Origin of the sequence: Paenibacillus sp. V4I7, from assembly GCF_030817275.1 — a bacterium.
In the GTDB taxonomy this organism is placed as follows: Bacteria; Bacillota; Bacilli; order Paenibacillales; family NBRC-103111; genus Paenibacillus_E.
In genome coordinates this window covers 3,572,749-4,034,121 of sequence record NZ_JAUSZD010000002.1, presented here as the reverse complement: position 1 = coordinate 4,034,121, position 461,373 = coordinate 3,572,749, and the positions used below count along the sequence as shown (strand labels likewise).

The window sequence follows — 461,373 nt, the reverse complement described above, 5'->3', positions numbered from 1 at the left end:
TTGTTTTCTTGCTCGAGATGCAGGGGACGCGTTGGTTATTTACAGGGGATATGGAGAAAGAGTCTGAAGCTGTTGTGGTCGATTATTTAAAAGAACATCCTTCGTTAATAGATCAAGAACAACATATAAATCACAGGGTCGATGTACTAAAAATTGCTCATCATGGCAGCAAAACGTCCACGACACCAGGGTGGCTCGATTTTTGGAAGCCTTCATGGGCGGTCATATCTGTAGGAGGTATGAATAGCTATGGTCACCCAGCACCTGATGTGTTAAGGCGTTTGGAAGAAAATGAGGTGCAGGTGTTACGTACAGATCAAATGGGGGAAGTGCAACTAGAGGTCCGCAAAGAGGGCATTTACTCGCGTGTAAAAATAATGGATGAACTGACCTCTAAATGATCTCTATCAAGAGTTGTTCGATTGTGGATCTTTTCGTTCTTCTTCTACAGGTTCCTGTTTCCAAGGTGGATCACCATTCGTGTGAAGCTCCTTGTATATCCAATGAATACTATAGGGAATCACGAATGAAAGAATGGTACAGATAAGTACCATCCCTGAAGGCATTCTTCCAATGAAAGAAAACCACATACTTGCATTACTCCTTTGTCGTTTGGATGATATTACCGATCCGCCGAATAATTACCTCTGTACGCACGTTAATCTCAGATTGAGTGAATAAATGTAACCCTTCTTCCCAATCTTCGGCTATCGGTTTCCAGATTTTATAATGATTTTGAAATAGATAGGCACCCAGTCCCAATGCATCCTTTTTATAAGTCTGTTGTAGTTTTTTAATTGTTTTGTGGGTATTGGATTGGATACTATCCTCTATACTTTTCTCCAATGTTTGAATTGCCTCTGAATCGGTAGGATCATAACCAGCAATAGATTTATCAAGAGTGCCCTCTGTTACGAGGTTTATGTTGAACTGGAACTTTGTCGGACTTAGCTGATGCATCGAAATTTTACTTTTCGCTCGTTCCACTTGAAAGCCAATGCTGTGACCCTTAACCTTAGCATCGATGGTACCACCTTTTACTTTTTCAGTAATGAAGTTCAACCCTTGCGTTTCTTCGCCTGTCAAGAATCCGATCATTTTTTTGGATCGTCCATCGAATATGGCACTTCCGGTCAATGTGATCCCTTCATCTTCCATGTGGATGGTTTGAATAGCAAAACTTTCATGCTTGACCAAATATTCATGGACATCACCGATTCGTGATTGGGGCAACATGTAATTAGTTTTTCGATCGTTTTTGGCAATGGAGGTAATATAATCTATGGGTGTTGTTTCATTATTTGCTTGTATATCCAAAATATCCGCAGCTTTTCCTTCAGTGATTAATATTTGTACGCCTCGTCTCATTTCACTATTTCGCAGAAAAAAATCTAACACATTGGCAAACCTAGTATCGTCTTTAGCCACCTCACTGGAAATGACAATGATTTTAAGATGTTCGAAATAAGGTGAACGACTCGTCCTGGTTGCCATTTTTGCGCTAATGGCAGGCATGGAATTTTCAGATGTTGATAAATTAAAATAAGCTTTACCGGGACTGCCAGTTCCACTTTGTCCCTGACTGCTCTTTTTCAAGCCACTAGGTACGACAATCTGATAAGTACCCTTGTATCTGTGTTTCGAGCTATTTTCGTTATAATCGATGGCAACGCCTACTACAAACCCACGTTGATCAATTTCTATACGATCCCAGCAGCCTGTTAAGAGAAAGATGATGCAGCCAAGACTTAACCAACAGGTCCAACATTTAAAAAGCATCACTTTTTACTCCTCGAACCTTAGCAGCGAGATGTATGAGGATGGGAAACAAAAGACCCACAACTAGTCCAACATAACTAATGAGACTGCTCAAAATACCGAAATCAGTCAAGTTTCTTGGGAACATGCACAGTAAATAAATGAGAGGACTTAAAATGAATACCCATGTTTTTTTCTTCGTTTTGGTAAATATGGACATAAGCAGATAGATGGCACAGTCATAGGCCATGAAAGTCGTGGTGAAGACAGCCATCGTCCAGATTGTAAAAAAGATAGATTCAAACCGTTCAAAGAATGCGCCTGGAATTTGCATTTCTTTGGCAAGCTCAACGACGGGATAAGTAATTTGTTCAAGCGCGAATTGTGAAAACACACCAATACATGCAAGGTAGAATGCTGTATAAAGTACAATAGGAATAGCTACCCCGATGACAACCGCTTTTGGGGCATCCTTGGGGCGATTCATTAGGGTAATGTAAATTAAGATGACTTCGAAACCAAGGAGTGAGAAAGCGCTGGTTTGTATTCCTTTCGCCATGCTTTTCCAATCCGAGATCAGAAACGGTTTTAGTTCGTCTACGTTAAACATGCCCATGCTAAAAGTAAGTACGACTAATGAGATGAAGATAACAATGGGCAGAAATAAAATATTAAGTCGAATAAGACCGACACGGCTGCCAGAAACGGCATATACGACAACCAGTAAGAACGATAGGGAGATAGCTTCAACAGGAGTACGCTGAAAAAGATATTGTTTGGAAATATTAGCAATAGCCCTAACTTCATAAGCGCTATAGCAGATAAAGTAAAGGGTGAGAGAAATGATTGCAATGATGGCAATAGGCTTCGTGACGGCTGCTGAGGCATAAGCAAAATAACCTTGTTTGCTAAAATGAATCGCAATTTTGGCTAGAATCCAGGCTGAGCCGATCGCGAGAAGACCAGCCAAAAGCATGGATACCCACCCGTCAGAAGATTTTATTGTTTTGGCTAGTTCCCTCGGCAGAAAGAGTATACCAACGCCAATAATCATGGATGTAATCGTGATGACTATATCCATGAAACCGATCTCGCTATCTCCATATTCAAAAGATTTCATCTTCTGTTTCTCCTTCCTTTCATTCTCTGATCATTTTTAGTTTGCATTATGTTTGGCCGCTTTGTCACGAATAGCAGGGGGGATCTTAAAATGAGATCTTTCCAGTCCCGTATTAAAAGTGGTGCAAAAGGGGTGGAGTATGGAATGCCAAAGCTCTTTAGGTTCACTAGGTGGATATTGATCATGATGTAGCCTAAGATGATGCCATATAAGCCTAGAAAAGCAGCGGCCAACATTATGCTGAATCGCATGACGCGCAGTGAGATAGCAAACGAATAAGAAGGCAATGAGAAGGAAGAGATGGCTGTGACGGCTACAACGATGACCATAACGGGATTTACTATACCGGCAGCAACAGCAGATTCTCCAATAACCAAACCACCGACGATTCCAATGGTTTGGCCGATTGGTTTGGGTAATCGGAGTCCTGCTTCCCTGAGAAGCTCAAGCGTAAATTCCATGGCGAAGGCTTCGACGACCGCGGGGAAAGGCACGCCTTCCCGAGCTCCAGCGATGGAGAAAGCCAACTTAGAAGGAATCATCCCATGATGGAATTCGAGCAAAGCAATATAAATAGCTGGCAAAAAGGTAGCAATGAAAGCTGATATTAATCGGAGTACCCGAGTCAACGTCGAGATGAGCCAATGCTGATAGTAATCTTCGGGTGATTGCAAGCTCGAAGCGAATGTAATTGGCAATATGAGGACGAAGGGGTCTCCATCTACCAGAATGGCAACTCGACCTTGGAGAAGTGCTCCAGATACGCGATCAGGTCGTTCTGTATTCATAATGAGTGGAAATGGACTAAGGAAGCTATCTGTTATCCATTGCTCCAAGTAACCGGAACCTTCGATATCATCTATGTCTATGCTCTTGATTCTGCGAGTAACTTCTTTAACAAGATCCGGATGCACAATGTCAGCGATATAAGTGACGACCACTTCACGTCTACTTCTTTGCCCGATTTGATAGGTGTCAAAAACAAGGTTGGTTTCTTTAATTCTTCTTCTAAGCAAAGCGGTGTTCGTACGTATGTCTTCTGTAAAACCTGCTCTTGGTCCCCGAATGATCGATTCTGTTTGTGGTTCTTCAATCGAACGGGTTTTCCAACCGCAGCTGGAAATGATGATACATTGTGCGAGATTGTTTATTAGAAGGAGCGTATCGCCTGATAGAATGGCCATTAAAGCGTCATCCAAAAGTTCGACCGTATTCAATTCATAAGCCGTTAGAATTTGCTGCTTCAAAATGTTTAATAAATCCGAAGATGAGGAAACAGGACGATCGAAGGAATGGAGCATCGGGCTTAGTAATTGCTCATTAATCATAGCTATGTCGACCAAACCATCAATGCTGACTAAAGCACACGGATATTGCTCTTTACTGATTGTAAACTGTCTAATGAGTAGATCGCTTGGATGGTGTAGGATCGTCTGAATGGTAGCCAAATTTTCTTGCAATGACGATGATAACGGTTTACTGGAATCTGAAGTTGAAGTTGAAGTGTTTGTCTGGTTGTGAACCTGAGGGGTTAGGTTCCTTCTGCCAAATAATTGTTTGAACATGATGCATTCCTCCACTTTCGAATAGCTCATCTGTAATATTTACCACTTCGGTTAGAATTAATCGGTTATGGTAATTTCTTAGGCGGTACTATCCAAACATAGTACTATCCCTTCTTATAAAAAAGCTTACAATGGAGAGTAATTTGAATGATGAGAGAGAGGGGAGAGCGGTTTGTGAGGCGGAGTTGAAACTAATCGGTCTGGTATACGTCAAATAACAAGTATATTTATTTCAGGAAGTTTGATATTCTGGTAGTTGCAAGACTGCCTTCATTTTTTTATTCTAAAAGAGGTGCAACCTTATGAGACGCTGCTGCGTCTGTAAGATTGCAAGAGGGAGGGATCCCAGTGGTAGCACCCGAACTGGTAAGATCTGCACAAGCCGGTGATCGTGATGCTCTCATTACCCTATTGCGAGAAATTGAGTCTCACGTTTATCGAACCGCTTATTATATTTTGAATAATGAACAGGATGCCCTCGATGCTTCACAGGAGGCACTCCTTCGGATTTATACAAAAATTAATTCCTATGAAGAAAAAGCGCTCTTCAAGACGTGGGTACAGCGGATTGTAACGAACATCTGCATCGATAAATTTCGCAAAGCGAAACCAACGGTTTCGATTGATGAGCACGATATGACCTTTACAGCAGAGCATAATGTTGAACAGGAAATGTTAATTGGCTATTTAGCCAAAGATATTAGAGAAGCAATCGAAAAGCTTCCCGAACACCATCGATCTGTTGTTGTTCTCCGTTATTTGCAGGACTTTTCGTATCATGAAATTGCAGAATCTCTCAACCTACCGTTAAACACGGTAAAGTCTTACTTATTTCGAGCTAGACAGCAATTACAGTCGCTGCTCCAAGAATATCAGAAAGGAGGTGTTCGGGGATGAATTGTCAAGAGGTGATGGAATTTATGCAAAGACAGCTGGATGGGGATTTAGATGCAAAAGAGGAAGATGAGCTTCATGCTCACCTGATGCATTGTTTGGACTGTGCACAGATGTTTGAACGTTTACAAAGATTGTCCGATGAACTGACCCAGTTACCAAAGGTCATTCCTCCATACAGTTTAGTCGATGCTATCATGCCGCAGCTAGCTGATATAGATAGACATGCCGCGGCGTCCATTACCGACAAGGTGGCTGCTTTCGGCACCAATGCTAGCCAGACAGCTTCTGTGCAGCCTCCCAAACTCCCTTGGACACGCCGTTTAGGATCACAGTTCTCCTGGAAATTCGCAGGTGGTGTCGTTGCCGCAGGTCTCATCCTTGGTTTCTTCGCATTCAACTTGAAGTATCCAATACTGGATCAAGCAGATGGTTTGCTGCAGCCAAAGGCTGTATCTGAGAAGCGGAGTGCCGGACAAATGCAAAGCACAGCCGCCTCCGATTCAACCGCCGCACAAGATGCTGTCAAGAAGAAAGCTGCAGACGGTGCAGACGCGAAGCAGGTGGCACCTAATGCTCCGGCCGCTGAGTCATTCGGGCAAGAGAAAGTAGTGCCGGAATCAACAACGGGAAATGGGCTATTGGGGCCGCAAGCTACAACAGATGCGAAGCTGGAGAAGCCACAAACACTGAGTTCATCTGGGACCACGAAAGGTACGGATGGTTTGCGCCAGGCACCTTCTACTTCAGAGCCTGAACGTCTGAAAGTCCAAGGTTCCGCTGGGACGAATGAGAAGAAGGAATCGGACCCTGAATCGACGAATCCGCCAGCAGGCAGTGAAACTTCAAATAAGCTGCCTGAAGATCAGAAGGTATTGAAAACTACGGAACCAACACCTACGCCAGCTGCTAAGCAGGGTGGAGAAACGAGTGATGTCGGAGGCATATATTCTTTGACAGCACCTAGTGCGAATCCGTTGAAATCAACAACGGGCGTTCTTGAAGCTGTAGTTGAAGAGCAGCATGTCGTGATCCGAAACAGCTCTACCAAAGAAGTTGTTTTTGCGTCCAAGCAAGTTTGGAAGTCTGGTGATCTTATCACGCTAGTAGAATGGTCTAAGGACGACAAATTATTTTATCAAGTTCAAAGCGAAGGCTCGCTTCACACGTTTCTCATTGATTTAAATGAGAAAGAGGAAGTAGCTAAGTAAATTTGTGATACGAATGCACCAATGTGACGGTTCTGGCGTATGCTGTAGGATAAGGAAGCGGCAATGCTTTGGTGGTTTGTCCACACGGTATAAGGTTTCTAGAGCCTTGAACCGGTGTTTAAATAGACAAACAAAGGGATTACTTCAAGGTCTTCGGGCTTTGACGTAATCCCTTTGTTGTTGGTAAAATGTAAGCAAGGAGTGAACATTAGCTATGGACGCAAAGAGAGCATTGAAAGATATACAAGCAGGGCGCCCTGCACCGGTTTATTTGTGCTACGGTCCTGAGAAATATAAGATGAGGGAGTTTATTCAGGTATTAACGGATTTACTCATTGAGCCCGAGCACAAAGAGTTTGCAGTCAGTAAATTTGATTTAAGTGAGATTAGTCTCTCGGCGGTGCTGGAGGATGCGGAGACCCTTCCCTTTATGGTTCCGAAGAAGCTGGTCATCGCGAAGAATGCGCTATTTTTCACTGGGGCGAAGGAAAGTTCAAAGATTGAACATCACTTGGATCGTTTGACGGATTATTTGAAATCTCCAGCGGAACATACGGTCGTGGTGTTTACGGTAGATGCAGATAAATTGGACGAGCGTAAGAAGATTGTGAAAGCCCTCAAGGACCTTGAAGCGGCAGTTCCCTTCCTATCCCTGAGTCCAGATGAATTGCAGCAATGGGTGGCCAAACAAGCCCAGCAGCTGGGTTTTACGTTCACGGGGGAAGCTGCCGACCAACTGATCTTATACACCGGCGGGAATTTGCAATCCTTATCCGCAGAAATTGAGAAGATTTCTTTATATGTTGGAGTCGGTGCGGAAGCATCGGTTGATGTTATCGATCAATTGGTGGCCCGCAGTACAGAACAGAACGTCTTCATTCTTATAGAGGACATTGTAAATGTAAGGCTGGAACGCGCCTTCGTTATTCTCGAGGAGCTGCTGAAGCAGCGTGAGGAGCCGATCAAAATCGCGGCGCTCATTGCAAGACAGTTCCGTATCATGCTGCAGGTGAAAGAGCTAAGTAAACAGGGCTATTCCCAACAGCAAATGGCTTCACAGATCGGTTTGCATCCTTTCGCCGTGAAGGTGGCTGAAGGACAAGCGCGCAAATACGATATTGAGAAGCTAAGCAGGATCATGTCGCAGCTTGCGGATCTCGATTTCCAAATGAAAACAGGGAAAATCGATAAAGTATTGGGTTTGGAGTTGTTTCTTCTTAGGCTTGCTGCCTAGGAGGAAGGCCTTTCGAATAGTAAAAAGTCCAGCTCTCTGTGAAGAGAACTGGACTTTTGCTTTATGTCTGTTTTATTACGCTTGGGCCGTAAGAGCGTTCAGCCTTTTAGCCAGACGGGACTTCTTGCGGTTAGCGGCATTTTTATGGATTAAACCTTTAGAAGCTGCTTTGTCTAATTTCTTAGAAGCGATAATAAGAGCTTCTGGGCTTACAGCTGTTTCGAAAGCTTTCACAGCAGTACGCAGAGCGGACTTTTGGGAAGCGTTACGAAGACGGCGCTTTTCGCTAACTTTTACTCGTTTAATAGCGGATTTAATGTTTGGCATGAAATTCACCTCCTACTTACAAAACACGTTCAACGTTACATTTGTATGTTTGCTGACAACTTTAAGTATTCTACCATGCACTAATTGAAAATGCAAGAGCTGTCAATAGGTTTTCAGTGGTCTCCTTTTTTGCATAAGCGGTTGTAAATCGTAGCACAATAAGGGATGCAATGCACCTGAGAAAGGGGAACTTCAATGGACTTAGGCTCTTTTACAACACATACGGATCTTGCGCTAGATGCAAGGGATATGGCTCATGCAGCCAATCAGGGGCAACCGATACCTGGCATTGAACAGGAGTCGACACGTGAAAACGGGATACGGGTTACCAAGATCAATGTTCTGAACGAAGAAGGCTCCAAAGCGCTTGGTAAGCTTCTCGGTCATTATATAACGATAGAAGTGCCAGCTCTTCGGGAGAAAGACAGCCAATTACAGGACCGGGTCGCCACGAAATTAGCTCAAGAGTTTGAACAGTTTTTGCGAGAAATCGGCATCCCCAAGAACGCAAAAGCGCTGATTATCGGTCTAGGCAACTCTAATGTGACACCCGATGCTCTCGGCCCTCTAGTTGTGAATAACGTGATGGTCACACGTCATTACTTTGAACTAGTTCCAGAGGACGTTAGTCCAGGGTATCGGGCGGTTAGCGCGGTAGCGCCAGGGGTGCTCGGGACAACGGGGATTGAGAGCAGTGACATCGTTCAGGGGATTGTCGATATGTCCAAACCTGATTTCATTATTGCTATTGATGCGCTGGCTTCCAGGTCCCTAGACCGGGTCAATACGACCATTCAAATCGCGGATACAGGCATTCATCCCGGTTCAGGCATCGGAAATAAACGCAAAGGGTTGACCAAAGAAAACCTTGGCATTCCCGTGGTTGCGATTGGAGTCCCGACTGTTGTCTATGCCTCAACGATAGTCAATAACGCTTTCGACCTGATGCAAAGGCACTTTAGCGAGCAGACGCGCAATACAGGACAGATTCTAGGACTTCTGGACGGGATGCAGGAGGAAGAGCGCCTAATGCTTGTCAAAGAGGTCCTGAACCCCGTAGGACACGATTTGCTTGTTACACCGAAGGAGATCGACCAGTTTATTGAAGACATCGCCAATATTATTGCTAGCGGCTTAAATGCTGCCTTACACGATGCCGTGAGTGTTGATAATGTAGCGGCCTATACACACTAAATGATTTTAAGAACTGGGTCCCCTAGATGGAGGGATACAGTTCTTTCTTTTTGTCCATTTTCACGTAATTTGGAAGGAATAAGGAGGGGAGCGTCGAATAAGGGACGATCAACCTAAATGAGGACGTGGTTCTGTTGAGCAGCGCACATAAAGCGAAGCTATTCATAGGGTCATCTGCTGAAAGTGTTGAAGTCGCAGAGGCTTTGCAGTCTAATCTCCATTTTTCATTTGATGTAACGGTTTGGAGTCAATTGCTATTCCCTCCTTCACATACAACCTTGGCTCCACTTATTAAGCAGGCGAAGTCTAGTGATTTTGCTATCTTTGTCTTCCAACCTAACGATTTAACACTTTTGAGAGATTCATTGGTTAGCACAGTACGTGACAATGTTATTTTGGAACTGGGTTTATTTATTGGACAAATAGGTCTAGAGCGAACCTACTTTCTTATTCCGGAAAAAGAAAAATTACATATAGCCTCCGATTTAATCGGCCTAACACCACTTACCTATGATGCGAATCATTCCTCTGGGCTAATGGCCGGCCTAGGACCGGCAACTTTCGTTGTGAAGCAAATGCTCAAAGAGTTAGGGCTGAGAGAGAAATGAAACCAAAGATATTTATCGGCTGCTCCCCCGCAAGTTCGCTGTGGGCTGAATTCTATCAAGCGCAGTTGTCATCTTCATCCGAGGTTACGGTGATTAATCAGGGTGTGCTTACGGCGTCCAATCATAAATTGAAAATGCTAAAAAAGCATATCGAAGAGACGGACTTTGCCCTTCTGATTATCACGCATGCGGATTGTCATGATCCCTTGGTTTACGGGAATATACTCGTATTGATAGGACTTTGTATCGGAGAATTAGGCCACAGCCGCACGTTCATTGTGATGTCTAAGAACTGTGAACTGCCTGAGTATCTGGAGGGTTACAACCCACTGCGAATCGATGATCAGCAGGCCATTTCGGGAATCGCGGAGCTAGCAGGTCCTCACCTCTACCCGATTAAACATAGTATCGGTGTTCATAAGAATCGGTTTAAGCTATCCGATATGAAGAAGAACGATGCTATACGCAGTTTTTTGTTCGACGCTTTGGATTCGCTGAGTGTGTCCAGTGTAGATTATGACCGCGTATTGGATAAATTCCATAAGACATTTGATACCAATTGTGGTATAATTGAGCTTCAAGAAGTGACAGCGGCAACGCTCTTTGAGCTTCTCGAAGATGGTGTCACCTTGCAGCAATTTGGCCGTGCCGGTCAGGTTAGCAACAACCACAGCTTCAACGTGAACGACCCTACTAGCTATCTAGCTGAATGCTACCGGGGCAAGGATACGAACATCTACCTGGGGCAAGCCAAGGATAAAGAAGATGGCGAGTTTGAATACATTTACTGCATTAAGCTGCATCCGACCATTGTTTCATCCATACATTTCAAGACAAGGACGGATATTCCCGCGCGCAATCATCATCAAGTCATGATGGAGTTATCGGAAAGAAATGCGAAGCTCGTGTCTTCACTCAAATCCATTGTGAAAGGAAGGATTATTTATGCTGAAGCACATGAAGAAAGTTCGTAACCGACCAACCACAGACAATAAACATAAACCGAGTGACAAGACGCTGCTCAAATTATATAACGGACCTACTGTTCTGAATAAAACAAGTGGGGTAACTATTGTGGCCAAAGGGTCATTTGATTTCGAATCCCTCGCTTAGTAGTAATAAGATAAACCAAAGAACCCCGTAAGGGGTTCTTTTTTTGCGTACTCATGAGGCTGCAGGTGATTTTGAAGAAAACAAGCCTTAACTGCAGTTCCCATGTTTGAATCGACAGAAGAACCTGAGCTGTGTCTCAGGTTTATTTGCGCTTCTGTTTCTCTCTATCAGAAAAATTCTAGTGTTTCGGGTTCTATCGAAGGAGCTCGTTTCATAGATTGAAGTAAGATAGATTAGGAGGAATCAAACTATGAAATGGACATCAGCTACATTGAATCTCAGCCATGTTCGGAAAACGTTTCAGAGCGCAAGTTCCGTCGGAAAAACATTTTTTATACTCAGCTTCGGCACCTTTGCTTTATTTGTTCTTATTGGCGTAGGAGGCTTCTTGCAGAATAGAGTCATGACTACTTCGCCTGTATCATCTATGAAGAGCTTAGCTGCTTCCGTCACAAATCAATTTTTTATCGATATGCTGGGCATGGAAGTGCCTCATCTACATAAAGATCAGAAGAAATTTACATTTTCTCAGCATAATGTGTTTCAATTTGCCTTCCAGTTCTTGACGGATATCAATCCGAACGACCCTAAAAGTCTTGTCGCCAGTGAAGTGCCAGGGATGGATGCCAATAAGACGACGGTATTGGTAAGAGGGAGTGCATCAAATCCCAGTGATCCTATTGATTACGGCCCCCCAAGCTCCCTTGATTTGGAGGCAGAGGCGAAGAATCCTCAGCCATCTCCATCACCAGAACCCTCGCCTGTGGGTGGTGCCGCCCCGATTACAAACGCAACGGGGCAACCGCCAAGAACTGCGGGGGATAATATAGCTTTCATTTATCAAACGCATAGTAATGAGTCTTTTTTGCCGGAGTTAAAAGGTGTTACGGATCCTGACAAGGCTTATAGCGATAAGGTGAATATCATTTCCGTAGGTCAAAGATTAGCTCAAAATTTGGAGAAGGACGGCATTGGTGCCGTACATTCCAAGACGGTCTACCCGAGTACTGTCAAAAATTTCGAATATCCATATTCCTACAAATATTCCTTGAAAACTTTGCAGGAAGCAGCTGTTGCACATCCGGATTTGCAATATTATTTCGATATTCATCGGGATTCCGCTGCACGCAATAAAACGACCGCAACCTTTGATGGGAAAGATTATGCTCAGGTATACTTCATCATCGGCGGTAAAAATCCGAATTGGAAAAAGAATGAGGAATTCGCCAACAAGATTCATCAAGTGTTAGAGGCCAAGCATCCCGGCATATCCAAAGGAATTCACGCGAAAGAAGCCAGTGAAGGCAACGGTTTATATAATCAGAGCTTTTCGCCTAATAATATATTGATTGAAGTCGGTGGTCCGTACAATTCCCTCGAAGAGTGCTATCGAACAACAGATTGGTTGGCAGAGGCTATTTCAGAGGTGATTTTGAACGCGAAGAAGGTTGATGCACCGGCTGTTACCCCTAAGCAATCGTAGAAGCTAATTTGAAGCTAATTTTTGCTTAAGTAAAACTCTAAGCATATGCTTTCGAAGCCAGTTTTGCTAAAGCAAAACTCTAAGGATACGCTTTCGAAGCTAGTTTTGCTAAAGCAAAACTCTAAGGAGGATTCAAAATGAGGCTGAGGCACTTTTATATCAAAGTAGGCATGTTTGGACTCTTGCTGTTGTTCTGTATTTTATTCGGAGTCAGCTTGGCGTCGAGCGGGATGGAACGCATACAGGGGCCTCAGCCTTCCTCTAAAGCCGCACAGGAGGCTGCTGTCAAAACGCCACCTGGGAAAGTGACCACGGTTAAAGCGTCACCAACTGGGGCGGCCAAAGGAGATGCAGCAGCGAAAGCTAAGACTGCGGCGAAACCAGAGGCTGAAAAGAAGTCGGAACCGATTGCTGATCACGACAATTCGTTGAATCATGTCGGCAATAAATTAGGGGACTTTTTACAGATTGCTTCGCATCACGGCATTAAGTTATTCGTGTCCTTATTTGATGCCGTCTTAGGGAAAGGTTAAGGGGTACATTGCTGCAACTTCCCACAACTGCTATAATGAAAATTATTTGCATGTAGTGGGGGTTAGTCTTTAGCATGACGGACATTCGAGAAAGACAACAAAGAATTCGCAACTTTTCAATTATCGCTCATATCGATCATGGCAAGTCAACGCTTGCAGACCGCATTCTGGAATATACGGGCGCGTTATCGTCGCGTGAGATGCAGGAGCAAGTGCTGGACCAGATGGATTTGGAGCGGGAACGTGGAATTACGATTAAACTTCAGGCGGTTAGATTGGCTTATCGTGCTGACAATGGCGTCGATTATATTCTAAATTTAATTGATACACCGGGACATGTAGACTTTACATACGAGGTTTCCCGAAGCCTTGCTGCTTGTGAAGGCGCTCTGCTGGTTGTAGACGCTGCACAAGGTATCGAAGCGCAAACACTTGCCAACGTGTACCTGGCATTAGAAAATAATTTAGAAATTTTACCTGTCATCAATAAAATCGATCTACCTAGTGCTGATCCTGATAAAGTGAAACAGGAAATCGAGGACGTTATCGGACTAGATGCCAGCGAGGCTGTTCATGCTTCCGCAAAAGCCGGTATTGGGATTAAAGAGATTATCGAACAAATTTGTGAGAAAGTCCCGGCTCCGCAAGGAAATCCGGACAATCCGCTGAAAGCATTGATCTTCGATTCCCATTACGATAGCTACAAAGGTGTTATTGTTTATGTGCGCGTTGTCGATGGTTCTATCAAAGCGGGCTCCAAAATCAAAATGATGGCGACGAACAAGGTGTTTGAAGTCATTGAAGTCGGGGCTTTCAAACCGAGAATGGCATCCGTTCCTTCTCTTGAGGTTGGAGATGTAGGATTCGTTGTAGCCGGTATCAAAAATGTAGGGGATACACGAGTCGGGGACACGGTTACAGAAGCGGATCGCCCGGCGCCAGAAGCGCTGCCAGGCTATCGCCGAATCAACCCGATGGTGTTCTGCGGACTGTATCCGATCGAAACAACGGATTATAACGATCTGCGTGAAGCTTTGCAGAAGCTGGAGCTGAATGATGCTTCTCTACGTTTTGAACCAGAAACATCTACAGCTTTAGGTTTTGGCTTCCGCTGCGGTTTCTTGGGTCTGCTGCACATGGAAATTATTCAGGAGCGGATTGAACGCGAGTTTAATATTCCGCTGATAACGACGGCGCCAAGCGTTATATACCGCATTACATTAACGAATGGCGATGTGATGGAAATCGATAATCCATCGAACTATCCAGATCCACAGCGAATTGACTTCGTTGAAGAGCCTTATGTCAAAGCATCGGTTATTGTTCCGAATGATTACGTAGGAACAATTATGGAGCTGTGCCAAGGCAAACGCGGTGAATATATGAACATGGAATACCTGGATACCAATCGTGTGACATTAACGTACGAAATTCCGTTATCCGAGATCGTATATGATTTCTTCGATATGTTGAAGTCAAGAACAAAGGGCTATGCTTCATTTGACTATGAAGTGTCTGGCTACAAGAAATCGAATCTCGTGAAAATGGACATTCTTTTGAATGCCGAGCAAGTGGATGCGCTATCCTTCATCGTTCACCGTGATACCGCGTATCATCGTGGCAAAATCATTTGTGATAAGCTGAAGGAACTGATTCCGCGGCAAATGTTTGAAGTGCCGATTCAAGCGGCGATTGGACAGAAGATCGTAGCACGTGAGACGGTTAAAGCGATGCGTAAAAACGTACTCGCCAAATGTTACGGCGGTGACATCTCAAGGAAACGTAAGCTCCTTGATAAGCAAAAAGAAGGTAAGAAACGCATGAAGCAAGTCGGCAGCGTAGAAGTGCCGCAAGAAGCGTTCATGGCTGTTCTTAAAATCGACGAATAGTTTGAAATGAATGAGAAGCTGGGGTGGCAGAGTAACTCTGCCCCTTGGCTTTTTCTCAATAGAAAGGAAATACCCCTATGTTAGTAACCTATACGGCCCCAACCGCTGTGTATATTCATATCCCGTTTTGCACAAACAAATGCCATTATTGCGACTTCAACTCTTATGTCCTCAAAGGTCAGCCCGTTATGGAATATCTGGACGCGCTTGAGCGCGAGATGGAACTTACGGTTAGGAATAATCCGCCGATCAAGGTTGAAACGATTTTCGTAGGCGGAGGAACGCCAACGGTACTTCTTCCTGATCAGATGGAACGGTTTCTGGGCATGGTTCGTACGTATTTCCCGGCAGAAAGTAGGGAAGTCGAGTTTTCCATGGAAGCAAACCCAGGAACGACGGACGAAGATAAGCTGGCCGTGATGAAAGAAGGCGGCGTCAATCGGATTAGTTTCGGTGTGCAATCTTTCAATAATGATTTGCTTGCCGCGATTGGGCGCATTCATAATACAGATGATGTGCATAGAAGCATCGCGAATGCCAAAAAGCTAGGTTTCGATAACCTCTCCATTGACTTGATGTTCGGTCTTCCCAAACAAACTGTAGATATCATGCAGGCTACCTTAGATGAGGCTTTATCTCTGGATTTGCAGCATTACTCCATCTATAGCCTAAAAGTAGAAGAGAATACGTTGTTTCACACATTGTTCAACAAGAATCAACTGCCTCTTCCAAGTGAAGATGAAGAAGTCGATATGTACGAACTCATCATGAAGAGGTTAGAGACAGCGGGTTATAAGCAATATGAAATCAGCAACTTCGCTAAACCTGGTCGAGAGAGCAGACACAACTCAATGTACTGGCGTAATCGTTCCTACTATGGACTTGGCGCAGGGGCTCATGGGTATATGAATGGCCAGCGTCATGTGAACGTGAAGGGAATTCAACCTTATATCGATGCTGCCAAGGTAGGCCTGCCGATCATGGAACAATTTGAGGTAACGCGTCAGGAAGCTATGGAAGACTTCATGATGGTTGGATTGCGATTGCTGGAAGGTGTACGCAATGCGGATTTTATCGAACAATTCGGAACCACCATCGAATCCCAATTCGGGGAAACCTTGAATGGCTGGCTGCGAAAACAGCTGCTTGAACAAACGCCGGATGGGTATCGATTGTCCAAACATGGCATCCTGCTTGGCAACGAAGTCTTTGCTTCATTCCTTGCCTAGGCGAGTAACAGCGAGAGACCTGTTTTGATGCAAAAAACTCTTGTGCAAATATACGGTTTAATGTATATTTATACATGAATCCACAAGCGAATCAGCGGCAAAGCCGTAGTGGCGCTAGCGTGGGTTTTATGCATTTTGTTGCGATTGGTGGGATGACAGTGAATCTATCAACTACAGTGTCCGTTAGAAAAGCTTCGATAAGTGATATTGAGAAGCTGCATGATATTATACAAGGCTATGCCAAGCAGGGAATTATGCTGCCGCGGAGCAAAGAGATGCTGGAGGAACAGATCGACACTTTCGTTGTCGCTGAATCGGATGGCTTGCTGATAGGCTGCGGATCCCTCACACGGCTTGGGCCTGATCTTGTTGAGATTCGCTCACTCGGGATGACCCAAGGCTACAAGGGGCAAGGAATTGGCGGGAAACTTGTGAACTTCTTAGTTGAAGAGGCAAGGAGCCAAGGCATAATTAAAGTGATGGCGCTCACGTATGAAGTAGCTTTTTTTCAAAAAAACGGCTTTACCCTCGTGCCAAAAGAGATTTTCCCGGAGAAGGTTTGGAAAGATTGTATGCATTGCAAAAAACAGTATTGCTGCGACGAAATCGCCGTACTTAAACGTTTGGATTGACTTGACAACAGACCTTAGGGTCTGTTATTTTTGTATTAGGATTTAGCACTCACTAAATACGAGTGCTAACGAAAGTGGCAAATAGTGATTTGTGAAGAGGAGGGGTACCTTATGTTGACGGAGCGTCAGCGCATGATTTTAAGTGCAATCATTGATGATTATGTTCGTTCAGCAGAGCCAATTGGTTCGCGAAGTATTTCGAAGCGGGGCAATGTCGGATTCAGTCCGGCGACGATCCGTAACGAGATGTCTGATCTCGAAGAAATGGGTTATTTGGAGCAGCCCCATACGTCCGCAGGTCGTATACCCTCGCACAAAGGTTATCGCTATTATGTCGATCATTTGCTTGGGCATGGTACCTTGCATAATAACGATTTGAACTCCATGAAGGGTGCTTTTGCCGAACGTATTCAAGAGATGGAAGGTGTGATCCAGCATGTTGCGGGGATGCTCTCCAGTCTTACGAATTATACATCGATCGTGCTTGGCCCTGAGGTATTCAGTACAACGCTGAAACACTTACAGATTATCCCGCTTTCAGAAACGACAGCCGTTGCCATTATTGTTATGAATACGGGGCATGTGGAGAATAAAACAGTTTCCATTCCTGAAGGCATACGGATGTCTGATATTGAGAAGGTTGTTAATATTCTGAATGCAAAGCTTAAAAACGTACCGTTGATCGAATTTAAATCCAGGCTTTATAATGAAATTTCGAGCGAGTTAAGCAAGTATGTGAACGGGTATCAAGAGCTTCTTGCGGTTGTGGAAAGCGTGCTTCAAAGCAATGAGAAGGATCGCGTCTTCCTAAGCGGTATGACGAATATGTTGACCCAACCCGAGTTCAAGGATGTTGACAAGGTTAAGAGCATTTTTGATCTATTAGAAGAAGCACCTACCCTCATCAAACTGTTTACATCGTCAAATGAAGGCATTGAGATTAAAATTGGTGCTGAAAATAGTATTGAAGCTATCAATAATTGCAGCTTAATAACGGCTTCCTATTCGATTGGCGATAAGCCTCTTGGAACGATAGGAATTCTAGGTCCTACCCGTATGGAATATGGCAGGGTCATTAGCTTAATGGAGCATTTGTCGAAACATCTTGAAGTCGTTCTCGGGCGTTGGTATGGCAAATGAGCGGAATGAAAACAGTTCATAGCGAGGGAGAGGAACGTTACTCTACGCTGGTCAACAATGCTGCAGCCGTAAGAGCGATTTGTTCTGCGGTCGAGGGGACACTCGGACCCAAAGGTCTCGATACCATGTTAGTTGGTGGGCAGGGTGAAGTCATCATTACCAATGATGGTGTAACTATTTTGGAAAAAATGGACGTCACTCATCCTGCGGCTAGGTTGATGATTCAGGTCGCACGCAGCCAGCAGCGACAAATCGGCGACGGTACAACGACGGCAACGGTTCTTGCCGGAGCTTTGGTGCAAGAAGGTGTCGCTCAGGTGACGCGCGGCGTACCGGTCGCTAAGGTCGTTAGCGGCATGCTGCAAGGCATCGAGCTGGCGGTAAAAAGCTTACAAAGCCGAAGCCGCGCGATTGCCGGCTTAGGTGATAGTGCGCTGAAACGCATTGCTATCACGGCCGGTAGGGAGCAGGCGGACATCGCAAAGCTCATCGTTCAAGCCGCCGAAGCGGTCGGTGAGGCGAAGCTTCGCGAAGACGGCTACCGCTTCGCAGACAGCGTGCTCGCCCATGAAGAGGCGAGCAGTGAGGTATGGACCGGCATTTTGCTGAACCAGAAGCCGATGAACCTGCATCTGGAGCATGAGCTGCGCGATGCTCGAATTCTCGTGCTGCATGATGCTCTGGAGCCTGAGGCGGTCAGCGAAGAAGCGCTGGTCACCGAGGCAGGCTTCCAGCGCTACATGCAGCTGCGGGAGCAGTTCCGCAGCAGCCTAGGCTCGCTGCTGGAGCTTGGCGTCGGTCTGATCGCATCAGACCGCGGGGTCGACCCCGAGGCGGAGCAGTTCTGCTCCGACCATGGCATTATCGTGCTGCAGCGGCTGTCCCGCAGGGACATGCAGCTGCTGAGCGAGCACACCGGCGCTAGGCCGGTGCGGCGCACAGCGCTGCGCAAGAGCGCGCCGGAGCTTGGTGCCGCCCTCGGGCACGCGGGTTATGCCGCGTACGATGAGCGGCTAGAGCGCGTGCGCGTAGCGCGCGGTCACGGCGAGCAGCACGTGACCGTGATCGTCGGCGCCGCGACACGCGAAGCGGCGCACGAGCGCTCGCGCATCGCGAAGGACGCTGCCTCAGCCGTTCAAGCCGCCGTACGCGGCGGGTACTTGCCCGGAGGCGGCGCCGCGGAGATGGCGGTCGCCCATGATCTCGAGCGCGTCCGCGAGACGATGAAGGGCATGGAAGGCTTCGGTGTTGCCGCTGTCGCAGGGGCACTTCGCAAGCCGGTGGCCCAGATTGTCGTCAATGCGGGCTACAATCCGCTCGAGAAGGTTGAAGAGCTGAAAGCCGCGCAGATTGCGCTGGAAACCGACAGTCTCGGTATCGATTGCGATACGGGACAAGTAACTGACTTCTTAAAAGCAGGCATTGTGGATCCAGCTGATGTGAAAATTCACGCTCTGCAAGCGGCTGGAGAAGTTGCTGCCGCTGTGCTGCGTATTCATACGGTTATTAAGATGAAGCAGCCTTTTGAAGAGGCTTAAAGATGGGCAAACTGACGTCAGAGAGATTATGATGTATTATGTTTAGGAGGTGAAGGACAATTGAGTACTGGAGATAACAAAACAGCCGAGCAAGACGTGAACACTACATACGCAGCCGAAGGCGAGCAAGCCGCTGAACAACAAGAAGCGGTAGGCCAAGATTCGCAAGCGGAGGTTTCTGAGGAAACCAAAGAAGTTAGCGAGTTGGAAACGGCGCGTGTGCAAGCAGAAGAAAACTATCAGCGTTTATTACGCGTTCAAGCGGACTTCGACAACTTCCGCCGCCGCGCTAGAGCGGAGAAGGAAGATTTCGCGAAATACGCTTCGCTAAAATTGATTGAACAGCTTTTACCGATTGTAGATAACTTTGATCGCGCGCTGTCTTCAAGCAAGGAGACGAAGGATTTCGACGCATTGGTGAAAGGCTTGGATATGACGTACCGCGGCATCGATCAACTGCTAACCGCAGAAGGGCTTAAACCGATCGATTCCGTAGGTCAACCGTTCAATCCGGAATTCCACCAAGCGGTTATGCAGGTTGAATCCGAAGAACACGAAGAAGGTATCGTGGTAGAAGAACTGCAAAAAGGCTATATCCTCAAAGATAAAGTCATCCGACCTGCCATGGTCAAAGTTAGCGTGTAAGAGATCTTATTTTTCTCAACATTCAAATAAACGAAATGTTCCATAGGAGCAAAAGGAGGCAGCTTTACATGAGTAAAGTAATTGGTATTGACTTAGGTACAACAAATTCTTGCGTTGCCGTAATGGAAGGCGGCGAAGCCGTCGTAATTCCTAACCCGGAGGGTAACCGTACAACCCCTTCCGTTGTTGGTTTCAAGAAAGATGGCGAGCGTGTAGTTGGTGAAACAGCAAAGCGTCAAGCAATCACAAACCCAGACAAAACAATTAGCTCCATCAAGCGTCACATCGGTACTAACCACAAAGAAAACATCGATGGCAAAGATTACACACCACAAGAAATCTCAGCTATTATTCTGCAAAAGCTGAAAGCTGATGCTGAAGCTTACCTTGGTCAAACCGTAACGCAAGCTGTTATTACGGTTCCTGCTTATTTCAATGACAGCCAACGTCAAGCAACAAAAGATGCTGGTAAAATTGCTGGTCTTGAAGTTCTTCGTATCGTCAATGAACCAACTGCAGCAGCACTAGCTTACGGTTTGGAAAAAACAGAAGATCAAACGATTCTCGTTTATGACCTTGGTGGTGGTACATTTGACGTATCCATCCTTGAATTAGGCGATGGTTTCTTTGAAGTTAAAGCAACAAGTGGAGACAACAAGCTTGGCGGCGACGACTTCGACCAAGTCATCATCGATTATCTCGTAGCTGAATTCAAAAAAGAGCAAGGCATAGATCTTTCCAAAGATAAAGCAGCGGTACAACGTTTGAAAGATGCAGCTGAAAAAGCGAAAAAAGAGCTTTCCGGCGTACTGACAACAACCGTTTCCTTGCCGTTCATTACAGTAGCTGACGGGGTTCCTCAGCATTTGGAGTTGAACCTAACTCGTGCGAAGTTCGAAGAGCTTTCCGCTAGTCTTGTTGAAAGAACACTTGGACCAACTCGTCAAGCACTGCAGGATTCCGGTTTGTCCACAAGCCAAATCGATAAAGTTGTTCTTGTTGGTGGATCCACACGTATCCCAGCGGTTGTTGAAGCGATCAAGAAATTAACTGGTAAAGAGCCTCACAAAGGCGTTAACCCAGATGAAGTTGTTGCCCTTGGTGCAGCTGTTCAAGCTGGTGTATTGACAGGTGAAGTGAAAGACGTCGTTCTTCTTGACGTAACACCACTTTCCCTTGGTATCGAAACAGCTGGCGGTGTGTTCACGAAAATGATCGACCGCAACACAACAATCCCTACAACGAAATCACAAGTGTACTCCACTTATGCAGATAACCAAACTAGCGTTGAGATTCACGTGCTTCAAGGTGAGCGTTCGATGGCTAGCGGGAACAAAACACTAGGCCGTTTCATGCTTGGTGATATTCCTCCAGCTCCACGTGGCGTTCCGCAAATCGAAGTTAGCTTCGATATCGATGCGAACGGTATCGTTAACGTGTCTGCACTTGACAAAGGAACTGGCAAAAGCCAAAAAATCACGATCACTTCTTCCAGCGGCTTAAGCGATGCAGAAGTTGAACAAATGGTGAAAGATGCGGAAGCTCATGCTGAGGAAGACCGTATCCGTAAAGAGCTTGTAGAAGCTCGTAACGAAGCGGATCAACTCGTATATTCCGTTGACAAAACGATCAAAGATCTTGGAGATAAAGTAGACCAAGGCGAGATCGACAAAGCGAACGCTGCAAAAGAGAAAGTGACAGCTGCTCTAGCTGGTAACGAACTCGAAGCGATCAAAAAAGCAACAGAAGAGTTGACAGAAGTCATTCAACAACTTTCCGTGAAGCTGTATGAGCAAGCTGCTCAGTCACAAGGTGCTGAAGGCGAAGCTGGTGCTGGCGAAGCCCCTAAAGGCAGAGAGAATGTTGTCGACGCAGATTACGAAGTTGTTGACGAACCCAAAAAATAATCATATCCTAACTAAAGATGAAGTTTAAAAAGTTGACTTTGAAAGCCATTTTTTAAACACTTATTTGAATGAAAACGTATGAGTCAAAGCCAACAGGAGTCTCTCCGTGGCTTTGACTTTCCGTTTGTAGTCTTGAACATGGGAGTGGAACAATGAGTAAACGTGATTATTATGAGGTGCTTGGGCTAGGCAAAGATGCATCGCAAGATGATATCAAGAAGGCTTACCGTAAAATGGCTCGTCAGTATCACCCTGACGTGAACAAAGCCGCAGATGCGGAAGATAAATTCAAAGAAGCGAAAGACGCTTATGATGTTTTGAGCGATGATCAGAAAAAAGCCCAATATGATCGCTTTGGTCATGTAGATCCTAACCAAGGTATGGGCGGCCAAGACTTCAGTGGCGGCTTCGGGGATATTTTTGATATGTTCTTCGGTGGTGGCGGCGGTGGAAACCGTCGTAACCCCAATGCTCCACAACGCGGGAATGATTTGCAATACACGATGACGATTGAGTTCAAAGAAGCGATTTTCGGGAAAGAAACCGATATCCATATTCCTCGAACTGAAAATTGTGATACGTGTAACGGATCCGGTGCTAAGCCAGGTACGAAGCCGGAAACTTGCGGCGGTTGTCATGGCAGCGGGCAGCAGGAAGTCGTACAGAATACAGCTTTTGGACGTATTGTTAACCGTCGTGTATGTACGGTTTGTAATGGCCAAGGGAAGATCATCAAAGATAAATGCGGAACGTGTCATGGCGCTGGTAAGGTAAAAAAACAGCGTACCATCCACATCAAGATTCCTGCTGGTGTTGATGATGGCGCGCAGCTTCGTGTATCCGGCGAAGGTGAAGGCGGAACTCGCGGGGGCCCTGCAGGCGACCTTTACGTCGTTATTCGTGTGAAAACACATGAATTCTTCGAACGTGAAGGCAATGATGTCTATTGTGAAGTTCCATTAACCTTCATGCAGGCAGCGTTAGGTGATGAGATCGAGATTCCAACACTCACTGAGAAAGTTAAGCTCAAAATTCCTGCTGGTACGCAAACCGATACGTATTTCCGCTTAAAAGGTAAAGGGGTTCCTCACCTTCGCGGCTTCGGTCAAGGTGATCAACATGTGAAAGTGATTGTGATGACGCCAACGAATTTGAGTGAAGAACAAAAGGATTTGCTCCGTCAATTTGGTAAACAAAGCGGCGAAAATACTTCCGAGCAAAATCAATCGATATTTGAACGTATGAAGAGAGCCTTCTTAGGCGATTAATACCCTTCGAGAAGAATGAAACATCCCACGGAGCTTTCACAGAGATTAATCTGTTGAAGGTTTCATATGGGGTGTTTTTTTATTTATTCTTTCATTTACAAAACATTTAAATGAGCAAAACACTGTGTTGATGTTCACAAGTTAAGCTTGTCTTAGAAGTCTAATAACTTTCTAAGGGAGTTGTACATATCAATGGAAAAAAATATTGACCGCCGTACGTTCTTATCTTACATAGGTACCGGAGCTGCCGCATTAGCCGCAGCATCCGCAGGATTAGGCACACTCGAAGGCAAAGCATCCGCTATGTCGCCAACTGCAGACCACTTGTTCGGTTTCGGGACCAACAAAGTAAGCGGTTATTTCGAACCGATCGAGGCTTCCAAAGAAGATGAACTTATTTTACCTAGAGGTTTCAAATACGACGTTGTTGCAGCTTTTGATGATGTGATTAACAGCGCAGGTGAAAAATTTGGCCAAGCTGCTGATTATAATGCCTTTTTCCCAATCGATGGATCCAACACACGCGGATTGTTGGCTACAAATCATGAATACTCATTAATTTTCTCCATAGGACCAGTGAAAGACGGCAAATTAACGAAAGAACAAATTGAAAAAGATCTTTATTATCAAGGGATGTCTGTCATTGAAGTGTTCTTAGATGAAACAGGAACTTGGAAGATGGATACGACATCAAAATATGCTCGTCGAATCAATGGTTTTACAAAATTTGAGCTTACAGGCCCTGCCAAAGGGATTGCAGCATTAAATGGCGCAACGACAGTTCAAGGGACTTTTGCTAACTGTTCCGGTGGTGTGACTTTGTGGAATACGGTTTTGTCTTGTGAAGAAAACTTCACGGATACTGCTGAAACCGCTGGTTTACCGCAAACTCACTATGGTTGGGTTATCGAAGTGGATCCTTTCGACGGTACGTTCTTGAAGAAACATACAGCATTAGGTAGATTCAACCATGAAAACACTGCTATGGGAATTGCCAAAGACGGACGTGTGGTTGTGTACATGGGAGATGACAAGAAAGACGCTTGTGTGTACAAGTTCGTTTCCAAACATAAGTATGAGCCATCATTGGGTCGCGGTAACTCCGCTTTGTTATCCGAAGGTACCTTATATGTGGCTAACCTGAAATCAGGTAAATGGGTTCCAGTGACGATCGAGGCTGTTACGAAAGCATTAGACAATGAAAAGTTCAAAAATCCAGCTGGTGTGAGCGGCAAAAGAGAAGAGCTGCAAAAGAAATTCCAAACGCAAGGTGATATTGTTACTTACTGTCATGAGGCTGCTCTTATTCTTGGAGGTACACCAACAGACCGTCCGGAAGATATCGAGATCTCACCTTTCGATAACACGGTATTTATCTGCCATACAAACAATGATACCCACGGTAATATCCATGGTCATATCACTCGCATTTTCGAATTGGATAATGACCTTGGCGCAACTGAGTTTGATTTCGAAATCTTCGCTGCTGGAGGTCGTCAATCCGGATTCAGTTCCCCTGACAATCTAGCATTTGATTCAAACGGGAATTTATGGGTTGTGACAGACATTTCCACTAGCAGCCATAACAAAGGTGTTTACAAATCATTTATGAATAATGGATTATTCGTAATTCCAACCATAGGTCAAGGCAAAGGTGTTGCCATGCAGTTTGCCTCAGCGCCTAAGGAAAGTGAATTAACAGGCCCATTCTTTACGCCGAATGAACAAACGCTGTTCCTTTCCATTCAGCATCCAGGTGAATTGACTACTGATTTGGCAAAGCCTACAGGCATGTGGCCGCACCGTAAAGGTGACACGATTCCTCGTTGCGGCGTAGTTGCAATCAGCGGATTCAAGCTAGGCTAATACCTGCTTCGGTAAGCAGTCCATTAACGAAATTGTAAATTCCCCACTGCATAGTGGGGATCTTCATCTAATCAGAACTTATTTCATTCAAAGGGGATACTTCAAATGCCATTCGGAAATATCGGTGTAGGCGGACTAATTATTATTCTGGTTATTGCTCTTATTGTTTTTGGACCTTCCAAATTACCTGAACTAGGACGTGCTTTCGGTCGTACACTAAGTGAATTTAAGAACGGTACTCGCGAGCTGTTAAACGGGGATAAGGATGAAATTGAAGAACCGAAGAAAGTAGAAGATTTGAAGCCGCATGTAGCTGCTGACAAAAATTAAACAATGTCAATCGCGGTGACCACTTCCAAAAAGCAAGAATCCGTTGTCCTACATTTAGAGGAAATGCGCAAAAGAATTATTATTACACTTATCGCCTTTTTTATTTCGTTTTGCGTCGCTTTTGTTTTTGTTCAAGACGTATATCGTTGGCTAGTACGTGATGTGGAAGGTAAGCTTACGATACTCGCTCCGTCTGATGTCATCTGGGTATATTTCATGCTTAGCGGTGTTTTGGCTATAGCTGTTACGATGCCAATTTTGGCTTGGCAAGCTTGGCTCTTTGTAAAGCCTGCACTTCGAGCTCACGAATATAAGGCGACTCTAGCTTTTATACCAGCTTTGGCTTTGCTATTTATAATCGGGGTTAGTTTCGGTTATTTTATCATCTATCCGATGGTTTATTCCTTTTTGGAAGGGATGGCAGGAAACTTCGATACGATGTATACGGCGGAGAAATATTTTACATTCATGGTGAATATGACAGTACCTTTTGGTGTTTTATTTGAAATGCCGGTAGTTGTCATGTTCCTAACACAAATAGGTGTGCTTTCTCCGAAAAGAATGGCTAAAATGCGCAAACTTGCTTATTTTCTGCTGGCGGTAACCGCTGTAACCATAACGCCACCTGATATCATCTCGGACATCCTAGTCATCATTCCCTTATTCTTGTTGTATGAAATCAGCGTGACTCTCTCCAAACTGATTTATAAAAGGCAACAAAATTAAATGAGATGTCCGTTTGTGTAAAGAAGATGACCGTCTGCGAGAGAGACGGTCATCTTCTTTTTGTGGCATAAAAAAACCATCCTTTGGCACAATAAAAAATGGATGTTAATTTAACGGTTTCTAGGAGGTTCAAAGATGAGTCAGAAACATAATCAGGAAGAGCAGAATAAATTACCTGTAACCAAAAATGAGGATGTCGAATTCGCCGCTGAGGTTGCTGATGCCGATGATTTCGAGGCGGCTGAGAGAGCGCAAGCAGCTGATTACAGACAGGAAGAACAGTAATGGCAGAGAAAAGTATTCTCGCCTATTTTCATTCGCCGGAGCAAGCAGAGGGAGCAGCTTCTAAGCTGAAAGCACTGCGTGCTATTGACGTTCAGGTAGATCGATTTGGCAGATATGCAGGCAGTGGTTTGCAATCCGCGATGAATCCCTATGCGGGGGACTTCGGAAGCTTGGGTACGTTAACTCAGGCTGCAGATGTTTCTACACCTGATGAAGGGATCCTGATTGCGGCAGACCCAGCAGCAAGCGGTTTAAGCGACGGAGGGGGTGGCGGTGTAACGGGAATTGACATTATACTGGCTGCCGTCATCGACGATGCCGTGTATGATCAGGCAGTACGTGTTATTGAAAGCGCAGGCGGAACTATGTAATCTCAAAAAAGCATCTGATCAAAAGGCAAAAGCCTGATTGATCAGATGCTTTTATTATATAAGAAAGTGCTTACTGCCCACTCATGACTTGAACAAGTTGGTCTGGATGGTCCGTAATAATACTGGATACACCGAGTGCAAGCATTTGCTTCATGATTGTCGGTTGATTGACCGTCCATACATAGACTTCCTTCTGATGTGCCTCGGCAAGCTTCATGAATGATTCAGTTACGAGGGGATAGGCTGCAGAAATAACATCGAAATCAGAACTCTGCATGATGGCGACAATGTTTTCCGTTTTTTGCCCCACAATAAGGCCGGTCTTGATCTGGGGATTAAGCTTTTTCACAGTATAAAGCAACTTGGCATCAAATGATGTCACCGTGCATTCCTTCTCAAAGCTGTGTGCTTGGATAAGGTCTACTGTTTTTTCAGCGAGCAGCATACCGTGCCCGTTATTTTTCATTTCTATATTCAGCTTTATATGACCTTTGGCTAATCCTATGACTTCATCCAGCGTGGGCACAAGCTCATTTTGAAATTTCGGGCTAAACCAGCTGCCTGCGCTTGCCTCTTTTAGCTCCGAGGAGGTGATTTCCCACATGTTTTTATTAATTCCTGTTGTGCGGATGGCCTTATTATCGTGCATAACCATGACGACTCCGTCGGCTGTCTCTTGGACATCCAGCTCAGCAATGCCTGCTCGATCGATGATGGCTTGACGAAAGGAAGAGAGCGTATTCTCGGGTGTGACAGCGGAACTGCCGCGATGAGCCGTAACTTGGCTATAGTTATCCGCAAGCATGGTTGGTGTCGTGAAAGGTGCTGACATCGCTACACCAACGAAAACAAGTGAGATGAATAGTGTTTTGTACATGTGATGACTCCATTCTAATGATGAATAATAGCAAGAGAGACGATTAAGCATTGCTCACTTTTTCAATGTAACATGAAGGTATTAGGAAGTTGTTAGGATGCAAAATATTTTTAAAGCGCTTACAAATTATGCGCCATTTTACCCAAGAAGCGAAGTGTAGTACAATAATCAGTGTGAAAATAGCCCAAATAACCGTTTTAGGGCTTGGTTTATTTGTAAGTGATAACCGACAGGAGGAGCAATACCGATGCTTTGGCAGGAATTAACTGTACATACGACAGAAGAAGCAATAGAAATGATTACGAACTTTGTTCATGAACTGGGCGCCGGTGGCGTTTCCATTGAAGAATCAGGAACCTTAAACAAAGAGAGAGACACCTCGTTTGGTCAATTGTACGAAACACCTTTTAACGATATCCCAGAGGGAAGAGCCGTCATTAAAGGCTACTTCTACCATGGCACAGATATGGAGCCCATCATGGCTAACCTGAAAGAATCTGTTGAGCAGCTTAAAGAGTTCGATATCGATACTGGAAATCCTACATTTGAATTAATAGAAGTAGACGATGAGGATTGGGCGCATGCCTGGAAGCAGTATTTTAAACCTATTCGTGTGTCTGACCGTTTGACGATTAAACCAACATGGGAAGAGTATACAGCTTCGCCTGATGAATTAATCTTGGAGCTTGACCCTGGGATGGCTTTCGGAACAGGTACGCATGCGACAACGTCTCTTTGTTTGAAAACATTGGAGAAGGTACTCCAGCCAGGTGACGACGTCATTGATGTGGGAACTGGATCTGGTATTCTTTCGATTGCAGCTGCGAAGCTAGGCGCGAAGCATGTGCTCGCTGTTGACTTGGATCCAGTAGCTGTAACGAGTGCGCTTGATAATACAAAACAAAATCAGCTCGAAGATAAGATTACTGTCAAACTTAGTGATTTACTCGGAGTACTGAAAGAAAGCGAGACCGAAGACGCTGCGCAGCTGGGTGTTTCGATTCCTGTACAGCTAGTTGTCGCGAATATTTTGGCAGAAGTCATTGTTCTCTTCGTTGATGAAGTGTATGAAGTCTTGCAGCAAGGTGGTTACTATATCACCTCGGGGATTATTACAAACAAAGAAGCAGATGTAGAAAAAGCACTAATTGCAGCCAAATTTACGATCGTAGAGAAAAACTATGATTCGAATTGGGTCGTGATTGTAGCTAGAAAGCTGTAGGTGTCCATACATGGGAGGATTACTGTTTTATGACTGGAGTACATTGCCGTTTGTTATTCTAGTCCTCGTTCTTTCTTTTACCATTCATGAATTTGCTCATGCGTATAGCGCCTATAAATTGGGAGATTCTACGGCTTATCAGTTCGGCAGAGTTTCCTTAAACCCGATGGTCCATCTGGACTTGTTCGGTACAATTATGCTCTTGATTGCTGGTTTTGGTTGGGCGAAGCCTGTACCTGTGAATCGTGGCAATTTCAAAAGACCACGCTTGATGGGGATTATTGTGACCGCAGCGGGGCCGCTGAGTAACTTGATTCTGGCCATTATCACGATATTTGTTGCTCTTTTATTCCAGAAATATGGTTGGTTGGAAGGAGTTTCCAAAGGTAGTAAAGACGCAATTGTTCTTTTTTTACAATTGATGTTGAGCATTAATATAACCTTGTTCCTGTTCAATTTAATTCCGATTCCGCCATTAGATGGTTATCGAATTATTCAAGATCTAGTGGATCTGAGATACACGGAATCGCTGCAAAAGTTTGAACAATGGGCATCCGTTATTTTCCTGCTTGTTGTATTCGTAAGGCCATTACGTCAAGTAACGCTGGATCCTTACTTAAGCTTGGGGTCTGACATCATTAGCTTTTTCTCGAAACCCATTGCTTGGATCTTGGGGATGTAACGATTCCAAATTCAACCCATTGTAGATTTCCATGATCAAAAAAGGTATGATGGTGAGTGGAAGTTTCATATCAATATCGAAATGAACGAAGATAGAGAGGCTTTGACTATGCAGCGTTATTTTCTCCCGCTTGAGCAGTTTCACGAGGCTACACAGACAGTCACCATAGAGGGAGACGACGCACATCATCTGATTCGAGTCATGCGAGCAGATATTGGAGACAAAATTATTTGCAGTAATGGCGTAGACCGTGAAGTGCTCGCTCGTATTTCGGAACTGGATAAAGGACGTGTGACCGCGGAAATCGTGGAAGAGCTGCCTATGGATGCTGAAGCGGCTGTTCGGGTGTGGATTGCACAGAGCTTGCCCAAAGGCGATAAGATGGAACTCATTATTCAAAAAGGGACCGAGATCGGGGCAGCCCGGTTTCTTCCTTTTTTATCAGAACGCACGATTGTGCAGTACGATACAAAGAAAGAAGCAAAACGCACCGAACGTTGGCAGAAGATTGCCAAGGAAGCGGCGGAGCAAGCACACCGAAATCGTGTGCCGCAAGTAGATTCTGTTTATTCTTGGAAGCAGCTGCTGCAGCGTGCGAAGGAAGCGGATGTCGCTTGGATTTGTTATGAGAAGGAAGATGGTCAGCAATTAAAGCCTGCTATTCAGGAAGCGCAAGCTGAAGGTAAATTGGGACCAGGGAAACAAGTACTGATTGCGGTTGGCCCTGAAGGTGGTTTTACGGAACAGGAAATTAAGCAGGCTGAAGAGGCTGGCTTCGCTTCCGTGTCGCTGGGTGCACGCATTTTACGCACGGAGACTGCCGCAATGGTAGGTCTTACATGTCTTTTCTATGAAACCGGAGAGATGGGAGGATAAGCGTTATGGCAACGGTAGCGTTTCATACATTAGGTTGTAAAGTAAATTTCTATGATACAGAGGCCATTTGGCAGCTATTCAAAAATGAGGGTTATGAGCAGGTTGATTTCGAGCATACGGCAGATGTGTATGTCATTAATACATGTACCGTTACGAATACAGGGGATAAGAAGAGCCGCCAAATGATTCGTCGTGCGATTCGTCGTAATCCTGAAGCGATTGTTGCCGTAACTGGTTGTTACGCGCAGACGTCGCCAGCAGAAATTATGGCAATTCCAGGCGTGGATATGGTGATCGGGACACAGGATCGGGAGAAAATTATCCCGCTTGTGAAACAATTTGAGCAGGATCGTCAGCCGATCAATGCCGTGCGCAACATCATGAAAACACGTCAGTTCGAGGAATTGGACGTGCCTGATTTTGCTGATCGCACAAGAGCTTTTCTTAAAATTCAAGAAGGCTGCAATAACTTCTGCACCTTCTGCATTATTCCATGGTCACGCGGTCTGATGCGCAGTCGTGATCCGCAAAGCGTTATTGCGCAAGCAGAGCAGCTGGTGGCTGCCGGATATCAAGAAATCGTACTGACGGGTATTCACACGGGCGGTTATGGCGAAGATATTGAAGATTACAGCTTGGCCAAGCTTCTTTGGGATCTGGACAAAGTCGAAGGCTTGAAACGGATTCGTATCTCCTCGATCGAAGCTAGTCAAATTACAGATGAAGTCATTGAAGTTCTGAAGTCCTCGGACAAAATGTGCCGTCATCTGCATATCCCGCTGCAAGCTGGCGATGACCAAGTTCTTGCACGGATGCGCAGAAAATATACAACAGCGGAATTCGCTCGCAAGATCGAACGTCTTCATGAAATCATGCCGGATGTCGCGATTACGACGGATGTCATTGTTGGTTTCCCAGGTGAAACCGAGGAAATGTTCCGGGACGGTTACAAGTTTATGGAGCAAATGAAATTCTCCGAAATGCACGTATTCCCTTACTCCAAACGGACAGGTACTCCTGCTGCGCGGATGGAAGATCAAGTGGATGAGGAAATCAAAAATGCCCGCGTACACGAACTCATCGATCTTTCCGAGAAAATGCAGCTTGCTTATGCACAAAAATTTGTAGGTGAAGTCCTAGAAGTCATTCCGGAACGTACTTATAAAGGTGCTCCTGACAGCGGACTGTACATGGGTTACTCCGATAATTATGTGCAGCTTGTATTCCAAGGCTCCGAAGACATGATCGGCCAAGTTTGCCGCGTTAAGGTAACGGAAGCCGGTGTTAATGAAAGCAAGGGACAGCTGGTTCGTGTTTTGGAAGCGGCTAGTGTCGTGAATTTGTAATGCGTTTCTTTTAAGGCTATAAAACATACCTCTAAACGTAGTCGCTCATCTTGAATGGCTACGCTAGAGGTTTTCTCATTAAAGGGTTTAAATAGGGAATGGTTTCAATAATAAAAAGATGAGGTGCATCAAATGAGTACTTTGAGCGCGAAGGAAATTGCTAAATACATTGACCATACGTTATTAAAACAAGATGCGAGCACAGCCGCGATCCACAAACTGTGTGAGGAAGCTGCACAGCACCAGTTTTTTAGTGTGTGTGTAAATTCTCAGTTTGTTGGAACGGCAAGTAAAGCATTAGAAGGAACGGGTGTCAAGGTTGCTGCTGTTGTTGGCTTCCCGCTTGGCGCAAGCTTGAGCGAAGTGAAAGCATTTGAAGCAGCTAAGGCTGTAGAGAATGGGGCTGCTGAAATTGACACTGTCCTGCCGATTGGCTTATTGCTTGAAGGGCAGTATGACGCTGTTCGTTCTGACATTAAACAAGTTGTGGACGCTGTAAAAGGCAAAGCGATTGTTAAAGTCATTATGGAAACGGGTTTCCTAAATGATGAGCAAAAAGCAGCAGCTTGCCGACTTTCCGAAGAAGCAGGCGCTCATTTCGTTAAAACATCTACTGGCTTTGGTCCTGGCGGGGCTACTGTGGAAGACGTTCGTTTAATGCGCCAAAACGTATCCGATACGATTGGTGTGAAAGCATCGGGTGGTGTTAGAGACTTGCAAACTGCGATTGCTATGATTGAAGCAGGGGCAACAAGATTAGGGACAAGCTCTGGTGTTGCTATTGTGAGCGGAACTCAAGACGCTTCCACATACTAAGATAACATAACGGTAAGGCGAGCAAGGAACATACGATATTGAATATCGTTTGGGAACGGGCGATTTGCTCGGATGCATCATTAGCAAGTAGAGCTGAAAGGCTCACGAGCTGATCGATGAAGGGGTAGAATAGGACCGCGCCTCCGACATTAAGGAGGATATGTGACCAGGCGACGTATCGCCCGGCGCGGGAACTGCTCATCCCGGCGATTAGTGCGGTCACACAGGTGCCGACATTGGCACCGATCGTTATCGCTACGCCAAGCTCGACGGGAATGCCTTGAACGGCTGCGAGGCCCATCGCCATCGCAATGACGGCTGCGCTGCTGTGTACAAGCGCGGTGACCGCGGCGCCGGCGATGACGCCCCACAGCAGGCTGTGCTGCGCCTGGAGCACGAACCAGGCGAACAGACCTCGGGATTGCAAGGCAGGCCCGATGGTTTGCATAATTTCGATGCCGAGCAGCACGAGAGCGAAGCCGCTGACCGCAAGCGACCCGTAGCGGACGCTGCGCAGCCAGCTGCGCCCGCCGATGGTGGCGGGCGAGCCGGTTGTGACCGCGAGTGACTTCGCGGTGGAAGCAGCAGGGGCCCTGCCCTGCGGCAGCGGCCCGGCAAACCAGCTCGCGAGCCAGATGCCGGCGCTCGCGAGCAGCATCGGCACGCCGATGCCACCGAGGCTGAGCCCGATCAGCTCGGTGGTGAGACACGTGCCGATGTTCGTCCCGAGAATGACGCCGAGCGTTCTCGGGAAGGTTAGTACGCCAGCGCCGACGAGTCCGATGGCGATAACGGTAATGGCGGTGCTGCTTTGGAGCGCCGCCGTGAGTACAGTGCCGGTGGCGAGGCCGCGTACCGGCGTGCGGGTAAACCGCTCCAGCCACAACTGGAGGCGGGGGCCTGCCCACTGCTGAAGTGCGGTTTCCATCAGCTTCATACCGAACAGAAATAGAGCTAATCCTGTTAATACAGGGAGTACGATGGCAGTTATCATTGCAGCAGATCTCCTTCGCGAGCTTGCTAATCATTTTTCAACCAATATATGTGACCGTACAGACAAGCATGACAAGCAAGCTGATGAGAGTGAACGGTATCACACAAAAGGACGGCTAAAAGCATAATGGCAGCAGTATTTTTACATAAGAAACGCAAAGCTCGTTTGGAGCAAGGACACCCATGGGTGTACAGAAGTGAAATCGAGCGTGTAGATGGTGAGATCGAACCAGGACAACTAGTGCCTGTTCAAACACATCTTGGTCAATACCTAGCAACGGGTTATTATAACGAGGCTTCCCAAATTACAGTCCGAATCGTATCCTTTAAACCGCTTGAAGCGATGACAACGGAATTTTTTGTTGAGCGGTTTACGCGCTGTTTTCAGCATCGCAAGCGCTTTGTAAAAGATGCACAATCTTATCGCTTGGTTTATGGTGAAGCCGACTTTTTGCCGGGACTCATTGTGGATAAATTTGAGGATACGCTGGTTGTTCAGCTTCTTACCATGGGAATGGATCGCTGTAGAGAGCAAATCGTAGCGGCTTTGGTTCAAGTCATGAAGCCGACTGGTATATTTGAACGCAGTGATGTTTCGATTCGTGAGTTGGAAGGCTTGAAACAGACGAAGGGCTTGCTGTACGGCGAGTGTCCCAAGCATGTTGACATTTTGGAAAATGGTCTACGCATTCGCGTTGACATTGAAGAAGGTCAGAAAACCGGCTACTTCTTTGACCAAAGAGAGAATCGTGCAGCCATCGCTCCCCTAATGACAGGATGGGGCCATCGCAGCGGAATTGAACTGAAAGTGGTTGAGGAGGATGGCGTGAGCCAGACACTCCCTGTAAATGCGAATGGCAAAGTGGTTTCCTTTCCATATTGGGACGGCGCGTCGGTGCTGGAATGTTTCTCCCATACAGGCAGCTTTACGCTAAATGCCTGTAAATTCGGTGCGAAAAAAGTAACCTGCCTCGATATTTCGGAGCATGCGATTGAAAGTGCGCGTACGAACGTTGCGCTAAACGGTTTTGAAGAACGCGTAGAGTTTGTTGTCGCAGATGCTTTTGAATACTTGCGTACACAAGTCAGAGGCTTGGATGAGCGTAAGGTTCGTGCCCATGCTGGCAGCGGTAAAGCTAAAGTGGATACGTCGAAGCCGGTTGCAGAAGGTGGACGGACTTGGGATGTGGTCATTCTGGATCCTCCCGCTTTCGCAAAAACGAAGAGCGCCGTTGAAGGTGCCTGCCGCGGCTACAAGGATATTAATTTGCACGGCATGAAGCTTGTGAACGAAGGTGGCTACTTGGTAACAGCGAGTTGTTCCTATCACATGCACCCTGAGTTGTTCCTAGAAACCATTCACGCGGCGGCGACGGATGCAGGTAAAATTCTGCGTTTAATAGAGTTCCGTGAAGCAGGTATGGATCATCCTCGCATCCTCGGTGTAGATGAGGGACATTACTTGAAGTTTGCTATCTTTGAGGTACGAAGTAAGTAGAAAAAAAGGACAGCCCCTTTATTAAGTGGTGGCTGTCCAAAAAGTAGTCGAGGATATCTGAGAGATAGGCCGTACACGCAGAGTTTGCCGACCTGTGACGCAATGATGAAAAGTATCGTTACAGCATTAAAACGATGGTTGAGCTCCCTTGCAACAATGTAAAACATCGTTCCATCAATCCTTTATGAACAGGTATTCGCCTAACGATGTAAAACATCGATGCAGCAATCGCAATACTACCTCAACTTGAATCTAACGATGAAATACATCATTGCAGCAAAAGTGCCTAACCCTTTCAGGTTAAGGCCTTTTTGTCTATAACCAAGGATGGAAAGAAGGTAAAACAAACGAAACACTTGAATACATACATACCCAATGTAATTTTTGATCTCCTTAGAGTGCGATCCCACTTCAAACAAAGATATGGAAATGGAGAAAACTGCAAATGAATACGTTAAAGCAACCTAATAAAATCTTAGGTCGAAATGTGATTAGTACCCTTGAAACCGTGGATATTCAGACTGGAGAACGAAAGGCATTGGCCCAATTCGACGAGCTTATTGAAGCGCCAAATTGGACCATTGATGGTAAACGGCTCATTTATAACAGCTTAGGTCGCCTCTATTCCTTCGACATTAGCATACTAGAAAGTACGATTATCGATACGAGATATGCCACGCAATGTAACAATGACCATGTACTCTCACCTGACAATACTCAAATCGCGGTAAGTCATCATACACAGGAGGATGGTCATTCGCGCATTTATGTATTGCCCTTAAAGGGCGGCAATCCAGTTCTCATCACACCAATGGCACCCAGCTATCTGCATGGCTGGTCACCAGATGGCAGCACATTAGCATACTGTGCCGAGAGGAACGGCCAGTATGATATCTACACCATTCCTGTAACCGGCGGTGTTGAAACGCAGCTGACTGATTCTCCTAGTCTTGACGACGGTCCCGAATACTCGCCGGATGGAAAGCACATTTGGTTCAACTCAGTCCGTACTGGCCTTATGCAGGTATGGCGAATGAATGCCGACGGCAGTGAACAGACGCAAATGACATTTGATGAAAGCAACAGCTGGTTCCCGCATGTCTCTCCCAATGGAGAATCCGTAGCCTTTATTTCTTACTACAAGGATGATGTCGCCCCTGGAGACCATCCTGCGAATAAGCATGTAGAACTTCGACAGATGTCTTGTGCTGGAGGAGAATTTCGCACACTAGTTAAGCTGTTTGGAGGCCAGGGTACAATCAACGTCAATTCTTGGTCGCCCGATAGCAAGCAGCTGGCATTTGTCAGCTATCAGCTAAAGAATATTGATTAGATAAGCCGAATTATCATCACACAATTGTGAATTAACACGAAGGAGGAGAGGCGTATGAGATATCGTCAATTAGGAAACACAGAGCTTCAAGTTAGTGAAGTTAGCTTCGGTACATGGGCAATTGGTGGCGGATGGGGGCACGCAAATGATGATGAAGCGCTGAAAGGTTTACATCAGGCTATGGATGCGGGAGTAAACTTTTTTGATACGGCTGATGTTTATGGCTCGGGCCATGCGGAAGAGCTTTTAGCTAAGGCCACCAAAGGAAAAGAAGATGACGTTTATGTTGCAACAAAGTTTTGCCGCGCCGGCGATATTCACGATCTTAGTACGTATTCTGAGGAGTCAGTGCGTCAATTTTGTGAGAGCAGCTTGAAAAGATTGAATCGGGAAAGAATCGATCTGTATCAGATTCACTGTCCGCCGCTTTCCATCTTGAAGGATGGTCATGTGTTCGAGGTACTTGAGAAGCTAAAGACAGAAGGCAAAATCCGCCATTATGGGGTGAGCGTAGAGACGGTTGAGGAAGGTTTGTTCTCTATGGGTATTCCTGGTGTTAAGGCGCTTCAAGTCATTTACAACCTGTTCCGCCAAAAACCTGCCGAAGCATTATTTCCGCAGGCGAAAGCTGCGGGCGTAGGGATCCTCGTAAGATTACCGTTAGCAAGCGGATTACTGACCGGAAAATTCACAGAAACCAGCACATTTGCTGCGGATGACCATCGGAGCTTCAATGCAGACGGTGCACAGTTCAACGTAGGTGAAACGTTTGCGGGACTGCCATTCAATAAGGGAGTTGAGCTGGCGAGAGAACTGGCTTGGATTGCGGAAGGCCGTGGAAATATGGCCCGAGCTTCCATGCGCTGGATTCTGGACAATCCGAACATTACTTGTGTAATTCCAGGGTTTAAAAACGAACTTCAGGTAGAGGACAACCTCGGTACGGTTCATGTTCCATCGTTCACGACAGAGGAGCTAGAACGTACCCAAAGCTTTTATCAAGATAAAGTGAAAGATCATATTCGGGGGCCTTATTAAGATGCATTATAATGTCTTAGTCCTCAAAAAGATGGCTGGGTAATAATGCATCCGATTTAGGCGGACTTGATGTGCTAGTTAATAATGCAGGAATTATGCATAATGCTGATGTATTAGAGCTTACGATAGAGCAGTTTCAACGAGTGATTTCCGTTAATCTAGGAGGGGCATTTCTCTGTTCGCAAATCGCAGCTCTCTTCTCGGAAGGAAATCGTTGTTCATTCGGAAACAGATCGAAAGCAGCACCCAGCAGGCAGGGTCGGGAAACCGGAGGATATCGCGGCTGCTTGTCTATACTTATCCAGTGAAAAGGCTGGATTCATCACCGGTCAGAATCTAACGATTGATGGCGGGATGAGCGTTAAAATGATTTACGAAGAAGAATAGTACGATCATAAATGATGTCATATCGATAAATTTATATGATTGATACATATAATTTATTGAATTTTATTTATCGATTTGAAAGAAAACTCCAATTGGATGAAACTGTCATTACCGACTAAGATAAGGGGAGAACGATTTGACTTCTTATTGAAAGGAAGATGACAGTATGGCATCCGTAACTGGTTTAGAAGGCATTATTGCGGCAGAAACCGAATTGTCTTTGGTGGATGGGGAGAAAGGATATCTCGTATATCGCGGGCACGAGGCTAAGAAGTTAGCTATGGATAAGAGTTTCGAGGAAGTGGCTTATTTACTCTGGCATGGTGAGCTGCCTACAGAGGAGATACTTGTCAATTTCAGAGCCCAATGGTCGGCGCAACGGCGTTTGCCTGAAACTTTGAAATCGGCCTTAAATTTGCTGCCATTGGAATGCGATATGATGAGTGTGTTGCGTACCGCGATCTCGTTTCTAGGAACAGAGTCCGTGAAGGAAGCTGCTTGGCCTCCCCGATATGAATCCATCTTGGCATATACAGCTTTGCTGCCAACCATTATTGCTTATAAATATCGGCAGTCATTGGGACTTCAGCCCATAGAACCTAATCCGGAGCTCGATCATGTCGCCAATTATTTGTACATGCTGACTGGAACAGTACCACAGCCTGTACATGTGAAGGTGTTAAAAGCTTATTTCATATTAGCAATGGAACATGGGATGAATGCTTCTACGTTTGCAGGACGTGTAGTGCTGTCTACACAATCTGATATTGCTTCAGCTCTCTGCGCATCGATTGGCGCGATGAAAGGGCCTCTTCATGGCGGAGCACCATCTGAAGTCCTTCATATGCTGGATGAAATAAGAACCAAAGATCGTGCGGAAGCTTGGTTGATTGAACAGCTGAAATCGGGCAATCGGCTGATGGGTTTTGGGCATCGAATTTATAAAACGAGCGATCCTCGAGCGGAAGCACTAAGGCACATCATGACAGAATTAGCCTCAGAGGATCCATGGTTCGAACTTGCTATTCACGTTGAAAAGCTGGCCGTCGATTTGTTGGCTGTCTATAAACCTGGACGGAAATTGTATGTGAATGTGGAGTTTTATGCAGCAGCTGTTATGCGGGCTATCGCCTTACCGAAATCTTTATTTACACCCAGCTTTACAGCATGCCGTATGGTCGGTTGGACGGCTCATCTACTAGAACAAGCAAGCTGTAATCGTATTTTTCGGCCGCAATCGGTCTATATCGGTGAGATGCCAACTACCCTCCAACAGACATAAAAACAGTTTTAGATGAGGAGGAATAAAGAATATGTTAGCTTCCATACAAAAAGTTGAGGGTGGCTATATCGCTCGCTTCGATCGTCCATTGAATCATTCCATTGAGAAAGTCTGGGCTGCTTTAACGGAGAATGATAAGCTTGTCAGATGGATGTCTAATCTCCAAGTTGAGGATCTTCGCATCGGGGGAAATATCAAATTCGATATGAAGGACGAATCAGGGACATTTATCGATATGAAAATTGCAGATTTCCAGCCATACTCCGTCCTCGAATTCGAGTGGGGTGATGATCGTGTTCGCTTCGAATTATATCCAAAGCCGGAAGGCTGTTTACTCGTATTAAAAGAGTTTATTAGCGCATTAACCGATCATACACCCAAAGATTTATCTGGATGGCACATTTGCCTCGATATGATGTACGCTTTATTGGATGGACACTTCATGGACTTTCCAAAAGGCGAATGGGAAAAGTGGTATGAAAAATACAAAATAGCAGTCAGCAGGATAGATTAGAAAAAAATCATATGAGACATGTAAGCTGATCTCTCGGTCCTAATGACGAGGGAACAGCTTATTTGTTCTAGCGAAAGCCCATCATCTCCCACACCTCTTTTCTACCAAAAGTATGATAGAATAGGAGAGATATGAGAACAAAGTATATGCTTACGAAGCAAGCTTTCTAAGGAAAACTTTAAGGAGGCCCTGTATATGTCCATTCGATTCGTAATCGGCAGAGCCGGAAGTGGCAAAAGCGAACGCTGCCTCACAGAGATGAAGCAGCATTTGGCGGCAGAGCCGGAAGGTCATCCGCTTATTTTACTCGTTCCTGAGCAAGCAACGTTCCAGGCGGAGCATGCGCTTGTCTCTGATCCTAGTATTCGTGGTATGATCCGCGCTCAGGTGTTAAGTTTTCACCGTTTGGCGTGGCGTGTCATGCAAGAAGAAGGCGGCACAGCGAGGCTGCCCATTGATGATACAGGCAAGAAATTGCTGTTAACCAGCATTTTACATAAATATAAAGACGAGCTTCACCTATTCGGTCATTCGGCGGAGCAAATGGGGTTTGTCGATCGGCTGAATCAGCTTTTCACAGAAATGAAACGGTATTGTGTAACCGCTAAGCAGCTGGAAGAACACGAGAATAGACGTGTCATTACGCTCGGAGAGAGCGGCTTGCTGCGTGATAAAATGCATGACATTCAGCTGGTTTATCGGCAATTTGAATCTGAGCTTTCCCGTCAGTATTTGGACGGAGAGGATTATTTAACGCTTTTGGCGGAGCAAATACCGAATTCCGCTTATTTGCGGTCGGCATCGGTATGGATTGATGGTTTTCACGGCTTCACGCCGCAAGAGTTTGCGGTGCTTGGCGCGCTTTTTGCTGCGTGCAAACAGGTGACGGTGACACTTTGTCTTGATCGTGAGCTGCAGGCTGGGGATACGCCCGATGAGCTGGATTTGTTTCACCCTACAGCGACGACGATGGTGCGCATGCAAGAACTCATATGGAAGCTTGGTTTACCGGCAGCTGAAGTTCATCTCATGGCTCCTGAAACTTCGCCGCGCTATGAAGATAGTCCGGCTTTAGGCTATTTAGAGCGGAAGTTTGATCGACGTATTGGTGGCGGTGCTGGGCTATATAAGCCTGCGCCAAACGAGAAATTAAGCGACCAGCTTGTTATTAGGGAGGCTGTTCATCGCCGTGCTGAGGTTGAGGGTGCTGTGCGGGATATGCTGATGCTGGTTCGTGAACAAGGAGTTCGATGGCGGGAAATTGCTGTCATGGTACGGAACATGGATGGCTATCAGGATTTGTTAAAAGCGGTTTTGACCGATTATGACATTCCTCACTTTTTTGACCAAAAGCGGTCAGTCCTCCATCATCCACTCGTTGAATTCATTCGCTCGGCCTTGGAAGTTGTGCAGCATAATTGGCATTACGATGCCGTATTTCGGTGTGTCAAAACGGATCTGCTGCTGCCAATGGAAGCAGCTTCCCAGCGGACGGAGCTGGATAAATTAGAGAATTATGTACTTGCGTTCGGCATTCAAGGGTACAGATGGACGGATGGCAAGCCATGGACCTTTAAATTTCGAGCTAATCTGGAGCAAGCGGACGATGGTGTACAGGAGCAAACGGCAGAGCTGCAATCCTTAAACACGAGCAAAGCGTGGGTTGTAAGACCGCTCCTTGCCTTTTCGAAACGTTTACAGCAAGCAAGCTCCGTTAAAGAGCAGGTTGAAGCGCTATATGAGCTCCTGGTCACTGTACAGGCTCCTGAGAAATTAGAGTCTTGGAGTGGGCAAGCGATCCAAGATGGGAAGCCAGAAAAAGCGCGAGAGCATGGCCAAATGTGGGATAGTATCATGGATATGCTGGATCAATTGGTAGAGACGATGGGGGAAGACGACCTGAGTCTGGAGCTTTTTAACGGACTTATTGAGACCGGTATGGAGAGTATGAAGCTAGGCTTAGTGCCGCCTTCGATGGATCAGCTATTGATCGGAAGCATGGACCGTACACGTTCCAGCGGGATTCGATATGCTTACATTTTAGGCGTCAACGATGGGGTGATCCCTGCTCAAATGGATGAAAAAGGCGTCCTTACGGAAGCGGAAAGAAGTGTACTGACAGAGTCAGGCTTGCCAATGGCAGATGGCAGTCGCCGCAAGCTGCTGGACGAGCAGTTTATTGTGTATACATCGCTAACCGTACCAGGCAAAAGGCTTTGGATGAGCTACCCGCTTGCCGATGAAGAAGGAAAATCACTTCTGCCATCAGAGCTAATCAAGCAGATGCGTCAGCTTTTTCCGGGGACAGAAGCCCCGCTTTTACTTGCTGAACCAGCAGCTGAATCGCCTGAAGGCGAGCAGGCGGCATATATTTCGCATCCCATTCAAGCTATCTCCTATTTGGCTGTCCGCATGAAGCATTGGATGTTAGGTGGACGAATGGCTGACCTTTGGTGGGAAACGTACAATTGGTATGCCGAGCAGCCGGTGTGGCAGATGAAGCTGCAATCGTTAGTTCAGGCGCTGCAATATACGAATAAAGAGAATGGCCTCAGTTTAAAGACAAGCAAGCTTCTATATGGGCAAAATTTACGTGCGAGTGTATCGAGAATGGAGAAGTATGTGGCTTGTCCTTTCTCGCATTTTGTGTCCCATGGCTTAAGACTGCAGGAAAGACGGGTTTATCGATTAGATGCTCCGGACATTGGACAATTGTTCCACGCAGCGCTAAATCAGTTTGTCCAAAAGCTCCAGCAGGATCAACTTGACTGGGGTTTGCTCACAGCTGAGCAATGCATGGAGCGTTCCGCACAGGTCGTGGACGAGCTCGCGCCAAGGCTACAAGGAGAAATTCTGTTAAGTTCAAGCCGTTATGCTTACATAGCAAGAAAACTAAAGCAGGTTGTAGGCAGAGCAGCAGTTGTGCTCGGTGAGCATGCCAAGCATGGGCAGTTCCAGCCACTGGGGCTGGAGATTGATTTTGGACCTGGCAAAGAATTGCCGTCACTGACCTTCGAGTTAGATAATGGCTGCACCATGGAAATTATCGGTCGGATTGACCGAGTGGATCGAGCGGATGGCGAGCAAGGCGTTCTTTTGCGCGTTATTGACTATAAATCAAGTCAAACCTCCTTGCAGTTATCTGAGGTGTATTACGGTCTTTCCCTTCAAATGCTGACGTATTTGGACGTCATTATTACTCATGCGGAGCAGTGGCTGGGCATTGCAGCGAAGCCGGCAGGCGTGCTTTATTTCCATGTGCACAATCCGATGCTCCAGCAAAAAAATGCGCTCGATCCCGCAGAAGTGGAGAAGGAGCTTCGCAAACGTTATAAAATGAAAGGCTTAATCACCGCTGATGCGGAAGTAGCCGTTATGATGGACGATGAGCTGGTGAAGAGTGCCGGTCACTCCCAGCTTATCCCAGTTGCCTTGAAGAAGGACGGAAGCTTCTACTCAACCTCTTCGGTAGCAACGGATGAACAGTGGGATACACTTCGTAAATATGTGCGGAAACAGGTTAAACAGATCGGAACGAGTATCACAGATGGAACTGTGGATATTGCTCCGTACCGTTTGGGTAAAAAAACAGCCTGTCTGCATTGCTCGTATAAATCGATTTGTCAATTTGATCCATTATTTGAAGGCAATGAGGTTCACCAGCTCAAACAACGGGGCAAAGATCAGCTTTGGTCCGATCTAGAGCAAAACGTGAACCAATCCTAAAGGCAGAAAGGAGCGTACATACGTGAATAAACAACAACAGCCTAAGCCTCCTGGCAGTACATGGACGGATGATCAATGGGATGCAATTACACTCAAGGGTCAAAATATGCTGGTTGCCGCTGCTGCTGGTTCAGGCAAAACCGCCGTACTCGTCGAGCGGATTATACGCCGGATATCCAATGAGTGGGAGCCGATTGATGTTGACCGCTTGCTGGTTGCGACGTTTACCAAGGCAGCGGCATCCGAGATGAAGCATCGCATACGTGAAGCACTGGAAAAAGAGCTGATGAAGCAGCCGCATTCGCAGCATTTGCGCAAGCAGCTCGCACTGATGGGACGCGCATCGATTACTACGCTGCATTCCTTCTGTCTGGAAGTCGTTCAACGTTACTTCAGCCTTATTCGGTTAGACCCGGGCTTCCGAATCGCCAACGAGACGGAGGCTGACCTGCTTCGCCAAGACCTGTTAGGCGAAATGCTTGAGCAGTACTACGCCGTAAGCGGAGAGAACAGCGCCTTCTGGCGGCTGGTCGATTCGTTCAGCGGCGAGCGCAACGACGACGCGATCATGCAGCTTATTCAGAAGCTGTATGATGTGTCGCGCAGTCATCCATGGCCGGAGTACTGGCTCAGGGCGACGGCTTCGATGTTTGGACCACCGGCGCCACAGATTCCGCAAGACGTGCCGGATGAGGCAGCCTCCGTTATGCAGGAGGCGCTGCCTTACGTTGCCGCTGCGACTGCGCCAGCGGACTATTCGATCTGGGAGCAGAGTCTCATTCGCGACCTGTCTATAGAGCTCGAAGGAGCCGCTGATCTACTGTGGCAAGCGCAGCAAATCGCTGAATCGCCTGGCGGTCCGGCCCCTTATTTGGATAATCTGCGAGAAGATTTGCTGCTCGTAGACAATTTGCGTGAAACGACCACCTATCCGTGGTCCGTCTTGTATCTTGGTTTCCAGACGGCCGAGTTCGGGAAGCTCAAATCATGCAAGGGCGATGACTATGACAAAGAGCTGCAGGAAGAAGTTAAAGAGCTGCGAAATAAAGCCAAAGAGCAAATTAACAAAATGAAAGAAGAACTGTTCGGACGTACACCTGAACAATTTCATCAGGAAGTTGCCGATATGGCTCCTCTGCTTCATACGCTTGTGGATCTGGTTGTTGATTTCGGACAGCGGTATCAAGAGGCCAAGCAAGCCAAGGGCTTGATCGATTTTGCCGATTTGGAGCACTATTGTTTACAAATTCTTAGCGCAGAGGGCTCTATCCCCGGGGAACTGATTCCATCCGAGGCTGCCCAAGCTTATCGCAGACAATTCGTGGAAGTGCTTCTGGATGAATATCAGGATACGAACCGCGTACAGGAAGCTATTGTTGAACTAATCTCGCATACGAAGCCTGGCAATCGGTTTATGGTAGGCGACGTGAAACAGAGTATATATCGGTTCCGTCTTGCTGAGCCAGGTCTCTTCCTGGAGAAGTATAAGGCGTATCGTTCCAATAAGGATGAATCGCCAGAAACGTCTTCCGAAGGTGGAAGAATCGATTTGGCGCGTAATTTCCGCAGTCGCATTCAGGTTGTCGATGCGGTCAATTTTCTTTTTAAACAAATGATGAATGAAACCGTTGGTGAAATTGCCTATGATGAGCGCGCTGAGCTTGTTTACGGAGCGGGTTATCCGCCATCTGCTTCAGATTGTTCAGTAGAAATGCTGATTGTCGATCGTGGGACGGAAGTGCCAGACAAAAGTGAATCGTTCACTGATGATGCCGATGATCAAGACTCAGAAGCTTTTGGAGAGGGGGCTGAGGGGGCCTCTGATCCTGTAATAGAAGCGCAAGAACTGGAAACAGCGCAGTTGGAAGCGCGCACGATTGCTCGCCAAATTCGAGGATTGCTAGGTGCAGGGGGACAGGAAGCTTTTCAGGTTTTTGATAAAAGAACAGGCGGGGATCGTCCTGCGACTTATCGTGATATCGTGATTTTGCTGCGGGCGACGCAGGCGTGGTCTCCTGTCATCATTGAAGAACTCAAAAAACAGGGCATACCTGCCTATGCGGAACTGAGCACCGGATATTTTTCTGCAACGGAAGTAGAAGTGATGCTTGCCTTGCTGAAAGTCATCGACAATCCGTATCAGGATGTACCATTGGCGGCCGTACTGCGTTCTCCGGTTGTGCAGCTTACCGCTGAGGATTTAGCACAAATCAGGGTCGCGGACAAATCAGTGCCTTTTTACGAGTCTGTCTTACAGGTAGTTAAAAGTGCAGAGTCAGATGATAACGAAGCTCTTTTACAAAAGCTGAACCATTTTCTAGGGCTTCTGGAAAAGTGGCGAAATGACGCCAGACAAGGCTCTCTTGCTGATTTAATTTGGAGCATCTATAGACAAACGGGCTATTACGATTTCACCGGCGGATTGCCGGGTGGCTTGCAACGACAAGCTAATTTAAGAGCATTATACGATCGTGCAAGACAATACGAAAGCACATCCCTACGTGGATTATTCCGCTTTCTGCGTTTTATCGAACGAATGAAAGAGAGTGGCGGAGATTTAGGCACAGCGCGTGCGCTCGGTGAACAAGAAGATGTGGTTCGCATTATGTCCATTCATAAAAGTAAAGGGCTTGAGTTCCCAGTTGTATTCGTGGCAGGTATGGCCAAAATGTTCAATCAACGGGATTTGAATGATGCTTTTTTACTGCATAAAGAGCTCGGCTTTGGACCTCGTTTTGTGGATACGGCTTTGCGCGTAAGCTATCCAACACTGCCTTCCTTAGCCATCAAAAGAAGAATGAAGCTAGAACTGCTTGCAGAGGAAATGCGCGTCTTGTATGTTGCTCTCACAAGGGCAAGAGAAAAGCTGTATTTACTTGGTACAGTGAAATCACTCGATAAGCTGCTGCGCGGTTGGGGGCGTAATCTGTCTAGGACGGAATGGTATTTGCCGGACTTTGAACTGGCGAAAGCGAGGAGCTATCTTGATTGGGTCGGACCTGCCCTGCTTCGTCATCCAGATGCGGCTCTCTGGAGAGAGCGCCTCGGCATTAGTGAGTCATCCTCTGGCGTGCGTCTTCTTCAAGATCCTTCACAGTGGAAGTTGACGGTTATCCAGCCTGAGAGCTTACATATGGAAGAAACATTGGAAGCCGGAAGTGTGTTACCCGACGCTGACCGAATGTCAGCCGTTCATCATAGTCATTCTGTCCCTACAGTGGGAAGATGGAAGGATTGGTTGGAGGATCGGCTTTCTTGGACATACGAATACCCGGATGCGCCTAAGCATTTTGCTAAGACTACTGTGTCGGAAATGAAGCGTTTGTCTGAACTCAATCGCCTAGCGGGAGAAATGGAATTTCCATCTGGAACAGAGACTGCTGTTTGGGATGAGTCTCAGGTGAAGCCAAAGATTGCGGTATGGCGCAGACCTAGATTCATGGAAGAGAAAAAGCTGACTGCAGCTGAAAAGGGGACCGTTGTCCATGCTGTCATGCAAAATCTTTCTTTGCAGGAATCGCCGACGGAATCAAGCATACAGGCAACTCTTGAGGAGATGCTTAACAAACAAACGCTTACGCAGGAGCAGTGTGATGTTGTAGATATTCCGGTTGTTTTGAAGTTTTTCGAAACAGAAGTTGGCAAACGGATGGTACAAGCTGCGAACGTGCAGCGTGAGGTACCATTTAGCTACGGACTGCCTGCGGATGAGGTCTACATGGGAACAGACCGCTCCACGATAGGGGAGACTGTGTTAATTCAAGGGGTTATCGATTGTTTATTCGAAGATGAACTAGGACTCGTGTTGGTCGATTATAAAACGGATGCGGTAAAGGGAAGCAGTGATGCGGAACTGAAGGTGCGTTATGAGAAGCAAATATCACTGTATACCCGGGCCGTGGAACATATTTGGAAGCGTCCTGTAAATGGGAAGTTCTTGTATTTCTTTGATGGGGCGAAATTGTTGGAGATGTAAAAGGGGATAGAGAGTAACGAATGCTTAGGAAGGAGATGAGCTATGCGAATTTTACACACAGCTGATTGGCACTTCGGTCGAACACTCGAAGGTCGCAGCCGATTAGAAGAACAGACGGCTTTCATGGATGAGCTTGTGCAGATTGTACAAGATCAAGCCATCGATTTAGTTTTGATCGCAGGGGATATCTATGATAGTGTAAATCCTCCCGCTGCTGCTGAACAGCTTTTCTATGAAGGCATTGCCAGGTTGGCTGACGGCGGTAAGCGCCAAGTGGCTATTATCTCCGGCAACCATGATCATCCGGATCGGCTCGCAGCATCAGGTCCGCTTGCGGCTAAACAAGGGATCGCGATTATTGGCTTACCGGTCCCTGACATTCAGTCGATTGGTATTGCTAGAACAGGTGAGTTAACACGTCTGATTACGCTGCCGTACCCGTCGGAATCGCGACTCAAGGAGCTGCTATCGGATGTAGCCGAAGAGGAAGTACTGCGCAGCAAATATTCCGAACGTGTGGGTGCACTTATTCGTAAACAAGCGGCTTCTTTTGAAGCCGGTACGGTGAATCTAATCATGAGCCATTTGTACGTACTTGGCGGTCATGAAACGGAATCGGAACGCCCTATTCAAGTAGGGGGCGCCTATACGGTAGATACAAATGCTCTAACGGCAGGAGCGCAGTATGTTGCGCTTGGCCATTTGCATAGACCGCAAAATGTCAAAGCAGCGTCTCCCATCCGTTATTGTGGTTCTCCTATCGCCTACAGCTTCTCGGAAGCCGGCCAAGCAAAATCGGTCACAGTGCTCGAATTAGCTCCGGGACAAGCAGCCGAGCCTAAGGAGATATTTCTGACTTCGGGCCGCCCTCTTGTTAGTTGGAAAGCCAAAGAAGGAATTGGACAGGTGCACCAATGGCTGGATGAGCAACGCGATGCTTCGGCTTGGATCGATTTGGAAGTCACAATGACAGAAGCCATGTCTATCGAACAGATTCAATCGCTGCGCAAAGCATACGAAGGCTTCATACATATTAGGCCAATTTATCCGGAGATGGAGGCTGTCCGAGCCACTGTATCGAGAGCAGATTTGTCGATGGAAGAGCACTTCACGCGGTTCTACTCTCGTCAAACAGGCGGCGCGCTGCCTGAACCTGAATTGGTTCGGTTGTTTTTGGAGCTGCTGCAGGAGAAGGATTTGGCGGATGCTTCTGGGGAGTAGGTTTGGGTGGCAAACTCTGCCCAATAAGTGCTTGTGGATAACTAAACAAAACCTAAGTTGATTTTTAGGTTAACGAAGAAATAACAGATGGAACATATAAGAAGTGATTCTAGCGTTTTATGAAAGGAGGACAAGGTATGCGTCCAATTCAGTTGCAAATGTCCGGACTTCAGAGTTATCGGGAATTGCAGACGATCGATTTTAGCCAATTAGTGGATGCGGGCGTGTTTGGCATATTTGGGCCAACGGGCAGTGGGAAATCATCCATTCTAGATGCGATCACGCTATCGTTATATGGCAAGGTTGAAAGAGCTAGCGGAGGCACACAAGCGATTATGAATCATGCGGAGCAGACGCTGTTCGTTTCTTTTACGTTTGAGCTGACGAATGGGGCTGGCACTGAGCGTTATCGTGTCGAGCGGCAATTCAAGCGCGGAGCGGAGATGTCCATAAACGGGACAATTACTCGGCTTTTACATATCAAAGGGACCGAGACCATCGTACTTGCGGATAAAGCGGGTGAGGTGAATCAGCAGGTACAGCATATTCTGGGTCTGTCTATGCAGGACTTTACGAGAGCTGTCGTGCTCCCGCAAGGGAAATTTGCAGAATTTCTGACGTTGACTGGCAAAGATCGTAGGCAAATGCTGCAGAGGCTATTTCACCTAGAACAGTATGGCGACCATTTGAGCGCGAAGGTTAGTTCCAAAGTGAAAGAAACGGACAGCACAGTCAAGCAGCTCGCTGCAGAGCAGCAGGGGCTTGGTGATGCTTCAGAGAGAGCATTAGAAGAGGCCAATGCCAGACTTCTGGAAGCTGAACAAGAAGCGGTTCGGAGCCGTCTTCATTTGGAACAGCAGGAGAAGTCCTATGACGACCATAAACAGGTGTTTCAGTGGCAGAATGAGAAAGAAGCGTTGGAACAAGAAACGCAAAAGCAGCAGGAACAAGAGGCGTTAATCCTCGAGAAGGAGCTGCTTCTTCAAAAAGCAGAGCAGGCCGAAAAGGTGAGACCCTATCTGGAGCAGCATGCTTTGGCAGCCAAAGATGTGCTGACAGGGGAAACGCAGCTTAAGATTGCAGCTGCTTCCCAACTAACAGCGGAAACAACCTATCACCAGGCTGTTCACCAATTTGAGCATTCGCAGCAAGAGTTGGCTTTACAGGAAGGACCGCTTTTATTACGGTTGGACCAGCTGCAGCAAGCTCTTGTCATTCAGCAGGAGCTTGAACAAGTTCAAAGTCAAATCGAAACTGCTCAGCTTCAAGAAGCAGAAGTCAAGGCGACTTTTACGCATTTGCAGGCTGAAGTGAGCAAAAACATCGAAACAAAACAAAAAGCAATCCTTAAACAAACCGAGCTTAAAGATCAGTTGAAGTTGGTGGAATCGACAGCTGTATCCAGACAGCTATTACAATCTGCGTCTCAAGAAAAGAAGGCAATTGAACAACTCCAAGCCCAAGAGCTTGAAGCTAAGAAGGCCAGAGAAGAAAAAGCTGGCGCTTACTCGGCAGTGGAACAAAGTCAATTGCAATTAGCTGCCAAGCAGCAAGCCTTTCAGGTTACATTGTCAGAATGGCTGAAGGAGTTGCAGGAAACTGGTAAAGAGGTTAACTTGCAACTTGCAGCGTTCACCAAGTTCGTTCCTGCTTTACAAGCTTACAAAGAGAGACAAAAGCAGAGCTGGAAAAGGCAAGAACGTCATGCTTTGGCGGCGATTCTTGCCAATGAACTAATGGATGGGGATCACTGTCCTGTATGTGGTGCGACAGAGCATCCGTCAAAGCAGCATAGCGAAGTCTCAGCTGAAACTGCAAATGATCTAGAGGCAAATGAAGAACTGCTTGGACAGGTAGAAGAGCTGCTTCAGCTTGCAAAAGAGCGTCAATTCACGGGGCAGCAGTTGCTGCGTAGATTGGGAATCGTCTATCAGCAAGCGGTTGATTTCGCTATTCCGACTTCAACCGGACTGGGACAAAGTGAAGTAAGCAGTGAACAGTCCCTAATGTTATGGGGTGAGGCTGCTGCCGGGAAAGAAGTAGGAGCTTATGCCATTTTGGGGGCACTACAGGAAGATAGTAGTTTTGAGGCTTTCCGTGAGGAATGGAAAGTTGTGGAAGCAAGCCTATCTACCTGTATTTCCCAGTCTGAAGAACTTGAACATTCTTTCCAAAGTCTGCAGAAAGAGCATGCACTTCTTGCACAACAATTCGTGCAAGCAGGTGCTCAGATGCAAGCGGCTGCGAGCTTGTTATCGGAAACGAATAGCAGGTTAACTTCAATTACTACAACACTAGGTGCGCAGTTAAAAGGTTGGCAAGAGCGTTATGCGGAGCTTTCTTGGGTAGACGTGGACCAGCAGCTTGAACAGCTACTTGCCAATGAGCGATTAGCTGAGGAGCTCCGCGGCCGAATTGAGAAGAGCATCCCGTTTCTTGACGAGCTAAACGGGAAGATCGACGAGCTCCAGCGCGCCGCACTGGAGCAGGATCGTACTGCCCTGCAGCTGCATGAACGGCTGCAGGGCTTGGCGCTGCTCGCCGCCGATAAATCGCGGCAGCTCGCTTTGCGCGAGCCCGGCGCGGCTGTGCCGCAGCTCATCGCGGAGGCGACCTCCGCGCTAGAGCAGCTGCGGCAGCTCGCGCAGCAGACCAAGCTCGCGCACGCTGCTGCGCAGCGCGAGCAGCTCTTGGCGGCGCAGCGTTACAGCGCCGCCGCCGAAGCCGCTGCCGCCGCCGCGCGGCAGCTGGCGCAGACCGAGCGCGCGCTGCACGGCGCGCTCACGGATAACGGCTTCGCGTCGCGCGAAGCCGCAGAAGCCGCGGCGCTGGCGCCCGAGCAGCGCCGCCAATGGGCGCAGCTCGCGGCTGAGCACCGCGAGCGCGAACAGGCGCTGCGCGCCCAGCTTGCGCAGCTGGCAGCGAAGCTGCAGGGCCGCGGTCTGAGCGCGGACGAGTGGGCGCAGTCGCAGGCGCAGCTGAGCGCCGCGAAAGCGGCCGCCGAGGCCGCGCTCGAGACGCGGGCCAAGGCGACGCAGGGCGCGAGCGAGCTCGCTACTCGGCATGCGCGGTGGTGCGAGCTTGAGGCGCGTCGTGCCGAACAGGCGACGCAGCTGGAACGGCTTGGCAAGCTGCAAGCCGTGCTTAAGGCCAATGCCTTCGTCGAATATCTCGCCGAAGAACAGCTCATGCAAGTTAGCCGCGCAGCTTCGGAGCGGCTAAGTGAATTAACGCGTCGACGCTATGCGATTGAGGTCGACTCTGGAGGAGGCTTCGTCATTCGTGATGATGCCAACGGCGGAGTAAAGCGCCCCGTAAGTACGCTGTCGGGCGGTGAAACGTTCCTTACCTCGCTGGCGTTAGCGCTCGCGCTTTCGGCACAGATTCAGCTGAAGGGGGAATATCCGCTAGAATTCTTCTTCCTCGATGAGGGCTTCGGTACGCTCGACCAAGAGCTGCTGGACATGGTCATCGGTGCGCTTGAGAAGCTTCATATGGACAGTCTAGCCGTGGGCGTCATTTCCCACGTTCCAGAGCTCCGTGCTCGTCTAGCTCGTAAATTAATCGTTCTCCCAGCAGAGCCGTCTGGGCGCGGGAGCCGCATTGTAGTTGAGGAACTATAGCTTCTTCTTGTATACTGCTCAGAATTTACTTACGGAAGATTGATTTTTAGGTGGTTCTCATTTGATGAATTAAATCAAATTGAGGTGTACCCCGAATTTATCAAAGGAGATATTCATGTCCTATTGACTTCTGAGATGATAAAGCATGAAGTGACAAATGAATCATAAGCCACAGAGATACTAGCCATTTATTCACAAATTAATACCCCTATCCAAGGCTAACGACGGTCCAACCGTTGTTAGCCTTTTTTTACATCCTCCAAATTAACTTTAGGTGAAGTGATTAAGCCGAATCGTACAAGTTGGCATACACTGCTACATCTTTAAGGAAGAGGAGAATGTGAATGGCTACATTTAATGAGGCACTTAAACATAAGAATAGAATTTCCCCCGTTTTACTAAAAAGAGCGGAGGTCATGGCTGTTGGTGTTGGCTATTTGGATCCGAGTAAACCGGCACTCGGCGCAGGCGTTATTGTTTACACGCATCAAAAAACCGTACCCTCCAGTCTGAACAGCCTCAAAGGAGTGGTTTCCAAAGCAGGCACAGCTGTTCCCGTTCGTTTTGTGCCTACTGGGATGTTTAAAACGAGTGGCTCATCTTCTAAACCAAAAGCCATCCGGCCAACATTGTTTCGCAATAGAATTCATCCCGTTCCCGGGGGAGTAAGTATTGGTAAACCGGATCCATTCTCCACGGGAACGGCAGGCGTCATAGTGATTAGAAACAACCAGCTTTATATTCTGAGCAACAACCATGTTCTCATTAAAAACAACTCCTCAGCCTTCTCAGCAACCGTGCAACCAGGACCAGCAGATGCAGCACTAGCCGGTAATACCATAGGGAGAGCCTTTCAATTCGTCAGATTGCGCCCGGGTGAAGTCAATTTCCAAGATTCTGCGATTGCACTGCCGTTTTCAAATAGCTTATTAAATCCAAGATACTTATGTGCATCGGGGCAGCTGGTAACAGTTCCTGGTCACTTGTTAAGCTACCCTGTCGGTCTTCAAGTGTTTAAATCGGGTCGTACAACCGGGTTTGTCAGAGGAACTGTAGAAGCAAATAATGTGGATGTACGTGTTTCTTATGGAGGAACTTTAGGGACATTATTGTTCCGAAATCAATCGGTAATTCGTGGGAATACAGGTGCAGTTTCTCTCCCTGGTGATTCCGGTTCCGTATGGCTTCGCACATCAGATCGCTTTGCAACGGCGCTCAATTTCGCAGGTACAGCGGATGGCCGTCGTTCGATTAGTAATCCAATTGGTACAGTTATGTCCACGTACGGGTTACGCATTGCCATTCCGGCCGCAGGTGGAACTTTCAAAGCCGGCGCGATTAAAGGGATTGCTCCACGAGGCAACTATGCCTATGTTCAGCAATTAACAAAAGAACAACGTAAACGCACTCGCGCTGTGCTAGTTAAGTCCTCGAAGTAAATACTGTCATTTCATCCAAAACCAATGAGTTTACTCACATTGGTTTTTTTGCTTTTTAATTATTTTGCGACAAAATGCTACTTTATTCCATCCAAAACGTATTAGTTATGGACATAAAAACTTACAACAGGGTTGAAGGGAGTCATTTTAACTTGAAAATCACTAAAAAGAGAATTGGAATTATGACGTTGGCTGTAGGAATTATCGCTGCTAGCCTTGCAAGTGCTCCAGCGCCGGCTCGAGCAGACATCGTTTGGGATCACTGGCAGAAAGCAGAGTCACTTCGTGCAAGTGGGAATAAAGATGAGGCTGCGCCGCATTGGAAATTCCTGGCTAATCACTATGCGAGCATTGGAGAATGGGAAAATGCAGCTTTATTTTATGGAAACTTGGCCGCCTATTACGATACAATCGGTGATTACGATCAAGCAATTAGCTATTACGAGTCTGAAAACGAATATTGGGTGAAAGCAGGGAAGGATTGGGGGGCTGTTAAGCTGCAGCGTGCCGATCAAATTCGGACAATGGTTGAGTTGTATAGACTGGAACGTAATGAGACAGCGGTTCAACAATTAGCTTTGCCTAAGAACAGTCAATTGGCCAAGTTTGAACCTACATATGGTACTTATCTTGGGATGTACTCTGAACAGGACCCAAAGGTAGGTAATATTTTTACGAAGATGGAAGCTGTTTACGGTAAAAAACACGCGATTTATTTGGCTTATGCCCACTGGGGACAAGGATTTCCTGCTACGTATGCGAAGAGAGCTAAAGATGCAGGTGGCGCTTTACAAATTGCGTGGGAACCTGACGATGGCTTAGATCCGGTTACAGATGGCACCTATTTGCGCAAATGGGCACAAGATGCCAAGGCGGCAGGAATCCCGATCTTCTTGCGTTTTGCGGGGGAGATGAATGGCGCTTGGGTCAAATGGCATGGCAACCCTGCCCAATATATTGCGAAATTCCGTATGCTTCATGATGTATTCGCAGTAGAGGCTCCGAATGTCGCGATGGTTTGGAGTCCTGGTGATGTACCAGCGAATGATATTGACCCTTATTATCCGGGAGATGCTTATGTAGACTGGGTTGGGGTTAGCTTATATATTGAGCCTTATGAAAACGGGGATCCGTCTCTACCTTCCATGATTTCTACGAGTAATGTTGAGAGGTTAACGAGGCTTTACAACACCTATTCGGACCGCAAACCGTTAATGTTAAGTGAAACGGGAGTCCCGCATTACGCGCATTCGGCAGGTGAAGATTTCACAGAGTGGTCTAAGCTTAATTTGCAGCGTTTATATGAAGTAATGCCTTATAAGTATCCAAGATTGAAGGCTATCACTTACTTTAATGTCGATCAAAAGATGGACAACGCGAAGAATGACTATTCACTTTTCACTTCATCTGAGATCCAAAATTACTACAGCAAGTTAATTGCTAATCCTTATTTGCTATCCAAGGTAACAGACGCAGCTAAACCTACTGATCGTAGGGGTTATGTACCCCTAGATGCGAATCATCAGGCTTTTACGAAACAAACCAAGTTAATTCCTTTTGTTAAAATTCCTGACGTTTACATTGGCAAAGTAGAGTACATCTTAAACGGACGAGTGATTGCGTCTCAAACAGATCTGCCTTATGGTCTGGAGCTGCGGGCCGGGGATGTTCCGGAGGGCTCCGTCATTCAGATCAAGGTTTATAATAAATCCGGTAAACAAATAGCTTTACGTACCTTCGGTTTATCTTCTCAAGTATCTGTTGAAATTGATGGGAAAGAACAGAAATTTGAGCAAGCACCTGTCATTGTAAAAGGATCTACATTAACGCCGCTGCGTGCGATTTTCGAAGCGATGGGTGCAACGGTGGATTATGAGGCAGCAACTAGAACAGTTACAGCCAAAAAAGGAAGTACAACGTTACGCCTAACTCTTGATCAGAAAACAGTGTATGTGAACGGCCAAGCTGTACAGTTAGATGAGCCAGCTCAGCTGGTGAACGGTTACACACTTGCGCCTGCTCGATTTGTTGGTGAAACATTTGGCGGCAAAGTTGCTTGGGATGGCACAAGCAGAACAGTTACAATTACAACCAAATAGAATTTAACCTACGAAAAAGCTGCTCCAACATCTGATCTATTGTCAGAGCTGGAGCAGCTTTTTGTCTTATTTAGCTCCTTCCAACTTGATGTTCATTCACTATTGATTATCCAACCAGCGCTGTATGAAGTTGCAACGAATTCGCCCATTTCAAATAGACATTAAAAATAATTTAGTTAAACGCGTAACTGATAAATCAATTTAATGGTAAAAAGATAGCGCTATCATATTGTATTATCAACAACTGTGTCTTATAATCTAGTTAAACGTGTAACTAAAGAGGGTTGAGAAATGAAAAAACCAACAATTAAAGATGTGGCAAAAGTCGCAGGTGTTTCAGCAGCCGCAGTGTCCTATGCATTAAATGGCAGAACGGATAAAGTCTCCAATGAGACGATTGAACGCATTAAGAAGATTATTGAAACCTTAAACTACATACCTGATTTCTCAGCGAGAAGTTTAGTCAAAAATCAATCCAAGTTGATTGGCATCGTGATTCCACAGACAGAATCCCACAAGCAGCTTATACTTGAAAACCCTTTCTACAGTGAAATGATAAGTGGAATAGAAGGCAAGCTTCGCGAATATGGGTACCACCTCTTGTTATCTGGCGTTAACCAAGGGGAAAGTTATCTGGATTTATCCATTCAGCGTAATCTGGATGGTGCCATCATGATGGGGATTTATCCGGAACAGTTTTATGACGGCTTTAAGAAGATCAATATTCCGATTGTTCTGATTGACAGTTACATTAACGACAGTTATTTCAAACGAATCGGCATTGATGATGAATACGGCGGATATTTGGCGACGAAGTATCTGATCGATAAGGGTCACTCCAACATTGGACTCGTGACCGGAGCGATTCGAAAAGACGGTGTTGTCGAGAAGCGTTTCCTTGGCTACAAACGTGCGATTCGTGAAGCGAATTTCTTTTATAATCCGGACTATGTGTTTGAAGAATCCATGAGTTATGAGCATGGTGTTGCTGCAGGACAGCTCATCGCAAACAAGTTTCCCGAGATCACCGCTGTATTTGCTACGGGGGACATGGTTGCATTCGGAGCGATTCGGAGCTTGATGGACATGGGTAAAAAAGTCCCGGAAGACATCTCAGTCATTGGCTTTGATGATATCACGATGTCGAAGATGTTTATCCCGCCACTCACAACAATCCGGCAAAATATAACTGAAAAAGGCGCTATTGCGGCCGAACATCTCATCAACATGATTCAAGGTGGCGTGGAGCAAGAGGCGAATGAAATTATGCTGCCGCTAACGATTGTGGAGAGAGCAACGGTTAGAGCCAAGTAATAAATTAGTATCTGGAACCGGAAAAGGAGAACGTCATGGTCGGACAAAAGAGATTTTCCAAAGCAGTTGTCATTATCGGATTTTTATTGCCAAGTTTAGCGGGTTTGTTTCTGTTTCAACTCATCCCGATGCTTTCATCTGCTATCATCTCCTTTACGAATTGGGACTTGTTAACCCCGGCGAAGTTCGTTGGGGTGGATAATTACACCGAAGCTTTGCAGGATGAGAAAACGCTTACATCACTGATGAACATTCTTCAGTACATACTTGGTTACTTGCCATCTGTTCTTGCTTTTGGTTTATTGTTCGCCGTTTTACTGAATAGGAAGCTAGTAGGAATTAAGCTTTATCGCATTTTCATCTTTGTACCCGTCATCACCTCGTGGGTAGCTGTTTCCATCGTATGGCGTTGGCTGCTGAATGGACAGAGCGGACTTGTTAACTACCTGCTGTCGCTAATTGGAATTCAAGGACCTGTATGGCTGCAGGACTTTGTATGGGCAATGCCCTCCATAATCGCAGTAAGTGTATGGAAGGATATCGGCTATGTGACCGTCATACTTCTTGCGGGGCTGCAGGATATTTCGGAGGATTATTACGAAGCAGCGAAGATTGATGGCGCAGGTGGGTTTGGGCAGTTTTTCCGTGTAACGCTACCGCTTCTCACGCCTAGTATTTTTTTCGTACTTGTCATATCCCTCATCAATGGCTTTCAACTCTTTGATCAGGTGCTAGTGATGACAGGTGGCGGTCCGGCTGGACAAACGAGCACGCTAGTGCAGCAAATTTATGGGAATGCTTTTCAAAGCTATAAAATGGGCTTTGCCTCTGCGCAGTCTTGGATCTTATTCGTTATTATTTTCGCCGTCACCATCGTTCAGCAGCAGCTTCAGAAAAGGTGGGTTACCTATGACAGATAAATATATGCCGTATCGGAACCTGCTTTCACATCTCATTTTGATTGTGGCGGCTGTCGTTCTTATGTTTCCTTTCGTCTGGATGCTGTCGGGTTCCTTTAAGGATAACTTAGAAGTCGTCAGAATGCCGCCGAATTTAATACCCGATACATTTAAATTCAGCAACTACGTCGAGATTACGAAATACTTTCCGATCTATCGCTTTTTGGGCAACAGTGTAGGTGTGTCTATAGTGACGACGGCAGCACAGATTGTCGTGTGTGCGATGGCTGCATTTGTTTTTGCTAAAATACCGTTCCGAGGCAGGGAAACTTTATTCGTTCTCTATTTGATCACGATGATGATTCCCATGCAGGTGACGATGACTCCACTCTTTATCGTATTTCAAAAACTGCACCTGACGAATACATATCTCGGTCTCATTTTGCCAGGAATCTTCAGTGCTTACGGGACTTTTCTTCTTCGACAACACATCATGACAATTCCTGATCCGTTGATTGAGGCGGCGAGAATGGACGGAGCTTCTTATTTGAGGGTGTTTGTGAGTATCATTCTTCCGCTTAGCAAACCTGCTCTTGCAACGCTAGCCATTTTTGCTTTTATGGCTTCGTGGAACAATTTTTTATGGCCGCTTATTATTACGAGCGATAAGGAGTTGATGACACTTCCTATTGGATTAAGCAAGCTGCAAGGCAGATGGGCGACGGAGTGGAACATTTTGATGGCAGGGAATGTGATCAGCTTTATCCCGATTTTCATTGTGTTTTTATTCGCATCGAAATACTTTATTAAGGGAATGACCATGAGTGGCGTTAAAGGATAATGAGAGGGGTGATGGAAGTCGTTTGAGACGTAAGTGAGGAATATGAACATGACAATGGTGAGTTAACTGAAGAAAATCCATAAGAAGAGAGGGTTTAAAGATGGTTACTAAAAAAACAGGTTGGGTCGTAGCGTTAGGTGTGGTTGTTTCTCTTGCAGCTACGGGGTGTGGAGCAGATACGAAAAAAGAAACTGCGTCAACGCCAAAACAAGAGCCGACGGCAGCTGCAACAGCAGCGGCAACACCGGAGACAAAGAAAGAACCGGTTACACTCAAGTTCATGCAGTATACCGCTAGTGGTTCTCAAGAGCAAACACTCAGCGATATGGTGAAAGCGTTCGAGTCGGCCAATCCTGACGTGAAGGTCAAAGTGGATATCGTCGATTACAACAACTACTACACGAAGCTCAATACACAGCTCGCATCGGGGGATGCGCCTGACGTATTTGAGGTCGGTTACGAAAACTTCGTCTCTTATGCAGCCAAAAATACTCTAAAAGACTTGACGCCGATCATTGCGAAGGACACGACGTTCAAGCCGGAAATCTACAAAGGTCTTGCCTATGACTCTTTCAAGTATAACGGTAAGCAATACGGAGTCGTAGAGTCGTTTTCAGACGTAGTTCTTTTCTATAATAAGGACTTGTTTGACAAAAAGCAAGTTGAGTATCCGAAGGCGGATTGGACGTGGAAGCAAGAGCTGGAAGCGGCTCAAAAGCTAACCGACGCCAAAAGCGGCGTATGGGGAACCTACTCGCCAATTCAATTCTATGAGTTTTACAAAACCATTGCTCAGAACGGCGGAGGTATCTGGAGTGCAGATGGCAAACCTACTGTAAACAGTAAAGAAAATATTGAAGCATTGAACTGGATGCTGGATAAAGCGAAAAAGTATAAAGTTTCTCCAGCGCTCAATGACGATACCTTTAACCAGCCAGATGCTGACTTAAACGCATTTAAAGCAGGTAAGCTTGCTATGCTGCGTGGCGGGATTTGGAACTTTGGCCGCTTTGCGGATGCTCCGTTCAAATGGGACATTGCACTGGAGCCTGGTAATACGAAGAAAGCACATCATTTCTTTGCGGATGGCCTTGTTGTTTCTGAAAAAACGAAAAATGCTGAAGCGTCCTGGAAGTTTATCAAATTCATGTCCTCCGATCCTTCTGTTGTCAGCAAACGGATTGAGAAGGGCTGGAGTGTGCCAGCTGTTTCTGATGAAAAAGTCATGGAAGCTTATTTCAAACAAACGCCACCAGCTTCGAAGAAAATCGTACTTGAAGCGTTGAATTCCCTCGTACTGACGCCAGTAGGTCCAATTCCTGACAAATGGAACGACTTGACTAAAGCGATCGGCGACGAGCTTGATAAAGCGAAATTGAAATCCGATTATACAGCGGAAAAAGCACTAAATGAAGCACAAGCTAAGATTGAAAAGCTAGTAACTAAATAGCGTAGTGCGGACATAGAGTCGGCAGGGAAGGGGCATTGTTGCGGCAACGGCCCCTTTCTCATTCATACACATGGGATGGAGTAGGAGGATTATGGTGCAAACACTAGATTCAAATCAGAATGTTAATTACTTATTAGATGAACACACAGGTCAGATTACGATCTCAGGGCAGCTTGCCACTTTTAGAGATGTTGCTTTTTTGAGCTATGCGCTTATCCAGCGAGGTGAAGCGGAGCGTGCATTGCCAGTGCTGCGTTTAATGAGCAGTGATCAATTTAAGGGACAGTTGGCGCTGACAGATGTGGCGCTTCGGATATGGGCTTTCGGCGAATATCTGAAGGTAACGGAAGATCAGGATTTTAGGTTGGATATAGAAGGGATAATTGAGGAAAGCACTTTGCTTCTAGATGCCCATTGGCAGAAGCCGCAGCCTCACTGGCTGCAGCGCGGAAACGAAGGGATTTATTTGAGTCATTTGGCCATGTACTTCGCTGCCATACAAGCCAATATTCAGAACGGAGCTGGCGAGCGGGGTGTACGTTTACAGAAGGCGATCCGAGAACTTGTCTTTGCCAGCTTTATTAAAGAGGGCCGAGTTGTTAGCGAATTGGGCGATACAGCTATTCATGGGGATATCATCACAGCGGCAATTCCTTTTGGTATGCTGGGTATTGAAGACCGTATTCTGATCGAAGCGCTGTATAAACTGGAAGAAACACTTGTTAGTAAAGGTGTAAGATTTAAAACTGGCGACACCTTCTATGGAGGTTGTGAGCGATCTGATCTTACCTGCCTGTTGGCGTGGTACTACGCTAAAAAAGGGGACGCGGTTCGGGCGAAAGAACTGCTCGCTCATGTGGAGTCGCTTCAGAAGGAAGGTGCGAAGCTGTATGAGGTAGACACTTCTACAGCCAAGGAGCCTTTATTGCTTACGTATTGGCGTGAACATGCAGGGGAACCACCCGTCAGTACATGGGGGGGCGTACTATTGGAGCTTGCACAGGCAGCGGTTGTTTCAGGCGAAGTCCGTAGTGACAGCTTAGAGAGCGTTGCTTTGTTACATCAACCGACGGGTTACGATGACCCTTACGTCATCCTGCCTTACGAGCGGTTTCCCCGTTATCCTGAAGCGGGGGATTCGGTGCTTGTACGCCTCTTGACTCAGCCTTTTCAGGCGAGTCAGGTAGTAACAGTGCGGGCCGTCGTCAATGGCATTCCGGAGGCCGAAGCCGTGACCGCCGTTATGAAAGTGACGGACGGCGGGGAAAAGGTCTGGGAAGCGCAGCTTGGCCCTTACCTCGCAGGTGACGAGGTCAGCTATGCTTTTGCGCTTCAGAGCGGAAGTAAGTCACCGAGTTCAGCGACTTACAGCTTTAAAGTGCGGGCATGGACGGCGCTGGAGCGCGTCCATGCGCTGTATGAGACGACGGGTGGCTTCGTCGTCGAATTGGCTTACGGTGCGGAGGGCATCCGCACCGCACAGCTGTCTTTCCGCGCCGACGAGAGCGGCGCGATCAAGCTGACGTTCGCCGCAGAAGGCGAACGCTTGCAGGGCGCGCCGGCGCAGCAGGCGGCGTTGGCCGTTGGACGCGCACGGCTGGAGGCCGAGGTACGCGGGGGCAAGCTTGCGCTCGCGCTGCGCAGCACGGAGGGCGTGCTGATGGAGGGCTTCGCCGCCGAAGGGAAGCCGCTTATCGAGGCTTTAACCGATGGCTCGGGATGCCTGCATAAGCTTCGCTTGAACTTGAAAACGAGGCCGGAGCATCGCTGGTTCGGCATGGGGGAACGCTTTTCCCATTATGAATATTCGGGTCATGAAGTCGATCAATACGTGTACAATCAGTACCGGGATCAAGGCCTGAAGACTTACATGCCGGTTCCCTTCGCCATATCCTCCGGCGGGTATGCGATCTTCGTGGATACGGCGCTTTATTCGACTTTCCGCTTTCATACGCGCTTATCTGATCTTGTTGAAGTGGAAGCGGACGTATCTCCGTCAAGTCAACAGCTGGTTGCCTATTTATTTGCAGAGGAGCCGCTCACGATGGTCGGACAGTTCACCCATCTGTCGGGCAAACCTGTATTGCCCCCGAAATGGTCGTTTGGACCATGGATGTCCAGCAATAACTGGGATTCTCAGGCAGAAGTTTTGAAACAGGCCGAGCTAACGGCGAAGTATCAGATCCCGTCCACCGTGCTAGTTATTGAGCAATGGAGTGACGAGGCGACGTTCTATATTTTTAATGATGCGCAGTACAATGTCAAAGAGGGTAATCAATCGTTTCGCTATGATGAGTTTCAGTTCCCGGAATGGGGCCGTTGGCCGAATCCGAAGGGGATGGTCGAAGAGCTTCATGAGCAGGGCTTGAAGGTGCTGTTATGGCAAATTCCCATTCATAAACATATGTATGGCGTTACTCACGGTCAGCGTGATCAGGATGAAATTACACTGCTAGAGCAAGGTTACTGTGTGAAAACAGCGGGTGGGGAGCCGTACACATTGCCTTATAACTGGTTTAAGGATTGTCATATTATTGACTTTACGAACCCAGAAGCGGTGAAGTGGTGGTTTAACAAGCGCCAATACCTCGCAGATGAAATCGGCGTAGATGGCTTTAAAACAGATGGCGGCGAATTCGTCTTCGGTCACGATCTGCAGTTCTATGATGGCTCTACAGGCCGCGAAATGCGCAATTTGTATCCGAATTTATATGTGGGCAGCTATTACGATTTCATCCAGCAGTTTGCCAAATCTGGAGGCATTACCTTTAGTCGTGCGGGCTACACGGGAGCTCAGCGGTACCCGATGCATTGGGCGGGCGACGAGCGTTCGACCTTCCAGGCCTTCCGCTCTTCGATGATTGCCGGGTTATCCAGCAGTATGTCGGGCATCCCTTTCTGGGGTTGGGATCTGGGCGGCTTTCATGGTGACATTCCGACGGCGGAGCTGTTTATAAGATCCACCCAAATGGCCGCTTTTTGCCCGGTGATGCAGTATCATGCCGAAACGAAAGGCGAGTTCAATCAAGACCGCACGCCGTGGAACATTGCTGAACGAACAAATCAACCGCTTGTTATCGATTTATACAAAAGGTACTCGGATATCCGGATGAACTTATTGCCTTACATTTATGATCAAGCGATTCGTACCAGCCGAACGGGGCTGCCTATGATGCGTGCAATGTCCCTTCAATTCCCTACTGATCCTCATTGCACAGAAATGATTAGTGAGTACATGTTCGGAGAAAGCTTGCTTGTCGCTCCCGTTACGGAGGAGGGGCAGGGTGCTAAGGAAATTTATTTTCCGGAAGGGTCATGGTTATCATTGTTCGATCAGGAAGAGATCCAAGGTCCGTGCCTTTTGAAAGTTGCTGCACCTTTAGAAGCTATCCCTGTTTATCAGAAACAGGATAGTGTCATTGCGCTCAATCTGGCTGAGAATTATTCACTTGGCGATCATGTGGGCAATCGAGTAAACGGCTATGAGCATTTGTGTTTCCGAGTTTATGTTGTAAACGAGCTGAAGGCAGAGTTTGAGGATGACCTAGGCAATCGTGTGACCATTTCAGCAAAAAGAGTCAGTGGTCAGATCCATCTAGACTGGTCAGGTAGTCTTAGCGTTAATCAACCAATAACCTTCGTTTTACATCAACCAAGTGGAGTATCCAACGTTTGGTCTTCAGAAACGGAACTGTCACCAGTCGATCATGTGGAACAACTGCTCCCGGGTCATTATTTGATTAGCCAAAAGAATCTGCTCATTACTGTCCCGGAATCGGCAGGAAGTCTGGTGATAGCGCAGTGATTTTGTTCGGGTTCCCTCACTGTGGAGATCACTCAAAGTCGTACCTTACTTGGAGCAGAGGATTACCCGCTCGTGTTAGGTTCCAACGTGTTGAACTGAGTCAAGCCCGATTATCCATGCGCGAGGTTGCCTCTGATCTGTGGGAGCAAGCTCTGCACGAGACCTGCCAATACGTCAAGCAGCAGGTGATGCCTGGTGAAGAATACGTGTTTATTGGTCACTGCTGGGGCAGCTTGCTTGCCTTTGAAGCCAGTCATCGCTTGAAAGCGGAAGGCATTGCTGAGCCACGGCACTTATTTCTTTCTGGCTGCAGTGCCCCGCATCTTCTTCGACCTCGCGGTGTAACGACTGGCATGCAGGGGGATGCATTCGAGATGGGCTGCCAGCCAGTGGAGGAATATCGTGCTCAGGTGAATCGTGAGCCACTTCGTGCAAGGTTCAGTGTGTTTACAGGTAAGAAGGATGAACATGCGCTTGTTGATCATTTGTCGGAGTGGAGCCGTTATACGGCGAAAATATGCGATGTGCACGTTTGTGAAGGCGATCATCACTACTGGCAATCGGATTCAAACAAATGGCTGCAGCTTGCACAGACGATTGTAGAAAGGGAATATCTGTTGTAATCAAACGGCGGTCGCGATTGGTTAGGATTTCGCGATCGCCTAACAAATGAAAGGGGGGATGCTTGGAGAAGCACATACATGGCGAGGAATAACGTTTCTTGGAGCCTCTTAGTCATTCGTGTTTAGAAAACAAATTTCGGTACGGAAGGGGAAATGTTTATGCACGTAAAGCAATTACCAGCACCATTCCGATTTACTTTCTCTTTTTTACTCTGTTTTTTTCTCTCCGTCCCCCCTATTTATGCCATTGATGGTGTGCACCATGGTCCATATGGAATCGATGATCTATACGAGATTCAGGCAACTGAACGGAGCCCAAGGGATCCCGTTGCTGGTGACACTGTTTATATCAAAATAACAACATGGCCCATTGAATCTGGACAAACGGCTTGGGTGACCTGGACGAAAAATGGTGTTAATCAAGCTGCTGTCGGAGCAGCGTACAAATACAACAGCGGCAACAACACTTACTGGGAAGCGAACCTTGGCACTTTTGCTAAAGGGGATGTGATCAGTTATACCGTTCGTGGCAATAAAGATGGTGCGAATGAGAAGACTAGCGGACCTTTTACTTTTACAGTAACTGGATGGGAATCCGTTAGCAGTGTCAGCTCCATCACGAATAATACGAACCGTGTTGTGCTGAATGCAGTGCCGAATACAGGCACTTTGACACCGAAGATCAACCTTTCCTTTGCGGCGGATGATGTACTCCGTGTACAGGTTTCTCCAACGGGAACAGGAACGTTAAGCAGTGGACTTAGTAATTACACGGTATCCGATACCGCATCAACCACTTGGCTTACAACCTCCAAGCTGAAGGTGAAGGTGGATAAGAATCCTTTTAAACTTAGTGTGTATAAGCCTGATGGAACGACGTTGATTGCCCGTCAATATGACAGCACTACGAATCGTAACTTAGCCTGGTTAACCAATGGAAGTACCATCATCAACAAGGTAGAGGATCATTTTTATTCGCCGGCTTCAGAGGAGTTTTTTGGCTTTGGCGAGCGTTACAACAACTTCCGTAAACGCGGAAATGATGTGGACACCTACGTGTTTAATCAGTATAAGAATCAAAATGACCGCACCTACATGGCAATTCCTTTTATGCTTAACAGCAGCGGATATGGCATCTTCGTAAATTCAACGTATTATTCTAAATTCCGATTGGCAACCGAACGCACCGATATGTTCAGCTTTACGGCTGATACGGGGGGTAGTGCTGCCTCGACACTGGATTATTATTTCATTTACGGAAATGATTTGAAGAATGTTGTGAGTAACTACACGAACATCACCGGTAAGCCAACAGCTCTGCCGAAGTGGGCTTTCGGGTTATGGATGTCAGCTAACGAGTGGGATCGTCAATCCAAGGTGTCTACAGCCATTAATAACGCGAATACCAACAATATTCCGGCAACGGCAGTTGTACTTGAACAGTGGAGTGATGAGAATACGTTTTACATTTTCAATGATGCCACCTATACCCCTAAAACGGGCAGCGCTGCGCATGCCTATACCGATTTTACTTTCCCGACTACAGGGAAATGGACGAATCCAAAAGCTATGGCAGACAATGTACATAGCAATGGGATGAAGCTGGTGCTCTGGCAGGTCCCTATTCAGAAATGGACTTCGACGCCTTATACCCAGAAAGATAATGACGAAGCCTATATGACGGCTCAGAATTATGCCGTGGGCAACGGCAGTGGAGGCCAGTACCGGATACCAACAGGACAATGGTTCGAGAACAGTTTGCTGCTTGATTTTACAAATACCACGGCGAAAAACTGGTGGATGTCTAAACGCGCTTATCTGTTTGATGGTGTAGGTATTGACGGCTTCAAAACAGATGGCGGTGAAATGGTATGGGGTCGCTCGAATACCTTCTCGAACGGTAAGAAGGGCGATGAAATGCGCAATCAATACCCAAATGAATACGTGAAGGCGTATAACGAGTACGCACGCTCCAAGAAAGCCGATGCGGTCTCCTTCAGTCGTTCTGGCACACAAGGTGCACAGGCGAATCAGATTTTCTGGTCCGGTGACCAAGAGTCGACGTTTGGTGCCTTCCAGCAGGCTGTGCATGCAGGGCTCACGGCTAGTATGTCTGGCGTTCCTTATTGGAGCTGGGATCTGGCAGGCTTCACAGGCGCTTATCCGACGGCTGAGTTGTACAAACGTGCTACCGAAATGGCCGCATTTGCACCGGTTATGCAGTTTCATTCCGAGTCTAACGGCAGCTCCGGTGTTAATGAGGAACGTTCGCCATGGAACGCACAAGCGCGTACGGGCGATAATACGATCATTAGTCATTTTGCCAAATATACGAATACACGCATGAATTTACTTCCTTATATTTATAGCGAGGCAAAGAAAGCAAGTGATACCGGTGTTCCGATGATGCGAGCCATGGCGCTTGAATATGGGGCGGACACGAACACGTACGGTTTGACGCAGCAGTATATGTTCGGGGGTAATTTACTCGTTGCTCCTGTCATGAATCAGGGAGAAACAAACAAAAGTATTTATCTTCCGCAGGGGGATTGGATCGATTTCTGGTTCGGTGCTCAGCGTCCTGGCGGTCGAACAATCAGCTACAATGCCGGCATAGATGATCTACCGGTTTTTGTGAAGTCCGGCAGTATTCTTCCGTTGAATTTGAATGCGCAATATCAGGTGGGTGGGACCATTGGCAACAGCTTGACGAGCTACACCAATCTCACATTCCGCATTTATCCACTTGGGACAACAACGTATGACTGGAATGATGATATTGGCGGTTCGGTGAAAACCATTACATCTACAGAGCAATATGGGTTGAATAAAGAAACCGTCACTGTTCCAGCGATTAATTCTACGAAGACATTGCAAGTGTATACGACTAAGCCTTCCTCTGTAACGGTGGGTGGTTCTGCGATGACAGAGTACAGTACATTAACCGCTCTAACCGGAGCATCCACAGGCTGGTTCTACGACACAGTACAGAAATTCACTTACGTCAAGCTTGGCTCAAGTGCATCTGCTCAATCTGTAGTGCTAAATGGCGTCAACAAGGTGGAATATGAAGCTGAATTCGGCACGCAAAGCAGCGTAACTACGAACACGAACCATACGGGTTATACAGGTACAGGGTTTGTAGACGGCTTTGAGACTCTGGGAGACAATGTCACCTTCCACGTTTCTGTCAAAGCCGCAGGTACCTATACGATGAAGGTTCGGTATTCATCCGGTGCAGGCAATGGCTCAAGAGCCATTTATGTGAATAACACCAAAGTGACGGACCTTGCCTTACCGCAAACAACGAACTGGGATACGTGGGGCACGGCTGCGGTCAACGTCTCCCTCGGTGCAGGACTCAACACGGTGAAAGTCAGCTATGATGGTACCAGTTCACTCGGTATTAATCTTGATAACATCGCGGTGGTAGAGCAATAAAAGCAGGGAGGGCATGTCCCTCCCTTATTTTCTAATCGAAAGGGAGTATCTATGATGAGTCTACCAAACAAAGAAGTTCCACGTATCCTTGCTTTATTCACAGCATTTACGTTGTTTGGTTCAACCCTGACCTGGCTTCCTGCTTCTCCTGCTCATGCCTATGCCAGCAGCCTAGGCAATCTCATCACTTCGAGTGTAACCGGAGATACCTTGACGCTTACTGTTGATAATGGTGCGGAGCCGAGTGATGACCTCTTGGTTGTACAAGCGGTGCAAAACGGTATCTTGAAGGTGGATTATCGTCCGAATAGCATAGCACCAAGCGCGAAGACGCCGATGCTGGATCCAAACAAAACTTGGTCAGCTGTAGGAGCTACGATTAACACGGCCGCCAATCCAATGACCATCACGACCTCCACTATGAAGATTGAGATTACCAAGAACCCAGTTCGAATGACGGTCAAAAAGGCTGACGGCACTACGCTATTCTGGGAACCCTCCGGCGGAGGGGTATTCTCAGATGGTGTGCGCTTCGTTCATGCCACCGGAGACAATATGTATGGCATCCGGAGTTTCAATGCCTTTGATAGTGGGGGTGATTTGCTGCGGAATACATCAAGTGAAGCTGCTCATGCAGGTGAACAGGGAGACTCCGGAGGTCCGCTTATTTGGAGTACAGCTGGCTACGGGGTGTTAGTTGACAGTGATGGTGGCTACCCCTATACGGATGGCGCAACGGGCAAGATGGAGTTTTATTATGGCGGTACCCCTCCTGAGGGACGTCGTTATGCGAAACAAAACGTGGAGTATTATATTATGCTCGGAACCCCGAAGGAAATCATGACCAGTGTAGGGGAAATCACGGGGAAACCACCAATGCTTCCTAAGTGGTCGCTTGGATTCATGAACTTTGAGTGGGATACGAATCAAACGGAATTTACGAATAATGTGGATACGTATCGTGCCAAAAATATCCCAATAGATGCCTACGCCTTTGATTATGACTGGAAAAAGTATGGGGAAACCAACTATGGTGAATTCGCGTGGAATACGACTAATTTCCCTTCTGCTTCCTCAACTTCTCTAAAGACAACAATGGATGCTAAAGGCATCAAAATGATCGGAATTACGAAACCCCGAATCGTTACGAAGGATGCTTCTGCTAATGTAACGACTCAGGGAACGGATGCGACAAACGGTGGTTATTATTATCCGGGTCATAACGAGTATCAGGATTATTTTATACCCGTAACTGTACGCAGTATCGACCCTTATAATGCTAGTGAACGTTCCTGGTTCTGGAATCATTCCATAGATGCTCTTAATAAAGGGATCGTTGGTTGGTGGAATGACGAGATGGATAAAGTATCTTCGGGCGGAGCATCGTATTGGTTTGGCAATTTTACAACAGGCCACATGTCTCAGACCATGTACGAAGGTCAACGGGCTTACACAGGTGGAGCCCAGCGTGTATGGCAAACGGCGAGAACTTTCTACCCAGGTGCCCAGCGGTATGCGACTACGCTTTGGTCTGGTGATATTGGCATTCAATACAATAAAGGTGAACGGATCAACTGGGCTGCTGGGATGCAGGAGCAAAGAGCAGTTATGCTTTCCTCAGTGAACAATGGTCAGGTGAAATGGGGCATGGATACCGGTGGATTCAATCAGCAGGATGGCACGACGAACAATCCGAATCCCGATTTATATGCACGATGGATGCAGTTCAGCGCTTTAACACCTGTTTTCCGTGTACATGGGAACAACCATCAGCAGCGCCAGCCATGGTACTTCGGATCGACGGCGGAAGAGGCTTCCAAAGAGGCTATTCACCTGCGTTACTCCTTGATCCCTTATATGTATGCTTATGAGAAAAGTGCTTACGAGAATGGGAATGGGCTCGTTCGACCCTTGATGCAGGTATATCCGACGGATGCTGCTGTCAAAAATTACACGGATGCGTGGATGTTCGGTGACTGGCTGCTAGCTGCGCCTGTGGTAAATAAACAGCAGACTAGTAAAGATATCTATTTGCCGTCTGGCTCATGGATTGACTATGCGCGAGGTAATGTGATAGCTGGCGGTCAAACCATCCAATATTCGGTTAATCCGGACACGTTGACAGACATTCCACTCTTTATTAAAAAAGGTGCCATTATTCCAACACAGAAAGTGCAGGATTACGTTGGGCAGGCTTCCGTCACTTCCGTTGATGTGGATGTGTTTCCGGATACAACACAGTCGAGTTTCACGTACTACGATGATGATGGCTCGAGTTATAACTACGAAGGCGGTACTTATTTTAAACAAAGTATGACTGCTCAGGATAATGGTGCGGGCTCGCTAAGTTTTACATTAGGGGCAAAGAGTGGCAGTTATACGCCAGCTCTCCAATCCTATATCGTTAAGCTGCACGGTTCAGCGGGGACTTCCGTAACGAATAACAGCGCGGCTATGACTTCCTATGCAAGTTTGCAAGCATTAAAAGCTGCCGCTGGGGAAGGCTGGGCAACTGGGAAGGACATCTATGGGGATGTGACTTATGTGAAAGTAACGGCAGGTACAGCTTCTTCTAAAGCTATTGCTGTTACGGGTGTTACTGCAGTGAGCGCAACTTTGGTGCAATTCGAAGCTGAGGATGCATCGCTTTCTGGCAATACGGTTGCTACAAAGGCTTCCATTAACACCAATCACACAGGATTTACCGGAACTGGATTTGTTGATGGATTGGGCCATGCAGGCGCGGGTGTCACTTTCTATCCGAAGGTGAAAACAGGAGGCGACTATAATGTCTCTCTCCGTTATGCGAACGCATCAGGCGCAGCGAAGTCAGTCAGTATTTTTGTTAATGGAAAAAGAGTGAAGTCCACCTCACTCGCTAATCTCGCGAATTGGGATACTTGGGCTACGCAAGCCGAGACACTGCCGCTGACGGCCGGTGTGAATGTTGTGACCTATAAGTACTACAATGAAGCGGGCGATACGGGCAATGCCAACATCGACAACATCACGGTACCCTTTGCGCCAATCGTCGGCAAATATGAAGCAGAGAGCGCTGAGCTTTCTGGTGGCAGTGCATGCAACACGAACCATTGGTACTATAGTGGTACAGCTTTTGTTGACGGATTGAACGCAGCAGGCGCGCAGGTGAAATACAACGTGAATGTCCCTAGCGCTGGGAGCTATCAGGTAGCGCTGCGATATGCTAATGGCAGTGCAGCAACGAAAACGTTGAGTACTTACATCAATGGATCCAAGCTAGGACAAACCGGTTTCACAAGTCCTGGAACCAATTGGAATGTCTGGCAGGATCATGCGCAAACGGTGACTTTGAACGCAGGGGCAAATACGATTGCGTTTAAATACGACGCCGCTGACAGTGGGAATATCAACTTAGATCGCCTGCTTATTTCAACTTCGGCAGCAGGAACGCCTGTCTCTGAGCAGAATCTGCTAGACAATCCTGGTTTCGAGCGTGATACGAGTCAAAGTCATAATTGGGTCCAGTGGCATCCAAGCACGCAAGCTGTAGCTTACGGCGTTGATAGCGGCTCAACAACCAATCCGCCGGAATCCCCATGGACGGGTGATAAGCGGGCATACTTCTTTGCAGCAGGTGCTTATCAACAAAGCATTCATCAAACAGTCAGTGTTCCTGTTAATAATGTGAAGTACAAATTCGAAGCCTGGGTTCGCATGAAAAACACGACGCCGACGACGGCCAGAGCCGAAATTCAAAACTATGGCGGATCTGCCATTTATGCGAACATCACTAACGATGGTGGTTGGAAATACATCAGTGTAAGTGATATTCTGGTGACCAATGGTCAGATCGATGTTGGATTTTACGTGGATTCACCTGGCGGAACTACGCTTCACTTTGATGATGTGCGCGTGACCCGACAATAAACAAAACAACCAGCTCTCCCGTGAATGGGGGACTGGTTGTTTGTTCGTTAGGATAGGCAATTCGTGTAAAGATAATTAAGCATTTTGAAGTGCTTGCTGAACTTCTTGCACAATGGATAACGCCGCGGTGCGGGCACTAGAGAATGCGCGTTCTGCAAGCTCGCCCTTACCTATACAGCCGTCTCCGCAGAAGTAGAATGGCACGTTTTCCACGCGTATCGGCAATAGATTATTGGAAGCAATGTTTTTCACGCTGGATACCATCGCTTTCTTCGAAACCCGTTTCACGGCTGTAACATCGCGCCAGCCTGGATAATGTTTATCGAATAGAGCTTCCATTTGGAGGTTCTTTTCTTCTAGATACGCTTTGCGCTGCTCCTCCTTCTCAAAGCGGTCGCTTAAGTATGCAATACCCTGCAGCAGCTGTCCGCCTTCTGGTACCAGTGTGTGATCAGTCGCGGAAACATCGCTGATGAAAAGCTTGTTATCCATGTCGCTGATGTAGCTGAAAGGTCTGGCGACAACACGGCTTAACCCAACGTCATACACCATAACTTCGGTTGCGGTATTGGATTCATAAGGAGCTAGGAACGGCTCCCATGCTGTGCCCTTCAGAAGCTTGACGACTTGCTGAACGGGCATAGCGAAAATCACTTTATCAAAGGCGACTTCTCGGTTTTTGGTTTGCAGTACAAATTTACGATCTGCGTAACGAAGGCTCTCCACGCCTTCTTGAAGGGCAATTTCCCATTTGCCGGACGTTGTCAGCTTCTGCTTAAGCTGATTCGTAATAACGGCCCAACTTCCCAAAACATAATTGACAGGCTTCGAGGAAAGGAACAAGTTGTGATAGTACTCACTGATTACCGCTCCGGATACGTTGCGTGCATCCTCAGGTGTAATGAAGAAGTTGGAGCAAACCAGATGCTCCCATAACTCTTTAACATCTTCGTCCGCATTGGACTCTGCCAAATAATCGGCAAGAGTTGCGTAGTTTTTTAAGTTGTGAATATTCGCGATAATGGCTGTAATTTCACCGACGAATCTTACTTTTTGCATCGTGCTGAGCAAATCAGTTTTTAAGAGGTTTATCGCGTCGAGGGGTGCTGGGGTAAGCTGATTATGTTTCGCATAAAAAACTTTGCGTTTATCTACTTGCTTAGAAGAAAAAGATAGTCCCAGTTCACGTTCCATGTTTGTTAACGTATGTCGATCAATCCCATAGATGGCATGTGCGCCATAGTTGAGTGTAAATCCTGCTTTTTCGTAAGTAAAAGCCCGTCCTCCAAGCTGTGGGCTGCGCTCGAAAAGGATGCCTTCAACATGCGGATTCTCCGATAAATAAGCGGCCGCTGTTAATCCTGCCAAGCCTCCGCCAATAATAGCTACTTTCATTTTGTTTTCCTCCTTGGGGACTGGTTCTACCTGTAGGGATGCGTAGGGCTCCTCGGAGCGTATGCCTACCCAAAGCCAGGCTAAGTTGTTTTTCATCATGGAAAGTAAATCGGCTTCATCTTGATTGCACCATGTACGGATCGTTCCCGCATACATGCAAACGAGCAGTTCAATTTTTCTAGGTTCAGGAAGCCAATGTAATAAACTTTCAGATAGTACGTTTAATTGCTGTTGTTCTTCCGTTTTTATTGCTTCATTCTGCAAGGATAAAGCCTGTAAACTTCGGACTAATCGGGGTGAAGATTGAATGTTGGACGATAAGTCTAAGAATAAGCGATTAATGTGTCCTTCAAGGGATTGGACCTTGGAAGGAGGCTGCTTCACCCATTCTTGAATCAAATGAATTTGTTTCGTGTAAAGCGCTGAAATAATGGCATCTTTGCTTTTAAAATAATGATAAAACGTTCCCTTTGATGATCCCGTCGCTGCGATGATATCGTCTACGGATACATTCTCATACCCTTTTTCCATAAACATGGTTAAGGCGACTTCCATCATCACATCACGCTTTTTGCGGGTAGAGGCTCTCATGAATTGGCTCATTCGCTCACTCCATTCCAACCTTCGATTTACTCCTATTATATGCAAAAATAGACTTTCAGTCTACATTTTAATTGACCTGTGTCTAAAGTTTGAAGCGGGAAAAAACAATCTAAACAATTGTTTCCCGTGTGATGTGGTTAACAGCGGTCTATACTTCAGAATAGAACCACATGAGAGGATGAAATATACACTTGAAAAATGAAGATTTAGGATGGAATTCCTTTTTTGAAAAAGCATTCGAACCTTACCTAAATGAGGGATACCAAGTTGGACGGGTGTCCTTGGAACATAAACATATGTATCGCGTTCAGACAGAAGTTGGAGAGGCACTAGCCGAGGTGTCGGGAAAAATGCGGCATATTGCTTTACGTCGCGAAGACTACCCCGCTGTAGGTGATTGGGTCGTACTTTCCATAAGGGAAGAAGAACAGCGAGCAACGATCCATGCTGTACTGCCACGTAAAAGTAAGTTTTCCCGTAAAGTAGCGGGTCAAGTCACGGAAGAACAAATTGTTGCTACGAATGTAGATACCGTGTTTCTGTTCACAGCGCTTAATCTAGATTTTAATGTACGCCGTATTGAGCGCTATTTGGTGTTAGCTTGGGAGAGCGGGGCAAATCCGGTTATTGTTCTAAGTAAAGCGGATTTATGTGAGGATCCGGAAGCGCTGGCTGCAGAGGTCGCGGCTGTTGCGGTTGGCGTTCCCATTCATATCATTAGCTCAGCAGAAAATCGCGGACTAGATGAGCTTGCTGCTTATATTTCTCCAGGCCAAACAGTCGCGCTCCTTGGATCGTCAGGTGTGGGCAAATCGACCTTGGTGAACCGCATCTATGGGAAGGATATTCTGGAAACAGGGGATATCCGATCGGGGGATGATAAAGGTAAGCATACGACGACTCACCGCGAGCTCATCACACTGCCTGGAGGAGGCATATTGATTGATACGCCAGGTATGCGTGAGCTTCAGTTATGGGATGCCTCGGAGGGATTAAGCACGTCATTTCAAGATATCGAAGAGCTTGCGGAGAGGTGCTTCTTTCAGGATTGTAAGCATGAGAATGAGCCCAAATGCGCGGTAAAAGAGGCTCTTGATGAGGGGACCTTGCCAGTTGAACGATTTCAAAGCTATGTGAAATTGCAAAAGGAAATTGCTTATTTAGCGCGAAAAGAAGATAAAGGTCTTCAAGCGGCCGAGAAAGCGAAGTGGAAAAAAATTCATCAGTCTCTGAAATCCCAACATAACCGATAGATTAATTTTCACATGTTCAACTATTGTTTTTGAGTAGCCTTTTGCCTAGAGCTGAATATGCTGTTGGTAAAAAGGAGCGTGAGCTTATGAAACATCAGGAAGCACATGAGATTTGTAAAAGGCATATGTATCGTTATGTGAGTGTCACGATGAATACTGGTGCGGTTTATGACGGAATTGTGGAAAATGTGGATGATGATCATCTGTACCTAGCCGTTCCGATTGGTGGAATGGATCAGGAACAAATGAGAGCTTTCTTACCTTATTCCTATCCGGGTTATGGTTATGGCTACCCCTACGGATTTCCAGGTTATGGATTTCCGGGCTACGGTTTTCCAAGGCGCCGCTTTGCCAGACAAATACTTCCGTTAGCTAGTTTATTAGCGTTATCGCTTCTACCTTATTATTAATAATATAAGTTCATTTAATCTAGAAACATCTTACAGTAAGTGGGATGTTTCTTTTTTTTTGCAGTTATTCCATCATTAATGGTGGATTGGATTGGATTTTTTTGCTCATTTCCGATAAAATTAAAAGTAGGAGTTTCACGAAAGAGGGGGACAAGCCGAAGAATGAGTGATTGTATTTTCTGTAAAATTATTACGGGGGAACTTCCCTCTAAGAAAGTGTATGAGGACGAGCAGATTGTTGCTTTCCATGATATTCAGCCAGCTTCTCCCATTCATGTCCTTATCATTCCTAAGAAACATATTGCTTCACTAGCCGATGCGGGAGAAAAGGATTGGAACTTGATTGGGCAAATTCAGCGTGCGGCTGCGCAAATTGCTAGAGAACTAGAGGTAGAAGAATCAGGTTATCGGGTTATCACGAATATTGGAGCTAACGCGGGGCAAATTGTTCACCATCTTCATTATCATCTGATGGCTGGGGCACGTTTATCGCCTTTAGGCGTGCACAATTAAGCTTCCTTTCACGAAACGAAAGGTTTGCGATTGACACCCTAATTACTATGACCTATAATGAGATTTGATGAACCGTTTTGTCTTAGATGGTCTGTTCGGAGGGAGGGAAAACTGTTGTCAGAAACTCGAGTTCGTAAGAACGAAACTATAGATGCTGCACTTCGTCGCTTTAAGCGTTCCATCGCTAAGGATGGCATTCTTGCAGAAGTTAAAAAACGTAAACATTATGACAAGCCTAGCGTTAAGCGTAAGCTTAAATCTGAGGCTGCTCGGAAGAGAAAGTTCTAGGAGGCAACATGAGCTTAAGCGATCGATTGAACGAAGATATGAAGCAAGCGATGAAGAGTCAGGACAAGTTCAAACTCTCTGTAATTCGAATGGTACGATCTACGATTAAGAATTCTGAGATTGATCTGAAAAGATCCTTAGATGACAATGAAGTGCTTGACGTACTAACTCGTGAAATCAAACAGCGTAAGGATTCCCTCCAAGAATTTGAAAAGGCGGGCAGAAATGACCTTGCCGAAGGCCTGAAGGCAGAACTTGTTATTTTAGCTGAGTACATGCCGCAACAGCTTTCTGAGGAAGAAGTGAAAGCCATTGTACAGCAGACCATCCAGCAAATTGGTGCTTCTTCCAAAGCGGATATGGGCAAAGTGATGACGGCATTGATGCCTCAGGTTAAAGGACGCGCTGATGGTAAACTTATCAATCAGTTAGTTCAACAATTATTAGGTTAATACTAAATATGTTAGACAAGACCGAGTGGACCCAAGTCCTCTCGGTTTTTTGTTACCACATAATAAGAAAGTATAAGTTTTCGGATCCCGAAAACCGCTTTCTCATTGGCGATAAAACTTAATATAGGGATCTTTGGTCGTAGACCAAAGTCTCTCCTCGTTAAACGCGGTCGCGCATCCCTGAATCGCCTCGATAGAGGTTTTCTCATTCTCTTCACCAAAAACGAAACAGTTTGTGTGTTGTAACGTACATAGTAGTGATAAGGAAGATTCAAGGAAAGGAGTGAAAGATGATGTTTGTAGAAAACTTATCTGCCTTTCTGACTCATCCCGTTACAGCGACGGTACTATTAGTGGTTGGGATCATTGGAATTGCATTGGAGCTGCTTTTTTTCAGCAGTGGATTGCTCGCTTTAGCGGGGGTAGCTGGTTTTGCACTCTATTTTCTCGGGTTTTATTTAGCTGGTTTTGCTGGTTTCGGTGATTTGGCTATCTTCGGAATCGGGTTACTTCTTCTTATCCTGGAATTAGTCGTTCCAAGTTTTGGGATTCTAGGTGTATTAGGCGCAATATGCCTCTTTGGCGGGGTTCTGATGGCATCTTCAGATCCCACACAAGCAGCGATAATGTTAGGTATCGCCTTGTTGTTGGCAATCGTTGCGATCTCTTTCGCGATCAAAACCTTTAAGCACCGCGGGATTTGGAACCGTTTTATTCTTAAGGAGCAGCTAACGACGAACAAAGGATTTACATCCAGCCCAGATCGATCCTATTTGATTGGAATGACGGGAGAGGCGATTACTCCTCTGCGTCCGGCCGGGACTGCAATCATTCATGGTGAGCGCGTTGATGTGGTGACGAATGGCAGCTTTATTCCCACGGGAAGGAATGTAGTCGTAGTGGAAGTAGAAGGAGTTCGCGTTGTAGTACGAGAGAATGATACCAATAACGCATAAAGACTTTGAGCTACGCTCAAAGATCCCAAAGCGGAGAGACTTTGAGCTGTACTCAAAGATCCCAAAGCGGAGAGACTTTGAGCTACGCTCAAAGATCCCTATATTAGGAGGAACATAAATGAATATAGAATCTGGTTTATATTTGCTGATTGTTGCGGCCATCATTATTATTGCACTTTCGGTATTGCTGAGCGTTGTGCCTGTCATGCTTTGGATTTCAGCACTTGCTTCCGGTGTAAGAATTAGCATTATTACTTTAATTGCTATGAGGCTTCGCCGCGTGACCCCAAGTAGGATCGTCAATCCGATGATTAAGGCTACGAAAGCGGGTATTGATTTAAGTGTCAATCAGCTAGAAAGCCACTTTCTTGCAGGCGGTAATGTTGATCGGGTTGTCAATGCTTTAATTGCCGCTCACCGCGCGAAGATTCACTTGGAGTTTGAACGTGCAGCAGCTATCGATCTCGCAGGGCGGGATGTCTTGTTAGCCGTTCAAATGAGTGTAAATCCACGTGTCATTGAAACACCTAATGTATCAGCAGTGGCGAAGAACGGCATTGAAGTAAAGGTTATTGCCAGGGTTACGGTTCGAGCCAACATTGACCGGCTTGTAGGGGGTGCGGGCGAGGAAACGATTATCGCTCGTGTAGGTGAGGGGATTGTAACTACAGTTGGTTCCAGTGACTCTCACAAAGATGTCTTAGAGAATCCGGATTTGATTTCTCGAACGGTTCTGGGTAAAGGGTTAGATGCCGGAACAGCTTTTGAAATATTATCGATTGATATCGCTGATGTGGATGTAGGTAAAAATATTGGTGCTCATTTACAAACGGAACAGGCAGAAGCTGATAAGCGAATCGCTCAGGCTAAAGCTGAGGAAAGACGTGCGATGGCTGTTGCTGCCGAACAAGAAATGAAAGCCAGAGTTGTAGAGATGCGTGCGAAGGTTGTCGAATCGGAGTCGCAGGTGCCGCTTGCGATGGCTGAAGCACTTCGAAATGGCAAACTAGGTGTTATGGACTATATGAATCTTAAAAATATTGATGCAGATACACAAATGCGTTCTTCGCTTGGCAAAATAAATGATGGTAAGAGTGAGAAAGAATAGTAGTCTTGAAGAGGTGATCAGGTGGAACAGCTCATTGAAATTTTATTGAAGAACTGGTATCTGGTTATAATTGCATTCGCCTTTTTTTATCAAATTCGAAGTAAGGGCCGGCGAGCGAATCAGGAAACGAAGGGGAGACCGGGAATGCCGCCCTTTGGTGATGCTCCCAATGGCGCTACGCGACCAGTAGAAGCGAAGAAATCAAGCCAGAAGGGATTTGGATCGACCCTGCAATCCGGACGCGTGCAAGACGAGTATGGTCGTTCTAACGCAGCTAAAGTGTTTTCGACTATATCCAATCAAAAGGCTTCTCCATTCGGCTCATCTACACAGATTATAAATGAAAGCTCACCTGTTTACGCAGATGCGTTCTCTACGCCGAGTCCTTTTCCTGAACAACCGAGCCAAGAACAGCTCTTGCAAGGTATCATGTGGGCAGAAATTCTCGGCCCGCCTAGGTCGAAGAAGCCTTATCGCAGATAAAAGTATGTAAGAACGCCCTCTCGATGGATCGAGAGGGCGTTCTTTGCTTTACAGGTTTTTCACATAAAACTGGCTCTCTCCGCATAATTTGGTAGAAAGTCTCTGCGCTTTTTCTGTATACATGATCATCTAGTTAGAGGGGGTACTCCCAGCTATGCGTCGCTTGACCCGCAAATGGAACCAGTTCACGGCCAAAATCCTTGATCTTCCTCAGGATGTGGTACAGGACTTGCCGCGAATTACGATGATCGGCAACGTACAGCTTTATGTAGAGAATCATCGGGGTGTACTTCATTTTTCAAGTGAAAACTTGAAGCTCGAATTAACGAAGGGGACGCTAGAGGTGTTCGGGAAGCAATTAGTCATTCGAGCTATTCTTTCAGAAGAAGTGTTTATTGAAGGCTTGATCGATAATGTGAAATATGAACCATAGATGAGAGTATGGACTGAGAACAGGAGGCTGAGTCATGAAACAATCCCTTTTCATTGCTCGATTGCGAGGGTATGTGCGCATTCAAATACGAGGTGAAGGCTGTGAAAGATTAATTAATCCCATGTTGGAGAAGGGTTTTTCCATATGGGATATTCAAGCTGGAGATGCGGGGAAGCTTGAACTTTATATCCTGATCAAAGACTTTTTCAGACTTAGACCGCTGTTGAAACGGACAGGCTGCAGGGTGCATGTTACGGAAAGGCACGGGCTGCCTTTTTTTATGGGCAGACTGGGCCGTAGAAAAGTTTTTTTTACAGGAATGGCTTCTTTCATCATAGGTCTTTATTTATTGACTTCGCTCGTATGGCAAGTTAGTGTGGAAGGGAATGATCGTATCTCTGAGTCGGAAATTTTGCAAGCTGCTTCCAAACAGGGCATACATACGTTTCAATGGAAGTTTAAGTTGAAGAAAACAGAGGATTTATCGCGCGAAATTCAAGGAATGCTGCCCCATGCGGCTTGGGTTGGTGTCGAAATTCGCGGTACCCATATCACGATCAAGGTTGTCGAAGCAACCATTCCAGACAAGGGACCGCCTTTGAATCCTCGTAATTTGATTGCTGCCAAAAACGCACTTGTTACTGAGATTTTATCAGATAAAGGCAAACCCATGGTGAAGCCGAATACATATGTGCGAAAAGGGGACGTGCTGATCTCGGGAACCATCGGCGATGAACAAAATAGCCAAGTGGTGGTTGCAAGTGGTAAAGTAAAGGGCATCGTTTGGTATACCTCCCGAATCGAAACTCCCCTTACAAAAACATATAGGGTATATTCAGGTGAAGTTATGACTCGCAACTACCTTGTTTTTGGGACAAGAGCAGTGCAAGTAAGTGGTTATGGTAAGCAGAAATTCGAACATTTCGAAACGATTCCAGAGCGTAAAACGCTGGTTTGGCGGTCTTATTCACTTCCCCTCGGTTGGCTTCATGAAAAGGTGATGGAGGTTCAGATTGTTGAGGAACCTATTGATCCGGCGAATGCTAAAAAGGCTGGTTTAGAGCAGGCTAAAGCTAAATTACTTGGAGCCGAAGGAGCAGATGCTAGAATTGTCGGCGAAAAAATTTTGCATGAAAAAACAGAGAATGGTAAAATTTATATAGACGTGCATTTTGAAGTCGAAGAAAATATCGCCGAAGAACAACCAATTGTGATACGAGGAGAATGAGGCCTGTTGGTAGAATACGCGCAATCTGTGAAAATAACATTGAAGAATCCGGTTGAAGGACTAGCCTTGTTCGGACCGCAGGATAAATTTCTGCATGTCATCGAACGGGAGATTCCCGCACAAATCTATACGCGTGAAGCCGAAATAACGATACAAGGGGCTGCTGCGGAAGTGAACTCACTTCAGCAGCTTTTTGAGGTTCTTTTACAGCTCATCCGTAATAATTATACGTTGACAGAACGGGATGTTTTGTATGCGGTTGAACTTGCGAAGCAGATGAAAACGGAACAATTGCTTGATTTGTTCAAAGGTGAAATTACTACAACACATCGGGGTAAACCTATTCGGGTCAAAACGATCGGACAACGGAAGTATGTCGAGACGATCAAGAAAAAAGATATCGTCTTCGGAATTGGACCCGCAGGTACAGGTAAAACCTATTTGGCTGTTGTACTTGCCGTGACGAGACTTAAAGAAGGGGCTGTCAAAAGGATTGTATTAACACGCCCTGCTGTTGAGGCTGGGGAAAGTCTGGGCTTTCTGCCGGGGGACTTGCAGGAAAAAGTTGACCCCTATTTACGCCCATTGTATGATGCTCTTAATGATGTCCTTGGACCTGATCAGGTAGCCAAGTCATTAGAACGAGGACTTATCGAGATTGCGCCACTGGCTTATATGCGCGGTAGAACGTTAGATGATTCTTTCATCATTCTGGATGAAGCGCAAAATACAACACCTGAACAAATGAAAATGTTTCTGACAAGACTTGGTTTCGGTTCCAAAATGGTGATTACCGGGGACGTTACTCAAATTGATTTACCGCGTGGTAAATCGTCCGGTCTCGTAGAAGCTAACCGTATTCTCAGTGATATCGAGGAACTTGGCTTTATTTATTTTGATGAGCAGGATGTGGTTCGACATTCACTTGTTCAGAAAATCATTGTTGCGTACAATGCTGAAAATGATAAGTAACTGAGCAGGGTTGTTAGGTAGAGAGGAATGACCTTCCGTGAAGAAAAATGAAGTGCAAATGAAAGGCAAATTTCATTACCAGCTGAACGGATGGAAATACAGTACAGGTATACGGGTACTGTTGTTTCTCTTGCTGGCTTTAATTTTTTATATGTCCCTTTATGCCAAGCTTGTGCCGCAAGTCTATGACATAGTGTTAGGAACGACCAGTGAAAAAACGATTTATGCACCTAGACAGATTGAAAACGCAATTGCTACTGAACAAGCGAAAGAAGACGCTGCCAAGCGCGTCCAACCCGTTTATCGAATTGTGAATCTCAAAAATGATACGCTGATTGATGTTATTTATGATAAATTGTTGCAAATCAATGCGGATGAAGAAGTGAAATTCGATGACAAAGTCAGCATTTATCGTCGGGCTATTCCACAGCTAATCAGCGATATGCAAAATCAATCTATTAAGTCACTTCGTATCAGCGGTCAATATAACGATTTGCTGCTTGAACAGATCCAGCAGGGGCTTGCCGAACAGCACTACCCGCTGCCGGAGGAAACTTTTTTTAAGCTTCCGAGGTTGACCAAAGATGATTTAGCGGCTATGCGTCCTGTGACGAAAGACATCATTAGCAAATTGATGAATGATCAAATCTTGGATGCGCAGACGGCCCGAGCTAAAGTTGCTGAGCTTGTAAATACATCGAATCTGACGAAGAACACGTCCCGTGAAATGGTTACCGAAATCGCCAGAGCGCTAATAACGCCAAATAAATTTTTTGATCAAAAGGGCACCGATGATGCTAAAGGACAAGCCAGAGAGAGCGTGAAACCAGTTTATATCAATAAGAATGATGTTCTCGTTAAAGTCGGGGATGTCATAACGGAAGAGATATACGCTAGGCTGGATAAACTAGAGCTTTTGAAGGATAAAGCGAACTATTTGCCGCAATTAGGGCTCAGTATTCTTTCGGCTCTTTTGTCATTCGCCATTTATATGTTTGTCCGACAAAGCACGTTGCCGATCAAGTACAATAATTCTCAGCTCGTGATGCTCATTCTTATATTTCTTATCAATGTCATGGGAATGAAAATGATCTCTCTTGTGCAAAATCTAGATTATCCTTATATTGGTTATCTGGCTCCGACCGCGTTAGGAAGCATCCTGATTGCCATTTTACTGGATGCTCCGCTCGCGTTTATTGCATCGGTCTTATTCTCCTTAATGGCAAGTATTATCTTTAATACGGAGCATGTGTTGCTTTTTGACTACCGGTACGGCTTAGTTAGCTTGGCTATTTGTTTTAGTGCAGTGTTTACGATTCAAAGGGCAAGCCAACGGGCTACCATTCTAAAAGCTGGTCTCATGATTGCCTTCTTCTCCATGCTAACGATTACTTCGATGTTGTTGATGGAAGATCATTTTCAGCAGAGAGAAGCCCTTCTGTCGCTTTCTTTCGCGGCTGCAGGCGGATTATTAACGGTTGTGTTCGTAATTGGGCTGCTGCCCTTTTTCGAGGTCGCATTCGGGATTCTATCTCCGCTCAAATTGGTGGAGCTCTCTAATCCGAATCATCCTTTACTGCGCAAGCTGCTTACGGAGACACCGGGGACTTATCATCACAGTGTCATGGTGGGTAATTTGTCGGAGGCTGCAGCTGAATCCATCGGAGCTGACGGGCTGCTGTGCCGAGTTGGTTCTTATTATCATGATATTGGCAAGACAAAGCGTCCAAGCTACTTTATAGAAAATCAAACGAACATTGAGAATCCGCATGATCGAATTGATCCCAATCTAAGTAAGTCCATCATCATAGCACACCCTCGTGATGGCGTTGAAATGCTTAAGGATTTCAAAATGCCTAAGCCGATACGAGACATTGCTGAACAACATCATGGGACGACACTGCTGCACTTTTTCTATCATAAAGCGGTGAAACAAGCTGAAGAAGAAGGCAGTGAGAAAGAAATCCGCGAAGAGGATTTTCGTTACCCAGGGCCCAAAGCGCAATCCAAAGAAGCAGCCATTGTGGGGATAGCGGATAGCGTGGAGGCTGCTGTTCGATCACTGCGTAATCCGACGCTTGAACAAATCGATTCAATGGTGCACAAAATTATTAAGTCTCGTTTGGACGACGGCCAATTTAATGAGTGTGATCTCACGCTCAAAGAGCTCGATAAGATTGCCAAAACATTAAACGAAACCTTGCTAGGAATCTTTCACGCAAGGATCGAATATCCAAGTGAGCTAGCTCCAAAGAAATCAGGGGCTTGATGATATCAACGACGAATTAAAGGAGGGCACATAATGGCAAGTATGGATTTAACGCTAGAGTGGAGCAGTGAGCAAGAAGTGAAAGAAATCACGCCTGCTTTTATTGAAAAGCTTGAAGATCTGCTGCGCTTAGCAGGCGAGCTTGAAGGCGTTACGGAGGGGGAAGTTGCCCTTACCTTCGTAGACGATGAAGCGATTCAAGAGCTTAATAAACAGTACCGTGATTTAGATAAACCGACCGATGTGCTCTCTTTTGCGATGAGCGAGTTCGGAGAGGATGAAATTCGGATCAACTACGAGGATGAGGGTGAAGGCGACCCAGATGATCTTCAAGACGGTGAGACGGTGTCTGAAGGGTTCATTGAGCCTTTAGGGGATATTATCATTTCGGTTCCCCGTGCCATCGCTCAGGCCGAAGATTATGGGCATTCCGTTGAGCGTGAGCTCGGATTTCTATTCGTTCATGGGTTCCTACACTTGATCGGCTATGATCACCAAAGTGAAGAGGAAGAGAAGATTATGTTCGCTAAGCAGGAGGACATTTTGCAGAAGGCAGGTTTGACCCGCTAATGTCGGACGGCTTCCGTAAATGGCGCAGGAGCTTCCGGTATGCCTATGAAGGAATCAAATATGCTTTAGATACGCAGCGCAATATGAAATTCCATTTTTGCGTTGCTTTTCTTGTTTTGTTGGCAGCGCTTTTAATCCATCTGCCCAAAACGGACATTCTGTTTATTCTGCTGGCGGTAACGCTAATGATTGTAACTGAGCTCATCAATACGGCTGTGGAGAAAACCGTGGATCTGGCTATGCCTGATCGCCATCCGTTAGCCAAAATTGCGAAGGACGTCGCCGCGGCGTCCGTATTGGTGTCCGCAGGTTTTGCAGTGATTGTTGGCATGATTGTATTCTATGAGCCTATCGATCTCTTGCTGCGAAATTCAAGAATGCAGGATACTCCGGTATCCGCGGGAACGATATGGGTCCTTATTGCCCTTGTTGTATTAACGGTCATCGTAATTGAGACGCGTTTCTCAGATAAAGGAAAATTGGTGCGACCTAGCTTGTTGACGGCTATTGCCTTTGCAATTGCTACTGTCATTACGATTTTCGTCTCGCAAACGATAGTTGCACTGCTTGCATACACGCTATCTGTACTTATTTTTATTATGCTGTATGACAAAAGGAAGAGACCATTTCCAGCACTAATTCTAGGAGCACTCATTGGCATCATGGTCACAATCCTCGCTTTATCCTGCCTTAACATGCTATAACGGTAATATAAAATGAAAGTAGGTTGATGGTTATGAATCAACAAGAACTCATTCAACACGCGAAAGAAGCCATGAAAAGAGCCTATGTGCCTTATTCGAATTTTCAAGTTGGTGCGGCGCTTCTGGATGCAAACGGTGATATACACTATGGCTGCAACGTAGAAAATGCCGCATACGGACCGACCAACTGCGCTGAACGAACCGCGTTATTCCGTGCCATCGCGGATGGTCATAAGGCAGGTTCCTTTCAAGCTATTGCGGTTATGGGGGACACAGAAGGTCCTATTTCCCCATGTGGTGTGTGCCGTCAGGTATTAGTGGAACTGTGTGAACCGGATATGCCAGTTTACCTAGGCAATCTGAAAGGTGATGTTGCAGAAACGACCGTGTCTGCCTTATTACCGGGTGCTTTCACAACGAAAGATTTGCATATAAATGGAGGATAACTAGAAGTGGCTAAAAAAGAATTTAAATCAGGCTTTGTCGCTATCATCGGACGTCCGAACGTTGGGAAATCAACGCTGATGAACCAAATCATCGGGCAAAAAATTGCTATCATGTCAGATAAGCCTCAGACAACAAGAAACAAAATCCATGGGGTTTATACATCCAATAACGGCCAAATTGTTTTCCTGGATACGCCAGGTATTCATAAACCGACTTCCAAATTAGGCGATTACATGAGTAAAGTGGCGCATGGAACGCTTGGGGAAGTGGATGCGGTGCTGTTTTTGGTGGATGTTGCCGAAGGGATTGGCGGCGGTGACCGTTATATTATTGAGCAGCTGAAGCATGTTGAAACGCCTGTTATTCTGGTTTTAAACAAAATTGACCTTGTTCAGCCTGAAGCGCTGCTGGCGATTATTACAAACTACAAAGATTTGTATGACTTTGCTGAAATCGTGCCTGTTTCTGCTCTCAAGGGTAACAATGTAACAACACTGTTGGAACAAATTGTTCGTTATTTGCCGGAAGGTCCACAATATTATCCAGCCGACCAAATTACGGATCACCCCGAACAATTCGTATGTGCTGAACTCGTACGTGAGAAAATCTTGCATTTGACGCGGGAAGAAATTCCGCATTCCATTGCCGTCCAGATTGAAGACATGCGTGTCGAGCCCAATGGTGTAGTCCATATTTCAGCTGTCATATTTGTTGAACGAGATTCGCAAAAAGGTATCGTCATTGGCAAACAAGGAAGTTTACTCAAAGAAATTGGACGGCAGGCTCGTCGTGATATCGAGACGCTGCTTGGTTCCAAAACTTTCTTGGAGCTGTGGGTTAAAGTGAAAAAAGACTGGAGAAATCAAGACAGAGTTCTGCGTGATCTTGGCTTCCGCCACGACTAACAGGTTTTTTCCTAACAGTTCCAGTTTTTATCTCGTATAGAGAAGCTTCCTCTGCGCATCCTAATAAACATCACGTTCAATGGGGAGGATGCTGAACATGAAAGATTTTTCGTGGACGTATTTTTCAAAGACCGGTGATGTAGATGCCTATCTGCTGTATAAACAAGTTTCCGGAGAACCGGGTATGGACACTGATGTACAGGAAGAGGATCAAAGTAACGAAGAGCCGCTCGAAGGGCTGAATATGTAAAGTCATATTCATTGGCTCGTAAGTTTCAGAGCGGCATTCATGGGGGAAGTCATTTGCTGCGCAGCGTACAGGGGATTGTACTCCGTAGTATGGACTATGGAGAGGGAAACAAGATTATTAGTTTATTCACCCCCGAGCTAGGTAAAGTTGGTGTCATGGCTCGGGGTGCTAAAAAAGTGAAAAGTCGACATGCCGCCGTTACGCAGCTTTTTACGTACGGCGATTTTGTTTTTTTCAAACAAAAGGGTCAGATGGGGTCTCTGAATAGTGCGGAGATTATCGAAGCCCATCATGCTTTGCGAGAAGATTTACATATGTCTGCGCATGCTTCCTATTTGGTGGAGATGACAGACCGAATGCTTGGCGATGAAGAGGGCAGCACTTATATATTTGAGCAGCTGAAAGCTGGACTAATGGCTATTGAAGAGGGCAAGGACATGCAGATCGTCGTTCACCTCTACGAAATGAAGATGTTTGATCTAGCCGGTTATCTTCCTGTGACAAATGCTTGTGTTTCCTGTGGAGAAACTTCGGGGATTACGACCCTTAGCCCTGCAATGGGGGGGACTTTATGTGCTCGCTGTCGATACAAAGATGCTGCGGCTATTCCAATCGGTGAAGGAGCGCTTAAGCTTCTGAAAATATTTCCTCGCATGGATATGCGCAGACTTGGTGCCGTTCAGGTAAAGGATGAAACGAAAGCGCAGTTGAAGACCTGTATGCGAGCTTATATGGATATTCACATTGGTATTCAGTGGAAATCCAGAGGCTTTATTGAACAAATGGAAAAATACAATATATAGTGATGATGACTAATTTGACATGTGATTTCGGCTTTGATATGATGTGGTGGAAAACACCTCGCCTTTGTGCTGTCCGCATATCGGTGAGGTTTTTCTCATGCTTTCGTTCTGTTTGCGTCTACTTTACATACAAATGACTAATGTAGGGCCTCGTCCCTGCTGAAAGGGGCTTAGGGAATGGACCACCCACTACCTACTCGCGTATACGTTGTTTCGGATTCAGTTGGGGAAACGGGGGAATCAGTCGTACGTGCAGCTGCGATGCAGTTTCATCCTGTACCCGTTGAAATTATGAGAGCTCCATTTATCCATGATTTTGAAGGAATAGATAAAGTCATTAATGCCATTAGAATACATGGCGGAATTGTCGTGTTTACTCTAGTTATACCGGAACTGCGCGACGATCTGATTGCCAAGGCGAAGGAGTACGATATCCCGCATATTGACTTGCTTGGGCCGGTTGTTGCTACCTTAGGGCAAGCATTACGGCAAGAGCCTCGCCGACAACCGGGAATGATTCATCCGCTCGATGAGGATTATTTCAAAAAAGTTGAAGCAGTTGAATTCGCGGTCAAATATGACGACGGTCGGGATTTTAGCGGCATACAAAAAGCAGACATCATCTTATTGGGCGTTTCTCGTACGTCCAAAACACCCTTATCTATGTACTTAGCGCACAAAAGATTTAAGGTCGCTAATGTTCCATTGGTACCTGAAATGCAGCCGCCTGCTGCCATTTATACCGTTCCAAAGGATAAGATCATTGGACTAAGGATCGACCCGGATAAATTGAATGTTATTCGCCAAGAACGGCTGCGTACACTTGGGCTTGCAGAAAATGCAACCTACGCAAATGTAGAACGTATTAAAATAGAACTGGCTTTTGCTGACAATATTATGAGCAAAATAGGTTGCGTCATCTTTGATGTTTCCAACCGTGCCGTTGAAGAGACTGCAAGTTTAATCATGGACCATATCGAAAGAGTCCAGTAAGGTTTTATGTTTACCCTTGCAGGATTTTTTGTAAGTCCATCGTATATAATAGTACGGTGAGATTTCGTCTAGAGAGCAGGGGCTGAACTGTATGCGAGCAAGAAGTATTATCGTTGATGCCGATGCTTGTCCAGTAAAATCCGAAATTGAGCAAGCAGGTAGGCAGTTTGGTGTACAAGTTGTACTAGTTGCTTCTTTCGATCATCGGATGAAGGAGAACCCTGGCGTGAAGGTCGTTCAAGTGGACCGTTCCGATCAATCTGTCGATTTATATATTGCCAATCAGATTCAGCAAGGTGATATTTTGGTGACACAAGATTTTGGACTCGCCGCCTTAGGATTGGCTAAGGGATCTATTTGCTTAACGAATCGAGGGCAGGAATATACCGATAGTTCGATTGATTTCCTGTTGGATCGACGCCACGCATCGGCAAAAATGCGCAGAAGCGGAAAGCATTCGAAGGGGCCAAAACCATTTACGGAGGCAGATCGGCAAAATTTTCTACATGGTTTGACAAAACTTTTAAAATATTTGCAGGAAATCGAAAACAAGTAGCGAATAGTAATTAGTCGGAAAAGCGACCTGAATTGTAGGTGGAACAAAAATGAGGTACGGACGCATACCTGAAGAGGTCATTGAGGCTGTACTAAAGCGCCATGACATTGTTGATGTCATTGGTAGGCACGTACATTTGAGCAAGCAAGGGCATTATATGAAGGGGCTATGCCCATTCCACTCTGAGAAAAGTCCTTCATTCACTGTCACACCAGAAAAACAAATTTATCGTTGTTTTGGTTGTAATGTGGGTGGGAATTTGATTCGATTCGTAATGGAAATCGAAGGACTTAGCTTCTCTGAGGCCATTAGCAAGCTGGCTGAAGAAGCGGATATCCCAATCACTTGGGAAGAAGCGACAGAAGAGCAAAATGAGCAGCAGCAAGAGAAAGCAACTTTGTTAAAAGCTTATGATTTTACCGCGAAATTGTATCATTATATACTTGGCAACACGGAACAAGGCAAAGTGGCTAAAGGCTATTTGGCCTCAAGAGGAATATCGGATAAGCTGATCGATACCTTCCAAATTGGTTATGCACCGGCCATGTGGGACACACTCGTTCAACAGCTAGATAAACGAGAGTTCGACTTAGCCCTGATGGAGAAGGGCGGTTTAATCTCTGCCAAACATGAAGGTAACGGCTATGTGGATAAATTCCGGGAACGCATCATGTTCCCTATTTGCGACTCTACTGGCAAAGTTATCGCGTTCGGAGGCAGATCGATGGGCGATGCGCAGCCCAAATATTTAAATAGTCCGGAATCCATTCTTTTTAATAAAAGTCGGACGATGTACAACTTACATTTGGCTAGACCTAATATGCGTAAACTTCAACAAGCAGTTCTCTTTGAAGGCTATGTGGATGTTATTAAAGCATGGGAAGCGGGGATTAGTAATGGTGTCGCCACGATGGGGACAGCATTAACGAAGGAACATGCCGCTCTGCTGAACCGAAACGCCGACCAAATCGTCGTTTGTTACGACGGAGATAACGCGGGACAATCAGCGGCTTTCAAAAGCATCCCTATTCTAGAAGAGACAGGCAGTCGAGTCACGGTAGCTATGCTGCCAGACGGCAAGGATCCAGATGATTATGTAAGAAATTATGGTTTTGACCGATTCGTACGGGAAATTATTGAGCCAGCCGTGCCATCGATGAAATATAAGCTATTGTACATCCGTAAAAATTTTAAGTTGCATGAGGACGGTGACAGACTTCGTTATCTGCAATCCGCTGTCAAATTAATTAGTCATCTTCAATCTCCGATGGAACGTGAACATTATTTGAAACAGTTGGCTTCTGAATTCCCTGAATCTTCATATGAGGCGATGAAGTTAGACCTTCACGAAATCTTGCTGCAATCGGAAAAAAACCGACCAGAGGGGGATAATAAACCAATTCTGTGGAATAATGTTATGAATAATGGGAGAACAGTGGAACGAACACTCAAAAAATCACCTTCACTTTTACCCGCTTATCATAATGCAGAACGGTTAATATTGGCGGTAATGATGCATGACCGTGAGGTCTGCTCACAAGTGGAAGCACAATTAGGTGATCAATTCAATGTTGAAGCTCACGCAGTCTTAGCTGCTTATTTATATGCTTACTACGCTCAGAATGCTGAGCCGGATGCAAGCCGATACATTGCCATGCTGCAAGACGAACAGCTGGAGAGCTTGGCTAGTTCCATTGTAATGATGGGTGCTGGTCATGGAATTAACGAACAAGTGATTGACGACTATATTCGCCAAATTCGCAAAGTTCCAATGCAAGAAGAAGTTGAACGTAAGAAAGAAGAACGAGTTCGTGCTGAACGCGCGGGCGACCATCTTAGAGCTGCACAAATTGCTATTGAAATTATTGCCCTAGAAAAACGATTGAAGTCAACTTAGAATTACTGCAACGACTAGGGAGGAGGGAGTCCGTACCATGGCGAATGATCAGCGTACAGAACTAGAGACAGAATTGACCCTGGACCAGGTGAAGGACCAGCTTATTGAGCAGGGGAAAAAGCGGTCCTCACTAACTTACAAGGATATTATGGAGAAATTAGCTCCCTTTGATCAGGATCCTGAACAAATCGATGAGTTTTTCGAACAGCTTTCGGAGCAAGGGATCGACGTAGGGAACGAATCCGATGAGGATTCCATGAATCCAGAAGAAAATGAGCGCGATGAATTTAACTTCGATGATGATCTGGCCTTACCGCCAGGGATTAAGATTAATGATCCAGTTCGGATGTATTTGAAGGAAATTGGTCGAGTACCGCTTCTTTCCGCGGAAGATGAAGTAGGGTTAGCCAAACGGATTGAAAATGGGGACGAAGAAGCGAAGAGACGTTTAGCAGAAGCTAACCTAAGACTCGTTGTCAGTATCGCCAAAAGATATGTAGGTCGAGGCATGCTATTCCTAGATTTGATTCAAGAAGGTAATATGGGGCTTATTAAAGCTGTAGAAAAGTTTGACCATACCAAAGGATATAAGTTTAGTACGTATGCAACTTGGTGGATTCGCCAGGCGATTACCCGTGCCATAGCTGACCAAGCGAGAACGATACGTATTCCGGTACATATGGTCGAAACGATTAATAAACTTATCCGTGTTTCCCGTCAATTGCTGCAAGAATTGGGGCGCGAACCTACGCCGGAAGAGATTGCCAAAGAGATGGATTTGAGCACAGATAAAGTACGCGAAATCATGAAGATTGCACAAGAGCCTGTGTCGTTAGAAACACCGATTGGTGAGGAAGACGATTCCCACTTGGGAGATTTCATTGAGGATCAAGAAGCGTTGGCTCCAGCTGATGCTGCCGCGTATGAGCTTCTGAAGGAACAACTTGAGGACGTTCTAGATACGTTGACGGAAAGAGAAGAGAATGTACTTCGCTTACGTTTTGGTTTAGATGATGGACGTACACGTACGCTTGAAGAAGTAGGTAAAGTATTCGGTGTTACACGGGAACGAATTCGTCAGATTGAAGCTAAAGCTTTGCGGAAATTGAGACACCCTAGCCGTAGCAAACGATTAAAGGATTTCTTGGAATAAAGACGCTGTGAGAGGGCCCTGCCAAATTCGGCGGGGTCTTTTTTTTATTTTAAAACTACTACTAAAGCGAGAGGACGAATTCACCGATAAAGTAGCTAGGAAGGTGAGCGAATAAATGGATGCAGAGAAACGAAAAGTGATTGTAAGGGAAATCCATCATTGGCGCAGAAGCAAATTGCTTCCTGAGCATTATTGCGATTTCCTAATGAATTTGTATGTGGATGAATCAACGCCTAAACCTGCTTCATTAATGGGGGTATCCGCATCCTCGGTAGCAAACAGTAATTGGAAAATATGGTTGGCCATCATGGCGGTGATTGCCGCTTTGGCCTTATCTGCTCTTAATTTTAACTCTTTTGGATTGCCAATGCAAATTGGAATTTCCACGCTTTTTGTCATCATTTGTTATGCATTTGCATATCGGCAGTATCAGAAAGCACCTGTTATTTCTTATTTGCTTTGTGGTGTTTCTTCGATTGCTTTGCTTTTTGTCGGTTTGTATTTATTAGATTTATACACTGTGAGTTCTTCTAATGCATATGTTGGTTATTTAGCCTTTTGTAGTAGTGTCTGGCTGTTTAATGGGTTAGTTGGCCGTATGGCTATTTTTCAAATATGTGGATGGCTGGGGCTAGTCGGTACATACGGGTGGCTATTGCTGCACAAGCTGGACAGCCCCGGATGGTTCTCACTTGAAATTAGTTGGATTCCGGTTAGTATTGTACTTATATGGATGGCTTGGCTTGCGCATCATACGAATAAGCAAGCAGCTAGTGTCCTTTTATTAGTTGGAAGCATCGTTTGGTTTGCTCCTGAAGCAATGACGTTTCTGACAGATGTAGATATGAGTTCTCGCGTCATTCAATTATCGTTTACAGGCAAGTTAGTTTCTGCAGGCGTGGCATTATTTTTGCTGCGTAAAAAATGGGTAGAGTGGGTAATGTAGCATATGGTGAAATTATCGAAAAGACTTCAAATGATTGCAGATCGAGTTCCTTTAGGATCAAAGGTAGCGGACATTGGTTCGGATCATGCCCTATTGCCAACATATTTGGCACAACAGGGTATTATTTTGTTTGCTGTGGCTGGCGAAGTGAATCCAGGGCCTTTTGAAGCAGCAACACGGCAGGTTCTTGAAAGCGGATTGTCCAAAAAAATCAGTGTAAGATCCGGTGATGGACTCGCTGTTATTGAGGCTGGAGAAGTGAATGTCATTACGATCGCCGGAATGGGCGGAAGTTTGATGGCGAGTATTTTGGAAGCTGGAAAGCATAAGCTGCAAGGCGTCACTCATCTCATTCTGCAGCCAAATGTCGGCGAAGATCATGTGCGGCGCTGGTTACTGCAGCAGGGCTGGAAGCTGGAATCCGAAACGATTCTAGAGGAAGACGGCAAGATTTATGAGATATTGACAGCCATAGCCGTGCCGGATGAGGAAAAACATACATTGGAGGTTCTTTACGCTGAACGTCAACTGCCAGGCGGTGTTAGGGTTTCGAAGGAACGCTTGCTTCAAATGGGGCCCTACTTCATCAGCGAGGCTCCAGAAGTATGGTTTGCCAAATGGGAGAGCGAACTGAAGAAGCTGGCCATGATTGAAGGGCAGCTCCAGTTGTCTTCAGCAGAAGCGTCTGCAGCGAAGGCGGAGCAGGTCGGTCAAGAAATGAAGGAAATAAAGGAGGTACTCGCTTGTTTGCAAAAGGTCAAACCGTAATCCAGCTGTTCGAACAGTTGGCGCCGAAGCATTATGCGATGCCTGATGATAAAATAGGTTTACAGCTAGGGTCTTTGCAGAAGGAAATCCAGAAGGTCCTAGTTGCCTTGGATGTCACAGATGAAGTGGTTGAAGAAGCGATTCAGCAAGGTGCTAATCTCATTATTGCTCATCATGCGATTATTTTCAGACCGCTCGCTCATCTGCAAACGGATACGCCTGCTGGTCGTTTATATGAAAAATTAATTAAGCACGATATCGCTGTCTATATTGCTCATACGAATTTGGATGTGGCTGAGGGCGGCGTGAACGATATGATGGCGGATAAGCTCGGTTTGACGGAGCTTACTCATCTAGAGGATATGCACACGGAGAAGCTACAAAAGCTGGTTGTTTTCGTCCCTGAGACGCATCACCAGGCTGTACTGGATGCCCTTTTCACCGCAGGAGCGGGTGGAATCGGGCAGTACAGCCACTGCAGCTTCAACATCCCCGGCACGGGGACGTTCCTGCCGCAGGAAGGGACGCACCCGTTTATCGGGGAAGTAGGCAAGTTTGAACGCGTACAGGAAGTACGCGTAGAGACCATCGTAACCGCCAGCGTCCAGCGCAAGGCGGTTCAGGCTCTATTGAAGGCCCACCCCTACGAAGAGGTGGCCTATGACCTCTACCCGATGGACCTCAAGGGTAGAGTGTTCGGTCTGGGCCGCGTCGGCAAGCTGCCCGCGGCTACGACACTTCGCGAGCTGACGGAGCTCGCGAAGCAGGTGTTCGACGTGCCGGCAGTGCGCGTCGTTGGCGATTTGGAACGGCCCATCCGTAAGGTGGCCGTTCTGGGGGGCTCTGGCGGCCGCTACATGCGGCACGCCTTGTTCGCAGGCGCCGATGTGCTGGTCACCGGCGACATCGACTATCACACCGCGCATGATGCGCTTGCGGCGGGTTTAACTTTGATCGATGTTGGTCATAACGTCGAGAAGATCATGAAGCGCGGCGTGGCGGATTATCTCGCCGCGCAGTTGGTTAAGACGGAAACGCAGGTGCTTGCATCCGAAGTAGATACAGAACCATTCCAGTTCCTGTAGGGATGAGGGTTAGTTTGCTCGCGAAGGTGTTGCTTTTTAAGCCTTATTAACTTGCTGAGTTGCAAATGGTAATTAAGGAAACGAACAGCAGTTGTATTCCGAAGGCATTCCTAGTATACTAGCAAATGCATCGGAAAGTTTGACAGACAATCGCTGGCTGTGGGTAAGCCACAGCGAGAGGAAAGTCCGGGCTCCATAAGGCAGGGTGCTGGATAACGTCCAGTCAACGCGAGTTGAAGGATAGGGCCACAGAAATGGACCGCCGATGGTTTCCCGCAAGGGATTCACAGGCAAGGGTGGAACCGTGGTGTAAGAGACCACGAGGTTCTATGGTGACATAGATCCTGGTAAACCCCACTTGGAGCAAGACCTAGAGGAACGCAAGCCGCTTTCGAGGTGGCAGTCTTAGCCTGAGACGCGTTCGGGTTGGTCGCTTGAGCTGTACAGCAATGTATGGCCTAGATAGATGATTGTCACTTCAATGGTGGCAGGGGACAGACGCCCGCTATGACCACTGGAAGTACAGAACCCGGCTTACGGCAAACTTTCCATACTGTCGGTTACCCGCAAGGCTTAGGCCTTGCGGGTATTTAATTTTTCTAGAAGAAAATTTAAGAGCCTCCAGAAGCTTCTATTTCCACAAAAAAGTGGGTATAGAGGTGAAATAAGAGTCCTTAGAGACTCTTTTTTCATACTGAGATCAGCTTTTTAGATAATTTCATACGAGATAAGAGCCTTTAGAAGCTTCTATTTCCACAAAAAGCGGGTAAAGAAGCGGAATAAGAGTCCCTAGAGACTCCTATTTGATACTGAGAACAGCTATTTAAATAAATTCATGCAAATAAGAGCCTTTTGAAGTCTATTTCCACAAAAGGTGGGTATTGAGTTGGAATAAGAGTCCCTAGAGACTCTTATTTAACTTTAGAAAAGAGTTCAAGCTTTACGAAGCGGCAAAGATATAGGTGATCTTTGAAACCATGCATACATGTACATCACTTATCGACTTGTACTTGCTTCAGAAAGTCCGATTTTTAGGTTTACTGGGATTAAATTTAAAGACCTTAGTTAAGTAGCTATAAATGTTTACCTAGTAAACATTTATTTGATAAACATTACTTAGTAAAATACTAATTTAACTTGAGGAGGTATCCACTCATGTCCGATTCCCCACAAAATTCTATATTTATCGTACAAGAATTAGCACGCACATTTGGTCAATTAGCAAGATCAAGCAGTAAAAGTAAATCGTTCAAAGGACTGCGTCAAAGTGAATTCACCTTGCTTACTACCGTCTCCTACTATACGAGTACTGATTCCTCTGGCATTAAGATTTCAGAGCTCAGCCGTGCCCTCGAAATGACACCAGCCGGAGCGACACATCTCGTGGATGCCCTTGAACAAGCTGGATACCTGGAGAGGCTCTCTGACCCCTCAGATCGTAGAATAGTCCTTGTACGTTCCACGCCAAAAGGTGAGGAGCAAATCAAGGAGACGGAGGCTCATTTCTTCGATGTATTCAAAGGGCTTGCGGAACATTTAGGTGATCAGGACACGAAGGAATTGATTCGACTTCTCAGAACGAGTCTTACTTTTCTAAAAGAAGAGAAATAATAGAACTTTCGTTTGTATCATTTTAGAGGATATTCACCAAAAAAAGGTTGATCAGCACAACAGGCTGATCAACCTTTAAACTCTAATAGGCATACTTTTTCGTAATGAGATGCATTTGACGAGATAGGCTTTGTGGGAAGTAAGAAACCTGATTTGAGTTCTCTTCGGCCATTTTTACAGCTTTCACGACATCAATTAATCCGAAACCGAAATATTTATCTCTACCTTTTGTACCAAGGTCTTGTGCGGTTTTTCTAATGATTTCGTAAACATCCGTGTTTTTCAAACTAGGATTCGCAGAACGAATTAAGGCTGCCAATGCGGTGACATGAGGGCTAGCCATCGATGTACCTGATAGCGCGGCATATTGATTGTTAGGATACGTACTTGCGATACTAACACCAGGAGCCGTTACGTCAATATAGTCGCCATAATTCGAAAAGGGTGCCTTGTTATTCTGGGAATCACTCGCGGCGACAGCGAACACTTCCGGATAAGCAGCTGGAAAGCCAGGTCTTTCTGTATTGTCGTTGCCGCTCGCCGCGATGAGTGCCACATCTTTATCATAGGCATATCGGATGGCGTCGTGTAGAAAGCTTGAATCCGCGTAATTGCCAAGGCTGAGATTCATAACTTTAGCGCCATGGTCCGCAGCCCAAATGATACCTTGTGCGACAGAATAGGTACTGCCTGCGCCAGTTTGGTCCAGAACTTTGACGGGTATTACTTTGTTATACCATGTCATACCAGCTACTCCCAGATTGTTGTTAACTAATGCAGAAATAACACCAGTGACATGAGTACCATGTCCAACATCATCCTGCGGGTTGTCATTATCACTAATGACATTATAGCCAGGCAAAAGTTGATTGCGCAAATCAGGGTGCTTCAAGTCAACACCTGTGTCAACAACGGCTACAATCACATCTTTTGTACCACGTGTTAATTGCCAGCCCTGAACAGTCTCGATAAGGGGCAGGTTCCATTGATATTTACTGAATAAATTATCATTAGGCATAAAATTAGCTGATATATCTGTCGGGGCCGTGGTGTCCGTATCGGTTTGACTGGAATCTTCTGCATCTTCTTTTTCTTGATCGTCATAATAATCATTGGTTAAGTAGAGGAAATGAGGCTCCACATAGGCTACATCCCATTTCTGGAAATAAGCCATTAATGCTTTGGCTTCCATGCCCTGCGTGCGGAATACATACGTATATCCAAGCTTTTGGGCCGAAATAGCTTTTATTTCGTTTTTGATTTGTGCAAGCTGAGCCTCTGTGGGATCCTGCTTGAAGCGAACCACAACTTCATTTTGCTGATAGTGGCTTGTCCCTTGATTATCCTCAGGATGGTCAACAACTTTATCTTGTAAAGTGTCCGTATCCACAGACTCGACTTTCCAACGATTTTCGTTTGGATAAGGTTCAAGACGCAAGTTTTTCAACTGGTGATCTGTTACTTGATGAAGAACATCCTGGTGAATAACACCTACCACAGAGCTGTCTCTATTGGTTGAAGGAGTGCCTTGAACAAAATAAGTTTGCTGCGCGGCGCCGAATTTAGGTGATTGATAATGTTTTCCTTCATCGACGGCTGTTTTAGCTTCCTTTAAATAGGTGGTGGCTTGTTCTTTATAAGAACTTGGGACTTCACCTACTGTAATTCCTTTTTCCAACGGTTGACTTTGCTTTGACCAAATAAGCACATCCATTTTTTCATGCTCAGTTTTCATTTCGCCAAGCACTTTTAACACAGGCTCTCCGCTTTCAATCTTGCTAATCATTTGTGAATAATCAATGGAACATTGGCTTCTACATAAATCATCTGTCAATTTCACGTCCTGCTCTAAGAGCGCGAGCTTGGATGTTGTTTCATACTTTGTACTGTACACTTCCGGTCCTGGTTTCGTCTGGGGGTTCTGTTGATCAGGAAATAGGATGACACCTAAACCAAGAATGAGAGAGATAGAAGTTAGATAACGCCACATGCTCAGGCCCTCCTTTTTTACTAACTTGTTTTCAAATGACGAAATGATTTACCTTTGACTAGGGTGAGGCGCGGAGGATTGTTTTATACATGGAAACTGGAGTTTTACATATACCACTTCGGGTTAATTTATGGTAGGATAGGAATAGCGCAATTATAGGAGGTCTTCATAAATGGCTGTTTTTAATGTGAAAAATATTTGTGATTCAACGCGTACGAAGTTAAAAGAAACAACTGCTAAAATGGAGCTGTTTCTGAATCAAAATTCGCTCGCACAGTTAAATGTGGAGAATGATCCTGCTATGGATGAGTTTTACCGCGGTTATTTGCAGGATACTCGCCATCTATTAGTATTTTGTGAAGTGGCTTATGAGAAATTAGGCGTTAGCTTGAGACGTCCTACTTTTAATGTGGATTTTTCGGAAAAAGTACTGTATGAGGTTTATCATACATGCGTCAATACATTTTTCTACCCTAAAAATGAATGCTATTCCGAAGATGGTCGCTACGCTTATACTGGACAAGATGCTATTCGTTTCCGCAAAAAGCCATCGCGCGAAGTGCGTGATTTGACGATTGAGCTGTCCAAAGTATTCGAAGAACTTCGTGAAGATCTGGCTTACTATGAAACAGACTACATCACTCAACGTCGTATGCAAGGCGAAAAAGTATAATTTTAATCGATTTTGCAAAATACAAAAGGGATGCGACTAAAAGCGCATCCTTTTTCTTTTAAAAGGAGACTTGGTGCATGGAGCGTGAACAATTAATCAAAAGCAGTATCTCGATAATTAAGCTGAATCAGCATCCAAGCGGGGGTTATGTAGCTTCACCGTTATTCCCACCTTACTCTTACAGTTGGCTCAGAGATGGGACTTTTATCGCGAATGCGATGGATCGCTCGATGGAAACCGAAAGTGCTGAGCTTTTTTATCGCTGGGTGCATCTTGTTTTGAAGGACAAGCGTCCGCGTGTGGATGCATTAATTCGTAAACAGGAAGCCAAAGAATGGATAGACCGCTCCGAATTTTTTGGGACACGTTATCATTTGGATGGCCGTGATGATTTATCAGAGTGGGGACATTTTCAACTGGATGGTTATGGAGCGTGGCTGTGGGGTCTTACGGAACATATTCGTATAACAGGTCATTCCGCACTATTGTATGAATTGCGTGAGAGTATTGAGATTACCGTTGATTATTTGATGACGTTCTGGCATTTTCCGAATTTCGATTGTTGGGAAGAGTTTCCAGATTATGTTCACCCGGCAACATTAGCTTGTGTATATGGCGGTTTAAAGGCACTTGGTGAGCTGGAGAATCGTGCTCCATTACTTGAGAAAGCGGCGTTGATTAAAAAGTTTATCATGGATCACGCAGTCTATGAGGGGCGTTTCGTTAAATCCATTCATTGCTTGGGAGAAGTATGGCAGCCGGCTTTAAATGGTGTAGATGCAAGTCTGTTGTGGCTTGCTGTTCCTTTCGGAGTCTGTGAGGTTAATGATCCTGTTATGTTGAAGACGGTACAAGCAATTGAAGCTGACCTAAAGCATGAAGGCATCCAAAGATATGTCGATGACCGTTACTATGGGGGCGGAGAATGGCTGCTGCTAACGGCATGGTATGGATGGTACCAGGCAGAGCTTGGTAATCGTGAAGAGGCTCAGCGATGCTTAGATTGGGTCATGAGTAAAGCAGATAAGCTGGGTCGATTACCGGAACAAGTGGCTGAAAGTCTTAGAGATCCCTCATCGCACCCGGAATGGATTGCCAAATGGGGAGAGCCAGCGCTGCCATTGCTTTGGTCTCAAGCGATGTTCTTGGTGCTATCTGACAGCTTAAAATAAGCATAGATCACCCTGACAGCGGGCAAATTGTTAAAGGGGTGATGATTATGCCGGATGTAAAATGTGCAGTTGCCAATTGCGAATACTGGGCGCAAGGCAACAACTGTAGTGCAGGAACGATTATGATTGAAGTCGATCAGCATGCTGCCGCCAATTATAATGAAGAGTTTGCAGGGGAATCATTTGATACGGATCATCAAGATGCAGCAAACAAAGTCGCTAATACTTGCTGCCACACTTTCAAAGCTAAGAAAAAACATTAAGGCGCGTAACATGGAGGCAGCATGAATAAAGACGATGTCCCTCTGGATAATGCCACCAAGGAGCGGTACCAAAAGGATCAGCTCCGTATTGAGAGCGGATTGAACCATAAGGAAGAATACGCAGCCGAGATTGTCGTACCTACACGAAGAATCAACTATGCCGAGCCGTATAAGGCTAAACCAGAGACTCACTCTGATGTGTCAGATGAGGAGATAGGGGAATTGGTTGAGGCAGTTACGCGTAACAAAGCTGTAGGTTATGTTGCACTATTCGTTGCATTGGCTTCTCTTTTTGTATGGCCAGTGCTATTGGGTGTTTCGGGTATTGTGCTTGGCGTTATTGCGTTTCTTATGGGGAATAAAAGACTAGGGTCTTGGTCAGTCGCGCTTGGTTTTATTGCCGTCGCCGCCTATTTTTTGTTAGTACCCTATTTTGCTTGACTGATTAAAAGCAAGCCGAGAGATCGGCTTGTTTTTATTTTTTTTATGAAAAAAACGCGTAAATTCGCGTTTCAGAGGGATAAATAGCGGGTAGAGACTCATTAAGCCACCGTTTTAATGCGTATACTCCCGTTTGCTCGTACTATTTGGCTTCAGGAGTCATATTCGCACCTTTGAATGATTACAGTATTATTATATAATGAAAAGTGATATTTAAATTAAATCGAAATAAAGGGAGGTGTACCTATTCTCCTTGGTGCAGTAATCGCGCTTGATAGGGGATAGGTAAGGTATTGGAAGATCCTTTGCCCGGAACGTTAATCAGTTTTCTGTTAATGTTTGGACTGGTGTTATTAAATGGTTTTTTTGTCGCAGCTGAATTCGCGATGGTCAAGGTAAGAGGTAGTCGCATTGATTCTCTTGTTGGTGAAGGCCGACGCAATGCAAAATTTGCACAAGGAATTATGAATAATCTCGACGCCTACTTAGGAGCTTGTCAGCTCGGGATTACACTTACTTCGTTGGGACTTGGTTATGTCGGGGAGCCGACGTTCGCCAGAATTCTGGAGCCATTATTTGCTCCGCTGAATTTGCCAGATACGGTGTTCCACACGATTACCTTCATTATTGCTTTCTCCTTAATGACCACATTGCATATTACATTAGGCGAACAGTTCCCTAAGACGTATGCGATTCGTAAAGCTGAACAAATAACTCTGCTATCTGCAGGGCCCATGGTATTTTTCTACAAAGTGATGTATCCGTTTATTTGGTTATTGAATGGTATATCGAACTGGATGTTACGACGTGCAGGAATCGAGCCTGCAACTGAACATGAATCGGCGCATACGGAGGACGAGATTCGTGTCCTTATGAAAGAAAGTCACAAAAACGGACTTATAGATAATACAGAGCTTACGCTTGTTGATAATATATTTGGATTTGCAGAGACGACTGCCAGGGAAATTATGATCCCAAGAACAGAAATGGAATGTTTGTATGCCGGACTTACCTATTCTGAGAATCTTGCGATTGCCATTAAAGAAATGCGTACGCGCTACCCGGTATGTGATCCGGACAAAGACAATATTATTGGCTTCGTCCACATCAAGGATTTACTCAAGCCGGATGCGAACCTGAAAGGGATCAAGAAGATTATCCGACCGATAACGACAGTTCCAGATTCGATTCTTATCAGTGATTTGTTAAAAATGATGCAGAAAAGGAAAAGCCAGATGGCATTGCTCATTGATGAGTACGGTGGAACATCAGGTCTTGTGACACTGGAAGACATTATGGAAGAAATTGTTGGAGAAATTCAAGATGAGTTCGATGAAGAGCGTCCTACAATTGAAATCAAGGATGAAAACACCTATTCCATTGATGGATTGCTGCTAATTGATGAAGTGAATGAATATTTCGGACTTGAAATTGAGTCGGATGATTATGATACAATCGGCGGATGGATTTACTCGAAAACGGAGATACCGCCAAGCAAGAACCAGCAGGTCAGTTACAACGATGAGTTCATATTTATTGTTGAAGAGACAGATCATCTACGGATTTCTCGTGTCATGGTAAGAAAATTGTCGGATGAGAATGAGTTACTGCAGCAAAACATTTCTTGAGATGGAAGAGAGACTGTCAAATGACGGTCTCTTTTTTAATGATTCCTTATAAATTGGGGATGGTCGTCAGGGCACAAAACGTGTACAATGAAGACAACGATGAATGGATAGAAACGAGGTCTGACGGATGAACAGCACGAACAGCATTGATCCTAGAGTAATGAAAGAATTGCTCCAGCTTCAGTTGATGGGTAAAATGAGTTTGCTATCCGGTGAAACCGCGACATCAAGTACGGATGATTCAGGCGATTTTAGTGCGCTGCTCGACACGATTATGGGACAATCTGGTGGAACTAGCGTTACAAACCAAGACACTTTATCTTCCATGCTAGGTAACTCGACTAACAGTATGCCAAGTTCTTTGGGGGCTTTGAATAGGGCTTATACACCCATACAAACCGTGAGTAAAGCATCCTCGGTCTCGCAGTATGACGGTCTTATCCAAGAGGCAAGTCATAAATACGGTGTGGATACCTCGCTAGTCAAGGCGGTCATTCAGCAAGAATCAGAATTCAATCACCAGGCCGTATCGCCGGCAGGTGCCAAAGGTTTGATGCAGCTGATGGATGGGACAGGCAGAGGCTTCGGTGTAACGAACCCATTTGATCCTAAGCAAAATGTCGATGCAGGTACTCATTTCCTTAGCAACTTAATTAAGAAGTACAACGGAAATGAAGGGGTTGCTCTTGCAGCTTACAATGCCGGGCCTGGACGTGTTGACCGATTAGGCATCAAGACCGATCAGGATCTGGCTAACAAGCTCCATTTACTGCCAAGGGAAACGCAAGGCTACATCTCTAAAGTGATGGGTCACAGGCAGAATTTTTCATTATAATCATTAGCTAACAAGCTGATTTCCGAATGTTTAAGCGGAGGTCGGCTTTTTGTGTTACCCGAGGATGCTTGAGTTATGCCCTGTTTTAAGCTTTAATGATGAAAGGAATTTAATTTGATTGTGCGCGGCAGCAAGAGCGTGATAAAGGGGAATCAGCAAAAAATGCTATATTTGGACTACGCGGCGACAACGCCACTTTATGAAGAAGTCATTGATACGATAGCCGAAGTGATGAAGGAACATTATGGAAATCCATCATCGATTCATCGATTAGGGATACAAGCGGAGAAGCTCCTAAACAGCTCCAAAGAGGTGATTGCCGGAGCATTAGGTGTGCTGCCTGCTGAAATTATATGTACATCCGGCGGGACGGAAAGTAATAATTTGGCGATTAAAGGTGCCGTTTACAGCTATCAAAACCGCGGCAAGCATCTCATTACAACGCAAATCGAACACGCTTCGGTGAAGGAAGTTTTTCTTGAACTGGAGCGTGAGGGTTTTCGAGTTACTTATTTACCTGTGAATAGTAAGGGGTGTGTTGAGCTAGAGACCCTTCAAGAAGCAATAACAGAGGATACCATTCTTGTTAGTGTGATGTATGTCAATAATGAAGTAGGTACGATTCAGCCTATCCAAGAAATTGGCCAATGGTTAGCTCAATATCCAAAGGTGCTATTTCATGTTGATGCCGTTCAAGGCATTGCAAAGCTTCCTTTTCACCCTAAAGAGTGGGGCGTAGACTTATGCAGTGCATCTGCTCATAAATTCAGAGGTCCTAAGGGAGTTGGGTTTCTATACCGCAGAGAGGGTGTGCAGCTCAAGCCTTTGCTTGTAGGGGGCGGTCAAGAATATGGCATTCGCTCCGGTACGGAAAATGTTCCACTTATTGTAGGAATGGCCAAAGCGCTCCGACTTTCCGTAGAGAACCTTACAGCGAAAACAGAGCATATGTATCGGTTAAGACGTATGATTGTGGATGGTATCTCATCAATCCCTGAGCTCACCCTTACAGGATCCGAGCAGCAAGAGGAGATGGCTCCCCATATTGTTCACTTTGCCTTCGCGGGTATGAAGGCTGAGGTTGTTGTTCATGCTCTCGAACAGAGGCAAATATACATTTCTACGAAATCAGCCTGTGCTTCAGAGGAATCAGATCCAAGCACGGTGATGCTAGCTTTAGGCTGTAGTCGAGAAAGAGCTGTCAGTGGACTTAGAGTTAGCTTCTCTGACGAACAGCAAGAAAAAGAGATAGAGTTATTGGTTTTCGCATTGCGGGAGGTCGTGAAGGAACTCGCTCCCATGCTCGGCAAATCATCAGTCAGAAGGGGGAACCGTAGATGAAACCGGATTGTTTAATTTTGCGTTTTGGCGAGATGATGCTCAAAGGAAAAAATCGTAAGCGTTTTGAACGAAGCGTCATGACTCAAATTCGTAAAGTTTTAGGCCCATTTCCTGATTTAAGGTATATTCCCGAGTTTGGACGCGTATATGTGGAGCTAGGGGGAGCAGCTTATGAACAAGCTTCAGCAGCTTTGCAGCGCGTTTTTGGACTTGCGTCGTTCAGTCCTGCCTATCATGCTCCTATGGAGGTCGAAGCCATTCAAGAGATGGCGCTGCGCATGATGCAGGCATTGCCGAAACAACCAGCAACCTTTAAAGTGACCGTTCGCAGAGTGAACAAATCATTTCCATTTGATTCACAGCGAATGAATTATTTGGTTGGAGGCTATGTACTCCAAGCATCACCGGGTCTTCAAGTGGATGTTCATAATCCTGAGGTTGAGCTGCGGGTGGAGATTCGCGAAGAACAAGTACTCATGTATGTAGAGGTTATTGAGGGGGCAGGAGGATTCCCGTCTGGAACGAGTGGAAAAGCGCTGCTGATGCTATCTGGGGGTATTGATAGTCCGGTTGCCGGCTGGTTAGCGATGCGTAAGGGACTTTCCATCGAAGCCATTCACTTTCATAGTTATCCGTACACCAGCGAGCGTGCAAAGGATAAAGTGATTGAACTGGCACACCAGTTGTCTGCTTATACAGATTCCTTGAAGCTTCATTTAGTTCCATTTACGGAAGTACAGACATCTATCCACCGTGAGTATCAAGATAATTTATTAGTAACGCTTATACGGAGAGCGATGTATCGCATTGCCGAACAGATTGCAGACCGAGAAGGTCTAAGTGCGTTAGTGACTGGTGAAAGCTTAGGACAGGTGGCTAGTCAAACGCTGCCGAGCCTAAACGTCATAGGGCGCGTTGTAACGCTGCCGCTTTTACAGCCGCTCATGATGATGGACAAGCAAGAGATTATTCGAATAGCTGAATCGATCAGCACTTTCCCGATCTCGATTTTGCCTTATGAGGATTGCTGTTCCTTATTTCTTCCTCCATCTCCAAGTACCAATCCTAACCTGCGTATGGTTGAGAAAATCGAGAACAGCATGGACTTCTTACCTGAATTAATTGAGAAAGCTGTTTTACAAACAGAAACGATTGAAATTGTTCATGGACAAATGAAGAAGGTGTCGGACTTAATATAGGGATCTTTGAGTGTAGCTCAAAGTCTCTCCGCTTCTAACTTATTCGCCGCTATGATCGCAGATATCGTCACCTGCTTGCCATGCATCTTGGGAGGTTGTAAAGCATGATTGATGCGCTCATTTTGTTTTTACAAATTATGTTGATCAATATTGTGCTTAGCGGTGATAATGCCGTTGTCATTGCATTGGCGAGCAAAAATTTGCCGCTTGCCCAGCGTAAGCTTGCAATATGGTGGGGAGCTTTCGGGGCAATTGCCTTGCGGTTGATCTTGACTTTAGTTGCTGTAAGTCTGCTCGATATCCCATATATTCAAGCCGTGGGGTCCCTTCTGCTGTTCTGGATTGCAATAAAACTTCTTACGGATGATGACAGTCATTCAAATGTGAAAGAAGCCTCGACGCTTGGTAAAGCGATATGGACGATTGTTGTAGCGGATTTCGTTATGAGTTTGGATAATGTTCTTGCGATTGCAGCTAAAGGGAATGGGAACAATACAGTCATCATTCTCGGTATAGGGCTCAGTATCCCCATCATTATATGGGGAAGTACGCTAGTGATGGAACTGCTGCAGAAATTTCCGATTCTCGTATTTATGGGTGCAGGCATTCTCGGATATACAGCGGGAGAAATGTTTGTTAAAGATGAGAAAATGATTGATTGGCTGCTGCATGATTATGAAATGCTGCATGTATGGATCCCTATTGTAGCGGCTTCGCTTGTTATTACGATTGGCTTAACCTTCAAATGGGTACGATTGCTGCAATTCAAGGCAAGAAATGAATAGACGATATGGAAAACCGCCAAGCTGAAGTAATCAGCGAAGCGGTTTGTTTTTTTATGTTAGAATTTGAAACTTTCTTCCAATTCTGTCGTCTAGTTATGAAGTAGGTTATGAATAGAAGGGAGTTCACAGCGTGAAATTGAGTTCGTTTAAGACACGTACATTTCGTCTCACTTGTTTTCTAGTGTGTTCGATCCTTGCTTTATGTTTCCAAGCTTTTGTTCCATTTTCCGGCGTAGTTCGTGCAGATGAAGCGATGATTGAGATTCAATCGGAAGTTGGATTCGGAGCTTCAAATGTCAAACAGGGGCGTTGGACGCCTGTTACAATGACACTGCATAATCAAGGAGAAGATTTATCCGGCGATCTCGTGATACAGGTAGCCAATCCGAATCGGAGTAAGGATTTTAGCTATGTACAGCATATCGAGCTTCCAAAAGGCAGCACGAAAATGGTAACCATGCTCATACCTGGTTACGCGTATACAAAAAGCAATAATACAATTGCCTTTTATGAAAAATCACTAAAAAACGGAAAGAAAAAAACGTTAGATGGCAAAACCTATCTGGAAGCCTTCCATTTACCTAAAGAGACTTTGCAGGTTGGCGTTCTAGCCAGAGATATAGATACACTGAACTTCCTTTCGCTGCTCGGCCAGTCGGGCAAGAAGCTCAATCTTCTTCATCTCAAACAAGCAGATATTCCGCGTGAAGCTTTGGGTTTAGATGGATTAGATGTTCTTGCCTTGAACGATTTTGCCTCGGATACACTGACTGGGGAGCAAGTACAAGCCATCCTGCAATGGACAAAAAGGGGTGGTACCCTTCTGTTAGCTGGCGGTGCTGGCTATCCGAAGACTGCTGCACCTTTCGTAGAAGCTTCTCCTGTGACATATCAAGGTACAACGACAGTGAAAGAGCTTACTGAGCTCGCGAAGTTGGGGGAGAAGGAGCTGATCCTCACACAGCCGTTTACGCTTTCACAAGCAAATCTTGTTAAAGGAGCAGAATCGGTTGTTACTGAAGGAGCGTTTCCTATATATGCGAGAGGTGCGTATGGGAGCGGGTTCGTGACCTACGTGGCGTATGATTTATCTCTAAATCCACTTGCCTCATGGAACGGGAATGCTAGATTATGGGAGCAAATGCTGTCTGGACCATTAGAAACTGCGAATGCCTCTAATATAAATCAAAAGTACGGCAATGATCCCTACTATGAGTTGGACCGGGCATTAGAATACTTCCCATCCTTGCAGCCGCCTAAATTGGCTATTCTGGCATTGGTTTTACTGCTTTATGCGATTGTTGTTGGACCTTTACTCTATATGATTTTACGTCGGCTAGATCGAAGGGAATGGGCTTGGTTCGTCATTCCAATTGCTGCTATCGTGACAAGTATCGGAATCTTTCAATTTGGGGCGTCCAATCGTGGGAGTACAATGGCTCAAACGTTTAATACGATTACATTAAATGGCTCTGGCACAGGGATAAAGCAGTCCACGTTGTCTGTATTTTTACCTAAGGGGGGCAGCATGGAGTTTAAATTCCCTGGAAAAGCAGCCGTATCTCCTTATATGCAAGGAGAAGTGTATCCTAGCTTACAGCTTCATGATCGAAGTGAACTCATTATTAGACAAGAGCAGGAAGCATCAATCGTAGAATTACAGGATATTCCTTACTCTTCGATCAGCAAATTGGCAATGGACGATGAGCAGCAAGTTCAGTTAGGGATGCTTGACTACAATATTTCGGAGTTATCTGCCAAAGGAGCAAAAGGGCAAATAACGAACAATACGAAAAAGGATTTGACAGATGTAGCCGTGCTGGTGAATCAATCGTTTATCAAAATCGGTTCCGTAAAGGCCGGAGCTTCAGCCAGCTTTGATACGGCGAATGGTTTGGCAATCTCCAATGGTCCCGATGTTGCGCAGCTTGCTTATCCACATCCTAGTACGAATAACGGGTATGATACGGGCTTGCATCAGCGTTCCATGTTAAGTGCGTATTTACATCGCAAGTCCACGTTTTCGGGAGGGTTTGATCCGATGATTATCGGGTGGTTAAAGGAACAGACTTCCTTAAACCTATCTTCAAACGGCAGTATACCTGCTGAGCAGTTAACGCTTATAGCCCAGGACATGGAGATTGATTATGTGACACCTGACGGTAAAATAATAATTCCAAGCACGACGATGGTACCTGAATTGATCGATAATCATTTGAAAATGAGCGCCATTCAAATCCAAAATGGTCCTTTCATGGAAATGGGCAGCGGAGATGTTACGCTCAATTATCAATTGCCTTTCATTGCGGGTGCCAGTTATCAAACGATGGAAATGACGGGCGATCCCAATCCCGATGTAACCTTGGATTTATGGAATTCACAGTCCAAGGCCTGGGAGCCATTCACCTTAAAATCATTCCAATCCTGGGAGGGAGACAAACTGCAGCCATACTTGCTAGAGGGGAAATCGATTCGCATGAAAGTAACCACGGTACAAAATCATACCATGTTCCGAATTCCTGCAGTTTCTCTGGAAGGATCGGTGAAACGATGATTACGACTACGGAACTAACGAAGAAATACGGTAACTTCACGGCTCTTGATTCTTTGACCATGCAAATCGATAAAGGAACCGTATTTGGTTTTGTAGGCCCTAATGGGGCGGGTAAGTCGACAACGATGTCCATTCTTGCGACTCTTTTAAACCCGACATCGGGTACAGCCAAGGTTGGTGGATATGATGTTACGGAGAAGCCGAAAGAGGTTCGAAAGCTGATTGGGTATATGCCGGATTTTTTTGGCGTGTATGACAATTTCAAAGCTACAGAGTATTTGGATTTCTATGGCGCAAGTTATGGTATTCCTAGATCCGAACGATTGAAGCTGATTCCGCAGCTCCTTGACCTTGTCAATTTATCGGAAAAAGCAGACTTCTATGTGGATTCATTGTCTAGAGGTATGAAACAGCGTCTATGCTTAGCTAGATGCTTGGTGCATGAGCCGGAGGTGCTGATTCTCGATGAACCGGCCTCAGGACTTGATCCTAGAGCTCGAATCGAAATGAGAGAAATACTTAAAGAGCTCAAAGCGATGGGTAAAACCATCATTATATCATCACATATTTTGCCGGAGTTGGCTGAAATGGTTGATGAAATCGGTGTTATCGAATATGGGAAGCTTATCGCAAAAGGGAAAGTATCAGAGATTCAAAGCAGGATGAAAGCCAATCGTGTACTTCAAGTACGTATGGTGAATAGGACGGAAGAAGCATTGGCCTACCTTGAACAACAGCCTCATGTCACTATGGTGTTTAACGACGAGAAAGGTTTGCACGTTCACTTTGGCGGGACGGACGAGGACCAGTCTCTGTTACTTGCACGATTGGTTGAAAAAGGCTTTCCTCTGCTTTCGTTTAGTGAAGCTTTGACGAATTTGGAAGATGTCTTCCTGGAAATAACGAAAGGAGGCGGAGCGCACGATGAACAGCAAGTTAAATTGGATTAATCCTGTCATGGAAAAAGAATTTCGCTTGCGCATGCGGACGATTCGATCTCCGATCTCAATTCTGGTTTATCTGATAGCCATTGGCCTGTTTGCCCTTGGATTTGCTTATATAAACATGAGTAACCAGCAGGCAGGGGTGCTTAATGCAGCGAGAAGCAGTGAACTATTTTACTTTCTAAGCGGAGCGCAGCTTGTCTTGATCGCTTTTATGACGCCTGGTTTAACAGCTGGGGTTGTAAGCGGAGAACGTGAAAAACAGACATTAAACATGCTGCTTACGACACAGCAGAGTTCGGGGACGATTATTCTCAGTAAGCTGTTTGCTTCCCTTAGTTTCATGCTGTTGACGGTAGTGGCTACGATGCCATTGTACAGTATTGTTTTCTTATATGGGGGCGTCTCTCCAAAACAAGTTCTCTCTGTATTTGTTTTTTATGTATTTGTTATGCTTCTCTTTGGTGCTGTTGGGATTTTCTTCTCTACAATTCTAAAGAAGACGGTTATCTCCGTGATAGCGACCTATGGTTTTGTACTTTTTGTTTTTGGGTTTACAGCTCTTGCTGGCCTTTTCTTCGGTAATCTAGGAAGGCAAGGGATGAATGAGGAAATACTTGGTTATTTCCTGAGTTTTAACCCGATGGCTATCCTGGCAAGTTTGATGGTTCCTGATTTTGCCAAGGAATTGTTTAAAGGGCATAAGCTGCTGCAAATGTGGCATATTTTCGTTGGCAGCTACACGGTTCTCCTGATTTTCCTAATCTGGCTTAGTGTGAGGTATTTAAGGCCGATTATGAAACGGAAGAAATAGGATTTGATAAGAATGAAATGATGAAGAAATGCATTGAAAATGATCTGATCTGATCAGAGAGGAGCTGTCAGCACTTGAAATTTGCAACATTAGATATGCTGCTAAAGCCTGTACGAATGCGGTTGTTAAAAGCAAAGGGACTGGACTATTTCATTCGTAGTTTGACAATGGGTATAGAGCTTGCTTGCATGTGGATGGTGTGTGGACGCCTCTTCCTGATTAGTGGGTATCGTTATGGCGCATTGCTCAGCTTGGTAGCAATCATTGGGATTGGGATCATTTGGTTGTTGTTTCGTCGACCTACTGATGTAGATGCGGCAAGACTGCTTGATCAGCATGGGTTGGAAGATCGGATATTAACAGCTCTCATACATCAGGATCAAACTTCATTGGTAGCTTCTCTTCAAAGGCAGGATGCCCTTGAGAAAGGGAATCTTTTTGTAGAGGAAAAGTTAAGTAAGGTTGTATCCATGAGGGTTCCGAGAAATAGATGGTTGCCCGGAGCCTGCGCGTTGTTTGTATTGGTTTTGCTGTTCCTTCTGCCTAATCCTAAAGATGCGATTCTACTTGATGCGGTAAAAGATAAAGCCTGGGTAGAAGCGCAGAAAAAACAGGTGAATGAACTTGTTAAGCAATTGGCAGCGAAGCCGTCTCCACTCCCAGTCATAAAACAGATGACAGAGGATCTAAAAGAGCTGGAGCGTAGATTAAGTCAAACGCCAACTTCAGCCAAGGCTTTGGATGAACTGGAAAAATCATTGAAGAAGATGGAAACGAGTATTGGGCATATGGAGAAACAAAAACAACGCTCGGAGCAATGGGCGGAGTCGATGCAGCGAACGGAAGCGCTTCGTGAATTAGGCAAAGCGCTCCAACAGCAGAGCGCGGAGAGTATTCAGCGCGAGGCAGCGAAGCTTGGCGAGCAGGTGCAGAAGATGACACCGCAGCAGAAACAACAGCTCGCAAGTGATCTGGAGCGCCTCGCGGCCTCCGCTGCGGCCGCGTCGCCAGAAGACGAGCAGCAGCTTCGCGAGCAGCTCCAACAGGCCGCCAGCGCGTTGCGAAGCGGCGAAGACGCTGGTGCTGCGCTGGCCAAGCTGCAAGCCGGGCTAGCTGCCGCGAGCAACGCGCAGCAAGCTTTAGCGCAGCAGCAGGCGCAGGCTGCTGAGGCCGCGGCTAGCCTCGCCGCGGGTGCGCTGCCGCATGCGCGCGAGCTTGCTGCGAGCGGCGCGCAGCCCGGGCAAGCTTGGGCGCCCGGCGGCCGAGCGGAGCAGCTTGCCGCGGCTGGCGCTGCTGCGCCGAGCACGTCGCCAGCTGCGGGCAGTGCGGGCAGTGCAGGAGCTGGAGGCGCAGGCGCGGGTGCGGGTAGCGGAGGCACAGGGAGTGCAGGAGCAGGCGGCGCGGGCGCTGGTGCAAGTGGCAACGGCAACGGCAACGGCAGCGGCAACGGCAGCCCCGGAGGTGGTGCAGGCGGTGGCAGTGGAACAGGCGGCACGCAGGGCGGCACCGGAGCGGGCTCTCGAGGGCTCGTGGCGACGTCGCTCGAGCGTTCTGGCACCGGCGGCACGTACATCGACGGCGGGCCAACGCGTGGCAGTGGCGGAGAAGTGAGCCAAGGCGGCTCAGCACCGGCGTTGGATGGAGCGTCTCGGCCGTATGAAGATGTTTATGCTGATTACGAGGCAGAGGCTTCTAATGCATTGAATCGTTCCGAACTTCCACAGCATATGCAAAATTTAGTAAGAGACTATTTCCTTGAAATTCAACCACAACGATAAGAGGAATGAACGATGAAGGGGGAGCAGTAATAGATGGTCGATTCGAAAGAGCAATTTGATGCGTGGGGATCAGCAGTCAGCCAGATGAAGGAACAGATCGGTCGTGTGATCGTTGGCCAGCAAGAGGTTGTGGCACAATTGCTATGGTGCATATTGGCGGGAGGACATGCTCTCATTGAAGGAATTCCCGGTCTCGGCAAAACGATGCTCATAAAAACGATCGCAGATACCGTAGACCTTAGCTTTACACGTATTCAATTTACGCCTGATTTGATGCCGGCCGATATTACGGGGACGAATGTCATTCAGTTTGGAACGAAAGGCGAGACGTCCTATAAATTTCAAAAAGGCCCTCTATTCGGCCATGTTGTGCTCGCTGATGAGATTAATCGCGCAACACCGAAGACTCAGAGTGCCCTCCTTGAAGCAATGCAGGAGAAAACAGTTACCGTTGGTTCAGAAACCTACCAGCTGCCTTCTCCTTTTTTCGTCTTAGCTACGCAAAATCCGCTAGAGCAGGAAGGTACTTATCCGCTGCCGGAAGCACAGCTTGATCGGTTTCTTCTAAAAATTAACGTAACCTATCCAACTAAAAGCGAGTTGAAAGAAATTGTCCTGCGCACAACATCAGCGAAGCAGCAGCAAGCGGAGAAAGTGGCGGATGGCGATCTTTTACGAGATATTCAACTGGGGTTGAAAGAAATTCTTGTCGCTGAAGACATACTTGATTATGCGGTTCAACTGCTGATGAATACGCATCCTGAAGAAGCGACGGCGCCCGAAGAGGTCAAACAATATATTCGTTTTGGCTCAGGTCCCAGAGGCGTTCAGTCTATGATTGCGGTAGCGAAAGTGAGAGCTTTTCTAGCGGGTCGTTTTCATGTTTCCAAAAATGATTTGAATGTGGTAGCTGTTCCTGCCTTGCGTCATCGTCTTTTTCTGAACTTTGAAGGTCAAGCTATGGGGATTTCACCAGATAAGATCATTCAAGCAATTATCAGTTCGATGGAGAATAGACCATGAGCAGTGGAGCGAATTTACTTGACCCTACGCTTATGCGTCGGCTGGATCAAATGAGTATAGCTGCAAAAAACCGAATACGTGGGACGATGCAGGGGAAAAAGCGATCAAGGGATATGGGTACTTCCATGGAGTTTGCGGATTATCGTTTATATACGCCTGGTGATGATACACGGCAGCTAGATTGGCATGTTTTTGGTAGAACGGGTAAGCCGTTTATCAAGCTTTTTATGGATGAACAGGAGCTGCAGGTCAATTTGTGGTTAGATGCATCCAAATCGATGGATTTTGGCAGAGGAGAGGGGGAAGCCAGCCTTCGGCTCTCCAAATGGGAGTATGCAAGACAATTGGCAGCAGGAGTTGGTTATATGTCATTGAACCGTTTTGACCGTGTAAGCGCGGCTGCTTTTACAACACAGATGACCAAGCAACAGAAACGACTTCGTGGAAAAGGCAGCTCTTTAAGGCTTTTTGAATTCTTGGCTAGTTGTCAAACGGAGGGAACCGGAGATATTGGGGCTGTATTTCGAAATCCATCCATTTTACCGCGGCAAGCGGGGATGACTTGGTTATTTTCAGATTTTTTGTATGAGCAGGGCATTGAAGAATCGTTAAAATACTTGCTTGCTGCGAAGCAAGAAGTGGTTGCCGTCCAAGTCCTTGCCCCCGAGGAACTTAACCCAAACCTTACAGGGGAGTTGCGCTTAATTGACAGTGAGTCTGGAGCAGCCAGGGAAGTAGCGATGAGCAGTAAAGTGCTGCAAGCCTACAGAGAAGCTGCTTTGCAATATACGCAAACGCTAAGGGCATTTTGTTATGAACGCGGCATCACTTATCTGCTAGCCGTTACCAATGTTCCTCCAGGTGATTTTCTACTTGGTGAGCTTCGTCGCAGCGGATTGATTCGTTGACGTAATATGTTTACTCCCGTTTCAGAACTATCTTAGTCAACGTCAGATGACGATAATCATGTTAGTGCTGTGCCACCTGAACGCCTCGTCGAGCTTGCCAAAAGCACCATCCATAAATAAGGATGAAAACAAGAATAAGTACAGTCGAGTAACGGTACATCAACGCATAACTCCCGCTTAGGTTAGCGAGAGCTCCCAAAACCATCGCTCCTAACCCAATGCCGAGGTCATTGGCCGAGAAGAAGGTACCGTTGGCTGCACCGCGGCGATTCGGAGCAGCACGTGCAATGGTCCAAGCCTGCAGCGCCGGCTGCAAGGATCCGAAGCCTATGCCATAGCATATCGCTGCTGCGGCCAAACTGGCCTCTGAGTGAGCATAAGAAAGAAGCAGGAGACCAGCAAGGGTAAAGAGAGCGCCGGGCAGGAGCACCCATTCGGGTCCTTTTCGATCAAACAGCATACCGGTTATAGGTCTAACAATAAGCACCATGGAGGCATTGCATAGGAAAAACCAACCGACATTCGAAATGCCGGCTTCGTGGCCGAACAGCGTAATAAAGGTCACAATTCCTCCATAGCAAATTGCTGTACATAGCAATAAAACGGAGGGAAGCATCGCGGTTCGTTCCCATAAACGATCCATAAGCTTCGGCCTTTGAGCCGACTTTTCGTCCACATAAGATATAAGTTTTCGGTTCCCGAAAACCGCTTTCTTATTGGCGATAAAATCTACCTCTAAACGCGGTTGCTCATCTTTGGATGGCCTCGATAGAGGTTTTCTCACAGGCATCGGCTTGGTATAGGTAATAAAAAGAGAACTAAACAAAGAAAGTAGTGCTAATAGGGTCGAGATTAAAAGTACGCGGGGGAAACCATAGGTTTGCATCAACCATAGGCCTGTAAGCGGTGCGAGTGCCATGGCGAACGTGTTGGACAACCCGTAATAACCCATACCTTCTCCACGGCGCTCAGCCGGGATGATGTCGGCTATAACAGTGCCTAAGGAGGTTGTGGACATACCCCAACCGATCCCATGAACAAAGCGTGCAGCAAGAATAAGCGTAACAACAGCCATATAAGAGTACCCGGCAATGGTTAGCGCACAGATCGCGAGTCCAACCAGAAGCACATGTTTTCTTCCAAACAAATCTAGTGCTCGACCAGCAAAAGGGCGGGTAAGCAGTGAAGAAATCGTGAAAATGCCAATGACGAGACCGACATGAATATCATTTCCGCCTAATTGCGACACATGTGTAGGTATTGTTGGTATGAGCATTTGAAAACTAAAGAAAAGCAGTAAGTTGGATAGAGATGTAATTAGAAAAGCTTTGGTCCAAAGCGGTTTTCTTTTCTTTTCATCGACGAATAACGATTCCATGTTACCTCCCAAGTTATCCATAAGCAAACCTGTTTGACAGGGGGAAAACGGGTTGCACGCGTAGTAGTATGCCCATGCTAAGGAATTTGAACGCAAGATAAAGCGATGTCCTTCGCTCTTGGAAAGGTGAGTGCTTATGCAATTCGCATCGTTAAGCGGGTTATGGTTCTCGCTTTCAATCCCCTTTATCCTGGTGCTTTATTTGTTAAAACGCCGTTATATCGATACAGAAGTATCCAGCCATATGCTTTGGCGGCGTGTTCTTCGTGAGCAGGAGACCAATCGGCCATGGCAGCGTCTAAGCCGACAATTATTACTCCTGCTTCAGCTGCTTGCAGCGTCATTACTGGTACTTGCCTTGATGCAGCCGATTATCCGTGGCCAGCAAACTGCGAAATCACATATTTTTTTCGTGTTAGATGCTTCAGCGAGTATGCAAACATCAACGGAACGAGGAACAAGGTTAGAAGAAGCGAAGCAAAGTATCTTAACTTACGCACGCGAGGAAGCCCAGAATCGTAGCTACTCGCTTTTAGTCATGAAAGATCAACCAGAATTGCTTCTACAACGTGAATCAAATCTGTCCTCACTACAAGCCGCTTTGAATAAGGTTGCTCCCTTTTACGGCAAAACGAATGTACAGGAAGCCTTGTCTCTAGCCTCTGCTCTAACGAGGGAAGAATTCGGTGGGGAAGTACGTATTTATACGGATAACCAATGGGTCGATAATGCCGAAGGGATTATCTTTTCAATCCCAGTCAGCATTCAGGAACCTGAGATTCAGAGACGAACAGGTGACGATGTCACCAACCAACCTGTGAATGTGGCGATTACTCAATTCGGTGTTAAAGAAGTTCAGGATGCAGCGGAATTTAAGGCTGTTGCCGTATTGCAAAATTGGGGGGCTACGAATGTTTCTGTCAAAGCAACGCTTTACGCGGATTCGCAAGCAGTTCGAACGGATTCCCTAAACCTTAAGGGAGGCGAGCAAAAGTCAATCTACGCAGATAAGCTGACTCGGGCTGATGTGTACAAGCTGCAGCTTGAAGGAAAAGATGTATTGGAAGCTGATAATACAGCTTACGCCTTTCCTGAAGGGACTGGTCGCGTCCAAGCAGCTTATGTAGGCGAAGGCAACCTTTTCTTAGAAAAAGCACTTACTTTGGCAAAGACGGATGTTCTTCGTATACAAAAAAGCAATGACGGAACCTATCCACCGCCCTTGGGGCTAACTCCTGACCTAATTATTGTAGATGGTGTGACCGAATCAGCTTTACAATCAGATGACTGGCAGCGACTACTTACATCAAAACCAGTTTGGCGGTTTGCTTCTTCTGCAAAAACTGACTTAGAGCCTCAACAAACCATTTCAGCATCACCTTTTTCGATAATGGATCACCCCATCACGCGTTACATTCATCTGTCGGACGTGAACGTTGTTATGGCTCAGACTAGAGCGCTAAAGCCATGGGAGAAGGCCATCATTTCGTCAGCGTCCGTACCACTTCTTCTAGCAGGTACAGAAGAAGGCATACCAAATCTGGCATTTACGTTCTCGCTTGAGCAATCGGATCTTGCACTGCGTTCGGAGTTCCCCATTCTCGTTCAAAATGCTGTTGCTTGGCTGACCCAGCACCATGGTGGCAATCTAGGTCGTATTACAGCAGGGGATCGAAAAGAAATTGTTCTTCATCCGGAAGCGACGAAAGCGATCTGGAAAACAACCATGGAAGTTGGTAAAGAGGAAGAGGCAGAACGGAATGAAGACGCGCTATCCAGTATGCAGACTGCGCCTAAGCTTCCGGGTCTATATGAATTTGTTGAATACAATACAGGTGGACATATCGTACAAACTCGTCTGCTTGAAGTTGTGATGGATGCCAGGGAATCCAATGTGAATAGGAAAGTGGAAAACAAGCTGGTCTTCAAACCAGGTAGTGAAGTCGATGTCGGTGTAGATCGCAGTAAAGATATCTTACTAGGGAATACGATGTTAATTCCTTGGCTTATCGTGATCTTGCTTGTGCTGCTAGTACTGGAATGGGAGGTGTATCGCCGTGGGTATTCAGTTTGAATTTTTGCCCGCCTTGCTGCTGATTCTACTTCTTCCTTTTTATGTGGTCTGGCTATGGAAAAGCTTACACCGTCTACAAGGCGGGCGAAAGAAGCTTGTTGTTTCTCTGCGAACCTCTGTCTTCTTTCTTCTGATCCTCGCGCTTGCGGAAACCCAACTGTATACAAGGGTAAATCATAAAAGCATCGTATTCACGATCGATCGATCTGATAGTGTGAAAGAAGAAATGAAGGAAGCTGAGTGGATTCGCGAAGCTGTCAAAGCACGTTCTTCCGAGAAGGACGAGGCGGGAGTCGTTTCGATGGCCCTTAAAGCTTCCGTAGAGAAGTCGCTGGATGCCAGAGAGATGAACAGATTTCAGTTTACAGCCCAAACGAACACCCAATTTTCAGATATAGCCTCGGGCTTACAGCTTGCTTCTGGACTGCTTACGAACGGAAAATCCGGCCGTATTATTTTAATGTCGGATGGTGAAGAAAATGTGGGTGACGTATTGCGACAAGGTAAACTGCTGCGTGACCGCGGTATCCAAGTAGATGTGGTCCCTCTCGCTGCCAAAGAGCGAAAAGACGCCTCCATTGAAGCGGTTCGTGTTCCAGATAAATTGTATCAAGCAGAAGCATATACGTTGGAGGTAGTCATCCGGTCTACAAGCACTGGGGTGGCTCAATTACGTGTTTTTGAGGACAATCGAGAAATGACAGCTGGGTCGGTTCAACTGAATAAAGGGGAGAACAGATTCGCCTTTCAATCGCTTGCAAAGGAACCAGGTTTTCATCGGTATCGAGCGGAAGTGTATTTGGAAGGGGATGAGCAGTCGGCCAATAATGCGCATTATGTATTCAGTCAAGTAGAAGGTCCTCCGAAAGTACTGATTGTAGAAGGGAAAGCAGGTATCTCCAAAAATGTGGAGGGAGCACTGCAGTCCGCACTTATTCCGTTTGAAACGATAGAACCTGAGCTGCTTTCCAATGATTTTGTAACGTATACCCGTTATGAAAGTATCATTTTAAACAATGTTGCTGCCACTCAAATTCCACAATTGAAAATGGAAATGATGGAGCAGGCTGTCCGAGATTACAGCGTAGGGTTGGTTATGCTTGGGGGAGATAACAGCTATGGATTGGGAGGTTATTTCAAAACGCCGATCGAGCGTGCTCTTCCTGTTTATATGGACCTACGCGGGAAGCGGGAGATACCTTCACTCGGGATTGTACTTGTTATGGATAAATCGGGCAGTATGTCAGGTGAAAAAATGAAGCTGGCTCAGGAAGCCGCTTCGCGGACAGTCGACTTACTCAGGGAAAAAGATACGCTTGGGGTACTTGGATTCGATTCTTCCCCACATTGGTATGTAGAACCGCAGAAGCTAAGTGATAAATCAGGCGTCATCCAGAAGATTAATGCGATACCCGCTGATGGCGGAACGGAGATTTATACAGCCGTAGTGGAAGCATTCGCCAAGCTTTCCAAAGTGGAAGCTCAGCGTAAACATATTATTTTGTTGACTGACGGACAATCCTCCACGACTCAGAGCTATGATGCGTTGACCGCCGATATGCAAAAAGAGAATATCACGATGTCCACTGTTGCCATCGGAACAGATGCGGATCAATCGCTGCTGAAGCAGCTAGCTGATTTGGCGAAGGGGAGGTATTACGCGGCTGTGGATCAGACGACAATCCCGGCGATTTTTAGCCGAGAAGCGGTTCTGATATCACGTACGTATGTGGTTAACCAGCCTTTCGTTCCAGCTTTAGCAGGAGGGACAGACTGGCATAGCTTTTTGGGGCAAGGACTGCCTTCGCTAAACGGATATATTGCCACAACCCCTAAAGAGGCTGCTGAAGTGGTACTCACAAGCCCGGAACCTGATCCTATTCTAGCGAGATGGCAGTATGGTTCTGGGCGCTCTGTCGCATGGACAAGTGATGTGACAGGAGCGTGGTCGGCGAACTGGGTAACATGGCCAGCCTTTTCACAAGTGCTTACTGGCATGATAAAGTGGACGTTTCCGCAATTTGAATCGTCTCCGCTGGAGCTCAACGGGCATTTGGCAGGTCGTGAGATGACCTTAGAAGCCAAAAGTGGACATATCACACTTGATGGTTCTCTTGGTGAACAAGGGGAACTTCGAGCTATCGTTACGGATGAATCTCTCGGCTCGCAAGAGATCCATTTTACGTCCACAGCACCTGGTGAATATTCAGCACAGCTATCTGTGGATAAGTCAGGCGTTTATATCGCCAAGACAGAACTGCTCGCAGCCGGCAGCGAAGAGGGGGCCGAGAAGCGGGTCATCGGCAGCTCGACTTCCGGCTTCGTGATTCCTTATTCTCCGGAATATCGGATCACGGACGGACAGGGCCTCAGTAAGCTCCAACAGCTTGCTGAGCTTACAGGCGGCCGGATGCTCTCGTTAGAGCATCCGGAGGAAGCCTTCGCCTTCGCTTCTGCCGCGCAGAAGCGATTGACCCCCATCAGCGAGTACCTGCTGATGGCGGCGCTCGCGCTGCTGCTGATGGACATCGCAGCGCGGCGCGTGGCTCTGCCGCCCGGCCTGTGGGCCCGGGCGTTCGCGTGGAGGCTGGCCGCTCCTGCGGGCCAGCCACAGCAGGCGGAGACGCCGCTGGCGCGTCTCCGCGAGCGCAAGCAGCTTGCGGAGCACAAGCTGCAGCGTAAGAACGAGCGCTCTGCCGTAGGCAGCGCTCCATCACCAGCCGTGGCTGCACCGCCGCGGCCTACCTTGGAGCAGCGCGAAGCTGCTCCAGAGCCCGTACCCCCGGCGCCGAATAGTGCGCCGCCGGACAGCATGAGCCGTTTGCTCGAAGCCAAACGGCGAGGCCGCAAATAGCGCCAAGCACCTAGCAATTTCTCGCCAGGTACGATAAACTATTTGTTGAAGGGTGTCGAAGTTGATCCCTTAGTGACAAGTGAATTAGGAGGGGATTTGAATGGCTAGAAATAGCTACTCCATTGGTATCCTGTTAATTGGCCTGGCCGCCCTATTGCTTCTAGGTAAATTAGGTTTTTTCCATGTTCTTCTTTCGTTCTTCTGGCCGCTAGTTTTACTCATTCCTGGGCTGCTGTTCCACGTATTCTTCTTTAATCGATCACTGCCCGCAGGCGTTCTTGTACCTGGAGGTATATTAACGACTTACGCAATCATGTTCTTTTACTGCAATATATTTGGTTGGGGTTCAATGAGCTATTTGTGGCCGGGATTCATTCTTGGTGTAGCCATCGGATTGTATGAGATGCACTTGTTCGATCGTGGAAGTGATCGCGGTGTTTTGATAGGCGCTATGGTGCTGGGAATCATTTCAGCTGTATGTTTCGGGTTAACTCTACTAATCCATTTAGGGATCTATGTAATCGCTTTGATCCTTGTAGTAGCTGGACTTGTCATGATTTTCCGCAAGCGAAATGCGTGGTAATTTCAGGCATTTATTTGTAAAAGTTTTATGTAGATCGGCATTTACCTTGCATAATGTCGAGAAACTGCGTATAATAAGTGTAAATGTCAAGCGTCGGCGCTTTCGTCCGACGCTTGTTTTATGAACAGAGACGAAAATTATAGGGTAGAGAGGGTTTGACATTCATGCACGCAAGAGACAAGATTCGCAATATTGCAATTATCGCACACGTTGACCACGGTAAAACGACACTCGTAGATAAATTACTTCAACAATCCGGAACATTCCGCGAGAACGAGGCTATTCAAGAGAGAGCGATGGACTCCAACGATCTCGAGAGAGAACGCGGTATTACCATTCTTGCAAAAAATACAGCAATTAATTATAAAGATTACCTGATTAACATCGTGGATACACCTGGACATGCCGATTTCGGTGGTGAAGTAGAGCGTATCATGAAAATGGTAGACGGCGTTTTGCTGGTTGTTGATGCTTTCGAAGGCACCATGCCGCAAACGAAGTTCGTTCTACGTAAAGCATTAGAAAGCAACCTTTCTCCAGTTGTTGTTGTTAACAAAATTGACCGCCCGAACGCGCGTCCGCAAGAAGTTGTAGACGAAGTTCTTGACCTTTTCATTGAACTAGGCGCTACGGATGAGCAGCTTGATTTCCACGTTGTATATGCTTCCGCACTACAAGGTACATCAAGTCTTGATGCTGAGAAACAAGATGACAACATGGAAGCTATTTATGAGACGATTGTTAGTCACATTCCAGCTCCAACGGAAGATGTGGATCAACCGCTTCAGTTCCTTGTTACATTGATGGATTACAATGAGTATTTGGGTCGTATCGGCGTAGGCCGTGTGAACCGTGGTAAAATTCGTCAAGGTCAAACTGTTGCTGTTATGACGCGCGAAGGCGGTCAGAAGCAAGCTAGAATCGAGAAACTTTTCGGTTTCACAGGCTTGAAACGTATCGAGATCGAAGAAGCAGCTGCAGGGGACATTATTGCCATTGCAGGGATCAAAGATATCAATATTGGTGAAACGGTAGCAGATCCTGCGAATCCGGAAGCATTGCCAGTCTTGAAAATTGATGAGCCAACGCTGCAAATGACATTTATCGTAAATAACTCACCATTCGCAGGGCGCGAAGGGAAATGGGTAACTTCCCGTAAAATTCGCGAGCGTCTTTACAAAGAGCTTGAAACAGACGTAAGTTTGCGCGTTGAAGATACAGATAGCCCAGATGCTTTCGTCGTATCTGGCCGCGGTGAGCTTCACTTAGGTATTTTGATTGAAAACATGCGCCGTGAAGGTTTTGAATTGCAAGTTTCCAAACCAGAAGTTATCATTCGTCAAATCGACGGTCAAAAAATGGAGCCGATCGAGCGTCTAATCATCGACGTTCCAGAAGACAGCATGGGTTCCGTTATGGAGAGCTTGGGTTCCCGTAAAGCGGAGATGGTCAACATGATCAATAACGGCAGCGGTAACGTTCGTCTTGAGTTCTTAATCCCTGCACGTGGTTTGATCGGTTACAGAACGAACTTCTTAACGTTAACTCGCGGCTACGGTATTATGAACCATGCTTTTGACAGCTATGGTCCATACCAAGGAGCTGGTGTTGGCGGACGTCATGAAGGCGTACTTGTTTCCAGCGAATCTGGTGTATCTACATTATACGGAATCCTTTCCGTAGAAGATCGCGGTATCTTGTTCGTTCATCCACAAACGGAAGTTTACGAAGGCATGGTCGTTGGTGAGCATACGCGCGACAATGATATCATCGTTAACATCTGTAAGGAAAAAGCGGTAAACAACATCCGTTCCGCGAACAAAGAAGAAACTGTAAAAATGAAAACTCCTCGTATGTACTCTTTGGAGCAAGCGCTTGAGTATTTGAACGATGATGAATATTGTGAAATTACACCGAAATCCGTTCGTATTCGCAAAAAGATTTTGAACAAAAGCGAGCGCGAGCGTGCTGAGAAACACCGCAAAACGGCTGAAGCTAACGTGTAATTCACAAAGTGTTCGAAATATGGGAAATGTGGGCTATAATGCCGCATTTCCCTTTATTTATTTGTAATTTTGAGGGATAATGGTAGTTGAATTTATTTTTTTAATGAAATGGAGTGTATGTGTTGACTGCCTTGAACGAGTGGTTTGGAAATCACCTGTACATCACTTACCTGTTAATCTTTATATTCATGTCTTATGTGTATAACAAAGTTTTCCGGACACGTAAATTGCCGGTTCTCAAGACAGCTGTCATCTATGTGCTGCTGGCCATTGGATCGGTTATGCTGCTTGTTTTTCAAATTGTAGGACTACCTATTGTGCTCTGTCTGGCTGTTGCCATATCGTTAATGTTTCTTGTTCGTATTCGGTATTTCATCGAGAAAAGAAGCGGCAATAGACCAACTTAATGCTATCAATGAATATATTCTTGCAAAAACTCAGAATATGCTTACGATGATAGTTTTGCTAAAGCAAAACTCTTAGGAGGGGCGAATGACTCGATACTGGTTAGTTCCGATTGCAGGCTACTCTCCTCTGGTGTTGGGGGCTGATCGCTTGGATTGCTCTCCAGTCACGAAGTTGGAAGCTTTCCGTGAATTAGCGAATGGTAGACACCCCAGATTGCTATCTATGTTTAAAGCTAGTCTGCTGTTAAGCGACGATGAAGAGATATGTGGTTCAGAGCTCGTAGAACTTGATTTAACGCATTCTGATGCCATTGTATTTGATGGTGACCCTTATCATTTATCTCATTGTGCAGAAGCCTTTCTAGATCGTCTCCTGAAGCGAGAGGAGGCTTTGGATTTGGTGTCATCGTTAGATGACAGCGCTTTAGAAGCACAGCAAATCATTTGGAAAAATCAATGGCTTCGTTGGCTGGAATTAGGCTGCGATGTTATTTTACTTAGAGAGGACGGGCGTTAAAAATGAAACTGCAAGACGCCTTTTTTAATTGGCTGCAAATGCATATTGTAAGTCAAGCAAGACCGGATGACGAAGCGGCCAAAGAGACGCTTGATTTTTTTGCGCTTATATTGCATGAAGATCATGGAGTCAGTCATATGGAAATTGTGGACGAATCAGATCGGATGAAAATTCACATCGCCTATGAACAAGAAAATATCAAGAGCAGACAAAGCTTTGATCGTGAATCGGCGGAAAAGCTGCTTAATGATATTAATTCGAATCCGATTTACAATAATCAATAGACGTTCATGTTTGACGACATAACTTTTTTAAACCGACGTACACTAAGGTATATCTGGTTGAAAAAGGAGTGTTCGCATGAATCGAAAATAGATACATAAGGGTGGAACGCTTGCCACCGGCTATGATATACTGTAAGTGTAAGGAGCGTTTTCAACCACCTAGTAGGAGGCGCAAGCGATATGGCTGAACACAACACAGCTTTACCGAAGCAATGGATGGATCGCGCCCAAATGATGACCGAGCCTGAATATGAGAAAACTTGTGCAAGCCGAGTCACTGTAAATCCAGTCGGCCGAGTTTTTGATGCGATAAAAAAAGCCTAGATCTGCGTATGCAGTCAGGCTTTTTGTTATCTTCAGTGGATTACGGGTTTGGATTTCCCGCCTGATTCGCGTCCTTAGGTCCTGCATTATCTGGCATATTGCGAATATCACGCGGCAGCTGAGGCATTACACGGCCCATGATATCTGCCATTTGCTCAGCGAATCCGGTAATCGGTCTTCCTGCTTGGATGTTATCCCGAATGTTGCGCAAGCGTTGATCTAAGTCCAAATCTGCTGTAACAATGGCGTTAACTCCGTATGGATCTTTCTTGAGCGCTTCAGCTACCGAATACTTAACGGTGCCGACTTTTGCGCGATCCAAATCCTTCTTAATGTTGATACCGACAACGGCGGTATCACCGAAGACGACGCAGTGCGCGCTTTCAACCTGAGGGATACTGGTGGCTAAGTTTTCCAAACGTTCTGCAACAGCCTTTGAATCTTTTATCTCGAGCTTTTGTGGGGCGATTTGTTGAACTTTTACTTGATTTTGATTCGGATCTTGAGAGGGGGCACCACTTTTCGGCGCTTGACTACAGCCAACCGCGAGGGTCAGAAATACTATAACTACGCACAATAGTCTCACTTGAATCGTTCCTTTCTTTCCTAAATCTCGCGTTTAGTTTGTCCGGCACAGCTAGGTTGTATGTATTTAATATAACCAATGATCTAACGCCAAATCTGGGAGGGGACACACCAATGAAAAAAATTTACGTGTTGGATACCAATGTTCTGCTTCAGGACCCTAATGCTTTATTCGCGTTCGAAGATAATGAAGTAGTCATACCCGCCGTGGTGTTGGAGGAAATCGATTCTAAGAAACGAAATGCGGACGAAATAGGCCGTAATGCGAGACATGTTTCGAGATTGCTGGATGGACTAAGAACCAAAGGCAATTTGTCCGATGGCATCACGCTCGATCGTGGCGGCAGCATTAAAGTGGAACTCAATCATCGCAGCTTCGCGAAGCTGCAGGATACATTTGCAGAATTAACGAATGATAACCGAATTCTCGCGGTCGCGCTCAACTATCATCTAGAAGAGCAGGCTAATGAATATCCGAGACCTGTCGTAATCGTGAGTAAAGATACATTAGTTCGTATTAAAGCAGATGTCCTCGGTATACCTGCACAGGATTATTTAACTGATCGCATTGTTGCACAAACGGATATGTACACAGGATATATAACGTTATACGTACATCCTTCTATCATCGATGAGTTTTATTCTTACCGTTTCTTGACTGTGACATCGCTTAATTTGGGCTATATGCTGCATCCTCACGAATTTGTTATTTTACGGGATGAGTTAGGTTCTTCCAAATCAGCTTTATTGAAAGTGACGCCCGATGCCAAAAAGCTGGAGCCGCTCTACATGAGTAACGATCCCATCTGGGGGATTGCCGCGCGTAACGCGCAGCAACGAATGGCTCTTGAGCTCCTGCTCAATGACGACATCCCGCTCGTCACCCTTACTGGGAAAGCGGGTACAGGTAAGACGCTGCTGACGTTAGCTGCGGGCCTTATGAAGATTGAGGATGATCGTAAATATAAAAAATTGCTAATTGCTCGACCTGTTGTTCCAATGGGCAAGGATATTGGTTATCTGCCTGGTGAAAAAGATGAAAAGCTGCGTCCCTGGATGCAGCCGATCTATGATAATTTGGAATATCTGTTTGATACCAAAAAACCAGGGGACATTGAAAAAATACTAGCAGGTCTCGGTAGTATTCAAGTGGAAGCTCTGACGTACATTCGAGGACGCTCGATTCCCGGCCAATTCATTATTATTGATGAAGCGCAGAACTTATCCAAGCATGAGGTGAAAACGATCGTTTCCCGCGTAGGAGAGGGCAGTAAAATAGTTCTTCTTGGCGATCCAGATCAAATTGATCATCCTTATCTCGATGCATCGAGTAATGGATTAACTTATGTGGTTGAACGCTTCAAGCAGGAAGGTATTAGTGGACATATCACTCTTGAGCGTGGTGAACGCTCGCATCTAGCGCAATTAGCAGCCGATCTGCTCTGAATAATGCAAGAAGCCCACACCACCGATAAGGGGTTGTGGGCTTCTTTGCGTGTTTTAAGGCAGCATCTCGATGCGGCATCGATAAGCTTTGGCAATTCCCTGCATGAGCTCTTCGAGCTGTCGATCCACGACGTACACAGTGTGATCCTGAGCCTGGTACTGTGCGAGGAGGTGCTCTTCGATCTGAAGGGCTGCTTGGTCGATTTCAGCTTGAGGACTATCTGCCGTAAATCGGAATTGTACGACAAGCTTATTGTATAAATAATTGTGTTCTGCGCGGCTTGTAAAGCCATAATCGCTGAATAGATCAGTCAATTCAGCGTCATCCGGCAGCAGCCGAAGCTCCATGAGGTTCGTCTCGATATTGAAATGAGCCATAACATCGAGTGCAGCAAGCTGTTGTTCTTTATTGCTGACAATAAGCATTTCTTTGTCGCGATCAAATAATTCAACTTTACCTGCTAGAGCTTTAACGATTTGCGCATAAAATCCAGGTATTTTTCCTTCGGGCAGATCCATCATCAGACCGATTTTTGGTTCCATTCGTAGTCCTCACTTTACTTCGTTATCCTCTGCTACTTTACAGGGATAATTTGAGTTTTACAACTGCGATGCCATTCTTCGTCTCTACACTAACGACATCGAGATAATTGACAATTTTTTTCGGGATGAAACCAAGCTGGAATTCTTTCATAAAGTCTTCAATTGTGGTATCAGGCAGTTGGAAGCCATTGAATTCAAGTTTATCCACAACAAAGCGGACTTCATTCATGTCGGGATGTTCCTTCAACAAAAACATTCCTTTCAACGTGATTTGTACATGATCTTTTTTACCTTTTGCAATGATCGACCCATCGGCAAATTCAAAATTCAAATTCTGTAAGAGTTCATTTTTTGAATGAAGGTAAGCATTGAAATCCGTATCACTAATCGTTATGACTGGATTTTTGATAGAAGATAAGTCCATGAATTTATTTTCTTTCGTTACATACTGTGGCAGCTCTCGGAAGGCTGATGATAAACTATTCAAGTACTCGCGGAATAAAGGGATGCCTTCTTGCTTCCATTGGTCATTTAAGCTTTTTATTTGGGCTTCTATGACTTGTGCTTGTGCACTGACGGCTAGTTGTTTGTCCAGCTCTTCTTGAAGCTTTACGAGTCTCTCACGCTGTGTGAGGAATTTCTCTTTCGTTTTCTGGAGCTCGACGCGAGAAGAATCAAGTACGGTTCGCAGGCTTTTCAATTTTTTAAACGATTCGGTGAAAGCGGATAAGGCGCGATGATCATTATTAATAATCATTTGCAGATACTCGAACATTCGCAATGCATCCGTAAAGGAACTAACGGTAAACAGCAGCATCCAGATCGAATCTCGATCCCCTGTATAATAAGCTCTCAGCACTTTACCGGCATGTTTTCGGGTGTTTTCAACATTGCTGTTCTGCTTGATGATATCTTGTTCATTTTGTTTGATTTGAGCAACGATGCTTGCATCTTGTTCATTTAATCGGCCAACTTCTTTGTCAATTTCGAAAATGGTAAGCCCTTTTTGGACGAGATCCTTCGCCTCGTCTTGTGTAGGGGGCTTTTCTTCAGCTGAAATTGTTGGAAGTGGTAGTGTTATTTGAGTAAGTAATAGAATGGACAATATCATAGCTACGAATTTATATGTCATTGAACGAATTCTCCCCCTAAGAACAGATTATCATATTTCTATTAAATGAAGCACAAAAAAATACTTACCTCTGGGAAGAGATAAGTATTTTGCCTTACATCTATTTTTTTGCCGGTGTAATTAATTTAAGGATTTCATCGAAGTTTTTAACGTTTTTCGGTAATTCTTTCGTTAATGGAGAAGCTTGATTGATAGCGTCATACGTTTGATGAAACTGGATATGGTTATCCTGCGCTTTGCCGTCAACGGTTATGGTGAAGCCAACATCAATCGTTTGGTCGCGAATAAAGCCAGTGTCATCTATGGCCACAACCATTTTACCCGGAGCTTTGAGCTGCAAGAGATTTGCTTGATTTTTTTTGAATTGTTCGGCTTTATCGGCTGTAAGGAATCCATTGTTTTGTAAGTACCCAATAAACTCTGGAAGCTTTGTTTGCAGCAGCGTATTCAATTCTTTTTCATTTTTACTGGTAAGTTCAACGCTAATGGATTTGGCAGAAGATCCGTCTTTTAGCTTAACTGGTTCCTTGGCTTCTTTATACCATTTTGGATCAATCCCGCTAAATATAAGATTACCAAGTGTCGTTGACAATTGAGAAGTATTTTTCAAGGTGTCTACGGTTAATGGACTAGTACTGTTCTGACTTAATTTTTGTAAATCGATTGCATAATACTCGTCAGCTGTTTTATTTAATGCTGGCATATTAAAATACAATTTGCTATCTTTAATGAGAATTGGAATCTCAAAAGGGGATGTAGAGCCCTTAGGCGTTATTTTCAAGTCCGTCTGGAACTGGAGCGGCTCCACATTGCTAATGCCCTTCCAATCGATTGTGCTTTCTCTGACCAAAGATAACAACCCGTTAGTTAAAGGGTTGGACGATTTCATCAATCCATCGCTTATGGCTAATGTTGTGCTCCCATCGAAGGTGTAAGATTTCATTTCTTTTTGTTTGTTTAGTGATTGTTCAAGTGCTTCTTTGACCTTCGTGTTGTCTGTACAAGCTGTCAACGATATTAGGCTGATCGCCGTTACCGCTGTTAAGGTAATCCACTTCTTTGACATGCTTTTCTATCTCTCCTTCCATAAATCCTTCTTCATTATAATGGTTTCCTTATGTTTTGTCTTTAAGTAAAGAATTGGAGGGTTCTTCATTGAATCATCAGCTCGGACACCCAAGTGTTGTGACAGCCTTAAAAGAGTCCATTCAGTCAGCAGAATTTCAAGCGATCACATTCAGAGATTATATGGAAATTTGTCTATACAGCGAACCGTATGGCTACTATCGAAATGAGAGGCCAAAAATCGGTAAGCAAGGAGATTTCTATACAAGTTCCTCTATTGGTTCGGTGATGGGGGAAATGGTGGCATCATTTATTTGTAAGCAGCTGAATAATGAAAGTCCTCCTACTAAACCCGTTCATATCGTTGAATGGGGAGGGGGCAACGGGCGTATGGCCCTTCACATCATGGGCGAAATAATGCGAGTTGAACCCGCCGTATATGCTCGTTTAACCTATACAATCATTGAATCTAGTGCTTATCATCGTCAGAAACAGCGATCATTGCTTGAAGAGCATGCCCAAGTTATTCACTTTACAAGTGAAACAGAATGGTTGGGTCAGTCGCCGCAAGATCAAGTTTATGTTCTTGCGAATGAACTGCTGGATGCTTTCCCAGTACACCGAATTCGCTATAAAGACTTGCTTTTCCAAGAGTCCTATGTGGAATGGCAAGAGGAGGAACAGACTTTTCGGGAAATTTGGCGTCCTATCAGCTCCCAACATATATTAGACTTCCTAGAACGTTCCGAAGTTCAATGGTTGGATGGTCAAATAGGGGAGATAAACCTTGAAGCTGAGAGTTGGGTCTCACGTGTAGCTGAACGGATCCGTAGCGGGAGCTGCATAATCATTGATTATGGCGATACAGCAGAAGAACTATTTGCTTCTCACCGGTATAATGGAACATTAATGTGCTATCGCAAGCATCAAGCTCAGGATGACCCATTCATCCACCAGGGTGAGCAGGATATGACATCTCATGTTAACTTTAGTTCTTGTCAAATAGCTGCAAGACAGGGTGGCTTTACTCACTGCAAACTTCAGACGCAAAGGGAGTTTCTGGTGGAGCAAGGGATATTGCAAAGGCTTCAAGACCACTTTGATCCGAATCCTTTCAGTGAAGTGTCTAAGCGAAATCGCTCAATCAGGCAGTTGCTTCTAAGCGATCAAATGAGTGAGCTATTCAAAGTGTTCATCGCAAGCAAACAATCTCTTCCCAATGAAAAAAAGGTGAGCCGCTGAGTAACAGGCGGTTCACCTTTTTGCTTGTTGTTATTGTTGTAGGTATTAGACAGACATTTTGAAAAATGACCAATACGTAAATCCGCTGAAGGAAATAATCATATATCCCCAGAACAACAATATGTAAGTTCGTTCTGACAAGCGCATATAGCCTAGAATGACGAATACGGCAGTTTGAAAAAAGAAAATCAGAGACATAGGTATCATATCGCCAGCTAAGCTCATTAGTGCGATAACAAGTGTCCAAAAACCTAGAACCCGAAACATGCGATCCATTCTCGTAACATCCCCCTCTCATACCACGTTGCACTTTAACTACAACACATTATACCGTTTGAAATGAGCGGTGTAAACCGTCAAACGGTGACGAAATTGAAAACATTTCATCAGATAGTAGTAGTATGTCTTTTTATCGGGATCCCATGTATGAGTGACAAAAAATTTGGCAATACCATTTAGTATCAAATAGATTCTATGAACTCTAGTACGGGCATAGAAATAATAATAATGGCACGAATCAATTTATCCCTGCTCTCTACGAATTGATTCTTTATTATGATGCATCCCAATAGGTGAGTCTTGAGCAAGAACCAAAGATCCCACAAAGGAGAGACTTTGTCTACGCCAAAGATCCCTATATTATGTTAGGAGGTTCGACCATATGTCAGCAATTAGACAAGATGCTTGGAGCGATGAAGACGACTTAATCTTAGCGGAAGTGACACTGCGTCACATACGAGAGGGAAGTACACAATTATCAGCATTCGAAGAAGTTGGAGAGCGCATCGGGCGTACAGCGGCAGCATGTGGATTCCGATGGAACAGTTTTGTAAGGAAAAAATATGAAGCGGCTATTCAGATTGCCAAAGCGCAGCGCCAGAAAAGAACGCAGCTCAAAAAGCATGCAGCCGTCTCGATTTCCGGTTCTTCTTCCATTGGACTGCTGGATGGACCTGAGTTGTCTACGGGCAAAGTAGAGACATTCACTGAAGAAACATTATCGATTGATGCTGTTATCCGGTTTCTAAGACAATGGAGAAACACGTATCAAGATATGAATCGTCATATTAAAAACTTGGAAAAAGAACTGCAAGACAAAGAGGACGAACTAGATAGACTTGGCAGAGAAAACAACAAGCTGAATAAACAAGTGAATGAAGTTGAGACGGATTATCGTGTTGTGAATGATGATTATAAAGCATTGATCCAAATTATGGATCGTGCTCGGAAAATGGCCTTCCTTGTTGAAGAAGAGGAAGAAGAGAAGCCACGGTTCAAGATGGATGCGAATGGTAACCTAGAAAGAGTAGAATGAGTTCCCGTCGGTCCTTACATATAGAAGCTTCAGAACAAGGAGAGCCCTTGGACTGGGGCTTTTTTGTTGTATAATGGGAATTGTATGTAAAGGGGGATATGAGATGCGCATTATGATTATTGGTGCAGGCTCCTTAGGATTGCTATTCGCTGCCAAGTTGTCTGCTTTTTGTGAACATATGACTGTCATTGCAAGAACGATAGAACAAGCAGATAAGCTAGATCAGAAGGGGATCGAATTGGCTGGAACTGCAGAAGCAATTAGGACTACTCGTAGTGGGGTCATAGATTTTCGCTATTATATAGAAGAGGCAGAAACGGTTAATTCGTCTTTACATCATTTTGATTACCTATTTCTCATGGTCAAGCAGCCTGCAATTACTCAAGAACTAATAAACAATTTGAAGTCTCAAATGTCCAAAGATACCTACCTAATAAGTTTTCAGAACGGAATAGGGCACGAAGAGAGGTTGGGCGAAGAACTTGGGCGGGATCGCTTGCTGCTCGCAGTGACGACGGAAGGGGCTAGACGAGAGGGCTTAACGGCGGTTACTCACACCGGACATGGTATCAGTTATATAGGAACATCGGAAGATTCAGATCATATAGTAAATTCAACACATATTTTGTTAGTTGAGATGCTTGAGAAGGCAGGATTTCAAACAATGATGTCGAAGAACATGGATGTGAGGATTTGGAGCAAGCTGACGATAAATGCAGTAATTAATCCGCTTACGGCGATTTTACGTGTAAAGAACGGAGATCTGCTGCTTTCAACTTGGACGCGCTCTCTCATGAATGACCTTTATCAAGAAACTCGTATGGTGGCGGCTGCCAAGGGGATTTTACTACCTGATGAGCTATGGGACACGCTGCTTAGCGTCTGTGAAGCCACTAGCTTAAACCATTCATCTATGCTCCAGGATATTGAACAGTCCCGACTTACCGAGATCGACTATATTAACGGAAGCCTAGTAAAAATGGCAAAAGAATTAAAACTTGAGATTCCGACTCACCAAACCGTGTACCAATTAGTGAAAGCACTAGAATAAGTAGGTGATCCTTAATGATGAATGTGCTAGCCAGTTGGATATCTACGATATATGCGGTCTTAGCAGTGGCACCGTTTATTACGTTTATCCTGATGTGGTTTCTAGTCTTTCTTTTTCTTAGAGATAAGAAGATGACAACAAGACTTACCATGGACGTGACGACGTTATTTCTACTAGGCTCTGTTTCTTTAATGTGGAATCAATTATTTCATACGAATTTTGGTTTCTGGCTAATTGCGCTCGTGCTGCTCATCGCCTTTGGGATCATTGGTGGCTATCAGACGCATTTGAAGGGGAAAACCGAACTATTAAAGGTAAGCAGGGTCGTATGGAGGCTTAGTTTTCTGGGTCTATCAGCACTTTACATCCTGCTATTTTTCCTGCACATCGGGAAAAATTATATATTTTCAACCTAGGCAAGACAATTTTGTGGAAATAATGTGAATAAATCAATTTTTAGCGTATGTTTGTAATATTTATTTAAGAATTGTAGAAAATAACAATGAAATCCGTCTAGATTTTATTGACCGATGGTTGTATAATTAGAAACCGTAAAGGACCTTTTTCTTCATTTTATTTTAACATAGGTGAATAAAAGAAAATTAGTTCTGGACAAAGCATAGTAATATGTTATAATTCCTTGCGTAGAGTCTAGTAAATTTTTTTACCAGAGGTTCGTGTTAGATATACTAACATGAATGAAGCGGTTTCATTTATTTTTGGGTTTAAGGTGTAAGGTTTGTGTTAGCGAGACTATCAAAACACCTAACCATAGATGTTTAGATACATATTTTAAAGGAGGAGTTTTATGAAAGCGACGAAATGGGTTTCTACAGCAGTAGCATTAACGCTTATGGGTAGTGTGGCAATTGGTTGTGCCAAAAGTGGGGAAACACCTGCAACATCACCAACAGGGGATACTAAAGGTACAGCTGCTCCGGCTGCTAACAAACCGCAAGAAATTAAAATCAACTTTACTGCAGAGCCGCCTGTTATGGATAGCTCCAAAACAACAGCTAATGCTGCTTTTACATTCCTTAACGCATTTAACGAAGGACTTTATCGTGCGGATAAAGACGGCAAAGCAGCTCCAGCACTTGCAAAAGATTTTCCTAAAATTTCTACTGATGGTCTAACTTATACGATAGACATTCGCGATAATGCGAACTGGGCTGACGGTCAACCAGTAAAAGCACAAGATTTCGTTTATTCCTTTAAACGTACATTAGACCCAGCTACAAAAGCACAGTATAGCTTTCTCGTTGCTTGGATAAAAGGCGGAGAAGCTGTAACGAAAGCTAAAACCCCTGAAGATGTGAAAAAGGCACAAGAGGCTCTTGGTGTTAAAGCAATTAACGACAAGCAGCTTGAAATTAAACTTGAAAAACCGGTTGCCTTCTTTACAGGTTTACTTGCTTTCGCAACATTCTTCCCGCAAAGAGAAGATTTCATTACAAAAGCCGGTGACAAATATGGCGCTGAAGTTGACAAAGTTATCGGTGCTGGTCCGTTCACTTTAAGTAAATGGGATCACGGTCAAACACTTGAGCTTGTTAAAAATGAAAAGTACTGGGATGCTGCTAACGTTAAACTTACGAAAGCAACAATCAATATCGTTAAAGATACAAATACAGGACTTAACCTATATGAAACTGACGCGGCTGATTTAGCTGAAATTAACCGTGATCAACTGAAACTATATGCTGGTAAACCAGATAACGTACCTAAGCCTGAGTTGACTAACTCTTACCTGATGTACCAAACGAAAAAAGTTCCTGCTTTGGCTAACAAAAAAATTCGTCAAGCTCTAGGTATGGCTATTGATCGTCAAGCTTATGTTGATACAGTTCTTGCAAATGGTTCTGTAGCTTCCACAGGTTTAGTACCTGGTGGTACTTCTGATGGAGCAGGCGGTGATTTCCGTAAATCTGCTGGCGAAACACAACCTAAATTCGATGCAGCTAAAGCAAAGCAATTGCTTGCTGAAGGTTTGAAAGAAGCTGGCTTAGCAGCCCTTCCTCCAATGAAAGTGAATGCGGATGATACTGAAACTGCGAAAAAATCACTTGAGTTCATCCTTGCACAATGGAAACAAAACCTTGGATACGAAGCTATTGCGAACCCAGTTCCACACGCATTGCGTATCGAGTTGTCCTCTAAAAAAGATTTCGAAATCGCTCTTTCCCTATGGGGCGCGGATTACAACGATCCAATGACGTTCTTGGATATGTGGGTAACTGGCGGAGAGTTTGATGAAGGCGACTACAGCAACCCGCAGTATGATGCTTTAATTAAGCAAGCTCAAACAGAAGTAGATGCTTCGAAACGTGCGAAAGCATTGGTTGAAGCTGAGAAAATCCTTATGGATGATCAAGGTGTATCGCCACTTTACTTCCGTACTCGCGCTTACTTGAAAAAACCAAACGTTGAAGGTTTAGTTCTTCCATCATTTGGTAAAGAGTGGGATCTGAAATGGGTTACAATTAAGTAATCTAATGTTTTAATAAAGATTTGTTACAAGAAGGGGCCGTTCGCACCTCGTGGGAGCGGCCTCTTCTAAATTTCTAAGCAGTTTATTTTAATAAAGGAGGAGCAATATGGTTAAGTTCATTCTTCGCCGTTTCTTATATGCGCTTATTACGTTATGGCTAATTGCATCATTTACATTCGTATTGATGAAAAACTTACCTGGTAATCCACTTGGAGAAGGCTCTGAACGGATTCCTAAAGCTACGAAAGAAATGTTGATGAAGCAATACGGTTTGGATAAGCCATTGTGGGAACAGTACTTGACTTTCATGAACAACATCATCCATGGCGATCTAGGAGCTTCCTTTCAATTCCCGGCACACAAAGTTACTGATATTATCAAACAAGCATTTCCTTCCTCACTAGAACTTGGGTTGATCTCAATCGTTATTGCAATCATTTCAGGTCTTACGTTAGGTATTATTGCAGCTTTAAAGCATAATAAAGCTGGTGATTATACAGCAATGTTCATTGCGATATTAGGTGTATCCATCCCGTCATTTGTCCTTGGTCCACTTTTGTCTTATTATGTCGGTGTAAAATGGGGCATACTTCCAGCGGGTCTATGGAAAGGTCCAAGCTATCGTGTTTTACCAGCGATTGCTCTTTCATTTGGTACGATTGCGATTTTGGCACGTTTAATGCGTACATCCATGCTAGACGTTCTTAATCAAGATTACATTAAAACAGCTAAATCAAAAGGTTTGTCTAGTGTTACAGTCGTAGTGAAGCACACAATACGAAATGCCATCTTGCCGGTTATCACGGTTATCGGTCCAATATTTGTAAACGTCATCACAGGTACACTAGTTGTTGAACAAATTTTCTCTGTGCCTGGCTTAGGTAAACACTTTGTATCTTCCGTTGTATCCAATGACTATACAATGATCTCTGGTTTAACTATTTTTTACTCGAGCATTCTTATCTTAGTAATATTTCTGACAGACGTAGTTTATGGCTTAGTAGACCCTAGAATTCGTCTTGGGAAAGGCGGGAAATAATTGATGCAAACTCCAAATCATACAACAGAGAACAACTATAAGTTTGCTCCCGTTTCAGATAAATCTTTAACTGGCGAAAGAATTGTTAGACCTTCGCTCAATTATTGGCAGGACGCATGGAGACGACTTAAGAAAAATAGACTGGCTATGGCTGGCTTAATTATATTGGCTACATTGATAGTGCTTGCGATTATAGCGCCTATGCTATCAAATTTCGATTATCAGACACAAGATTTGAAACTAAGAAATGCTAAACCTAGCGGAGATCATTGGTTTGGGACTGATGACTTTGGCCGTGATTTATGGACGAGGGTATGGGTTGGCACACGTATATCTTTATTTATAGGAATTACAGCAGCTCTCATTGATTTAGTGGTTGGTGTAATTTATGGCGGTATATCGGCTTATTATGGTGGTAAAGTAGACGAAGTGATGCAGCGTGTGATTGAAATTGTCTATGCAATTCCTTTCTTGCTAATCGCTATCCTGCTTATTATGGTTATCGGATCAGGAATTTCGTCGATAATTATCGCTTATAGTATAACGGGTTGGGTACCGATGGCACGTTTGGTGCGTGGTCAAATGCTCACGCTTAAAGAACAGGAATTTGTTCTTGCTTCCCGTACACTGGGAGCTTCACCATGGAGAATTATTATGCGCAGTTTGATACCAAATGCATTAGGTATCATTATTGTTCAAATTACTTTTGTTGTTCCATCAGCCATTTTTACAGAGGCATTTTTGAGTTTCATTGGTCTCGGTGTAAGGCCGCCTCTTGCATCATTAGGTAACCTTTTATCTGATGGGGCTAACTCTATGAGGTTATATGCATATCGCCTTATCACTCCAACAATTGTTTTCAGCTTAATTCTAATCAGTTTCAATGTGCTCGGCGATGGGCTTCGTGACGCGCTTGATCCAAAAATGCGCAAGTAAGAAGGGGTGAATAATGATGAGCACCAAAGACAATTTGCTTGAAGTTAAAGATTTGAGAGTTTCTTTCCGCACATATGCGGGGGAGGTTCAAGCTGTTCGCGGCGTATCTTTTTCTTTGAAAAAAGGTGAAGTGTTGGCGATTGTAGGTGAATCCGGCTGCGGTAAGTCCGTTACGGCACAAACGCTCATGCGTTTAATTCCTACTCCGCCTAGCTATATAAAAAGCGGTTCAATCATGTTTGATGGGAAGACGGATATTACCAAGCTTTCCAACAGACAAATGGAGAAAATTCGCGGATCGGAAATGGGTATGATCTTCCAGGATCCAATGACTTCTTTGAATCCGACGATGAAGGTCGGCGATCAAATTACAGAGGGTTTAATCAAGCACGAAGGTTTGAACAAAAAGGCTGCAACTGAGAGAGCCATTGAAATTCTCAAGCTTGTAGGTATTAACTCCCCAGAGGGCCGTATTCATCAATATCCACATGAGCTCTCAGGTGGTATGCGTCAACGTGTTATGATTGCTATCGCACTTGCTTGCTCACCTAAACTGCTTATCGCTGATGAGCCAACCACGGCTCTTGACGTAACGATTCAAGCTCAAATTATTGACTTGATGAAGACGATCTCGGAAAAAACGGACTCATCTATTATCTTAATTACGCATGACCTTGGTGTCGTAGCAGATATGGCACAACGTGTTGTCGTTATGTACGCTGGAAAAATTATTGAGCAAGGAACAGTAGATGAAATTTTCTACGAGCCACAGCATCCATATACATGGGGCTTGCTTCGTTCGGTGCCTCGTCTGGATACGAATAGCAATGAAGAGCTTGTACCGATTCCGGGTACGCCTCCAGATCTATTTGCACCTCCAAAAGGATGTGCTTTTGCAGCCAGATGTCCATATGCCATGAATCATTGTTTGGAAGAAGATCCAGAGCATACAACTCTTTCTGAGACACACAGTGCCGCTTGCTGGCTGCTGCACCCAGATGCACCGAAAGTTGAGCGTCCTGTAGGAGTGGGAGGTCATCAACATGTCTAATCAACCAATTTTACAAATTCGTAATATGAAGAAGCATTTTCATCTTGGCGGCGGTAAAGTATTGAAGGCCGTTGACAATTTCTCCATAGAAATTAACCGCGGTGAAACATTCGGCCTCGTAGGAGAATCCGGATGTGGAAAGTCCACTGCAGGTAGAACGATCATCAAGCTCTATGATGCAACAGAAGGCGAAGTCATTTTCGATGGTGAGGATGTTCATAAGCTGAAAGGCAAGAAGCTGAAAGAATTTAATCGGAATATGCAAATGGTATTCCAGGATCCGTACGCTTCATTAAACCCTCGTATGACGGTTGGTAACATCATAGCTGAAGGTATTGATATTCATGGTTTGTACAAAGGTGCTAAACGCAAAGAACGCGTAATGGAATTGCTTCGTGCTGTTGGTTTGAACGATGAACATGCGAACCGTTTCCCGCATGAGTTCTCCGGTGGTCAGCGTCAACGTATCGGGATTGCCCGTGCGCTTGCGATTGAGCCGAAATTTATTATTGCGGATGAGCCGATTTCTGCATTGGACGTTTCCGTACAGGCTCAGGTCGTTAACCTGTTCAAGAGATTACAGAAGGAAATGGGCTTGACCTACTTGTTTATCGCGCATGATTTGGCGATGGTTAAGCATATTTCCGACCGTATCGGTGTTATGTACCTTGGTAACCTCGTAGAGGTGACAACGTCTGACAGCCTTTATGCGAAACCACTGCATCCTTACACACAGTCGCTGCTTTCTGCGATTCCGATTCCGGATCCGGAAATAGAGCGTACTCGTGAGCGTATCATTCTTCAAGGCGATGTACCGAGCCCACTGAATCCGCCTAGCGGGTGTCCGTTCCGTACACGCTGTCCGCAAGCCATGCCGCAGTGTGCAGATTCGATGCCACCAACAAAAGAAGTGGAACCAAATCACTTCGTAGCTTGTCATTTGTATTAAGGTTATCCAGCCGTCCCCGTAGGGGGCGGCTTTTTAATGTTCAATTGTAATTATTAATAATACAGTTTTGACGATTGCTGACCTTACGTGTACAATCAAAGAATAGTCGTTTTATTTGGTATGAAGAGGAGACACTAGTCGCATGCAAATGGAAACTTTTCATTGGAAAAAAAATCAGAAGTTAGCGGAAGATTACATAGCTCAAACAGATAAAGCTAAGGCTTTATTTCCTTACCACTTCGGAAACTTGGAAGACTGGCAGACCCGCGTAAAATGGTTAGACGAAGTAAAGACTTCACCTCAAGTTGATCGAAGCCGCTTGGTCCAAGTCTTGGAGAAATATAATGAGAGAATAGGAAATACACAGGCAGCAATTGATCATATCTCGTCATTGGCTGATAACAATACACTTGCCGTTGTGGGGGGCCAGCAAGCTGGCTTGTTCGGCGGTTCGCTGCTTGTTATGTACAAAGCCATAAGCATTGTTCAGCTGGCTCGTGAATGGAGTGGGAAATTGCAACGCCCGGTTGTGCCGATCTTTTGGATCGCTGGTGAGGATCATGATTTCGATGAAGTTAACCATACGTATACGTTATCGAATGCTCAGCAAATTGAGAAAATCAAGGTTGATCATCCGACAGGGCGACGCACATCCGTCAGTAGGCTGCCAATTGAACCTGATGCATGGAAAGAGGCCTTAAAGGCGTTAGATCAATCCTTGATGGATACAGAGTTTAAAGCTTCGCTAATCGCTAAGCTAGAGGGAACAACAGAGGATGGGGCGACATTATCCGATGCTTTTGCTCGCTGGATGGCTATTCTCTTTGGGGAATACGGGCTTGTTCTCATAGACTCCGATGAACCTTCCTTACGAGCTTTGGAAGCGACCATGTTTGAGCAGCTAATCCTTCAGAATGAAGCATTCTCGGGATCGTTACAGAAGAGTCAGGAAGCCGTTGAACAAGCAGGATATGAGAGTCAAGCGGAAATAAACAAAGACGGAGCTAATTTGTTTGTATTTGCAGATGGACAGCGGCTGCTCTTGCATCGTGAAGGTGAACGATTTACAGATAAGAAGAAGGACTATAGTTATACTAAGGAGCAGCTTCAAGATTTAGCATTAACAACACCTGAGAATTTGAGCAACAACGTGATGTCACGGCCTCTAATGCAAGAATTTTTATTCCCGGTTCTGGCTACGGTGTTAGGACCAGGTGAGATTGCTTACTGGTCGCTGACGAAGCATGCTTTTGAACAGTTTGGCATGAAAATGCCGATCATAGCACCGCGCATGGAGTTGACTTTGATCGAGGGTACGGTTCAGAAGCAAATGAACAAATATGGTTTTACATTTGAGGACGTGCTTGAGCGCTTTGAGCAGAAGAAGCAAGAATGGCTGGATGGGCAAGATACCTTGCATTTAAATGAGCGCTTCGATGACGTGAAATCGAATTTCACTGTGAACTACACACCTCTTGTGGAATCTCTTGCCGCGATCAACCCCGGGGTTAAAAAGCTGGGAGAAACGAATCTGGCGAAAATCCTCGAGCAAATCGAATTCTTGCGTAATAAAGCAGGAGAAGCACATAAGACGCAATTCGATGCGGCGTTAAGACAATTAGAACGTATAAGACTAACGATATTACCGTTCGCCAAGCCACAAGAAAGAGTGTATAATGGGTGTGCTTATATGAATCGGTATGGGAATGAATGGCTCCGTGATTTACTTGAGACGCCGATTCCTGTGGATGGTTTGCATCGTATTTATTATTTATAGGAGGAAACGAACATGACAAGTGTAGAAAAGAGTATTGTTACTGATATAACACTGGCACCTGAAGGTCATTTGAAAATTGATTGGGTCCAAGCGCATATGCCTGTTTTGAATCGTATTCGCGAGCAATTTGAGAAGGAACAGCCTTTTAAAGGATTGAAAGTGGCTATTTCCTTGCATTTAGAAGCGAAGACAGCTTATTTAGCCAAAGTAGTAAAAGCCGGTGGAGCTGAAGTAACGATTACGGGCAGCAATCCGCTATCTACACAAGATGACGTTTGTGCAGCGCTTGTTGAGGATGGTATTACCGTTTTTGCGAAATACAATCCGAGTTCGGAAGAATACAAAGAGCTGCTGATTAAAGCGCTCGAAACGAAGCCAGACCTGATCATTGATGATGGCGGCGATTTGGTTTCTATTCTTCATTCCGAACGTAAAGATTTGGCAGTACAAGTTCGCGGCGGAGCTGAAGAAACAACAACAGGTATTCTTCGTCTGAAAGCGATGGAGAAAGAAGGCAAGCTTGAATTCCCAATGGTCGCAGTTAACGATGCCTTCTGTAAATACTTGTTCGATAATCGTTATGGAACAGGTCAATCCGTTTGGGATGGCATTAACCGTACAACTAACTTGGTTGTAGCTGGTAAAACTGTTGTTGTTGTCGGTTATGGCTGGTGTGGTAAAGGTGTGGCCATGCGTGCTAAAGGTTTGGGCGCGAATGTAATTGTGACAGAAATTGATGCAATTAAAGGTGTCGAGGCCTATATGGATGGCTTTGCTGTTATGCCAATGCTGGAAGCAGCGAAATTGGGCGATTTCTTCGTAACAGTTACGGGTAATCGTGATGTGATTCGTGGAGAGCACTACAAAGTAATGAAAGATGGCGCGATTCTATCGAATGCAGGCCACTTTGACGTAGAAGTAAACAAACCGGAACTTGAAGCAATGTCTTCTTCCAAGCGTACAGTAAGACGCAATATTGAAGAATACCAACTGACGGACGGTCGTAAAGTATATATACTTGCTGAAGGACGTCTGGTTAACCTAGCTGCAGGCGATGGTCATCCAGCTGAAATTATGGATATGACGTTTGCGCTGCAAGCTATGTCACTTAAATATGTAAATGATGAGTACAAGAAATTAGGCAAAACCGTTGTCAATGTACCTTATCTACTGGATGAGCAAGTTGCACGATTTAAATTGGAATCTCTTGGTACCAGCATTGACTCGTTGACAGAAGAGCAGAAGATGTACCTGGACAGCTGGGCGGAGCATTAAGATTTAAGGATCTTTTGGGGACTTTCAAGGCTTTGTAAGAGCCTTGGGGAGCTTTAGAGCCTTTCGGAGTGTCGAAGAGGTTTCAAGAGAGTTCGAGTGCCTTCAAGAGCATTAGAGTGCCTTCAAATGCTAGGATAGCCTTTCAGACCACTTTTAGAGTGGACTGGAAGGCTTTTTCTTTTTTTTTCAACGATTGTAGGATTAGGGATTTGCTATTGGCTGCGCAATGGCCGACGGAAAGGCAGAATAAGCTCGGAAACGGAGCCTAAATGCGTGAGAAGTGATGTTAGGTAAGACTTTTATTAGTTGAGAAGTCGATTTCGGAGATTACAATTGGGATTTATCAGCAATTATTTGTTGAAGTGGCTCGGCGACAGCAACCTTTCCAACTTATCCCCCGTTTATAGGGTGTATAACCTATATTTGGTAGCGAGGGGATGGCAAGATGGGGGTCTTTAAAAGCAAAGAGAACGGTAGGTTCATGCCCAGCAGTATTGCGGCTAACAAAACAAAGAGGAATAAGTTTGTTCGGAACATTTCTTTCCTGCTTGCCACGTGCATGCTAGTACTTGGTCTGTTATCAGGCTGTAGTGCTTCAAAGAATGATTCGTCAGCGCCTTCATCAAAAGAATTGAACATGGTTGCGACTAGCGAAGCTTTAAAGGGAGAATCTACACAGTTAGCTGACGCTAAGTCCGCGGCTCCTGCTGCAGCAGCTGGAGGGAAAGCAAGCAGCGCAGATACCTCATTCAAAGGAAAAGAGGGAGCGGCAGAAATAGCGCCTACTGACGTAAAAAATGCACCGATCACGGTCATGCCGGCAACGGGAAGCGATGAAGCAGCGGGATTTAATCGTAAGTTAATCTACCGAGCTAACTTGGTTATGCCTGTAGAGGACTACAGCAAAGCTCAGACAGCCCTCCGTGACCTGGTAACGCTTAGTGGGGCTTACATTCTACAATTCTCGGAAAATGCGAATACGGGAGAAAGGGGCGGGACATATACAATCAAAGTCGCAGCAAATGGGTTTGTCTCCTTGCTAGATGGCTTAGAGAAGATAAGTCCATCGCTCCAAAGGAACGTACAGGGACAAGACGTGACGGAGGAGTATGTGGATCTTAATTCACGCCTCAAGGCAAAACAAATGGTTGAAACGAGATTATTGGGCTTTATGGAGAAGGCTTCAAAAACGGATGAGCTGCTTTCTTTCTCAAACGAGCTATCCAAGGTACAGGAAGCGATTGAACAAATAAAGGGTCGGATAAGGTATTTGGATCAAAATGTCTCATTCTCGACGATTGAGCTTCGTATGTACCAGCAAACGGGTAATAAGCCATTGCTATCTGATCCTCATAAGTTAACACTAGAGGAACGCATACAAAAAGCATGGAATTCTAGCCTAAATGTACTAGTTGCTGTTATGCAAGGTATTCTCGTTTTCCTTGCTGCTGCATTTCCGATTCTTGTCATTGGCCTATTGATTGGCGTCCCGATCTGGGTATTCAGACGCAAAAGAAATAAACAACTGCAAGAGATGCGATTACAGCTCAAAGATCAAAATGCTTCTTTAAACGCACTTGAAGATCAGAAACAAGGAACAAAAGACGCAGAATAGACCTAAATATGAAAATAATTTTGAAAATCCTGCTCTCGTAGCAGGATTTCTTTTATTTTTAGCGAATATTGATTCAAATGTGGTGGAAAGTGGTACAAAGTGGAGGAAAGGGGGGCGACATGCTATGTTCATGGGTGAATATCAACATAGCATCGACGAGAAAGGCCGAATGATCATCCCGGCCAAGTTTCGCGAAGCCCTCGGCGACTCATTTGTCATCACCCGCGGTCTAGATCAGTGCTTATTCGTTTATCCGCAATCGGAATGGGCGATACTCGAGCAGAAGCTCAAAGCACTGCCGCTAATGAAATCAGATGCGCGTGCCTTCACCCGGTTCTTCTTCTCCGGTGCAACGGAGTGTGACCTCGATAAACAAGGGAGAGCGAACATTCCAGGCAACCTCGTGGAACATGCCAAACTTGAGAAGGATTGTGTGGTTATCGGTGTTTCCAACCGAGTTGAGATTTGGAGCAAGCAAATTTGGGAAAGCTATGCCAATGAATCGGAACAGTCATTCAATGAAATAGCGGAGAAACTCGTCGATTTTAATTTTGATTTATAGAGGCTTACGTAGAAAGCTTTGCTAAAGCAAAGCTCAGATTATGCTTACGATGCAAGCTTTGCTAAAGCAAAGCTCAGATTATGCTTACGATGCAAGCTTTGCTAAAGCAAAGCTCAGATTATGCTTACGATGCAAGCTTTGCTAAAGCAAAGCTCAGATTATGCTTACGATGCAAGCTTTGCTAAAGCAAAGCTCTTAGGAGGACACCAAGTGTTTCATCATGTGACGGTACTTAAGGAAGAATCTGTTGAAGGTTTACATATAAAGCCGGATGGCGTTTACGTGGATTGTACGATGGGAGGAGCAGGGCATAGTTCCCTGATTGCCTCTAAATTAGGTCCAAATGGCTTACTGATTGCACTAGACCAGGATGATGTCGCTTTAGCTAATGCTCAAACCGTGCTAGCGCCCTACCTGGATCGCGTAAAAATCGTAAAAAGCAATTTCAGAGAGCTGGAGCAGGTGCTCCAAAATGAGCCTAGAGCACTTCGTGATGGCAAGCCGCAGGTGGATGGGATTCTGTTCGATCTTGGTGTGTCATCTCCACAACTTGATGATGCGGATCGTGGTTTCAGCTACAACCATGATGCAGAGCTCGACATGAGGATGGATCGTTCGACGGAACTAACCGCCAAAACGATCGTAAATGAGTGGCCTGCAGACCAAATTGCGCGAATATTGTTTGAGTACGGGGAAGAAAAGTTTTCCAGGCGGATCGCAGGCGTCATTGTGGAAGCTCGGACCAAACAACCCATTGAAACCACAGGTGAGCTGGTGGAGTTAATCAAGGAGGGGATTCCCGCTGCAGCGAGAAGGACCGGCGGTCACCCAGCGAAGCGAAGTTTCCAAGCGCTGCGTATCGCGGTGAACGATGAGTTAGGAGCTTTTGAAGAAGCACTGGAGCAATCACTCCGTTGCCTGGCCCCACAAGGCAGAGTTGCTGTCATTACCTTCCATTCACTGGAAGATCGCATATGTAAACAATTTTTTGTGAAAAACGTTGAAAAATGTACCTGTCCTTCGGATCTTCCATATTGCGTTTGCAAGAAGACCGGAGTTGTAAAATTAATCACACGAAAACCAATTTCACCAAGCGAACATGAGCTTGAAGTCAATCAAAGGGCAAGATCCGCGAAGCTGCGAATCGCTGAAAAACTTTGACACAAGGGAGGAATTAAAATATGCCATCTTACATCCAAGGCAATTTGGCTCTCGATCCAAAACGTTCGGCCCCAGCACCAAAAGTGAAGATAAAAGAAACAACAAAGGTTGTTTATCGCAATAAAACGTTACCTACACAAGAGAAAATGCTTTATTTATTCACTGTCATCCTTTGTGTCATTGTGGCAGGAGTTATTATCTGGCGTTACGCAGCTATTTATCAGATGAATGCCAATATTTTGAAAATGCAAAGTGAAATTCGTGAGATGCAAGCTCAGAACAGCGCTTTGAAGCAAGAAGTAGAGAAACTGCAAAGTCCTGAACGTATGAAGGGTGAGGCGGTACGGCTTGGGTTTAACATAGGAGATGAAAAGAAAGTAAGTTTAGTCACTTCAGAGAAATCAAAATCAAATACAAGCAGTAGCAAAAATAATAAAGTAGCTTCTAAACCGTAATGGGCAGGTATTCGATATGACAAAAAAAATTAAGTTGCGATCGTTGCTAATTGGAGGGTTCTTTACCCTTCTTTTTGTTGTCCTTATTTCTAAAGTCTATTGGATTCAAGTGGTAGAAGCTTCATGGTTACTAGAGAAAGCCGAGAAGAAATGGGAGACAGATAGGGTGATAAATCCGGTAAGGGGTTCGATCCTGGATCGAAACAATAAAGTGCTTGCCGTGGAAGCAACGTCGTATACCATTGCTCTTAATCCTAAAATGATTGATGGCTATCATATCGCTGAGGATGTTACGCAAGGATTAGCGGAAATTTTGAAAGAATCGGATGAAACGAAGCCTACACTTGTCAATAAAATCCGTGAGCGCGCAACGAAAATGAAGCCGGATGGTACGGATTTTGCAGTCTATACGGAGATTAGAAATGAAGGTTGGAAGATTGAGAAAGAGAAAGCTGATCAAGTTCGTACGTTAATTTCAGAGCTTCAAACAAAACTCAAGTTAAGCGCAAAAGCTAACGTAGGTATTAATATTTTAGAAGACAAGAAACGCTATTACCCAGGTGAAACGCTAGCCGCCCACATTCTAGGGTATACGAATAAAGAAGGCGAAGCTGCCCTAGGATTAGAACTTAAACTAGATCAAACCCTGAAGGGTGTTCCTGGGATGTTAAGCTATGAGAAGGACGGGAAGGGTGTTGAACTTCCTGATTCCAAAATCAATTTCAAGCCAGCGCAAGACGGGAACAATGTGCGACTCACAATTGATAAAAATATACAGTTTTATTTGGAGAGCGCGCTGGCTAAAGTAAATGACAAGTGGCACCCGAAGAGCCTGACGGCGATTGCTGTTGATCCACAGACGATGGAAATTCTGGGAATGGCCAATACGCCTACCTTTAACCCCAATGTCTATTGGACGATTAAAGATCAAAGTGATTTCAAAAATAATGCGTTAGCCTCTCGCTACGAGCCTGGCTCTACGTTTAAGTTAGTGACGTTAGCTGCTACAGTAGAAGAGGGTCTATTCAATCCCAATGAAATGTTCCAATCAGGTATGATTCGGGTACAGGATAGAGAACTCCATGACCATAATCGGGTTGGTTGGGGAAAAATCTCTTTTTTGGATGGCCTAAAGCGTTCTAGTAACGTTGCTTTCGTCAAATTGGGTGTGGAAAAATTAACTCCCCCTAAGCTGAAGGATTACATTTCGAAATTTGGGTTTGATCAAAAAACGAATATTGATATGCCGAATGAAGTTTCCGGTTTAATTGATATGAAATATCCATCTGAGTTTGCAACAGCTACTTATGGGCAAGGCAAGGTCGTTGTTACAGCCATTCAACAAACAGCCGCTTATGCTGCGATGGCCAACGGTGGTAAATTGATGTGGCCACACATTGTTAAGGATATTGTCGATCCGAAAACTGGGAAAAGCATTCAGTCTTTTGCGCCACAAGTCGTTAGGCAAGTCGTGAGTGAAAAGACAGCTAGTATGGTGAGCGGATATTTAGAACAAGTTGTATCTGACCAAGATATTGGTACAGGTAAGCTTGCATTTATGGAGGACTACCGTATCGCAGGAAAGACAGGAACAGCTAACTTAGTCCTTCCAGGTGAAAAGACTTACTCCACGGATTCGTGGGTTATTTCCTTTATTGGATACGCTCCTGCTGAAAATCCTCGTATCTTAGTAACATTGATCGCCGATCAACCTGATCTAGGCGGCAATTATCACTTAGGAGGGCAGGTATTAGCTCCTGCTTTTAAAGAAATTGTTGGTGAATCCTTGCAGTATATGGGTGTTGCATCAAATAAACAAACGAAAATGGTAGCGAAGGAAGCGAATAAGCTAAAGGTGCCTAATTTTGCAGATGTGACAGCAGAAAGCGCCAAGGCTACGGCAAAGGAAATCGGTTTGTCACTTGAGGTTTTCGGTAAGGGAGCCAAGGTTGTGGATCAATTTCCGAAAGCAGGTACAGAAATCTTATCTACACAACGAATATATGTTGCGATGCAAACTGTTGACGAAATGCCGCTGCCTAACTTGGTCGGTAGATCACTTCGAGATGCTGTTGAAACCTGTTCCTTCTTTAAAGTAGACTGTCAAACCTCCGGTGAAGGTTATGTCTCGGATCAGGCCACAACGGGAGAAGGCGAGGGGAGAAGTGTGACGTTGCAGCTCAAACCATTAAGCGATAAATCATCAACTGCAAATTCATCAACACCTACACCATCGACAACTCCGGTGTCGAATACGAAAACAGAAGCGCAGCGATCTACGGCTAAAAAGACACCTTAACGGAGAGCTTGTTCTAACCCCTGTTTGTCCCGAATAGTCATGTTAGGAATGATCTTGACTTATTGGGAAGGGAGACTGAACGTTCATGCGTGTTTCTAACGTTACCGTTCGTCGCAGATTGTTTACTGCGCTCATTATTGGCACTGTCATCTTTACAGCACTTATTCTCCGTCTAGCTTATGTCCAGCTATGGATTGGACAAGACTTGGCGAATAAAGCAGAGGAGAGTTGGCGGAGGGAAGTTCCGTTTGCACCCAAGAGAGGCGAGATTCAGGATCGCAATGGGATTTCTTTAACTTACAGCATGAGTACACCTACTATTTTGGCCATACCCATACAGCTTCAAGATGCCCGCAGCGTAGCAGCCAAGCTTGCCGAGGTGCTGCAGGGCAACGAAGAGGAAATTTATCAACAAATTACGAAGAAAGCCTCGAAAAATTATATAAAACCATCCGGCCGCAAAATAACAGTTGAGAAAGCACAAGAAGTTCGTAATCTTCATCTACCAGGTATCGTTGTAGCAGAAGACAACAAAAGGTATTATCCTTTTGGAACATTAGCTGCTCATATTCTCGGTTTTGCTGGGATTGATAAAGGGTTGACAGGAATTGAAGCGAAGTATGACAGTCAGCTAACCGGGATTCCGGGAAGTATTTCCTATATGGCTGATGCGGCTGGTAGGCAGCTTAAGGGCACGACAGACACCTATGAGAAACCAAAAGACGGCCTCAATATGAAGTTGACGATTGACAGTCATTTGCAGTCTGTGATGGAGCGAGAATTAGATCAGGCTATGGTACAGTATCAGGCGCAAAATGTCATTGCCATCATGATGGATCCCAATAATGGAGAAATCCTTGCCATGGGCAGCAGGCCTACGTATGAGCCAGGCAATTATAAGGATTATCCGATGGAAACCTATAACCGAAACTTACCGATTTGGAAAACATATGAGCCGGGTTCAACCTTCAAAATTATTACGCTAGCTGCAGCGCTAGAGGAAAAAAAGGTTGATTTAAAAAATGAACAATTTTTCGATCCCGGATTTATTGAGGTCGGAGGGGCTAGACTCCGCTGTTGGAAACGCGGCGGTCATGGTAGTGAAACGATGCTGCAAGTCGTACAAAATTCCTGTAACCCCGGATTCGTCGTTATGGGACAGCGTCTAGGCAAGGAAAAGCTGTTTGATTACATTTCAAAGTTTGGCTTTGGGAAGAAGACGGGGATTGACCTCGGCGGCGAAGAAAACGGCATTATGTTCAAGCCGTCTCAGGTGGGTCCAGTCGAACTTGCGACGACGGCATTTGGTCAAGGGGTATCGGTCACTCCGATTCAGCAAATTACGGCTGTTTCTGCGGCTATTAACGGAGGAAAACTTTTTAAACCTTATGTAGCAAAGTCATTTACGAATCCGGATACGGGTGAGATCGTTGATGTTGTAGAGCCTGAGCTTGTACGCAATGTCATCTCGGAGGAAACATCGAAACAAGTACGCGAGGCGCTTGAAAGCGTTGTTGCTAAAGGCACAGGACGCAATGCGTTTATCGACGGCTATCGCGTAGGCGGGAAGACGGGAACAGCGCAGAAGGTCATTAACGGACGTTATTCGCCGGATGAGCATATTGTCTCCTTCATTGGCTTCGCGCCGGCCGATAATCCGAAAATTGTCATTTATGCTGCTGTGGATGATCCTAAAGGGATTCAATTTGGAGGTCTGATTGCAGCTCCGCTTGTGAAGAATATGATGGCTGATGCTTTGCGATATATGAAAGTCGAACCGGATAAAAACCAGCTTGATAAAGAGTATCGCTATGGTGAAATTCCGGTTGTTGAGGTGCCGGACTTGGTTGGAGCCTCAGTTGATGATATATTAGAAGATCTGAACATGAATTTTAGGCTGGCTAAGTCTGGCAGTGGCAAATATGTGATTAGTCAAGCGCCGAAGCCGGGCTCCCGAGTAGATCAAGGCTCTACAATACGCATTTTTCTCTCGAATAATGCACCGCCGCAGTAATGTGGTTTAGTTGGCTGGAAAAAAGATTTGGAGTAAGACATGTTTAGCTTTTCCATAGGCATAAAATTGTCAATAATAGGTAGCAATAACGTTAAGGAGAGGGTTGCTCATGAAACTTCAGGAGCTTGCTTCCGCACTGCTCATTACCCACATACATGGAGATGCTGAAACAGAGATTACTGGGATTGAAGCAGACTCTCGTAAAATTAAAACAGGGGATTTGTTTTTATGTATCCCTGGACTGACAGCAGATGGTCACGATTATGCCCCAAAAGCGATTGCACTTGGGGCTTCTGCGCTTGTAACGGAAAGAGTGCTTGACTTGCCAATTCCTCAGCTTGTTGTGAAAGATGCGAGATATGCAATGGCGGCTTTATCAGCCCATTTCTATGGCTATCCCAGCAAAGAACTGAAGTTAATTGGTATTACAGGTACGAATGGCAAAACGACATCGACTTATTTAATTGAGAAAATATTGCGGGATCAAGGCTTTACGACGGGACTTATGGGAACGATTCAAATGAAAATTGGAGATACGTATACGGAAATGGAGCGCACAACGCTAGAAGCCGTCGATCTACAGCGCAGCTTTCGGCAGATGCGTGAACAGAAGACGGATTACTGCATTATGGAAGTGTCCAGCCATGCCTTGGAATTAGGTCGAGTAAAGGGCATTCATTTCCGTTCAGGTATTTTTACGAATTTAACGCAAGATCATTTAGATTATCACAAAACAATGGATGCTTACGCAGCGGCAAAAGGCCTGCTCTTCTCTAGATTGGGGAATGGTTTTTCTGCCGATCTCAAGGAGCGTCAGTATGCTATTCTAAATGCGGATGACGCTGCTTCCCATACGTTCAGTAAGCTGACAGCCGCGCAAATTATTACATATGGGATAGAGAGCGAGTGTGATGTAAAGGCGGCAAATATTCGAATTACAGCCCAAGGCACGGAGTTTAAGCTTATTTCCTTCGCGGGAGAGGCTTTTTTCAGAATGAAGTTGGTTGGTAAATTCAACGTTTACAATGCGCTCGGGTCCATTGCTGCGACACTTGCTGAAGGGATTCCCCTTGAAGCGATCCGGAATAGTTTAGAAGATATTACGGTAGTAGATGGACGCATGGAGGTTGTGAATGAGGGACAGGATTACTTAGTCTTGGTTGATTATGCGCATACCCCAGATGGACTAGAGAATGCCCTGTCTACTGTACGTGACTTTGCTGAAGGTAAAGTAATCACGGTGTTTGGCTGCGGTGGTAACCGCGACCGCACGAAACGTCCACTAATGGGTAAGGTTACCGCTAAGTATAGTGATTATTTATATGTGACTTCAGATAATCCGCGAACGGAAAATCCAGATGCCATTCTAGCTGATATCGTTCCTGGTTTAAAAGAGGTAAATTACCCAAAGGAACAGTACGAATTAATCGCGGATCGCAAAAAAGCGATACAAAAGGCTATTGAAGGGGCAGGCCCTAAGGATGTAATATTGATAGCGGGAAAAGGCCACGAAACGTATCAGGATGTCATGGGGGTCAAGCATGATTTCGATGATCGATTGGTGGCTAAGGCTGCGATAAGGGGGAGAGAACGATGATAGAGCGCACGCTGGAACAAATGACAGACATGCTAGGCGATGAGAGAGTGCAGGTGTCCTGGGCGTCAACACCAAGGGACATTCCAATAATAGGCATATCTACCGACACACGAACAATACGACCAGGAAGTCTGTTTGTACCGCTGATCGGTGATCATTATGATGGTCACGCTTATGCCGCAGAGGCTTACAGCAAGGGCGCTGCGGCTGCCTTATGGCAAGATGACCATCCTCACCCCCCAGAAGGCATGCCCATCATTCGCGTCAAGGATACGCTAACAGCCCTGCAGCAGTTGGCTAAGTCTTATCGCAAGCAGCTGCCGGTTCGCATTATTGGCATTACGGGGAGTAACGGCAAAACGACAACCAAAGACTTAGTTGCGGCCGTTTTGGGTAGTACGTTTCAAGTGCATAAGACGAAGGGAAACCTGAATAATCATATTGGTTTACCCCTCACGCTGCTCGAGCTTGAGGAAACTACGCAATTTGCTGTGGTCGAGATGGGGATGAGTGGACGTGGCGAGATCGAGCTGCTATCCCATCTGGCCGAGCCGGAAGCGTCGATCATTACGATGATCGGCGAATCGCACATGCTTCAGCTTGGCTCGCGGGAAGAAATCGCTCGGGCTAAGGCCGAAATCGTTAGTGGAATGCCCAGCGGTGGGCTGTTCGTCTACAACGGCGACGAACCACTTATTGAACAGGCCCTCGCGGAGCGAAGCCTCGACGGGCAGGCAGCGGAGTCACCAACTAGCCTGCCAGAGGGGCTGCGTCGTATCCGCTTTGGCAGCGGCGCGGACAATGATCTGTTCCCGACCGACATCCGGATGGATGCGGACGGGGCGTACTTCCAGATCAATTCAACGGGTTACCCAGAATTGTTCATTCCCTTGCTTGGTACGCATAATGTAATTAATGCGTTAGCAGCCATTGCCATCGGCGAAGCCTTCGGCGTCTCGCCTGAGGGAATTGCAGCGGGGCTTCGCTCGCTGCAGATGACAAGCATGCGCATCGAGAAGCTGACAGCAGCCTCGGGGCTGACTGTGCTTAACGATGCGTATAACGCCAGCCCGGCATCCATGCGGGCTGCGATTGACTTGACCGAGCAGCTGCGCGGCTTCGGTCGCAAGTTCCTCGTGCTCGGCGACATGCTGGAGCTTGGCGAGCACGAAGAGCAGTTTCATCGCGGCATTGGCCGGGTGTTGTCTCCGGAACGTGTAGACTACGTCTTCACGTTCGGCCGTCTTGGCCGCTTCATCGCGGATGAAGCGGCTCAGCAATTCCCGAAGGCTTGCGTGCGTGCCTTCGATGATAAAGAGCAGCTCGCGGCAGAGCTCGCCGCAATCGCACAAGCTGAGGATCTTGTGCTCGTAAAAGGCTCGCGAGGCATGCGTCTCGAGCAAGTGGTTAATGCCTTACTCGCCTAGATGGTGCTTGTAATTAATTATAGGATGAAACAGTAGATCGTTTTCGAAAGACGAAAACGAGCAGGGGGAACCAACGTGGAAAACGCAATTTTATTAACGATGGGCGTAGCTTTTGTGCTTGCGCTTATTATGGGACCGCTTTTTATACCCATTTTGCGGCGTATGAAATTCGGACAACAAATTCGTGAGGATGGCCCGCAAGGACATCTAAAGAAACAAGGGACACCGACGATGGGCGGGGTCATTATTTTACTCGCGCTGGCCCTTGCTACGCTTCGTTTTGCTGATAAAAATACGGATCTTCTAATCCTGTTAATAGCCTCATTAGGCTATGGATTAGTAGGCTTTCTCGACGATTATATCAAAATTATTTTCAAGCGCTCACTTGGTCTTACAGCGAAACAAAAGCTGTTCGGTCAGCTCTTGATCTCCGCTATCGTCTGTTACCTGCTTGTCATGCAAGGACAAAGCACGGACTTATATATTCCATTTGTGGCGTTCCACTTCAACCCGGGCTGGTTGTACTTTCCGTTAATGGCTATTCTTATGTTGGGTGCATCGAATGCGGTGAATTTTACAGATGGTCTTGATGGACTGCTTGCAGGGACAAGTGCCATTGCTTTTGGTGCTTATACGGTTATTGCTATGAATAATACGCAGCCAGAAGCGGCTATATTTTCGGCAGCCATGGTAGGGGCCGTACTCGGTTTTCTTGTTTTTAATGCCCATCCAGCCAAAGTATTTATGGGTGACACAGGCTCGCTCGGGATTGGTGGCGGCCTTGTGGCTGTTGCCATTTTGACCAAAGCTGAGCTGCTGCTTGCTATTGTTGGCGGTGTGTTCTTGGTTGAAATCCTTTCTGTTGTGATCCAAGTTGTTTCTTTCAAGACGAGAGGCAAGCGTGTTTTCAAAATGAGTCCGATCCATCACCACTTCGAATTGGTGGGTTGGTCGGAATGGCGTGTTGTTATCACATTCTGGGTCGTAGGTCTCGTGCTTGCTGTACTCGGATTATATATGAATGAGGTGTTGTAGAGCATGAAACATCCGCGGGATTATCGTGGACTTGAAGTCATTATTTTGGGCTTGGCTCGCAGCGGTGTCGCTGCAGCTAAGCTTTTTCATCAAAAAGGAGCCTTGGTCACGGTCAACGATAAAAAAGAGCGAAGCGCATGCCCTGAAGCCGACGAATTAGAGGCTCTGGGTATTTCTGTTGTATGCGGCTTTCATCCGGAGTCCTTGGTGCATGCGGGTATTTCTCTCGTTGTGAAGAACCCAGGAATTCCATATACGGTTGAGCCGATTCGCAAGGCAGAAGAGCTAGGAATCGAAGTCGTGACTGAGGTTGAGGTTGCTTATCAATTCTGTGAAGCTCCAATTATTGGTATTACGGGTTCGAATGGTAAGACCACAACGACAACATTGATTGGTTTAATGCTGGACGCAGCTGGTTTATCTCCCGTTGTAGCGGGTAATATTGGGCGTGCATTAACAGAGGCTGCGCCTGAAGTTACAGCTGATAACTGGATGGTTGTTGAGCTCAGCAGCTTTCAACTGAAAGGAACGACTTCTTTCCGTCCTACGATTGCACTTTTGTTAAATGTGTACGAAACTCATTTGGATTATCATGGTTCGATGGATGACTATATCGCTTCGAAAGCTAGATTATTTGCAAATCAAACCGAAGAAGATACGGCGATTCTGAATTGGGATGATGAGGTGTGTCAGTCTTTAATTCCTAATCTGAAGGCTAAGCTATTCCCTTTTTCTATGAAAGAGAAGCTCTCTTTTGGTGTCTACTTCGATGTAGAGACAGAGGTCATTGTTTACGCAAATGGACTAGGCCAAGTGCAGCCGATTATGCCGGCAAGTGAAATGGGGATCCCAGGCAGCTTTAACGTCGAGAACGCGTTAGCGGCGGCGGCAGCAGCCATTACGGCGGGTGTTCAGCTGGATGCCATAGCAGATGTGCTTAGAAGCTTCCAAGGCGTAGAACACCGTCTGGAGCTCGTTAGAGAGCTGAATGATGTGACCTTCTATAACAATTCCAAAGCCACGAATGCAGCGGCTTCGATAAAGTCAATCGAGGCGTTTAACCAGCGTGTTGTCTTAATAGCAGGAGGATTGGATCGTGGGTCGGATTATATGGAACTTCTGCCTACTTTCCGTGAGCGAATTAAAGGTATCGTTACTTTAGGTCAAACGAAAGAGAAAATTACGCATATTGCCAAGCTGGCAGGGATTAGCCGCATTCAAACCGTCGATACTGCTAAGGATGCAGCGGACGCGGTGTCGCAAGCCGTTCAGCTAGCCTGGCAAATGAGTGAACCCGGAGATATTGTTCTACTTTCACCTGCTTGTGCAAGCTGGGATATGTTCCCCTCCTATGAGGACAGGGGACGCATGTTTAAGGAGTCCGTGCATAACCTTTAAATAGGGCTTATCCACATATGCTGTCTGGCTAGCGATACTGTCGCTGCTTGCTGATAGGTATCATGGATGACGCCCACAACACACGAAGAGGTGTCTGTTATGGGTAAAGCACGGTCCGCTCCTGACATTTGGATTATTATTCCAACCTTGTTGCTTTTGACAATTGGCGTTATTATGGTTTACAGCGCTAGCAGTGTTCTTGCGTTTCGCGAATTTGGCGACTCCCTGTATTACTTGAAACGTCAATTTATCTTTGCTGTTTTAGGTGTTATCGCCATGTTTTTTACGATGAATGTTGATTATTTAGTTTGGAAAAGGTTTGCCAGATTAGCGCTTTTTATTTGCTTTGCCATGCTGATTATCGTTCTAATTCCCGGCATCGGGGTTGTTCGAGGTGGAGCTAGAAGCTGGTTAGGTATTGGTGCCTTCGGCATTCAGCCGTCCGAATTTATGAAAATTGGGATGATACTCTATCTATCCAACATGTTATCTGAGCATCAAGCGAAAATAACATTATTCAAAAAAGGCTTATTGCCACCGCTTGGCATCATGGGCTTAGCGTTCGGTCTCATTATGCTTCAGCCAGACCTTGGAACAGGTGCCGTTCTCGTCGGAGCATCGCTGCTCATCATTTACACTTCGGGGGCGAGATTGCTTCATCTCTCGTATCTAGGTATGATAGGGGTTGCGGGTTTTATCGGGCTCGTCATTGCTGCCCCATACCGTTTGAAGCGAATTACAGCATTCTTGGATCCGTGGCAGGATCCCTTAGGTGCAGGTTATCAGTCGATTCAATCGCTCTATGCTATTGGACCGGGAGGTCTTGTAGGGCTTGGTCTAGGTATGAGCCGTCAGAAGTACAGCTATTTGCCAGAGCCGCAAACTGATTTCATTTTCTCCATTATTGCTGAGGAACTTGGATTTATCGGCGGTACGCTTGTGCTGCTGCTCTTTACGATTCTTGTATGGCGCGGAATGCGGGCAGCTATTACTGCTCCGGATACGTTTGCCAGTTTGATCGCTGTAGGCATTATCGGTATGATTGCCGTTCAAGTCATTATTAATATTGGTGTTGTTATTGGGATGTTCCCGGTAACCGGCATTACTTTGCCATTCATAAGTGCAGGAGGGTCTTCATTGACGCTTATGCTGACATCGGTCGGCATCCTGCTCAATATATCCCGCTATTCGAGGTGACAGGGGAATGAAAACGATTGTCTTTACCGGAGGAGGCTCCGCAGGGCATGTTACACCTAACATAGCGCTGATGCATAAGCTTGCTCAGTTAGGTTGGGAAATTAAATACATAGGTTCAGCTACGGGCATCGAGAAAGACATCATTGAACGCGAAGGGGTACCTTTTTACTCGATTTCGTCTGGGAAATTACGTCGATATTTTGATCTGAAAAATTTCAAAGACCCTTTCAGAGTGATGAAAGGCGTCTATGAGTCTTATAGATTGCTCCGTCGTTTGAAGCCCGCCATTGTCTTTTCGAAAGGCGGGTTCGTTTCCGTCCCGGTTGTTCTTGGCAGTCGGATGAACAAGATTCCGGTGATTATTCATGAGTCCGATATAACGCCAGGGCTTGCGAACAAAATTTCAATTCCTTTTGCAACCAAGGTTTGCGTTACCTTTCCGGAGTCTTTACAGCATGTTCAAAGAGACAAGGCGGAGCTAACAGGTTTACCCATTCGTGAACACATTCTAAGTGGTAAAGCGTCTCGCGCTTACCAACTTTGTGATTTTCATACACAGAAACCGGTTATTTTGGTGATGGGTGGCAGCCTAGGCTCGCAAGTGATTAACCAAGCTGTCAGAGGCAGCCTAGAGCGATTACTACCTCAGTTTCAGATTGTACATCTATGCGGGAAAGGCAATATTGCGTCAGAGCTCGCCAATACTCGGGGGTATAAACAATTTGAGTATTTGAATGAGGAGCTCCCAGATATTTTGGCAATGACAGAGCTTGTTATTTCCCGGGCTGGTGCCACATCTATTTATGAATTTTTAGTCATGGAAAAGCCGATGCTGCTTATTCCTTTATCGCTGCAGGCAAGTCGAGGAGACCAGATTCTAAATGCAGAATCATTTCAGAAAGCTGGCTACGCCGACGTTCTACAAGAAGAGGCTTTAACAGCCGATACGCTTGCTGAGCGTGTGGAAGCTCTCCATGCGAATCGAGAGACCCACAAGGCAGCCATGCAATCGCGCAAAGAAAGCGATGCGGTTGCATCGATCGTAAAACTGATTGAAACCTATAGCTTATCAACTTGATTTTGCTAAACCGAATAGGCGATTGTCACACTCTATCCGATTTTACATAAACTACACTATAACCGTGACAGACACCTAAGGCTTAATATGGCGCCAAACAACGAAGACCGGCCATCTTCGACTCGGTCCGTATTATGAAATTATGAAGCTTGAAGCTGCTTTTCAAGATAATTTCGCCCTACGTTCTGTGAAGGAGGTTTTCCCATGCAACAGTTAATATCCGACTTACAGGCAGCAAATATTGGCGAGATTCGAACGAATGAACGACTAGCCCCTTATACGACATGGAAAATCGGCGGTCCGGCTGATTGCCTCGTTATCCCCCAAACGAAAGAGCAGGTAGCTGCTGTCATCCGATTTCTATATGAACGCGGTGTTCCATGGACGGTCATTGGTAGAGGATCTAACCTGCTTGTAAGTGATAAAGGCATTAGAGGGGTCGTTATTAAACTTGGCAATGCGTTAGAAACGCTTCGCTTTGATGATGCGATGGTCTACGCAGGTGGTTCCTATTCGTTCATTAAATTGTCCGTACTAGCGGCCAAAGAAGGTTTAACCGGACTGGAGTTTGCTTCTGGCATTCCCGGTTCTGTGGGAGGCGCCGTCTACATGAATGCAGGGGCTCATGGGTCCGATGTGTCACGCATACTCAAGCAGGCTGAAGTCATCCTGGACACAGGGGAATTGGTCACATTGAAGGCGGAGGATTTGCAGTATGCCTATCGACATTCCATTCTACAAACAATGCCCGGCATTGTAACGGAAGCTGTCTTTGAATTACAGGTTGGAGAGCGCAAAGAAATTGCGGGAGCCATGGCGGCTTACCGGGATCGACGCCTCCGTACGCAACCGCTTCAATTAGCTTGCGCTGGGAGTGTATTTCGAAACCCCGAAGGGGGATTCGCAGCCAAGCTCATCGAAGAAGCTGGCCTGAAAGGCAAACGTGTCGGTGGAGCTGAAATTTCTAAGCTTCACGCCAATTTCATTGTTAATACCGGAGATGCTACAGCCGAGGACGTTCTCACTCTCATAGGCGAGGTACAGCTAATCGTACAGAATCAGTACGGCATATCGCTAGTACCGGAAGTTCTGGTGATGGGTGAGAGGTAAATCGGAGGTGGAACTTTGGAGAAGCTCGTTATCGAAGGTGGAAGACCTCTTACGGGAGCCATCCAGATACACGGCGCGAAAAACGCCGCATTACCAATTTTAGCAGCCTGCATCCTGGCTAGCGGCACTCATACTCTGCATAATGTTCCTAATTTGCTCGATATCGACACCATGCTGCGCATTCTTCGCGCGCTAGGCTGTCGTGCTGAGCAGCAAGGGGATATGGTATCTATCACAACATCCACAGCTAATTCCTCTCATATCCCAGAAGAATTGATGGGGCAGATGCGTTCCTCCATCTTTCTAATGGGTCCGCTACTCGCTAGATTCGGCAGTGTTACGGTATATCAACCAGGTGGCTGCGCGATCGGTGAACGTAAAATCGATTTGCACCTTAAAGGTTTGCAGGCTCTCGGAGCCAACATTGAAGAATTTGCCAACAAAATTGTTTGCACCGCAGATTCATTGCAAGGCAGCGAGATTGTTCTAGACTTCCCAAGCGTTGGTGCTACAGAAAATATTATGATGGCTGCTGTTAAGGCAGAGGGCATCACAACGATTTACAATGCTGCCCGTGAACCAGAGATTCAGGATTTGCAAAACTTCCTGAACACAATGGGCGCCGATATCATTGGCGCAGGAACGGACACCATAACGATTCGCGGAGTGGAGTCATTGTCTCCTTGTTCATATCGCATCATACCCGACCGCATTGTAGCAGGAACATTCCTTGTTGCGGCAGCTGCGACCAAAGGAAACATTACACTCGAAAGGGTGAACCCTGCTCATTTAACTTCGGTTATTCATGTCCTCAAGCGCGCAGGTGTTCAAATCATCACGGACGGTGATATAATACATGTAAGCTGTCCGACAAGACCGAAGGCGGTCGAGCGAATTGTTACTTCACCGCATCCGTCCTTTCCTACGGATCTTCAATCGCAAGTCATGGTGCTGTTATCTCTAGCAGATGGACTAAGCGTAATGAAAGAAACGATATTTGAAGGTAGATTTAAACACGTTGATGAACTTTCCCGTATGGGAGCGGACATCCGTGTCGATATGAGCTCAGCCTTTATACGTGGGGTTCCGAGGTTATATGGAGCTACAGTTGAAGCGACTGATTTGCGAGCCGGTGCAGCACTTGTCATTGCCGGTCTGGCTGCGCATGGCACAACGATCGTTGAGCAAATTCATCATATTGATAGAGGCTATGATAGAATTGAACATATGCTTTCCATGCTGGGAGCCTCCGTGCATCGCCAATCACCCGTCCCAAGCGAGTAGAATGTTTGAATGACTTCCGCGGATCCCTTCCTGCTTGCAGGTGGGGATACACGGTTTTCATTTGTTTGTCATACGAAAATAATAGGTGGTGCCCATCTTGTCTGAAGACCGCAAAGTACCCACTCTGCCTGTCCCTAAGCCGCGTGCGCGTACGAATCGGAAGCTGCTCATTTTCTTGTTCGTTTTTTTCATCACAGTTCTTATCATTTTATTTTTTCAATCCTCCCTCAGCCGAATTAGTGCCATTGAAGTTCAAGGGAATGAGCTTATGGCATCAGAAGCAATCGGACAAGCTAGTCAAATTGCCGTAGGTGATCGTTTCTTTGCCGTTAGCTCACAGGCTATCCAGCAGCGCATTGCTAAGATGCCCATGATCAAAACGGCACTCGTGAAGAAGCAATTTCCAGGCATTATCCGTATTACTGTAGAAGAATTTCCTAAAGTGGCGTTTCAAATTGGAGCAGATGGTAAGAAGCAGGCTGTGCTCGCTGATGGCGCTGTCGTAGAGCTTTCTTCAGGAAGCATTCCTTTGGACATGCCTATTTTGACAGGGTGGACAGACGGCGATCCGAATAAGGCTGCACTTTGCAAAGTGCTTGGTGAAATCCCGGAGAGCGCGCTTTCTGACATTTCCGAAATTAAACCGGACCCGTCGGAACCATACCCTGACAAGATCAAACTGTATACAAGATCCCAATTCGAAGTGTATACAACCATTGCCTATTTACCCGAGAAAATTGACAATTTGCCTGCCTATATAGCAAGCTTACAAGAAGATCATATTACGAGTGGTGTTATCAAAATGCTAGAAGTAGAGTATCACGCTCCATTCGAACCGAATGAAGAGTCCCAGAATGAATCGAACAATGAAACCGGTCAGAAGGCTGGGAGTAATTCCCCGAGTTCTACACCTGATTTGAACAAAGATGGGGGTAAGACAAGCCCGAAGGCGACTCCAAAAGCAACGCCCAAATCGCCACCAAAGGAAACAGTGCGTCCTTCCTGACAAAAAAACGTTTAATGGGCTACTCAATCACTTAAAATAATGTTAAAATTAGATTTATGGTTAAATAGGTTTCTATCAGTTCCTTAGATTGTTTTAAGTAGTTACTAGACAGGATCTATATCATTTTTTCTTCAATAAGATTAGATATGCAAATGACTTTTTTTACTAGCAAAAAAAATGTAGAAAAAAGAGGGAATATGGCGGTTGTGTGGAATACGTATAGAAGTATTTGTGAGGAATTCACTTTATTACCCAAGTTACAGGAGGTGCCAGGGGCTTGAGCAACAATGACATCATTGTTAGTTTAGACATCGGTACATCCAAGGTTCGAGCTATTATTGGGGAAGTCGTAAACGGAACCATTAATATAATAGGAGTGGGATCTGCCGAGTCAGAGGGTATTCGTAAAGGCGCAATCGTTGATATTGATCAAACTGTGAATTCAATTCGCAGCGCCGTTGATCATGCTGAACGAATGGTCGGCGTACAAATTTCCGAGGTTTACGTAGGAATTTCAGGTAATCATATTGCTCTTCAATCTAGTCATGGTGTTGTCGCTGTTTCTAATGAAGACCGAGAAATCGGAGAAGAGGATATCGATCGTGTTATTCAGGCGGCCAGAGTCATCGCATTACCTCCCGAACGTGAAATTATTGGAGTTGTACCTAAGCAATATTTAGTAGATGGACAAGAAGGCATTAATGATCCTCGTGGCATGATTGGTGTTCGCTTAGAAGTGGAAGCGACAATTATCACTGGAGCGAAGACAGGGATACATAATTTAATCCGTGTTGTGGAAAAATCCGAACTGAAGGTTGCAGGCCTCATCTTGATGTCGCTAGCATCTGGACAATTAGCCTTATCTAAGGATGAGAAAGCTGTTGGAACGGTTCTGGTTGATGTAGGAGCAGGGGCAGCAACGATTGCAGTATTTGAACAAGGTAATCTTGTGGCTACGTCGACGATTCAAATCGGTGGCGAGTACATCAGTAATGATATCGCAATTGGACTCCGGACTCAGCTCGAAATCGCAGAGAAAATAAAGCTGAAATACGGTTGTGCTTCTGTAGATGATTCAGCGCCCGATCAAGTATTTAAGGTAACGAGAATGGGAAGCAATGTGGAAAAAGAGTTTTCGCAAGTAGACCTCGCGAATATCATTGAACCCCGCGTTGAAGAAATTTTCCAAATGATTCGTGCGGAAGTTCATCGTTTGGGATATGGTGATTTAGCTGGTGGTTATGTGCTTACAGGCGGAACCGTTTGTATGCCAGGCATACTTGCGGTCGCACAAGATGAACTTGCAACATCTGTACGCATCGCTGTTCCGGATTTCATTGGAGTGCGTGATCCTTCCTACACTAGTGGCGTTGGTATCATTCAATTCGTATCCAAGTACATGAAAAATCGGAATTCGGGGCTCTCGAAGAAAGTAGTAACGAAGTCAACAGCAAAAAAATCCTCCGATAGTAATAAACCAGGTTTTCTTGAACGGGTAAAAAATTTTTTCAGTGAATTTATATAGTGAACGCAAAGTTAGGGGGATATGACTCACATGTTTGAATTTGATATGGATTTAGACCAATTGGCTCAAATAAAAGTCATCGGTGTTGGTGGCGGCGGAAGTAATGCAGTAAACCGAATGATCGAGAATGGTGTTAAAGGCGTTGAGTTTATCACCGTTAATACAGATGCTCAAGCTTTACACTTAGCTAAGTCTGTACATAAGTTACAAATCGGGGATAAACTGACACGCGGTCTTGGTGCAGGTGCAAACCCTGAAGTAGGTAAGAAAGCGGCAGAAGAGTCAAGGGAGACAATTCTGAATACGCTTCGCGGCGCAGACATGGTATTCGTTACAGCAGGCATGGGTGGCGGTACGGGTACTGGTGCTGCACCGGTTATTGCTGAGATCGCCAAAGAAGTAGGCGCTTTAACGGTAGGTGTAGTTACTCGTCCGTTCACGTTCGAAGGACGCAAACGCTCTTTGCAAGCTGAGCAAGGTATTGCAGCATTGAAAGAGAAGGTAGATACGCTTATTATTATCCCGAATGATCGTCTTTTAGAGATTGTAGATAAGAAGACTCCTATGCTTGAAGCCTTCCGCGAAGCAGATAACGTACTTCGTCAAGGTGTACAAGGGATTTCAGACTTAATCGCAGTACCTGGACTAATCAATCTAGATTTTGCGGATGTCAAAACGATTATGACAGAACGCGGCTCGGCCCTCATGGGTATCGGTGTGGCAACGGGTGAGAATCGTGCAGCTGAAGCAGCTAAAAAAGCGATCTCCAGCCCTTTGTTGGAAACTTCCATTGAAGGAGCTCGCGGGGTTCTGATGAACATTACGGGTGGCGTGAATCTTAGCTTGTACGAAGTCAATGAAGCAGCTGATATCGTTGCATCTGCATCTGATATCGAAGTGAACATGATTTTCGGAGCTGTTATTGATGATAAACTCAAGGATGAAATTCTCGTTACTGTTATTGCAACTGGTTTCGAGCATAAGGCAGCACCTGTTCATCAACCCATCAAACGTCCTGGCACAGGTCAACCAGAAACTCCTGCTCCAGACAATCGGTTGAACAATTTGAAACCCTTTGGTTCACAACCTTCAAACGATCAATTAGATATTCCGACGTTTCTGCGTAATCGCGGACGGAATACCGACAAATAATTACACAATAATTGTAAAGAGACCGAAGCCCTACATGATGTAGAGGCTTCGGTTTTTTCTTGTTCCTAGGGCTTTTCTAGCTCAGGATAGGCCGCGCCAACTGACAAAAAAAGTATCATCCTACTAGCAAGTTTAGACAGACTTTGAATTTAGATTCCCATATACTGATTTAGAACCTTAAAGTTTCGTCAGAAAAATTACTATAATAGCATCCGTCTTGGAGGTGAGGAAATTGTGGTCGTCTATGCGGATCTCATTTTCCTGCTGAACTTTCTGATAGATGCGGCCATGCTTCTCGTAACGGCTAAAACGCGGAAAATATCGTTCAAGTGGTGGAGAATCGTAGGTTCGTCGGTTTTGGGAGCTTCCTATGTGGTCATTATGTTCTTGCCAGTGCCGTTGTTTCTTTTTACATTTTCTGTGAAATGTATGTTCTGTATCGGTATGATTATGACTGCTTTTGGGTTTGGCTCCTTACAAAATTTATTAAGAAACATCGGAACGTTCCTTTTAGTGAATTTTGCTGTAGCCGGTGGTATGTTCGGCATTCATTATGTACTGGCATCCTCATCCGATGTGATGAAGGGGATTGTGTTTACGCAAACCGGTGTGGCCATGTTTCAGCTGCAGGTTGGAGGTATCCTGTTTGTGCTTGTGTTGCTGCTACCTTTATTGTGGTGGTTCAGAACCGTATTTCAGAGCTCGAAACAGCGTGAGGTGTTGACATCTTATTTGGCGGAAGTAACGATTCACGTGGGTGATTATACAGCCTCTTGCAAAGGTTTAATTGATACGGGAAATCAATTGTATGACCCGTTAACACGAACCCCTGTAATGGTCATGGAAGTGTCTGAGTGGGGGGATGTATTACCTGTAGAATGGCTCCAAAGGATTCGATCGGCAGATGTTGATCAGATCATAAGTGGTTTGGGTGTGGAGGAATTTGTTTGGCAGGACCGCTTACGTCTCGTGCCATACCGTGGCGTTAATCGGAATACCCAATTCATGCTGGCCATTAAACCGGATAAGGTGGTGATCACCCATAATCATTTGCATATTGAAGCGTCTAAGGTGCTTATCGGACTCGACGGAGGAAAGCTTTGCAGTGACGGCACTTATCAAGCGATTATCCATCCAGCTTTAATTTCAGCAGGATAGCGCTTTCAAAATGGAGGGTGAGTAATAAATAACGTAAACCACTTCTTCGGTTTAGGAAATTTGTTTTGCTAGCAGCAAAACTCTACATATGCTTACGATGAAAGTTTTGCTAACGCAAAACTCAGCGATTGCTTACGAAGTCAGTTTTGCATACGCAAAACTCTTAGGAGGAAACTAACATGTTCTTGAAGTGGAAAATGCTTTTTCAACTAGCGTATTTTCGTATTTTAATGCTATTAGGTCTCAAAGGCGAAGAAATCTATTACATTGGTGGCAGTGAAGCGTTGCCGCCTCCACTGACGAGAGAAGAAGAAGAGTACTTATTGGAAAAGTTACCGTCCGGGGATGCCGCAGTGCGAGCTATGCTGATTGAGCGCAACCTGAGATTGGTTGTTTATATAGCTAGAAAGTTCGAAAATACTGGCATCAATATCGAGGATTTGGTTTCTATCGGTGCCATCGGCCTAATTAAAGCGGTGAACACATTTGACCCGGAGAAAAAGATCAAGCTAGCTACTTATGCTTCACGCTGTATTGAAAATGAAATTCTCATGTACTTAAGACGAAACAGTAAAATACGTACGGAAGTTTCATTTGATGAACCGCTTAACATTGATTGGGACGGAAATGAACTTCTGCTATCTGATGTTTTAGGGACCGAAAATGATACCATTTACAGAAATATTGAAGAACAGGTAGATCGAAAGCTGCTGCATAAAGCACTTGATAAGTTAACAGAACGGGAACGCATCATCATGGAGCTTCGTTTTGGCCTACAAGACGGGGAGGAAAAAACGCAAAAGGACGTCGCTGATTTACTGGGCATTTCACAATCGTATATCTCCAGATTAGAAAAGCGCATTATTAAAAGGCTTCGTAAGGAATTTAATAAGATGGTCTGAAAAATATTTTTTGACAGGTCATGTCGAAATTGTTCAGCAGTCACGGGAGGGAGCGAGTCGAAACCCTTTTGTCAAGTAGCTCCATAGGGGATAGGACAGGAATAAATCAACCGCTCACGGGGATAATTAACAGTAATGTTTCTCCTTGGGAGGTAATCACGGTGACCCGAAATAAAGTTGAGATATGTGGTGTTGATACCGCCAAACTGCCTGTTCTGACCAATGCTGAAATGCGTGAATTGTTCTCTGATTTGCAGACGAAACAAGAACGATCTGCAAGAGAGAAATTGGTCAATGGGAACCTAAGGTTGGTTCTAAGTGTGATCCAGCGGTTCAACAATCGCGGAGAGTATGTGGACGATCTCTTCCAAGTTGGCTGTATTGGTTTGATGAAAGCCATTGATAACTTTGATTTAAGTCAAAACGTCAAGTTCTCAACCTATGCTGTACCGATGATTATAGGTGAGATTCGCCGCTACTTACGAGATAATAACCCGATTCGCGTTTCTCGTTCCTTAAGAGATATTGCTTACAAAGCTTTGCAAGTCAGAGACAGCTTGACGAATCAGAATTCACGCGAGCCTACGATCTACGAAATCTCCGAGGCCCTTAATGTGCCTAAGGAGGATGTCGTATTCGCGCTTGATGCCATTCAAGACCCGGTATCGTTATTCGAACCGATTTATCATGATGGCGGAGATCCCATCTATGTCATGGACCAGATCAGTGATGAGCGCAATAAGGACATGTCTTGGATTGAAGGAATTGCTCTTCGCGAAGCTATGCGTAAACTAAATGCTAGGGAGAAGATGATTCTCTCCATGCGCTTTTTTGAAGGGAAAACGCAGATGGAGGTTGCCGATGAGATTGGCATTTCCCAAGCGCAGGTTTCTAGGCTTGAGAAATCGGCCATCTGTCAGATGCAGAAACATGTGAAATCGTAATTAACATAAAGACTGGATCGGCTGAGACAAGCCGTGAAGGTCTTTTTTTGGTTTTCAGGACATTTTGCCCACACCGCACATATACTAGTACAAAATCAGTTAAAAATCCTAATGAGATTCGTGGTGAATAGCCTCATGAAAATATCTGATTTCCAGACGAAAGATGTAATCAATATTGTCGATGGTAAAAAGCTCGGGCAAATCAGTGATTTGGAGCTTGATCTGCGTCAGGGCCGTATCGAATCGATTGTTGTACCTAATCAAAGCCGATTTTTCGGGTTGTTCGGTACAGGGACAGATGTCATTATACCTTGGAAGCATATTGTGAAAATTGGTGCCGATGTCGTTCTTGTGAAATTAGAAGATGTCCGGCCTTATCGTCAAGCGGATGATAACGAAGGTGTTTATGAGTTCAATCAGCAATTCCGTAATTGACGGAAGGCACACGAGCCAAGGCTGCTGCTTCATGGGCAGGCGAAGCAAACATCGTGTGTCTTTTTATTTTGTGCTAAAGTAAAAGGAGTAAAGATCCAAGTGTGGGGAGAGAGACAACCGTGGAACCATTTGTGAAACAAGGGAAAGAAGATGGGCCAGTCCTATTTACGATAGCAAACTGGATGGAGCAATATAGTGAATTGACTGTTGGTTTTACGTCCCGCCATGGAGGAGTGAGTCAGGGATCCTATTCAACGCTTAATTGCGGACTGCATGTGAATGATGTACCAGAGCATGTGGTGAGGAATCGTGAGTTGATCGCTGAGGCCGTAGGACAGCCGTTTGAAGCATTCACATATGCAGAACAGGTACATAGTAACGAAGTCACTGTAGTAAGTCTACAGGAAAAGGGAATGGGCAGAGCATCAAGGGAAACGGCTATTCAAGCGAAAGACGGATTCATTACTAATGAGAAAGGGATCGTTCTATGTGCGCAATTTGCAGATTGTGTACCGTTATTTTTCTACGATCCTGTTAAGCGTGTTGCCGGGCTTGCTCATGCAGGTTGGAAAGGCACAGTGTTAAACATTTCCATGGCTACTATATCCTTAATGACACATACTTTTGGTAGTCAGGCCACAGACATTCGCGCGGCAATAGGTCCATCCATAAGAGCCTGCTGCTATGAGGTTGATGAGACTGTAGCTAATCGTGTGAACCATGTACTTACCGATATCGAAGCATCATCAGAAGAGCATCAAGCTGTTATGGTCGACAAAGGAAATGGCAAGTATATGCTGAATTTGCAAGAATTGAACCGAAAATTGTTACTTCAAGCAGGAATTTTGTCGTCCCATATCGAAGTATCACAGTTATGTACGAGTTGTAGCACTGATCTCTTTTTTTCACATCGAAAAGAAGGCGGTTCTACAGGTAGAATGATTGCTTGGATGGGTCTTCTTTGAGGAGATTGGTGCAAGCGAAGTGTTGAATTGAGGTGTCTGCATAAGTGAGTTTACTGGCCCGTAAAGATGAGGTTGAAGCCCGTGTCGACGCAGCATGTAAGCGGTCTGGACGGAAAGAGAACGATGTTAAGATTATTGCTGTAACGAAATATGTTTCCTTAGAGACGACCAAAAGCGTATTGGATGCAGGACTTCTGCATATTGGTGAGAATCGATGGCAGGATGTAAAGCCGAAGTGGGAAGCGCTCCACGAACGGGGAACATGGCATTTCATTGGACATTTGCAAACGAATAAAGTAAAAGATGTCATTGGCAAATTCGCCTACATTCACTCGTTGGATCGGATATCTCTGGCCAAAGAACTGGACAAGCAGGCTGCAGCTTTGGGAATTGAAGTAAATTGTTTATTGCAAGTGAACGTTTCCGGGGAAGAGTCAAAGTATGGCATTGCACCTGAGCATTTCTTCGATTTTGCTACAGAAGTTAGTAGGCTAAAACATATACATATCACAGGTTTGATGACCATGGCTCCTTACGAGATGGAGGCCAATGCAACAAGACCTGTCTTCCGTGGATTGAGAGAATTGCGAGACCGTCTGAATGAACGGAAAATTTTCCCGTACGAGATTACGGAGTTATCCATGGGTATGTCTGGAGACTTTGAAGTAGCGATTGAAGAAGGTGCAACTTGGGTTCGTTTGGGTACTGTTTTGGTAGGGAAAGAACTTTAGTTAACCTGATTTAAGAACATGATAAGGAGGGAACTATAGTGGGTGTTTATAACCGATTTATGAATTTTCTTGGGCTGCAAGAAGAGGAAGAGGTTGTTGAGCGGGAGCGTATTGTGGAAGCAACAGAAGAACCTGAAACCAATCCTTATGAATTACGTAATAAAAATAAGGCTAATGTCGTCAGCATTCATTCACAGAAAAATGCACGTGTCGTGCTAAGTGAACCTCGAACCTATGAAGAAACACAAGACATCGCAGATCATCTTCGTTCCCGAAGAGCCGTGATCGTCAACTTACAGCGAGTTCGTGGCGATCAAGCCATACGTATCGTAGATTTCTTAAGCGGGACGGTATATGCTTTGAATGGGTCTATTTCCAAACTGGGACCGAATATCTTTCTGTGTACACCAGATTCAGTTGATATTCATGGTCACATCTCCGAAATGATGGGTGAGGAATAGGTTCATATCCTAACACAGAGGTGGATGCTTACGTGAATTACGTTCACTATTATCTTAGTATTTTGATGGAAATTTATTATTTCATGATTATTGGCTATTTAATTCTTTCTTGGTTTCCTAGCGCACGTGAGAGCTTCGTCGGAGGACTTCTTGGGAAATTGGTTGAACCGTATTTAAGCCCTTTCCGGAAAATTATTCCTAGCATAGGGTTTATTGATCTTTCGCCAATTGTGGCCTTAATCGCACTGCGATTTGTGGTTATGGGGATTATGGCTGTGCTCGATTTCATTGTGGGGTTGTTCTAACATTGCCAAAAGAACTCTATGGTCATTTTCATTCGGATGAACATCATTTTGTTGACAAAGCCTGGGATTGGGTGGAGCGGGCTGCTGAGCAGCATGCTGTGAAGCTAACAGATTTTCTGGACCCCAGACAAGCTTTTATACTGACATCACTCGTTAACCGTCACCCTGATGTCCATTGTCGGTTAGATGGTGGCTACTCGGCAGCCGAACGAAGAAGGGCTCTGATTGCCCCTGATTACCGATCTTTGGATGGGGAAGATATGGCGATGGCGGTCTTGTCGGTTTCTTCCGGAGACGGCAAATTTTTAACATTAGAACATGGAGATTACATGGGCGCCATTCTTGGACTCGGCATGAAGCGAGACAAGGTTGGCGATATTCATGTTATAGAGGGCGGCTGCCATTGTCTGGTTACCCAGGATGCTGCAGATTACCTGCATTTGAATTTGTCCCAGGTACATAGGGTTCATGTACAAACAGAACTGCTGTCGTTAGATAAGCTGGAACTCGCTCAAGTACAATTGGACGAGCTGAACCTGTCTGTTGCATCTATGCGTATGGACGGGATTGTGAGCGATGTATTCAGGCTTAGCCGAGCTAAAATATTGGTTCCCATTCAAGCTGGCCGCTGCCGCGTCAATTGGAAGCTGGAGGAAGATCCTAGTAAGCCTCTTAAAGAAGGGGATATGGTGTCTTTGCAAGGATTTGGTAGATTCAAGGTGCTTGAAGTGGAAGGCGTAACGAAAAAAGGGCGAATTCGTGTGAAGATCGGCAAATTTGCATGAACGTGGATAATTTATCCACGAACTTTGCAGGAATTGCTTATTTTCTGTCGAACTGATCAGTATAGATGTGGGTTCAAACTAGCTTTCTTGGAAGAAAGCTCAGCTTATGCTTACGAAGTCAGTTTTGCTGCGCAAAACGCTAAGGAGGGGCACTAATGCCATTAACACCGCTAGACATACATAATAAGGAGTTTTCTCGCTCGTTCCGCGGTTATGATGAAGATCAAGTGAATGAATTCCTGGATCAAGTTATTAAGGATTACGAGGCATTGATTCGTGAGAATAAAGACTTGCACAATCAAACGGTGACACTGCAGGAACGTTTGGACCATTTCACGAATATTGAGGAATCACTTAGTAAAACAATTATTGTTGCTCAAGAAGCTGCGGATGAAGTGAGAAGCAACGCCAAGAAAGAAGCACAGCTGATCTTGAAGGAAGCTGAGAAGAATGCAGATCGAATTATTAATGAATCCTTGACACGTTCACGCAAGGTTGCTTTGGAGATTGAAGAGTTGAAAAAACAAGCCTCCATTTATCGCACACGCTTCCGGACGCTGCTTGAAGCACAATTAGAGCTGCTCAACACGGAAGGCTGGCAAAGTATGCAGTTTGAAAATAAAGAAGAGTAGGAATCAATGATTAGGTGGCTGTCATATTGACTATGCCTAACGAATTGGTTATACTCCTGTTAAATGTATCTCAGTAAAGCTATGACTGGAACGAGTAGGTCGAATGAGCAGTGTCAGCGAATTAGGGTATTGGTGTGAGCCTAATCTCTGCAGCGTACCGAATATCCCCCAGGAGCGTCTCTTGAAGCGAGTAGAGAGAAACGGGTCATGCCGTTACACATGATCGAGTGATTAAGCTTGTGTTCGATACGCCGGAAGGTGTATGTTCATTTTGCTTGTTAACGAGGGTGGTACCGCGAGCTAAAGTTTCTCGTCCCTTTTGGGGATGAGAGGCTTTTTTTGTTTTTTTTGACAACATAAAGTTTGAGGCAGGAATGGAGAGGTTAGCATGGATTATGGCAAAACATTAAATTTACTACAAACGGAATTTCCGATGAGAGGCAATTTGCCGCAAGCGGAACCGAAAATGCAAGAGCATTGGGAAGCTGAGGACATCTATGCCAAAGTGCAGGAGAGTCGTAGTGGCAGAACCAAATTTATTCTTCATGACGGGCCTCCGTACGCGAACGGAGATATTCATATCGGGCATGCGCTCAACAAGGTATTAAAAGATATCATCGTACGATTCAAAACGCTGCAAGGCTTCGATGCACCTTATGTTCCAGGTTGGGATACACATGGCTTGCCGATTGAGCAAGTCATTACGAATAGCGGTAAAGTTGATCGTAAAAAAATGACCGTCCCTGAGTTCCGTGAATATTGCAAAGAGTACGCTCTTCAGTCTGTTGAGAAACAGAAGAGCCAATTCCAGCGTCTGGGTATCCGCGGTGACTGGAAGAATCCGTATATCACACTGCAGCCGAATTATGAAGCTCAGCAAATTCGAGTATTCGGTAAAATGGTGCAAAAAGGCTTTGTCTACAAAGGTTTGAAGCCTGTCTATTGGTCCCCATCTTCCGAAAGTGCACTTGCAGAAGCTGAGATTGAGTACAAAGAAAAAACGTCCACTTCCATTTATGTGGCGTTCCCTGTTAAAGACGGCAAAGGCAAGCTGCCAGAGGATGCCGCTATTGTGATCTGGACGACAACGGCATGGACACTGCCTGCCAATCTGGGCATTTCACTTCACCCTGAGTTTGACTATGCTGTTGTTCAAGCCAATGGGAAAAAATATGTACTTGCACAGGGCTTGCTTGCAGCAGCAGCTAAGGAAATTGGCTGGGCCGATTACGAAGTATTGTCGACAGTAAAAGGCAGCGAGCTCGAGTTCGTTACGTGTCAGCATCCTTTCTATGACCGTGAATCGCTTGTTATGGTTGGGGAACATGTGACACTAGAAGCAGGTACTGGATGTGTACACACAGCTCCTGGACACGGGGAAGACGATTTCGCGATTGGACAACGTTATAACATCGGAGTGCTATGTCCTGTGGATGATCAAGGGCATTTCACCGCTGAAGCACCGGGCTTCGAAGGCATGTTCTACGAAAAAGGCGGCAAGTTGATTATCGAAAAGCTGCAGGAATCAGGTCTATTGCTTAAAGCTGGAGAAATTCAGCATCAATATGCCCATGATTGGCGCACGAAGAAGCCTGTTATTTATCGAGCAACAGAGCAGTGGTTCGCGTCTATCGATAAATTCAGACAAGAGATGCTGGATGAAATTAAGCAAGTGAAGTGGACACCGGAGTGGGGCGAAATCCGCCTGCATAACATGATTGCAGATCGTGGAGACTGGTGTATCTCGAGGCAGCGTGCATGGGGTGTGCCTATTCCGATCTTCTACTGCCGGAGCTGTAACGAACCGCTTGTTAATGAGCAAACCATTGAACATGTGGCTCAGTTATTTGAGCAAGAAGGCTCAAATGCTTGGTTTATCAAGGATGAGAAGGATCTCCTTCCTCAGGGAACTAGCTGCTCCAAATGTGGTCATGGTGAGTTCCGTAAGGAAACGGATATCATGGACGTATGGTTTGATTCTGGTTCTAGTCATGTGGCTGTTTTAGAATCCCGTCCTGAGCTGCAGTGGCCTGCGGATCTGTACTTGGAAGGTTCTGACCAGTACCGTGGTTGGTTTAACTCCTCCCTCATTACAGGTGTTGCCACAAGAGAGAAATCGCCTTATAAAGGCGTACTCAGCCATGGCTTTACGTTGGATGGAGAAGGACGGAAAATGTCCAAGTCGATCGGAAACACGATTGATCCGAATGTTGTATGTGGTAAGCTAGGTGCTGATATCCTGCGTCTGTGGGTATCTTCAGTCGATTATCAATCGGATCACCGGATCTCGGATAATATCTTGAACCAAACGACGGAAGTATACCGTAAAATTCGCAACACGATGCGGTTCTTGCTGGGTAACATGAGTCATTTCAATCCAGAAACAGATCGCGTAGCGACGGAGAGTTTGTCGGAACTCGATCGTTATGCGTTGATCCGTTTGAATCGTATGATTGAGAAAGTAGTGAAGGCTTATGAAGCGTATGAATTCCATGTCGTTTACCAAACAATTCATCATTTCTGCGCGGTTGAAATGAGCTCTTTCTACTTAGATATTATCAAGGATCGTTTGTATGCAAACGCGCCTCATGATCCTGCTCGGAAAGCTTCGCAGACCGTATTATATGCTTCCTTAACTGCGATTACGAAGCTGATCTCACCTATTCTTCCACATACAGCGGATGAAGTATGGAAGTACATTCCTGGTGTTGAACTCAGCAGTGTGCAGTTAGCAGAACTGCCGGAAGTCGATTCAAGTTTATACAAGGAAGAATTGGAAAATAAATGGAATAGCTTCTTGGATGTTAGAGATGAAGTTCTGAAAGCTCTCGAAGAGGCACGTAAAGAGAAGGTCATCGGTAACTCATTAGGAGCTGCTGTTCATCTATATCCGAATGAAGCTGCTTACGATTTACTTATGCAATTGGAGCAGTTGGATCAGTTGTTCATCGTGTCTGCTGTGAGCGTGCATAAACCTGGAACGGAGACTCCTGCTGGGGTATATCAATCGAAGGATGCGGCCATTGCTATCACGGTAGCTGAAGGCGAGAAGTGCGAGCGCTGCTGGATAGTGACTCCTGAGGTGGGGCAAAGTAAAGAACATCCGACACTATGTGCGAGATGTAATGACGTTGTTTCGGCTCATTACCACGAGTAAAGGAAGCAAACGAGCTTTCGCTTCATGCGAAGCTCGTTTGTCCTGTTTTTTCTAGAGCTGCTCATCCTCCGAATTGGAAAGGTTTTCTGGTTCGAGTAGAGGATCGCCCTCGCCGTTATGCATGTAATCACGGTAGGCCTTACCTCGAACAATGGTGACATGTTCACCATACAGGTCTGTCGCAACAAAGCTCTCGAAAGACTCAACATAACCTTCGTGTTCATCAGCTTCAATATACATTTCGTTGTAGCTTCCCACGTTCGGGTCTTCGGCAAAAGCTGGCGAATTGGAGGTGCCCCAACTTTCAACGATTTGCCAGGCATCTTCACCATCAAATTCGGTCTCATCGTCACGTTCGTCAAAGCTGGTTCGGCCAAAAGGTGGGTAGAGCAGTTGTTCTTCAACAGGTCTTCTGAATGATTGCTCAGGATCAGGAACGTGTTCTAAGCTGTAAATGGTAGTAGGGATAGCTTGAAGACGCTCAAAGGGAATCGGTTGTTTGCTGAACGCACATATACCATATTCTCCACTCTCCATGCGAGCTAAGGCTTCATTGACTTGATTTAAATGAAATTCAGCATGTTCGTTGAGTGAAATATCTTTTTCCCGTTCGTAAATTTCTGTGGCAATGTCTCCTGGATGATTATCATACATGGAGAGCTCTCCAGTACTATCTTTGAAAGAATTGGACAGGCCATAATTATCATTCGTGGCAAAATGTTTCTCAAGATAAAGCTTTTCCTCCAATAATTGCAGATATAATTCTCTTAATTGCTCCTCGGATAAATGGCTCATAGGTTATCGTACAGCTCCTTTCTAACAGCTGATGCCTACCGTTATAATGCCGAGTGACAGCTTTTTTTAGTGAGGTAATTCCTTGAAATTGAGGAACTTGTTTAAAGCTTACGAAAAGTTAATGCTTACGAAGTAAGTTTATGATGCAAGTTTTCTTACGAAAACTCTTAGGAGGAAAAGATAATGAAATATTATTTTTATGCGCTCATCGTTTTTATTTTGGATCAAGTATCCAAATGGTTTATTGTGAAACGAATTCCGCTTGGCGAGGAGCGTCCGGTGCTGGGTGATTTTTTCATCCTGACATCGCATCGCAATAGAGGCGCGGCATTTGGCATTTTGCAAAACCAAAGATGGTTTTTCATTGTGATAACGCTCATTGTTGTGATTGGTATTCTCTGGTACTTGCGCCGGACGATACGTGAAAGAAAAGTTTTGTTATCTTTTGCGCTTAGTCTACTGCTAGGAGGAGCAATCGGTAATTTCATTGATCGAGCTTTATTCGGTGAAGTTGTGGATTTCCTGCAGTTTACCTTTGATTTTAGCTTGTTCGGCAAAGCCATTTATTATATTTATCCGATTTTCAATTTAGCTGATTCGGCCATCGTAATCGGGGTAATCCTGATTTTCTTAGAATCGTTACTTACTTGGAGAAATGAAAAAAAAGGAGCAACGAATGAACACAAATCAGACCTCATCTGAGGCCGTGACAAATGATGTCGTCGAATGGACGGTTGAAGAGCAGTATGCCAGTGAACGTATTGATAAATTCATAACGGAAGCATTGGAAGAAGATGTGTCAAGAACACTCGTCCAGCAATGGGTCAAAGACGGGCATGTTAAAGTGAATGGGAAAACCACTAAACCAAACTATAAGTTGTCTGAACAAGATGTTATTTCTTTGCGAATTCCTGAACCTCAAGGTGTTGAGCTTGCTGCGGAAAACATTCCCCTGAATGTGGTATATGAAGACGCCGATGTCATCGTAATCAATAAACAGCGGGGACTTGTCGTTCATCCAGCGCCTGGCCATTACTCAGGTACATTGGTTAACGCATTGATGTACCATTGCAAGGATCTATCTGGCATCAACGGAGAACTGCGTCCTGGAATCGTACATCGCATTGATAAGGACACATCCGGTCTCATCATGTCAGCAAAGAACGACAAAGCACACGCTAGCTTAGCAGAACAGTTAAAGGCTCATACGGTCAATCGCAAATATATCGCCTTAGTACATGGGAATCTACAACATGATCAAGGTACCATAGACGCTCCGATAGGTCGCGATTCAAATGACCGCAAGATGTATACAGTAACGGAGAAAAACAGCAAGCATGCGGTAACTCATTTCGTAGTTATCGAACGCTTTGGTGATTTTACCTTGGTGGAGCTGAAGCTGGAAACAGGAAGAACCCATCAAATTCGTGTGCATATGAAATTCATTGGACACCCTCTTGTTGGGGACCCGATGTATGGCAAGAGCAAAGGGATGCTGATGGATGGCCAGGCGCTGCACGCTGCCATTCTGGGCTTTAAGCATCCGCGAACAGGGGAATGGTTGCAATTCGAAGCACCGATTCCAGTTGATATGGAAAACCTTCTGCAAACAATTCGAACATCCTAGGGTTCTTCAGAGTGGGAGAGGAGTGAATCACATGGAGCATCTGATTAATCCACAAGTGAAAGATATTCAAATTTCAGGCATACGCAAAATATCTAATCTCGTCAGCACCATTCCAGGCGCATTGACGTTAACGATTGGGCAGCCTGATTTCCCGACGCCGCGGCATATTATTGAGGCTGGACAGAGGGCATTGGATCAAAATAAAACGGTCTATACGCAAAATCCCGGACTATTGGAGCTGCGAGAAGCGGTATCCAGCTTTGTCCACACGAAGTACGGCCAACAATACCACGCGGCTGATGAAATAATCGTGACCGCTGGAGCGAGTCAAGCGGTTGACATTACGTTACGTACCATTCTTACACCTGGTGCGGAAGTTATTATTCCCGCACCTATTTACCCTGGGTACGAGCCATTAATCAGATTGGCAGGGGGAATTCCTGTCTATGTCGATACCAGACCAAATGGCTTGAAATTAACGGCTGAGTTGCTCGAGCCTTATTTAACAGCTAACACGCGCTGCGTTATCTTGTGCTACCCATCTAATCCTACAGGCCAAGTACTCACGAAGCAGGAATTGGCCGATTTGGCACAATTATTAGAAGATCGGGAATTGTTTATTTTATCCGATGAAATTTACAGTGAGCTTGTGTACGGTGTTCGTCATCAGTCTATTGCAACGATGGGTAAGCTTCGTGAGAAGACGATTGTCATTAATGGCCTTTCTAAATCCCACGCTATGACAGGTTGGCGAATTGGATTTACACTAGCGCCAGCTTACATAACGGAGCATATGGTCAAGGTGCATCAGTATAATGTGACTTGCGCAAGCTCAGTAAGCCAGTATGCGGCATTAGAGGCTTTGACAGTTGGGGTGGATGATGCTCTGCCTATGCGCAATGCCTATGAAGTTCGTAGGGACTATGTCTATGATCGTTTGCTCGCTATGGGTTTCGAGTTAGAGAAGCCGAATGGGGCATTTTATTTGTTCCCTTCCATTGCCAAGTTCGGATTATCCTCTCAAGAATTTACCATGAGACTACTTCATGAGGAACATGTTGCAGTTGTTCCTGGAGATGCTTTCACTTCTTACGGAGAAGGCTATATCCGAATTTCTTATGCTTATTCACAAGAAGTATTGGAACAGTCTCTTGATCGTCTTGAGCGCTTTATAAATAAGCTAGCGTGAGCTAGCTTATTGTAAGGCATCTTATATGTCGACGTTACGTTTATATAACAATACAAAAAACCTCCAAATCCACAATGAAAGTGGGTTGGAGGTTTTTACTTTTAATTAGATTTAAACCGTAAATAGGCTGTAATGGTATCAATGGCTACATCAATAGCATTCTCATTAGGATCAAGCTTGGCGTTATGCAGCCCATGAGGGGTGTCTACCCCTAACCAGAACATGAAGCCAGGTATTTGCTCCAAAAAGTAGCCGAAGTCTTCGCCTGTCATCGCTTCTGTACACTCCACAAGCTGTACGTTATCTTTACCGCGCAGCCAGTCCATGAATTCCACGGTCAAACTAGGATCATTAAACACTTGGCGGTAATTCGAGCCATAATCAATAGAGACTTGACACTCAAAGGAACTTTCGATTCCTGCAGCTACAGCTTCGATACGTTTTTTGATCTTATTCATAGAGTCAGCGGAAAGGGTACGAATCGTACCTTCCAAGCGGGCTTTTTCCGCGATGATGTTCTGCTTGGTGCCAGCTTCCATTTTACCAATGGTAATGACAGCCGAATCAAGCGGATTCACATTACGAGAGACAATAGTTTGCAGTTGACCAACCATTTGTGTCGCCGCTATGATCATATCGTTTGCTTGGTGCGGGTAAGCGGCATGTCCGCCTTTGCCCAGCAGGTCAATGAACAGCTCAGATGTATTGGCAAACAAGATCTCAGGCCTCGTGGCAATCGTGCCTACTGGATATTCAGGAGCTATATGGAGAGCAACCATCTGGTCGGGCTTCCAATCCTGCAATTCTTCAGCAGCAAGCATGGGTAAAGCGCCGCCTGGACCTTCTTCTGCCGGCTGAAACAGCACAATCAGGTCATCCTTCATCGGCTGCTGAGCGAAATGGGTAACAACGCCCATCCCAATTGACATGTGAAAATCATGTCCGCAAGCATGCATGTAACCTGGATGCTGGGAAGGAAACGGAAGAGAGGTCTCTTCCGTAATGGGCAGCCCGTCCATATCCGCTCGATATCCGAAGCGTTTGGTAGGATTAGTACCTTTGATGTAGACCAAAATGCCAGTGCGCCAAGTGCGGATCGTCATTCTATCCTGAGGAAGCTTAGCAAGATGGTCCAGGAGAAGCTGTTGCGTCTTGAACTCTTGAAAGCCCGGCTCCGGAATTTGGTGAAGCTGACGGCGCAGCTCTATAAAGGGGCTAAGCATGGTGAATTCCTCCAGAACACCTTACAGGGTGCGCAGATCTTGTAAAATTTCTGTTTTGGACTTCGTTTTATCGTCCACTTTCTTAATCACTCGTGCAGGTGCTCCTGCTACAACCGTATATTCTTCTACATCTTGTGTAACGATAGCGCCTGCAGCAACAACAGATCCTTTACCGATACGAACACCTTCCAAGATAACGGCATTAGCTCCAACAAGCACATCATCCTCAATCACACAAGGTTGAGCGGAAGGGGGCTCAATAACGCCAGCAACGACTGCACCAGCACCGATGTGACACATTTTGCCTACTTGTGCTCTACCGCCAAGAACAGCATTCATGTCGATCATTGTACCATCGCCAACAGAAGCGCCAATATTGATGAGAGCGCCCATCATGATGACGGCGTTATCACCGATATGTACTTTATCACGAATGATCGCACCTGGTTCAATGCGCGCATTGATTGGCTTCAGATCAAGCATTGGAATCGCAGAATTACGGCGATCCGCTTCAACAACGAAATCCGCGATTTGCGCTTTGTTTGCTTCAAGAACGGGCTGAATTTCGCTCCATTCGCCAAAAACAACGCCGCTTCCGCCGGATAAGAAGGTTTGGCTGCCTTCGCCAAAGTTAATACCTTCCAGGTTTCCTTTTACGTATACTTTAACAGGCGTTTTTTTCTTGCTTTCTTTAATAAATTGAATAATTTCTAACGTATTCATCTCGGTCATGGTGACATCTCCTTAAAATTTAGATTGACTCTCCTATATTATCAGAAAGGGGGCATTTCAGCCAATGTGTATTCATGTAGCTTTTTGAGCGAACTGACTATTGTACAGATCTGCATAAAAGCCGCGTTGTTCCAGTAGTTGTTCATGTGTTCCTTGTTCAATAACAGAACCATGATTCATAACAAGAATGAGATCGGCATCTCGTATGGTGGAAAGTCGATGTGCAATGACGAAGCTTGTGCGACCCTCCATCAGGTTATTCATCGCTTTTTGGATGGAAACTTCCGTGCGTGTATCTACGCTGCTCGTCGCTTCATCAAGAATCAAAATGGTTGGATCCGCAAGTATGGCGCGGGCAATGGTGAGAAGCTGCTTTTGCCCATGTGAAAGGTTGGATGCTTCTTCATTCAGCTTGGTATCGTAACCTTCCGGTAAGGTTCGAATGAAATGATCGGCATAGGCTGCGCGAGCAGCACTAACGATTTCGTCTTCAGTGGCACCATCACGCCCGTAAGCGATATTCTCGCGGATCGTTCCGTTGAACAGCCATGTGTCTTGCAGTACCATACCGAACAGTCCGCGCAGATGGCTGCGTGACATTTCACGAGTATCTATCGCATCAATGGAAATTGTACCACCCTTTAATTCGTAGAAACGCATGAGTAGATTGACAATCGTAGTTTTACCCGCACCTGTGGGGCCAACAATGGCAACCGTTTGTCCTGGCTCTACATGGATATTCATATCTTGAATTAACGGGGTATCCTCTTTGTAAGTAAAGGTAACCTGTTTAAATTGAACATGACCCTGAACATTCTGGGTCGTTTTTACATGGGCGAGTTCCAGTACTTCCTCAGGCTCATCTAACAGCTCGAAGATACGTTCCGCGGCGGCGATTGTGGATTGAATCACGTTGGCGATATTAGCCACCTGTGCAATAGGCATCCCAAATTGTCCTGAATATTGAATAAACGCTAGAATATCACCGATTTTAATAGCCCCATTTGTTACCATGATGCCACCAATCACACTGACCAATACGTAGCCGATATTCCCGATAAAGGACATAAGGGGGAATATCATCCCAGAGATAAACTGTGCACGCCAGCCTGAATGATACAAGCGTTCATTAATTTCATTGAATTGCTCAACGGATTTCTGCTCACGGCCGAAAGCTTTGACAATGGTATGCCCTGTGTACATTTCTTCCACGTGACCATTAAGTTCACCAAGTGTTTTTTGTTGTCCTTTAAAATACTTCTGAGACCGTGATGCAATCATTTTCGTTCCCAAAATGCTAAGCGGCAAGGTTACGATGGTGGCCAAGGTCAACAAAGGACTAATCGTTAGCATCATAATAATGATCCCGACTAAAGTCACTATTGAAGTAATCAACTGAGTCAAGCTTTGCTGCATGGTAGAACTGATAGTGTCTACGTCGTTAGTAGCCCGGCTCATCGTGTCCCCATGACTACAGGAGTCGAAGAAGGAGAGAGGTACTCGGGTGAGCTTATCACTAATATCTCTACGGAGATTAAATACTATTTTCTGTGTGACACCGACCATAATCCACTGCTGAATGAACGTGAGTATGGCGCTAAATATGTAAAGAGCTGCAAGAATAATTACGATTTGGAAAATGGCATCGAAATCAAGTTTGGCGCCGGAAACACCCTTAAGCTTCGCGATAGAGCCTTCATACAATATGGTAGTTGCGTTTCCCATAAGTTTGGGACTAATTATACTGAAAAGTGTGCTGAGCACAGCTGAGATAAAAACAAGTAGGATAGATACACGGAAAGGACTCATATACCTGGACAACCTTCGTATAGTTCCTTTGAAATCCTTCGCCTTTTGGACCGGCATTCCCATGCCACCCATGCCGCCTCGGCCAAAGTGACCGGGACTTACCCCTGCTTGAGAAGGAGCTTTCTCCTTTGGTTTGTCACTCATGCAATTTCCTCCTCTGACAGCTGAGAAGCAACAATTTCTTGATACACAGCACATGTTTTCATCAGATCTGAATGGGTGCCTATCCCTGCAATTTGTCCATCTTCCATTACGATAATGCGGTTAGCGTCCATAATGGTACTGACACGTTGAGCGACAACGATCATCGCTGATTGCTCGGTTTCGGCTTTGAGAGCTGCTCGAAGCTTAGCATCTGTTTTGAAATCAAGGGCAGAGAAACTATCATCAAATACATAGATATTCGGTTTACGAACCAGTGCACGAGCAATAGCTAGCCGCTGCTTCTGGCCACCGGATAAGTTCGTTCCACCTTGGGCGAGAACTGCTTGATAGCCTTCTTTCATCTCGGCGATGAAATCTGCAGCTTGCGCAGTGGTCGCAGCATGCTGAATTTCCTCTTCAGTTGCCATCTCACGCCCAAAACGAATGTTATCAGCAACGGTTCCTGAGAACAGTGCCGCCTTTTGCGGGACATAACCGATTTGCTCTCTTAAACTCTCTAGTTTCAAAGTTGGCAGGGGATGACCATCTATGATAATACTGCCGGACTCTACGTCATAGAAGCGCAAAAGTAAATGAAGGAGAGTCGTCTTGCCTGATCCGGTTCCTCCTATGATCGCTGTTACCTCACCAGGCTCAGCGCGGAAGGATACATCACGGATTGCTGGCTGCTCAGCCCCAGGATAACTAAAGGATACATGTTTAAATTCAACAGCAGCTTGATTGGAATCTAGAGATTTAGCCATTTCGGCGCTAAGTATGTTAGATTGAAGGGCTAAAACTTCATTAATACGGACAGCAGAAGCTGATGCACGTGGAATCATCATGAAAATCATCGTCATCATGAACATAGAAAACATAATCTGCATGGCATATTGGATGAAGGCCATCAAGTCACCAATCTGCATTTGATTGGCATCAATACGAACTCCGCCGTACCAAAGAATGACGACAACCCCAAGATTAAATACAAGCATCATGATGGGCATCATCGTAGACATGATCACATTTACTTTTACGGCTGTTTGTGTGTAATCTAGGTTCGCTTTTTCGAATTTACGCTTTTCATGTTCGGAACGGTTAAAGGCGCGAATGACACGGATGCCGGTTAAATTTTCTCGCAGCACGAGATTGATGCCATCGATTTTGAGCTGTAATGCTTTGAATAAGGGAAGTCCTTTACTCATGATCCCCACAATAGCTAGTGCAAGAATCGGGATGATGGAGATTAGTACAATGGCGAGATGAGCGTCCTTATAAGTGGCCACGATGACCCCACCGACTAGCATCGTAGGTGCGCCGATGAACATCCGCATCATGACAATCACTTGCTGAACTTGAGCGATGTCATTCGTGGTTCTGGTAATGAGGGAGGAAGTACCGAGTTTATCAAATTCGTGCAAGGAGAAGCTTTCCACATGGGTAAAAAGTGTTCGTCGTAAATCCCTGCCGAATCCTGTCGCCGTTCGTGCCAACAAGTAGCTCGCGATGATCACACAAACCATCGCGCCCATGGCTACTAAAAGCATGTAAGCGCCAAACCGGAGTATATAAGGAATATCTCCTTTCACAACTCCGACATCGACAATGTCAGCGAGCAATGTGGGCAGGTACAACTGCGCCAGTGATTGCAAAAGCATCAAGGTAATAATCGCAACTACGGAAGCTTTGTACGGTTTCAGAAGCCGAAACAATTTGAACATGGGTTCCTCCTTAGCGTTTTGCTTTAGCAAAACTAGCATCATAAGCGTTACTGAGTTTTCAAGAAAACGGGCAAATCTCGTGTTTTTACCACATAAGAAAGTATAAGTTTTCGGTTCCCGAAAACCGCTTTCTTAGGATAAAACCTAATATAGGGATCTTTGGTCGTAGAGCAAAGTCTCTCCGCTATAGGGATCTTTGGTCGTAGAGCAAAGTCTCTCCGCTATAGGGATCTTTGGTCGTAGAGCAAAGTCTCTCCGCTATAGGATCTTTGGTCGTAGAGCAAAGTCTCTCCGCTATAGGGATCTCTGGTCGTAGAGCAAAGTCTCACCGCTATAGGGATCTTTGGTCGTAGAGCAAAGTCTCTCCTCGTTAAACGCGGTCGCTCATCTTTGAATGGCCTCGATAGAGGTTTTCTCATATGTAAATTATAACACATGGCTGAGCGCTAGCTCAAAGCAAGTTCATGAAATAGATATTGACTTATCGTGTCGAAAGTGGGATAATTCCTTTAATCAAATATGTACCTTTAAAAACAGTCCAGAGAGGCTGGCAAGGTAGTCGATGAGAAAAGACGGGATATACTGGGTCGCGGATTCAGTGTATGACTAAGCTTGGGGATGTGCGCATCCTTATGCCCCGCTCTGTATCTTTATGCACTCGTAACTCCTTGCCAACAAATGGCAAGGAGTTTTTTGGTTTTGCTAAAGCAAAACTCAGCCAATGCTTACGATGCAAGTTTTCCTACGGAAAACTCAGCCAATGCTTACGATGTCAGTTTTGCTAAAGCAAAACTCTTAGGAGGCGAGAAAGATGAATGAAACGGCCGAACACACGATTATTGATGAAATGGGAATTCGCAGGGCGTTAACACGGATTGCGCATGAGATACTGGAAAAGAATAAAGGTGTAGAGAATTGTACCTTGATTGGGATTCGGACCCGCGGTATTTACTTGGCCAAGCGAGTAGCAGAGCGAATTCTTGAGATTGAAGGTGTGCCGATTCCTGTCGGTGAGATTGATATCACTTCTTATCGTGATGATCGCGTTAAGGTGAAGTCAGTGGAAAATGTTCAGGAAGGCGGCAAGATCCAAATTCAAGACCGGAAGATCATCCTGTTCGATGATGTGCTTTTCACCGGAAGAACGGTGAGGGCAGCCATGGATGCTTTGATCGATCTGGGCAGACCGCAAATGATCCAACTAGCCGTACTAGTTGACAGGGGGCATCGTGAATTGCCCATTCGCCCTGATTATGTAGGAAAGAACGTACCTACCTCCAAAAGTGAAAGTATTGAAGTGCTGCTTACGGAAATCGATGATAAAGATGGCGTCATGATACTTCAACAGAGGGGGAAACAGGAGTGAGCATAGTGAGTACACAAACCAAGCATTTTCTAGGATTGAAAGGCGTAAGCGCAGGGGAGATAACGAGCATACTTGATCGTGCTGCCTACTGGGAACAATATCCGTCGAAGGTGTCGAATCAATTTCAATGCAAATTCGTCTCCAACTTGTTTTTTGAAAATAGTACAAGAACTCGGTTCTCCTTTGAACTGGCGCAAAAGCGGCTCGGAGCCGACGTGCTCAATTTCTCCGCTGCGGAATCCAGTGTACAAAAAGGGGAGTCCATCTACGATACAGTCCGTACTCTCGAGTCCATGGGTATCGATGCCGGTGTCATCCGTTTGAAGCCGAATGGTGTCCTGCAAGAGCTGGCTGAGAAAATCAAAATCCCACTTATTAACGCGGGAGACGGCAATAACGAGCATCCAACGCAGGCGCTGCTCGACTTCTACACGATGCGCAAACAGTTCGGCGCCATTAAAGGTTTGACGGTTTCCATCATCGGAGATATCCTGCACAGTCGTGTAGCTCGCTCGAACTTGTGGGGACTCATTGCCTTGGGAGCAAAGGTGCAGTTCTGCGCGCCGGAAAGCATGCAAGCTCCGGAGCTGGCTGAGTTCGCACCGTATGTATCCTTCGAGGAAGCACTGAAAGCTGATGTGGTTATGATGCTGCGAGTGCAGCTTGAACGGCACGACAAAGGAATTATCCGCTCGGCAGAGGAATATCGCGAGCAATACGGGCTAACGGCAGAGCGTGCAAGCCGCATGGCTCCTCACGCAATCATCATGCATCCGGCTCCAGTCAATCGAAATGTAGAACTTGATGATGAGCTGGTTGAACACGAGAAATCCAAAATTTTCACACAAATTGCTCACGGTGTTCCGATTCGTATGGCGGTCATCGAACGAGCTTTATCATAAAACAGGGGGACTTCATCACAATGGGCATTTGGATATTAAACGGGCTAACCGTCGATGTAAATAGTGTACAAGCGAAGAAACACATTTTGGTAGAGAATGATAAAATTGCAAAGATTATAAATGTAGTAGAAGGTTCGGCTCCACAAACCGAAGGCCATGAAGTCATTGATGCGGCAGGAAAGCTAGTAACTCCAGGGTTCATCGATATGCATGTCCACCTGAGAGAGCCTGGTTTTGAACATAAAGAAAATATCGCGACCGGCACACGTTCCGCAGCAAGAGGCGGCTTCACAACCATCGCTTGCATGCCGAACACAAGACCTGTGATCGATACCGTTGATACGGTGAACTACATATTGGATAAAGCTGCAACGGAAGGTGTCGTCCGTGTTCTTCCATACGGCACGATTACGAAAAACGAGCTCGGCCGCGAGTTGACCGATTTCGCTGCACTGAAAGAAGCAGGCGTCATCGGCTACACAGATGACGGTGTCGGCGTGCAAAACGCGCAAATGATGAAAGATGCAATGGCTTTGGCAGCATCGATCGGTATGCCAATCATCGCGCATTGCGAGGATGACACGCTTGTGGTCGGCGCGCCGGTAAGCGAAGGCGCGTTCGCGAAGAAGAACGGACTGAAGGGTATCCCGAACGAGTCCGAGGCAATTCATGTGGGTCGCGATGTGCTGCTAGCCGAAGCGACGGGTGTTCACTATCACGTGTGCCACGTAAGCACCGAGCAGTCGGTTCGTCTAATCCGCCATGCGAAGCAGTTCGGCATTAAAGTGACTGCCGAGGTATGTCCGCATCACCTCGTGCTCTCAGATGAAGACATTCCAGGGCTTGACGCCAACTGGAAGATGAACCCGCCGCTGCGCACACCACGGGATGTGCAGGCTGTCATTGAAGGTCTGGAAGACGGCACGATAGATATTATCGTAACGGATCACGCGCCGCACACGGAAGAAGAGAAGGAGAAGGGTATGATGCTGGCTCCTTTCGGCATACTTGGCTTCGAAACCGCGTTCTCTCTGCTTTACACGAAATTTGTGCTTACTGGTAAATGGTCATTAGGTTTCCTTGTAGATCGTATGACGAAAAAACCTGCCGATGTATTCGGTCTTCCATACGGAACACTAGAAGTAGGCAGTGCCGCGGATATCACGATCGTGGATTTGGAAACAGAGCGCGAAGTTGTCAAAGAAGAGATCGTTTCACGCAGCAAAAACACGCCGTTCATCGGCTGGAAGCTGCAAGGTTGGCCAGTTGTTACAATCGCTTCCGGTAAAGTGGTTTGGTCATAAATCGTTCTTAAATCGCGTTGAAATCGAGCTGAAATCCGCATTAAGATCTATACGCAGATCGAAAAATCGTGTATATTTATACAGAATGATTAATTTTTATGCAAGTCTTATGCAATGAACATAGAAGTTGTAGGCATGACATCTGCGGTTCGTGAGAACCGCCCACAATAGCGAGGAGTTGAAAGAACATGCAGGCAAGATTGTTGCTGGAAGACGGCACTCTTTTTACAGGGAAATCGTTCGGTAGTGAAGGTGAATCCGTCGGCGAGGTTGTATTCAATACAGGAATTACAGGTTATCAGGAGGTGCTTTCCGATCCTTCCTACTGCGGTCAAATCGTGACAATGACGTATCCATTGGTGGGGAACTACGGTGTGATTCGGGATGATTTTGAATCCGTACGTCCTTTCATTCATGGCTTTGTCGTTCGTGAGCATGAAGAGATTCCTAGCAACTGGAGAGCGCAATATACGCTAGGCAGCCTGCTGAAAGAATACGGCATCGTTGGGATCAGCGGCATCGATACGCGCATGTTAACTCGTAAAATCCGTCATCACGGGGTTATGAAAAGCCTCTTGACGACATCTAATAAATCGATTGCTGAGCTGACTGAAATCTTAAGAGGAACACCTCTAATGACGGATCAAGTCGCTCGTGTATCCACGAAGAGTGTATTCGGCGCACCTGGACACAAGGAACGAATCGTACTCGTTGATTATGGTGCTAAAAGCGGAATCATCCGTGATCTTAGCAAGCGTGACTGCGACGTTGTCGTTGTTCCTCAAGATGCTACGGCTGAACAAATTCGTCGCCTTGCGCCAGATGGCGTGCTGCTGTCTAACGGCCCTGGGGATCCGAAAGACGTACCTCACGCTGTCGAAATGATTAAAGGGTTGCTCGGCGATATCCCGCTCTTCGGCATTTGCTTGGGTCATCAGCTGTTCGCACTGGCTTGCGGTGCAGACACGGATAAACTGAAGTTCGGTCACCGCGGCGGTAACCATCCGGTTAAAGACCTCGTATCTGGACGCTGCTACATTACATCGCAAAACCATGGCTACACGGTTAAGGAAGAATCCGTCCAAGGAACTGACCTTGAAGTGACGCACATTAACAATAATGACCGCACCATCGAAGGCTTGAAACATAAGAAATACCCTGCTTTCTCGGTTCAATATCACCCAGAGGCAGCACCGGGGCCATTTGACTCCAGCTACTTGTTCGATGATTTCATCTCGCTGATTCGTCAGCACAAAATCGATAACCCACAGCAGCCGCGCCAAGCGCAAATGCTTGCACAGTGGAAAGCTTCCACGGCATCGACATCTGTGAAGGAGGAACTGCAATATGCCAAAAAATAATACACTCAAAAAGATTCTCGTTATCGGTTCCGGTCCTATCGTCATCGGTCAGGCAGCGGAATTTGACTATGCAGGTACGCAAGCTTGCCAAGCACTTAAAGAAGAAGGCATGGAAGTTATCCTGATCAACAGTAACCCTGCAACGATCATGACGGATACGAACATGGCGGATAAAGTATATATCGAACCGATCACGCTTGAATTTGTTACGCAAATCATTCGTCAAGAACGTCCGGATGGCTTGCTACCAACACTTGGTGGCCAAACAGGTCTGAACATGGCTGTTGAGCTAGCTCGTGCGGGTGTTCTGGAAAGCGAGAACGTGAAGCTTCTGGGAACACAACTTACGGCGATTGAGAAAGCAGAGGACCGTGACCTTTTCAGAGACTTGATGAGAGAATTAGAGCAGCCTGTACCGGATAGCGTAATCGTAACGACGGTCGCTCAAGCGGTAGATTTCGCTAACGAAATCGGCTTTCCAATCATCATTCGTCCTGCCTACACATTAGGCGGAACGGGCGGCGGTATCTGTAACACGATGGAAGAGTTGACGGAAATCGTTGCTTCCGGAATTCGTTACAGCCCAATCGGTCAATGTCTAGTAGAACGCAGTATTGCGGGCATGAAAGAAGTCGAGTACGAAGTTATGCGTGACGCGAACGATAACTGCATCGTGGTATGTAACATGGAGAATTTTGATCCAGTGGGTGTACATACCGGAGATAGTATCGTTGTAGCACCAAGCCAAACCTTGTCGGACCGTGAGTATCAAATGCTGCGTTCGGCCTCGCTTAAAATCATTCGCGCCTTGAACATTGAAGGAGGCTGTAACGTTCAGTATGCGCTTGATCCGCATAGCTTCCAATATTACGTAATCGAAGTAAACCCGCGTGTAAGCCGTTCCTCAGCGCTTGCATCCAAAGCAACAGGCTATCCGATTGCGAAGATGGCTGCAAAAATTGCGATTGGCTACACGCTCGATGAGCTAGTCAATCCAGTAACAGGCCAAACCTATGCATGCTTCGAGCCAGCACTGGATTACATCGTTTCCAAAATTCCACGTTGGCCGTTCGATAAATTTACAGCGGCAAACCGTAAGCTGGGTACGCAAATGAAAGCGACTGGCGAAGTTATGGCGATTGGCCGTACATTCGAAGAGTCCATTCATAAAGCGGTTCGTTCCTTGGAGATCGGCGTACATCGTTTGTTCCTGAAAGAAACAGATTTAATAGATCAAGAAACATTGGAATTACGCCTGCAAAAACCCGACGATGAGCGCTTGTTCTTATTAGCAGAAGCTTACCGTAGAGGCTATACAGTGGAACAATTGCAAAAAATGACGAATATTGACTGGTGGTTCTTGAACAAACTGGATGGCCTGATTAAATACGAGAAAGAAATTGCGGCAAGCGAACTCACGAACGAGCTGCTATTCGAAACGAAACGTAAAGGCTTTACAGACCGTGCGATTGCTGAGATTCGTACTTTGGCTGGATGCTCGACATTCACCAAAGAAGCTGAAGTCAGAACTCACCGTTTACAACAAAATATTAAGCCGGTTTACAAAATGGTAGATACTTGCGCAGCGGAATTCGAAGCTTCAACGCCATACTACTATTCGACTTATGAGCAAGAAGATGAAGTTACGGAAACAACGAAAGAAAAGGTTGTGGTGCTTGGTTCCGGTCCGATTCGTATCGGTCAAGGGATTGAGTTCGATTACTCCACAGTTCATGCGGTTTGGGCGATCCAAGCGGCAGGTTACGAAGCGGTTATTATCAACAATAACCCAGAAACGGTGTCAACGGATTTCAATACGTCCGATCGCTTGTACTTCGAGCCTCTGTTCTTTGAAGATGTAATGAACGTCATCGAGCGTGAAAACCCAATTGGGGTTATCGTTCAATTTGGTGGTCAAACAGCGATTAACTTGGCTGCACCTTTACACAAAGCTGGTGTACGCATTCTCGGTTCTGATTTGGAAAGTATCGATACAGCGGAAGATCGTAAGAAATTCGAAGCCTTACTTAGCAAGCTCTCGATTGCTCAACCACCAGGCGGCACCGTTACATCGGTTGACCAAGCTGTGGGTACAGCTGCGAAATTCGGTTATCCGGTTATCGTTCGTCCATCTTACGTCCTAGGTGGACGCGCTATGGAAATCGTCTACTCCGATGAAGAATTGTTAAGCTACATGGAATATGCTGTGAAAATCAACCCAGAGCATCCGGTCCTGATCGACCGCTACATGCTTGGTAAAGAGGTAGAGGTTGATGCGATCTGCGATAGAGAAACGGTTCTAATCCCAGGGATTATGGAACACGTTGAACGCGCAGGGGTTCACTCCGGTGACTCCATCGCGGTTTATCCACCGCAATCCGTCTCGGACGAGATTAAACAACAAATTATCGACATTACGACGAAAATCGGCCTTGAGCTGAACGTAGTTGGTCTGGTTAACATCCAGTTCGTTATTCATAACGATCAAGTGTATGTGATCGAGGTAAACCCGCGTTCTTCCAGAACCGTGCCTTTCTTGAGCAAAGTAACGAACATCCCGATGGCTAACGTGGCTACACGCGTCATTATGGGACAAAAGCTGGCTGATATGGGCTACCAAGGCGGTTTATGGCCGGAAGACAAGTACGTATCGGTTAAAGTGCCAGTGTTTTCCTTCGCGAAGCTGCGCCGTGTAGATACGACGCTCGGACCTGAAATGAAATCGACGGGTGAGGTTATGGGGCGCGATATCAATTTTGCCAAAGCACTCTACAAAGGCTTAATTGGAGCGGGCATGAAAATTCCTGCAGCAGGATCTGTCGTTGTAACAGTAGCTGACAAAGATAAAGATGAAGCGATTGAAATCTTAAAAGGCTTCTATCGCCTTGGATATAAAATCATTGCAACAGGCGGAACGGCAACAGCGATCGAACAAGCTGGTCTTCCGGTGACGACCGTTCACAAGCTGAGCGAAGGTTCGCCTAACATTCTTGATCTCATCCGCAGCGGTGATGCACAGTTCGTTGTGAACACACTGACGAAAGGTAAAGAGCCAGAGCGTGATGGTTTCCGCATTCGTCGTGAAGCTGTAGAGAACGGTGTAGTTTGTATGACATCACTTGATACAGTAAGAGCGCTTGTTAATATGCTTGAAACGATCAACTTCTCCTCACGAGCAATGCCAATTCATGTCTAAAGGAGAGTGACGAATTTGAGTACGTTAACTCGCACAGATGTTACTGGACGCATTATGGTCGCTTTGGATTATGCTAACGCAGAAGGTGCTGAAGGGCTGCTAAAGCAGCTCGAAGGCATCCCGTGTTACGTGAAGGTGGGCATGCAACTGTTCTATGCTGCGGGTCCCGGCTTCGTCGCGAGTCTGAAAGATCGCGGCTACAAGGTGTTCCTCGATGTGAAGATGCATGACATTCCGAACACAGTCAAAGGCGGCGCGGAAAGCGTGACGCGCCTTGGGGTTGACGTGTTCAATGTCCATGCTGCCGGAGGCAAGCAGATGATGGAAGCCGCCTTGGAGGGTGTCGACAAGGGGTTAGTAACTGGAGCTGTACGTCCGATCGTGATCGGCGTGACGCAGTTGACCAGCACCAGCGTGCAGGTGCTGAATGATGAGATCGGCCTGACCGGTACGGTTGAGCAGGCCGTCATTCGCTATGCCCGCTTGGCGCATGCTGCGGGGCTGCAGGGTGTTGTCGCGTCACCGCTAGAGGTGACAGCGATTAAGGCGGCGTGTGGTGACGGGTTCGTCACCGTGACGCCAGGCATTCGCCCGGCTGGAGCCGACGTGGGTGACCAGTCGCGCATCATGACGCCGGCTGAGGCGTTCGCGCAGGGGACGGATTACGTCGTGATCGGTCGACCGATCACAGGCGCAGCGGATCCAAGAGCAGCAATTGAAGCGATTATCGATTCAATCGTGTAGCATGCTTTTGTCTAACAACGGAAGGAACGGTGGTAGGAACATGAGTCAACTCGAAACAATCGCGCAGCATATTGCAGCGTCATTATTAGATATCGAAGCAGTAGCACTTCGACCGCAGCAGCCTTTTACGTGGACTTCTGGCCTCAAGTCGCCAATCTATTGTGACAATCGTCTGACAATGTCACACCCAGCTATTCGCGAAGCGATCGCTGACGGCTTCGCAGCTTTGATCCAAGAGAAATTTCCGGATGCTGAGGTTGTTGCTGGTACGGCAACAGCGGGGATTCCTCATGCCGCTTGGGTAGCTCAGAAGCTAGGTCTCCCGATGATCTACATTCGTGATAAAGCCAAAGGACATGGCAAAGAGAACTTGATTGAAGGCACTGTGAAACCAGGTCAAAAGGTGATCGTGATTGAGGATCTTATCTCTACGGGTGGCAGTTCTTTGAAAGCAGCTATTGCAGTCAAAGAAGCTGGCGCTGTAGCGCTGGGCGTGCTGGCGATTTTCTCCTATCAGCTAGATAAAGCAACAGATGCGTTCCAAGATGCTGATATGCCACTGTACACTCTTTCCAATTACTCCACACTGCTTGAAGTGGCTTTAGAGAAGGGGAAAATCAAACAAGAAGACATGGAATTACTTCGTTCTTGGAGATCAAATCCTGCTGCATTTGGTGTAGATCTGTAGCTACTTATAATGCGAAGATTGACGAATTGTGTAAGAATATCCTATACTGGATAAGTGCTAGGTACTGCCTAACATCTGCGAAATGGCAAATGACGCGAAAGCGACAGACGCAAAGCTATAGGGGCTTCTCGGTTACGGCCGCATGCTTGCCAGCTACCGAACGATGAGAGGAGAAGTGCTCGTAAATATCAATAGTGTTCTGACTGCAATTAGCGGTGGAGATGCATTGAAGCAAGCCGTTGGCATTCAGCTTTTAAGCAAAGTAAGTGATATGCAAGCAGCTTCATCTAGTACATTAATACAGGATTTTGCTAAATCCCAACAGCTGGTTACCGCTTCTGCGACACCGCATTTGGGTGGTAATCTCGACATCCGCATATAAGTTCATAACAGAAGAAGCTCTACCTTTACGAATAGGAGAGCTTCTTTTTTTATTTGCCGAGGTTATTCTTGAGTCAGTTGTTGAATGAATGTTTGCAAGGGCTGGGACATCCACTTTTTGGGGTGGAGCAGCAGTTGAAGATCCAGTTTTAAGTCCGAATGTGAAAAAGGAAGATGGGCAAGTTTCCCTTGTTCCAGTTCGTTCTGTACGGCAATTTGGGGCAGCAGGGCGATGCCAAGGCCATTCATGACGCAGTGCTTAATTGTTTCTAAATTACCGAGCTCAAATCCAATTTGAAGCGGGACAGCATGATCTTTTAGTAACTTTTCAAACATACCTCGATAGATGCAGCCCTCTTCAGTAACGATAAATTCGGCTTGTTGAAAATCAGTTAGCTGTATTTGTGCTCGCTTCGTTAGCGGATGCTCAAGCGGTGCTACCAAAACCAAAGGTTCTTCTCTGACTTTCGTGCATGCAAGTGCGGTGTCTGCCGGATAACGATCTAATATTAGCCCTATATCATAATCCCCTTCTCTTACTTTGGTAATAAGCGAAGCTTCACTGTCAGGGAAGAGCTGGATATTAAGACCAGGGTAAAGCTGTTTCAGTACATGTAAATAGGGCGGTAAATAGTAAGCTGCGAGTGAGTTAATCGTACCGATGGTCAGTGTTCCGCTAACCTCACTTGTTATCATTTCTTTGGATTGATCATAGAGGTCAAGCATTTGCAAGACCAGCTTTAACAAGCTTTCACCAGGTGCTGTTAATCGAAGCTGACGTCCATATCTTTCGAATAATGGTACGCCATACTCTCGTTCCAGCTTCTGAATTTGCATCGTAATACTGGATTGCGCATAGCCCAATTCTTCGGCAGCTCGTGTAAAGCTCTTTCTCCGTGCAACCTCCCGAAAGGTTCGGAAATAGGTTAAATCCATGGGAACCCCTCGCTTTAATATCAAAATTTTTGATGAGTCTTATCATTTATTATAGCTAACTGTGATTCAATGATCCATGCTAAAGTGAATGTACAAATGAATGAGGATTGGGAGATGATTGGGATGTTAAGAGAAAAAGACTTAAACGGGATCTATGTTCCCATTATTACGCCATTTGATGAGGAATACGAGGTGGATGCAGCCTCTTTCTATAATCTAGCTTACAATTTATTTCAAGATGAGGTAGACGGACTGGTCGTCAATGGAACGACAGGGGAATCGCCGACGATTACAAATGAGGAAATGGCGATCTTGTTCGCTACAGCACAAGCGGCTCGCGAGGCTGCGCAAGTAGATGTTCCGCTCATTGTAGGTACAGGAACGAATGTTACCTTGTCCACGGTGAAAAAGACGGAGGCTGCAGGGAAATTAGGGGCTGACGCCGTTTTAGTCGTTGTGCCTTACTATAATCGGCCGAGTCAACAAGGGATCATTGAACATTTTCGCCGGGCAGCCAGCGTTGGTGTCCCTGTTATTTTATATGAAGTACCGCATCGCACGGGTGTTACGTTGGAACTTGATACTGTGCGTACGATACTTGAACTCGATGGTGTCATAGGTATGAAGGACAGTACGCCGAACACCCGATTGGTGTCTGAGCTTACTCGTCTAGGCTCGAAACCCGTACTGTGTGGGGAGGACTCACTGCTTTTTGCGGCGCTTAGCTCCGGTGCTAAAGGGGTTATGAGTGCGTCAGCGAATGTAATGACTGAGCGGTTTGTTTCGTTCTATCGGCATTTTGTTGCAGGTCAACACGAAATGAGTAAGCAGCTATTCGATGAATTGCTGCCACTCATCCGATTACTTTTCGAAGAGCCTAATCCAGCACCTCTCAAATGGCTGCTTGAGCAGCAAGGTGTCATTGAATCCGGAACACTTCGCTTGCCGCTGCTTTCGGTGACAGAAGGCCTGCAGGAGAAGTTAGCCGATTATTTGCAAAAATGAGAGGGAGAGATTTGATGAATCGGACTAGAGTATTTACAGGTTCTCCATGGGAACCTCTAGTAGGATATTGCCGGGCGATTCGGGTGGGGAACCGCATTGAGGTTGCTGGCACAACAGCAATGAGGGATGGAGAGGTCGTTGGCGAAGGTAATCCGTATGTGCAAGCACAATTCGTCCTCCAGACGATCGAGCAGGCGCTGCAAGAACTTGGGGGGCAAATGTCAGATGTCATTCGAACGCGGATGTATGTAACGGATATCTCCTTATGGCAGGAATTTGGCAAGGCACATGGGGAGTTTTTCCGTGACGTTCAGCCCGTGGCGACGATGGTTGAAGTGAAGGCTTTGATAGATCCTTTGTTGTTGATAGAGATTGAGGTTGAAGCTCTGTTGATGGAGGAAACTGAGAATGGCTTGAAGTAAGGCATTTAAGTATAAAAAAAGCGCTTATCCTCTTAGAAGGCGATTTGAAATCGCGGGCATAAGGGAAAAGGCGCTCTTTGTTTACATTTTATCCTACACGTTTACCAAGAATGATGAGGTCGCGTTCGATTCCGTCAAGTTCAGCAACGCCAGGCAGATGAGCCCAGTTGACGAAGCCGAATTTGCGGAAAAGGTGGAGGCTAGGATCGTTATGGCCAAAAATGAAGCCAAGCAGTGTCTTCAGTCCCAGCTTTGGACTAGCGTCTATTGCGTGCTCCATCAGGTAACGGCCAATGCCTTGGCCGCGAAAAGCTTCATCGACATAAATGCTGACTTCCGCTGTAGCGTTATAGGCGGGTCGGCCATAGAAGGACTGAAAGCTGAGCCAGCCACAAATGCCACTGCCGTTTTCCAATACCCATAAAGGGCGGAAATCCGCAGAGTGCTCATAGAACCAGCCTTCGCGACTGGCTATGGTTACGGGTTCTGTATCTGCTGTAACCATGCGTCCTTCAATGGTGGAATTATAAATTCGTACAATGTCTGCTAAGTCTTCCAAGCTGGCATCGCGGATCGTTAGATGATTCGTACTCATGAGTAGGCTCATACCTTTCAGTGGTTATTTATTCATCTCGGCAAGGTTTAACCAAAAACGACTGATGGTCTCTGTTCCTTTGTCCCAATTGACCAAATGGAAATGCTCATTCGGCGCGTGCAGGTTTTCACCTGGTAGACCAAAGCCAAGCAGCACTACGGGTGCTTCTAATACGCGTCCCAACACTTCAACAATTGGGATTGAACCTCCGCTTCGAGTATACACAGGCCAAACGCCATAGGTATCCTCATAAGCTTCCGCAGCTGCTACCATTACAGGCTCGTCAATTGGCGTGATAAAAGGATTTCCGCGCAGCTGGCGGTCTAGGGTTACTTTTACGCCAGGCATAGAGAGGGCGCGGATATGATTTTCAACCGCATCCATGATTTCCTCGGGTACTTGTGCCGCAACGAGACGGCAAGCTATTTTAGCGCTAGCTCGATTAGGAATGATTGGTTTAATGCCTTCACCTTGAAAGCCGCCGCTTACGGATGTGATTTCCAAGGTCGGTCTTGAAGTCGTTTGTTCGTAGAAAGAGAACCCATTTTCGCCATATAAGGTCTCAACATGTAAGTCCGATCGAACCTTGTTCGCGTCGGGTTCTACTTGTTTAAAGGCTTCGCGCTCTTTGTCCGATAGTTCAATGACTCGATCATAGAAGCCTTCGACCGCTACTCGACCATTCTCATTATGGAAGGAACTTAGCAGCTTCGATAAAGCGTGAATTGGATTTTGAACCGCGCCGCCAAACAGGCCAGAATGAAGGTCACTATTTGCGCCATCAATCGTAATTTCAAACCCAGCAAGCCCGCGAAGACCATACATAAGTGCAGGTTTTCCTGGTCCTTGCATCTGAGTATCGGAAAGAACAATGGTATCGGCTTGTAATTTATCTTTATACTTTTCCACGAATGCTGGTAGATGCTTACTCGCGATCTCTTCTTCGCCTTCAATACAAAATTTCACATTAACAGGTAGACTGCCGTGTGTTCGTAAAAAAGCCTCAATCGCTTTGGCGTAAAGCAGTAGTTGACCTTTATCATCAGTGCTTCCGCGGCCAAATAGTTTGCCATCTTGAATCACGGGCTCAAAAGGAGGAGTGTTCCACAGTTCTAACGGCTCGGCCGGTTGAACATCATAGTGTCCGTAGACTAGTACAGTTGGCTTACCCGGAGCATGCAACCAGTCTGCATAGACAACTGGATGTCCCCCAGTAGCCATAATTTCAATGTTCTCAAGACCGGCTTGTTTCAAAGACTGAGCCGTCCATTCTGCACAGCGAATCATGTCTGGTTGATGCTCGGCAACAGCACTTATGCTTGGAATCCGCAAAAACTGCATTAATTCCTCTATGTGTTGGTCCCTTTGCTCATTCAAATAGGTTTTGATCGTTTCTATCATGTTTGATTTCTCCTTCTTTTTAAGCCATTTAAATCGGGGCTTCTTTTAAGTTCCCCAAATGCAAGTAAATTCCTGCAAATATGTGATGCAGATACCGATTTTATAAGAGTGTTGCACGATGTAAATAGAAGTGGGTATTATTGTATAGGTAAATTCTGCTATTTGAAGGGGGGAGTTCATGAAACTCTTTGTTAAGACGGAACGAATGTCTTTAGTTTTACTGGATCGTTCTTCCGTAGATCTAGTTCTGGATTATGTGATACGTAATCGAACCTTTCTTGAACCGTGGGAATTAGAACGTAATGAAACGTATTAGCTCCTTAATCGGGGACTCATGACGGAGGGAAGCGATTATTACCTACGCTTTTGATGTAATGAATCTACATCGGATTGAAGCCAATATCATGCCTCGAAACACGGCATCTCTGAAGGTCGTTGAGAAGTTGGGCTTTTATTTACAACATGCTAATTATGTTGTTGTTACAGACCCTTTGATGAAACAGAAGGTGTATGATGCGTCCTATAAGCAATACAAAATTCAGAGCTCGTCCGCAGTTATTGCGGTCCTTGGCGATTTGGAAGCATATAAGGATTCTGCGAGAATAAATGAAGGACTTTTCCATTTGGGATTCTCTAGTAAACAAGAGTTAGATTCCGAAGTACAGCAAGTGACACATTTCTATGAAGAACGGGGAGAGCCGTTCAAGCGAGATGAAGCGATTCGGAATGCAAGTCTATCCGCCATGTTATTTATGCTTACGGCGAAAGAGCAGGGTTGGGATACTTGTCCGATGATCGGTTTTGAGGCAGACAAGCTCATTGAGGCTCTTCAATTAGAGGAACGTTACGTTCCTGTTATGTTAATTACGATTGGGAAAGAAGACACGTCCAGCTAGCGGCCGCGCGGTTATCGTAAACCGATTGGTGAGTTTGTGAAATATGTTTAATACATAAATAGAGACTGTTTATCGCTATGAAGGTGGCGATGAGCGGTCTTTTCCTATTTGGGACTTATTGAGGGTGATGTACAAGTTTAAGAAAAATTTTATTTTTAACCCCATTTCTTATTAATTAGTTTTCCTTATCCTTGGAGTGAATGGAAGGTTAGGAGGAACTGAGGATGAAGAAGTGGGTTTTTTGGCTTGTTATACTTGTATTGCTCGGCTATGGAGCTGCTCAACACAAACTGAAAGTCGTTAACGATAAACCACCGGAAGAAAACAAGCAAGCTCAAGAGGTGACTCTTCAAATGAACGAGCTTAAAGTAACAAAAGATCAGATTTATAAAGGCAATTTGTTGTTGGTCAATAAGGATCATCCTGTACCTCCAAGTGGCGAGGAGTCCGAAGCGGTCAATCTGTTTCAACATAAGGAACTGCTGAACGGTTTCATCGTGCTGGATAAATCGATTCGATTGTCACCGAGTTTGGTGCAAAAATTTTCTACAATGATTGGGGCCGCAGAAAAAGATGGGGTTAGCCGATTTTTAATCAGCAGCGGTTATCGGGATAATAAAGAACAAAATAAGCTCTATCAACAAATGGGTGCTGATTATGCATTACCAGCAGGCTACAGCGAACATAATTTGGGGTTATCGCTTGATATTGGATCTACGCAAGCGGAGATGAGTCAAGCACCTGAAGGAAAATGGCTGAAAAAAAACGCATGGCGTTTCGGCTTTATCGTGCGTTATCCGGCTGACAAAACGGCAATCACAGGTATTCAGTCTGAGCCCTGGCATTTTCGGTACGTTGGTTTGCCGCACAGCGCTGTCATGCAGGAAAAGAATTTTGTCCTCGAAGAATATTTGGATTACTTGAAAGAAAATAAGACCATCACGACTATTGTAGATCACCAAACCTATAAAATCTCTTACCATCCTCTCTCCAAAAACACAACTATCCCTGTGCCAGCGAATGGTCGCTATCAGTTATCAGGCAACAATATGGACGGTGTCATTGTGACCATGTATCCATAATCAGGGCTTATGAATTTCAAAAATCAAAAAAGGGAGAATGGCGTATGAAACCTAAGATAATGTTGAAAGATATTACAATTCAAGTATTCTTTACCCTTTATGTGTACACGTTATTCAAAATTATTCTATTTAAGTTCGGCTCAATGGATATGACATTTCTCTGGAAGCAGCTTAAGATAAGTCTGGGAAACCCTGATTATATCAGCATGCAATTTCAAAAAGGTAATCTGATTCCCTTTAAAGAAATATCCAGTACAATTCATGATATATCGAGTCATGGTTTGATTAACCTAGTTGGGAATTTCGCGATCTTCATGCCGTACGGTATTCTTCTTGGTTTAATGTTAAGAAACAAAAAAATATCAGTTATAGATGCGTTTATTCTTTCATTAGGTTTAAGTCTGATCCTGGAATGCGCGCAGGCCATTTTCTCTATTGGACGTTATGATGTAGATGATCTCATACTAAATTCAAGTGGGGGCTTGATCGGTTTCATTACTTTCAAATTATTCACAATGTTAGTTACTTCATCAAGTGCTAAACAAGCAAGAGGTAGCTCCATCTGATACAATAAAAGCAATACAAAGGCCATACAGGGGTGGAACGAATGAATCCGATCACAATTCTGATAGCGGATGATGAGGCAGAAATTGCCGATCTGATTGAGTTGCATTTAGAAAAAGAGGGTTACCGCTGCGTGAAAGTAGCTAATGGGCAGGAAGCTATTTCTGCTATTCAAACGAATTCCATTGATTTGGCGATTCTAGATATTATGATGCCTATATTAAATGGCTATGAAGCAACAAGGCAAATTCGAGCTGAGTATCATCTGCCTATCATTTTTTTAAGCGCCAAAACGACGGACCTTGATAAGATTACAGGACTGGTAAGCGGAGCGGATGATTATGTAACCAAACCGTTCAACCCGATGGAATTGGTTGCTCGCGTGAATGCTCAACTGAGGCGTTCCACACAGTTTAATCAACCAAAGCAAGCGGGCAAGCTTACTTTGGAGGCAGGCGGACTGGTCATCAATCCCGAAGCACGAACCGTATTCGTTTATGGCAAACCTATTGAACTGACTCCAAAAGAGTTTGATATTTTATATCTGTTAGCCAGTTATCCAAAGAAAGTGTATAGCGCGGAAAATATCTTTCAACAGGTGTGGGGCGATGCCTATTATGAAGGGAGCAATACAGTCATGGTACATATTCGTACCTTGCGGAAGAAGCTTGGAGAAGACATTCATAAAAACAAACTGATTAAAACAGTTTGGGGGGTGGGGTATACATTCAATGGCTGACATCTTCCGAAGTTTTCGATTTAAAATGATTCAACTTTTTGCTTTAAGTATGCTTTTTTCCGGCATCATTACCTATTTGCTCTATAAAACTCTCCAACTCTATTATTATACGATCAAAATGGAAAATCCATTAACTAAAGTTCGTTGTTTTCATAAGAGAGATTGGGGATATTAACTTCTTTTTGCTGATTTTCATTCCGCTCTCCGTTTTGTTTTTCTTTCTCTTCACCAAACCATATGCAGCGTATTTCAATGAAATTTCCAGCGGAATTAATCAGCTTGCGAATGGCGACTTTAACAGTCGTATACGTATTCCATCCAATGATGAGTTCGGAGATATTGCGAGAGACATCAATCTGGCAAGCGAAAAATTGCAGCAAGCATTGGAAAGAGGGGACTTTGCAGAAAACAGCAAGGAACAATTAGTCTTGAATTTGGCTCATGATTTGCGTACGCCGCTGACGTCCGTTTTAGGTTATTTGGATTTCATTCTTCAGAACGATCAACTGACTGCCGAACAAATCAAGCACTATACGAGTATTGCTTTTACCAAGTCTCAACGTTTAGAAAAGCTCATTGATGAATTATTCGAAATCACCCGAATGAACTATGGGAAGCTTACCATTGAAAAAAAACCAATCGATATAAGCGAGCTTCTCATTCAATTAAACGAGGAATTATACCCTGTTTTTGAGAAAAACAACCTAACAACACGAATGAATGTGACTCCACAATTGATGATTTGGGGTGACGGAGAGCTATTGGCACGCGTATTTGAAAATCTCCTGACGAATGCTATTCGTTATGGAAAAGAGGGTCAGCTAATAGACATTAATTGCAATCTTGATGCAGAAAATGTGGTGATACAAGTAATTAATTATGGAGACTGTATTCCTCCGGAAGAACTGCCGCACATTTTCGATATGTTTTTTACCGGCGATCGAGCGCGCACTCATCGTGAGGGGAGTTCCGGCCTTGGCTTATCTATAGCGAAGAACATTGTAGATCAGCATCAAGGCATAATTTCGGCCCAAAGCAGTGTAATTCGTACGCTTTTTGAAGTCCGTTTCCCGCAAAAAATGGCATCCGAAGAACTCGGTTAACTATGGGCCGATCATTTAATGAAAAATTTATTTTTACCCTACTTATTCTTTTAACAGTCTCCCCTATTCTAAATGTAGAAATGGAAGGAGGAAACTGAGAATGAAGAAGTGGGGTTTTTGATATATTCGGAAATAAGGTAGATGGGGTGATTGTTATGTATAAAATAGGCAATTCGTTGTATGGATGAATTTTCCATTTCATAGTATATTTTAATAGATTCATACAACCGGGTTGATCCTCAAAAAGCTTTCAGGAAATATTCAGTTTCATGAAACCTTTTGGAAAGATGTGCCGTCTATTTTATCATACATACAGTTTGGAAATGAAAGGAAGACATACCAAATGGCAAGATGGTTTCGTAAAAGAAGCGCAAATGGCGCTTTAGCTATCGATGAGGAACCTCATGCTGATGAACGTTCCTCTCGTCTAAGCCAAGTCCATTCTCCGTTATTAACGGTAAGTGCTGTACACCGCTCTTTTCAAGTTGGAGGTCAGAAGTTAGAGGTTCTGAAAGGGATTGAGATGGAGCTCAACCCGCTGCAGCTAGTCATGCTCAAAGGCCGATCCGGCTCGGGGAAAACAACGCTGCTTAATTTAATTGGGGGGCTCGATCAGCCAAATGAGGGGGAGATTTTGTTTCAAGAGCATGCCTTTCATCTCAGCAGTGACGATGAACGGACGTTGATACGTCGCAAGGAAATTGGTTTTATTTTTCAATCCTATGCGTTAATGCCTTTGTTGTCTGCATGGGAAAATGTGGAGCTGGCGCTGCGAATGGCGGGGATTCCGCGTTCCCAGTGGAAAGAGCGAGTGAAGCATTGCCTGGAGCTCGTCGGACTTGGCAAGCGGATGCACCATCGTCCTTATGAGCTTTCCGGTGGTGAGCAGCAGCGTGTCGCGATTGCGAAAGCGATTGCACATCGGCCTTCCCTTATTCTGGCGGATGAGCCTACAGCTGAGCTGGATTCTCAGATGGGTGCGCAGATTATGTCCGTTTTCCGCAGCATCATGAAAGCCGAGCAAGTCACGATATGTATGACAACACATGACCCTACAATTTTGGAGGTTGCCGATCATGTTTACGAAATGGTGGACGGAAGATTCGTCACGTAATTGGACGATGAAGCCTTTAGCTGCACTGATTGTATGTTCGACATTACTACTTGCTTCTGGATGTTCGCTTTTGCCTAAGGAGCAGGAAGAAGAATCGCTTCCGACGATTAATCCGCCTAAGCTTTCCAAAAAGCCTGAATACACAGTGAAAACGGAAACCCTTGAAACGAAAGTGAGAGGGAGTGGGCGGTTAATGGCTTTGCAAGAGGAGAAGCTGTTTTTCTCCGAAGATATGTCCGCCAAACGGATCAGTGCCATACTTGTGAAAAACGGGGATTCTGTTGAGAAGGGGCAGCCGATCGCGGAACTCGACGTCTCGGATCTGGCGAGCGATTTGAAGCGGAAGAAGCTTCAAACACGTAAGGATGAGCTGACGATGATTGAAACGCTGCGGAAAGCGGATGAAATGTCGCCGGAGCAAATCGAACAGGCAAAGATTGATTTTGAGTTGAAGCGTGAAGAACTGACCAAGCTTGAAACACAAGTGGGTAAAGCGCAGCTGCTCGCTCCGTTCAGCGGAACCATCGTCACTGTAACAGCCAAAAAAGGCGATACCGTGAAGTCCGGGGAATCCGTTGCGACTCTCGCCGATTTGAATGAACTAACCGTGGCTGCAAGTATTAGTGCAGATGATGCGAAGAAAGTAGCTATTGGCATGGACGTGCAGGTGGATATTAATTCGGCCGGCCAGCACAAAGGGAAAGTGAAGCAGCTGCCGAACCCGCAAGCTGGGAACAACAATAATAACGGCGGTTTTCCTGGTCAAGGTGGGCAAGGTGAGCAGGATACGATCGATAATTATCTGGTAGTTCAGCTTAGTGAGTTTCCGAAAGGACTGAATCGTGGAACACCGCTAAGTGTCACGATTATTACACAAAGAAAAGAAAACGCCACGACGATCCCTCTGGCTGCACTTCGCTCGTATTCGGGGCGGAATTATGTCCAAGTCATTGATAATCAGGGAAATAAGAAGGAAGTGGACGTGGAAATCGGTCAGCAGACGTCAACGGATGTGGAGATTGTAAAAGGTCTCACAGCTGGACAGAAAGTAGTGGGTCGCTAATGTCCATGCCGATGCTGCGGTTTTTATTTCGGAAAATGTGGAATACCCGCTGGCTAACGCTCAGCACCTTGCTTGGACTAGTGATGGCTGTTGCTTTCACCACGAGCATTCCGATGTATGCCGATGGGTCGCTGAAGCGAGTCGTCGCCAAATCGTTAGAAGAAAAGAGCGAGGGACTTCCAGCAGGCTCACTGCTCATGCGTTATCAAGCTGTTGGGACAGAACGTGCAGGGTTGGAAGAGCTCAAAGACGTCAATGTGTACATACAAGATGAAATTCCGAAAGATGTTGGCTTTCCATTACAGACCTATGCAAGAAGCTATACCATCAAAGGAGCTCAGCTAACTCCCGCAGATGGGACAAAAGCAGATCCTAGTAAACGTCGACAAATGACATTAACGACGCTAAGCGGTTTAACCGATCAGGTTGAATGGTCAATCGGCCAGATGGCTTCTGGGCAAGTTCAGAATGGCATATTGGAAGCTGTGGTCTTAGAAGAAGCTTTGTTTCGAAACGATCTGCATGTAGGGGATGTATTCAGTTATTCGGTCGCAAGTAGCAGCGGCAGTCAATTGTTAAAAGTGAAGATCGTTGGTTCCTTCAAACCCAAAAATGAAACGAGTGCTTATTGGTTTCAAGGCTTAGAAGGGTTAGTAAACGCACTTATTATTCATGATGATGTTTTTATGAAGACGTTGTTGACGGAGAAGAAAATTCCGCTTCAGCTCGCCAATTGGTATTATGCATTCGATCTGCGCAATATCCAAACCAGTCAATTGTCGCCTCTCGAGAACCGTTTGGAGCGTCTGGATATCAATTTGTTCCAAAAACTCAAGAATACAAAGGTAGATGTATCGTTTAAGCCGATTCTTACTGAATTCAAAGCCCAAAGCTTGCAGATGCAGATTTTATTATTCACATTAGCGGCCCCGATGATTGCGATGGTTTTCTATTACATTGTGATGAATGCCAGACAATCGCTTGATCGACAGCGTGGTGTGATTGCCATCCTGCGAAGCCGTGGAGGCAGCACGAAGCAAATTGTTGGAATTTACTTTCTGGAAGGTTTATTACTTGGGGCGATTGCACTGCTGATTGGACCCTTTATGGGCTGGTTCATGGCAAAAAGTATCGGCTCTTCTAGCGGATTTCTAACGTTCGTTGATCGTAAATCGATTCCTGTTAGTTTTACAAATGAGGCGATGCTCTACGGCGGGCTCGCTGTTCTGATTGCGATTCTTGCCAGTGTGATTCCAGCTGTCCTTTTCGCAAGATCTTCGATCGTCAACTATAAGCAGCAGCTCGCAAGGTCAGACCGCTCGCCGCTATGGCAGCGGTGGTTCATCGACATCGTACTGTTAGGACTTGTTGGCTACGGCTTCTACTTATTTGATCAACGCCAAGTATTATCCGTACAAACAGGGCTAACGACCGATCAATTACAGGTGCATCCGCTGCTGTTTTTCGTTCCAGCACTCTCGATCTTTGCGCTAGGACTTTTCTTTCTGCGCATCTTTCCGTGGCTGCTGCGTTTGTTCGGCTGGCTTGGACGGAAATTCCTGCCCGTGCCGCTATACTTGACGCTAGTTCAGCTTTCCCGCTCAGCCAAAGCCTATTACCCGCTTATGCTGCTGCTCATTCTTACGCTCGGCCTCGGCGTGTACAATTCTTCAGCTGCTCGTACGATTGATCTGAACTCGACGGAGCGGATCTTGTATCAATACGGTACCGATGTTGTGCTGCAAACTGTATGGGAAGGCTTCTCAGACGACTTGCCGAAGGATCCGAACGCAGGCAATAGCGGCGGTGGAGCTCAGGGAGGCGGGACATCTGGTGCTGGAGGTAATAACGGTGGCAATGGCAGCGGTGGCTCCGGTGCGGGTGGAGGCCAAGGTCAAGGTGGCCCGAAACCTGGAGAGGAGACACCCACCAAGATTCGTTACGTCGAGCCTCCATTTCAAATGTTCCGTGATCTAGAAGGCGTCCAGGCTGTAGCCAGAGTTTTGCAGACGAAAGGAAACGTCGTTGTATCTGGCAAATCAACCGGACAGGGAATGATCATGGGGATCGATAATGCGGATTTTGCCAAAGTAGCTTGGTTCCGGCCCGATTTATTCCCAGCTCATCCGAATCAATACCTGAATTTGCTAGGGAGTTATGAGCAAGCTGTCATCATTCCTTCGAATTATGCAAGTAAATATGCGCTTAAAGCGGGTGATCTGCTTTCGATTACTATCGGTCAGCAGCCTGTGGAATTCGTCATTGTTGGTATTCTACCGTATTGGCCGAGTCAATATCCGGATCAGACACCATTTTTCATCGCAAATTTGGATTACATATACGACCAAGCACCTATTACTCCCTATGACGTATGGGTCAAAATGAAACCGGACGCGAAAGTTGCACCGATTGTTACTGCTCTGCAGGCCAAGGGGATTGAGCTAGTTTCCGTGAAGGATGTTCGTAACGAGCTCATTATTCAGAAGAAACTCCCAGCAAGAGGCGGCGTCTTTGGTATTCTTAGCCTGGGATTTCTAGTCTCTGTGATCGTATCCTTAATTGGCTATATGCTGTATTGGTTCTTTAATTTATCTAGCAGAGTTGTACAGTTTGGGGTGCTTCGCGCCATGGGGCTTTCCCGCAAACAATTGACCGGTATGCTTCTCCTTGAACAAGGTTTTACGGCTGGATTGTCCATCGCGCTAGGCATCGGAATTGGCAAGCTAACGAGTTATTTCTTCCTGCCTTTCCTACAAACTTCACAGAATGTGAAGACGCAGGTGCCGCCGTTCCGAGTTGTTTTCGATTCCAAAGACACTTATCAGCTATACTTCGTGGTTGCTTTCATGATGATAACAGGGGCCCTGCTGCTGTTCTTACATATTAGAAGGCTACGCGTTCATCAGGCTGTGAAGCTGGGAGAGGAGAAATAGCGTGATTACTTGCGAGGGCTTAGTCAAAATTTATAAAACAGACGAGATTGAAGTTGTCGCTTTGCAAGGGCTAAATATTCAGATCGACGCCGGCGAGCTTATGGCCATTATCGGGAATAGCGGAAGCGGCAAGTCCACATTGCTGAACATATTAGGAGGGCTTGACCGCCCTTCTGCAGGTCAAGTGAAAGTCGGCGATTGGGATTTACTGAAGATTACCGACAAACAGCTAGTTGATTACAAACGACATACGGTCGGCTTCATCTGGCAAAATAATGCGCGAAATCTTGTCTCGTACCTCACCGCTCTCGAGAATGTAGAAATGCCGATGATGCTCAGTGGGAACTATGACCCAGTCTACGCGAAACAATTGCTAGAATGGGTGGGGCTCAGCCATCGTTTGAATAACAAGCTGCAAGAACTGTCAGGTGGGGAACAGCAGCGTGTGGCTATTGCGATTTCGCTTGCTAACCGTCCGCGTTTACTGCTTGCGGATGAACCGACGGGGTCGGTGGATACGAAGACGGCGGATATGATTCTTTCTATTTTCCAACGGCTGAATAAGGAATTGGGAGTGACGATTGTCATTGTTACCCACGATATGTCCATGGCAGGCAAGGTAGGGCGAGTCGTTGCTATCCGAGATGGCATGACAAGTTCGGAGTTTATTGCTCGCAATCCTTCGATTTCGGCGCTCGATGGAACGTCGGCAGGACTCACAAGTGAAGACCATGAGGAGTATGTGGTACTAGACCGAGCGGGACGTTTGCAGGTTCCGAAGGCTTACTTGAGCGCTCTGCAAATTGACGGTAAAGCTACGATGGAGTTTGACGGCGAGAAAATTATGATTAAAGCACCGAAGGATTTATCTGCGAACGAAGGAATCGAACGAATTGAACCTAATTCACAAACCGTTGGAGGAAAATCAAAATGAAAATGAAAATGATATCACGTAAAATGCTTGCTACAACCTTAACACTGGCTATGGTGGCTCCACTAGCTGTTGCTTGTACCAAAGGGGAAAAAGCCGATGATACTCAGGAGCGCGTGCTTAAGATCGCGACTTCTATGATGTACGGTGGTGATGACGAATATTTCAGACAACAATTCACCGAAATATTTGAATTCGCCAATCCGAATATCAAGATTGAAATGATTCCAACGATGGATGAGAAATTCCGTTATGGCAACGTTCAACCTGGGGAGAAGATGCCTGATCCCACGGAGAAGCTGAAGGAAGTGATGCAGGGTGATAATCCACCGGATGTAGTTATGGTAGGTTATGAACAACTGCCGGATATCATTGAAAGCAACTTGCTGACACAGCTTGATCCACGAATAACAAAAGATAAATTCGATACGGCCGGAATCGTTCCAGCGGTTATCGATGGTATGAAAAATGCAGGCGGTGGTAAGCTTTACGCACTTGCGCCGACATTCAACTCCTCGGCACTCATTTATAATAAGAAAATGTTCCAAGATGCGGGCGTCGATTTTCCTAAGGATGGGATGACATGGGATGAGACATTCGATCTTTCCAAACGCCTTGTTAAAGGGGAAGGGGAGAGCCGCATCAATGGCTTCTCATTTACAACGCAATCTCAAGGCGGAGATTTGTTCTATGGCATGCAAATGTACACAGCTCCCTTGCAATTAAAAATGTTTGATGACGCCGGTGAGAAAATGACGGTGGATACAGACCAATGGGAAAAAGTTTGGGCAAAAATGGCTCAGATGCAAAAAGAGAACGTATTCCCAGAGATGATGGATCCGCAGAAGCAAATGAACCGTCAGTATGATCAAAATAATCCTTTTGCGTATGATGATTTCATGTCAGGCCGGTTAGCCATGGCGATTATCAATTATGGTCAAATTCAACAGCTTACGAATGCGAACAAAAATGCAGCCAATTATAAAGGTTACACACCAATCGACTGGGATGTCGTAACGATTCCTTCTCACCCGGAAGCAAAAGGTGTTGGCGGATCCATCTATATGAATGGTATTATGGGTATAAATGCCAAAGCGCAAAACCCTGATGATGCTTGGAAATTCATAAAGTTCATTAATGGCGATGACTGGGCAAAATTGAAATCTCATAGTTCCTATAACTTGGTTGCCCGCTCCAAATATTTGAAGCCCAAAGATGGGTTGGAATTTCACATGGAAGCTTTCTACAATGTGACGCCAGCTCCAATAGATACTAACACCAAGATTTATCGTACTAATCCTAACATTTATCAGGTACAGGAAATTGGTCGTACACAGTTTATGAATGTCCTTCAAGGGAAAACGACAGCTCGCGAAGCGCTCAAGCAATGGCAAACCCAGGGGGATGCGATGCTCAAACAAATGAAGGAAAATCCGAATGCACCTATGAACCCGATGATACAGCAGGCTGTGCCTGCTGGCTAAGCAGGATGGAATTTCTTAAAGGATGAACATATGAAGGAGGAAGCTTATTACCATGAACAACAAGATACGCTATACTCGTTTGGCAACCATTGCCTTGTCTGCTGCATTGACACTTGGAGCTGTAACGCCCGTTTGGGCGGATAGCAATCCTACTGCTATTACTTCGACTGTAGGTAAGGTTGCCATCACAGGAAGCAGTTACTTTGAATTGAAACAGATCCATGTTTTACCTGATCAAAGCGGCAAGCTTGCGACATTTACCATTACTATTCATAACGAAGGGAGCAGCGAGCTGCAATTCATAGATTATTGGGTACGGTTGAAAAGCAAATCCGGCAATCAATTTTCAGCACGCTTGCTGCCAGCAGATAAGGATAAGAACCGGGTTGCTCCCGGTTCAACGACAGATTTAACATTCTATGCGACCGTTAACACTAGCACGAACTTGCAAGATCTCGTTATCCAATTTATTAAATGGGATTTTAGTCAGTCGAATTTTGAGCGTGTTCTGGGTGAAGTCGCCGTACCGGACACCTATACAGACGTAACGCCTTCAGATGGTGCTGCAGCCATTTCTGTAAATGGAACCAACGTGAATGCTTCAATTAAAAAGTTTGTCAGCAATAAGAATGAAAAATATCATGTTCCCACCGTATATGTAACTTTAGAGAATGCTGGCAATCATACCGTTACGATTCCTTCTTACCTCTTCTCAATTCGCACGAAAGAGGGGTTGCTTTATCCACTGGAAGCCAAAGGATTGAAAGATTTGAAGATCAATCCAAAGGAAAGCAAAGAAATTCAGCTATCGGGTTCCATTCCAGTAGCCGTTGCCGCTGAAGCATGGCAATTGGCTGTGGCAGAAACAATTCCAGACTTGAAATTGAATGTTTCCGTTGCGAATTTTGGGCTGCCTGCCGTTACGCAGCAAGAAGGCGGCTCTGTGGGTAAGGAGTATTCCTTCACAAGTAAATCCGGTATTTATACAACTCAGCTTAATGGATTGCACCGACTGCCTTGGGAAGATCAAGACTTATTAACAGCCGATTTGACACTAAGTAATAAAGGTGAAGAGTCACTTCCTATCCCGAAATTATCAGGGTATTTCCTGCTTGATGGCGCTGTGAAAATTGATGCCAAGCTCATTCAGACGGCGAAAGTAATCGGATTGGGAGCAGGAGCGAGCGTTAATTTGCAAATTGCAGGTAAAGTGCCGTATACGTATGAATTTTCTCAAATTAAATTAGTTCTTCAAGAGAATGAGGGAGAAACACCGCCGGCGGGTACGGGCACTGCTACTGCAACGGATGTGCTGGAGTTTTCTACACAGGCGGAGCTTCAGGCTATTCCTTTCATTGGTATGGGGCAGTCCTATACATCCAATGATATTGGGCGTAAAGCGAAGTATGTTGTTCGAAGTGTTTCCACTTATGAGGATAAAACGAATATCATGTACTCCGCGATGGTGGAAGCAACCAATTTGGAGAAGCGTTTTACGAATGTATCCAAGTTCGTCGCCAATTTCCGATCATCGGATGGAACTGTTTTCCCGGCAACTGTTGCTGAAGTAAAGAACAAGATTAGTCCAACAGGAAAAGCGCTATTAAATGTATGGGCTTCTGTACCAAAAGGTTACACTACAGCGAATATGAACTTGCTTCTAGGAGAAGCAGTGACCGAAGGGAAGTTGTCTGAAGGTGAAAAAGCCGTTGCAGATTCCTACGTGAACCCAGTTTCCTACTGGCTGCCTGATGAGAAGACAAACGTAGCAACAACACTTAAAAATGTTGAATTATTCCCCTATACAATTACGATTGATAAGATTGGGACATCAATTGAGGATAAAGTATTTACTTTAAAATTCAACTACGAGTTAAGCAAAGAAAAATTGACAGAAATTAATACCGAAGGCCATAACTTGCTGCTTGTTTTTGAAGATGGCGGTGGGATTAAACGATTTGAGAAAAAGTTTGATTTCAAAGACTTTGACGTTATTAACGGAGACTCAACCGCAGATGAAGATACGAAGATCCGTCTTGGCAAGCGGGAGAATTTCAAGATTACAAATCCTGATCCGGGCCTCATTTATAACACCAAATTCTTAGAGAAATATACACTTAGTATTTATGACGAGTTTCAAGGTCAGAGAAAGCTGCTGGCCACACAGAAAGCTGATTGGTTTATTACAACGGACTAATTCATTATTTGAAGCGAAGGCACCCCAGCCTTCGCTTTTTATTTTTTGGGTAGTTGAAGCATGTTTAAGGCGGGGGCCTCGCGAGTTGTAGCTCGGATCTGCGAGCTGAGAAGGCCGAAAAGGCCCTCTCAGCTGGAGCCTCAGCGCATTCCCGCCGAATAAGGTCGGAAAAGGCGCTTAAAGCTGAGGCCTCGCGAGTCTCAGCTTGGATCTGTAAGCTGAGAAGACCGAAAAGGCCCTCTCAGCCGCAAACCGCATATAGTCATATGACAATCTTATGACTGGAATATGACTTCCCTCACCTGTTTTTATCAAAATGAAGAGCTATAATAAATCCTGACCGAGAAAAAACATAAAATTTTCAATTCTAGTTTATGTTTTGTTAATAATTTCCAAGTATTATGATTAAGTGAGTAATAAGGATGTAGGTATTAAAGCTGGTGATGGGGAGAAGTGAGAATGTCCAAGTTAATCGAGTTTTCAATGAAAAATGTGGCAGCGATTTTCATCGTCATGCTGCTGTTGGTCGTAGGAGGAACGTATTCTACAACCACATTAAAGGTAGAAAGTATGCCAGATATTACCTTTCCGGTCGTCATTATTAGTACTACATACGTAGCACCTCCCAAGGATGTGTTGGATGAAATTACGAAGCCGCTAGAGAAGGCAGTCGCTGGGCTGGATGGATTGAAAACCCTGAGCTCCGGGTCCCAGGACAATTACTCACAGATTATCCTGGAGTTGGACCAAGACAAGAAGCCTGAAGATGTTAAGAAAGATGTGGAGAGCTTGATCTCCAATGTTAAGCTGCCTCAAGGCTCTGAGAAGCCTAAAGTGTTAACAGCAGGATTTTCTTCCGAACCGGTTTATTATTTAGCGGTTTATGGTGAGGCAGGAATGAACCAAACCGAGCTGGATAAAGCCTACAAAGATACGATTCTTCCTGGCTTTAATGGGCTCAAAGGAATCGACCATGTCGACTCTGTAGGCAATCAGGATGCAGTACTTACCATTAAGCTGGATGCGCCTGCGATAAATAATTATGGTCTAACCCCGGCAGATGTTTCGGGTTTGATCAAAGCCTCTTTGGTATCTAGCCCTGCGGGTACGGTAGATTTCAATGGAAACACGCAGATGGTTCGAGTCAAAGGTGAAATGGATACGATTTACAATTTGGACAATTTGAAAATTACAACGAAAACAGGCGATACACTTCTTCTCAAGCAAATTGCCAAAGTTGAAGCAATCAGCGAGTCCAAGTTCATTGCACGATTAGATGATCAACCAGCCATCGGTGTACTGCTTTACAAAACGAAAGCAGCGAATGCTGTAGAATTTGCAGATAGTGCAGATAAGCTTATGACAGATTGGGGACAAACGCTGCCTGGCGTAAAATTCCACAAAATTTACAATTCGGCCAACGATATCAAAGATTCCATCCACGGTATGGTGCAAGAAGGCGGATTGGGCGCAGTGCTTGCCTCTTTAATGATCTTGCTCTTCCTGCGTAATATACGTATGACGATTATCGTACTCGTTTCGATTCCTCTTTCGATTCTTGTAACGTTACTAGTTATGGGACCTCTGGGCATATCCCTTAACATCATGACGTTAGGAGGAATGGCCATTGCCGTCGGGCGGGTCGTGGACGACAGTATCGTCGTTATTGAGAATATCTATAGTCAGCTGCAAAAAGCTCAAGAGCGTAACGAATCTGTTATTAAATTAGCAACGAAACAGGTTTCAAGCGCGATTACTTCCTCTACAATTACAACAGTGGGTGTATTTGGTCCCATTGGATTCGTAAGTGGGGTAGTTGGTGAAGTATTCCGTCCTTTTGCTATTACACTTGTTGTAGCTTTATTGTCATCATTGATTGTTGCCTTAACGGTGATTCCGATGCTGGCGAAGCTGATGGTGCTTAGAAGCAAGAAGCTTACAAATCACGATGATAATCACGTGGGACCTATGGGTGTGAAATACAAAAAAGCGATCATATGGTCCTTGAATAACCGCATCAAAACTTTATTGATGGCTGGCGTTGCCCTTGTCATCTCAATCGTCATTACAGTACCTAATTTAGCGGTGGCTTTCATGCCCAATAGTGAAGCCGTTAAACAAGGGGTCATTGAGATTAAAATGCCGCGAGAAACATCCATCGAAATGATGAATGAGAAGTCCAAAGAACTTGAAAAAGATTTGAAATTACATACGGACAAAACCGGTAAACCTGCATTCAAGTACATTGAATCCCTTGTAGGTTACAACCAGAGCAGTGATCGGTATGCTTATAGAGCGATGATGTTTTTTGAGCTAACAGCAGAAACCGATGCGACAGAAGGTGTCAAAACGTATAAGGAAGATATGTTGAAACTGATGCCTCCAGGATCCGATGTGAATATACAATTGTTTACCGGTGGGCCACCTACCTCAACTGGAGCTGATTTCTCGTATTCCCTTAAAGGGGATGACCAGCTTTATCTTAAGCAAGCATCGCAGCTGGTTAAAGATAAAATGAAGGAGTTCCCTGAGCTGAATGACATTAAAGACAGCTTGAGTGATTCCAAAACCGAAGTCGAGATTACAGTAGATCAAAACAAAGCACGCTTGTATGGGCTTTCTAGTGCTCAAATTTTACAATCCGTCAACGCCTGGATAGCGGAAGAGAAGCTGGGCGATCTGAAATTTAATAATATCACCTATGCAACCAAGGTTATGTTGAATCCTGCTTACAAAAACTCTGTGGATAAACTGGGTACTTTCTTGATCAAGACTCCTACTGGTCAAACGATTCAATTAAATGAAGTAGCTCGAGTCAAACAGATTGAAGCGCCAAATAGCATTAGTCGTGAAGATCAAGAACAAATTGTCAGTGTAAGAGCGAAAATTGATGCCACGGATAAAGGCGGCGTCAGCAAGAAAATTACGGAAGAACTGGCGAAGTTAGAACTGCCTTCAGGCGTCACTCGTGAAGTGAAGGGTGTATCTGATGATATTCAAAAAAGCTTCATGCAAATGTTTATGGCCATCATTGCTTCCATCTTCATTGTTTACATGGTAATGGTTATTGCCTTTGGTAACGCTAGAGCGCCCCTTGCCATTCTGTTTTCACTGCCGCTTGCAGCTATTGGGGGCCTCTTAGGACTTCTAATTACGGGCGAATCAATCAATGTAACTTCGCTCATTGGCTTCCTCATGCTGATCGGTATCGTTGTAACAAATGCGATTGTACTCGTAGACCGCGTACAGCAACTAAGAGAGCAAGATTATTCGATTCGTGACGCACTTATTGAAGCGGGAATTACGCGTTTAAGACCTATTATCATGACGGCAGGTGCTACTATCCTTGCACTGTTGCCTTTAGGACTTGGATTATCCAAAGGAACGATCATTTCAAAAGGTTTGGCTGTCGTAGTAATTGGCGGTCTTACGACTTCAACTCTGCTAACACTCGTAATTGTGCCTATTATTTACGAGATCTTATTTAAGAAAAGAGAAGGCCGCCTCTTCAAGAGAAAAGGGAAATCAAATTCCATCCAATCGGAGCAAGCAACATCTGCCCACCAATAAGCTGAACATGGGAAAAGGAGAAAACGAATATGAAACGTCAGTTGTTTACGATTAAACAGAGTACCAAATTATTCGGTATCGTCGCGCTCAGCGCGGCGATAGCCGTAGGATGTTCCGCATCACCAGCAGCAAGCCCGGCAGCAACAACTGCTGCAGCCGAGCAAGGGGTCAAGGTAGTGAAAACGGCCAAAATTGCCAAGCAAAAGATTGGTGAGCCTGTTGAACAAGTTGGAGACGTAGTATCATCCGTTCAATTAGATATCGTCGCGAAGTCTGGTGGCGAAGTCATCGAAATCGTGAAGAAACGCGGAGATATCGTAGAGAAAGGCGAAGTGCTTTTCCGCTTGGATCCAACGGATGTTCTTATACAGAAGGATTTGAATTCTGTTAATATTAAAGGGGCGCAAGCAGGACTGACAGAGGCTAAACAGAAGACTTCCAACGGGATTGAAGATGCCAAGGATGGCGTATCTAAGTTGGAGACCGCCGTTAGTGATCTAGAGAAAGCCTACAACACGGTGCGCAATGAATATGATCTAGGGACAGCAACGAAATCTCAATTAGAGCAGGCGGAAACGGCGCTTATTAATAGAAAGAAAGATTTAGCAAGCGCACGTAGATCATTGAAAACATTGCAAGAGACGAATTCGCTCGCACAAGTAGAGACTAGTTTAGAATCGGCGCAAGTAAACGCTAAGAATATCGAGAGAGCTCTTAGCAACCTTGAGGTGAAAGCACCAGCTTCCGGCGTGTTGACGGATCTCAATGTTACTGTCGGTCAAACGTTAGAGCCAGGCGGCCGCGTAGGGGAAGTTCAACAGACGAATCCGGTCAAAATCAAATCCCAGCTTACCGAAGCATCGGCTAACCTTGTTAGAGGCAAGAGCGAATTGACTTTCTACATACCTGGGGTAACGACGAAAGCCGGAGCCAAAGTGATTTACTTATCAGATGTGATTAACGGACAATCCAAAGCTTATGATCTGGAATTGGAGGTTCCGAATCCTGATGGCAAGCTGAACCCAGGCTCCAAAGCACAGGTGGAACTTACCAAAGATGATGAACAAAATGTACCTGTCGTTCCAAGTCTAAGCATCGTTCGCGAAGGTGGTAATAATTTTGTCTTTGTTGTGAATGGTGAAACCGTACAAAAGCGTAAAGTTGAACTTGGTCGATTAAATGAGACCAATCAGGAAGTTATTTCCGGAGTCAAAGAAGACGAAATTCTTGTTATATCCGGTCAACATCAACTAAAAGATCAAGATAAAATAAAAATTGGTAACTAACAAAGACTTGAGGAGGAGAAACAAGTGAATATGACGATGAAGAGATCACTAGCTACCATTGTTCTATCAGCTGCAATATTAACAACAGCATCTTTTCCTGCATGGGCTGCGGATGGTCTAAACTCGGCAGCAGCAGTTGCATCAAATACAAGTATAAGCTATACACTAAAGGATAAAATTGAGGTCGAAATTAAAAGCATTCTCAATGAGCACGCGTCGGATTCAACGAAATTGGGTGCCGTCATTCGAATTAAAAATACGAGTGGTAAAATCTCTCGTGTACCTGACTATGAACTGCGGGTTCGGATGGCCGATGGTATCGAATATACGCTGCAGCCAAGTGCCAAAAACCCTAAATCCATACAACCCAAGAGCCAGCAGGAGCTCAGCTACTTGACGACGGTTGAGCGGAGTGACGATGTTGCTCTTACCGACCTCAGCTTTGTAGATGTAGATCTTGAAGTGTACCCGAAAGAAGAAACAACACTGCTTTCCGTAGCAGTTGACTCTGGCAACGTATGGAATGGCAGTGACAGCACCATAACGAAACCAACCGCTATTCTTAAATGGGGAGAAGCGTTTACCTTACCTTCTTTGCGCTCATCCCTTGGATTCATTCCTGTGGACATTCATAAGGAAATTACAGCTAAAGGCGTTTCTACGGTTGTGCAAATTCAAGTTGTAAATCCGACCAAAGAACGTCAAACCGTACCTAACTTTGGGATTGATGGGAAAACAGAAAATAACGTTTATTCCGGCAGTCGCGCCGAAGCTTCCGTCATGCTAGATCCAGGTGAGAAGAAATATATCCATATTGTCATTCCGACTGATCTGGATACGGAATTTACTAGCCTGAATGTAGTGACACCAGAGAGTTTTGCCATTACGACGAGTGAAGGTAAGTTCCAAGAAGACACTTATCGGGTAGGACGCGTCAATATTCTTCTCCCTACAGGAGCTGCGACGCAGGGAGTCATCCCTGCCCCAGAATATACCTTAGGTACGCCAGTTAAACTGGATTCTACGAATAAATTCGTTCCTTCCAATGTCGATGTTTCGTTGGTTGAATTACATGTAACAAGTAATGAAGACGATGGCTTTAATACGGCTGTGGCGAAGTTTAAATTGACGAACAACAGTGACCGTCCAATCCCAATTCCGGCGATCCAAACGGAACTTGTTAGTAAAGATGGTTATGCGTATGGAGGAAGAAGACAGGAAGCTACCGCACTAAGTGTTGTTCCTAATGCCTCGTATGTCGTTAGCTATTCATATGCACTTCCAGCGTCTGAAAAGGGTGAAGGCCTTAAAATGAACCTTTACAGCCAACAAGTTAGTGGAGAAACGACCTATAAATCACTGCTTGCGACGGCGAAAGTACCTGTTCAGAAGAATGATCCAACGAGCAAAACGCTGGACGTGTACCCGTATGGTATTACTATTAAAGATTGGTCAATTTCAGCTATTTTCCAAGGTAATATGACTTATGATTATAAGCTGATGCTCGATCTGGACATTAAACCGGATAAGCAAGTGACGGTAGATAAGTTTAACAGTAAGCTCTCATTCGAATTATTCGATAATGTTGGAAATCCTGTTGGAAAATCAGTTGAAGCCTTGTCAGGCGAAGGCCGTTTATACAATGGAACAAACACAATTAACCTAAATGCGAGATCCAACCAACTGGACTTCCCGATTCAGGTCAAAGTATATGAGACATTTACGAACGAATTTGGTGAATCCGTTAAACGGTTGTTGACTACTTTCAAACAATAGTTAAATCAATGAAAACTACTTGGACGAATGCTCTAGAGCATCTCCAAGTAGTTTTTTGCTTTATTTTGAGCAGTAACTCATTGCTTAGTGGAGGCGTGCTCATAAGGTGGCCTTATTTTGGATAAGATAGGATTAACGATATGAACATAACGGAGTGAATGCAATGAACTGGATATATTGGGCAAAATTATACGATTCGAAGTTTCAAGCAGGCTGCTTGGCGAAAAGAATGGAAGAGGACTGGTGGATTTACGGCTATGAATGCCCACAAGAAGTGGAAGTATTTAAGTCCAAAAAAGGGCGATTTGGCGTTCGTTACAACACGTAATTCAAACGAAATACCCTAGAAATTAACGCTTGACTTAGACCGCGCATTTAGTGTATATTTATTTTTGTCGCTGTTGAGCGGCAGCTAATGACGCGGGGTGGAGCAGCCCGGTAGCTCGTCGGGCTCATAACCCGAAGGCCGCAGGTTCAAATCCTGCCCCCGCAACCAAATTTTACTTTGGGCCTATAGCTCAGTTGGTTAGAGCGGTCGGCTCATAACCGATTGGTCGGGGGTTCGAGTCCCTCTGGGCCCATAGCACGGAAACCCTTGGTATAAGGGTTTTTATTATTTTATAACAAATAAGCTTCTCGATTTCATCTCTTCCCGATGAAATGGAGGGGCTTTTTACATTTTAGTACGTATATCACAAGCTAGTCTGATTTTCCTAAAGGGACAGTGACCTCGAGTGTCGAAGAATTGTTCATGCAGATGCTTGCACAGATAGGATATGACCATACTAGACAACAAAAACAGGCTGAACTTTTAGGAAATGGATGGGATATAGAATGACAACACTTCTCGGAATAGATTTAGGGACTTCCAGCGTGAAGACGGCTGCCATGGACCCCGCGGGACGGGTGGTAGGCTTATCTCAACAAAGCTATGATATTCATTCGCCTTTGGTCGGCTATGCGGAGCAAGAGCCTCAGCAATGGTGGGAGGCAGTACGACAAACCTTGTCTGAATCCGTCAGGCAAGCAGGCTCAGGTAGCAGCAACCGTTATGCTATTGGCTTATCTGGGCAGATGCATGGGCTTGTTGCGATCGGGATGGACGGACGGGTGCTTCGGCCGGCGATTATATGGTGCGATCAGCGTTCAATTGAACAGAAGGAACAGCTTGAGGCGATGTATTCTATCGAGCAGCTTGGCAAGCTAGTACAGAACCGGGCTGCGACTGGCTTTCTGCTTTTATCGCTGTTGTGGTTAAAGCAGAATGAACCGGATACATATGAGAAGATATGGAAAGTCATGCTGCCGAAGGATTATATCAGGTACAAGCTAACCGGCGAAATAGGAACCGAGTCAACGGATGCATCAGGCACATTAGCTTATGATGTAGCCAATAAGTGTTGGTCCAGAGAACTGTTGGGACAGCTCGGAATTGATCCGCAACTGCTGCCGACTGTTCGTGAGCCTTGGGAGGTTGCAGGAACGCTAACAGCTGAGGCAGCAACCGATTGTGCCATTCCAGCAGGTACGATTGTTGTCTTTGGCGGCGCAGATCAGCCCATGCAGGCTATTGGCAATGGGATTTTACACCAGGGGCAGGCTTCGTGTACGCTGGGCACAGGAGGACAATGGTTTGTCCCTGTAGCTACACCTACCTATGATTCCTTGCTGCGAACGCATACCTTCACCCACGCGGCACCGGGCAAATGGTATATGATGGCGGCGATGCTGAGCGCTGGATTATCACATAGATGGCTAACAGAAAATATCCTTCAAAATAAGGACAGCAGGTCACTGGATGAAAGTGCTGCTAAGGTTCCCCCAGGCTCAGAAGGGCTTATTTTCCTGCCCTACTTGACAGGGGAGCGAACCCCGCATATGGACCCTTTTGCCAGAGGTGCCATGTTCGGTTTAACGCTGAAACACACTGAAGCACATCTGGTTCGATCTGTCATGGAGGGAGTGGCTTTTGGGCTGCGTGATGGGTTAGAGGTATTAGTGGCATTGGGTGTGAGCGTTGACCGAATCGTGATGGCTGGTGGTGGAGCTAAAAGTGCTGTATGGCTGCAGATACTTGCAGATGTGCTGAGTCGTGAGTTGTATCCATCCGCTATGAAAGAGCAGGCCTGCATTGGAGCGGCCATGATGGCTGGAGTAGGAGCAGGCATATACGCATCGATAGAGGAGGCGTGTGAGATCGTGGTGAAGCAAGCCGAGAGACCGATTACGCCTATTTTGAAGAACAGATCCGTCTATGAAGAGCAGTACGCTTTCTTTAGAGAGTTATATCAATGCAATAAGGAATTGTTCAAAAGAATGAGTGGTCTAACCAATCCTAGTCATTCAAGCCAATAGTGCAGAAATTATAGTTATCGATGAAAACCTGAGAAATCAGGTTTTTTTGTTTTGTGGGGATAAAAATTATTCATCTGAGAGATCTTATACAAGGTTGCAAAAAGGAAGTTAAGAAAGGAGAGGTTTGGATGGGGATTTTAAGTGGGAAACCCAAGGACGAGCCCTTGCATTACGGGGAGGTTTATGATGTTTGGCAGTTCTCCATGACAGCGAAGGGATGTATTTCGGGTTATAGAGCTTTAAGTTATCATGCTGGAGATAAAGACTTAAAAGAGATCATCGGCGATATCATCAACCAAGCCGAGCTAGAAGTTAAAGAGTGCGACGAAATCCTTAATAGTAATGGTATCGTTCCTCATCCGGCACACCCTGACCGCCCAAAAGCGAAATTAGAAGAGATACCTATCGGAGCAAGATTCACTGATCCCGAGATCGCAGCTATGGTATCGGCAGATCTGGCGGCGGGGCTGATCACTTGCAGTCAGGTAATGGGCAAGTCTATTCGTGAAGACATAGGTGCTCTTTTTGCAAAGTACCATATCACCAAGGCTGCTATTGGATTAAAGGCTCTTCGACTAAGCAAAGAAAAGGGGTGGCTTGTCCCCCCGCCTCTACAAATTAAAAGACCCGATTTAGTGGAAGCTTAAAACTTAAAAAATGAGGAGGATTTTCAATGTATCAAGGCCAAAATATCAATAACCAATTTCAACAAACGCAAGGGATCATTGCACAACTCATAAACCAAACGCAACAATCTTCACAGATGTACCAACAGATGCTTCAACAAGAGCAGCAAAACGCATTGAGACTTGAAGAGCTAGCACAACGGGAACAAAAAGCCGTCCAAATCATTCAATCTGCGCTGCAAGGCCACCAAATGGCTATTGAACAATTACAACACGTTTCCCAGTTGTGCAGACAGCTTGAACAAACGGCTCAAAGCAGCTTTCAGTCTTTAAATATGCAGCAACCTCAACAACAAACGAATTATGGCAATTCGTATGGTTCATCGTACCGAGGTTATCAATAATACTAAGCATGAATAGTTTGAAAAGGATAGAGGCTGACGATATTCGTCGGGCCTTTATTCGTTTATTCCTATAATTGAGTAAAATGCACAAGGTGCGACGGTTATTTGCAATGATGAATGGATAGTGTGCTTATTTTCGGATGTTATTGTAAAATTAAGCGTATAACGATAACAAAAGGAGAAAGCTATGTGCCGAAATATTAAGACACTATTCAATTTCGATCCTTTGGCTACCGATGATGAAATTCAGGCGGCCTCATTGCAATTTGTTAGGAAAATCTCGGGCTTTACTGAGCCTTCGAAGGCGAATGAGGCAGCGTTCAATCAAGCTGTCAAGGAGGTTAGTCTAGTCGCCCGGAATCTGTTGGACTCGCTAGTCACCAATGCTGAACCTCGTAATCGCGAGGTCGAAGTCGAGCGTGCGCGTGCTAGGAATGCCAAAAGGTTTGGAACAAAAGAAGATTAAGGACATCAATCGTTGAATGACAGGTTCTTTTCTTTAATGGGAAAGAGCCTTTTTGTGTGTACCTGGATAGGCTTTCAACTTGTCCTTGTAGCGATCAAGCCTCGTTACGCATATCCTGTAGGAAACTAGTAGAAAATAGGTGATAGAAAGTGACCAAAGGTTTTGATTGTTCAACGCCTTTAACGGCACAAACCGCCGCTGCTTTCGTCAAAGATGGCTACTTGTTTGTGGCCAGATATCTCGTTCCGAGTGGTTACAAAGCGTTAACCAAAAGGGAAGCGGACACGATCAGCGAGGCAGGACTGCAAATCGTTTCTGTTTTCGAAACAACGGCGAATCGAGCTCTCGGTGGAAGAGGCGCTGGTTTGGCTGATGGGGCAACGGCTGTGCAGGTTGCTCATAATTTGGGGCAACCACCTGGCAGTTGTATTTACTTTGCTGTCGATTTTGATGCCTCAAGTGCTCAAATGCCAACCGTTATTGCCTATATCCGGGCAGCAAGGGAGGCAACACCCGAGTATACGACAGGTGTATATGGTTCTTATACCGTGATGGAAGCCGTCCGGAACGCGGGAGCTTGCTCTCATTTTTGGCAAACGTATGCTTGGAGCGGAGGTAAAAAGTCCAGCTTCATAAACATTTATCAATACTTAAACGATGTGGTTGAGCATGGGATTGGCGTGGATTACGATGAATCGTATGGGAATGAAGGTTGGTGGAATACGATAGCACCACCTGAGCCCCCCGTGTCGTATCCTTTGTCTCCTAAAGATGCCAATGTGATCATACCTTTCCTTTCGGCTGGATATGAGGCGACGTCGTCCACGGCTGCCAGGGAAGAATTTCATCGACTTGCCAATGAGCTGCGCAAAGTTTCGGGCCAACCCGAACAATAATCGTCCGAAAGTAAACCGAATCCTCCATTGATACGTTTACTCTATAGAGAAGATGTACAAATTCAAAGGAGGATTTTTAATATGAAAAAAAGGTTATTCGCGGTTGTACTAGGTTTCGGTTTGCTCACTACAAGTATCTTATCGGTTTCGGCGCAAGAAAATGAGCCTGGACATGGTAGGATGGCTGCTGACATGAATATGAAAGCAGCCGTACAACAGCAGGTGAAATCCGATATGAAGCTCACTTTGAATGGCAAACCCTTGCAGCTCGATGAGTCCTACCTCATTGATAATTCTTTGTTTGTACCGTACCGTGCCTTTGCAGAAGGCATTGGATCAGAAGTAGGTTATGATGCCGCTACACAAACGGTAACCGTAAAGAAGGACGCAAAAACGGTTAAGCTCATGATCGGATCCTCAGAAGCCAATGTGGATGGCGCCAAAGTATCCATGGTCGGTCCTGCTCAATTAATTAATAGTTCAACCTTTGTTCACTCTCGTTTTTTGGCTGAAGTGTTCGGGATTAAGGTCTTGTATGATGAAACAACGCGGACGGTTAATCTCGTTAGCGGAGGGACTTCTGGATCCGGACAAGAGGTAGCGAAAACGTATTACGTGAATATAGAGGGCTTTGCATTCAAAGAAGGGGATATTACCGTTGAAGCAGGCTCCACTGTTATTTTTACGAATAAGGATAAAGCGAAACACAATGCTGTCGCTGATGATGGAAGTTTCCAAACAGCGCTTCTGGCGATGGGTGAATCGGAAAGTGTTACGTTTGCTAAGCCAGGTGAGTACACGTACTTCTGTGAGCCTCATAAGGATTTCATGAAGGGCAAAATTACTGTGAAATAAAGATCATAAGCCCGGCATCTCTCGACTAGCTTCGAGATGCCGGGCTTTATTATTGAATGACAGCGCTGCGAATATACCAGCGCTCATTAAGCGAAGCTCTTTCGAGGCGAAAGAGCACTCGCCTGTTCACAACCGCTGACGCACGTACCGGCGTAGCCGAAACGTCAACCGCGGTGTCGAGCTGCAGGAGCTGGGACACGTCCCGCTCCGGGAACTTGGACAGGCGGCGCATGCTTCGCACATGCAGCGCCTGTTCTTGCCCTGTGGTGACCTGCAGCAGCTGCAGGTCACCCTGGTTCGCCGCGCTGATCCACACGTCGATCAGCGCCCAGGGCGAGAGCTTGCTGATGTAGTCCGTCAGCAAGCCTGCCGCTCGGTGCACCATGACCTGGTGCGCCGGGTCGACGGAGCGGGAGCCGTGGGTTACGCTCCCAAGGAAGTGAATACAGAAATGACCGTTGAAGTCATTTCCCGGTATACCATCCCCTCCATGCGGCATGCCGTGCATGGATCCGGCCAGCGTGCGGCCGTTCAGTTTCACGAGGACCGCCTTGCGGTCCCAGCTCCAGGCGCCGCCGTAGATGGATTTGAGCGTCGCGGAGTCGGATTTGGTCAGCGGCTGTACATCCGCATGATGCGAGCCGGCGCGGCGCTGTCCCTCAAAACTGAGACCACTCTCCACGTCAAGGATGGTGAATTTACTGTATTTGGGGAGGACTTCACTCGCCTCCTCCCAGGGAAGGATTTCGCCATAATGCTTGGCTCTAACAACTTGAACTTGCGAACGCAGCGTTTCTTGGGCGGTGCTTGATATGTTTAACGTGAGTCCCGCCGAGAGATCTACTACTTCACCATTCGGGGTGACACCATAGCGTTGTTGCACACCTTTTTTGTCAAAGGAAAGCGTGGTATCCGGGGGAAGGGGGGCGACGAATGGCGCACCTGTACCTCCATCATCTATCTCTCGTTGTAATTTTTTATCTACAAATATAGCTTCAGTTTGATATGCAGCATGAGGTGTAACTTTAACGACCAGCTGGAACTTCCCAGAACTTGCGGTTTCTTCAAGCTGTGGCATACCGCCGTGAGCCTGCGTGTTGATACCTATTGCAGCTGTTAATAGGTTTGTAAACAACAGCGTGCAAAACAACTTTTGGAGCAAGCTGTTTGCTCGGAGTGGATGCATAGGTTAGCTTCCTCCTCATTCAGTTTTATAAGCACATATTCAAGTTTTTACTAAATGTCTTTAATTTATGAACAGCCTTCTTGCTTATGCTGTCCTTTTTAGATTTGTGATAAAATAACAGAAGTATGCAGCGTTTAGAACACGATTTGGAAAGGAAGGTAAACCGAATGAATCCAAGCACGGGTAAACCGTTTGAACGATGTATAGAGACAGATCGTGTTGTAAGAGGGGACTTTTACGAAGCGGCATCACACCCGGCCAGAGGGACTTTAATTATTTGTCACGGGTATAAAGGTTTCAAAGATTGGGGGATGTTCCCGCATGTGGCTCAGACGTTAGCCGAAGATGTTGATGTGATTTCGATCAATTTTTCATACAACGGTGTGGGCGCTGACTTACTTGAATTTACGGAGCTTGAGAAGTTTGCTCGAGAAACTTATTCCAAAGATTTAGAAGATTTGCATGCTGTTGTGAATGATATTCGCAATCGTGAAGTCTCAGCCACTGAGAAACCCATTCTTCTTTTAGGCCATAGCAGGGGTGCGGCTGTGTGCATGATCTATGCGCTTGATCATCCTGAACATATTGCCGGTGTGATAAGCTGGAACGGGATTGCGAATGTCGATTTATTTACGGAGGAAAATAAAGATGAGATGCGGGCAACAGGGCGAACGTACACGATGAACGGACGCACGAAGCAAAACATGCCGCTGGATCTCGAAATCTTAGAAGATATGGAGCATAATCGAGAGCGCTTCGATATTGTGGGTAGGATTAGCGGTGCTAAATTCCCAATCGCGCTTATCCAGGGAGCGGAAGATGGAGAGAGAGGACTCCGAGGTTCAAAGAGGCTTGTTGAGCAAAATGCGGCCATTACATGGATTAAAATTCCTGAGGGCAACCATACCTTTGGTTCCGTTCATCCATATAAAGGGGAGACGAAGCCGCTGAAGGAAGCAATTCGTGAAACCAAACGAACGATTAAAGGGATGTTAGCCTAAACGATGATAACGATTAGACAACTTAGTGCAGTAATCACGATAACGATTATAGGACTTGCTGCCGCTTATTTTCTACATATTCCTTTAGTGATTGGATTTTCATTGGGGCTTTTGACATTGGCTGCCCTCATTAGGAGAGCGGGAACATCATTTCGGGGCATCTTGAAAAGCATGTGGGAAGGTGTCAAACACACCAAAGAGGTCATTTGGATTCTTGCTCTAGTGGGCGTGGTTATCCCTACATGGACAATGAGCGGTACGATCCCATTTATGATTGATTTGGGCCTTAGTATAGTTGATCCTAGTTTTTTTCTAACATTTTCTTTTGTACTTTCCGTTTGCATCTCTATGGTGCTGGGCACCTCTACGGGAACGCTAAGTTCTGTGGGTATCCCCTTAATTGGTCTGGGTTTGCTGCTGCAAATCCCGCTTCCTATGGTGGCTGGTGCACTCGTGTCGGGTGCTTTCGTTGGTGATCGGACTTCACCTTTTTCCAGTGCGAACAGACTTGTGGCTTCTTCCACAGGCGTTTCCATGCAGGTCCTTTTTAAAGCCTTACTACCCACAACAATAGGTGCGCTAGGTGTAGCGCTTGGATTTTTCTTAGTTTGCGATTTTAGTGGAGAATGGCATCAGAGTGACATCAGCTTACACAATCAGCAGTTTGCTTTGGGATTTAGGTACAGCTTGTGGCTCTTGCTGCCAGTACTTGTTCTATTGACTTCAATCCTTTTAAGGTTCAAAACAAGAAATGGCTTCCTCTTGTCGATTGCTTGTGCGTTCGCAATTGGCATAAGTTTGCAACAAATGACTTGGCATGAATGGCTGCACGATATGTGGTTCGGCTACCAATCCAGCTTATTTAAATCGCTGCAAACCAAAGGGCTTTCTAACATGATCGAGCTGATTGCTCTTATCGCACTCGCAGGTGCTTATAGTGGCATTTTAGAAAAGTATCGTATCCTAGAGACTTATATGCAAAAGCTGCTAGGGGAGACATCCGCTTCACTCCTTTCAGCAACGGTACGAACATCCCTGTTTGGGTTAGGTCTTGGTCTTGTTTCGTGCACGCAAACATTGCCTATAATGATGACGGGACGGAGTTTGCTGCCTTTTTGGGAAGAGCGTTTTCCTCGCAATCAACTTGCAAGAGTTGTTGCTGATTCAAGTCTCATTCTAGCTGCGATGATTCCGTGGAACATGCTTGCCATTGTCTGTGGGACAATAGTAGGTGTACCCGTGTTAGCGTATGTCGGCTATGCTCCGTTTCTTTGGGCTTTGCCTGTATGTACCTTGCTGTGGTCTTTATGGTGGAGGAAAAGTGGGAGTTTAAGTAGTAGAAGAGGAGTGGGATTCGATGGCTAATACTTATTTTATTTCGGACCATCACTTTGGTCATTCATCCATTATTGATTTCGAAGCTCGCCCTTTCTCCGATGTAGACGAAATGAATGCGACCATGATTGCCAAATGGAACGCAGTCGTCAGCAAAGAAGACAAAGTATTTCATCTAGGGGATTTTTCCTTCCTAAATAAAGAACGAACCAAAGCCATTGTTTCGGAGCTAAATGGTTACAAAATCCTCGTCCTAGGTAACCACGATCGGGGGAGGTCGAGAACCTGGTGGCTTGAAGTCGGCTTTGATGAAGTGAGTGAGTACCCGATCATTTATAAGAATTTCTTTTTCCTATCTCATGAGCCGATGTATATGAACAAACAAATGCCCTACGTCAATGTACACGGCCACATTCACAGCCAGAAATACGAGGGACGTCATTTCTTTAATGTGAGTGTGGAGCATTGGGATTATACGCCAGTTTCTTTTGAACAGATGCGAGATTCAGTTGTAGAGTGAGGAGCAGTCGTGATAGTACGGTTTCATCGTACCTTTTTTCTAGTTTCAATCTTTAACTTCACATAACGGCATCCGATGACAATTAAAATCACCCCTGAGATTAAGTAACCAATATCATAAAGCAACCAATTCGGACTAGCAGGTTTAACATGATGTAAACCTAAGAGTTGATGATCTATTAAACCTTCTAGCAAATTGAAAGCACCAGCACCGATTATCATTGAACCGATAAAGTTTCGCCAGTTGAAACTAAGGCGATCATTCGAAGCATCTTTAAATATCTTAACGCAGGCAAACACTAGCAGCAGCGTTACAAATAAATTAAAAACACCATCTGAGAACAGCTCAATCCGATGATTATGGTGGTCAACGACATGGTGCCACTGCAAAAATTGGTGAAAAAGGATGCCATCTATGGCACCCATAAAACCTAGCCCTAGGATTAGTGCATTGATAAATAGATTCTTTGTTTTTACATCCATATACGATCATATCTCCCATTCATGCTAATGGTAGTGCATATGATAGTATTACCTTTGTAAATAAAGGATAAACCTTTGTGTGCTGGGGCGAAAAACGAAAAAAAGCCCTTACGATGTAAGGACTTTCTTAGTATGACCTGTAGTGGGCTCGAACCACTGACCCCTACCCTGTCAAGATAGTGCTCTCCCAGCTGAGCTAACAAGTCGTTTTTTGAAGACAATTAGTAATATACCAAGGATTTATGTGATTGTCAACACATGGTTATCATTCTTATTTACGCCAATAACGGAACAGCTTTTGGAAAAAAGGATACGTCATTCGTTTCTTTTTGGACCTGGGTATGTAGGATATGTCCGCCAGTGAACCGTGAGATACCTCGTCATTTTTGGGGAGCAGGATAGAAAGTTCTTCTTTAGAAACACCTTGTGCTGTCATGGTAGTGGTCAACCCTTCCGGACAATCTTGACTCTACTGTACCATACTTAGGAGCTTGTTTGATAGTGGGGCTTTCATCTTGGCTTGATTTATGGTAACTTGATGACAGTAGATCTTGGGAGGAACAAGGAAATGACGAAACAACAGCATCGATGGAATTTACGTTTGAAGAGCAGTAATGTATATTTGGGCACCGTATATTTAGGGGATCCGCTTCCAGAAGTCGAAGATGTCATCATGATTGGCGATAAGAAATATACGATACTCGAGCTTGGGAGTAATCGTGACGCAAGTGACGTGTTTGTAGAAGAAGTGAAAAAGAAATAAGGGTTCAAAGTGAGCGCTATTCTATCGGAAGCTTCCGATAGATGGCGTTTTTTTATGGTTTATGCTAATAAAAAGAGGCTGCTCTTTACAGCCTCCATGTATGTATTAGGTGATGTTGTATAGAGAAGCAAGACAATCAACGAACATTTTGTTATATTCTTCGCGGGTATAGTCTTTATTGCAAGCAATGTTTCTTCCTAGGAATTGAAACCAGGTGATTTCGGTGGGAATTTTTTTGTATACAAACTTTTCGTTCTGGATGAGAAAAGTATCATTCTCGAAATACGGTACATTATCAAATTGGAGAGCTTTTTCGCCTTTTTGTTCACTAACTAATGTGGCCAAAAGAATAAGCATGCGATAGGGATCACGGAATATTTCATATTGTTCTGTCATGTTAACACTCCTTATTGGATAACGGATAAAGTAATCATACTAGAACTGTTTTCTGAATAGAATGCTTTTCTTGAAACTGGTGAGGAAATTGAAGGAATACATGATCATTTCGAAGAAAAAAATAAAAGACTGATTTTCACTCTAAGGAGGATCGAGTGAATCAGTCTTTTTTTGCTTGCTCCTACATCAAAGGATTAGCGTTTGAAGCTGGAAAGTTGTTGCTCAGCTATTTGCACTAATCGCTTCGTGATGTTGCCACCAATGGCGCCAGCATCTCGTGTTGCCAAATTACCGTTGTAACCAGTAGGGGAGAGAGGGACACCAATTTCCTGAGCGACTTCATACTTCAGTTGATCCAATGCTGCCTTTGCTTGTTGTACGACTAAAGTGTTGTTTCTAGCCATTCATAATCATCTCCTTTTTTATGGTACACCAGTATTATTTGAATGTTCAGATTATTTATTCATGAAATTTTAAAAAAAATTTCAAGTTTTTTTACTGTCTTCCAAACATCAATAAACCCCCAACCTGTAGGCTGGGGGGAATATATATAGAATGATTATTCCTCTTCGGATTCCGTGCTTTCTTCCGCAACAGCAGCTTCTTGGGTAGCTTCTGCAACTTCTTCAGAAGCCTCTTCGTTCACCACTTCTTCGGTGGACTCTGGGGCTGTTTCTTCTTCATTTTGGGATACAACTTCTTCCTCTTGGCTCATATATCGTCACCTCCTCTGATACGTATAGTATCATCTTATCTGCTTCTAGCAGGCTAAACAAGTAGGGGAGAGGAGGATACGATAGATTTAATGTAACCTTAATCCGTTTGTCATTCCTTGGGGAATTCGTTTAGCAACATAAGTCGTATTCTACGATAAAATGCTTTGTTTTCGCCTGATGGCACGATTAAGCATGTTTTATTTTTTCTATGAATATACATGAGGCGAAGCAGCAAAAGTTCATGATTTGCTAAGCTGAGCTTATGCTTACGAAGTTAGTTTTCTTATGAAAACTCTTAGGAGGAATCCGAATGAATCGGTCGGATGTTATTTTGGAGTTACAACTTGTACCGGAGTTGCTTAAACAAGCAGAAGCCATCTATGTGGATGCGGTATCGGAACTGGCCTGGGCAAAGCATCAGCTTCTAGCCAAAGAATGTGAAGTGATTGGGGACGGAATGGTTACAGGGAAAAACGAGCTTCACCGACAAGCCGAGATGTGGCCATACACCAAAGATTTACAGCAGCAAGTTTTGCGGATGGAAGACGCCGTCGAGCATACGAAGGTTGAGTTTCATTTCTACAAGAGGAAGCTAGAGAATCTTCAAATAATTGCGAAACTCATGACGATCTTATAATGAGATAATGAAATGTATCAAGTCCGCATCGAGAGATGGCGGGCTTTTTACTATAGAACGCTAGTTATGAAAAATTTGTTCTTTTACTGCGGTTACAGTGTAATGCAGTTGTGCATCCTAAGGGTAGATTATGTAAAAGCCAAGTTTCCGGGAGGATATTGTTGAATGAAATCAATGAAGACCATCATGACCTTCAGTCTGGGGCTTCTATTACTTACCGCTTGTCAGAGTGTGAAGAGCACGGTAACGACAGAAGCCGCATCACCACCATCAGAGCTCCAAGTTTCACTAATCGGTTCGAGCGGCCAATCCATAGGGACTGCCCATTTAACACCTGTTCAGGATGGCGTTCAGATTGATCTCCAAGTTAGCGGGCTGACACCAGGAAAACATGGCATACACTTTCACGAGAAAGCGATCTGCGAAGCCCCTAGCTTTGAATCGGCAGGAGCCCATTTCAATCCATTTAAGAAGGAACATGGCTTTCACAATCCGAAAGGTTTCCATGCAGGGGATCTCCCCAATTTAGTCGTGGATGAACAGGGAAATGGGAAGTTCAATGCCATTACGAAAGCTGCAGTGCTGCTTCCGGACAAGCCCAATTATTTGCTGAAACAAGGGGGGACAAGTCTGGTCATCCATGAGAAAGAAGATGATCTAAAGACAGATCCAACCGGGAATTCGGGCAATCGAATTGCGTGTGGGACTGTGAAATAATGGAAGGAGCTGTCTGGCAACATGATTAAAACACAGGATCTCAAGCTGCAAATGGATGAACTAACGAAACAAAATGATATGGTGCTCATCGAGCTAGAGCAAGTAAAGAAGATGTTGATTAACAGCTCTCAAAGCATACAAGGAAGCCAAGGGCAGCAACAATTAACTAATAGCAGCAGTGATCAGCAAACCTCGGACTCAAATCAACAGGCGCAGGGTCAAGACCCAAATCAGAATCAAAGCAAAAGGGTCGGTCAAGTTAACGCGAACGGTCAGCAAGTAACGGATTTGGCTAATGATTTATTGAAAATCAAGGATCTCGTTGAAAAATTAGAACTAAAAACGTCCCAATATGTTAGTAGTCAGTCCAATGGTACATTAACAGAGAAAGATGCGGTCAATCTTATACTGACTTTAATGAATGGTATGGTAGATTGGGCGAGCGAATTTGTTTCATCCAGAGCATCGTCGAATGGGCAAGTACAATAATTGAAAATGTCTATGAAAAAGACAAAAGGGCCGTATGTAGCAGCTCTTTTGTCTTTTTTTTGTCGAATTCTAACTTTATTCATTAAGTGAACTTAATAAAAGGTTTATTGATTTTTTAGGCGATTCGACAATATGTCCATATTTACAGATGACAGAATGACCGATAAAGTAAAGTGTAGACAACAGAAAGAGACAAACCATGGATGAGGTGTTGGAATCGTGAGAGAAGTCGATATTAATCACGTCATGAATCAGCTTGGAATTCAGCCCATACAATGGCAAGAGCTTCAAGCTCAACAAGCTCAACAAGATGAAGTTAAAAGTACAAGCGTTGTTGACACTTCGATTGGAACTTCCCATAGAAGTGTTGATCGTATAATAGTTTCTTGATACTTCGATAAAAGGAAGGATGGGATTCAACCCCCATTCTTTTTTTTGTGTAAAAATCGAATGCATATTCCGAAACAAAAGCCACTGCTTATTCTGGCTTGTGAGATCCAAGGATATCCTTCCACTCCAAGCAAAGTTTTCCACTTAGTTTGTCTCTTTCAGTCGGGCCCTATCCATTTGCGTTCTTTCCATTTGGTTTAATCAGATGGAGAAGCGGGCATGCTTGGGAATAGAAATGGTTCAGGATGGATGATGATCTTAGCGAGGGAAGGAATAACCTAATGAAGACACTTGCAATCATTCCGGCTTATAACGAAGAAAAAACGATAGCAGGCGTGGTAGCCTCCATAAAACGAGAGCAGCCTGAAATGGATATTGTCATCGTCAATGATGGTTCCTCGGATCGTACCTCAGCAGTTGCACGTGCGTTACAGCATGCGGCTGTCATCGATTTACCTGTTAATTTAGGCATTGGAGGCGCTATGCAGACGGGATATATGTATGCTGCACGGAATGGCTACGAAATCGCTATTCAAATCGACGCAGATGGCCAACATGACCCAGAAGCATTGACTCAAATTATGGAACCAATCTTGACGGGGCATGTTGATTGCTGTATCGGCTCTCGATTTCTGGTGAAGACCGCTTATCGTTCAGCTTGGAATCGAAGATTAGGTATTCTTTTTTTTACCTGGATGATAAGTTGGATGATTGGTAAGACCTTCACTGACCCTACATCAGGCTTTAGAGCGGTGAACCGTCCCATCATTGAGCTTTTTGCGAGGTATTACCCGGAGGATTATCCGGAGGTAGAGGCTGTAGTTTTACTGGAACGGCAGCAATTCAGAGTGAGAGAAGTATCTGTTTTAATGCATGCGAGGAAAGCGGGACAATCGTCCATTACCCCTGTGAAATCATTTTACTATATGGTCAAAGTATCTCTAGCTGTATGTATGACAAGAATCCGTAATGTGAGTTGATGATTCGTGAATGTGTATGTTTGGGCAATCTCTTTTTGTTTGGTGTTTATTTTCATTTCCATAGAGCTTATTCGTAGGCAAAAACTACAGGAGCAGTACGCCATTCTCTGGCTAGTACTAGGATTTATCATGGCATTGTTTAGCGTGTTTCCGAGCTTATTGGATCTGATTTCGCACAAAATGCACATCTACTACGCACCTTCGTTGCTTTTTCTGGTGGGATTGTTATTCTCACTTGTATTTATCATGCATTTGACGCTAGTTATTTCTAAGCTTCATCGCAAATTAACCCGTTTGATTCAAGAAGTTGCGCTGCTGCAGGAACAATTACGCGGAAAGGGTTCTGAATGATGTCTATGTCGATGGCTCCGATTCTCCTTGTATTCCTAAATGTATGTTTGTTGGTTTGTGGTCAAATTGTATGGAAAATAGCGCTCAATCGAACGCCATTAACAGGGATTCAAAATTTAGGAACCGTACTGATGCAGCCTTATATTCTTATAGGATGTTTACTTTATGGCATTGCAACGTTGATATGGTTCTATGCTCTTAGTCGATTCGATTTAAGTCGTGTTTATCCGCTCCAATCGATTGCGTATGTACTGGGTGCATTGTTCGGTTGGATAGTACTAAAGGAAACGTTCACATCATCACAATGGGTAGGACTGCTCTTCTTAGTTGGAGGCGCCTTCCTGTTAGCTAGATAGGTTCGTCTAATAAGGAGAGTAGAGTCTTATGAAACGCGGAGTTTGGCTTGGCTTGCTGCTTCTTATGGCTGCAGCTTTGTATATACGCCTGCACTATGTGCTTGAAGCTGAATACCCACCACTAGAGTGGGATCAATTAGAGTATACGAAGACAGCGATTCAATTGCTAGAAAAAGGCCTATTCGCCTATCGCGATACCGAGCCTAACTCACTCGTAACTCCCGGATTTCCGCTGCTTTTAGCGGCTGTATTTAGCCTTACAGGCCATGAACACCTGGAGCCGGCATTAATGGTCGTTCGTATCATGAACTGCTTTATTTCACTGGGAGCGATACTATTCCTATTTCTAATTGGAAAAAGGCTGTTTAACCCCATAACAGGGCTAATCGCCGGTACTTTTGCCGCGGTGTATCCTTCCTACGTCTGGTCAACTTCACTCATCTTGACGGAGGTTCCGTTTTTGACCGTTTTTACGGGACTGCTCTACATGCAGGTGCGGATCTTACAAGATAATAAATGGCGGGATCATCTATGGATGGGGACTCTGCTTGGGATTTGCGTGCTCATTCGTCCGAATGTACTTCCCCTATCTGTTGTTCCCTATTTGTTTCTTTGGGTGAGAACAAAGAAAATAGACGCAGCCTATGGATTACTTGCAGCAGCGTCTTTTGCCTGTATTATGATGCCTTGGTGGATTCGGAATTGGATGACTTTTCATTCTTTTATTTTTATCGCCAAAGGGGAAGCGGGCAATCCGTTCCTTGGAGGAACGGACCCCTACTTCCAAGGAACAATTGATTGGGATCATATCGATACAGATAATCAGTTCGCTGAAGGTATGAGACGGATAAAAGAAGGTTTGGTAAAGGAACCGTTGTTATGGATGAAATGGATGACAATCGGAAAATTACTCGTATTTTTTAAAACGATGTGGGTGGGACCTTATCCTTTTTCCGTACCGGCGTGGTATGCGAATGCACTAACTCAATTGCACACTTTCTTAATTGCTGCAGGTAGCATAGCAATGCTCTTTTTCAGTTTTCGCAAGACTTCGATTCAATATTTAACGGTGGCATTTCTCTTGTTCTTAGGCGTCCATATGGTCTTTATTCCGGTGGATCGCTATGTGTACGGTATGCTTCCATTCCTGATGCTCGGCAGTGCCTATTTGATTACACAAGTCATCTACTTACTTCATATTGCCTGGACTACCTCTCTCCTGCAGCGGAGGGGGATTTAAATTCGAGCTGCTTCGCGCAGTATTCGATGATCTCACTCCTTCGAACGATCCCGATGAATTTATCGGAATCATCAACTATCGGCACGAAGTTTTGCACTTTGGCCAAATCAATAAGATCGACCATTTCGGCATGAATATGAACCGGTTTGTTTTGTACACGCAGAGGAACCTCGGCCAGTACATGGCGATGAGCATTTTCGAAGCCAATTCCGTCTGAATTTTTAAGAAACCACAATAAATCTCCCTCGGTAACCGTACCTACATAATGACCATCATCGGAAAGAATAGGCACAGCCGTATAACGGTGATATTCCATTCGTTCTAATGTCTGGCGAAGCGTTGCTTGCAATGTCGTTGTGATAACTTCGGATTTAGGTAAAAGGAAAAAAGCAATATTCATTCATTAACACTCCTTAGAGATTTCCGTAGGAAAACTTTCTTCGTAAGCATGGGCTGAGTTTTCCGCTGGAAAACTTTATTTGCTTTTCATGCAGGGTCAACATTTCTATTGTATCAAACTTTTCGAATAGAATCTAAACCTGTGATGGATGCTAGAAGTGAGGTGAAAGTGATGAATCGAGCATTGACAACAGCAGTGATTGGTATTGGTACTGCTCAAGTAATGAAATTGCCACTTTTCTATTTGAAAACTAGAAAGTGGGACTGGTCGCAGCTGACTCAAACAGGAGGGATGCCAAGCTCACACTCCTCGGGGGTATCTGCGCTTGCAACCTATATAGCGATGAAAAGAGGCTTTTCTGCGATCGATTTTGCCGTGAGTTCGGTTTTCGGAGCGGTCGTCATGTATGATGCGATGGGGATCCGGCGGGCTGCTGGAGAGATTGCGGTTGAAGTGAATGACCTCGATGAGCAAGTCGAGAGATTGGCCAAACAGCATCCGGGTTTGTACCATGCACGAAGACGTAAAGCCTTAAAGGAACGATTAGGTCATTTGCCAAGAGAAGTCGTGGGGGGAGCGCTTCTCGGTATTGCCATTGGTGCTTTTAGTTATATGCTGGAAAACAAGAAATAGGTTAAATTAGTACATGTGGACAACTTTTCTTGAATGGGATAAGATCAAGAAATGTTCTTAGAAAGGAAGAAGTTCACATGGAAATCATTCGAGTCACAACAAAAGATCAATTACAAGCCTGTTTTGGAGTACGGTTCAAAGTGTTCGTTGAAGAACAGCAAGTACCTGAGCACGAGGAGATCGATGAAAAGGATGAATCACCTGAAGCGTGCCATCATTTTCTTATGTTAGATGGAGATCAGCCTGTTGCGGCAGCTCGTTGGTATGAATATCAACCTCAAACGGCTAAACTGCAGCGTGTGGCGGTTTTGAAAGAATATAGGGGCCAATCCCTAGGTAAACAAATGATTCTTGCGATGGAGCAGCAAGCTCGTGAAAAGCATTGTTCAACTGCGATCCTCGACGCACAATGTCAAGCAGAGGGCTTTTATAGCCAACTGGGCTATAAAGTTATCTCGGATGAACCTTTTTATGATGCTGGCATCCTACATGTAAGAATGAAAAAACCGCTTTAAAGAAAAGCGGTTTTTTCATTCTGTGAATTTTCGTCAACTAATGGGAAGGTTATGATAAATCGAGTACCCTTTCCTAGTTCGCTCTCAACTTCCAAGGTCCCTTGGTGATCTTGAACGATTTTGTAGCAAATAGATAAACCAAGTCCGGTACCGGCTGCTTTTGTCGTGAAGAAGGGATGGAAGATCTTCTCTAACTGTTCACTTGGAATGCCAGGGCCGTTATCTGCAATAATTAAAGTCGCGTTCTTCGGATCGCGGCTTAATTGCATGCGGATAATGCCGTTTTCTTCCATGGCTTCGCAAGCATTTTTTATAATGTTAAGCAATAACTGTATCATTTTATCTTGGTCCATCCATACGAGGATAGGATCCATCCATTCTTGATAATGAATTTCGTGGCCGAAACGAGTAGCTTCTGATTCCATCAAGGCAATGACCTTGAGTATGCACTCATGGAGAGAATCGGCTTGGAAATCAATGCGATGGGGCTTTGAGAATTGGAGGAATTCAGCAGTCAAGTCACTCATCCGATCAATTTCATCCATGATCATCGCATACCAATTTTCAATATTGTATCCATTTGCCTTAGAGATTTGCAAAAATCCTTTTACTGTTGTCAACGGATTTCGAATTTCATGAGCCATCCCGGATGCAAGCTCACCGACGACTCTCAGTTTTTCCGATCTGAGCATATGCTCTTCGCGCTTTAACCAGGATTCACGCTTCTTCATAAATAAGTTATGCTCGGCTAATAAAATGAGATCATCCTTCGTCAAACCCTCTAACGGATAATTAGCAATGCCATACGTGATTTGAATGCCAGTCAATTTCGGCAGATCAGAATCAAGTTTTAGCTTGAAAGAAGTGGTTGAATCATGATCTGGATTAAGCGGCAAGACGACAGCGAACTCATCACCACCGTACCTTGCTATAAAGAGAGAGTCTTTAAACAAGATTTGCAGGAGGTCAGCCATTTGCTTCAAAATGAAATTCCCCGCTTGAAACCCGCGAGTTGTATTCATTGCCTTCAGATCCGTACAATCAATAAGGATAAGGACTAGACTTTGCTTTTGCTGTATGTATTGTTCCAATCTGCGATGTGACTCTTCGTAATTATATAATCCTGTTAGCGAATCCTTTTGCGTATATAAATATCGTTCATTTCTTAATGAATCTGCTTGTCTAATTGTAGAATAAGCTGCTCGTGTGAATAAGGCTACCGCGGTAAAATTAAGTATACTATTAAGAGCATGAATCCATAGCAAGTTCTTACTGGAAAAACCAATAATGAGATAAACATTGCAAATATAAATGAATGCATAGGATGCAGCTAACAACCAAGATTTTTTGCGGCTATCTTCTTTATAAATATCGAAGGAAAGTGTTAGTATGTACAAGGGAAGACAAAAATTCGAATGTCCGATGTAATGTAAAAATCCAATGAAAAGCAAGCGAAGCCAAGGGATTGCCGCATGCTGCATTTGAAACCTAAGACTGATGATGTAAAGGACCAATCCTACGACAAGTAAGGGTATGTTGAGTGCAGTATGCAATATAATTGTGTATAGACAAAAAACAAGTGCATAGACATAAAAAATCCAATTGATAACCACCATATCATCTCCTGATTGTAACTAAACGCGGTCGCTCATCTTTGAATGGCCTATTTTCGAGGTTTCTCACATCATTGTGACATGTTCTCTATCTATGAACTAAATCCCTTCAACAATAGTAAACAAAATTGAAAAGTATCACGCTTCTTCTCAAAAAAAAACCTTAAGGACAATTCATCCCTAGGTTTTGATCGTAAAATAATTATTCTGGAATTTTAATCACTTCATGTTGATGGATGAAAGTCATGCTGCCTGTTTTCCCAATAAAATTCATCATATCATCGTCATAATGCATCAGATAGATTCGCTCCTGTACATAATCAGGCAAGGTAAGCAGTTCATCCAATGTAGCATGTATAAAACCGTCCCCGCTTAGTTGACAATCGTGTAAAATGGTGTGACAGTTTCTTTTGTTAACAATTTCTTGAACGAGAAGTTCCTCATTAAATTGGGTATCAGCACTATAGAATGTTCGGCCATTGATAAAAAGTGAGTAGTTAAGTTTATGAGGTATGTGAAGTGTGGATATAATTTCAATGGTTAGCCCAGGAAGAATAGTAACAGGTACATTTTCTTCGAGAAGGATGACTTCAAAATAATCCTCTAATCGGCTGAAGCCGTCTGTGGGATTATACATGCCGCCTTTTAGCGTGTTTTCCCAAAGGACTCTTGCTAGTGATTCTGTTACGAAAAGTTTCGTTTTCTTATTCTTATATTGGTATAACAAGCGAAAGGCAATTTCTTCCAATCCGCCTACATGATCGGCATGAATATGCGAAATGATGATACCATCAATTTGGTCAGGCTGTACACCGATGTCATGAAGCGATCTTGGTGTTGTTGCCCCGCAGTCGATTAGGATGTTCATTTCATTAGACCGGATTAATGCGCTTGTATTGTAAAATGTTTTGGCAAACGCACTGCCGGTTCCCAACATTTGAATTTGCAAACTCATTCAGCAGCCTCCATTGTTCGACAAAAACCATCTTTTTCTAATGTAGCATGGGAGGTTGCGGAATTTCAACCATTAATTAAAAGGTGTTGATTACTTCATGATTTGGATGATTAGTAGTATTTTGTTTGTTCTTGTCTGTCTAGCTCTAATAGGTATAGCGGTCTATGTAGGTTGGCAGCTCACACATCCGCAGCGTAAGCCGGTTGATGCCTCGCCTGATGACTATAGTTTGCACATGGAGAATATTAGCTTCCAAAGCCGATCTAGAGATGTCCAATTAGATGGATGGATTTTGAAGTCTCCTTATGCTCCAACTGATGCTATGCCAATGACCGTTATTATGTCGTATGGTTATGCGGGAACACGTCTGGAAAAAGGGCTTCCAGCGTTGGCCTTGGCTAAATCCATTGTCGAAGCAGGCTATCATGTGCTTATGTTTGATTTTCGGAACTCGGGGAAATCGGAGGGGGAAATAACTACGGTTGGCTTTTTGGAAAAGCAAGATGTACTCGGTGCTATCGACTGGGTTCAGGAGCACGAACCAAGTAAAATTTGCTTGCTTGGTTTTTCAATGGGCGGCAGTACATCCATCTTAGCAGCAGCCGAAGAAAGGGCTGTATTAGGGGTCATAACAGATAGCGCTTTTAGTCAGCTCAGTCCGTACTTGAGGGACAATTTGCCTGTATGGTCTAGGCTGCCGCGTTTTCCTTTTACACCTCTAATTCTACTTATTTTACCTAGATTAATTGGCATCAACCCCCACCTTGTTGATGCGCTTGCCGCGGTAGATCACATTTATCCTAGGCCGATTCTTTTTATTCATAGTCGAGATGATGAGGCTATTCCTTGGTCCAATAGTGAAGGAATGTGGAGCCGCCATCCGGATGTATTTGAACTTTGGGTCACACAAAAAGCAGGGCATGTTGGCTCCTATCACATGCAACCGGAAGCCTATACACAACGTGTTCTAGCTTTTTTATCAAAATTATAAAATCATCGCAACTCTTCTTAATCATTGGAGTATAAAGATGCAGACACAAAGATTACTAACAAGAGCTGGAGGTTACGCGAATGAAAGTTCAACGGATATTAGCGTTGATGCTGATGTTTTTTGTTCTAAGTACGGCTGCAGTGGTGGCTTCATCGATCTGGGGGGATTTTAAAGGTAATAATATTGCCCGCTTAATCGTTAATGAAGAGACGGTGGAATTCGGGGATTCAGATGTTCCGCCTCTTATTGTTGATGGTAAAACCGTTCTGCCGCTTCGCGCAGTAAGTGATGCGCTTCAAGCATTAGTGAAATGGGATAACTCGAATAAGACTGCCTACTTATACAAACCCAATGTGCACATGTTCTTCACAACTGAGGTGCGTAAAGACTCCGCCATCGTTCCATTTGGCGTTGTGGAGCGCGGGAAAGAAGCAGACTTTATCGTTTTTGCTCAAGTCGATAATTTGAAGTCAAGTATTAACTCTGTTCAGGTTTCTGTTGTATCACCAAGCGGGAAGAGCGTTATTACACCGGTTGTGAAATCAATCTCAGAATCCAAAGAATCGTTTTGGCTGAAAGTACCGTTATATGGCGTTTCCTTTAATGAGGCTGGTACGTATGTTGTTAAATTTGCTATGAAGCTAGATGGTTCTAACGACTACTCAGTCGTATCTGAGAAGCAGATTCAATCCGAGTAGGAAAAGCAAACTCGAAAGCGGTTTGACCTCTTATTATGAAAATGTTAGGATAATTAGGTAACTAATTATTCGACGAAATGAGGTTCTGCCTGTGAGCGATGATAAGCATGATCATGTACACGGCCCGGACTGTGACCACGATCACGAGCAAGGGGAAGATGTTTTTATCGTAACGGACGAGAACGGTGAAGAGCATGAGATGGTGATGGTATACACCTTCCAATCTCAAGAGCAGGCTTATGCTGTTTTGCTCGATCGTAACGATCCTGAAGCTGATGGTGTTATTTTCCGTGTTGAAGAAGAGGACGACGATGCCTTCCTTGTCAACATTGAAGATGAAGAAGAGTGGGAACGTGTAGTGACTATTTACAATGAGATCGTAGCTCAAGAAGGCGAAGAATAAGAGCTATACATAAGAACCCCCTAACAGAATAATCTGTTAGGGGGTTTCTGTTTGCATACATTCATTTTCTAGGATTGAAATACATGATTCTACCGTTGAATAGATGAAGTTCAGCTTTCAGCAGTTTACTAAGGTATTTGCAGAATTCATTGCCCTTACTTTTGTCACCATGCGTGGCGTCGTCGGGCAGCACGACTTGCACATAATGCTGCTCTTTCTCTTGGTTCTGCTCATTCCCAACACCAATCACAATATATTTGTATAAAGGATTGATACCTTTCAGGTAGAACCATTTGCCTTCGCCTTCCGGCTTCGTCTCAATGGTATAAGGGAATCCGGCCTCGTCATACTCCCAGCCAAGCTGCTTGGCTGTCTGACTGAGCTGATCACGGTAATGCAGCAGCCTTTCCTTTAGTTCAACTAAGGTGAGTGCGGCAACTGTGGATCCTGTTACGAATTTAATATAAGCGCTTTGAGCCATTTCTTGTTCACCTCATTCGCTAAACATCACCAACATCATAGCATCATGTAAACGGTTTTACAATATATACACCGCACAAGGAGGGTACTAGAAAATCGCTTGGGTCTCTACGATGACCTTCACATTTTGAACACTGCGGTCTTCAGGTCCTTTCACAGGCAACCCAACTTCCACATGCTCCACAATGTAGTCAATAAGCTCTTGGGTTATCACTTCACCTGGAAGCAAAATGGGAATACCGGGCGGGTACACATAAATAAATTCGGCAATAATTCGGTCTGCAGCGTCTTTGAATGGGAGTATTTCGGTTTCGCCATAGAAGGCATCCCGAGGTGTCAAGGTTAATTGTGGAATCGCAGGAACTTTGATAACGACTTCTTTCACCTCAACAACGTCATCATTCATATGAGAGAGCTCACGTAAGGCTTCCAATAAGGTGTCAACGTTTTCTTGGGTATCACCTGGGGTTATCAGACACAGGATGTTGTACATGTCGCTCATTTCGACTTCAATATTGTAATGATCGCGCAGCCAGTTCTCAACTTCAAAGCCAGTGATGCCAAGCTTGCGCACGTGAACGCATATTTTCGTCGGATCATAGTTATAAGTTGCTTCTTCACCCAAAATCTCTTCCCCAAAGCAGTAGAGGTTGCTGATTTCGTTGATCTGTTTTCTAGTGTACTGTGCAAGTTCTATCGTGCGCTCGGCCATTGCATGGCCGTTTAACGCCAAATGTCTGCGTGCAGTATCTAATGAGGCTAACAATATATAAGAAGTTGAAGTAGTTGTGAGCATCGAAATAATGGTCTGGATGCGCTTCGGATTAACACGATTCCCTTTCACGTTAAGGACGGAGCTTTGCGTCATGGAACCACCTAGCTTATGCACGCTGGTCGCGGCCATATCGGCTCCGGCATCCATCGCGGACATCGGCAATTTATCATGGAAATGAATGAGCACGCCATGTGCTTCATCCACAAGGACAGGCATGTTATAGCTGTGTACAAGGTCAACAATCTCTTTAAGATGGGTACATACGCCATAGTAGGTTGGATTGATGACCAGAACAGCTTTGGCATCTGGATGCTTTTCCAGTGCCCGGCGAACAGAACGTGTCGGAATTCCGTGATCAATACCTAAGTTTTTATCACGAGCAGGTTGGATAAACACGGGCTTAGCGCCGACGAAAATAATCGCGGCCAAGACGGATTTATGTACATTCCGCGGAACGATAATTTTATCGCCTTCCGAGCAGACGGTCATAATCATGGTCATAATGGCACCGCTTGTCCCTTGAACAGAGAAGAACGTGTGATCCGCCCCATAGGCGTCTGCAGCAAGCTTTTGAGCTTCCTCAATCACGCCCATCGGTTGATGAAGGTCATCCAGCGGTGCTATATTGATGAGGTCGATAGACAGCGCGTTGTCCCCAATAAAGGAACGAAACTCTGGGTCCATGCCGACTCCTTTTTTATGGCCTGGAATATGGAATTGAATTGGATTTTTCTCAGCATGTGTGAGCAGTGCAGTGAACAGGGGGGTACGGGTATGATCCACCTGATTATCGCTTCCCTTCTATAGTGGATTGCTTGTCGAACATTGCAACAAACAAAATGAGTATATCAAAATAGAGATTTCATGCAAGCTAATTTTTCGAAAATAGTTTGTGCTAGTTCAGGTAAAACTAACAGCAACTTGTTAAAATACGCCAAAATAAGGAGAAATCTTATGGTTTGGATGCAAAAATGGCGGAATAATCGCTTGTTTTCCCCATTTGTGATCGAATTGTTAATTATTATGTTTGTCGTCGAATTTGTGAAGGGAGCCTTACTTTTAACAATTTTACCCGTTTATATGAAAACGACACTAGGTGCTTCCGCTTTTATTATCGGCTGGACGCTAGCTGCTCAATATATTGGTGATAATGTGCTTCGTACACCTGTTGGCTGGATTATTGACAAATTGGGTTACCGAACAACCATGCTTACTGGTGTACTCATGACATTCGTTTCAGTCATTCTAATTGCAACAACATCCCAGTATATCTGGATGATCGTAGGATGTGCGCTGCTTGGCTTTGGTACGGCGCCATTATGGCCGTGTGTGATTACAGGATCGACGGAAGTGGCTGGCGACGATGGCAAAGCCACGATCATGAGCGTTGTCTATATGGCTTGGCTCTCGGGCGTTGGACTGGGACCGGTAGCGATTAACTTTTTCGTTGGAGAAAATAACTACAGCACCGCATTTCGATTATTGATCGGTTGTATGACGGTCGTCGTTATTGTTGCGCTCATGCTTCCAAGAAAGAATGGCGTGGTAAGAACGGATGGAGAGGGCGGGGGGGAGAAGGCGCTGGTTTCTAACCGTGCCGCTGCACCACTATGGGAACGGGTTACAACATATTTAAGTGAAGTACGGCGCTCAATGTCTGTTAGTCCGCTTTTATTCCCCGCGATGTTTCTGCAAACGTTCGCTCTCGGTATACTGACACCCATTCTCACACTCTATGCCAAAGAGGTACTGATGCTTACATCTTTTCAGTACAGCATGTTTCTAATTGCAGGTGGAGCTGTAACTGTTATTTTCTTAGTTCCGATGGGGAAGTTGGTTGATCGTCTAGGCATTCGTCCATTTTTGGTTGCAGGATTTATGCTGAGCGCTTTCGTACTTCTGCTGTTTACCTTCGCGAAGTCAATGATGCTGCTTTATGTCTTGGTAGCTGTGCTCGGAGCGGGCTATGCCTTCATTATTCCTTCTTGGAATGCGCTCATTGCGTCTGCCATTCCACCTGAGAAACGAGGCGCTGTGTGGGGCTTCTTCCTAACGATTGAAGGACTGGGGATGATCATTGGGCCGATCGTTTCCGGTAAGCTTTGGGATGTGTATGGCTATCATGCACCATTCTTGATGAGCGGCCTAGTTCTGGTACTGCTGCTTGTTCTTCAAATGTTCATTTCCATCCCCAAAAAAGGTATGGTACGATAAGGGAAAAATGTTTCGTTTGGAGGATTATAAGCATCATGAATAAACAGATCGGAATCATCATGCTGTTGTTGATGACTATATTCGTAGGTTTCGGGATCATCATTCCTGTACTGCCGGAAGTTGTTAAAGGTGCAGGCGCTGAATATCATAACGCGCTGCTATTATCGGTCTATTCCGCAGCCTCTTTTCTTATGTCCCCCATTTGGGGAGGACTATCGGATCGCATCGGACGGAGACCGATTATCTTAATAGGTCTGCTTGGATTTAGTGTTAGCTTTTTGATATTTGGATTCGCTGACGGTAATCTGTGGATCATGTACGTATCCCGCATTCTAGGCGGATTATTCTCAGGAGCAGCAACGGCCTGCGCTGTGGCTTATGTCGCTGATATTACTACCGCTGAGAATCGGACAAAAGGCATGGGTATGGTGGGGATGTCGATTGGGTTAGGCTTTATCTTCGGTCCAGCAATCGGCGGGATATTAAGCCGATGGGGGACGTACCTACCATTCTTTGTAGCATCCGGACTCGCACTAGCTTCCTTTGTTTTTGCATTTGCTATTCTGAAAGAATCGCTGACGGTAGACAAACGCACCTCCGTGAAGGAGAAAGCTCCATCTAGATGGACAGCTTTCTCCGGGGCATCGAAGTACCTCTATGTGTTATCATTCTTCGTATCTTTCACATTGGCAGGGTTGGAAGCGACGCTTCAGTACTACCAAATGGACAAGATTGGCGCAACGCCATTCGATATCGGCATGATGTTTTTAGCTAGCGGTATTGTTGGCGCCTTAATCCAAGGCGGCGTAGTTCGCCGCTTGGTCAAACAGGGGGCCGAGCAACGAGTGATCGGCATTGGATTATTGCTATCAGCTGCAGGGTTCTTCCTGCTGCTGTACTCGAGCAGCGTAGTGACCGCTGCGATTTATCTCTCGGTCTTCGGCGCAGGTAACGCCCTCATACGCCCGTGTGTGACGTCGCTGATTACACAGCGCACGAAAGTAGGTCAGGGCGTAGCGACGGGCCTAAGCTCCTCTATGGACAGTCTGGGACGCATTGCGGGCCCGCTCCTTGGAGGAGCGGTATTCGCTATCGCGCATTCGCTGCCGTTCATTATCGGCGGCGTGCTCTGTTTAGCGGCGATCCTGCTGCTGCAGCGCTTCGTACTCGTAGATCGTCAGACGCGGGCGCAGCAGCAAACCGCCTGACAGATGAAAAAAAGCTGTAACACCAGCTTCCCAAATAGGGGAGGCTGGTGTACAGCTTTTTTGTGTTTAGCGGCTAGCTATGGCTTGCGAGGCGATAAGCCGTGCATGATGAAGTTAATCGTGTACTCGATTTCTTGGGGTTCATCCCATTCCGAATCCGGCACCAACAAAAATCGAGCAATCAGAAAGCCAAAAATCGTAGAGGCAATCAGTCGGATACTCGTAGCTTCTGGGAGCTCGATTAATTGACCTTCAGCCTGAAAATGTCGAATGGCTTTGTAAGCTTTTTCCAGCACTAATACGGCAACGGTTTCCTTAAACTGTTCACGCAGCTCCGTATGGAAAGGGATTTCATGCATGAAAATTTTGATAACAGGAAAATTTTTGCGGGCGAATTCTAATCGGTTCACCGTGATAGCGCGCAAGAATTGTTCCACATCAGGATAATCAGCTTCCAACACCTTGGTGAAGTCTTTCACTGCAAACGGTGCAATGAGCTTTGTCATGAGGGGGGCAACGATCGAGAGCAGCAGTTCTTTTTTCGTTTTATAGTGACGGAAAATGGTACCTTCCGCCACGCCAGCTTTTTGGGCTATTTCACTGGTCGAGGAGCCTGCAAACCCTTTCTCAGAGAAAATCTCTACGGCCGCTTGAACAATCTTTATCTGTTTATCGGTCATCTTCTCTTCCTCGTCATTTAGACGGAGAAGCTCAGTTAACCATGGCTCGATTTGGGGCAATGTGTTCACCTCTTCATTTAGCAAAACTGGCATTGTAACATAGGACATCCTAACATTATATCTTACGGTGCTTCCTGAGTGCCACTATGTTCAAGATCATGAAGCCAATCGTGAATGCTGCTAATACGAGAACGTCCAACCAAATGCGATCCCAACCTGCACCGCGGATCATAATATTCCGTAAGGCATCTGCTCCGTATTTAAGCGGCATGATGATACCAATCCAGCGAAGGTATACCGACATCGTATCGAGGCTGAATAAGCCTGAGAAGAACACCTGGGGTACGATAATAAGCGGAATGAACTGAATCATCTGGAATTCATTGTTAGCAAAAGCTGATATCAGCGTTCCAAGTGATAATGCAGCCAGCGCGAGCAGGACCGTGATCAGCAATACATACCAGAAAGAGCCGACCATCATTAGACCCAGCACACTAGTGGCGAACCATGCAATGAGCGTTGCTTGGAGTGTTGTAAATATACCGAAGCCTAGAATATAGCCGACAACGATTTCCCAACGACGAAGCGGTGTAGCCAGCAGCCGTTCTAAGGTTCCGCCGGTTCGTTCCCTCAAGAAGGAAACGCCAGAGAGCAGGAAGACGAAGAAGAAGACGAAGAAGCCTATGAGAACAGGACCGAAATTATCAAAAGCTGCCATATCAGCTGAGCCATGCAAATAGGTGATGGTTGGCGCTTGTAAATTGGAGCTTGAGTTAGCGCTGGAGTTAGTTGGAACGACGCTTTGCAATGCTTTTTGCAGCAAGAACAGCACAGCTCTATTTTTACTAGGGTCACTGCCTTCCAAGGTCACTTGCGGCGCTGTCCCATTCATCGTAATGATGGCATCTACATGTACAGCCTCTAGCTCAGTTTGAGCTTCATCTACCGTATAGGCTATTACTTCAGCATTAAGGTCCTGCAGTTTTTGAATGAGTGGAGCAGGCACATTAACAGCGCCTAGTTTAGGGACGTAGGTGTTGCCGTTAAAAACCAATGACATCATAAAAAGAATTAGCATTGGAGCTACAAGCATCATCATTAAAGTTCGTTTATCGTGAAAGAACTGGCGTAAAATACGGATCACAATCGCACGAATTCTCATTGCTTGACACCTCCATAATATAAGAATGCTTCTTCAATCGTTGCGGAGGAAGTAGCTCGTTTCAACTCATCCGGTGTTCCTACTGCTGTGAGTCTGCCATCACGGATCATCCCAAGCTGATGACATTTGTCAGCTTCATCCATCACGTGGGTGGTGACGAGAATCGTTGTACCCTGCTGACTGAGTTTCGTCAACTCTTGCCATATTGATTTCCGTAAGACGGGGTCAATACCCACCGTAGGTTCATCGAGAATTAGAATGCCTGGCTCATGCAGCAAAGAGATAGCGAGCGATAAGCGGCGCTTCATTCCTCCAGAATAATTGGAAATCTGCTTCTTCAAATGAGATCCTAGATCAACAAGCTCCATGACGTCATGGATGCGCTGATTGCGCTTTGTACTTGTTAACCCATACAAAGAAGCGAAAAACTCCAAATTCTCCTGAGCGGTTAGTTCGGCATATAGCGCATCCGATTGGGCCATATAACCAATTTTCGATAGCATCGCTAGCTGGGGCATTTGCTGCCCGAGCACATGTACGGTCCCAGAAGTGGGAACATCAATACCAGCAATCATACGTACAAGCGTTGTTTTCCCTGATCCGGAAGGGCCGAGCAATCCGAAAATATGGGCTTTCGGTACAGCTAGAGTAATGTCATTCAAAACAACCTTCGCATCAAATTGCTTGCTGACACCATGCACTTGAATAGATAGGTCCGTTGTCATAGTATTTACACCTCTCTCAGAGTGAGTAATCACTCATTTTTTACTTATGTACTCATCATACGCGATCTTATTGAAATTGAGAAGTGAGTAATCACTCATTTTAAAAAATGATTCAAATGGATCTATAAAATAAAACAGCAAAAAGGCATCCCAGAGGAACCCAGAGGAATGCCTTTTTGCTAACACTTACAGCTATCAGTCTTTGACTTTCGCATCTTTCTTACGGTCAACCCATTTCTCAATAGATGGGGTTAACTGGTCCTTAATGGACGCTACAAGCTTGTCCTTGGAAATGCCCTTAGACTGGGCAATCTCCGCCAGCGATTTGCCGGAACGGAGCTGGGCGTGAAGTTCGTCCTTGCTCAGACCGAGAGTCTTAGCGAGCTTCTCAGTATCCGGCTTCAGTCCGAACTTATGCCACTTCCCATGTCCTTCATGGCCTTCTAACAAGTTTTTCTCGTTGAGGATGAACTTCAAATGCTCACTGAGCTTCATCTTCATGTGCTCGCCTTGATCTGCTGTCAGCTTGCCGTCTTTGACGGCCGCTTCAATTTTGCCTGTTCGCAGCTGCTGCAGTTTGGCCGTCAAGTCGGCTTCACTGATGCCTTTGTCTGCGGCTGCTTCAATGATGCTTTTACCGCTCTTCAGTGCTTTGACGAGCGCTTCCTTGTCAATGCCGATGACCGTAGCAGACTCATCGATAATCGGCCATTTGCGGCGATGACCGCCTTGCTCCTTCTCATCGGTCTGATGCAAACGAATCGTTTGCTCCTGATCCTCGGAAGGAGATTGAGCCGCAGCCGTTATGGAGGGGAGAGCACTGCAGCCAAGAGCGATTGTGAGAGCAATTGAGCTCACCATCAGCTTTTTCATATACGTAGGGTTCATACTTGTTGGATCCCTCCTTTCCTATTGGATTAGGACTACAGCACTTAGTCTGTGCAGGAGGGGTTAATTTTACTTTAAAGGAACCTTAGTCCCACATAAAAATTTCCATAAATCCGATTTACTTTGCGTTCACAGCCATCTTGTAAAGGGGGATGAGCTTCTCAAAGGTTTGTTTAATAAGCAGCTCAAGTTCAGCTGGTTTCTCTAGCACGGGATCCTTGAAACTGAGGTTGCGGCCGATGAGCAGCTCCGCTTTTTTGACATCGCGGAATCGAATTAATGCATCGTTCCAGCCGCTGCGGTCTAAATCGGCAAGGGAGGTGACGTCTTTTTTCATATGATCGAAGGAAAGAACGAAATCGGATGGAATCTCCTCTTGCATACGGTCGATTTCTTTCATGTAGGTAGTTGCAATGTTACTTTTATTCGGGAGTTCATAAATAAGTGCCAACCAGATAAAGACACGATCATCAAATAGACCGACCTGGAAGTGAGGTACCTGTTTATACCCTCGTTTGTTTGGACAAATTGCCAGCCAAGTATCGACTGGGGGATTCACTTTGCGTCTTAAGTGTTTAGCGATATGTAAGAACATTTCTGTACCGGAAAGGACTGACAAATCCTGAGCCAAAGAATCACCTAATGCTTTGAATTTAGGCTGAATGCGTTCTCGAATGGCTTCCATACGACCATCAAGACCTTCTATAGCAAAGGTATCGAAATCATGTTGTGCAAATCCAGTGAAACTCATCTGTTTAATTCCTCTTTTCAATTACGTTTTCAATTATTCTAAAGCAATTCGTGTATTCCCGCAATGATTACGAGTTTCCTAGAAAGGAAGTAGGCCATTGGACCGATTTTATAGCGGAAAAGCAGGGAAAAAGTGGAACCATGCCGAAATATGAGGTAACTATCAATTAGGAAAGACAGGAGAATTTATACTTATGCGTATGTCAAAATGGTCCAAAATTGCGGTACTAGGCACTTTAATGGGAACTTGTTTCACAGCAGGTGTTTATGCACAGGATGTTCTGCAGCGTGTTGATGCTTACTTAAGAAATGATTTTAAAGTCGTGGTGAACGGGCAAGAAGTGAAGCTGGCGAATCCGCCTTTAATTTATAATAATTCCAGTTATTTGCCTGTGAAGGAGCTAGGAACCTACCTAGGAGCGGTTGTGAATTGGAAGGATAGCACGAAAACAATCTATCTGAATTCCCGAGTTAATCCTCAGCAGCCAGCGGAAGGCAACGAAACGAATTATACAGAAATTGTGCTGCAGTACCCTTATCCACAGTACTTTGATTATTTAGGGGGGACTTACCCGGTTCTTGTTAATATGACGGATCAGACGTATTACCGATTGAAAGATTTGGACCGAATGGGTGTCTCTACAGGCGGATTGCGGAAAGCGAAGGAAAAGTATTCAGAGGATATCTATGTCAGCGAAGAAGAATTGAAAAAAAGCTGGAAAGAAACGCCGCAAATTTCCTATCTCATTAATGAACCCATCGTCATTACAGGGGAGCAGGATCCAGTCAAGCTCAAGACAATTAGAGAATATGTGGAAGGTTTCCGATACTATGAGATCAATAAAGTACCTTACATGACGAATCCGATTATCATTGATGCGCTGCCTGAAGAGAATACATACAGCTACTTACTTACGGAAAATGGGCATTTCTATCGCACAACTCTCAAACTGACGCAAATAAATGGCAATAATAATAAGCCTGATTATGTGGTTGGAAGCTCTTCCAAAGAGGACATTCAGGTGGCGAGAGTTAAATAATTAACTACCGGTGCCTGATTGCTTTTTTAAATAGAAAATAGCAATTTGCGTGCGATCTCGGAGGTTCAGCTTGCTGAGAATTTCCGTAATATAATTCTTAACTGTACCTTCGCTCAGGAATAGCTCCTGGGCGATTTCTTTATTAGATAGACCTTCAGCAATTTTCGCTACGACTGCTTGTTCGCTGGCTGTTAATCCATATTCACTAAGTGGTTTGGCTGCAGGTACGTTCGAAGATGAACTAGCGCTGATAAAAGTCGTCAATTTCTTGGCAATATCCGCATGAATAAGTAGATTGCCTTGTTCTACCGTCTTGATTCCTTGAATAATCCGATCCGGTGAAATATTTTTGAGTAGATAACCGCTGGCCCCGTTTCGCAAGGCCTGAACGATAAATTCATCATCGTCGAATGTGGTCAGAATAAGCACGGCTATATCCGGATAAGCTTGCTTAATCTTCAAAGTGCCCTGTACACCGTCACAGATTGGCATCCGAATATCCATGAGGACAACGTCAACCTGGACGCCGTTCTGGATAAAAGCAAGAGCTTCGTCTCCATGCATACACGTACCAACGACCTTCATATTTTCGTCAAGTCCAATGATTAATTGTAAGCTTTCGCGGATGAATGGATCATCGTCTGTAATGAGCACATGAATCATGCTGTGGTCAACCCTTTCTTAGGTAGATTCAATTTGGCGAAAAGTAGGCAAGACAGTTGTCACTGTAAATCGATCCTCGATTGACAGAATCAGCTGACCGCCAATGAGCTTGCTTCGTTCTTCCATGCCTGACACTCCTAGTCCGTTTATACTGCGCTCAGTAGGCAATTTACCGTTATTCGAAATACACATTGTAATTTGTTTAGATTCATAGGTTAACTGAATAAGAACCTGGGTTGCGGATCCGTGACGAATGGCATTCGTGATGGCTTCTTGTGCGTTACGGTATAGAATGAACTCTAGACTCGGATACAGCACGTAGGGCATCCCCTGTATCTCAACCTCAATAGATATCCCTTTATCTGCTGTCAGTCCTTCAATGAGCCTCTCCAGTGAATAGGTTTGCAACGTTTCTTCATCTGGTTTCAGTCTACGTACGGTGGAGCGCAGCAGTTCCATGCTTTCTGTTAACTGGTCACGAACTGACATTAACATGTCTACGCCTTTCTTCTGTTGAGTAGGAAGGATCTGCAAGGATGCTTCCATCATCATTTTTAGCCGGATCAGCTTGTGTCCCAAATCATCATGAATATCTCGGGAAATCCGATTGCGTTCGTCCGTTTGTGCGATGTTTTCGACTTTTCGGGCGTAATCCATTAATTGAATGCGAGCTTCGTCCAGCTCGTAATGCTGCCTCCGAAGCCTATCGTAGAGCAGCTCAACTTCCTCTTTGTTTTGCTCAGTCTGGAGCATCTGCAGCAGGAGCAGCGTCACAGACATGAAGATGAGATTGGCAATAAGGTAGTAGCTGTTTGGCTGATTCTGTAAGGATATGTTCAATACAATCAAGTGAATACTCACGAAATAGTATCGAATATGACTATTTACGGTCGTTACATAGGATAAGAGCGTGGAGTAAAAGGTGATGAATAAAATGCCGTCATAGTGATAGCTCAACCATCCACTGAATCCGATTTCGAGTAAAAGCATCCATGCTGATCTCGAGAATATCGTTCTGCGCAGTTCAGCGATCCAAATGAATAAGAGAATGAGGAAAACATACATGCCATTGGATGAATAGCTTTCGAGATACATCGAGGCAATCGCTGGGATGAGAATGAGTAAATAACGGGTTAACGAGCTTAATTGTGTCAATCGATTCCCTTCCTTTGCAGGGCAAGTATTAGCAAAGTATACCATATTAACCAAGTGGGTTAACACGTCTATTAGACAGATAATGACTTTTGTCACCTTTGAATAATGACTTATTCTACCTGTTAAGGGGATCTCTTGGCGATACAATGATTGTAATAACACCAGTTGGAAATAGGGAATTGGGAAAAGGGAGAGGATCTTATGAGCTTTGTTCAAATAAAAAATGTTGTCAAAAAGTATAGCAATCAAATTTCTGTCGATCATTTGAATTTATCGATTCATGAAGGTGAAATTTTCGGATTGTTAGGACCCAATGGGGCCGGGAAAAGCACAACGATCAAAATGCTAAGCGGCCTGCTCAAAATCGATCAAGGTGAAATGTTTGTTGATGGGCTCTCGGTTGCAAAAGATACAATTGAAGTGAAACGGGGAATTGGTCTTGTTCCACAAGATCTCGCGATCTTCGAAAGCTTAACAGCGCGAGAAAATGTCACTTTTTTCGCGAAATTATATGGCTTAAGAGGTAAACTGCTGAAAGACAGAGTGGAGGAAGCGCTGGAATTTGTAGGACTATCAGACCGCGCTCGCGATAAACCGAGTTCCTTTTCGGGCGGAATGAAGCGCAGATTGAACATTGCTTGTGCAATTATGCATCATCCAAAGCTGATTATTATGGATGAACCTACCGTGGGCATCGATCCTCAGTCCCGAAACCACATTCTGGAATCAGTTAGGACGCTGAACCGTATGGGCTCAACGATCATTTATACCTCACACTACATGGAGGAAGTGTCCGCCATATCCACGCGGGTCGGCATCATGGATCATGGGCACCTCATTGCTTGTGGGACTCACGAAGAATTGCGCGGTAAAGTTGAGCAGGACAATAAAATTATCATTCAAGCAGCTAACCTGAGGGAAGAAGCCGTCAAAGAATTAAGGGATCATCCGCGGATTAAGCAAGTCACCATACATGAACAGACACTTGAACTGCTGGTGGGTTCCTCGCAAGCCTATTTGCAAGATATCCTGTTTATCCTTTCCAAACACGAAGTGAAAATTCAATCGCTCACGCAGGTGGAGCCTGATCTTGAGGCATTATTTCTGTCGTTGACCGGAAGAACCTTACGGGATTAGGAGGAGGTCACCATGCCGATTTGGATCATTGCTAAGTATGAAATATTGCGTTTTATGCGCATGCGATATGTACTCATTATTCAGTATTTGATGCCGCTTTTACTTATATTCATTTTGGGATCGGCGCTCTCAGGCACGTTCAAAATGGAAGATCGGACACTGAAGCCCGTTAAGGTAGATGTGGTGCAGTCAGATTTAGGAGTCTTAAGCGCAGGGTTAACTAGCTTTCTCAGCACTCCGGAGTTAATGAAGATCATACAACCAATGAACATTCAATCACGTGAAGAAGCAGTAAAACGGCTCAAATCTGGGGATTCGGAGTTTGCACTCATCATTCCAAGTGATTTTAGCAGCCGCGTGCTTGAAGGAAAGGAAGCAGAGTGGGAGATGATACTTGGCCAGGATTATGGGCAAAATTTGACCGCTAAGATGACGCTTCGCTCCTTTTTGGAACAAGTTAATTATAGGCAAGCCGCGATAATTTCAGCAGGCCCCGGGGGAGCGGAAATGTTGCAGAAACAAGGTAGTGACGGATTTTTCAAACCAACAGCGGAGGCTTCTTCGCATGTACGGCTAGGCAAGCTTACTTCTTCTAATTCCAACTATACGGCAATGCAGTATTACACAGCGTCTATGCTAGTCATGTTTTTGTTATACTCGGGCATGGGAGCGGCATTGGGTTTGCAAGGAGAGAAAGAAAGTCACACGTTATCACGCTTAAATGCGATGCCCATTCATGAATATCAAATTTTGCTAGGTAAAATCCTTGGAAATATCTTCATTTCGATACTCCAGGCAGCAATCATTATTATTGCAACTATTCTGTTTTATGGTGTCGATTGGGGAAATGACTTCTTCCACCTCTTCCTGGTTTGCTTATTGATTATCGTGGCTTCGATGAGTCTAGCGATATTGATTATGCTGGCAGCGAAATCGTCTAAAGCAATCAATACGACGTTCCAAATCATCATTCTTGTCATGACCTTCCTGAGTGGAGGTTTCACACCTCTTCCAGAGGGTCTTCTGCAGCGAATGGGAGAGTTTACGCTCAATCACTGGGCCATGCAGAGTATGTTTCGGATTATGCTCGGAAGTGATGCTGCTTTCATAGGGTATCATCTATTGATCTTAGCTAGTATTAGTGGGGGACTGTTGCTTCTTTCCCTGATTGTATATCGGAAGGCGGGATATCATGAATAGCTTATTTATAGCGCTCAATATGCTGCGACGTACACTTTTTCAGAAAAAAGGCTTTTTGATGTATTTAGTCATTCCAGCAGCAGCGGTTTCGCTAATCATTGGTGTACTTGGTCAACAGAGCGAGCACGGGGTTGATATTGCTTATATCAATTTGGATCGAGGAGCGATGGGTTCCCATCTCTTGCAAGAACTTTCTATGCTGCCAGATTATCGGCTCAAACAAGAAGCTTCTGAAACAGCACTTAAAGAAATGGTTACGAAGCAAAAAGTGAGCAGCGCTTTTCTGATTCCTGAAGGATTCAGCGAGACGTTGATGAAAGGTGCATCAGCGCAAATAGATATGTACCAACTAAACATAAATGAGGCTTCGATTACGCTCAAAATCAATCTGGATAGTATTCTATCTAGATATCAAGGAACGATTGAGCTGTATAGCCAGCAAGGGTTCCAAGATGCAGCGCTACACGAAGCAGTGGAGAAAACGATTTCTCAGATGGAGAAGCATCAAGTAAAGGAGCGAATTACTGACCTTGATTTATATGTGAATCCGAAAATGAATACTGTGATTGGTTTCATGCTGATGTTCATGATGGGGTTAATCAATAACACCGTTTCCGTGATTATGGATGATCGTAGACAACGAACCATGGCTAGAACGTATTCGGCGCCGGTTCATTCTTTCGAAATTGTACTTGGAAATTTCATAGGCAGTTTCCTGGTTGGGACGTTGCAGGTGCTTGTCATCCTTTTATTTACGCGTTATGTAACGAATTATGAGTACGGACTTCCGTTTTTATCGCAGTTTATTATGTTGGAGTTTTTCTTATTAGCCAGCATGGGAATTGCCAGTGCGGTAGCTAGTATGGTTAAGAATGCGTCGAATATGAGCGTGATTAATTCTCTCGTTGTTACCCCAACGTGTATGTTAGGCGGATGCTTCTGGCCGATCAGCTTTATGCCGGAATGGATGCAGAAAATTGCGAATTTCGTTCCGCAAAAGTGGGTGATTGAGGCCATTCAGCGAATGGCTTCTGGTCAGACTCTGTCGCAGATGTGGATGCACATGGGCGTACTCACCTTATTTGGACTGATTCTTCTAGGCGTCGGTTCGGTTATTCTTAGACCGGGTGATGCCGAGGTTAGTTAACAAAGTAAAAGGGCTATCTGCTTCAGCAGAATAGCCCTTTCATTTTTAAGTGAATTAGATAAAGAAAGCACTAGTGATAATTACCAACAAAATGAAGAGAACCAAAACGGCTGCGGAAGATCTATAACCACCGACACCTGCATCATAACCCATTTAAATCACCCTTTCGTTTTACAATCTGTTCGTTTGTCTTACGAGATAGCATATGGAGCTCTACCTAGGAATGAATGGGCTATTCGGATTTATTAGGATGATTGTGCTCCTGTACCTATTCGGACGATGATTTCGAAAAGATTGTGTTCCTATGGTACAATAGCGTCACTTGCCTGTACACAGGCCTTAGACATACGAATAAAGGGAGAGAATGCAAATGGCCGTTACGGCGAATGAAGTTGCAGAATGGATGATGGAGCAGTTGAAATCCGCGGGTATTTTATATCAGAAAGAAGCAGTGGACTATATAATTCAACATTTTGGGGAATCCTTCATATATGTGAACGAGAATGGGAATCAAGCGATTTCCAAAGATGTGAAGAAAATCTTTAAAAAACTTCATGGCGGTAAAGCAGCTTGGGAGCGCGATGGATTTTTCTGGGGATGGCATTAAACGCATAGGTACTGCATAGGCAGAGGCCGTTTTCTTCCAGTTTAGGGCTGAAGCCGTTAGAATACGGGCATCAGCTTTTTTTGTACGTTTTTCCTTAAAAAAATGTCAATAATCCAAGTTGCTAAAACATAGAATTCATAATAAGATAAGAGTAAGCAGATAAGTTGTCTGAATATTTAAACAAAATAATATGCGCCAATTATGGAGGGGATTGCCGTGAGTAAGAGTCATGAAGTGGAGTATTGCAACCTAGAGTTACGATTTGATCGCCGGCTAATCCGGAACTTCATTAAAGCACTCATTCAGGAAGGTTATTCTCTGTATTGGAACGAAAGCGAACTGCAGTTCATCATTTCCATTCGCACAGGACGCAAGCTGATTAAGCTGAAATTCGAACGAATCGGTGAAAAGTATAAAATTGTAGGCAATTATTCCTTCAAAGATGAGAAGCTTGCCGAAATGATGGAGAAGCTGATTGGTGATACACGTGGTCATGCTGTTGTAAAAAGATTCAAGGATCGGCAAATTCTCATTGAGAATATTATGTTCGGTGAAATTATTCGAATGGTCGAGATTAGCGGTATCGAACATAAAGTGCTGTATCAGAAGGAGCCTGCCGTGACCGTAGAGGAAGTCATGCAAGCGCTGCGATCCAAGCGTACCGACGATCGAATTCCAATTTTACGGATGGAGCTGGATTACGAACTAGCTACCCTGCATGATGCGATGGTTTCAGGCGATGTCAAAGCGGTCATGGAGAGTAAAACCAAGCTGATCGAAATGAGACAAGAAATGCTCTTATTGGAGATGTGAAAATGAATATTGGAGTTAAATAAGAGGAGAGTCTGTATCTAGCTATAGATATGGTCTCTCTTTAAATTTATTGGTCGAATTATGCTTGTTAACCCGGACTTCATCGTATATAATTAATTCACGAAAGTTAAAGCGCTTTAACTTTCGAAGGGGATCGGTTTTTGGAAGAAACCTAGAATATTTCAATATTCTAAAATTAAGGGGGGAGTAATCACTAAAAGTTAAAGCGGTTAAACTTTTAACACGCTCAAGCTGGAGGAATGCTGCGTGCCATATTGCATTTTCCTCTTGTATATTTGAAACGCTAATTGTGGTACTTTGGAAACATGCTGTAAATCGACTTGATTACTGCAATTATAGAGCTACAGGAGTTGTTTTATATGAAAGTAAGCATCTTTGACGTCGCCAAGAGAAGCGGTTTGTCAGTCGTCACTGTTTCGCGAGTCATTAATCAAGCAGGCACTGTACGTGAAAAAAATCGCCAAAAAGTGCTGCAAGCGATGAAAGAGTTAGATTACCATCCGAATGCAGCTGCACGAAGCTTGGCTCGTGGCAAGACGGGTATTATTGGACTCGGCATTACCACTTTAAATGATTCTTTCTTGGATGCAGTAGTCAAAGAGATTAACGATCGGCTTGCTGAAAAAGGTTACTTCTTAGCGCTTTCGATATCAACAGACGTGTTCGCATCTTTCGATAATTCCATGTTCCAAGAGGACCGTGTGGACGGTGTTATTATGCTCTCGCCGGTTCATGAGGATGATTATGTCATGGAATTGAAAAAGAAGAAAATTCCTTTCGTCATGCTGGATAATCAGCATATTCATCCCTCGATATCCTCTGTAATTATTGATAATTATAAAGGTGGCTACGATGCCACGAAACATTTAATTGACCTAGGCCACACGGAGATTGCCCATATTTCCGGGCTTGAACCTTACTTAAGCAGCAGCGAGCGGCGGCGCGGTTTCGTCAGTGCGATGCAGGAGGCAGGTTTGGATCCTTCTTGGATTGAAAAAGGTAATTTCAGCATCACCTCCGGTTACCAAGCGGCAAGTCGCTGGATTCAGTCGAGAAAACTTCCGAGTGCGGTATTTGCCGCCGATGATCTGACAGCTTTTGGTGTGATGGACGCGCTCAAAAATGAGGGCTACAAAATACCGCGTGATCTGTCAATTGTTGGTTTTGATGATCAGATTTTCTCGGAGGAATTCCGCCCCAGGTTAACAACCGTTCGTCAACCGGCGGACAAAATGGGGCAGCATGGCGTCGATATTTTGCTTAAGTGGATTGATGGTACAGCCAAACGTAATATAACGGTGCAATTGGAACCGGAATTAATCATTCGAGAATCCACCACAAGTAAGCGAAACTAGAGATGATGGATATATACAGGAGTTGAAAGCATGAAATATTATTTGGGTGTAGACGCAGGCGGGAGTAAAACCTACACGCTCGTAACAGATGAACATGGACATATCATCGGTAAAGGGCACAGCGGCAATGGCAATCATCAACTTGGTGTAGAACAAGCACTCAGAAATATTACAAACTCCGTAGCAATGGCGCTGCAGCAGGCGGGGCTTACATATAACGACATTGAATATGCTTTTTTCGGCCTTGCTGGCGCAGATCGACCGATTGATTATACGATCCTGCGTCCGCTAATTGGCGGACTGGGATTCACGAATTATGGGATTGATTGTGATACCATGATTGCTTTGCGTGCTGGTACGCCACAGCCTTTTGGCGTGGTTCTCATCTGCGGAAGTGGAACGAACAGTGCCGGCAAGAACAGGCAAGGTGAGTTTTTTCAATGTGGAGGCTTCACCTACCAGTTTGGTGATTTTGGCGGGGGAGGCACACTCGCTGTAGAGGCTTTTCGTTCTGTCATTCGGTCATGGGATGGCAGAGAGCAACCCACTATGCTGACTGAGCTGCTGATCAAGTGTCTTGGCTACGATTCGGTGCAGGTGCTGTTTGATGATTTTCTGGATAACAACAAATCTGTACCGCTCCATACGACCAAACTGTTGTTCCAAGCTGCAGTGCAAGGTGATGAGGTCGCCTGCCGCATTCTCAGGGTGCAAGGGGAAGAGCTTGGCAAGTCAGCAATTGCTGTCATTAAACGTTTAAACATGGAGCAAGAGACTTTTCAAGTTGTACTTGCGGGCAGTGTCATTGCAAGAGGTGAGGGGCCCTTTATTCATTCTTATATTGAAAAGGCAGTCAGCGAAGTCGCCTCCAATGCCACAATTGTGAAATTGAACGTTGAACCTGTGGTAGGCGCCGTTTGGATGGCGATGGAAGCTGCAGGTACCCCCGTTACCATAGATGTGTACGAGAAACTCCGGACCGTGTCCGACTATCAAACCATACAATTATTAGATAAGACTAGGATGTGAGTGCAATGAGAGATGCATTGAAAATTGCCATCATTGGCGGAGGTTCATCTTATACGCCGGAAATCGTAGAAGGTTTTATTTTAAGATATGCCCAGCTGCCTGTCAGAGAGCTTTGGTTTGTGGATGTGGAAGAAGGTAAGCACAAGCTGGAAATCGTCGGTAATTTGGCAAAAAGAATGATCGAGAAGTCCGGTTTACCGATCGAGGTACACTTAACTTTGGATCGCAGAAAAGCGATCGAAAATGCGGATTTCGTAAGTACGCAAATGCGCGTAGGTCTTTTGGAAGCCCGTAAATGGGATGAGCATATTCCTAACAAATACGATGTTATTGGTCAGGAAACGACCGGTCCGGGCGGGATGATGAAAGCACTTCGTACGATTCCTGTACTGCTTGATATTTGTAAGGATATTGAAGAATTGAGCCCTAACGCGTGGCTGCTGAACTTCACGAATCCTGCAGGTATGGTGACGGAGGCGATTCATAAGTACTCCAAAGTGAAAAGCATAGGTCTTTGCAATGCGCCTATCGGTTTGCACAAATGGTTAATGAACAAGTATGATGCTGCACCTGAACAGATATACACCGAGTTCGTTGGGTTAAACCATCTCCACTGGGTAACGCGCGCTGAAATCAGAGGCGAGGATAAATTAGCTGAATTGCTGGATCGCAAAGAAGAATTTAGCGGCAAAAACGTACCGGCAAGCGAGTGGGATGCGGATTTCTTGCGTTCGCTGCAATCCCTGCCTTCCTACTATTTGAAATATTTTTACATGACGGATATCATGCTTGAAGAACAGTTGGCGTCGCTCAAAGAAAATGGGACTCGGGCGGAAGTTGTGAAACGCGTTGAGGAAGAATTGTTCGAGCTTTATCAAGATCCTGACCTGCAGGAGAAGCCTAAACAGTTGGAGAAACGCGGAGGTGCTTATTATTCAGAGGCAGCTGTCAATCTCATGGATTCCATTTACAATGACAAGCGGGATATTCAAACACTGAACGTAATGAACGATAACATCATCGACTTTTTGCCGAAGGATGCTTGTATTGAAGTGAATTGTGTCATTACAGCGGGTGGTCCTATTCCAATGGGCCTGACCAAAGTTCCTGAACATGTCAAAGGCCTTATTCATGCAGTCAAAACATATGAACGCCTCACCATTGAAGCAGCTGTGACAGGCAGTAGAGATCTCGTTCTACAAGCACTGGTTCATCATCCATTGGTGCCGTCAGTGGCAGTAGCCAAGACGCTTATGGAAGAAATGCTGGAGAAGAATAAAGCGTATCTACCGGCTTTTTTCAAATAATACACGAAGAGGAAGCTCCCTGAGAAGGGAGTTTTTTTGCTGCAAAAAAGACTATTGTTAACGTGTGCATAGATGTGATATGCTTCAGATAGAGGTGAGGGTATGAGCGTTACCATTAAAGATATTGCCAAGCTTGCAGGTGTGTCTCATACAACGGTTTCCAGAGCGCTGAACAACAGTCCGCTCATTCAGGAGGAGACGAAGGAGCGCATCCGAATCATCGCTGAACAGATGGATTACACGCCTAATTACAGTGCGAAGAGTTTGGTGCTGGATCGTTCGTATAACTTAGGGCTGTTCTTTACCACACTAAGCAAAGGAACTTCCGCCGGCTTCTTCTATGAAGCTATCCGTGGTGTCAACAGTGTCATACAGGATCGTTACCAATTGATCGTTAAAGGGATTGACGATTACACCAGTTTTCACTCGATTACGAAGAAAAGCTTCGACGGTATTGTTGTTGTCAGTCAGAGTGATGACGATCAAGCCATCATTGACCACATCGCTAGTAAGGGTATCCCGCAAGTTGTGCTGAATCGCCCGGTTGAAACTTCAGGCGTGCTGAATGTTCTCTCAGATGAGGAGCAAGGCGCATTTCTGGCAGCCTCTTATTTGATTGAACAGGGACATAAGCGTATTGCTCTTATTGAGGGTCGCAAAGGATTTAAATCCGCGCAGAATCGGAAAGATGGCTTCGAACGAGCCATGATGCATTACCAGATTACCGTTCCACCTGCATATCGCATGCCGGGATTGTACGACCTGGAAAGCGGACATAAGGCCATGCAGCAATTCCTGACGCTGGATGAAACACCATCGGCCGTATTTTGCTGTAATGATGAAATGGCACTTGGGGCGATGAAAGCGATATCGGAAGCCGGGTTGAACGTACCGAACGATATCTCAGTGGTTGGATTCGACGATACGGTATTCGCAGCCTACGTAACCCCCGCACTGACAACCGTTCGCAGACCGATTGAGCAAATTAGCAGAGAAGGCGCTTTGCGACTTCTTGGAAATATAGAAAATAAGCAGCACGAAACGGAACAGTTGCTATTAAAAACAGAGTTGATCGTACGGGAATCCGTGCGATTATTGACACCATAAGGAAAGAGGGAGTAGTCGATGAGCATTCTGAGGGAGTTATTAAATGATATTCCGATTCCACAAATGGTAAAGATTCGGCAGAAGTTTGATCGTACCATTCTGGAAAATCCCGAATTGGAATTAGTGAATAAGCTAGCCAGCAGCGGAGTTATGGAAAGCATACATCCTGGTCAGCAGGTTGCTGTTGCTGTGGGAAGCAGGGGGATCGCTAATATCGCAGCCTTCACCAAAACGACCATTGACGCCATTAAAGACAGAGGTGCGTTCCCGTTCATCGTACCTTGTATGGGAAGTCACGGTGGTGCTACAGCCGAAGGACAGACGGAGGTATTGCAGCATTTTGGCATTACGGAAGCCTCGATGGGCGCGCCTATTCGTTCTTCCATGGAAGTCGTGAAGATCGACCAACTGCCTAACGGTTTGCCGGTTTATGTAGATCGCATTGCTTCAGAGGCAGATGCCATCGTCGTTATTAACCGTGTGAAGCCGCATACGGCGTTTCGTGGACGTATTGAGAGCGGGATCATGAAGATGATCGCTATCGGTCTAGGCAAACAAAAAGGCGCTGAAGCTTGTCACCAGCTTGGCTTCAAGTATATGGCGGAGAATGTGCCGGCCATGGCCAATTTGATGATCGAGAAGCTGCCCATCGTGTTCGGCGTCGCGCTTGTAGAAAATGCCTATGATGAGACATGCCAAGTGGAAGTGCTGCCTGCAGCTGAAATTGAAGTGCGGGAGGAGCAACTGCTGATCGAAGCAAAATCGCGTCTACCGAAGATTTTATTCGACGAAATCGATGTTCTTGTCATTGATTATATTGGCAAAAATATTAGCGGCGATGGGATGGATCCCAACGTTACCGGCCGCTACCCAACTCCATACGCGCATGGAGGCCCAGATGTTGCCAAAATGGTTGTACTGGACTTAACACCAGAAACGAAGGGTAACGCCAACGGTGTAGGAACGGCTGATTTCACCACACAAAGACTTGTGGATAAAACGAACTTGGAGTTCACTTACGCGAACGGACTTACTTCAACCGTATGTGCGCCTACTAAGATCGCCACAACGCTGGAGAACGATTTCTACGCGATCAAGGCAGCTGTTAAAACCTGTAACATTCTAGATTACACGACCTGCAAGCTAGTTCGGATTCAAGATACACTTCACCTGGGCGAAATTGAAATTTCCGTGAATTTGTTAGAGGAAGCTCGTCAGCATCCGGATATTGAAATTCTATCAGAACCTTATGAACTTTCATTTGATGCAGAGGGGAATATTAGCAAATGACAGTTGACGCAGTCAGAGATAAGCCATACATTGTCGCGGCGGATATTGGGACAACGAGCACGAAGACGCTCGTGATCGATCGGGATGGTCGAGTTCTAGCTTCGCACTCCATTGAATATCCCCTTTACACACCGGCCGGTGATCGGGCGGAACAAGATCCAGATCAAATCTTCAACGCCGTTGTGCAAGGTATTGGCGCTGTTGTTCGCAAGATTAGTGTCACAGCTGACCAAGTGCTCTGCGTCTCATTCAGCTCAGCCATGCACAGCCTTATTGCTGTTGACGAGCAGACCAAGCCACTGACCGCATGCATCACCTGGGCGGATAATCGCAGTGCGCAGTATGCGGAAGAGCTTAAGCGCAGCGGCCTAGGTCAGCAGATTTACTCGCGGACAGGAACGCCGATTCACCCAATGTCACCGCTTCTCAAATTGATGTGGTTCCGTGATAACGAACCAGAGCTCGTCAAGGAAACTTACAAGTTCATTGGCATCAAGGAGTACGTCTTCGCGAAGCTGTTTGGTCGTTATCTTATTGACCATTCACTAGCCAGTGCAACAGGGCTATTCAATCTGGAGAAGCTCGATTGGGACGAAGAAGCGCTTGGTCAGGCCGGTGTGACGCCGGAGCAGCTTTCTGAGCTGGTGCCTACAACGCACCGCATAGAAGGGCTCAGCGCCGAGTTAGCCTCCGCAATGGGCTTGTCCGAGAACACGCCGTTCATTATCGGCGCGTCCGACGGTGTCCTCGCGAATCTCGGCGTTGGCGCTTTCGAGCCAGGTGTCGTCGCCGTCACCATCGGCACCAGCGGTGCCGTTCGGAGCGTCGTCACCAAGCCGCAAACCGACCCCGAAGGCAAGCTGTTCTGCTATGCGCTAACAGAAAACTTCTGGGTCGTCGGCGGACCGATCAACAACGGTGGTATCGTTTTCCGTTGGGTGAGAGACCAGATCGCTACGGCGGAAGCAGAAGAAGCCCGCCGCCAGGGAATCGATCCCTATGATTATTTGACGGAGCTAGCGTCACAAGTTCCTGCGGGCTCTGATGGTCTGCTGTTCCTGCCGCTGCTTTCCGGCGAACGTGCGCCTTATTGGAACGCCAATGCACGCGGTGTTTACTTCGGGCTTTCACTCAGCCATCAGAAGAAGCATATGATTCGTGCCGCGCTCGAAGGCGTCATGTTCTCGATCCAAGCAGTTAGCGCTTCCTTGGAACGGATTATGGGACCTGCCACTGTGATTCGCGCGTCCGGTGGATTTGCCCGGTCTGATTTTTGGCGCCAGATGATGACGAATATGCTCGGCACATCCGTTACTGTGCCAGATTCGATTGAAAGCTCAGGGATCGGCGCAGCTTTGCTAGGTCTGCTCGCAATGGGGGAAATCGAAGATCTATCTCACGCGCATCAATGGATTCAGGTAGGAATGGCTCACGAGGTGAATGAAAACGATAATCGCATCTATCAACAATTGACAACTATTTATACAAGCGTATATCATCAGTTAAAAGATCAATTCGATGCGATTACCGCCTTTCAACAACAGCACCTACGGGGCCCTCAATTATAAATTAGCTTAGGCTTATTATGAAGGTTTGCCAAGCAAAATGCTGGAGGGGAAGAACAATGAATTTATTCAATCTTACAGGGAAAACAGCAGTAATTATTGGCGGTAACAGCACACTTGGAGGCTCTATGGCTCTTGCTCTGGCTGGACATGGAGCGAAAGTAGCCATCGTCGGTCGTAATCAAGAGAAAAGTGATCAGGTTCGTCAGAGCATTGAAGCCATTGGCGGGGAAGCTAATACCTTTCAAGCTGATGCAACGAGACGTGAAGATTTGGAGCTTGTTCTCAAAGAAGTAATCGCTTGGTCTGGCGGTGCGGATATTCTAATGAACTGCCCTGGCAAAAATAGTGCCACGCCTTTCTTTGACATTTCCATGGAAGAATGGGATTCTATTATGGAGGTTAATTTGAAAAGTGTCGTGTTAGCCTGCCAAGTGTTTGGGAAATACATGGTTGATCGAGGAGTTGGAGGAAGTATCATTAATATTTCATCCGTTTCGTCAGATCCGCCGCTTTCCCGTGTATTCACTTACTCCGCTTCCAAAGCAGCTGTCAATAACATCACGCAGAATCTAGCCCGTGAATTCGCTCCGAGCCGTGTGCGTGTCAATGCGATTATTCCTGGGTTCTTCCCAGCGGAGCAGAATCGTAAGATTCTGTCGCCTGAACGTGTCGAGTCCATTATGCGTCATACGCCTATGAATCGATTCGGTGAAGCGTCTGAGCTTCAGGGTGCTGCTGTGTTCCTTGCTTCTGAACAAGCTTCTAGCTTTGTAACAGGTTCTGTTTTAAGAGTGGATGGCGGTTTTGGCGCGATGACGATTTAAATATTTATATATCGGAAGGGTGTATGAGAGAGATGACTAAACAACAAATTGGTGTAGTCGGTCTAGCGGTTATGGGTAAAAACTTGGCTTTAAACATCGAGAGCAGAGGATTCACTGTTTCCGTTTTTAACCGTTCTGCCGAAAAAACAAAAGAGCTTCTGCAAGAAGCCCCAGGCAAACAATTAGTAGGTACATACAGCATTGAAGAATTTGTGCAATCACTCGAAGTTCCACGCAAAATTTTGATCATGGTTAAAGCAGGCGGTCCTACTGACGATACCATTAACCAACTTGTTCCTTATTTGGACAAAGGCGATATCCTAATCGATGGAGGCAATGCATTCTTCCCAGATACGCAGCGTCGTAATAAAGAGCTTGCTGAGCAAGGTATTCGCTTCGTTGGAACGGGTGTTTCCGGCGGTGAAGAAGGCGCGCTTAAAGGTCCAGCTATCATGCCGGGCGGACAAGAAGACGCTTATAAACTCGTTGAGCCTATTCTTACTGCGATTTCTGCCAAAGTGGGCGACGATGCTTGCTGTACTTATATCGGACCTGATGGCGCTGGTCACTACGTGAAAATGGTGCATAACGGCATTGAGTATGGTGATATGCAGCTTATTTGCGAAGCCTACCAATTGTTGAAAGATGTTCTGAATGTAAGCGTAGAAGAGCTTCATGAGATCTTCACAGAATGGAACAATGGCGAGCTTGACAGCTACTTGATCGAAATTACACGTGATATTTTCACTAAATATGATGCTGAAACCGGCAAGCCTATGGTTGACGTTATTCTGGATTCCGCTGGTCAAAAAGGTACAGGAAAATGGACCAGTCAAAGTGCTCTGGATCTTGGTGTACCGCTTTCCATTATTACAGAATCCGTATTCTCCCGTTTCATCTCCGCGATGAAGGAAGAACGCGTAGCGGCAAGCAAAGTGCTCAAAGGACCTGATGCTCCAGCCTTTACAGGCGATCGCAAAGCGTTTATCGAGGCTGTTCGCCAAGCGCTTTACGCAAGTAAAATTTGTTCATATGCACAAGGCTTTGCTCAAATGAGAGCAGCTTCCGAGGAATATAACTGGGATCTGAAATATGGCAGCATCGCAATGATCTTCCGTGGCGGCTGTATCATTCGTGCTAGATTCCTGCAAAATATTATGGAAGCCTATGACCGCGATCCTGGACTCAAAAACCTGCTGCTTGATTCCTACTTCAATGGTGTGGTTGATAATTATCAACAATCATGGAGACAGGTAATTGCAGAAGCGGTTACTCGCGGTATTGCTGTTCCGGCTTTCGCATCGGCACTAGCTTACTACGATAGCTACCGTACGGAAAGATTGCCGGCTAACTTGCTGCAAGCGCAGCGCGATTATTTTGGTGCACACACTTTCCAACGTGTGGACAAAGAGGGTTCCTTCCACTTCAATTGGATGGAAAACTAAGAGGATAAGGCCTTAAGCCTCTTCCTGTAAACCGTATGCTGCTTCACGCAGCCACATTTTCAAACGATCGGCCTCTTGATCAAAGCCGTTCCGTCTGTGAATGAGCATCAGAGAGACTTCGGCAAAATAGCGAAAATTTCTTAATAATCGTGGTTGAGTAAGACCTTGCATAAGCGGGTCTTCTTCAGCCACTTTTTTCTTAATAAACTCCAGTATCCACACAACATCCTCTTTGCAAAGCGTATAGCTTGGGTGTAAAATTTGCTCCAGTTTGCCTTTTGTGCGGTTTTGATAGGCAACAGTTGGGTTCAAAGCTCCATCTCTCCTTGTCGGCATATGGTCTCTCTTAAAATCTTAACTGTTTGTGCTGGAATTTATTCACACTACTATATGATTTTTTGGTGGATTGTATTCATGTCGATTTGGCTATGTTATGATGTTGGGAAAGTTTTGTATGAACAGCATATGGGAAAAGGGGATTAACGTGACAGCAAGCAATATTGTACTTGTCGGATTTATGGGGACTGGCAAATCAACCGTTGGAAAGAAGTTAGCAGAGCAGTTAGGATGGTTCTTTCAAGATTCGGACGCGGCTCTGGAAGAAGAGCATCAAACAAGCATTTCTGACTTGTTTCGCATTCATGGTGAATCGCATTTTCGTGCTTTAGAAAGTAAGGCGCTGGAACATATATTAGCTCGTAAAGGCCAAGTTGTGGCTACAGGCGGCGGCGCAGTGCTGGCCGAGTGTAACCGAGCTTGTATGCTGCAGAATGGCTATGTGGTAGCGCTGAAAGCATCACCAGAGATCATCATTCAAAGAGTGAGCAGCGATACCAGTCGTCCTTTGCTGCAGGGGAATTTAGAGGAGCGCGTTCACCTGCTGCTTGAGCAACGTAAGTCTGCCTATAATTTCGCGCATTCGGTTATCGATACAACGCAATTAACAACGGACGAAATTACAGCACTTATCATCCAGCAAGCTGAAATCTAGGAGGAGGGGACAAGCTTAGAAGCTTAGTCCTCCCACTCTAGCATGCCGCCTGTCATGTTTTTAAGACCTTTATAGCCTTGAGCCTCCAAGAAGCTAATTGCGCGCCCACTGCGGTTTCCGCTGCGGCAAACGAGAATAAGCTCTTCGACTTGGGGGATTTCGCTGAGGCGATCTGGCAATTGAGCCAGCGGAATATGTTTAGCTCCTGGGATGATACCTGCAGCTACTTCTTCATCTTCGCGGACATCGACAATCGCTAGGTTTTCGCCGCGGTCCAGTCTTTCTTTGATTTCGGATGGTAAAATCGTATCCATTTTGGACCTCCATGCTTGATATGTGGGGAAGAACCCCCATTACAAGTAATGATAGAAACAAACAGTCAAGATGTCAAACCTAGGGTTAATAACAGGAGTTGTGTAGCCATGCTGTACATTGGTTTAGCCGGGATATTAGGCGCCATTGCCCGATTTGGGCTCTCCGCCTTATGGAATCCTACGATGGCTTCCGTTTTTCCTTGGGGAACTTTTTTTTGTAATTTAAGCGGCTGTCTGATACTTGGTTTTATAACGTTTGCCGAAAAGCTTCCCATACCTACTAGACTTCGACTACCTATAACAACTGGCTTTATAGGGTCTTTTACTACGTTCTCTGCGTTCAGCTATGAAACCATGAGCATGCTAAACCATGGGCATATAATCCTTGCCGCTCTTTATGCTTTGGGAAGTTTATGGGGAGGACTCGGTGCTACATGGACGGGTGTTCGTATTGGTGAGTCTTTACGAGGGGGAGTTCGTCGTTCATGATGACATGGTTTTGGCCCATTTGTCTGGTAGGTTTTGGAGGATTCTTTGGTGCAATTTGTCGATTTCAGCTAGGGACCTACATGGCAAACAGGTTCCCAAGTTCTATTCCGTATGGTACACTGACAATAAATCTTTTGGGTTGTTTTTTGCTTGGCCTATTGATGAGATATCACTCATTTGACGATTGGAAACTATTGATAGGCACGGGTTTTATGGGTGCTTTCACCACATTTTCCACATTGAATCTCGAAAGCATTAAGCAGCTCCGCGCTGGACTGTGGCAAACTTGGATCCTCTATACACTGCTCAGTTATACCGGTGGAATTCTTCTGACTTTCCTCGGATATTACATATAAACACTTACGAAGGAGATATCAACGACATGAAAGCCATCGTGAAACCAACTGCCCATCTACAAGGGGAAATAAACGCTCTCTCATCCAAAAACTACACTACCCGCTATTTGCTAATTGGAGCACTTGCCGACGGGACGAGCACCATCTATTATCCAGCTCATAGTGAAGATAGTGATGCCATGAGACGTTGTGTCCGTGATTTGGGCGCTATTATTGAAGAAGATGATGAGAAAATCGTTATTACGGGTTTTGGTAAGAATCCCAAGCATGTTTCTGAGCTTAATGTAGGCAATGCCGGCGCTGTACTTCGCTTCTTGATGTCTACAGCCGCTTTTTGTCCCGATGTGACATTCGTAAACACGTATCCTGAATCTCTGGGCAAGCGCCCTCATGATGATCTCATTGATACTTTGCAACAAATGGGTGTGGAAGTACAACATTCTAATGGACGTCTGCCGATAACTATTAAAGGGGGACAACCGCGCGGTGGCAAGCTCACTGTTTCCGGTAATGTTAGTTCCCAGTTCCTAAGCTCACTTTTATTTATGACACCTCTTCTTGAAGAGGATAGCGAGATTGAAGTGCTGCACGATTTGAAATCCAAAATCATTGTAGGTCAAACACTGGAAGTTTTAGAACAGGCTGGTATTATTGTGCACGCTAGCGAAGACCTGATGCACTACCGCATTCCAGGTAGACAATCCTATCAAGCCAAAGAATATGTCATTCAAGGGGATTACCCGGGCTCTGCTGCGATTCTAGCAGCTGCGGCTGTAACGAATTCAGATGTACGCGTTCTTCGTCTAGAAGAGAATAGCAAGCAGGGTGAGAAGGCTTGTGTGGATGTCCTGCGAGCAATGGGTGTCAATTTAACTCATGACAATGGTGTTGTCCATGTAAAAGGCAACCAGAAGTTGGTTGCTGGTGAGTTTGATGGTGATCACTTTACAGATGCCGTGCTTGCTATGGTTGCAGCAGCTGTATTCGCAGAAGGTACTTCTCGTTTCTACAATGTCGAAAATTTACGCTATAAAGAGTGTGACCGTATCACCGATTATTTGAACGAGCTGCGTAAAGCCGGTGCTGATGTAGAAGAACGCCAAAGTGAAATTATCGTACATGGTAAACCACAAGGTGTTACAGGCGGGGTCGAAATTAATGCTCATTTCGATCACAGAGTGATTATGGCTTTAACTGTTGTAGGTCTTCGTTCTGAGAAGGGTTTGATTATTCATGATGCCCATCATGTGGCTAAATCCTATCCGCAGTACTTTGACCATTTACGTTCTATTGGTGCTCAAGTTGAACTTGTGAGTGAGACATAGATTCCCAAAACAACGAATGGGTGAGTCAGCATGACGATTATTTGGCAGGGTTTAAAGGTGACGTTCGGTTTCTTCCTCGTTGCTGGACTTGTGTTTGCAAGCAGTGTATTTGCTGTATTGCTGTATGCCAAAGCGACTGGTAAAGAACCAGCTCTTTTTGCTTCCAGTCCTGCAGTGTTTGCCGCCAAGCCTACAGCATCCGTGAAAGTAACGGAGGTTGCTTCTCCGCCCCCAGCTATCCAGATAAAAAAATCAGCAATGATTGATGCGCCTGTTTTTGCACAACTACCAGAACTGCCAGCAGGTTGTGAAATAACAAGTTTAACGATGCTGCTGCATTATCAGGGTATTACAAAAAGTAAAATGGAACTTGCTGCAGAAATGCCTAAGGATGACACACCAGCTACCCTAAATGCGGATGGTTCAATTGCTTATTGGGGAAATCCGAACACAGGTTTCGTAGGTGATGTCACTAGGAAGCAGAGGGGTTTTGGCATCTATCACTCCGGTCTATTTCCACTGCTGAAATCGTATATACCTCAAGCCATTGACATTACGGGTGAGTCCTTCGAGATGTATGAGCAGCAGATTGCGAATGATATTCCAGTTATTATTTGGACAACGATTGATTTCAACATACCTTACAAATGGGTAACTTGGGATACTCCTATTGGACCAATAAAGACGACATATGCGGAACATGCTGTATTATTGGTAGGATATGATGAGAATAATGTATACTTAAATGATCCATTAAGCGGAAAAAAGCAAGTGCAGGTAAACAAAAATCAGTTTATCGATAGTTGGACCGCAATGGGGAAACAAGGACTCACGTACTTGAAAAAATAGGAGGGAATCACATGACTTTTGAAAATCCGTCAAGAGAGCATATTAAGGAGATCCTAGCGAGTTCTGGCAATATTGCTGTAGTGGGTTTGTCTGATAAACCTGATCGTACATCGTATATGGTTTCCGCGGCTATGCAAAGTAGAGGATACCGGATCATTCCGGTCAATCCGAACGCTACTGAAATACTGGGCGAGAAATGCTACGCTTCTTTATCTGATATTCCTGAACCCGTGGATATCGTCAACGTGTTTCGCCGTGCTGACCAGGTGGTTCCTATCGCTGAAGAAGCTGCTAAAATTAAAGCGAAGGTTTTCTGGCTCCAGCTCGATATTGTGAATGAAGAAGCCGGACGTATTGCTAGCGAAGCTGGGTTAGAAGTCATTATGGACCGCTGTATTAAAGTGGAAGATGCGATTCTAAATCCTCGAAATAACTAATATCACCGCACTTTGGACAAAACTAAAACCGCTTTTCTTTTACCGAACAGGTAAGAGAGAAGCGGTTTTTTGTATGTTAGCAACTAAGCTTTTAATATATCATGGTCGACGTACCGTTCACCATTTAATTCGCTAATCACATTAATTGCGACTTTAGCTCCATCACCAGCAGTAACAATTGTATGCATACTAACTCCAGCTGTAGTACCTGCTGCCCATACACCCTTAAGGTTGGTATTGCCTTGCATATCAGCATCAACGACTGTTTTGATACGTGGTTCTGTTCCGGGCCTCGTTTGAATGCCTGATGCTTCTGCGAGCTCAACTGACAGCCCTGTTGCAAGAATAACATGTTTTCCTTCGTAAGCTCCGTTGTCGGTCGTTACTTGGAAGCCTTCTTCGGTTTTTGACAATTGTTCCGCCTTGCCTTGTACGAATTCAGTCCCGAATTTAGCTGCTTGTTTCTTCCCGATTTCGACTAAATCAGGACCCGCTATCGATTCTACGCCATAATGATTCTCGACCCACGCACGTTCGGTGACACTTTGATTGTTGTCAATGACAAGCGTCTTTTTACCTGCTTTTGCGGTGAATAAGGCTGCACTAGATCCTGTTGGGCCTGCTCCAATAATAATAACGTCGTATATCATTACGGTAACTCCTCCTACAAAGAGAATGGGATACAAAAGGATTATGGCATAGCCGGTAATTCATAGTCAATTTTCTAATGAACATCCCAACGGCTTCCATAAATAAAAAAACAACAAGCGGAGAGAATAAAAGAGGCGCCAAAAAAGGTGCCCAAAAATATGAGAGTCTGAGGAGGATTTACACATGTACAACAATAACAACAGCTTTGGGAATGCTTCCCAAGGTTATCAATCTTCACAAGGTTTTCAGGGGAACAATGCGCAATACCAGGGTTTCCAAAAACAGTATCAACCTATAGGGGCTGTACAATCTTTCTATAATCAATCTAACGCTGGGCAAGCAAACCAAGGACTCACTCAAGGATTCAACCAAGGATTTAATCAAGGATTCAACCAAGGGAATTCTCAAGTAGCTCAAGCAACTTCTCAAGAGTCTTTCCACACTGCTAATTATCGTGGTAATCAACCAGGCCATGATGCTTACAAACGTAGCGATTCTTCGACGCCAGCTCAACAACAACAATCAGGTTTCCAAAGCGGATTTTCTTCTTATACCCCAGTGAACAACCAATTTGCTACTAATCAATCGCAACAATTTGGTTATGTATCTGCTCAACAACCATTTGTTTCTAGTCAGTTTGTTAGTTCTATACAGTCAAATCAACAACCATTTGGACAATCTTACGTTTCACCAAACGCTTTCCATACAGCGAACTATCGTGGGAATCAACCAGGGCATGATGCGTATAAGCGCAGTGATTCTTCGACACCTTCTCAGCAATCTTTCCAAACTGGCTATGGATCACAACAAAGCATGCAACAAAACAATCCACAACAATCGCTTCAATCCTTTAATTCCGGATTTAATAATCCAAGCATGGGGCAACAATTGGGATCCAATTCCTCGTTTTAATAGGGGAACCCTTTTGAATGAGTTTACGAGCAGGTCGAATGCCGACCTGCTTATTTTGTTTTGACAAACAGGCGAACAAGCTTTACGATTTGATAAGAGAAGGCTTATGCTTACGATGCAGTTTTCTTCGAAAACGCTGAGCTTATGCTTACGATGTCAGTTTTGCTAAAGCAAAACTCTTAGGAGGTAGCATACGTTTGAACTGGATGGGGAACTTACAACAGCTTGGCCGCTCATTAATGCTGCCTACCATTGCGCTTCCTATCGCTGCTGTGTTGCTTCGTCTAGGGGAACTACCTTGGGATGTCATTCACGCATCTAGCTTAGGGGATATGCTGCTGTTGGCTGGGAATACGGTCTTCGATTATATACCAATCATATTCGCAGTTGGTGTAGCGCTAGGCCTTACAGAAAGTGCTGGGATTGCTGGTTTATCAGCCATGCTGGGCTATTTTATGTTCACAAGACTAATTGAACATGAACTGGGGACTCAATTTCAACTGGGTGTACCAGGTGGGATATTTATTGGATTACTGGCTGCTATTATTTATCATCGCTGTAAAGAGATTAAGCTCCCGGAATACATACAATTTTTCGGTGGCCCCCGCATAGTTCCGCTTATTATGGGGCTGTGCACGCTTGTAGTGTCTTATATTATGATCACTATTGGCCCCTATTTAGAAATGGGGATGGGCAAGCTCTCCAACTGGCTGCTTGGATTAGGCGGTGTAGGCGCCTTTGTGTATGGTATCGCGCATCGTCTTCTCGTACCGTCGGGTTTGCATCATATTTTGAATAACTTTTTCTGGTTTCAAGTAGGTGCTTATCAGACGCCAACGGGGCATATGGCTTATGGGGATTTACCTAGGTATTTTGCCGGGGATCCGACAGCAGGGATGTATATGGCCGGATTATATCCCATCATGATGTTTGCCCTCCCAGCAATTGCTTTTGCGATTATTGGGGAAGCGCGGGAAGATTTAAAGCCGAAGATTAAGGCGACATTCTTGACAGCAGCGTTAGCTTCTTTTTTAACAGGCGTCACTGAGCCAATTGAATTTGCCTTTCTCTTCGTTGCTCCGTATTTATTTGTTATTCATGCGATTTTGTCTGGAGCAGCCATGTGGATGGCTTATGAATTAAATATTCATCACGGCTTTTCTTATTCGGCCGGGGCCATCGACTACGTCATTAATTTGCACCTATCGCATAACGGTTTATTGCTCATACCGATCGGTATCGTTTATGGGCTTCTCTACTATTTCATGTTCCGTTGGGCTATACGGCGGTTCCGGATTCCTACCCCAGGTAGAGAAGAAGGTTCCTCACTTGAAGAGTGGGCAGGCGATATTCCATATCGCTCTCCACTTATTTTGCAAGCACTCGGTGGGAAAGACAATATTAAGAAGATTGAAGCCTGTATTACCAGATTGCGTCTTACACTTGTCAATGATCGTCTGATGGACATCACGGCATTACGACACTTAGGAGCAGCAGGCGTCATCCGTCTTGGAGGAGGCAATGTTCAGGTCGTGTTCGGAACATTCTCAGAGCTAATTCGTGAAGAGATTATGAAAGTACTGCGCAAGGATATTCATGTGGTCTTATTTACTTCGCCCATGCAAGGACGCATGATTCCAATTGAAGAAGTGCCTGATCGTATCTTTGCTTCGCGGTTGGTAGGAAACGGCGTTGCTTTTATTCCCGAGAAAGGAGAACTGGTTTCTCCCGTTGCCGGGACCATTATGCACATTTATCCGACTATGCATGCCCTTGGCATCTTGACCGAGGAAGGTCTGGAGGTCCTGCTGCACATTGGCATAGATACGTCTAGCTTGCCGGGTAAATGTTTTAATGCGGTAGTAAAAGAAGGCGATCACGTGGAACCGGGTCAACTACTAGTTAAGTTTAATTACAATAAAGTCAAAAAATTCGCTTCATCGATGGCGACACCGATGATTATTACGAATCCCGATCTTGTTAAATCTTGGAGCTTTGCTCCATTTAAAGCTGTTAAAAAAGGCCAAGGTTCTGTGATGTCGGTTGTCCTAAAGCCTACTAAACAAACGGGGGGGACGAATGGATGATCAGAGGAATAGGAGCGTCTTCAGGGATTGCGATGGGTCAGGCTTTTGTCATACCTACTTGGGAGTGGGATTTCCCTGAGAAAATGATTGATGTCACCGATTTGTCTTATGAATTTGAACGTTTATATGATGGTATTCGATCTTCCAAAGATGAGCTTGAAATCATTAAGCAAGAGATTAAGGATGTTGTTGGACAAGATCAAGCCTATATTTTTGATGCACATTTGGCCATATTGGAAGATCCCATTTTTATGAACGAGATTCAAGGGATTATTGAGCTGCAGTACAAGGCAGCTGAAGTCGCTGTAAAAGAAGTTATCGATAAATTTGTCGATATGTTTAATCTCATAGACGACGAATATATGAAGGAGCGAGCGCTTGATATTAAAGATGTCGGAAATCGGCTTCTGAAGCACTTGCTCGGCGATACAAGCTCAACGGTACCACCGATCGATCATCCTTACATCTTGGTCGCCAAAGAGCTAACACCGTCTCAATTGGCTCATTTGGACCCGGCTAATGTGCTTGGTCTGCTAACGATTCTCGGAGGCACGCATTCGCACGTATCCATTATGGCAAGAGCAATGTCCGTACCGTATGTGCTGGGTTTGGAAGGGAAGCTTCTGCGACCCATTCAAAATGGCGATTTCCTGATTATTGATGGACAAGAGGGTACCTTATACATCAATCCTGATAAAATAACGATTGAGCGGTATCAAGCGCGTAAAAAGAATTGGCTCGAGTTCAAAGAAAGCTTGCAAGAGATAGCTGACGTTGCACCAGTAACGTTGGACAAGAGCTATGTGAATTTGCATGCCAATATTAATTCCGTGCTGGAGATCGATCAAGTGTTACGTAACGGGGCTTCTGGGGTAGGATTGTTCAGGACGGAATACCTTTACATGGACCGCGATTCGTTACCCAGCGAAGACGAGCAGTATGAAGTTTATCGTCATGCAGCGAGGCAGCTGAAAGGTCGCCCCATCGTCATCCGAACGCTCGATATTGGCGGAGATAAAAAGCTCGATTATTTGCCGCTTGCCAAGGAAGATAATCCATTTCTGGGATATCGGGCGATTCGTATCTCGCTGGACCGTAAAGACTTATTTATGACACAGCTTAGAGCGATTCTAAGGGCCAGCCATTACGGCAACGTGAAAATCATGTATCCTATGGTCACTTCCTTGGATGAGGTGCGTCAGGCTAAAGCTCTGCTTGAGAAGGCTAAGTCGGAATTGCACGCACAAGGCTTACCGTATAATGCAAATATCGAAGTTGGATTAACGATTGAAGTGCCCGCTGCAGCTCTCATCGCGGATGTCCTTGCAAGTGAAGTGAATTTTATGAGTATTGGAACGAACGATCTTGTTCAATATGTATTGGCTGTAGACAGGATGAATGAAAACATTGCGCATTTATATAATCCTTATCATCCGGCAGTTATTAGGCTTCTCAAACATGTGATCGACTCGGCCAAAAGTGTAGGAATTCCCGTCGGCGTTTGTGGAGAAATGGCGGGTGACATCCGGGCACTTCCGATATGGCTGGGATTGGGAATAGAAGAACTAAGTATTTCAGTGCAGACACTGTTACAAGTGAAACACCGTTTATTAAGCAGTGACGCTAAGAAGTGCAAACAGTTAGTTAATGAAATTCTAGTTTGCAAAACAAGTGATGAAATCATAGAACTGCTTGCTCAAACCGAACAAACAGAATCCATCGTAGGAGGAAATTAGCATGGAATTGACAGGAACGAAAGTATTAGCTTTTGTTGATGAAGAATTTGAAGACTTGGAAATGTGGTATCCCGTTTTACGTTTGCGTGAATCCGGGGTCGTTGTGGATATTGTCGGTCCTAAGGCAAAAACCGTGTATCACGGCAAATATGGTGTACCCATTACGACAGACTATGCTTTCGATGAAGTAAAGTCTTCCGATTACATCGGTCTTTATGTTCCGGGAGGATGGGCACCTGATAAACTGCGTCGTTACCCAGATGTGATTCGTCTGACACAGGAGTTTCACGCGGCAGTTAAACCGATTGCTCAAATCTGTCATGCTGGCTGGGTGCTGATTTCAGCGAAAATCGTAAAGGGGTACACGATGACGTCTACGCCAGGCATTCGAGATGATCTCGAAAATGCGGGAGCAACTTGGTTGGACGAAGAAGTAGTTGTCGATCGTAACATCATTTCCGGGCGTCGTCCACCAGACCTTCCTGCATTTTCCAAGAGATTTGTGGATGAGCTTATTCAATTTAATAAACAACAGGAAAAGTAACATTCTACTACCATAGGTGGCAAAAACTACTACTCTTCATTCGGCAGGAAATCGATTAAAATCGTAGAATATCATAGTACAAGCAACTCATGTACATGCCGCCCGCCAGTGAAGGAGTGTTAGAATGCAAAAGTATTGTAAGTGCGGACGCACGATGAACCTTCGTCTGCGTACGGTTATTTATCAGAACAAAGTCGACATTGAGAATGTACCTATTTACTCATGTGAAGCGTGTGGACGTAGTGAAGTTGTTCCTCATGTTAAACCCGAACTTACCGGTTTAATCGGTAGGCTGGGGAGTAAGCCTGAGAAGCAGCAGCTCTTTTTTCATGAACTTTCGGAAGTTGCTTTCCTGCTGCTGAAGGTAACGGAAAAAGAGCATATGAATGATTCCATGGAAAAGATCGTTGAAGAAAGAATCAATGAACTTTTGGACATCTTATTGCTAGCACAATCGCTGGGTGATGAACCCTGGACCGAGGAGATTCGCAAGCGGTTATCGCAAATCACACAGAGTGCAATATCGACATAAGCAGTGTGTGGCCAATCCTAATGGGGGTTGGCTTTTGTAGTTGATATGAAAGTATATGTTTATACTTTTACTCCGCATCAACCTTGACAACCGCACTCGTCCCTAAGGACGATGGAGTCCTTTATCCTTGCATAATGTGTACATCTTTTGAAAAAACATTGAAATTATTTTCAAAGCATTTTCAATATACATTGCAAGATGGATTAATTTGTCGTATCATAACGATAATATACTAGGATCGCAGAATACTTTTGAAAATGGAGAGAGTAACCGTGACCGTAACCATTTATGATGTAGCAAGAGAAGCAGGAGTTTCGATGGCAACCGTTTCTAGGGTTGTAAACAACAATCCTAACGTTAAGCCACAAACACGTAAGAAGGTTTTTGAAGCCATTGAGCGACTCGGTTATCGCCCTAATGCGGTAGCAAGGGGTTTAGCTAGTAAGAAGACAACGACAGTTGGTGTTGTCATTCCCGATATTTCCAATTCCATTTTTGCTGAAGTAGCACGTGGGATTGAGGATATTGCTAATATGTACCATTACAATATCATTTTGTGTAATGCGGACAAGAAGAAAGAAAAAGAAATTCGTGTTATTAACACCTTGCTTGAAAAGCAGGTTGATGGATTGCTCTTCATGGGTGGTGTAGTAACAGAGGAACATACACAGGCATTCCGAACGTCTTCCGTACCTGTTGTTTTATGCGGCACGAAGGATGAGAACCAAGCCATGGCATCCGTGGATATCGATCACGAGAAAGCTGCTTTCGATGCTGTGAATGTGCTTATTGAAGCCGGTCATCGTGACATTGCAATGATATCCGGAACGCTGCATGATCCAGCGAATGGATTTGCGCGTTATCAAGGGTACAAAAAAGCTTTGGATGAGGCAGGTATTCCACTGCGTGATGAATATGTTCGCATTGGGAACTATCGTTATGAGTCAAGTGTTGACGCTGTGAACTATTTCTTGGAGCTTTCACCAAGACCAACAGCGATCTTCTCCGCTACAGACGAGATGGCGATTGGCGCCATTCATACGATTCAAGATAACGGACTCAGTGTACCGCAAGATATCGCCGTAATTAGCGTGGACAATATCCGCATGGCTTCCATGGTTAGACCTACTTTAACGACAGTAGCACAGCCAATGTATGATATCGGGGCAGTGTCAATGCGTCTTCTAACGAAGCTGATGAATAAAGAGTCAACGGATCATATGCAGGTTATCCTGCCTCACGAAATTATTTACCGCAACTCCGTTACACAAGCTTAATCAAATCTAACCTCTAAACGAGGTCATTCCTTTGAGGATGATCTCGGTAGAGGTTTTCTCATGTCTCTAAGGGAAAGAGGATAATGAAATGACATGGAATAAAATTGCTCTTATCGGAGCGATGAATGAAGAAATAGAACTCCTAGTTTCGCATATGACCGATGTGCGTGAAACGATCAAAGCAGGCATTACGTTTCGTGATGGTACATATTTTAACAAGCAAGTTGTCGTGTGCCGGACAGGTGTTGGGAAAGTGAATGCGGCTGTGACGACCCAAATTTTAATTGATAGCTTCGGCGTCGAAGCCGTTATTTTTACAGGAGTAGCTGGAGCCTTAGATCCGGAGCTGAATATCGGGGATCTCGTGATATCGAGTGAATGCATGCAGCATGATATGGATGTTACTGCACTTGGGTTTCCTCGTGGCGTTATCCCTTATGAAGCGAAATCCATCTTTGAAGCGGATAGTAAGCTTGTTGAGCTGGCTGTTGCTTCGGGTGAAAAACTGTTTGCAGGCAAAGTTAAAAAGGGGAGAGTACTCTCTGGGGACCAGTTTATTGCAAGCAGGGAAGTTGTTGCCAGCCTGTATGAAGAGCTTGACGGCGTTTGTGTTGAAATGGAAGGGGCATCGGTGGCTCAAGTTTGCTCGATGAATGCCACTCCTTATGTCGTACTGCGATCGATGTCCGATAAAGCAGATGGTTCCGCTCACGTTAACTTTGCCGAGTTTACGGTCCAGGCATCTGAAAATTCGTACAAAATGGTTGAGGATATCGTAAAACATCTCCTCTAAGATAGCTATAAAAAAAGCTCGGAATTTCGCCGAAATGGCGGTTCTGAGCTTTTATTTCTACTTCAAATACATCATGGCGAGTTCCTTCGTTTGTCGGTTCTTCTCGGCAATCGCTAAGCGCCTTGGAATTGGCGCCCAAGCTTCTACAGGGTCCAACCAGGTATCCACCAGCTGGACAGGGCTCTTGCTCTGCCAGGCGTCCAGCCACGCCTGTGGCAGCTGCAGCTGGGGCTGCACCTCCAGCTGATCTATGATCGCTTGCTCGCTCATTACGAGCCAGAGCAGGCTCCAAGCCCGTGGTACGACACGCCAGATGTCGTACCCGCCGCCCCCGAGCGCTACCCACCGCCCTGCGCACCACTTATGCGCAAGGGAGTGGATTAGCTCGGGCATAGCCTTGTACACGCGCATGGAGCAATGGACGTGCGCGAGCGGGTCGAAAGCATGGGCATCGCACCCATGCTGCGAGATAATGACGTCTGGCTGGAAGCGGGCGACCGTCTCGGTGAGCACCTCGCCGAAGCACTCCAGCCATGACTCATCCTCGGTGTAGGGCTCCACCGGCATGTTGATGTTCGTGCCGAACGCGTCGCCTTCGCCGCGTTCGTTCACGGCGCCCGTGCCGGGGAATAAATATTTCCCCGTCTCGTGGATAGAAAGTGTGCATACCTGAGGATCAGCGTAGAAGCCCCACTGCACGCCATCTCCATGATGCACATCTGTGTCGATGTACAACACTTTTGCGCCGTACATCTCTTTTGCGTGCGCAATCGCCGCTGACGCGTCGTTGTAGACGCAGAAACCTGCGCCCTTGCTTTGCAGGGCATGGTGCAATCCGCCGCCCAGGTGAAGGGCGTGCGGAGCCTTACCGGACATCACCAGCTCGACTGCGGTGATGGAGCCGCCTACGACTTTCGCCGTGGTATCATGCATCCCGGCGAAGTAGGGCGTGTCGTCGGTGTCAAGTCCGAAGCGCGTTGCTTCTCGGACCCAAGCCGCCTCCGGCACGGAACAGCTAAGCGCTTTCACTGCTTCAATGTAAGCGGGTGAATGAACCCGCAGCAGTTCGCTGTCTGTCGCGGAGCGAGGAGCCCACAGCGCGCTATCAGGCAGAGCGCCGGCTTTTCGCAGCAGATCCACCGTCATCGTGAGACGATCTTGATTGAACGGGTGGTTTTCATTAAATTTATATTGAATTTCTTGATCATCATAGATAAAGACAGGATTTGCCTTCTTGTTCATATCCCTAATTCCCCCGAATGGACTAACAATTTCGCTTGAAGCCCTAGAAATCCCACGATTACTTAGAAATTAATACATGAAACGCTGCTGAAAACGAATGCGATCAAATTGCTCAACGGAAGAGATTGGCACCTTTTTGCCGATTCTCACCATAAGACAGTTGGCTGGATGTGAGCATATTTCTGGATCGTCCGTAGCGAACCAGATCATGTCGATGCTTTTCATGAGCTTCTCCATCATTTGACGGTATTCCCAGACCGTTAATTTGCTTGTTTCCAAGTCCCAATGCCAATAATACTCTGTGGTGAAACAGATGATATTCTCCATCTGCTCATCTTCGAAAGCGAGTCGAATCATCTTTTTCCCTAATCCAATGGATCGGTAGTCGTCTGCAACTTCTATGGCGCCCAGTTCAATTAAATCCTGCATATGCCCCTGTGACCAACGCTCAATCTCGTCTGGATAGTGAAAGGTGACATAGCCGACAATGGTGGAGCCGTCTCTTGCTATGATGATACGTCCTTCAGGTAATTGTGCAATTTCGACTAGTGCCTCTAACTGCTCCTTAGGTCTGCGGAACGCATCTAATTTGGTATGCATAACAAGCTCCTGCAAGGTTTCTGCTGAAACAGGACCTTCTATGATGATTTCGGTTTGATCGGGAGCTGCGCGCAAGCTGTGTGAGTGGTATATTTTGATATGCTGCATAACCTTAGCTCTCCTTTTAAAAAAAAGCATGATGAACGTTTCCTTTTCCGTTAGGTCATAGTATTCTTATACCAAACTTTGGTTTGAATTAAAAGACGAATTTTTAACGTAGGCGAATATTTCCTAGTATGATATAATAGAATATGTCAAAAATCGATCACATTTTGCATGAATTAATCAGTAAAATGAAAGCGGTTTACCACGTGAGGAGGGTTTTACGTACATGGATCAAATGAAAGTTGAACTCATTGAAGCTGTATCCACTAATCCTAACATGATCAATTATGAACAAACACATGCGTCATTTGACTGGAAAGACATCGAGAAGAGCTTTTCCTGGTATGAAACAGGTAAAGTTAACATGGCATATGAAGCAATTGATCGTCATGCTGACTCATCCAAAAAGGATAAAATCGCACTTTATTACAGCGATAGTCAGCGAGAAGAAGCAATCACTTATGGACAAATGAAAGCGAAATCTAATCAGTTTGGTAATGTGCTTCGAGGACTTGGCGTTGGTAAAGGAGAGCGCGTCTTTATTTTCATGCCACGCACACCGGAACTTTACTATTCATTACTTGGAACCCTCAAAGTAGGTGCTGTTGTTGGGCCATTATTTGAGGCTTTCATGGAAACAGCAGTTAGAGACCGTTTGGAAGATAGTGAAGCCGTAGCGATTATTACGACACCAAGTTTACTATCGCGCGTACCTTATAATGAACTGCCACATTTGAAGCACGTTATTCTCGTTGGTGAAAATGTGGAGCTAGCTGAGGGACAAGTTGATTTCTACAAAGAGATGGAAAGCGCTTCAACAGAACTTGACATCGAATGGCTGGATCGTGAGGATGGATTAATTATCCATTATACGTCAGGCTCAACCGGAAAACCGAAGGGTGTCTATCACGTTCAAAATGCAATGATTCAACATTATTATACAGGTAAAATTGTATTGGACCTTCAAGAGGACGATATTTACTGGTGCACTGCGGATCCGGGTTGGGTAACAGGAACCTCCTACGGTATCTTTGCGCCATGGTTGAATGGAGCGACGAATGTAATTCGCGGCGGCCGTTTTAGTCCACAAGATTGGTACAACACATTACAAAAATATAAAGTAACCGTTTGGTATAGCGCGCCAACTGCTTTCCGTATGTTGATGGGAGCCGGTGATGATGTTGTTACTGGGTTTGATCTTTCTTCGCTTCGTCACGTTCTTAGCGTAGGCGAGCCGTTAAATCCCGAAGTTGTACGTTGGGGGCTAAAAGTTTATAACCAACGTATACATGACACTTGGTGGATGACAGAAACAGGTGGACAACTTATCTGTAACTATCCATCCATGACGATTAAGCCTGGTTCAATGGGGCGTCCAATTCCGGGTGTCGAAGCGGCTATTATTGATGATGCAGGGAACATTTTGCCTCCTAATCGGATGGGGAACCTAGCTATCAAAACGCCATGGCCTTCGATGATGCGCAAAATTTGGAATAACCCTTCAAAATACGAAGAATATTTCCGTTTGACAGGTTGGTACGTTTCCGGTGATTCAGCTTATCAGGATGAAGAGGGGTACTTCTGGTTCCAAGGTCGTGTGGATGATGTGATTAACACAGCAGGCGAGCGGGTAGGTCCTTTCGAAGTCGAAAGTAAGCTTGTTGAGCATCCTGCGGTTGCAGAAGCAGGGGTTATTGGTAAGCCTGACCCAATGCGCGGAGAAATTATTAAAGCATTTATCGCCCTGCGTGAAGGTTACACACCATCTGATGAGCTAAAAGCGGAGATTTCCAAATTCGTTAAAGAAGGGCTTTCTGCCCACGCAGCTCCTCGTGAAATTGAATTTAAAGACAAGCTGCCTAAGACTCGCAGTGGTAAAATTATGCGCCGTGTTCTTAAAGCTTGGGAGCTCAATTTGCCAACTGGCGACTTATCGACGATCGAAGACTAAAGGTAATCAAACCTTCCTTGCACCAGATCTATGGTGAAAGGAAGGTTTTTTATTGCATTGAAATGAAAAAGACCCGGGTAGCCGGGTCTTTCTACTTTAGTGATTTAGTTGTTATAGGAGATAGAAGCGGAGGGCTTTGACTCGCCTGCATAGTTGACAGCAGTTACTTTGTAATAACCGTTGTAAGCTGCTGCGTAATAATGAAATTCGGTCGCATCCTCAACAGAACCAAGCTTCTTAAACGTTCCTTTTTCTTTGTCACTAAAATAAATATTATACTTTTTTACTTTATCCTTGGACGCATTGGCTTTCCAAGTTAATATCACACCTGCGCCATCAGCTTTGGCTTTAATACCGGTTGGTGCGGCAGGTAAGTCCTTTGTGGTTCCATTGGTGCCGTTGTCGGTTCCGATGGGTTCACCGATGCCACCATTGGAGCCGTTAGTAACTCCTGGAATTTGATTGTCATCGACAGAAGGTACGAACAATGAATCTAGCGAGCTTCCATCTGTATAGGAGGAGCGGCTAGGTGCCGATTCTTTCCCCGCTACATCGACTGCTGTTACGAAATAACCGATTAAGCTAGATCCGGGGATTTGATCAATAAATTTCGTCTCTGCGCCTGCCAAGACAACTTTGCCGCCCATGAGCAGGAACTTGCCGCGGTTATCGGAACGGTATATGCGATAGCCGACGATATCAGGATTCGGACTTGCCTGGAAGGCAATGATTGCCGTGTCACCGGACTTGGTTGTTACAACGTTCGTTGGTGCTGCGGGCTCTTTACCATCATCAACCCGAGGGTCAACTTCGGATGGCGCGTCAACATCATAATCTGTAGGCTTATAATTATCGATCGGCTTACGGCTTTTTTCAGGAAGTTTACTCATCGCTACTTCGATTTCTTTGAGCAATTGACTGATCGATTTTTGTCTTTTAATAACCGTTTTCTCTTGCACGAAATCAGCCGGCGTGTTGTCTTGCGCCATATAATTCAGTCCGCCATATGAACTGATTTTCATCCGTACCATCACATTGTCGACTTCTGTAGGTACATATTTCTTGTTGAAAAGATCAGTAACTAGAAATTCGGACTTAGACGTTAATTCGCTTGGCAGCTTACCGGATAAACTGGATACGGTTGCCGAGACAATACCATCCGGTTTGGCGAATGTTTTGGTAGGAAAGAGATCTGGTTTCTGCTCGATGGTTCGGTTCATAATGAGAGCCCATATATCCTTGGCGTGATTCGTCTGCAATGTTTTTGAAGATAACTTATTAATCGGTTGGTCATAACCAATCCACACCCCAACGGTAATATCAGGGGTAAAGCCCATGAACCAAGCATCGGCATCATCTTGCGTTGAGCCAGTTTTACCAGATATCTCAATTTTGCCATATGATTTGTACTTTTTCATCAAATCAGTTGCTGTCCCTTGGCTAACCACCGTTTTCATCATATCTGTAATCAGATACGCACTTTGTGGGGAATAGACAGGGGTTGGCTTTTGATCATGTGTATAAATCGTTTTGCCATTGGAATCTTTGATTTCGCGAATCATAAACGTCTCATTGAATACGCCTTTATTCGGAATAGATGCATAAGCGCCAGTTAGTTCCTTTACCGAAGTTCCTCGGCTTAGTCCGCCGATTACGCCGGTCTGGGCATAATAATCTTCTTTTTGAATGGACGTGATACCGAGTTTTTTAGCAAATTCCCAGGAATCATTAATACCCACTTTATTCAAAAATATATCAATAGCAGGGATGTTGTAAGACTGGTTTAAAGCTCTTCTTGCTGTCATTAATCCGTGAAACTTGTGATCCCAGTTTTCTGGAAGATGAAAGCCTTTGACACCGTCTTTTAGAATAATTGGGATATCATCCACGATACTAGCCGGCTGAATGGCCCCTTTCTCTAAGGCTGGTATATAGGCGGCAATGGGTTTCATGGTTGATCCAGGCTGTCTGAATGCTTGTGTGGCGTGATTGAGCTGCTCTTCGAAGAAATTGCGGCCCTCAATCATCCCTTTTATAGCTCCGGATTTAGAATCGATCATGATGGCCCCGACTTGTTCCATGCCTTTTTTATCATCTGTAGGGGCAAAGTTTTTATCGTTACTCGATATTTCATGCATGGAATCATAAATGGTCTTGTCTATGGTTGTATAGATTTGATAACCACCACGTAAGAGCTGAGTATGTATACCCTTTAACGCTTCATTATAAGCGGCCTGGTTTTTCTTAGGATCAAGCTCAGGCTTCTGGATCTTCAACAAAATTTCTGCAGCTTCTTTTTCCGTTTCAATCATGAGGTAAGGATAAGTCGTATAAGCCTTCTGAGCCGCAGGGGGCATGGAAGCTTTGAGATCAAATTTAAGTGCTTCTTGGTACTGTTCATTTGTAATTTTCTTTTCTTCCAGCATCCGTTTGAGTACTAACTGTTCACGCGTGACCGCTTTTTTGAAACCATCTTCATCAAAGTCGGGTTTGCTCGTGAAGGCAGAGTACTGCGATGGGGATTGCGGCAAACCGGCTAAGTAAGCGGCTTGAGCAACGTTTAACTTATCCAGATCGTCGATGTTAAAGAGGCCTTTGGCAGCTGCTTTAATCCCATATAGATTATAGCCTGTCGCGCCATTGCCATAAGGAATTTTGTTTAAATAAGCAAGCAAAATTTCATCCTTGGACATTAGGCGTTCCATCCGCAGCGCGAGCAGCAGCTCTCTTGCTTTACGGCCATCATCGCGGTCGAGTGTAAGAAATACCCGTCTGGCAAGCTGTTGCGTAATCGTACTTCCACCTGTTTGTACTTCTTCGTTCAGCAGTTTCTGAGTTACTGCCCGATAAAGCCCGCGGATATCGATCCCGCGATGGTTGTAGAAGTCTTTGTCTTCAATGGCGAGGACAGCGTCTAACAGAAGTTGCGGAATATCGTCTAGCTGAGCGAGACGCCGATCTTCTTCTGTTCGCAATTGCCCAATGACGGTATCATCATTGAAGTAAGCGAAACCTGTGACTGCATTTTCCTGCATCTGCTGACGTATGGCCTCTTCCGTGCGCACAGGATCTTTTTTGACTAGGGCACTGACATACCCGAATGCGGCAGATCCACCGACAATTCCCGCCAAAAAGGCACTAATGATGGTCCATTTTAAGGTAATCCAAGTTACTTTGAATGTAGTTCTCACCCAAGGGCGATTCCATTTAGCGAAAAAATTGCGCATAAGTTCCAATATCCTCCTTACATGAACCCTAATAGTATACCATAACTGCCCCATTTGCGGTAATGATGAAGCGAAGAAACGATGCCGACATGGTTTGACAACACCCGGAAACATGTGATAAATTTTTATCAAATGCGTTGAAAGATCAGCAGTAGGTAGCTTGTGGATGCTTTCAGAGAGCCGGTGGAGGGTGCGAACCGGTACCTGCAGGTTAGTGAATTACGGTCTTGAGCAGTGAATGGGAACCTGCAGCCAAATTAAGCTGCACAAGTAGTATTTGCCGATTAAACCCCGTTAAAGGTTCTTGAGTGAAAATAGCTAGCCGTGCACATAACACCTGTTATAGATGTACGTAACTACTGTTTTAATTAGGGTGGTACCGCGAGTCAAGTCTTCTCGTCCCTTTGTGGATAAGAAGGCTTTTTTTGTATGTTTAAGGAAAAAGGAGATGGATGAACATGGATATTTTGAAGGATTTGGAGTTTCGCGGACTGCTTCATCAAATTACAGATCGAGAGGGCTTAGACAAAAAGCTTAGCGAGGAGCGTGTTACGCTTTATTGCGGCTTTGACCCGACTGCGGACAGCTTGCACATCGGTAGCTTGCTGCCTATTCTAACTCTGAGACGCTTTCAGCTCGCTGGTCACGTTCCTCTAGCACTCGTTGGCGGGGGAACAGGACTGATTGGTGATCCTAGCGGAAAAGCCAATGAGCGAACACTCAATGGGCCTGAAGTTGTTGAGGCTTGGTCACAAAGCATCAAAAATCAGTTATCGCGCTTTCTCGACTTCTCCACCGAAATTGAAAATAGTGCAGAGCTTGTTAACAATTACGATTGGTTAGGATCTCTGAACGTCATCGAATTCCTTCGTGATGTAGGCAAAAACTTTACCGTTAATTACATGTTGGCAAAGGATTCTGTTGATTCACGGATCTCCAAAGGGATTTCTTTCACAGAGTTCAGTTATATGATTCTGCAGTCTTACGATTTCCTGAAGCTCAATGAAACGAAAAATTGCTCTGTGCAAATTGGCGGAAGTGACCAATGGGGTAACATTACAGCTGGCCTTGAGCTTATCGGTAAGTCCACAGATAAACGTGCTTACGGGGTAACCTTGCCGCTTGTGACAAAGAGTGATGGTCAAAAGTTCGGGAAGACAGAAGGCGGAGCTATTTGGTTGGATGCAAGTAAAACGTCTCCTTATCAGTTCTACCAATTCTGGTTGGGCACAGCCGACAACGATGTCATCCGTTTCCTGAAATATTTTACTTTCGTTTCTCATGAGGAAATCGAACGTCTTGAGGAAGAAGTGCAAGCTCAGCCTGAGAAAAGAGAGGCACAGAAACTGCTTGCCCATGAAGTTACGAAGCTTGTACACGGCGGGGACGCGTTAGAAAGTGCTCTTAACATTACAACGGCTTTATTCAGTGGTAATATTCAGGACCTTTCTCGTACGGAGATTGAAGAAGCGTTCAAGGATGTTCCATCTACAACCATAGAACAAGATGATATTGCGTTGGTTGATTTACTGATTTCCGTAGGAGCAGCACCGTCCAAACGTCAAGCACGTCAAGATATTGAAAGCGGAGCTGTCACGGTCAATGGTGTTAAAATGACGCAATTCGATGCCGTTACCAAAGATCTGGGTAGGCTCGGAGAGTCTTACCTTGTTATTCGCCGCGGTAAAAAGAATTACTACCTTGTCCAGTTTGCTTAACGAAAAAAAAGCCCCTTAGGGAAATCCCTGAGGGGCTTGCTTTTATTAACGGCTGTAGAACTCGACGATTTGTTTCTCGTCAATTTCTTGTGGAAGCTCAGAACGTTCTGGCAAACGAATGTACTTGCCTTCTACGCTTGCATCGTTGAACTCAAGGTAAGTTGGCAGGTAGTTACGGTTAGCAAGAGCTTCTTTCACTGCGGAAAGACCTTTGCTTCTTTCACGAAGAGCAATAACGTCACCCGTAGATACGATGTAAGAAGCGATATCTACTTTTTTGCCGTTCACAGTAACGTGACCGTGAGCAACTAGTTGACGCGCGCCTGCGCGGGAGTTGGAAAGACCAAGACGGTAAACCAGGTTGTCCAGACGGCTTTCAAGCAAGATCATGAAGTTCTCACCGGAAATACCTTTTAGTTTGGAAGCTTTATCGAACAAGTTGCGGAATTGCTTCTCGTTCAAACCGTACATGTGACGAAGCTTTTGTTTTTCATTTAATTGAACGCCATAGCCGCTCATTTTTTTACGTTGTCCTGGGCCATGTTGACCTGGAGGGAATGGGCGTTTCAAGTCTTTACCGTTACCACTCAAAGAAATACCAACACGACGGCTTAATTTAAATTTAGGTCCTGTATAACGTGACATTTAGGAAAAACTCCTTCTTTTCAACAATTAGTTTAGTAGATAGCATCTAGATGTCAGGGTGAAGACAAGTGCCTGGTTTTGCTTACGAATCATACTGTGATTCCCTGACAAGAGTAGTTCAGCCGCTGTCTTGGCAGGAGCAAAAGCAGTGAGGGTGATCACAAATGGCATTCACCGAAATCATGTTGTTACTCGACTTCTAATTTTATTAAAAACACGGGCATGTGTCAAGTCTTAATCCTTTAAAGTGATTCTAAAATATCGTGCAATAAGCACAGAAAAATAGTATGATAAATGAGGTAAGATTTAGCCTGGATCAATAGGACTACAGTTTGTTGGTGAAGGAGAGCCTATGAGTGAATCACTTCGTAGTATGAAACAACATAGTCGTGCAGAACACTTCGAAGAGTTTCTTCGGCAAGGACTTGTTCTTTCTAGCAACTTTTCCTATTGGGAATCCAATTGTGATCATGTCGTACGAGATGCGTTTGATGAGTGGATTCACCAATTCGGGCAAGCAATGCTACCGCCTCAAACCGCACTGCTATGCGTGGATACGGATCTGAAAGTGGTTAAGGCTTGCTTTCATGATACACTTCTTACTGATGCATTGATGCAGGTAGGGGCATCGTGGAGCTATGCAGAACGCAATGACAATCCGTTGGCACGATGTGCTGAGAATCCCACAATGCATATAATGACGAGCGATGAAATGAGCGCAAAAGAACGGAAGACAGTTTTGGCTGCTTCGATTCCAGTCCTAGATCCACAAGGAATTCCAATTTTATATTTGGGACTATTTTCCCATGCAATTGAAGAAGCAAATGAACTTGCACAATTGTTCTATATACTTTCCCTTTCTTTCCAAAGTAGTGTGCAGAGCGTAGAGGATCGTCGTAAGTACGATCATTTGTTTATGCAGCATCTGAATAGGGAACTTGAGTTTAAGAAGCATGATATTTTATTTGAGGCTTCCAAGAAACTACACGCCAAAATCGATGTCGATTCGGTATTGACCGAAGTCATTGAGTGCATGCATAGTGTTTATCCCAATATACAAGTAGATTTATTGCTTTCACAAGATAATGACTCTACGAATCTATCCGTGAAGCCTTTGAATTTCCAAAGTACGGAGAATGACATTCGAACACGTGCTTTTATGGAAGGGCATGTAATATTTGAACCTTCATCCGAGATTAGTGGCCCAAGTACAGGTCATATAGCTGCTCCATTATCAGGTAAACAGGGTGTATATGGCGTCTTATATATGACGTCTAAGAGGGATTTGATTCACGCTGCGGATTTGCAATTCATATCATTGCTTGCTGATACAGCCGGGTCTGCTTTTGAAAACGCTAAATTGTATGAACAGTCCAATTTAATGATTAACGAGCTTCGACTTATTAATGAAATCACCAAGCAGTTAAATCAGAGCTTGCGTTTAAATGAAATCTTTAACTCAGCATCGAGCGAGATTTTAAGTATTTTTGGCGCGGATTATAGTTGTATTCTGCAAGCGGATAAAAATAGTGAGAATTTAATCGTACGGGCAACTAATTTGCCTGCGATGTTTCATGAGACCTTTACCGTAGATCAAGGCTTTTCTGGCGTCATCTATACCTCCAAAGAACCGATTATTATTTCAGACTATTGGAGCAATGAGAAGGTGGAGTCTAAGCTGATGCAGTTAACCAACTCCAGATCGCTTATTGGTTCGCCGATTCTCGTAAATGGACAAGTTGAGGGCGTTATTCTAGTTGTGCACAGCAAGCCGAATTTCTTCTCCTATGATAACTACAAATTGCTGCAGGTTCTTTCAGGGCATATTGGTCTTGCCATGACGAATGCTTCCCTGCATGCTGAAGTGAAACGTATGGTTATTACAGACAATTTGACAGGACTTTACGTACGTCATTATTTGGACGAACAGGCTAATTCGATGCAAAAGAAGGACTTCTGCGGCTCACTCATTGTCGTTGACATAGACAATTTCAAACGGGTTAATGATACCTACGGTCATCAGGTGGGCGATAAAATCTTGATCCAGGTCAGTCAAATTATTAAAACTAGTATTAGGGATAGTGATATTGCAGCAAGGTGGGGCGGGGAAGAGCTTGCAGTCTATCTACCCCAAGTTGCCAAGGCTCAAACAATTCGAATCGCAGAACGTATTCGTGTTCGTGTTCTAGAAGAGACTAATCCGCAAGTAACCGTTTCCTGCGGTGTTTCGGATTGGAATTGGGAAGAAGATAAGATTAGCGTAGAATCGCTGTTCTATCGTGCAGATATGGCTCTGTATCAAGCCAAAAATAACGGTCGTAACCAAATTCGAATCGGTTAATAAAAAGCACTTGTCTAAGGACAAGTGCTTTTGCTTCGCTTTAACATTTTTACATCCAGAATTTGATGGCTCAACTGCAAATAATGTCGAAAATAGGCTATGTAATTTAATGAATTTGTATAGGTAGGGTAAACTATATGAAGGATAAAAATAGGTTACTTGTTTCACCTTTGTAGAACTAGATAAGTCTTCACTTTTCTCTTCCTGAACCTTCCGTAACATGTTACAATGGTTTGGTCTAAGGGAAGGATGGTCGAAATTTGTCGGTGTTGAACAGGAAAAACATTCTGCTCGTTTTTTTTATTTTTATTTTGCTCGTTGCCTTGATTGCCTTTTTATTTTATAACCCTACAGGTATTAAACTTACTCACAGCAATATGCGACAGCTATCTGAACATTTAAGGGACATTGGTTGGTCTGGTAAAATCATCGGAATGGCTTTGATTTTTTTTCAAACGTTCTTTCCGTTTATTCCGTTTGTTCTTATAGCAGGTATGAATATTGCTATTTTCGGTATTAAAATAGGGTTTCTTGTTAATTATGTTATGTCTTGTTTGGGCGCAGTTGTCTCTTTTTATTTTGCTCGTTATTATGGACATGCATGGGTTAGAGAAAAAGCTCGAGCGATTTCCGTTAGTAACGCAGTTTAGTAAGCGGATGGAAAAGAAAGGATTCCTATATGTACTTTTAGGCAGACTGATTCCGATTTTACCTTCCTCGGCGATTAATTTTGGTGCGGGGCTAACTAGAATGAAATTTTCTCATTTTCTATGGGGTACTTTGCTGGGGAAACTGCCGATCGTATTTCTGGAATCGATGATTGCACATGATTTATTTCATTTCCAAAAATATAAGGGAAGACTACTTTTGTTGCTTGGTATTTTCGTTGTTTTGATTCTTGTTGGGAACGGCGTGAAGAAAGCCATAGCAGCAAAGATGAAGTAAAGCGCTTTACTTGGAGAATGAAGGAAATTTTTAGTTGCGTTAAGTAACCTTTCCAAGTTATCATATAGGGAGCAAGGCGACCAATTCAGATGCGAATAAATGGAGGAATGAAATATGCCAAGTGCTAATAATGCCGCAATTGTTGAAATTTCACAAACAGCTAATAAATTCAGATCGTCAATCGTTCTCCAATATGATAATAAGTATATCGATGTAAAAAGTATCTTAGGTTTGTTTACGACATTACTTAGCTCCAGCAACTATGATCTTCATGTTCATGGGCCGGATGCAGAAGAAGCGAAAATCGCTATGGCTGAAGTATTCGCTAAGCACAGTTTGGGCGTAAACGTTGTTCAAGAATAGCGTTCTTGCTTGAAGAAGGTACTCTCAGAATCTCTGAGGGTACCTTCTCTTGTATATTGATCCAATTTCGCTTAATATAGATCATATAAGGACGGATGACTATGCGTATAGGGGGAAGTTGGGAATGTCTTCATCTGATCTATTGCTGGACATGAATCAAAAAGCGCTTAATCTTCTCCAAGAAGATGCAGATAAAATCGAAAAACTAATCGAAGTACAAATGGAGAATTTGACAACGCGTCAATGTCCACTGTATGAAGAAGTTTTAGATACGCAAATGTACGGACTTTCTAGAGAAATTGATTTTGCCATTCGAGCGGGACTTATTTCCGAAATGCCTGGTAAACAAATTCTCAACAAGCTTGAACGTAACCTTGCGCAGCTATATGAAGCGTTGAATAACAAAAAGTAACCCTTCACAATGGGTTACTTTTTTTGTCTTTTTTGCTTATTTAGACGAGGAAGAATACGACGCCTAGAATGATGTAGACCACGAGCAGCAGGAGACCTTCATACCAGTTGGTCGAACCATCTTGGGTTATTGACTTCGTAATAAAGACGGCGACTCCGATAGCAGCAAGTTCATAGGTGGTGAAGACAATGTTCATAGGCGTTCCGCTTACGAAGAAGCTGAGAATGACAAGCAGAGGGGCCACAAACAAAGCGATTTGCAATGAACTGCCGATGGCTATTTCAACCGCTGCACCCATTTTATTCTTCATAGCCATCAAAACGGCAGCACTGTGTTCAGCGGCATTTCCGATAATGGCGATAAGAAAGGCACCTACAAACAGTTCGGATAACCCGAATTTATGGGTCACTTCTTCTAGTGTCCCGACTAACCACTCACTCGTGAAGGCTACCATAACGGTGGCAAGGACTAGAAAGAGAATGGAGGTTTTCTTAGACCATGCAGCCTCACCGTGCTCAATGGCTTCATCGGAGAGAATGTTCTTGTGTGTAACCATAGAGAATAGAAGCCAGAGCAGGTAAGCAGCTATAAGTAATATGGCTACGATCATGCTCATGGACGACGTTTCTTTGGTTGTCAATCCGCCGGCAAAGATGGCCGGAATGAATAGTGCAACAACCCCTAGAATCATGAGTGAAGAATTGTGAGAAGCCAGCTTAACGTTAAAAGACTGCTCTTTGAACTTCAACCCACCGGCAAATATACTTAGGCCCAGCACAAGCAGTAGGTTACCGATGATGGCACCGGTGAGACTGGCCTTGACGACATCGAATAAACCTTCCCTAACCAAGAAGAACGCGATAACCAACTCCGCTGCATTACCGAACGTTGCATTGAGGAATCCTCCCACGCGCTCACCTGCATAATGGGCAACACTTTCGGTCGCTTTACCTAGAAATCCAGCAACAAAAATGATCGCTATACAAGCAATAACGAATTGAAGTGTTGGATTCAGATGCATGTAATGAGCAATACCCGATGTAATGAAAAAAATGATTAACCCGATGTAAAACAATTTTCCCTTCAAAGTAAACCCTCCGACTCATTCTTTTATTGGTACTTTTTGACTTCTTTTAATATACCCACTTTGGAACGCAAAGTAAATTCGGATTGTGCATTGTCGCTGTTCTTGCTTTCAACTAGTGAACTTATTACAATAGATTTATACCAGAGTGGAGAGACTTTGAGTTCCACTCAACAACGAGAGACTTTAAGCAAGCTTAAAGGTCCATATATTATATATGAGGAGTTGATCTGTATGTCCGAAGACAATCAAACCGGTTTAATTCGTATTTCTGATGATGTAGTATCTACAATTGCAGGACTTGCAGCTCTGGAGACAGCAGGCATAGCAGGCATGTCAGGGGGTATCTCGGAAGGCTTAGCTAAGCGACTCAGCGGTAAGAATGTGCAGCGTGGCGTTTCTGTTGAGGTTGGGCAAGTGGAAGCAGCCATCGATCTACGTGTTATCGTCAATTACGGTTCCCGAATTCAGGATGTATGCAGGGATCTCCAAGAAAACGTGAGAGAAGCTGTTGAAAATATGACTGGACTAACCGTGGTGGAGGTCAACGTCAAGGTGGAAGGCGTCGCGTTCAAGGAAGAAGAGACAGCAGACGATCCACATCGTGTAAAATAGAAAAAAGACTCAATCGATTTCACTGAAATCGATTGGGTCTTTTTTTGGGTTTTGCAACTTCTTTGTTTGTTTGTTCCCGAGATATACTGAGCAGGATCCCCATACTGATGAGAGAGACCATCATGGAGGAGCCGCCTGCTGATATAAATGGCAAGGTTACACCGGTAAGTGGAATGGATCCTGTGACGCCTCCGATATTGATGACGGCTTGGAAAGCAAAAATACTCATAATACCAACTCCGGCTACCATACCGAACATATCGGGACTGCGAACAGCGACGAGGATGCCACGCCATATAAAGAGCAGGAAAATAAGGATGAATAGGGAACTCCCAATAAAACCAAACTCTTCCCCAATGATTGCAAAAATGAAGTCGTTATGAGCTTCAGGTAAATAATGCAGCTTCTGAATGCCTTGACCAAACCCTGCACCAACCAATCCGCCGTGTCCGAATGCGAATAAGGATTGGACGACCTGATACCCAGTATCCGAAGTATCGGCCCATGGATCAAGAAACGAAGTTAGACGGTTCACACGGTAACTGCTTGCTTCTGATGCATTATTTTTTAGTAAGTAAAGGGTAATAACCATGGTGCCGATTGCTACAAGGCCTGTCCCCAAAAGGAAAATATGCTTTAAGTTAGATCCACCTACAATGATCACAATGGTAGAGCAAACTAGCAGGATCATACAGGAGCCCAAATCAGGCTGGAGCATGATGAGCATGCTGACAAATCCAACGATCACCAAGGCAGGGAGCAGCCCCTTCTTGAAATTACGGAACTTCTCTTCTTTATTACTAATGAGAGAAGCCAAGTAAAGTATAACGATTAGTTTGGCAAATTCCGTTGGCTGAATACCAAATTTACCTACATTAAACCAGCTGGCTGCACCATTTGATTTTGAAGTGAAAATAACAAGAACGAGCATCACAACAATAGCAAAGAAAGCGGGAATAACCAACTTTTTCAGCTTGGTGTAATGAAGGTTCATGCAGAAAAACATGCCGACACTTCCTAAGCCAACAGCTATCAATTGCTTCTTCGTAAAATACCAAGGGTCGTCCCATCGATAAGCACTCGTCATTGAGCTTGCACTGAAAACCATAGCAAGACCGAAGCAAACAAGTACAAAGGTTAAAAATAGCAGCAGAAAATCCGGCGTTCCTCTTCGAGGGGGATTCATGCTGTTTCCTCGCCTAGTCTGCTAATAATTGCTGCAGTTGTGCTAATTTTTGGTTGGAAATTTTAAGAACGGACTCAGGTACAGGAGAATTGTAATCCAAGCCATGCGGGAACGTTTCTTTACCTATGTAAGCTTCTTCTAGGAATAAAATTGCATAAGGAGATTCTAGTTTACCGGATTCTACACGAGCATTTACACGTAAGAAATACACGGATTTACTTGCTTTATCTTCCATTTTAAAATCATAAGTAGCACGCGTGTATTCCCACTGCCAACGAACGAAACCAAGTTTAGTCGTTACTTCATCCAGGTGAGCCAAATCGCTTTTTAAGCCTTTTAGGCCAGTTGCTTCAATAATCACTTTTAACGCCTCCATATTGTACGTATGCATTCTTTATTCATGATAGTATGTTTCCAAAGGTTCTGCAAGTCGATAACAACGTCAAATTTCTACTATTTGATGGCACTTTACAGATGAAACATGGTCATTTATTTGGTAGAATAGGTTCAATGACACGGTAAATGTGAAAAGGTAAGAAACAAGGATGGGCGGAGGATTTTTCTTATGAACGATTTTCAAGCAGGCTTACAAGCGAATTATGAAGAAATGATTGCATGGAGACGTTACTTACATCAAAACCCAGAACTCTCATTCCATGAATATCGCACCGCCGAATTTGTGGCGAATCACCTACAAAGTTGGGATATAGAAGTTCGCAAAAATGTAGGAGGGAATGGTATTGTCGGACTGCTCCGCGGCAGCAGCGAAGGTCCTACGGTTGCTCTTCGAGCAGACATGGATGCACTGCCTATTCAAGATGAAAAGAACTGTACGTACTCTTCGCTCACGAAGGGAGTCATGCACGCTTGTGGACACGACGCACACACCGCAACTCTGCTTGGTATTGCTAAGGTGGCGAGCCAGCATCGCGCTCAGCTGAAAGGAAATCTGGTTTTCTTGTTCCAGCATGCTGAAGAAATTACGCCTGGTGGCGCTGATTCCATGATTCAGGACGGAGCTCTTGAAGGTGTTGATGCCGTGTTCGGCGTTCATCTATGGACACCGTTTCCTGTAGGCCATTTTTATTCCAAAGCGGGTCCCTTAATGGCAGCACCCGACGAATTCACTATTCATATTCAAGGAAAAGGTGGACATGGGGGTTTGCCTCATCAAACCATTGACAGCATTTATGTAGCTTCTCAATTAGTTGTTAATCTTCAATCGATCGTGAGTCGACAAATAGATCCGATAGAACCATGTGTGGTTAGCGTTGGATCCTTCCACGGGGGCTCTAGCTTCAATGTCATAGCCGAAACGAGTGTGCTGAATGGCACAGTGCGCACTTTCAATGCGGAACTTAGACAAGATGTCAAAGAGCGCCTGGAACGGATTGTGCATACCACTTGTGAGATGTTTCAGGCTTCCTGTAAGATAAACTATAAATTAGGTTACCCTACGGTTGTTAATGACGGGAAAGAAGCAGAGCGTTTCTTCAAAGTCGGTACCGAATTGTTTGGGACAGAAGCCGTGCACGAGTCTCCACTTATTATGGCCGGAGAGGACTTTTCCTATTATTTAAACCACCGACCAGGCTGTTTTATGTTCGTAGGTGCAGGTAATGTTGAGGCTGGCATTGTACATCCGCACCACCATCCGAAGTTCGATATTGACGAGAAATCCATGCTAAATGCGGCAAATTTGTTGTTAGGAATGGCTTTGGATTATATGGCATGAATGCCGTCCTTCCTTTGGAGAATGCTATAGAGGTAAGTTAACTCTGAGGAGGGATTGTGGGACATGGCAGGTAAAACAGTGAGGGACATCATGAGTAAAGATTGCGTGACCGTTACTCTGCAGGATAATGTATACGAGATCGCTTTGAAAATGAAGCAGCACGATATCGGATTCGTTGCCGTCGTAGAGGGCAAGAAGCTCATTGGTGTTGTTACAGACCGTGACCTTGTTGTTCGCGGCTATGCAGAAAAGCATTCTGGTTCTACAGCTGTCGATCAAGTAATTACGAAGGATATTGAGACTATAACCCCAGATACATCTGTTGAAGAAGCCGCCAAAATAATGGCTAAAGATCAAATTCGCCGTTTACCTGTAGTGGAAAATGGCGAGCTTGTCGGGATAGTAGCTATCGGCGACCTTGCGGTTCGCGGCAGCTTTGAGGATGAAGCGGGGGAAGCTCTTAGCAAAATTTCATCAGACAAAACACTAGTGGGCAGTAGATAACCACGATCAACGCATAATAATAAGCAACCTGTTCTCCAGTCTATGGAGAAGGGTTGTTTTTTTGTCAGGAAAAATTGTTATCTTTACTACCGATTAGTGATGAGAGATAATGATAGCGAAATGAGTAGGGGAGGTTAACATCTTAGAATGGATAAGGTCGAAGACAGCGCATTTATTGGTGTCATTATTCTAGACGCAGATTGGCATTATACATATATCAACGAATATGCAGCAAAAATTTTAAATCGTACGCCTAATGAATTATTGGGTAAAGTCGCTTGGGCAGAATTTCCTGCTGCGATACGGTATGCTTGTTACGATCAATTCCATAAAGCCCGTAAAAATAAGGAAGAAGTTCATTTTGAAGAATACATAAAATCGTCCAATCAGTGGGTAAGGATAAGTGCATATCCATCTGGCGGGAGCTTGCATATTGCAATCCGTAAACCGGATTTTGCTGAAATTAGTTCATTGCTAGAAAGTGAGTATTATCTTAAATATACAGAAAATTTTCAAGATTTAATCACATTGACTTCAGTAGATGGTAAATTTCGATATTTATCCCCAGCTATTCATCCGCTGCTCGGTTATGAGGTGGATGAAATGCTCGGTACTCGTATCTTGACGTATTGTCATTCAGATGACATTGAGATGCTAAGTAACATTTTTACAGATGAAAATCATTCAACTGTTGCTGACCAAGGGATGATCACCTGTCGTTTCTTACATAAAAAGGGTTGGTATGTGTGGTTTGAGAAGAATTTCAAATGGATGTTAGATGAGGATGGCAAGAGATCTCAGAAATTAGGCATTTGGCGCGATATTACAGAACGTAAGCTGGTCGAGGAGCGTTTTGTTCAAGCACAAAGGCTGGGGCAATTTGGCAGCTTTGAGCAATATTTAACCGATGAGTATTGCATGTGGTCCGAGGAGATGTACCGTATCCATGGTCTTGATCCCGTAGATTCCATGGAATTAAGCAAAGCTACTAAGCAAATTGTGTCGGATGATCGCGAGAAAGTCGCACTTGCTTTTGAGACAGCTATACAGGCTGGAGTATCAGAAGTCGAGTATAGGATTGTTCGCAGCGATGGAGAGGTGCGCCATCTGAAATCTCAAATCGAGCGAGTCATCCGCGATAACGGTCGTACGGCTGTTAGGGGACTCATTCACGATATTACAACACATAAACAAATTGAAGCTGAGCTTAAAAGAAGCAAAGCTAATTTGGAAATTGCGCAAGAAATCGCGGGATTGGGTCACTATGATTGGGATGTAATCAGGAATGATTTGCATTGGTCAGACGAGTTGTTTACGCTGTTTCATATGCGTCGTGAAAGGTTCGGGAATACAATAGAAGCCTTTTTTAATATGGTTCATCCGGATGACACCGTTAAAGTGAAAGAGGCAATTCGTGATGCTCTGCATGGCGGTTTACTAGATATGGTGTATCGAATTATAGTGAATGAACATGAGGTTCGAATGATTCATACCATGGCCAAAACGACCTATGACGAATGGGGGAGACCTTTGCGTCTATTTGGTACGGTGCAGGATATCACCATACAGAAACAGACAGAAGAGCTTCTTCGCAAAACGGAAAAATTGAATGTCGCTGGACAATTGGCAGCAGGTATCGCGCATGAGATCCGTAATCCGCTTACGGCACTTAAAGGGTTTGCTAAGCTGATGTGTCATGCAAACGAAGAAAGCAAGCTGCGGTATTTTCAGATTATGCTAGAAGAATTTAATCGTATCGAACTGATCTTAGGAGAGCTTCTGATTCTTGCTAAGCCACAGGCTGTAGCCTTTCATCCTCATGATACAACAGTTATTCTTAGCGAAGTCATTGAACTGCTGAATACAGAGGCAATCATGAGCAATGTGATCATCGAACTAGATTATGAACCAAATCTTCCTCTGGTTAAATGTGAGCGCAACCAATTGAAGCAGGTTTTCGTGAATATGATTAAAAATGCCATTGAGGCGATGCCAACAGGAGGCTGCCTGCATGTATCTGTGCAAAAGGTTGCGAGCGGTGTAGCTCTCTATTTCGCAGATCAGGGAATGGGTATTTCGGAGGAGAGGCTGCCGCGCATAGGGGAACCCTTTTATACGACGAAAGAGAAGGGGACTGGGCTAGGTGTAATGGTTAGCTTCGCGATTATCGATGAACATCAAGGACATATCGAATATCAAAGTAAGCTAGGCGTAGGCACCACGGTCCTTATCCAACTGCCAGCTTTTTCGTAAAAAGGGAGGGAAAAAGACCAAGAAACTGGTCTTTTTTTCATTTCTTTCAATCTTGTAACTGTCAAAGTTCGCAATAAGGTGGTCAATCTGCGACAAGATGCTGTCTTCCAAATATGCTACATTGATAACGTGTGCAATAATTGTGAAACTAACAAGAAAAAGGTGATAACCATATGGAGAAAGTAAGGATTGGTATTATTGGTCTGGGCAATATGGGAACCGGACATGCCAAATATTTGGTGAAGAATGAAGTGAAGGGTGCTCAGCTAACTGCTATTTGTGAGTTCAGAGCGGACCGCTTGGAATGGGCGAAAGAAAACCTAGGTGAAGGCGTCCAATTATTTGACAATCTCGATACATTCCTTACTTCGGGGACAATTGACGGTGTATTGATTGCGACTCCGCACTATGATCACCCAGATGTAGCTGCCCGTGCATTTAAAGCCGGACTCCATGTGTTGTGTGAGAAACCAGCAGGTGTTTATACCAAACAAGTTCGACAAATGAACGAGGCTGCGCAAGCTTCAGGTAAAGTATTCAGTATGATGTACAATCAACGTACAAATCCATTATATAAAAAGTTGAAGGATCTGGTTTCTTCCGGAGAGCTTGGTGAAATTCGCAGAACGAACTGGATTATTACAAATTGGTACAGATCCCAAAGCTACTACGATTCAGGCGGCTGGCGTGCAACATGGGCAGGTGAAGGCGGTGGTGTACTTATTAACCAGGATCCGCATCAGCTTGACTTGTGGCAGTGGACGATCGATATGATGCCTAAACGAGTTCGTGCATTCTGTTATTTCGGAAAGCATCGCAATATCGAAGTAGAGGACGATGTAACCGCATTCGTAGAGTATGAGAATGGCGCTACGGGCCTATTCGTTACAACAACGGGCGAAGCACCGGGGACGAACCGATTTGAGTTGTCCGGTGACCGCGGTAAAATTGTGATCGAAGATGGCAAGCTAACTTTCTGGCGTTTGCGCGTATCCGAGCGAGAATTTAATGAAACCTACACGGGTGGATTTGGGCAACCGGAGTGCTGGAAATGCGAGATTCCAATTGAAGGGCAAGAAACAGGCCACAAAGGCATCACGCAAAACTGGGTGGATGCCATTCTACATGGCACGCCACTTGTCGCTCCTGGGGAAGAAGGAATCAAAGGTCTGATGCTTTCCAACGCCATGCTGTTGTCAACGTGGACAGACAATTGGGTAGATCTACCGATTGACGAAGAACTGTTTGAGCAGCATTTGCAAGATAAAATAAAAAATTCCACTGTTAATAAAGAGGCTGGCTTTAAAACACTTGTAGTCTAAAAACATGAACACCCCGCGCAAATGCGTACATGGGTAAGATAGTGGAGGAATCGGACATGCAAAAAAGCGATGGCATGAATTACGCACCAAAAGGGAAGCCGAACATTGTGGTACAAAAAGGGGAGTTCGTTTTCGCAGCTATTGCCCTGGATCACGGGCATATCTATGGTATGTGTAATGGTTTGCAGGAAGCAGGAGCAGAGCTCAAATGGGTTTATGACCAGGACGCCGCTAAGGTAAAGGCTTTTGTTGAGAAGTATCCCCATGTGAAAGTGGCTGCATCTGAGCAAGAAATATTTGACGATGCGGAAGTCAAACTAATCGCTTCAGCTGCTGTACCTTCTGAACGCGGAGCGTTAGGTGTCCGAGCGATGGAGAATGGCAAAGATTATTTTACAGATAAAGCTCCTTTCACATCGTTAGATCAACTGGCTGCAGCCAAGGCAGCTGTTGAAGCGACGGGTCGCAAATTCTCTGTATATTACAGTGAGCGTCTCCATGTGGAAAGCGCCGTGTTTGCGGGACAACTCATTGAAGAAGGTGCAATTGGCCGTGTCGTGCAGGTTATTGGTTTAGGACCTCATCGACTGGGTGCATCGAATCGCCCGGATTGGTTTTTTAAGAAAGAAAATTATGGCGGGATTCTCTGTGATATCGGCAGTCATCAAATCGAACAGTTTCTGCATTATGCAGGGTGCAAGGATGCGACCGTTGTTAGCAGCAAAGTGGCGAATTACCATGCGAAGGATTATCCGGAGCTGGAGGATTTCGGTGACGCTACACTGATCGGGGACAACGGGGCGACAAACTATTTCCGTGTGGATTGGCTTACTCCGAGTGGTCTGGGTACTTGGGGAGATGGACGGACGGTTATTCTAGGAACAGAAGGATATATTGAACTGCGTAAATATATTGACATCGCTCGCGATCCGCAGGGAGATCAGTTATACCTGGTCAACCAGCAAGGAGAAAAGCACTACAGCCTCCATGGACAAGTAGGCTTTCCTTTCTTCGGCCAGTTGATCTTGGACTGTTTGAATCGTACAGAGCATGCTATGACACAGGCGCATACGTTCAAAGCAGCAGAGCTGTGCTTGCTTGCTCAGGCGAATGCAATCCGTGTGGAGTAGGCCGACACATAACTGTACAAAAGCCTTCATGGGCATCGATAATTGCCTTTTGGCATGATAAGACAGTTGTACGTTTAGCTTATAATTCGGGTAGTCTAGCGGTAATATCGCTAGCTGCCCGTTTTGCGTTTCGCCCTCCAATCATCACTATTTCCGATGGTTACTATCATTTATTATAGATAACTCTGGTAGTTCCTGCCATGGTAAAATCGTTCTCAACCAAAGGATAGGGGGAGTTACCATGTGGAATCTATACGAAATAGAGAAAAGATTTGAGCAGCATATAAGAGATGTAGAAAAGCGCTCAAGAAGGGCCCATTGGTACGAAAATAAGGAGAGAAGGGGTTTTCGTTTCCTCCCGATTACTGGCCTGCTATCGGCACTTGCCTTGGTAGTTGTCGGTTATTTTTTGGTATCAAATGCTTTATCGTAATCCTTCCATAAGCCTTTCTTTTTATTACGGGCTGTTTCTTGATCTGTCTTAAAGGCATCCACGTACTTGATGTTCGGAGGATATGTAGCGATCCGCGCATACCCCTCTTGAACAAGGGTGCGGTTAAACAATTCTTCACCGATCCATACGTAAACGAGCAAGCGATCATATGGATCCTTCTTATCTACATCAAATTCAAGCTCGACGGTTTCCTTCTCCAATCGCTTCTTCGAATAAGCACTTGCTTCTTTCCCATAAAACATAACCGGCGTATTAGGTTTCTTCGTCTCCGGTGTGTCAACACCAATTAATCGAACTTTCTCTTTCTTCCCCTTCATCGTGACCTCAAACGTGTCACCGTCCACAATACGTTCCACTTTTACACGCTCTCTGCCAGCTACAACTGCCTGTTTACTCCCGCAAGCGGTCATCAAGATAACTAGACTAAGCAGCAGAGCAAGAGAGATTTTCCATTTGCGCATGAAGGACCTCCTAAGAGTTTTCCTTTAGGAAAACTTGCATCGTAAGCATTGACTGAGTTTTCGTAAGAAAACTTTCTTCGTAAGCATATGCTGAGTTTTCCTTTAGGAAAACTTGCCTCGTAAGCATTTCCTTAAGTATGTTTTAGACGTTAGCATGGTGGGGATGTTTAAATCAAGTGCTTTCCTTTCATACTAGGAAAAAAGGAGGCAGCACATGATTGCCATGGATCCTACCCGTCCTCTGATTGTTCAGAGCGATTTATCGATATTAGTGGAAACGAATCACCCGGAATTTGAAACTGTAAGAGGGACAATATCCCGTTTCGCAGATCTGATTAAAAGTCCAGAGCATCTCCATACGTATCGGATTACGCCATTATCGCTATGGAATGCATCAGCTGCAGGGATGCCCATAGAAGAAATGTCGAACTTTTTACAGCGAAATGCCAAATTTGGTGTCCCTCCCACGGTGCTGAGCAATATCCGGAAATATGTACAGCGGTATGGCATACTGCGTATGGAGAATGTCGGAAATGAGCTCTATTTAGTTAGCGATGATACTGTCGTGTTTAAAGAAATTTGCGCGTACGATTCGTTGAAGATGTATTTAGAGGATACCCGCGGAGAGCGCGCTATTGCTATTTCTCCAATTTCACGTGGTATTTTGAAGCAAGAACTTGTCAAGCTGGGGTATCCTGTAGAAGATTTGGCCGCGTATCGCATCGGTGAATTTCTTCCGATTCAGCTTCGGAATGAAGATACGATGGAAGCGCCTTTCCAATTGCGGGATTACCAAAAGCATGCTGTAGATGCTTTTAACCGTGTCGGAGAAGGCGGCAGCGGTGTATTGGTGCTTCCATGTGGAGCAGGGAAGACTGTGGTCGGCATTGCCGCGATGGCCAGGTGCAACTGTGCTACATTGATTCTGACAACCAATGTTACTTCAGTGAAGCAGTGGAAGCGTGAGATATTGAGCAAAACGGGTTTAGCGGAAGATCAGGTAGGGGAATATAACGGCACTACGAAGGAAGTAAGGCCTATCACGATTGCGACTTATCAGATTTTGACGCACCGAGGGAAGAAAGAAGACGAATTCTCACACATGCGGCTGTTTAGTCAGAGAGACTGGGGGTTGATTATTTATGATGAGGTTCATCTTTTGCCAGCCCCCGTTTTTCGAGCTACAGCAGAGATACAAGCGACTCGCAGGCTCGGATTAACGGCAACTTTAATTAGGGAAGACGGTCGAGAAGAAGACGTTTTCTCCCTTGTGGGACCGAAGAAATATGATATGGCTTGGAAAGAACTTGAGTCTATGGGCTGGATAGCCAAGGTCGCCTGCAAGGAAGTACGAGTGCCTCTATCAGCTTTCGATCGGGATCGTTATGGAGCCTCGGGTGCTAGGCAGCAGTTCAGAATTGCTGGAGAAAATGCCGCTAAGCTAGATGTTATAGACCACTTGCTGCGGCTTCATGCGAATGAACAGACGTTAATTATCGGTCAATATATTAGTCAGTTGGAGCTTATCGCTGCCCATACCGGCGCGCCCATGATCAGCGGTGGAGTGGCGCATGAACGCCGAGAAGACCTATACGAACAATTCAAGAAGGGTCAGGTGCCCCTCCTTATTGTATCCAAGGTTGCCAATTTTGCTGTGGACCTGCCCGATGCCGTTGTAGCCATTCAGGTGTCGGGCAGCTATGGTTCGCGGCAAGAAGAGGCGCAGCGGCTTGGGCGAATTCTTCGCCCAAAGAGCAGCGGTACGAACGCAGCTGTCTTCTATTCTCTGATTAGCGAGGATACGAAGGAGCAGGATTTTGCAATGAAAAGGCAGCTTTTTCTAGTTGAACAGGGCTATCAATATAGCATAACGAGTTGGAATCAAGAGGCGAAATGACGAGAAGGAGCATAGGATGAGATTTGAACATATGGATAGGAAAATGCCCCGAGAACTGAGGGAGCTCATAATTGAACAAAAATGGTGCGCTTCTTTCCTAGAACAAGGAGTGGCATTACCTGAATTAATGACGGATCTGAAGTACCTTGCTGAGTTGAACCGGCATTTGTCATTGGATGAAAAGCATACTCTGCGTTTCATCTTATCCGCTTTCGGCTGTGAACCGTTTACAAGAGACGCGTTGGAAAAGCAAGCAGCTCTTCGTATGGCGGGTGCGCAAGTCGCTCTAGGCCTTGTCGGACTTAGAAGAGCAGGCGTTATTGCGGCTTTTCGCAAATCTTGGGGGGAGCAGCTTTTTATCCTGCCTGAGGATGCTTTTGCAGCGTGGCAGATGTTATTGTTTCCGTCCGATCAGCTTCAAACAGGTAAAGAGGATATGGCTCTTGAGCTGTGGGAGGCTGGGAGCTCAGGGCAATTAAACACATCAGATCCAGCAGCACCGATACACCCTAGAGGCTTGGCACAGCAGCTATTTCATTTTCTGGTGGTTTGTAACCAACAATCATCTCTACCACTCACGAACAAAGGGACTTTACATAAAAAGCAGCTGCAAAAGCTAACGGAACATCTTGCTTTGCCCAATGATATTTTACGCTCTGCTGGGCTTACTTACGCATTTAGAGACGTTTATAACGAACCTGCCGCACTAATAATTGAAATGGCTATTCGTATGGGTTTCCTCACTATTCATAGCCAAGGTGACCGATACCTCTTCAATCAACAAGCCTGTCTAAGATGGCTTCAGGACTCCTACGATAGGCAGCAGGGGCAATTATATCAGACTTGGCGTCAGTTGTTGGTTCCAGCACCTGTCTGGCTTGAACATGGCATATCATTGATGGAGAGAGGAGAGTTCGGACATTGGTATGATGTGGACGTTATTATAAAAAAAATCGGTTCTTGCTGTTCCCTCGGTGGGCAGGTGACGGAAGAATCATCACTTCGTAAGGCTATCATGACCACTTGGATGGCTCCTTTGTCTGTTTTCCGTTTCATAGAGTTGGGTACCGACAAAGAAGATCATCTATGGTTTCGATGGTTAATCACACCGAGAGAAGAGATCGCACACGATAAGGATAACAACCTTAGATCGTCAGAAACGAATGTTGAGGTGCATCCCTCGCTTTATGTGCAGCCGGATTTTGAAATGCTGCTTCCCCCTGACATATCTCTTCGCACAGAATGGGATATCGCGGTTTTCGCTGACCTCCAGACGACAGATCTTGTTCGTACCTATCGCATAACCAAAGAAAGCTTCTACCGTGCTTGGGAAAAGGGGATGAGCAGTGAAGAGATGATTCGGATGCTGCATGAGAATGCTCTTTACGAAGTACCCGCACATATTACGATTACTTTACAGCAATGGGGAGAGCAGGCCGGTAAGGTGTATATCGAAGAAGTTACGCTGCTTCGCTGCCGTTCCGAGGATATTGCTGAGGCCTTGCTTAGAAACGAGAATTGCCTACCACTTCTTGGGAATCGTGTTGGCGGCTCAGACTTTATTATTTTGCGAGAACATCTTACAGTGCTTACGAAGTGTTTAGAGAATATGGGTTTCAATCCACGAAGCAGCCGCAAAGAAGAGAATACAACGATTTCCAATCCCTTGATTTCGCCCGAAAATCAGACCGGTGGCCTTTGTTATTCACGGGATACCATCCAGCTCTATGAAATGGATACCCATTTGCCGGAGCGGGACGAATTGTATCCGGATATGCAGGATATTCCTGTAAGCTGGATTAAGGAATTTCGTGAGTATCACGGCTCTACTCGCAAAGAGATGATCCGCAAAGCTATTGAATGGAAAAGCGTTCTGCAGCTTCGTAAAGAAGGACGAAATCGCTTCATTATTCCCCGAATTCTTCGCGAAGAACGATCGGGCTGGATACTGGAAGGACTGGAGGAATATCAGGAGATTTCTTTGGCGAGCGAGGATTGGGAGGAAATGAAGCTTATTTTACCTGGTATCAACGATGAAGGTGTTTATACTTAGGTTATAATGATCAAATGAATCATGGACGAGGATTTCGCTGCAAAGAGAAAAGGAAGAAACTCTTGGGGAACTGTGGTATAGTAGAGATGTTATCTATTCTTTGAGAGGAAGGATGTTGATCGTAGTTATGTTACAGACAATGGAACCAGAAACAATAGATATGTCGGCCGTTCTTATGCAGGCTTATGACATGGGTGATATGATTAATTCCTCTGCTGAAGTGGCAGATTATTTATATTGGAAGATCGCTGTGGAGAACAGCGCGGAAGTTCGGGATCTTAAAGCGGTTTTCGCCAGAAAGAAAGATGCTTTCGAGGAATGTGAACGTTTCGGGCATTACCACCCAAGCTATCACGAAGCCTTAGCCGCGGTGAATGAGATTCAGGAGAAGCTGCATGCTGTTGAAGCGGTACGTAGGTTTAAAGAAGCTGAAGACCGTTTGGATGATTTGCTGTTTACAGTTTCCACAACGATCGCGCATGCGGTCTCCGATACGATTAAAGTCCCAAGCAATAATCCACTTCCAACTGGCAAAGGCTGCAGTTCAGGTGGAAGCTGCAGCGGGAATTGCGGGTAAATACTAAAGTTGGAAATCGGGGCGGATGATTCCGACCTCGGTTCCCTGCCAGTTATGAATGGTTGGGGTATGATAGGAGGCAAGTTCGCCTACTTCGGATTCCGAAAGCAAGCTTAGCTGCTTCAAAGCTTCGACGACAGCGGGGTACAAGGCCCGGACATTACCGTCTTCGATCTTTAAGACGAAGCCTAGTCCCTGCTCAGGAATCGTGATGGCGAAGATGCCTTCGGCTCCCATCTTGCCGATGATACGGCCTTTGGTTACCTCGATTAATCGCGTATCGAAGCGGTCGCTTCCTGCGAGGAATTGAGGATATTTTCGCACCGCGTTGACAATTCTTTGGCAAGCGTTTGCACGTGCTTGCGGTAATTCGTCAGGACGGCCTAATCTGGCGAAGGCAAGTGCCAGTCGGTCAATTGTCATGCCGAATACGGGCACTCCGCAACCGTCAATCCCGAGCTGCATCTGCGGCTTAGGCACGCCGGTCATGGCGCATACCGCATCGAGCATAAGTCGCTGGACAGGATGCTGGATGCTCATATAGGTATCCGGCAATGCACCAAGGTGTGCGCTAAGCGCTAGCATGCCCGAATGTTTGCCCGAGCAATTGTTGTGCAAGGTGCTCGGGGATTCTCCTCGCTCGCGCATCGCCTGTGCGGTAGGCGCGTGGTAAGGATCATGTGCACCGCACTGCAGGTGCTCATGGTGGTAACCGAGCTTGCCCAGGATACCCTGGGCCGTGCTCACGTGCTCAGCTTCCCCGTTGTGGGAAGCGCAGCATAGGGCGATTTCGGCATCAGTGAGGCCGAAATGATCTGCCGCGCCGGATTCTATCACCGGCAATGCTTGAATGAGCTTCGCCGTCGAACGGGCGAAGGTGAGCAGCTGCGGGTCGCCTGCTTGATGCAGCAGCGTCCCTTGGGCGTTAACAACCGCGAGGTGGACGCGGTGAATACTTTCTGTTAGGCTTCCACGGCATATACGGACGATGGTGTCAGAAGGCTTCATGTAGTGGTATCACTCCATACTAGGATTATTGAAAAGAGGTTGCAATCATGATGATCGAGCGTAGCGGATTAATCATTTGGGTAAACGATATCAAAGCCGCGAGAAACTTGGAACGGTTCGGTTCCCTTCATTACATATCCAAGAAAATGAATTATGCCGTTCTTTATATACATGCAAGCAAAGTAGATGAGACAACACGGAACCTTTTGAAGCTCCCGTACGTCAAAAAGGTAGAGAAGTCGTACCGTAACGAAATTAAAACCGAATACAGTAGTGATGTGCCGGACAAAACTAGATTTTACACCCTTTGAGGCTGCAGTGCAAAACGAAAGCTTCGTAAGAAGCTTTTTTTATTTTTTGAATTTTTAGAAAATAAGCATTTTTTCATGATTTCACAAATATTTATTAATAATTTTATATATTCTTTCATGGGAAAAAAAGTTATAATCAAGTAAAATATAACTTACAGACAGATAGGGAATAGGTACACGGTCTCATTTTAGTAGGAAAGGGGTTGTGATCATGAAAGACAAGGTGATGGGGAGATGGAGTACTTATGAACCATTCTTCGTACAGCTGGGTGACAAGAAAGTGGCGGATGTCGTGATCACGAATCATGCGAAGCTGAGATGGAGTGATCGTGTTTCTAGCGAAAACAATTCACTCGAGGAAATATGCGCTTTTCTGTGGGAAAAGCTTAAAAATGATAGCATCGTCCCGTATTATCGCAATGAAGAAGACGTTTATCTCATTGATGATGACCTTGTCGTTGTTGCCGAGTTCTCGCATTTGGAGCATGAGACTGATCTCGTGGGTAATCCGCTTCACAAAATGATTATTGTTACTTTCCTTGGGAAAATGTCAGAAACGATGGAGCTTCGTGATTTGAAGTCCTATTATTCTTGGCTTAGACACTCGCGTCGCATGACACTGATCAAGAACAGTCGTAAGCGTCGATAACCGAATAGGTTGCTTAGCTGGAGTGTGTCGATGACGGCATGCTCTTTTTTGCGTCTTAATGGACTGTGTGCTTGCGATTTCATATAATGGAAACAAAGAGAGGCGGGTTTACATGGCACTTAATTTTCATCAACTACATATTTTCTTTACCGTGGCGGAGAAAGGCAGCTTCTCTCATGCGGCGGGAGCCCTACATATGACACAGCCTGCGGTGACCATGCAGGTACAATCACTGGAAGATTATTTCGGCGTCAAGCTATTTCACCGCAGTACCAAAAAGATCGAGCTATCCGAAGCGGGACGAGCTCTGCTGCCTTTTGCTAAAAACAGCATTGAGCTTATTCGTGAGACGGACGTCGCCATGTCCAAATTTACGAAGATGATTGAAGGGCGGCTGCAGTTGGGCGCCAGCTTGACGATGGGGGAATACATTTTACCTCGCCTTCTTGGACCCTTCAGCAAAGACTATCCTAATATCTCCGTATCGATGAAAGTGATGAATACGACTCAGATCTTGGACGAGGTCCTGGGTCATCAGCTCAATTTCGGACTTGTAGAAGCGCCCATTCATCACCCGGATGTCCATACCGAAGCGATTCTTAGTGATGAGCTTAAGCTTATCGTGCCTGCGGACCATCCGCTAGCCGATATGGAGGTTGTAACTCTTGAAGAGCTGCTGAGATATCCGTTTGTTCTTCGTGAGCAAGGTTCCGGGACGAGAAGAGTGATGGAAGAGGAGTTCGCGCGCTGCAATATGGATTGCTCTTCCATGAAGATTGTCATGGAGCTCGGCAGCACAGGTGCTATCAAATCAGCTGTTGAAGCGGGTTTGGGTATATCCATTCTTTCTCAGTCGTCCGTCAAGCATGAAGTGACGCTAGGCCTCTTTAAAGTGAAGGAGATCGAGAACATTGCCTTCGAACGCAGCTTCTATGCCATTTACTTGAACTCTACGCTGCTGCCTATATCGGCTGTAAGCTTCATGACCTTCTTGCGACAAGAGGATTTGAGCCGCTTCCTATAATATTTTACATAAATCTACAGTTCGCTTAATGTTGAGTTCATAAATGTCATTTACGATGAAGGAAGGGAATAGAAAATGTCTGCAAGAATAGAAGCGGATTTACATACACATACGACAGCATCAGATGGGACTGAGCGCCCTGCGGCTAACGTTCAAATGGCTTTCGACGCCGGACTAGGCGCTATAGCGATCACTGACCATGATACGGTCTCAGGTGTCGCAGAGGCACTCTCAGCGGGTCGTGAGCTTGGTATTGAGGTCGTGCCAGGAGTTGAAATCTCCACGGTTGCTAATGGGCAGGATATCCACGTGCTAGGTTATTATATTGACATTAATAATGAGCAATTTCTTCAGAGACTGGCGTCTTTGCGAGATACGAGAGATACCCGCAATAACATGATTATCGATCGTTTGCAGCAGCTTGGACTAGACATTACAATGGCAGAAGTGCTGCGGGAAGTAGAGAATATTAAGAGTAAGGGCGATACAGTTGGAAGGCCTCATATCGCTGCAGTATTGTTAAATAAAGGCTATGTGAGCTCCATCAGTGAGGCTTTTGACCGATATTTAGGAACGGGTGCTGCCGCGTATGCCAATCCACCAAGGATCGAGCCAGCTACGGCGATTGGGTGGATTCAAGAAGCGGGAGGAAAGGCCGTCCTTGCACACCCGGGTATTTACCATGATGATGCCCTTGTAGAGGCAATTATCCATCAAGGCTTGGACGGTATTGAAGTCTATCACTCAGACCATACGCCGGAAGAAGAGGCGAAATATCTCAGCCTTGCACAGCGCTCCGGACTTCTCATAACGGCTGGTTCCGATTTCCATGGTGAGCGAGGCGGTGTAGTATTCCACGCACCTATCGGTTCGAGGCGAATAGGAATCGATGTTTTACAAAGCCTCAAGCCAGAGAAGGAGCAGCGTACATGAAGAAAATTCGCAAAGCTATTATCCCTGCAGCAGGTCTGGGAACTCGTTTCCTGCCAGCTACAAAAGCGCAGCCCAAAGAGATGCTGCCTATCGTTGATAAACCAGCCATTCAATATATCGTGGAAGAAGCGATCGAATCTGGCATTGAAGATATTATTATTGTCACTGGACGCAATAAGCGTGCAATTGAAGATCATTTTGATAAATCAGTTGAACTTGAGATGATGTTGGAGGAAAAAGGTAGCACGCAGCTTCTGGAAATCGTGCAATCCGTTTCGAATCTGGCCGATGTTCATTACATTCGGCAAAAGCAGCCCCTTGGACTTGGTCACGCGATTCTGTGTGCCCGTAAATTTATTGGGGATGAGCCATTCGCGGTTCTGCTTGGCGATGATATCCTCCAATCCTCACCGCCAGGACTTAAGCAAATGATGGACATTTATGAACAATCCGAAACGTCCGTCATTGCTGTGCAAGAAGTGCCTTGGGAAGATGTAAGTAAGTATGGTATCGTCTCCCCCTCAAGTAGCCTGGACAAGTACCAGTTGATCGAAGATCTGGTTGAGAAGCCGGACCGTGATCAGGCACCTTCGAATTTAGCCGTTATTGGGCGATATATCATTATGCCGGAAATTTTCGGTATTTTGGAGAGACAAGAGCCTGGCCGCGGCGGCGAAATTCAATTGACCGACGCTTTGCGTGTACTCAACAGGCAGCAGCAAATGGCTGCCTATCTGATGCAAGCTAAGCGCTACGACGTTGGTGATAAGATGGGATACATTGAAGCGACCATCGAGCTAGCCTTGCAGCGTCCGGATTTACAGGACCAAGTAAAAGCCTATCTATTATCTCTGATTCGTCAGTTGGAATTGAAATAGAGAAACGCGATGAACTTGGGAGGTTGGATGGAGCGAATTGCGGTTATTGGAACGGGATATGTCGGACTGGTATCGGGTACTTGCTTCGCGGAGATGGGGCATCAGGTTATTTGCGCTGCTCGTGACGAAGGAAAAATAGCTCGCTTGCAGCAAGGGGATATTCCAATCTATGAACCTGGTCTGAAGGAACTAGTCACGTCCAATCTGCTAGCCCACCGCCTATCGTTTACTTCGCTAATCAGTGACGCCATTGTCTTATCCGATATAATCTTCATTGCTGTTGGAACACCAACAGAGGACAATGGCGATGTGGATATGACCCAAGTTAACAGTGTCATTGCAAGTATTGCTGCCTATTCCACGACTTCCAAGATCATCGTAATGAAAAGTACCGTACCGGTAGGAACCGGTCGCTGGGTAGAAGAGCAGTTGAAGTCGTTAGCGGCTGCTCATTTAGACATGCATGTCGTTTCTAACCCTGAATTTCTTAGAGAAGGCTCTGCAATTGAGGATACCTTCCATCCGGATCGTGTTGTCATTGGTGCGGATCACCCGGAAGCAGGAGCCCGAATTGCTGCCCTGCACGCTCCTTTACGAACTGAATTGCTTCTGACTGACCGCGAAAGCGCAGAGCTTATCAAATACGCCTCCAACGCATTTCTGGCAGCCCAAATTTCGTTCATTAACGAAATGGCTCATGTGTGTGAGAAGGTGGGTGCTAATGTTGGCCTTGTGGCCAAAGGCATGGGGCTGGATCGCCGCATTGGTCCTCATTTTCTGAACGCGGGTATTGGATACGGGGGCTCCTGCTTCCCCAAAGATACGAAAGCGCAGCTTAAACTTGCTCAGAACGTCGATTATGATTTCAAAATATTACGTTCCGTGATTGAAGTGAATCACCTGCAGCGAGAACGTTTTGTACATAAAATTGAACGAGCAGTCGGCAAATTGAACGGGAAGCGAATAGCTTTCATGGGTTTGGCGTTTAAGCCGAATACAGACGATTTGCGTGATGCTCCCGCGCTCGATATTATTGCCGCACTTCAAGAACGAGGCGCCATAGTTAATGCCTATGACCCTGTTTCTACAGGGCATGCTGCTCGGCTGCTCCCGGAAGTGACCCTGTTCACCGATCCTTATCTTGCCCTCCATGAGGCTGACGCCATGGTTATCACGACGGAGTGGGAAGATATTCGACGCATGAACTGGCGTCTGATTAGAAGCCTTGTGAAGGAACCTCTCATCGTGGATGGACGGAATATGTTTGAACCGGAAGAGATGAGTAGACTCGGGTTTGCCTATGTGTCGATTGGCAGAAAAACAGCTGTTCCGGACATGGTTATTTCATGAAAATAGGACACAAAAGAACCTAGCGGTTAACTCGCTAGGTTCTTTATTCTCCAAATGAAATTTTATTTTATCGTGACATTCATCTGCTTAATCATGTTCTCATCAGGCGTAACGAATAGCGTCTTCTGATTCACATAGATGACAAATCCGGGTTTTGACCCATTTGGCTTGTGGACATGTTTTATAGCTGTATAGTCAACAGGAACCTGGCTGGAATGTTTGGCTTGACTGAAATAAGCGGCCAATTGGGCTGCCTCCAGCAGGGTAGTTTCTGAGAAGCTATCGCTGCGAATAACGACGTGGGAGCCAGGAATATCTTTCGTATGGAGCCATGTATCCATCGAAGAGGCAAGTCGATTCGTTAAATATTCGTTCTGCGTATTATTTTTACCAACATAAATAGGAACACCTTCACTGGAAAGGTAGCAGGCCAAAGCCGGCTTATCTTTCTTTTTCTTTTTTCGCTGTTTTTTATTGCGGTCACGTACATAACCTTGCTCCATAAGCTCATCGCGGATCTCTTCGATATCGGTTAAAGAAGCGACACTCAGCTGCTGCAGTAAGGAGTTTAAGTACGTAATCTCTTGATGGGTTTGTGCAATTTGTTCCTCGACAATCGCCGTGCTGTTTTTCATTTTTGTGTACTTTTTAAAATACCGCTGTGCATTTTCAGAGGGGTTCAAAAGTGGATCCAGTTTTATTTTTATCAAAGCCTGGTCCTCATCATAGTAGTTGATGATCTCGACCTCGCGATCCCCTCTTTTAATCATGTGAAGAGAGGCCGTCAACAGCTCACCAAGAATCCGATATTTGTCGGCTTCTTTGGAGTCATCAACGGTTTCTTGAAGTTTTTCCAACTTTTTAACATTTTTATTCGCTTCATTATGCAAAAAACGGAGCAAATCGGCTACACGTTGTTTGACCGTATCTCTTTCCGCTTTGTCGCCATAAAAGTGCTCCAAACAATCGCTCGGAGTCGCATATGACGTGGAAATGCCGGTAATGTGTGTTAACGGTGTCATGGCAAAGAACAATTTACCGGTACCTTCCTGCTCTACAATGACGGGTTCGTAGCGATGCTGACGCACAGCCGTCATGACACCATCGAAAGCTGTCCACAAGGCCGCAAGGTCATCTCCTTGTTCGTTGTTCCCGTCTTGACGGCTGCGGAATACGATTTCTTTGGCGATCAAAGGACTTAGCCCACTGAAGGCAGCGACTAATTTTTGTTCAGGTTTTTCCTTGGACTCTTCTTCACCTGGATCTTGAATAAGAGCATGCTGGAACGTGGAGGCATCAGCCTCTAGTGGATTCTGTTTATCCTGCTCAGGCGGCGTGACATACTTGCTTCCCGGCATGACAATTCGATAAGAACTGATGGCTGGCGTTACGTGATGGATACCGTCTAGAATTGTTTCCGTTGCCGGGTCCAGAAGAATAATATTGCTGTGTCGCCCCATGATTTCCACAATAATGTGTTTGGTGCTCATATCTCCTAATTCATCGCGATGACGAATTTGCAAACGGATGACACGCTCCATGCCTATTTGTTCCACGGCTTCAATTACGCCGCTCTCACAGTATTTGCGAAGCAGCATACAGAACATAGGAGCATCCATTGGGTTTAACGAGGACTGTTCAGTGATTTGGACCCTTGGATAGGTAGGATTTGCTGAAAGAAGTAGTTTCACATTTTGCCCTTGTGCTCGGATGTGCATAATAACGTCATTTTCGGTGGGCTGGTGAATTTTATTGATTCGGCCTCCTACACACATTTGCAGTTCGTGAATAATTGCATGAAGGACTAGTCCGTCTAAAGCCATGATACATACAACTCCATTCTAGGTTGAAAACTTTGCTAACCTCTATGATGCCATACTTTTCACAAAAACTTAAGCGTTTGTCGGCAAGAAAGATGATTTCAGGGATATTTTCCTGCTTGTCTGAATACATTTACGTATGAGTGAGAGGCAAGTATATGTGGAAGTGGGAGGGAGAAGGGCGGATGAGTCAGAATAAGTGGTACCAGTTGACATCGGAGGAAGTCCTGCAGTCACAGCAGGTGAGCATGCAGCAAGGATTGCCCTGGGAGGAAGCTTGGAAGCGACAGGCGGAAGTTGGTCGAAACGAGCTTTCCGAAGGGAAGCGTGTTTCTCCGATTACACTGCTTTTGAATCAATTCAAAGATTTCATGGTGCTGGTCTTATTGGGGGCGACCTTGATTTCCGGCTTGTTGGGTGAATATTTAGATGCCATTACCATTATCGTCATTATTGTGATGAATGGCATTCTTGGCTTTACACAGGAATTTCGGGCGGAACGTTCACTACGTGCACTTAAAGAACTATCAGCCCCTAATGCAAACGTTTGGAGAGAAGGGGCTATTCATCAAATACCAGCTCGCGATTTGGTTCCAGGCGATATTATTATGCTGGAAAGTGGCGACCGGGTGCCGGCAGATGTGCGGTTTCTGGAAACGAATGGCGTATATATCGAGGAGTCAGCTCTAACAGGGGAGTCCGTTGCCGTCGGCAAAATTACATCCGCTATATCTAATGATGAAGTACCTCTTGGGGATCAGCGTAATCTGGGTTTCATGGGTACGATGGTGGCACGTGGAACGGCCAAAGCCATTGTTGTTCGTACCGGGATGAGCACGGAGATGGGGAAAATCGCGGATCTGATTCAAAATACAGAATCTATGGAAACGCCACTGCAGCATCGTTTGGAACAGCTTGGGAAGATTCTAATCATTGTCGCGATTGCATTGACGGTTCTCGTTGTTGTCGCAGGTATTATGCATGGACAACCACCTTATGCGATGTTCCTAGCCGGTGTCAGTTTAGCCGTCGCAGCTATTCCGGAAGGACTTCCGGCTATAGTAACCATTGCGCTTGCACTCGGCGTACAGCGAATGATTAAGCGTAAAGCCATTGTAAGAAAATTGCCTTCTGTAGAAACCTTAGGTTGTGCCTCAGTCATCTGCTCCGATAAAACTGGAACATTGACTCAGAATAAAATGACGGTCACCCACTTATGGGTGGGCGGTGATGTGTTGGAAGTAACGGGGGACGGCTATGCGCCAGTCGGGGATATCCAATTAAGTGGACAAAACACAGATGCGCTTAGGAACCCATCACTCAGTAAACTGCTTCATGTGTCCGTACTTTGTAATAATGCAACTTTATATGAGGAAAAGCAGGAGTCAAAACGGAAGAAGGGTAAGGATGGCAAAGATGGCGTCGTCTCTGTTTGGAACATTAAAGGGGATCCAACCGAAGGTGCTTTAGTTGTCCTGAGTGCGAAGAGTGGCATTACCCAGGAATCGCTCAGCGAGAAATATAAGCGTATCGCCGAATTTCCTTTTGACTCTGAGCGTAAACGGATGTCTGTACTTGTGACTTCTGAACATGGTCGGATGGCTTGCACGAAGGGAGCTCCTGATGTTCTCATTCAACACTGCAGCTACATTCTTTGGGATGGAAAAGTGATTCCGTTCACATCTACGCTTAAACAGAAAGTGATTTCTGCGAATGAAGGCATGGCTAAGTCCGCTCTTCGAGTATTGGGGATTGCTTACAAAGAACTTAAGAGCAGTGACCGATATGAGGATTATGAAGATGTGGAAAACAGCTTAATCTTTGTCGGATTAACCGGCATGATCGATCCACCGCGTAAAGAAGTGCGTGAAGCGATCTCGAAGTGCCGTAAAGCAGGCATCAAAACGGTCATGATTACAGGTGACCATCAGTCAACGGCTGAGGCGATAGCTAAGCAGCTTGGCATGATTCCGGCGAATGGTGTCAGCATGAGTGGTCAGCAGATTGCAGGTCTTTCGGACGATGAACTGGATGCTAAAGTGAATGATACCTACGTGTATGCCAGGGTATCCCCTGAGCATAAACTGCGTATCGTCAAAGCTTTGCAGCGCAAAGGACATGTCGTCGCGATGACGGGGGATGGCGTGAACGATGCGCCAGCGATCAAAGCTGCGGATATCGGCATCGCGATGGGGATTACAGGGACTGATGTGTCCAAGGAAGCTTCTTCGTTAATTCTCAGTGATGATAACTTCTCCACGATCGTTGCAGCGATTGAAGAAGGACGAGGTATTTATGAAAATATACGTAAATTCATCCGTTATCTGCTTGCCTCCAATGTGGGTGAAATTATGACGATGTTCATTGCTATGATGGCCGGTCTACCCTTGCCGCTTGTACCGATTCAAATTCTATGGGTGAATCTTGTTACCGACGGCCTTCCTGCTATGGCGTTGGGTGTGGATCAAGCGGAGAAGGATTTGATGCAGCACAAGCCTCGCTCGGCGAAGGAAAATATTTTCGCAAGACGATTGGGTTGGAAAATTATTTCCAGAGGTATTCTCATCGGTATTTGCACCTTGGGTGCTTTCTGGCTCGTATTACGAGTCAATCCTACGGATGCCGGAACCTTACTAAAAGCGCAAAGCGTCGCGTTCGCCACGTTGGTAATGGCTCAGCTGATTCACGTATTCGATTGCCGCAGCTCACGCTCTATTTTCCACCGTAATCCTTTTCAAAATCGTTATCTCGTTCTCGCTGTGCTGTCTTCGCTTGTGTTGATGTTAGCCGTTATGTATGTGGAAGCTCTTCAACCGATCTTCAAAACCGTTCCGCTTGGTTTGAAAGATTGGATTCTGGTTCTGATTGCCGCTGGCATTCCGACCTTCTTAATGGGGCTGGGCAGTGTGCTGTCGCCAAAACGCAACAAGAATTCACGTTCTGTTTCATATAATTCTTCCAAACCGAGCTTTAGATAGTGAACAAAGCTGCCGTGAGGCGGCTTTGTTGCTTGAAACGAGCCTTAGATGCAATTCTAGAGGCTCGTTATGCATAGGGATGTGAGCTGAAAGTCGGATAGATAAACTATTCTTTGTAATTATTTGTGTTTGTACAAACGAATAAATTCTTTTTTGGCTGCATTCTAATTCCATCAGGCAAGATTTATTCAATTCTTTTACTAGGAATCTATTAACACTATCCCATTGGCTCATGTCATGGGGAATCAGAGTGATATTCGGTTGGAATGGAAAGGAAGGACTATGCATCTTGACATTTTTACGCTATGATAATGGCTAAACTGCATACTGGGAGTGCTATTAACAATGAATTTCACAAAAATGCATGGTCTAGGTAACGATTTTATCGTAGTAGCTGGAGAGAAAGAACTTCCTGCTGATGCAGATCAGCGTGCGATCCAGTTGTGTAATCGTTTTTTTAGTATTGGAGCCGATGGCATCGTCTATATTCTTCCTTCTGACAATGCTGATTTCAAAATGCGCATTATGAACTCCGACGGATCTGAAGCTGAGCAATGCGGCAATGCCATCCGCTGCGTTTCTAAATATGTTTACGATCATAAGCTAATTGATAAAACGGAGATTACCGTTGAAACACTTGGCGCAGGCGTACAAAAGGTACAATTAAACGTACAAGATGGCAAAGTTCGGACTGTTCGCGTGGATATGGGTCAACCGATCTTGAACGGCCTTCAAGTCCCAACTACGGTAGATGAAGCTAAAGTGATCAATTACCCGATTGAAGTTGACGGGAAAGAATTCCGTTTTACGGCTGTTTCGATGGGAAATCCGCACTGCGTTATTTATGTGAAGGATGCTGTGAATTTTGATCTTGCCACTTGGGGGCCGAAGCTTGAAGTGCACCCGATGTTCCCTCGGAAAATAAATGTCGAATTCGTTACGGTGAAAAATCGTGCTTACACGGATATGCGCGTTTGGGAAAGAGGGGCAGGTCCTACACTTGCTTGCGGCACTGGCGCTTGTGCAACGCTTGTCTCCTCCGTGTTAAACGGTTTAACGGACCGTGAAGCGACAGTTTCGCTTAAAGGCGGAGAATTGTTTATCGAATGGAATGAAGCGGACAACCATGTTTATATGACCGGACCTGCGGAAGAAGTGTTTACGGGCACGGTTTAAGTTAATTACATTTTTAGTAGGTGGGGAATTTATCATGAAATTGGATCTTCGTACGGCGCTGCAGCGGGACATTTTGATCGGTGACGGCGCTATGGGGACTTATTTATATCAGATGGGATTTCCTGTCGGCATTTCTTATGAAGAATTGAATTTGCTTAGACCGGAAACGGTTGCTGACGTGCACCGCCGTTATTTTGAGGCAGGTGCGCGTCTTATTGAAACGAATACATTCTCGGCTAATCGCGAAAAATTATCCAAATACGGTCTAGAAGGCGATGTTGAAGCCATTAATCGAGCAGGTGTGGAGCTAGCCAGAAAAGCGGTTGGTGATGAAGCGTATGTTGTTGGCGCTATTGGATCTATTCGTGCGGGCAAGCGCAAAAATGTTCGTACCACGGACGTTGAGGAATCACTCCGCGAGCAGATTGGCATCTTACTGGATTCGCCAGTGGACGGGCTATTGCTTGAGACCTTCTATGATTTGGAAGAGCTGCAACTCGCGCTGCGTATTATTCGCAGCATGAGTGAGCTGCCTGTCATTTGTCAGTTCGCTAACGAAGGCACTGGCAGCACACAGGACGGTGTTCCGCTGCAAGAAGCGTTCCAGCGGTTACGCGACGACGGGGCGGACGTCATCGGCTTCAACTGCCGCGTCGGCCCGAATGGGATTCTCCGTTCGATGGAGAAGCTAACTCCAATCGCCGGCATTCCGTTCTCCGCGTTCCCGAACGCGGGGCTGCCCGACTACGTCGACGGTCACTACACCTATGCGGCGACGCCTCAGTACTTCGCCGAGAGCGCGCTGCGCTTCGCAGACCTCGGCGCGCGTATCATCGGCGGCTGCTGCGGCACCACGCCGGAGCATATCGCCGCCGTCGCCCAGGCGCTGCAAGGCTACGTCCCGGCAGCGCCTGGTACGATGGCCTCCACGCGAACTGTGCGCGTGAGCGAGCCCGCCCCGGCGAAGCCTGCGCCGCCGGCAGGCAAACCCTCGCTGCTCGAAATCGTGAAGCAGCGTAAAACCGTCATTGTCGAGCTGGATCCCCCTCGGGATCTCGACATCGAGAAATTTATGCAGGGGTCGAAGGCCCTGCAGGATGCGCATGTCGACGCCATTACGATGGCCGACAATTCACTAGCCGTGACGCGCATGAGCAATCTGGCCCTCGGTTACCTCGTGCAGGAACGCTTAAGCGCGCGTCCGCTGATCCACATCGCGTGCCGCGACCGCAACATGATTGGGACGCAGTCCCATCTGATGGGTCTTCACGCGCTGGGCATTGACCACGTGCTGGCCGTGACCGGCGATCCCGCCAAATTCGGCGATCTCCCTGGGTCCAGCTCCGTTTACGACCTGACCTCATTCGAGATCATTCGGATGATTAAGCAGCTTAACGAAGGCATTGCCTTCTCAGGTAAGCCGCTAAAGCAGAAGGCCAACTTCGTTGTAGGGGCTGCTTTTAATCCGAATGTGAAGCATCTGGATAAAGCGGTTCAGCGCTTGGAACGCAAAATTGAAGCAGGCGCCGATTACATCATGACGCAGCCCGTCTACGACGCCAAGCTGATTGAACAAATTTATGAGGCGACGAAGCATTTAAATATACCGATTTTCATAGGTATTGCTCCGCTAGCTAGCGGAGGGAACGCTGAATATCTGCACAATGAAGTTCCAGGTATTCGGTTGTCCGATGAAGTGAGAGAACGCATGAATGGACTCAAGGGTCCAGAAGGGCGGGCAATGGGCGTTGAGATTGCCAAAGAGCTGCTGGATGCTGCAATGCCTTTCTTTAATGGCATCTATCTAATGACCCCTTTTCTGGCCTATGAGATGTGCGTAGAACTGACGAAGTATGTATGGGAAAAGTCGAATCGGCATGATTTCCACTTGTACCCACTTTCAAAATGAATTAAAATAGGTTAATGGATGTGATAAGGATGATTTGCAGTATGACCGGATTCGGACAAGCGAATCGTTCTTTTGCGGGATACAACGTGTTTATCGATGCGAAATCGGTCAATCATAGGTATAGTGAAGTGTCGATCCGATTGCCGAAGGAATGGGCGGCTTTTGAAGACGCTTTGAAGAAAACGGTGCTGCAAGCGGTGAAGAGAGGACGGGTAGACGTCTTCATCACGGCGGAACGTGAAACGGCTTCTCCGAAGAGCGTAACGGTTAACTTTGCTTTGGCAGATGCTTATTTGCAGGCTGCGGAGCAGTTGAAGGAGCGCTATGGGTTTACCGAGCAGGTCGAGCTCAAAGATTTATTGAAACTTCCCGATCTCATTCAGATGAAGGAGTCGCGTAAGGAACCTGATGAAGAGATCGAACAGGAACTATGCGCCTGCTTGCAGGAGGCCGTTGCCAGATTATCCGACATGCGGCTGCGGGAAGGAGCGTTTCTGGAGCAAGATATTCGTGAGCGCTTGGCGGAACTGAAGCGAATCCATGTGGAATTGGAAGCTTTAGCACCTCAGGTGGTTCAAGACTATGCGGCTAAGCTGACGAACAGAATTCAGTCTCTTCTGCAGGATCAGACGCCTGTGGATGAGCAGCGCTTAGCGACAGAAATTGCTATATTCGCAGATCGTTCGAATGTGGATGAGGAATTGACTCGACTGAAAAGTCATTTTGAGCAATGTGATCAATTGCTTACAGAGAAAGAGCCTGTTGGACGAAAGTTGGATTTCTTGATTCAAGAAATGAATCGAGAAGTGAACACAATCGGATCCAAGTCCAATCACTCGGAGCCTACGGCTAGAGTGATTACGATGAAAGCAGAGCTTGAGAAGATGCGCGAACAAATACAGAATATCGAGTGAAGCGGCATGGAGCTTCGCGAGGAGGAAGTCGTAATGGCTATCAAATTAATTAATATCGGGTTCGGCAACATCGTATCGGCGAACCGCATTATCTCGATCGTAAGTCCGGAATCGGCTCCGATCAAGAGGATCATTCAAGAGGCGCGTGATCGTCACATGCTGATTGACGCTACATATGGTAGAAGAACCCGTGCCGTTATTATCACTGACAGCGACCATGTGATTTTGTCGGCAGTACAACCAGAGACGGTAGCGCATAGACTTTCCAACAAGGACGATGATCATGACGAGTAATACGAATACCCTTGAGCGTGAGAGAGGCATTCTGATTGTTTTATCCGGTCCTTCCGGTGTCGGCAAGGGAACCGTTTGCGCCGCGCTACGCAAGTGTTCACCGGATATCGTCTACTCGGTATCGGCCACAACCCGTTCTCCTAGACAAGGGGAAGTGGATGGTGTGAACTATTTCTTCAAAACTCGGGAGCAATTTCAACAGATGATCGAAACGGATGAAGTGTTGGAATGGGCTGAATATGTAGGTAACTTCTACGGCACTCCGAGACGTTTTGTTGAGGAAACGCTGCGCTCCGGTCAAGATGTCATCTTGGAAATCGAAGTGCAGGGTGCTCTGCAAGTCAAACAAAAGTTTTCCGAAGGTGTTTTCATTTTCTTGCTGCCGCCTTCTCTAGATGAGCTTGAGAATCGCATTGTAACGCGTGGTACGGAAACGGATGAAGTCATACGCAGCCGAATGTCTGTAGCTATGGACGAAATTCGCTTGATGGAGCACTATGACTATGCGATTGTAAATGACCATGTAGAAGCGGCTTGTTCCAAAATACAAGCGATTCTTTTAGCAGAACATTGCAAAAAAGATCGGATGTATCCAAAAATCGTACAATGGATGGATGAGGTGAATTGAATGCTATACCCTTCAATTGATAAACTGCTTGATATCGTGGATAGCAAGTATTCACTAGTTGTAGCTGCTTCCAAAAGAGCAAGATCCTTGCGTGATGGCGCTAAATCAAATTTAAAAGGCCAAAAGGCTCACAAACATGTTGGTGTCGCGTTAGAAGAGCTATACGGCAACTATATCGGTTATGAGAAAATTGAGTCGACAGAGACTGAGAAATATCAGAAGAAATAAATTGGTTTACCCAACAACCCTAGTGGTTGTTATTTTTTTCTCAAATTGTGCGTAGAAAGGGGATACCTATGAGTGTACTGCATGGCAAAACGATTGTGCTTGGCGTATGCGGAGGCATTGCCGCTTATAAGGCTGCTGCGTTAACGAGTAAATTGACACAAGCTGGTGCAATTGTGCGTGTGATTATGACTAAATCAGCTGTTCAATTCGTAGCGCCGTTAACGTTTCAAACGCTGTCTCGTCATCATGTTTTTGTGGATACCTTTGATGAGAAAGATCCTTCGGTTGTATCGCATATCAACTTGGCGGATAGTGCCGACCTCGTGCTTGTTGCGCCTGCAACGGCGAATATGATTGGCAAGCTGGCGCTTGGTCTTGGCGATGATATGCTCAGTACGACGCTGCTTGCAACCATGGCACCGATATGGGTAGCGCCTGCAATGAACGTGCATATGTATGCGAATCCAGCTGTACAGCATAATATGCAGACCTTGCTAAGCCGTGGAGTGCGGTTTATTGAACCGGGAGAAGGGCAATTGGCTTGCGGTTACGTTGGAAAAGGACGGCTTGCTGAACCTGAGGAGATTCTTGCTGCAATTGAGCAGCATTTTAAGGGGGAGCCTAGGCGTTTAGAAGGACAACGTGTCCTCGTGACTGCCGGAGGCACCGTTGAACGCATTGACCCGGTACGGTACATTACGAATGACTCCTCCGGCAAAATGGGCTACGCTATCGCTGAAGAAGCGGTGCGTATGGGAGCCAAGGTGACGTTGATATCAGGGCCGTCCGCTTTATCAGCGCCTGAGGGCGTTAAACTAATCAATGTTCAGTCTGCTTTGGATATGAGAGAGGCTGTTTTGGCTCGTTTGGATGAAAGTCATCTTGTTATCAAAGCAGCTGCGGTAGCTGATTATCGTCCAGCGGTTGTTGCTGAGCATAAAATTAAAAAGAAGTCGGACTCGCTAACGCTAGAGCTGGTTAAAAATCCAGATATTTTACAGGAAATCGGTACGCTCAAAAAGCATCAGTTCATCATCGGGTTTGCTGCAGAGACGGAGCGTTTGGACGAGCATGCGATGGACAAGCTGAACCGCAAAAACTGTGATCTCATCGTTGGTAATGATGTATCACAGGAAGGTGCGGGCTTTGGCGGTGATACGAATGTGGTCCGGTTTTACGATCGTAATGGGCTCGTAGAGGCCCTTCCTATACAAAGTAAGAAAGATGTGGCACGTAGACTGCTCGAGCTTGCGGCGGATCGTATGCATTCCGCAGCGGGGGAATCCTGATGTACGCAAAAGTCATTGTCGATGTCCCAGCGAAACAAACAAACCGGGCATTCGACTATGAAGTACCCGCATCCTTGAGGAAATGGGTTGAAGTGGGCAGTCGCGTTGGCGTGCCTTTCGGCCCGCGGGTGCTGCAAGGCTTTGTCGTCGAATTGCATGAGGAAACCCAGGTAGATGTGACTCGCATTAAGCCGATTCAGAACGTCCTGGACTTGGTTCCTCCGCTCACGGAGGAACTTGTGAGTCTGGGGAGGTGGGTCAGCCGCATGTACTTGTGCCATGAAGTTACGGCGCTCCAGGCGATGCTGCCTGCTGCACTCAAAGCGAAATATGAGCGGGCGATTGGGGTCGGGGAGGAGTCTGGCGAGCAATCGCTGTTGGACATGTCGGATCTGCAAGAGATTGTTAGCTTCGTGAAATCCAAAGGTTCCGTCTCGATGGATGCTTTGATGGAGCGTTTTGCAAGTGACGGCGCCCTCATTAAACAACTGCTGAGCGCAGGTATCCTAGCGGAAGTACAATTGGTCAAAGACCGCATGAATACCAAGAAAGCGTTGACCGTTTTCCCTCCTGCTGGTGGGAGCGGATTGGAAGAGGCTTTGGCCGAGCTTCCTGCCAGAGCTAACAAACAGCAGGATGTGCTGCGTTATTTGATGGAACATCCACACGCGATTCGGCTCACAGAGCTGATGGAAACGGTGGAGGTCGGCGCGAGCACGGTCAAAAGCTTGGCGGATCGCGGGTGGATTGAGCTGCGTGAGGTCGAAGTGATGCGCGACCCCTATGCGGGTCGTGCTTTCACGCGGACGAAGCCGCTTCCCTTAACGGAAGAACAGAGCAGTGTCTTCGCGGAAATTCGAGATGCTGTAGCTGAGGAGCGCAATGAGGTATTTCTGCTGCACGGGGTTACGGGTAGCGGTAAAACCGAAGTGTATTTACAATCCATTCAGCAGTGCTTGGATATGGATAAGGAAGCGATTGTGCTTGTTCCTGAAATTTCACTGACGCCGCAGATGGTAGAACGATTTAAAGGGCGGTTTGGCGATTTGGTTGCCGTCCTACACAGTCGGTTATCGAATGGAGAACGGTACGACGAATGGCGCAAAATTATGCGCAAGCAAGTGAAGGTTGTGATCGGCGCTCGTTCGGCGATTTTTGCTCCTTTTACGAGAATTGGCCTTATTATCATTGATGAGGAGCATGAATCTTCCTATAAGCAGGAGGAGAGCCCCAAATATCACACCCGTGATGTCGCGGTTCAAAGAGCGAAGCAGCAAAACGCCGTCGTTGTACTCGGTTCCGCAACACCCTCTCTTGAAAGTATCGAGAAGACAAGGCGACGCCGTGACAGGGATAAACCTCCCTTTCGGTTGTTGACGATGCGGGAACGCGTGGCCAGCCGACCGATGCCCCCAGTAGCTATCGTTGATATGCGTGAGGAGCTGAAAAACGGAAATCGTTCTATGTTCAGCCGTTCCTTGTATAAAGCGATCGAAGATCGGTTACAAAAGAAAGAACAGATTGTTTTATTGCTGAATCGGCGTGGGTATGCGACGTTCGTTATGTGCCGTACATGCGGTTTCGTCTCGCAATGTCCACATTGTGATATTTCACTTACCTATCATCAAAGCTCGCGCATGCTGCGTTGTCATTATTGCGGCTATGCGGAGCGAGAGGTTACGCAGTGTCCTAGCTGCCAGTCGGAGCATATTCGTCATTTTGGTACAGGAACACAGCGTGTTGAAGAGGAGCTTAGTAAGATTTTTCCCGGGATTCGGGTCATCCGCATGGATGTCGATACGACGACGGAGAAAGGTTCACATGAAAAATGGCTGACGATGTTTCGCGAGAAGCAGGCGGATGTGCTGCTTGGCACGCAGATGGTAGCAAAAGGGCTGGATTTTCCTGACGTGACCTTAGTGGGGGTTATCGCAGCGGATACAGTGCTTAATCTGCCGGATTTCCGTTCAGCGGAGCGGACTTTTCAGTTATTAACACAGGTTGCAGGCCGGGCGGGTCGTCATGAAAAGCAAGGGGAAGTGTTCGTCCAGACATACACTCCCGAACATTATAGTGTGCAGTATGCAAGCAAACACGATTATATCGCTTTTGCGAACCATGAGCTTGATATACGTGCAAATCTAGGCTATCCGCCTTATCAGCGATTGATTCTGGTCACTTTTTCGCATGAGCAGGTTCCGCTTCTGGTACGTTCTGCGGAGGCTTTTGTCACGAGGCTGAAAGAGATTGCTTTTACGTACCGGGCCCAGCAGGTTGATCTGTTTACGAATACGTTGCCCACGGATCAATCTTTTCAAATGGATGTGTTAGGACCTGTTGCATCGCCGATTTCACGAATCAAGGATAGATATCGATTCCAATGCGTGGTAAAATATCGGGGGGAAGATCAGGCTGCAGAGATCGTTTCTAAAGCAGTAGCTTGGTTTGAAGAGCGTTCAGCGAAAGAAAAGCTGCTGATCAGCGTGGATGTTGACCCGCAATATTTGATGTAATGAACCCCAAATAGAGAAGACTTCAAAGGTAGGTGCACATTATGGCTATTCGTATTATTGTTAAAGATCCAGATCCAGTGCTGCGTGAGAAAGCTATCACGGTTACGAAATTTAATTCCAATCTGCATAAACTGCTGAATGATATGGCAGACACGATGTATGAAGCAGAAGGCGTGGGCCTTGCTGCTCCGCAAATCGGTATTCTTAAACGCGTTATCGTCATGGATTGCGGAGAAGAACACGGTGGATTGATAGAAATGGTAAATCCCGAGGTTGTTACTTCCAGCGGTGAACAAATGGGGCCGGAAGGCTGCTTAAGTATTCCTGGACTTCGCGGCGATGTGCTTCGGCCGCTCCATGTCACGGCCAAAGGCCAAGATCGTAATGGGAATCCCATTGAAGTGACAGGCACAGATTTGCTGGCTCGCTGCATTTTCCATGAAATTGATCACTTAAATGGCGTTTTGTTTACGGATCTTGCAACCAAAACGTATACGGCTGAAGAAGAAGAGGAAGATTCCGAGTGAACATTATTTTCATGGGCACGCCGGATTTTGCTGTACCCTCCTTGCGTCTGCTCTTGGAGGAAGGTTATAACGTGACCACGGTTGTCACACAGCCAGATCGGCCGAAAGGACGCAAGCGCGTCCTGACGCCGCCTCCGGTTAAAGTGGAAGCAGAAAAGCATGGGATTCCCGTCCTTCAACCGGAGAAATTGCGTCAAGCTGATTCGGTTGAGCTTTTGCGACAATTAAAACCTGATTTGATTGTGACAGCTGCTTACGGACAGATCTTGCCTAAAGCGGTTTTGGACTTGCCGCAGTACGGGTGTATTAACATCCATGCTTCGCTGCTGCCCAAATATCGAGGCGGAGCGCCGATCCATCATGCTGTGATTCGGGGTGAAGCCGTAACTGGCGTTACAATTATGTACATGGCCGTAGGTCTTGATACCGGCGATATGATTTCAAAGGTGGAGCTTCCCATCGAAGATACGGATACGACGGGCTCATTATTTGAAAAGCTAAGCTTAGCCGGTGCTGATCTGCTTAAGCGCACGCTGCCTGATTTACTGGCAGGACGTATCCAGGCTGTTGCGCAAAATGAGGCAGATGCTATTTATTCTCCGAATATCCGCAGGGAGGACGAATGGATCGATTGGTCGCGTTCTGCCGCCCAGCTTTGGAATCAAGTGCGCGGCTTAAACCCTTTCCCCGGCGCTTACACGCTCTGGAACGGGGAAGTTATGAAAGTGTGGGCTAGCGCGAATCCGAAAAGTTCTTCGGAGCCAAGAAGCCGAAGCTTCTCCGAAATCAGCGGAGACGCACCTGTTCCTGGAACTGTACTTGGCAGTAGTGAGCAGGGCATTGAAGTGATGACGGGTGAAGGTACGCTGTGGCTGACGGAGATCCAACCTTCAGGCAAAAAGGCGATGCCCGTGTCAGAGTTCGTACGAGGTGTGCAAATCCCAGCTGGTACGGTATTCGGACACAGTAACTAAAGCAACTAAAAATGAGGTATTCGATTTGTCAACGCAAAAACCAAATCGTCCGCAAAACGGACTAATAAAATCGCAGGGGGCCGGAAAGCCCTCTGCTCCAAAATCATCCTCAGGCGCTGCGAAGAGCAGCGCTGTTAAGCATTCTGCCCGTGATGCGGCGCTGGATGTGCTGATTCGGGTTGAAGAAAATCAATCGTACAGCAATTTGCTGCTGAACCAGGTATTGCAAAAGCATGCGCTTGAGCGGGCGGATGCGGGACTGGCGACGGAGCTTGTTTATGGGACCATCGGACGGAAAAATACGATCGATTTCTTCTTGGAACGTTTTGTCAGCAAGGGGCTAGCGAAGCTCGAGCCTTGGGTGAGATGCTTGCTGCGGCTGAGCTTCTATCAGCTGCATTATTTGGACCGCATCCCCGACCATGCGGTCGTAAGCGAAGCGGTCAATATCGCGAAGCGCCGAGGCCATCAAGGCATCTCGGGCATGGTCAACGGCGTGCTGCGCGCGGTGATCCGCAGCAAAGCCGAGCTCACGCTGCCGGCTGCGCTCGGCGACGTGAAGCGCATCGCGCTGAGCCATTCCCATCCGGAATGGCTCGTACGCCGGTGGATCCGTCAGCTGGGAGCTGAGCTGACGGAACAGATCTGTGCGGCGAACAATGAGCCGCCGCACGTCAGCATTCGCGCGAACGCGAGGCGCCGCAGTCGCTTGGAGCTGCTGGAGCAGCTCCAAGGCAGCGGCCTCAGCGCGGAAGCGTCAGAGCTGGCCCCGGCCGGCATTCTTGTGCAGGGGGCCGGGAACATGGCGTTAGTCCCCGGCTTCCAGCATGGGGACTTCTCGATTCAAGACGAGAGCTCGATGCTCGTCGCCGAAGCTCTGGATCCGCGTCCAGGCATGACGGTGCTGGACTGCTGCGCCGCCCCTGGCGGCAAGACCGCGCATATCGCCGAGAAGATGGACGATGTGGGCAAGATCTGGGCTTGTGATCTGCATGAGCACAAGCAGAAGCTGATCGCAGATCAAGCGGAGCGTCTGGGACTGTCGTCGATCCAGACGCTGGTGATGGATGCTGCGAAGCTGGACGAACATTTTGCGGCGGAGTCATTTGACCGCATCCTGCTTGATGCGCCCTGCTCGGGCCTTGGGGTCATTCGCCGCAAGCCCGACCTAAAGTGGGCGAAGCAGGAGGCGGAGATTGACGCGATTAGCGAGCTGCAGCATGCTATTCTAAGCAAAGTGCATAGGCTGCTCAAGCCGGGCGGCGTGCTGGTCTACAGCACGTGCACGATTGAGCATGCGGAGAACGCGGGCATGGTCGAGCGCTTTCTCGCCGAACATAGCGAGTTCGAGCTAGCGCCGCTGCCGGTGGATGTTTTTGCAAGCATTGACCCTGTGGCTGCCGCAGCCGGTATGGTGCAAATCCTGCCGCAGCAGTTTCATTCCGACGGTTTCTTTATCGCACGGCTGCGCAAACGTGTATAGCTTGTCGGGCGCATGCTGCGCAACGGTTTTCTTGGTTTAACTGTAGTTCCTACAGTTAATTTCAGGGAAACCGTGACAATGACGGGTACAAACTGCATTTTGTAAATATAGCTGATTTCATTTCTGCACTTTTTACAGTTAATTGCCTCAAATAGAGCTAAGTATTTTGATTTAGCTGTACTTTTTGCAGGTAATGATCGGGTGATCCGAGTTGATTTTGACGGTTACTCGGCCAGGCAAATGCCTATCGTCCGCAGCTGCTAACCACGGGGACGTGTGTTCGTTCCCGCTTTGTGATAAAATAACATACGATTAGCAAAAAAATAGACGAAATAACAACAGGTTGTGATAATTGTGACTAGTAAAGTCAGTGAGAATGTGAAACCATTTGTGTATGATTTAAATTGGGATGAGTGGCAGAGCTGGGTGAAAGAGAACGGCGAGTCCTCGTTTCGTGCTGGGCAAATTTTTGACTGGCTGTATATAAAGCGGGTATTCAGCTTCGATGAGATGTCGAACTTGCCGAAGACGCTGCGGGACAAACTGAAGGATCAGTTTGAGTTCGTTACGTTGACAGAGATTGCCAAGTATCAGTCGCAGGATGGTACGGTCAAGTTTTTATTTGAATTGGAAGACAAGAATGCCATTGAAACAGTTGTCATGAAGCACAACTACGGCAACAGTATTTGCGTAACAACGCAGGTAGGGTGCCGAGTAGGGTGTACGTTTTGTGCATCTACCTTGGGCGGTTTGAAGCGGGATTTGAGACCGGGTGAGATTGTGGCTCAGGTTGTTAAAGCCCAGAAATTGCTGGATGAGACAGAGGAACGAATCTCTTCCATCGTCATTATGGGTATTGGCGAGCCTTTTGAAAATTATGAAGCGACAATGAATTTCCTTCGTGTGATGATTCACCCGAAAGGTCTGAACATTGGACAGCGTCATATCACGGTATCGACGAGTGGGATTGTGCCGAACATTTATAAGTTCGCTGATGAGAATTTGCAAGTGAATTTGGCGATTTCGATTCATGCACCGAACGATAAGCTTCGGTCTAAGCTGATGCCGGTCAATCGGAGATTTCCTTTCGTTGACCTAATCGAAGCTTGCAAGTATTACATTGCCAAAACCGGCAGACGAATTACGTTTGAATATGCCCTTATGGGGGAAGTGAATGACCAGCCTGAACATGCAGAGGAACTAGCGCAAGTGCTGAAGGATATGCCGCTTAGCCACGTGAATCTGATTCCTGTGAATTTCGTGGCCGAACGGGATTTCAAACGTACGCCTAGGGATGATATTTTCACCTTCCAACGTATTCTTGAGAAGGGCAAAATTAATGCCACCATACGTCGTGAACAAGGTAGTGACATTGCTGCTGCCTGCGGACAACTGCGCGCGAAGCATATGGAGAACAAGTAATGAGGTGAAATCCGGATGAAGATGGTAAGCCGTACCGATATTGGCAAAGTCCGTTTAGTGAATGAGGACCGAGCTGCCATCCATCATGACCTCAATGGCCTATCTTTAGCTATTGTGGCTGATGGCATGGGGGGACATCAAGCTGGTGATATCGCCAGCCAAATGGCCATCGAAATGATTGCAGATCAGCTGCAATCGATCCATTGGGGAATGTCTGTGGAAGCTTGTAAGCAAGTGCTGAAGGAAGCCATTGAAAAGGCGAATGAGAAAATTTATGAATTCGCCTCCGGGCAAGAAAGTTATCATGGTATGGGCACGACGGTCGTTGCCATTATTGCTTCGCAAGAGCTTCTTATTATTGGACATATCGGTGATAGTCGTGCTTACAAGATCACCGATGAATCGATCACACAACTAACGGAAGATCATTCTTTGGTGTATGAGCTTGTGAAGAACGGGCAGATTACCATCGAAGAGGCCGATCATCACCCTAGGCGTAACTGGATTACACGTGCACTCGGCACAGAGCCGGGCGTAGAGGTGGATCTCTATGAGTACGCGTGGCGTCCGGGTGATATCATTCTGATCTGTACGGATGGTTTGAGCGGTTTGGTGGATTCCGGCGACATTTTACGAATTGTCAAATCACATGAACGGATAGAAGATGCGGCGGAACAGTTGATTCAAAGCGCGCTTGATGAAGGTGGAGACGATAATGTAACGGTCGTTTTACTTGCGCACGATCATGATTCGGACGAAAAAAGGGGTGATGGGAATTGATCGGTAGAAAGCTTGGAGGCCGCTATGAAATATTAGATCGCATTGGCGGAGGCGGCATGGCTTTAGTCTACAAAGGGCATGATTTATTATTAAATCGTAAAGTGGCTGTGAAAGTACTGCGCCAGCAGTATGTGCACGATGAAGAGTTCATTCGTCGCTTCCGTAGAGAAGCTCAGGCAGCCGCTTCACTTTCTCATCCTAATATCGTCAGTATTTATGACGTCGGACAAGAAGAAGACGTGCATTATATTGTGATGGAATACATAGAAGGCACGACCTTGAATGATGTAATCAAAGAGAGAGCACCGCTGCAGGTCGAAGATGCGGTTCACTACGCGAGTCAAATTGCAGATGCCCTCGATCACGCCCACCACAATGAAATCATTCATCGGGATATCAAACCGCACAATATTTTGATCGGTAAAAACGGCCGCGTCAAAGTGACGGATTTCGGTATCGCACGGGCAGCCACTTCTTCCACCATAACGCAAACCGGATCCGTTGTCGGTTCTGTGCACTATTTCTCACCGGAACATGCCAAAGGGACGAATACAGGGGAGAAATCCGATTTGTATTCCCTAGGTATCGTGATGTATCAAATGCTGACAGCTAGGCTGCCTTTTCTCGGTGAGAGCCCGATTTCTGTGGCTTTGAAGCATTTGCAGGAAGATGTGGAAGATCCGCGTAATGTGAACCCTCTTATTCCGCAAAGCGTGGAAAACATTATTTTGAGAGCCATGCGCAAAAAGCCTGAAGAACGCTACCAGTCTGCAAAGCTAATGATGGCAGACCTCGATACCTGTTTGAATCCGGATCGCCGGAATGAAGCGAAGGTGGTTTTCTGGGATGCGGATGGGATGGACGCAGAGCGTACCTTAGTGATGCCTGCGATTCGTGCCGACCAACTCGGACAGTTCGATGATGATGATGATGATGAGCCTGAGAAGCCTGCCCGTCGGCAAGAGCCGACCCCTTCAAAAGGGAAGGGCTGGATTAAGCCACTCATTTGGATTGTCGTTTTGTTAATGGTGCTCGGCGCTATGTGGTACATGGTTGGGTATGTGAAAGGAATGTTCGCCATTGAAACCGTCGAGGTTCCCAATGTAGCAGGCAAACCGTTGATTCAAGCTCAAGCTGAATTGACGGCGGTAAGATTGGGCTCCACGGTTGAATATGATTTGGACAGCAAGCTGGATAAAGACATTGTCATTCGCCAAGATCCTACGGGGATGAGAATGAATGTGGGCACCAAAGTGACGCTGTATGTTAGTAAGGGTACGCCCAAAATCAAGATGGACAATTATGCGGGGCAACCACTTAAGGATGTTAAGCTGAAGCTGCAAGCCCTCGGCATCAAGGATAATCAGATTACGATTACACAAGAGACGACTGATGATGCGCCAGATATAATTTTGAAACAATTCCCTCTGGTTGGCGAAGAGTTTGAGCTTGACAAAGCGGCAATTGCATTTACCGTCAGCAAAGCCAAAGAAACGTTCAAAATGCCGGATCTCGTGGGAATGACGGAAGCTGAAGCCAAGGCTCAGATCACAAAGTTAAATCTCAAGCTTCCTGTGAATGGCATCACGCGTGAGAAAAGCTACAAAGTGGCCAAAGGAAGGGTTGTTAAGCAGTTTCCTTTTGACAAAAATCAGGATGTATCCGTTGGTTCTGAGATCTCTTTGATTATTAGTGACGGATTGCCTGAGGACGCTGGACAACTAACCGTCAGCATACCTGTGAAGCCGACGACGGAGGGCAAAGATTCCGAGTTCAAAATTGTCGTAAGCGATGCCCAGTATGAGAACTTCGAATATAAAACAGAAAAAGTATCGAAGCCTCAGAATATGGATGTCAAAGTCATTGTTTCTCCAGATAAGAGAGCTGTCATCTTGATTAAAGAAGGAGATAACTTGGTCAACTCCATTACTCGCACATATCAAGACTACTTGGATCAAAAAAATGGAAAGACAATATCACCTAGTCCTTCCGCGTCACCATCGCCTTCACCTAAACAGCAAAGCAATGGACCGGCTATTCCGGTTGGCGGCACTGCCTCTAAACCACCTGCTGGAGGCACACCTTAATGCCACAAGGATACATCGTAAAAGCGCTGAGCGGCTATTATTATGTGTTGCCTGAGGAGGCGGATCTCCGTGAAGCCAAGACGGTTACTTGCCGAGGAAGAGGCGTTTTCAAAAATAGGAACATAACCCCCCTTGTAGGAGATCGTGTTATGTATGCGGAAACGGAGAATGGGGAAGGAACCGTTACGGAAATCCTTCCCCGCACTTCGGAGCTCATACGACCTCCAATCGCCAATGTAAACGTGGTTGTGCTGGTCTTTTCGGTGACAGAGCCTGTTCTCAATTTGCAGCTGTTAGATAAATTTCTGGTCCATATTGAAAATACAGGCATTGATGTTTTGTTATGTTTCACCAAGAGTGATTTATTGACCGAAGATGATGAGTCTTCCGTTCCCAAAGAAATGACGGTTGCCGAGCTGGAGCGGATTACGAAGCTCTATGAAGGAATCGGCTATACGGTAGTGAAGACGAGTTCTAAGCTGCAAGAAGGCGTGGAAGCGATTCTGCATCATTTGGACGGAGCGGTCAGTGTTTTTGCTGGACAATCCGGTGTGGGTAAGTCTTCCCTGCTTAACGCAATGATTAGTGGTCTTAATCTAGAGACGAATGCCATTTCTCAGAGATTAGGCAGAGGAAAGCATACAACACGTCATGTTGAGCTGCTGCCACTCACGAATGGCGGCCTTGTAGCCGATACGCCGGGCTTCAGCCAGTTAGACTTTATGGAAGTCGAAGCAGAGGGTCTTAGCGGCTGCTTTAAGGAGTTTGCCGCGATAGCGGAGGGCTGCAGGTTCAGAGGCTGTTTGCACCTGCATGAGCCGGATTGCAAGGTTCGTGATGCTGTAGCCGAGGGAGCGATTGCAGCCTCTCGTTTTGATCATTACTTGTTGTTTTTAACTGAAATCAAGGATCGGAAGAGGAGGTATTAGGACGGATGGTATATGTAGCACCTTCTATTTTATCAGCCAACTTCGCTAAGCTTGGGGAAGAAATTAAGGAAGCGGAGCTTGGCGGAGCCGACTGGATCCATGTGGATGTCATGGACGGCCATTTCGTACCGAATATCACAATTGGTCCACTTGTTGTTGAAGCGATACGGCCAGTGACCAAGCTGCCGCTTGATGTTCATTTGATGATTAAGCAGCCAGATCGCTATATACCTGATTTTGTCAAAGCGGGTGCCGATTTGATATCCGTCCATGTGGAGGCTTGTACGCATCTGCATCGGACCCTTCATCTTATTAAGCAAAGCGGCATTAAAGCGGGGGTTGTGCTGAATCCTGCAACCCCGATTTCTCTAATTGAACATGTACTCGATGAACAGCTGGATCTTGTGCTTATTATGACGGTCAATCCTGGATTCGGCGGACAGGCTTTCATCCCTGGTATGCTGAGTAAAATTCGCGCGCTGCGTGAGCAAGCGAATGCTAAGGGACTGAACGGGCTTCATATTGAAGTAGACGGCGGTATTAATGAGGTGACGGCTCGCCAGGTGGTGGAAGCTGGAGCCGATGTATTGGTTGCCGGCAATGCTGTGTTCGGGCAGTCCAATCGCACCGAGGCTATCGAGCGAATACGCGGGTAGAGGGGGAGCGAAGGACGATGAGATTTCTCTGGTTATTGATGTACAGTCTGCTTTGCGCAGTCCTGTTGACTTGCTTTTCAAATATACACGGTATCTCGAAGTATGTATTCTCACTTGGCGCCCTTTATTTAGGGATGCGATTCTTTCGGAAGTTTGAGCAAGTTGGGTTTCGCATTTGGTTCGTCGTTATTTCTGTTCTCTTCTATTTTATTTTCAGTTTAATTTATGCGCTTTACACGCAGCTGGGCATAACTGCACCCTAGCCGCATACATATAGTTACAAGAGTGAAGCGCTCTTGTAGCTTTTTTTGTTTTCTGGAAGCGAGCGAATTGTGGGAGAAAGTAAAAATAGAAGGCACTTTTTTACGGTCCGGGCATATACTGTTGTAACGATGCTAAGGAGCAGTCATGCAACTTGTGAAGCATATGCTTACGACATAAGTTTCTTCTGAAAACTTGAAGTCTGTGCTCACGAAGTCAGTTCTCTGCCTTCCTCTAAGCGCGGTCGCTCATCTTCGTAAGACCTCGGTAGAGGTTTATCTCACGAAAACTCTAAGCGAATGCTCATGAAGTCAGTTTTCTGACGAAAACTCTAAGGAGGGGTAGAGAATGAAGTTCTACACAATTAAGCTACCAAGATTTTTGGGTGGATTCGTGAAAGCCGTACTTAATACGTTTAGTAAAAACTAGGCCAACACTTACTTACTCCATTTCCCCCAGAAATGCAAAAAAAGCACCGATAAGGTGCTTTTTGTCTTTCACATAAGAAAGTGTAAGTATGCGCAGCTACAATTAAACGCGAGCCACTTTTCCGGATTTCAACGCACGAGTACTTACGTAAACCCGTTTTGGTTTGCCATCAACGAGGATGCGAACCTTTTGAACGTTAACTCCCCAAGTACGCTTGTTTTTATTGTTAGCGTGGGACACGTGATTTCCTGAAGAAGGACTTTTACCTGTAATGAAACATTTGCGGGACATGTTTGACACCTCCTTGGGCAGTATACAAAGCAGCCTGGGTGGCAAGCCTAAGCTTGACATGACAGCTTTCCATAATTTTAGACATTGTTTGGTTTGTTGCGATTCATAATAATAACCAGCAAAAACACACTTAAATATAATAGCATAGCAAAAGGAGCCTAGTCAACGAAATACCTGCACTTTTGCCGTTTATTTATTCAGTATGTTATAGTACAATGAAGATTAGCCCACATTCCAAGTACATAGTAATTGACTTATGAAGTCGAATTAGCTAAAGCCAAAGCAGGAAAGGGAATACTTACAAAGGTAGTCTTGCTAAAGCGAAACTTGAAGGAGTTGTTAGATAATGCCAATTGAACTCACAACCGAGTACGGAAAAGTGTATATTACCAATGAAGTGATTTCAACACTGGCGGGATCCGCTGCGTTAGATTGTTATGGACTTGTTGGCATGGCGACGAGAAAGCAACTGAAAGACGGGATAGCTGAATTGCTAGGCCGGGACAATTTAAGCCGCGGCGTCGAAGTCCGCCATGAAAACGGGCGACTCGAAATTGATCTTTATATTATTGTCAGCTACGGAACGAAAATATCCGTAGTCGCAGGTAATGTCCAAACGAAAGTCAAATATATTTTGAATGACGTTGTAGGGCTTCATGTGGACGATGTGAACATTTTTGTTCAGGGCGTTCGTGTAGCCAAGTAAAAGCCCGATAACCAGGAAGGGGAATCACTTTGAGTAAGCGCTTTATTTCAATAAATGGAAATGACTTCACTGCCATGGTCTTGGCGGGTGCGGATAACCTTCGCAGAAATGTAGATAAGGTTAATGGATTGAACGTTTTTCCTGTACCCGACGGAGATACCGGCACCAACATGAATTTGACACTCACTGCGGGTTGTGAGGAACTTAAAAAGAAGCCATCCTCCCATATTGGGAAAGCAGCTGATGCGTTGTCCAAAGGGTTATTGATGGGCGCAAGAGGCAACTCAGGGGTTATTTTGTCACAGCTGTTTCGCGGATTCGCGAAGCATGTGCATGATCTTGAGCATGTAAATGTACAGCAATTCGCCGGCGCTCTGCAGCAAGGCGTAGAGACAGCTTACAAAGCTGTTGTGAAGCCGGTGGAAGGAACCATTTTGACGGTATCAAAAGAAGCAGCTAAGCATGCCGCACAATATAGACGTGGAAGCGACCTGCTTGATCTCATGCAGGAGGTTCTGGGCAAAGCTAAGGAAGCCCTCGCTAGAACGCCTGAGCAGCTTGCTGTGCTCAAACAGGTCGGTGTGGTAGATGCAGGCGGACAAGGGCTTGTATGTGTCTATGAAGGCTTTGTAGCGGCGTTAAGCGGCGGTCTGGTTCAAGTGAACGATGACTATGCTACGATGGATACAACACTTGGTGCTGTTTCACTCGTTCCCGGTATGAACTTAGCGAAGGAAGTGCACGCACATCTTCCCGCGCAGGCACATTTGGCCACGGAAGACATCGAATTTGGATACTGCACGGAATTTATGCTGACGATTGCTCCAGGTAAGGTCAAAGGACAAGTTTTCGATGAAGGCACGTTCCGTGATCAATTGAGCAAGTTGGGGGATTCGCTGCTGGTTGTAGCCGATGACGAGTTGGTGAAGGTTCATATTCACGCCGAATACCCGGGGGAAGTAATGAACCAAGCGATGAATTACGGTGCTCTGAGCCGTATCAAAATTGAAAATATGCGCGATCAGCATTCACATATATTGGAAGATATGACCGAAGGGTACGAAGCTCCTGTTTCTACTACGGCCGCAGCTGTACCGCCAAGCAAGCCGTATGGTTTCGTAGCGGTTGCTCTAGGTGATGGCATTACCGATATTTTGTCTAGTGTAGGCGTCGATGTCGTTCTCTCCGGTGGACAGACGATGAACCCAAGCACCGAGGATATTGTGAATGCGGTTAACAGTATTGATGCAGACACCATTTATGTGCTGCCCAACAACTCCAACATTATTTTGGCTGCGCAGCAAGCTATTGAACTGGTAGACAATAAAACGCTGATTGTGATCCCATCTAAATCGATTCCGCAAGGTCTTGCAGCCATTCTGGCGTTCCAAGAGAAGGCGGATGCCAAAACAAATACGGAAGCCATGAGTGAGTCGCTTCGACGTGTAAAATCGGGCCAAGTTACTTACGCTGTGCGCGATACGAACATGGACGGTATTGACATTAAACAGGGCCATTTTATTGGCATTCAAGATGGGCGCATTGTATCTTCTCAGCCGAGTCTCCTGGATGCTTGTAAGAAGCTGCTGGAGGAAATGATTGAAGAAAGCAGCGAAATTGTCACTATCCTCACCGGAGAAGATGCCGTCGATGCAGAGACGGAGGAGCTGGAGGCGTTCATTCAAGCGGCTTATCCCGAAATAGAAATTGAGCTTCATCCTGGCGGACAGCCTTTGTATGCGTACCTGTTTTCCGTTGAGTAAAAGAATACCATTAGCCGTGGATAAATTCGTGAAATGGAGTGAGCCCTGTTGACAAACATTCGTATCGTAACGGACAGCACGGCCGACATACCTTTGGCACTCAGACAAGAACTTAACATCGAGATGGTGCCTCTCAAGATTCATTTTGGAGATGAAGAATATTTAGATACGGTGACGTTGCAGTCTGAGGAATTTTATCCGAAGCTAACCTCGTCACCTCACTTTCCCCGAACGTCACAGCCGTCTCCTGCAGAGTTTCTGGACTTGTATCAGAGACTGCTTGAAGAGCCCGATACGGAGGTTATCTCGATTCATTTGGCATCTGTGCTGAGCGGAACGTATCAGTCGGCGCTGCTAGCTTCCACGATGCTGGAGGACTCGCCAGGCAAGGTACATGTGTTTGATTCCTGTTCGGCTTCTTATGGGATTGGCGCTCTTGCTGTAGCTGCTGCCCGAGCAGCTAAGGCGGGGCAAAGTGTCGATGAGATTTTAGAGCTAGTACGAACGCTGAGAGAGAACTTTTACATATACTTCCTCGTAGATACGCTAGAATTTCTGCAAAAAGGTGGAAGAATCGGCAAAGCATCCGCTCTTTTTGGTTCTTTGCTAAATATTAAGCCCATTCTTTCTCTGGATCGATCGGGCGAAGTAGCTGCGATTGATAAGGTTCGCGGCCACAAAAAAGCGGTTGCGCGAATCCTAGAGCTGTTGGCGACGGATGTATCGGGTAAGACAATCCGTAGTTTACACATTGCTCATGCAAACAATTTGGAAGGTGCGGAGCAGCTGCGCGCGGCCATCATGCAGCAATTTGTTGTGGAGCATGTTGACTACATTACACTGGGGCCTGTTATTGGCGCACACGCTGGACCAGGCACCATCGCAGCGTTCGTTAGTACGGTGTAAGTTATGGATTTGAATCAATTCGAAGTACGCGAAGTCCATGGAGTGGGCGCTCAGAAGGCACTTGAGCTCAACTCCATGGGCATTTTTACGGTTATGGATTTACTGGAATATGTGCCATTCCGGTATGAGGATTACACGGTACGTGATTTAGCGAGTGTGAAGGACGGCGACCGCGTCACCGTGAAGGGTTATATCATCGGAGAGCCGGTGCTGCAGCGCTACAGCGGCAAATCCCGACTATCCTGCAAGGTGATGGTCGATGAGTTCCTGCTGACGGCGGTGTGGTTTAACCGCCACTTCTTGAAGGACCGCTTGCGGCCGCAGCAGGAGATTATACTCACCGGCAAATGGGACGGCAAGCGCAGGCAAATGAGCGTGTCCGATTCGGAGTTTCCCGGACAAGGCGATTCCAATACCGGCACCATACAGCCGGTATATTCGGTTGTAGGCACTGTTACGCAGAAGTGGATGCGTAAGGTCATTCAGCAGGCGCTGACGCAGTACAGCGCGATGATCAGTGAAGTGCTGCCGGCTGGCATTATCGGCCGGTATGGGTTTATGCCGCGCAGCAAGGCGCTGGCGGTCATCCACACGCCGAGCGGTGTGGAGGAAGGCAAGCAGGCGCGCAGGCGCATGGTGTATGAGGAGCTGTTCCTATTCCAGCTCAAGCTGCAAGCTTACCGCGCCGTGACGCGCAGCCGCGCGGACGGGTTGAAACAGCAGGTGGACTTGCCTGCTGTCCGCGCCTTCGTGCGCGCGCTCCCCTTCCAGCTGACGGAGTCGCAGAAGAAGGTCGTAGGCGAGCTCCTGCACGATATGCAGGAGCCGTACGCCATGAACCGACTGCTGCAAGGCGATGTCGGTGCGGGGAAGACGATCGTCGCGGCCATAGGCCTCTACGCGACGGTGAAGGCCGGCTACCAAGGCGCGCTGATGGTGCCGACGGAGATTCTGGCTGAGCAGCACAAGCGCTCGCTGGACAGCCTGTTCGAGCCCTACGGGCTGCAGATTGCGCTGCTGACAGGTAGCTCAACCGACCGCCAGCGGCGGGATCTGCTGGCCTCCTTGCAGATGGGCATGATCGATGTGCTGGTCGGCACGCATGCCCTCATTCAAGAGGACGTCTACTTCCGCCAGCTGGGGCTTGTCGTGACGGACGAGCAGCACCGCTTCGGGGTGAACCAGCGCAGCATCCTGCGGCGCAAGGGCATGAACCCCGACGTGCTGACGATGACGGCGACGCCAATTCCGCGTACTCTGGCGATTACGGCCTTCGGCGACATGGACGTTTCAACGCTGCGTGAGCTGCCGAAGGGACGTAAGCCGATCAAGACGTATGCGGTTCAGCATGCGATGCTGGAGCGAGTGCTCGGCTTCATCCAGCGTGAGGTCGCCGCAGGGCGGCAGGCGTATATCATTTGTCCGCTCATCGAAGAGTCGGACAAGCTGGACGTGCAGAATGCCATCGATGTCCACATACAGCTGCAGCAGCATTTTCCGCACATGCGGATCGGCCTGCTGCACGGGCGAATGAGCGCGCAGGAGAAGGAAGCGATCATGCGCGCATTCAAGGAAGGCACCGTGGAGGCGCTCGTGTCGACCACGGTGATCGAAGTTGGCGTGGACGTTCCGAACGCCACGCTGATGGTGATCTACGACGCCGATCGTTTCGGCCTGTCGCAGCTGCATCAGCTGCGCGGGCGGGTGGGCCGCGGTGAGCACCAGTCCTTCTGTGTGCTCATCGCCGACCCGAAGACCGAGGTCGGCAAGGAGCGCATGAAGGCGATGACCGAAACGACCGACGGCTTCGAGATTGCCCGGCGCGATCTAGAGCTGCGCGGGCCGGGGGACTTCTTCGGCACGAAGCAGAGCGGGCTGCCGGAGTTCCGGATCGCCGACATGATGGCGGACTTTGAAGTCATGGAGCAAGCGCGCGATGATGCGGCTGAGCTTGTCGGTGACTCGTCCTTCTGGACGGGAGCTTCATTCATACCGCTCAGAGCTTACTTGCAGCGTGCGCAGATTTTTGACAGTGAAGTGTTGGACTAATCAGCCTTATAACTAAAAAAAACGCTAGGATGGACTGATGACAACTGTCAGTCGCTGATCCTAGCGTTTTTTTACTATTTTATCCTTTACCCCGTACATTCATCCGATATTCCGTAGGCGGAAAGCCGGTGTCTTTGCGGAAGCTTTTCGCGAAATGGTTCGTATCCTCATAACCGGTCTGCTCGGCAATTTCTCTCATACTGAGCGACGTGGTCGTGAGCAGAAATTTGGCCTTGTCGATGCGCTTGCGCTGCATGTATTTGGCGGGGGGCATGCCAAAGTGCTTTTTAAAATATTTGATCAAGTAATTGGGGTGCAGGTGAACGGACTTGGCCATTTGTTCCACAGTGATGCTCTTATGAAGATTCTGCTCAATAAATTGCCGTAATTGGCCGAGTCGGTCCATTTCATCGGTACGCTTTTGCAGTACATGTACAGGAACCGCTTCCAAGTAGCTGGATATGATTTGCAGCAGGATTGCTTTTTCTCGTAAACGCGAAGTTAGTGACGGTTCATGATGCAAGGCGGCAAGCTCTTTAAACCATGCCGTCATCTGCTCTACGTTGCAAATTTGGATAAACAAAGGAATATCCAGCCATTGAAAGAGGTCAAAAGAACCGATATGTGCCGTGAAATGGCACCAATATTTTAAATAAGGGCGATCGCTGATCGTGGAGTAAGAATGGAGCGTGTGGGCAGGAAGCAGACATAGCTGACCGGGTAAAGGATTAAGCTCCTGATGGTCAACCTTAACCCAGCCTTCGCCTTCCAGAATCCAATACAGCTTATTATGCTCTGGTGTAAAATTAAGCTCCTTCCACGAAGCTGTGCACTGCGTAAGATGCGCTTCTAAAATGTGAATCTGTAGGTTCTGCAGAAGGTCCGATAGGAATGTAATTTGCTGCGTATTCATCATCATGTTCACCTGAGAATGTTAATTATATCCTGATTGAGGTTAGTTTCGTACCTGTTTATTATAGCACAGGCTTGATAGACTAAAGTTGTGAAGTTTTAAGAGGTTGTTTAAAAAGCCCACTTTGATAACGAAGTCATTCATGGAAGCATCTCGGCATCGAATCTTGAACGAAACGGGGAGGTCCGGTACTCACGTAGCAAATCACTACGCCCCGTTCCTCCTTCCCCGGACTTCGTCCAACCTTCTCGGTTCTGAAAGTGGACTTTTTACACACGCATTAAATTCGAAAGGTGTGTAGCTGATGTCAAGCAATCATCCGATTATTCAAGAACGAACAGAGCGTACGCAGTGGTTTCTGCAGGATCGATTCGGTATGTTTATTCATTGGGGACTGTATGCCATTCCAGCCAGAGGAGAATGGGTGCGCAGCGTCGAGCGTATTTCGGTAGAGGACTATCAAACGTATTATGATGAATTCGATCCTGTCCGTTATGATCCTAAGGCGTGGGCGCGTGCTGCGAAGCAAGCGGGTATGAAATATGCGGTATTGACGGCCAAGCATCATGACGGGTTTTGTTTATTTGACAGCGCTCTCACTGAGTATAAGTCAACGAATACACGGGCCGGGCGAGATTTGGTTCGCGAATTTATTGAAGCGTTTCGGGCGGAAGGCTTAAAGGTGGGACTCTATTATTCGTTAATCGATTGGCATCATGAGGACTATCCGGCTTATGGGGATCGCATTCATCCGATGCGGGATAATGAGAACTACACAAGAAATCCGGAGACGTTTGATCGATACCTTCAGTATATGCATGGACAAGTAAGGGAGCTGCTGACGAACTATGGCAAACTGGATGTGATGTGGTTCGACTTCTCTTATGATCGCATGAAGGGGGAGACATGGAAAGCAACCGAGCTGATGGCGATGATTCGATCTCTGCAGCCACATATCATCGTAGACAACCGATTAGACGCAAGCGGCGAAGAAGGCGGAACTATTTTCACTAAAAATCCGCTCAGCTATTCGGGTGACTTTGCTTCACCGGAACAGATCATTCCGCCGCAAGGCGTGACGGATGACGAGGGCAATTCGCTTCCATGGGAAGCTTGTATCACGCTGAATAATAATTGGGGGTACGCAGCCCAAGATTTCCAATATAAATCCTCAACTACCCTTATCCGGAAGCTGATAGAGTGCGTCAGCAAAAATGGGAATCTGCTGTTGAATGTGGGTCCGAATGCGCTCGGCGAGATTCCGAAGGAGTCGCTGGACATTTTGGCCGAGATCGGCGATTGGGTTCAGAAAAATGGGGACAGCATTTACGGCTGCGGGCAAGCCTACTTACCGAAACCGGAGTGGGGCAGGTATACGCAAAAGGGCAATCTGCTGTATGCCCACTTGTTTGAGGAAAGCGTAGGTCCTATTAACTTAAACGGGTTGGCCGGTAAGGTGAAGAAAGCAAGGCTGCTATCTGACGGTTCCGAGCTCTTCCTAAGCCGTCCTTGGAATGCCGCCCAGTATCCGGACGATGCGTTCATTAGTTTCGCTAGACCTGAGCACTCCAGCTATCCGCTGCCGGATCAAAGAGCTACGGTTGTGGAGTTGGAGCTACTCTAAAGAACGAAATAAATTAACATTTGACCGTGCTCGCATTCGATTTTAAGATGATAGTAGATAGTTTACTATTTTTTTGGAAACGAAGGTGTATGGAACTTGACTTATTTTCTCTGTTATTTACTGCTGATGAATATCATTACGTTCATAGAAATGGGACATGACAAGGGACAAGCCAAAAAAGGCGGGCGTAGAGTGCCTGAAAAACGTCTTTTTATACTGGCTGCTCTCGGTGGCGGGATTGGCGGGTGGCTCGGTATGCGGGTTTGGCGCCATAAGACGAAACATACCTCATTCGTCATTGGCATGCCGCTGCTTGTTGCGCTAAATAGCCTATGTGTCATCATGGTCGCGATTTATATGTAGCAATAGCAAAAAATAGGAGACAGTTGCCGGCAGCGGCAGCTGTTTTCTTTTTTATACAGGAGTCCTAGTCAAGTTTGCATGCATTTACTCATAAGCTAGGAGCATGACAGGTTATCGGAGGTGCGAACATGAGCTATCACCATTATGGCATCGATCCTGCGCTCGTTGAGCGCGTAAAGTTCAAGATGAAAAATCCAGAGATCAAGGAACGCATTAAAATGCTGCTGCAGGGTGTTACGAAGGCTGATTTACAAAATCATACCAAGGTTACGCGCTTAATAGGACTTGCCGCCGGCATTCTCGGTGAGAAGCTAAGCGGAAGCCAAACGACCCAAATTTTGGAGTTTATCCTTGCACAAAAGATTGATCCATCTAACGCCTTTCACTTGATCAAACTCTGGTCCATGTTTCGATAGACTAAACAAAATGCGCCACTTGCAGGGTTAAAGATGCCCGTTAAGTGGCTTTTTTTTGCTTCCAGAAAAATTCACTTGCATAACGAATACGTGTTCGGTATATAATAAGTAACACGAATATATGTTCGCATATGGTGGTGGAAATATGAAAGTTAGTTCAAGTTCAAGAATTGAGACAGAAGAGGATGTTCAAATTGTTAAGGAATACACGCTGCTGCCCATTTTACTCGATATGCTAGCAAGGGACATGGAGGAGCTCAAGGTTTATAAGGATAAAATCGTGTACAATCATATTCTTTTTTATCTCAGAGAAGTTGAGATGGCTATTTATCCGGAATTACAAAGTATTAAGAGCCAGATGAAGAAGCGAGATATTAGAGTTATCCATACCGAAATGAATGCCTTAGGCATTAACGTAGAGTACAAAGTCCGAGGCTACATTCATCATTTCACGATGCTTCGCAGCTTGGTCAAGGCTGAGCTTATGACTACGCTCATGAATATGCGGGGGGGATTGCGGTGAGCAAAGGAAGCAAAGGCCGGGAACGAACGATCTTCCTAGCAGATTGTCAGAGCTTCTATGCCAGTGTGGAGAAAGCGGGTCACCCGGGCTTAGAGGATAAACCGGTTGCTGTTGCAGGAGACCCTGCTCTACGTTCGGGTATCATTCTAGCCGCCTGCCCCGTTGCTAAGAAATACGGCGTATCCACAGCCGAACGGTTAGGCGAAGCGCTTAAGAAGTGTCCTGAGCTGATCGTGATGCGTCCGCACATGCAGCATTATATCGATGTTTCGCTGCAGATTACCAAGATTTACGAAGAGTTTACCGATCTTGTTGAAATTTTCAGTATAGATGAGCAGTTTCTTGATGTTACAGCGAGTTTGTCTATGTTCGGAGATCCGATCACGATTGCGAAAACCATTCAGCTAAAGGTGTTCAGTCAAACGGGGGTAAAGGTTCGTATAGGGATTAGTTCTAATAAAATACTAGCGAAGATAGCAACAAGACTACCAAAAATTCATGTACAGAATAGAACAATTTAATAAAATCCCTTATGTAACAAGGATTTTTTTAGTAAAGACTCATGTACATAATTGCGGTATGCAATTTTGATGTATAAACATTTTGGTGGTGTGACTATGAAATCAGAACGAGCTGTTATGCTTGTGGACTGTCAGAGTTTTTATGCCAGTGTGGAAAAAGCGGCACACCCAGAGCTTTGCAATAAACCCATAGCGGTTGGTGACCCTGCCCGTAAGAGCGGTATTGTATTAGCTGCTTGTCCCATTGCGAAATCTTATGGCGTATCAACTGCGATGCGAAATTTTGAAGCTCTTGCTGTTTGCCCAGATCTTACTATAGTCCGACCAAGAATGAAGACTTACATTGATGTCTCTACACTCATCACAGAGATTTATGAAACCTTTACCGACTTGGTTGAACCTTGGAGCATTGACGAGCAATTTATTGACGTGACAGGTTCAACGTCGCTTTTCGGATCACCAGAAGAAATTGCACGCCAGATGCAAACAAAAGTTATGCTTTCTACAGGCGTTTGGATTCGTGCGGGTATCTCTTCAAACAAAGTGCTTGCCAAAATGGCCACAGACAATTTCGCGAAGAAGAGCGAAAGTGGCATTTTCGAATTGCCAGTAAATCAGGTCGAGTCCATATTATGGCCGTTACCTGTCTCACAAATGTACATGGTTGGGTCTCGGATGACTGCTCACTTTGTAAGAATGGGATTGAATACTATTGGTGATATAGCGCGGCTAGAGCTTGGAGAATTCAAACGGCGCATGCGGATTAGGATGGGACGACAAAGCGATATCAAAGCAGAATATTATTGGCAAACAGCGCGCGGAATTGATCCCAGCCCAGTCGTTGCAAGAGCCTTCGCGAAGCCGCAATCTATTACTCGAGGCAGAACGGTACAGTCAACGAAATACCAGACAATGGAGGACATAGAGCCGCTAATGATTGAATTAGTGATTGAAGTATGCCGAACAAGCAGACGGCACAATAGCATGGGGCGTGTAGTGACAGTTAGCGCCGGGACGATGAGAAGGGGATTTTCGAGGCAAATGACACTACCTTCGCCGACTTGCCTAGAGCATCATGTTGTTTCAGCAGCGCGCGAATTGTTCAAGAAACATTGGAACGGAGATCCCCTCACGCATTTAGCTGTAGACCTATCTCAATTGACAGATGATAGCACGCATCAGCTCGATCTATTTGAGGATATCGAAAGAAATCTTAGGCTCGCCAAAGCTCAGGATAGTATTAAAGACAGATTTGGCGGTGCAGCAATTATTAGAGCTTCTTCACTGTTAGAAACTGCACAAGCTAGAGATAGGGCGATTATGATAGGGGGACATTATGCTTGAGCAAACTACTCGATGGAAATGGTAGATGGAGTACGAAGTTCATGTCACCAGAACACAATGCTGCACTGCAGCAGAGACACCAGCCGCAAAACAATACTACAATGCCTACGAAAGAGGAGTTGGAAGCGATACGGGATTTCGTTTTACTCCCAATGTTGCTTTCAATTGTTGAAAAGAATAAACAGGAAATAGAAAGAACTTCCTACTCTATGAGAACGATCTTTGTTAAAGCGGCAAACATCATTCAAAACCTAATAACAAACGACCTTCAAACAGTGCGGAAGTTATTGAAAGAACGAAATATAAAGGTGTTTGAAGATGAGATGATCGATTCAAATTTACGGTACCAATACATCTGCCGCGGCTACGAGGACAAATTTGTTTTGATTAGAGATGTTGCTCGAGCAGAGCTCATGAAACGACTAGGGAAGTATTCGGAGTTTCTGAAATGAAAGGCATTGGGCACACATTTAAAACAAAAACGAGTGACACTCTAGGACCTCCCAAGTCCTAAGTGCACTCGTTTTTATGCTGACTAGCTAAGTTTTAAATATTTTTAGAAATAATCGAACTAGATTCAAATGAAAAAGAACTGAGCTAATAGCTAAGCGATTAACTTAGCGTGAATTGAAAGTTAAGTAATAAAATGGCTACAGCGTTATGATCAAGAAGCGTTAATCTTACAACCAAAAAAATATTAGGTAATGGCACTTATAAATTCATTAATTCATTAAAAAATAACGTCAGATCCATTCCACAGCTATACTAGCGTTATTTGTTTTCAGATCAGTATCATAATAAAATTATTATTTAAACTTTTTATAACATCATCTGAGCAATTAAATCTGAAGCCAATGTCTTTGAACCACTTAAACCTTTGATATATCTTAGAACACCATTAGACGACCAATCGAATTTTTTTAATCTCTTCACATATTTAAGAATACTAGTATAATCAATTTGCTTTTTATCCGTAGACACCACTTTTGAAAAAATTTCTGAACCAGCAATAGCTAATGCATTTAAACAAACTATGTGTGTGAGGCGATGTTCTTGATAATCCATCCACTCTTGGTTAAAATTTTCTTTCAATGCATTAAAGTAATATAAACTTAACATCAACTTCTCCTCTTTGGTTAGGCTAGATACATGAATGTCTCGAGTAAGAAGCTCTAGGACTCTATATAGATTTTGAAGTGTTACATGACGCCCGGCGTTTCTCTTACCTGTTATTGTGCCAATATTGTAGAAAGGACTATCACTTCTTACGATTAACTCCGTTGCAACCCAACTAAGGTCGTCAGAATGTCTTCGCAAATAACGACTTAGAGAAACTCCTATTCCCTTAGCTTTTGTATTAATTGTATCAAAAAGTTGGATTTCCTCATCCTCGTCCAAATAGTGTAACGCAAGGAAAGGAATATTTATTTCAGAGTTGGTTTCCTGTGTATATCTCTTGATTCCTCCCAAACGATGCTGCCCATCCATTAAAGAGGCTTTATCTTTGCAAAGCAGCCTACCGTAAGTAGGTCTATATTTATCATAAGGAACGAAATCCCATTTTGCTTCAGCATTTAGAAGAATTGGTGTGAATAATGAGTTATCTCCTTTTGATAAATAAAGGGCAAAATCATTTGCTCTTTTAGCATCTACAGGTCTTTGATATCCTTTTCCTGAGGGTAAGTCATATGGCTTAACATAAGTAATCTGTAGGGCATCTGAGGCAGCTACATGTCCTAGATATGCGACTTTACCACGCATTTTATATTGAAGGACATTTTCAATAACATGTTGTTTCAATAATGTGTTCATGTCCTAACTCCCTATTTGTAGTATTAGTATTTATTTTATGTATTATAACACATAAAATCAAATGGTATTATGTAGTGTATTGATCTTCATAACTTAGCTGGACAAGCCTACGCTGTTAATGAGGTGGTTTAATGTCCAGTCTTTTTCAGCAAGTGGGTAAAAGAATAAGATTTTATCGAAAAGCAAGAAAACTCACTCAGGAACAATTAGCGGAATCCATTCCAATTGATCAAGCACACCTGGTAAGAATCGAGAGAGGCTCTGTTAATATTACTTTGGAGACCATTGAGAAAATATCTAGAGCTTTGGAAATTCATCCTAATCTGTTATTTGAGACGGAGAAAAGTAGGTATATTGACAGAGAGGATTTGGAAAAGATTCAGATCTTACTGTTTGAGAGAAGCAACGAGGATATACAAAGGGTACATAGTATACTAAAGGAAATATTTTTTATAAAAGAATCTAAATAGAGTGTTAATATTATTGTAGATTTCTGTTACATTAGATTTCGATCCTTAAGTGAAAAACACTAACTATTAGTTAGTGTTTTTCACTTTTTAAATTGAATACGTTTGGAGAAATTACAGTGTTAGATTGTAAAATAATAGTGTTGTAGACTGAGAAGATGAACTATAAGACTCACGCAGCTGCGCTCAACTAACGGATAAGTATAGTTGAACAAAACAAGAAGCAGTTCTGCCGCTGCAGCTGCTCCTTGTTTTTATTAAGCTAAAGGGCAGTTTAGCGTGGAAAAAATCCTCATGGAAGATACTCTTTTTGTTCATTCAAGTAACAGGTGAATAGCGCAACATTTTATTATAATTTTCGTCTAATATCTATGATTAATATTGGTTAATATTGGAAGGGGATGCAAATGATTAGCAAGATAATTGGTGGCTGGATGGTTATTACGTCTAGCTATTTTCTTACGATGTATGCAATGTATACATTGTATTCGATCTTCTTTAAAGAACCTGCTGACTATAATTGGGACTTATCTGGTACTTTTATTGGTACACCGTTGCTGATTATTCCATATCTCTTAGCTGGAATATATGCGAATAAAGTTTTTGCCAATAAACGCACTGGCGCACTATTTGTTAGTATAATTCCAGTCATTAGCGAGCGATTGTTGATATATCTAATTGGTTATTTATTAGTGATTGGAGGCGGTGACGGATCAATGAATGGAATAACAACTATGATGTTCATACGTGGTGAGGCAGCGCCTTACTACACTTATACCTATATCATCTGTGGTGTTATAAGCGTTTTGATTTGCTTTATTGTTGCTTCTTATAAACCTAAGGTTAATCAGCTGTTGCGCTAACGGAGAACGATAGTTCAGGCTGCCAGCAAATACGGCATCCAACAATACGTTAACAGGACAGTATATTAAAATCAAATCACGAATGATGCGGGTAATACTCTTCCGGAGGGTTCCAAAAGGACATTGAATGGATTAATGAGAACTACAAGGAAGTATGTAAAATATTTGACTCTGCACGGGAAGTTTATGAATGGGCAGAGGTACTGGAACGTTACAATCCCCATTCCAACCAACATCCATTTGACCACCTGAGTAGTCTGCCCTAAAACCACCTGCATCCAATTGATACCAGTAAACACCTGGTTTAGCAAGTACTGGATTTGATTCCACTTTTTTTGGTGCAGATTGCTGTGTCTTTGGTGGATATATCCCAGCAGCGTTTACTGGTGCAATTGTTATGGCTGTCATGTTAATAATTAAGGAAGTTAAGACGAGTAGGTTAGAAATTTTAAAGAATTTCACGAATCATCTCCTCCAGTCATTACTTTTTTAGAAAGATTCTAACATTATCTCCATTATCCGCTGTAAGACTATATCCTACAGAACTAGTTGCATCTTTTTCTATGTTGGATGATACCCATACTCTCTTTTCTTCACCCTTAACCAAATACTGCCATGCATTTAACTCTGGAATGGTATTCAAACCGTAACTACTAACTTTGGTACCTGTTACCCGATAAAAGCTAACTAGAGCACTTGTGATACCATTTCCAAGTGTGTTTAAGTCTGTTTTCTCCATATTTGATGTGATTGATATGTCAGAGTACACAAGATATCTGCCTAGAAAGGCTTTTGGTACCTTATCAACGAACATAGGAGCATATACTCCACTACCTTGATCGCCATCAGAATCAACAATAATTAAATGGTGAACCTTGACACTTCCAGAGTTGTTCTTCAAAGTAATCGGTTTATTCAAAATGTTAGAGAAAGTAGGTTTGTCACCACTCAAATTCTTTGTGTAATAATAAGGTGTTAGGGAAGTAACGTTAGTCCCAGTTGTCCCTACTTCACGCAACTCGTTCAAAGCTTTGTATTGATCGGCTTTTTTTCCTTCAACATCAGTGTAACGGAGCAAAATTGTTGTAACTTCTGCTCTTGTTGTTGAGTTATCCGGCCTGAAAGAACCATCTTCGAATCCTTCAATAATTCCAGTTCCTTTTACGAGGGCAATATAAGAAATTTGATCAGTCGAAATACCGCCTTTGTATGTCTCCGGAGTTGGAAGTAAAGTATTCTTTGTATCTAACAATGCTTGTTGAAAGCTTGGGTCCGATTTGGCTAGGCCAGTTGAAATCCATTTCATCATTTCATATCGTGTAAGCTTCTTATCGGCTTCAAAACCATTTGGGTAATCGGTAGGATCAATAAATCCGAGCGCAACCAGTTTGTTGACTTCCGTTTGGCTCCAGTGACCTTTTAAATCAGAAAAAGCATTGGGTGTTGTCGTTGTTTCAAGATTTGTAACACGACTCAATAGCGCTGCGTACTCAGCTCTTGTGATGGTTCCATCCGGACGGAACGTACCATCTGGGTAGCCATCAACATAACCCTTCTGGATTGCTGTCATGACATTGCTTTGTGACCAATGCCCGGCTATATCAGAAAATGAAACATTTTGAGTATCAGCAGCCTTAACGGGTTCTTTAGCACTTTCCATGGAAAATCCCGCGATTGTAATTGTAGCAAGAGTAGTTAGCAATACTTTTTTCATTGTTTTTTCACTCCTAGAGTTAATTGATTTTTATATTTACAAAATCGAATGGAGAGATACTCTCCGTTTCGGGTAAATCAAGGACGTATAATAAGTGGAACTCATTATCAACCTTAATGAGATCGGATTGCCCTTCCACTCTTTTCGATATCGTCCCTTGATGATAGCCTTGCATTATCACTGGAACATCTATTCTTCCTTCTAGGGTACGGATGGACGCTTTGCTTAGCCCTTTGAATGAGAGTGTACGCGAATCGTATACAACTGATGTATTGTCTTTAAAGACGAGTGGTTCTTTTGGTTTTCCTTTGACTTCTTTGTAGTTTTGTACGACCTTACCTACTGCTCTTACGACCATTTGAGATGGAAAATTGTAGTTCTCACGTAATGACTGGTAATGTACATTCATGATCTTAATTTTGTTTCGATAAGTACCTTGTTGAAAAGAGACTTCGCTTATGTAGTTACAAACCTCGTGGAAGCGGGTCATTGTTTCGGTAAGCATTCGATGTTGTTCTTCATCAGTTAGTAACTTAATTTTCATTGTACAAAGCACTGTTTTCACACCTCCATATTTCCATTCTATCAATTATATAGATTAATTCAATCTATATAATAATATAATTTACTCTATACTTTCTTAATTGTGTTTGTGCGTAATAAGCTCAGGATTCACACATTGTAATGGATTGTAACCGGCACTCGCTGCTTCTCTTTCGTTGCTGAATGTTTCCTCTACGCGATAATCTGCGCTTGTAAAGGTACTTGAGCAAGTGCTTCGGAAATAATACTTAACCCCATTAGCAATATCTACTGCCCCTTTAACAACATCACGTTTGATAAGACGACTTCCCCCTAAAGCATAATGGTTGTAAATCGTGCTCCCCATTGGCAGGCCTTGAACGAACGCAATAACCCCTACATCATTTAACGTGTTATCCCACTCCTCTTGGCTAATTGTTGGGAGTGTAAACGTATATGCGATCCCAATACGCCTTGCGCTCTCATTGTATTGATTGATGAAATATTCTAAGTCACCTTGTATGGCGTTCACAATTGTGCTCCGACGAACCTCTTCAAACGTGGCAGCATCTTGAAGTAATGGAATGCTTCCAGCTTCAGCAGCTACGTCGGCACGTCTTCCGTAATGCCAGGTCATTGTACTGGATTCGTAAGCTGTAACAAAATCATCGAGCGTAAATGATAAAGAATTCTTATTATTATCGACATAAGCGTAAGGTTTTTGGGTTGAAGTAGATGTGCATTTTCAGTTTCGCCTTTGGCATTGGTGAAATTGTCCATCGTGTCTAGGTAAAAGCCGTCGTAACCAATAAAGGCTAGTGCGGGAACATACCTCCCCAAAACACCTTGCATCGTCGTATCTTTCGTAGCTTCAAAGTTTTGGTTCGTTTCTTGCTGAATTTAAGATGGACGCGCAGAGTCCGATGACGCTTATCTTGGTGGTGCAAAGTGAACTTTGGGATCAGTTAGGGTAGAGCAACTTGAAGAAATTGAATACCTTTCTACACCAGAAGATGTTCTTATTAAAAAATGCTTTGGACAGAGCCAAAAACTAAGAGAAGTTGTTTGGCAGGAATGCTTACAAGATGTAGAGGGAATTTTTAATAAATATGCTACTTCAAAAGGACTGAAAATAATTAATTATTATCACTTATTAACAGCAAGAGCTTCGTAAATTAATTCAGCTAATGCAGAACGATAGCTTCATAACAAAGATTAAACAGGCTACCGAAGATAAACTCGGTGGTCTGTTGTGCTATTCCAGCTAATAGCTTGTCAATATTTAATTATTAATGATGGATTCATGAAGTGATATACTTAAAAAAGTGCATGGGAAATAACCGTCCCATATAGCACGGAAGAATATCCCATATATTTCTAGTTTTCACGACTTAGTCTAAACGGAACGCTTCCTTAGTAGTTAAGATAGCAAAAATCCAGTGGATGAGTTTATTCACACAAGCAATTATCGCTACTTTGAACAGCTTTCCTTCAGCACGTTTCTTATCATAATAAGCCCTTAATTTCCTATTTCTATTGCTACGGATACCAATCGTACAGCTTGATACAGGGCAGTACGAAGTCTCCTAGAGCCATGCTTAGTGATTCTATTCTGGGTTGCTGTAAACTTGCCTGAAGAAAAAAACGCTTGGATCAACGCCAGCAAAGGCCACCAGTTTCTTTGCGTGATCAAACCGATCGATTTCTCCAATCTCAGCCAAAATTGTTGCAGCAATTTTAGTGCCAATACCGGGTATCGATTGAATTAAATCATATTCTAGTAACTCTTCTGCCAGGGCATCTACCGATTTAATAAGGGTTGCTAGATGCTCCTGGTATTGAAGAAGCAACTTGATGAGCAACTGCAAGGAGATCAAGTGGCTTGGAAAAGCAGTCTCCTTAAATGGATTTCGCCTTGCCGCATCTGCCAGGCTTTGTGCACGTTCCAAACACCACGATGCGGATTTACCACGCCCAGTGAGTCGCCCGATCGCTGTTGCAATTTCATTATCGGACATTTCTAGGACCTCTTTAGATGTTGGGTGTAATGCCAGAAATCGAAGGGAAACTTTAGAATAAAGATCACCAAACACGCCATGATATTCGGGGAAAACCTGATCCAGAATTGACTGGAATTGTAGTTTTGCTTGAACATAGATACCCGTTAAAGATTCATATTGCCGTGTTAAATAGCGTAAATTCATGAGATGCTGACCCCGTTTTTTGTAGGGTTCAAACTCCTCTTTATAAAACAGTGTCCCAAGTTGATAAGCATCAGCGGCATCTGTTTTCACCCGTCGCAAATTGGTTTTCTTGGCTTCGTGTGAGATTAACGGATTAATTATGATGTACTGATACTGTTGCTCGTCCAAATACTGAACGACTGGGCTGTGATAATGGCCTGTCGCTTCCATAACAATGGTGGGAGGCATCTCTGCAGCTGATTCCAATCCTCTAATATAATTTAAAAAAGAAGCTAACCCTTCAATATCATGACTAAACCTAAAAATCTTTCCATGAGGAACTCCACGATCTAAAAAAGCTTGTGCGTGGCTCTCCCCCTTTGAAACATCCAAACCAATGACTGGATTCATAACATCACTCCTGTAGTATTCTCACCGGTAACCCCTAACCTTCTTGTTTTCCACACTATCGCATGTGATACGGGATTCATGTCCCAACCAGCCTAACCATGGTTGAACAAGTAGGGGGGATGAACAGAATAGCTCTCGGGATCAAAGTCCCACGGGCAGATACGCTCGATCCCCGGCTACCGCTATCTTAAGACCACACAAAAATGAGGTCTACCAGAAATATCTGGTGACCTCATAATACGAACGGGCAGATTAGTTACAATCACAGTCATGAAAAAAGGAACTGATAAAAAATACCTTTACCGATTTCGTTCTTTTGCTTTTTGTATTTGTTTCAACCAAAAATCTGGTGGTTCGTAGGCAATTAGTGAGTAGTCAAGTTCATGACCAAGCGGAGTTGCTAACTGAATAAGCAACTGTTTCTTTGAATCCGAAGGTTGTAAATCCTTTGTTTTAACGGTCAAGACTTGCACTCCATTTCGTTCGGGAGTACCTATGACGATTACTTGGTTTCCTTTTGTATAAATATCAGTGACTGCCGTTTAGAAAACAACGATATATAAATCAAGATCAGTTTTATTCTGAAACATAGGGAATTCAATGCCAACGTTTTGTTTGAAATTTAACTCGCCTGATATTCCAATGTCATAAGTGGTAAATAGCCGATGGAGTGCGTATTGTATTCGCATAGGTACATAACTCCACCTGCCTCCCCAATATGTGCTATGCCAATGCTCTTCATATACCGGTCTTATATAACCCGGGTCATTTTTAATTATATTGAAGTGAATTTTCTTTCCTTTATCCATTACCGTAGGAATAGGGAAGGTTTCGGTCGGATAATATTTTTCAGCTTCTAGCTGCTCTGCTGATATAGGAATTTTAGTCGGTTTAGGTGGCTCAAGCCGGTTCAAACGTTTCTCCAACTCTTCAACCCGTTTATTTACTTCTTCGGGGTCACTTGAATGGGAATTTGGTAATCCTTGCGAGTAGGTTGTGAAGGAAACCGATAGGGATATTAATATGAATATTGTAATAACATAGCCCTTGCGTGCTTTTGACATCTTTAACACCTCATGGTTATGTTGTCACGTAATTAGCAATTTTATGTAAGAAATTCCATTGCGTTAACGGGAACGCTTTAAAACGATAGGTAATTGTACCTCCTCATTCGGCTAACGGGCAGCTTACTTTAATATTAATGTTAAAACGAAGGACAGCAAAAGGGGAATCTTCGGCTATCGCGAATAGTTAATTATTCGCCGATCTAAGGAGCTTGAACAGGAATGAAAAAAATCCTCATTATTGGAATTGTTGCTAGTGGTAAAACGACATTGGCTAAACGCTTATCACAGAAATTCAGTCTGCCCTGGTATGAACTAGACTCCATAGTCCATCATAAAACAGCTACGGGACGGTACAAACGTTCAGCAGAAGAACAATTCGAAGTTATAAAGGAGATCGATAATAAAGGAGCATGGATATTCGAAGGAACAGATAGAGACTCCTATCAATGTTTGTATAAAATGTCAGATTCGATCATATTCCTTGATACTCCATTGTGGAAGCGAAGGATTAGAATCCTAACACGATTTCTCAAGCAAAAACTTGGTATTGAAAAGTGCCACTATAAACCAGATATCAAGATGTTGAAAATGATGTACAAATGGACGAGGGATTTTGAGCAAAGTAGAAACAGTTTTGATGCCAAGTTGAAAAGATATAATGAGAAAGTGATCAGGTTAAGAGATAGTAACAATCTGGATCTTACAAAAGAGACATGACTACGCTAACGGCGAACGTTACTTAAATAGGGATCGTCTGCTGCCGCGCAGTCTGACGATCCTTATTTTGCTGAAGTAATAGGAAAGTTAATTGAGCAACAGAGGCTCAATTGGCGAACTTTTTTATATATTGACTGGTTTATAAATGCCATTTTGGAATTTAGTTATATTAAAAGGGGAAAATACCTACAATACTACTTCCAAAGGTGGCGTAATAATCGTGAAAAAGTTAGTCATAATATACATGGTGTTTGTTGGACTATTTTCGTCAATACAATTAGCAACGGCAAGTATCCAACCAAAAATAAAATCTGAGGATGTATTATCTATTCAAGCAAACCGTATATATGGGGGTTCTCGTTTATTTAAGGAAAATGATGGATATGAAGAAGTAATCATCAATAAGGTTGTTAAATGGATAAACACATCAAGTCCTTCCGAAGGACAAACTGAGTTAGAGTTTAATAACCCCCCCATCTCCAAATTGAAAATATTAATGAAAAACGGGGATTTTGCAGTTATTGAACCTGCCTATAATTGTATTTCTGATAACCAAAAAAAGACATGTACTATAGCAGATGGTGAGGTAATATATACCCAAAATAATATAAAAGCTCGATTAAAATCATTAGAACTATATGATTGGCTCTTAGTTGGGTGGAAATATGAAAGTGTTGGAGCTCCTCAAAAAGAGTTACTTGAAGAAACTTTATATACCAGATATTTTTCCTACCTCGACAAAACTTACTCAGACTTTATTATGTGTCCAACAATAGATAAAATTGAAAGAATAAATGGCGATACCAGAAGACATATCGTTCATGCAAGTGCGTTAAATTATAGTGCACATCATGGTGACGTGCCTTATGATAGAATTCATATTACGTTAACGGATACACCAGAAAATGGTGTAAAAATAAATAAAGTTACAATCACAAAAGGCATTTCTGGAAAAGAAAGCCGTAAACAATGTAGACGGGAGAACTAAAATAACTTGTTGATCTATCGAATAACGTTACTTCAACAAACTAAAAATTGAGGCTGCCGCCGCGAGTGGCAGCCTCATTAAGCTATCGGGCAGTTTAACATACACCCTTATTTGGAAAAAAGAGGATAAAATTTACACTCCACGAATATATAAGAATATCGAAGGAGTGGTAAAACAATGAAATTTAAGTTAATAGTTGTTTTGGTTTTTATTATAATTATTTTTTCATCAACATTTTTTATTGCTAAACAATATAATTCTAACCTTCAACAACCTTACGATGTATTTTTAAATAAAAAATATGTGATTAAGGAAATCAACAATCCAGTGCCATTTGAATTTTTTATTAACCCGCAATGGATTCCTTTTGATACAACGAAGCCAAAAAATATAAATCTAAATCTGATAACCACCAATAACACAACAATCGTATTGCAACAAATATGGAACCGAGGGGAGTTCGGAAAAGACATTTATTTTAGTTTTCATGTGAAATATCACCCGTTTATTAACCAAGGGGATTTTCTTAGCAATAAAATTTTTACTTCGGATGGAGATTATAGAGATAATATATCATTTGATCATTTTACTATTTCTGATCTAAATCACAAGGCTATTAATATAAGTCAAATCGGAGAAGGACCAAATTCAGATTTTTCTTTCGGAATTAATTCAGATCAATTTAATGAAATTAGAAACGGATTTTATTTAACGTATTCTGGAATGGTTCTGTACGAATATGAAAAGAATTGAGTCTTTAGTATAATACCATAAGTTCGCATCGATTCTTCTGACTTCATTCCGCAGAGCATTTCTGGGGGGACCTGAATTCAGACTTTCATTAAGCTATCTGGAAACTAGAGCGTGGTATTCGATGAGTGTATTTATTGACCTAGAGGAAGTTGATTTCAGACAACACATAGGTGTACAATGCCCATTACTTGTAAAAAAATGAACTTTTATTTATCTGACTGTGTATAAACAGTGAAAGCAGAAGGAAGAAAGGAGGGGCTATTTTGAGGATCGATAAAAAGCAAGCAGAGTATCTATTTAATGAACATGTGTCTTATGTACGGCAGGCTGCTCTTATGCTGACTAAGTCTAATTCACTATCAGACGATATCGTTCAGGAGACGTTTATTCGAATCTTTGATAAATATCATCTATTCAATCCTACAAAACCGATAAAACCTTGGCTCTACAAACTGACGCTTAACACCACACGAAATATGTTGCGAAAGCAAAAGTGGCTGAGTTTTTTTGGAATGATACCAGATGTTCCGAGCCCTGAAATCATTGAAAGTGTTGTAATAAAGGATGCCTCTAAGCGCGAATTATTAGAAGTGATCAGTCGTTTACCTCAAAAACAAAGAGAAGTGATAGTTATGCACTTTATTGAAGAACTAAAGATCAGTGAAATGGCTGAAATACTAAATGTACCTGTAGGGACTTGCAAATCCAGACTGCACAAAGCGCTAATACTTCTACGAAATGAAAAAGGAGGGGTTCTCCATGAAGCCTTTGACCTTTGAGAAAATTTGGGAGAATTACAGTCTTAGAAATAAAGCAAAAAAAATGAGAATGGCAACTATCACATCCCTCCTGATTCTTTGCATGGCGCTAGCATTTATACCCCCAGCACGTGCGGCAATTCAGTCTTGGATTGATGTCACGATTATTAAGAACACAAAGAATGCAACCTTTGGTTATACACTAACTAATTCTAAAGGAGATGATACGAGAGTTTCTACATCAACCCTAAACCAGGCGGAAAAACTCGCTGAGAGAAAACTTGCGTTTCCAATCGAGTTTTTAGCCATGGAAGACAACGCAATTAGCAAAGAGTACATTGTTGCAAAAATGAAAGGGGAATTCATTGGCTATTCCTATTCACTTCGTACAAATGACCGAATGATTCAAGTTAATGCTAGTTTTAAACAATATACAAAACCGGAGATGTGGGCAAAATCGACGGAAGATGCCAAAATAAGCGAAAAGGAACTAAATGGATCTAAAATAAATGTTATAAGTATTCGTGAATACGATGGCGCAACAGCTTATTATGAAAAAGATGATTGGGTGATTGTGATCAACGCAATTGCATCAGGAGTAAATGAGCATGAGGCAGTACCATTTTCAGAAGAAGAAATGGTGAACTATTTTAAGTCGATTGAGTTTCACTAGCGGGAAACGCTAGTGAAGCTCGAAAATTTTTGAAGTTAAGGAATGTTATTCTTTGTAGGATGGCATTATATAACTTACCATTACAGATAAGAGAAATCGTATCATAAATTGCATTATGGGGCATTGATCATTGAACTAACGGATACGATAGTTCAAACACGACATGACGGCATTCAGCATTTGATCGGCTGCTTTTGTTTGTTGAAGTAACAAGAAACTTTAGCAGATCGTCCAATTAAGGTTTATTTTAAAAAGATTACTTAGAAATACAATTTAAAACACTGGAGAATATAATGAGAAATGTGAATTCCCCTGCAATATTTTCCGTAATTTTACCGGGAATTGGTCAATTATATAATGGTCAAATTTTGAAATGGCTTAAGCTTACATGCCTTCAAATACTTCTCACTGTACTCTTTCCTATACTATTCAAATTAGTAGGAATGATATCAGGCTTTCTATTTGCGTTAGGCTTACTTACCATTATTTTGTTGCCATTTGCATTCATACCTTTATTAATATTAATATTTGGATTTGTATTTGCTCCGAGATATTCAGCATATAAAGATGCTATTGATGCAGCTAATCAAACAACAATATGGAGAAAATATTTTAATACTCAACAACAACTGATTATTGTTATCCTAGTGACAATAAACGAAATAATAATATTAATGTTCCTATTCAAATATTTCTGGGGGATTTCAGAACATTTGATACGGTAAGTAATGACTAAGTAATGTTTCGCGGAGCCTCAGCAGCGTTGAACTAACGGAGAACGATAGCATAATATAACACAGGCTGCCGGCATACGGCATACTGGGCAGCCTGTTCAAGTAACGGGAGGTTAATTGAATAAATTTATGAAACATATTCCAATATGGCGCGTCTAATAAGTGCAGCATAATAACTCAATTTTTTTAGCGTGATTAACACATTTATCTTTGATAAGCCAGGTGGAACCACATTTCAATTGTTACTCAGAAGAAGGAAGTGGCTAAAATGAAAAATAAAATCATGATATCGGCATGTGTCTGTTTAGTTATTATTATTGGAGGATCTCTTAGTTATAATGCTTATGCAGATAATCTGCCAAATTCAGTAAAACTATCTCAACTTAAAAATGATTTCGAAAAAGAAAAGGCAATCTTTGAGTCAATGCCAGAGAGTAAAACAGATGAAGATCATACTAAAGTGGAGAAGCAAGGTCGTAAGGTAAAAGAACTTGGCAGGGAAGCTGGATTGTTAGAAGCAGATTTAAATTCCCCTGATCCCAAAAAAGAGTTAGAGGATAACATTCGTGGATTAAATGGAACTTTGGCTGAAACCGAATATTTTAAAACAAGAGTCGATGATCCTGCATATGGAGAGATGTATAAAAAAGGAATTAAAATTGTTGAACAGAAGAAAAGGGACCTTGCTGAAATTGAAAAAGAATTAAAAGATAATAACACACCTATTGAAGAGCTTGTAAAAAGGTTTGAAAAGGTTAGAGATACAAAAGTGCTAGAATAAGGCAATGGGCATTAAGCTAACGAGTAACGATAGCTGAATAAACACGAAGAAACGGCAGCCTGATTCATGGCTGCCGTTTTCTGAACAGCGCTCGCGCGGCATGTATGGGACGGGCAAATTACGCTAATGTTGGCTCCTAATTATAGTGGGCTTGAAAAAAATTGTGATATGATATCCCTAGAGCTTTAGATAGTTTGAGGGAGGTACCATGAAACTTTGGACAATTCAGACTTATAAAGCTTGGGAAGAAGCCGTGGCCACCGGTTATTTGTCGGAAACACTAATTTTATCTGGGAAGAGTTTATTCATCCGTACCATTGGATGATGGATCAAATGAGAAAGAGGTTACCCAATTATAAAGGTGAATACCCGGTTTGGTTGTGGACAAATAGACCGGACTTAAGATACATGAGGCACATCAACAGGGGGAAGAAAGCAGTTTTACTTGAAGCAGATTTGAATACGGAAGATATCCTGTTCTCCGATTTCCAAGCCTGGCACCTTGTATTATCTAATGAATTCTTAACCATAACTGAAGAAGAAGACCTATTAATCGAATCAGGGCACATAATCATGAGTAAAGAAAAAAGTTGGGAAAGAATCTTTAATTATAAGGAACTTCGTCAGTACGAGTATTGGAAGGGTTCAGAGGACTTGCAGGCAGTAACGGGAGTTGTACCATTATTCAGACTCAAACATATCAAGACATTTATAGGGCGTTGAAAAGAAATTGAACGATAGCTGACTAAAGACATAAAGGCAGCCAGCCAGTTCATACGGTCGGCTGCCGTTTGTCGTTGAAGTACGGGCAGTAATGCTAAGCAATATATGTTAAAATATGTGCGTACGTTTGTGAACAAAAGGAGCTATAAATAATGTTAAAATTTACGTCAATTGGCTTGTTACTAATGATTATGTATTTATTAGCCGTTTGGTTTTTGAACCGAAAAAGAGCTATTTTAAAAGGAAAACTAGCATTAAACTTGTTATTTTTTGTTTACATATTGGCAGTCGTTGCGGTAACGTTATTTCCGATTCCAATCGATAATAGGTTTATCGAGCATGTAATAATAAAAGGACTTCATCAAACTAATAACTTTATACCATTTAAAACTATAACAGATGTACTCCATAACCGTTATTACATGGTCGCACTTAAAAATATCGGAGGAAATATTCTTTTGTTGATGCCATTAGGCTTGTTTATACCTTTGATATGGGGGGGGATTTATTGGAAGAGAGCTGTATTTGTAGGATTTACGAGTTCATTTATTATTGAACTAACTCAAGCAATTATTTCATTGTTTGTTGGTTTTACGTACCGAAGTTCTGATGTGGATGACATAATACTTAATACAATTGGGCTTTCAATTGGATATGCGTGTTCGAGTTTCCTAATTAAGTTGTTTCAAACAGCAAAAAATAGTAATAAAGCAACGAATACAACAAGATATTAATTAAATCCGATTGTTACACTAACGCAGAACTTTAAAGATTTTACACAACAAGGTGGTGTTACATATTAGACATAACTAATATGTAACACCACCTTGTTTTTAATGAATTTATTAAACTTAGGTAGGTCTTGATAGCCCATGGCGGCTCTTCTTTTTCATCGATGTTATGGTGTTATCGGACAGTATTTATGTTGTGTTAAATTGGAACCTGGAAGCTCTTTGTTTTGTCTATTTAATAGAGGTGATAATTTTTGGTTAATGAGTATCTGCAATATTTGTCTCAAATGGATATTTTTACATTGGATGATCTTATGAAACAGTACGGACAGGATGTGTGGAATTATGCATATTTTTTAGTCAAAAACTATGAAATGGCGGATGACATCACACAGGATGTATTCCTGAACGTTTACCGTAATATCACTTCATACCGGGGCGAAGCGACCGTCAAGACATGGTTGCTGAAAATTACGCGCAACATTAGTTACAACTATCTAAATACAGCGTTTTTCCGTAAAGTCACGCTGTTTGGTTTCATTGGGAGGAAAGATGTTCAGCCGTCAGCGGAACATACCTTTCTAGATCATGAAATCGCAAATGGAATTTGGAAAATGGTATTGAATCTGCCGGCTAAATTCCGGGAAGTATTGATTTTGGATGCTAAGTACGAACTCAGCGTGATGGAGATCGCCAAACTGCTGGGCGTGTCGGAAGGAACTATCAAATCACGATTATTCCGGGCACGTGCGAAATTGTCAGTCATGCTTAAAGAGGAGGAGATCGCAAGTGCGAGAGTCTAAACCGGATTGGTATAAAATGTTGCAGGGCGAACCTTTTAAAAAGCGTACCTTCACAGACGACTTAGCGACGAGCATCAAACATAAGGCAGTTTCAACGGAATCGAAGCGATCGGTTGCGCGTTGGCTCTACTGGCTTGGCAGTTGTGCATTGTTCGCAGGATTGATTATTTTCTCTATTCAGAAAGGCATTATATTACCGGATACCTATCATCAAACTTCAACTAATCATAATGAGAACATCCCGAATTATGAAACCATTCAAGTCCGAATGTTGAACGCAATCGATAACTACAAAGACATCAAGGGTACATACAAAATAGGCAATCAAAGGGTTGAATTTGAAGTCGCCGAAGGCGATTCTCCGGGTAGTTACACCAAGATAACTGAAAACACCGGACAAGTTGTTGAGATCATTTCCGATGGAGTCAATGTCCTTAATTTAAATCATCAGTCCAAGACATTTCGAAAACTTGTGAACCCAACTCCAGAGCCAGTGAAAGGACCCCGTATTTATAGAAACGAAAATGGGACCACGAGTTACATTCACCGACCTGACCCTGCTAGTGCAGCATCAGCTTGGGTTACCTTCCCTGAAAACTATGCATTTATGCTGACGGATGGAAAAATTGTCGGGCAGGAAAAATATTTGGAACGGGATGCTACAATCATCGAGGGCAATCCAAACGAAGATCTCCCCAAAAATTTTGGTGCTAACCAATTTAAAATATGGGTGGACTCAGAGACGGGGATATTGTTAAAAGTAATTGGGACCAATGAGAAAAATGAAGTGGTTCATAGCTTGGAGGTGACTTCCATACAGATTAATAAAGGCATCGATCGGAGTAAATTCTCAACGGATGTGCCGTCTGGATGGAAACCCGAAAGCGGTACTACCTGAAAACGGGTGAAACCGTTAAAGCGGAGATGATTGGGAAGCAAATCGGCAAGGTGATGCGGATCGGTGATTGGTCCATCAAGCAAGAAGGAGACACAATAAAAAAAATCTTTTGATTCCGGGTTAATTATCGGCTTGTCCCTAATCACTTGGATAACCTTCTTTTCAGGAAGCCAAGCATAATATTATTTTCGATTTGAAAAATAAACCTTTAGTTTATATTTACCATACTCACAACCGCGAATCTTTCGTGCCTGAACTACAAATAACATGACCAGAAATTGTACCAACATAAAGTTGAAAGAATTACTGATAACGAAGCTATCTTCGTCAATGGTGGGGTAATAGAATTAGTGCCAAGAACACGAACTATCCTAAAAATAAAACGGACAGACATACGGTTCTGCCTTAGATGCTACTTCTCTAGAAATGGAACCTGAATTAATCAGTGCTATAGGTGTGAATGGCACAAAAGGCTATTTGCTGAAAAAAGACATAGACGGCGAGCTACCAAAATCACCAGAGGAAGCCATTTCGATGCAGAACAGTAAATCGCAAGGTGTGCGTGATATTCCGCTGTATGACGTTGATGGTGAAACCGTAATTGGTGTGTTTCATGGTGGAGGAAAGTAACAAAAAAGCATGTTTATGTGTTACGCTAACGGAAACTATAGCTCAATAGACATCAGGAGAAGGCTGCCGACAGCATAAAACGGCAGACTTCTCAACTCCCTCAGAGAACGTTAGTTGAATAAAAATAGCTGATTCGCCACCATTGAGGTGGTTTTTATTTTGGTTAAAAATCAACAACACATGATCCATTAACTTCCATTACATTTATTTTGAATTTAACACATAATTAAAAATATCTAATTTTAGTTTTCAGAAGAAAAAGGTGGCAACATACGTGCAAAAACAGAAAAACCTAGCAGGAATCAGAGGCTGGCTTCTATTCTATGCGAGTTACTCAATTGTTGGAGTTTCGATCAATCCATATTACATATTCAAGATGATAAAAGAGGTACAAGAATGGGACCTTGAAAGTGTGTATGCTATTGGTTCTTATATTTTACTTGAAGTTCTTTTTATCATTTCTCTTTTTAATTTATTAAAGAAGAACAAGAATGGACCATTGATTACTATCATAACTGAATTAGTAGCGATATTATTTGAAATAATTGATTTCTTTCTCTCAGATAGAACACTATATGATGTTCTTGATTCAGCTCTTATAATTATTGTGGGAATGATATGGATTTTATATTTTAGATATTCGAAACGTGTAAATGCAACTTTTTGAATGTATCTCAAGAAGGCATTGGCATCAGATACCGTCGTTCAACTAACGGAAAAGTATGACAAGTTCTGCTATAAGCGTCTAACAGCGTGAAAAGCAGGAGATTACAATGAGTAATCTTAACTTTACAACCGAGGATGGGAATGACGGAACCATGTATCCCGAAACCATCCCGCCAATACTCCTGCGCGCGTCATGACTAACAGGTTATGGGGTGTGAAAGTACAGGTAGATTCGGCAGAACGAAGGCTAGAGCCATTTGAATAGAAAAGGTATGCCAACGGATATGCCGCGTGGCTGAAAAACTGGATATGGTGAGAATGTTCAAACAGACTGAACTGACGAACTTCCGAATGTACAGGTCTAAAGTTAGAGCATATGGAAACATATGCACCATCAAACGATGGGGTGAGCGGCGTAAAGTAAGAATTTTTCCTATGAAATACGCTATGCCGAACAGTGGCGGCATTGGTCTCGCAGGCTTAGAGGAAGCACCTAAGTCCAGAAAAATAGCTAGGATGTAAGGGACTTGGAAAGCAAGGGACGTTGCAACAAGGGCTGTTACCCAAAACGGTTGTTATAAGGCACATGCCGAAATACATTAATCCTTGTGAGGGCAGGGGCACGACTGATGAATCTCCTGTAATGGGAGTGGAGGAACAGCCCCAAGTCTAACTGAAAAGAAAAATTGTTTTCCAAGCGTGAATTGCACCGATCAGGTAGGAACGTGGGGACATCAATGGATGCCACAGTGCAAGCTACTAGGATGACAAACCGTCAATATCCTTGAGTAACGAGGAACTTATGATTTAGTACATTCAGTTAGAGGGAACGCCGGATGCTGGGAAACTGGCACGTCCGGTGTGGAGCAGGGGAAAAGTTGGAGATAACATCAAATGCTTACCTATTGTTACCGATAGCTTAATAGTGCGCCTAGCGAAGCTAGTCATAACTTGTTGGTGAAAGTCCAATCGAGGTAGGGGCCAAGCCGCCTCATAGCTAGCAGGCATCTGGTGGTGAGAGCCTAAGGGTGAAGCCCTGTGAAAAACTCCGAGTAGGAGTGAAGCAAAGCTGCAGGCCGTAACATGAAGTGAATCCTGCCGCATCGTCATATCGAACCCTAAAGGGACAAGAGGGAGCCGAGCCCCGTATTGAATGGCGAAGGCCACGGAACGCGCGAAGATCTTGGAGAAGCAACGCGGAAGAACCCTCCGGTGTATGGGGATCGGCATGCAGTGAAAGTTATGTCTGGAACTAAGGAGACCCTACCTCACACGACAGCGTCGTAAAGCGCGAACCTATAAATCCAAGGATGAAGTGGCAAGCGGTGAGAAGGGAGTCGGAAAGGGTAGTAGCACCTGTGAACCGAGGACAACATAACCTCGGGGAGGGAAGCACCCTTGCTTTGTTCACGGGTATCAATGGAGGTAAGAGCGAGTGAATGCAGTGAAATCTGCTAACTACACGAAAGTAAAAGTTCAAGAACTTCAAAGAACCCTCTACCTTGCGGCGAAGGCAAATACCAAGCGCAGATTTCATGCTCTGTACGACAAAGTGAGCAGATCAGATGTGATGTGGGAAGCATGGAAACGGGTCAAGGCAAATCGAGGTAGTGCAGGAATCGACGGTGTGACGATTCAGTACATCATACTGGAGTATGGGGAAGAGCAATTTGTGAGAGACACGCAACAACAGTTGCTTGAGGGTACCTACCGTCCCAAGCCAGTACGAAGAAAGGATATACCGAAAGGCGATGGGAAAACGCGTCCGTTAGGAATACCCGTAATTCGGGATAGACTGGTACAAATGGCGGCGAAAATAATCCTAGAGGCGATCTTCGAGGCGGATTTCAAAGATTGCTCGTTCGGGTTTCGGCCGAAACGAAGCGCAAGACAAGCGATCGAGGCGATTCGCAAGACGGTAAATTACGGGAGAGTGTACTGGGTGGTGGATGTAGACATCACAGGGTATTTTAACAACATCCCGCATGCCAAATTGCTCAAACTTCTGGAACAACGTGTTAGCGATCGAAGAGTATTAAAACTCATTCGAAATTGGCTGAAAGCCGGCGTCATGGAAGAAGGCTTGTTCCATGACACGGAAATCGGTAGCCCACAAGGTGGGGTTATTTCCCCGTTACTTGCGAACATCTACCTAAACTATCTCGATTCAATATGGGAGAAACAATTCTCTCATATTGGCACATTGGTGCGATATGCCGATGATTTAGTCATTTTGTGCAGGCAAAAGACCCACGCTCTTGAAGCCATTCAAGTGCTTAAGGCAGTCTTCCAAAAATTGGAGCTGTCGATGAATACGGACAAGTCCAAGTTAGTGAACGTGTGGATGGACGAGGAAGGATTCGACTTTCTTGGATTCCATCACCGCCGCATGCCAAGGTTGTTTAAGACAGGGAAATTCTATGACCTTCGTAGCTTTCCTTCCAAGAAAGCGATGAAGAAGATGCGTGCTAAGGTGAAGGAAGTAACTGGCCCACGATCGCTGCTCTACTGGTCGCCTAAACAAATGGTGGACAAGCTCAATCCCATCATACAAGGTTGGAAAAACTACTACGGGAGCGTAGATCCAGGCACGAGCAATAAGTTCCTAACAAATGTGGACTGGTATATCATCGGGAGATTGACACTGTACTGGAACAAGAAACACAAACGAAATCATCTGCACCCGAGAAAGGTAGCAGAAGTTCTCGGACGTATAGGACTGAAACGAGTTAGTGCTTGGGGTAGCTATACTGCACAAGGTGAAGAACATCGGAAAGCCGTATGCGGGAAAACCGCTCGTACGGTTTGATGAGGGGGGACAGGGGGACCTGCCCTCCACTCTACAACAACTACGACGCGGTTGCCGGTATAATTCGGCAGCCGCGTTATGTTAACGGGCAGTTTACCGCAACATAATATCAACATTGCGCGTCTAAATTTAAGGTGAAAGGAATATATTTACATTTGGAGTACAATTCTTTTTTGCTGAATTAATATCGGCATCTCGAATGAAAAAGGTATTCGAAAATTTTAGGTAAATATGTGTTAAATAGAATTTATGAGGAGCGATGGAAATCTTGAGGTGGTCAATCGGTATCATCGCCGTTTTATGCGTCATGATTCTTAGTGGGTGTACGGATAATTCGAATTATTATGGCGGCATCAAAAAAACAGATCTTCCTGCATTGAATATTGTTCATGAATTTAGGGGACATAGCGACAATTGGGGTGCTATTTTGTTCGTTTATAAAGATTCTTCTGAAAAATTAGCGTCGAAAGAACTTCTTGTCTATAACGGAAAAGATTCAAAACCAATCGGTGATATTTCTATCGAATACACTGCGGGGGACGTTGTTGGAAATGAGACAATAACTGTTACGGAAGCTCCCGAAAAGGGGATTTATGCTTTTATTACAGCTACAACCGTTCCATCACAGGATTCAACAGTGAAAATGCTCGTTAAATGGGAGGATCATTCAGAATTAATTGAATTAAAGCCTGTGACAGATTAAGAAGCGTAAATAGCTCCGCAAAAAGGAGCTATTCGGTTTATTCATTTGTTCCTCTTTTATATTTAGCAACAGAAATGCGCGCGACCGAGGTAGTTCATTGCACTAACGGATAACAGATAGTTAAACATCTGAAGGGCTGCCGCGTTTAGGTAGCCCTTCACTCCGCTAACGGGCAGTGCGCGCCTAGCCAAGCTAGGCACAACTTACTGATGCAAGTTCAGTCGGGGTAAGGTCCAAGCCGCCCCGTAGCTAGCGGGCAGACGTCGGCGAAATCCGGCGGCTGAAGCCCTGTGAAAAGTCGCGCTTTGCGCGATGAAGCAAATCTGCAGGCCGTAATGAAAATGAATCCTACCGCATCGTGAAAGTGAACCCGAAAGGGACAAGAGGGAGCCGAGCCACGACTGCCCCGGCGAAGGCCATGGAACGCGCGAAGAACTTGGAATGCAGCGCAGAAGAACCCTCCGGTGTAAAGGGAGCGGCATGCAGAGAAAGTTGTGTTTGGAACTAGGGAGACCCTCTCCCGCACGAAGTTTTTTTTTTCGTAACGAGCAAACCTATAAGCCCTAAAGGTGAAATGGCGGGCTGCGGGAAGGGAGTCGGAGGGGGCCATACTACCAATGATCCGGCGGACAACATAACCCCGGGGAGGGAAGGGCGCCGAAAGGCAATACCCCACTTCGTTTACGGGATATCAAGGAGGTAAGAGCAAGTGAATGCCGATTACACGGCTAACGCCACCAATGAAAACGCTCGACGACTCCAAAATACCCTCTATCTTGCGGCTAAGGAGAACCCGAAGCGTAAGTTTCATGCGCTGTACGACAAAGTATTCCGGAAAGATATCCTGCAAGAAGCATGGACAAGAGTGAAAACCAATCGTGGAAGTGCCGGCATCGATGGACAATCAATCGAATTCATCCTTCGAGAGATTGGTGAAGAATTCTTCATCGAAGAGATCAGACAACAGCTAATGAATGGGGAATACCGACCGTCTCCGGTCAAACGGAAAGAGATTCCGAAACCTGACGGAAAGACACGTCCCTTGGGCATTCCAACAGTCCGTGACCGAACTGTTCAGATGGCAACCAAACTGGTGATCGAAGGCATATTCGAAGCAGATTTTAAAGATTGCTCTTACGGATTTCGCCCCAAGCGGTCGGCTCACCAGGCTATAAAGAGCATCCGGGAAAGCATCAATTGGGGAGCCGCCGTCAACTGGGTGGTCGACGTAGATATTACTGGCTACTTCGATAATATCTCCCACAGCAAGCTGATGAAACTGGTCGAAGAACGCATCTGCGACAGGCGCATTCTAAAGTTAATTAGACAGTGGCTTGAAGCAGGTGTAATGAAGGATGGCGTATGGCACAAAACGAAGATTGGAAGCCCACAAGGCGGTGTAATATCTCCTCTTCTGGCCAACATCTATCTCAACTACCTCGATACGATATGGGAAAAACGGTTTTCTCATCTGGGCAAGCTAGTCAGGTATGCAGATGATCTTGTCATTCTTTGCCGGTACAAGCCGCAGGCACTCGAAGCTATTCATGTACTCAAGGCCATCTTCGGAAAACTAGAGTTAACCATGAACACGTCAAAATCAAAGTTAGTATGTCTATGGAGGAATCAGGATGGGTTTGACTTTCTTGGTTTTCACCACAGGAAGATGCCGCATCTCCATAAAAAAGGGGTTATGTATAGACTTCGAAGCTTTCCATCGAAGAAAGCAATGAAGAAGATGCGTACTCGTTTGAAGGAAGAAACGGCATCCAGAGGCCGATTAAACTGGTCGTTAAAACTGATGGTCGAGCTACTGAATCCTATGATCCAAGGATGGCGTAACTTCTACGCTCATCAGGATGTGGATCGAAGTATGGCAAACCGTTTCCTTGCAAAAGTTGACTGGTACATTCTGAGGAGATTGAGACAGTTCTGGAATAACAAACACAGGAAGCGCAAGCGGAATTGGTCGGAGATGCATATTCTGCTTCAACGTACAGGACTGAAAACATTATGCACTTGGAAAAACCGTACTGCCCAAGATGAAGAACGTCGGAAAGCCGTATGCGGGAAAACTGCACGTACGGTTTGATGAGGAGGGGCTGGCATCCCCAGTCCTTTACTCTACTATGCGCAACAAATCGCCTTATTTTGCGTAAAGGATATATCTGAGAATCAGAGTTGGGGTATCGGTCAGAAAAAAGATTGTGGAGGGGTTAGAATAATGCGGCTAATAGGGATTTTTTTTCTTCTCTGTTTTGTTTTTTTGGGTGGTTGTAAAGAGTCAAGTGATATTTATGAGGGTATTGCAAAAAGTGAATTTGAGCTTATTAAAAATAACAGTAATACTGAGTTTGTATACGAATACAGTGGCAGAAGCGAAAATTGGGTTGCGGTTTATGTATTTTATAAGATGAAAAATGAAGAGCATCATCTCTCAAAACCATTCTTGAAGTATATTGGTACTGGTCAGACACCAACTGGTCAATTAAGTTATGAGTTTACGGCGGGACGTGAGACAGGAAAAGGAACTCAATCCGCTAGTTCTAAAACTGGAATATACAACTTAGGTACTTATGGGAGTGGGGGGCTTGGTCCTGCTGAGGACGATAATTTTCAGGTTAAGATGCAAGTGGTATGGAATGGTCAAACTGAGAAAATTGATTTAGAACCAAACTTTTAATATCTAACGCTATTACGCTACGGCGAACGATAGCTCAATAAAATACCAAAACAGGCTACCGAGATTAAATCTGCGGTAGCCTGTTCCGCTCCCTCAGAGAATAAGGATTATCTCACGAATGCTCGCTCATTCGCAGGATTTCAATATGCTTGTTAAACAGGAGTTCAGGTGTTTGGGTAGTGTGGGACAGGCAGTTCCGTTAGTGCGCATGCGGGAACAGAAGGTGCTGAATATTTTTACAACATCTTCCATAAATAAGTTATGCTGCACGCTTCTCTCCACAAGGTCCTTGGGGATTCACTCTCCCAAATCTCGACGGGTCTTTGCCCTCACATTCCTTCGTCCTATCTTTCCAAGGTGTGGAGTCCGATCAACGTTAACGGAACGGGTCTATGCCCTAAAGCTGAAAAATCTCGGTACTCGGTGCTTTCTTTGTGAGATCCTGCGAATGAGCCAATCTACGTGTCAGGGTTACGATTTGCTTTTTATGCTGCTAATGGTAGCAGGGCCTTATCCATGGAGAATGTATGTCCTTCTCTTGCCATGGCTACAAGCATCCGGGCCAGTTTCCCAATCAGCTTCATCATGGACTGCATTTTTGTCATTCGTTTCACTTCGGTATTGTGCGCATGCATGGCTTGGAACGCCTCATTGAAAGATAGCAGGTGAAACACAGTGAAGCAGAGATGCTTGCGCAGTAGTGAGTTGCCTCGTTTGGTGAGCTTGATTTGCCCCTTATACTTGCCAGAACTTCGTTCTGCTAAGTTCAATCCTGCCTTGCGCAATAACTGATTTCCGTGAGACAGCTTACGTAAGTCCCCGCCAAATGCCAATATGGCAGCCGTTGCAGGAACGGAAGCACCGACAGATCGAACGAGATCTGAACAAGGAATTTCAGGCAGTACCTTTTCAATCATCTCGTCCGCTTCATCAATGATTCGGCAGATTCTTTCATATTCTTCGATGAGGTGCCTTAGCTCCCATTTGTCTTCTTCAAGGGCAGTAGTGTCTCCCACGCTATGTCTAGCGAGTGATTGAAGTTCCAGCGCCTTGTTCTTACCTCGCACCCCACCAGGTCTAGCCATATATTCACCCCAGATCTGTACCATTTGCTCCGGAGTTAGCTGCAATAGGTCAGAAGGGGCTGGGAACCGGCGCAAAGTGGCCAAGGAACGATCGCTAAAAATATCATCAAATGCTTGTCTGTATTCTGGAAAACGGATATCGAGCCAGCGGTGGATTCTATTCTTAATCCGTCCTGATTTAACAACCCAGTGCTCTCTGTTTGTAACCATAACCCGTATACGGCGGAATGCTTCATCCTTTGGAGCGAAGGCTGTGTAGAACCCGCGACTTACCGCATCGGCGATGACCAGAGCATCCTTTGGGTCGTTCTTGGAAGGTGAGTTATCTCTGTTTTCCTTATTGCGTTTGGTTGTCATTGGATTGACAAGAGCCACATCAATTCCTTGATCCACCAACCAGTTGGCAATATTGAACCAGTAGTGACCGGTGCTCTCCATTCCCACAACGAAGTCATTCATGCCGTGCATCTTCTGTAATTTCCGAATACTGTGTTCTAAATGCTCAAAGCCAGCAAGGTCATTTGAAAATAGAATAGGGCGCTTTGTGAGGACAATACCTCGAAAATTAATGGCTTGTGCAGCATGCTTCTCCTTGGCAATGTCAATGCCTATGACCAGAGTGGTAGTGGAGATTCGTTCTACACGTTGATTTTGAGAATTAATTGGATTAGACTTCATAATAACGCCTCCTAAGGTGAGTTCTGAGGGCTGCAACCCAGTACATACTCATCCTAGCGAGGCGTCCTTTTTTCTGCAAGTTCAATCTACTAATACCTACAGGAATGTTAACGGGCAGGTTAGTGAAATTACCTGAGTACAAATTGTTAGAATTCATGGGCATACTAATCCTGAGAAAATTTGGGGGGTTGCCTAAGTGCAAAAACTAAAAATTTCGTTTTTACTTTTACTATTGCTGAACATGTTAACAGCAAATTTAGCATTCGCAAGAGATGGATTAGATGAAAACATAGTTACAATTTACATCAACTCAATAAACGAAAAAAATGGTCAGACATACCTGATTTGTGGGTTAAGGGTCAACGTGACATACTTATTAACTTTTTAAACAACAAGCAAAATAAAGATCAGAACGTTGGATTATTCAATATCAATAAAGCCCGTATTGTTGCTTCTAAGCAAATACCATACGAATACGGAAAAAAATATATACCTACTCGTTATATAGAGACATTTATCGACCCTCAGATTTTTTATGTGGCTGTTAACTATGAGGTATTTAGGTAGGATAAATATCACATAAACGGAGTAAATTACTTCTTTATCGTTACCGTATTAGAGGGTGGTAAAAGAAAAATTGTCCTAACCCCACTTGTTCCCGTTAACCAAATTATCAGAGAGGGGTATGGATATGGAACAGCAGACGAAAAGACATTTGACGAGAGGAGAATAAAATACGTTCGATTAAACTAACGAAGAACTTTAGATAGCACAATAAACAGGGAGCAGATTGCCGCGGCAGCTGCTCCTGTTTTCATTAAAGTAACGGGAAGTTTAGCACAACATAATAGTAAAAATGTGGTAATATACTATACATCGAACCTATCTTATAGCGGACATACATATTGTAAAGGATGAGATACTTAGTGCAGTATTCTGAAGTTATCTTTCGATTGCATAAGCGGACTGATACAGAGAAAATTGTAACCTTAATTAACCGCGATCCTTTTCACTTATTGAATGGTACTTCCGTTGGAGAGTTTGAGCTATCCTTGGATGAGCCAGGGAGAAGAACCAGAGAAAATACTTTTGTTATTGAGACTAATCAGACTATCATTGGCTTTTTTTCATTAAGCTTCTTAGAAAAGGATATGTACATATTAGTCGACTGTTTTGGTACAGTAGATTTCGTTTGGAGAAGACAGGGAATAGGCACTAAGGTTTTCGGATTTATAATAAATAGACTTAAAATGATGAGGGTTGAAGAATCAAAACAAATCCAATTCAAGCACCGTGCCCTGAGCAGTATTCCGGGAGAGGAAAGACTCGGCGAAAATTTTGGATTGAAAGAACAAAGTATTTTGGAAATACTTTGTTTGAAAAATTTGAAGGACTCATTGTTTAGCCAAGCGCCAAGATCTTACGGATTCCATTCTCCGACGCTAGCAGAGGCGAATGTATGGACTCATATTTACAATGAAGCATTTAATGATAACAGAAATATTGAGAGTGTTTTACATGAGTTTATGGGGACGAACTTTTCGAATAGCCTTTATCTAATTTGTACAGACGATAACCAAAATCCTTTAGGTATACTTTCTACAACTATTAATGGCTCTTTTGCTCGAATTCCAACAATTGCAGTGAGTCGTAAGTGGCAAAATCAAGGGATCGGGAAAATCTTATTATCCGAAGGCTTACGGAGATTAAGAGATTTCGGAGTTTTGGAAGTTCGTCTAGCTGTAGATAGCAAAAATGAAGCTGCTAAGTCGTTATATAAAAAATTAGGTTTTATCCATGAATCTAAACGAACCAATCTCGTTATCACACTATAAACATGAAGCCAAGCAGATCGTTCGGTTACCTATGCTCAACTACGAGGGAACGATGTTTTCCGAAATAATTCAGCGCCGCCATTGCGTTAACGGAGAACGATAGTTCCATATCGAAAGGGCTGCCACGAGCAGAACTTCGTTCCGCTAGAGGTAGTCCATCTAGTCCCCAATTTACTTTTTTTTAATCATTCTCTCGATTATAATCGCAAGTGCAAGACCGATAATAACAAGCACTGCAACCTTTCCATCAACTCCTGCTGCATTAATAAGCATTCAATCCATCCCTTATCCAATGGAGTTATACTTTTATTGTATGCCTAGTTTATAAGGATATAGAAGCGAATTGAAGTTAATCAATTGTGCTAACGGATAACGTTTGTAATAAGCACCAAGAGACGGTAGCCATTTAATCGGCTGCCGTTTTCTCATCAAATGGGCATAAAAGTTCAACGAGATTCATTAGAATATAGCTTCCAAAAAGCTAAGCAAGCTCACTGATTAATTCCTCCATTTCAGTTCCTCTCCAATCTCTTGCAGTAATACATTGAGTTGGTGGCTGGTATTTTAATTGGATTACTGCAACTTTTAACTTCCATATTCGTCCAATATTAGTAATGATTGATGTAGCGAAGGAGGAGTTGAAATGAAGAATAAATTGGCTGTATTCGCATTGATCGGATCACTGATTCTGCCTATGTTGGCCCAGACCGGACGGGTGCACGCCAATTCGGCGGATGTGAAGGTGACTATTCCAGGATATAAGGTGAAATTAAATGGACACCTGGTGGATAACGCGTATCGCGAGTACCCCTTGTTGGTGTATAAGGACATCACGTACTTCCCTATGACCTGGTACGATTCTCGGCTGCTAGGGCTGGAAGCCAGTTGGTCCAAACAGGAGGGGCTCCAGATTTCCCAGGGGCAGGTGGCTTCGGCCTATGTCTCTTACAAGTCGGATCACCCCAATGCGGCATCCTATCGCGCGGAGGTGCCTGCGTCGGCCATTACCGTGAACGGTCAGACCATCGACAACGCCAAGGAGGAGTATCCGCTCCTCAGCTTCCGGGACGTGACGTACTTCCCTCTTACCTGGAAGTTCGCGCATGACTCGTTTAGCTGGGATTACACCTGGGATACGGTGGACGGCCTGTCAATTCAGTCCCATAATCCACAGCTGGCAGAAACGGGGCTCCCCGATTACGCCTCTAAGAACGATGTGGCTTTATACAAGGGGTATTATTATTTCGTGGAGACGCAGGGGTCGACGAATCACGTCTATCGCTCCCCGATCAAGAGTCCGACGGATAAGGAAACCGTGTATGACTACAATATCGACAATGGCCGAGGGATACAGAATGGGGTTTCCTTCGAGTTTCGAGATGAAGTCCTCTGGTTGAACTATCATGTAGGCGGGGCTACGATGGGTTACGATGTCTACGTCAAGATCTCAGCTGACGGCAAGGCGACCGTGGCGCAACAGGGCTATCTAGATTTCTTTGAAACGGGTTATGGCACCATTATCGCTAATGACGGGAATCCTCCGTTCGCGGGCAACCTGTCCCTCATGTCCTCCGGGCAGGACCGATCTTCTATCAAGCTCCTAGGTAGTCCAGACATGATGTACGGCAGGCATGTGACGGTGGACACGAACAGTGTCGGCGTCGGAGGCGATAATGGATCCATGACCGTGGTGGGGGACAGCGTCTACGTTATGGGGGCGACATACCCCAAGGATAACAGTAACTTGAACAACATCTATAAGATTAATCTTCAGAGCGGGACCTCCGTCAAAGTGGTAAACGCCTCAGTCAGCCGGTTTCGTGTTATCGACAACAAGCTGTATTACGTAAAGGATGCAGATAACGCGCTATACCGCTCCGAGATGGACGGAACAGGGGAGTTGAAGCTCACCGAGCGCTCGGTGGGTTGGTTCGGAATGGCCGGCGGGAATGTGTTCTATACCTCGCCTGCCCCCTCATTCGACGGGACGGTCGTCCATGCGAATCTGTATCAGAAGAATCCGGACGGCGAAGACTGGATCGTGCTACGTGATTCGGTGAAGGCAGTACAGATGGAGAATGACCGACTGGTCTGCATCATGGGCGACTATGCACCTTATGGAATGGAACTGCTGGACGGCTCTGGCCGCCTATTGCTGGAGGTGGCGAACCCAATTGCACGCATACATGCGTCCGACGACGGCATTCTCGTTGCTACTTCCGGCGACTTAGGCATACGGACGATATCGTTGACCGATAAATAATCGGAATACGGCAAGAGCTCTGAGGAGAGAGCTAAGCTAACGGGCAGTGCGCGCCTAGCCAAGCTAGGCACAACTTACTGATGCAAGTTCAGTCGGGGTAAGGTCCAAGCCGCCCCGTAGCTAGCGGGCAGACGTCGGCGAAATCCGGCGGCTGAAGCCCTGTGAAAAGTCGCGCTTTGCGCGATGAAGCAAATCTGCAGGCCGTAATGAAAATGAATCCTACCGCATCGTGAAAGTGAACCCGAAAGGGACAAGAGGGAGCCGAGCCACGACTGCCCCGGCGAAGGCCATGGAACGCGCGAAGAACTTGGAATGCAGCGCAGAAGAACCCTCCGGTGTAAAGGGAGCGGCATGCAGAGAAAGTTGTGTTTGGAACTAGGGAGACCCTCTCCCGCACGAAGTTTTTTTTTTTCGTAACGAGCAAACCTATAAGCCCTAAAGGTGAAATGGCGGGCTGCGGGAAGGGAGTCGGAGGGGGCCATACTACCAATGATCCGGCGGACAACATAACCCCGGGGAGGGAAGGGCGCCGAAAGGCAATACCCCACTTCGTTTACGGGATATCAAGGAGGTAAGAGCAAGTGAATGCCGATTACACGGCTAACGCCACCAATGAAAACGCTCGACGACTCCAAAATACCCTCTATCTTGCGGCTAAGGAGAACCCGAAGCGTAAGTTTCATGCGCTGTACGACAAAGTATTCCGGAAAGATATCCTGCAAGAAGCATGGACAAGAGTGAAAACCAATCGTGGAAGTGCCGGCATCGATGGACAATCAATCGGTGAAGAATTCTTCATCGAAGAGATCAGACAACAGCTAATGAATGGGGAATACCGACCGTCTCCGGTCAAACGGAAAGAGATTCCGAAACCTGACGGAAAGACACGTCCCTTGGGCATTCCAACAGTCCGTGACCGAACTGTTCAGATGGCAACCAAACTGGTGATCGAAGGCATATTCGAAGCAGATTTTAAAGATTGCTCTTACGGATTTCGCCCCAAGCGGTCGGCTCACCAGGCTATAAAGAGCATCCGGGAAAGCATCAATTGGGGAGCCGCCGTCAACTGGGTGGTCGACGTAGATATTACTGGCTACTTCGATAATATCTCCCACAGCAAGCTGATGAAACTGGTCGAAGAACGCATCTGCGACAGGCGCATTCTAAAGTTAATTAGACAGTGGCTTGAAGCAGGTGTAATGAAGGATGGCGTATGGCACAAAACGAAGATTGGAAGCCCACAAGGCGGTGTAATATCTCCTCTTCTGGCCAACATCTATCTCAACTACCTCGATACGATATGGGAAAAACGGTTTTCTCATCTGGGCAAGCTAGTCAGGTATGCAGATGATCTTGTCATTCTTTGCCGGTACAAGCCGCAGGCACTCGAAGCTATTCATGTACTCAAGGCCATCTTCGGAAAACTAGAGTTAACCATGAACACGTCAAAATCAAAGTTAGTATGTCTATGGAGGAATCAGGATGGGTTTGACTTTCTTGGTTTTCACCACAGGAAGATGCCGCATCTCCATAAAAAAGGGGTTATGTATAGACTTCGAAGCTTTCCATCGAAGAAAGCAATGAAGAAGATGCGTACTCGTTTGAAGGAAGAAACGGCATCCAGAGGCCGATTAAACTGGTCGTTAAAACTGATGGTCGAGCTACTGAATCCTATGATCCAAGGATGGCGTAACTTCTACGCTCATCAGGATGTGGATCGAAGTATGGCAAACCGTTTCCTTGCAAAAGTTGACTGGTACATTCTGAGGAGATTGAGACAGTTCTGGAATAACAAACACAGGAAGCGCAAGCGGAATTGGTCGGAGATGCATATTCTGCTTCAACGTACAGGACTGAAAACATTATGCACTTGGAAAAACCGTACTGCCCAAGATGAAGAACGTCGGAAAGCCGTATGCGGGAAAACTGCACGTACGGTTTGATGAGGAGGGGCTGGCATCCCCAGTCCTTTACTCTACATTGTTAAGTAATTAGAGGGCGATAATTAACAATAAGGAGTTGAAAAAAATGGGTAAAGTTACAGTTGAGTTTGAAATTACTGGTACGAGTGAGAAAGAGGGCTTATTTGTAAATATTATCAAGATAAAAGAGTTTCCATCCGAATCTACATTGGGTGAATTGGAGCAAACAGTTAAAGAAATGATTCAGGATATAGAGAATAAATACGAAAATACAAAAACCGATTTTTTCAAGATTGTCATAAGAGGCATGAAAACACCAAAAGGAATCACTTATCCCAAAAAATGATATTCAGCTATCGCAAACGATAGTTGAACAAAACGAGGAAAGGGAAAAGGTCCATCCCGTAAATGGATGGTCTTAAAACTTGCCGTTACAGACAGGTCATTCCGCTAACGAAGAACTTTAGTTCAGAGCTAGAAAAAAGAGGATGGGATCATATATCAAAACAGTGTCAGTGATTGTTATGTTGGTGTCCTTGATACCTATTGGTTTCGGATTGTTAATGGCTTATTATATGGGGTGGGGTGGTATGGAATTTTCCTATGCAGTGTTCCATGAACCAACCAGTTATGTCCCTATATTAATCGGTCTCTTTGTTTTCATAATAGGTCTGCTTGGGCAATTGGGTATGTACAATAATAGAAAAGATTAATATATTTATAAACTAACTGAGAAATCAGTCATATCATTGCACTAACGGGAAACGATAGTTCCATAACAAAGATCAAGCAGGCTGCCGGTGAAGGATACAAAGAATAAATGAAAGAGGGAATGCATTGATTTATCCTTTTTATTGAGGTAAATCCACTTCAACTGGTACTCGCAATTTGCCCACTATACAAATAAGTCTTTACGGATAGCAAAAATGGAGGTGTAAAGATGTTATTTCTGTTTCTCTGCTTACTATTTGTCATTGTTTCAATTTTTACATTCAGAAGAGTCGGTGTTTCTAACCCATACTCTAAAGGTGTCGCTCTGGCTATTTTTCTTTCCATGGTAGCTGTTGTCTGTCTTGCTCAAAACTATACTCAGAGTCTAATTCCCGAAGCAAATGATGGAATTGGAGCTTCAAATCAAATAGCATACTGGATTATTGATGAACACGATATGTCTAAAGAAGAGTTTCGGAATTTATTCGAGCAATCCTTTTATTTAGCCCTGGTTTTAATTATTGCTTACCCTTTGGTTCTTGTAGTTGAGTCAAAATTAATAAAGAAAATAACCTCGGGGGCGTAGCTCTCCTTTTTCTGACCCAAAATCAACATTAATGTTAAACATAGCCTTTTTAAAAGAAAATCAACAAAAGCAAAGAATACAAGAATTCGTTGTCCGTTAAAGTAACGGGACAGTTTTGTTCCAACGATACAGTGTTTACAAGTCCAAGACTTTACTGTTAAAATTAAACAAATGCAATGATGAGAAGAGTAAGTAAGGTGTACTTTTACAGAGAGCTCCGGTAGCTGAAAAGGAGTAAGGGAGACCTTATTAAACCAAGTCTCTGAGCATCACATCGGAACCTGAGCCGAATCAGGGGTGTTGTGACAGGGGCTCCTGTTACAGAGCTAGAGTATAAAGCATGGATTGTCATGCAGTACTCGATAAGGCTAATCTGATGACAGATTAGTGAACTGGGGTGGCACCACGACGAATCTCGTCCCCAAGACATTGTCTTGGAGGTGGGATTCTTTTTTGTTTTCTCGGAACAGTAATATTCCAATGGAATTGAGAATCATGGGTTCTTTTCAAGCGGAATGGGGTGTATTCTGGAGAGGAGATATAATCCGATGATAAAAGCTTACTGGAATTATTTCTTGTATATCCTTAATCATAAACTGAATGTTCTGATTGAGTGTTGGAAGGAAGGCCTCTATATTCAGGGGATTATTCATGATTGGTCGAAATTTTCACCGGCTGAATTCTTTCCCTACGCTAAAAGGTTTTATTCTGGCAAACCCTTAAACCTAGAAGACGAATTGAATTGGAAATACGCTTGGCTCCGTCATCAGCATAAAAATAAGCACCATTGGGAGTATTGGGTTATTAACCCCAATACAAAAGAGGCATTACCCATGCCAAAGAAGTATGTCATCGAAATGGTATGTGATTGGCGCTCCTTCTCAAGAAAATGGGGGAGAAAGGTAAAAGAATCTACTCTAAACCTTACGGATAGCATAGTAGTTCATCCGGAAACGAAAAGAGAGCTTGAGCTTCTGACATCCCATCAACGAACAAAAGCTCATTCAGCTAACGGAGAAACGATAGTGAAATAACCAAGAACCAGTCTAACACATTATTTTCGTGTTTTTGACTGGTTTTTGTTTATTAGGATCGAATAATCTAAAACTTATTTATCAAAAGTAAACGATTATCGCGTATAAAAAGCGCGTCAATCCAACATAGTCAGTCTAAAACTTTATTTTTCACTGTCCATCTATGGCTGAGAATTGACCTTTGAAGAAAAATGCTCTTGATTTGTGAAAATATTGCAACTCCGCATAACGATAATACTCAATAGAATTGCTGGCATTAATCATCCTTTGCCTTTCATAATGATCTGCTAATGCCGCATGATTTAAGTAATTTTGTTGTGCAGATTGAATAATGGATGGTTGAACATAGGGTATTTGTTGATACATGTTTACAACCTACCTTTCCTGAAATTCGTTTATTATATGCAAAAAGTTTTTCCTAGGTTAAAGGTCTCTGTTTGACAATCTCACAGAAGTAGAGCAAAACGACAACAGGCTGCAGCATAAACGGTAACCGTTGAACTAACGGGCAGGATAATGGAGTAACTGTGTTGAATTTCCTCTTAATTGTTCCTCAATAAACTGGAAACCAAGAGGAGTTAACATATGAAATTTAACGACCTAATGGCGATGAAAGACATCTATTTAGATAGCATAAGTGAACCCCGTGATAATTTTCTTTGTCTCACTTTTAGCCGAAGTAAGACAAGCTTAACTCCCGAAACGATAAAGATCGGCGAAAAGGAAATCAACGATGTTTTCTCAATGGATATTGATTACAAACTACCTCTAATTAAGTTAGAATTCGAATGGTATATCGGTTATTCGATTATAAACGAAAGTTTTACGGTATTGGATGATTATGAAGAATATGAGGGTCGGGTTTTTAGAATATACAATAAGTCTAGATATTTAGATTTTATTCAAATGGGATCAATTGCAACTGAAGATTACCCAGGTCCCTTTAAGCATTATGGGATTATATGTCTTAATCATATAGTGGACATCGTTTCCGCATCAGAACCTATTGTAAGTGAGGTTGAAAGGAAGTAAATGTGTGCATCGATTTATTCCGCTAACGGAAAACTATACTTAAAAAGGGATCACGGCAACCGCTCAAGCCGTGATCCCTTTTTCTACTGAAGTAACCATTAAAATTAAAGGTATAGTTTATGCATTTTATTCTTTTAAAAAACAGATATGTATTTCTATAAATTACCAATATACATTACCTTCTTTGTTTTGCTATGTTTACATCAATACAAAGTAATTTGTAAATATGAGAGCAGGTTAGTTCATGAAAAAAAAGATATTATTTGTTATTGGATCCTTTTTACTGGGTGCTTGTATTTTATACGTTTCAACAAATCAATCATTATCAGCAGAAGACCCTGTAAAAGCATTGCTAAACGATGATCAAAAGAAATTATTTGATTTTGAAAAGCAATATGATGTTGCTATGGAAAGCGAGATCAGCAGGATTTTCCCAAATGGAGAGTTCGAAACCTATGGGTACTATTATTTGAGTTCCGAAAATGCCGATAAAATCGAATACGTTTTTGTGTTGGAAATAGAAGATAACAAAACAAAAGAACTAATGACAACACTTCAAATATTATTTGGGGACAAAGGTGTTAGCTTCAAGAAAGCGAAGTACAAGATGAAGGACTTGAAACAGCTACAAATAAACCTTGCTGAAAAACTTAAGAATATTGATGGTTTTTCGTCGCATATTGATTTGAAGAGTGGAAAAGTAGTTGTTGAAGCTTATATGGAAGATTCTCAAAAAGTAGAGTTAATAACCACTTTTGGTGCAGATATGCTGGATGTCATAAACGAAGATCCCCAATCAAGTTATCACTTCCCGTCAGGCAGCAATACAAGGAGAGAAAATGGGGGTGACTTAGTGCAGAATCAAAAGAAAATGGAACAGATAAACTTCTATGAGTTTCTACCTCAATCAGGTAAGTGGACTTATAAACAACAGGTAGAAATTTACAACGAGTTTGCATTAGTTAAAAAACCCGGCGAGGAAGTAACAATGGCTGTTGGTCTAAGTGAAGAGAATAAAGTGAAACTTGATTCAAACATCATCCGATTTAAGTTAACCGAAAGAAATGCAGATGGAACATTCGTTAAACTCGTGGATGAACAACACGTACCTATAGTAAAAACAGGCTGGGACCCGAGGGTTACTGTAAAACTTCCGGAAAAAGAGGGAGCCCATTATTTCATTACAGGTGAGGTTATCGTTGGAGGCAATGTAGAGGATGTTGTCCTTAATTCATATGAAGTACCCATTCAACAAGTAAATGCTGAGATCAATTTAGATAAAGTCGCTTATCCGAGCAGTGGATCATTGACGATCACAATGGTTAATTCAGGTCCAACTTCACTTTTTTACGGCTTAAACTATAAGATGGAACGAAACGAAAATAAAACTTGGGTTGAAGTTCCATTAAAAAGGAATCAAGCTATTTCTGCAATCGGATTGAATTTGCACGTTAGGGAAATTTGGGAACAAACAGTTACTTATAAAAATCTAAAGCCAGGCACTTACAGGATCAGTAAAGAAGTAGAAGGGAACGGAACTTCAATAGAGAAAGTGATTTACGCCGAGTTCAAAATTAAGGAATGAGTATTACCCAAAATTGAAACTTGAGCAACCATGTTTGTAATTTGGTTAAGTTATTTTGGAAAACGATAGGTCTGCAACGTATGTCAGCCGGTTAGAATAGGCTGCCTTTTTCAGCTAACGGGCAGGTTTGCGCAACAATAACAACCATTCCGCATGCGACTAGCTTGTAAACTATTGGGAATATTACTAATACGTAATTTTTTAACCTTGCGAAAAAGATAGGGCGGTAAATCATGAATTATTTTGATGACGAACAAATCAAAAAAGGAAGAAAATTGGTATTTTCCATCATCATTATTGTTCTTGCTGTTGAAGTGTTCAATTTTATACATTACATTCTGACAAATGGGTTTGAAAATGTATTCAAACAACTCGTTTCCTTGGGGTTATTTTCCTTATTCTCATACTTATTCTACAAGGGATATAAGTGGACAGAGTTTATAATCCCGTTTTTGTTATTTCAGGATATTTTGGCAGGTCTATTTTATTTATTAAAACAAGCTGGAATCTTACAGGCTTTTAGTGGATGGTTGATGTTGATAATTACTGTTGTAATGGCAATTTTTGGAGGGTTGTTTCTTGGAGGCTCAGACAATCTTGCAGCTTTTATGAAGTACCAAAAGGAGCTACGGCGGTGATTAAACTATCGCTGAACGATAGCGCAAGAAACCAGGGAGCAGCTGCCACGCGGCGCTGCTCCCTGGTTTCGTTAAAGTAACGGGCAGCATAATTCAATTGGTAGAAGGAAAATATTTTCATTAGAATGGGGGAATATTACCTTCAAGTGGAGGTTGAATTATTGTTGAAAACATTAGATCGCATGTTATTCCTTGTGGCAGTATTTAGTCTCCTTTTTGCTCAAACAGTTGGGGCATCAGATGGAGCAGAAGTGTTGGATATTAAAAAAGGTGAGATAATCCTCACAATAAAAAACTCTAATTCATTGCAGAACCAGGTTAAAGAATGGTTGTCCTCTGCGAATGGTACCTTAGGTTCCTTAAAAATCGAACCAAGCGAGGGCTTAGCCATTAAGATCCCTCTTGTGCCACCTTACAAAGTTAATAACGAATGGATTACTGGAACAGTTACAGAAGTAGTGATGTTTATAAGTCCGTCCAAAACTTATTTTCCAACTCTACTCGTATTTACAAAAGAAGAAGGTCTTGTTGCTGTCCATGTTAAAAACCACAGTTTAAAGACTTTTTTAAAGAAAAATAAATTATTCAATCCAGAATTAAATCTAGCCGAAACTTCATTACGCTAACGGATATTCTTAGATTCATAAAGACATGCAAACAAAGCAGGCGCCGCGGCGACCTGCTTTGTTCATTGAGGTAACGGGCAGAATAGTGCTAAAACTTGTTTTTCTAAGTGAATGCGTAAAAAAAGGAAACAAGTGGTTATTCAACGAATGTCATTAACATAACTTTTAACTACAAAGTTTGATAAGCCAACTGCAAAATGTCCTGATAAGAAGTTTGCATATAAGAGTAAGGTGAATTTGATGTACCACAAAAAATGGGGAGATCTAATATGAAAAGATCAGGTATTACCATTATTTTTCTTGTAGTATTCCTTGTAGGTTGTTGTAACAATAGTTCTAACAACACACAAGTAATATCGAAATTAAATGAACAATTACAGCAAAAGCAAGAAGAACTTAATAAACAAAAAGAAGCATTAATTACATTCCAAGAAGAAGTCTCTAAATATAATGACATTGAAAAAGGGAAAATTGATATAAACAACACGATAAATTTCAGGAAAGAGTTTAATACTGAACTTCCTCCTGAGATGGAAGTGTATAGGAATACAAAATCCTCTTTTTCAAATCATGAGGAACGTATAGGTATTGCACTTTCAAAAGCAATGGTAATTGTAAATCACCTACAGTATTTTACTTATAATAAAAATGATATAAATGAACCTGTAGATTCTTTCAGCCAAAAGTTATTAAGTAAGAAAATTGGTTTAAATGAAACAATTAGCGGTAATTACAATTATTTTTTACAATTGATTTTTAATAATCCAGTGGATTTGTTAATGAAAACTCATAATGGAGATGAACATTTTAAAACAGCAGAAGTGTGGTTTATTCTTCAAGATAATGGAATACCAACTTTTTATATAAAAGATGAGAATCAAAAATTTATGAGATACGATTGCGAGCCTGGTTTTAAATATGACTGGAAATTATGGGTTAAGACACTATTCGATTATGACATCAATTTGTATCGATCAACTGGAGAAGTCCCGCACAGATAGAATAAACATCACTAAACTTTTTTCCGTGGCTCGTTTCATTAAACTAACGGATACCCATATCGGAACTCTGAACGTTGCTTTATGTCGTCTAAGTATATTATGAAGGTAATAATTACTAATGGGGTGTTAGGATAGGAGTGTTCCAGTGAAAAATCTGTTTATCATTACGACACTGTTCTTTATATTTGGATGTTCGTCTTCAACCAATAATTCAGGAGTAACAGTGTCTCAGAACCAAACCGCTACAAGTGAAGTTACAGGAAAAGATGTTAATGAACAAGCGATTTTAAAAACCATCAACGTTTCTCTATATTCCTCTAAACATTCTGTAAAGTCGCAACCAATGCTAGTGAAGGTGATTTCTGAACGTAATGAAATTATGGAATACGATTCAAAGCTAAAAATGCGAGAAGCTGTAGAACTTCCGATTAATGATGTTACTGAAGTGTATTATTTACAACTTGAATACGTGAAAAATGATGTATCTGAATATAAGGATATTGTCTATGTAAGGAGCTCCGAAACCAAATCTTTTTTTAAAGAGATTAAGATGCGGTCGGAATATAACTATGATAAATTTGATGATACCGCAAAAAAATTACTTTTACATTCCATTGGGACAAAGGGTTGGTATCAATTATCTAACCAATTACCGATATAATTACATTTTATATTTCAACTTCTGCTTAATTATAAGACTGATAATCATGACACCTAAATCGTGCTATTTTGTTAAGCTAACGCAGAACGGTAGCTCAATAAAAATTAATAGAAGGCTGCCGACAGCAATGATCGGTGGCCTTTCAGCAGTTGGAGTGATGCTTTCTAAAAATCATAGTAACTGTAAACATTCAATATAATTCCATCTTAAATCGAACCATTTCTGATTCGAAAGCGTATTTACTATGAAATTTAAGGAAGGGGGATAGTTAATGAGGGAATACCCGATATCAGAGCAACAATCCAAAGAAATGTATATAGAATATTCCTCATATGTGTATGGAATTGCACTTATGATGACCAAGTCAAAAATGCTGGCTGATGACATTACACAGGAAACATTTTTGCGAGCATTTCAAAAATTTCATTTGTATGATCCATCAAAACCCCTACGTCCATGGCTATTTCGGATGACGATAAATTTGATAAGAAGCACACAAAGAAAGCAGCGATGGCTCACCTTCTTCGGAAAAGTTCCAGATGATGCCATGTCTGACTCCTTGGAAGATTTGATTCTGAAAAATGAAAGGGAACAAGAATTATGGCAAGTGGTCAACAACTTATTGAAAAAAAGAAAAGATGTCATTATTTTGCATTATTATGCTGGATTAACTCTCCAAGAGGTTGCGTCTATTTTAGGTATTCGACTAGGAACTTGTAAATCCAGATTACATGCGGCTTTAAAACAATTAAGGGAAAACAATGAGGATAACTATCTTCTCATTCCAATAAAGGAGAATATGAAATGACTCTGAATGCCAATCACGAGAAAAGAGAGAGCGAATTTCCGTCTGATGTAGCAAAGGCCGTGCAAGACCGTGTGAAACTTCTCACCCCTCCCTCATCGTTTGAGTACCTTTGGCATCTTTATCAGCAGTCAAATCGCGGAAATCAAAGAGCGGGACATCTGCTAAAATCAACCAAGCGGAGAAAATGGATATTATCACTCAACGTAGTTGTCTTATGCTTGGTATTCGTTTTCGGAGCAGGAATGATATCTCAAACATTTGGTGCAACGTTAAAAAAAATCCCTTTTATTGAATTACTGTATAAGCATTCAGGAGGCCTCCCCAACGGATTAGAACAAATCGATCAAAAAAACTTAAGTACGTCGGTGAACCTATCAGCTACGAATAAAGACATCAAATTTTCCATTGTGGACGTGTTTTATGATGGGTTTCAAATTGTGATTAATTATGAAGTCGATTTCCTCAATACTCAGACAAAGTTAACTTCAGAGGACGCTACTATGAATTACGATTATAAAATCGAGGGTGCTCACCCTACTATGATATCGACCCATGTCTTTACAATAACCGGTGACCATACTTTCGTAGGAACAACCTTGATTGATACTGCAACGTTACCAGATCATCCAGAGATAACCATGTCCGTAAATCAAATTGGGAATACAAAGGGGAATTGGAAGGTTACAGTTCCTTTATCAAGTGAAAAATCATCACGTCTTACCACAACTTTTCATCCCGAAATATCGGCTGCTTATAAAAATATAACAATTACCGTAAATAAAATTACATTCACACCTGTGACCACTCAACTCGAAATAAAATCGAAAGAACGGGATTTAAGCTTTAAAATTAAAGATGATTTGGAAACACCTTTTGAATATGCTGGAGGGAGGGGAGGGAATGGTGAGCATTTTTTAAGTTTTAGTCCAGTTTCTCTGATTAATCCTAAACCGCGTTTTCTTACCTTGGTAATTATGGATACATCAGGAGTAACAGTGAACCAGAAAAATGTATATGCGGATTATACCGATAAATTTCCCATAACCATGCAAGGCTACAATGGTGGATTCATCAAGATTACGAATGTTGAGTTTTTGGCAGATACAACTATCGTTTACTACGAAGCAAGCGATGCGAATAACCAAACGCCTTTTCTTATGTTTCAAGATTCCTCAGGCAAACGGTATTCCTACAATAAACATCCGATACGTCTTTCAAGGGACACTTTTTCCTACAAATTACAATTCCCGAAATTAGACTCAGTTTCAGGGCTCAAATTCCTAATGCCAATTGATGTATTTGAGGAAGAGCCTAAAAAACCATTGGAAATCAAAATACCATTAAATTGGGGAGATTAATTTCTCCTTATTATCAACAATAATATTCCTGTCCACAACAGTACAGGGAACGATAATCGAAGAGTGGTGTGAAACGCAACTCCAGCTTGGTCACACTGGTTTTTACATTAATTAGACAGAGGGGCTTTTTCATGAAGTATATTTGCATATCCATTGTTTTGGGTTCATTAAACTCCCTCGGTATGATCCGATTTCCTCACGCAAGCTCGTCTATTCGCAGGATTTCATCCTTTAGATTTCGATAATGAATGAAAGATAGCGAGATATACTAAGACGTTTGGTTTAAAAAGGCATGCGGGAACAGAGGTGGAGTTGATTCACCCAATTCATTCCAAATGCTGCACGTATTCTCCACGGTGCCCTTAGCGATTTTCACTCCCATGTCTCAACGGGTCAATAGCCCTTTCATTCCTTCGTCACATCTATCTAAGGGGTGGAGGTCGGTCTTTCTAACGGAATGGGTCGGAGCCCTTTTGTTTAACGTATCCCGATACTCCGTGCTTTCTTTGTCTCCTGCGAATACGCCAACTTGCGTGAGATAAGGTTTATTTTAAGCTGCTAATGCAAAGATTTTATCGGGGTTGTAGGCTTCATCACTACGGGCCATTCCTACTAAGAGTCGAGCTAGCTTTCCACATAGCTTCATGATAGACTTCATCTTTTTAAGCTTTTTCACCTGAACATTGTAGTGGTGTAAGGCTTTAAATTCTTGGTTACTCATGACCATGCACATCGTGATTAAATAGAGAAAGTGACGCAGGCGTGGACGGCCTCGTTTACTGAGCTTCAGTTGTCCCTTCCATTTACCCGAGCTTGCTTCGGTCACATTGAGGCCTGCGTGACGGAGTAGAGCATTCCCGTGCGCATAACCTCTAAGATCTCCAGACTCTCCTAAAATACCAGCTAGAGCAATTGCACTTATCCCAGTAATGGCAAGGATTTTGCCTGAATAGGGGATACGATCAACAACGTCTTTGGCTTCTTTTTCGATCCTCTGCAGTTGCTTAGTTGCTAAGTCATGCTCCTCAAGGAGCTGTTCTAGATGGAGTTTGTAAGCATGTGTTGCCTGCTTAGATCCAACTGTTTTCTTGGCAAAATCGATGAGTAGATGAGCTCTACGCACACCAGAATGCCGCTTCATTGATTTCTGCCAACTTTTAATTACATCGTCAGGACTTAGTTTACATAGCTCAGCCGGGAGCGGAAAAAGCCGAAGGGTTAACAATGCACCCTTGCAAGTTAAGATTTTAAAGACTTGTCTGAGTTCAGGGAAGACAATGTCGACCCAGCGGTGGATCTGGTTAACGGCACTTACAAGTCGTTTAACGACTGTTTCTCGGTTAGCCATGAGTACTCGCAGCTCCTCATACTCAGAGGAATGGAAACGAACAGGGGAGTAGTAGCCGTTTTTCACCATGTCGGCAATAACTAAAGCATCTTTTTTGTCACTTTTAGAGCGTGTATTGTCGCGGTTTTCTTTATTCTTTTTAACTAGATGAGGATTAACAAGTACGGCTTCGATTTCTTTGTTTTTTAGCCAACCTGCAAGGCTGAACCAGTAGTGACCAGTTGGTTCCATACCAACGATTACTTGGGTTAACCTAAATGAGGCTAACAAATCGCAAATCCAAAGGTAGAGGGACTTAAAGCCATCTTCGTCATTACTAAACACTAAAGGATTACCGAGAGCGACACCGCGGAAGTTAACCGCTCTGGCAACATGAGTCTCTTGAGCAATGTCTACACCAACAACAAGATGATTAACGGTAATGTTTTCAATAAGTTGATTTTGCTTATCTTGTGATTTAAACTTCATAGTAGAGCGTCCTCCTGGATGATGGAATTAAAGGGCTTTTGACCCGTAGCGTACTTCCATCGTACAGAGGCGCTCCTTTTTTGACAAAGCTGAAATTTATCCATCTACAGGAATCTAACGGAAACAATAGCTCAATAGTGCGCCTAGCGAAGCTAGTCATAACTTGTTGGTGAAAGTCCAATCGAGGTAGGGGCCAAGCCGCCTCATAGCTAGCAGGCATCTGGTGGTGAGAGCCTAAGGGTGAAGCCCTGTGAAAAACTCCGAGTAGGAGTGAAGCAAAGCTGCAGGCCGTAACATGAAGTGAATCCTGCCGCATCGTCATATCGAACCCTAAAGGGACAAGAGGGAGCCGAGCCCCGTATTGAATGGCGAAGGCCACGGAACGCGCGAAGATCTTGGAGAAGCAACGCGGAAGAACTCTCCGGTGTATGGGGATCGGCATGCAGTGAAAGTTATGTCTGGAACTAGGGAGACCCTACCTCACACGACAGCGTCGTAAAGCGCGAACCTATAAATCCAAAGGATGAAGTGGCAAGCGGTGAGAAGGGAGTCGGAAAGGGTAGTAGTACCTGTGAACCGAGGACAACATAACCTCGGGGAGGGAAGCACCCTTGCTTTGTTCACGGGTATCAATGGAGGTAAGAGCGAGTGAATGCAGTGAAATCTGCTAACTACACGAAAGTAAAAGTTCAAGAACTTCAAAGAACCCTCTACCTTGCGGCGAAGGCAAATACCAAGCGCAGATTTCATGCTCTGTACGACAAAGTGAGCAGATCAGATGTGATGTGGGAAGCATGGAAACGGGTCAAGGCAAATCGAGGTAGTGCAGGAATCGACGGTGTGACGATTCAGTACATCATACTGGAGTATGGGGAAGAGCAATTCGTGAGAGACACGCAACAACAGTTGCTTGAGGGTACCTACCGTCCCAAGCCAGTACGAAGAAAGGATATACCGAAAGGCGATGGGAAAACGCGTCCGTTAGGAATACCCGTAATTCGGGATAGACTGGTACAAATGGCGGCGAAAATAATCCTAGAGGCGATCTTCGAGGCGGATTTCAAAGATTGCTCGTTCGGGTTTCGGCCGAAACGAAGCGCAAGACAAGCGATCGAGGAGATTCGCAAGACGGTAAATTACGGGAGAGTGTACTGGGTGGTGGATGTAGACATCACAGGGTATTTTAACAACATCCCGCATGCCAAATTGCTCAAACTTCTGGAACAACGTGTTAGCGATCGAAGAGTATTAAAACTCATTCGAAATTGGCTGAAAGCCGGCGTCATGGAAGAAGGCCTGTTCCATGACACGGAAATCGGCAGCCCACAAGGTGGGGTTATTTCCCCGTTACTTGCGAACATCTACCTAAACTATCTCGATTCAATATGGGAGAAACAATTCTCTCATATTGGCACATTGGTGCGATATGCCGATGATCTAGTCATTTTGTGCAGGCAAAAGACCCACGCTCTTGAAGCCATTCAGGTGCTTAAGGCAGTCTTCCAAAAATTGGAGCTGTCGATGAATACGGACAAGTCCAAGTTAGTGAACGTGTGGATGGACGAGGAAGGATTCGACTTTCTTGGATTCCATCACCGCCGCATGCCAAGGTTGTTTAAGACAGGGAAATTCTATGACCTTCGTAGCTTTCCTTCCAAGAAAGCGGCGAAGAAGATGCGTGCTAAGGTGAAGGAAGTAACTGGCCCACGATCGCTGCTCTACTGGTCGCCTAAACAAATGGTGGACAAGCTCAATCCCATCATACAAGGTTGGAAGAACTATTACGGGAGCGTAGATCCAGGCATGAGCAATAAGTTCCTAACAAAAGTGGACTGGTATATCATCGGGAGATTGACACTGTACTGGAACAAGAAACACAAACGAAATCATCTGCACCCGAGAAAGGTAGCAGAAGTTCTCGGACGTATAGGACTGAAACGAGTTAGTGCTTGGGGTAGCTATACTGCACAAGGTGAAGAACATCGGAAAGCCGTATGCGGGAAAACCGCTCGTACGGTTTGATGAGGGGGGACAGGGGGACCTGCCCTCCACTCTACAGTAAGTTCTTCAGTGGCCTCCACCGCGGCTGCGTGTGGCTTTAGATGGAATAAGGAACTTAGAAAATACTATGAGAATGATATTAAACAAGCGAAAGAAAGTAGGAATCTGAATAAAAAACGTAATGAAGTTTTTGTAACAATAGCAAACGCTCCTGAAAAACCATCTAATTTTAATAAAGATTGGGATCATTTTCTAACGTTCTTACAGGAGCAAAGGAATACGCTAGACCAATTAATATTGAAGGTAAATTATTTAGAAAGTGAAAATACGAAACTGAGAACACGGACTGTCTCTCGAACCGAATCGGCGGTTATGGAACATTGTTTGCCGCGGTTATTTATACGAGTTTGTTCTGCATTCAGGGGAAGTAAACACATTCGGAGGATCTAGCTATTCCGAATTCAATATTTAAACGATGGGAACTCATTGTGAAACAACAATGAATTCACTGGAAGCCGTTAACTCTAGAAAAGTTGAACTTATACAACTTGATAATAAAACTTAGATTAGTTCTACGACTTGAAAATTGGATATTTTACCAAAAATGAATAAAAAATATTTAGATTCATATAACTTAATGAACTACAGAAGTTAAGGGGTGAATAGTATCAAGAAACCTGTTCCTAAATACCCAGAAGTACCCATTCTAAATGATAGACAAATTCAAGAAATCACTGACATTTGCTTTCTTGAATTACAAGAGCCATCGCCGTGCGATGCGATTTTTGTATTTGGAGGATCACATCCTGGCAACTTTGAAAAGCCATTGGAAGCTTATCAAAGAAACTTAGGTGAAAAGATAATCATTACAGGTAATTCAAGTACATGGGGCATGGTTCACCCTTCTTGGAAACATGGTGATGTACCCCAGGCAGGGGTGATTGTGTCGTTTTTGGTATCAAAAGGTGTGCCGGAGAGTGCTATTGTATATCAAGATCGCTCTAAAAATTCTTTAGAGGATATATTATTTGCTAAGGAGGTATTCGATTTCAGAAGAATAAATAGTTTATTATTTATCACTAAAAGCTACGGTGCTGGAAGACAATGGCGAATTTTAACAAAACACATGCCTTCGCACCTTATATTTATACCCTTTCCTTTCGATACTAATTTCGGTGATGATGAGCCTGTCATGACAAGAGACAATTGGATGGAAACAGCAAAGAATCGTTCGCTGGTCTTTGGAGAGTATTTGCGTATAGCTTGTTATAGCAGAAAGGGAGATATTACCCCTTTGGAAAAGCAAATTGAGGGGCTTGAAAACTCTGTAGAAGAATATTTCTAGTCGTTTGTTCGAATAATTCTACGATAAAAAGTGTCATCAATTTGTGACACTTTTTCTTTTATGGCGTACCCAGCTAAGCACGCATCTTCTAGCCGGTGAAAGACCGGTCTTACTCTTTGGGAGGCAGAAGAATGGGGGCATTCTATAAGTAATGACATAAATATGGGTGCGTTTGATGGATATACAACTCCTGACGAGAAAGTCGCATATGTATTGGCTTTTTACTTAACTAACATAGAACGATTCCATGCTCATGCTGACAAAGTTTGGTCTGAAGGCAAATTTATATATAAGGTGTGGGTCACTCGTGGAACTTGAAATCAGGGTTCATATAAAAGAGAAGTTCCATATACATAGCATGTCGCGGTGCAACACCGTCAAGCATCATTATTAGATGGTGCTTTTTTATGCCCATCATACTCGCCACAGCTTCATTACAGGGGCTTGGTCGTAGACTAGGAAATAAGTATTAGACTGGTCTGGTCATTAAGCTAACGGGCAGTGCGCGCCTAGCCAAGCTAGGCACAACTTACTGATGCAAGTTCAGTCGGGGTAAGGTCCAAGCCGCCCCGTAGCTAGCGGGCAGACGTCGGCGAAATCCGGCGGCTGAAGCCCTGTGAAAAGTCGCGCTTTGCGCGATGAAGCAAATCTGCAGGCCGTAATGAAAATGAATCCTACCGCATCGTGAAAGTGAACCCGAAAGGGACAAGAGGGAGCCGAGCCACGACTGCCCCGGCGAAGGCCATGGAACGCGCGAAGAACTTGGAATGCAGCGCAGAAGAACCCTCCGGTGTAAAGGGAGCGGCATGCAGAGAAAGTTGTGTTTGGAACTAGGGAGACCCTCTCCCGCACGAAGTTTTTTTTTTCGTAACGAGCAAACCTATAAGCCCTAAAGGTGAAATGGCGGGCTGCGGGAAGGGAGTCGGAGGGGGCCATACTACCAATGATCCGGCGGACAACATAACCCCGGGGAGGGAAGGGCGCCGAAAGGCAATACCCCACTTCGTTTACGGGATATCAAGGAGGTAAGAGCAAGTGAATGCCGATTACACGGCTAACGCCACCAATGAAAACGCTCGACGACTCCAAAATACCCTCTATCTTGCGGCTAAGGAGAACCCGAAGCGTAAGTTTCATGCGCTGTACGACAAAGTATTCCGGAAAGATATCCTGCAAGAAGCATGGACAAGAGTGAAAACCAATCGTGGAAGTGCCGGCATCGATGGACAATCAATCGGTGAAGAATTCTTCATCGAAGAGATCAGACAACAGCTAATGAATGGGGAATACCGACCGTCTCCGGTCAAACGGAAAGAGATTCCGAAACCTGACGGAAAGACACGTCCCTTGGGCATTCCAACAGTCCGTGACCGAACTGTTCAGATGGCAACCAAACTGGTGATCGAAGGCATATTCGAAGCAGATTTTAAAGATTGCTCTTACGGATTTCGCCCCAAGCGGTCGGCTCACCAGGCTATAAAGAGCATCCGGGAAAGCATCAATTGGGGAGCCGCCGTCAACTGGGTGGTCGACGTAGATATTACTGGCTACTTCGATAATATCTCCCACAGCAAGCTGATGAAACTGGTCGAAGAACGCATCTGCGACAGGCGCATTCTAAAGTTAATTAGACAGTGGCTTGAAGCAGGTGTAATGAAGGATGGCGTATGGCACAAAACGAAGATTGGAAGCCCACAAGGCGGTGTAATATCTCCTCTTCTGGCCAACATCTATCTCAACTACCTCGATACGATATGGGAAAAACGGTTTTCTCATCTGGGCAAGCTAGTCAGGTATGCAGATGATCTTGTCATTCTTTGCCGGTACAAGCCGCAGGCACTCGAAGCTATTCATGTACTCAAGGCCATCTTCGGAAAACTAGAGTTAACCATGAACACGTCAAAATCAAAGTTAGTATGTCTATGGAGGAATCAGGATGGGTTTGACTTTCTTGGTTTTCACCACAGGAAGATGCCGCATCTCCATAAAAAAGGGGTTATGTATAGACTTCGAAGCTTTCCATCGAAGAAAGCAATGAAGAAGATGCGTACTCGTTTGAAGGAAGAAACGGCATCCAGAGGCCGATTAAACTGGTCGTTAAAACTGATGGTCGAGCTACTGAATCCTATGATCCAAGGATGGCGTAACTTCTACGCTCATCAGGATGTGGATCGAAGTATGGCAAACCGTTTCCTTGCAAAAGTTGACTGGTACATTCTGAGGAGATTGAGACAGTTCTGGAATAACAAACACAGGAAGCGCAAGCGGAATTGGTCGGAGATGCATATTCTGCTTCAACGTACAGGACTGAAAACATTATGCACTTGGAAAAACCGTACTGCCCAAGATGAAGAACGTCGGAAAGCCGTATGCGGGAAAACTGCACGTACGGTTTGATGAGGAGGGGCTGGCATCCCCAGTCCTTTACTCTACTTAGTTGAAGATTAATTCCGGTGAACCATACCATAAGTGAAGATGAAAAATTTTCTTGGGGGAAGTGACCTAACAATACGACTAGCCAGAATAGTTTTATGTGAATGAAGAAAACAACACTTAGTGTGGTATACACTCGTGTTGCTCTCGTGTTTTAATATCCAAACTTCTATTTCATACATGTTGTTGTTAGATTGAGTTTATGTGCAGCAAAATTCTTCCGCGTCCATGTCTTGCTTCGCTTTTCTCCAGTGCTTTATTAGCTTGGTTTAGCGGGAATATGGAATCAATCGCTGCTTTAATCGTACCGTCGGCAATTAATTCCGTTAAGGTCTGCAGATTCGCGTATGTTGGGAATTTGGTGTTAAATTTAGCTGTAACGCCATACTTTTGAGCGTTCTCTTGAGATGGATCCTGAGTCAAAGAGACGAGAATTCCTCCCTTCTTCAGAACGGCCCATGATCGATTCTCGGTCTCGCCTCCAATGGAATCGACGACCAGATCCACTTCTTTGACGACGTCTTCGAAAGCCGTCATGGTATAATCGATGACTTGATCCGCACCCAAAGACTTGACGAAGTCCATGTTAGAGGTTGAAGCCGTAGCGATCACGGTTGCTCCCTTCCATTTGCCCAGCTGAACGGCAAACTGTCCAACGCCGCCTGCTGCAGCATGAATGAGAACAGTTTGGTCAGACCGGAGTTCACCTTCAGTGAACAACGCTTTCCAAGCCGTTTCGGCTCCTGCTTTAATCGTTGCTGCATCTTCAAAGGTGAGAATATCGGGCATCTTAACTAATTCCTGGACTTTCGCAATGCCATATTCTGAGTAGGCTCCTCTAATACTACCAAAAATGCGATCACCGGGCTTGAAATCCGTTACACCTTGCCCTACTTCTTCGACAACTCCGGAAGCGTAAAATCCAGGAATGTAGGGGAGGGTTACAGGAAAAACTTCTTGAAGCCAACCGTTACGGATTTTATAGTCTAGCGGAATAATCGTAGCATATACGATGCGAACGAGCACTTCATCCGTTTGCTGTTGGGGGCGTTCAACTGTTTCTACCTTTAAGACATTTGGACCACCATATTCATTGACCAGAATGGCTTGCATCGACTTATTAGACATGCTTATCTCTCCTTTATCACTCATCATTTTTTAAAAATTTACAGTTAAGTTTCTAAAGAAGCGGCTATTTTTTGTGCCAGAGCTACAAACTGTATTTTTTCTTCGTCATTGAGAACTTTCGTTGTGATCTCTTCCAGCTTGCTCCAAGCCTGAATCACTCTGGGTTCAACTTCACGCCCTGTTTGAGTGAGCGATACGATGGTTACGCGTTTATCTTCCTGGGAGCGGCTGCAGGTGACCAGCCCCGCATCTTCCAAACGACGAACGGATTTAGCTATTGTCGAGTGATCAAGGCGTAGCGACCTTGAAAGACTATTCTGTGATTGGCTGTCTCGGTGCCACAACTGCATCAGTACGAGTTCCTGCCCTGGGTATAGGCCTGCTTCTCGAAGCAGCTGTCCTGCATTTCTATGATGTGAACGAGCCATGCTGAATATAGAGAAGCTTACGGGAAAATGCGTTACCGAACTGATTTCATTTTCAATGGCTTCGTTATTGATGTTTTTCTTCAATAGTTTCATCCCTCCTTTCAATTGTGTGGTCGTCAACATATTCGATTAAACAAAAGATAACATTTAAATATGTTGCCGTCAACATAAAAAACAGATTAATTTCCCAGTTGGTATGGATGACTTTGGAGTTGCAGTTGGTTTAACACAAGTGACATTAAGGGGCAATAGTTAAAAGAAATTTTAAAAAAAGCTGCCATATAGGCAGCCCGGTGATAATATGCCGATAGCCTCGATAAGCTGAACCGCACCATCGTCTAATAACAACAGGTCATTCCGCTAACGGGACACTATAGTTGAATAATAAAAGGTCAGTTTGCTTCAGCAGACTGACCTTTTATTATTACGTTTATTCTTCTTAGTGATAACTATATTCATGACTATGAGTATGGTATTGGAATTATCTTTTAATAAGAAATTGACAACTTGCCTTAACGAACCTTTCTCCGACGGTGCTTAATACAATTTCTTCATCATGAGTTTCAATTATTACATTCTCACCAATAAGTTCACCTTGTAAATAGATCGAGATTGGCTGCTGAAATACACGCATTCGTTCAAAGTCTGAAGGTTCTATTAGTTGACGTTGTTTTGGCATTGTTATCTCCCTTAATGAAATAATTATCTATTACATTATTTCATAAACATGAAATTATTTACAATAGCACTTAAGAAGTTATGAAATAATTTTAATAGTCTGGTTCGACTATTTTGCTAAGATTTTGTCAATTAAGCTCATGGGCACTTAGATTCAATCAGCGTGTTATCTTAATTATTTTGAAAAAGATAATTTAGACAGATTAAATCCTCCCGATTCTAGTAAAGCTAGAATTATTAGATGAATTGGAGGGTTTTGCTATGAAATTAGACGAGTTATGGATGCTGTATGAAGCCGATAAACGAATATTAGGGTACAGTCCTCACACATTAAAAGCTTACTTTCTTCAGTTAAAGATGTTGATTCGCGAAATGGGTAATCTCGAACTCGAGGAGGTATCTTTAAATCTGCTAAAAGACTATTTGGCCAAACAAACAGAGCGATTAAAGCCAAGTAGTTTAGGACATCGGATCCGTATTGTGCGTTCTCTTTTTCGTTTTGCTTTTGAAGAAGGCCATATTCCTAAAAATCCATCCCTAAAGTTGAGAGAACCAAAAATGGATAAACGAATTCCCAAATTTCTGATTGAAGAAGATGTTATCCATTTAAAGATTTCATGTCATTCACCACGTGATCATGCTCTTCTAGAATTTCTGTATTGTACGGGTTGCCGCGTCGGTGAAGTACAGAAATTAAATATTGAAGACATCAACTGGGAAAACTGCTCGGTAATTGTAAATGGTAAGGGATCCAAACAAAGGGAGGTATATTTTACGACAGAGTGCAAGGTATGGTTAAAAAGATACCTTGAGAGTCGTGGGGATTCCAGTAAAGCGTTGTTCGTCACCGAAAGTCATCCTATCCGCCGTTTGAGTATCCCAACGATCCGTCACTCAATAAAACTGTTGGCAGCGCGAGGTGAAGTAGCTGCAAATGTATACCCACATCGTTTTCGACATACCTATGCTTGTCAACTGTTAGATAACGGTGCACCATTGGAGTTTATACAAGGGATGCTTGGGCATGAAAAAGCATCAACCACTCAGATTTATGCCCAGTTGAGGGGTGAACGACGGAGAGAATTGTATCGACGTTATTTTTAGGATCCATGTGAGGCTAACGGATAAGTAGCTATTATGCCTATAAACTATCTTGAGTTGATTGCAAACGAAGAAAGGTATCTTTGTTAATCCGTTTATGATTTGCATCAATTTCAGCATTTTTTCGATCGCTGATGTACGATGTTCACTTATATCATGGGTAATTAGAACTCGTAGAATACGAGGGCAATTCATTCCTATGCTTTGAATAGGTCTTGTACTATTGCTACTGATGCGGAACTCATTTTAATTGTCCCAGAGAAATAGAAATAAGTCTGAACACAAATTGAATTTTTCTTAATCAAAGGTCCTTGATTTTCAAGGGCTTTTTGTATTACGAAGCATAAGTTTGCCATTGTAAATTGGAAGCATAATCTTTCCAATATAATGGTACATATAATTTAGACAGTAAAAAAGGAGCTTCTTTGTTGTATGACAGGTCCAAGAAGGAAGTTCAGCCCAGAGGAAAAAGCCCGGTTGGTACTGGAAATTTTGAAAGAAGAAAAGACATTATTATCACAGCTCGCAGCCGAAGAGGGTATTCATACGAATGTCCTCAACCGATGGAAACTAGAGGTGGTCCAAAACCGCTCACAATTGTTTGTCGATGATCGTAAAGGCATCATGAAAATGAAACAAGACTACGAACAGCAAATCGATGAACTCTACGGCGAAGTTGGCAAGTTGACTACCCAATTGTCGTGGCTCAAAAAAAAAATCTGGCCTCTAATCTTTCCCGAGAGGAACGAATCGATCTGTTGGAATGGGACTGCCCCGAACACGCTATCCTGGTGCAAGCGGATCTACTTAGCTTGAACTGCTCTAGCCTTTATTACAAGCCGGTTCCTCCATCCCCGGAGGAAATCCGCCTCAAACACCGGATCGATGAGCTTTACACGAAGCATCCGTTTATGGGTTATTTGTTCATTTATGGAGGCACATTTGTGTCATTAGACAGCTAGCGCTACAGCTTCGAATGAGAGACGGCAAAATTTATGCGATGGTCAAAGTAGATCAGGCGTTAAATAATTTTTTTAAGACGGGGAATCTCATCGCCCTGCGGGAATTAGCACTGCGTGAAATCGCGGATGATGTTGATGAACGTTTGGAATCGATGGAGCGTAAAAACTCATTACGTGGTCCATGGCGACGAAAAGAAGTTATTTACGTGTGCATCACAGATATCTCGCAAGCCGATCGCTTAATCCGGCGGGGGTTTCGCATTACTCATCGCCTTAAAGCAGCTTGGCACGTATGCTTTGTTGCGGCCAGGCATGCCGACGAGTGGAAGCCTGAGCTGGAGGTTATAGAGAAGCTGACATTTCGCTTGGGAGGTGAGTTCTCCAATCAAGCGGTAGTGAATCGCAACCAAATACCACGCGTTTTTGTATCCAACGCAAGAGAAGCTGGAGTTACGCAAATTATCGTTTGGAAAGACGCTATTGTCAAAAAACTTTTGCCGTATGCAAGAGCAATGGATGTGCTCATTGTTGCAGATTATGACTCGTGGCAAACTTCGAGAAATAGGGTGAAATAAGCCTATGGAAAATCAAAAAAGTGAACTTGCAAACTGGAAATAATATGGTGTGACTGCTCTTTTTATTGTCCTATTGACAATATTTTTAAAAGGTTTTGATGGTTTCTTTGATTAGTCAATATCTCCTCTACTTATTCCCTGTTCTGTTTAGTGCGGTTCGGTGCGGGAGGGGACCCTCTTTTTTTGCTGCGGGATTAGGTGTTTTGGCTTTTGATTTCTTCTTTGTTCCACCTACTCTCAGTCTAACGGTTGCAGATTTGCGTTATATCCTGGCCTTCGTTGTGTTCCTTTGTGTGGCTGGCCTTACCGCAAACCTTGCTTCAAGGCTTAGAAATCAATTCCAACAAGCACATAAGAAAGAAGCGAATACCGCTGCCCTGTATGCGTTAATTCGCAAGATTACAGCGATTTCAGACTTAGATGTTCTGCTGGAGCATATTGTTCAGCATGTTTCCGATACGCTTGATGCTAAGGCTGCTATCATTTTGCCAAACCAGGAGGGTGAACAGCAGGTAGAAGCCTATTCCAAGGATGGTGGGGATTGGGCCAGCGATGAAGCCGACCTAACTATCGCTGGAGGTTAATAGTAACAATACGATTGCGGGTCGAGGGACTCGAACATTGAGTGGATCATCGGATCTTCATGTCCCCTTAGCTACAAACCAGCAGGTACATGGTGTGCTCGCTGTACAAGTTGGCGATAGATTAATGTCCGATATGCCCGAGCTTATTCGGATCATCGAAGCGCTCTCAGATCTTGTGGCCGTTGCGATATCTCGCGTTAAGCTCGCGAACGAAGCGAAGGTGGCGCAATTGACCGCGGAGTCGGAAAAACTGCGGACCGCGCTGTTGGACTCGCTTTCTCACGAATTGCGAACACCTTGGCAACAATCATTGGCTCAGTAACCGCACTTCTGGAAGGGGAGAACGTCTTTAGTCCTGAAGATCGACGAGAGCTGTTGCTGACAATTCGTGAGGGCTCTACACGGATGAATAGACTCGTTGGGAATTTGCTCGGTATGGTTCGAATTGAGAGCGGCATGTTACGTTTAAATAAGCAGTGGTGTGGGATCGAGGACGTTGTGGGTGTATCCTTAACGCAGTTGAAAGATTCTCTGCAGAGTAGAGTAGTAAACATAGATCTGGATCCAGATCTTCCATCCGTTCCACTGGAGGAGGTACTGATTGAACAAGTACTGATCAATGTGATCAGCAATGCAGTCAAGTATTCGCGTGAAGGAAGCGAAATCATTGTTAATGCAGAGAAGGAACACGATATGCTAAGTCTAACTATAGCAGATGAAGGGGCAGGCATTATTCCAGCCGATAGTGAGCGGATATTTGAAAAATTCTATCGAGGAAATCGCACTCAAAATATCCCCGGCACAGGGCTTGGGCTTCGCCATATGCAAGAGCATTGTTGAAGCGCACGGCGGTTCGATTTCTGCAAGAGCGAGGAGAGACGATAAACGAGGTAGCGTTATTAAAATAAGATTACCTTTACAATTCGCTGAGAAAGACAGGGAAGAATCATGACAATCACAGGGGCGAAAATTTTAATTATTGACGACGAACAGCAAATTCGTAAATTGCTGCGCATCACGTTAACCGCACATGGCTTTACAACATTTTGAGGCCTCTACAGGGTCAAGAAGGTATGCTTCAGGCCACCATGGTACGCCCAGATCTTATTGTACTGGATTTAGGTCTGCCAGATATGACAGGTATGGAGGTGCTTGACCATATCCGTGACTGGTCTAAAGTTCCTATTATTATCCTTACTGCGCAAGATCAGGAGCAAGATAAGGTTGTCGCCTTAGACTGTGGCGCTGACGATTATGTGACGAAGCCATTTGGCATGGGGGAGTTTATGGCACGTATGCGCGTAGCTTTACGTCATATTGCCAAAACGCAGGATGAACCGGTGCTGAAACTAGTGGATTTAATCATTGATTTATCCCAACGAAGCGTAGAACTCAATGAAGTGAAAATCAAATTGACACCCACTTAGTATGACTTATTAAAAGAACTCGCCTTAAATGCTGGGCGTGTGATGACGCACCGTCACTTGCTCAAGCAAGCTTGGGGCGGTTCAGAATATGAATCAGATAGCCAATATTTAAGAGTTTATGTTATTCATTTGAGAAAGAAAATCGAGGAAGATCCTACAAGACCAAAATATATTCTAACGGAGCCTGGAATAGGTTACAGATTCGCTTGGCAAGAGTAGGAAGATACATCGTACGAGGAAACACTAAGACCCTCAGCCAAGTTGCTGTGGGTCTGTTTTTTTTGCTATTCAACTAAATGCCGTATCCGCAAACACGATTTTTGTGTTGCTGCAAATGCTTTTTTGTCTTGTAATAACGCAAGTTCAAGATTTTGGACCAAACATCTCAAACTGTTTTATTAAGTCAGCCGTGATTTTATCTTCATTTTTTCTGTCTCCCTTCTTAAATTCTAGCACATTCTTCAAATCTGAATCAGGAAAAGAAGACGTTACAGCTATATCTCGATATGCTTGACTGAAATGTTTAGCTTGCTCTTGCAATAACCTAATTGTCTCTTTATCTTTCTTAAGTTCTTCATTTTGACTTTTAAGTTGCATTTTTAGGTTTTCAATCTCTTGCTCTAGCTGCGGAACACTTTTTGCTTGGACATAAAGCTTTTGAACACTGTTGTTAACCTGCTGTAGCACTTGAATAAGCTTTTGTTGATTACCATAATTCGTCTTAACAAGTTCGGCCATGTTTGGAAGAGGAAGGAGCAGCTCTTGCTCTGCGTCTATTATTGTTAATGGACGATTTAGCGCTTCAATTTTTTCCTTCATATTACGAGCCCAAGTGTTTCGTCCCACTCCAGTTTGTCTTTCAAGCTCTATAAAAGTAATTGTTTTTGTAGGGTTATCCTCAATATATTTCAGGAGCAATGTCTCCAAATGGGGAATTTGATGTTGTTTCGGTTTACCTACATTCTTCTTCATGAGTATCCCTTTCTTGGTAAATTAAGTTGAGTTTTGCATCTGTCTGTGCTTTTTGCTCTCTGAGCTTGTTGGAGTTGGCGGCCAGATAGCTCAATTCAGCTTGTGCAAGTGGATCATATTCAAATGTGGAGAAATTATATGTCATATTACATGTAAGATTTTTCATTAGTTCCAGTTGTTCTTTTATTCTGCTTTTGAGACGATCCGATTCATCAACAAGCCAAGCAATCACCGAGTTATTAAATTCATTTTCCGGGATGTATAAGTGAGGACAATGCCTGCAATCACCTACTGGACATTTTTCAGGATCGAAAGTGCAATATCCAAATTCCATAGGTGCTAATGTCTGCATCTCCTCTACAGTAAAACTTCTTAAAATGGCCTTTGCCCGCAAAGCTCTTTCATTAATTCCCAACGAAGTATTCATATCGTTAATGGAACCAAATTTGTTGTGCTGGTCTGCTAAGCACTGTACAGCAGATTGGCTTAATTGCTCTAGATGACTAAAATAATGCATTTGTGCATCGAGGGTCTTATGCCCTCCAATACGGGCTATCGTCAACATATTAAAGCCTTGCATCATCATATTACAGAATGCGAAGTGGCGAGTATCCATTGGATTAGCTCTATCCAAGCCTGTATAATCATATTTTTTTTCGACTATTTCATCATAAAAATACGCTATCAATAGTTTTAATTGTTGAGGCTTGAACGATTCTAAATTTCTCTTATATATGCGTGCACCATAGCATTGTTTAACTCTTGGAGATTCACAATATGCATCGTAAGATAATAGGTATGGAGTCCTTTTATACTCTTTTGTTATTTCTTTGTATTGTAAGATTAATTCAGTTAAATCTTTATTAATCTCAAGCACATCAACAATTTCAACTTCATTTTTCTTTTTGGCACGAATCTTTTTTCTGGGTATTTTCAGAAAAAAGTTAGAGGAGTCTGCAATAATACAATCATATTCGATAGAGCAGAATTCAGAGACTCGCATTGGAATTACTAAGGTAATGCGCCACCATAAAACAATTGGGAAAAAAATCAGCTTTTCGGAAGATGTCCCAGTTTTTTGAAAATCATGGATTATGGAATCAAATATCAAAGTATCTTTGAAATTAGGGAGACTTCGAATTCCTGGCTGAAAAGTACCGAACTGATCAGCTATGTCTAGGAGTTCATCGTTAAATGTAAAATTAGAGAAGCAAAGAAACTGATGTATTACTGGGCCAAGTTTAGATAATGTAGGACCAGGTTTAGACATAAGCCATCTTTCGAAATGAACAAGCACTTCATCAACAGGACATCTAAAGCCTTGACACGTTAAAATCCCCTCAATCAGATGTTTGATTCTAAATTGAGTGTATTTATGGTCATGTCCTTCAATTAGACCAAGTACAGTAAAACACTTAAGTGTCAATTGCATTTCGGAGTAAACATCAATATCGAAAGTAATTGCTGTTTGAACATCATTAGCGCTTAATATCCATTCATCATCCTCGAAATTATGGTTTACAATACTTTGAGTTGATTTAAACCCCAAGAATGCCTCTTTGTAGTAACTTATATCTTGGGAATCAAAGAAAACGGTATCTGAAGCTTGGGCGTACTGTAAGAATCCGATATCTGTGATATATTCCGATCGCTTAAAACCATGAGAATCTGCCATAGAATATCACTCCTTATCGATGTTCAACTAAAGATTGTTGATTTTGAAGAGCCGCGGTGACATTCGATAATAGATCATCGTAATCAACGAATGTTCTTGTATATTCGATCCCATAAGCCGTAGTAGCTTCTTGTAATAATAGCAATAATTTGTAAATCCAAGATCTTTCTCTAGAAGCAACAAAAGAATTGCTTGTTGAACTCAGAATAGAGATCCTTTTTTGTAGTTCGATACCGATGCTAATTAACAAATAATTTTTAGGTATTACATTAGGACAACCAATACAAGATGCTGCTGTAGGGTGAATACAATTCGGATAAACAAAACATTGGGTATGCTCGGTATGTCCGGGCATCTTGTCCATATAAATCTTATGTACCAAGGTCAGTGCTTCTTCTCTCGGCAATAAAGATATTCTTATGGCTAAAGATTCCCTTTCTTCAACTTGACTCTTTAGAAACTCACCAAACTTCTCTAGTTCCAACGGAGTTGTGAATAATGTTCTATATTCTTGAATTTTTAATGACCGTTCATTAACGGTGTCCTTGTTTTCTATTTCGACAAGAGCGTGTGCTCTTTCGATTAACAAATTATAAAGATAACCAAAATGCCCTCGATTACATAAATTCACAGATACATTCCCTAAAGGTCCATCTTTGTTTGTTGATTGAATATAAATTGTTGGGGATTCCTTATCTCTGTGACGACGAGTTTGTTGGATTATATTTAATGCGATACCAAGTGATTCTGTATTTTCGGTAGCTTCGTGAAATAAATAGGTCATAAATGAACGGTTCATTTTCATGCTTCCAAATCGCAGAGGATCCGGTAAAAAGGCAGAGACTTTGTTTTTAATTAAGCTATAGTTGGTATTTCCTCTAGTCAGAAGGAATTGCTCATTTACTTTTTGGCGATGCAATTCACAAAGGACAATCATAGTTGCTATAGGAACAAGCATGTCCAAATTGATAAGAAATCGGTTGAGTGCGCCAGTTTTTGATACCTTTAGACGTGCATGGGCATATTGATTGATTATTCGTTGGGACTGTTCAACTGAAAGCCTATTTCCATCGAAAAACCATTGGAAATCATGAATATCAATCAAAGAAATATCGACTGAAGGTAACCTCAAAAAATCCGATGATCTCCATGCATTACTCAAATGAAGAGAACAATACAACCAAGCAGCAGCATATCGTCTATCATTGATCGCTTCAAAAATATGATTTTCAACATTCTTTAAATAATGATTAATCTCAATGAACTCTTCAAGTGAATAAATCTCTTTGCTTTGCGTTCCCGTTTGTCTAGTTGTTACACGGTATTTTTCTTGAAATTTTGTAGGGATCCGCTCTTGTAGGAATGATAAAAAAGAAATTAAATTCTTTTTGAGGTTAGTATTAGTGGTTGTCCTTAAAAGCCATTTGATTTCATGATCAGACAAATTAGAAATTTCTTCTTCTAGGCTCATTAATGCTTGGTATAAGAATACAAATTCTCTAGCCTGCATTCGTTGTACTTGTTTACTGGCACGAGAAGTGTTTTGTCTTAAACAAACGTAGTCCAGAAATAGTGCTTTTGTATGCAGAAGGTGTGCTGGGGCAGAAATACTAGATACTGCATCATTAAATATGAAATGGGGGTCCTCAGGCTTGTCAACTCTATATTTATCAAATGCGGCATAAAAGGTTTCAAATTCTTTAATAAGTATTAGTCTTTCAGGTACGCGATTAAGAACCAGCCATTTAACTTTATCACTTAACTGGTTTGCCAGAATTATATGAACAAAGCGGTGAGAAACTTTGTACTTATCCATGATCTGGTTGACAGTATAATATGTAGATGGTACTTCATCTAAAAAAACTTTAAAATTATGTACATCGCTTTTCAGCAGATAATAAGTATTTTTGAATTTATACTGAACTGCAGTAAGCTCGATTTTGGGATTACGAATCATTGTCCGTACTGATTTGGTGCTGCATTCTAAAACAATTGCAGCTTCACCGATTGAATAATAATCATTTGCATTCTCAATTTTAAAGTACTTTTGTTTATATTTCTCAAACGATTCCTTTGGAGCATAGTAATGACCCCCTTTAGTTTGAAAGCATCCTACAATATGGTTATTATGAATAGCCTCAAGAACAGTAGTTCTATCTATTTTTAGTTCGTTCATCATCTCTCTAGTACTCAAACAGTTTGTAGTATCAATTGTTATATCTTTGAGAGGGAGAATGTCATTCTTGTGTATGTAATTAGTACCACCAACTTTTTTAACTCTAATTGAATTCAATCGGTTGCTTACCCAAGTTCGCATAACCGAATGCTCCCACCCTAAAAAGTCTGCTGCCTGTTTAGATGTGAAATAAGTATTAATGAATTCTTCATATCTTTCCAAAACTATCTCAGGAATCAACCTTCTACCATTGATATTTTCAAGTTTTATTTCAGAAATTTCTTCCAGAGGATTGTACGTAGTATAAAACCACGATTCTAACTTCTCTTTTTTCATCATTAAACGCTCAGCTGCTTGTGCAATTGTAAAGTAAATCACAACTACCACCTCATTATTTTTGATAAAGGTTATTAATGAGCTCCTCAATAGAACTTTTCATTTCTTCTGTGTCCGACATATATACCAAAGACGAAGTAATGTTTTTATCCCCCCGAGGTAACGCAATATCATATGGGTTCTTTGCTTTTTTTGAAAGAAGATTTGTAAATGTACCTCTTCCAATATGAAAAGACCATTTCGTTGATTGTAGATTAATCGCTGTAATAATGTCGTCGGGATTTTGGGACGAGTGTAGTCCAAATAGAAAATTTTTCTTAACTTTTTTAAAAGCATCTCGTAGGCTTTTCCCCGTAAGAGCTTTACCATCGCGATTAATAAAAAGTGGAGAGTCCATTTCTAGATCTTTACCAAGTTTTTTCTGTATTTCAGTAATGTGATTTTTGTAAAGTGTGGGGAGTAAGTCTTTTACTGAGTAAACAAACTGTCTTCTATCACGTTTAACTCTTGATGTACCCGAAATATCTTTAATATCTGTTCTTAAATTTCTTGTTCTAAGGAGAATCATCAGTCCACCTTTTCCATATTGATCTCCATACGGAGTAAGATCACTGATTTTTATATTGACGATTTCACCAGCCCTTAACCCTCCAAAAATAGATAAGTAAATAGCAAAGGCAACGGATGGTGATACAGAAACTGCTGTTCTTAGAAACATTAAAAGGAGTCTAGGTGGCAATGTGTGTTCAATTGTAACTTTTTGTCGTTCCGCATTATAAGCAAATTCCTTAGAATACATAGGATTGAAAGTCGTTACATCGGGATTGGTATCATCGGAATTTCGTAAGTTACCTTTTTCGATTAAAAATGAATAGAAGTATTTTAATGTTCTCTCAACATTTCTAACACTTTTATTTGAATTTCCTTTGGATAAAAGATGGTTTAAAAAGTCTGTTCCATAAGAAATGGTAAGTTCGGACAATGAATTTAATTTATATTTTTTTCTATTATCAATTAAAAGATAATTTAAAAACTGAGCTAAGTGAGTTCCTTGTAACCTTTGAGTGTTGTATTCCTTATACTTCCACTTCCATTGAATATATGCTGTTAAAGGGTGGACAATAGATGTATTATTTTTTCTGTTTTTAAGCATTAGGACTGCATGTTTTCTTATCTGCTGGATTCCTTTCACTTTATATTTTACGAAACTAACATCTATACAAAACGAAAAAAACGCATAGCTGCTTTGAACATTTACACTTCTTGTAAGGATACTCAAGTGGACTACCACCTCCAAAATATACCATAATTCGACTATAATATTTAGATGTTATGTGCGCAAGAAAAAAGTGATAAAGTCATTTATGTACATAAATTATTCTCCGTTTGATATGTATTTTTGTGTAATGCAGTATTTTCTAAGAAAATGGGATTTATATTGTACATCTAATTTATGTACATATTTAGTTTGTCTATGCGACCGATATTTGGGCCAAAAAGAATGAAAGTGGCATCTTCACGCTGCACCCATCAGACGTCGAGAAATACTTGTGGGAGCAGCCTGTAAGTAAAATGTTTGGTGTCGGTTCGCGGATGACCGTACATTTTGCCAAGCTAGGTATGTATTTGGTTGGCGATGTGGCGAGAACGCCGCTGCCGCAGCTCAAGAATAAATTCCGCGCACGCTTCGGCAAGCAGTCGGACATTCACGCCGAAGTGATGTGGCGAACAGCGAATGGGCTCGATGATAGTCCGGTCACGCCGGGTACGTTTGATACGCCTCCGAAGTCCGTAGGCCATATGATGACTTTGCCGAGGGACTACGCGGACTCCTCTGAAGTAGATACCATCCTGCTCGAGCTTACAGAAGAGGTGTGCCGCGACTGTAGGCGCAAAGGCTATATGGCTTCAATTGTTACCGTAAGCTGTATGTGCAGTCCTTTCGACGCCCCGACAGGCTTTTCGCGCCAAATGAAGATGCCGGATCCTACGAATCATACAAGTACGGTGTTTCAAGCTGTGAAAAAGCTTTTCTATAAGTTCTGGGACACCATGCCGGTGCGTCGCGCCGGTGTCATGCTGAGCCAGTTAGTGGATGATGACACCTATCAGCTTACCCTCTTCGAGGATCAGATCAAGGCGCGAGCGCTTGAAAAAGTGACGGACAGCATCAAGGACCGATTTGGCAACGCGGCGATTGTTCGTGCTTCCTCGCTCACAACAGCCGGCCAAGCGCAGAACAGGGCGCTCAAAATCGGAGGGCACTATAAATGAGCAAAAAATTGGAGAAAAACGGCCTATGGGAATCCAGCAGGATGATGCTGCCTCAGCATCGAGAGGCTTTTCAAAACCAACGCAGTGATAGACCTGCTCCGGCAAACCGTCCCACAGCGGAAGACATTGGTGTTATGCGAGATTATGTCTTGCTGCCGCTCATGCACGGGATGATCAAGAAAAAAGCTGGTGAAATCGAGAGATCCTCCGAAACGCTCCGAATGCTATATGCGCGAGTCGCTCATGCGCTTGCTGCGCATATACAAGCCGACTTAAGCGAAATTAAAACCAAGATGATGCAGCGAAGCATTCAATTATTTGAAGAGGAAAAGAATGACCGCGCCATTCATTACCGCTATGTATGTCGCGGGCATGAAGATGCGCTTATCATAGCTAAGGATTATATGCGTGCTGAAATTAGCGTGCGAACAGCACGGTATATTGATCATCTGGTAGCAAGTGTGTATAAGGCTCCGAAAGTTGATGAACAGAAAGCGTAGAACGAGAGAAGATCGAGACAATAGCAAGATCAAGACCGTAAGCCCGATGGAGAAATCTTCCTCGGGCTTACACGAATTGACGTGAGTAATTCTTTTTCTCATAATGGAGGAAGAGTGCTGCAGCGACTAAAAGAATTAGTTCTCATGTGGGAGAACAATGCGAAGGAGAAGATGTGCACAGATGTGCGGACGCTATACGATCACCGTGACGTTAGAGGAGCTTATGCTTCATTATGATATTTATTACAAATATCCTGGAAGATACAGCCCCAAATATAATGTAGCACCTGGACAGCAAGTCATGGCTATCGTCCATGATGGGGAGAAGAATAAGCTTGGCGAGCTGCGCTGGGGGCTCGTTCCAGAGTGGGCGAAGGACGAGAAGCTGGGCTACCAGATGCTCAATGCACGAGCAGAGACGCTCGCGGATAAGCCTGCCTTCCGCAAGCCGTTTGAGCGTAAGCGCTGCCTGATTCCGGCGGACTCCTTCTACGACTGGAAAGGGACGGGTAAGCATAAGCAGCCGATGCGTATTATGCTGCGCAGCAAAGGCATCTTTAGTATGGCAGGGCTGTACGACACGTGGACATCTCCGGATGGCACGCGCATTTCTACCTGCACCGTAGTTACAACGGAAGCGAACGAACTGATGGCGGATATTCATGAGCGTATGCCGGTCATTTTGCCGAGAGAGATGGAGGCAGTCTGGTTGGATCGCAGCATCACAAACACTAACGAGCTACAACCGCTTTTGCAGCCGTATCCATCAGACCTAATGTTTGCGTACCCCGTTTCGAGCCGAGTGGGAAATGTGCGTAACGACGATGAGCAATGCATAGAACCGTTAAGCCTCCTCCTATAGAGGCAGAATTGTAAGAACAGAATGGGAGAGTTAACGACATGAAAACACGCATGGCAATAAGCATCACGCTCATATTCGTTATTGTGTTTGGCGTGAATGGCTACATCGGCTGGCACGGCCGAGTCTTTCTATCGGACCAACTAGGTTCTTGGTTTCATCCTGGCTTATATTGGATTGTCTTCTGGATTGTCGCCTTATCGTATTTATTAGCATGGGCAAGCTCGCGAGTGCTGCCTGCTGACGTGTCCAGACTATTGAAAATCATCGGCTCCTACTGGTTTGCCATCATGCAATTTGGTATTCTGCTGCTGCCGTTGACTGATTTGGCGATAGGCGTGTTCCATCTGGCAACCGTTCCTTCAAATACATACGTTCCGATTCTTGGTTGGATAAATGTAGGGATTATACTCATCGCTATAATTCGTGGTTCTTATAATGCACGGAGCCCTGTTATACGCAGATATGACATTACGATTCCCAAAAAAGCGGGAGACTGGGAGCAGCTTCGCATCGCAGTAGCCTCCGATATCCATCTAGGCTCAATTGTCGGGAACCGCCATCTGCGTAAACTTGTAGAGCAAGTCAATGGCTTAAAACCGGACTTGATTCTTTTGCCGGGGGATGTCATTGACGATGATATTAAGCCATTTATCCGCTACAATATGGGTAAAACAATGCGAGAACTGCAGGCTCCACTTGGGATATATGCTGTGCTCGGTAATCATGAATACATTGGCGGACATATTCCTGCCTTCGTGGAACAAATGAAGCAGATCGGCATTCGTGTGCTCATGGACGAAACCGTTCATATCAAAGAACGGCTGTACATCGTTGGGAGAAAAGACAAAGCGGCCGAGCGAACGCCCGATGGGCGTAAGGCGCTGGCTACATTGCTGGAGGGCACAGATCCCAAACAACCTATAATCGTGATGGACCATCAACCCTACCACCTAGACAAAGCAGCCGATGCTGGTGCAGATGTGATGCTATCAGGCCATACACATAGGGGCCAAATGGCGCCTAATCACCTTATAACAAGAAGGCTTTTTGAGGTAGATTGGGGCTACTTGCGCAAAGGTAACCTTCATGCTATCGTTTCCTCAGGTTTTGGTACGTGGGGACCACCCATTCGTATAGGCAGCCGCTCAGAAATTATTGAACTCACCATTCATTTTAAAAGTAACGAGAGAGAAGAGGGTTAAGCAACATGCAAAAGGCAGAAAGAAAACAAATTACACCGATAGAACTAGCTGCAGCAATGATGCAGTTTACAATGAAGAGCATAGAAAACAGCTGGGAAACAATTAAACCGGTCGTTGCGGTCTACCTAAGAGACCCCATATTATCCGAGTCTAAAGAAGACGAGATATTAAGGGAGATATACATAGCGGCTTTAGCGTTGGAAATTTACTGCATTCCCCATGCTTTCGATGCCGACGTTGCTCGTCTCGTTAGCTTAGGGATGGGGGAAGTAATGGGTTCAGACAACTTGTCGGAGCATCAATTATCGGAATCCATTAGTCAGTACTATCTTCCGCGTTTGGAAGCAGTCAACGCAGCTGCTCCAACGGACCTGGCGCTAGCACTTGTCGAAGAAGCTGCGGCAATCCTCTACGATCGACTAGAGCTTCCGCTCAAGCCAACCGATCGGGTAAACAGCCTGTTGTGGGTCAAGCTATTTCCCTTTCTTGTCCAGCTAGTTGGGAAATGGCCGATCCTTTTTACTAAATTCGAAGTTAAGCAAAAGACCTCTGAAATAACAGAAACATAATCAAGGAATCAACATGCCCAAGTCTACGGAAATGTTGTCTCCTCTTGACTTAAAGGTAATATTTACGAATAATAGAAGAGGAATCAATTATGAGCAGGTTAGAAGCTTTTGCTATCATACTGCTTGGCGGAGGTAGAAATGAGTATGGCAGCACATAAAAGAGTTACCGTGTATGTATTATCCGGGTTCCTCGGAAGCGGCAAAACCACTTTATTAACGAAGGCAATTGATTATTTTACCGAAGCGGGGCGTAAACCCGCGGTTATCATGAACGAGATTGGTGAAGTTAACCTAGATGGCCAGTTAATTGCCAATGAAGTACCGATGTCCGAGCTGCTGGGAGGCTGCATTTGTTGTTCGAGCCGAGGCGATCTGGCGACGGCGCTCAAAGAACTTGTAACTGAGGAGCAGCCTGACCTGATTTTCATAGAATCGACAGGTATCGCTAATCCAATGGAAATCATTGATGAAGTAACAGATGCTTCGCTTATACTCCCGGTAGAGCTCAAAGCCGTCATCACCGTAGTGGATGCACCGCAATTGCTGGAGCTAAGTCGGACAAGTCGTGGCAAGACCTACCGGCTTATGCAGGAACAAATCCGTTGTGCGAACTTACTTTTACTGAACAAGGCTGACCTGTTACAGGAAACGGCGCTTCAGGAAGTAGATGCACTTGTACGCGAATGGAATCCATATGCATCTATATACTACACCGTGTTCAGCCAAATCGATATGAGACTCATCGAAATGCTGGAAGAAGAGAAAGGGCAGAAACAGCACCTTATCGCAAATCATAATGACACTAATAATAACATGCAGCACAATGCCAACCATCATGAAGACCATAATGACGCCAATAATGACGCCGACCGTGATCATGACAGTCACCATCATTCTCACAATCATGTGATGGCGTATACGCACTTTTTTGAGCGGGCAGTAGATAGCAACGCATTCGAGGAATTTGTCAGTAAGCTACCGCAAGAGGTATACCGCGCTAAAGGAATTCTCAGTTTTTCCGATACCTCAAGCAGGTTCTTATTCCAGTACGCCTACCGAGAAATGGATTTTGTCAAAATCACTCCCAAAGGCGATGTGCCCGACGTTGCCGTGTTTATAGGAGAAAACTTCTCTAAAGACGCAGTTAGAACAGAATTGCGCAAATTGGAATCCTTATCTGAAATAGCTGCAAAATAAGCAATTCAATTCCAATAGAGTCCCAGCTATTAAGCTGAGGATTCTTTTTTTATGATACGACAAACATAAGGGTTGGATATGGCCTAAGCGGGCACTGTGGCCACTATCCCTTTGGCTCAGATATAAGGGAGCGGAGTTATTAAAATTACTTGTTACGTGGGTCGTACCTATCCTCTAACGGGGGACTATGATCACTATCCCCTTGGCTCAGGTGATAAGGAAGTAGAGTAATGGGAGTAAGAGGAAAGTAATAGTAAATGGTGATAAAAGGAAGTAAGATAAAGCAAAAGAGAATAAAGGAGAGTAAATAAGAGTAAATAAGAGTAAATAAGAGTGGTGGAAAAAAAGAGAGAAGAGAGAAGAGAGAAGAGAGAAGAGAGAAGAGAGAAGAGAGTGATTAAGGACAGTTAGTTAACTGATTTTTCAGTAATCGTCTAAGTAAACACTATAAGTACTATCTTAGTACCTATTACCTACTATGTATGCCCGCTATCGCCATTCTCCCTTTGACTCAGGTTGCAGTAAGTAGTAAGGGTGTAGTAATAATTAAAACCCCTATCTGTATTCTGCTTTTATATATCACAAAAAAATCCTAGTGAACATTACCTAAAATAGCTTTGGGATTATTGAAAAACCAATTCCCTATAAGATAGGACGCTTAAGGCTACATTGTTATACTCTTGCTATTAGGCGCACATGTGCGTATTTTGGGGATTGAGAAAGTTTAACTTGGCATGAGGTGTTGTACATAAGTGTGTCAAATGCTGAAAAATGGGTGCTTCGTGTAAAGTGAGATTTACCTTATAGCAAAACTCATCTAGGTAATTTTGTAGATACTTTTGGCCAATGCCATGGAAAGTATTATTAATAGATTTACCGGCTTGTGCAGCGAATGCAAGGAGAGCGCGGAATTTCTTGGAACTAAAGCGTCCAGTAATAAATTCGATGCTCTTTGTATGTGATTCGATATGTTGTTGGGTGAAATCCAATGTTGCGGATCGTTGAAAAAGCTTTTCTTTTACATGTATTTTAGGGACAAGTTTGAGTTTGATATAGGAAGGTTCGCCCTGAATGTTAAGGGAGGAGCCTGCTAGAAGATAGTGTTCCTGAGGATGGTTGCGGAAGTAAGGATTATATGGCTTTCCATAGACAGCTGAGTTTACTTGGACGATACCCGAGAGTAGTGTGCCTTGGTCGGCTGTACTTATGGCGTGACGAATTTTGTGGAGGATGAGCCAGGCTGTTTTGTAGGTGACACTAATAATCTTGGAGAGCGCAACAGCATTCGTGCCCTGTTCCGTGCCCGATATCAGAAAAATAGCTGTAAGCCATTTATGTAAAGACGTGCGACTGCCTGCCATTATAGTTCCAGCTGTAAGGGATGTTTGGTGATGGCATTGAAGACATTCATAAAGAGGGAGTCGGCGTGTACTGGTTATATAGGCGCGCGAATGCCCACAGTGAGGACAAGAAAAACCAGAGGGCCATTTCGTCTCAAAAAAGTAATCTATACAGGCCTCTTCAGTTGGAAATTGCTGCTGAAACTGCTCCAGGGTACTTGGTAAATGATAGTTCGTCTCCATTATGACACCTCAAATAGGTTGGATATGGAACATTTGTTCTTATATTATTATATCGAATATTTGTTCTTATTTCAACTCTAATTCATACTTTTCTTTTGATTTTGTAAGTATGAGTGTGAACTCAGTAATTAGGATATAGAAATTAGTACAGTTTTCAATTAGACATAGAAGTCGGCAAAAGCTACGGAAAACGGGTACAGGGAATTAAGAGGAACATGAGAAAATGAGAAGAAAAGAGGTGTGGAAAACGATAACAAAGAATTAAAAACTATAAATAAGAAATAAGAAATAAGAAATAAGAAATAAGAAATAAGAAATAAGAAATAAGAAAAGAAATAAAGAAAATAACGAAATAAAGAAAAAATGAAATTAATTAAAGAAAGAAAAAAAGAAGATTAACAAAGAAGAGACCAAATAAAGAAAATTTGAAGTACGGAGGTTAGACTGGAGATTTAAATGAAAGTCAGCAAAAAGCGTTTAATCTTACGGTTTGGTTATTCGATCGGTTTGAGGATTATGGTTCTGGTAAGATTTGTTTTGAAAAGAATAAAAGAGGAGGCGGGGATTAAAATAATATCTCTAGATATGAGAGTCACAAATTCGATCGGATCTGTGCAGAGATTAGGACAAAGAATTGTAGATATAAAGCAAAATGAGTAATGGGGATAGTGTCTATATGTTGAGTTTGAAATTAATATAAGTTGCATTCGTTTCCTTTTTATGGAAAAAAATTATGAGGAGTGGGGTATAAGTAGAGGTGAAAAGTAAGAAGTAAGAAGTAAGAAGTATGAAGTAAGAAGGAGTAGGGAGTAAGAGGTAAGGTGTGAGGGGGGATGAGGAGGAGTAAGAAGTAAGTAGTAAGCAAGTGGTAAGAAATAAGCAAGTAGTAAGAAGCGAGGAGTGAGGAGTGAGGATTAAGGAGTGATGAGTGAGAAGTATGACTGAATGACTGCATGGTTAAGTAAAGAACAGTAAAACAATTAGAATTAAGAACACAATCGAACTGGAACTGGAACTGGAACTGGAACTGGAACTGGAACTGGAGCAGTAACAGGAACATTAAATCATAATAGGACAACCGCGAGGTGAAGAAAAACCGTCAAGGCTCATGAAGAGTGGTCCTGACGGTTTTTTGGTTTGGTAGTCGTTAGTTGTGCTGACTAGTTAAGCTCTTTGAGCGGTTCGAAGTTTGGGTATATATACGGTGAGTCGGGCGTTGGGGTTTTTTCGATTTGGGTTGCTTTGATGATGAAGATGTCGTTTCCGTTGTAGCTGCCGTTTTGGATGGTGCCTGTGACTTTGACCCACGTGTCTTTGGGGTAGCTTTGAGCGGTCGGGAAGTCAATCATGACTCCGTAAGGGGTAGCATCTGCGGAACAGCAGCTTACAGCAAAGCGTCCGACGACGAATTGGCTTTTTGACATATTGTCTTCGCGGTAGACGAAGCCGGTGAGTTCGATTTTTTTGCCTATGAAGTTGTTTTTGAAAAGGTCAATGGACGAAAGGATTTCCATGTATATTTCTGGCTTTACAACGATGGTGTCTTTTTTGTAGAGGATCATGCCGATTTTGGAAAAATCTTCATCCCACTCGTTATCGACGTGGAACATCTGTTGGAGTTCGGCATCGGATTTAGCCATTGTTGGCGTCTCGGTACTAGAAGCAGGAGCAGGGCTACTGTTCACAGGTGGTACTGTTGAGGGACTTGGAGCAGCCGCAGTTCCCTGGTTGGACGCATTCACTCCTGTTGAGGAGCCATTATCGGTGATCAGGTCTGTATTTTGTTTGGCTATGCTAGATTTTGCAGCAGAGAGATTCATCCCTTTGGCAGCTACCATTGCACTACTTAAGGCTGTATTAGGCAGCAGGAAGCCGATTAACAACGGCAGAACGAGCAGTCCGTAAGCAACTGTATTGCGCAAGGTTGAGCGAGAAACTGGTTGATCACATTCGCAGGCAACTGGTTTGCCCCAGTAAGCACGCAGTGCCATATAGCCTTGAAAGCAGGCAATGATGTAAAGGATAACGGAGGCGGTTTTGACATAAATCATCATACGCGGAGCTATGTAGTATTGAAGAGCATCTGTCTTGGTGAGGATCACGATATAGCTGGAAAAACCAAGTAAAATTAACGTACGAAAGAAATAATGAAAGCTTATTAGCCGGACTTCACTCATGTCAATTCCTCCTAAATTGTATGACCTTAAAAGTTAGAAAAAGCGTTCCAAAAGCAGTGAACAAGCCAGTACGGTGATAGCAATTAATACTGAGAGCATGAGTACGAATTTGGATTTGAAAACGGAAAGCATCATAAGTGTGCTTTTGAAATCAAGCATAGGGCCGAAGACCAGGAATGTAAGCAGTGAACCGGATGTAAATGACGTTTGAAAAGATGAAGCAACGAAAGCGTCTGACGTGGAGCATAGAGATAGGATATAAGCGAAGCCCATCATAAACAAATGGGAACTGATAGGGCCTTGACCAATGGCAAGCAGGCTTTCGCGCTGCATAAAAACTTGAATCAGCGCGGTGAGCAAAGAGCCAAAGGCGAGATATTTACCCATTTCAAAAAACTCATCAGAGGCATGAACGAAAAAGGTATTTAACTTACTGGATATGCCAACACCCTGATGTTGATGCCCCTCCAACGCTTCTTGGCTGGAAAAGTTGGCTCGACTTATACGCAATGGATTACTTTTGATAAAACGGTAGAGGATTAGTCCGATTATTATGGCAACAGCAAAAGCCAGCCCCATGCGGGAATAAGCGATAGCGGGATGATTTCGGAAAGCCATGAATGTAGCTGCGAATACAATAGGATTAATGATGGGTCCGGTTACGATGAAAACGACTGCGATATAGACGGGCATTCCTTTGAGTATTAGTCTTCGAACGACAGGAATCATGCCGCATTCGCACATAGGAAATAGGATGCCTAAAACGCAGGCGAACAGGATGCCAAGAATAGGGTTCTTGGGAATTAAACGGCGTATGGTTTGCTCGGATACGAACGTTTGGAGCAAGGCTGAAAGCAATACACCTAGTAAAATGAAGGGAATAGCTTCTAATAGGATGCTGATGAACATGGTTTTGAATGCTTGAATGCGTTCTGTTGTTAACAGGGACTGTGTAGGCATGTCGTTGTTTAAAAGGATAAGCACAATTAAAAGGAAACAGATAGCGGCGATAATATGCATGCTTGCTCGAAACACAGTAGTGGGCATTGATGAAGACTCCTTAATCATAATTATTACTATTGTAACCTATGATGAATGAAAGGGGAATAGGACAACTTTATTAAGAACGAGATGTTCGTCTACTTGACTCAAGCGGTCTATTTGCTGCACTATGTTAATAGAACAATTTATGACAGAGGGGTAATGCAGGTGGGCACTCATACGCATACGATTGACGAGATGCTAAGGGCTATGGCTCAGCAAGGATGGAGAATTACAGAGCAGCGCAGAAGTTTGGCAACGTTATTCGCTGAGTCCGGAAGTTATTTGTCGCCAAAAGACGTTTATGAATACATGAAAGTTAAATATCCTGGTGTGAGTTTTGATACTGTCTACCGTAATCTTCGATTGTTGAGTGAGATGGGTGTTCTGGAGCAGTTTCACTTGGCGGATGGCTTGAAATTCAAAGCGAGTTGTTTATCTCATCATCATCACCATATGATCTGCATCAGTTGTGAAAAGACGGTAACCTTTGAGTTTTGTCCGATGAAGCTTGTGAAGGATTTGCCGGAGAGTTTTGAAATTCAAAGCCATCGTTTTGAGATATTTGGATACTGCTCAGATTGTAAGTCGGGCATATCTCCATCTTCTGAGCTGCATTAAAAAATCGTGGAAAAGTAAAAGCAGTCTGCTTGAGGTGAACTCAGCGGAACTGCTTTTTTGGTTTGCATTGCTATTATAGTTGGGATTCCGTTAATCGCTTTTGCCAGTCATCTTCGAGAGTCTTCGCATCCAGATCCATACCAATGAGGACGAGATAAGGCGTTCCTTGGAAAGATGGTCTGCTGCCAGTTCGTGCGTTTGCCTGCGAATTGCATAACAAAGGAATCGTGCTTAGCGCCAATAATCAAATAACCTTTCGCGCGAAGCAGTGTGGAGCCCCATTTTGCTAAATAACGTTCCACAAAGTGCTGTGACACGGCAAGGTCATCATCCATGAGGATTGTGATTGTCTGAATACGTGAGAAAGATGGGGTGTGTTTGGATGTCTCGCTTGGCGACTGTGCCGTTTTAATGACTTGAAATTGAAGCTTTTTATTGAAATTCGGCGAGACGGTGGATTGCGATCCTTGTGGACTGAGAGTGCCAAAAATAAGCTCTAAATCGAATTGACTATGTGCGGTTGGCAGTATTAAGGAACGTTCATTGAATTTGCGAATTGTTTTTTCGATGGACTTCTGTTGTTTATCAGTGATTAAGTCGATTTTGTTCAGAATAAGAAGATCTGCAACTTCCATCTGTCTGCGAAGTGTATAGACAAGCTCTCGGTCCGAGGCGAAAATACTGTTATATTCAAGCACGTTTTCGGCATCAAGTATGGTGATGACTTTATGTAGTTTCACATGAGGAAGTAGTGCAGGCTCGGTAAATGCATCGACGATTTCCTCTGGGTTGGCAACACCGGTTAATTCAATGAGTATGACGTCAGGCTTGCGCGCTAACAATTGTTTAATGGAATCACTAATATCACTTTTTTTACTGCAGCAGATGCAGCCATCGAGCAGTTTGGCCATGTTCACATCAGGTGAGGCTTCTTGGAGGAGATGGCCGTCTACATCTTGTTTCCCAAGCTCATTCATAAGAACAGCGGGGCTTAGGTTAAAGGAGGCAACTTCTTGAAGCATGCGGATGAGCAGTGTTGTTTTGCCGCTGCCTAGAAATCCACTCAGTACGATAACGGGAACTTTGTTCAAAACAAGGACCTCCTTCGTCTTGGGATTAAAAAGTAATTATTACGAATTGAATTGTAGTATAAAAAAGGGCAGGCTGCAAGATGGTTATACTAATTTTCTCCCTTGAGTGCTTAGGGGGCTATGATACAATAGAGCCATCTTAAAGAACTCGGAGGTACCCTTTGACGATGAAGTATGTAGCCTAACTTTCTCTGCTAAAACGAAATTGTTCGTTGATAGGCAGACTCTACGATTGTGCAGGTAGAGCGAGTGGGATACGTATGTCTAAAGGGGCTGACTCCTTCAGGGGTTGCTGTTCTTTGCATACCAAAATCATGACTTGTTCTTCCTGACCGTAGGCGATTGCTTGCGGTTTTTTGTATTTGAATTTAAGGAGGAAATGAGTCTATGACTTTACTAATAAAAGCAGTGAATGTGATGAAGGAATTCGCGGGGAAACCAATTTTTGAACAAGTGGATTTGGAAGTGAATGCAGGGGAGCGGATCGCGATCTATGGCCGCAATGGCATAGGAAAGACGACGCTTCTTCGCCTTTTAGCAGGCACGCTGGAGCTTGATAAAGGCAGCGTGGAACGCAGGCTGAAGCTCGATCAGTGGGGATGGATGGGGCAGCAGACAGAGGCTGATGAGGCGGTGTCTACACACGCCTATGTCGAGGGAGGCTGCCCAGAGCACTGCGCTGCGAAGCGCCGCATGAAGGAGCTGGAGGCGCGGATGCAGGATGCGGCTGCTCCTTGCATGGAGAGCCTGCTAGCCGACTATCAGGAGGCGGCAGAGCGATACATGGGGCTGGACGGCTACCACTGGGAAACCCAAGTGGAGCGCAAGCTGCTGCAGCTCGGCCTCGGCCGCGAGCTGTGGGATCAGCCGCTCGGCCAGCTGAGCGGCGGGCAGAAGACGCGCGCCCAGTTGGCGCGTCTGATGGTGCGCGAGCCGCAGCTGCTGCTGCTCGACGAGCCCACCAACCACCTCGACGCGGCGTCGCTCGAATGGCTCGAAGTGTGGCTTCGAGCCTATCCGGGCACCGTCGTGTTCGTCTCCCACGATCGCCATTTCATGGATCGTGTGGCGACCTGCCTGGTCGAACTGACGCCGACAGGCAGTCGGAAATACCGTGGCGGGTATACGGAGTATACACGTCAAAAAGAACTCGAGCTGCGTACGCAGGAGCAGCTCTATCGCAAGCAGCAGCTTCTACGCGAGCAGCTGGAGGAGAGCATTCGCACGTATCGGCAGTGGTTCCATCAGGGCGAGAAAAACGCCCGGATGGCTGAGGTGCCGATACAGCGCGGGTACTTTCAGGCGCGAGCCGGTGCGCACGTCTCGCGGATGAACGCGAAGATGAAGGAGTTGGAGCGCCTAGAGGGGGAACGCGTGGAGAAGCCGCGGGAAGCGGCGCACCTAAAGGTGAAGCTGAGCGCAAGCGACTTCGCTTCACGCTCGCTTGTGCGCCTGGAGCGGGCCGCGTTCAGCTACGGCCAGCGCGAGTTGTTCGCTGAGCTAAGCCTCAGCGTAGACCGCGGCGACCGTTTGGCCGTGCTCGGCCCCAACGGCTCAGGCAAAACGACGCTGCTGGGGCTGCTCGTCGGTGAACTGCAGCCCGCTGCCGGCAAGGTGCGGCAGCATCCGCAGACGTCGATCGGCTACTTTTCGCAGGAGCTCAAGCATCTCGACGACGGTGTGACACTGCTCGACAGCCTGCTGGCGCTGCCTGCCATGACGCAGACCCAAGCCCGCACGATTCTGGGCTGCTTCCTCTTCTCAGGCGAAGAGGTGCGCAAGCGCATCGGTGATTTAAGCATGGGCGAGCGCTGCAGGCTCGCCTTCCTCAAGCTTTACTTAAGCGGCGCAAACTTGCTGGTGCTGGATGAGCCGACGAATTACTTGGATATTGATTCGCGGGAGAGGATTGAACAGGCGCTGCTCCGCTATCCCGGCGCCATGGTCATCGTCTCGCATGACCGCTTCTTCATTCGTAAGCTGGCGACAAAGCTATTGTGGCTGAGCGCGGAGCGCAGCCCAATCGCTTTCTCAGGCACTTACGATGAGTATGCGGATGCGAGTTTGGCGTGTGAGAGCTCGCCGGAGCTGCTGGCGCGAGCCAACGAAAGGCGCCAGCTGGAGTTAACGCTGGCGCAGCTTATGAGTGAGGGGGCGTGGAGCCCAGAGAACGCCCAAGCGCAGCTTCAGATCATCCGAGACATCAAGACGAGGCTCTCGGAGCTTCAAGGATAAGCTAACAAAAAGAATAAGCCGGCTGCGCACCCTCAAGATGCGCTTTCCGGCTTATTTGCTTTTTGTGACGTGAAGCAGCTCAGGTACGGTTACAAACGTGTAACCTGCTGCTTTAAGCTTACTAATCAGCGGTCCAATGGCCTGTACCGTCCCTGACAAATCTTGACTATCAGCACCTCCGGAGTGCTGAAGGATGATAGAACCAGGCTTCGTTTGCTGCATGATATTGTTCAGCACCTGATCGGAATTCAGCGATTTCCAGTCGAGGGAATCGACATTCCAATTCACGATCAAATAATGGTGGTCAGCGATCCATCTGACCTGCTCTTCATTTATCGCGCCGTACGGCGGGCGGATTAGCTTAGGTGCGTAGCCGATTAAGCCTTGCAGCACGCTCTCTGTGCTGATAATCTGACTTTGAAATTTGTCCGCCGTCAGCTTAGGCAGGTTCGCATGACTGTAGGAATGATTCCCGATGACATGGCCTTCTTTGACAATCCGCCTAATGATATCGGGATGAGCATTAGCTTGAACGCCAAGAACGAAAAAGGTCGCCTTAACTTGGCTCGCCTTAAGCGCATCAAGCACTTTTGGAGTAAAACGGGTGTCAGGCCCGTCATCGAAGGTTAGTGCCACTTTCTTTTCTTGAGCAGAGCCGCGCAGCTTAAAGGTATCTGGATATTTCATAACCAGTTGAGAGAGAGTAAGCTTTTTCAGAGAAATTCTAGCTTGGCCTTGATTTTTTTGAACAGGAACAGAAGGCTTCTTTGAAGCTTCTGGCTGTACTGCTGCTTTCTTGGGGCTAGGTTTGGGCGATGGTCTGGACGTTATAACAGTAGGTGTTGCTTTAGGTTGAACGGAAGCCGTAGGTGTCCCAGCAGAGGGGGGACTATTCATGCTCCTTGGACTGATAAGAGTCTCAGTATCAATTTCGTCGTTGTTGGCACTAGAATCTGTTGTTAAATCTTGTTCTTCCACATGAGAATTTTGTGTAGAGCGTTGATCGTAATAAGGCTTGTTTTTTGACATACCGCAGCCTGTCGCTAGCAAGCCTACGATGGCGATGGACCAAAGCCATTTCGTCATGGCAATCCCCTCCGAGCATTATTAATATACTCTAGCTTTTGTCAAGAAGGGACATCCTATCCAGTGAAAATAACGGAATCAAACAGACTCTAAAGTCTGTTTGAAGTATCCCGTACGCTATGGCTGCAGTAAATGGACATGAACTATTTTGGATCATGGACCGTCATTACATATACCCAAAGCAGAATTAGCAAAGAGAAAGGAGAGGATTGAGTCCATGACAACCTTGATAAACAACAAAAAATTAGTTGTACTGCTGGTTTTTCTGCTGTGCGCAGGTTGCTTTCATGAGGAAGCCTCAACTCCGTCTCCCCATCTAATGACTTCACTAACTCAAAAACGTGATAATGGTTTTTCGGTCGTAGCAGGTGAAAAAATTGGTATTCAAGATCAAGTTCAACCTATACATGTAAAACCAACCAAAGCGATCTCATTCGTGGATGAGCTTCATGGCTATGGTGTCGCTTCCAGCGCCCGTGATCTTCAATTCTTGAAATCCAGCGACGGTGGGTTGACCTGGCGGGCTCTGAGTAGATTGCCTCAAACAATCATGCTGAGCGCGATTTCTTTTGTTAATCCTCAAACGGGTTGGCTGCTTACCAGTGAATCTTCTGATGAAAAATCAGAACTTCGATTAACCTTAGACGGTGGTCAAACGTGGGAGGTAATCGCACAGGACTTACCTGGATTAGAGTCTAGGGGAGTAGAGCCGTTTTTTCGCTTTTTTGACAGACATCAAGGGTTGATTGCGTTCCAGAGTGGGAAAGACATGGTGCTCCTTCGCACACAAGATGGGGGTTTGACTTGGTCAGCATCAAGCCGCATCTCAATGCCAATAGAAGAGAAGAGCGTGTTTACGTTCCGTTCAGTCATCGAGGGTTGGTTTATTGGGCCCAGCAAGAAGGATAAAGAAGTGTCGATCCTGTATCACATGACAGACGGGGAGACATGGCAAGAAACAGGCAGGCTGCCGAGTTTCCTTGCGCCGCAGGCCCTTTCTTTTACGGATTCACAAAATGGGTTCATTCTCATGCACACGAATCCACAAAGTAGTGAGAAAACATGGCAATTCCTACGGACATTTAATGGAGGAAAAACGTGGAGCCAACATGAATTTCCTAGCACTTTCCAGCCGCTTGCTGCGAGTTTACACCTAAGTTTTCCTACTGCGACAAGTGGCTGGCTTTTGGATGCTAGGGATTTGTGGCGAACGACAGACGGGGGGTTGAACTGGAGTTTACTAACCCCATAAACCTCTTATATGATTTTCTGATAGGTAACGATATCGAGAAATTGACCCCATTTAAAGCCAACCTCACGGAAATGTGCACACTGCGTATAGCCATTTTTCGTAAACAAATGAATACTAGGTTTATTATCCGCACAAATGGTGGAGATCAGAGTGTGGAAGCCGCGATCTTTGGCAACTGCTTCAATGTACTGAATGGCTGCTGAGCCCAATCCTTTGCCCACGCATTCCGGATTCAAATAGATCGTCACTTCCCCAGTGGTATCATAGGCTTGCTTTTTCTTGTGCGGCATGACTTGTACATATCCTTGAAGGATCCCATCGAATGTTATCACATAAGTTTGGTAACGCGGGTTTGGATGAACTACACTTTCTGTAAATTCTGATATCTCTACGGGCTCCGTGTGAAAAGAAACAGTCGTATGTAGGACAAAATGATTGTAGATATCCATCAGAAGGGGAATATCAGACTCTTCTAATTCTTTAAATGACAGGGTAGACATGGTGTAAGCTCCTCGCTGTGAGATTTAGACAACACATTCCAAATATGTTCCACGGAAGAAGCTGAAATCCTTTTTTAAAGGGACAATTCGAAATAGACATCTAGCCATATTCCATGTATCTTAGATATAATGTTCTTACTATTAATAGAAGATAAAGTTGAACCATCGGAAATAGGGGGAGTCACATGTCAGGCAATTCAAGTTACATTCTCGTGATCATCATTGGTGTAATCGTACTCGCTGGTCTTACATTCATGAATCTTCGCAAAATAAGCAGATCGACTGCGGATCTAACCCAGCTCAAAAGAAGAACGCTTCTCTGGAGCGAAATATCACTTGCGCTTTTCGTACTGCAATTTTTCTTCCGTGATCGTGAAGGAGGGTTCCTGTTGTTCTTTGGAATTCTCACCCTATTTACAGGAGCGCATTATCTCGGTGTATTGTATTATTCACGAAAAAGAAGCAACTAAAGGCGAAGAAGCTCTCCTCAGTAGTTCTGCTACGAAAGGAAAGCTTCTATTTATGTTCCGGATTTGCTGCAAATAAATTGATGCCTGTTATTCGTTCCAACTCGATGGTTGGGTTTTTGTCGGCGTCTTCCATTTTTGATACCATTTCTTCTTTTTCTTCTGTTGCATTAACGTTCTTAATTGCAGCATGACCAGCTTGGCCCTGTCTTCATCCGCATATTTGTTACGCAAACGCTCAAAAATTGTGTGATCTTGCATAGGATACCTTCTTTTCTGACTGTAAGATGAATGCGAAATAAATAGAATGTATGTTCTTGTTTCTATCATATCATATGAAGTATGCAGGAGGGAATACAAGGTTTTAAATTCATTAACCCCAAACGGGGTATTGAAATAAAAATTTACTTGCTAATAAAAAATAGGTAGGTGTGCATCCATGTCTCGGCAAAAGTGGTATCAGACAACTTGGTTTTTAGTTCTCCTATGTTTAGTAGCTCCATACATCGGCATTTTTTTTCTGATGAAAAGAACCAAAAACAAACTTATTCTTGGCGGTGTGGCAGTTTGGGCTATCATTATTTTAATCGGCGCTATGGCAACTACACAGACGACAACTGCACCTGTAGCAGAAGCTAACAAGTACATAACGGCAAAAGTAACCAAGGTAGTAGATGGGGACACAATTAATGTGTTGATCGGTGACAAAAAGGAAACGGTTCGTTTCGTCCTGATTGACACACCTGAAACCAAACATCCATCGAAGCCTGTAGAACCTTTCGGCCCGGAGGCATCGAAATTTACAACCGATATGCTTGAAGGTAAAGAAGTAAAACTTGAAAAAGACGTCTCAGAACGTGATAGTTATGGCCGGCTGCTTATGTATGTTTGGCTCGATGATAAAATGGTAAACGAGCTGCTTCTAGAAAAGGGATTAGCCCGAGTAGCCATCTACCAACCCGATGTAAAATACGTTGATAAATTCAGAGAAATTCAAAAGAAAGCACAGCAGGCGGGAACTGGCATCTGGAGCATAGAGAACTACGCGAAGGATGATGGATATCATCCAGAGGTAATGAAGAAAACAGAGGAACCTGCGAAAGAAACACAGCCATCAAAAGCACCTGCATCATCTACATCAAATAGTAACGTTAGCTATCCAAACTGTACAGCAGTTAAAGCTGCCGGCAAAGCTCCTCTTCATCGAGGTGATCCTGGGTACAGCAGTAAGTTAGACCTTGATAATGACGGTGTGGCATGTGAATAGGAGGCAGACGGGCAAAGAGATCAGGAAATGAAGGACTAAAATAAACGACACCCTAGTGGTGTCGTTTATTTTTTCTTAATTCAAAACTGTAAGTCTCTATTACAGACACGTAAAGCGAATGGGCAGATTGATGAAAAACTGTATCATGTCAGTAATCCTAGCATAGTATGTAGGAGGGTGGTGATGATAAATGACATTTACACTTGCAGACTGGATGATGTACACCATGTGGGCCATATTTGGATTAATGATCATTGATTTTCTAATCGCCTTTTTCCAATCCTTTTGGAAAGGCTCTTTTGATCCAACTTTTGTATTAGGTTATTTGAAAGATGTCCTATATTATATCCTGCCATTAGAGATTGTTTTATCCTTGATTCCAACTGATCCTACGGGGTGGACTCTGGTGATATTTTATTTCGTTGGTGGTATCGCTGTAATTCTCAAGTATTTATTGGACATTAAAAGAAAATTCCGATAAACAAGACTTTGGCCTTCTTTCTGGGAGGCCTGTGGTTTTACATAGATATAATACAAACCGTCTTAAAGGAAGTGAGTCCATGAAGAGATATCAGTGGATCAAGTGGCGAACGTTCATACTGTGGCTCGCAGCGCTCGTCTTTACCGGCATGCTGATATGGGCAGGAGGGCCGACATCTTGGAATATCGCATTGACTATTATCGGTATTGTGATGCAGTTGCTTTTTGCCATAACGTTCATGATTGTCCAGTTCGTAGCCCTTTTCTGGTTCCTGGCCCGGGGTCGCACGTACTGGATTCTGCCTGGCGAGACTGGAGCCACATGGGATGATTACCGGGGTAATCCCGAAATCGTTGAGAATGCCAAACGGATCGTCATTCTGCTCAAGGGCGTAAAGGAGTTCAAGGAAATGGGTGGCGAGGCGATCAGAGGCTTACTGCTCTGCGGACCTCCAGGTACCGGTAAGTCCTACCTCGCACAGGTGATCGCTAACGAAGCACAGGTGCCTTTTGCTTATGCCTCGGCACCCAGCTTTCAAAACATGTTCTTCGGCGTCGGCAACCTGAAGGTGATGCGCCTCTACAAGAAGACCCGGAAGCTGGCGACTGTGTACGGCGCGTGCATCATCTTCATCGACGAGATTGACGCCATCGGAATGAGTCGCCAGACGGGAGCAGGTGGAGGAGGAGCAATGTTCGGCATGGGCGGCGGCTCTGGTCTGCTCAACGAGCTGCTCTTACAGATGGACCCGCCGAACATCGACAACTCCAAGATTTCCAAGATGCTTCGCTCGCTGGGTCTGCGGCGCAAAAAGGCAGAGCGACCGGCGGTGTTGACGGTTGCTGCGACAAACCTGCCCGATGTACTTGACCCCGCACTGCTTCGGCCCGGCCGCTTCGACAGGCAGCTCTGGGTCGATACCCCCGACTATGATGGTCGGGTGGACGTTTTCCAATACTATCTCCGAAAGGTGAAACGGGACTCTACGCTAACTTCGGAAGCGGCGTCGCTCGATACGGTCGGTTACAGCCCTGCACAGATCAAACACATCGTCAATGAATCGCTTGTTATCGCCCACCAACGGGGAGCCCAGGAAGCCAGTTACGAGGACTTCCGGGCTGCTATGGAGACCTATGAGTGGGGACTCAAACAGCCGCTCCGCTCCATGAGAGACGACGAGAAGCGGAATGTCGCCTACCATGAGGCCGGTCATGCTGTAGCCCAGTACCTACTGAAGCCCCACGACCGGGTCTGGAAAGTGACAATCATCCGCCGGGGCGGCGCGCTCGGTCTCGCTGCCACCAAACCGACGCATGAACGGTATAACCGAAGCGATAGTGAAATCTTAGCGGAGATCCAAGTCTGTCTGGCGGCCCGGGCGGTGGAAGAAGTGTTCTTAGGGAAGAAATTAAACGGTGTCACCTCCGACCTTCAGCAGGCTACAGAGATGGCAGGCGCCTACCTCGGTATGGTTGGTATGGGCGATGAGCTGTTCAGTTGGCTTGCGACGGGCTCTCGGGCTGATGCACTCAAGGCACTCCGGCCAAAGATTAACGAGCTTCTGAAGGATCAGATGCTCCAAGTAAAAAATTTAGTAAGGGAACACGTCGACTTCGTCCACACCATTGCATCGGAGCTGCTAAAACAAGGCGATCTAACCGGCGAGGAGATTGAGCAGATCTATGTACGACTGTATGGCCGTAGTCGGCCAGAGCCAACTGAGGTAAAAACCCAGGTGTCTATCGATTCATTAGATCAAGTCGTTCAGGAACAGCTGCCGGAGGAGGACGCCAACGATACAAAGGATTCCGAGTAAACGATCGATTTATCTTTTTGTACCGTGTATTTTATGATTTATCATACCTGTTAAACTCAAAAAGAGGGTGTCCCAAAAGCCATGATAGTCTTGGTGTGTAGGACACTCCAGATCGTTAGAAAAAGTGAATATTTGAATGAAAAAGGAGCTAAGCGGCTTGTACGTGCTTAGCTCCTTTATTTTTAGCGTCCATCGCTGCTTTCTTCAGCAAGTTATGGGCAAGCGAAAGCCACCCGACCTCTAGACTTACTTTGGGTAAGCCTCGAAGCAGGAATCTTTTGAATCCGCGGTTGTTCTTGATGTCACCAAACACAGGCTCTGGCTCAATCATACGCCGTACTGCTAGCGCGTAACCTTCTTCGCTACGGAGTTTGTTGCGCGCTTGGTTCTTTAATCGCAAGTAGTTCATGCTTACTTTAACTTCGCGATTACCTTGGGCTTTCGTACACTGTGGTTTCAGCGGGCAACCTTCATAGCTTGCACTCCGGTAATGGCGGTACTCGATTTCATATCCACTCTCCGTTTTCTCTTTGCTTGCTCTGCGGAAAATGAGGGGTTGTCCTGTCGCACATGTCCACGTATCTTGTTCTTCGTCATAGGTCCAGTTGTCGATTTTACTAATATCCTTTTGCCACGCTTTGTTTTTCTCACGGTGATAGGTGCTATATTTGACGATGGCTTCGACTTCATTTTGCTCTAAATAGTCGTAGTTCTCTTCGCCGCCATATCCCGCATCAGCGATGATCGTGCTCGGCAGCTTGCCTAGTTGCGATTTTACTTTTTCAAGATGAGGGATGAGGCAGCGTGTATCGGTAGGCCGTTGGTGTACGCTGTAGCCGAGGATAAATTGATTTTCAGTGCCGATCTGTACATTGTAACCCGGCTTAAGTTGGCCGTTTCGCATATGATCTTCTTTCATCCGCATGAACGTAGCATCTTTGTCGGTCTTACTGTAGCTATTCCGACTCCCTAAAATTTCTTCATGTGTTTCATACTTTTGAAGTCGAGGAAGAAGATCTTTTCGAAGTGTGCGCACGGCTTTCTTTAGCGACTTGTCCTTCGGGTTTTCCTGCAGTCTTTCTTCCAATTGTTTGACAGCGATCTCTAATTTTTCACTTGTGATCTCAGACGCTCCGCCCAGTTCGCTTAGGTCTTGGCCAACATGCATCTGCTCTTCTTGCTTCTCAGATTCTTCGATCGTGGCAAACAGCGTCTGCACTTTCTCCTGAAGCTTGGCCTTATGCTTCACAACCGCTTTACCCCAAACAAAGGTATACCGATTGGCATTCGCTTCAATTTTAGTACCGTCAACAAAATAGTGCTCTAGTTGAACGTACTTCTCGTCGGCCAAAAATTGAAGAACCGCGGTAAATACGGTCTCCAGCAGGGCTTTCATCCGTTCAGAACGAAAACGGTTAATGGTGCGGAAGTCGGGTCGTTGTCTGCCTGCAATCCACATGAACATGACGTTTTCGCGGACAGCCTTGGCGATCTGTCGGGAGGAGTAAATACGCTGGGTGTAGGCATAAATGATCACTTTTGTTAGCATCTTAGGGTGATAGCTATCTCTTCCGCCTCCAGGGTAAGCTGCCTCGAAAATGACGTCATCCAGTTGATTCACGGCGGCGTTTACAATGCGAACGAGGTGATTTTGAGGAATATCTTCCTCCAAGTCCATTGGCAGGCAAAGTTGATCCATGGTATATTGAATGTACAAAGAAACCGTCTCCTTTTGTAAGTGGTTGGGTGGTACCTCCATTTTACCAAAGAACGGTTTCTTTTTGTTTACAAAATGAGAGGATGCCCCTCAGTCATTTTATGACTTTTGGGACACCCTCTTTAAAATTTGTGCTATAAAATAATAACGGCGACTGCTTGCGCAGCCGCCTCATGGGAGAGGAGAAACCGGACGAAGAGCTTATGGGGAAACGTAAGTCTTCTCCGCGGTTGTCTACGACATTCTCTGATGTCGATAGTTCAAGGATGACCGTTTTACGGGAAATTTATACATCACAGGGATAAAATTTTTGTGTCCGATTAGAGCTTGTGGTACGATAGCAAAAGAATGAGCCAGCTGGAAGGGAAATACGTAAGATGAGAGTGATTTCAGGCACCGCCAAAGGCAGGTCGTTAAAAGCTGTACCCGGTACCAGCACACGGCCAACAACGGATAAAGTGAAAGAAGCGATCTTCAGTATGATTGGTCCTTATTTTGAAGGAGGACAAGTACTTGATCTATTTGCAGGTACAGGCGGACTCGGGATTGAAGCGCTTAGCCGCGGGATGGATAAGGCTGTCTTCATTGATATCGAGAAGAAAAGCATCGACACGATTGGGCATAATTTAGTTACCGCAGGTCTCAAGGACCAAGCTGAGGTCTACCGAACGGATGCAACTCGGGCGTTAAAAGCGTTAGCGAAGCGGGAGCAGCAATTTGAACTCGTTTTCCTCGATCCTCCGTATAAAATGAAATTAATCGCGGAACTGATAAACACGATGGAAGAGCAGTCGATCGTTCAATTGAATACCACGATAGTTGTGGAACACGATGCTAAAGATGTCCTCGAAAATACCATCGGAGGATTTAAGCAGCAGCGAAGATCCGATTACGGAGATACCGCTGTCACAATTTACAAAGGATCAGCAGAATAAATATGAGCAAGCTTTTAAGGAGATGAACAGCATGATGAGGCAAGAACACGGAATTACAGTTGCCGTTTATCCAGGCAGTTTTGATCCTGTTACACACGGCCATCTTGACATTATACATAGAGCGGCAAAAGTGTTTGATAAGTTGATTGTAGCTGTACTGAATAACACATCCAAGAATCCTCTGTTCACATTGGAAGAACGGATGGAGCTCATTAGGAAGGTGACCAAGGATCTGCCGAATGTAGAGGTGGATGGTTTTAGAGATTTGATGGTCAATTATATGAAAGCTCGCAATGTGCGACTAATTGTTCGTGGACTTCGGGCGGTTTCTGACTTTGAGTATGAATTGCAGATGGCTTCTACGAATCACAAGCTGAATCCAGATGTAGAAACTTTCTTTATGACTTCGAAACCTCAGTTTTCGTACTTGAGCTCAAGTATTGTCAAAGAGATTGCTAAGTTTCACGGACCAGTGGAAGATCTAGTTCCGGCTGAGGTGGAAGAAGCACTGAAAAAGAAATTCCCTAGAATCTAAGGGGCTACTAATCAATAGCTCTCTTTTTGAAAGTCCTCAGGAAAATTGAAATAATCATCATCAAAGAGAATAATAGAAGGAACTGCGTCAGCATTGGTCCCCATAGGCCCCATGCCGATTCGCCGTTCAGTGGAAAGGCAGCCGTAGGATATTCGCTTTTAGCTTTGTCTAACCATAGAAAACTGGGCTCTGAATCCAGCAAAAGCAGATGAAGCGGCTTCCAAAGCAGAACGGTTAATACCAAAGCAAGTACAGCGTGCAGAGCACGGGCCTGGAAGAAGAATAGATAACGGGCATCCGTTTTTTGATGAAAGCCAGCTACTTGTGCGTGGGCAGACAAGCCCCCCCAGCCAAGAAAAGCGCTTAGGAGCGCCATTTGCGGGAGTAAGGAGAGGCCTTGTGCTTGGCTAAAAGCATAGGCACCCAGATGAATTTCCAGAATCCCCTTGAGCCAAAGAGGTGTGGTATCAGTGTGGACATTCATAAAACTAAGTAAATAGTGTGTGACGGGTCGAAATACGTCCGTAAGATGAGTTATGTTAATTACATTAATCAGTACGGAAAAAATCATCATATAACCGCCAATTAGCATTAAGGTTTGCACCGAAGAGGCTACCGCATCCCCGAGCAGTTTGCCGAAGGGACGTCCATCGTGTAAATAAGATTGGCGCATTGTGGATAAGGCAAGTTTCCAGATGGAAGCGGATGCTTGATGATTAGGCCGCAAGGTGGCTATTCGGAGTTCTTGGGAGTCAGCTAAAGGCTGCTTTGCTTTGTTGGAGTTTCTCATCAGGAATCCTGTTAAAATAGCCGAGGCATAATGGACTACTGCAAGTATGAAGCCGAGCTTAGCGCTGTGCAGAAAGCCAACGCCAACGACCATAATTAGGAATAAGGGGCTGCAGAAATGGGACAGTGCCGTTAATCGTTCTGTTTCTGTTTGGGAGATGAGGTTTTTTTCTCTCAGGATAGCTGTAATTTTGGCTCCAGTAGGAAATCCTACTATAAGACCTGATGCTAGCGCCCACCCGCTTACACCGGGAAGGCGGAATACTATCCTCATCAGCGGCTCTAAAAGAATGCCTATCCCTTGAATAACACCAAAACCGATTAACAGCTCGGTCATAATGAGAAAAGGCATCAGTGCTGGAAATACAAGCTTCCACCAAATTGTAAGTCCCTCGAGCGAAGACTGAAATGCCTTGTCCGGGAATAAAATGATAGAAACGACTACAAGGGCAGCCAAAGACCCCAGTACCAGCGTTGTGAGTTTGGAGTTGGATCTTACATTCTTAGGCTGCATACGATCACCTCGTCCTTTAAACATGCTTCAATTGTACGCTAGAGCATGCGGGTTTAGACCAAGCTTTCGCTTGGAGGTATAGCTAAAGACACCACTTGTAGAAGGCATCAGGAAGGGGAACCTGCATGGAGAACGAAGAAGAGAGTACGATTCGCACATGGTCGAATGATTCGTATCGATATCCGAAAAGATCGGCGACTAGGCGCTATTTAATCTCCGCGATTGTCGGAGTTGTCATTGTTTATTTATTGTTTTTTGTAAGACTTCCTTTTTTTATATTCATGCCAGGGACAGCGGAAGAAATTAAACCAATGGTAACGATCCCCAAAGGCTCTGATGCCGAAAAGGGGACTCTGATGCTAACCACGGTACGAGTTGCCGATGCCAACATGGTGAATTATTTAATCGGTCTCGTACATCCTTATGAAGAGATTCAGCCCAAAACGAGTGTTTTACGTAAAGGTGAGTCGGAACAAGAGTACTCACAGCGCCAAGAGTATGTTATGTTGACATCCCAAGCGAGTGCTATTCAAGCGGCCTACACGCAAGCGAAAATTCCCTTTCATATCAATCATGAAGGGGTTATGGTACTCCAGACGCTGCCTGGCCTATCGGGAGAAAAGGTTCTCAAACCGGGAGATGTGCTTTTAAAAGCTGGAGATAAAGAAGTGAAGGTCGCCCAAGATTTATTGGACTCACTTAAAGGTAAAAAAGCTGGAGAAACAATTGTTATTACGTATTCGAGAAAACAAGTCGAGCAGCAAGCTACGCTGACGCTTGGTGCGCTTCCTAAGCAGGAAGGGGAGCAGGGCGAGCCGCGGGCAGGCATCGGTGTTGTACCGGCGGATATGCAGGCTGTAAAAGCAGACCAAGAGGATCAACAAGTATCCATTAAGGCTGGTGAGATCGGCGGTCCTTCGGCGGGATTAATGTTCTCCTTAGAGATTTACAATCAACTCGTGGAAGATGATATCACCAAGGGTTATCGCATTGCAGGGACAGGAACGATTGAAAGCGACGGCACTGTAGGTCCAATTGGCGGTATACAGCATAAGATCATTGCCGCGGATCGGGAAAAGGCCGATTATTTCTTTGCACCAAAAGATATGACTTATAAAGATGGTACCAAAATCGAGAATTACACAGCAGCTGTTGAGAGAGCCAATCAAATTAAGACCAAAATGAAAATTGTCGAAATCGGCACAATGGAAGATGCGCTCAAATTTCTAGCAGCATTGCCTCCGAAATAAGCTAGATCTAGTAAAAACAATATAATTTAAATTGACAAAAGGCATACAAACTAGATATAATAATCTTTGTTTGTTTGGGGTGAAAAAAACATGCAAATTCGTTTTAGAGAGCTATCTCTTAAAGGGCAGGTTCATATGACTGAAGAATTGGCCTTGACCGATCCGTTTGAAGGACGTCAAGATATCCTTGGTCATGGTCCCGTACACGTTGATCTTCAAGCCGTGTATGAAGATGGAGCAGCAAAAGTTAACGGTACGTTAAAGCTAGACTTGGAGTTAATTTGTTCACGATGCTTATCGCACACTAACCAAACAATCGAACTTCCTTTTGAGGAAGTCTTCATGCAAAAACCAGAAGAAGAAGATCCGGATCTAGACGAGGATATTCATTTAGTGGTTGGAGATAAAGTCGATTTAGAGCCTTACGTTGTAGAAAATGTAGTGGTCGGTTTACCGTACATACCACTTTGTGACGAAGCGTGCAAAGGTCTCTGTCCCGTGTGCGGAGAGAATCGCAATCAACGTGATTGCGGCTGTAAGCAGGAGAAGATTGATCCTAGGCTTGCAGGTCTCGCGGACTTTTTTAACAAAGAATAAGGCATCGTTGAAATTCGTATAAGGAGGTGTTTTGAATATGGCAGTACCTCAAAGAAGAACGTCCAAAACTCGTCGCGACAAGCGCCGTACTCACTTTAAATTGGAAGTTCCAGGCATGGTGAAATGTGAACAATGTGGAGAACTGAAGCTAGCACACCGTGTGTGCAAGTCTTGCGGAACTTACAAAGGTAGAGAGATCGTAAAAGCATAAGATTGGACATAGTACTTCATCCTAGTGTGAGGTGCTATTTTTTTTGCTTTCTTTTTGGCTATAAATTTAATATACTACAGTTTAGTATCTGGTAATAAGATGAGATCTCACGAGATAAGGTGGTGCTCGCCATCGAACGCCTTCCTAAACGACAAAGGCAGCAGCAATTGCTTCAAGCCATTGAAGCTAATCCTTTTATGACAGACGAGGAACTGATGCGAACGTTTCAGGTCAGTATCCAAACCGTTCGCTTGGATCGGTTGGAACTCGGCATTCCTGAGCTGCGGGAACGAATGAAGCATATGGCTGTCAAAACGTACGATCATGTACGCTCACTGCCAATTGATGAAATAATTGGAGAAGTGATTGATTTACAGCTGGATCAAAGCGGTATCTCGATTTTTGAAATTAAAGAAGATCATGTTTTCTCAAGAACCAAAATTGCAAGAGGACATCATATTTTCTCGCAAGCGAACTCCCTGGCGGTTGCCGTCATCGACGATCCCATAGCTTTAACAGCTTCTGCAGACATTCGTTTTATTCGTTCTGTAAAGCTCGGAGAGAAATGTATCGCCAAAGCCTATGTGCGTTCCGTTTCCAAAGGGAAAGCAAGAGTTGAGGTGTTTTCATATGTTGGCGATGAAACGGTTTTTCGAGGCAACTTTGTGATCTTTCATTCGAAGAAAGAGCAACATCTAGATAGGGAGGACAAGCTGCATGCGAATCGCGATTGATGCAATGGGTGGCGACAATGCCCCTAAAATCGTAGTGGAAGGTGCACTCGCAGCGGCCAAAGAATGGAAGGATGTTCATATCATTCTGGTCGGCAACAGCGCCGCGATTGAAGCGCACCTCACAGAAAGGCCAGCGAACTTAACTATCCATCATACGGAAGAAGTCATTGAAGCAGAAGATGAGCCCGTTAAGGCCGTTCGCCGCAAAAAAGACGCTTCCATGGTGGTAGCAGGAAGGCTGGTACGTGAGAAGAAAGCGGAAGCCATGATTTCCGCAGGGAATACAGGTGCTTTGATGACGACAGGATTGCTAGTCGTAGGAAGAATTCCAGGGATTGAACGTCCTGCACTAGCGCCAATGATTCCTACCATGGATGGAAACGGTGTGCTTGCACTCGATCTGGGAGCTAATATGGATGCCACAGCTGAACAGCTGATTCAATACGCCATTATGGGCAGTATTTACCGCTCCAAAGTACATGGTATCGCCAAGCCTCGAGTAGGCCTGCTGAATGTGGGTACAGAAGCGACCAAAGGGAATGAATTAACGAAAGCGGCGTATCCTTTAATGGAACAAGCTCCTATTCATTTTGTGGGAAATGTCGAATCCTCTCAAGTGCTTCGTGCCAAATGCGATGTCATCGTGTGCGATGGATTTGCGGGAAATATCATGCTGAAATCATTGGAAGGCGCTGCGTCTACTATTTTCTCAGCACTGAAACAAGAGTTTACCAAAACCTTTTTCACTAAACTTGCAGCGGCTGTCTTGAAACCAGGACTTACACAATTCCGCAAAAAGTTGGATTATAACGAACATGGGGCTGCCCCGTTTTTAGGTATTGATGGATTGGTCCTAAAAAGCCATGGCTCCTCCGATGCGAATGCCATTAAAAATGCAGTTCGTCAAGCGAGAATTGCCTTACAAAATGATTTGGTTGGCACGATATCTGCCGAAATTAGCCACGGGAAGAGAGATATAACAACATGAACTTAATACCGGTTGGGGTACTCGGAACGGGTAAATATGTACCAGAACGAATTTTAACAAATCAAGAATTAGAAACCATGGTCGAAACGAATGATGAGTGGATCGTGACTAGAACGGGTATACGTGAGAGAAGAATAGCATCAGAAGTACAAGCTACATCTGATCTTTGTTATGAAGCCGCTCTAATTGCCCTGACTAATGCAGGGATTACGGCAGACCAACTTGATTTAATTATAGTAGCGACGATTACACCTGATATGGCATTCCCTTCAACGGCATGTATTCTCCAAGAAAAGCTGGGAGCCAAAAGAGCAGCAGCTTTTGACTTGTCAGCAGCTTGTTCAGGCTTCGTATATGGACTAGCTAATGCCTCTAACTTCATTGCTACAGGTACATATAAACATGCACTTATCATTGGCGCTGATTGTTTATCCAAAATTACTGACTATACAGACCGAAACACTTGCATTCTTTTTGGCGATGGCGCTGGAGCCGTTGTTATTGGGGAAGTGCCTGAACATAGAGGTTTCAAATCGTTTGAGTTGGGTGCTGATGGCACAGGAGGTCCGCTCCTGAAAATTGAAGGTGGCGGGTCACGCTATCCTTCCTCACAAGCCTCCATCGATCAACGTTTGCACTACATTTACATGGCCGGAGCTGAAGTCTTCAAATTTGCCGTTCGGATCATGGGCAATGCAGCTGATGAAGCGCTGCGCAAAGCAGGCTGGGAAAAAACAGACATCGATCTGCTTGTACCGCACCAAGCGAATATGAGAATCATTCAAGCTTCCCTAAATCGTCTTGAACTGACTGACGACAAATGCATGATCAACCTAGACAAGTACGGTAACATGTCCGCCGCCTCTATCCCGGTAGCTCTCGCTGAAGCAGTTGAGCAGGGCAGATTGAATGAAGGCGACCGTCTCGTGCTAGTCGGCTTCGGCGGCGGCTTAACGTGGGGCGCAGCTGCCTTGGTTTGGTAGTCTTTTGCTATCAGCACTATCCCCAAGGCTCAGTGGTCAGGAAAAGGACCATCTTTTGCTCTTTTCCACGGAACAGAGGTCACGCTGGATAAATGAACGATCGATTGTAAGTCTTACAACTGATAGAGTTTCCGAGTGATATTATTGGCACTATCCCTAAGGCTCAGTTGACTAGAAAAAGACCATTCTTTTCTTCTCCACGGAACCGAGGGTCGCGCTGGATAAATGAACAATCGATTGTAAGTCTTACAACAAGTAAGAGTTTTTCGAGTGATGCTATTCGCACTATCCCCGAGACTCAGTAAACAAAATGAGTGGGCGCTGTTAAAGTTAATAAAGAACTTAAGAACTTAAGAACTAAAAAACTGAGCCAAGGGGATAGTGTCAATAAGGGTGGTTGAAAAATAGTCGCCTGGCAAATTAGTGGAATATTAAGTAAAAATACATAATTAATTACTGAAAATTATCGCGGAAGGGGATCCTTTTCTCGTATGGGTAAAATAGCATTTGTATTTCCAGGTCAAGGCTCGCAATCCGTGGGTATGGGGTATGATTTATACACGAATCATCCTGCAGCTAGAGCTTATTTTGAGCGCGCTAACGAAGCGCTAGGCTTTTCGTTATCTGATCTGATCTTCCAAGGTCCAGAGGACCAATTGAAGATCACATATCACACGCAGCCTGCGCTGCTGACAACAAGCATCGCTTGTCTGGAAGCGTTCAAGGCTGCGGGCATTAAACCAGACTATGTCGCTGGACATAGTCTTGGTGAATACAGCGCGCTGGTCGCAGCGGGCGTGCTCGCGTTCGAAGACGCGGTCCGCACCGTGCGGGCCCGCGGAGAGTTCATGGAACAGGCCGTCCCTGGCGGTCTGGGTGCCATGGCAGCCGTGCTGGGAGCCGAGCGCGAAGCGCTTGCGGAACTATGCACGGCTATCACAAGCGGCGGCTCCGTCGTGGAGCTCGCCAATGTGAACTGCCCGGGACAGATTGTCGTCTCGGGCAGTAAAGAGGGCGTTGCAGCGGTTGTTGAACGCTGCAAAGAAGCCGGAGCGAAGCGTGCAATACCGCTCGAGGTGAGCGGGCCGTTTCACTCTTCACTCATGAAGCCTGCCTCGCAGCGCCTCGCAGAGGTGCTTGCGTCGATCGAGATGAGTGATGCAGCCGTGCCCGTTGTAGCCAACGTAACGGCTCGTCCTGTCACGCAGCCTGGCGATATTTGCGGGCTGCTCGTGGAGCAAGTGTACTCCCCCGTATTATGGGAGGACACTATTGTTTATCTGATCGGCCAAGGCGTCGATACGTTCATTGAGCTTGGCTCGGGAACGGTTCTCGCCGGTCTGATCAAAAAGGTAGACAAAACGGTGAAAACCGTGTCGATCGGTAGCCTAGAAGCTTTGGAAAAGTACATGCAGGAGGTACACAATCATGTTAACGGGTAAGGTGGCACTGGTAACGGGGGCATCTCGAGGTATTGGCCGAGCGATTGCCTTGCATTTGGCTGAGCATGGCGCTGATGTTGTTGTGAACTATGCAGGAAGTGAAGCTGCTGCTGGAGAAGTTGTTACGCAGATTGAAGCGATGGGACGCAAAGCTATTAAGCTGCGTGCCGACGTAAGCAGTTTTCAGGAAGCTGATGATTTAGTGAAGCAAACGCTAGAAAGTTTTGGTAAAATTGATATTCTTGTGAATAATGCTGGCATAACAAGAGACAATTTAATCATGCGGATGAAGGAAGAAGAGTTCGATCAAGTCATCGCTACAAATCTTAAGGGTGTGTTCAACTGTGTAAAAGCCGTTACTCGCCCGATGATGAAACAGCGTTTCGGTCGAATTATTAATATATCTTCTGTAGTGGGTGTGCTCGGTAACCCGGGTCAGGCCAACTATGTAGCAGCAAAAGCAGGCGTTATTGGCTTAACCAAAGCGACTGCGAGAGAACTATCCTCTCGAGGTATTACCGTGAATGCGGTAGCGCCAGGTTTCATCGAAACCGATATGACGGACAAGTTGTCATCCGAGATGCGAGAGCAAATGTTGAAGCAAATTCCACTGGAACGCCTTGGCCAACCTGAGGAAATTGCAAAGGTTGTTCGCTTCCTAGCATCAGACGATGCGTCCTACATGACAGGCCAAACACTCCATGTGGATGGCGGCATGTACATGTAAGTTTTACCAGAAAGAGAATCTCAAAATTGACTACTGGCAATCTGTCAGAGATTCTCGTATAATACCAAAGAGGAGGTGAACCGGATGTCCGACGTATTGGATCGTGTTAAACGAATTGTTGTCGATCGTCTAGGGGTTGATGAAGCTGAAGTCACCCTCGAAGCATCTTTCAAAGAAGATCTAGGTGCTGATTCTCTCGATGTAGTTGAATTAGTAATGGAATTAGAAGATGAGTTCGATTTAGAAATTTCCGATGAAGATGCTGAGAAGATTACGACTGTAGGAGAAGTTACGAATTACATAAAATCTCATACGTAATAGTCTACCGAGTCCCGTTTCTAATCAAGACGGGACTTTCTCTCCATTTTCAAACAATAAAAAATGATGCTTTACTACATAGAAGGTGGTACAAATGAACAGAGTTGTAATTACAGGTATGGGCGTAGTTACTGCCCTTGGTCAAGATTTAGAAACGTTTTGGGGCAATCTGACTTCCGGTCAATCCGGAATCAGTTTGATCGAGAATTTTGATGTCAGCGAGTACCCGACTCGTATTGCTGCTGAGGTTAAAGATTTTAATATTGAGAATTATGTAGATCGTAAGGATTCTCGTCGGATGGATCGTTTCGTTCAATTCGCTGTAGCTGGTGCGATTAATGCGCTAAAAGATGCGAATTTGAATGTGAAGGAAGATACGGATCCTGAACGCGTGGGCGTATCGGTAGGATCAGGAATTGGCGGTTTGAACACGTGGGAAGAACAGCATAGAATTCTTTTGGAGAAGGGTCCGAAACGCGTATCTCCTTTCTTTATTCCGATGATGATTGCGAATATGGCATCTGGTCAAGTTTCAATGATCACAGGGGCAAAAGGACCGAACTCCACGGCAGTTACTGCCTGTGCGACAGGTACACACTCCATTGGTGATTCGTTCAAAATGATTCAACGTGGTGATGCTGACGTAATGATTTGCGGCGGTGCTGAGGCAACGATTACACCAATTGGTGTGGCTGGCTTCTGTGCTTTGCGTGCAATGTCAACTCGTAATGAAGAGCCTCATTTGGCTAGCCGCCCGTTTGATACAGACCGCGATGGTTTTGTCATGGGTGAAGGAGCAGGCGTGATGATTTTGGAATCGCTTGAACATGCGCAGAAGCGTGGGGCACGCATCTATGCCGAAGTGATTGGTTATGGGATGAGCGGTGATGCTTATCACATGACAGATCCAGATCCGGACGGGGCAGCACGTTGTATGGTCAAAGCGATTAAAGACGCGGGCATTAGCCCAGAGTCGATTTCTTACATCAATGCTCATGGAACTTCTACGTCAGTAGGAGATAGATCGGAGACTACGGCTATTAAGAAAGCTTTGGGCGATCACGCCTACAAAGTAGCTGTTAGCTCGACGAAATCAATGACGGGCCATCTACTTGGCGCTGCAGGCGGTGTAGAAGCTGTTATCTGTGGTTTAACCATTTCTAATAGCTTAATTGCACCAACAATCAATTTGGTCAACCAAGACCCTGAATGTGATTTGGATTATGTGCCAAACACAGCTCGTGAAGCAAAGGTTGACATTGCGATGTCGAACTCGTTTGGTTTTGGTGGACATAATGCAACGATTATCTTGAAAAGGTTTGAAGCATAATTTGCCTTCCTACGAAGAAAGATAACGGAATATCATTCTCTCTGGGTGGTGAATAAAGGCAATGAACCGTGATATTAAAGAATTGCAGCAGCGAATTGGGATTTCATTTCGGAAAAAAGAGCTGCTTCAGCAAGCTTTTACCCATTCTTCTTATGTCAATGAACATCGTATTGCTGGGCATAAAGATAACGAGCGACTGGAGTTTCTAGGGGATGCTGTCCTCGAACTAACGGTTTCGGAATTTTTATATGATTCTTATCCAGGGCGTTCAGAAGGTGAATTGACTAAGCTCAGGGCGTCTATCGTTTGTGAGCCGTCACTTGTTACGTTTGCTGAAGATTTGGATTTCGGTGCTTTTGTACTACTCGGTAAAGGGGAAGAGTTAACTGGAGGGCGGTCACGCCCGGCGCTCCTTGCCGACGTTTTCGAGTCCTTTGTTGGTGCTTTATACCTTGATCAAGGCTTGGATATCGTAAAAGGTTTTCTCAAAAAGCACGTTTTCGCAAAAATCTCCAGTGAAGGTAAGTTGCTAATTATTGATTACAAGACTCTATTGCAGGAGCATACCCAACATCACAATATGGGTTCATTGGAATACCGCATTGTGAATGAACGAGGGCCTGCTCACGAACGTGAGTTTGTAGCTGAAGTGCACATGGATGCCGACCTTCTGGGAACCGGAGCAGGACGTTCCAAGAAAGAAGCGGAACAGCAGGCTGCTGCTGGAGCTTTGTCGAAATTGAATGTGACCGTTCAGCGGTAATGCATATGGCTTAAAGGGGCGGCTGCGGCCGCCTTTTTGTTTTTTTCTCTTATTTTTATAAGGGATATGTTACAATAATTTCTGAGGTGAGACCATGTTTTTGAAGCGGATTGAATTATCCGGGTTTAAGTCTTTCGCTGACCGTACGGAACTGGAATTTGTACGCGGTATTACCGCGGTTGTAGGCCCAAACGGCAGTGGAAAAAGCAATATTTCGGACGGTATCCGCTGGGTATTAGGTGAGCAAAGTGCAAAGTCCTTACGTGGCGGTAAAATGGAAGATGTTATTTTTGCAGGCAGTGATGCACGCCGAGCAGTCAATTATGGGGAAGTCTCGTTGACGCTTGATAATACGTCGCAATCCCTTCCACTTGATTTCAATGAAGTGACGGTTACTCGCAGAGTGCACCGCAGTGGGGAAAGTGAATATTTAATTAATAAGCAGCCCTGCCGCCTGAAAGACATAACGGAATTGTTCATGGACACAGGGATAGGGAAAGAAGCTTATTCGATTATTGGGCAAGGCCGTATTGAAGAAATTTTAAGTACGAAATCCGAAGATCGTCGAGGGATCTTTGAAGAGGCTTCGGGGATTGTTAAATATAAATCACGTAAACGTGAAGCTGAGAAGAAATTGAGTGACACCGAGCAAAATTTGCTGCGGATTCACGACTTGGTTTCTGAGCTTGAGGATCAAGTCGAACCGCTTCGCGAGCAGTCTGAGAAGGCGGTTCGTTATAAAGAGCTTCGGGAGACGCTGAAAAGCAGTGAGATTGCTATGTATGTACATCAGATTGATCAGATTTACATCTCATGGAATGATGCGAAGCAGCTGCTAGAGAAGCTAGTCAAGGAACAAACAGAGCTTTCTACGATTGTGAATCAGCATGATGCGCACTTGGAGAAGCATCGATGGGAAACTCGCAGGTTAGAGGAGGAGCTGGAAAAGCTTCAAGAAAGTCTACTCCAGCTGAGCGAAGATTTCGAGAAGTGCGAAGGGCATGGCGAAGTGCTCAAAGAGCGTAATAAGAATTACTTGGCCAATCATCAGCAGCTAAGCACGACTATCGCTATGCAAGAGCAGCGTAAAATAGATAAAGAAGATGAGCTGAGCCAGCAGCGAGAGAAAATCATCCAAATTGGCGCCCAGCTATTTGAGTTTCAAGCGAAGCTGACCGCGGAAGAACAGCGGTTACTTGGGGTTAATGGCGGTATTAGCTCCTCACCTGAAGATCAGTTGAAAGGCGAATTGCTGGAAACACTGAACCGAATGGCTCAGGCAAGGAACGAGATTCGTTACGCTGAGCAGCAAACGGAAAGTATCGGCCGTCGTTTGGAAAGGCTTGATGAAGAACGTCAGAAATGGGCGGAACAGCGCGAGAAGATTTCGATCCGTAAGCAGGAATTGACGGCTAAATTGGAACAAACGGTTAGTGAAATTGAGAATGAACGACAAAGGTATGTACAGTTAACCCAAAGCTTGAAAAGCAAGCAAGGGTTGCTCGATGAAGCACAAGGCATGGTCCGCAAATGGGAGCAGAAGCTGGATGCGTTGACCTCCCGCCGCGACACGATGAAAGAGATGGCCAACGATTACGATGGCTTCATGCAGGGTGTTAAAGAAGTTCTAAAAGCGAAGAGCCGTAAGGATTTGCGTGGTATTCGCGGGGCCGTAGCCGAACTTGTTAAGGTACCTGCAGACGTTGAGATTGCGATTGAGACGGCGCTCGGCGGCGCCTTACAAAATATCGTTGTCGAGACTGAAGCGGATGGACGTGAAGCCATTGCCTTCTTGAAACGCCGTCAAATGGGACGAGCTACGTTCCTGCCTATGAATGTTATTCGCGGACGCTCGATTTCCGACAGTGAGCTTAGTTCTTTAAAATCTTCCAAAGGTTTTGTCGGCCTTGCGGTTGATCTCGTTTCATTTGAGTCCACCTACCAGAACATCTTCTCAAGCCTGCTTGGGAATGTTGTTGTGGCGCAGAGTCTAGAAGATGCGAACCATATTGCTGCTAAGGCACAGTATCGCTATCGGGTTGTGACGCTGGAAGGTGACGTCGTGAACCCTGGTGGTTCGATGACAGGCGGAAGCTTGCAGAAGAAATCAACGAATCTGCTTGGACGTCAACGCCAAATTGAGGAGCTGGATCAGGAGATTAAAACTTCTGAGCAGCAGCTCAGCGGTTTGCGCAGCCAATCCAGCGTAATGAAGCGCGAGATTACGGATGATATGATGACGATCGAACAGCTCCGTCAGCAGGGTGAGCAAAAACGTATTACCGAGCAGCAAATTCGGGCAGAATTGAATCCGCTTGAGTCCGAAAGCCGCACGGTTGAAGAACAGTTAACGCTGGATAGTCAAGATCGAGGTTCGCTGCTTGAAGAGCAGGCCGATCTTGGACGGAAGAAAGTCGAGTCCGAAGCAGCGCTGGCTGAACTGCAGGAAGAAGAAGCTTCCTTACAGAAAGCGATTCGCGATGCCGAACACTCCCGTAAAGCGAGTGAGTCGGAGAAGGAAGAACTTCAAAGCCAGTTGACGGATTTGAAAGTCAAGGTTGCTTCTATTTCGCAAGAGAAACAGTCACTCCAAGATCAACAGCGTCGACTGCAGCAGGATCTCGGCGAAGCTGAGCGGGAAATGGAAATGAACCGCGGTCTGCTTAAGCAGTTGGAGCAAGATATGGCAGCACTGGATCAAGAAACTGTACTTCAAGTTGAATTACTTAATGATCTCAAAATAAAGAAGCAGCAATGCTCAGAAAAAATTGATTTCAAACGTGCTGAGCGAGCTGATTGGTTACATAAGCTCGAGCAAGGAGAGAATGAGACCCGGACGCAACGTATTCAGCTGAAACAGGTTGAAGAAAGTCTGCATCAAACTGAGGTTCGTGTTACTCGATTGGATGTTGAGCTAGAAAACCTGCTGAAGAAGCTAGGGGAAGAATATGAGCTTAGCTATGAGTTAGCAAAAGAGCGCTATCCAGTTCCTGAGGATATCCAAGGTACGCAGGGCAAAGTGCGTGAACTTAAACGCGAAATCGCTTCTCTTGGTGATGTGAACCTCGGTGCTATTGAAGAATATGCGCGGGTCTCAGAGCGCTATGAATTTTTAGACTCTCAGAAAAATGACTTGATCGAAGCCAAAACCACGCTTTATCAGGTCATCCGTGAAATGGATCAAGAAATGTCCAAACGATTTAAGACCACCTTTGATGCGATCCGCTCGCACTTTGGCGTCGTATTTGCTAAATTGTTCGGTGGTGGCCGTGCGGATTTGATTCTATCTGAGCCGGAGAATATGCTGGATACAGGTATTGAGATCGTTGCGCAACCGCCTGGTAAAAAGCTGCAAAATCTTCAGCTTCTTTCAGGTGGAGAGCGAGCTCTCACAGCGATTGCACTGCTTTTCTCGATTATACGCGTAAAGCCGGTTCCATTCTGTGTACTAGATGAGGTAGAAGCTGCTTTGGACGAAGCGAACGTATCTCGTTTTGCCGAATACTTGCGCGAGTTCTCTGAGATGACGCAATTTATCGTAGTTACGCACCGTAAGGGGACGATGGAGGAAGCGGATGTGCTGTATGGTGTAACGATGCAAGAAGGCGGTGTCTCCAAGCTCGTGTCCGTTCGTTTAGAGGATGAAGAAGCCGCAATGTCCGCATCATAATTAAGTTGAATGTTATTTTATTAGGAGGAACCATGAGCTTTTTTAAACGATTAAAAGAAAGTATTTCCAGTAAGGCCGAAGCGGTCACGAATAAGTTCAAAGAAGGATTAACGAAAACAAGAGACGCCTTCGTCGATCGTGTGGATGATTTATTTAGCCGCCGCAAGAAGATAGATGAAGACTTTTATGAAGAGCTTGAAGAAATTCTAATTGGCGCTGATGTGGGTGTGAATACAGTGCTTAAGCTCATCGATCAGCTTCGCACCGAGGTGAAGAAACGCAAAATTGAAGATCCCGCGGAGCTTCAGCCGATCCTTTCCGAAAAGTTGATTGAGCTATTAAAAGGTGACGCTGATGCAGGACTGAAATTAAATCCAAATGGTTTATCCGTCATTTTATTTGTTGGTGTGAACGGAGTAGGGAAGACAACGACAATCGGTAAGATGGCACACATGTTTAAATCTCAAGGAAAAAAAGTATTAATGGCTGCAGGTGATACATTCCGTGCCGGTGCAATTGAGCAGTTGGAAACTTGGGGCGAGCGTGTTGGTGTTGATGTGATTAAACAGCAATCTGGCTCCGACCCTGCAGCCGTCATGTTTGATGCGGTGCAGGCAGCGAAAACGCGTGGTGTAGACATCTTGTTATGTGATACAGCGGGTCGTTTGCAAAACAAAGTGAATTTGATGGAGGAACTGAATAAGATCTATCGCGTTATCCAGCGTGAAGTTCCAGATGCTCCTCATGAGGTAATTCTCGTTTTAGATGCAACTACGGGACAAAATGCACTCAGCCAAGCCAAGCTTTTTGGTGATAAAACAGGACTGACGGGGTTGGTGCTTTCCAAGCTCGATGGTACGGCCAAAGGCGGTATCGTTGTAGCGATCCGTCAAGAGTTATCACTTCCTGTGAAATTCGTTGGCCTCGGGGAGAAAATGGATGATCTTCAGCCCTTTGATTCCGAACAGTTCGTACACGCCCTCTTTGGCAAATGGATCGGCGAGGATAAAGAAGAAAATGCTTAATCTTTTTCTTCTCTAATATGTGAAAAATTCTCCTCAGCCTTTTGTTGGTTAGAGGGGGATTTTTTTGTTCATTACTGACAAGGTTAAATGCTTGACATTCATCTTGGAATTCAGTATGATAGGTTCTGTTGTGCTGCTGTCAAGCGTGCAACCTTTACGGAGGTGGATCATGTCTATCGATCAAATGCTTGAGAAAACGAATCGCGTTAACTTGCTATTTGATTTCTATGAACCGCTGTTGACCGATAAACAGAGAACGTTCCTCCAACTGTATTTTCATGATGATTACTCACTCGGAGAGATCGCTGAGAATTTTGAAATTAGCCGCCAGGCGGTTTATGAACATATTAAACGTGCAGAGTCAACTCTTCAGGATTATGAGAGTAAATTGCATCTGGTACATAAGCACGAACAACGCATGAAGCTGCGTGCGGAACTGGTTCAGGTGCTTGATGATTGCGAACCGGAGCTAAAGAGGAAAACGACGGAGCTTTTTGATACAATAGTAGGGATCGATTAAAACATAGAAAGTCCAGAAGCAGGAGGTGAAGCGCATGGCATTTGAAGGATTGGCAAACCGGTTGCAAAACGTTTTCGGTAAGCTGAGAAGCAAAGGTAAGCTGACGGAAGAAGATGTAGGCGAAGCGCTTCGCGAAGTACGATTGGCGTTGCTTGAAGCGGACGTTAACTTTAAAGTAGTCAAAGACTTTATTGCTAAGGTGAAGGAGCAGTCCATCGGACAAGAAGTATTGAAATCCTTCACACCAGGCATGGTCGTTATCGATATCGTCAACAAAGAGCTCACCGCACTTATGGGCGGTACGCAAAGTAAGCTAGCTCGTTCGAATCGACCGCCGACTATCATTATGATGGCAGGTTTGCAAGGGGCAGGTAAGACAACAACCTCTGGAAAGCTAGCGAAGATGCTCCTTAAACAAAACCATAGACCGCTTCTTGTAGCCTGTGACATTTATCGTCCGGCTGCGATCAAACAGCTGCAGGTTCTTGGAGAACAGCTCAATGTTCCGGTATTTTCACTAGGGGATCAAGTAAATCCTGTCGACATTGCTAAAGCAGGGCTTCAGCATGCTAAAGATAACGGTAATGATTATGTCATTATCGATACCGCGGGTCGCTTACACATTGATGAAAAACTGATGGACGAGCTGAAAAATGTTCGAACTGCTGTTGAACCTGATGAAATTTTGTTGGTTGTCGATGCGATGACCGGGCAAGATGCAGTCAATGTCGCAGAAAGCTTTCATCAACAGCTTGAGCTTACGGGTGTTGTGCTGACCAAGCTTGATGGTGATACCCGCGGTGGCGCGGCGTTATCTGTTAAAGCTGTTACAGGTTGTCCAATTAAGTTTGTGGCTAGCGGTGAGAAAATGGATGCTCTTGAACCATTCTTCCCTGATCGTATGGCCTCAAGAATTCTCGGTATGGGCGATATGCTTACCTTGATTGAGAAGGCGCAATCCGGTATCGACATGGACAAGGCGAAAGAGATGGAGCGCAAAATGCGCAACGCCGAATTCACCTTCGAAGATTTCCTTGATCAAATGGAGCAAGTGAAGAAGATGGGGCCTCTGGATCAAATTCTTGAGATGCTGCCAGGAGCTAATAAGATCAAGGGTATGAAAGATATGAAGGTTGACGACAAACAAATGGCACGTGTTGAAGCTATTGTGAAGTCGATGACAACCGAAGAGAAACGCAAACCTGAACTTCTCAATGCGAACCGTCGCAAACGGATTGCTCAAGGCAGTGGCAACTCGGTGCAAGAGGTCAACCGTTTCATCAAGCAGTTTGATGATATGCGCAAAATGATGAAGCAGTTTTCCGGCATGATGGGACCTAAAGGTGCTAAGGGTGCTAAAGGAATGAAGAAGCTAGGCAAGGGATTTAAATTCCCCTTTTAAATAAGCATTTTATTCTAAGTAGGAGGTGATTTTTCATGGCAGTACGTATTCGTCTTAAACGTGTAGGCGCTCATAAAGCTCCTTTTTACCGTGTGGTGGTTTCGGATTCCCGTTCCCCGCGTGATGGTCGTTTTATCGAAGAAATCGGTACTTATAACCCAATTGTTGAACCAGCAGCTGTAACTCTTGATGAGGAGAAAGCGCTGAAATGGCTTCAAACTGGCGCTCAACCGTCCGATACAGTTCGCAGCCTGTTCTCAAAAGCAGGTCTGATGACTAAGTTTCACGAGCTGAAATTGCAGAAGTAATCTGTTATCTTTCGGAGGGTGGGTTCATGAAGGATCTTATCACCGTTATTGCTAAGGCTCTTGTTGATCATCCGGAAGAAGTACGTGTCGCTGTGGTGGAGAAAGATGACAAGATCGAGTACAGGCTTTCTGTCCATCCCGACGATGTCGGTAAAGTGATTGGCAAGCAGGGCAAGATTGCGAAGTCGCTCCGCACGGTTGTCACGTCGGCAGCAGTGAAAGAAACGAAACGGGTAGCCGTTGAAATCGTTTCATAAGAAATGAGGTTAGGATTTAGTTCCTAACCTTTTTCTTGTATGGTTTTTGAAGGTAAATTAATGTGGAGGTTGGCAAGCGCATATGAGCGAAAAACTTGTGACAGTTGGTCGAATTGTGAATAGCCATGGTATTCGTGGAGAGCTAAAAGTAGTTCCAGAAACTGATTTTCCTGAGCGTTTTGATAAAGGAAACGCATTGATTATTGTAGATTCTCAAAATAAGCAAACGCCGGTGACGGTGCAAACCTCCCGCTTACATAAAAATATGTTTATCTTGCAGTTTGACCAATTCTCTAACATCAATGATGTTGAGAAATTCAAAGGCTCTCTTCTCAAGATTGAAGCGAAGGAACAACAGCCTCTTGAAGAAGGAGAATATTATTATCACGAGATCATTGGCTGTAAAGTCGTAACAGAAGAAGGCCAAGAGTTAGGACTTGTTTCTGAGGTTTTGACACCGGGGGCTAATGATGTATGGGTCGTTTCTTTGCCCAAAGGCAAACAGTTGCTGCTTCCAGTCATCGATGATGTGATACTTGATGTGGACATTGCCAACAAAACGATTCGTATTCATCTGATGGAAGGATTAATGGAATGAAAATCGATGTATTGACCCTATTCCCGGAAATGTTCGAGGGTGTGTTTTCATCCAGCATTTTAGGGAAAGCACGTGACAAGGGGATTGTTGCTCTCAACACGGTTAATTTTCGAGATTATTCCAATAATAAGCATAACACTGTAGATGATTATCCATACGGTGGCGGTGGAGGGATGGTTTTAAAGCCAGAGCCGATATTTGCTGCTGTTGAGAATCTGCCCATACATCAAGAGGATGGACAAGACCCGGTGAAGCCGCGAGTGATTCTCATGTGCCCGCAAGGGGAGACATTCACTCAGAAGAAAGCAGAGGAGCTGTCTAATGAACAGCATCTCGTGTTTATTTGTGGTCATTATGAAGGCTATGATGAGCGTATTAGGCAGTATCTAGTGACGGATGAGCTGTCCATAGGTGATTATGTATTAACAGGCGGCGAGCTACCCGCAATGGTCGTTATAGACAGCGTAGTGAGGCTGCTGCCTGGTGTGCTCGGCAATGAGATGTCAGCTGTAACAGATTCGTTCTCTACAGGTTTGCTGGAGTATCCTCACTACACGAGACCTGCGAAGTTTAGGGACTGGGACGTGCCTGAGATGCTGTTATCAGGGCATCATGAAAATGTGAAGCGTTGGCGCCGTAAGGAGTCTCTGTTCCGAACGCTAGAACGTCGTCCGGATTTGCTTGTAGGAAGAGAATTATCTAAAGAGGAAAAAGCTTGGGTGGTTGAATGGAACGGGCGGAAGCAAGAGGAGTAAGTCCCCAAAAACTTCTCTATTGAATTTCTTTCCTGTCTATGATAATATATATTCTGTTGTGAATTTTTCAACAGTTCGAGTCTGGTGGTCCTCTACGCATAACAACTAAGAACGACTATGCCAATAAGCGGAATGAACACCTGTGTGGAAGGAGGGAGTCAACTATGAATCTTATTCAAGAGATTACGAAAGAGCAACTCCGTACGGATATTCCTAATTTCCGTCCAGGAGACACACTTAAAGTACACGTAAAAGTTATCGAGGGTACACGTGAGCGTATTCAGCTGTTCGAAGGTGTTGTTATTAAACGCCACGGCGGTGGAATCAGCGAAACGTTTACAGTTCGTAAAATTTCTTACGGTGTGGGTGTGGAAAGAACTTTCCCATTCCATTCTCCGAAGATTGACAAGATTGAAGTGGCTCGCCGTGGTAAAGTTCGTCGTGCGAAACTTTATTATCTGCGTGGTCTTCGTGGTAAAGCAGCAAGAATTAAAGAAATTCGATAAGAAAACGGGGGGCTTGTTCAGGCAAGTCTCCTTTTCATTTTCATGGTACATAATAGATATAAACCAAAACTGGAAAAGAGGCAATCAGTGATGGAACACAAGAATCAAGAACAGCCTTACATAGAGCCGGCAACAACAACGGAAACGACTCCCGTTAAAACAGCAAAAAGCGAAACATGGGAATGGATTAAAGCCTTAGTGATCGCGGGAGTGCTCGTGATTATCATTCGTTGGTTCCTGTTCTCTCCTTTTATTGTTGATGGAGATTCCATGCGTCCGAACTTTTCAACAGGTGAACGA

At 44.8% G+C, this 461,373-nt stretch carries 434 protein-coding genes, 3 tRNA genes, 1 other RNA gene, 4 pseudogenes, 1 riboswitch and 3 other annotated features (2 of these 446 cut by a window edge); of the genes and pseudogenes, 359 read left to right on the top strand and 83 right to left on the bottom strand.

What is annotated here, in order from left to right; all coding sequences use genetic code 11:
* On the top strand, positions 1-401 hold the end of the coding sequence (locus QFZ80_RS19825) for a DNA internalization-related competence protein ComEC/Rec2 (protein WP_307560619.1). 2,182 nt of this gene lie to the left of the window's left edge; the window shows 401 of its 2,583 coding nt (coding positions 2,183-2,583); its start codon lies off the left edge, out of view; the stop codon is at positions 399-401.
* A gap of 196 nt (positions 402-597) precedes the next feature.
* On the opposite strand, the gene QFZ80_RS19820 is transcribed toward QFZ80_RS19825, so the two are convergent.
* The 3 genes from QFZ80_RS19820 to QFZ80_RS19810 are packed head-to-tail and all read right to left on the bottom strand — an operon-like array spanning position 598 to position 4,443.
* Positions 598-1,779, bottom strand: coding sequence for a Ger(x)C family spore germination protein (locus QFZ80_RS19820; protein WP_307554927.1), 1,182 nt, complete (start codon positions 1,777-1,779; stop codon positions 598-600).
* Entirely contained in the window at positions 1,769-2,878 is a 1,110-nt protein-coding gene (locus tag QFZ80_RS19815) for a GerAB/ArcD/ProY family transporter (RefSeq protein ID WP_307554929.1), read from the bottom strand. The genes QFZ80_RS19820 and QFZ80_RS19815 overlap by 11 nt, the downstream gene beginning before the upstream one ends.
* Positions 2,875-4,443 carry a spore germination protein gene (locus QFZ80_RS19810; protein ID WP_307554932.1) on the bottom strand — a complete coding sequence of 523 codons (1,569 nt, stop codon included), beginning with the start codon at positions 4,441-4,443 and terminating at the stop codon, positions 2,875-2,877. Before QFZ80_RS19810 ends, QFZ80_RS19815 begins: the two co-directional genes overlap by 4 nt.
* Before the next feature lie 348 nt (positions 4,444-4,791).
* Between QFZ80_RS19810 and QFZ80_RS19805 the strand changes: the two genes are divergently transcribed.
* From QFZ80_RS19805 to holA, 3 genes are all read left to right on the top strand, one after another.
* The gene (locus QFZ80_RS19805) at positions 4,792-5,340 is read left to right on the top strand and encodes an RNA polymerase sigma factor (protein WP_056838612.1); all 549 of its coding nucleotides are present in this window, start codon (positions 4,792-4,794) and stop codon (positions 5,338-5,340) included.
* The gene (locus QFZ80_RS19800; RefSeq protein WP_307560617.1) at positions 5,337-6,548 is read left to right on the top strand and encodes a zf-HC2 domain-containing protein; all 1,212 of its coding nucleotides are present in this window, start codon (positions 5,337-5,339) and stop codon (positions 6,546-6,548) included. Before QFZ80_RS19805 ends, QFZ80_RS19800 begins: the two co-directional genes overlap by 4 nt.
* 214 nt (positions 6,549-6,762) lie before the next feature.
* Positions 6,763-7,782 carry a DNA polymerase III subunit delta gene (gene holA, locus QFZ80_RS19795; protein ID WP_307554935.1) on the top strand — a complete coding sequence of 340 codons (1,020 nt, stop codon included), beginning with the start codon at positions 6,763-6,765 and terminating at the stop codon, positions 7,780-7,782.
* Positions 7,783-7,857: 75 nt separating this feature from the next.
* Here holA and rpsT read toward each other — a convergent pair whose 3' ends face one another.
* Positions 7,858-8,109 carry a 30S ribosomal protein S20 gene (rpsT, locus tag QFZ80_RS19790; RefSeq protein WP_307554937.1) on the bottom strand — a complete coding sequence of 84 codons (252 nt, stop codon included), beginning with the start codon at positions 8,107-8,109 and terminating at the stop codon, positions 7,858-7,860.
* A 195-nt stretch (positions 8,110-8,304) separates the two neighbouring features.
* Here rpsT and gpr point away from each other — a divergent pair, with 195 nt between their 5' ends.
* From gpr to QFZ80_RS19695, 19 genes are all read left to right on the top strand, one after another.
* Positions 8,305-9,303, top strand: coding sequence for a GPR endopeptidase (gene gpr, locus QFZ80_RS19785; protein ID WP_307554939.1), 999 nt, complete (start codon positions 8,305-8,307; stop codon positions 9,301-9,303).
* Positions 9,304-9,437: 134 nt separating this feature from the next.
* Positions 9,438-9,911, top strand: coding sequence for a nucleotide-binding protein (locus tag QFZ80_RS19780; protein WP_052228179.1), 474 nt, complete (start codon positions 9,438-9,440; stop codon positions 9,909-9,911).
* Positions 9,908-10,885, top strand: coding sequence for a TIR domain-containing protein (locus tag QFZ80_RS19775; RefSeq protein WP_307560615.1), 978 nt, complete (start codon positions 9,908-9,910; stop codon positions 10,883-10,885). The genes QFZ80_RS19780 and QFZ80_RS19775 overlap by 4 nt, the downstream gene beginning before the upstream one ends.
* Positions 10,857-11,024, top strand: a complete 168-nt coding sequence (locus tag QFZ80_RS19770) for a hypothetical protein (protein ID WP_307444445.1) — start codon at positions 10,857-10,859, stop codon at positions 11,022-11,024. Before QFZ80_RS19775 ends, QFZ80_RS19770 begins: the two co-directional genes overlap by 29 nt.
* A 250-nt stretch (positions 11,025-11,274) precedes the next feature.
* Positions 11,275-12,507 carry a stage II sporulation protein P gene (gene spoIIP, locus QFZ80_RS19765; RefSeq protein WP_307560613.1) on the top strand — a complete coding sequence of 411 codons (1,233 nt, stop codon included), beginning with the start codon at positions 11,275-11,277 and terminating at the stop codon, positions 12,505-12,507.
* A 137-nt stretch (positions 12,508-12,644) separates the two neighbouring features.
* A complete protein-coding gene (locus QFZ80_RS19760; RefSeq protein WP_307554946.1) occupies positions 12,645-13,040 on the top strand; it encodes a DUF3679 domain-containing protein in 396 nt (131 codons plus the stop codon).
* 74 nt (positions 13,041-13,114) lie between these two features.
* Entirely contained in the window at positions 13,115-14,929 is a 1,815-nt protein-coding gene (lepA, locus tag QFZ80_RS19755; RefSeq protein ID WP_307554948.1) for a translation elongation factor 4, read from the top strand.
* Positions 14,930-15,006: 77 nt separating this feature from the next.
* Positions 15,007-16,158: a radical SAM family heme chaperone HemW gene (gene hemW / locus QFZ80_RS19750; RefSeq protein WP_307554950.1), complete on the top strand. Its 1,152-nt coding sequence runs from the start codon at positions 15,007-15,009 to the stop codon at positions 16,156-16,158.
* Between the two features lie 158 nt (positions 16,159-16,316).
* Entirely contained in the window at positions 16,317-16,790 is a 474-nt protein-coding gene (locus QFZ80_RS19745; protein ID WP_235551025.1) for an N-acetyltransferase, read from the top strand.
* A 111-nt stretch (positions 16,791-16,901) separates the two neighbouring features.
* Positions 16,902-17,930, top strand: coding sequence for a heat-inducible transcriptional repressor HrcA (gene hrcA, locus QFZ80_RS19740; protein ID WP_307554953.1), 1,029 nt, complete (start codon positions 16,902-16,904; stop codon positions 17,928-17,930).
* Positions 17,927-19,468, top strand: a complete 1,542-nt coding sequence (locus QFZ80_RS19735) for a TCP-1/cpn60 chaperonin family protein (protein ID WP_307554955.1) — start codon at positions 17,927-17,929, stop codon at positions 19,466-19,468. The genes hrcA and QFZ80_RS19735 overlap by 4 nt, the downstream gene beginning before the upstream one ends.
* Positions 19,469-19,528: 60 nt before the next feature.
* The gene (grpE, locus tag QFZ80_RS19730) at positions 19,529-20,113 is read left to right on the top strand and encodes a nucleotide exchange factor GrpE (RefSeq protein ID WP_171643710.1); all 585 of its coding nucleotides are present in this window, start codon (positions 19,529-19,531) and stop codon (positions 20,111-20,113) included.
* 68 nt (positions 20,114-20,181) lie between these two features.
* The gene (gene dnaK, locus QFZ80_RS19725) at positions 20,182-22,020 is read left to right on the top strand and encodes a molecular chaperone DnaK (RefSeq protein ID WP_307554958.1); all 1,839 of its coding nucleotides are present in this window, start codon (positions 20,182-20,184) and stop codon (positions 22,018-22,020) included.
* A 152-nt stretch (positions 22,021-22,172) separates the two neighbouring features.
* Complete coding sequence (dnaJ, locus tag QFZ80_RS19720) at positions 22,173-23,288, top strand: molecular chaperone DnaJ (protein ID WP_307554962.1); 1,116 nt, start codon at positions 22,173-22,175, stop codon at positions 23,286-23,288.
* Between the two features lie 192 nt (positions 23,289-23,480).
* Positions 23,481-25,154 carry a PhoX family protein gene (locus tag QFZ80_RS19715; RefSeq protein WP_307560610.1) on the top strand — a complete coding sequence of 558 codons (1,674 nt, stop codon included), beginning with the start codon at positions 23,481-23,483 and terminating at the stop codon, positions 25,152-25,154.
* A gap of 105 nt (positions 25,155-25,259) precedes the next feature.
* Entirely contained in the window at positions 25,260-25,484 is a 225-nt protein-coding gene (tatA, locus tag QFZ80_RS19710) for a twin-arginine translocase TatA/TatE family subunit (RefSeq protein WP_307560608.1), read from the top strand.
* Between the two features lie 3 nt (positions 25,485-25,487).
* Positions 25,488-26,210 (top strand): twin-arginine translocase subunit TatC, encoded by a 723-nt coding sequence (tatC, locus tag QFZ80_RS19705; protein ID WP_373460126.1) that lies wholly within the window; start codon positions 25,488-25,490, stop codon positions 26,208-26,210.
* A gap of 135 nt (positions 26,211-26,345) precedes the next feature.
* The gene (locus QFZ80_RS19700) at positions 26,346-26,495 is read left to right on the top strand and encodes a YfhD family protein (RefSeq protein WP_307554970.1); all 150 of its coding nucleotides are present in this window, start codon (positions 26,346-26,348) and stop codon (positions 26,493-26,495) included.
* Positions 26,495-26,866: a hypothetical protein gene (locus tag QFZ80_RS19695; protein ID WP_307554972.1), complete on the top strand. Its 372-nt coding sequence runs from the start codon at positions 26,495-26,497 to the stop codon at positions 26,864-26,866. Before QFZ80_RS19700 ends, QFZ80_RS19695 begins: the two co-directional genes overlap by 1 nt.
* 70 nt (positions 26,867-26,936) lie before the next feature.
* Here the strand turns inward: QFZ80_RS19695 and QFZ80_RS19690 are convergent, their stop codons facing one another.
* The gene (locus QFZ80_RS19690; protein ID WP_307554974.1) at positions 26,937-27,743 is read right to left on the bottom strand and encodes a glycerophosphodiester phosphodiesterase; all 807 of its coding nucleotides are present in this window, start codon (positions 27,741-27,743) and stop codon (positions 26,937-26,939) included.
* Between the two features lie 247 nt (positions 27,744-27,990).
* On the opposite strand from QFZ80_RS19690, the gene prmA reads away from it, so the two are divergent.
* From prmA to deoC, 5 genes are all read left to right on the top strand, one after another.
* A complete protein-coding gene (gene prmA / locus QFZ80_RS19685; RefSeq protein ID WP_307554976.1) occupies positions 27,991-28,965 on the top strand; it encodes a 50S ribosomal protein L11 methyltransferase in 975 nt (324 codons plus the stop codon).
* A gap of 10 nt (positions 28,966-28,975) precedes the next feature.
* On the top strand, positions 28,976-29,647 hold the full coding sequence (locus QFZ80_RS19680) for a site-2 protease family protein (RefSeq protein ID WP_307554978.1): 672 nt from the start codon (positions 28,976-28,978) through the stop codon (positions 29,645-29,647).
* 108 nt (positions 29,648-29,755) lie between these two features.
* Complete coding sequence (locus QFZ80_RS19675; protein WP_307554980.1) at positions 29,756-30,523, top strand: 16S rRNA (uracil(1498)-N(3))-methyltransferase; 768 nt, start codon at positions 29,756-29,758, stop codon at positions 30,521-30,523.
* A gap of 5 nt (positions 30,524-30,528) precedes the next feature.
* Positions 30,529-31,869 (top strand): tRNA (N(6)-L-threonylcarbamoyladenosine(37)-C(2))-methylthiotransferase MtaB, encoded by a 1,341-nt coding sequence (mtaB, locus tag QFZ80_RS19670; protein ID WP_307554982.1) that lies wholly within the window; start codon positions 30,529-30,531, stop codon positions 31,867-31,869.
* A gap of 132 nt (positions 31,870-32,001) precedes the next feature.
* Positions 32,002-32,685: a deoxyribose-phosphate aldolase gene (gene deoC / locus QFZ80_RS19665; RefSeq protein WP_307554984.1), complete on the top strand. Its 684-nt coding sequence runs from the start codon at positions 32,002-32,004 to the stop codon at positions 32,683-32,685.
* On the opposite strand, the gene QFZ80_RS19660 is transcribed toward deoC, so the two are convergent.
* Positions 32,648-33,679, bottom strand: a complete 1,032-nt coding sequence (locus tag QFZ80_RS19660; RefSeq protein ID WP_307560607.1) for a Na/Pi cotransporter family protein — start codon at positions 33,677-33,679, stop codon at positions 32,648-32,650. The two genes, deoC and QFZ80_RS19660, sit on opposite strands and share 38 nt — an antisense overlap.
* Between QFZ80_RS19660 and QFZ80_RS19655 the strand changes: the two genes are divergently transcribed.
* The 22 genes from QFZ80_RS19655 (at position 33,666) to QFZ80_RS19550 (ending at position 72,096) form a co-directional block, all read left to right on the top strand.
* The gene (locus QFZ80_RS19655) at positions 33,666-33,806 is read left to right on the top strand and encodes a hypothetical protein (RefSeq protein ID WP_307554989.1); all 141 of its coding nucleotides are present in this window, start codon (positions 33,666-33,668) and stop codon (positions 33,804-33,806) included. The two genes, QFZ80_RS19660 and QFZ80_RS19655, sit on opposite strands and share 14 nt — an antisense overlap.
* Positions 33,806-35,176: a class I SAM-dependent rRNA methyltransferase gene (locus tag QFZ80_RS19650; protein ID WP_307560606.1), complete on the top strand. Its 1,371-nt coding sequence runs from the start codon at positions 33,806-33,808 to the stop codon at positions 35,174-35,176. Before QFZ80_RS19655 ends, QFZ80_RS19650 begins: the two co-directional genes overlap by 1 nt.
* A 445-nt stretch (positions 35,177-35,621) precedes the next feature.
* Complete coding sequence (locus QFZ80_RS19645) at positions 35,622-36,509, top strand: TolB family protein (RefSeq protein ID WP_307560604.1); 888 nt, start codon at positions 35,622-35,624, stop codon at positions 36,507-36,509.
* A gap of 54 nt (positions 36,510-36,563) precedes the next feature.
* Entirely contained in the window at positions 36,564-37,547 is a 984-nt protein-coding gene (locus QFZ80_RS19640) for an aldo/keto reductase (RefSeq protein ID WP_307560602.1), read from the top strand.
* 71 nt (positions 37,548-37,618) lie between these two features.
* Positions 37,619-37,855: an SDR family NAD(P)-dependent oxidoreductase gene (locus QFZ80_RS19635; protein WP_307560600.1), complete on the top strand. Its 237-nt coding sequence runs from the start codon at positions 37,619-37,621 to the stop codon at positions 37,853-37,855.
* Positions 37,824-37,934 carry an SDR family oxidoreductase gene (locus tag QFZ80_RS19630; RefSeq protein ID WP_307564166.1) on the top strand — a complete coding sequence of 37 codons (111 nt, stop codon included), beginning with the start codon at positions 37,824-37,826 and terminating at the stop codon, positions 37,932-37,934. Before QFZ80_RS19635 ends, QFZ80_RS19630 begins: the two co-directional genes overlap by 32 nt.
* Before the next feature lie 166 nt (positions 37,935-38,100).
* Positions 38,101-39,216: a citrate synthase/methylcitrate synthase gene (locus QFZ80_RS19625; protein WP_307560598.1), complete on the top strand. Its 1,116-nt coding sequence runs from the start codon at positions 38,101-38,103 to the stop codon at positions 39,214-39,216.
* 31 nt (positions 39,217-39,247) lie between these two features.
* The gene (locus QFZ80_RS19620; RefSeq protein WP_307554999.1) at positions 39,248-39,730 is read left to right on the top strand and encodes an SRPBCC family protein; all 483 of its coding nucleotides are present in this window, start codon (positions 39,248-39,250) and stop codon (positions 39,728-39,730) included.
* A 195-nt stretch (positions 39,731-39,925) separates the two neighbouring features.
* Positions 39,926-43,456, top strand: a complete 3,531-nt coding sequence (gene addB / locus QFZ80_RS19615) for a helicase-exonuclease AddAB subunit AddB (protein WP_307560596.1) — start codon at positions 39,926-39,928, stop codon at positions 43,454-43,456.
* Positions 43,457-43,478: 22 nt separating this feature from the next.
* Complete coding sequence (gene addA / locus QFZ80_RS19610; protein WP_307560594.1) at positions 43,479-47,432, top strand: helicase-exonuclease AddAB subunit AddA; 3,954 nt, start codon at positions 43,479-43,481, stop codon at positions 47,430-47,432.
* A gap of 42 nt (positions 47,433-47,474) precedes the next feature.
* Positions 47,475-48,653 carry an exonuclease SbcCD subunit D gene (locus QFZ80_RS19605; protein ID WP_307560592.1) on the top strand — a complete coding sequence of 393 codons (1,179 nt, stop codon included), beginning with the start codon at positions 47,475-47,477 and terminating at the stop codon, positions 48,651-48,653.
* Positions 48,654-48,790: 137 nt separating this feature from the next.
* Complete coding sequence (locus QFZ80_RS19600) at positions 48,791-52,276, top strand: AAA family ATPase (protein ID WP_307560590.1); 3,486 nt, start codon at positions 48,791-48,793, stop codon at positions 52,274-52,276.
* Positions 52,277-52,620: 344 nt separating this feature from the next.
* The gene (locus QFZ80_RS19595; protein ID WP_307555009.1) at positions 52,621-53,715 is read left to right on the top strand and encodes a chymotrypsin family serine protease; all 1,095 of its coding nucleotides are present in this window, start codon (positions 52,621-52,623) and stop codon (positions 53,713-53,715) included.
* A 152-nt stretch (positions 53,716-53,867) separates the two neighbouring features.
* Entirely contained in the window at positions 53,868-55,814 is a 1,947-nt protein-coding gene (locus tag QFZ80_RS19590) for a stalk domain-containing protein (RefSeq protein WP_307560588.1), read from the top strand.
* 291 nt (positions 55,815-56,105) lie between these two features.
* Entirely contained in the window at positions 56,106-57,128 is a 1,023-nt protein-coding gene (locus QFZ80_RS19585; protein ID WP_307560587.1) for a LacI family DNA-binding transcriptional regulator, read from the top strand.
* A gap of 35 nt (positions 57,129-57,163) precedes the next feature.
* Positions 57,164-58,048 carry a carbohydrate ABC transporter permease gene (locus tag QFZ80_RS19580; protein WP_307555015.1) on the top strand — a complete coding sequence of 295 codons (885 nt, stop codon included), beginning with the start codon at positions 57,164-57,166 and terminating at the stop codon, positions 58,046-58,048.
* Complete coding sequence (locus tag QFZ80_RS19575; RefSeq protein ID WP_307555017.1) at positions 58,038-58,868, top strand: carbohydrate ABC transporter permease; 831 nt, start codon at positions 58,038-58,040, stop codon at positions 58,866-58,868. Before QFZ80_RS19580 ends, QFZ80_RS19575 begins: the two co-directional genes overlap by 11 nt.
* 100 nt (positions 58,869-58,968) lie before the next feature.
* Positions 58,969-60,318, top strand: a complete 1,350-nt coding sequence (locus QFZ80_RS19570; RefSeq protein ID WP_307555018.1) for an ABC transporter substrate-binding protein — start codon at positions 58,969-58,971, stop codon at positions 60,316-60,318.
* 91 nt (positions 60,319-60,409) lie between these two features.
* Complete coding sequence (locus tag QFZ80_RS19565; protein ID WP_307560585.1) at positions 60,410-64,123, top strand: glycoside hydrolase family 31 protein; 3,714 nt, start codon at positions 60,410-60,412, stop codon at positions 64,121-64,123.
* The gene (locus QFZ80_RS19560; protein WP_307560583.1) at positions 64,120-64,746 is read left to right on the top strand and encodes a thioesterase II family protein; all 627 of its coding nucleotides are present in this window, start codon (positions 64,120-64,122) and stop codon (positions 64,744-64,746) included. The genes QFZ80_RS19565 and QFZ80_RS19560 overlap by 4 nt, the downstream gene beginning before the upstream one ends.
* A gap of 159 nt (positions 64,747-64,905) precedes the next feature.
* A complete protein-coding gene (locus tag QFZ80_RS19555; protein WP_307555024.1) occupies positions 64,906-68,187 on the top strand; it encodes a TIM-barrel domain-containing protein in 3,282 nt (1,093 codons plus the stop codon).
* Between the two features lie 51 nt (positions 68,188-68,238).
* Positions 68,239-72,096, top strand: coding sequence for a TIM-barrel domain-containing protein (locus QFZ80_RS19550; RefSeq protein WP_307560580.1), 3,858 nt, complete (start codon positions 68,239-68,241; stop codon positions 72,094-72,096).
* A gap of 75 nt (positions 72,097-72,171) precedes the next feature.
* Here QFZ80_RS19550 and QFZ80_RS19545 read toward each other — a convergent pair whose 3' ends face one another.
* Positions 72,172-74,094, bottom strand: a complete 1,923-nt coding sequence (locus QFZ80_RS19545) for an FAD-dependent oxidoreductase (protein ID WP_307555029.1) — start codon at positions 74,092-74,094, stop codon at positions 72,172-72,174.
* Positions 74,095-74,285: 191 nt separating this feature from the next.
* On the opposite strand from QFZ80_RS19545, the gene rsgA (QFZ80_RS19540) reads away from it, so the two are divergent.
* The 27 genes from rsgA (QFZ80_RS19540) (at position 74,286) to QFZ80_RS19410 (ending at position 97,147) form a co-directional block, all read left to right on the top strand.
* Positions 74,286-75,347 (top strand): ribosome small subunit-dependent GTPase A, encoded by a 1,062-nt coding sequence (gene rsgA, locus QFZ80_RS19540; RefSeq protein ID WP_307560578.1) that lies wholly within the window; start codon positions 74,286-74,288, stop codon positions 75,345-75,347.
* 86 nt (positions 75,348-75,433) lie between these two features.
* Positions 75,434-75,757, top strand: coding sequence for a hypothetical protein (locus QFZ80_RS19535; RefSeq protein ID WP_307555032.1), 324 nt, complete (start codon positions 75,434-75,436; stop codon positions 75,755-75,757).
* Positions 75,758-75,919: 162 nt separating this feature from the next.
* Positions 75,920-76,270, top strand: a complete 351-nt coding sequence (locus QFZ80_RS19530; RefSeq protein ID WP_307560577.1) for a histidine triad nucleotide-binding protein — start codon at positions 75,920-75,922, stop codon at positions 76,268-76,270.
* Between the two features lie 114 nt (positions 76,271-76,384).
* Entirely contained in the window at positions 76,385-76,558 is a 174-nt protein-coding gene (rpsU, locus tag QFZ80_RS19525; protein ID WP_029195880.1) for a 30S ribosomal protein S21, read from the top strand.
* A gap of 8 nt (positions 76,559-76,566) precedes the next feature.
* A complete protein-coding gene (locus QFZ80_RS19520) occupies positions 76,567-77,010 on the top strand; it encodes a GatB/YqeY domain-containing protein (RefSeq protein WP_307555036.1) in 444 nt (147 codons plus the stop codon).
* Between the two features lie 290 nt (positions 77,011-77,300).
* A complete protein-coding gene (locus QFZ80_RS19515; RefSeq protein WP_307555038.1) occupies positions 77,301-77,966 on the top strand; it encodes an NfeD family protein in 666 nt (221 codons plus the stop codon).
* A gap of 118 nt (positions 77,967-78,084) precedes the next feature.
* Entirely contained in the window at positions 78,085-79,074 is a 990-nt protein-coding gene (gene floA / locus QFZ80_RS19510; RefSeq protein WP_307555039.1) for a flotillin-like protein FloA, read from the top strand.
* 21 nt (positions 79,075-79,095) lie between these two features.
* Entirely contained in the window at positions 79,096-79,557 is a 462-nt protein-coding gene (locus QFZ80_RS19505) for a hypothetical protein (protein ID WP_307560574.1), read from the top strand.
* Positions 79,558-79,711: 154 nt separating this feature from the next.
* The gene (gene yqfC, locus QFZ80_RS19500; protein ID WP_047672305.1) at positions 79,712-79,990 is read left to right on the top strand and encodes a sporulation protein YqfC; all 279 of its coding nucleotides are present in this window, start codon (positions 79,712-79,714) and stop codon (positions 79,988-79,990) included.
* 34 nt (positions 79,991-80,024) lie between these two features.
* Complete coding sequence (gene yqfD, locus QFZ80_RS19495; RefSeq protein WP_307555043.1) at positions 80,025-81,218, top strand: sporulation protein YqfD; 1,194 nt, start codon at positions 80,025-80,027, stop codon at positions 81,216-81,218.
* Positions 81,219-81,224: 6 nt separating this feature from the next.
* A complete protein-coding gene (locus QFZ80_RS19490) occupies positions 81,225-82,190 on the top strand; it encodes a PhoH family protein (protein WP_307555045.1) in 966 nt (321 codons plus the stop codon).
* A gap of 58 nt (positions 82,191-82,248) precedes the next feature.
* The gene (locus QFZ80_RS19485) at positions 82,249-84,459 is read left to right on the top strand and encodes an HD family phosphohydrolase (protein ID WP_307556096.1); all 2,211 of its coding nucleotides are present in this window, start codon (positions 82,249-82,251) and stop codon (positions 84,457-84,459) included.
* A 42-nt stretch (positions 84,460-84,501) separates the two neighbouring features.
* Positions 84,502-85,029 (top strand): rRNA maturation RNase YbeY, encoded by a 528-nt coding sequence (gene ybeY / locus QFZ80_RS19480; protein ID WP_307556099.1) that lies wholly within the window; start codon positions 84,502-84,504, stop codon positions 85,027-85,029.
* Positions 85,029-85,733, top strand: a complete 705-nt coding sequence (locus tag QFZ80_RS19475) for a diacylglycerol kinase (RefSeq protein WP_307555047.1) — start codon at positions 85,029-85,031, stop codon at positions 85,731-85,733. The genes ybeY and QFZ80_RS19475 overlap by 1 nt, the downstream gene beginning before the upstream one ends.
* 32 nt (positions 85,734-85,765) lie before the next feature.
* The gene (gene cdd / locus QFZ80_RS19470; protein ID WP_307555049.1) at positions 85,766-86,179 is read left to right on the top strand and encodes a cytidine deaminase; all 414 of its coding nucleotides are present in this window, start codon (positions 85,766-85,768) and stop codon (positions 86,177-86,179) included.
* Positions 86,180-86,185: 6 nt separating this feature from the next.
* Positions 86,186-87,085: a GTPase Era gene (gene era, locus QFZ80_RS19465; protein WP_307555051.1), complete on the top strand. Its 900-nt coding sequence runs from the start codon at positions 86,186-86,188 to the stop codon at positions 87,083-87,085.
* Positions 87,086-87,182: 97 nt separating this feature from the next.
* A complete protein-coding gene (locus tag QFZ80_RS19460) occupies positions 87,183-87,335 on the top strand; it encodes a YqzL family protein (protein WP_082562144.1) in 153 nt (50 codons plus the stop codon).
* Positions 87,336-87,388: 53 nt separating this feature from the next.
* Complete coding sequence (gene recO / locus QFZ80_RS19455; protein ID WP_307560572.1) at positions 87,389-88,138, top strand: DNA repair protein RecO; 750 nt, start codon at positions 87,389-87,391, stop codon at positions 88,136-88,138.
* Between the two features lie 177 nt (positions 88,139-88,315).
* Positions 88,316-89,131 carry a pyruvate, water dikinase regulatory protein gene (locus QFZ80_RS19450; protein ID WP_307555055.1) on the top strand — a complete coding sequence of 272 codons (816 nt, stop codon included), beginning with the start codon at positions 88,316-88,318 and terminating at the stop codon, positions 89,129-89,131.
* A 91-nt stretch (positions 89,132-89,222) separates the two neighbouring features.
* Positions 89,223-89,687: a YaiI/YqxD family protein gene (locus tag QFZ80_RS19445; RefSeq protein WP_057303088.1), complete on the top strand. Its 465-nt coding sequence runs from the start codon at positions 89,223-89,225 to the stop codon at positions 89,685-89,687.
* A gap of 49 nt (positions 89,688-89,736) precedes the next feature.
* The gene (dnaG, locus tag QFZ80_RS19440) at positions 89,737-91,584 is read left to right on the top strand and encodes a DNA primase (protein WP_307560570.1); all 1,848 of its coding nucleotides are present in this window, start codon (positions 89,737-89,739) and stop codon (positions 91,582-91,584) included.
* Between the two features lie 37 nt (positions 91,585-91,621).
* Positions 91,622-92,737 (top strand): RNA polymerase sigma factor RpoD, encoded by a 1,116-nt coding sequence (gene rpoD, locus QFZ80_RS19435; RefSeq protein ID WP_028558036.1) that lies wholly within the window; start codon positions 91,622-91,624, stop codon positions 92,735-92,737.
* 115 nt (positions 92,738-92,852) lie between these two features.
* Positions 92,853-93,683, top strand: a complete 831-nt coding sequence (locus QFZ80_RS19430) for a hypothetical protein (RefSeq protein ID WP_307555057.1) — start codon at positions 92,853-92,855, stop codon at positions 93,681-93,683.
* Positions 93,684-93,686: 3 nt separating this feature from the next.
* A complete protein-coding gene (locus QFZ80_RS19425; RefSeq protein WP_307560568.1) occupies positions 93,687-94,451 on the top strand; it encodes a tRNA (adenine(22)-N(1))-methyltransferase in 765 nt (254 codons plus the stop codon).
* Complete coding sequence (locus QFZ80_RS19420; RefSeq protein ID WP_307555059.1) at positions 94,427-95,536, top strand: Nif3-like dinuclear metal center hexameric protein; 1,110 nt, start codon at positions 94,427-94,429, stop codon at positions 95,534-95,536. The genes QFZ80_RS19425 and QFZ80_RS19420 overlap by 25 nt, the downstream gene beginning before the upstream one ends.
* Before the next feature lie 134 nt (positions 95,537-95,670).
* Positions 95,671-96,088, top strand: an RNA gene (rnpB, locus tag QFZ80_RS19415) — RNase P RNA component class A.
* Positions 96,089-96,691: 603 nt separating this feature from the next.
* Entirely contained in the window at positions 96,692-97,147 is a 456-nt protein-coding gene (locus tag QFZ80_RS19410; RefSeq protein WP_307555060.1) for a MarR family winged helix-turn-helix transcriptional regulator, read from the top strand.
* An 82-nt stretch (positions 97,148-97,229) separates the two neighbouring features.
* On the opposite strand, the gene QFZ80_RS19405 is transcribed toward QFZ80_RS19410, so the two are convergent.
* A complete protein-coding gene (locus tag QFZ80_RS19405) occupies positions 97,230-99,137 on the bottom strand; it encodes a S8 family peptidase (protein WP_307560565.1) in 1,908 nt (635 codons plus the stop codon).
* Between the two features lie 172 nt (positions 99,138-99,309).
* Here QFZ80_RS19405 and QFZ80_RS19400 point away from each other — a divergent pair, with 172 nt between their 5' ends.
* The 15 genes from QFZ80_RS19400 (at position 99,310) to QFZ80_RS19330 (ending at position 115,495) form a co-directional block, all read left to right on the top strand.
* Positions 99,310-99,810 (top strand): YpuI family protein, encoded by a 501-nt coding sequence (locus tag QFZ80_RS19400; RefSeq protein WP_307555064.1) that lies wholly within the window; start codon positions 99,310-99,312, stop codon positions 99,808-99,810.
* 77 nt (positions 99,811-99,887) lie between these two features.
* Entirely contained in the window at positions 99,888-100,982 is a 1,095-nt protein-coding gene (locus tag QFZ80_RS19395; protein WP_307555066.1) for a glycoside hydrolase family 15 protein, read from the top strand.
* A 47-nt stretch (positions 100,983-101,029) separates the two neighbouring features.
* The gene (locus tag QFZ80_RS19390) at positions 101,030-101,245 is read left to right on the top strand and encodes a DUF1540 domain-containing protein (RefSeq protein ID WP_171688477.1); all 216 of its coding nucleotides are present in this window, start codon (positions 101,030-101,032) and stop codon (positions 101,243-101,245) included.
* Between the two features lie 21 nt (positions 101,246-101,266).
* On the top strand, positions 101,267-101,686 hold the full coding sequence (locus QFZ80_RS19385) for a hypothetical protein (RefSeq protein WP_307560563.1): 420 nt from the start codon (positions 101,267-101,269) through the stop codon (positions 101,684-101,686).
* A gap of 335 nt (positions 101,687-102,021) precedes the next feature.
* Positions 102,022-103,314 carry a hemolysin family protein gene (locus QFZ80_RS19380; protein ID WP_307556100.1) on the top strand — a complete coding sequence of 431 codons (1,293 nt, stop codon included), beginning with the start codon at positions 102,022-102,024 and terminating at the stop codon, positions 103,312-103,314.
* Between the two features lie 127 nt (positions 103,315-103,441).
* On the top strand, positions 103,442-104,149 hold the full coding sequence (locus QFZ80_RS19375) for a lytic transglycosylase domain-containing protein (protein WP_307555072.1): 708 nt from the start codon (positions 103,442-103,444) through the stop codon (positions 104,147-104,149).
* A gap of 162 nt (positions 104,150-104,311) precedes the next feature.
* Entirely contained in the window at positions 104,312-105,490 is a 1,179-nt protein-coding gene (locus QFZ80_RS19370; RefSeq protein WP_307560561.1) for a cysteine desulfurase family protein, read from the top strand.
* The gene (thiI, locus tag QFZ80_RS19365) at positions 105,487-106,689 is read left to right on the top strand and encodes a tRNA uracil 4-sulfurtransferase ThiI (protein WP_307560560.1); all 1,203 of its coding nucleotides are present in this window, start codon (positions 105,487-105,489) and stop codon (positions 106,687-106,689) included. Before QFZ80_RS19370 ends, thiI begins: the two co-directional genes overlap by 4 nt.
* A gap of 104 nt (positions 106,690-106,793) precedes the next feature.
* On the top strand, positions 106,794-107,474 hold the full coding sequence (locus QFZ80_RS19360; protein ID WP_307555079.1) for a TerC family protein: 681 nt from the start codon (positions 106,794-106,796) through the stop codon (positions 107,472-107,474).
* A 130-nt stretch (positions 107,475-107,604) separates the two neighbouring features.
* Positions 107,605-110,028 carry a hypothetical protein gene (locus QFZ80_RS19355; protein WP_307560559.1) on the top strand — a complete coding sequence of 808 codons (2,424 nt, stop codon included), beginning with the start codon at positions 107,605-107,607 and terminating at the stop codon, positions 110,026-110,028.
* Complete coding sequence (locus tag QFZ80_RS19350) at positions 110,025-110,978, top strand: ABC transporter ATP-binding protein (protein ID WP_307560557.1); 954 nt, start codon at positions 110,025-110,027, stop codon at positions 110,976-110,978. The genes QFZ80_RS19355 and QFZ80_RS19350 overlap by 4 nt, the downstream gene beginning before the upstream one ends.
* Complete coding sequence (locus QFZ80_RS19345; RefSeq protein ID WP_307560554.1) at positions 110,953-111,786, top strand: ABC transporter permease; 834 nt, start codon at positions 110,953-110,955, stop codon at positions 111,784-111,786. Before QFZ80_RS19350 ends, QFZ80_RS19345 begins: the two co-directional genes overlap by 26 nt.
* Positions 111,787-111,860: 74 nt before the next feature.
* Positions 111,861-113,564 carry a coiled-coil domain-containing protein gene (locus QFZ80_RS19340; RefSeq protein WP_307560552.1) on the top strand — a complete coding sequence of 568 codons (1,704 nt, stop codon included), beginning with the start codon at positions 111,861-111,863 and terminating at the stop codon, positions 113,562-113,564.
* A 33-nt stretch (positions 113,565-113,597) separates the two neighbouring features.
* Entirely contained in the window at positions 113,598-114,587 is a 990-nt protein-coding gene (locus tag QFZ80_RS19335; protein WP_307560550.1) for an AAA family ATPase, read from the top strand.
* The gene (locus QFZ80_RS19330; protein WP_307560548.1) at positions 114,584-115,495 is read left to right on the top strand and encodes a DUF58 domain-containing protein; all 912 of its coding nucleotides are present in this window, start codon (positions 114,584-114,586) and stop codon (positions 115,493-115,495) included. Before QFZ80_RS19335 ends, QFZ80_RS19330 begins: the two co-directional genes overlap by 4 nt.
* 61 nt (positions 115,496-115,556) lie before the next feature.
* On the opposite strand, the gene QFZ80_RS19325 is transcribed toward QFZ80_RS19330, so the two are convergent.
* Entirely contained in the window at positions 115,557-116,873 is a 1,317-nt protein-coding gene (locus QFZ80_RS19325; protein WP_307560547.1) for an MFS transporter, read from the bottom strand.
* A 136-nt stretch (positions 116,874-117,009) separates the two neighbouring features.
* Between QFZ80_RS19325 and QFZ80_RS19320 the strand changes: the two genes are divergently transcribed.
* From QFZ80_RS19320 to QFZ80_RS19285, 8 genes are all read left to right on the top strand, one after another.
* Positions 117,010-118,947 (top strand): vWA domain-containing protein, encoded by a 1,938-nt coding sequence (locus tag QFZ80_RS19320; protein ID WP_307560545.1) that lies wholly within the window; start codon positions 117,010-117,012, stop codon positions 118,945-118,947.
* On the top strand, positions 118,931-121,801 hold the full coding sequence (locus tag QFZ80_RS19315) for a VWA domain-containing protein (protein WP_307560542.1): 2,871 nt from the start codon (positions 118,931-118,933) through the stop codon (positions 121,799-121,801). Before QFZ80_RS19320 ends, QFZ80_RS19315 begins: the two co-directional genes overlap by 17 nt.
* A gap of 100 nt (positions 121,802-121,901) precedes the next feature.
* Positions 121,902-122,384 carry a hypothetical protein gene (locus tag QFZ80_RS19310; protein ID WP_307555100.1) on the top strand — a complete coding sequence of 161 codons (483 nt, stop codon included), beginning with the start codon at positions 121,902-121,904 and terminating at the stop codon, positions 122,382-122,384.
* 164 nt (positions 122,385-122,548) lie between these two features.
* Entirely contained in the window at positions 122,549-124,390 is a 1,842-nt protein-coding gene (gene typA, locus QFZ80_RS19305; RefSeq protein ID WP_307555101.1) for a translational GTPase TypA, read from the top strand.
* Between the two features lie 131 nt (positions 124,391-124,521).
* Positions 124,522-124,797, top strand: a complete 276-nt coding sequence (locus QFZ80_RS19300) for a YlaH-like family protein (protein WP_307556102.1) — start codon at positions 124,522-124,524, stop codon at positions 124,795-124,797.
* Positions 124,798-124,882: 85 nt separating this feature from the next.
* The gene (locus QFZ80_RS19295) at positions 124,883-125,314 is read left to right on the top strand and encodes a hypothetical protein (RefSeq protein ID WP_307560540.1); all 432 of its coding nucleotides are present in this window, start codon (positions 124,883-124,885) and stop codon (positions 125,312-125,314) included.
* A 2-nt stretch (positions 125,315-125,316) separates the two neighbouring features.
* Positions 125,317-125,598: a hypothetical protein gene (locus QFZ80_RS19290; RefSeq protein WP_307560538.1), complete on the top strand. Its 282-nt coding sequence runs from the start codon at positions 125,317-125,319 to the stop codon at positions 125,596-125,598.
* Between the two features lie 180 nt (positions 125,599-125,778).
* Positions 125,779-125,922: a hypothetical protein gene (locus tag QFZ80_RS19285; RefSeq protein WP_307555107.1), complete on the top strand. Its 144-nt coding sequence runs from the start codon at positions 125,779-125,781 to the stop codon at positions 125,920-125,922.
* A 40-nt stretch (positions 125,923-125,962) separates the two neighbouring features.
* Here QFZ80_RS19285 and QFZ80_RS19280 read toward each other — a convergent pair whose 3' ends face one another.
* Positions 125,963-126,508, bottom strand: a complete 546-nt coding sequence (locus QFZ80_RS19280) for a YhcN/YlaJ family sporulation lipoprotein (protein ID WP_307555108.1) — start codon at positions 126,506-126,508, stop codon at positions 125,963-125,965.
* Between the two features lie 113 nt (positions 126,509-126,621).
* Here QFZ80_RS19280 and QFZ80_RS19275 point away from each other — a divergent pair, with 113 nt between their 5' ends.
* Positions 126,622-127,953, top strand: coding sequence for a PhoH family protein (locus tag QFZ80_RS19275; protein ID WP_307555110.1), 1,332 nt, complete (start codon positions 126,622-126,624; stop codon positions 127,951-127,953).
* 54 nt (positions 127,954-128,007) lie between these two features.
* On the opposite strand, the gene QFZ80_RS19270 is transcribed toward QFZ80_RS19275, so the two are convergent.
* The 3 genes from QFZ80_RS19270 to QFZ80_RS19260 form a co-directional block, all read right to left on the bottom strand.
* On the bottom strand, positions 128,008-128,496 hold the full coding sequence (locus QFZ80_RS19270; RefSeq protein ID WP_307555111.1) for a hypothetical protein: 489 nt from the start codon (positions 128,494-128,496) through the stop codon (positions 128,008-128,010).
* Positions 128,497-128,533: 37 nt separating this feature from the next.
* Positions 128,534-129,628: a coiled-coil domain-containing protein gene (locus QFZ80_RS19265; protein ID WP_307560535.1), complete on the bottom strand. Its 1,095-nt coding sequence runs from the start codon at positions 129,626-129,628 to the stop codon at positions 128,534-128,536.
* Between the two features lie 100 nt (positions 129,629-129,728).
* Positions 129,729-130,694 carry a hypothetical protein gene (locus QFZ80_RS19260; protein ID WP_307560533.1) on the bottom strand — a complete coding sequence of 322 codons (966 nt, stop codon included), beginning with the start codon at positions 130,692-130,694 and terminating at the stop codon, positions 129,729-129,731.
* 89 nt (positions 130,695-130,783) lie between these two features.
* Here QFZ80_RS19260 and QFZ80_RS19255 point away from each other — a divergent pair, with 89 nt between their 5' ends.
* Entirely contained in the window at positions 130,784-131,935 is a 1,152-nt protein-coding gene (locus QFZ80_RS19255) for a class I SAM-dependent methyltransferase (protein WP_307560531.1), read from the top strand.
* Between the two features lie 45 nt (positions 131,936-131,980).
* On the opposite strand, the gene QFZ80_RS19250 is transcribed toward QFZ80_RS19255, so the two are convergent.
* A complete protein-coding gene (locus tag QFZ80_RS19250; RefSeq protein ID WP_029196536.1) occupies positions 131,981-132,211 on the bottom strand; it encodes a DUF2626 domain-containing protein in 231 nt (76 codons plus the stop codon).
* Positions 132,212-132,596: 385 nt separating this feature from the next.
* On the opposite strand from QFZ80_RS19250, the gene QFZ80_RS19245 reads away from it, so the two are divergent.
* From QFZ80_RS19245 to ileS, 38 genes are all read left to right on the top strand, one after another.
* Positions 132,597-133,250, top strand: a complete 654-nt coding sequence (locus QFZ80_RS19245; protein WP_171648365.1) for an RsfA family transcriptional regulator — start codon at positions 132,597-132,599, stop codon at positions 133,248-133,250.
* Positions 133,251-133,353: 103 nt separating this feature from the next.
* Positions 133,354-134,301, top strand: a complete 948-nt coding sequence (locus QFZ80_RS19240; RefSeq protein ID WP_307560529.1) for a ketopantoate reductase family protein — start codon at positions 133,354-133,356, stop codon at positions 134,299-134,301.
* A gap of 14 nt (positions 134,302-134,315) precedes the next feature.
* Complete coding sequence (locus QFZ80_RS19235) at positions 134,316-134,717, top strand: DUF3397 domain-containing protein (RefSeq protein WP_307555123.1); 402 nt, start codon at positions 134,316-134,318, stop codon at positions 134,715-134,717.
* A gap of 392 nt (positions 134,718-135,109) precedes the next feature.
* On the top strand, positions 135,110-136,792 hold the full coding sequence (locus QFZ80_RS19230) for a peptide ABC transporter substrate-binding protein (protein ID WP_307560527.1): 1,683 nt from the start codon (positions 135,110-135,112) through the stop codon (positions 136,790-136,792).
* A gap of 106 nt (positions 136,793-136,898) precedes the next feature.
* Positions 136,899-137,831 (top strand): ABC transporter permease, encoded by a 933-nt coding sequence (locus QFZ80_RS19225; RefSeq protein ID WP_307555127.1) that lies wholly within the window; start codon positions 136,899-136,901, stop codon positions 137,829-137,831.
* A gap of 3 nt (positions 137,832-137,834) precedes the next feature.
* Entirely contained in the window at positions 137,835-138,767 is a 933-nt protein-coding gene (locus tag QFZ80_RS19220; protein WP_307556104.1) for an ABC transporter permease, read from the top strand.
* A gap of 13 nt (positions 138,768-138,780) precedes the next feature.
* Positions 138,781-139,818 (top strand): ABC transporter ATP-binding protein, encoded by a 1,038-nt coding sequence (locus tag QFZ80_RS19215; RefSeq protein ID WP_307555129.1) that lies wholly within the window; start codon positions 138,781-138,783, stop codon positions 139,816-139,818.
* Positions 139,811-140,767 (top strand): ABC transporter ATP-binding protein, encoded by a 957-nt coding sequence (locus QFZ80_RS19210; RefSeq protein WP_307555131.1) that lies wholly within the window; start codon positions 139,811-139,813, stop codon positions 140,765-140,767. The genes QFZ80_RS19215 and QFZ80_RS19210 overlap by 8 nt, the downstream gene beginning before the upstream one ends.
* 142 nt (positions 140,768-140,909) lie before the next feature.
* On the top strand, positions 140,910-142,544 hold the full coding sequence (gene bshC / locus QFZ80_RS19205; protein WP_307560525.1) for a bacillithiol biosynthesis cysteine-adding enzyme BshC: 1,635 nt from the start codon (positions 140,910-140,912) through the stop codon (positions 142,542-142,544).
* Between the two features lie 12 nt (positions 142,545-142,556).
* The gene (locus QFZ80_RS19200; protein WP_307560523.1) at positions 142,557-143,819 is read left to right on the top strand and encodes an adenosylhomocysteinase; all 1,263 of its coding nucleotides are present in this window, start codon (positions 142,557-142,559) and stop codon (positions 143,817-143,819) included.
* A 445-nt stretch (positions 143,820-144,264) separates the two neighbouring features.
* The gene (locus QFZ80_RS19195) at positions 144,265-145,434 is read left to right on the top strand and encodes a DUF4349 domain-containing protein (protein ID WP_307560521.1); all 1,170 of its coding nucleotides are present in this window, start codon (positions 144,265-144,267) and stop codon (positions 145,432-145,434) included.
* Positions 145,435-145,558: 124 nt separating this feature from the next.
* Complete coding sequence (gene mraZ / locus QFZ80_RS19190) at positions 145,559-145,996, top strand: division/cell wall cluster transcriptional repressor MraZ (RefSeq protein ID WP_307555139.1); 438 nt, start codon at positions 145,559-145,561, stop codon at positions 145,994-145,996.
* Positions 145,997-146,206: 210 nt separating this feature from the next.
* Complete coding sequence (gene rsmH / locus QFZ80_RS19185; protein WP_307555142.1) at positions 146,207-147,157, top strand: 16S rRNA (cytosine(1402)-N(4))-methyltransferase RsmH; 951 nt, start codon at positions 146,207-146,209, stop codon at positions 147,155-147,157.
* Between the two features lie 20 nt (positions 147,158-147,177).
* A complete protein-coding gene (locus tag QFZ80_RS19180) occupies positions 147,178-147,612 on the top strand; it encodes a septum formation initiator family protein (protein ID WP_307560519.1) in 435 nt (144 codons plus the stop codon).
* 16 nt (positions 147,613-147,628) lie between these two features.
* Complete coding sequence (locus QFZ80_RS19175; protein WP_307555147.1) at positions 147,629-149,911, top strand: penicillin-binding transpeptidase domain-containing protein; 2,283 nt, start codon at positions 147,629-147,631, stop codon at positions 149,909-149,911.
* 85 nt (positions 149,912-149,996) lie between these two features.
* Positions 149,997-151,925, top strand: a complete 1,929-nt coding sequence (locus tag QFZ80_RS19170) for a stage V sporulation protein D (RefSeq protein WP_307560517.1) — start codon at positions 149,997-149,999, stop codon at positions 151,923-151,925.
* 109 nt (positions 151,926-152,034) lie between these two features.
* Positions 152,035-153,522 carry a UDP-N-acetylmuramoyl-L-alanyl-D-glutamate--2,6-diaminopimelate ligase gene (locus QFZ80_RS19165; protein WP_307555151.1) on the top strand — a complete coding sequence of 496 codons (1,488 nt, stop codon included), beginning with the start codon at positions 152,035-152,037 and terminating at the stop codon, positions 153,520-153,522.
* Positions 153,519-154,949, top strand: a complete 1,431-nt coding sequence (locus QFZ80_RS19160) for a UDP-N-acetylmuramoyl-tripeptide--D-alanyl-D-alanine ligase (protein WP_307560515.1) — start codon at positions 153,519-153,521, stop codon at positions 154,947-154,949. The genes QFZ80_RS19165 and QFZ80_RS19160 overlap by 4 nt, the downstream gene beginning before the upstream one ends.
* A 99-nt stretch (positions 154,950-155,048) precedes the next feature.
* Positions 155,049-155,984 (top strand): phospho-N-acetylmuramoyl-pentapeptide-transferase, encoded by a 936-nt coding sequence (mraY, locus tag QFZ80_RS19155; RefSeq protein ID WP_307556106.1) that lies wholly within the window; start codon positions 155,049-155,051, stop codon positions 155,982-155,984.
* A gap of 3 nt (positions 155,985-155,987) precedes the next feature.
* Entirely contained in the window at positions 155,988-157,382 is a 1,395-nt protein-coding gene (gene murD, locus QFZ80_RS19150; RefSeq protein WP_307555155.1) for a UDP-N-acetylmuramoyl-L-alanine--D-glutamate ligase, read from the top strand.
* Positions 157,383-157,481: 99 nt separating this feature from the next.
* Positions 157,482-158,579 (top strand): stage V sporulation protein E, encoded by a 1,098-nt coding sequence (gene spoVE / locus QFZ80_RS19145; RefSeq protein WP_307555157.1) that lies wholly within the window; start codon positions 157,482-157,484, stop codon positions 158,577-158,579.
* 7 nt (positions 158,580-158,586) lie between these two features.
* Positions 158,587-159,657 (top strand): undecaprenyldiphospho-muramoylpentapeptide beta-N-acetylglucosaminyltransferase, encoded by a 1,071-nt coding sequence (locus tag QFZ80_RS19140; RefSeq protein WP_307555159.1) that lies wholly within the window; start codon positions 158,587-158,589, stop codon positions 159,655-159,657.
* 204 nt (positions 159,658-159,861) lie between these two features.
* The gene (murB, locus tag QFZ80_RS19135; protein WP_307555162.1) at positions 159,862-160,767 is read left to right on the top strand and encodes a UDP-N-acetylmuramate dehydrogenase; all 906 of its coding nucleotides are present in this window, start codon (positions 159,862-159,864) and stop codon (positions 160,765-160,767) included.
* A 15-nt stretch (positions 160,768-160,782) separates the two neighbouring features.
* Positions 160,783-162,051, top strand: coding sequence for a UDP-N-acetylglucosamine 1-carboxyvinyltransferase (gene murA, locus QFZ80_RS19130; protein WP_307555163.1), 1,269 nt, complete (start codon positions 160,783-160,785; stop codon positions 162,049-162,051).
* A 97-nt stretch (positions 162,052-162,148) separates the two neighbouring features.
* Positions 162,149-163,057, top strand: a complete 909-nt coding sequence (locus QFZ80_RS19125; RefSeq protein WP_307560513.1) for a cell division protein FtsQ/DivIB — start codon at positions 162,149-162,151, stop codon at positions 163,055-163,057.
* Between the two features lie 277 nt (positions 163,058-163,334).
* Entirely contained in the window at positions 163,335-164,582 is a 1,248-nt protein-coding gene (ftsA, locus tag QFZ80_RS19120; protein ID WP_307555167.1) for a cell division protein FtsA, read from the top strand.
* A 30-nt stretch (positions 164,583-164,612) separates the two neighbouring features.
* Positions 164,613-165,734 (top strand): cell division protein FtsZ, encoded by a 1,122-nt coding sequence (ftsZ, locus tag QFZ80_RS19115; protein WP_029196512.1) that lies wholly within the window; start codon positions 164,613-164,615, stop codon positions 165,732-165,734.
* 234 nt (positions 165,735-165,968) lie between these two features.
* Positions 165,969-166,892, top strand: coding sequence for a sigma-E processing peptidase SpoIIGA (spoIIGA, locus tag QFZ80_RS19110; protein WP_307555169.1), 924 nt, complete (start codon positions 165,969-165,971; stop codon positions 166,890-166,892).
* A gap of 179 nt (positions 166,893-167,071) precedes the next feature.
* Positions 167,072-167,794 (top strand): RNA polymerase sporulation sigma factor SigE, encoded by a 723-nt coding sequence (gene sigE / locus QFZ80_RS19105; protein ID WP_307555171.1) that lies wholly within the window; start codon positions 167,072-167,074, stop codon positions 167,792-167,794.
* A 161-nt stretch (positions 167,795-167,955) separates the two neighbouring features.
* Positions 167,956-168,738, top strand: coding sequence for an RNA polymerase sporulation sigma factor SigG (gene sigG, locus QFZ80_RS19100; protein WP_029196509.1), 783 nt, complete (start codon positions 167,956-167,958; stop codon positions 168,736-168,738).
* Between the two features lie 135 nt (positions 168,739-168,873).
* A complete protein-coding gene (locus tag QFZ80_RS19095) occupies positions 168,874-169,173 on the top strand; it encodes a YlmC/YmxH family sporulation protein (RefSeq protein ID WP_307555174.1) in 300 nt (99 codons plus the stop codon).
* A gap of 119 nt (positions 169,174-169,292) precedes the next feature.
* Positions 169,293-170,138 (top strand): peptidoglycan editing factor PgeF, encoded by an 846-nt coding sequence (gene pgeF, locus QFZ80_RS19090; RefSeq protein WP_307555176.1) that lies wholly within the window; start codon positions 169,293-169,295, stop codon positions 170,136-170,138.
* Positions 170,139-170,182: 44 nt separating this feature from the next.
* Positions 170,183-170,869, top strand: a complete 687-nt coding sequence (locus tag QFZ80_RS19085) for a YggS family pyridoxal phosphate-dependent enzyme (RefSeq protein ID WP_307555179.1) — start codon at positions 170,183-170,185, stop codon at positions 170,867-170,869.
* 38 nt (positions 170,870-170,907) lie between these two features.
* On the top strand, positions 170,908-171,330 hold the full coding sequence (locus QFZ80_RS19080; protein WP_171648417.1) for a cell division protein SepF: 423 nt from the start codon (positions 170,908-170,910) through the stop codon (positions 171,328-171,330).
* A 65-nt stretch (positions 171,331-171,395) separates the two neighbouring features.
* A complete protein-coding gene (locus QFZ80_RS19075) occupies positions 171,396-171,635 on the top strand; it encodes a YggT family protein (protein ID WP_373460417.1) in 240 nt (79 codons plus the stop codon).
* Between the two features lie 2 nt (positions 171,636-171,637).
* Complete coding sequence (locus QFZ80_RS19070) at positions 171,638-172,420, top strand: YlmH family RNA-binding protein (RefSeq protein ID WP_307555184.1); 783 nt, start codon at positions 171,638-171,640, stop codon at positions 172,418-172,420.
* A 155-nt stretch (positions 172,421-172,575) separates the two neighbouring features.
* Positions 172,576-173,052, top strand: coding sequence for a DivIVA domain-containing protein (locus tag QFZ80_RS19065; protein ID WP_029196502.1), 477 nt, complete (start codon positions 172,576-172,578; stop codon positions 173,050-173,052).
* A 72-nt stretch (positions 173,053-173,124) separates the two neighbouring features.
* Positions 173,125-173,373, top strand: a binding site (T-box leader).
* A 67-nt stretch (positions 173,374-173,440) separates the two neighbouring features.
* A complete protein-coding gene (gene ileS / locus QFZ80_RS19060) occupies positions 173,441-176,209 on the top strand; it encodes an isoleucine--tRNA ligase (RefSeq protein WP_307555186.1) in 2,769 nt (922 codons plus the stop codon).
* A 51-nt stretch (positions 176,210-176,260) separates the two neighbouring features.
* Here the strand turns inward: ileS and QFZ80_RS19055 are convergent, their stop codons facing one another.
* Positions 176,261-177,004, bottom strand: coding sequence for a TraR/DksA C4-type zinc finger protein (locus QFZ80_RS19055; RefSeq protein ID WP_307555188.1), 744 nt, complete (start codon positions 177,002-177,004; stop codon positions 176,261-176,263).
* Between the two features lie 183 nt (positions 177,005-177,187).
* Here QFZ80_RS19055 and lspA point away from each other — a divergent pair, with 183 nt between their 5' ends.
* Genes lspA through QFZ80_RS19040 form a run of 3 tightly spaced genes read left to right on the top strand, consistent with a single transcriptional unit; the run spans position 177,188 to position 179,820 of the window.
* A complete protein-coding gene (gene lspA, locus QFZ80_RS19050) occupies positions 177,188-177,706 on the top strand; it encodes a signal peptidase II (protein WP_307555190.1) in 519 nt (172 codons plus the stop codon).
* On the top strand, positions 177,681-178,631 hold the full coding sequence (locus tag QFZ80_RS19045; RefSeq protein WP_307555192.1) for an RluA family pseudouridine synthase: 951 nt from the start codon (positions 177,681-177,683) through the stop codon (positions 178,629-178,631). The genes lspA and QFZ80_RS19045 overlap by 26 nt, the downstream gene beginning before the upstream one ends.
* Before the next feature lie 31 nt (positions 178,632-178,662).
* Complete coding sequence (locus tag QFZ80_RS19040; RefSeq protein ID WP_307555194.1) at positions 178,663-179,820, top strand: aminotransferase A; 1,158 nt, start codon at positions 178,663-178,665, stop codon at positions 179,818-179,820.
* Positions 179,821-179,921: 101 nt separating this feature from the next.
* Here the strand turns inward: QFZ80_RS19040 and QFZ80_RS19035 are convergent, their stop codons facing one another.
* From QFZ80_RS19035 to QFZ80_RS19020, 4 genes are all read right to left on the bottom strand, one after another.
* Entirely contained in the window at positions 179,922-181,043 is a 1,122-nt protein-coding gene (locus QFZ80_RS19035; protein ID WP_307555196.1) for an N-acetyldiaminopimelate deacetylase, read from the bottom strand.
* A 21-nt stretch (positions 181,044-181,064) separates the two neighbouring features.
* Positions 181,065-181,775: a 2,3,4,5-tetrahydropyridine-2,6-dicarboxylate N-acetyltransferase gene (gene dapD / locus QFZ80_RS19030; RefSeq protein ID WP_307555198.1), complete on the bottom strand. Its 711-nt coding sequence runs from the start codon at positions 181,773-181,775 to the stop codon at positions 181,065-181,067.
* 72 nt (positions 181,776-181,847) lie between these two features.
* On the bottom strand, positions 181,848-183,728 hold the full coding sequence (locus tag QFZ80_RS19025; RefSeq protein WP_307560510.1) for an ABC transporter ATP-binding protein: 1,881 nt from the start codon (positions 183,726-183,728) through the stop codon (positions 181,848-181,850).
* Positions 183,725-185,449 carry an ABC transporter ATP-binding protein gene (locus tag QFZ80_RS19020; RefSeq protein WP_307560508.1) on the bottom strand — a complete coding sequence of 575 codons (1,725 nt, stop codon included), beginning with the start codon at positions 185,447-185,449 and terminating at the stop codon, positions 183,725-183,727. Before QFZ80_RS19020 ends, QFZ80_RS19025 begins: the two co-directional genes overlap by 4 nt.
* Positions 185,450-186,260: 811 nt before the next feature.
* Between QFZ80_RS19020 and pyrR the strand changes: the two genes are divergently transcribed.
* The 8 genes from pyrR to QFZ80_RS18980 all read left to right on the top strand — a co-directional run bounded on the left by pyrR (position 186,261) and on the right by QFZ80_RS18980 (position 195,392).
* Positions 186,261-186,815, top strand: coding sequence for a bifunctional pyr operon transcriptional regulator/uracil phosphoribosyltransferase PyrR (gene pyrR, locus QFZ80_RS19015; RefSeq protein WP_307555203.1), 555 nt, complete (start codon positions 186,261-186,263; stop codon positions 186,813-186,815).
* Complete coding sequence (locus tag QFZ80_RS19010) at positions 186,812-187,717, top strand: aspartate carbamoyltransferase catalytic subunit (protein ID WP_307560506.1); 906 nt, start codon at positions 186,812-186,814, stop codon at positions 187,715-187,717. Before pyrR ends, QFZ80_RS19010 begins: the two co-directional genes overlap by 4 nt.
* 20 nt (positions 187,718-187,737) lie before the next feature.
* Positions 187,738-189,021 (top strand): dihydroorotase, encoded by a 1,284-nt coding sequence (locus QFZ80_RS19005; RefSeq protein WP_307560504.1) that lies wholly within the window; start codon positions 187,738-187,740, stop codon positions 189,019-189,021.
* 188 nt (positions 189,022-189,209) lie between these two features.
* Positions 189,210-190,382, top strand: coding sequence for a glutamine-hydrolyzing carbamoyl-phosphate synthase small subunit (gene carA, locus QFZ80_RS19000; protein WP_307555209.1), 1,173 nt, complete (start codon positions 189,210-189,212; stop codon positions 190,380-190,382).
* Positions 190,369-193,578 carry a carbamoyl-phosphate synthase large subunit gene (gene carB / locus QFZ80_RS18995; protein WP_307560502.1) on the top strand — a complete coding sequence of 1,070 codons (3,210 nt, stop codon included), beginning with the start codon at positions 190,369-190,371 and terminating at the stop codon, positions 193,576-193,578. Before carA ends, carB begins: the two co-directional genes overlap by 14 nt.
* Before the next feature lie 54 nt (positions 193,579-193,632).
* Positions 193,633-194,322, top strand: a complete 690-nt coding sequence (gene pyrF / locus QFZ80_RS18990) for an orotidine-5'-phosphate decarboxylase (protein ID WP_307556108.1) — start codon at positions 193,633-193,635, stop codon at positions 194,320-194,322.
* 40 nt (positions 194,323-194,362) lie between these two features.
* The gene (gene pyrE, locus QFZ80_RS18985; RefSeq protein ID WP_307555213.1) at positions 194,363-195,010 is read left to right on the top strand and encodes an orotate phosphoribosyltransferase; all 648 of its coding nucleotides are present in this window, start codon (positions 194,363-194,365) and stop codon (positions 195,008-195,010) included.
* A gap of 74 nt (positions 195,011-195,084) precedes the next feature.
* Positions 195,085-195,171, top strand: a riboswitch (cyclic di-GMP riboswitch).
* 14 nt (positions 195,172-195,185) lie between these two features.
* Positions 195,186-195,392 (top strand): putative motility protein, encoded by a 207-nt coding sequence (locus tag QFZ80_RS18980; RefSeq protein WP_307555215.1) that lies wholly within the window; start codon positions 195,186-195,188, stop codon positions 195,390-195,392.
* 62 nt (positions 195,393-195,454) lie between these two features.
* Here the strand turns inward: QFZ80_RS18980 and QFZ80_RS18975 are convergent, their stop codons facing one another.
* On the bottom strand, positions 195,455-196,327 hold the full coding sequence (locus tag QFZ80_RS18975; protein WP_307560500.1) for a LysR family transcriptional regulator: 873 nt from the start codon (positions 196,325-196,327) through the stop codon (positions 195,455-195,457).
* A 123-nt stretch (positions 196,328-196,450) separates the two neighbouring features.
* Between QFZ80_RS18975 and dapA the strand changes: the two genes are divergently transcribed.
* Entirely contained in the window at positions 196,451-197,332 is an 882-nt protein-coding gene (gene dapA / locus QFZ80_RS18970; RefSeq protein ID WP_307555219.1) for a 4-hydroxy-tetrahydrodipicolinate synthase, read from the top strand.
* Positions 197,333-197,346: 14 nt separating this feature from the next.
* Complete coding sequence (locus tag QFZ80_RS18965; protein WP_307560498.1) at positions 197,347-197,754, top strand: RidA family protein; 408 nt, start codon at positions 197,347-197,349, stop codon at positions 197,752-197,754.
* A gap of 88 nt (positions 197,755-197,842) precedes the next feature.
* On the opposite strand, the gene QFZ80_RS18960 is transcribed toward QFZ80_RS18965, so the two are convergent.
* Both QFZ80_RS18960 and QFZ80_RS18955 read right to left on the bottom strand, forming a co-directional pair.
* Positions 197,843-198,349 carry a GNAT family N-acetyltransferase gene (locus QFZ80_RS18960; protein ID WP_307555223.1) on the bottom strand — a complete coding sequence of 169 codons (507 nt, stop codon included), beginning with the start codon at positions 198,347-198,349 and terminating at the stop codon, positions 197,843-197,845.
* A gap of 24 nt (positions 198,350-198,373) precedes the next feature.
* Entirely contained in the window at positions 198,374-199,750 is a 1,377-nt protein-coding gene (locus tag QFZ80_RS18955; protein ID WP_307560496.1) for a dipeptidase, read from the bottom strand.
* Positions 199,751-199,928: 178 nt separating this feature from the next.
* Between QFZ80_RS18955 and QFZ80_RS18950 the strand changes: the two genes are divergently transcribed.
* The 24 genes and pseudogenes from QFZ80_RS18950 (at position 199,929) to QFZ80_RS18835 (ending at position 226,090) form a co-directional block, all read left to right on the top strand.
* A complete protein-coding gene (locus QFZ80_RS18950) occupies positions 199,929-200,066 on the top strand; it encodes a GNAT family protein (RefSeq protein WP_307560494.1) in 138 nt (45 codons plus the stop codon).
* A gap of 37 nt (positions 200,067-200,103) precedes the next feature.
* The gene (locus QFZ80_RS18945; protein ID WP_373460415.1) at positions 200,104-200,646 is read left to right on the top strand and encodes a GNAT family N-acetyltransferase; all 543 of its coding nucleotides are present in this window, start codon (positions 200,104-200,106) and stop codon (positions 200,644-200,646) included.
* Between the two features lie 224 nt (positions 200,647-200,870).
* On the top strand, positions 200,871-201,728 hold the full coding sequence (locus tag QFZ80_RS18940) for a M15 family metallopeptidase (RefSeq protein WP_307560492.1): 858 nt from the start codon (positions 200,871-200,873) through the stop codon (positions 201,726-201,728).
* Between the two features lie 44 nt (positions 201,729-201,772).
* Positions 201,773-202,294, top strand: coding sequence for a VanZ family protein (locus QFZ80_RS18935; RefSeq protein ID WP_307560490.1), 522 nt, complete (start codon positions 201,773-201,775; stop codon positions 202,292-202,294).
* A 41-nt stretch (positions 202,295-202,335) separates the two neighbouring features.
* Complete coding sequence (locus QFZ80_RS18930; RefSeq protein WP_307555232.1) at positions 202,336-203,031, top strand: response regulator transcription factor; 696 nt, start codon at positions 202,336-202,338, stop codon at positions 203,029-203,031.
* Positions 203,024-204,134: pseudogene (locus tag QFZ80_RS18925) on the top strand (sensor histidine kinase). Before QFZ80_RS18930 ends, QFZ80_RS18925 begins: the two are co-directional and overlap by 8 nt.
* 343 nt (positions 204,135-204,477) lie before the next feature.
* Complete coding sequence (locus tag QFZ80_RS18920) at positions 204,478-205,248, top strand: ABC transporter ATP-binding protein (protein WP_307560489.1); 771 nt, start codon at positions 204,478-204,480, stop codon at positions 205,246-205,248.
* A complete protein-coding gene (locus QFZ80_RS18915) occupies positions 205,211-206,311 on the top strand; it encodes an efflux RND transporter periplasmic adaptor subunit (RefSeq protein WP_307560487.1) in 1,101 nt (366 codons plus the stop codon). Before QFZ80_RS18920 ends, QFZ80_RS18915 begins: the two co-directional genes overlap by 38 nt.
* Positions 206,311-209,244, top strand: a complete 2,934-nt coding sequence (locus QFZ80_RS18910) for an ABC transporter permease (RefSeq protein WP_373460123.1) — start codon at positions 206,311-206,313, stop codon at positions 209,242-209,244. The genes QFZ80_RS18915 and QFZ80_RS18910 overlap by 1 nt, the downstream gene beginning before the upstream one ends.
* A gap of 1 nt (position 209,245) precedes the next feature.
* Entirely contained in the window at positions 209,246-210,178 is a 933-nt protein-coding gene (locus tag QFZ80_RS18905; RefSeq protein ID WP_307555243.1) for an ABC transporter ATP-binding protein, read from the top strand.
* A complete protein-coding gene (locus tag QFZ80_RS18900) occupies positions 210,175-211,659 on the top strand; it encodes an ABC transporter substrate-binding protein (RefSeq protein WP_307555245.1) in 1,485 nt (494 codons plus the stop codon). Before QFZ80_RS18905 ends, QFZ80_RS18900 begins: the two co-directional genes overlap by 4 nt.
* Positions 211,660-211,711: 52 nt before the next feature.
* Entirely contained in the window at positions 211,712-213,856 is a 2,145-nt protein-coding gene (locus QFZ80_RS18895; RefSeq protein ID WP_307560485.1) for a hypothetical protein, read from the top strand.
* A 459-nt stretch (positions 213,857-214,315) separates the two neighbouring features.
* Positions 214,316-217,426, top strand: a complete 3,111-nt coding sequence (locus QFZ80_RS18890) for an efflux RND transporter permease subunit (RefSeq protein ID WP_307560483.1) — start codon at positions 214,316-214,318, stop codon at positions 217,424-217,426.
* Positions 217,427-217,455: 29 nt separating this feature from the next.
* A complete protein-coding gene (locus QFZ80_RS18885) occupies positions 217,456-218,712 on the top strand; it encodes an efflux RND transporter periplasmic adaptor subunit (RefSeq protein WP_307560481.1) in 1,257 nt (418 codons plus the stop codon).
* Positions 218,713-218,736: 24 nt separating this feature from the next.
* Positions 218,737-220,488 carry a hypothetical protein gene (locus QFZ80_RS18880; protein ID WP_307560479.1) on the top strand — a complete coding sequence of 584 codons (1,752 nt, stop codon included), beginning with the start codon at positions 218,737-218,739 and terminating at the stop codon, positions 220,486-220,488.
* Positions 220,489-220,651: 163 nt separating this feature from the next.
* The gene (locus QFZ80_RS18875; protein ID WP_164484139.1) at positions 220,652-220,816 is read left to right on the top strand and encodes a hypothetical protein; all 165 of its coding nucleotides are present in this window, start codon (positions 220,652-220,654) and stop codon (positions 220,814-220,816) included.
* 91 nt (positions 220,817-220,907) lie between these two features.
* Positions 220,908-220,984, top strand: a tRNA-Met gene (locus QFZ80_RS18870).
* An 11-nt stretch (positions 220,985-220,995) separates the two neighbouring features.
* Positions 220,996-221,069: transfer RNA gene (locus tag QFZ80_RS18865), tRNA-Ile, on the top strand.
* Positions 221,070-221,322: 253 nt separating this feature from the next.
* Positions 221,323-222,843 carry a xylulokinase gene (gene xylB, locus QFZ80_RS18860; protein WP_307555256.1) on the top strand — a complete coding sequence of 507 codons (1,521 nt, stop codon included), beginning with the start codon at positions 221,323-221,325 and terminating at the stop codon, positions 222,841-222,843.
* Positions 222,844-222,971: 128 nt separating this feature from the next.
* On the top strand, positions 222,972-223,490 hold the full coding sequence (locus tag QFZ80_RS18855; protein ID WP_307555258.1) for a DUF3231 family protein: 519 nt from the start codon (positions 222,972-222,974) through the stop codon (positions 223,488-223,490).
* Between the two features lie 26 nt (positions 223,491-223,516).
* Positions 223,517-223,873 (top strand): hypothetical protein, encoded by a 357-nt coding sequence (locus QFZ80_RS18850; protein ID WP_307555260.1) that lies wholly within the window; start codon positions 223,517-223,519, stop codon positions 223,871-223,873.
* 187 nt (positions 223,874-224,060) lie between these two features.
* The gene (locus QFZ80_RS18845) at positions 224,061-224,339 is read left to right on the top strand and encodes a DUF2277 domain-containing protein (RefSeq protein WP_307555262.1); all 279 of its coding nucleotides are present in this window, start codon (positions 224,061-224,063) and stop codon (positions 224,337-224,339) included.
* A gap of 149 nt (positions 224,340-224,488) precedes the next feature.
* Entirely contained in the window at positions 224,489-225,235 is a 747-nt protein-coding gene (locus QFZ80_RS18840) for a DUF1906 domain-containing protein (RefSeq protein ID WP_307555264.1), read from the top strand.
* An 81-nt stretch (positions 225,236-225,316) separates the two neighbouring features.
* Positions 225,317-226,090 (top strand): stalk domain-containing protein, encoded by a 774-nt coding sequence (locus QFZ80_RS18835; RefSeq protein ID WP_307560477.1) that lies wholly within the window; start codon positions 225,317-225,319, stop codon positions 226,088-226,090.
* 49 nt (positions 226,091-226,139) lie between these two features.
* On the opposite strand, the gene QFZ80_RS18830 is transcribed toward QFZ80_RS18835, so the two are convergent.
* Positions 226,140-227,276, bottom strand: coding sequence for a hypothetical protein (locus tag QFZ80_RS18830; RefSeq protein WP_307560475.1), 1,137 nt, complete (start codon positions 227,274-227,276; stop codon positions 226,140-226,142).
* A 167-nt stretch (positions 227,277-227,443) separates the two neighbouring features.
* Here QFZ80_RS18830 and QFZ80_RS18825 point away from each other — a divergent pair, with 167 nt between their 5' ends.
* Genes QFZ80_RS18825 through QFZ80_RS18815 form a run of 3 tightly spaced genes read left to right on the top strand, consistent with a single transcriptional unit; the run spans position 227,444 to position 230,132 of the window.
* Entirely contained in the window at positions 227,444-228,277 is an 834-nt protein-coding gene (locus QFZ80_RS18825; RefSeq protein ID WP_307555270.1) for an alpha/beta hydrolase family protein, read from the top strand.
* A gap of 3 nt (positions 228,278-228,280) precedes the next feature.
* Positions 228,281-229,642: a Na+/H+ antiporter NhaC family protein gene (locus QFZ80_RS18820; protein WP_307560474.1), complete on the top strand. Its 1,362-nt coding sequence runs from the start codon at positions 228,281-228,283 to the stop codon at positions 229,640-229,642.
* Positions 229,635-230,132, top strand: a complete 498-nt coding sequence (locus QFZ80_RS18815; protein WP_307560472.1) for a metallophosphoesterase — start codon at positions 229,635-229,637, stop codon at positions 230,130-230,132. Before QFZ80_RS18820 ends, QFZ80_RS18815 begins: the two co-directional genes overlap by 8 nt.
* 23 nt (positions 230,133-230,155) lie before the next feature.
* On the opposite strand, the gene QFZ80_RS18810 is transcribed toward QFZ80_RS18815, so the two are convergent.
* Together QFZ80_RS18810 and QFZ80_RS18805 are read right to left on the bottom strand one after the other, a co-directional pair.
* Positions 230,156-230,614 (bottom strand): DUF2243 domain-containing protein, encoded by a 459-nt coding sequence (locus tag QFZ80_RS18810; RefSeq protein WP_307555276.1) that lies wholly within the window; start codon positions 230,612-230,614, stop codon positions 230,156-230,158.
* Positions 230,615-230,747: 133 nt separating this feature from the next.
* A tRNA-Val gene (locus QFZ80_RS18805) sits at positions 230,748-230,820 on the bottom strand.
* A gap of 362 nt (positions 230,821-231,182) precedes the next feature.
* On the opposite strand from QFZ80_RS18805, the gene QFZ80_RS18800 reads away from it, so the two are divergent.
* On the top strand, positions 231,183-231,377 hold the full coding sequence (locus tag QFZ80_RS18800; RefSeq protein ID WP_079420361.1) for a hypothetical protein: 195 nt from the start codon (positions 231,183-231,185) through the stop codon (positions 231,375-231,377).
* Positions 231,378-231,482: 105 nt separating this feature from the next.
* Here the strand turns inward: QFZ80_RS18800 and QFZ80_RS18795 are convergent, their stop codons facing one another.
* The 3 genes from QFZ80_RS18795 to QFZ80_RS18785 form a co-directional block, all read right to left on the bottom strand.
* On the bottom strand, positions 231,483-231,773 hold the full coding sequence (locus QFZ80_RS18795; RefSeq protein WP_307560470.1) for a hypothetical protein: 291 nt from the start codon (positions 231,771-231,773) through the stop codon (positions 231,483-231,485).
* 194 nt (positions 231,774-231,967) lie between these two features.
* Entirely contained in the window at positions 231,968-232,177 is a 210-nt protein-coding gene (locus QFZ80_RS18790; RefSeq protein ID WP_029196083.1) for an alpha/beta-type small acid-soluble spore protein, read from the bottom strand.
* A gap of 155 nt (positions 232,178-232,332) precedes the next feature.
* Positions 232,333-232,488 (bottom strand): hypothetical protein, encoded by a 156-nt coding sequence (locus QFZ80_RS18785; RefSeq protein ID WP_307555280.1) that lies wholly within the window; start codon positions 232,486-232,488, stop codon positions 232,333-232,335.
* A gap of 311 nt (positions 232,489-232,799) precedes the next feature.
* On the opposite strand from QFZ80_RS18785, the gene QFZ80_RS18780 reads away from it, so the two are divergent.
* The 8 genes from QFZ80_RS18780 to QFZ80_RS18745 all read left to right on the top strand — a co-directional run bounded on the left by QFZ80_RS18780 (position 232,800) and on the right by QFZ80_RS18745 (position 237,649).
* Positions 232,800-233,126: a hypothetical protein gene (locus QFZ80_RS18780; protein ID WP_047672455.1), complete on the top strand. Its 327-nt coding sequence runs from the start codon at positions 232,800-232,802 to the stop codon at positions 233,124-233,126.
* Between the two features lie 165 nt (positions 233,127-233,291).
* The gene (locus tag QFZ80_RS18775) at positions 233,292-233,843 is read left to right on the top strand and encodes a superoxide dismutase family protein (protein ID WP_307560467.1); all 552 of its coding nucleotides are present in this window, start codon (positions 233,292-233,294) and stop codon (positions 233,841-233,843) included.
* 21 nt (positions 233,844-233,864) lie between these two features.
* The gene (locus QFZ80_RS18770) at positions 233,865-234,332 is read left to right on the top strand and encodes a hypothetical protein (RefSeq protein WP_307555285.1); all 468 of its coding nucleotides are present in this window, start codon (positions 233,865-233,867) and stop codon (positions 234,330-234,332) included.
* 219 nt (positions 234,333-234,551) lie between these two features.
* Complete coding sequence (locus QFZ80_RS18765; RefSeq protein ID WP_307555287.1) at positions 234,552-234,722, top strand: hypothetical protein; 171 nt, start codon at positions 234,552-234,554, stop codon at positions 234,720-234,722.
* Positions 234,723-235,003: 281 nt separating this feature from the next.
* Complete coding sequence (locus QFZ80_RS18760; RefSeq protein ID WP_307560465.1) at positions 235,004-235,702, top strand: glycosyltransferase family 2 protein; 699 nt, start codon at positions 235,004-235,006, stop codon at positions 235,700-235,702.
* 6 nt (positions 235,703-235,708) lie between these two features.
* A complete protein-coding gene (locus QFZ80_RS18755) occupies positions 235,709-236,053 on the top strand; it encodes a DUF2304 domain-containing protein (protein ID WP_307555290.1) in 345 nt (114 codons plus the stop codon).
* The gene (locus QFZ80_RS18750; RefSeq protein WP_307560463.1) at positions 236,050-236,409 is read left to right on the top strand and encodes an EamA family transporter; all 360 of its coding nucleotides are present in this window, start codon (positions 236,050-236,052) and stop codon (positions 236,407-236,409) included. The genes QFZ80_RS18755 and QFZ80_RS18750 overlap by 4 nt, the downstream gene beginning before the upstream one ends.
* Before the next feature lie 28 nt (positions 236,410-236,437).
* Positions 236,438-237,649 (top strand): ArnT family glycosyltransferase, encoded by a 1,212-nt coding sequence (locus QFZ80_RS18745; RefSeq protein ID WP_307560461.1) that lies wholly within the window; start codon positions 236,438-236,440, stop codon positions 237,647-237,649.
* Here the strand turns inward: QFZ80_RS18745 and QFZ80_RS18740 are convergent.
* Positions 237,618-238,049 (bottom strand): CBS domain-containing protein, encoded by a 432-nt coding sequence (locus tag QFZ80_RS18740; RefSeq protein WP_307555296.1) that lies wholly within the window; start codon positions 238,047-238,049, stop codon positions 237,618-237,620. The two genes, QFZ80_RS18745 and QFZ80_RS18740, sit on opposite strands and share 32 nt — an antisense overlap.
* A gap of 171 nt (positions 238,050-238,220) precedes the next feature.
* Here QFZ80_RS18740 and QFZ80_RS18735 point away from each other — a divergent pair, with 171 nt between their 5' ends.
* Together QFZ80_RS18735 and QFZ80_RS18730 are read left to right on the top strand one after the other, a co-directional pair.
* On the top strand, positions 238,221-238,682 hold the full coding sequence (locus QFZ80_RS18735; RefSeq protein ID WP_307555297.1) for a divergent PAP2 family protein: 462 nt from the start codon (positions 238,221-238,223) through the stop codon (positions 238,680-238,682).
* A gap of 77 nt (positions 238,683-238,759) precedes the next feature.
* On the top strand, positions 238,760-239,197 hold the full coding sequence (locus QFZ80_RS18730; RefSeq protein WP_307555299.1) for a GNAT family N-acetyltransferase: 438 nt from the start codon (positions 238,760-238,762) through the stop codon (positions 239,195-239,197).
* Here the strand turns inward: QFZ80_RS18730 and QFZ80_RS18725 are convergent.
* Together QFZ80_RS18725 and QFZ80_RS18720 are read right to left on the bottom strand one after the other, a co-directional pair.
* Positions 239,194-240,813: an ATP-binding protein gene (locus QFZ80_RS18725; protein ID WP_307555301.1), complete on the bottom strand. Its 1,620-nt coding sequence runs from the start codon at positions 240,811-240,813 to the stop codon at positions 239,194-239,196. The genes QFZ80_RS18730 and QFZ80_RS18725 overlap by 4 nt on opposite strands.
* 199 nt (positions 240,814-241,012) lie before the next feature.
* A complete protein-coding gene (locus tag QFZ80_RS18720) occupies positions 241,013-241,765 on the bottom strand; it encodes an MBL fold metallo-hydrolase (protein ID WP_307555303.1) in 753 nt (250 codons plus the stop codon).
* A gap of 97 nt (positions 241,766-241,862) precedes the next feature.
* Between QFZ80_RS18720 and QFZ80_RS18715 the strand changes: the two genes are divergently transcribed.
* The 3 genes from QFZ80_RS18715 (at position 241,863) to QFZ80_RS18705 (ending at position 243,857) form a co-directional block, all read left to right on the top strand.
* A complete protein-coding gene (locus QFZ80_RS18715; RefSeq protein WP_307560459.1) occupies positions 241,863-242,756 on the top strand; it encodes an alpha/beta hydrolase in 894 nt (297 codons plus the stop codon).
* An 80-nt stretch (positions 242,757-242,836) separates the two neighbouring features.
* The gene (locus tag QFZ80_RS18710) at positions 242,837-243,454 is read left to right on the top strand and encodes a stalk domain-containing protein (RefSeq protein ID WP_307555307.1); all 618 of its coding nucleotides are present in this window, start codon (positions 242,837-242,839) and stop codon (positions 243,452-243,454) included.
* A gap of 91 nt (positions 243,455-243,545) precedes the next feature.
* Entirely contained in the window at positions 243,546-243,857 is a 312-nt protein-coding gene (locus tag QFZ80_RS18705; protein ID WP_047672482.1) for a DUF1292 domain-containing protein, read from the top strand.
* Positions 243,858-243,918: 61 nt separating this feature from the next.
* Here QFZ80_RS18705 and QFZ80_RS18700 read toward each other — a convergent pair whose 3' ends face one another.
* Positions 243,919-244,338: a DUF1885 family protein gene (locus QFZ80_RS18700; RefSeq protein WP_307555309.1), complete on the bottom strand. Its 420-nt coding sequence runs from the start codon at positions 244,336-244,338 to the stop codon at positions 243,919-243,921.
* Positions 244,339-244,425: 87 nt separating this feature from the next.
* On the bottom strand, positions 244,426-245,895 hold the full coding sequence (locus tag QFZ80_RS18695) for an aminotransferase class I/II-fold pyridoxal phosphate-dependent enzyme (protein WP_307555312.1): 1,470 nt from the start codon (positions 245,893-245,895) through the stop codon (positions 244,426-244,428).
* A 171-nt stretch (positions 245,896-246,066) separates the two neighbouring features.
* Here QFZ80_RS18695 and QFZ80_RS18690 point away from each other — a divergent pair, with 171 nt between their 5' ends.
* The gene (locus QFZ80_RS18690; RefSeq protein ID WP_307560457.1) at positions 246,067-247,326 is read left to right on the top strand and encodes an MFS transporter; all 1,260 of its coding nucleotides are present in this window, start codon (positions 246,067-246,069) and stop codon (positions 247,324-247,326) included.
* 35 nt (positions 247,327-247,361) lie between these two features.
* The gene (locus tag QFZ80_RS18685; RefSeq protein WP_307555316.1) at positions 247,362-248,534 is read left to right on the top strand and encodes an MFS transporter; all 1,173 of its coding nucleotides are present in this window, start codon (positions 247,362-247,364) and stop codon (positions 248,532-248,534) included.
* A 77-nt stretch (positions 248,535-248,611) separates the two neighbouring features.
* Here QFZ80_RS18685 and QFZ80_RS18680 read toward each other — a convergent pair whose 3' ends face one another.
* The 5 genes from QFZ80_RS18680 to QFZ80_RS18660 form a co-directional block, all read right to left on the bottom strand.
* Positions 248,612-249,307: a TetR/AcrR family transcriptional regulator gene (locus QFZ80_RS18680; protein WP_307560455.1), complete on the bottom strand. Its 696-nt coding sequence runs from the start codon at positions 249,305-249,307 to the stop codon at positions 248,612-248,614.
* A 22-nt stretch (positions 249,308-249,329) separates the two neighbouring features.
* Entirely contained in the window at positions 249,330-250,376 is a 1,047-nt protein-coding gene (locus tag QFZ80_RS18675; protein ID WP_307555320.1) for an ABC transporter permease, read from the bottom strand.
* Complete coding sequence (locus QFZ80_RS18670; RefSeq protein WP_307555322.1) at positions 250,373-251,101, bottom strand: ABC transporter ATP-binding protein; 729 nt, start codon at positions 251,099-251,101, stop codon at positions 250,373-250,375. Before QFZ80_RS18670 ends, QFZ80_RS18675 begins: the two co-directional genes overlap by 4 nt.
* Positions 251,102-251,296: 195 nt before the next feature.
* The gene (locus QFZ80_RS18665; RefSeq protein WP_307555323.1) at positions 251,297-251,989 is read right to left on the bottom strand and encodes a hypothetical protein; all 693 of its coding nucleotides are present in this window, start codon (positions 251,987-251,989) and stop codon (positions 251,297-251,299) included.
* 118 nt (positions 251,990-252,107) lie between these two features.
* Positions 252,108-252,740 carry a YktB family protein gene (locus QFZ80_RS18660; RefSeq protein WP_307560453.1) on the bottom strand — a complete coding sequence of 211 codons (633 nt, stop codon included), beginning with the start codon at positions 252,738-252,740 and terminating at the stop codon, positions 252,108-252,110.
* 193 nt (positions 252,741-252,933) lie between these two features.
* Between QFZ80_RS18660 and QFZ80_RS18655 the strand changes: the two genes are divergently transcribed.
* Positions 252,934-253,779: a stalk domain-containing protein gene (locus QFZ80_RS18655; protein ID WP_307560451.1), complete on the top strand. Its 846-nt coding sequence runs from the start codon at positions 252,934-252,936 to the stop codon at positions 253,777-253,779.
* On the opposite strand, the gene QFZ80_RS18650 is transcribed toward QFZ80_RS18655, so the two are convergent.
* Positions 253,780-254,442 carry a response regulator transcription factor gene (locus QFZ80_RS18650; protein ID WP_307560449.1) on the bottom strand — a complete coding sequence of 221 codons (663 nt, stop codon included), beginning with the start codon at positions 254,440-254,442 and terminating at the stop codon, positions 253,780-253,782.
* Positions 254,443-254,460: 18 nt separating this feature from the next.
* A complete protein-coding gene (locus tag QFZ80_RS18645; RefSeq protein ID WP_307560447.1) occupies positions 254,461-255,597 on the bottom strand; it encodes a sensor histidine kinase in 1,137 nt (378 codons plus the stop codon).
* Between the two features lie 201 nt (positions 255,598-255,798).
* On the opposite strand from QFZ80_RS18645, the gene QFZ80_RS18640 reads away from it, so the two are divergent.
* From QFZ80_RS18640 to QFZ80_RS18630, 3 genes are read left to right on the top strand one after another with little or no spacing between them, the layout of a single operon-like run.
* Positions 255,799-256,734 carry an ABC transporter ATP-binding protein gene (locus QFZ80_RS18640; RefSeq protein ID WP_307560445.1) on the top strand — a complete coding sequence of 312 codons (936 nt, stop codon included), beginning with the start codon at positions 255,799-255,801 and terminating at the stop codon, positions 256,732-256,734.
* Positions 256,735-256,746: 12 nt separating this feature from the next.
* Positions 256,747-257,934 carry an ABC transporter permease gene (locus QFZ80_RS18635; protein ID WP_307560443.1) on the top strand — a complete coding sequence of 396 codons (1,188 nt, stop codon included), beginning with the start codon at positions 256,747-256,749 and terminating at the stop codon, positions 257,932-257,934.
* Positions 257,927-259,081, top strand: a complete 1,155-nt coding sequence (locus QFZ80_RS18630; RefSeq protein ID WP_307555340.1) for an ABC transporter permease — start codon at positions 257,927-257,929, stop codon at positions 259,079-259,081. The genes QFZ80_RS18635 and QFZ80_RS18630 overlap by 8 nt, the downstream gene beginning before the upstream one ends.
* A 54-nt stretch (positions 259,082-259,135) precedes the next feature.
* Here QFZ80_RS18630 and QFZ80_RS18625 read toward each other — a convergent pair whose 3' ends face one another.
* Positions 259,136-259,234 (bottom strand): YjcZ family sporulation protein, encoded by a 99-nt coding sequence (locus QFZ80_RS18625; protein ID WP_307555342.1) that lies wholly within the window; start codon positions 259,232-259,234, stop codon positions 259,136-259,138.
* A 217-nt stretch (positions 259,235-259,451) separates the two neighbouring features.
* On the opposite strand from QFZ80_RS18625, the gene QFZ80_RS18620 reads away from it, so the two are divergent.
* The 10 genes from QFZ80_RS18620 to gndA all read left to right on the top strand — a co-directional run bounded on the left by QFZ80_RS18620 (position 259,452) and on the right by gndA (position 270,447).
* The gene (locus tag QFZ80_RS18620) at positions 259,452-259,688 is read left to right on the top strand and encodes a DUF6953 family protein (RefSeq protein ID WP_029195560.1); all 237 of its coding nucleotides are present in this window, start codon (positions 259,452-259,454) and stop codon (positions 259,686-259,688) included.
* A 216-nt stretch (positions 259,689-259,904) separates the two neighbouring features.
* Positions 259,905-260,501 (top strand): hypothetical protein, encoded by a 597-nt coding sequence (locus QFZ80_RS18615; RefSeq protein ID WP_307555345.1) that lies wholly within the window; start codon positions 259,905-259,907, stop codon positions 260,499-260,501.
* Positions 260,502-260,881: 380 nt separating this feature from the next.
* Positions 260,882-261,877, top strand: a complete 996-nt coding sequence (locus tag QFZ80_RS18610; protein ID WP_307560440.1) for a LacI family DNA-binding transcriptional regulator — start codon at positions 260,882-260,884, stop codon at positions 261,875-261,877.
* A 30-nt stretch (positions 261,878-261,907) separates the two neighbouring features.
* Entirely contained in the window at positions 261,908-262,906 is a 999-nt protein-coding gene (locus tag QFZ80_RS18605; RefSeq protein ID WP_307560437.1) for an N-acetylglucosamine kinase, read from the top strand.
* Between the two features lie 5 nt (positions 262,907-262,911).
* Positions 262,912-264,213 carry a 6-phospho-beta-glucosidase gene (locus tag QFZ80_RS18600; protein ID WP_307560435.1) on the top strand — a complete coding sequence of 434 codons (1,302 nt, stop codon included), beginning with the start codon at positions 262,912-262,914 and terminating at the stop codon, positions 264,211-264,213.
* A 102-nt stretch (positions 264,214-264,315) separates the two neighbouring features.
* The gene (locus QFZ80_RS18595) at positions 264,316-265,320 is read left to right on the top strand and encodes a LacI family DNA-binding transcriptional regulator (protein ID WP_307555354.1); all 1,005 of its coding nucleotides are present in this window, start codon (positions 264,316-264,318) and stop codon (positions 265,318-265,320) included.
* 18 nt (positions 265,321-265,338) lie between these two features.
* Positions 265,339-266,610: a nickel pincer cofactor-dependent isomerase, group 22 gene (locus tag QFZ80_RS18590; RefSeq protein WP_307555356.1), complete on the top strand. Its 1,272-nt coding sequence runs from the start codon at positions 265,339-265,341 to the stop codon at positions 266,608-266,610.
* Positions 266,607-268,178, top strand: a complete 1,572-nt coding sequence (gene gntK / locus QFZ80_RS18585) for a gluconokinase (RefSeq protein ID WP_307555358.1) — start codon at positions 266,607-266,609, stop codon at positions 268,176-268,178. Before QFZ80_RS18590 ends, gntK begins: the two co-directional genes overlap by 4 nt.
* A 56-nt stretch (positions 268,179-268,234) precedes the next feature.
* Positions 268,235-269,002, top strand: coding sequence for an SDR family oxidoreductase (locus QFZ80_RS18580; protein WP_307555360.1), 768 nt, complete (start codon positions 268,235-268,237; stop codon positions 269,000-269,002).
* Positions 269,003-269,034: 32 nt separating this feature from the next.
* Entirely contained in the window at positions 269,035-270,447 is a 1,413-nt protein-coding gene (gene gndA, locus QFZ80_RS18575; protein WP_307555362.1) for an NADP-dependent phosphogluconate dehydrogenase, read from the top strand.
* A gap of 12 nt (positions 270,448-270,459) precedes the next feature.
* On the opposite strand, the gene QFZ80_RS18570 is transcribed toward gndA, so the two are convergent.
* Positions 270,460-270,783, bottom strand: coding sequence for a hypothetical protein (locus QFZ80_RS18570; protein WP_057302951.1), 324 nt, complete (start codon positions 270,781-270,783; stop codon positions 270,460-270,462).
* 118 nt (positions 270,784-270,901) lie between these two features.
* Between QFZ80_RS18570 and QFZ80_RS18565 the strand changes: the two genes are divergently transcribed.
* The gene (locus QFZ80_RS18565; RefSeq protein ID WP_307560433.1) at positions 270,902-271,438 is read left to right on the top strand and encodes a shikimate kinase; all 537 of its coding nucleotides are present in this window, start codon (positions 270,902-270,904) and stop codon (positions 271,436-271,438) included.
* Between the two features lie 23 nt (positions 271,439-271,461).
* Here the strand turns inward: QFZ80_RS18565 and QFZ80_RS18560 are convergent, their stop codons facing one another.
* Positions 271,462-271,752, bottom strand: a complete 291-nt coding sequence (locus QFZ80_RS18560; protein WP_171648627.1) for a rhodanese-like domain-containing protein — start codon at positions 271,750-271,752, stop codon at positions 271,462-271,464.
* A 108-nt stretch (positions 271,753-271,860) separates the two neighbouring features.
* Here QFZ80_RS18560 and crcB (QFZ80_RS18555) point away from each other — a divergent pair, with 108 nt between their 5' ends.
* From crcB (QFZ80_RS18555) to QFZ80_RS18535, 5 genes are read left to right on the top strand one after another with little or no spacing between them, the layout of a single operon-like run.
* The gene (crcB, locus tag QFZ80_RS18555) at positions 271,861-272,241 is read left to right on the top strand and encodes a fluoride efflux transporter CrcB (RefSeq protein WP_307560431.1); all 381 of its coding nucleotides are present in this window, start codon (positions 271,861-271,863) and stop codon (positions 272,239-272,241) included.
* Positions 272,238-272,597: a fluoride efflux transporter CrcB gene (gene crcB / locus QFZ80_RS18550; RefSeq protein WP_307560430.1), complete on the top strand. Its 360-nt coding sequence runs from the start codon at positions 272,238-272,240 to the stop codon at positions 272,595-272,597. Before crcB (QFZ80_RS18555) ends, crcB (QFZ80_RS18550) begins: the two co-directional genes overlap by 4 nt.
* Positions 272,598-272,623: 26 nt before the next feature.
* Positions 272,624-273,922, top strand: a complete 1,299-nt coding sequence (aroA, locus tag QFZ80_RS18545; protein ID WP_307560428.1) for a 3-phosphoshikimate 1-carboxyvinyltransferase — start codon at positions 272,624-272,626, stop codon at positions 273,920-273,922.
* Between the two features lie 30 nt (positions 273,923-273,952).
* Positions 273,953-274,771 (top strand): C39 family peptidase, encoded by an 819-nt coding sequence (locus tag QFZ80_RS18540; RefSeq protein WP_307560425.1) that lies wholly within the window; start codon positions 273,953-273,955, stop codon positions 274,769-274,771.
* An 11-nt stretch (positions 274,772-274,782) separates the two neighbouring features.
* Positions 274,783-275,208 (top strand): CoA-binding protein, encoded by a 426-nt coding sequence (locus QFZ80_RS18535; RefSeq protein ID WP_307555371.1) that lies wholly within the window; start codon positions 274,783-274,785, stop codon positions 275,206-275,208.
* 83 nt (positions 275,209-275,291) lie between these two features.
* Here QFZ80_RS18535 and QFZ80_RS18530 read toward each other — a convergent pair whose 3' ends face one another.
* On the bottom strand, positions 275,292-275,855 hold the full coding sequence (locus QFZ80_RS18530) for an NAD(P)/FAD-dependent oxidoreductase (RefSeq protein ID WP_307564159.1): 564 nt from the start codon (positions 275,853-275,855) through the stop codon (positions 275,292-275,294).
* A 187-nt stretch (positions 275,856-276,042) separates the two neighbouring features.
* Here QFZ80_RS18530 and QFZ80_RS18525 point away from each other — a divergent pair, with 187 nt between their 5' ends.
* From QFZ80_RS18525 to QFZ80_RS18495, 7 genes are all read left to right on the top strand, one after another.
* Positions 276,043-276,771, top strand: coding sequence for a hypothetical protein (locus tag QFZ80_RS18525; protein WP_307560423.1), 729 nt, complete (start codon positions 276,043-276,045; stop codon positions 276,769-276,771).
* A 197-nt stretch (positions 276,772-276,968) separates the two neighbouring features.
* Positions 276,969-278,858: a glucose PTS transporter subunit IIA gene (locus QFZ80_RS18520; RefSeq protein ID WP_307555375.1), complete on the top strand. Its 1,890-nt coding sequence runs from the start codon at positions 276,969-276,971 to the stop codon at positions 278,856-278,858.
* Positions 278,855-280,594 (top strand): phosphoenolpyruvate--protein phosphotransferase, encoded by a 1,740-nt coding sequence (gene ptsP, locus QFZ80_RS18515; protein ID WP_307555377.1) that lies wholly within the window; start codon positions 278,855-278,857, stop codon positions 280,592-280,594. The genes QFZ80_RS18520 and ptsP overlap by 4 nt, the downstream gene beginning before the upstream one ends.
* A 1-nt stretch (position 280,595) precedes the next feature.
* A complete protein-coding gene (locus QFZ80_RS18510; RefSeq protein ID WP_307443884.1) occupies positions 280,596-281,138 on the top strand; it encodes a type 1 glutamine amidotransferase domain-containing protein in 543 nt (180 codons plus the stop codon).
* Positions 281,139-281,262: 124 nt separating this feature from the next.
* Positions 281,263-281,670, top strand: a complete 408-nt coding sequence (locus QFZ80_RS18505) for a hypothetical protein (RefSeq protein WP_029195585.1) — start codon at positions 281,263-281,265, stop codon at positions 281,668-281,670.
* Positions 281,671-281,942: 272 nt separating this feature from the next.
* Positions 281,943-282,947 (top strand): catabolite control protein A, encoded by a 1,005-nt coding sequence (gene ccpA / locus QFZ80_RS18500; protein WP_307555379.1) that lies wholly within the window; start codon positions 281,943-281,945, stop codon positions 282,945-282,947.
* An 88-nt stretch (positions 282,948-283,035) separates the two neighbouring features.
* A complete protein-coding gene (locus QFZ80_RS18495) occupies positions 283,036-283,740 on the top strand; it encodes a 5'-methylthioadenosine/adenosylhomocysteine nucleosidase (RefSeq protein WP_307560421.1) in 705 nt (234 codons plus the stop codon).
* 57 nt (positions 283,741-283,797) lie between these two features.
* Here QFZ80_RS18495 and QFZ80_RS18490 read toward each other — a convergent pair whose 3' ends face one another.
* A complete protein-coding gene (locus QFZ80_RS18490; protein ID WP_307555384.1) occupies positions 283,798-284,982 on the bottom strand; it encodes an acetoin utilization protein AcuC in 1,185 nt (394 codons plus the stop codon).
* A 69-nt stretch (positions 284,983-285,051) separates the two neighbouring features.
* Positions 285,052-285,690: a GNAT family N-acetyltransferase gene (locus tag QFZ80_RS18485; protein WP_307560419.1), complete on the bottom strand. Its 639-nt coding sequence runs from the start codon at positions 285,688-285,690 to the stop codon at positions 285,052-285,054.
* 223 nt (positions 285,691-285,913) lie between these two features.
* On the opposite strand from QFZ80_RS18485, the gene acsA reads away from it, so the two are divergent.
* Entirely contained in the window at positions 285,914-287,638 is a 1,725-nt protein-coding gene (gene acsA, locus QFZ80_RS18480; RefSeq protein ID WP_307555388.1) for an acetate--CoA ligase, read from the top strand.
* Between the two features lie 104 nt (positions 287,639-287,742).
* Here the strand turns inward: acsA and QFZ80_RS18475 are convergent, their stop codons facing one another.
* A complete protein-coding gene (locus QFZ80_RS18475; protein WP_307560417.1) occupies positions 287,743-290,865 on the bottom strand; it encodes a transglycosylase domain-containing protein in 3,123 nt (1,040 codons plus the stop codon).
* A gap of 128 nt (positions 290,866-290,993) precedes the next feature.
* Positions 290,994-291,272 (top strand) — a binding site (T-box leader).
* Positions 291,273-291,323: 51 nt separating this feature from the next.
* On the opposite strand from QFZ80_RS18475, the gene tyrS reads away from it, so the two are divergent.
* The gene (tyrS, locus tag QFZ80_RS18470; protein WP_307560415.1) at positions 291,324-292,583 is read left to right on the top strand and encodes a tyrosine--tRNA ligase; all 1,260 of its coding nucleotides are present in this window, start codon (positions 291,324-291,326) and stop codon (positions 292,581-292,583) included.
* Positions 292,584-292,628: 45 nt separating this feature from the next.
* Here tyrS and rpsD read toward each other — a convergent pair whose 3' ends face one another.
* Positions 292,629-293,228 (bottom strand): 30S ribosomal protein S4, encoded by a 600-nt coding sequence (gene rpsD, locus QFZ80_RS18465; RefSeq protein WP_057302933.1) that lies wholly within the window; start codon positions 293,226-293,228, stop codon positions 292,629-292,631.
* Between the two features lie 352 nt (positions 293,229-293,580).
* Here rpsD and QFZ80_RS18460 point away from each other — a divergent pair, with 352 nt between their 5' ends.
* The 5 genes from QFZ80_RS18460 (at position 293,581) to QFZ80_RS18440 (ending at position 297,289) form a co-directional block, all read left to right on the top strand.
* Positions 293,581-295,569 (top strand): diguanylate cyclase, encoded by a 1,989-nt coding sequence (locus tag QFZ80_RS18460; RefSeq protein WP_307555397.1) that lies wholly within the window; start codon positions 293,581-293,583, stop codon positions 295,567-295,569.
* Between the two features lie 260 nt (positions 295,570-295,829).
* Positions 295,830-296,219, top strand: a complete 390-nt coding sequence (locus QFZ80_RS18455) for a TVP38/TMEM64 family protein (RefSeq protein WP_307564359.1) — start codon at positions 295,830-295,832, stop codon at positions 296,217-296,219.
* Positions 296,110-296,514 carry a TVP38/TMEM64 family protein gene (locus QFZ80_RS18450; RefSeq protein WP_307560413.1) on the top strand — a complete coding sequence of 135 codons (405 nt, stop codon included), beginning with the start codon at positions 296,110-296,112 and terminating at the stop codon, positions 296,512-296,514. The genes QFZ80_RS18455 and QFZ80_RS18450 overlap by 110 nt, the downstream gene beginning before the upstream one ends.
* Positions 296,515-296,628: 114 nt before the next feature.
* A complete protein-coding gene (locus tag QFZ80_RS18445) occupies positions 296,629-296,877 on the top strand; it encodes an HPr family phosphocarrier protein (protein ID WP_307555399.1) in 249 nt (82 codons plus the stop codon).
* A gap of 124 nt (positions 296,878-297,001) precedes the next feature.
* Positions 297,002-297,289 (top strand): Fpa/YlaN family protein, encoded by a 288-nt coding sequence (locus QFZ80_RS18440; protein WP_028558177.1) that lies wholly within the window; start codon positions 297,002-297,004, stop codon positions 297,287-297,289.
* A 40-nt stretch (positions 297,290-297,329) separates the two neighbouring features.
* On the opposite strand, the gene cax is transcribed toward QFZ80_RS18440, so the two are convergent.
* Positions 297,330-298,376 (bottom strand): calcium/proton exchanger, encoded by a 1,047-nt coding sequence (gene cax / locus QFZ80_RS18435; RefSeq protein WP_307560411.1) that lies wholly within the window; start codon positions 298,374-298,376, stop codon positions 297,330-297,332.
* Positions 298,377-298,607: 231 nt separating this feature from the next.
* On the opposite strand from cax, the gene QFZ80_RS18430 reads away from it, so the two are divergent.
* Positions 298,608-298,988 (top strand): Asp23/Gls24 family envelope stress response protein, encoded by a 381-nt coding sequence (locus tag QFZ80_RS18430; RefSeq protein WP_029195598.1) that lies wholly within the window; start codon positions 298,608-298,610, stop codon positions 298,986-298,988.
* 19 nt (positions 298,989-299,007) lie between these two features.
* Here QFZ80_RS18430 and ftsW read toward each other — a convergent pair whose 3' ends face one another.
* Both ftsW and QFZ80_RS18420 read right to left on the bottom strand, forming a co-directional pair.
* A complete protein-coding gene (ftsW, locus tag QFZ80_RS18425) occupies positions 299,008-300,174 on the bottom strand; it encodes a putative lipid II flippase FtsW (RefSeq protein ID WP_307560408.1) in 1,167 nt (388 codons plus the stop codon).
* A 13-nt stretch (positions 300,175-300,187) separates the two neighbouring features.
* Entirely contained in the window at positions 300,188-300,535 is a 348-nt protein-coding gene (locus QFZ80_RS18420; RefSeq protein WP_307555408.1) for a YugN family protein, read from the bottom strand.
* A gap of 204 nt (positions 300,536-300,739) precedes the next feature.
* On the opposite strand from QFZ80_RS18420, the gene QFZ80_RS18415 reads away from it, so the two are divergent.
* The 5 genes from QFZ80_RS18415 to QFZ80_RS18395 all read left to right on the top strand — a co-directional run bounded on the left by QFZ80_RS18415 (position 300,740) and on the right by QFZ80_RS18395 (position 307,118).
* Positions 300,740-301,909, top strand: coding sequence for a M20 family metallopeptidase (locus QFZ80_RS18415; RefSeq protein WP_307555410.1), 1,170 nt, complete (start codon positions 300,740-300,742; stop codon positions 301,907-301,909).
* A gap of 63 nt (positions 301,910-301,972) precedes the next feature.
* Complete coding sequence (locus tag QFZ80_RS18410; protein ID WP_307555412.1) at positions 301,973-302,413, top strand: CBS domain-containing protein; 441 nt, start codon at positions 301,973-301,975, stop codon at positions 302,411-302,413.
* Between the two features lie 147 nt (positions 302,414-302,560).
* Positions 302,561-304,666: a PAS domain-containing protein gene (locus tag QFZ80_RS18405; protein ID WP_307555414.1), complete on the top strand. Its 2,106-nt coding sequence runs from the start codon at positions 302,561-302,563 to the stop codon at positions 304,664-304,666.
* Between the two features lie 173 nt (positions 304,667-304,839).
* On the top strand, positions 304,840-305,988 hold the full coding sequence (locus QFZ80_RS18400) for a Gfo/Idh/MocA family protein (RefSeq protein ID WP_307560406.1): 1,149 nt from the start codon (positions 304,840-304,842) through the stop codon (positions 305,986-305,988).
* A gap of 56 nt (positions 305,989-306,044) precedes the next feature.
* The gene (locus QFZ80_RS18395) at positions 306,045-307,118 is read left to right on the top strand and encodes a Gfo/Idh/MocA family protein (protein ID WP_307560404.1); all 1,074 of its coding nucleotides are present in this window, start codon (positions 306,045-306,047) and stop codon (positions 307,116-307,118) included.
* Between the two features lie 402 nt (positions 307,119-307,520).
* Here QFZ80_RS18395 and QFZ80_RS18390 read toward each other — a convergent pair whose 3' ends face one another.
* Positions 307,521-308,033, bottom strand: coding sequence for a thermonuclease family protein (locus QFZ80_RS18390; RefSeq protein WP_307560402.1), 513 nt, complete (start codon positions 308,031-308,033; stop codon positions 307,521-307,523).
* Between the two features lie 214 nt (positions 308,034-308,247).
* Here QFZ80_RS18390 and QFZ80_RS18385 point away from each other — a divergent pair, with 214 nt between their 5' ends.
* From QFZ80_RS18385 to QFZ80_RS18375, 3 genes are all read left to right on the top strand, one after another.
* Entirely contained in the window at positions 308,248-309,930 is a 1,683-nt protein-coding gene (locus QFZ80_RS18385; RefSeq protein WP_307560401.1) for a DNA repair helicase XPB, read from the top strand.
* 16 nt (positions 309,931-309,946) lie between these two features.
* On the top strand, positions 309,947-311,983 hold the full coding sequence (locus QFZ80_RS18380; protein WP_307560399.1) for a helicase-associated domain-containing protein: 2,037 nt from the start codon (positions 309,947-309,949) through the stop codon (positions 311,981-311,983).
* A 127-nt stretch (positions 311,984-312,110) separates the two neighbouring features.
* Positions 312,111-312,560 (top strand): YlbF/YmcA family competence regulator, encoded by a 450-nt coding sequence (locus QFZ80_RS18375; RefSeq protein ID WP_307544932.1) that lies wholly within the window; start codon positions 312,111-312,113, stop codon positions 312,558-312,560.
* A gap of 3 nt (positions 312,561-312,563) precedes the next feature.
* On the opposite strand, the gene QFZ80_RS18370 is transcribed toward QFZ80_RS18375, so the two are convergent.
* Entirely contained in the window at positions 312,564-313,568 is a 1,005-nt protein-coding gene (locus tag QFZ80_RS18370) for an asparaginase (protein WP_307560396.1), read from the bottom strand.
* 47 nt (positions 313,569-313,615) lie between these two features.
* Here QFZ80_RS18370 and QFZ80_RS18365 point away from each other — a divergent pair, with 47 nt between their 5' ends.
* The 6 genes from QFZ80_RS18365 to QFZ80_RS18340 all read left to right on the top strand — a co-directional run bounded on the left by QFZ80_RS18365 (position 313,616) and on the right by QFZ80_RS18340 (position 318,713).
* Positions 313,616-313,879 carry a YlbG family protein gene (locus tag QFZ80_RS18365; RefSeq protein WP_029195610.1) on the top strand — a complete coding sequence of 88 codons (264 nt, stop codon included), beginning with the start codon at positions 313,616-313,618 and terminating at the stop codon, positions 313,877-313,879.
* Between the two features lie 211 nt (positions 313,880-314,090).
* Entirely contained in the window at positions 314,091-314,528 is a 438-nt protein-coding gene (locus tag QFZ80_RS18360; protein WP_029195611.1) for a hypothetical protein, read from the top strand.
* 112 nt (positions 314,529-314,640) lie between these two features.
* The gene (locus tag QFZ80_RS18355) at positions 314,641-315,552 is read left to right on the top strand and encodes a selenium metabolism-associated LysR family transcriptional regulator (RefSeq protein ID WP_307544935.1); all 912 of its coding nucleotides are present in this window, start codon (positions 314,641-314,643) and stop codon (positions 315,550-315,552) included.
* Between the two features lie 75 nt (positions 315,553-315,627).
* A complete protein-coding gene (locus tag QFZ80_RS18350; protein WP_307560393.1) occupies positions 315,628-316,485 on the top strand; it encodes a PHP domain-containing protein in 858 nt (285 codons plus the stop codon).
* Entirely contained in the window at positions 316,482-317,363 is an 882-nt protein-coding gene (galU, locus tag QFZ80_RS18345; RefSeq protein WP_307544939.1) for a UTP--glucose-1-phosphate uridylyltransferase GalU, read from the top strand. Before QFZ80_RS18350 ends, galU begins: the two co-directional genes overlap by 4 nt.
* 27 nt (positions 317,364-317,390) lie before the next feature.
* On the top strand, positions 317,391-318,713 hold the full coding sequence (locus QFZ80_RS18340; protein WP_307560391.1) for a UDP-glucose dehydrogenase family protein: 1,323 nt from the start codon (positions 317,391-317,393) through the stop codon (positions 318,711-318,713).
* Between the two features lie 62 nt (positions 318,714-318,775).
* On the opposite strand, the gene QFZ80_RS18335 is transcribed toward QFZ80_RS18340, so the two are convergent.
* Positions 318,776-320,536: an Rqc2 family fibronectin-binding protein gene (locus tag QFZ80_RS18335; protein WP_307560389.1), complete on the bottom strand. Its 1,761-nt coding sequence runs from the start codon at positions 320,534-320,536 to the stop codon at positions 318,776-318,778.
* A 182-nt stretch (positions 320,537-320,718) separates the two neighbouring features.
* On the opposite strand from QFZ80_RS18335, the gene QFZ80_RS18330 reads away from it, so the two are divergent.
* From QFZ80_RS18330 to spoVM, 19 genes are all read left to right on the top strand, one after another.
* On the top strand, positions 320,719-323,511 hold the full coding sequence (locus QFZ80_RS18330; RefSeq protein ID WP_307560387.1) for a calcium-translocating P-type ATPase, SERCA-type: 2,793 nt from the start codon (positions 320,719-320,721) through the stop codon (positions 323,509-323,511).
* Between the two features lie 345 nt (positions 323,512-323,856).
* Entirely contained in the window at positions 323,857-324,687 is an 831-nt protein-coding gene (gene dapF, locus QFZ80_RS18325) for a diaminopimelate epimerase (protein WP_307544946.1), read from the top strand.
* 34 nt (positions 324,688-324,721) lie between these two features.
* The gene (locus QFZ80_RS18320) at positions 324,722-326,596 is read left to right on the top strand and encodes a bifunctional homocysteine S-methyltransferase/methylenetetrahydrofolate reductase (RefSeq protein ID WP_307560385.1); all 1,875 of its coding nucleotides are present in this window, start codon (positions 324,722-324,724) and stop codon (positions 326,594-326,596) included.
* 41 nt (positions 326,597-326,637) lie between these two features.
* Complete coding sequence (locus tag QFZ80_RS18315) at positions 326,638-327,510, top strand: YicC/YloC family endoribonuclease (RefSeq protein ID WP_307560383.1); 873 nt, start codon at positions 326,638-326,640, stop codon at positions 327,508-327,510.
* Positions 327,511-327,543: 33 nt separating this feature from the next.
* The gene (remA, locus tag QFZ80_RS18310; protein WP_009672664.1) at positions 327,544-327,804 is read left to right on the top strand and encodes an extracellular matrix/biofilm regulator RemA; all 261 of its coding nucleotides are present in this window, start codon (positions 327,544-327,546) and stop codon (positions 327,802-327,804) included.
* On the top strand, positions 327,794-328,432 hold the full coding sequence (gene gmk / locus QFZ80_RS18305) for a guanylate kinase (RefSeq protein WP_307544952.1): 639 nt from the start codon (positions 327,794-327,796) through the stop codon (positions 328,430-328,432). The genes remA and gmk overlap by 11 nt, the downstream gene beginning before the upstream one ends.
* On the top strand, positions 328,433-328,660 hold the full coding sequence (gene rpoZ, locus QFZ80_RS18300; protein ID WP_047672652.1) for a DNA-directed RNA polymerase subunit omega: 228 nt from the start codon (positions 328,433-328,435) through the stop codon (positions 328,658-328,660). It begins immediately after the preceding gene.
* Between the two features lie 68 nt (positions 328,661-328,728).
* Positions 328,729-329,949, top strand: coding sequence for a bifunctional phosphopantothenoylcysteine decarboxylase/phosphopantothenate--cysteine ligase CoaBC (gene coaBC, locus QFZ80_RS18295; protein ID WP_307560381.1), 1,221 nt, complete (start codon positions 328,729-328,731; stop codon positions 329,947-329,949).
* Positions 329,949-332,462 carry a primosomal protein N' gene (gene priA, locus QFZ80_RS18290; protein WP_307544956.1) on the top strand — a complete coding sequence of 838 codons (2,514 nt, stop codon included), beginning with the start codon at positions 329,949-329,951 and terminating at the stop codon, positions 332,460-332,462. The genes coaBC and priA overlap by 1 nt, the downstream gene beginning before the upstream one ends.
* 41 nt (positions 332,463-332,503) lie before the next feature.
* On the top strand, positions 332,504-332,989 hold the full coding sequence (gene def, locus QFZ80_RS18285; RefSeq protein WP_307544958.1) for a peptide deformylase: 486 nt from the start codon (positions 332,504-332,506) through the stop codon (positions 332,987-332,989).
* Positions 332,986-333,963 carry a methionyl-tRNA formyltransferase gene (gene fmt, locus QFZ80_RS18280; RefSeq protein ID WP_307560379.1) on the top strand — a complete coding sequence of 326 codons (978 nt, stop codon included), beginning with the start codon at positions 332,986-332,988 and terminating at the stop codon, positions 333,961-333,963. The genes def and fmt overlap by 4 nt, the downstream gene beginning before the upstream one ends.
* A 25-nt stretch (positions 333,964-333,988) precedes the next feature.
* The gene (gene rsmB, locus QFZ80_RS18275; protein WP_307544962.1) at positions 333,989-335,446 is read left to right on the top strand and encodes a 16S rRNA (cytosine(967)-C(5))-methyltransferase RsmB; all 1,458 of its coding nucleotides are present in this window, start codon (positions 333,989-333,991) and stop codon (positions 335,444-335,446) included.
* 378 nt (positions 335,447-335,824) lie between these two features.
* Positions 335,825-336,868 carry a dual-specificity RNA methyltransferase RlmN gene (rlmN, locus tag QFZ80_RS18270; RefSeq protein ID WP_198146217.1) on the top strand — a complete coding sequence of 348 codons (1,044 nt, stop codon included), beginning with the start codon at positions 335,825-335,827 and terminating at the stop codon, positions 336,866-336,868.
* Positions 336,869-336,883: 15 nt separating this feature from the next.
* Positions 336,884-337,648 (top strand): Stp1/IreP family PP2C-type Ser/Thr phosphatase, encoded by a 765-nt coding sequence (locus QFZ80_RS18265; protein ID WP_307544965.1) that lies wholly within the window; start codon positions 336,884-336,886, stop codon positions 337,646-337,648.
* On the top strand, positions 337,645-339,735 hold the full coding sequence (gene pknB / locus QFZ80_RS18260; RefSeq protein WP_307560377.1) for a Stk1 family PASTA domain-containing Ser/Thr kinase: 2,091 nt from the start codon (positions 337,645-337,647) through the stop codon (positions 339,733-339,735). Before QFZ80_RS18265 ends, pknB begins: the two co-directional genes overlap by 4 nt.
* Positions 339,735-340,664, top strand: coding sequence for a ribosome small subunit-dependent GTPase A (gene rsgA / locus QFZ80_RS18255; RefSeq protein ID WP_307544970.1), 930 nt, complete (start codon positions 339,735-339,737; stop codon positions 340,662-340,664). The genes pknB and rsgA (QFZ80_RS18255) overlap by 1 nt, the downstream gene beginning before the upstream one ends.
* A 5-nt stretch (positions 340,665-340,669) precedes the next feature.
* Positions 340,670-341,320: a ribulose-phosphate 3-epimerase gene (gene rpe / locus QFZ80_RS18250; protein ID WP_307544972.1), complete on the top strand. Its 651-nt coding sequence runs from the start codon at positions 340,670-340,672 to the stop codon at positions 341,318-341,320.
* A 17-nt stretch (positions 341,321-341,337) separates the two neighbouring features.
* Positions 341,338-341,583, top strand: a complete 246-nt coding sequence (locus QFZ80_RS18245) for a hypothetical protein (RefSeq protein WP_307544974.1) — start codon at positions 341,338-341,340, stop codon at positions 341,581-341,583.
* A 346-nt stretch (positions 341,584-341,929) separates the two neighbouring features.
* On the top strand, positions 341,930-342,010 hold the full coding sequence (spoVM, locus tag QFZ80_RS18240) for a stage V sporulation protein SpoVM (RefSeq protein ID WP_036634233.1): 81 nt from the start codon (positions 341,930-341,932) through the stop codon (positions 342,008-342,010).
* Between the two features lie 102 nt (positions 342,011-342,112).
* On the opposite strand, the gene rpmB is transcribed toward spoVM, so the two are convergent.
* Positions 342,113-342,301 carry a 50S ribosomal protein L28 gene (rpmB, locus tag QFZ80_RS18235; protein WP_029197753.1) on the bottom strand — a complete coding sequence of 63 codons (189 nt, stop codon included), beginning with the start codon at positions 342,299-342,301 and terminating at the stop codon, positions 342,113-342,115.
* Between the two features lie 346 nt (positions 342,302-342,647).
* On the opposite strand from rpmB, the gene QFZ80_RS18230 reads away from it, so the two are divergent.
* The 4 genes from QFZ80_RS18230 to recG are packed head-to-tail and all read left to right on the top strand — an operon-like array spanning position 342,648 to position 347,725.
* Positions 342,648-343,007: an Asp23/Gls24 family envelope stress response protein gene (locus QFZ80_RS18230; protein ID WP_057303556.1), complete on the top strand. Its 360-nt coding sequence runs from the start codon at positions 342,648-342,650 to the stop codon at positions 343,005-343,007.
* 29 nt (positions 343,008-343,036) lie between these two features.
* Entirely contained in the window at positions 343,037-344,770 is a 1,734-nt protein-coding gene (locus tag QFZ80_RS18225) for a DAK2 domain-containing protein (protein WP_307544976.1), read from the top strand.
* A gap of 48 nt (positions 344,771-344,818) precedes the next feature.
* Positions 344,819-345,676 (top strand): DegV family protein, encoded by an 858-nt coding sequence (locus QFZ80_RS18220; RefSeq protein ID WP_307544977.1) that lies wholly within the window; start codon positions 344,819-344,821, stop codon positions 345,674-345,676.
* A 3-nt stretch (positions 345,677-345,679) separates the two neighbouring features.
* A complete protein-coding gene (gene recG, locus QFZ80_RS18215; protein WP_307544979.1) occupies positions 345,680-347,725 on the top strand; it encodes an ATP-dependent DNA helicase RecG in 2,046 nt (681 codons plus the stop codon).
* A gap of 79 nt (positions 347,726-347,804) precedes the next feature.
* Here recG and QFZ80_RS18210 read toward each other — a convergent pair whose 3' ends face one another.
* A complete protein-coding gene (locus QFZ80_RS18210) occupies positions 347,805-348,644 on the bottom strand; it encodes an AraC family transcriptional regulator (protein ID WP_307544981.1) in 840 nt (279 codons plus the stop codon).
* Between the two features lie 298 nt (positions 348,645-348,942).
* Between QFZ80_RS18210 and QFZ80_RS18205 the strand changes: the two genes are divergently transcribed.
* From QFZ80_RS18205 to QFZ80_RS18175, 7 genes and pseudogenes are all read left to right on the top strand, one after another.
* Positions 348,943-350,262: an alpha-L-fucosidase gene (locus QFZ80_RS18205; protein WP_307544983.1), complete on the top strand. Its 1,320-nt coding sequence runs from the start codon at positions 348,943-348,945 to the stop codon at positions 350,260-350,262.
* 96 nt (positions 350,263-350,358) lie between these two features.
* Entirely contained in the window at positions 350,359-350,625 is a 267-nt protein-coding gene (locus tag QFZ80_RS18200) for a DUF1294 domain-containing protein (RefSeq protein ID WP_307544985.1), read from the top strand.
* 128 nt (positions 350,626-350,753) lie between these two features.
* Positions 350,754-351,041: a stage VI sporulation protein F gene (locus tag QFZ80_RS18195; RefSeq protein WP_307544987.1), complete on the top strand. Its 288-nt coding sequence runs from the start codon at positions 350,754-350,756 to the stop codon at positions 351,039-351,041.
* Positions 351,042-351,186: 145 nt separating this feature from the next.
* A complete protein-coding gene (locus QFZ80_RS18190; RefSeq protein WP_307544989.1) occupies positions 351,187-351,564 on the top strand; it encodes a YhjD family protein in 378 nt (125 codons plus the stop codon).
* A pseudogene (locus QFZ80_RS18185) lies at positions 351,561-352,046 on the top strand (Y-family DNA polymerase); the annotation flags it as partial. The gene QFZ80_RS18190 and the pseudogene QFZ80_RS18185, both read left to right, overlap by 4 nt.
* A gap of 135 nt (positions 352,047-352,181) precedes the next feature.
* The gene (locus QFZ80_RS18180) at positions 352,182-353,429 is read left to right on the top strand and encodes a DNA polymerase IV (protein ID WP_307560374.1); all 1,248 of its coding nucleotides are present in this window, start codon (positions 352,182-352,184) and stop codon (positions 353,427-353,429) included.
* Positions 353,426-353,881: a YhjD family protein gene (locus QFZ80_RS18175; protein ID WP_307560372.1), complete on the top strand. Its 456-nt coding sequence runs from the start codon at positions 353,426-353,428 to the stop codon at positions 353,879-353,881. Before QFZ80_RS18180 ends, QFZ80_RS18175 begins: the two co-directional genes overlap by 4 nt.
* Positions 353,882-354,248: 367 nt before the next feature.
* Here the strand turns inward: QFZ80_RS18175 and QFZ80_RS18170 are convergent, their stop codons facing one another.
* Positions 354,249-355,241, bottom strand: a complete 993-nt coding sequence (locus QFZ80_RS18170) for a DGQHR domain-containing protein (protein WP_307560370.1) — start codon at positions 355,239-355,241, stop codon at positions 354,249-354,251.
* Positions 355,242-355,372: 131 nt separating this feature from the next.
* Here QFZ80_RS18170 and QFZ80_RS18165 point away from each other — a divergent pair, with 131 nt between their 5' ends.
* A complete protein-coding gene (locus QFZ80_RS18165) occupies positions 355,373-355,711 on the top strand; it encodes a helix-turn-helix domain-containing protein (protein ID WP_307560368.1) in 339 nt (112 codons plus the stop codon).
* A 404-nt stretch (positions 355,712-356,115) separates the two neighbouring features.
* Positions 356,116-356,571 carry a hypothetical protein gene (locus tag QFZ80_RS18160; protein ID WP_307560365.1) on the top strand — a complete coding sequence of 152 codons (456 nt, stop codon included), beginning with the start codon at positions 356,116-356,118 and terminating at the stop codon, positions 356,569-356,571.
* 132 nt (positions 356,572-356,703) lie between these two features.
* On the opposite strand, the gene QFZ80_RS18155 is transcribed toward QFZ80_RS18160, so the two are convergent.
* The 4 genes from QFZ80_RS18155 to QFZ80_RS18140 all read right to left on the bottom strand — a co-directional run bounded on the left by QFZ80_RS18155 (position 356,704) and on the right by QFZ80_RS18140 (position 359,444).
* Positions 356,704-357,033, bottom strand: a complete 330-nt coding sequence (locus QFZ80_RS18155; RefSeq protein WP_307560363.1) for a hypothetical protein — start codon at positions 357,031-357,033, stop codon at positions 356,704-356,706.
* Between the two features lie 19 nt (positions 357,034-357,052).
* Positions 357,053-358,285 carry an S-layer homology domain-containing protein gene (locus QFZ80_RS18150; protein ID WP_307560362.1) on the bottom strand — a complete coding sequence of 411 codons (1,233 nt, stop codon included), beginning with the start codon at positions 358,283-358,285 and terminating at the stop codon, positions 357,053-357,055.
* Positions 358,286-358,304: 19 nt separating this feature from the next.
* Entirely contained in the window at positions 358,305-358,850 is a 546-nt protein-coding gene (locus QFZ80_RS18145; RefSeq protein ID WP_307560360.1) for a hypothetical protein, read from the bottom strand.
* 75 nt (positions 358,851-358,925) lie between these two features.
* Complete coding sequence (locus QFZ80_RS18140) at positions 358,926-359,444, bottom strand: hypothetical protein (protein WP_307560358.1); 519 nt, start codon at positions 359,442-359,444, stop codon at positions 358,926-358,928.
* 318 nt (positions 359,445-359,762) lie between these two features.
* Here QFZ80_RS18140 and QFZ80_RS18135 point away from each other — a divergent pair, with 318 nt between their 5' ends.
* Positions 359,763-359,981, top strand: a complete 219-nt coding sequence (locus tag QFZ80_RS18135; protein ID WP_307560356.1) for a hypothetical protein — start codon at positions 359,763-359,765, stop codon at positions 359,979-359,981.
* A 217-nt stretch (positions 359,982-360,198) separates the two neighbouring features.
* Here the strand turns inward: QFZ80_RS18135 and QFZ80_RS18130 are convergent.
* From QFZ80_RS18130 to QFZ80_RS18120, 3 genes and pseudogenes are all read right to left on the bottom strand, one after another.
* Positions 360,199-361,401 (bottom strand): annotated as a pseudogene (locus tag QFZ80_RS18130) (IS110 family RNA-guided transposase).
* 299 nt (positions 361,402-361,700) lie between these two features.
* Positions 361,701-361,865 carry a hypothetical protein gene (locus tag QFZ80_RS18125; protein WP_307560354.1) on the bottom strand — a complete coding sequence of 55 codons (165 nt, stop codon included), beginning with the start codon at positions 361,863-361,865 and terminating at the stop codon, positions 361,701-361,703.
* A 78-nt stretch (positions 361,866-361,943) separates the two neighbouring features.
* Positions 361,944-362,465 (bottom strand): hypothetical protein, encoded by a 522-nt coding sequence (locus QFZ80_RS18120; RefSeq protein ID WP_307560352.1) that lies wholly within the window; start codon positions 362,463-362,465, stop codon positions 361,944-361,946.
* Between the two features lie 222 nt (positions 362,466-362,687).
* On the opposite strand from QFZ80_RS18120, the gene QFZ80_RS18115 reads away from it, so the two are divergent.
* The 19 genes from QFZ80_RS18115 to QFZ80_RS18030 all read left to right on the top strand — a co-directional run bounded on the left by QFZ80_RS18115 (position 362,688) and on the right by QFZ80_RS18030 (position 378,518).
* Positions 362,688-363,185, top strand: coding sequence for a EutP/PduV family microcompartment system protein (locus QFZ80_RS18115; protein ID WP_307560350.1), 498 nt, complete (start codon positions 362,688-362,690; stop codon positions 363,183-363,185).
* 220 nt (positions 363,186-363,405) lie between these two features.
* The gene (locus QFZ80_RS18110; protein ID WP_307560348.1) at positions 363,406-364,173 is read left to right on the top strand and encodes a hypothetical protein; all 768 of its coding nucleotides are present in this window, start codon (positions 363,406-363,408) and stop codon (positions 364,171-364,173) included.
* Positions 364,174-364,350: 177 nt separating this feature from the next.
* Positions 364,351-364,926 (top strand): hypothetical protein, encoded by a 576-nt coding sequence (locus QFZ80_RS18105; protein WP_307560346.1) that lies wholly within the window; start codon positions 364,351-364,353, stop codon positions 364,924-364,926.
* Between the two features lie 263 nt (positions 364,927-365,189).
* Positions 365,190-365,705, top strand: a complete 516-nt coding sequence (locus QFZ80_RS18100) for an RNA polymerase sigma factor (protein ID WP_307560344.1) — start codon at positions 365,190-365,192, stop codon at positions 365,703-365,705.
* Positions 365,686-366,357 carry a hypothetical protein gene (locus QFZ80_RS18095; protein WP_307560342.1) on the top strand — a complete coding sequence of 224 codons (672 nt, stop codon included), beginning with the start codon at positions 365,686-365,688 and terminating at the stop codon, positions 366,355-366,357. The genes QFZ80_RS18100 and QFZ80_RS18095 overlap by 20 nt, the downstream gene beginning before the upstream one ends.
* Before the next feature lie 293 nt (positions 366,358-366,650).
* On the top strand, positions 366,651-367,082 hold the full coding sequence (locus QFZ80_RS18090) for a hypothetical protein (protein ID WP_307560340.1): 432 nt from the start codon (positions 366,651-366,653) through the stop codon (positions 367,080-367,082).
* Between the two features lie 277 nt (positions 367,083-367,359).
* On the top strand, positions 367,360-367,872 hold the full coding sequence (locus QFZ80_RS18085; RefSeq protein WP_307560338.1) for a hypothetical protein: 513 nt from the start codon (positions 367,360-367,362) through the stop codon (positions 367,870-367,872).
* Between the two features lie 333 nt (positions 367,873-368,205).
* Positions 368,206-368,595, top strand: coding sequence for a DUF3841 domain-containing protein (locus tag QFZ80_RS18080; RefSeq protein WP_483874724.1), 390 nt, complete (start codon positions 368,206-368,208; stop codon positions 368,593-368,595).
* A gap of 152 nt (positions 368,596-368,747) precedes the next feature.
* A complete protein-coding gene (locus QFZ80_RS18075) occupies positions 368,748-369,329 on the top strand; it encodes a VanZ family protein (protein WP_307560336.1) in 582 nt (193 codons plus the stop codon).
* A 284-nt stretch (positions 369,330-369,613) separates the two neighbouring features.
* Complete coding sequence (locus tag QFZ80_RS18070; protein WP_307564155.1) at positions 369,614-370,129, top strand: RNA polymerase sigma factor; 516 nt, start codon at positions 369,614-369,616, stop codon at positions 370,127-370,129.
* Positions 370,116-371,027, top strand: coding sequence for a sigma-E factor regulatory protein RseB domain-containing protein (locus QFZ80_RS18065; protein ID WP_307560334.1), 912 nt, complete (start codon positions 370,116-370,118; stop codon positions 371,025-371,027). The genes QFZ80_RS18070 and QFZ80_RS18065 overlap by 14 nt, the downstream gene beginning before the upstream one ends.
* Positions 371,000-371,140 carry a hypothetical protein gene (locus QFZ80_RS18060; RefSeq protein ID WP_307560332.1) on the top strand — a complete coding sequence of 47 codons (141 nt, stop codon included), beginning with the start codon at positions 371,000-371,002 and terminating at the stop codon, positions 371,138-371,140. The genes QFZ80_RS18065 and QFZ80_RS18060 overlap by 28 nt, the downstream gene beginning before the upstream one ends.
* An 80-nt stretch (positions 371,141-371,220) precedes the next feature.
* Positions 371,221-371,298, top strand: a complete 78-nt coding sequence (locus tag QFZ80_RS39105; RefSeq protein WP_373460414.1) for a stage II sporulation protein P — start codon at positions 371,221-371,223, stop codon at positions 371,296-371,298.
* Between the two features lie 155 nt (positions 371,299-371,453).
* Complete coding sequence (locus QFZ80_RS18055; protein WP_307560330.1) at positions 371,454-371,657, top strand: hypothetical protein; 204 nt, start codon at positions 371,454-371,456, stop codon at positions 371,655-371,657.
* 274 nt (positions 371,658-371,931) lie between these two features.
* Entirely contained in the window at positions 371,932-372,324 is a 393-nt protein-coding gene (locus tag QFZ80_RS18050; RefSeq protein ID WP_307560328.1) for a DUF2569 family protein, read from the top strand.
* Positions 372,325-373,758: 1,434 nt separating this feature from the next.
* Positions 373,759-375,132: a group II intron reverse transcriptase/maturase gene (gene ltrA, locus QFZ80_RS18045; RefSeq protein WP_307560326.1), complete on the top strand. Its 1,374-nt coding sequence runs from the start codon at positions 373,759-373,761 to the stop codon at positions 375,130-375,132.
* A 268-nt stretch (positions 375,133-375,400) separates the two neighbouring features.
* Positions 375,401-375,835 (top strand): hypothetical protein, encoded by a 435-nt coding sequence (locus QFZ80_RS18040; RefSeq protein ID WP_307560324.1) that lies wholly within the window; start codon positions 375,401-375,403, stop codon positions 375,833-375,835.
* 709 nt (positions 375,836-376,544) lie between these two features.
* Entirely contained in the window at positions 376,545-377,927 is a 1,383-nt protein-coding gene (gene ltrA, locus QFZ80_RS18035; RefSeq protein ID WP_307560322.1) for a group II intron reverse transcriptase/maturase, read from the top strand.
* Between the two features lie 132 nt (positions 377,928-378,059).
* Positions 378,060-378,518 (top strand): hypothetical protein, encoded by a 459-nt coding sequence (locus tag QFZ80_RS18030; protein WP_307560320.1) that lies wholly within the window; start codon positions 378,060-378,062, stop codon positions 378,516-378,518.
* A gap of 485 nt (positions 378,519-379,003) precedes the next feature.
* Here QFZ80_RS18030 and QFZ80_RS18025 read toward each other — a convergent pair whose 3' ends face one another.
* Complete coding sequence (locus QFZ80_RS18025) at positions 379,004-380,281, bottom strand: IS110 family RNA-guided transposase (RefSeq protein ID WP_307560318.1); 1,278 nt, start codon at positions 380,279-380,281, stop codon at positions 379,004-379,006.
* Between the two features lie 926 nt (positions 380,282-381,207).
* Here QFZ80_RS18025 and QFZ80_RS18020 point away from each other — a divergent pair.
* The 6 genes from QFZ80_RS18020 to QFZ80_RS17995 all read left to right on the top strand — a co-directional run bounded on the left by QFZ80_RS18020 (position 381,208) and on the right by QFZ80_RS17995 (position 388,632).
* Positions 381,208-382,116: a GNAT family N-acetyltransferase gene (locus QFZ80_RS18020; RefSeq protein ID WP_307560316.1), complete on the top strand. Its 909-nt coding sequence runs from the start codon at positions 381,208-381,210 to the stop codon at positions 382,114-382,116.
* A 643-nt stretch (positions 382,117-382,759) separates the two neighbouring features.
* Positions 382,760-384,379 (top strand): DUF5050 domain-containing protein, encoded by a 1,620-nt coding sequence (locus QFZ80_RS18015; RefSeq protein ID WP_307560314.1) that lies wholly within the window; start codon positions 382,760-382,762, stop codon positions 384,377-384,379.
* A 581-nt stretch (positions 384,380-384,960) separates the two neighbouring features.
* A complete protein-coding gene (ltrA, locus tag QFZ80_RS18010; RefSeq protein ID WP_307560282.1) occupies positions 384,961-386,322 on the top strand; it encodes a group II intron reverse transcriptase/maturase in 1,362 nt (453 codons plus the stop codon).
* Positions 386,323-386,407: 85 nt separating this feature from the next.
* Complete coding sequence (locus QFZ80_RS18005) at positions 386,408-386,647, top strand: hypothetical protein (protein ID WP_307560313.1); 240 nt, start codon at positions 386,408-386,410, stop codon at positions 386,645-386,647.
* A gap of 594 nt (positions 386,648-387,241) precedes the next feature.
* Positions 387,242-387,598 (top strand): hypothetical protein, encoded by a 357-nt coding sequence (locus tag QFZ80_RS18000; protein ID WP_307560311.1) that lies wholly within the window; start codon positions 387,242-387,244, stop codon positions 387,596-387,598.
* A 167-nt stretch (positions 387,599-387,765) separates the two neighbouring features.
* Positions 387,766-388,024, top strand: a binding site (T-box leader).
* Positions 388,025-388,146: 122 nt separating this feature from the next.
* The gene (locus QFZ80_RS17995) at positions 388,147-388,632 is read left to right on the top strand and encodes a DUF5662 family protein (RefSeq protein WP_307560309.1); all 486 of its coding nucleotides are present in this window, start codon (positions 388,147-388,149) and stop codon (positions 388,630-388,632) included.
* Between the two features lie 150 nt (positions 388,633-388,782).
* On the opposite strand, the gene QFZ80_RS17990 is transcribed toward QFZ80_RS17995, so the two are convergent.
* The gene (locus QFZ80_RS17990) at positions 388,783-388,998 is read right to left on the bottom strand and encodes a hypothetical protein (RefSeq protein WP_307560307.1); all 216 of its coding nucleotides are present in this window, start codon (positions 388,996-388,998) and stop codon (positions 388,783-388,785) included.
* A gap of 219 nt (positions 388,999-389,217) precedes the next feature.
* Between QFZ80_RS17990 and QFZ80_RS17985 the strand changes: the two genes are divergently transcribed.
* From QFZ80_RS17985 to QFZ80_RS17950, 8 genes are all read left to right on the top strand, one after another.
* Positions 389,218-389,664, top strand: a complete 447-nt coding sequence (locus QFZ80_RS17985; RefSeq protein ID WP_307560305.1) for a hypothetical protein — start codon at positions 389,218-389,220, stop codon at positions 389,662-389,664.
* A gap of 244 nt (positions 389,665-389,908) precedes the next feature.
* Positions 389,909-391,249 carry an immunoglobulin-like domain-containing protein gene (locus QFZ80_RS17980; RefSeq protein WP_307560303.1) on the top strand — a complete coding sequence of 447 codons (1,341 nt, stop codon included), beginning with the start codon at positions 389,909-389,911 and terminating at the stop codon, positions 391,247-391,249.
* Between the two features lie 233 nt (positions 391,250-391,482).
* Positions 391,483-391,887, top strand: coding sequence for a hypothetical protein (locus QFZ80_RS17975; protein WP_307560301.1), 405 nt, complete (start codon positions 391,483-391,485; stop codon positions 391,885-391,887).
* 164 nt (positions 391,888-392,051) lie between these two features.
* Positions 392,052-392,513: a hypothetical protein gene (locus QFZ80_RS17970; RefSeq protein WP_307560299.1), complete on the top strand. Its 462-nt coding sequence runs from the start codon at positions 392,052-392,054 to the stop codon at positions 392,511-392,513.
* A gap of 269 nt (positions 392,514-392,782) precedes the next feature.
* Entirely contained in the window at positions 392,783-393,514 is a 732-nt protein-coding gene (locus QFZ80_RS17965; RefSeq protein WP_307560297.1) for a hypothetical protein, read from the top strand.
* Positions 393,515-393,659: 145 nt separating this feature from the next.
* Entirely contained in the window at positions 393,660-394,175 is a 516-nt protein-coding gene (locus QFZ80_RS17960; protein WP_307560295.1) for a hypothetical protein, read from the top strand.
* A 271-nt stretch (positions 394,176-394,446) separates the two neighbouring features.
* Positions 394,447-394,983, top strand: coding sequence for an RNA polymerase sigma factor (locus QFZ80_RS17955; RefSeq protein ID WP_307560293.1), 537 nt, complete (start codon positions 394,447-394,449; stop codon positions 394,981-394,983).
* The gene (locus QFZ80_RS17950) at positions 394,980-396,341 is read left to right on the top strand and encodes a DUF4179 domain-containing protein (protein ID WP_307560291.1); all 1,362 of its coding nucleotides are present in this window, start codon (positions 394,980-394,982) and stop codon (positions 396,339-396,341) included. The genes QFZ80_RS17955 and QFZ80_RS17950 overlap by 4 nt, the downstream gene beginning before the upstream one ends.
* 550 nt (positions 396,342-396,891) lie before the next feature.
* Here QFZ80_RS17950 and QFZ80_RS17945 read toward each other — a convergent pair.
* Complete coding sequence (locus tag QFZ80_RS17945; RefSeq protein WP_307560289.1) at positions 396,892-398,157, bottom strand: IS110 family RNA-guided transposase; 1,266 nt, start codon at positions 398,155-398,157, stop codon at positions 396,892-396,894.
* 648 nt (positions 398,158-398,805) lie between these two features.
* Here QFZ80_RS17945 and ltrA (QFZ80_RS17940) point away from each other — a divergent pair.
* The 3 genes from ltrA (QFZ80_RS17940) to ltrA (QFZ80_RS17930) all read left to right on the top strand — a co-directional run bounded on the left by ltrA (QFZ80_RS17940) (position 398,806) and on the right by ltrA (QFZ80_RS17930) (position 403,900).
* Entirely contained in the window at positions 398,806-400,179 is a 1,374-nt protein-coding gene (ltrA, locus tag QFZ80_RS17940; protein WP_307560286.1) for a group II intron reverse transcriptase/maturase, read from the top strand.
* 637 nt (positions 400,180-400,816) lie between these two features.
* Positions 400,817-401,503 (top strand): YdcF family protein, encoded by a 687-nt coding sequence (locus QFZ80_RS17935; RefSeq protein WP_307560284.1) that lies wholly within the window; start codon positions 400,817-400,819, stop codon positions 401,501-401,503.
* Between the two features lie 1,035 nt (positions 401,504-402,538).
* On the top strand, positions 402,539-403,900 hold the full coding sequence (gene ltrA, locus QFZ80_RS17930) for a group II intron reverse transcriptase/maturase (RefSeq protein ID WP_307560282.1): 1,362 nt from the start codon (positions 402,539-402,541) through the stop codon (positions 403,898-403,900).
* A 225-nt stretch (positions 403,901-404,125) separates the two neighbouring features.
* Here the strand turns inward: ltrA (QFZ80_RS17930) and QFZ80_RS17925 are convergent, their stop codons facing one another.
* The 3 genes from QFZ80_RS17925 to QFZ80_RS17915 form a co-directional block, all read right to left on the bottom strand.
* Positions 404,126-405,064: an NADP-dependent oxidoreductase gene (locus QFZ80_RS17925; protein ID WP_307560280.1), complete on the bottom strand. Its 939-nt coding sequence runs from the start codon at positions 405,062-405,064 to the stop codon at positions 404,126-404,128.
* Between the two features lie 44 nt (positions 405,065-405,108).
* Complete coding sequence (locus QFZ80_RS17920; protein WP_307547995.1) at positions 405,109-405,576, bottom strand: MarR family winged helix-turn-helix transcriptional regulator; 468 nt, start codon at positions 405,574-405,576, stop codon at positions 405,109-405,111.
* A 397-nt stretch (positions 405,577-405,973) separates the two neighbouring features.
* The gene (locus QFZ80_RS17915; RefSeq protein WP_307560279.1) at positions 405,974-406,171 is read right to left on the bottom strand and encodes a hypothetical protein; all 198 of its coding nucleotides are present in this window, start codon (positions 406,169-406,171) and stop codon (positions 405,974-405,976) included.
* Positions 406,172-406,431: 260 nt separating this feature from the next.
* Between QFZ80_RS17915 and QFZ80_RS17910 the strand changes: the two genes are divergently transcribed.
* From QFZ80_RS17910 to QFZ80_RS17875, 9 genes are all read left to right on the top strand, one after another.
* Positions 406,432-407,274, top strand: coding sequence for a tyrosine-type recombinase/integrase (locus QFZ80_RS17910; protein WP_307560278.1), 843 nt, complete (start codon positions 406,432-406,434; stop codon positions 407,272-407,274).
* Positions 407,275-407,703: 429 nt separating this feature from the next.
* On the top strand, positions 407,704-408,087 hold the full coding sequence (locus tag QFZ80_RS17905; RefSeq protein ID WP_307560276.1) for a transposase: 384 nt from the start codon (positions 407,704-407,706) through the stop codon (positions 408,085-408,087).
* Between the two features lie 160 nt (positions 408,088-408,247).
* On the top strand, positions 408,248-408,808 hold the full coding sequence (locus tag QFZ80_RS17900) for a hypothetical protein (protein ID WP_373460116.1): 561 nt from the start codon (positions 408,248-408,250) through the stop codon (positions 408,806-408,808).
* 98 nt (positions 408,809-408,906) lie between these two features.
* A complete protein-coding gene (locus tag QFZ80_RS17895; RefSeq protein WP_307560273.1) occupies positions 408,907-409,392 on the top strand; it encodes a DUF4118 domain-containing protein in 486 nt (161 codons plus the stop codon).
* Between the two features lie 37 nt (positions 409,393-409,429).
* Positions 409,430-409,714, top strand: coding sequence for a hypothetical protein (locus QFZ80_RS17890; protein WP_307560271.1), 285 nt, complete (start codon positions 409,430-409,432; stop codon positions 409,712-409,714).
* On the top strand, positions 409,690-410,232 hold the full coding sequence (locus QFZ80_RS17885; RefSeq protein ID WP_307560270.1) for a sensor histidine kinase: 543 nt from the start codon (positions 409,690-409,692) through the stop codon (positions 410,230-410,232). The genes QFZ80_RS17890 and QFZ80_RS17885 overlap by 25 nt, the downstream gene beginning before the upstream one ends.
* Positions 410,138-410,344: an ATP-binding protein gene (locus QFZ80_RS39100; protein WP_373460115.1), complete on the top strand. Its 207-nt coding sequence runs from the start codon at positions 410,138-410,140 to the stop codon at positions 410,342-410,344. Before QFZ80_RS17885 ends, QFZ80_RS39100 begins: the two co-directional genes overlap by 95 nt.
* Positions 410,345-410,465: 121 nt before the next feature.
* Positions 410,466-410,819, top strand: a complete 354-nt coding sequence (locus QFZ80_RS17880) for a response regulator (RefSeq protein WP_307560268.1) — start codon at positions 410,466-410,468, stop codon at positions 410,817-410,819.
* 42 nt (positions 410,820-410,861) lie between these two features.
* Positions 410,862-411,038 carry a winged helix-turn-helix domain-containing protein gene (locus QFZ80_RS17875; protein ID WP_307560265.1) on the top strand — a complete coding sequence of 59 codons (177 nt, stop codon included), beginning with the start codon at positions 410,862-410,864 and terminating at the stop codon, positions 411,036-411,038.
* A 144-nt stretch (positions 411,039-411,182) separates the two neighbouring features.
* Here the strand turns inward: QFZ80_RS17875 and QFZ80_RS17870 are convergent, their stop codons facing one another.
* Genes QFZ80_RS17870 through QFZ80_RS17855 form a run of 4 tightly spaced genes read right to left on the bottom strand, consistent with a single transcriptional unit; the run spans position 411,183 to position 417,257 of the window.
* Entirely contained in the window at positions 411,183-411,791 is a 609-nt protein-coding gene (locus tag QFZ80_RS17870) for a hypothetical protein (protein WP_307560263.1), read from the bottom strand.
* Entirely contained in the window at positions 411,772-413,466 is a 1,695-nt protein-coding gene (locus tag QFZ80_RS17865) for a site-specific integrase (protein ID WP_307560261.1), read from the bottom strand. The genes QFZ80_RS17870 and QFZ80_RS17865 overlap by 20 nt, the downstream gene beginning before the upstream one ends.
* Positions 413,467-413,479: 13 nt before the next feature.
* Positions 413,480-416,020, bottom strand: a complete 2,541-nt coding sequence (locus QFZ80_RS17860) for a hypothetical protein (protein ID WP_307560259.1) — start codon at positions 416,018-416,020, stop codon at positions 413,480-413,482.
* A gap of 13 nt (positions 416,021-416,033) precedes the next feature.
* Positions 416,034-417,257, bottom strand: coding sequence for a tyrosine-type recombinase/integrase (locus QFZ80_RS17855; protein ID WP_307560257.1), 1,224 nt, complete (start codon positions 417,255-417,257; stop codon positions 416,034-416,036).
* Between the two features lie 197 nt (positions 417,258-417,454).
* Here QFZ80_RS17855 and QFZ80_RS17850 point away from each other — a divergent pair.
* From QFZ80_RS17850 to QFZ80_RS17825, 6 genes and pseudogenes are all read left to right on the top strand, one after another.
* A pseudogene (locus tag QFZ80_RS17850) lies at positions 417,455-418,252 on the top strand (DinB/UmuC family translesion DNA polymerase); the annotation flags it as partial.
* Positions 418,249-418,752: a YhjD family protein gene (locus QFZ80_RS17845; protein ID WP_307544993.1), complete on the top strand. Its 504-nt coding sequence runs from the start codon at positions 418,249-418,251 to the stop codon at positions 418,750-418,752. The pseudogene QFZ80_RS17850 and the gene QFZ80_RS17845, both read left to right, overlap by 4 nt.
* 181 nt (positions 418,753-418,933) lie before the next feature.
* Positions 418,934-419,614 (top strand): SOS response-associated peptidase, encoded by a 681-nt coding sequence (locus tag QFZ80_RS17840; RefSeq protein ID WP_307560255.1) that lies wholly within the window; start codon positions 418,934-418,936, stop codon positions 419,612-419,614.
* A 38-nt stretch (positions 419,615-419,652) separates the two neighbouring features.
* Positions 419,653-420,816, top strand: coding sequence for a metallophosphoesterase (locus tag QFZ80_RS17835; protein ID WP_307544997.1), 1,164 nt, complete (start codon positions 419,653-419,655; stop codon positions 420,814-420,816).
* Between the two features lie 5 nt (positions 420,817-420,821).
* Positions 420,822-421,385, top strand: a complete 564-nt coding sequence (locus QFZ80_RS17830; RefSeq protein ID WP_307544999.1) for a hypothetical protein — start codon at positions 420,822-420,824, stop codon at positions 421,383-421,385.
* A 144-nt stretch (positions 421,386-421,529) separates the two neighbouring features.
* Positions 421,530-422,582, top strand: a complete 1,053-nt coding sequence (locus QFZ80_RS17825; RefSeq protein WP_307560252.1) for a CobW family GTP-binding protein — start codon at positions 421,530-421,532, stop codon at positions 422,580-422,582.
* A 686-nt stretch (positions 422,583-423,268) separates the two neighbouring features.
* Here the strand turns inward: QFZ80_RS17825 and QFZ80_RS17820 are convergent.
* From QFZ80_RS17820 to QFZ80_RS17810, 3 genes are all read right to left on the bottom strand, one after another.
* The gene (locus QFZ80_RS17820) at positions 423,269-424,165 is read right to left on the bottom strand and encodes a transposase (protein ID WP_307560250.1); all 897 of its coding nucleotides are present in this window, start codon (positions 424,163-424,165) and stop codon (positions 423,269-423,271) included.
* Between the two features lie 1,160 nt (positions 424,166-425,325).
* On the bottom strand, positions 425,326-426,342 hold the full coding sequence (locus tag QFZ80_RS17815; protein WP_307560248.1) for a TIGR03943 family putative permease subunit: 1,017 nt from the start codon (positions 426,340-426,342) through the stop codon (positions 425,326-425,328).
* A 33-nt stretch (positions 426,343-426,375) separates the two neighbouring features.
* The gene (locus QFZ80_RS17810) at positions 426,376-427,389 is read right to left on the bottom strand and encodes a permease (RefSeq protein ID WP_307560246.1); all 1,014 of its coding nucleotides are present in this window, start codon (positions 427,387-427,389) and stop codon (positions 426,376-426,378) included.
* Between the two features lie 156 nt (positions 427,390-427,545).
* On the opposite strand from QFZ80_RS17810, the gene QFZ80_RS17805 reads away from it, so the two are divergent.
* Positions 427,546-428,004 carry a Fur family transcriptional regulator gene (locus tag QFZ80_RS17805; RefSeq protein ID WP_036634240.1) on the top strand — a complete coding sequence of 153 codons (459 nt, stop codon included), beginning with the start codon at positions 427,546-427,548 and terminating at the stop codon, positions 428,002-428,004.
* A 107-nt stretch (positions 428,005-428,111) separates the two neighbouring features.
* On the opposite strand, the gene QFZ80_RS17800 is transcribed toward QFZ80_RS17805, so the two are convergent.
* The gene (locus tag QFZ80_RS17800; protein WP_307560244.1) at positions 428,112-429,095 is read right to left on the bottom strand and encodes a GTP-binding protein; all 984 of its coding nucleotides are present in this window, start codon (positions 429,093-429,095) and stop codon (positions 428,112-428,114) included.
* A gap of 387 nt (positions 429,096-429,482) precedes the next feature.
* Here QFZ80_RS17800 and abc-f point away from each other — a divergent pair, with 387 nt between their 5' ends.
* A complete protein-coding gene (gene abc-f / locus QFZ80_RS17795) occupies positions 429,483-431,330 on the top strand; it encodes a ribosomal protection-like ABC-F family protein (RefSeq protein WP_307560242.1) in 1,848 nt (615 codons plus the stop codon).
* A 51-nt stretch (positions 431,331-431,381) separates the two neighbouring features.
* Here abc-f and QFZ80_RS17790 read toward each other — a convergent pair whose 3' ends face one another.
* Positions 431,382-432,416 (bottom strand): polysaccharide deacetylase family protein, encoded by a 1,035-nt coding sequence (locus QFZ80_RS17790; RefSeq protein ID WP_307560240.1) that lies wholly within the window; start codon positions 432,414-432,416, stop codon positions 431,382-431,384.
* Between the two features lie 217 nt (positions 432,417-432,633).
* On the opposite strand from QFZ80_RS17790, the gene QFZ80_RS17785 reads away from it, so the two are divergent.
* Complete coding sequence (locus QFZ80_RS17785) at positions 432,634-433,668, top strand: WD40/YVTN/BNR-like repeat-containing protein (RefSeq protein WP_307560238.1); 1,035 nt, start codon at positions 432,634-432,636, stop codon at positions 433,666-433,668.
* A 5-nt stretch (positions 433,669-433,673) separates the two neighbouring features.
* Here the strand turns inward: QFZ80_RS17785 and QFZ80_RS17780 are convergent, their stop codons facing one another.
* Complete coding sequence (locus QFZ80_RS17780; protein ID WP_307560236.1) at positions 433,674-434,168, bottom strand: GNAT family N-acetyltransferase; 495 nt, start codon at positions 434,166-434,168, stop codon at positions 433,674-433,676.
* Between the two features lie 185 nt (positions 434,169-434,353).
* On the opposite strand from QFZ80_RS17780, the gene QFZ80_RS17775 reads away from it, so the two are divergent.
* Positions 434,354-434,638, top strand: coding sequence for a hypothetical protein (locus QFZ80_RS17775; protein WP_307545019.1), 285 nt, complete (start codon positions 434,354-434,356; stop codon positions 434,636-434,638).
* 87 nt (positions 434,639-434,725) lie between these two features.
* On the opposite strand, the gene QFZ80_RS17770 is transcribed toward QFZ80_RS17775, so the two are convergent.
* Positions 434,726-434,896: a hypothetical protein gene (locus tag QFZ80_RS17770; protein ID WP_171648775.1), complete on the bottom strand. Its 171-nt coding sequence runs from the start codon at positions 434,894-434,896 to the stop codon at positions 434,726-434,728.
* 178 nt (positions 434,897-435,074) lie between these two features.
* On the opposite strand from QFZ80_RS17770, the gene QFZ80_RS17765 reads away from it, so the two are divergent.
* From QFZ80_RS17765 to QFZ80_RS17755, 3 genes are all read left to right on the top strand, one after another.
* On the top strand, positions 435,075-435,902 hold the full coding sequence (locus QFZ80_RS17765) for a thermonuclease family protein (protein WP_307545023.1): 828 nt from the start codon (positions 435,075-435,077) through the stop codon (positions 435,900-435,902).
* Positions 435,903-436,092: 190 nt separating this feature from the next.
* Complete coding sequence (locus QFZ80_RS17760; RefSeq protein WP_307545026.1) at positions 436,093-436,383, top strand: hypothetical protein; 291 nt, start codon at positions 436,093-436,095, stop codon at positions 436,381-436,383.
* Between the two features lie 79 nt (positions 436,384-436,462).
* Complete coding sequence (locus tag QFZ80_RS17755; RefSeq protein ID WP_307560234.1) at positions 436,463-438,199, top strand: AAA family ATPase; 1,737 nt, start codon at positions 436,463-436,465, stop codon at positions 438,197-438,199.
* A 148-nt stretch (positions 438,200-438,347) separates the two neighbouring features.
* On the opposite strand, the gene QFZ80_RS17750 is transcribed toward QFZ80_RS17755, so the two are convergent.
* On the bottom strand, positions 438,348-439,916 hold the full coding sequence (locus QFZ80_RS17750) for an IS1182 family transposase (RefSeq protein WP_307560232.1): 1,569 nt from the start codon (positions 439,914-439,916) through the stop codon (positions 438,348-438,350).
* Between the two features lie 377 nt (positions 439,917-440,293).
* Between QFZ80_RS17750 and rsmD the strand changes: the two genes are divergently transcribed.
* Both rsmD and coaD read left to right on the top strand, forming a co-directional pair.
* Entirely contained in the window at positions 440,294-440,851 is a 558-nt protein-coding gene (gene rsmD / locus QFZ80_RS17745; RefSeq protein ID WP_307545030.1) for a 16S rRNA (guanine(966)-N(2))-methyltransferase RsmD, read from the top strand.
* Between the two features lie 31 nt (positions 440,852-440,882).
* The gene (gene coaD, locus QFZ80_RS17740; protein WP_029195317.1) at positions 440,883-441,386 is read left to right on the top strand and encodes a pantetheine-phosphate adenylyltransferase; all 504 of its coding nucleotides are present in this window, start codon (positions 440,883-440,885) and stop codon (positions 441,384-441,386) included.
* Positions 441,387-441,393: 7 nt separating this feature from the next.
* On the opposite strand, the gene QFZ80_RS39330 is transcribed toward coaD, so the two are convergent.
* Positions 441,394-442,689 (bottom strand): nucleoside recognition domain-containing protein, encoded by a 1,296-nt coding sequence (locus QFZ80_RS39330; RefSeq protein WP_307560230.1) that lies wholly within the window; start codon positions 442,687-442,689, stop codon positions 441,394-441,396.
* A 125-nt stretch (positions 442,690-442,814) separates the two neighbouring features.
* On the opposite strand from QFZ80_RS39330, the gene QFZ80_RS17730 reads away from it, so the two are divergent.
* From QFZ80_RS17730 to lepB, 21 genes are all read left to right on the top strand, one after another.
* A complete protein-coding gene (locus QFZ80_RS17730) occupies positions 442,815-443,939 on the top strand; it encodes a SepM family pheromone-processing serine protease (RefSeq protein WP_307545034.1) in 1,125 nt (374 codons plus the stop codon).
* A 90-nt stretch (positions 443,940-444,029) separates the two neighbouring features.
* A complete protein-coding gene (locus tag QFZ80_RS17725) occupies positions 444,030-444,536 on the top strand; it encodes a YceD family protein (protein WP_307545035.1) in 507 nt (168 codons plus the stop codon).
* A gap of 37 nt (positions 444,537-444,573) precedes the next feature.
* Positions 444,574-444,747 carry a 50S ribosomal protein L32 gene (gene rpmF / locus QFZ80_RS17720; protein WP_029195321.1) on the top strand — a complete coding sequence of 58 codons (174 nt, stop codon included), beginning with the start codon at positions 444,574-444,576 and terminating at the stop codon, positions 444,745-444,747.
* A gap of 119 nt (positions 444,748-444,866) precedes the next feature.
* Positions 444,867-445,481, top strand: a complete 615-nt coding sequence (gene fapR, locus QFZ80_RS17715; RefSeq protein WP_047672754.1) for a transcription factor FapR — start codon at positions 444,867-444,869, stop codon at positions 445,479-445,481.
* Complete coding sequence (gene plsX, locus QFZ80_RS17710) at positions 445,465-446,469, top strand: phosphate acyltransferase PlsX (protein ID WP_307560227.1); 1,005 nt, start codon at positions 445,465-445,467, stop codon at positions 446,467-446,469. The genes fapR and plsX overlap by 17 nt, the downstream gene beginning before the upstream one ends.
* On the top strand, positions 446,466-447,452 hold the full coding sequence (locus QFZ80_RS17705) for a beta-ketoacyl-ACP synthase III (RefSeq protein WP_307545040.1): 987 nt from the start codon (positions 446,466-446,468) through the stop codon (positions 447,450-447,452). The genes plsX and QFZ80_RS17705 overlap by 4 nt, the downstream gene beginning before the upstream one ends.
* Before the next feature lie 491 nt (positions 447,453-447,943).
* A complete protein-coding gene (gene fabD, locus QFZ80_RS17700; protein ID WP_307560225.1) occupies positions 447,944-448,894 on the top strand; it encodes an ACP S-malonyltransferase in 951 nt (316 codons plus the stop codon).
* Positions 448,881-449,621, top strand: coding sequence for a 3-oxoacyl-[acyl-carrier-protein] reductase (fabG, locus tag QFZ80_RS17695; protein ID WP_307545043.1), 741 nt, complete (start codon positions 448,881-448,883; stop codon positions 449,619-449,621). Before fabD ends, fabG begins: the two co-directional genes overlap by 14 nt.
* An 84-nt stretch (positions 449,622-449,705) precedes the next feature.
* A complete protein-coding gene (gene acpP, locus QFZ80_RS17690; protein WP_028558238.1) occupies positions 449,706-449,939 on the top strand; it encodes an acyl carrier protein in 234 nt (77 codons plus the stop codon).
* 94 nt (positions 449,940-450,033) lie between these two features.
* Positions 450,034-451,269 (top strand): beta-ketoacyl-ACP synthase II, encoded by a 1,236-nt coding sequence (gene fabF, locus QFZ80_RS17685; protein ID WP_307545045.1) that lies wholly within the window; start codon positions 450,034-450,036, stop codon positions 451,267-451,269.
* Positions 451,270-451,330: 61 nt separating this feature from the next.
* Positions 451,331-452,032: a ribonuclease III gene (gene rnc / locus QFZ80_RS17680; RefSeq protein WP_307545048.1), complete on the top strand. Its 702-nt coding sequence runs from the start codon at positions 451,331-451,333 to the stop codon at positions 452,030-452,032.
* A 94-nt stretch (positions 452,033-452,126) separates the two neighbouring features.
* Positions 452,127-455,702 (top strand): chromosome segregation protein SMC, encoded by a 3,576-nt coding sequence (smc, locus tag QFZ80_RS17675; protein WP_307560223.1) that lies wholly within the window; start codon positions 452,127-452,129, stop codon positions 455,700-455,702.
* 32 nt (positions 455,703-455,734) lie between these two features.
* Positions 455,735-456,727, top strand: a complete 993-nt coding sequence (gene ftsY / locus QFZ80_RS17670) for a signal recognition particle-docking protein FtsY (RefSeq protein WP_307560221.1) — start codon at positions 455,735-455,737, stop codon at positions 456,725-456,727.
* 169 nt (positions 456,728-456,896) lie between these two features.
* Positions 456,897-457,247: a putative DNA-binding protein gene (locus QFZ80_RS17665; protein WP_307545054.1), complete on the top strand. Its 351-nt coding sequence runs from the start codon at positions 456,897-456,899 to the stop codon at positions 457,245-457,247.
* A 34-nt stretch (positions 457,248-457,281) separates the two neighbouring features.
* Positions 457,282-458,649, top strand: a complete 1,368-nt coding sequence (ffh, locus tag QFZ80_RS17660) for a signal recognition particle protein (protein WP_307545057.1) — start codon at positions 457,282-457,284, stop codon at positions 458,647-458,649.
* A gap of 35 nt (positions 458,650-458,684) precedes the next feature.
* Entirely contained in the window at positions 458,685-458,957 is a 273-nt protein-coding gene (gene rpsP, locus QFZ80_RS17655) for a 30S ribosomal protein S16 (RefSeq protein ID WP_056832976.1), read from the top strand.
* Between the two features lie 26 nt (positions 458,958-458,983).
* Complete coding sequence (locus QFZ80_RS17650; RefSeq protein WP_047672782.1) at positions 458,984-459,214, top strand: KH domain-containing protein; 231 nt, start codon at positions 458,984-458,986, stop codon at positions 459,212-459,214.
* 82 nt (positions 459,215-459,296) lie between these two features.
* Positions 459,297-459,812 carry a ribosome maturation factor RimM gene (rimM, locus tag QFZ80_RS17645; protein ID WP_307443547.1) on the top strand — a complete coding sequence of 172 codons (516 nt, stop codon included), beginning with the start codon at positions 459,297-459,299 and terminating at the stop codon, positions 459,810-459,812.
* The gene (gene trmD / locus QFZ80_RS17640) at positions 459,809-460,567 is read left to right on the top strand and encodes a tRNA (guanosine(37)-N1)-methyltransferase TrmD (protein ID WP_307545065.1); all 759 of its coding nucleotides are present in this window, start codon (positions 459,809-459,811) and stop codon (positions 460,565-460,567) included. The genes rimM and trmD overlap by 4 nt, the downstream gene beginning before the upstream one ends.
* 164 nt (positions 460,568-460,731) lie before the next feature.
* Entirely contained in the window at positions 460,732-461,073 is a 342-nt protein-coding gene (gene rplS, locus QFZ80_RS17635) for a 50S ribosomal protein L19 (RefSeq protein ID WP_028558249.1), read from the top strand.
* 90 nt (positions 461,074-461,163) lie between these two features.
* Positions 461,164-461,373, top strand: partial view of a signal peptidase I gene (gene lepB, locus QFZ80_RS17630; protein WP_307545068.1) — the 5' portion only. The gene runs 408 nt beyond the window's last position; only the first 210 of its 618 coding nucleotides appear in the window; the start codon lies at positions 461,164-461,166; the stop codon falls past the right edge of the window.

Bases quoted from the DNA above. Each gene is read 5' to 3' on its own strand.
- QFZ80_RS19820 (WP_307554927.1), bottom strand. From the start codon at position 1,779: ATGCTTTTTAAATGTTGGACCTGTTGGTTAAGTCTTGGCTGCATCATC.
- QFZ80_RS19815 (WP_307554929.1), bottom strand. From the start codon at position 2,878: ATGAAATCTTTTGAATATGGAGATAGCGAGATCGGTTTCATGGATATA.
- QFZ80_RS19810 (WP_307554932.1), bottom strand. From the start codon at position 4,443: ATGTTCAAACAATTATTTGGCAGAAGGAACCTAACCCCTCAGGTTCAC.
- QFZ80_RS19800 (WP_307560617.1), top strand. From the start codon at position 5,337: ATGAATTGTCAAGAGGTGATGGAATTTATGCAAAGACAGCTGGATGGG.
- holA (WP_307554935.1), top strand. From the start codon at position 6,763: ATGGACGCAAAGAGAGCATTGAAAGATATACAAGCAGGGCGCCCTGCA.
- rpsT (WP_307554937.1), bottom strand. From the start codon at position 8,109: ATGCCAAACATTAAATCCGCTATTAAACGAGTAAAAGTTAGCGAAAAG.
- gpr (WP_307554939.1), top strand. From the start codon at position 8,305: ATGGACTTAGGCTCTTTTACAACACATACGGATCTTGCGCTAGATGCA.
- QFZ80_RS19775 (WP_307560615.1), top strand. From the start codon at position 9,908: ATGAAACCAAAGATATTTATCGGCTGCTCCCCCGCAAGTTCGCTGTGG.
- QFZ80_RS19770 (WP_307444445.1), top strand. From the start codon at position 10,857: ATGCTGAAGCACATGAAGAAAGTTCGTAACCGACCAACCACAGACAAT.
- spoIIP (WP_307560613.1), top strand. From the start codon at position 11,275: ATGAAATGGACATCAGCTACATTGAATCTCAGCCATGTTCGGAAAACG.
- QFZ80_RS19760 (WP_307554946.1), top strand. From the start codon at position 12,645: ATGAGGCTGAGGCACTTTTATATCAAAGTAGGCATGTTTGGACTCTTG.
- lepA (WP_307554948.1), top strand. From the start codon at position 13,115: ATGACGGACATTCGAGAAAGACAACAAAGAATTCGCAACTTTTCAATT.
- hemW (WP_307554950.1), top strand. From the start codon at position 15,007: ATGTTAGTAACCTATACGGCCCCAACCGCTGTGTATATTCATATCCCG.
- hrcA (WP_307554953.1), top strand. From the start codon at position 16,902: ATGTTGACGGAGCGTCAGCGCATGATTTTAAGTGCAATCATTGATGAT.
- QFZ80_RS19735 (WP_307554955.1), top strand. From the start codon at position 17,927: ATGAGCGGAATGAAAACAGTTCATAGCGAGGGAGAGGAACGTTACTCT.
- dnaK (WP_307554958.1), top strand. From the start codon at position 20,182: ATGAGTAAAGTAATTGGTATTGACTTAGGTACAACAAATTCTTGCGTT.
- dnaJ (WP_307554962.1), top strand. From the start codon at position 22,173: ATGAGTAAACGTGATTATTATGAGGTGCTTGGGCTAGGCAAAGATGCA.
- QFZ80_RS19715 (WP_307560610.1), top strand. From the start codon at position 23,481: ATGGAAAAAAATATTGACCGCCGTACGTTCTTATCTTACATAGGTACC.
- tatA (WP_307560608.1), top strand. From the start codon at position 25,260: ATGCCATTCGGAAATATCGGTGTAGGCGGACTAATTATTATTCTGGTT.
- tatC (WP_373460126.1), top strand. From the start codon at position 25,488: ATGTCAATCGCGGTGACCACTTCCAAAAAGCAAGAATCCGTTGTCCTA.
- QFZ80_RS19700 (WP_307554970.1), top strand. From the start codon at position 26,346: ATGAGTCAGAAACATAATCAGGAAGAGCAGAATAAATTACCTGTAACC.
- QFZ80_RS19695 (WP_307554972.1), top strand. From the start codon at position 26,495: ATGGCAGAGAAAAGTATTCTCGCCTATTTTCATTCGCCGGAGCAAGCA.
- QFZ80_RS19690 (WP_307554974.1), bottom strand. From the start codon at position 27,743: ATGTACAAAACACTATTCATCTCACTTGTTTTCGTTGGTGTAGCGATG.
- prmA (WP_307554976.1), top strand. From the start codon at position 27,991: ATGCTTTGGCAGGAATTAACTGTACATACGACAGAAGAAGCAATAGAA.
- QFZ80_RS19680 (WP_307554978.1), top strand. From the start codon at position 28,976: ATGGGAGGATTACTGTTTTATGACTGGAGTACATTGCCGTTTGTTATT.
- QFZ80_RS19675 (WP_307554980.1), top strand. From the start codon at position 29,756: ATGCAGCGTTATTTTCTCCCGCTTGAGCAGTTTCACGAGGCTACACAG.
- mtaB (WP_307554982.1), top strand. From the start codon at position 30,529: ATGGCAACGGTAGCGTTTCATACATTAGGTTGTAAAGTAAATTTCTAT.
- deoC (WP_307554984.1), top strand. From the start codon at position 32,002: ATGAGTACTTTGAGCGCGAAGGAAATTGCTAAATACATTGACCATACG.
- QFZ80_RS19655 (WP_307554989.1), top strand. From the start codon at position 33,666: ATGGCAGTTATCATTGCAGCAGATCTCCTTCGCGAGCTTGCTAATCAT.
- QFZ80_RS19660 (WP_307560607.1), bottom strand. From the start codon at position 33,679: ATGATAACTGCCATCGTACTCCCTGTATTAACAGGATTAGCTCTATTT.
- QFZ80_RS19650 (WP_307560606.1), top strand. From the start codon at position 33,806: ATGGCAGCAGTATTTTTACATAAGAAACGCAAAGCTCGTTTGGAGCAA.
- QFZ80_RS19645 (WP_307560604.1), top strand. From the start codon at position 35,622: ATGAATACGTTAAAGCAACCTAATAAAATCTTAGGTCGAAATGTGATT.
- QFZ80_RS19640 (WP_307560602.1), top strand. From the start codon at position 36,564: ATGAGATATCGTCAATTAGGAAACACAGAGCTTCAAGTTAGTGAAGTT.
- QFZ80_RS19625 (WP_307560598.1), top strand. From the start codon at position 38,101: ATGGCATCCGTAACTGGTTTAGAAGGCATTATTGCGGCAGAAACCGAA.
- QFZ80_RS19620 (WP_307554999.1), top strand. From the start codon at position 39,248: ATGTTAGCTTCCATACAAAAAGTTGAGGGTGGCTATATCGCTCGCTTC.
- addB (WP_307560596.1), top strand. From the start codon at position 39,926: ATGTCCATTCGATTCGTAATCGGCAGAGCCGGAAGTGGCAAAAGCGAA.
- QFZ80_RS19605 (WP_307560592.1), top strand. From the start codon at position 47,475: ATGCGAATTTTACACACAGCTGATTGGCACTTCGGTCGAACACTCGAA.
- QFZ80_RS19600 (WP_307560590.1), top strand. From the start codon at position 48,791: ATGCGTCCAATTCAGTTGCAAATGTCCGGACTTCAGAGTTATCGGGAA.
- QFZ80_RS19595 (WP_307555009.1), top strand. From the start codon at position 52,621: ATGGCTACATTTAATGAGGCACTTAAACATAAGAATAGAATTTCCCCC.
- QFZ80_RS19585 (WP_307560587.1), top strand. From the start codon at position 56,106: ATGAAAAAACCAACAATTAAAGATGTGGCAAAAGTCGCAGGTGTTTCA.
- QFZ80_RS19580 (WP_307555015.1), top strand. From the start codon at position 57,164: ATGGTCGGACAAAAGAGATTTTCCAAAGCAGTTGTCATTATCGGATTT.
- QFZ80_RS19575 (WP_307555017.1), top strand. From the start codon at position 58,038: ATGACAGATAAATATATGCCGTATCGGAACCTGCTTTCACATCTCATT.
- QFZ80_RS19570 (WP_307555018.1), top strand. From the start codon at position 58,969: ATGGTTACTAAAAAAACAGGTTGGGTCGTAGCGTTAGGTGTGGTTGTT.
- QFZ80_RS19565 (WP_307560585.1), top strand. From the start codon at position 60,410: ATGGTGCAAACACTAGATTCAAATCAGAATGTTAATTACTTATTAGAT.
- QFZ80_RS19555 (WP_307555024.1), top strand. From the start codon at position 64,906: ATGCACGTAAAGCAATTACCAGCACCATTCCGATTTACTTTCTCTTTT.
- QFZ80_RS19550 (WP_307560580.1), top strand. From the start codon at position 68,239: ATGATGAGTCTACCAAACAAAGAAGTTCCACGTATCCTTGCTTTATTC.
- QFZ80_RS19545 (WP_307555029.1), bottom strand. From the start codon at position 74,094: ATGAGCCAATTCATGAGAGCCTCTACCCGCAAAAAGCGTGATGTGATG.
- QFZ80_RS19535 (WP_307555032.1), top strand. From the start codon at position 75,434: ATGAAACATCAGGAAGCACATGAGATTTGTAAAAGGCATATGTATCGT.
- QFZ80_RS19530 (WP_307560577.1), top strand. From the start codon at position 75,920: ATGAGTGATTGTATTTTCTGTAAAATTATTACGGGGGAACTTCCCTCT.
- QFZ80_RS19520 (WP_307555036.1), top strand. From the start codon at position 76,567: ATGAGCTTAAGCGATCGATTGAACGAAGATATGAAGCAAGCGATGAAG.
- QFZ80_RS19515 (WP_307555038.1), top strand. From the start codon at position 77,301: ATGATGTTTGTAGAAAACTTATCTGCCTTTCTGACTCATCCCGTTACA.
- floA (WP_307555039.1), top strand. From the start codon at position 78,085: ATGAATATAGAATCTGGTTTATATTTGCTGATTGTTGCGGCCATCATT.
- yqfC (WP_047672305.1), top strand. From the start codon at position 79,712: ATGCGTCGCTTGACCCGCAAATGGAACCAGTTCACGGCCAAAATCCTT.
- yqfD (WP_307555043.1), top strand. From the start codon at position 80,025: ATGAAACAATCCCTTTTCATTGCTCGATTGCGAGGGTATGTGCGCATT.
- QFZ80_RS19485 (WP_307556096.1), top strand. From the start codon at position 82,249: ATGAAAGGCAAATTTCATTACCAGCTGAACGGATGGAAATACAGTACA.
- ybeY (WP_307556099.1), top strand. From the start codon at position 84,502: ATGGATTTAACGCTAGAGTGGAGCAGTGAGCAAGAAGTGAAAGAAATC.
- QFZ80_RS19475 (WP_307555047.1), top strand. From the start codon at position 85,029: ATGTCGGACGGCTTCCGTAAATGGCGCAGGAGCTTCCGGTATGCCTAT.
- cdd (WP_307555049.1), top strand. From the start codon at position 85,766: ATGAATCAACAAGAACTCATTCAACACGCGAAAGAAGCCATGAAAAGA.
- QFZ80_RS19460 (WP_082562144.1), top strand. From the start codon at position 87,183: ATGAAAGATTTTTCGTGGACGTATTTTTCAAAGACCGGTGATGTAGAT.
- QFZ80_RS19450 (WP_307555055.1), top strand. From the start codon at position 88,316: ATGGACCACCCACTACCTACTCGCGTATACGTTGTTTCGGATTCAGTT.
- QFZ80_RS19445 (WP_057303088.1), top strand. From the start codon at position 89,223: ATGCGAGCAAGAAGTATTATCGTTGATGCCGATGCTTGTCCAGTAAAA.
- dnaG (WP_307560570.1), top strand. From the start codon at position 89,737: ATGAGGTACGGACGCATACCTGAAGAGGTCATTGAGGCTGTACTAAAG.
- rpoD (WP_028558036.1), top strand. From the start codon at position 91,622: ATGGCGAATGATCAGCGTACAGAACTAGAGACAGAATTGACCCTGGAC.
- QFZ80_RS19430 (WP_307555057.1), top strand. From the start codon at position 92,853: ATGGATGCAGAGAAACGAAAAGTGATTGTAAGGGAAATCCATCATTGG.
- QFZ80_RS19425 (WP_307560568.1), top strand. From the start codon at position 93,687: ATGGTGAAATTATCGAAAAGACTTCAAATGATTGCAGATCGAGTTCCT.
- QFZ80_RS19410 (WP_307555060.1), top strand. From the start codon at position 96,692: ATGTCCGATTCCCCACAAAATTCTATATTTATCGTACAAGAATTAGCA.
- QFZ80_RS19405 (WP_307560565.1), bottom strand. From the start codon at position 99,137: ATGTGGCGTTATCTAACTTCTATCTCTCTCATTCTTGGTTTAGGTGTC.
- QFZ80_RS19400 (WP_307555064.1), top strand. From the start codon at position 99,310: ATGGCTGTTTTTAATGTGAAAAATATTTGTGATTCAACGCGTACGAAG.
- QFZ80_RS19395 (WP_307555066.1), top strand. From the start codon at position 99,888: ATGGAGCGTGAACAATTAATCAAAAGCAGTATCTCGATAATTAAGCTG.
- QFZ80_RS19390 (WP_171688477.1), top strand. From the start codon at position 101,030: ATGCCGGATGTAAAATGTGCAGTTGCCAATTGCGAATACTGGGCGCAA.
- QFZ80_RS19385 (WP_307560563.1), top strand. From the start codon at position 101,267: ATGAATAAAGACGATGTCCCTCTGGATAATGCCACCAAGGAGCGGTAC.
- QFZ80_RS19380 (WP_307556100.1), top strand. From the start codon at position 102,022: ATGTTTGGACTGGTGTTATTAAATGGTTTTTTTGTCGCAGCTGAATTC.
- QFZ80_RS19375 (WP_307555072.1), top strand. From the start codon at position 103,442: ATGAACAGCACGAACAGCATTGATCCTAGAGTAATGAAAGAATTGCTC.
- QFZ80_RS19370 (WP_307560561.1), top strand. From the start codon at position 104,312: ATGCTATATTTGGACTACGCGGCGACAACGCCACTTTATGAAGAAGTC.
- thiI (WP_307560560.1), top strand. From the start codon at position 105,487: ATGAAACCGGATTGTTTAATTTTGCGTTTTGGCGAGATGATGCTCAAA.
- QFZ80_RS19360 (WP_307555079.1), top strand. From the start codon at position 106,794: ATGATTGATGCGCTCATTTTGTTTTTACAAATTATGTTGATCAATATT.
- QFZ80_RS19350 (WP_307560557.1), top strand. From the start codon at position 110,025: ATGATTACGACTACGGAACTAACGAAGAAATACGGTAACTTCACGGCT.
- QFZ80_RS19345 (WP_307560554.1), top strand. From the start codon at position 110,953: ATGAACAGCAAGTTAAATTGGATTAATCCTGTCATGGAAAAAGAATTT.
- QFZ80_RS19335 (WP_307560550.1), top strand. From the start codon at position 113,598: ATGGTCGATTCGAAAGAGCAATTTGATGCGTGGGGATCAGCAGTCAGC.
- QFZ80_RS19330 (WP_307560548.1), top strand. From the start codon at position 114,584: ATGAGCAGTGGAGCGAATTTACTTGACCCTACGCTTATGCGTCGGCTG.
- QFZ80_RS19325 (WP_307560547.1), bottom strand. From the start codon at position 116,873: ATGGAATCGTTATTCGTCGATGAAAAGAAAAGAAAACCGCTTTGGACC.
- QFZ80_RS19320 (WP_307560545.1), top strand. From the start codon at position 117,010: ATGCAATTCGCATCGTTAAGCGGGTTATGGTTCTCGCTTTCAATCCCC.
- QFZ80_RS19310 (WP_307555100.1), top strand. From the start codon at position 121,902: ATGGCTAGAAATAGCTACTCCATTGGTATCCTGTTAATTGGCCTGGCC.
- typA (WP_307555101.1), top strand. From the start codon at position 122,549: ATGCACGCAAGAGACAAGATTCGCAATATTGCAATTATCGCACACGTT.
- QFZ80_RS19295 (WP_307560540.1), top strand. From the start codon at position 124,883: ATGACTCGATACTGGTTAGTTCCGATTGCAGGCTACTCTCCTCTGGTG.
- QFZ80_RS19290 (WP_307560538.1), top strand. From the start codon at position 125,317: ATGAAACTGCAAGACGCCTTTTTTAATTGGCTGCAAATGCATATTGTA.
- QFZ80_RS19285 (WP_307555107.1), top strand. From the start codon at position 125,779: ATGGCTGAACACAACACAGCTTTACCGAAGCAATGGATGGATCGCGCC.
- QFZ80_RS19275 (WP_307555110.1), top strand. From the start codon at position 126,622: ATGAAAAAAATTTACGTGTTGGATACCAATGTTCTGCTTCAGGACCCT.
- QFZ80_RS19270 (WP_307555111.1), bottom strand. From the start codon at position 128,496: ATGGAACCAAAAATCGGTCTGATGATGGATCTGCCCGAAGGAAAAATA.
- QFZ80_RS19265 (WP_307560535.1), bottom strand. From the start codon at position 129,628: ATGACATATAAATTCGTAGCTATGATATTGTCCATTCTATTACTTACT.
- QFZ80_RS19260 (WP_307560533.1), bottom strand. From the start codon at position 130,694: ATGTCAAAGAAGTGGATTACCTTAACAGCGGTAACGGCGATCAGCCTA.
- QFZ80_RS19250 (WP_029196536.1), bottom strand. From the start codon at position 132,211: ATGGATCGCATGTTTCGGGTTCTAGGTTTTTGGACACTTGTTATCGCA.
- QFZ80_RS19245 (WP_171648365.1), top strand. From the start codon at position 132,597: ATGTCAGCAATTAGACAAGATGCTTGGAGCGATGAAGACGACTTAATC.
- QFZ80_RS19240 (WP_307560529.1), top strand. From the start codon at position 133,354: ATGCGCATTATGATTATTGGTGCAGGCTCCTTAGGATTGCTATTCGCT.
- QFZ80_RS19235 (WP_307555123.1), top strand. From the start codon at position 134,316: ATGATGAATGTGCTAGCCAGTTGGATATCTACGATATATGCGGTCTTA.
- QFZ80_RS19230 (WP_307560527.1), top strand. From the start codon at position 135,110: ATGAAAGCGACGAAATGGGTTTCTACAGCAGTAGCATTAACGCTTATG.
- QFZ80_RS19225 (WP_307555127.1), top strand. From the start codon at position 136,899: ATGGTTAAGTTCATTCTTCGCCGTTTCTTATATGCGCTTATTACGTTA.
- QFZ80_RS19220 (WP_307556104.1), top strand. From the start codon at position 137,835: ATGCAAACTCCAAATCATACAACAGAGAACAACTATAAGTTTGCTCCC.
- QFZ80_RS19215 (WP_307555129.1), top strand. From the start codon at position 138,781: ATGATGAGCACCAAAGACAATTTGCTTGAAGTTAAAGATTTGAGAGTT.
- QFZ80_RS19210 (WP_307555131.1), top strand. From the start codon at position 139,811: ATGTCTAATCAACCAATTTTACAAATTCGTAATATGAAGAAGCATTTT.
- bshC (WP_307560525.1), top strand. From the start codon at position 140,910: ATGCAAATGGAAACTTTTCATTGGAAAAAAAATCAGAAGTTAGCGGAA.
- QFZ80_RS19200 (WP_307560523.1), top strand. From the start codon at position 142,557: ATGACAAGTGTAGAAAAGAGTATTGTTACTGATATAACACTGGCACCT.
- QFZ80_RS19195 (WP_307560521.1), top strand. From the start codon at position 144,265: ATGGGGGTCTTTAAAAGCAAAGAGAACGGTAGGTTCATGCCCAGCAGT.
- mraZ (WP_307555139.1), top strand. From the start codon at position 145,559: ATGTTCATGGGTGAATATCAACATAGCATCGACGAGAAAGGCCGAATG.
- QFZ80_RS19180 (WP_307560519.1), top strand. From the start codon at position 147,178: ATGCCATCTTACATCCAAGGCAATTTGGCTCTCGATCCAAAACGTTCG.
- QFZ80_RS19175 (WP_307555147.1), top strand. From the start codon at position 147,629: ATGACAAAAAAAATTAAGTTGCGATCGTTGCTAATTGGAGGGTTCTTT.
- QFZ80_RS19170 (WP_307560517.1), top strand. From the start codon at position 149,997: ATGCGTGTTTCTAACGTTACCGTTCGTCGCAGATTGTTTACTGCGCTC.
- QFZ80_RS19165 (WP_307555151.1), top strand. From the start codon at position 152,035: ATGAAACTTCAGGAGCTTGCTTCCGCACTGCTCATTACCCACATACAT.
- QFZ80_RS19160 (WP_307560515.1), top strand. From the start codon at position 153,519: ATGATAGAGCGCACGCTGGAACAAATGACAGACATGCTAGGCGATGAG.
- mraY (WP_307556106.1), top strand. From the start codon at position 155,049: ATGGGCGTAGCTTTTGTGCTTGCGCTTATTATGGGACCGCTTTTTATA.
- murD (WP_307555155.1), top strand. From the start codon at position 155,988: ATGAAACATCCGCGGGATTATCGTGGACTTGAAGTCATTATTTTGGGC.
- spoVE (WP_307555157.1), top strand. From the start codon at position 157,482: ATGGGTAAAGCACGGTCCGCTCCTGACATTTGGATTATTATTCCAACC.
- QFZ80_RS19140 (WP_307555159.1), top strand. From the start codon at position 158,587: ATGAAAACGATTGTCTTTACCGGAGGAGGCTCCGCAGGGCATGTTACA.
- murB (WP_307555162.1), top strand. From the start codon at position 159,862: ATGCAACAGTTAATATCCGACTTACAGGCAGCAAATATTGGCGAGATT.
- ftsZ (WP_029196512.1), top strand. From the start codon at position 164,613: ATGTTTGAATTTGATATGGATTTAGACCAATTGGCTCAAATAAAAGTC.
- sigE (WP_307555171.1), top strand. From the start codon at position 167,072: ATGTTCTTGAAGTGGAAAATGCTTTTTCAACTAGCGTATTTTCGTATT.
- QFZ80_RS19095 (WP_307555174.1), top strand. From the start codon at position 168,874: ATGAAAATATCTGATTTCCAGACGAAAGATGTAATCAATATTGTCGAT.
- QFZ80_RS19075 (WP_373460417.1), top strand. From the start codon at position 171,396: ATGGAAATTTATTATTTCATGATTATTGGCTATTTAATTCTTTCTTGG.
- QFZ80_RS19065 (WP_029196502.1), top strand. From the start codon at position 172,576: ATGCCATTAACACCGCTAGACATACATAATAAGGAGTTTTCTCGCTCG.
- ileS (WP_307555186.1), top strand. From the start codon at position 173,441: ATGGATTATGGCAAAACATTAAATTTACTACAAACGGAATTTCCGATG.
- QFZ80_RS19055 (WP_307555188.1), bottom strand. From the start codon at position 177,004: ATGAGCCATTTATCCGAGGAGCAATTAAGAGAATTATATCTGCAATTA.
- lspA (WP_307555190.1), top strand. From the start codon at position 177,188: ATGAAATATTATTTTTATGCGCTCATCGTTTTTATTTTGGATCAAGTA.
- QFZ80_RS19045 (WP_307555192.1), top strand. From the start codon at position 177,681: ATGAACACAAATCAGACCTCATCTGAGGCCGTGACAAATGATGTCGTC.
- QFZ80_RS19040 (WP_307555194.1), top strand. From the start codon at position 178,663: ATGGAGCATCTGATTAATCCACAAGTGAAAGATATTCAAATTTCAGGC.
- QFZ80_RS19035 (WP_307555196.1), bottom strand. From the start codon at position 181,043: ATGCTTAGCCCCTTTATAGAGCTGCGCCGTCAGCTTCACCAAATTCCG.
- dapD (WP_307555198.1), bottom strand. From the start codon at position 181,775: ATGACCGAGATGAATACGTTAGAAATTATTCAATTTATTAAAGAAAGC.
- QFZ80_RS19025 (WP_307560510.1), bottom strand. From the start codon at position 183,728: ATGAGTGACAAACCAAAGGAGAAAGCTCCTTCTCAAGCAGGGGTAAGT.
- QFZ80_RS19020 (WP_307560508.1), bottom strand. From the start codon at position 185,449: ATGTTCAAATTGTTTCGGCTTCTGAAACCGTACAAAGCTTCCGTAGTT.
- pyrR (WP_307555203.1), top strand. From the start codon at position 186,261: ATGAATGAAACGGCCGAACACACGATTATTGATGAAATGGGAATTCGC.
- QFZ80_RS19005 (WP_307560504.1), top strand. From the start codon at position 187,738: ATGGGCATTTGGATATTAAACGGGCTAACCGTCGATGTAAATAGTGTA.
- carA (WP_307555209.1), top strand. From the start codon at position 189,210: ATGCAGGCAAGATTGTTGCTGGAAGACGGCACTCTTTTTACAGGGAAA.
- carB (WP_307560502.1), top strand. From the start codon at position 190,369: ATGCCAAAAAATAATACACTCAAAAAGATTCTCGTTATCGGTTCCGGT.
- pyrF (WP_307556108.1), top strand. From the start codon at position 193,633: ATGGTCGCTTTGGATTATGCTAACGCAGAAGGTGCTGAAGGGCTGCTA.
- pyrE (WP_307555213.1), top strand. From the start codon at position 194,363: ATGAGTCAACTCGAAACAATCGCGCAGCATATTGCAGCGTCATTATTA.
- QFZ80_RS18975 (WP_307560500.1), bottom strand. From the start codon at position 196,327: ATGGATTTAACCTATTTCCGAACCTTTCGGGAGGTTGCACGGAGAAAG.
- dapA (WP_307555219.1), top strand. From the start codon at position 196,451: ATGTTAAGAGAAAAAGACTTAAACGGGATCTATGTTCCCATTATTACG.
- QFZ80_RS18965 (WP_307560498.1), top strand. From the start codon at position 197,347: ATGAATCGGACTAGAGTATTTACAGGTTCTCCATGGGAACCTCTAGTA.
- QFZ80_RS18960 (WP_307555223.1), bottom strand. From the start codon at position 198,349: ATGAGTACGAATCATCTAACGATCCGCGATGCCAGCTTGGAAGACTTA.
- QFZ80_RS18955 (WP_307560496.1), bottom strand. From the start codon at position 199,750: ATGATAGAAACGATCAAAACCTATTTGAATGAGCAAAGGGACCAACAC.
- QFZ80_RS18950 (WP_307560494.1), top strand. From the start codon at position 199,929: ATGAAACTCTTTGTTAAGACGGAACGAATGTCTTTAGTTTTACTGGAT.
- QFZ80_RS18940 (WP_307560492.1), top strand. From the start codon at position 200,871: ATGAAGAAGTGGGTTTTTTGGCTTGTTATACTTGTATTGCTCGGCTAT.
- QFZ80_RS18935 (WP_307560490.1), top strand. From the start codon at position 201,773: ATGAAACCTAAGATAATGTTGAAAGATATTACAATTCAAGTATTCTTT.
- QFZ80_RS18930 (WP_307555232.1), top strand. From the start codon at position 202,336: ATGAATCCGATCACAATTCTGATAGCGGATGATGAGGCAGAAATTGCC.
- QFZ80_RS18920 (WP_307560489.1), top strand. From the start codon at position 204,478: ATGGCAAGATGGTTTCGTAAAAGAAGCGCAAATGGCGCTTTAGCTATC.
- QFZ80_RS18915 (WP_307560487.1), top strand. From the start codon at position 205,211: ATGTTTACGAAATGGTGGACGGAAGATTCGTCACGTAATTGGACGATG.
- QFZ80_RS18910 (WP_373460123.1), top strand. From the start codon at position 206,311: ATGTCCATGCCGATGCTGCGGTTTTTATTTCGGAAAATGTGGAATACC.
- QFZ80_RS18900 (WP_307555245.1), top strand. From the start codon at position 210,175: ATGAAAATGAAAATGATATCACGTAAAATGCTTGCTACAACCTTAACA.
- QFZ80_RS18895 (WP_307560485.1), top strand. From the start codon at position 211,712: ATGAACAACAAGATACGCTATACTCGTTTGGCAACCATTGCCTTGTCT.
- QFZ80_RS18890 (WP_307560483.1), top strand. From the start codon at position 214,316: ATGTCCAAGTTAATCGAGTTTTCAATGAAAAATGTGGCAGCGATTTTC.
- QFZ80_RS18885 (WP_307560481.1), top strand. From the start codon at position 217,456: ATGAAACGTCAGTTGTTTACGATTAAACAGAGTACCAAATTATTCGGT.
- QFZ80_RS18875 (WP_164484139.1), top strand. From the start codon at position 220,652: ATGAACTGGATATATTGGGCAAAATTATACGATTCGAAGTTTCAAGCA.
- xylB (WP_307555256.1), top strand. From the start codon at position 221,323: ATGACAACACTTCTCGGAATAGATTTAGGGACTTCCAGCGTGAAGACG.
- QFZ80_RS18855 (WP_307555258.1), top strand. From the start codon at position 222,972: ATGGGGATTTTAAGTGGGAAACCCAAGGACGAGCCCTTGCATTACGGG.
- QFZ80_RS18850 (WP_307555260.1), top strand. From the start codon at position 223,517: ATGTATCAAGGCCAAAATATCAATAACCAATTTCAACAAACGCAAGGG.
- QFZ80_RS18845 (WP_307555262.1), top strand. From the start codon at position 224,061: ATGTGCCGAAATATTAAGACACTATTCAATTTCGATCCTTTGGCTACC.
- QFZ80_RS18835 (WP_307560477.1), top strand. From the start codon at position 225,317: ATGAAAAAAAGGTTATTCGCGGTTGTACTAGGTTTCGGTTTGCTCACT.
- QFZ80_RS18830 (WP_307560475.1), bottom strand. From the start codon at position 227,276: ATGCATCCACTCCGAGCAAACAGCTTGCTCCAAAAGTTGTTTTGCACG.
- QFZ80_RS18825 (WP_307555270.1), top strand. From the start codon at position 227,444: ATGAATCCAAGCACGGGTAAACCGTTTGAACGATGTATAGAGACAGAT.
- QFZ80_RS18820 (WP_307560474.1), top strand. From the start codon at position 228,281: ATGATAACGATTAGACAACTTAGTGCAGTAATCACGATAACGATTATA.
- QFZ80_RS18815 (WP_307560472.1), top strand. From the start codon at position 229,635: ATGGCTAATACTTATTTTATTTCGGACCATCACTTTGGTCATTCATCC.
- QFZ80_RS18810 (WP_307555276.1), bottom strand. From the start codon at position 230,614: ATGGATGTAAAAACAAAGAATCTATTTATCAATGCACTAATCCTAGGG.
- QFZ80_RS18800 (WP_079420361.1), top strand. From the start codon at position 231,183: ATGACGAAACAACAGCATCGATGGAATTTACGTTTGAAGAGCAGTAAT.
- QFZ80_RS18795 (WP_307560470.1), bottom strand. From the start codon at position 231,773: ATGACAGAACAATATGAAATATTCCGTGATCCCTATCGCATGCTTATT.
- QFZ80_RS18790 (WP_029196083.1), bottom strand. From the start codon at position 232,177: ATGGCTAGAAACAACACTTTAGTCGTACAACAAGCAAAGGCAGCATTG.
- QFZ80_RS18785 (WP_307555280.1), bottom strand. From the start codon at position 232,488: ATGAGCCAAGAGGAAGAAGTTGTATCCCAAAATGAAGAAGAAACAGCC.
- QFZ80_RS18780 (WP_047672455.1), top strand. From the start codon at position 232,800: ATGAATCGGTCGGATGTTATTTTGGAGTTACAACTTGTACCGGAGTTG.
- QFZ80_RS18775 (WP_307560467.1), top strand. From the start codon at position 233,292: ATGAAATCAATGAAGACCATCATGACCTTCAGTCTGGGGCTTCTATTA.
- QFZ80_RS18770 (WP_307555285.1), top strand. From the start codon at position 233,865: ATGATTAAAACACAGGATCTCAAGCTGCAAATGGATGAACTAACGAAA.
- QFZ80_RS18760 (WP_307560465.1), top strand. From the start codon at position 235,004: ATGAAGACACTTGCAATCATTCCGGCTTATAACGAAGAAAAAACGATA.
- QFZ80_RS18750 (WP_307560463.1), top strand. From the start codon at position 236,050: ATGATGTCTATGTCGATGGCTCCGATTCTCCTTGTATTCCTAAATGTA.
- QFZ80_RS18745 (WP_307560461.1), top strand. From the start codon at position 236,438: ATGAAACGCGGAGTTTGGCTTGGCTTGCTGCTTCTTATGGCTGCAGCT.
- QFZ80_RS18740 (WP_307555296.1), bottom strand. From the start codon at position 238,049: ATGAATATTGCTTTTTTCCTTTTACCTAAATCCGAAGTTATCACAACG.
- QFZ80_RS18735 (WP_307555297.1), top strand. From the start codon at position 238,221: ATGAATCGAGCATTGACAACAGCAGTGATTGGTATTGGTACTGCTCAA.
- QFZ80_RS18730 (WP_307555299.1), top strand. From the start codon at position 238,760: ATGGAAATCATTCGAGTCACAACAAAAGATCAATTACAAGCCTGTTTT.
- QFZ80_RS18725 (WP_307555301.1), bottom strand. From the start codon at position 240,813: ATGGTGGTTATCAATTGGATTTTTTATGTCTATGCACTTGTTTTTTGT.
- QFZ80_RS18720 (WP_307555303.1), bottom strand. From the start codon at position 241,765: ATGAGTTTGCAAATTCAAATGTTGGGAACCGGCAGTGCGTTTGCCAAA.
- QFZ80_RS18715 (WP_307560459.1), top strand. From the start codon at position 241,863: ATGATTTGGATGATTAGTAGTATTTTGTTTGTTCTTGTCTGTCTAGCT.
- QFZ80_RS18710 (WP_307555307.1), top strand. From the start codon at position 242,837: ATGAAAGTTCAACGGATATTAGCGTTGATGCTGATGTTTTTTGTTCTA.
- QFZ80_RS18700 (WP_307555309.1), bottom strand. From the start codon at position 244,338: ATGGCTCAAAGCGCTTATATTAAATTCGTAACAGGATCCACAGTTGCC.
- QFZ80_RS18690 (WP_307560457.1), top strand. From the start codon at position 246,067: ATGGTTTGGATGCAAAAATGGCGGAATAATCGCTTGTTTTCCCCATTT.
- QFZ80_RS18685 (WP_307555316.1), top strand. From the start codon at position 247,362: ATGAATAAACAGATCGGAATCATCATGCTGTTGTTGATGACTATATTC.
- QFZ80_RS18680 (WP_307560455.1), bottom strand. From the start codon at position 249,307: ATGCCAGTTTTGCTAAATGAAGAGGTGAACACATTGCCCCAAATCGAG.
- QFZ80_RS18675 (WP_307555320.1), bottom strand. From the start codon at position 250,376: ATGAGAATTCGTGCGATTGTGATCCGTATTTTACGCCAGTTCTTTCAC.
- QFZ80_RS18670 (WP_307555322.1), bottom strand. From the start codon at position 251,101: ATGACAACGGACCTATCTATTCAAGTGCATGGTGTCAGCAAGCAATTT.
- QFZ80_RS18665 (WP_307555323.1), bottom strand. From the start codon at position 251,989: ATGAACCCTACGTATATGAAAAAGCTGATGGTGAGCTCAATTGCTCTC.
- QFZ80_RS18660 (WP_307560453.1), bottom strand. From the start codon at position 252,740: ATGAGTTTCACTGGATTTGCACAACATGATTTCGATACCTTTGCTATA.
- QFZ80_RS18655 (WP_307560451.1), top strand. From the start codon at position 252,934: ATGCGTATGTCAAAATGGTCCAAAATTGCGGTACTAGGCACTTTAATG.
- QFZ80_RS18650 (WP_307560449.1), bottom strand. From the start codon at position 254,442: ATGATTCATGTGCTCATTACAGACGATGATCCATTCATCCGCGAAAGC.
- QFZ80_RS18640 (WP_307560445.1), top strand. From the start codon at position 255,799: ATGAGCTTTGTTCAAATAAAAAATGTTGTCAAAAAGTATAGCAATCAA.
- QFZ80_RS18635 (WP_307560443.1), top strand. From the start codon at position 256,747: ATGCCGATTTGGATCATTGCTAAGTATGAAATATTGCGTTTTATGCGC.
- QFZ80_RS18630 (WP_307555340.1), top strand. From the start codon at position 257,927: ATGAATAGCTTATTTATAGCGCTCAATATGCTGCGACGTACACTTTTT.
- QFZ80_RS18625 (WP_307555342.1), bottom strand. From the start codon at position 259,234: ATGGGTTATGATGCAGGTGTCGGTGGTTATAGATCTTCCGCAGCCGTT.
- QFZ80_RS18620 (WP_029195560.1), top strand. From the start codon at position 259,452: ATGGCCGTTACGGCGAATGAAGTTGCAGAATGGATGATGGAGCAGTTG.
- QFZ80_RS18610 (WP_307560440.1), top strand. From the start codon at position 260,882: ATGAAAGTAAGCATCTTTGACGTCGCCAAGAGAAGCGGTTTGTCAGTC.
- QFZ80_RS18605 (WP_307560437.1), top strand. From the start codon at position 261,908: ATGAAATATTATTTGGGTGTAGACGCAGGCGGGAGTAAAACCTACACG.
- QFZ80_RS18600 (WP_307560435.1), top strand. From the start codon at position 262,912: ATGAGAGATGCATTGAAAATTGCCATCATTGGCGGAGGTTCATCTTAT.
- QFZ80_RS18595 (WP_307555354.1), top strand. From the start codon at position 264,316: ATGAGCGTTACCATTAAAGATATTGCCAAGCTTGCAGGTGTGTCTCAT.
- QFZ80_RS18590 (WP_307555356.1), top strand. From the start codon at position 265,339: ATGAGCATTCTGAGGGAGTTATTAAATGATATTCCGATTCCACAAATG.
- gntK (WP_307555358.1), top strand. From the start codon at position 266,607: ATGACAGTTGACGCAGTCAGAGATAAGCCATACATTGTCGCGGCGGAT.
- QFZ80_RS18580 (WP_307555360.1), top strand. From the start codon at position 268,235: ATGAATTTATTCAATCTTACAGGGAAAACAGCAGTAATTATTGGCGGT.
- gndA (WP_307555362.1), top strand. From the start codon at position 269,035: ATGACTAAACAACAAATTGGTGTAGTCGGTCTAGCGGTTATGGGTAAA.
- QFZ80_RS18570 (WP_057302951.1), bottom strand. From the start codon at position 270,783: ATGCCGACAAGGAGAGATGGAGCTTTGAACCCAACTGTTGCCTATCAA.
- QFZ80_RS18565 (WP_307560433.1), top strand. From the start codon at position 270,902: ATGAACAGCATATGGGAAAAGGGGATTAACGTGACAGCAAGCAATATT.
- QFZ80_RS18560 (WP_171648627.1), bottom strand. From the start codon at position 271,752: ATGGATACGATTTTACCATCCGAAATCAAAGAAAGACTGGACCGCGGC.
- crcB (WP_307560431.1), top strand. From the start codon at position 271,861: ATGCTGTACATTGGTTTAGCCGGGATATTAGGCGCCATTGCCCGATTT.
- crcB (WP_307560430.1), top strand. From the start codon at position 272,238: ATGATGACATGGTTTTGGCCCATTTGTCTGGTAGGTTTTGGAGGATTC.
- aroA (WP_307560428.1), top strand. From the start codon at position 272,624: ATGAAAGCCATCGTGAAACCAACTGCCCATCTACAAGGGGAAATAAAC.
- QFZ80_RS18540 (WP_307560425.1), top strand. From the start codon at position 273,953: ATGACGATTATTTGGCAGGGTTTAAAGGTGACGTTCGGTTTCTTCCTC.
- QFZ80_RS18535 (WP_307555371.1), top strand. From the start codon at position 274,783: ATGACTTTTGAAAATCCGTCAAGAGAGCATATTAAGGAGATCCTAGCG.
- QFZ80_RS18525 (WP_307560423.1), top strand. From the start codon at position 276,043: ATGTACAACAATAACAACAGCTTTGGGAATGCTTCCCAAGGTTATCAA.
- ptsP (WP_307555377.1), top strand. From the start codon at position 278,855: ATGATCAGAGGAATAGGAGCGTCTTCAGGGATTGCGATGGGTCAGGCT.
- QFZ80_RS18510 (WP_307443884.1), top strand. From the start codon at position 280,596: ATGGAATTGACAGGAACGAAAGTATTAGCTTTTGTTGATGAAGAATTT.
- QFZ80_RS18505 (WP_029195585.1), top strand. From the start codon at position 281,263: ATGCAAAAGTATTGTAAGTGCGGACGCACGATGAACCTTCGTCTGCGT.
- QFZ80_RS18495 (WP_307560421.1), top strand. From the start codon at position 283,036: ATGACATGGAATAAAATTGCTCTTATCGGAGCGATGAATGAAGAAATA.
- QFZ80_RS18490 (WP_307555384.1), bottom strand. From the start codon at position 284,982: ATGAACAAGAAGGCAAATCCTGTCTTTATCTATGATGATCAAGAAATT.
- QFZ80_RS18485 (WP_307560419.1), bottom strand. From the start codon at position 285,690: ATGCAGCATATCAAAATATACCACTCACACAGCTTGCGCGCAGCTCCC.
- acsA (WP_307555388.1), top strand. From the start codon at position 285,914: ATGGATCAAATGAAAGTTGAACTCATTGAAGCTGTATCCACTAATCCT.
- QFZ80_RS18475 (WP_307560417.1), bottom strand. From the start codon at position 290,865: ATGCGCAATTTTTTCGCTAAATGGAATCGCCCTTGGGTGAGAACTACA.
- tyrS (WP_307560415.1), top strand. From the start codon at position 291,324: ATGGATATTTTGAAGGATTTGGAGTTTCGCGGACTGCTTCATCAAATT.
- rpsD (WP_057302933.1), bottom strand. From the start codon at position 293,228: ATGTCACGTTATACAGGACCTAAATTTAAATTAAGCCGTCGTGTTGGT.
- QFZ80_RS18460 (WP_307555397.1), top strand. From the start codon at position 293,581: ATGAGTGAATCACTTCGTAGTATGAAACAACATAGTCGTGCAGAACAC.
- QFZ80_RS18450 (WP_307560413.1), top strand. From the start codon at position 296,110: ATGTTATGTCTTGTTTGGGCGCAGTTGTCTCTTTTTATTTTGCTCGTT.
- QFZ80_RS18445 (WP_307555399.1), top strand. From the start codon at position 296,629: ATGCCAAGTGCTAATAATGCCGCAATTGTTGAAATTTCACAAACAGCT.
- QFZ80_RS18440 (WP_028558177.1), top strand. From the start codon at position 297,002: ATGTCTTCATCTGATCTATTGCTGGACATGAATCAAAAAGCGCTTAAT.
- QFZ80_RS18430 (WP_029195598.1), top strand. From the start codon at position 298,608: ATGTCCGAAGACAATCAAACCGGTTTAATTCGTATTTCTGATGATGTA.
- ftsW (WP_307560408.1), bottom strand. From the start codon at position 300,174: ATGAATCCCCCTCGAAGAGGAACGCCGGATTTTCTGCTGCTATTTTTA.
- QFZ80_RS18415 (WP_307555410.1), top strand. From the start codon at position 300,740: ATGAACGATTTTCAAGCAGGCTTACAAGCGAATTATGAAGAAATGATT.
- QFZ80_RS18410 (WP_307555412.1), top strand. From the start codon at position 301,973: ATGGCAGGTAAAACAGTGAGGGACATCATGAGTAAAGATTGCGTGACC.
- QFZ80_RS18405 (WP_307555414.1), top strand. From the start codon at position 302,561: ATGGATAAGGTCGAAGACAGCGCATTTATTGGTGTCATTATTCTAGAC.
- QFZ80_RS18400 (WP_307560406.1), top strand. From the start codon at position 304,840: ATGGAGAAAGTAAGGATTGGTATTATTGGTCTGGGCAATATGGGAACC.
- QFZ80_RS18395 (WP_307560404.1), top strand. From the start codon at position 306,045: ATGCAAAAAAGCGATGGCATGAATTACGCACCAAAAGGGAAGCCGAAC.
- QFZ80_RS18390 (WP_307560402.1), bottom strand. From the start codon at position 308,033: ATGCGCAAATGGAAAATCTCTCTTGCTCTGCTGCTTAGTCTAGTTATC.
- QFZ80_RS18385 (WP_307560401.1), top strand. From the start codon at position 308,248: ATGATTGCCATGGATCCTACCCGTCCTCTGATTGTTCAGAGCGATTTA.
- QFZ80_RS18380 (WP_307560399.1), top strand. From the start codon at position 309,947: ATGAGATTTGAACATATGGATAGGAAAATGCCCCGAGAACTGAGGGAG.
- QFZ80_RS18375 (WP_307544932.1), top strand. From the start codon at position 312,111: ATGTTACAGACAATGGAACCAGAAACAATAGATATGTCGGCCGTTCTT.
- QFZ80_RS18370 (WP_307560396.1), bottom strand. From the start codon at position 313,568: ATGAAGCCTTCTGACACCATCGTCCGTATATGCCGTGGAAGCCTAACA.
- QFZ80_RS18365 (WP_029195610.1), top strand. From the start codon at position 313,616: ATGATGATCGAGCGTAGCGGATTAATCATTTGGGTAAACGATATCAAA.
- QFZ80_RS18360 (WP_029195611.1), top strand. From the start codon at position 314,091: ATGAAAGACAAGGTGATGGGGAGATGGAGTACTTATGAACCATTCTTC.
- QFZ80_RS18355 (WP_307544935.1), top strand. From the start codon at position 314,641: ATGGCACTTAATTTTCATCAACTACATATTTTCTTTACCGTGGCGGAG.
- QFZ80_RS18350 (WP_307560393.1), top strand. From the start codon at position 315,628: ATGTCTGCAAGAATAGAAGCGGATTTACATACACATACGACAGCATCA.
- galU (WP_307544939.1), top strand. From the start codon at position 316,482: ATGAAGAAAATTCGCAAAGCTATTATCCCTGCAGCAGGTCTGGGAACT.
- QFZ80_RS18340 (WP_307560391.1), top strand. From the start codon at position 317,391: ATGGAGCGAATTGCGGTTATTGGAACGGGATATGTCGGACTGGTATCG.
- QFZ80_RS18335 (WP_307560389.1), bottom strand. From the start codon at position 320,536: ATGGCTTTAGACGGACTAGTCCTTCATGCAATTATTCACGAACTGCAA.
- QFZ80_RS18330 (WP_307560387.1), top strand. From the start codon at position 320,719: ATGAGTCAGAATAAGTGGTACCAGTTGACATCGGAGGAAGTCCTGCAG.
- dapF (WP_307544946.1), top strand. From the start codon at position 323,857: ATGAATTTCACAAAAATGCATGGTCTAGGTAACGATTTTATCGTAGTA.
- QFZ80_RS18320 (WP_307560385.1), top strand. From the start codon at position 324,722: ATGAAATTGGATCTTCGTACGGCGCTGCAGCGGGACATTTTGATCGGT.
- QFZ80_RS18315 (WP_307560383.1), top strand. From the start codon at position 326,638: ATGACCGGATTCGGACAAGCGAATCGTTCTTTTGCGGGATACAACGTG.
- remA (WP_009672664.1), top strand. From the start codon at position 327,544: ATGGCTATCAAATTAATTAATATCGGGTTCGGCAACATCGTATCGGCG.
- gmk (WP_307544952.1), top strand. From the start codon at position 327,794: ATGACGAGTAATACGAATACCCTTGAGCGTGAGAGAGGCATTCTGATT.
- rpoZ (WP_047672652.1), top strand. From the start codon at position 328,433: ATGCTATACCCTTCAATTGATAAACTGCTTGATATCGTGGATAGCAAG.
- coaBC (WP_307560381.1), top strand. From the start codon at position 328,729: ATGAGTGTACTGCATGGCAAAACGATTGTGCTTGGCGTATGCGGAGGC.
- priA (WP_307544956.1), top strand. From the start codon at position 329,949: ATGTACGCAAAAGTCATTGTCGATGTCCCAGCGAAACAAACAAACCGG.
- def (WP_307544958.1), top strand. From the start codon at position 332,504: ATGGCTATTCGTATTATTGTTAAAGATCCAGATCCAGTGCTGCGTGAG.
- QFZ80_RS18265 (WP_307544965.1), top strand. From the start codon at position 336,884: ATGAAGATGGTAAGCCGTACCGATATTGGCAAAGTCCGTTTAGTGAAT.
- rsgA (WP_307544970.1), top strand. From the start codon at position 339,735: ATGCCACAAGGATACATCGTAAAAGCGCTGAGCGGCTATTATTATGTG.
- rpe (WP_307544972.1), top strand. From the start codon at position 340,670: ATGGTATATGTAGCACCTTCTATTTTATCAGCCAACTTCGCTAAGCTT.
- QFZ80_RS18245 (WP_307544974.1), top strand. From the start codon at position 341,338: ATGAGATTTCTCTGGTTATTGATGTACAGTCTGCTTTGCGCAGTCCTG.
- spoVM (WP_036634233.1), top strand. From the start codon at position 341,930: ATGAAGTTCTACACAATTAAGCTACCAAGATTTTTGGGTGGATTCGTG.
- rpmB (WP_029197753.1), bottom strand. From the start codon at position 342,301: ATGTCCCGCAAATGTTTCATTACAGGTAAAAGTCCTTCTTCAGGAAAT.
- QFZ80_RS18230 (WP_057303556.1), top strand. From the start codon at position 342,648: ATGCCAATTGAACTCACAACCGAGTACGGAAAAGTGTATATTACCAAT.
- recG (WP_307544979.1), top strand. From the start codon at position 345,680: ATGGATTTGAATCAATTCGAAGTACGCGAAGTCCATGGAGTGGGCGCT.
- QFZ80_RS18210 (WP_307544981.1), bottom strand. From the start codon at position 348,644: ATGATGATGAATACGCAGCAAATTACATTCCTATCGGACCTTCTGCAG.
- QFZ80_RS18205 (WP_307544983.1), top strand. From the start codon at position 348,943: ATGTCAAGCAATCATCCGATTATTCAAGAACGAACAGAGCGTACGCAG.
- QFZ80_RS18195 (WP_307544987.1), top strand. From the start codon at position 350,754: ATGAGCTATCACCATTATGGCATCGATCCTGCGCTCGTTGAGCGCGTA.
- QFZ80_RS18190 (WP_307544989.1), top strand. From the start codon at position 351,187: ATGAAAGTTAGTTCAAGTTCAAGAATTGAGACAGAAGAGGATGTTCAA.
- QFZ80_RS18180 (WP_307560374.1), top strand. From the start codon at position 352,182: ATGAAATCAGAACGAGCTGTTATGCTTGTGGACTGTCAGAGTTTTTAT.
- QFZ80_RS18170 (WP_307560370.1), bottom strand. From the start codon at position 355,241: ATGAACACATTATTGAAACAACATGTTATTGAAAATGTCCTTCAATAT.
- QFZ80_RS18165 (WP_307560368.1), top strand. From the start codon at position 355,373: ATGTCCAGTCTTTTTCAGCAAGTGGGTAAAAGAATAAGATTTTATCGA.
- QFZ80_RS18160 (WP_307560365.1), top strand. From the start codon at position 356,116: ATGATTAGCAAGATAATTGGTGGCTGGATGGTTATTACGTCTAGCTAT.
- QFZ80_RS18150 (WP_307560362.1), bottom strand. From the start codon at position 358,285: ATGAAAAAAGTATTGCTAACTACTCTTGCTACAATTACAATCGCGGGA.
- QFZ80_RS18140 (WP_307560358.1), bottom strand. From the start codon at position 359,444: ATGACCTGGCATTACGGAAGACGTGCCGACGTAGCTGCTGAAGCTGGA.
- QFZ80_RS18120 (WP_307560352.1), bottom strand. From the start codon at position 362,465: ATGTCAAAAGCACGCAAGGGCTATGTTATTACAATATTCATATTAATA.
- QFZ80_RS18115 (WP_307560350.1), top strand. From the start codon at position 362,688: ATGAAAAAAATCCTCATTATTGGAATTGTTGCTAGTGGTAAAACGACA.
- QFZ80_RS18105 (WP_307560346.1), top strand. From the start codon at position 364,351: ATGAAATTTAAGTTAATAGTTGTTTTGGTTTTTATTATAATTATTTTT.
- QFZ80_RS18095 (WP_307560342.1), top strand. From the start codon at position 365,686: ATGAAGCCTTTGACCTTTGAGAAAATTTGGGAGAATTACAGTCTTAGA.
- QFZ80_RS18090 (WP_307560340.1), top strand. From the start codon at position 366,651: ATGAGAAATGTGAATTCCCCTGCAATATTTTCCGTAATTTTACCGGGA.
- QFZ80_RS18085 (WP_307560338.1), top strand. From the start codon at position 367,360: ATGAAAAATAAAATCATGATATCGGCATGTGTCTGTTTAGTTATTATT.
- QFZ80_RS18080 (WP_483874724.1), top strand. From the start codon at position 368,206: ATGAGAAAGAGGTTACCCAATTATAAAGGTGAATACCCGGTTTGGTTG.
- QFZ80_RS18075 (WP_307560336.1), top strand. From the start codon at position 368,748: ATGTTAAAATTTACGTCAATTGGCTTGTTACTAATGATTATGTATTTA.
- QFZ80_RS18070 (WP_307564155.1), top strand. From the start codon at position 369,614: ATGGATATTTTTACATTGGATGATCTTATGAAACAGTACGGACAGGAT.
- QFZ80_RS18060 (WP_307560332.1), top strand. From the start codon at position 371,000: ATGGAAACCCGAAAGCGGTACTACCTGAAAACGGGTGAAACCGTTAAA.
- QFZ80_RS18055 (WP_307560330.1), top strand. From the start codon at position 371,454: ATGGAACCTGAATTAATCAGTGCTATAGGTGTGAATGGCACAAAAGGC.
- QFZ80_RS18030 (WP_307560320.1), top strand. From the start codon at position 378,060: ATGCGGCTAATAGGGATTTTTTTTCTTCTCTGTTTTGTTTTTTTGGGT.
- QFZ80_RS18025 (WP_307560318.1), bottom strand. From the start codon at position 380,281: ATGAAGTCTAATCCAATTAATTCTCAAAATCAACGTGTAGAACGAATC.
- QFZ80_RS18015 (WP_307560314.1), top strand. From the start codon at position 382,760: ATGAAGAATAAATTGGCTGTATTCGCATTGATCGGATCACTGATTCTG.
- QFZ80_RS18005 (WP_307560313.1), top strand. From the start codon at position 386,408: ATGGGTAAAGTTACAGTTGAGTTTGAAATTACTGGTACGAGTGAGAAA.
- QFZ80_RS18000 (WP_307560311.1), top strand. From the start codon at position 387,242: ATGTTATTTCTGTTTCTCTGCTTACTATTTGTCATTGTTTCAATTTTT.
- QFZ80_RS17995 (WP_307560309.1), top strand. From the start codon at position 388,147: ATGATAAAAGCTTACTGGAATTATTTCTTGTATATCCTTAATCATAAA.
- QFZ80_RS17990 (WP_307560307.1), bottom strand. From the start codon at position 388,998: ATGTATCAACAAATACCCTATGTTCAACCATCCATTATTCAATCTGCA.
- QFZ80_RS17985 (WP_307560305.1), top strand. From the start codon at position 389,218: ATGAAATTTAACGACCTAATGGCGATGAAAGACATCTATTTAGATAGC.
- QFZ80_RS17980 (WP_307560303.1), top strand. From the start codon at position 389,909: ATGAAAAAAAAGATATTATTTGTTATTGGATCCTTTTTACTGGGTGCT.
- QFZ80_RS17975 (WP_307560301.1), top strand. From the start codon at position 391,483: ATGAATTATTTTGATGACGAACAAATCAAAAAAGGAAGAAAATTGGTA.
- QFZ80_RS17965 (WP_307560297.1), top strand. From the start codon at position 392,783: ATGAAAAGATCAGGTATTACCATTATTTTTCTTGTAGTATTCCTTGTA.
- QFZ80_RS17955 (WP_307560293.1), top strand. From the start codon at position 394,447: ATGAGGGAATACCCGATATCAGAGCAACAATCCAAAGAAATGTATATA.
- QFZ80_RS17950 (WP_307560291.1), top strand. From the start codon at position 394,980: ATGACTCTGAATGCCAATCACGAGAAAAGAGAGAGCGAATTTCCGTCT.
- QFZ80_RS17945 (WP_307560289.1), bottom strand. From the start codon at position 398,157: ATGAAGTTTAAATCACAAGATAAGCAAAATCAACTTATTGAAAACATT.
- QFZ80_RS17925 (WP_307560280.1), bottom strand. From the start codon at position 405,064: ATGTCTAATAAGTCGATGCAAGCCATTCTGGTCAATGAATATGGTGGT.
- QFZ80_RS17915 (WP_307560279.1), bottom strand. From the start codon at position 406,171: ATGCCAAAACAACGTCAACTAATAGAACCTTCAGACTTTGAACGAATG.
- QFZ80_RS17910 (WP_307560278.1), top strand. From the start codon at position 406,432: ATGAAATTAGACGAGTTATGGATGCTGTATGAAGCCGATAAACGAATA.
- QFZ80_RS17905 (WP_307560276.1), top strand. From the start codon at position 407,704: ATGACAGGTCCAAGAAGGAAGTTCAGCCCAGAGGAAAAAGCCCGGTTG.
- QFZ80_RS17900 (WP_373460116.1), top strand. From the start codon at position 408,248: ATGAGAGACGGCAAAATTTATGCGATGGTCAAAGTAGATCAGGCGTTA.
- QFZ80_RS17895 (WP_307560273.1), top strand. From the start codon at position 408,907: ATGGTTTCTTTGATTAGTCAATATCTCCTCTACTTATTCCCTGTTCTG.
- QFZ80_RS17880 (WP_307560268.1), top strand. From the start codon at position 410,466: ATGCTTCAGGCCACCATGGTACGCCCAGATCTTATTGTACTGGATTTA.
- QFZ80_RS17875 (WP_307560265.1), top strand. From the start codon at position 410,862: ATGACGCACCGTCACTTGCTCAAGCAAGCTTGGGGCGGTTCAGAATAT.
- QFZ80_RS17870 (WP_307560263.1), bottom strand. From the start codon at position 411,791: ATGAAGAAGAATGTAGGTAAACCGAAACAACATCAAATTCCCCATTTG.
- QFZ80_RS17865 (WP_307560261.1), bottom strand. From the start codon at position 413,466: ATGGCAGATTCTCATGGTTTTAAGCGATCGGAATATATCACAGATATC.
- QFZ80_RS17845 (WP_307544993.1), top strand. From the start codon at position 418,249: ATGAGCAAAAAATTGGAGAAAAACGGCCTATGGGAATCCAGCAGGATG.
- QFZ80_RS17840 (WP_307560255.1), top strand. From the start codon at position 418,934: ATGTGCGGACGCTATACGATCACCGTGACGTTAGAGGAGCTTATGCTT.
- QFZ80_RS17835 (WP_307544997.1), top strand. From the start codon at position 419,653: ATGAAAACACGCATGGCAATAAGCATCACGCTCATATTCGTTATTGTG.
- QFZ80_RS17830 (WP_307544999.1), top strand. From the start codon at position 420,822: ATGCAAAAGGCAGAAAGAAAACAAATTACACCGATAGAACTAGCTGCA.
- QFZ80_RS17825 (WP_307560252.1), top strand. From the start codon at position 421,530: ATGGCAGCACATAAAAGAGTTACCGTGTATGTATTATCCGGGTTCCTC.
- QFZ80_RS17820 (WP_307560250.1), bottom strand. From the start codon at position 424,165: ATGGAGACGAACTATCATTTACCAAGTACCCTGGAGCAGTTTCAGCAG.
- QFZ80_RS17815 (WP_307560248.1), bottom strand. From the start codon at position 426,342: ATGAGTGAAGTCCGGCTAATAAGCTTTCATTATTTCTTTCGTACGTTA.
- QFZ80_RS17810 (WP_307560246.1), bottom strand. From the start codon at position 427,389: ATGCCCACTACTGTGTTTCGAGCAAGCATGCATATTATCGCCGCTATC.
- QFZ80_RS17805 (WP_036634240.1), top strand. From the start codon at position 427,546: ATGCAGGTGGGCACTCATACGCATACGATTGACGAGATGCTAAGGGCT.
- abc-f (WP_307560242.1), top strand. From the start codon at position 429,483: ATGACTTTACTAATAAAAGCAGTGAATGTGATGAAGGAATTCGCGGGG.
- QFZ80_RS17790 (WP_307560240.1), bottom strand. From the start codon at position 432,416: ATGACGAAATGGCTTTGGTCCATCGCCATCGTAGGCTTGCTAGCGACA.
- QFZ80_RS17785 (WP_307560238.1), top strand. From the start codon at position 432,634: ATGACAACCTTGATAAACAACAAAAAATTAGTTGTACTGCTGGTTTTT.
- QFZ80_RS17780 (WP_307560236.1), bottom strand. From the start codon at position 434,168: ATGTCTACCCTGTCATTTAAAGAATTAGAAGAGTCTGATATTCCCCTT.
- QFZ80_RS17775 (WP_307545019.1), top strand. From the start codon at position 434,354: ATGTCAGGCAATTCAAGTTACATTCTCGTGATCATCATTGGTGTAATC.
- QFZ80_RS17770 (WP_171648775.1), bottom strand. From the start codon at position 434,896: ATGCAAGATCACACAATTTTTGAGCGTTTGCGTAACAAATATGCGGAT.
- QFZ80_RS17765 (WP_307545023.1), top strand. From the start codon at position 435,075: ATGTCTCGGCAAAAGTGGTATCAGACAACTTGGTTTTTAGTTCTCCTA.
- QFZ80_RS17760 (WP_307545026.1), top strand. From the start codon at position 436,093: ATGACATTTACACTTGCAGACTGGATGATGTACACCATGTGGGCCATA.
- QFZ80_RS17755 (WP_307560234.1), top strand. From the start codon at position 436,463: ATGAAGAGATATCAGTGGATCAAGTGGCGAACGTTCATACTGTGGCTC.
- rsmD (WP_307545030.1), top strand. From the start codon at position 440,294: ATGAGAGTGATTTCAGGCACCGCCAAAGGCAGGTCGTTAAAAGCTGTA.
- coaD (WP_029195317.1), top strand. From the start codon at position 440,883: ATGATGAGGCAAGAACACGGAATTACAGTTGCCGTTTATCCAGGCAGT.
- QFZ80_RS39330 (WP_307560230.1), bottom strand. From the start codon at position 442,689: ATGCAGCCTAAGAATGTAAGATCCAACTCCAAACTCACAACGCTGGTA.
- QFZ80_RS17730 (WP_307545034.1), top strand. From the start codon at position 442,815: ATGGAGAACGAAGAAGAGAGTACGATTCGCACATGGTCGAATGATTCG.
- QFZ80_RS17725 (WP_307545035.1), top strand. From the start codon at position 444,030: ATGCAAATTCGTTTTAGAGAGCTATCTCTTAAAGGGCAGGTTCATATG.
- rpmF (WP_029195321.1), top strand. From the start codon at position 444,574: ATGGCAGTACCTCAAAGAAGAACGTCCAAAACTCGTCGCGACAAGCGC.
- plsX (WP_307560227.1), top strand. From the start codon at position 445,465: ATGCGAATCGCGATTGATGCAATGGGTGGCGACAATGCCCCTAAAATC.
- QFZ80_RS17705 (WP_307545040.1), top strand. From the start codon at position 446,466: ATGAACTTAATACCGGTTGGGGTACTCGGAACGGGTAAATATGTACCA.
- fabD (WP_307560225.1), top strand. From the start codon at position 447,944: ATGGGTAAAATAGCATTTGTATTTCCAGGTCAAGGCTCGCAATCCGTG.
- fabG (WP_307545043.1), top strand. From the start codon at position 448,881: ATGTTAACGGGTAAGGTGGCACTGGTAACGGGGGCATCTCGAGGTATT.
- acpP (WP_028558238.1), top strand. From the start codon at position 449,706: ATGTCCGACGTATTGGATCGTGTTAAACGAATTGTTGTCGATCGTCTA.
- fabF (WP_307545045.1), top strand. From the start codon at position 450,034: ATGAACAGAGTTGTAATTACAGGTATGGGCGTAGTTACTGCCCTTGGT.
- rnc (WP_307545048.1), top strand. From the start codon at position 451,331: ATGAACCGTGATATTAAAGAATTGCAGCAGCGAATTGGGATTTCATTT.
- smc (WP_307560223.1), top strand. From the start codon at position 452,127: ATGTTTTTGAAGCGGATTGAATTATCCGGGTTTAAGTCTTTCGCTGAC.
- ftsY (WP_307560221.1), top strand. From the start codon at position 455,735: ATGAGCTTTTTTAAACGATTAAAAGAAAGTATTTCCAGTAAGGCCGAA.
- QFZ80_RS17665 (WP_307545054.1), top strand. From the start codon at position 456,897: ATGTCTATCGATCAAATGCTTGAGAAAACGAATCGCGTTAACTTGCTA.
- ffh (WP_307545057.1), top strand. From the start codon at position 457,282: ATGGCATTTGAAGGATTGGCAAACCGGTTGCAAAACGTTTTCGGTAAG.
- rpsP (WP_056832976.1), top strand. From the start codon at position 458,685: ATGGCAGTACGTATTCGTCTTAAACGTGTAGGCGCTCATAAAGCTCCT.
- QFZ80_RS17650 (WP_047672782.1), top strand. From the start codon at position 458,984: ATGAAGGATCTTATCACCGTTATTGCTAAGGCTCTTGTTGATCATCCG.
- rimM (WP_307443547.1), top strand. From the start codon at position 459,297: ATGAGCGAAAAACTTGTGACAGTTGGTCGAATTGTGAATAGCCATGGT.
- trmD (WP_307545065.1), top strand. From the start codon at position 459,809: ATGAAAATCGATGTATTGACCCTATTCCCGGAAATGTTCGAGGGTGTG.
- rplS (WP_028558249.1), top strand. From the start codon at position 460,732: ATGAATCTTATTCAAGAGATTACGAAAGAGCAACTCCGTACGGATATT.